General features: G+C 66.1%; 438 protein-coding genes, 2 tRNA genes and 7 pseudogenes (1 of these 447 only partly in view). 241 read left to right on the plus strand and 206 right to left on the minus strand.

The window, feature by feature from the left end; genetic code table 11:
* Positions 1–1,138 carry the 3' portion of an IS21 family transposase gene (gene istA / locus BJ987_RS20400; protein WP_372446947.1) on the plus strand. Its footprint begins 80 nt before the window's first position, so 1,138 of the gene's 1,218 nt are visible here — the last part of the coding sequence; the start codon falls outside the window, past its left edge; it ends in the stop codon at positions 1,136–1,138.
* Positions 1,138–1,926, plus strand: a complete 789-nt coding sequence (gene istB / locus BJ987_RS20405; RefSeq protein ID WP_209892472.1) for an IS21-like element helper ATPase IstB — start codon at positions 1,138–1,140, stop codon at positions 1,924–1,926. Before istA ends, istB begins: the two co-directional genes overlap by 1 nt.
* Before the next feature lie 372 nt (positions 1,927–2,298).
* On the opposite strand, the gene BJ987_RS20410 is transcribed toward istB, so the two are convergent.
* The 3 genes from BJ987_RS20410 to BJ987_RS20420 form a co-directional block, all read right to left on the minus strand.
* Positions 2,299–2,772, minus strand: a complete 474-nt coding sequence (locus tag BJ987_RS20410) for a hypothetical protein (protein ID WP_209892475.1) — start codon at positions 2,770–2,772, stop codon at positions 2,299–2,301.
* 388 nt (positions 2,773–3,160) lie between these two features.
* Positions 3,161–3,925: a hypothetical protein gene (locus tag BJ987_RS20415; protein ID WP_209892478.1), complete on the minus strand. Its 765-nt coding sequence runs from the start codon at positions 3,923–3,925 to the stop codon at positions 3,161–3,163.
* On the minus strand, positions 3,922–7,752 hold the full coding sequence (locus tag BJ987_RS20420) for a caspase family protein (protein WP_209892481.1): 3,831 nt from the start codon (positions 7,750–7,752) through the stop codon (positions 3,922–3,924). The genes BJ987_RS20415 and BJ987_RS20420 overlap by 4 nt, the downstream gene beginning before the upstream one ends.
* Before the next feature lie 921 nt (positions 7,753–8,673).
* Between BJ987_RS20420 and BJ987_RS20425 the strand changes: the two genes are divergently transcribed.
* Positions 8,674–9,144 carry a hypothetical protein gene (locus BJ987_RS20425; protein WP_209892484.1) on the plus strand — a complete coding sequence of 157 codons (471 nt, stop codon included), beginning with the start codon at positions 8,674–8,676 and terminating at the stop codon, positions 9,142–9,144.
* Positions 9,145–9,558: 414 nt separating this feature from the next.
* Positions 9,559–10,041, plus strand: a pseudogene (locus BJ987_RS38035) (DUF6461 domain-containing protein); the annotation flags it as partial.
* Positions 10,042–10,136: 95 nt separating this feature from the next.
* Here BJ987_RS38035 and BJ987_RS38040 read toward each other — a convergent pair.
* The 3 genes and pseudogenes from BJ987_RS38040 to BJ987_RS20445 all read right to left on the minus strand — a co-directional run.
* Positions 10,137–10,283: pseudogene (locus BJ987_RS38040) on the minus strand (dienelactone hydrolase family protein); the annotation flags it as partial.
* Between the two features lie 68 nt (positions 10,284–10,351).
* Positions 10,352–11,260: an LGFP repeat-containing protein gene (locus BJ987_RS20440; RefSeq protein WP_209892493.1), complete on the minus strand. Its 909-nt coding sequence runs from the start codon at positions 11,258–11,260 to the stop codon at positions 10,352–10,354.
* Entirely contained in the window at positions 11,260–11,904 is a 645-nt protein-coding gene (locus tag BJ987_RS20445) for a maleylpyruvate isomerase family mycothiol-dependent enzyme (RefSeq protein ID WP_209892496.1), read from the minus strand. The genes BJ987_RS20440 and BJ987_RS20445 overlap by 1 nt, the downstream gene beginning before the upstream one ends.
* Before the next feature lie 112 nt (positions 11,905–12,016).
* Between BJ987_RS20445 and BJ987_RS20450 the strand changes: the two genes are divergently transcribed.
* A complete protein-coding gene (locus BJ987_RS20450; protein ID WP_209898772.1) occupies positions 12,017–12,421 on the plus strand; it encodes a MarR family winged helix-turn-helix transcriptional regulator in 405 nt (134 codons plus the stop codon).
* Between the two features lie 598 nt (positions 12,422–13,019).
* Here the strand turns inward: BJ987_RS20450 and BJ987_RS20455 are convergent.
* The 4 genes from BJ987_RS20455 to BJ987_RS20470 form a co-directional block, all read right to left on the minus strand.
* Positions 13,020–13,265: a hypothetical protein gene (locus tag BJ987_RS20455; protein ID WP_209892498.1), complete on the minus strand. Its 246-nt coding sequence runs from the start codon at positions 13,263–13,265 to the stop codon at positions 13,020–13,022.
* Positions 13,266–13,403: 138 nt separating this feature from the next.
* Positions 13,404–13,628, minus strand: a complete 225-nt coding sequence (locus BJ987_RS20460; RefSeq protein WP_209892501.1) for a DUF3159 domain-containing protein — start codon at positions 13,626–13,628, stop codon at positions 13,404–13,406.
* A 246-nt stretch (positions 13,629–13,874) separates the two neighbouring features.
* Positions 13,875–14,267, minus strand: a complete 393-nt coding sequence (locus BJ987_RS20465) for a RidA family protein (RefSeq protein ID WP_209892504.1) — start codon at positions 14,265–14,267, stop codon at positions 13,875–13,877.
* Positions 14,268–14,283: 16 nt separating this feature from the next.
* Positions 14,284–14,577: a hypothetical protein gene (locus BJ987_RS20470; RefSeq protein ID WP_209892507.1), complete on the minus strand. Its 294-nt coding sequence runs from the start codon at positions 14,575–14,577 to the stop codon at positions 14,284–14,286.
* 41 nt (positions 14,578–14,618) lie between these two features.
* On the opposite strand from BJ987_RS20470, the gene BJ987_RS20475 reads away from it, so the two are divergent.
* Positions 14,619–14,969 carry a hypothetical protein gene (locus BJ987_RS20475; RefSeq protein WP_209892510.1) on the plus strand — a complete coding sequence of 117 codons (351 nt, stop codon included), beginning with the start codon at positions 14,619–14,621 and terminating at the stop codon, positions 14,967–14,969.
* Between the two features lie 60 nt (positions 14,970–15,029).
* On the opposite strand, the gene BJ987_RS20480 is transcribed toward BJ987_RS20475, so the two are convergent.
* The 21 genes from BJ987_RS20480 to BJ987_RS20580 all read right to left on the minus strand — a co-directional run bounded on the left by BJ987_RS20480 (position 15,030) and on the right by BJ987_RS20580 (position 36,949).
* Positions 15,030–16,241, minus strand: a complete 1,212-nt coding sequence (locus BJ987_RS20480; protein WP_209892513.1) for a Dyp-type peroxidase — start codon at positions 16,239–16,241, stop codon at positions 15,030–15,032.
* Complete coding sequence (locus BJ987_RS20485) at positions 16,234–16,782, minus strand: copper chaperone PCu(A)C (protein ID WP_209892516.1); 549 nt, start codon at positions 16,780–16,782, stop codon at positions 16,234–16,236. The genes BJ987_RS20480 and BJ987_RS20485 overlap by 8 nt, the downstream gene beginning before the upstream one ends.
* Positions 16,783–16,940: 158 nt before the next feature.
* Positions 16,941–17,525: a hypothetical protein gene (locus BJ987_RS20490; protein ID WP_307869693.1), complete on the minus strand. Its 585-nt coding sequence runs from the start codon at positions 17,523–17,525 to the stop codon at positions 16,941–16,943.
* A 50-nt stretch (positions 17,526–17,575) separates the two neighbouring features.
* A complete protein-coding gene (locus BJ987_RS20495; RefSeq protein ID WP_245366057.1) occupies positions 17,576–18,280 on the minus strand; it encodes a chymotrypsin family serine protease in 705 nt (234 codons plus the stop codon).
* A 64-nt stretch (positions 18,281–18,344) separates the two neighbouring features.
* Positions 18,345–18,518 carry an RGCVC family protein gene (locus tag BJ987_RS20500; protein WP_209892519.1) on the minus strand — a complete coding sequence of 58 codons (174 nt, stop codon included), beginning with the start codon at positions 18,516–18,518 and terminating at the stop codon, positions 18,345–18,347.
* A 152-nt stretch (positions 18,519–18,670) separates the two neighbouring features.
* Positions 18,671–20,281: an NADH-quinone oxidoreductase subunit NuoN gene (gene nuoN, locus BJ987_RS20505; protein ID WP_209892521.1), complete on the minus strand. Its 1,611-nt coding sequence runs from the start codon at positions 20,279–20,281 to the stop codon at positions 18,671–18,673.
* Complete coding sequence (locus BJ987_RS20510; protein WP_209892523.1) at positions 20,278–21,936, minus strand: NADH-quinone oxidoreductase subunit M; 1,659 nt, start codon at positions 21,934–21,936, stop codon at positions 20,278–20,280. Before BJ987_RS20510 ends, nuoN begins: the two co-directional genes overlap by 4 nt.
* 109 nt (positions 21,937–22,045) lie before the next feature.
* Positions 22,046–23,932, minus strand: a complete 1,887-nt coding sequence (gene nuoL, locus BJ987_RS20515; RefSeq protein ID WP_209892525.1) for an NADH-quinone oxidoreductase subunit L — start codon at positions 23,930–23,932, stop codon at positions 22,046–22,048.
* 1 nt (position 23,933) lies between these two features.
* The gene (gene nuoK / locus BJ987_RS20520; RefSeq protein WP_209892528.1) at positions 23,934–24,233 is read right to left on the minus strand and encodes an NADH-quinone oxidoreductase subunit NuoK; all 300 of its coding nucleotides are present in this window, start codon (positions 24,231–24,233) and stop codon (positions 23,934–23,936) included.
* Complete coding sequence (locus BJ987_RS20525) at positions 24,230–25,078, minus strand: NADH-quinone oxidoreductase subunit J (protein ID WP_209892531.1); 849 nt, start codon at positions 25,076–25,078, stop codon at positions 24,230–24,232. The genes nuoK and BJ987_RS20525 overlap by 4 nt, the downstream gene beginning before the upstream one ends.
* On the minus strand, positions 25,075–26,907 hold the full coding sequence (gene nuoH, locus BJ987_RS20530; RefSeq protein ID WP_209892535.1) for an NADH-quinone oxidoreductase subunit NuoH: 1,833 nt from the start codon (positions 26,905–26,907) through the stop codon (positions 25,075–25,077). The genes BJ987_RS20525 and nuoH overlap by 4 nt, the downstream gene beginning before the upstream one ends.
* Positions 26,900–29,452, minus strand: a complete 2,553-nt coding sequence (locus BJ987_RS20535) for an NADH-quinone oxidoreductase subunit G (RefSeq protein ID WP_209892538.1) — start codon at positions 29,450–29,452, stop codon at positions 26,900–26,902. The genes nuoH and BJ987_RS20535 overlap by 8 nt, the downstream gene beginning before the upstream one ends.
* The gene (nuoF, locus tag BJ987_RS20540) at positions 29,449–30,771 is read right to left on the minus strand and encodes an NADH-quinone oxidoreductase subunit NuoF (protein WP_209892541.1); all 1,323 of its coding nucleotides are present in this window, start codon (positions 30,769–30,771) and stop codon (positions 29,449–29,451) included. Before nuoF ends, BJ987_RS20535 begins: the two co-directional genes overlap by 4 nt.
* Positions 30,768–31,493: an NADH-quinone oxidoreductase subunit NuoE gene (gene nuoE, locus BJ987_RS20545; RefSeq protein WP_209892544.1), complete on the minus strand. Its 726-nt coding sequence runs from the start codon at positions 31,491–31,493 to the stop codon at positions 30,768–30,770. The genes nuoF and nuoE overlap by 4 nt, the downstream gene beginning before the upstream one ends.
* Positions 31,490–32,782, minus strand: a complete 1,293-nt coding sequence (locus BJ987_RS20550; RefSeq protein WP_209898781.1) for an NADH-quinone oxidoreductase subunit D — start codon at positions 32,780–32,782, stop codon at positions 31,490–31,492. The genes nuoE and BJ987_RS20550 overlap by 4 nt, the downstream gene beginning before the upstream one ends.
* 8 nt (positions 32,783–32,790) lie before the next feature.
* A complete protein-coding gene (locus BJ987_RS20555; protein ID WP_209892547.1) occupies positions 32,791–33,558 on the minus strand; it encodes an NADH-quinone oxidoreductase subunit C in 768 nt (255 codons plus the stop codon).
* Positions 33,555–34,109, minus strand: coding sequence for a NuoB/complex I 20 kDa subunit family protein (locus BJ987_RS20560; protein ID WP_209892550.1), 555 nt, complete (start codon positions 34,107–34,109; stop codon positions 33,555–33,557). Before BJ987_RS20560 ends, BJ987_RS20555 begins: the two co-directional genes overlap by 4 nt.
* 7 nt (positions 34,110–34,116) lie before the next feature.
* The gene (locus tag BJ987_RS20565) at positions 34,117–34,485 is read right to left on the minus strand and encodes an NADH-quinone oxidoreductase subunit A (protein ID WP_209898784.1); all 369 of its coding nucleotides are present in this window, start codon (positions 34,483–34,485) and stop codon (positions 34,117–34,119) included.
* A gap of 442 nt (positions 34,486–34,927) precedes the next feature.
* Positions 34,928–35,353, minus strand: coding sequence for an Rv3143 family two-component system response regulator (locus tag BJ987_RS20570; RefSeq protein WP_209898787.1), 426 nt, complete (start codon positions 35,351–35,353; stop codon positions 34,928–34,930).
* Positions 35,354–35,469: 116 nt separating this feature from the next.
* Complete coding sequence (locus BJ987_RS20575) at positions 35,470–36,057, minus strand: hypothetical protein (RefSeq protein WP_209892553.1); 588 nt, start codon at positions 36,055–36,057, stop codon at positions 35,470–35,472.
* 31 nt (positions 36,058–36,088) lie between these two features.
* A complete protein-coding gene (locus BJ987_RS20580) occupies positions 36,089–36,949 on the minus strand; it encodes a LysR family transcriptional regulator (protein ID WP_307869694.1) in 861 nt (286 codons plus the stop codon).
* A gap of 173 nt (positions 36,950–37,122) precedes the next feature.
* Between BJ987_RS20580 and BJ987_RS20585 the strand changes: the two genes are divergently transcribed.
* From BJ987_RS20585 to BJ987_RS20610, 6 genes are all read left to right on the plus strand, one after another.
* Positions 37,123–38,565 (plus strand): form I ribulose bisphosphate carboxylase large subunit, encoded by a 1,443-nt coding sequence (locus tag BJ987_RS20585; RefSeq protein ID WP_209892556.1) that lies wholly within the window; start codon positions 37,123–37,125, stop codon positions 38,563–38,565.
* Between the two features lie 11 nt (positions 38,566–38,576).
* Positions 38,577–38,999, plus strand: a complete 423-nt coding sequence (locus BJ987_RS20590) for a ribulose bisphosphate carboxylase small subunit (protein ID WP_209892559.1) — start codon at positions 38,577–38,579, stop codon at positions 38,997–38,999.
* Positions 38,989–39,960: an AAA family ATPase gene (locus tag BJ987_RS20595; RefSeq protein ID WP_209892562.1), complete on the plus strand. Its 972-nt coding sequence runs from the start codon at positions 38,989–38,991 to the stop codon at positions 39,958–39,960. Before BJ987_RS20590 ends, BJ987_RS20595 begins: the two co-directional genes overlap by 11 nt.
* 17 nt (positions 39,961–39,977) lie before the next feature.
* Positions 39,978–41,030 carry a class 1 fructose-bisphosphatase gene (locus tag BJ987_RS20600; protein ID WP_209892564.1) on the plus strand — a complete coding sequence of 351 codons (1,053 nt, stop codon included), beginning with the start codon at positions 39,978–39,980 and terminating at the stop codon, positions 41,028–41,030.
* A 14-nt stretch (positions 41,031–41,044) separates the two neighbouring features.
* Entirely contained in the window at positions 41,045–41,923 is an 879-nt protein-coding gene (locus tag BJ987_RS20605) for a phosphoribulokinase (protein ID WP_209892567.1), read from the plus strand.
* A gap of 92 nt (positions 41,924–42,015) precedes the next feature.
* Entirely contained in the window at positions 42,016–42,966 is a 951-nt protein-coding gene (locus BJ987_RS20610; RefSeq protein ID WP_245366058.1) for an AEC family transporter, read from the plus strand.
* Between the two features lie 22 nt (positions 42,967–42,988).
* Here BJ987_RS20610 and BJ987_RS20615 read toward each other — a convergent pair whose 3' ends face one another.
* Entirely contained in the window at positions 42,989–43,897 is a 909-nt protein-coding gene (locus BJ987_RS20615) for an alpha/beta fold hydrolase (protein WP_209892570.1), read from the minus strand.
* 87 nt (positions 43,898–43,984) lie between these two features.
* On the opposite strand from BJ987_RS20615, the gene BJ987_RS20620 reads away from it, so the two are divergent.
* The 3 genes from BJ987_RS20620 to BJ987_RS20630 all read left to right on the plus strand — a co-directional run bounded on the left by BJ987_RS20620 (position 43,985) and on the right by BJ987_RS20630 (position 46,255).
* Entirely contained in the window at positions 43,985–44,545 is a 561-nt protein-coding gene (locus BJ987_RS20620) for a CGNR zinc finger domain-containing protein (RefSeq protein ID WP_209892574.1), read from the plus strand.
* Positions 44,546–44,637: 92 nt separating this feature from the next.
* The gene (locus BJ987_RS20625; protein ID WP_209898795.1) at positions 44,638–45,039 is read left to right on the plus strand and encodes a nuclear transport factor 2 family protein; all 402 of its coding nucleotides are present in this window, start codon (positions 44,638–44,640) and stop codon (positions 45,037–45,039) included.
* A gap of 49 nt (positions 45,040–45,088) precedes the next feature.
* A complete protein-coding gene (locus BJ987_RS20630; protein WP_209892577.1) occupies positions 45,089–46,255 on the plus strand; it encodes a thiolase family protein in 1,167 nt (388 codons plus the stop codon).
* A 30-nt stretch (positions 46,256–46,285) separates the two neighbouring features.
* Here the strand turns inward: BJ987_RS20630 and dinB are convergent, their stop codons facing one another.
* Complete coding sequence (gene dinB / locus BJ987_RS20635) at positions 46,286–47,512, minus strand: DNA polymerase IV (RefSeq protein WP_209892580.1); 1,227 nt, start codon at positions 47,510–47,512, stop codon at positions 46,286–46,288.
* Positions 47,513–47,648: 136 nt separating this feature from the next.
* On the opposite strand from dinB, the gene BJ987_RS20640 reads away from it, so the two are divergent.
* The 3 genes from BJ987_RS20640 to BJ987_RS20650 are packed head-to-tail and all read left to right on the plus strand — an operon-like array spanning position 47,649 to position 50,098.
* The gene (locus tag BJ987_RS20640) at positions 47,649–48,050 is read left to right on the plus strand and encodes a BlaI/MecI/CopY family transcriptional regulator (RefSeq protein WP_209892582.1); all 402 of its coding nucleotides are present in this window, start codon (positions 47,649–47,651) and stop codon (positions 48,048–48,050) included.
* Positions 48,051–48,100: 50 nt separating this feature from the next.
* Positions 48,101–49,219, plus strand: a complete 1,119-nt coding sequence (locus tag BJ987_RS20645) for a winged helix DNA-binding domain-containing protein (protein ID WP_209892585.1) — start codon at positions 48,101–48,103, stop codon at positions 49,217–49,219.
* Positions 49,220–49,270: 51 nt separating this feature from the next.
* Complete coding sequence (locus tag BJ987_RS20650; protein ID WP_209892615.1) at positions 49,271–50,098, plus strand: NmrA family NAD(P)-binding protein; 828 nt, start codon at positions 49,271–49,273, stop codon at positions 50,096–50,098.
* A gap of 42 nt (positions 50,099–50,140) precedes the next feature.
* Here BJ987_RS20650 and BJ987_RS20655 read toward each other — a convergent pair whose 3' ends face one another.
* Positions 50,141–50,884 carry a TetR/AcrR family transcriptional regulator gene (locus BJ987_RS20655; RefSeq protein WP_209892618.1) on the minus strand — a complete coding sequence of 248 codons (744 nt, stop codon included), beginning with the start codon at positions 50,882–50,884 and terminating at the stop codon, positions 50,141–50,143.
* Positions 50,885–50,971: 87 nt separating this feature from the next.
* Between BJ987_RS20655 and BJ987_RS20660 the strand changes: the two genes are divergently transcribed.
* The 4 genes from BJ987_RS20660 (at position 50,972) to BJ987_RS20675 (ending at position 53,804) form a co-directional block, all read left to right on the plus strand.
* The gene (locus tag BJ987_RS20660) at positions 50,972–51,940 is read left to right on the plus strand and encodes an ATP-binding cassette domain-containing protein (protein ID WP_209892621.1); all 969 of its coding nucleotides are present in this window, start codon (positions 50,972–50,974) and stop codon (positions 51,938–51,940) included.
* A complete protein-coding gene (locus tag BJ987_RS20665) occupies positions 51,940–52,758 on the plus strand; it encodes an ABC transporter permease (protein WP_209892624.1) in 819 nt (272 codons plus the stop codon). Before BJ987_RS20660 ends, BJ987_RS20665 begins: the two co-directional genes overlap by 1 nt.
* 129 nt (positions 52,759–52,887) lie before the next feature.
* On the plus strand, positions 52,888–53,283 hold the full coding sequence (locus BJ987_RS20670; protein WP_209892627.1) for an NUDIX hydrolase: 396 nt from the start codon (positions 52,888–52,890) through the stop codon (positions 53,281–53,283).
* Between the two features lie 26 nt (positions 53,284–53,309).
* Positions 53,310–53,804 (plus strand): hypothetical protein, encoded by a 495-nt coding sequence (locus tag BJ987_RS20675; protein ID WP_209892630.1) that lies wholly within the window; start codon positions 53,310–53,312, stop codon positions 53,802–53,804.
* A gap of 71 nt (positions 53,805–53,875) precedes the next feature.
* Here the strand turns inward: BJ987_RS20675 and BJ987_RS20680 are convergent, their stop codons facing one another.
* The 4 genes from BJ987_RS20680 to BJ987_RS20695 are packed head-to-tail and all read right to left on the minus strand — an operon-like array spanning position 53,876 to position 57,716.
* A complete protein-coding gene (locus BJ987_RS20680) occupies positions 53,876–54,481 on the minus strand; it encodes a GTP-binding protein (RefSeq protein WP_209892633.1) in 606 nt (201 codons plus the stop codon).
* Positions 54,462–54,836, minus strand: a complete 375-nt coding sequence (locus BJ987_RS20685) for a DUF742 domain-containing protein (protein WP_209892637.1) — start codon at positions 54,834–54,836, stop codon at positions 54,462–54,464. Before BJ987_RS20685 ends, BJ987_RS20680 begins: the two co-directional genes overlap by 20 nt.
* Positions 54,833–55,228: a roadblock/LC7 domain-containing protein gene (locus BJ987_RS20690; RefSeq protein ID WP_194813600.1), complete on the minus strand. Its 396-nt coding sequence runs from the start codon at positions 55,226–55,228 to the stop codon at positions 54,833–54,835. Before BJ987_RS20690 ends, BJ987_RS20685 begins: the two co-directional genes overlap by 4 nt.
* Positions 55,206–57,716: a nitrate- and nitrite sensing domain-containing protein gene (locus tag BJ987_RS20695; protein ID WP_209892640.1), complete on the minus strand. Its 2,511-nt coding sequence runs from the start codon at positions 57,714–57,716 to the stop codon at positions 55,206–55,208. Before BJ987_RS20695 ends, BJ987_RS20690 begins: the two co-directional genes overlap by 23 nt.
* A 219-nt stretch (positions 57,717–57,935) precedes the next feature.
* Here BJ987_RS20695 and BJ987_RS20700 point away from each other — a divergent pair, with 219 nt between their 5' ends.
* Complete coding sequence (locus BJ987_RS20700; protein WP_307869695.1) at positions 57,936–59,528, plus strand: succinic semialdehyde dehydrogenase; 1,593 nt, start codon at positions 57,936–57,938, stop codon at positions 59,526–59,528.
* A gap of 107 nt (positions 59,529–59,635) precedes the next feature.
* Here BJ987_RS20700 and BJ987_RS20705 read toward each other — a convergent pair whose 3' ends face one another.
* From BJ987_RS20705 to BJ987_RS20715, 3 genes are all read right to left on the minus strand, one after another.
* Positions 59,636–60,013 (minus strand): DUF779 domain-containing protein, encoded by a 378-nt coding sequence (locus BJ987_RS20705; protein ID WP_245367316.1) that lies wholly within the window; start codon positions 60,011–60,013, stop codon positions 59,636–59,638.
* An 89-nt stretch (positions 60,014–60,102) separates the two neighbouring features.
* Positions 60,103–61,620: an aldehyde dehydrogenase gene (gene adh, locus BJ987_RS20710; protein WP_209892649.1), complete on the minus strand. Its 1,518-nt coding sequence runs from the start codon at positions 61,618–61,620 to the stop codon at positions 60,103–60,105.
* A gap of 79 nt (positions 61,621–61,699) precedes the next feature.
* Positions 61,700–62,935 (minus strand): sigma-54-dependent transcriptional regulator family protein, encoded by a 1,236-nt coding sequence (locus BJ987_RS20715; RefSeq protein ID WP_209892652.1) that lies wholly within the window; start codon positions 62,933–62,935, stop codon positions 61,700–61,702.
* Positions 62,936–63,165: 230 nt separating this feature from the next.
* On the opposite strand from BJ987_RS20715, the gene BJ987_RS20720 reads away from it, so the two are divergent.
* On the plus strand, positions 63,166–63,825 hold the full coding sequence (locus tag BJ987_RS20720) for an MspA family porin (protein ID WP_209892655.1): 660 nt from the start codon (positions 63,166–63,168) through the stop codon (positions 63,823–63,825).
* 53 nt (positions 63,826–63,878) lie between these two features.
* Here the strand turns inward: BJ987_RS20720 and BJ987_RS20725 are convergent, their stop codons facing one another.
* Both BJ987_RS20725 and BJ987_RS20730 read right to left on the minus strand, forming a co-directional pair.
* Entirely contained in the window at positions 63,879–64,184 is a 306-nt protein-coding gene (locus BJ987_RS20725; RefSeq protein WP_209892660.1) for a hypothetical protein, read from the minus strand.
* Positions 64,185–64,228: 44 nt separating this feature from the next.
* Entirely contained in the window at positions 64,229–64,543 is a 315-nt protein-coding gene (locus BJ987_RS20730) for a nuclear transport factor 2 family protein (protein ID WP_245366059.1), read from the minus strand.
* Positions 64,544–64,768: 225 nt separating this feature from the next.
* Between BJ987_RS20730 and BJ987_RS20735 the strand changes: the two genes are divergently transcribed.
* Positions 64,769–65,602 carry an alpha/beta fold hydrolase gene (locus BJ987_RS20735; RefSeq protein ID WP_307869696.1) on the plus strand — a complete coding sequence of 278 codons (834 nt, stop codon included), beginning with the start codon at positions 64,769–64,771 and terminating at the stop codon, positions 65,600–65,602.
* On the opposite strand, the gene BJ987_RS20740 is transcribed toward BJ987_RS20735, so the two are convergent.
* The 4 genes from BJ987_RS20740 to BJ987_RS20755 form a co-directional block, all read right to left on the minus strand.
* Positions 65,568–66,059, minus strand: a complete 492-nt coding sequence (locus BJ987_RS20740; protein ID WP_209892665.1) for an anthrone oxygenase family protein — start codon at positions 66,057–66,059, stop codon at positions 65,568–65,570. The genes BJ987_RS20735 and BJ987_RS20740 overlap by 35 nt on opposite strands.
* Positions 66,056–66,892 (minus strand): SDR family oxidoreductase, encoded by an 837-nt coding sequence (locus BJ987_RS20745; RefSeq protein WP_209892666.1) that lies wholly within the window; start codon positions 66,890–66,892, stop codon positions 66,056–66,058. The genes BJ987_RS20740 and BJ987_RS20745 overlap by 4 nt, the downstream gene beginning before the upstream one ends.
* A 107-nt stretch (positions 66,893–66,999) precedes the next feature.
* On the minus strand, positions 67,000–67,695 hold the full coding sequence (locus tag BJ987_RS20750) for an LmeA family phospholipid-binding protein (RefSeq protein WP_209892668.1): 696 nt from the start codon (positions 67,693–67,695) through the stop codon (positions 67,000–67,002).
* 174 nt (positions 67,696–67,869) lie between these two features.
* Positions 67,870–68,718 carry a helix-turn-helix transcriptional regulator gene (locus BJ987_RS20755; protein ID WP_209892676.1) on the minus strand — a complete coding sequence of 283 codons (849 nt, stop codon included), beginning with the start codon at positions 68,716–68,718 and terminating at the stop codon, positions 67,870–67,872.
* Positions 68,719–68,843: 125 nt separating this feature from the next.
* Between BJ987_RS20755 and BJ987_RS20760 the strand changes: the two genes are divergently transcribed.
* The 4 genes from BJ987_RS20760 to BJ987_RS20775 are packed head-to-tail and all read left to right on the plus strand — an operon-like array spanning position 68,844 to position 71,390.
* A complete protein-coding gene (locus tag BJ987_RS20760; RefSeq protein ID WP_307869697.1) occupies positions 68,844–69,539 on the plus strand; it encodes an SDR family oxidoreductase in 696 nt (231 codons plus the stop codon).
* The gene (locus BJ987_RS20765; protein WP_209892682.1) at positions 69,536–70,021 is read left to right on the plus strand and encodes a hypothetical protein; all 486 of its coding nucleotides are present in this window, start codon (positions 69,536–69,538) and stop codon (positions 70,019–70,021) included. The genes BJ987_RS20760 and BJ987_RS20765 overlap by 4 nt, the downstream gene beginning before the upstream one ends.
* A gap of 56 nt (positions 70,022–70,077) precedes the next feature.
* Complete coding sequence (locus BJ987_RS20770; protein WP_209892684.1) at positions 70,078–70,722, plus strand: TetR/AcrR family transcriptional regulator; 645 nt, start codon at positions 70,078–70,080, stop codon at positions 70,720–70,722.
* Between the two features lie 20 nt (positions 70,723–70,742).
* Entirely contained in the window at positions 70,743–71,390 is a 648-nt protein-coding gene (locus BJ987_RS20775; RefSeq protein ID WP_209892686.1) for an enoyl-CoA hydratase-related protein, read from the plus strand.
* Here the strand turns inward: BJ987_RS20775 and BJ987_RS20780 are convergent.
* Complete coding sequence (locus tag BJ987_RS20780) at positions 71,276–72,553, minus strand: MFS transporter (RefSeq protein WP_307869698.1); 1,278 nt, start codon at positions 72,551–72,553, stop codon at positions 71,276–71,278. The genes BJ987_RS20775 and BJ987_RS20780 overlap by 115 nt on opposite strands.
* 85 nt (positions 72,554–72,638) lie before the next feature.
* Between BJ987_RS20780 and BJ987_RS20785 the strand changes: the two genes are divergently transcribed.
* Positions 72,639–73,115, plus strand: coding sequence for a winged helix-turn-helix transcriptional regulator (locus BJ987_RS20785; RefSeq protein WP_209892689.1), 477 nt, complete (start codon positions 72,639–72,641; stop codon positions 73,113–73,115).
* A gap of 119 nt (positions 73,116–73,234) precedes the next feature.
* Complete coding sequence (locus tag BJ987_RS20790) at positions 73,235–75,520, plus strand: ATP-binding cassette domain-containing protein (protein WP_209892693.1); 2,286 nt, start codon at positions 73,235–73,237, stop codon at positions 75,518–75,520.
* A 1-nt stretch (position 75,521) separates the two neighbouring features.
* On the opposite strand, the gene BJ987_RS20795 is transcribed toward BJ987_RS20790, so the two are convergent.
* Positions 75,522–76,094 (minus strand): putative glycolipid-binding domain-containing protein, encoded by a 573-nt coding sequence (locus BJ987_RS20795; protein WP_209892695.1) that lies wholly within the window; start codon positions 76,092–76,094, stop codon positions 75,522–75,524.
* A gap of 51 nt (positions 76,095–76,145) precedes the next feature.
* Positions 76,146–76,973, minus strand: coding sequence for a class I SAM-dependent methyltransferase (locus BJ987_RS20800; protein ID WP_209892696.1), 828 nt, complete (start codon positions 76,971–76,973; stop codon positions 76,146–76,148).
* Between the two features lie 39 nt (positions 76,974–77,012).
* Between BJ987_RS20800 and BJ987_RS20805 the strand changes: the two genes are divergently transcribed.
* A complete protein-coding gene (locus BJ987_RS20805; protein WP_307869699.1) occupies positions 77,013–77,438 on the plus strand; it encodes a helix-turn-helix domain-containing protein in 426 nt (141 codons plus the stop codon).
* On the opposite strand, the gene BJ987_RS20810 is transcribed toward BJ987_RS20805, so the two are convergent.
* Positions 77,426–78,031, minus strand: a complete 606-nt coding sequence (locus BJ987_RS20810; RefSeq protein WP_209892698.1) for an HAD family hydrolase — start codon at positions 78,029–78,031, stop codon at positions 77,426–77,428. The two genes, BJ987_RS20805 and BJ987_RS20810, sit on opposite strands and share 13 nt — an antisense overlap.
* Before the next feature lie 68 nt (positions 78,032–78,099).
* Here BJ987_RS20810 and BJ987_RS20815 point away from each other — a divergent pair, with 68 nt between their 5' ends.
* The 3 genes from BJ987_RS20815 to BJ987_RS20825 all read left to right on the plus strand — a co-directional run bounded on the left by BJ987_RS20815 (position 78,100) and on the right by BJ987_RS20825 (position 80,656).
* Positions 78,100–78,432 carry an ArsR/SmtB family transcription factor gene (locus BJ987_RS20815; RefSeq protein ID WP_209892701.1) on the plus strand — a complete coding sequence of 111 codons (333 nt, stop codon included), beginning with the start codon at positions 78,100–78,102 and terminating at the stop codon, positions 78,430–78,432.
* Positions 78,432–79,115, plus strand: a complete 684-nt coding sequence (locus tag BJ987_RS20820; RefSeq protein ID WP_245366060.1) for a cation efflux transmembrane domain-containing protein — start codon at positions 78,432–78,434, stop codon at positions 79,113–79,115. The genes BJ987_RS20815 and BJ987_RS20820 overlap by 1 nt, the downstream gene beginning before the upstream one ends.
* Positions 79,116–79,270: 155 nt before the next feature.
* Positions 79,271–80,656, plus strand: a complete 1,386-nt coding sequence (locus BJ987_RS20825; protein ID WP_209892704.1) for a phenylacetate--CoA ligase family protein — start codon at positions 79,271–79,273, stop codon at positions 80,654–80,656.
* A 61-nt stretch (positions 80,657–80,717) separates the two neighbouring features.
* On the opposite strand, the gene BJ987_RS20830 is transcribed toward BJ987_RS20825, so the two are convergent.
* Positions 80,718–81,221 (minus strand): XRE family transcriptional regulator, encoded by a 504-nt coding sequence (locus BJ987_RS20830; protein WP_209892707.1) that lies wholly within the window; start codon positions 81,219–81,221, stop codon positions 80,718–80,720.
* A 38-nt stretch (positions 81,222–81,259) separates the two neighbouring features.
* Entirely contained in the window at positions 81,260–81,814 is a 555-nt protein-coding gene (locus BJ987_RS20835; RefSeq protein ID WP_209892710.1) for a helix-turn-helix domain-containing protein, read from the minus strand.
* Between the two features lie 336 nt (positions 81,815–82,150).
* Between BJ987_RS20835 and BJ987_RS20840 the strand changes: the two genes are divergently transcribed.
* The 10 genes from BJ987_RS20840 (at position 82,151) to BJ987_RS20885 (ending at position 90,965) form a co-directional block, all read left to right on the plus strand.
* Positions 82,151–82,645 (plus strand): MaoC family dehydratase, encoded by a 495-nt coding sequence (locus tag BJ987_RS20840; protein ID WP_209892713.1) that lies wholly within the window; start codon positions 82,151–82,153, stop codon positions 82,643–82,645.
* Positions 82,642–83,490, plus strand: a complete 849-nt coding sequence (locus BJ987_RS20845) for an HpcH/HpaI aldolase/citrate lyase family protein (RefSeq protein ID WP_209892716.1) — start codon at positions 82,642–82,644, stop codon at positions 83,488–83,490. The genes BJ987_RS20840 and BJ987_RS20845 overlap by 4 nt, the downstream gene beginning before the upstream one ends.
* Before the next feature lie 29 nt (positions 83,491–83,519).
* Positions 83,520–84,443, plus strand: coding sequence for a hypothetical protein (locus BJ987_RS20850; RefSeq protein WP_209892719.1), 924 nt, complete (start codon positions 83,520–83,522; stop codon positions 84,441–84,443).
* Positions 84,443–85,696: an aminotransferase class I/II-fold pyridoxal phosphate-dependent enzyme gene (locus BJ987_RS20855; RefSeq protein ID WP_209892722.1), complete on the plus strand. Its 1,254-nt coding sequence runs from the start codon at positions 84,443–84,445 to the stop codon at positions 85,694–85,696. The genes BJ987_RS20850 and BJ987_RS20855 overlap by 1 nt, the downstream gene beginning before the upstream one ends.
* Positions 85,693–86,619 carry an ornithine cyclodeaminase family protein gene (locus tag BJ987_RS20860; protein WP_209892725.1) on the plus strand — a complete coding sequence of 309 codons (927 nt, stop codon included), beginning with the start codon at positions 85,693–85,695 and terminating at the stop codon, positions 86,617–86,619. The genes BJ987_RS20855 and BJ987_RS20860 overlap by 4 nt, the downstream gene beginning before the upstream one ends.
* Positions 86,616–86,789 carry a hypothetical protein gene (locus BJ987_RS20865; RefSeq protein ID WP_209892729.1) on the plus strand — a complete coding sequence of 58 codons (174 nt, stop codon included), beginning with the start codon at positions 86,616–86,618 and terminating at the stop codon, positions 86,787–86,789. Before BJ987_RS20860 ends, BJ987_RS20865 begins: the two co-directional genes overlap by 4 nt.
* Entirely contained in the window at positions 86,782–88,221 is a 1,440-nt protein-coding gene (locus BJ987_RS20870) for an amidase (RefSeq protein WP_209892732.1), read from the plus strand. Before BJ987_RS20865 ends, BJ987_RS20870 begins: the two co-directional genes overlap by 8 nt.
* Positions 88,218–89,186, plus strand: a complete 969-nt coding sequence (locus BJ987_RS20875; RefSeq protein WP_209892734.1) for a TIGR03621 family F420-dependent LLM class oxidoreductase — start codon at positions 88,218–88,220, stop codon at positions 89,184–89,186. Before BJ987_RS20870 ends, BJ987_RS20875 begins: the two co-directional genes overlap by 4 nt.
* Before the next feature lie 7 nt (positions 89,187–89,193).
* Complete coding sequence (locus tag BJ987_RS20880; RefSeq protein WP_209892737.1) at positions 89,194–90,429, plus strand: MFS transporter; 1,236 nt, start codon at positions 89,194–89,196, stop codon at positions 90,427–90,429.
* A gap of 122 nt (positions 90,430–90,551) precedes the next feature.
* A complete protein-coding gene (locus tag BJ987_RS20885) occupies positions 90,552–90,965 on the plus strand; it encodes a DUF7144 family membrane protein (protein ID WP_209892739.1) in 414 nt (137 codons plus the stop codon).
* Here the strand turns inward: BJ987_RS20885 and BJ987_RS20890 are convergent.
* From BJ987_RS20890 to BJ987_RS20935, 10 genes are all read right to left on the minus strand, one after another.
* Positions 90,937–92,154, minus strand: coding sequence for an MFS transporter (locus tag BJ987_RS20890; protein WP_245366061.1), 1,218 nt, complete (start codon positions 92,152–92,154; stop codon positions 90,937–90,939). The two genes, BJ987_RS20885 and BJ987_RS20890, sit on opposite strands and share 29 nt — an antisense overlap.
* 63 nt (positions 92,155–92,217) lie before the next feature.
* On the minus strand, positions 92,218–93,189 hold the full coding sequence (locus BJ987_RS20895) for an XdhC family protein (protein WP_209892742.1): 972 nt from the start codon (positions 93,187–93,189) through the stop codon (positions 92,218–92,220).
* A 12-nt stretch (positions 93,190–93,201) separates the two neighbouring features.
* On the minus strand, positions 93,202–93,672 hold the full coding sequence (locus tag BJ987_RS20900) for a (2Fe-2S)-binding protein (protein WP_209892745.1): 471 nt from the start codon (positions 93,670–93,672) through the stop codon (positions 93,202–93,204).
* A complete protein-coding gene (locus BJ987_RS20905; protein ID WP_209892747.1) occupies positions 93,672–94,550 on the minus strand; it encodes an FAD binding domain-containing protein in 879 nt (292 codons plus the stop codon). Before BJ987_RS20905 ends, BJ987_RS20900 begins: the two co-directional genes overlap by 1 nt.
* Positions 94,551–94,585: 35 nt before the next feature.
* On the minus strand, positions 94,586–95,572 hold the full coding sequence (locus tag BJ987_RS20910) for a CobW family GTP-binding protein (protein WP_209892750.1): 987 nt from the start codon (positions 95,570–95,572) through the stop codon (positions 94,586–94,588).
* Entirely contained in the window at positions 95,565–96,968 is a 1,404-nt protein-coding gene (locus BJ987_RS20915) for a UbiD family decarboxylase (protein WP_209892753.1), read from the minus strand. The genes BJ987_RS20910 and BJ987_RS20915 overlap by 8 nt, the downstream gene beginning before the upstream one ends.
* A complete protein-coding gene (locus BJ987_RS20920) occupies positions 96,965–97,603 on the minus strand; it encodes a UbiX family flavin prenyltransferase (protein ID WP_209892755.1) in 639 nt (212 codons plus the stop codon). The genes BJ987_RS20915 and BJ987_RS20920 overlap by 4 nt, the downstream gene beginning before the upstream one ends.
* Before the next feature lie 14 nt (positions 97,604–97,617).
* Complete coding sequence (locus BJ987_RS20925) at positions 97,618–98,970, minus strand: nucleobase:cation symporter-2 family protein (protein WP_209892758.1); 1,353 nt, start codon at positions 98,968–98,970, stop codon at positions 97,618–97,620.
* The gene (locus tag BJ987_RS20930; RefSeq protein WP_209892761.1) at positions 98,967–100,379 is read right to left on the minus strand and encodes a nucleobase:cation symporter-2 family protein; all 1,413 of its coding nucleotides are present in this window, start codon (positions 100,377–100,379) and stop codon (positions 98,967–98,969) included. Before BJ987_RS20930 ends, BJ987_RS20925 begins: the two co-directional genes overlap by 4 nt.
* Positions 100,380–100,450: 71 nt before the next feature.
* Positions 100,451–101,857, minus strand: a complete 1,407-nt coding sequence (locus tag BJ987_RS20935; protein WP_209892764.1) for an amidohydrolase family protein — start codon at positions 101,855–101,857, stop codon at positions 100,451–100,453.
* A gap of 434 nt (positions 101,858–102,291) precedes the next feature.
* Here BJ987_RS20935 and BJ987_RS20940 point away from each other — a divergent pair, with 434 nt between their 5' ends.
* The gene (locus tag BJ987_RS20940) at positions 102,292–103,287 is read left to right on the plus strand and encodes an amidohydrolase family protein (protein WP_209892767.1); all 996 of its coding nucleotides are present in this window, start codon (positions 102,292–102,294) and stop codon (positions 103,285–103,287) included.
* A 3-nt stretch (positions 103,288–103,290) separates the two neighbouring features.
* On the opposite strand, the gene BJ987_RS20945 is transcribed toward BJ987_RS20940, so the two are convergent.
* On the minus strand, positions 103,291–104,082 hold the full coding sequence (locus tag BJ987_RS20945) for a GntR family transcriptional regulator (protein WP_209892769.1): 792 nt from the start codon (positions 104,080–104,082) through the stop codon (positions 103,291–103,293).
* A gap of 35 nt (positions 104,083–104,117) precedes the next feature.
* Positions 104,118–105,128 (minus strand): LacI family DNA-binding transcriptional regulator, encoded by a 1,011-nt coding sequence (locus tag BJ987_RS20950; RefSeq protein ID WP_209892772.1) that lies wholly within the window; start codon positions 105,126–105,128, stop codon positions 104,118–104,120.
* 180 nt (positions 105,129–105,308) lie between these two features.
* Between BJ987_RS20950 and pucD the strand changes: the two genes are divergently transcribed.
* The 4 genes from pucD (at position 105,309) to BJ987_RS20970 (ending at position 111,847) form a co-directional block, all read left to right on the plus strand.
* Positions 105,309–107,657 (plus strand): xanthine dehydrogenase subunit D, encoded by a 2,349-nt coding sequence (pucD, locus tag BJ987_RS20955; protein ID WP_209892775.1) that lies wholly within the window; start codon positions 105,309–105,311, stop codon positions 107,655–107,657.
* A gap of 223 nt (positions 107,658–107,880) precedes the next feature.
* On the plus strand, positions 107,881–108,768 hold the full coding sequence (locus BJ987_RS20960; protein WP_209892779.1) for a hypothetical protein: 888 nt from the start codon (positions 107,881–107,883) through the stop codon (positions 108,766–108,768).
* Positions 108,761–110,524, plus strand: a complete 1,764-nt coding sequence (locus tag BJ987_RS20965) for a GMC family oxidoreductase N-terminal domain-containing protein (protein WP_209892781.1) — start codon at positions 108,761–108,763, stop codon at positions 110,522–110,524. Before BJ987_RS20960 ends, BJ987_RS20965 begins: the two co-directional genes overlap by 8 nt.
* A gap of 219 nt (positions 110,525–110,743) precedes the next feature.
* A complete protein-coding gene (locus tag BJ987_RS20970) occupies positions 110,744–111,847 on the plus strand; it encodes a GGDEF domain-containing protein (RefSeq protein WP_209892783.1) in 1,104 nt (367 codons plus the stop codon).
* 26 nt (positions 111,848–111,873) lie between these two features.
* Here the strand turns inward: BJ987_RS20970 and BJ987_RS20975 are convergent, their stop codons facing one another.
* A complete protein-coding gene (locus BJ987_RS20975; protein WP_209898812.1) occupies positions 111,874–112,914 on the minus strand; it encodes an NAD(P)-dependent alcohol dehydrogenase in 1,041 nt (346 codons plus the stop codon).
* Between the two features lie 204 nt (positions 112,915–113,118).
* On the opposite strand from BJ987_RS20975, the gene BJ987_RS20980 reads away from it, so the two are divergent.
* The 5 genes from BJ987_RS20980 to BJ987_RS21000 all read left to right on the plus strand — a co-directional run bounded on the left by BJ987_RS20980 (position 113,119) and on the right by BJ987_RS21000 (position 118,157).
* Positions 113,119–114,114 (plus strand): ABC transporter ATP-binding protein, encoded by a 996-nt coding sequence (locus tag BJ987_RS20980; RefSeq protein WP_209892785.1) that lies wholly within the window; start codon positions 113,119–113,121, stop codon positions 114,112–114,114.
* A complete protein-coding gene (locus BJ987_RS20985) occupies positions 114,111–114,926 on the plus strand; it encodes an ABC transporter permease (protein WP_209892787.1) in 816 nt (271 codons plus the stop codon). Before BJ987_RS20980 ends, BJ987_RS20985 begins: the two co-directional genes overlap by 4 nt.
* Positions 114,923–116,068 carry a sensor histidine kinase gene (locus BJ987_RS20990; protein ID WP_209892789.1) on the plus strand — a complete coding sequence of 382 codons (1,146 nt, stop codon included), beginning with the start codon at positions 114,923–114,925 and terminating at the stop codon, positions 116,066–116,068. The genes BJ987_RS20985 and BJ987_RS20990 overlap by 4 nt, the downstream gene beginning before the upstream one ends.
* A complete protein-coding gene (locus BJ987_RS20995) occupies positions 116,065–116,685 on the plus strand; it encodes a response regulator transcription factor (protein WP_209892791.1) in 621 nt (206 codons plus the stop codon). Before BJ987_RS20990 ends, BJ987_RS20995 begins: the two co-directional genes overlap by 4 nt.
* A gap of 179 nt (positions 116,686–116,864) precedes the next feature.
* Complete coding sequence (locus BJ987_RS21000) at positions 116,865–118,157, plus strand: cation:proton antiporter (protein WP_209892793.1); 1,293 nt, start codon at positions 116,865–116,867, stop codon at positions 118,155–118,157.
* 12 nt (positions 118,158–118,169) lie between these two features.
* On the opposite strand, the gene BJ987_RS21005 is transcribed toward BJ987_RS21000, so the two are convergent.
* Positions 118,170–118,601 (minus strand): T6SS immunity protein Tdi1 domain-containing protein, encoded by a 432-nt coding sequence (locus tag BJ987_RS21005; protein WP_209892796.1) that lies wholly within the window; start codon positions 118,599–118,601, stop codon positions 118,170–118,172.
* Positions 118,602–118,776: 175 nt separating this feature from the next.
* Between BJ987_RS21005 and BJ987_RS21010 the strand changes: the two genes are divergently transcribed.
* Genes BJ987_RS21010 through BJ987_RS21020 form a run of 3 tightly spaced genes read left to right on the plus strand, consistent with a single transcriptional unit; the run spans position 118,777 to position 122,885 of the window.
* Entirely contained in the window at positions 118,777–119,439 is a 663-nt protein-coding gene (locus tag BJ987_RS21010) for a TetR/AcrR family transcriptional regulator (RefSeq protein ID WP_209892799.1), read from the plus strand.
* A 28-nt stretch (positions 119,440–119,467) separates the two neighbouring features.
* A complete protein-coding gene (locus BJ987_RS21015; protein ID WP_209892802.1) occupies positions 119,468–122,059 on the plus strand; it encodes a PEP/pyruvate-binding domain-containing protein in 2,592 nt (863 codons plus the stop codon).
* Positions 122,049–122,885 carry an alpha/beta hydrolase gene (locus BJ987_RS21020; RefSeq protein ID WP_209892805.1) on the plus strand — a complete coding sequence of 279 codons (837 nt, stop codon included), beginning with the start codon at positions 122,049–122,051 and terminating at the stop codon, positions 122,883–122,885. Before BJ987_RS21015 ends, BJ987_RS21020 begins: the two co-directional genes overlap by 11 nt.
* A gap of 10 nt (positions 122,886–122,895) precedes the next feature.
* Here BJ987_RS21020 and BJ987_RS21025 read toward each other — a convergent pair whose 3' ends face one another.
* Positions 122,896–123,822: a TIGR03564 family F420-dependent LLM class oxidoreductase gene (locus BJ987_RS21025; RefSeq protein ID WP_209892808.1), complete on the minus strand. Its 927-nt coding sequence runs from the start codon at positions 123,820–123,822 to the stop codon at positions 122,896–122,898.
* A gap of 129 nt (positions 123,823–123,951) precedes the next feature.
* Between BJ987_RS21025 and BJ987_RS21030 the strand changes: the two genes are divergently transcribed.
* From BJ987_RS21030 to BJ987_RS21040, 4 genes and pseudogenes are all read left to right on the plus strand, one after another.
* Positions 123,952–125,007 (plus strand): alpha/beta hydrolase, encoded by a 1,056-nt coding sequence (locus tag BJ987_RS21030; protein WP_245366062.1) that lies wholly within the window; start codon positions 123,952–123,954, stop codon positions 125,005–125,007.
* 221 nt (positions 125,008–125,228) lie between these two features.
* Positions 125,229–127,511 (plus strand): annotated as a pseudogene (locus tag BJ987_RS21035) (MMPL family transporter); the annotation flags it as partial.
* Between the two features lie 207 nt (positions 127,512–127,718).
* Positions 127,719–128,471 (plus strand): annotated as a pseudogene (locus BJ987_RS38235) (MSCRAMM family protein); the annotation flags it as partial.
* A gap of 99 nt (positions 128,472–128,570) precedes the next feature.
* Positions 128,571–128,795: a hypothetical protein gene (locus BJ987_RS21040; protein WP_209892814.1), complete on the plus strand. Its 225-nt coding sequence runs from the start codon at positions 128,571–128,573 to the stop codon at positions 128,793–128,795.
* Here the strand turns inward: BJ987_RS21040 and BJ987_RS21045 are convergent.
* Positions 128,792–128,989 carry a hypothetical protein gene (locus BJ987_RS21045; protein ID WP_209892817.1) on the minus strand — a complete coding sequence of 66 codons (198 nt, stop codon included), beginning with the start codon at positions 128,987–128,989 and terminating at the stop codon, positions 128,792–128,794. The genes BJ987_RS21040 and BJ987_RS21045 overlap by 4 nt on opposite strands.
* 82 nt (positions 128,990–129,071) lie before the next feature.
* Positions 129,072–130,352: a lactonase family protein gene (locus tag BJ987_RS21050; RefSeq protein WP_209892820.1), complete on the minus strand. Its 1,281-nt coding sequence runs from the start codon at positions 130,350–130,352 to the stop codon at positions 129,072–129,074.
* Between the two features lie 76 nt (positions 130,353–130,428).
* Here BJ987_RS21050 and BJ987_RS21055 point away from each other — a divergent pair, with 76 nt between their 5' ends.
* The 4 genes from BJ987_RS21055 (at position 130,429) to BJ987_RS21070 (ending at position 133,830) form a co-directional block, all read left to right on the plus strand.
* Positions 130,429–131,322 carry a LysR family transcriptional regulator gene (locus BJ987_RS21055; RefSeq protein WP_209892823.1) on the plus strand — a complete coding sequence of 298 codons (894 nt, stop codon included), beginning with the start codon at positions 130,429–130,431 and terminating at the stop codon, positions 131,320–131,322.
* 256 nt (positions 131,323–131,578) lie between these two features.
* Positions 131,579–132,820 (plus strand): oxygenase MpaB family protein, encoded by a 1,242-nt coding sequence (locus BJ987_RS21060; RefSeq protein WP_209892826.1) that lies wholly within the window; start codon positions 131,579–131,581, stop codon positions 132,818–132,820.
* Between the two features lie 60 nt (positions 132,821–132,880).
* Positions 132,881–133,189, plus strand: a complete 309-nt coding sequence (locus BJ987_RS21065; RefSeq protein ID WP_209892829.1) for a hypothetical protein — start codon at positions 132,881–132,883, stop codon at positions 133,187–133,189.
* Positions 133,190–133,278: 89 nt separating this feature from the next.
* Positions 133,279–133,830, plus strand: a complete 552-nt coding sequence (locus BJ987_RS21070) for a YybH family protein (protein WP_209892832.1) — start codon at positions 133,279–133,281, stop codon at positions 133,828–133,830.
* A gap of 104 nt (positions 133,831–133,934) precedes the next feature.
* On the opposite strand, the gene BJ987_RS21075 is transcribed toward BJ987_RS21070, so the two are convergent.
* Together BJ987_RS21075 and BJ987_RS21080 are read right to left on the minus strand one after the other, a co-directional pair.
* A complete protein-coding gene (locus BJ987_RS21075) occupies positions 133,935–134,369 on the minus strand; it encodes a GH-E family nuclease (RefSeq protein WP_209892835.1) in 435 nt (144 codons plus the stop codon).
* 286 nt (positions 134,370–134,655) lie between these two features.
* A complete protein-coding gene (locus BJ987_RS21080) occupies positions 134,656–135,471 on the minus strand; it encodes an SDR family NAD(P)-dependent oxidoreductase (RefSeq protein ID WP_209892838.1) in 816 nt (271 codons plus the stop codon).
* Positions 135,472–135,579: 108 nt separating this feature from the next.
* Here BJ987_RS21080 and BJ987_RS21085 point away from each other — a divergent pair, with 108 nt between their 5' ends.
* A complete protein-coding gene (locus tag BJ987_RS21085; RefSeq protein WP_209892841.1) occupies positions 135,580–136,209 on the plus strand; it encodes a TetR/AcrR family transcriptional regulator in 630 nt (209 codons plus the stop codon).
* Between the two features lie 110 nt (positions 136,210–136,319).
* Here BJ987_RS21085 and trpB read toward each other — a convergent pair whose 3' ends face one another.
* The 3 genes from trpB to BJ987_RS21100 form a co-directional block, all read right to left on the minus strand.
* A complete protein-coding gene (gene trpB, locus BJ987_RS21090; protein ID WP_307869700.1) occupies positions 136,320–137,588 on the minus strand; it encodes a tryptophan synthase subunit beta in 1,269 nt (422 codons plus the stop codon).
* Positions 137,589–137,968: 380 nt separating this feature from the next.
* Positions 137,969–138,397, minus strand: a complete 429-nt coding sequence (locus tag BJ987_RS21095) for a DoxX family protein (protein ID WP_209892844.1) — start codon at positions 138,395–138,397, stop codon at positions 137,969–137,971.
* 479 nt (positions 138,398–138,876) lie between these two features.
* Positions 138,877–139,116, minus strand: coding sequence for a hypothetical protein (locus BJ987_RS21100; protein WP_209892847.1), 240 nt, complete (start codon positions 139,114–139,116; stop codon positions 138,877–138,879).
* Here BJ987_RS21100 and BJ987_RS21105 point away from each other — a divergent pair.
* On the plus strand, positions 139,115–139,792 hold the full coding sequence (locus BJ987_RS21105) for a DUF6461 domain-containing protein (RefSeq protein WP_209892850.1): 678 nt from the start codon (positions 139,115–139,117) through the stop codon (positions 139,790–139,792). The genes BJ987_RS21100 and BJ987_RS21105 overlap by 2 nt on opposite strands.
* An 826-nt stretch (positions 139,793–140,618) precedes the next feature.
* Here BJ987_RS21105 and BJ987_RS21110 read toward each other — a convergent pair.
* A complete protein-coding gene (locus BJ987_RS21110) occupies positions 140,619–142,946 on the minus strand; it encodes a heavy metal translocating P-type ATPase (RefSeq protein WP_209898821.1) in 2,328 nt (775 codons plus the stop codon).
* A gap of 29 nt (positions 142,947–142,975) precedes the next feature.
* Positions 142,976–143,341, minus strand: a complete 366-nt coding sequence (locus BJ987_RS21115) for a glutaminase (RefSeq protein WP_209892853.1) — start codon at positions 143,339–143,341, stop codon at positions 142,976–142,978.
* A 512-nt stretch (positions 143,342–143,853) separates the two neighbouring features.
* On the opposite strand from BJ987_RS21115, the gene BJ987_RS21120 reads away from it, so the two are divergent.
* Positions 143,854–145,281, plus strand: a complete 1,428-nt coding sequence (locus BJ987_RS21120; RefSeq protein WP_209892856.1) for an amidase — start codon at positions 143,854–143,856, stop codon at positions 145,279–145,281.
* 59 nt (positions 145,282–145,340) lie between these two features.
* Here BJ987_RS21120 and BJ987_RS21125 read toward each other — a convergent pair whose 3' ends face one another.
* On the minus strand, positions 145,341–146,258 hold the full coding sequence (locus tag BJ987_RS21125) for a universal stress protein (protein ID WP_245366063.1): 918 nt from the start codon (positions 146,256–146,258) through the stop codon (positions 145,341–145,343).
* A 127-nt stretch (positions 146,259–146,385) separates the two neighbouring features.
* On the minus strand, positions 146,386–147,768 hold the full coding sequence (locus tag BJ987_RS21130; RefSeq protein WP_209892862.1) for an aspartate aminotransferase family protein: 1,383 nt from the start codon (positions 147,766–147,768) through the stop codon (positions 146,386–146,388).
* A gap of 469 nt (positions 147,769–148,237) precedes the next feature.
* Here BJ987_RS21130 and BJ987_RS38240 point away from each other — a divergent pair, with 469 nt between their 5' ends.
* The 3 genes from BJ987_RS38240 (at position 148,238) to BJ987_RS21145 (ending at position 149,890) form a co-directional block, all read left to right on the plus strand.
* A complete protein-coding gene (locus tag BJ987_RS38240) occupies positions 148,238–148,774 on the plus strand; it encodes a fructosamine kinase family protein (protein ID WP_372446948.1) in 537 nt (178 codons plus the stop codon).
* Positions 148,737–149,027, plus strand: coding sequence for a fructosamine kinase family protein (locus BJ987_RS37780; RefSeq protein ID WP_209898824.1), 291 nt, complete (start codon positions 148,737–148,739; stop codon positions 149,025–149,027). Before BJ987_RS38240 ends, BJ987_RS37780 begins: the two co-directional genes overlap by 38 nt.
* Before the next feature lie 584 nt (positions 149,028–149,611).
* On the plus strand, positions 149,612–149,890 hold the full coding sequence (locus tag BJ987_RS21145) for a hypothetical protein (RefSeq protein WP_209892868.1): 279 nt from the start codon (positions 149,612–149,614) through the stop codon (positions 149,888–149,890).
* A 50-nt stretch (positions 149,891–149,940) separates the two neighbouring features.
* On the opposite strand, the gene BJ987_RS21150 is transcribed toward BJ987_RS21145, so the two are convergent.
* On the minus strand, positions 149,941–152,352 hold the full coding sequence (locus tag BJ987_RS21150) for a sensor histidine kinase (RefSeq protein ID WP_209892871.1): 2,412 nt from the start codon (positions 152,350–152,352) through the stop codon (positions 149,941–149,943).
* 139 nt (positions 152,353–152,491) lie between these two features.
* Between BJ987_RS21150 and BJ987_RS21155 the strand changes: the two genes are divergently transcribed.
* The 7 genes from BJ987_RS21155 (at position 152,492) to BJ987_RS21185 (ending at position 160,599) form a co-directional block, all read left to right on the plus strand.
* Positions 152,492–153,133 carry a response regulator transcription factor gene (locus tag BJ987_RS21155; protein ID WP_209892874.1) on the plus strand — a complete coding sequence of 214 codons (642 nt, stop codon included), beginning with the start codon at positions 152,492–152,494 and terminating at the stop codon, positions 153,131–153,133.
* 107 nt (positions 153,134–153,240) lie between these two features.
* Positions 153,241–153,645, plus strand: coding sequence for a hypothetical protein (locus BJ987_RS21160; protein WP_209892877.1), 405 nt, complete (start codon positions 153,241–153,243; stop codon positions 153,643–153,645).
* Between the two features lie 179 nt (positions 153,646–153,824).
* Positions 153,825–154,505, plus strand: a complete 681-nt coding sequence (locus BJ987_RS21165; protein WP_209892880.1) for a hypothetical protein — start codon at positions 153,825–153,827, stop codon at positions 154,503–154,505.
* A gap of 8 nt (positions 154,506–154,513) precedes the next feature.
* Entirely contained in the window at positions 154,514–155,380 is an 867-nt protein-coding gene (locus tag BJ987_RS21170; RefSeq protein WP_209892882.1) for a hypothetical protein, read from the plus strand.
* A complete protein-coding gene (locus tag BJ987_RS21175) occupies positions 155,377–157,236 on the plus strand; it encodes a hypothetical protein (protein ID WP_209892885.1) in 1,860 nt (619 codons plus the stop codon). Before BJ987_RS21170 ends, BJ987_RS21175 begins: the two co-directional genes overlap by 4 nt.
* Entirely contained in the window at positions 157,236–160,103 is a 2,868-nt protein-coding gene (locus BJ987_RS21180) for an ATP-binding protein (protein ID WP_209892888.1), read from the plus strand. Before BJ987_RS21175 ends, BJ987_RS21180 begins: the two co-directional genes overlap by 1 nt.
* A gap of 1 nt (position 160,104) precedes the next feature.
* Positions 160,105–160,599, plus strand: coding sequence for a hypothetical protein (locus tag BJ987_RS21185; RefSeq protein ID WP_209892891.1), 495 nt, complete (start codon positions 160,105–160,107; stop codon positions 160,597–160,599).
* A 103-nt stretch (positions 160,600–160,702) separates the two neighbouring features.
* On the opposite strand, the gene BJ987_RS21190 is transcribed toward BJ987_RS21185, so the two are convergent.
* Entirely contained in the window at positions 160,703–161,113 is a 411-nt protein-coding gene (locus BJ987_RS21190) for a MerR family transcriptional regulator (protein ID WP_209892894.1), read from the minus strand.
* A gap of 64 nt (positions 161,114–161,177) precedes the next feature.
* Here BJ987_RS21190 and BJ987_RS21195 point away from each other — a divergent pair, with 64 nt between their 5' ends.
* Positions 161,178–162,137 (plus strand): oxidoreductase, encoded by a 960-nt coding sequence (locus BJ987_RS21195; protein WP_209892896.1) that lies wholly within the window; start codon positions 161,178–161,180, stop codon positions 162,135–162,137.
* 177 nt (positions 162,138–162,314) lie between these two features.
* Here BJ987_RS21195 and BJ987_RS21200 read toward each other — a convergent pair whose 3' ends face one another.
* The gene (locus BJ987_RS21200; RefSeq protein ID WP_209892899.1) at positions 162,315–163,142 is read right to left on the minus strand and encodes a pentapeptide repeat-containing protein; all 828 of its coding nucleotides are present in this window, start codon (positions 163,140–163,142) and stop codon (positions 162,315–162,317) included.
* 466 nt (positions 163,143–163,608) lie between these two features.
* On the opposite strand from BJ987_RS21200, the gene BJ987_RS21205 reads away from it, so the two are divergent.
* A complete protein-coding gene (locus BJ987_RS21205; protein WP_209892902.1) occupies positions 163,609–164,085 on the plus strand; it encodes an iron chaperone in 477 nt (158 codons plus the stop codon).
* A gap of 104 nt (positions 164,086–164,189) precedes the next feature.
* On the opposite strand, the gene BJ987_RS21210 is transcribed toward BJ987_RS21205, so the two are convergent.
* Positions 164,190–167,081, minus strand: a complete 2,892-nt coding sequence (locus tag BJ987_RS21210; protein WP_209892904.1) for an outer membrane protein assembly factor BamB family protein — start codon at positions 167,079–167,081, stop codon at positions 164,190–164,192.
* Positions 167,082–167,299: 218 nt separating this feature from the next.
* Entirely contained in the window at positions 167,300–168,271 is a 972-nt protein-coding gene (locus tag BJ987_RS21215) for a CPBP family intramembrane glutamic endopeptidase (protein WP_245366064.1), read from the minus strand.
* Positions 168,272–168,698: 427 nt separating this feature from the next.
* On the opposite strand from BJ987_RS21215, the gene BJ987_RS21220 reads away from it, so the two are divergent.
* From BJ987_RS21220 to BJ987_RS21285, 14 genes are all read left to right on the plus strand, one after another.
* Entirely contained in the window at positions 168,699–169,769 is a 1,071-nt protein-coding gene (locus tag BJ987_RS21220) for an ABC transporter substrate-binding protein (protein ID WP_209892906.1), read from the plus strand.
* Positions 169,750–170,832 carry a FecCD family ABC transporter permease gene (locus tag BJ987_RS21225; protein ID WP_209892909.1) on the plus strand — a complete coding sequence of 361 codons (1,083 nt, stop codon included), beginning with the start codon at positions 169,750–169,752 and terminating at the stop codon, positions 170,830–170,832. Before BJ987_RS21220 ends, BJ987_RS21225 begins: the two co-directional genes overlap by 20 nt.
* A 71-nt stretch (positions 170,833–170,903) precedes the next feature.
* Complete coding sequence (locus BJ987_RS21230) at positions 170,904–171,590, plus strand: ABC transporter ATP-binding protein (protein ID WP_307869701.1); 687 nt, start codon at positions 170,904–170,906, stop codon at positions 171,588–171,590.
* A complete protein-coding gene (locus tag BJ987_RS21235) occupies positions 171,587–172,201 on the plus strand; it encodes a hypothetical protein (RefSeq protein WP_209892914.1) in 615 nt (204 codons plus the stop codon). Before BJ987_RS21230 ends, BJ987_RS21235 begins: the two co-directional genes overlap by 4 nt.
* Entirely contained in the window at positions 172,198–172,815 is a 618-nt protein-coding gene (locus tag BJ987_RS21240) for a hypothetical protein (protein WP_209892917.1), read from the plus strand. Before BJ987_RS21235 ends, BJ987_RS21240 begins: the two co-directional genes overlap by 4 nt.
* Positions 172,816–172,823: 8 nt before the next feature.
* Positions 172,824–173,693: a hypothetical protein gene (locus BJ987_RS21245; RefSeq protein ID WP_209892919.1), complete on the plus strand. Its 870-nt coding sequence runs from the start codon at positions 172,824–172,826 to the stop codon at positions 173,691–173,693.
* Positions 173,690–173,905, plus strand: a complete 216-nt coding sequence (locus tag BJ987_RS21250; protein ID WP_245366065.1) for a DUF397 domain-containing protein — start codon at positions 173,690–173,692, stop codon at positions 173,903–173,905. The genes BJ987_RS21245 and BJ987_RS21250 overlap by 4 nt, the downstream gene beginning before the upstream one ends.
* 274 nt (positions 173,906–174,179) lie before the next feature.
* A complete protein-coding gene (locus BJ987_RS21255) occupies positions 174,180–174,653 on the plus strand; it encodes a TetR/AcrR family transcriptional regulator (RefSeq protein ID WP_209892922.1) in 474 nt (157 codons plus the stop codon).
* Positions 174,654–174,798: 145 nt separating this feature from the next.
* The gene (locus tag BJ987_RS21260; protein WP_209892925.1) at positions 174,799–174,936 is read left to right on the plus strand and encodes a hypothetical protein; all 138 of its coding nucleotides are present in this window, start codon (positions 174,799–174,801) and stop codon (positions 174,934–174,936) included.
* A gap of 120 nt (positions 174,937–175,056) precedes the next feature.
* Positions 175,057–175,914, plus strand: a complete 858-nt coding sequence (locus BJ987_RS21265) for a universal stress protein (protein ID WP_209892927.1) — start codon at positions 175,057–175,059, stop codon at positions 175,912–175,914.
* Between the two features lie 115 nt (positions 175,915–176,029).
* Entirely contained in the window at positions 176,030–177,145 is a 1,116-nt protein-coding gene (locus tag BJ987_RS21270; protein ID WP_307869702.1) for a baeRF11 domain-containing protein, read from the plus strand.
* A gap of 118 nt (positions 177,146–177,263) precedes the next feature.
* Positions 177,264–177,752 (plus strand): Dps family protein, encoded by a 489-nt coding sequence (locus BJ987_RS21275; RefSeq protein ID WP_307869703.1) that lies wholly within the window; start codon positions 177,264–177,266, stop codon positions 177,750–177,752.
* 127 nt (positions 177,753–177,879) lie between these two features.
* Positions 177,880–178,788 carry a universal stress protein gene (locus BJ987_RS21280; RefSeq protein WP_209892930.1) on the plus strand — a complete coding sequence of 303 codons (909 nt, stop codon included), beginning with the start codon at positions 177,880–177,882 and terminating at the stop codon, positions 178,786–178,788.
* Positions 178,789–178,818: 30 nt separating this feature from the next.
* Positions 178,819–179,679, plus strand: coding sequence for a universal stress protein (locus tag BJ987_RS21285; RefSeq protein ID WP_209892932.1), 861 nt, complete (start codon positions 178,819–178,821; stop codon positions 179,677–179,679).
* Between the two features lie 150 nt (positions 179,680–179,829).
* Here BJ987_RS21285 and BJ987_RS21290 read toward each other — a convergent pair whose 3' ends face one another.
* Positions 179,830–180,411, minus strand: coding sequence for a TetR/AcrR family transcriptional regulator (locus BJ987_RS21290; protein WP_209892935.1), 582 nt, complete (start codon positions 180,409–180,411; stop codon positions 179,830–179,832).
* Positions 180,412–180,513: 102 nt separating this feature from the next.
* On the opposite strand from BJ987_RS21290, the gene BJ987_RS21295 reads away from it, so the two are divergent.
* Positions 180,514–181,437 carry an NmrA/HSCARG family protein gene (locus tag BJ987_RS21295; RefSeq protein ID WP_209892938.1) on the plus strand — a complete coding sequence of 308 codons (924 nt, stop codon included), beginning with the start codon at positions 180,514–180,516 and terminating at the stop codon, positions 181,435–181,437.
* A 152-nt stretch (positions 181,438–181,589) separates the two neighbouring features.
* Here BJ987_RS21295 and BJ987_RS21300 read toward each other — a convergent pair whose 3' ends face one another.
* The 4 genes from BJ987_RS21300 to BJ987_RS21315 form a co-directional block, all read right to left on the minus strand.
* Positions 181,590–181,982 (minus strand): beta-sandwich lipoprotein, encoded by a 393-nt coding sequence (locus tag BJ987_RS21300; RefSeq protein ID WP_307869704.1) that lies wholly within the window; start codon positions 181,980–181,982, stop codon positions 181,590–181,592.
* An 833-nt stretch (positions 181,983–182,815) separates the two neighbouring features.
* Positions 182,816–183,400 carry a DUF4760 domain-containing protein gene (locus BJ987_RS21305; RefSeq protein WP_209892940.1) on the minus strand — a complete coding sequence of 195 codons (585 nt, stop codon included), beginning with the start codon at positions 183,398–183,400 and terminating at the stop codon, positions 182,816–182,818.
* A gap of 336 nt (positions 183,401–183,736) precedes the next feature.
* On the minus strand, positions 183,737–184,402 hold the full coding sequence (locus tag BJ987_RS21310; RefSeq protein WP_209892942.1) for a hypothetical protein: 666 nt from the start codon (positions 184,400–184,402) through the stop codon (positions 183,737–183,739).
* Between the two features lie 317 nt (positions 184,403–184,719).
* Positions 184,720–185,283 (minus strand): nuclear transport factor 2 family protein, encoded by a 564-nt coding sequence (locus BJ987_RS21315; RefSeq protein WP_209892945.1) that lies wholly within the window; start codon positions 185,281–185,283, stop codon positions 184,720–184,722.
* A 138-nt stretch (positions 185,284–185,421) separates the two neighbouring features.
* Between BJ987_RS21315 and BJ987_RS21320 the strand changes: the two genes are divergently transcribed.
* Entirely contained in the window at positions 185,422–185,667 is a 246-nt protein-coding gene (locus BJ987_RS21320; RefSeq protein WP_209892948.1) for a hypothetical protein, read from the plus strand.
* A gap of 364 nt (positions 185,668–186,031) precedes the next feature.
* Here the strand turns inward: BJ987_RS21320 and BJ987_RS21325 are convergent, their stop codons facing one another.
* Complete coding sequence (locus tag BJ987_RS21325) at positions 186,032–186,307, minus strand: SMI1/KNR4 family protein (protein ID WP_209892950.1); 276 nt, start codon at positions 186,305–186,307, stop codon at positions 186,032–186,034.
* Positions 186,308–186,562: 255 nt separating this feature from the next.
* Between BJ987_RS21325 and BJ987_RS21330 the strand changes: the two genes are divergently transcribed.
* A complete protein-coding gene (locus tag BJ987_RS21330) occupies positions 186,563–187,396 on the plus strand; it encodes an EthD domain-containing protein (protein WP_245366066.1) in 834 nt (277 codons plus the stop codon).
* 346 nt (positions 187,397–187,742) lie between these two features.
* On the plus strand, positions 187,743–188,693 hold the full coding sequence (locus BJ987_RS21335) for an ankyrin repeat domain-containing protein (RefSeq protein WP_209892953.1): 951 nt from the start codon (positions 187,743–187,745) through the stop codon (positions 188,691–188,693).
* A gap of 276 nt (positions 188,694–188,969) precedes the next feature.
* On the opposite strand, the gene BJ987_RS21340 is transcribed toward BJ987_RS21335, so the two are convergent.
* Positions 188,970–189,356: a hypothetical protein gene (locus BJ987_RS21340; RefSeq protein WP_209892956.1), complete on the minus strand. Its 387-nt coding sequence runs from the start codon at positions 189,354–189,356 to the stop codon at positions 188,970–188,972.
* A gap of 99 nt (positions 189,357–189,455) precedes the next feature.
* Between BJ987_RS21340 and BJ987_RS38365 the strand changes: the two genes are divergently transcribed.
* Positions 189,456–189,899, plus strand: a complete 444-nt coding sequence (locus BJ987_RS38365; protein ID WP_245366067.1) for a hypothetical protein — start codon at positions 189,456–189,458, stop codon at positions 189,897–189,899.
* Here the strand turns inward: BJ987_RS38365 and BJ987_RS21350 are convergent.
* Together BJ987_RS21350 and BJ987_RS21355 are read right to left on the minus strand one after the other, a co-directional pair.
* Positions 189,851–190,594: a DUF2071 domain-containing protein gene (locus tag BJ987_RS21350; protein ID WP_245366068.1), complete on the minus strand. Its 744-nt coding sequence runs from the start codon at positions 190,592–190,594 to the stop codon at positions 189,851–189,853. The genes BJ987_RS38365 and BJ987_RS21350 overlap by 49 nt on opposite strands.
* An 11-nt stretch (positions 190,595–190,605) precedes the next feature.
* On the minus strand, positions 190,606–190,944 hold the full coding sequence (locus BJ987_RS21355; protein WP_209892964.1) for a metalloregulator ArsR/SmtB family transcription factor: 339 nt from the start codon (positions 190,942–190,944) through the stop codon (positions 190,606–190,608).
* A gap of 288 nt (positions 190,945–191,232) precedes the next feature.
* On the opposite strand from BJ987_RS21355, the gene BJ987_RS21360 reads away from it, so the two are divergent.
* Positions 191,233–191,850 (plus strand): GNAT family N-acetyltransferase, encoded by a 618-nt coding sequence (locus tag BJ987_RS21360; protein ID WP_281070383.1) that lies wholly within the window; start codon positions 191,233–191,235, stop codon positions 191,848–191,850.
* Between the two features lie 60 nt (positions 191,851–191,910).
* On the opposite strand, the gene BJ987_RS21365 is transcribed toward BJ987_RS21360, so the two are convergent.
* A complete protein-coding gene (locus tag BJ987_RS21365; protein WP_209892968.1) occupies positions 191,911–192,267 on the minus strand; it encodes a hypothetical protein in 357 nt (118 codons plus the stop codon).
* Positions 192,268–192,751: 484 nt separating this feature from the next.
* Positions 192,752–193,351, minus strand: coding sequence for a TetR/AcrR family transcriptional regulator (locus BJ987_RS21370; protein WP_209892971.1), 600 nt, complete (start codon positions 193,349–193,351; stop codon positions 192,752–192,754).
* A 65-nt stretch (positions 193,352–193,416) separates the two neighbouring features.
* On the opposite strand from BJ987_RS21370, the gene BJ987_RS21375 reads away from it, so the two are divergent.
* Entirely contained in the window at positions 193,417–194,274 is an 858-nt protein-coding gene (locus BJ987_RS21375; protein ID WP_209892974.1) for an alpha/beta fold hydrolase, read from the plus strand.
* Positions 194,275–194,609: 335 nt separating this feature from the next.
* Here the strand turns inward: BJ987_RS21375 and BJ987_RS37375 are convergent, their stop codons facing one another.
* Complete coding sequence (locus BJ987_RS37375; protein ID WP_307869906.1) at positions 194,610–194,957, minus strand: winged helix-turn-helix transcriptional regulator; 348 nt, start codon at positions 194,955–194,957, stop codon at positions 194,610–194,612.
* 106 nt (positions 194,958–195,063) lie between these two features.
* Here BJ987_RS37375 and BJ987_RS21385 point away from each other — a divergent pair, with 106 nt between their 5' ends.
* Positions 195,064–195,954, plus strand: a complete 891-nt coding sequence (locus BJ987_RS21385) for an NAD(P)-dependent oxidoreductase (protein ID WP_209892978.1) — start codon at positions 195,064–195,066, stop codon at positions 195,952–195,954.
* A 611-nt stretch (positions 195,955–196,565) separates the two neighbouring features.
* Positions 196,566–197,138: a GNAT family N-acetyltransferase gene (locus tag BJ987_RS21390; RefSeq protein WP_209892979.1), complete on the plus strand. Its 573-nt coding sequence runs from the start codon at positions 196,566–196,568 to the stop codon at positions 197,136–197,138.
* A gap of 75 nt (positions 197,139–197,213) precedes the next feature.
* On the opposite strand, the gene BJ987_RS21395 is transcribed toward BJ987_RS21390, so the two are convergent.
* Together BJ987_RS21395 and acpM are read right to left on the minus strand one after the other, a co-directional pair.
* Positions 197,214–197,639: an SRPBCC family protein gene (locus BJ987_RS21395; protein WP_245366070.1), complete on the minus strand. Its 426-nt coding sequence runs from the start codon at positions 197,637–197,639 to the stop codon at positions 197,214–197,216.
* A gap of 58 nt (positions 197,640–197,697) precedes the next feature.
* Positions 197,698–198,003: a meromycolate extension acyl carrier protein AcpM gene (acpM, locus tag BJ987_RS21400; protein ID WP_209892985.1), complete on the minus strand. Its 306-nt coding sequence runs from the start codon at positions 198,001–198,003 to the stop codon at positions 197,698–197,700.
* Between the two features lie 150 nt (positions 198,004–198,153).
* On the opposite strand from acpM, the gene BJ987_RS21405 reads away from it, so the two are divergent.
* A complete protein-coding gene (locus BJ987_RS21405) occupies positions 198,154–199,071 on the plus strand; it encodes a MerR family transcriptional regulator (RefSeq protein ID WP_307869907.1) in 918 nt (305 codons plus the stop codon).
* A 194-nt stretch (positions 199,072–199,265) separates the two neighbouring features.
* The gene (locus BJ987_RS21410) at positions 199,266–200,741 is read left to right on the plus strand and encodes a carboxylesterase/lipase family protein (protein ID WP_307869705.1); all 1,476 of its coding nucleotides are present in this window, start codon (positions 199,266–199,268) and stop codon (positions 200,739–200,741) included.
* Positions 200,742–201,098: 357 nt separating this feature from the next.
* On the opposite strand, the gene BJ987_RS21415 is transcribed toward BJ987_RS21410, so the two are convergent.
* Together BJ987_RS21415 and BJ987_RS21420 are read right to left on the minus strand one after the other, a co-directional pair.
* A complete protein-coding gene (locus BJ987_RS21415; RefSeq protein WP_209892994.1) occupies positions 201,099–201,506 on the minus strand; it encodes a hypothetical protein in 408 nt (135 codons plus the stop codon).
* A gap of 180 nt (positions 201,507–201,686) precedes the next feature.
* Positions 201,687–202,286: a TetR/AcrR family transcriptional regulator gene (locus BJ987_RS21420; RefSeq protein ID WP_209892997.1), complete on the minus strand. Its 600-nt coding sequence runs from the start codon at positions 202,284–202,286 to the stop codon at positions 201,687–201,689.
* Between the two features lie 90 nt (positions 202,287–202,376).
* Between BJ987_RS21420 and BJ987_RS21425 the strand changes: the two genes are divergently transcribed.
* The 3 genes from BJ987_RS21425 (at position 202,377) to BJ987_RS21435 (ending at position 205,305) form a co-directional block, all read left to right on the plus strand.
* The gene (locus BJ987_RS21425) at positions 202,377–203,597 is read left to right on the plus strand and encodes an MFS transporter (RefSeq protein WP_209893000.1); all 1,221 of its coding nucleotides are present in this window, start codon (positions 202,377–202,379) and stop codon (positions 203,595–203,597) included.
* 436 nt (positions 203,598–204,033) lie between these two features.
* Entirely contained in the window at positions 204,034–204,474 is a 441-nt protein-coding gene (locus tag BJ987_RS21430) for a hypothetical protein (RefSeq protein ID WP_209893003.1), read from the plus strand.
* A gap of 312 nt (positions 204,475–204,786) precedes the next feature.
* The gene (locus BJ987_RS21435) at positions 204,787–205,305 is read left to right on the plus strand and encodes a hypothetical protein (protein WP_209893006.1); all 519 of its coding nucleotides are present in this window, start codon (positions 204,787–204,789) and stop codon (positions 205,303–205,305) included.
* Between the two features lie 599 nt (positions 205,306–205,904).
* Here BJ987_RS21435 and BJ987_RS21440 read toward each other — a convergent pair.
* Positions 205,905–206,690: a hypothetical protein gene (locus BJ987_RS21440; protein WP_209893009.1), complete on the minus strand. Its 786-nt coding sequence runs from the start codon at positions 206,688–206,690 to the stop codon at positions 205,905–205,907.
* Between the two features lie 254 nt (positions 206,691–206,944).
* Here BJ987_RS21440 and BJ987_RS21445 point away from each other — a divergent pair, with 254 nt between their 5' ends.
* Positions 206,945–207,319 (plus strand): nitroreductase/quinone reductase family protein, encoded by a 375-nt coding sequence (locus tag BJ987_RS21445; RefSeq protein WP_372446950.1) that lies wholly within the window; start codon positions 206,945–206,947, stop codon positions 207,317–207,319.
* A gap of 224 nt (positions 207,320–207,543) precedes the next feature.
* Here BJ987_RS21445 and BJ987_RS21450 read toward each other — a convergent pair whose 3' ends face one another.
* Positions 207,544–208,710, minus strand: a complete 1,167-nt coding sequence (locus BJ987_RS21450) for an aromatic ring-hydroxylating oxygenase subunit alpha (protein WP_209893014.1) — start codon at positions 208,708–208,710, stop codon at positions 207,544–207,546.
* A 127-nt stretch (positions 208,711–208,837) separates the two neighbouring features.
* Here BJ987_RS21450 and BJ987_RS21455 point away from each other — a divergent pair, with 127 nt between their 5' ends.
* Complete coding sequence (locus BJ987_RS21455; RefSeq protein WP_209893017.1) at positions 208,838–209,386, plus strand: TetR/AcrR family transcriptional regulator; 549 nt, start codon at positions 208,838–208,840, stop codon at positions 209,384–209,386.
* A gap of 121 nt (positions 209,387–209,507) precedes the next feature.
* Here the strand turns inward: BJ987_RS21455 and BJ987_RS21460 are convergent, their stop codons facing one another.
* Positions 209,508–210,137, minus strand: a complete 630-nt coding sequence (locus BJ987_RS21460; protein ID WP_209893020.1) for a TetR/AcrR family transcriptional regulator — start codon at positions 210,135–210,137, stop codon at positions 209,508–209,510.
* Positions 210,138–210,250: 113 nt separating this feature from the next.
* On the opposite strand from BJ987_RS21460, the gene BJ987_RS21465 reads away from it, so the two are divergent.
* From BJ987_RS21465 to BJ987_RS21480, 4 genes are all read left to right on the plus strand, one after another.
* Positions 210,251–210,472, plus strand: coding sequence for a hypothetical protein (locus tag BJ987_RS21465; RefSeq protein ID WP_209893023.1), 222 nt, complete (start codon positions 210,251–210,253; stop codon positions 210,470–210,472).
* A 77-nt stretch (positions 210,473–210,549) separates the two neighbouring features.
* Positions 210,550–212,031 (plus strand): carboxylesterase/lipase family protein, encoded by a 1,482-nt coding sequence (locus BJ987_RS21470; protein ID WP_209893026.1) that lies wholly within the window; start codon positions 210,550–210,552, stop codon positions 212,029–212,031.
* A 105-nt stretch (positions 212,032–212,136) separates the two neighbouring features.
* A complete protein-coding gene (locus tag BJ987_RS21475; protein WP_209893029.1) occupies positions 212,137–212,670 on the plus strand; it encodes a DUF1772 domain-containing protein in 534 nt (177 codons plus the stop codon).
* Between the two features lie 92 nt (positions 212,671–212,762).
* On the plus strand, positions 212,763–213,623 hold the full coding sequence (locus tag BJ987_RS21480; RefSeq protein WP_209893032.1) for a haloalkane dehalogenase: 861 nt from the start codon (positions 212,763–212,765) through the stop codon (positions 213,621–213,623).
* A 105-nt stretch (positions 213,624–213,728) separates the two neighbouring features.
* On the opposite strand, the gene BJ987_RS21485 is transcribed toward BJ987_RS21480, so the two are convergent.
* Positions 213,729–214,784, minus strand: a complete 1,056-nt coding sequence (locus BJ987_RS21485) for a DUF6630 family protein (RefSeq protein WP_209893036.1) — start codon at positions 214,782–214,784, stop codon at positions 213,729–213,731.
* Between the two features lie 372 nt (positions 214,785–215,156).
* Here BJ987_RS21485 and BJ987_RS21490 point away from each other — a divergent pair, with 372 nt between their 5' ends.
* The 8 genes from BJ987_RS21490 to BJ987_RS21525 all read left to right on the plus strand — a co-directional run bounded on the left by BJ987_RS21490 (position 215,157) and on the right by BJ987_RS21525 (position 221,919).
* A complete protein-coding gene (locus BJ987_RS21490; RefSeq protein ID WP_209893039.1) occupies positions 215,157–216,761 on the plus strand; it encodes an ABC-F family ATP-binding cassette domain-containing protein in 1,605 nt (534 codons plus the stop codon).
* A gap of 229 nt (positions 216,762–216,990) precedes the next feature.
* Positions 216,991–217,545 carry a TetR-like C-terminal domain-containing protein gene (locus tag BJ987_RS21495; RefSeq protein WP_209893042.1) on the plus strand — a complete coding sequence of 185 codons (555 nt, stop codon included), beginning with the start codon at positions 216,991–216,993 and terminating at the stop codon, positions 217,543–217,545.
* On the plus strand, positions 217,542–218,717 hold the full coding sequence (locus BJ987_RS21500) for an SGNH/GDSL hydrolase family protein (protein ID WP_209893044.1): 1,176 nt from the start codon (positions 217,542–217,544) through the stop codon (positions 218,715–218,717). Before BJ987_RS21495 ends, BJ987_RS21500 begins: the two co-directional genes overlap by 4 nt.
* A gap of 276 nt (positions 218,718–218,993) precedes the next feature.
* Complete coding sequence (locus BJ987_RS21505) at positions 218,994–219,338, plus strand: MarR family winged helix-turn-helix transcriptional regulator (RefSeq protein ID WP_245366074.1); 345 nt, start codon at positions 218,994–218,996, stop codon at positions 219,336–219,338.
* A gap of 78 nt (positions 219,339–219,416) precedes the next feature.
* The gene (locus tag BJ987_RS21510; RefSeq protein ID WP_209893050.1) at positions 219,417–219,737 is read left to right on the plus strand and encodes a DMT family transporter; all 321 of its coding nucleotides are present in this window, start codon (positions 219,417–219,419) and stop codon (positions 219,735–219,737) included.
* Between the two features lie 34 nt (positions 219,738–219,771).
* A complete protein-coding gene (locus BJ987_RS21515) occupies positions 219,772–220,185 on the plus strand; it encodes a DMT family transporter (protein ID WP_209893052.1) in 414 nt (137 codons plus the stop codon).
* A 175-nt stretch (positions 220,186–220,360) separates the two neighbouring features.
* Positions 220,361–221,041 (plus strand): TetR/AcrR family transcriptional regulator, encoded by a 681-nt coding sequence (locus BJ987_RS21520; RefSeq protein ID WP_209893055.1) that lies wholly within the window; start codon positions 220,361–220,363, stop codon positions 221,039–221,041.
* On the plus strand, positions 221,038–221,919 hold the full coding sequence (locus tag BJ987_RS21525; protein ID WP_209893059.1) for an alpha/beta fold hydrolase: 882 nt from the start codon (positions 221,038–221,040) through the stop codon (positions 221,917–221,919). Before BJ987_RS21520 ends, BJ987_RS21525 begins: the two co-directional genes overlap by 4 nt.
* Before the next feature lie 117 nt (positions 221,920–222,036).
* On the opposite strand, the gene BJ987_RS21530 is transcribed toward BJ987_RS21525, so the two are convergent.
* Entirely contained in the window at positions 222,037–222,834 is a 798-nt protein-coding gene (locus BJ987_RS21530) for an alpha/beta fold hydrolase (protein WP_245366075.1), read from the minus strand.
* 327 nt (positions 222,835–223,161) lie between these two features.
* Between BJ987_RS21530 and BJ987_RS21535 the strand changes: the two genes are divergently transcribed.
* On the plus strand, positions 223,162–223,920 hold the full coding sequence (locus BJ987_RS21535; protein ID WP_209893062.1) for a hypothetical protein: 759 nt from the start codon (positions 223,162–223,164) through the stop codon (positions 223,918–223,920).
* Between the two features lie 201 nt (positions 223,921–224,121).
* Here BJ987_RS21535 and BJ987_RS21540 read toward each other — a convergent pair whose 3' ends face one another.
* The gene (locus BJ987_RS21540) at positions 224,122–224,478 is read right to left on the minus strand and encodes a winged helix-turn-helix transcriptional regulator (RefSeq protein ID WP_209893064.1); all 357 of its coding nucleotides are present in this window, start codon (positions 224,476–224,478) and stop codon (positions 224,122–224,124) included.
* 59 nt (positions 224,479–224,537) lie between these two features.
* On the opposite strand from BJ987_RS21540, the gene BJ987_RS21545 reads away from it, so the two are divergent.
* Positions 224,538–224,924, plus strand: coding sequence for a VOC family protein (locus tag BJ987_RS21545; protein ID WP_209893066.1), 387 nt, complete (start codon positions 224,538–224,540; stop codon positions 224,922–224,924).
* An 83-nt stretch (positions 224,925–225,007) separates the two neighbouring features.
* Here BJ987_RS21545 and BJ987_RS21550 read toward each other — a convergent pair whose 3' ends face one another.
* Complete coding sequence (locus BJ987_RS21550; RefSeq protein ID WP_209893069.1) at positions 225,008–225,472, minus strand: DUF3291 domain-containing protein; 465 nt, start codon at positions 225,470–225,472, stop codon at positions 225,008–225,010.
* A 32-nt stretch (positions 225,473–225,504) separates the two neighbouring features.
* Positions 225,505–226,149, minus strand: a complete 645-nt coding sequence (locus BJ987_RS21555; protein WP_209893072.1) for a helix-turn-helix transcriptional regulator — start codon at positions 226,147–226,149, stop codon at positions 225,505–225,507.
* Positions 226,150–226,682: 533 nt separating this feature from the next.
* Here BJ987_RS21555 and BJ987_RS21560 point away from each other — a divergent pair.
* The gene (locus BJ987_RS21560) at positions 226,683–227,225 is read left to right on the plus strand and encodes a hypothetical protein (protein WP_209893074.1); all 543 of its coding nucleotides are present in this window, start codon (positions 226,683–226,685) and stop codon (positions 227,223–227,225) included.
* 203 nt (positions 227,226–227,428) lie between these two features.
* Positions 227,429–227,995: an isochorismatase family protein gene (locus BJ987_RS21565; RefSeq protein ID WP_209893076.1), complete on the plus strand. Its 567-nt coding sequence runs from the start codon at positions 227,429–227,431 to the stop codon at positions 227,993–227,995.
* Positions 227,996–228,016: 21 nt separating this feature from the next.
* On the opposite strand, the gene BJ987_RS21570 is transcribed toward BJ987_RS21565, so the two are convergent.
* On the minus strand, positions 228,017–228,583 hold the full coding sequence (locus tag BJ987_RS21570; protein WP_209893078.1) for a TetR/AcrR family transcriptional regulator: 567 nt from the start codon (positions 228,581–228,583) through the stop codon (positions 228,017–228,019).
* Between the two features lie 97 nt (positions 228,584–228,680).
* Between BJ987_RS21570 and BJ987_RS21575 the strand changes: the two genes are divergently transcribed.
* From BJ987_RS21575 to BJ987_RS21595, 5 genes are all read left to right on the plus strand, one after another.
* Complete coding sequence (locus BJ987_RS21575; protein WP_209893081.1) at positions 228,681–229,589, plus strand: oxidoreductase; 909 nt, start codon at positions 228,681–228,683, stop codon at positions 229,587–229,589.
* A gap of 86 nt (positions 229,590–229,675) precedes the next feature.
* The gene (aat, locus tag BJ987_RS21580; protein ID WP_307869706.1) at positions 229,676–230,413 is read left to right on the plus strand and encodes a leucyl/phenylalanyl-tRNA--protein transferase; all 738 of its coding nucleotides are present in this window, start codon (positions 229,676–229,678) and stop codon (positions 230,411–230,413) included.
* Positions 230,414–230,643: 230 nt separating this feature from the next.
* The gene (locus BJ987_RS21585) at positions 230,644–231,486 is read left to right on the plus strand and encodes a hypothetical protein (protein WP_209893087.1); all 843 of its coding nucleotides are present in this window, start codon (positions 230,644–230,646) and stop codon (positions 231,484–231,486) included.
* A gap of 88 nt (positions 231,487–231,574) precedes the next feature.
* Positions 231,575–232,588, plus strand: a complete 1,014-nt coding sequence (locus BJ987_RS21590) for a YdcF family protein (protein WP_209893090.1) — start codon at positions 231,575–231,577, stop codon at positions 232,586–232,588.
* A gap of 202 nt (positions 232,589–232,790) precedes the next feature.
* Positions 232,791–233,351 carry a DUF6968 family protein gene (locus tag BJ987_RS21595; protein ID WP_209893093.1) on the plus strand — a complete coding sequence of 187 codons (561 nt, stop codon included), beginning with the start codon at positions 232,791–232,793 and terminating at the stop codon, positions 233,349–233,351.
* Positions 233,352–233,355: 4 nt separating this feature from the next.
* Here the strand turns inward: BJ987_RS21595 and BJ987_RS21600 are convergent, their stop codons facing one another.
* The 3 genes from BJ987_RS21600 to BJ987_RS21610 form a co-directional block, all read right to left on the minus strand.
* On the minus strand, positions 233,356–234,045 hold the full coding sequence (locus tag BJ987_RS21600; RefSeq protein WP_209898847.1) for a PAS and ANTAR domain-containing protein: 690 nt from the start codon (positions 234,043–234,045) through the stop codon (positions 233,356–233,358).
* An 89-nt stretch (positions 234,046–234,134) separates the two neighbouring features.
* Complete coding sequence (locus BJ987_RS21605; protein ID WP_209893096.1) at positions 234,135–236,084, minus strand: sugar phosphate isomerase/epimerase and 4-hydroxyphenylpyruvate domain-containing protein; 1,950 nt, start codon at positions 236,082–236,084, stop codon at positions 234,135–234,137.
* Positions 236,081–236,959: a shikimate dehydrogenase gene (locus BJ987_RS21610; protein ID WP_209893099.1), complete on the minus strand. Its 879-nt coding sequence runs from the start codon at positions 236,957–236,959 to the stop codon at positions 236,081–236,083. The genes BJ987_RS21605 and BJ987_RS21610 overlap by 4 nt, the downstream gene beginning before the upstream one ends.
* Before the next feature lie 124 nt (positions 236,960–237,083).
* On the opposite strand from BJ987_RS21610, the gene BJ987_RS21615 reads away from it, so the two are divergent.
* Together BJ987_RS21615 and BJ987_RS21620 are read left to right on the plus strand one after the other, a co-directional pair.
* Positions 237,084–237,746 carry a TetR/AcrR family transcriptional regulator gene (locus BJ987_RS21615; RefSeq protein WP_209893102.1) on the plus strand — a complete coding sequence of 221 codons (663 nt, stop codon included), beginning with the start codon at positions 237,084–237,086 and terminating at the stop codon, positions 237,744–237,746.
* A 180-nt stretch (positions 237,747–237,926) separates the two neighbouring features.
* Entirely contained in the window at positions 237,927–239,261 is a 1,335-nt protein-coding gene (locus BJ987_RS21620) for an MFS transporter (RefSeq protein WP_209893105.1), read from the plus strand.
* Positions 239,262–239,282: 21 nt separating this feature from the next.
* On the opposite strand, the gene BJ987_RS21625 is transcribed toward BJ987_RS21620, so the two are convergent.
* Positions 239,283–240,392, minus strand: coding sequence for a saccharopine dehydrogenase family protein (locus tag BJ987_RS21625; RefSeq protein ID WP_209893108.1), 1,110 nt, complete (start codon positions 240,390–240,392; stop codon positions 239,283–239,285).
* Between the two features lie 297 nt (positions 240,393–240,689).
* Between BJ987_RS21625 and BJ987_RS21630 the strand changes: the two genes are divergently transcribed.
* Positions 240,690–241,250 carry an EF-hand domain-containing protein gene (locus tag BJ987_RS21630; protein ID WP_209893111.1) on the plus strand — a complete coding sequence of 187 codons (561 nt, stop codon included), beginning with the start codon at positions 240,690–240,692 and terminating at the stop codon, positions 241,248–241,250.
* A 138-nt stretch (positions 241,251–241,388) separates the two neighbouring features.
* Positions 241,389–241,625, plus strand: coding sequence for a hypothetical protein (locus BJ987_RS21635; protein ID WP_209893114.1), 237 nt, complete (start codon positions 241,389–241,391; stop codon positions 241,623–241,625).
* A gap of 88 nt (positions 241,626–241,713) precedes the next feature.
* Here BJ987_RS21635 and sigJ read toward each other — a convergent pair whose 3' ends face one another.
* Positions 241,714–242,592, minus strand: coding sequence for an RNA polymerase sigma factor SigJ (sigJ, locus tag BJ987_RS21640; protein ID WP_209893117.1), 879 nt, complete (start codon positions 242,590–242,592; stop codon positions 241,714–241,716).
* Between the two features lie 131 nt (positions 242,593–242,723).
* On the opposite strand from sigJ, the gene BJ987_RS21645 reads away from it, so the two are divergent.
* A complete protein-coding gene (locus BJ987_RS21645) occupies positions 242,724–243,308 on the plus strand; it encodes an NADPH-dependent FMN reductase (RefSeq protein WP_209893120.1) in 585 nt (194 codons plus the stop codon).
* 10 nt (positions 243,309–243,318) lie between these two features.
* Complete coding sequence (locus BJ987_RS21650) at positions 243,319–243,786, plus strand: YybH family protein (RefSeq protein ID WP_209893122.1); 468 nt, start codon at positions 243,319–243,321, stop codon at positions 243,784–243,786.
* A 69-nt stretch (positions 243,787–243,855) separates the two neighbouring features.
* On the opposite strand, the gene BJ987_RS38250 is transcribed toward BJ987_RS21650, so the two are convergent.
* The gene (locus BJ987_RS38250; protein ID WP_209893125.1) at positions 243,856–244,182 is read right to left on the minus strand and encodes a TetR-like C-terminal domain-containing protein; all 327 of its coding nucleotides are present in this window, start codon (positions 244,180–244,182) and stop codon (positions 243,856–243,858) included.
* Here BJ987_RS38250 and BJ987_RS21660 point away from each other — a divergent pair.
* Complete coding sequence (locus BJ987_RS21660) at positions 244,128–244,523, plus strand: alpha/beta fold hydrolase (protein WP_209899743.1); 396 nt, start codon at positions 244,128–244,130, stop codon at positions 244,521–244,523. The two genes, BJ987_RS38250 and BJ987_RS21660, sit on opposite strands and share 55 nt — an antisense overlap.
* Positions 244,524–244,536: 13 nt before the next feature.
* On the opposite strand, the gene BJ987_RS21665 is transcribed toward BJ987_RS21660, so the two are convergent.
* Positions 244,537–245,112, minus strand: coding sequence for a TetR/AcrR family transcriptional regulator (locus BJ987_RS21665; RefSeq protein WP_307869707.1), 576 nt, complete (start codon positions 245,110–245,112; stop codon positions 244,537–244,539).
* Positions 245,113–245,255: 143 nt separating this feature from the next.
* Between BJ987_RS21665 and BJ987_RS21670 the strand changes: the two genes are divergently transcribed.
* Positions 245,256–247,259, plus strand: coding sequence for an alkyl/aryl-sulfatase (locus BJ987_RS21670; RefSeq protein ID WP_209898850.1), 2,004 nt, complete (start codon positions 245,256–245,258; stop codon positions 247,257–247,259).
* 327 nt (positions 247,260–247,586) lie between these two features.
* Here BJ987_RS21670 and BJ987_RS21675 read toward each other — a convergent pair whose 3' ends face one another.
* The 8 genes from BJ987_RS21675 to BJ987_RS21710 form a co-directional block, all read right to left on the minus strand.
* Complete coding sequence (locus BJ987_RS21675; protein WP_209893130.1) at positions 247,587–248,081, minus strand: phosphoribosyltransferase; 495 nt, start codon at positions 248,079–248,081, stop codon at positions 247,587–247,589.
* Between the two features lie 99 nt (positions 248,082–248,180).
* Positions 248,181–249,497, minus strand: a complete 1,317-nt coding sequence (locus BJ987_RS21680; protein WP_209893132.1) for a dihydrolipoamide acetyltransferase family protein — start codon at positions 249,495–249,497, stop codon at positions 248,181–248,183.
* A gap of 17 nt (positions 249,498–249,514) precedes the next feature.
* Positions 249,515–250,498 (minus strand): alpha-ketoacid dehydrogenase subunit beta, encoded by a 984-nt coding sequence (locus BJ987_RS21685; RefSeq protein WP_209893134.1) that lies wholly within the window; start codon positions 250,496–250,498, stop codon positions 249,515–249,517.
* Between the two features lie 19 nt (positions 250,499–250,517).
* Positions 250,518–251,633, minus strand: a complete 1,116-nt coding sequence (gene pdhA / locus BJ987_RS21690; protein WP_209893137.1) for a pyruvate dehydrogenase (acetyl-transferring) E1 component subunit alpha — start codon at positions 251,631–251,633, stop codon at positions 250,518–250,520.
* Positions 251,634–251,644: 11 nt separating this feature from the next.
* Entirely contained in the window at positions 251,645–253,102 is a 1,458-nt protein-coding gene (gene lpdA / locus BJ987_RS21695; RefSeq protein WP_209893140.1) for a dihydrolipoyl dehydrogenase, read from the minus strand.
* A 165-nt stretch (positions 253,103–253,267) separates the two neighbouring features.
* Entirely contained in the window at positions 253,268–254,467 is a 1,200-nt protein-coding gene (locus BJ987_RS21700; protein WP_307869708.1) for an RsbRD N-terminal domain-containing protein, read from the minus strand.
* A gap of 44 nt (positions 254,468–254,511) precedes the next feature.
* Positions 254,512–255,927: a DEAD/DEAH box helicase gene (locus BJ987_RS21705; protein ID WP_209893143.1), complete on the minus strand. Its 1,416-nt coding sequence runs from the start codon at positions 255,925–255,927 to the stop codon at positions 254,512–254,514.
* Between the two features lie 562 nt (positions 255,928–256,489).
* Positions 256,490–256,822 carry a hypothetical protein gene (locus tag BJ987_RS21710; protein ID WP_372446884.1) on the minus strand — a complete coding sequence of 111 codons (333 nt, stop codon included), beginning with the start codon at positions 256,820–256,822 and terminating at the stop codon, positions 256,490–256,492.
* 218 nt (positions 256,823–257,040) lie between these two features.
* On the opposite strand from BJ987_RS21710, the gene BJ987_RS21715 reads away from it, so the two are divergent.
* The gene (locus BJ987_RS21715; protein WP_307869709.1) at positions 257,041–258,297 is read left to right on the plus strand and encodes an FAD-dependent monooxygenase; all 1,257 of its coding nucleotides are present in this window, start codon (positions 257,041–257,043) and stop codon (positions 258,295–258,297) included.
* A gap of 158 nt (positions 258,298–258,455) precedes the next feature.
* Positions 258,456–258,638, plus strand: coding sequence for a hypothetical protein (locus tag BJ987_RS21720; protein ID WP_209893146.1), 183 nt, complete (start codon positions 258,456–258,458; stop codon positions 258,636–258,638).
* A gap of 16 nt (positions 258,639–258,654) precedes the next feature.
* Here the strand turns inward: BJ987_RS21720 and BJ987_RS21725 are convergent, their stop codons facing one another.
* Both BJ987_RS21725 and BJ987_RS21730 read right to left on the minus strand, forming a co-directional pair.
* Entirely contained in the window at positions 258,655–260,502 is a 1,848-nt protein-coding gene (locus BJ987_RS21725) for a hypothetical protein (RefSeq protein WP_245366076.1), read from the minus strand.
* Positions 260,503–260,667: 165 nt separating this feature from the next.
* Positions 260,668–261,849 carry a serine hydrolase domain-containing protein gene (locus BJ987_RS21730; protein WP_209893149.1) on the minus strand — a complete coding sequence of 394 codons (1,182 nt, stop codon included), beginning with the start codon at positions 261,847–261,849 and terminating at the stop codon, positions 260,668–260,670.
* 90 nt (positions 261,850–261,939) lie between these two features.
* Here BJ987_RS21730 and BJ987_RS21735 point away from each other — a divergent pair, with 90 nt between their 5' ends.
* On the plus strand, positions 261,940–262,638 hold the full coding sequence (locus tag BJ987_RS21735) for a TetR/AcrR family transcriptional regulator (protein ID WP_209893152.1): 699 nt from the start codon (positions 261,940–261,942) through the stop codon (positions 262,636–262,638).
* 8 nt (positions 262,639–262,646) lie between these two features.
* On the opposite strand, the gene glsA is transcribed toward BJ987_RS21735, so the two are convergent.
* On the minus strand, positions 262,647–263,882 hold the full coding sequence (gene glsA, locus BJ987_RS21740; RefSeq protein ID WP_209893155.1) for a glutaminase A: 1,236 nt from the start codon (positions 263,880–263,882) through the stop codon (positions 262,647–262,649).
* Between the two features lie 5 nt (positions 263,883–263,887).
* Entirely contained in the window at positions 263,888–265,399 is a 1,512-nt protein-coding gene (locus tag BJ987_RS21745) for an alanine/glycine:cation symporter family protein (RefSeq protein WP_209893157.1), read from the minus strand.
* 102 nt (positions 265,400–265,501) lie between these two features.
* On the opposite strand from BJ987_RS21745, the gene BJ987_RS21750 reads away from it, so the two are divergent.
* From BJ987_RS21750 to BJ987_RS21765, 4 genes are all read left to right on the plus strand, one after another.
* Positions 265,502–266,965, plus strand: a complete 1,464-nt coding sequence (locus tag BJ987_RS21750; RefSeq protein ID WP_209893160.1) for an MFS transporter — start codon at positions 265,502–265,504, stop codon at positions 266,963–266,965.
* Positions 266,966–267,016: 51 nt separating this feature from the next.
* Positions 267,017–267,907 (plus strand): patatin-like phospholipase family protein, encoded by an 891-nt coding sequence (locus BJ987_RS21755; RefSeq protein WP_209893163.1) that lies wholly within the window; start codon positions 267,017–267,019, stop codon positions 267,905–267,907.
* Positions 267,908–268,084: 177 nt separating this feature from the next.
* Complete coding sequence (locus tag BJ987_RS21760) at positions 268,085–269,068, plus strand: dimethylarginine dimethylaminohydrolase family protein (protein ID WP_209893166.1); 984 nt, start codon at positions 268,085–268,087, stop codon at positions 269,066–269,068.
* 108 nt (positions 269,069–269,176) lie between these two features.
* Entirely contained in the window at positions 269,177–270,727 is a 1,551-nt protein-coding gene (locus tag BJ987_RS21765) for an MFS transporter (RefSeq protein ID WP_209893168.1), read from the plus strand.
* A gap of 7 nt (positions 270,728–270,734) precedes the next feature.
* Here the strand turns inward: BJ987_RS21765 and BJ987_RS21770 are convergent, their stop codons facing one another.
* Positions 270,735–271,988: a threonine/serine exporter family protein gene (locus BJ987_RS21770; protein WP_209893171.1), complete on the minus strand. Its 1,254-nt coding sequence runs from the start codon at positions 271,986–271,988 to the stop codon at positions 270,735–270,737.
* Between the two features lie 92 nt (positions 271,989–272,080).
* Positions 272,081–272,365 (minus strand): hypothetical protein, encoded by a 285-nt coding sequence (locus BJ987_RS21775; protein WP_209893174.1) that lies wholly within the window; start codon positions 272,363–272,365, stop codon positions 272,081–272,083.
* Positions 272,366–272,637: 272 nt separating this feature from the next.
* On the opposite strand from BJ987_RS21775, the gene BJ987_RS21780 reads away from it, so the two are divergent.
* On the plus strand, positions 272,638–273,237 hold the full coding sequence (locus tag BJ987_RS21780) for a PepSY domain-containing protein (RefSeq protein ID WP_209893177.1): 600 nt from the start codon (positions 272,638–272,640) through the stop codon (positions 273,235–273,237).
* A gap of 285 nt (positions 273,238–273,522) precedes the next feature.
* On the opposite strand, the gene BJ987_RS21785 is transcribed toward BJ987_RS21780, so the two are convergent.
* Entirely contained in the window at positions 273,523–273,864 is a 342-nt protein-coding gene (locus BJ987_RS21785) for a histone-like nucleoid-structuring protein Lsr2 (RefSeq protein ID WP_209893180.1), read from the minus strand.
* 506 nt (positions 273,865–274,370) lie between these two features.
* Here BJ987_RS21785 and BJ987_RS21790 point away from each other — a divergent pair.
* Together BJ987_RS21790 and BJ987_RS21795 are read left to right on the plus strand one after the other, a co-directional pair.
* On the plus strand, positions 274,371–274,796 hold the full coding sequence (locus tag BJ987_RS21790) for a hypothetical protein (protein ID WP_209893183.1): 426 nt from the start codon (positions 274,371–274,373) through the stop codon (positions 274,794–274,796).
* Positions 274,797–275,167: 371 nt separating this feature from the next.
* Positions 275,168–276,460, plus strand: coding sequence for a DoxX family protein (locus BJ987_RS21795; RefSeq protein WP_209893186.1), 1,293 nt, complete (start codon positions 275,168–275,170; stop codon positions 276,458–276,460).
* Positions 276,461–276,609: 149 nt separating this feature from the next.
* Here the strand turns inward: BJ987_RS21795 and BJ987_RS21800 are convergent, their stop codons facing one another.
* Entirely contained in the window at positions 276,610–277,551 is a 942-nt protein-coding gene (locus BJ987_RS21800) for an alpha/beta hydrolase (protein ID WP_209893188.1), read from the minus strand.
* 200 nt (positions 277,552–277,751) lie between these two features.
* Between BJ987_RS21800 and BJ987_RS21805 the strand changes: the two genes are divergently transcribed.
* Positions 277,752–278,201 carry a nitroreductase/quinone reductase family protein gene (locus BJ987_RS21805; protein WP_209893190.1) on the plus strand — a complete coding sequence of 150 codons (450 nt, stop codon included), beginning with the start codon at positions 277,752–277,754 and terminating at the stop codon, positions 278,199–278,201.
* Between the two features lie 31 nt (positions 278,202–278,232).
* Here BJ987_RS21805 and BJ987_RS38045 read toward each other — a convergent pair whose 3' ends face one another.
* The 4 genes from BJ987_RS38045 to BJ987_RS21825 all read right to left on the minus strand — a co-directional run bounded on the left by BJ987_RS38045 (position 278,233) and on the right by BJ987_RS21825 (position 282,760).
* Positions 278,233–280,206: a S9 family peptidase gene (locus BJ987_RS38045; protein WP_209893192.1), complete on the minus strand. Its 1,974-nt coding sequence runs from the start codon at positions 280,204–280,206 to the stop codon at positions 278,233–278,235.
* A gap of 331 nt (positions 280,207–280,537) precedes the next feature.
* On the minus strand, positions 280,538–281,626 hold the full coding sequence (locus tag BJ987_RS21815; protein ID WP_307869710.1) for an IS630 family transposase: 1,089 nt from the start codon (positions 281,624–281,626) through the stop codon (positions 280,538–280,540).
* 90 nt (positions 281,627–281,716) lie between these two features.
* Complete coding sequence (locus BJ987_RS21820) at positions 281,717–282,157, minus strand: NUDIX hydrolase (RefSeq protein WP_209893194.1); 441 nt, start codon at positions 282,155–282,157, stop codon at positions 281,717–281,719.
* A 6-nt stretch (positions 282,158–282,163) separates the two neighbouring features.
* Positions 282,164–282,760, minus strand: coding sequence for a DegT/DnrJ/EryC1/StrS family aminotransferase (locus BJ987_RS21825; protein WP_245366077.1), 597 nt, complete (start codon positions 282,758–282,760; stop codon positions 282,164–282,166).
* Between the two features lie 184 nt (positions 282,761–282,944).
* Here BJ987_RS21825 and BJ987_RS21830 point away from each other — a divergent pair, with 184 nt between their 5' ends.
* Both BJ987_RS21830 and BJ987_RS21835 read left to right on the plus strand, forming a co-directional pair.
* Entirely contained in the window at positions 282,945–283,826 is an 882-nt protein-coding gene (locus tag BJ987_RS21830) for a phosphotransferase enzyme family protein (protein WP_245366078.1), read from the plus strand.
* A gap of 558 nt (positions 283,827–284,384) precedes the next feature.
* Positions 284,385–285,419, plus strand: coding sequence for an HNH endonuclease (locus BJ987_RS21835; protein WP_209898870.1), 1,035 nt, complete (start codon positions 284,385–284,387; stop codon positions 285,417–285,419).
* 346 nt (positions 285,420–285,765) lie between these two features.
* Here the strand turns inward: BJ987_RS21835 and BJ987_RS21840 are convergent, their stop codons facing one another.
* From BJ987_RS21840 to BJ987_RS21860, 5 genes are all read right to left on the minus strand, one after another.
* Positions 285,766–286,035, minus strand: coding sequence for a Rossmann-fold NAD(P)-binding domain-containing protein (locus tag BJ987_RS21840; protein ID WP_209893196.1), 270 nt, complete (start codon positions 286,033–286,035; stop codon positions 285,766–285,768).
* Between the two features lie 26 nt (positions 286,036–286,061).
* Entirely contained in the window at positions 286,062–288,668 is a 2,607-nt protein-coding gene (locus tag BJ987_RS21845) for a valine--tRNA ligase (protein WP_372446885.1), read from the minus strand.
* Between the two features lie 72 nt (positions 288,669–288,740).
* Positions 288,741–289,667, minus strand: coding sequence for a glycosyltransferase family 2 protein (locus BJ987_RS21850; RefSeq protein ID WP_209893197.1), 927 nt, complete (start codon positions 289,665–289,667; stop codon positions 288,741–288,743).
* Positions 289,664–289,903, minus strand: a complete 240-nt coding sequence (locus BJ987_RS21855; protein WP_209893199.1) for a class I SAM-dependent methyltransferase — start codon at positions 289,901–289,903, stop codon at positions 289,664–289,666. Before BJ987_RS21855 ends, BJ987_RS21850 begins: the two co-directional genes overlap by 4 nt.
* A 150-nt stretch (positions 289,904–290,053) precedes the next feature.
* Positions 290,054–291,409, minus strand: coding sequence for a hypothetical protein (locus BJ987_RS21860; RefSeq protein WP_209893201.1), 1,356 nt, complete (start codon positions 291,407–291,409; stop codon positions 290,054–290,056).
* Between the two features lie 255 nt (positions 291,410–291,664).
* On the opposite strand from BJ987_RS21860, the gene BJ987_RS21865 reads away from it, so the two are divergent.
* Both BJ987_RS21865 and BJ987_RS21870 read left to right on the plus strand, forming a co-directional pair.
* The gene (locus BJ987_RS21865; RefSeq protein WP_209893202.1) at positions 291,665–293,005 is read left to right on the plus strand and encodes an NsdA family TPR-like regulatory protein; all 1,341 of its coding nucleotides are present in this window, start codon (positions 291,665–291,667) and stop codon (positions 293,003–293,005) included.
* A 14-nt stretch (positions 293,006–293,019) separates the two neighbouring features.
* A complete protein-coding gene (locus tag BJ987_RS21870) occupies positions 293,020–293,400 on the plus strand; it encodes a hypothetical protein (RefSeq protein ID WP_209893204.1) in 381 nt (126 codons plus the stop codon).
* A gap of 370 nt (positions 293,401–293,770) precedes the next feature.
* On the opposite strand, the gene BJ987_RS21875 is transcribed toward BJ987_RS21870, so the two are convergent.
* A complete protein-coding gene (locus BJ987_RS21875) occupies positions 293,771–294,496 on the minus strand; it encodes an SDR family NAD(P)-dependent oxidoreductase (RefSeq protein ID WP_209893206.1) in 726 nt (241 codons plus the stop codon).
* Positions 294,497–294,653: 157 nt separating this feature from the next.
* Between BJ987_RS21875 and BJ987_RS21880 the strand changes: the two are divergent.
* Positions 294,654–295,652, plus strand: a pseudogene (locus BJ987_RS21880) (sigma-70 family RNA polymerase sigma factor); the annotation flags it as partial.
* Between the two features lie 12 nt (positions 295,653–295,664).
* Here the strand turns inward: BJ987_RS21880 and BJ987_RS37385 are convergent.
* The 8 genes from BJ987_RS37385 to BJ987_RS21920 all read right to left on the minus strand — a co-directional run bounded on the left by BJ987_RS37385 (position 295,665) and on the right by BJ987_RS21920 (position 302,726).
* Complete coding sequence (locus BJ987_RS37385; protein ID WP_307869908.1) at positions 295,665–296,189, minus strand: flavin reductase family protein; 525 nt, start codon at positions 296,187–296,189, stop codon at positions 295,665–295,667.
* Positions 296,190–296,197: 8 nt separating this feature from the next.
* On the minus strand, positions 296,198–296,545 hold the full coding sequence (locus BJ987_RS21890) for a cupin domain-containing protein (protein WP_209893211.1): 348 nt from the start codon (positions 296,543–296,545) through the stop codon (positions 296,198–296,200).
* Positions 296,546–296,558: 13 nt separating this feature from the next.
* The gene (locus BJ987_RS21895; RefSeq protein ID WP_209893213.1) at positions 296,559–298,013 is read right to left on the minus strand and encodes a 4-hydroxyphenylacetate 3-hydroxylase family protein; all 1,455 of its coding nucleotides are present in this window, start codon (positions 298,011–298,013) and stop codon (positions 296,559–296,561) included.
* Position 298,014: 1 nt separating this feature from the next.
* A complete protein-coding gene (locus BJ987_RS21900; RefSeq protein ID WP_209893215.1) occupies positions 298,015–298,698 on the minus strand; it encodes a DUF2848 family protein in 684 nt (227 codons plus the stop codon).
* Complete coding sequence (locus BJ987_RS21905) at positions 298,695–299,507, minus strand: carbon-nitrogen family hydrolase (RefSeq protein ID WP_209893217.1); 813 nt, start codon at positions 299,505–299,507, stop codon at positions 298,695–298,697. Before BJ987_RS21905 ends, BJ987_RS21900 begins: the two co-directional genes overlap by 4 nt.
* A gap of 16 nt (positions 299,508–299,523) precedes the next feature.
* The gene (locus BJ987_RS21910; RefSeq protein ID WP_209893219.1) at positions 299,524–300,168 is read right to left on the minus strand and encodes a GntR family transcriptional regulator; all 645 of its coding nucleotides are present in this window, start codon (positions 300,166–300,168) and stop codon (positions 299,524–299,526) included.
* Between the two features lie 21 nt (positions 300,169–300,189).
* Positions 300,190–301,560, minus strand: coding sequence for an MFS transporter (locus tag BJ987_RS21915; protein WP_209893222.1), 1,371 nt, complete (start codon positions 301,558–301,560; stop codon positions 300,190–300,192).
* A 284-nt stretch (positions 301,561–301,844) separates the two neighbouring features.
* A complete protein-coding gene (locus BJ987_RS21920; protein ID WP_209893224.1) occupies positions 301,845–302,726 on the minus strand; it encodes a sigma-70 family RNA polymerase sigma factor in 882 nt (293 codons plus the stop codon).
* Between the two features lie 219 nt (positions 302,727–302,945).
* Here BJ987_RS21920 and BJ987_RS21925 point away from each other — a divergent pair, with 219 nt between their 5' ends.
* The 3 genes from BJ987_RS21925 to BJ987_RS21935 are packed head-to-tail and all read left to right on the plus strand — an operon-like array spanning position 302,946 to position 305,151.
* Positions 302,946–304,118 (plus strand): serine hydrolase domain-containing protein, encoded by a 1,173-nt coding sequence (locus BJ987_RS21925; protein ID WP_209893227.1) that lies wholly within the window; start codon positions 302,946–302,948, stop codon positions 304,116–304,118.
* A gap of 42 nt (positions 304,119–304,160) precedes the next feature.
* Positions 304,161–304,598: a DoxX family protein gene (locus tag BJ987_RS21930; protein ID WP_209893230.1), complete on the plus strand. Its 438-nt coding sequence runs from the start codon at positions 304,161–304,163 to the stop codon at positions 304,596–304,598.
* 43 nt (positions 304,599–304,641) lie between these two features.
* Entirely contained in the window at positions 304,642–305,151 is a 510-nt protein-coding gene (locus BJ987_RS21935) for a carboxymuconolactone decarboxylase family protein (protein WP_209893233.1), read from the plus strand.
* A 63-nt stretch (positions 305,152–305,214) separates the two neighbouring features.
* Here the strand turns inward: BJ987_RS21935 and BJ987_RS21940 are convergent, their stop codons facing one another.
* Positions 305,215–305,850 carry a TetR/AcrR family transcriptional regulator gene (locus BJ987_RS21940; protein ID WP_209893235.1) on the minus strand — a complete coding sequence of 212 codons (636 nt, stop codon included), beginning with the start codon at positions 305,848–305,850 and terminating at the stop codon, positions 305,215–305,217.
* A gap of 149 nt (positions 305,851–305,999) precedes the next feature.
* On the opposite strand from BJ987_RS21940, the gene mug reads away from it, so the two are divergent.
* Positions 306,000–306,563, plus strand: coding sequence for a G/U mismatch-specific DNA glycosylase (gene mug, locus BJ987_RS21945; protein WP_209893238.1), 564 nt, complete (start codon positions 306,000–306,002; stop codon positions 306,561–306,563).
* A 32-nt stretch (positions 306,564–306,595) separates the two neighbouring features.
* On the opposite strand, the gene BJ987_RS21950 is transcribed toward mug, so the two are convergent.
* Positions 306,596–306,769, minus strand: coding sequence for a hypothetical protein (locus BJ987_RS21950; protein ID WP_209893241.1), 174 nt, complete (start codon positions 306,767–306,769; stop codon positions 306,596–306,598).
* Positions 306,770–306,916: 147 nt separating this feature from the next.
* Between BJ987_RS21950 and BJ987_RS21955 the strand changes: the two are divergent.
* Positions 306,917–307,027, plus strand: a pseudogene (locus tag BJ987_RS21955) (SDR family oxidoreductase); the annotation flags it as partial.
* A 27-nt stretch (positions 307,028–307,054) separates the two neighbouring features.
* Here the strand turns inward: BJ987_RS21955 and BJ987_RS38050 are convergent.
* Positions 307,055–308,455 carry an outer membrane protein assembly factor BamB family protein gene (locus BJ987_RS38050; protein WP_209893244.1) on the minus strand — a complete coding sequence of 467 codons (1,401 nt, stop codon included), beginning with the start codon at positions 308,453–308,455 and terminating at the stop codon, positions 307,055–307,057.
* A 307-nt stretch (positions 308,456–308,762) separates the two neighbouring features.
* Between BJ987_RS38050 and BJ987_RS21965 the strand changes: the two genes are divergently transcribed.
* Positions 308,763–309,602 carry an SDR family oxidoreductase gene (locus BJ987_RS21965; RefSeq protein WP_209893247.1) on the plus strand — a complete coding sequence of 280 codons (840 nt, stop codon included), beginning with the start codon at positions 308,763–308,765 and terminating at the stop codon, positions 309,600–309,602.
* Between the two features lie 117 nt (positions 309,603–309,719).
* On the opposite strand, the gene BJ987_RS21970 is transcribed toward BJ987_RS21965, so the two are convergent.
* Positions 309,720–310,373 carry an ester cyclase gene (locus BJ987_RS21970; RefSeq protein WP_209893249.1) on the minus strand — a complete coding sequence of 218 codons (654 nt, stop codon included), beginning with the start codon at positions 310,371–310,373 and terminating at the stop codon, positions 309,720–309,722.
* Between the two features lie 99 nt (positions 310,374–310,472).
* Between BJ987_RS21970 and BJ987_RS21975 the strand changes: the two genes are divergently transcribed.
* From BJ987_RS21975 to BJ987_RS22040, 14 genes are all read left to right on the plus strand, one after another.
* Positions 310,473–311,567, plus strand: coding sequence for an FAD-dependent monooxygenase (locus tag BJ987_RS21975; RefSeq protein ID WP_209893252.1), 1,095 nt, complete (start codon positions 310,473–310,475; stop codon positions 311,565–311,567).
* Between the two features lie 149 nt (positions 311,568–311,716).
* Entirely contained in the window at positions 311,717–312,058 is a 342-nt protein-coding gene (gene fdxA / locus BJ987_RS21980) for a ferredoxin (protein WP_209893255.1), read from the plus strand.
* A complete protein-coding gene (locus BJ987_RS21985) occupies positions 312,055–313,098 on the plus strand; it encodes a polyprenyl synthetase family protein (protein WP_209893258.1) in 1,044 nt (347 codons plus the stop codon). Before fdxA ends, BJ987_RS21985 begins: the two co-directional genes overlap by 4 nt.
* A gap of 16 nt (positions 313,099–313,114) precedes the next feature.
* On the plus strand, positions 313,115–314,356 hold the full coding sequence (locus BJ987_RS21990) for an NAD(P)/FAD-dependent oxidoreductase (RefSeq protein WP_209893261.1): 1,242 nt from the start codon (positions 313,115–313,117) through the stop codon (positions 314,354–314,356).
* A gap of 2 nt (positions 314,357–314,358) precedes the next feature.
* Entirely contained in the window at positions 314,359–314,718 is a 360-nt protein-coding gene (locus BJ987_RS21995; RefSeq protein ID WP_209893264.1) for a hypothetical protein, read from the plus strand.
* Positions 314,715–315,749, plus strand: a complete 1,035-nt coding sequence (locus tag BJ987_RS22000; RefSeq protein WP_209893267.1) for a pyridoxal phosphate-dependent aminotransferase — start codon at positions 314,715–314,717, stop codon at positions 315,747–315,749. The genes BJ987_RS21995 and BJ987_RS22000 overlap by 4 nt, the downstream gene beginning before the upstream one ends.
* Entirely contained in the window at positions 315,746–316,849 is a 1,104-nt protein-coding gene (locus BJ987_RS22005) for a UbiA family prenyltransferase (RefSeq protein WP_209893270.1), read from the plus strand. The genes BJ987_RS22000 and BJ987_RS22005 overlap by 4 nt, the downstream gene beginning before the upstream one ends.
* Positions 316,846–318,195: a cytochrome P450 gene (locus tag BJ987_RS22010; protein ID WP_209893273.1), complete on the plus strand. Its 1,350-nt coding sequence runs from the start codon at positions 316,846–316,848 to the stop codon at positions 318,193–318,195. Before BJ987_RS22005 ends, BJ987_RS22010 begins: the two co-directional genes overlap by 4 nt.
* Before the next feature lie 10 nt (positions 318,196–318,205).
* Complete coding sequence (locus tag BJ987_RS22015; RefSeq protein WP_209893276.1) at positions 318,206–319,222, plus strand: methyltransferase; 1,017 nt, start codon at positions 318,206–318,208, stop codon at positions 319,220–319,222.
* Positions 319,219–319,887 (plus strand): DUF6875 domain-containing protein, encoded by a 669-nt coding sequence (locus tag BJ987_RS22020; RefSeq protein WP_209893279.1) that lies wholly within the window; start codon positions 319,219–319,221, stop codon positions 319,885–319,887. Before BJ987_RS22015 ends, BJ987_RS22020 begins: the two co-directional genes overlap by 4 nt.
* Positions 319,872–320,585 (plus strand): ABC transporter ATP-binding protein, encoded by a 714-nt coding sequence (locus tag BJ987_RS22025; RefSeq protein WP_209893282.1) that lies wholly within the window; start codon positions 319,872–319,874, stop codon positions 320,583–320,585. Before BJ987_RS22020 ends, BJ987_RS22025 begins: the two co-directional genes overlap by 16 nt.
* Positions 320,582–323,068, plus strand: a complete 2,487-nt coding sequence (locus tag BJ987_RS22030; RefSeq protein ID WP_209893285.1) for an ABC transporter permease — start codon at positions 320,582–320,584, stop codon at positions 323,066–323,068. Before BJ987_RS22025 ends, BJ987_RS22030 begins: the two co-directional genes overlap by 4 nt.
* Before the next feature lie 47 nt (positions 323,069–323,115).
* Positions 323,116–324,840 carry a 1-deoxy-D-xylulose-5-phosphate synthase gene (locus BJ987_RS22035; RefSeq protein ID WP_209898876.1) on the plus strand — a complete coding sequence of 575 codons (1,725 nt, stop codon included), beginning with the start codon at positions 323,116–323,118 and terminating at the stop codon, positions 324,838–324,840.
* Positions 324,841–324,872: 32 nt separating this feature from the next.
* On the plus strand, positions 324,873–325,520 hold the full coding sequence (locus tag BJ987_RS22040) for an NUDIX hydrolase (protein ID WP_209893288.1): 648 nt from the start codon (positions 324,873–324,875) through the stop codon (positions 325,518–325,520).
* Between the two features lie 77 nt (positions 325,521–325,597).
* On the opposite strand, the gene BJ987_RS22045 is transcribed toward BJ987_RS22040, so the two are convergent.
* Positions 325,598–326,380, minus strand: coding sequence for an alpha/beta fold hydrolase (locus BJ987_RS22045; protein WP_209893291.1), 783 nt, complete (start codon positions 326,378–326,380; stop codon positions 325,598–325,600).
* Between the two features lie 411 nt (positions 326,381–326,791).
* On the opposite strand from BJ987_RS22045, the gene BJ987_RS22050 reads away from it, so the two are divergent.
* The 3 genes from BJ987_RS22050 to BJ987_RS22060 all read left to right on the plus strand — a co-directional run bounded on the left by BJ987_RS22050 (position 326,792) and on the right by BJ987_RS22060 (position 329,510).
* The gene (locus BJ987_RS22050) at positions 326,792–327,685 is read left to right on the plus strand and encodes an SDR family NAD(P)-dependent oxidoreductase (protein ID WP_209898878.1); all 894 of its coding nucleotides are present in this window, start codon (positions 326,792–326,794) and stop codon (positions 327,683–327,685) included.
* A 29-nt stretch (positions 327,686–327,714) separates the two neighbouring features.
* Positions 327,715–328,578, plus strand: coding sequence for an alpha/beta fold hydrolase (locus BJ987_RS22055; RefSeq protein WP_307869712.1), 864 nt, complete (start codon positions 327,715–327,717; stop codon positions 328,576–328,578).
* Positions 328,579–328,679: 101 nt separating this feature from the next.
* Positions 328,680–329,510, plus strand: a complete 831-nt coding sequence (locus BJ987_RS22060; RefSeq protein ID WP_245366080.1) for an alpha/beta fold hydrolase — start codon at positions 328,680–328,682, stop codon at positions 329,508–329,510.
* A gap of 487 nt (positions 329,511–329,997) precedes the next feature.
* On the opposite strand, the pseudogene BJ987_RS37395 reads toward BJ987_RS22060, so the two are convergent.
* A pseudogene (locus BJ987_RS37395) lies at positions 329,998–330,129 on the minus strand (RidA family protein); the annotation flags it as partial.
* A 425-nt stretch (positions 330,130–330,554) separates the two neighbouring features.
* Between BJ987_RS37395 and BJ987_RS22065 the strand changes: the two are divergent.
* From BJ987_RS22065 to BJ987_RS22085, 5 genes are all read left to right on the plus strand, one after another.
* Entirely contained in the window at positions 330,555–332,123 is a 1,569-nt protein-coding gene (locus tag BJ987_RS22065) for an AMP-binding protein (protein ID WP_209893297.1), read from the plus strand.
* Between the two features lie 30 nt (positions 332,124–332,153).
* A complete protein-coding gene (locus tag BJ987_RS22070) occupies positions 332,154–332,429 on the plus strand; it encodes an acyl carrier protein (RefSeq protein ID WP_209893300.1) in 276 nt (91 codons plus the stop codon).
* A 146-nt stretch (positions 332,430–332,575) separates the two neighbouring features.
* A complete protein-coding gene (locus BJ987_RS22075) occupies positions 332,576–333,634 on the plus strand; it encodes a cytochrome P450 (protein WP_209893303.1) in 1,059 nt (352 codons plus the stop codon).
* A 92-nt stretch (positions 333,635–333,726) separates the two neighbouring features.
* Positions 333,727–334,839 carry a thiolase family protein gene (locus BJ987_RS22080; protein ID WP_209893306.1) on the plus strand — a complete coding sequence of 371 codons (1,113 nt, stop codon included), beginning with the start codon at positions 333,727–333,729 and terminating at the stop codon, positions 334,837–334,839.
* Positions 334,840–334,855: 16 nt separating this feature from the next.
* Positions 334,856–335,731 carry an alpha/beta hydrolase gene (locus tag BJ987_RS22085; protein WP_209893309.1) on the plus strand — a complete coding sequence of 292 codons (876 nt, stop codon included), beginning with the start codon at positions 334,856–334,858 and terminating at the stop codon, positions 335,729–335,731.
* A gap of 91 nt (positions 335,732–335,822) precedes the next feature.
* On the opposite strand, the gene BJ987_RS22090 is transcribed toward BJ987_RS22085, so the two are convergent.
* Complete coding sequence (locus BJ987_RS22090; protein ID WP_209893313.1) at positions 335,823–336,065, minus strand: acyl carrier protein; 243 nt, start codon at positions 336,063–336,065, stop codon at positions 335,823–335,825.
* Between the two features lie 371 nt (positions 336,066–336,436).
* On the opposite strand from BJ987_RS22090, the gene BJ987_RS22095 reads away from it, so the two are divergent.
* On the plus strand, positions 336,437–336,706 hold the full coding sequence (locus tag BJ987_RS22095) for a hypothetical protein (protein WP_209893316.1): 270 nt from the start codon (positions 336,437–336,439) through the stop codon (positions 336,704–336,706).
* Here BJ987_RS22095 and BJ987_RS22100 read toward each other — a convergent pair.
* From BJ987_RS22100 to BJ987_RS22120, 5 genes are all read right to left on the minus strand, one after another.
* Positions 336,688–337,146 (minus strand): carboxymuconolactone decarboxylase family protein, encoded by a 459-nt coding sequence (locus BJ987_RS22100; RefSeq protein WP_209893319.1) that lies wholly within the window; start codon positions 337,144–337,146, stop codon positions 336,688–336,690. The two genes, BJ987_RS22095 and BJ987_RS22100, sit on opposite strands and share 19 nt — an antisense overlap.
* Before the next feature lie 174 nt (positions 337,147–337,320).
* Positions 337,321–337,902 carry a nitroreductase family protein gene (locus BJ987_RS22105; protein WP_209893322.1) on the minus strand — a complete coding sequence of 194 codons (582 nt, stop codon included), beginning with the start codon at positions 337,900–337,902 and terminating at the stop codon, positions 337,321–337,323.
* Positions 337,903–337,909: 7 nt separating this feature from the next.
* Positions 337,910–338,335: a DUF6114 domain-containing protein gene (locus BJ987_RS22110; protein ID WP_281070385.1), complete on the minus strand. Its 426-nt coding sequence runs from the start codon at positions 338,333–338,335 to the stop codon at positions 337,910–337,912.
* Positions 338,335–338,880 (minus strand): DUF6230 family protein, encoded by a 546-nt coding sequence (locus tag BJ987_RS22115; RefSeq protein WP_209893328.1) that lies wholly within the window; start codon positions 338,878–338,880, stop codon positions 338,335–338,337. Before BJ987_RS22115 ends, BJ987_RS22110 begins: the two co-directional genes overlap by 1 nt.
* A gap of 112 nt (positions 338,881–338,992) precedes the next feature.
* On the minus strand, positions 338,993–340,213 hold the full coding sequence (locus BJ987_RS22120) for a helix-turn-helix domain-containing protein (protein ID WP_209893331.1): 1,221 nt from the start codon (positions 340,211–340,213) through the stop codon (positions 338,993–338,995).
* A gap of 698 nt (positions 340,214–340,911) precedes the next feature.
* Here BJ987_RS22120 and idsB point away from each other — a divergent pair.
* Genes idsB through BJ987_RS22175 form a run of 11 tightly spaced genes read left to right on the plus strand, consistent with a single transcriptional unit; the run spans position 340,912 to position 352,561 of the window.
* A complete protein-coding gene (gene idsB, locus BJ987_RS22125; protein WP_209893333.1) occupies positions 340,912–341,946 on the plus strand; it encodes a geranylgeranyl diphosphate synthase IdsB in 1,035 nt (344 codons plus the stop codon).
* A gap of 1 nt (position 341,947) precedes the next feature.
* Positions 341,948–342,919: a mevalonate kinase gene (mvk, locus tag BJ987_RS22130; protein ID WP_209893335.1), complete on the plus strand. Its 972-nt coding sequence runs from the start codon at positions 341,948–341,950 to the stop codon at positions 342,917–342,919.
* Positions 342,916–343,950: a diphosphomevalonate decarboxylase gene (gene mvaD, locus BJ987_RS22135; protein ID WP_245366082.1), complete on the plus strand. Its 1,035-nt coding sequence runs from the start codon at positions 342,916–342,918 to the stop codon at positions 343,948–343,950. Before mvk ends, mvaD begins: the two co-directional genes overlap by 4 nt.
* Positions 343,947–345,038, plus strand: coding sequence for a phosphomevalonate kinase (locus tag BJ987_RS22140; RefSeq protein ID WP_209893337.1), 1,092 nt, complete (start codon positions 343,947–343,949; stop codon positions 345,036–345,038). The genes mvaD and BJ987_RS22140 overlap by 4 nt, the downstream gene beginning before the upstream one ends.
* Complete coding sequence (gene fni, locus BJ987_RS22145; protein ID WP_209893339.1) at positions 345,035–346,168, plus strand: type 2 isopentenyl-diphosphate Delta-isomerase; 1,134 nt, start codon at positions 345,035–345,037, stop codon at positions 346,166–346,168. Before BJ987_RS22140 ends, fni begins: the two co-directional genes overlap by 4 nt.
* Complete coding sequence (locus tag BJ987_RS22150; protein WP_209893341.1) at positions 346,165–347,223, plus strand: hydroxymethylglutaryl-coenzyme A reductase family protein; 1,059 nt, start codon at positions 346,165–346,167, stop codon at positions 347,221–347,223. Before fni ends, BJ987_RS22150 begins: the two co-directional genes overlap by 4 nt.
* Positions 347,224–347,234: 11 nt before the next feature.
* Positions 347,235–348,413: a hydroxymethylglutaryl-CoA synthase gene (locus BJ987_RS22155; protein WP_209893343.1), complete on the plus strand. Its 1,179-nt coding sequence runs from the start codon at positions 347,235–347,237 to the stop codon at positions 348,411–348,413.
* A gap of 36 nt (positions 348,414–348,449) precedes the next feature.
* Positions 348,450–350,099, plus strand: a complete 1,650-nt coding sequence (locus BJ987_RS22160) for an AMP-binding protein (RefSeq protein ID WP_209893346.1) — start codon at positions 348,450–348,452, stop codon at positions 350,097–350,099.
* Position 350,100: 1 nt separating this feature from the next.
* Entirely contained in the window at positions 350,101–350,358 is a 258-nt protein-coding gene (locus BJ987_RS22165) for a phosphopantetheine-binding protein (RefSeq protein ID WP_209893348.1), read from the plus strand.
* Positions 350,355–351,575, plus strand: coding sequence for a cytochrome P450 (locus tag BJ987_RS22170; protein WP_209893350.1), 1,221 nt, complete (start codon positions 350,355–350,357; stop codon positions 351,573–351,575). Before BJ987_RS22165 ends, BJ987_RS22170 begins: the two co-directional genes overlap by 4 nt.
* Positions 351,572–352,561 (plus strand): beta-ketoacyl-[acyl-carrier-protein] synthase family protein, encoded by a 990-nt coding sequence (locus BJ987_RS22175; RefSeq protein ID WP_209893352.1) that lies wholly within the window; start codon positions 351,572–351,574, stop codon positions 352,559–352,561. The genes BJ987_RS22170 and BJ987_RS22175 overlap by 4 nt, the downstream gene beginning before the upstream one ends.
* A 36-nt stretch (positions 352,562–352,597) precedes the next feature.
* Here BJ987_RS22175 and BJ987_RS22180 read toward each other — a convergent pair whose 3' ends face one another.
* Complete coding sequence (locus BJ987_RS22180; protein ID WP_209893354.1) at positions 352,598–354,124, minus strand: ABC1 kinase family protein; 1,527 nt, start codon at positions 354,122–354,124, stop codon at positions 352,598–352,600.
* Positions 354,125–354,293: 169 nt separating this feature from the next.
* Entirely contained in the window at positions 354,294–354,608 is a 315-nt protein-coding gene (locus BJ987_RS22185) for a hypothetical protein (protein WP_209893357.1), read from the minus strand.
* A 247-nt stretch (positions 354,609–354,855) separates the two neighbouring features.
* On the opposite strand from BJ987_RS22185, the gene BJ987_RS22190 reads away from it, so the two are divergent.
* From BJ987_RS22190 to BJ987_RS22225, 8 genes are all read left to right on the plus strand, one after another.
* The gene (locus BJ987_RS22190; RefSeq protein ID WP_209893360.1) at positions 354,856–356,379 is read left to right on the plus strand and encodes a prenyltransferase/squalene oxidase repeat-containing protein; all 1,524 of its coding nucleotides are present in this window, start codon (positions 354,856–354,858) and stop codon (positions 356,377–356,379) included.
* Positions 356,380–356,537: 158 nt separating this feature from the next.
* Positions 356,538–357,305 carry a terpene synthase family protein gene (locus BJ987_RS22195; protein WP_209893363.1) on the plus strand — a complete coding sequence of 256 codons (768 nt, stop codon included), beginning with the start codon at positions 356,538–356,540 and terminating at the stop codon, positions 357,303–357,305.
* 168 nt (positions 357,306–357,473) lie between these two features.
* A complete protein-coding gene (locus BJ987_RS22200) occupies positions 357,474–358,175 on the plus strand; it encodes an acetoacetate decarboxylase family protein (protein ID WP_209893365.1) in 702 nt (233 codons plus the stop codon).
* Between the two features lie 17 nt (positions 358,176–358,192).
* Positions 358,193–359,695 carry a phytoene desaturase family protein gene (gene crtI / locus BJ987_RS22205; protein WP_209893370.1) on the plus strand — a complete coding sequence of 501 codons (1,503 nt, stop codon included), beginning with the start codon at positions 358,193–358,195 and terminating at the stop codon, positions 359,693–359,695.
* Between the two features lie 3 nt (positions 359,696–359,698).
* On the plus strand, positions 359,699–360,634 hold the full coding sequence (locus tag BJ987_RS22210; protein ID WP_209893373.1) for a phytoene/squalene synthase family protein: 936 nt from the start codon (positions 359,699–359,701) through the stop codon (positions 360,632–360,634).
* A complete protein-coding gene (locus tag BJ987_RS22215) occupies positions 360,631–361,449 on the plus strand; it encodes a lycopene cyclase domain-containing protein (protein ID WP_209893376.1) in 819 nt (272 codons plus the stop codon). Before BJ987_RS22210 ends, BJ987_RS22215 begins: the two co-directional genes overlap by 4 nt.
* Before the next feature lies 1 nt (position 361,450).
* Complete coding sequence (locus BJ987_RS22220) at positions 361,451–362,836, plus strand: carotenoid oxygenase family protein (RefSeq protein ID WP_209893379.1); 1,386 nt, start codon at positions 361,451–361,453, stop codon at positions 362,834–362,836.
* A 17-nt stretch (positions 362,837–362,853) separates the two neighbouring features.
* Positions 362,854–363,474 carry a hypothetical protein gene (locus BJ987_RS22225; protein WP_209893382.1) on the plus strand — a complete coding sequence of 207 codons (621 nt, stop codon included), beginning with the start codon at positions 362,854–362,856 and terminating at the stop codon, positions 363,472–363,474.
* Between the two features lie 31 nt (positions 363,475–363,505).
* Here BJ987_RS22225 and BJ987_RS22230 read toward each other — a convergent pair whose 3' ends face one another.
* From BJ987_RS22230 to BJ987_RS22245, 4 genes are read right to left on the minus strand one after another with little or no spacing between them, the layout of a single operon-like run.
* A complete protein-coding gene (locus tag BJ987_RS22230; RefSeq protein ID WP_209893385.1) occupies positions 363,506–364,855 on the minus strand; it encodes a wax ester/triacylglycerol synthase family O-acyltransferase in 1,350 nt (449 codons plus the stop codon).
* A gap of 49 nt (positions 364,856–364,904) precedes the next feature.
* A complete protein-coding gene (locus BJ987_RS22235; protein ID WP_209893388.1) occupies positions 364,905–366,479 on the minus strand; it encodes an FAD-dependent oxidoreductase in 1,575 nt (524 codons plus the stop codon).
* A 1-nt stretch (position 366,480) separates the two neighbouring features.
* The gene (locus BJ987_RS22240; protein WP_209893391.1) at positions 366,481–367,374 is read right to left on the minus strand and encodes an AurF N-oxygenase family protein; all 894 of its coding nucleotides are present in this window, start codon (positions 367,372–367,374) and stop codon (positions 366,481–366,483) included.
* Positions 367,371–369,206 (minus strand): CocE/NonD family hydrolase, encoded by a 1,836-nt coding sequence (locus tag BJ987_RS22245; RefSeq protein ID WP_209893394.1) that lies wholly within the window; start codon positions 369,204–369,206, stop codon positions 367,371–367,373. The genes BJ987_RS22240 and BJ987_RS22245 overlap by 4 nt, the downstream gene beginning before the upstream one ends.
* A gap of 701 nt (positions 369,207–369,907) precedes the next feature.
* On the opposite strand from BJ987_RS22245, the gene BJ987_RS22250 reads away from it, so the two are divergent.
* Positions 369,908–371,143, plus strand: coding sequence for a metal-dependent hydrolase family protein (locus BJ987_RS22250; protein ID WP_209893396.1), 1,236 nt, complete (start codon positions 369,908–369,910; stop codon positions 371,141–371,143).
* A 13-nt stretch (positions 371,144–371,156) separates the two neighbouring features.
* Here BJ987_RS22250 and BJ987_RS22255 read toward each other — a convergent pair whose 3' ends face one another.
* The gene (locus BJ987_RS22255; RefSeq protein ID WP_209893400.1) at positions 371,157–372,314 is read right to left on the minus strand and encodes a histidine decarboxylase; all 1,158 of its coding nucleotides are present in this window, start codon (positions 372,312–372,314) and stop codon (positions 371,157–371,159) included.
* A gap of 358 nt (positions 372,315–372,672) precedes the next feature.
* Between BJ987_RS22255 and BJ987_RS22260 the strand changes: the two genes are divergently transcribed.
* Both BJ987_RS22260 and BJ987_RS22265 read left to right on the plus strand, forming a co-directional pair.
* The gene (locus BJ987_RS22260) at positions 372,673–373,659 is read left to right on the plus strand and encodes a terpene synthase family protein (RefSeq protein WP_209893403.1); all 987 of its coding nucleotides are present in this window, start codon (positions 372,673–372,675) and stop codon (positions 373,657–373,659) included.
* A gap of 356 nt (positions 373,660–374,015) precedes the next feature.
* Entirely contained in the window at positions 374,016–374,471 is a 456-nt protein-coding gene (locus tag BJ987_RS22265) for a helix-turn-helix domain-containing protein (RefSeq protein WP_209893406.1), read from the plus strand.
* Between the two features lie 15 nt (positions 374,472–374,486).
* On the opposite strand, the gene BJ987_RS22270 is transcribed toward BJ987_RS22265, so the two are convergent.
* From BJ987_RS22270 to BJ987_RS22290, 5 genes are all read right to left on the minus strand, one after another.
* Positions 374,487–376,073 carry a GMC family oxidoreductase gene (locus tag BJ987_RS22270; protein WP_209893409.1) on the minus strand — a complete coding sequence of 529 codons (1,587 nt, stop codon included), beginning with the start codon at positions 376,071–376,073 and terminating at the stop codon, positions 374,487–374,489.
* A gap of 71 nt (positions 376,074–376,144) precedes the next feature.
* On the minus strand, positions 376,145–377,476 hold the full coding sequence (locus tag BJ987_RS22275) for an acyl-CoA dehydrogenase family protein (RefSeq protein WP_209893412.1): 1,332 nt from the start codon (positions 377,474–377,476) through the stop codon (positions 376,145–376,147).
* Positions 377,473–378,366, minus strand: a complete 894-nt coding sequence (locus BJ987_RS22280; RefSeq protein WP_209893415.1) for an acyl-CoA dehydrogenase family protein — start codon at positions 378,364–378,366, stop codon at positions 377,473–377,475. The genes BJ987_RS22275 and BJ987_RS22280 overlap by 4 nt, the downstream gene beginning before the upstream one ends.
* 207 nt (positions 378,367–378,573) lie before the next feature.
* Positions 378,574–380,325: a PHA/PHB synthase family protein gene (locus tag BJ987_RS22285; RefSeq protein WP_307869713.1), complete on the minus strand. Its 1,752-nt coding sequence runs from the start codon at positions 380,323–380,325 to the stop codon at positions 378,574–378,576.
* Positions 380,246–381,106, minus strand: coding sequence for an alpha/beta fold hydrolase (locus tag BJ987_RS22290; protein ID WP_209893421.1), 861 nt, complete (start codon positions 381,104–381,106; stop codon positions 380,246–380,248). Before BJ987_RS22290 ends, BJ987_RS22285 begins: the two co-directional genes overlap by 80 nt.
* A gap of 186 nt (positions 381,107–381,292) precedes the next feature.
* Between BJ987_RS22290 and BJ987_RS22295 the strand changes: the two genes are divergently transcribed.
* The 4 genes from BJ987_RS22295 (at position 381,293) to BJ987_RS22310 (ending at position 395,108) form a co-directional block, all read left to right on the plus strand.
* Positions 381,293–382,891, plus strand: coding sequence for a PfaD family polyunsaturated fatty acid/polyketide biosynthesis protein (locus BJ987_RS22295; protein WP_307869714.1), 1,599 nt, complete (start codon positions 381,293–381,295; stop codon positions 382,889–382,891).
* Positions 382,892–382,920: 29 nt separating this feature from the next.
* On the plus strand, positions 382,921–386,631 hold the full coding sequence (locus BJ987_RS22300) for a type I polyketide synthase (RefSeq protein ID WP_209893423.1): 3,711 nt from the start codon (positions 382,921–382,923) through the stop codon (positions 386,629–386,631).
* A gap of 94 nt (positions 386,632–386,725) precedes the next feature.
* Positions 386,726–388,930 (plus strand): SDR family NAD(P)-dependent oxidoreductase, encoded by a 2,205-nt coding sequence (locus tag BJ987_RS22305; protein WP_209893426.1) that lies wholly within the window; start codon positions 386,726–386,728, stop codon positions 388,928–388,930.
* 4 nt (positions 388,931–388,934) lie between these two features.
* Positions 388,935–395,108 carry a beta-ketoacyl synthase N-terminal-like domain-containing protein gene (locus BJ987_RS22310; protein ID WP_209893429.1) on the plus strand — a complete coding sequence of 2,058 codons (6,174 nt, stop codon included), beginning with the start codon at positions 388,935–388,937 and terminating at the stop codon, positions 395,106–395,108.
* A 58-nt stretch (positions 395,109–395,166) separates the two neighbouring features.
* Here BJ987_RS22310 and BJ987_RS22315 read toward each other — a convergent pair whose 3' ends face one another.
* The 3 genes from BJ987_RS22315 to BJ987_RS22325 form a co-directional block, all read right to left on the minus strand.
* Positions 395,167–395,607, minus strand: coding sequence for an ATP-binding protein (locus BJ987_RS22315; protein ID WP_209893432.1), 441 nt, complete (start codon positions 395,605–395,607; stop codon positions 395,167–395,169).
* Between the two features lie 208 nt (positions 395,608–395,815).
* Positions 395,816–396,133: a hypothetical protein gene (locus tag BJ987_RS22320; protein ID WP_209893434.1), complete on the minus strand. Its 318-nt coding sequence runs from the start codon at positions 396,131–396,133 to the stop codon at positions 395,816–395,818.
* A gap of 217 nt (positions 396,134–396,350) precedes the next feature.
* A complete protein-coding gene (locus BJ987_RS22325; RefSeq protein ID WP_209893437.1) occupies positions 396,351–396,947 on the minus strand; it encodes a hypothetical protein in 597 nt (198 codons plus the stop codon).
* 297 nt (positions 396,948–397,244) lie between these two features.
* Between BJ987_RS22325 and BJ987_RS22330 the strand changes: the two genes are divergently transcribed.
* On the plus strand, positions 397,245–397,940 hold the full coding sequence (locus tag BJ987_RS22330) for a hypothetical protein (protein ID WP_209893439.1): 696 nt from the start codon (positions 397,245–397,247) through the stop codon (positions 397,938–397,940).
* A gap of 687 nt (positions 397,941–398,627) precedes the next feature.
* Entirely contained in the window at positions 398,628–399,833 is a 1,206-nt protein-coding gene (locus BJ987_RS22335; protein ID WP_209893442.1) for a phospholipase D-like domain-containing protein, read from the plus strand.
* Between the two features lie 8 nt (positions 399,834–399,841).
* On the opposite strand, the gene BJ987_RS22340 is transcribed toward BJ987_RS22335, so the two are convergent.
* On the minus strand, positions 399,842–400,087 hold the full coding sequence (locus BJ987_RS22340; protein WP_307869715.1) for a WCX domain-containing protein: 246 nt from the start codon (positions 400,085–400,087) through the stop codon (positions 399,842–399,844).
* 326 nt (positions 400,088–400,413) lie between these two features.
* On the opposite strand from BJ987_RS22340, the gene BJ987_RS22345 reads away from it, so the two are divergent.
* A complete protein-coding gene (locus BJ987_RS22345) occupies positions 400,414–401,514 on the plus strand; it encodes a pentapeptide repeat-containing protein (RefSeq protein WP_209893447.1) in 1,101 nt (366 codons plus the stop codon).
* A gap of 110 nt (positions 401,515–401,624) precedes the next feature.
* Here the strand turns inward: BJ987_RS22345 and BJ987_RS22350 are convergent, their stop codons facing one another.
* The 3 genes from BJ987_RS22350 to BJ987_RS22360 all read right to left on the minus strand — a co-directional run bounded on the left by BJ987_RS22350 (position 401,625) and on the right by BJ987_RS22360 (position 405,318).
* The gene (locus BJ987_RS22350; protein WP_209893450.1) at positions 401,625–401,909 is read right to left on the minus strand and encodes a hypothetical protein; all 285 of its coding nucleotides are present in this window, start codon (positions 401,907–401,909) and stop codon (positions 401,625–401,627) included.
* Between the two features lie 557 nt (positions 401,910–402,466).
* Positions 402,467–404,857 carry an FxSxx-COOH system tetratricopeptide repeat protein gene (fxsT, locus tag BJ987_RS22355; protein WP_209893453.1) on the minus strand — a complete coding sequence of 797 codons (2,391 nt, stop codon included), beginning with the start codon at positions 404,855–404,857 and terminating at the stop codon, positions 402,467–402,469.
* A 2-nt stretch (positions 404,858–404,859) separates the two neighbouring features.
* Positions 404,860–405,318 (minus strand): Het-E N-terminal domain-containing protein, encoded by a 459-nt coding sequence (locus tag BJ987_RS22360; protein WP_209893456.1) that lies wholly within the window; start codon positions 405,316–405,318, stop codon positions 404,860–404,862.
* A gap of 270 nt (positions 405,319–405,588) precedes the next feature.
* On the opposite strand from BJ987_RS22360, the gene BJ987_RS22365 reads away from it, so the two are divergent.
* Together BJ987_RS22365 and BJ987_RS22370 are read left to right on the plus strand one after the other, a co-directional pair.
* Entirely contained in the window at positions 405,589–406,752 is a 1,164-nt protein-coding gene (locus BJ987_RS22365; protein WP_209893459.1) for an IS30 family transposase, read from the plus strand.
* A 171-nt stretch (positions 406,753–406,923) separates the two neighbouring features.
* Positions 406,924–407,583: a GAP family protein gene (locus tag BJ987_RS22370; protein ID WP_209893462.1), complete on the plus strand. Its 660-nt coding sequence runs from the start codon at positions 406,924–406,926 to the stop codon at positions 407,581–407,583.
* Positions 407,584–407,595: 12 nt separating this feature from the next.
* On the opposite strand, the gene BJ987_RS22375 is transcribed toward BJ987_RS22370, so the two are convergent.
* On the minus strand, positions 407,596–407,850 hold the full coding sequence (locus BJ987_RS22375) for a LapA family protein (protein ID WP_209893465.1): 255 nt from the start codon (positions 407,848–407,850) through the stop codon (positions 407,596–407,598).
* A 53-nt stretch (positions 407,851–407,903) separates the two neighbouring features.
* Positions 407,904–408,278 (minus strand): SHOCT domain-containing protein, encoded by a 375-nt coding sequence (locus tag BJ987_RS22380; RefSeq protein ID WP_209893468.1) that lies wholly within the window; start codon positions 408,276–408,278, stop codon positions 407,904–407,906.
* A gap of 560 nt (positions 408,279–408,838) precedes the next feature.
* On the opposite strand from BJ987_RS22380, the gene BJ987_RS22385 reads away from it, so the two are divergent.
* From BJ987_RS22385 to BJ987_RS22425, 9 genes are all read left to right on the plus strand, one after another.
* The gene (locus BJ987_RS22385) at positions 408,839–411,271 is read left to right on the plus strand and encodes a winged helix-turn-helix domain-containing protein (RefSeq protein ID WP_209893470.1); all 2,433 of its coding nucleotides are present in this window, start codon (positions 408,839–408,841) and stop codon (positions 411,269–411,271) included.
* Between the two features lie 118 nt (positions 411,272–411,389).
* Positions 411,390–411,593 carry a DUF8691 family protein gene (locus tag BJ987_RS22390; protein ID WP_209893474.1) on the plus strand — a complete coding sequence of 68 codons (204 nt, stop codon included), beginning with the start codon at positions 411,390–411,392 and terminating at the stop codon, positions 411,591–411,593.
* A 10-nt stretch (positions 411,594–411,603) separates the two neighbouring features.
* Entirely contained in the window at positions 411,604–412,572 is a 969-nt protein-coding gene (locus BJ987_RS22395; RefSeq protein WP_209893477.1) for a TIGR00341 family protein, read from the plus strand.
* A 63-nt stretch (positions 412,573–412,635) separates the two neighbouring features.
* On the plus strand, positions 412,636–414,528 hold the full coding sequence (locus BJ987_RS22400; RefSeq protein WP_209893480.1) for an alkyl/aryl-sulfatase: 1,893 nt from the start codon (positions 412,636–412,638) through the stop codon (positions 414,526–414,528).
* A 169-nt stretch (positions 414,529–414,697) separates the two neighbouring features.
* Positions 414,698–415,624, plus strand: coding sequence for an ABC transporter ATP-binding protein (locus BJ987_RS22405; protein WP_209893483.1), 927 nt, complete (start codon positions 414,698–414,700; stop codon positions 415,622–415,624).
* On the plus strand, positions 415,621–417,240 hold the full coding sequence (locus BJ987_RS22410; RefSeq protein ID WP_209893486.1) for an ABC transporter permease: 1,620 nt from the start codon (positions 415,621–415,623) through the stop codon (positions 417,238–417,240). The genes BJ987_RS22405 and BJ987_RS22410 overlap by 4 nt, the downstream gene beginning before the upstream one ends.
* 40 nt (positions 417,241–417,280) lie before the next feature.
* On the plus strand, positions 417,281–417,724 hold the full coding sequence (locus BJ987_RS22415; RefSeq protein WP_209893489.1) for a DUF6653 family protein: 444 nt from the start codon (positions 417,281–417,283) through the stop codon (positions 417,722–417,724).
* 225 nt (positions 417,725–417,949) lie between these two features.
* Positions 417,950–418,816, plus strand: coding sequence for an oxygenase MpaB family protein (locus BJ987_RS22420; protein WP_209898890.1), 867 nt, complete (start codon positions 417,950–417,952; stop codon positions 418,814–418,816).
* A gap of 11 nt (positions 418,817–418,827) precedes the next feature.
* Positions 418,828–419,415: a TetR/AcrR family transcriptional regulator gene (locus BJ987_RS22425; protein WP_209893491.1), complete on the plus strand. Its 588-nt coding sequence runs from the start codon at positions 418,828–418,830 to the stop codon at positions 419,413–419,415.
* A 180-nt stretch (positions 419,416–419,595) separates the two neighbouring features.
* Here the strand turns inward: BJ987_RS22425 and BJ987_RS22430 are convergent, their stop codons facing one another.
* From BJ987_RS22430 to BJ987_RS22440, 3 genes are all read right to left on the minus strand, one after another.
* The gene (locus BJ987_RS22430; RefSeq protein ID WP_209893494.1) at positions 419,596–420,558 is read right to left on the minus strand and encodes a phosphoglycerate dehydrogenase; all 963 of its coding nucleotides are present in this window, start codon (positions 420,556–420,558) and stop codon (positions 419,596–419,598) included.
* Between the two features lie 73 nt (positions 420,559–420,631).
* The gene (locus tag BJ987_RS22435; RefSeq protein ID WP_209893498.1) at positions 420,632–421,987 is read right to left on the minus strand and encodes a cation:dicarboxylate symporter family transporter; all 1,356 of its coding nucleotides are present in this window, start codon (positions 421,985–421,987) and stop codon (positions 420,632–420,634) included.
* 65 nt (positions 421,988–422,052) lie between these two features.
* Positions 422,053–423,219, minus strand: a complete 1,167-nt coding sequence (locus BJ987_RS22440; protein WP_209893500.1) for a mandelate racemase/muconate lactonizing enzyme family protein — start codon at positions 423,217–423,219, stop codon at positions 422,053–422,055.
* A gap of 196 nt (positions 423,220–423,415) precedes the next feature.
* Here BJ987_RS22440 and BJ987_RS22445 point away from each other — a divergent pair, with 196 nt between their 5' ends.
* A complete protein-coding gene (locus tag BJ987_RS22445) occupies positions 423,416–424,117 on the plus strand; it encodes a GntR family transcriptional regulator (RefSeq protein ID WP_209893503.1) in 702 nt (233 codons plus the stop codon).
* A 98-nt stretch (positions 424,118–424,215) separates the two neighbouring features.
* The gene (locus BJ987_RS22450; RefSeq protein WP_209893506.1) at positions 424,216–425,298 is read left to right on the plus strand and encodes a tartrate dehydrogenase; all 1,083 of its coding nucleotides are present in this window, start codon (positions 424,216–424,218) and stop codon (positions 425,296–425,298) included.
* A 172-nt stretch (positions 425,299–425,470) separates the two neighbouring features.
* Here the strand turns inward: BJ987_RS22450 and BJ987_RS22455 are convergent, their stop codons facing one another.
* The 6 genes from BJ987_RS22455 to BJ987_RS22480 form a co-directional block, all read right to left on the minus strand.
* Positions 425,471–427,342 carry a hypothetical protein gene (locus tag BJ987_RS22455; RefSeq protein ID WP_209893509.1) on the minus strand — a complete coding sequence of 624 codons (1,872 nt, stop codon included), beginning with the start codon at positions 427,340–427,342 and terminating at the stop codon, positions 425,471–425,473.
* Complete coding sequence (locus BJ987_RS22460; protein ID WP_209893512.1) at positions 427,342–429,831, minus strand: hypothetical protein; 2,490 nt, start codon at positions 429,829–429,831, stop codon at positions 427,342–427,344. Before BJ987_RS22460 ends, BJ987_RS22455 begins: the two co-directional genes overlap by 1 nt.
* A 522-nt stretch (positions 429,832–430,353) precedes the next feature.
* Positions 430,354–431,421 (minus strand): cell envelope lipid trafficking protein PgfA, encoded by a 1,068-nt coding sequence (pgfA, locus tag BJ987_RS22465; RefSeq protein ID WP_209893516.1) that lies wholly within the window; start codon positions 431,419–431,421, stop codon positions 430,354–430,356.
* Entirely contained in the window at positions 431,418–431,594 is a 177-nt protein-coding gene (locus BJ987_RS22470; protein WP_209893519.1) for a DUF2613 domain-containing protein, read from the minus strand. The genes pgfA and BJ987_RS22470 overlap by 4 nt, the downstream gene beginning before the upstream one ends.
* A gap of 30 nt (positions 431,595–431,624) precedes the next feature.
* Positions 431,625–432,404: an Rv1157c family protein gene (locus tag BJ987_RS22475; RefSeq protein WP_209893522.1), complete on the minus strand. Its 780-nt coding sequence runs from the start codon at positions 432,402–432,404 to the stop codon at positions 431,625–431,627.
* Between the two features lie 384 nt (positions 432,405–432,788).
* Positions 432,789–432,962, minus strand: a complete 174-nt coding sequence (locus tag BJ987_RS22480) for a hypothetical protein (RefSeq protein WP_209893524.1) — start codon at positions 432,960–432,962, stop codon at positions 432,789–432,791.
* Positions 432,963–433,360: 398 nt separating this feature from the next.
* On the opposite strand from BJ987_RS22480, the gene BJ987_RS22485 reads away from it, so the two are divergent.
* Positions 433,361–433,789: a DUF6892 domain-containing protein gene (locus BJ987_RS22485; protein ID WP_209893527.1), complete on the plus strand. Its 429-nt coding sequence runs from the start codon at positions 433,361–433,363 to the stop codon at positions 433,787–433,789.
* A gap of 275 nt (positions 433,790–434,064) precedes the next feature.
* Here the strand turns inward: BJ987_RS22485 and BJ987_RS22490 are convergent, their stop codons facing one another.
* Positions 434,065–434,658, minus strand: coding sequence for a hypothetical protein (locus tag BJ987_RS22490; RefSeq protein WP_209893530.1), 594 nt, complete (start codon positions 434,656–434,658; stop codon positions 434,065–434,067).
* Positions 434,659–435,197: 539 nt separating this feature from the next.
* On the opposite strand from BJ987_RS22490, the gene BJ987_RS22495 reads away from it, so the two are divergent.
* Positions 435,198–435,269: transfer RNA gene (locus BJ987_RS22495), tRNA-Ala, on the plus strand.
* A gap of 2 nt (positions 435,270–435,271) precedes the next feature.
* A tRNA-His gene (locus tag BJ987_RS22500) sits at positions 435,272–435,348 on the plus strand.
* A gap of 112 nt (positions 435,349–435,460) precedes the next feature.
* On the opposite strand, the gene BJ987_RS22505 is transcribed toward BJ987_RS22500, so the two are convergent.
* Positions 435,461–437,050, minus strand: coding sequence for an MFS transporter (locus BJ987_RS22505; protein ID WP_209893533.1), 1,590 nt, complete (start codon positions 437,048–437,050; stop codon positions 435,461–435,463).
* A gap of 57 nt (positions 437,051–437,107) precedes the next feature.
* On the opposite strand from BJ987_RS22505, the gene BJ987_RS22510 reads away from it, so the two are divergent.
* Entirely contained in the window at positions 437,108–437,494 is a 387-nt protein-coding gene (locus BJ987_RS22510) for a MerR family transcriptional regulator (protein WP_209893536.1), read from the plus strand.
* Position 437,495: 1 nt separating this feature from the next.
* Here BJ987_RS22510 and BJ987_RS22515 read toward each other — a convergent pair whose 3' ends face one another.
* Positions 437,496–438,488, minus strand: coding sequence for a sigma-70 family RNA polymerase sigma factor (locus BJ987_RS22515; protein ID WP_209893539.1), 993 nt, complete (start codon positions 438,486–438,488; stop codon positions 437,496–437,498).
* Positions 438,489–438,633: 145 nt separating this feature from the next.
* Here BJ987_RS22515 and BJ987_RS22520 point away from each other — a divergent pair, with 145 nt between their 5' ends.
* Positions 438,634–439,041 carry a PPOX class F420-dependent oxidoreductase gene (locus BJ987_RS22520; RefSeq protein ID WP_209893542.1) on the plus strand — a complete coding sequence of 136 codons (408 nt, stop codon included), beginning with the start codon at positions 438,634–438,636 and terminating at the stop codon, positions 439,039–439,041.
* 201 nt (positions 439,042–439,242) lie between these two features.
* Here the strand turns inward: BJ987_RS22520 and BJ987_RS22525 are convergent, their stop codons facing one another.
* Positions 439,243–439,824 carry a peptidoglycan-binding domain-containing protein gene (locus BJ987_RS22525; protein WP_209893545.1) on the minus strand — a complete coding sequence of 194 codons (582 nt, stop codon included), beginning with the start codon at positions 439,822–439,824 and terminating at the stop codon, positions 439,243–439,245.
* Between the two features lie 553 nt (positions 439,825–440,377).
* Between BJ987_RS22525 and BJ987_RS22530 the strand changes: the two genes are divergently transcribed.
* Positions 440,378–441,259, plus strand: a complete 882-nt coding sequence (locus BJ987_RS22530; protein WP_209893547.1) for a class I SAM-dependent methyltransferase — start codon at positions 440,378–440,380, stop codon at positions 441,257–441,259.
* Between the two features lie 39 nt (positions 441,260–441,298).
* Here BJ987_RS22530 and BJ987_RS22535 read toward each other — a convergent pair whose 3' ends face one another.
* Entirely contained in the window at positions 441,299–441,847 is a 549-nt protein-coding gene (locus tag BJ987_RS22535) for a TetR/AcrR family transcriptional regulator (protein ID WP_307869716.1), read from the minus strand.
* A 72-nt stretch (positions 441,848–441,919) separates the two neighbouring features.
* On the opposite strand from BJ987_RS22535, the gene BJ987_RS22540 reads away from it, so the two are divergent.
* Both BJ987_RS22540 and arfB read left to right on the plus strand, forming a co-directional pair.
* Positions 441,920–443,143, plus strand: a complete 1,224-nt coding sequence (locus tag BJ987_RS22540) for a cytochrome P450 (protein ID WP_209893552.1) — start codon at positions 441,920–441,922, stop codon at positions 443,141–443,143.
* A 284-nt stretch (positions 443,144–443,427) separates the two neighbouring features.
* Positions 443,428–443,856, plus strand: a complete 429-nt coding sequence (arfB, locus tag BJ987_RS22545; protein WP_209893556.1) for an alternative ribosome rescue aminoacyl-tRNA hydrolase ArfB — start codon at positions 443,428–443,430, stop codon at positions 443,854–443,856.
* A 69-nt stretch (positions 443,857–443,925) separates the two neighbouring features.
* Here arfB and BJ987_RS22550 read toward each other — a convergent pair whose 3' ends face one another.
* Both BJ987_RS22550 and BJ987_RS22555 read right to left on the minus strand, forming a co-directional pair.
* The gene (locus tag BJ987_RS22550; RefSeq protein WP_209893559.1) at positions 443,926–444,303 is read right to left on the minus strand and encodes a YciI family protein; all 378 of its coding nucleotides are present in this window, start codon (positions 444,301–444,303) and stop codon (positions 443,926–443,928) included.
* A 57-nt stretch (positions 444,304–444,360) separates the two neighbouring features.
* Positions 444,361–445,047: a TetR/AcrR family transcriptional regulator gene (locus tag BJ987_RS22555; RefSeq protein WP_307869717.1), complete on the minus strand. Its 687-nt coding sequence runs from the start codon at positions 445,045–445,047 to the stop codon at positions 444,361–444,363.
* A gap of 55 nt (positions 445,048–445,102) precedes the next feature.
* Between BJ987_RS22555 and BJ987_RS22560 the strand changes: the two genes are divergently transcribed.
* On the plus strand, positions 445,103–445,720 hold the full coding sequence (locus tag BJ987_RS22560) for a DUF3159 domain-containing protein (protein WP_209893564.1): 618 nt from the start codon (positions 445,103–445,105) through the stop codon (positions 445,718–445,720).
* A gap of 149 nt (positions 445,721–445,869) precedes the next feature.
* Here BJ987_RS22560 and BJ987_RS22565 read toward each other — a convergent pair whose 3' ends face one another.
* Positions 445,870–448,608, minus strand: coding sequence for a helix-turn-helix transcriptional regulator (locus BJ987_RS22565; RefSeq protein WP_209893566.1), 2,739 nt, complete (start codon positions 448,606–448,608; stop codon positions 445,870–445,872).
* 161 nt (positions 448,609–448,769) lie between these two features.
* Here BJ987_RS22565 and BJ987_RS22570 point away from each other — a divergent pair, with 161 nt between their 5' ends.
* From BJ987_RS22570 to BJ987_RS22580, 3 genes are read left to right on the plus strand one after another with little or no spacing between them, the layout of a single operon-like run.
* The gene (locus BJ987_RS22570; RefSeq protein WP_209893569.1) at positions 448,770–449,594 is read left to right on the plus strand and encodes an alpha/beta fold hydrolase; all 825 of its coding nucleotides are present in this window, start codon (positions 448,770–448,772) and stop codon (positions 449,592–449,594) included.
* 29 nt (positions 449,595–449,623) lie between these two features.
* Complete coding sequence (locus BJ987_RS22575; RefSeq protein WP_209893573.1) at positions 449,624–450,328, plus strand: alpha/beta fold hydrolase; 705 nt, start codon at positions 449,624–449,626, stop codon at positions 450,326–450,328.
* A gap of 25 nt (positions 450,329–450,353) precedes the next feature.
* Entirely contained in the window at positions 450,354–451,154 is an 801-nt protein-coding gene (locus tag BJ987_RS22580; protein ID WP_209893575.1) for an alpha/beta fold hydrolase, read from the plus strand.
* Positions 451,155–451,269: 115 nt separating this feature from the next.
* Here the strand turns inward: BJ987_RS22580 and BJ987_RS22585 are convergent, their stop codons facing one another.
* Both BJ987_RS22585 and BJ987_RS22590 read right to left on the minus strand, forming a co-directional pair.
* Entirely contained in the window at positions 451,270–452,808 is a 1,539-nt protein-coding gene (locus BJ987_RS22585; protein ID WP_209893578.1) for an alanine/glycine:cation symporter family protein, read from the minus strand.
* A gap of 171 nt (positions 452,809–452,979) precedes the next feature.
* The gene (locus BJ987_RS22590) at positions 452,980–453,624 is read right to left on the minus strand and encodes a winged helix-turn-helix transcriptional regulator (protein ID WP_209893581.1); all 645 of its coding nucleotides are present in this window, start codon (positions 453,622–453,624) and stop codon (positions 452,980–452,982) included.
* An 81-nt stretch (positions 453,625–453,705) separates the two neighbouring features.
* Between BJ987_RS22590 and BJ987_RS22595 the strand changes: the two genes are divergently transcribed.
* Entirely contained in the window at positions 453,706–454,086 is a 381-nt protein-coding gene (locus BJ987_RS22595) for a nuclear transport factor 2 family protein (RefSeq protein WP_209893584.1), read from the plus strand.
* A gap of 91 nt (positions 454,087–454,177) precedes the next feature.
* Here BJ987_RS22595 and BJ987_RS22600 read toward each other — a convergent pair whose 3' ends face one another.
* Entirely contained in the window at positions 454,178–454,396 is a 219-nt protein-coding gene (locus BJ987_RS22600; protein ID WP_209893587.1) for a hypothetical protein, read from the minus strand.
* 170 nt (positions 454,397–454,566) lie between these two features.
* Entirely contained in the window at positions 454,567–456,096 is a 1,530-nt protein-coding gene (locus BJ987_RS22605) for a phosphatase PAP2 family protein (protein ID WP_209893590.1), read from the minus strand.
* Between the two features lie 576 nt (positions 456,097–456,672).
* Here BJ987_RS22605 and BJ987_RS22610 point away from each other — a divergent pair.
* Positions 456,673–456,912, plus strand: coding sequence for a hypothetical protein (locus BJ987_RS22610; RefSeq protein ID WP_209893593.1), 240 nt, complete (start codon positions 456,673–456,675; stop codon positions 456,910–456,912).
* Positions 456,913–456,934: 22 nt separating this feature from the next.
* Here the strand turns inward: BJ987_RS22610 and BJ987_RS22615 are convergent, their stop codons facing one another.
* Positions 456,935–457,336, minus strand: coding sequence for a hypothetical protein (locus tag BJ987_RS22615; protein WP_209893595.1), 402 nt, complete (start codon positions 457,334–457,336; stop codon positions 456,935–456,937).
* A gap of 11 nt (positions 457,337–457,347) precedes the next feature.
* On the minus strand, positions 457,348–458,103 hold the full coding sequence (locus BJ987_RS22620; protein ID WP_209893598.1) for a TetR/AcrR family transcriptional regulator: 756 nt from the start codon (positions 458,101–458,103) through the stop codon (positions 457,348–457,350).
* Positions 458,104–458,120 lie beyond the last annotated feature (17 nt).

Genomic DNA, 458,120 nt, shown 5'->3' on the forward strand with positions numbered 1-458,120 from the left:
CTCACGCGACACGGTCGCCAGAGCGATCGCTTCGGAGTCGCCACCGAAGTACGAGCGGGTCTCGGGGCCCTCGGCGTTCGATCCGTTCGAACCCCACGTGCGGGCACTGCTGACGGAGTTTCCGTCGATGCCGGCCTCGGTGATCGCCGAGCGGGTCGGCTGGTCGGGATCGCCGTCGTGGTTCCGCAAGAAGATTGCCGATCTTCGCCCGGAATATGCGCCGAAAGATCCCGCCGACCGCCTCGAGTATCGGCCCGGTGATCAAGCTCAGTGTGATTTGTGGTTCCCGCCGACTCGGATTCCGTTGGGCGCCGGGCAGTTCGGGGCACCACCTGTTTTGGTGATGGTGGCTTCGTTCTCGCGGTTCATTACCGCGATGATGATCCCGACCCGCACCACCGCCGATCTCCTGGCCGGAATGTGGGCACTGCTGTCAGGGCAGTTGGGGATGGTTCCCCGAAGACTGTTGTGGGACAACGAATCCGGCATCGGCAAGGGCGGACACTTAGCGACCGGGGTGAGCGCGTTCACCGGGATGTTGGGCACCCGGATTGTTCAGTGCAAACCGTTCGACCCGGAATCGAAGGGCATCGTCGAACGCGTCAACGGCTATCTGGAAACCTCGTTCCTGCCCGGACGAGCCTTCGCCTCACCGGCTGATTTCAATTCTCAAGCGGCTCAATGGATTCCGATCGCGAACACGCGCCGGGTTCGGCGCATCGCTGCGGCACCGGCGGAGCTGATCGGCACCGACCGCGCCCGCATGACCGCGTTGCCGCCGATCGCGCCGACGGTCGGGTTCGCCGGGCAGGCCCGGCTCCCGCGCGACTACTACCTGCGTGTTCTGGGCAACGACTACTCGATCGACCCGACCGTGATCGGCCGGATGATCGATATCCGCGCCGATCTGAACACCGTCACCGCCCGCTGCGACGGATTGCTGGTCGGCTCCCACCGGCAGGCTTCGTCGAAACAGCGAACCATCACCGACCCCGCTCATGTCGATATCGCTGCCAGACTGAGAGAAGCGTTCGGGCACAAGCCATCTCACCACGAAAATTGCGACGGACTGGTCCGCGATCTCGCCGACTACGACGCCGTGTTCGGTGTCGATTTCGACGACACCGGGGTCGCGTGATGGCCGCGCCGAGCGACACCGCCAAGCAGATCGAGTACTACGCCAACGCCTTGAAAGCGCCGCGGATCCGTGACAGCGCCGCACGGCTGGCCGACCAAGCCCGTGACGCCGGCTGGACCCACGAGGAATACCTCGCCGCGGTCCTGTCGCGGGAAGTATCGTCGCGCGAGTCCTCCGGCGCCGAAATCCGTATCCGCGCAGCGGGATTCACTGCCCGCAAAGCGATCGAGGAGTTCAACTTCGATCACCAGCCCGCTCTCAAACGCGACACTATCGCCCACCTGGGCACCGCCCAATTCATCGCCAAAGCCCAGAACGTGGTGCTGCTCGGACCGCCTGGCACCGGCAAAACCCACCTCGCGATCGGGCTCGGCATCGCCGCCGCCCACCACGGCCACCGCGTGTTGTTCGCCACCGCCGTCGAGTGGGTCACCCGCCTGCAAACCGCCCACCAACAGGGACGTTTGGCCGCCGAGCTGGTCAAGCTGCGCCGCTACGGGCTTTTGATCGTCGACGAGGTCGGCTACATCCCATTCGAACAAGACGCAGCGAACCTGTTCTTCCAATTGGTCTCCAGCCGTTACGAACACGCGTCATTGATCTTGACCTCGAACCTGCCGTTCTCCCGATGGGGAGACGTGTTCAGCGACCACGTCGTCGCCGCAGCCATGATCGACCGCATCGTCCACCACGCCGACGTGTTGACCTTGAAAGGCAACAGCTACCGACTCCGCAACACCGAAATCGACACACTCCCATCCACACGAACCGACAACACGGCAGACTAGACAACCATCAAGTGGCCGATTTTCGAAGAGCGCCACCGGCCGGATTACGAAGAGCGTCGACAATCCCAGAACAGGCAGGGCCGCAGTGCTGAGGTCTGGAGTCGTTCAGTGCATCACACTCTCCCGTCGCTCGACGCCGCGCTGACCTGGCGAATACGCCTGAGCCCGCTCTGGCAGCTGATTCCGTTCACCTACCAGCGGCCACACCCGCTGTCGCGCAGGGCTTCCGTCACCGGCTCGCTTACAAACGCCCGGTATGCCGCTGGGCGCGCGGTTCGGCTGGCCGCCAGGTGATTTCGCGAACGTGCACATGTCGATGAGCGTGCTTCGCGAATGATGTTGTGTGCCAGCGCTCGGGGGAACATGGCACTGTCAGTCGACCAGTCCCCGGTCGAGGGTCGCCACCAGTTCATCCAACACCTCAAGGAATTCCGTCCGATGGATTTCGGTGGTGAAGACGGTCCCGTCGTGCTCGGGATGCAATCGCAGATGTTCGTGGCGCCAAAATTTCAGCGTGATCGTCAAAAAATCCCCTGTGTGGAACAGGCAGGTCAAGACGTTGTCAGTCGTGGCGCCCCAGTCGAGGAAACCCGGGAAAGGTTCCGACAGTCGGCCGTTGGGATCCTCGCGCGGGCGTACCGATGTCGCGGTACGCCGAACAGAGTTGCGGAATTGGGGGTGTACACCAGGTTGTCGTCGCAGGTAATCCATTGGTTCGCTGCCCAGAGGTCGACGCGGCGATATGGAGCTTCGGCGGGGTGTGAAAGCGCCCGGGAACGCGCCGAGGGAAGTGTCCGGGCTGCCCACTTCCGCGGCGAACTTGCGTCTGTCACCGATCAATGTCACGTCCGCACCGTGACAGATCACACCGGCAGGCGCAACGCAAATAGGTCGACTGAGTACTACTCAGTTGACTGGCTCGCTGCCGAGTGAGGGCAAGCAGGTGATATCCGCTCATGCCGCTGAGCGCGCGTTGGTCAAACGCCCAGATAAGTCGACCGACAGCGCTTTTCGACGCGCGGAAATGCCGATTATGTGTCGTGTCCTCCAACCCTCGAAGCGCAACTGGAGGAACGAGGGCGCAGCAGTGCTGTAGCTCTATCAGCTGCACTTGCCCGGTACAACGGCATCCCCCCTAGACCACCCTAGCGAGGGGTCGCCGGTTGGACGTCGAGGCTAGCGTCGGCCCGTCGCTTGGAAAGAGTCGAATCGAGTCGTTGTCTGCGGCGACTCCCTAATTGCACATGGCACGGAGCTCGGGTGTGCGTAGGTACGCCTGTACGCCATGGAAGGCGAGATTGCCGATGGTTAGATCTGGAATGTCTTCCACCCCAGCGAATGTACGTCCGAGGCCGCCTCGTGGAACGGCCACGATGTCGCCGACGTCAGCCAGATTGACCCAGCGCTGCACACCCGGCGGGCGGGCACGGTCCGAGGGGTCCAGCCGATCGAGCACCACCCCGGGCATTGCCAGAGGACTGCCGACTGTGATCAGGAGATCAACGGACAGGTGCGGGTTTTGCCAGAGCGTCTCGTAGGCTACGACGCTGCCTAGCGAGTGCGCCACGACCGCTGTCGGTTTGATCTCGGTGATAGCCGCAGCGACGGTGGCTCGCGCCGCCGTTCTCCGTGGCGAATCCGCCTTGGCCAGATACGTGTGCACCTCGCGGCAAAACAGCACCGCGAGTCGGCGCGCGGTGTCTCCGTGTTTACGGGTCAGCCAGTCCGACGCTTGCCGGAGGCGCGCCGTGCGCGGACCTTGCGCTACCGCACCTACCGGCTGGAGTTGGTCCACCCACGCAATCAACATCTCCTGCTCTGCCGGCTCCAGCGTCATCGGGTCGTCGCTCCCTTGGCCGATGCCGCGCCGAAGGTGCTCGGAGTAGTAGGCCACATGTACCTGTCGCCCGAGCGCATGGCACCATTCCACACTCAGATCGTCGGCTGTCCTCCCCGGGCGATAGTTGTTTATGCCATGCACTCCCACGATATTGCTCATGCCGATCCGTCCTCGTTGTAGTGAAATGCGATCAGCTCGCGTTCGGCGCCTACCAGCAGGTAGCCGTCATCGGTGAGGTCCATGCAGTGCACGGCCCCGGGTACAGTGATCACATACGGAGACCCGATGTCGTCTACGAGCCAGATCCGAACTGAACCGTCCGCGGCCCCGGTGTACACAGTTGGCCGTCCGTGCAGCGTTCCGGCGCGAACGACAACAGCCACCCCCTTGTGCGCCCCGGGCAGTCGGATACATTCCGAGGGCGTGACAATGTTCTGCAGCAGGACAACACCTGCGCTTTCGACGCGGATCTCGAATACTCGGTCTCCGATGCACAACGTGCGCTGGCCTGCCGAAATCTGCGCCTTGTCGGCGAAGCCATCCCAATTGGACGCCCCTAGAACCTTCCCCGTCGACGGATCCCATGCGACGGTCTGGCCGTCGTCCCAGAACACCCTGCCGAAGGCTTTATCGCCGACACTCTGAGTGCCGAGCATGAACACGGGGGACTGTCCGCTGAACTGCGGTGGCCCGGCTTGGCCCGACTCGGGATCGACCAAGTATACGGACCCGCCACCGTCTCCGACCAACAAGTGGTGTTTGCGCATCGGCAACGCGCCCTGAGCGGTTTCGCCTATATCCTGGCATGCGGTCACCTGTTGAACTTCGAAACCAGGCGGTCGATAGCCGCGAGTCCACCATGTGCTCAATACGCCGTCTTCGTCACCGGAGGCCACAGTCGTGCCGTTACTGCTGATCGCGATGCAAGAGACTGGTGCGCTGTGCGCTGGTCTCGTCTCGACCGGGGTGGCCGAATCCACGCAATACAGCGACACTATGCCTTCGTCATCGCCGACGGCGAGCCATTCTCCATCGGCGCTCACCGCCAGTGCCGTTGGAGAAATCCATTCGTGGACGTCGGACTTCCATCTCAGTTCGTTGTTCTGCATGACCACTACGCGGCCGGTGTTGTCACGGCACGCGAGTGTCTGGCCTCCGGCTGATACGCGAAGCTCAACCGCAGCCGCAGACATTACCTGTATGACTTGGCTGGTCATTGTTGCCAGATCCCACCGATGGATGGTGGACCCTAGACTGGCGAACACAGCAGGATCGCTCCCCCACGCCACCGCCCAGCAATCTGCGGTCAGCCCGGTATCGAAACTCCACCACGGCCCATCGCCAGTTTTCAGCCAACCGCTGCCATCGCGGTGCATTACAATGATATTCGCTCCAGCCGGTTCCACAGCCAGGGTGCCGACATGCCCTGTCCAGTTCGATTCGATGTTGTCCGGGACGACTTCGACCAATCCGTCGCAGTCGCTAGCAACCGCGAAGCATCTGCCGCTGCCAGACATGGCTACAATGCCTGCGCCATCGATGGTTAAGGGGATCCGTGTCTGAATCTCCTCGGTGGCGAGCCATGTTGCGACGGTATGGTCCGCACCAGACCATGCCAAGGTGAGGCCATCATTGGTTACCGCGATCGATCGGATACCCGAAAAACTCTGTGATTGTAGGGTTTTCAGCGGATTCCAGTAGAAGCCTTCCCGCGACCATAGAGGTTGCCACGGGAGGGACCGGGACGTCCGCTTTGCCAGATCCTGTGCACCCACACGTGCGGCGGCTAGTGCCAACGAATAACGCGTCGGGGTTTGGTCCAGCGTGCGAACGAGCTCGATCAATGATTCCGGTGCCGCAGCGCATCCTGACAGCCGTTCCACGGTACCCGGCAGAAGCAGAAAGCCCGGGTCAGAAAGGATCTCGTGGCTCCGGCTGCCGGCCTCGGCCAACACATGCTGCAACACATACGGCTCGGCGGCTGCCCAGTCGCGGTCGTTTGTGGGGCCCAGTGGATCGAGCATCGAGTCGAGTAGATCGGCGGGCTGCCACAGGTGATCGACGAGAGCCTGGTGAAACAGCCGGTATACGGTGGTTCCGTCGACGTCGGATGACTGCCGAATATAGAACTTTGCCTCGGTCAGAGCCTGACGCACCTCCGCCAGCGAAATTTTCTTACCTTCACAAAAGCAAGCAGCGATTCGGGCGAGCACGGTGACCGGCATGCCCTGCTCGCGTGCGCGTGCAAGCGCGGTGAGAACCGGCCGTACAAATGGTTGATCTGCGCGCGCGGCAAGGTCGATCTCCAGCACGCTTGGAAGGGAGTGCGGCACCGCTCTGCCCAGTCGTAGGGCCGCGTCGGCCGAAAGTGTACGAGCATCAGGAAATGAGCTAACGAGGTGTCGGGTGTAAAGGCCAGCGACCAAAAACGGGCCCCCGCCGTGCAGGCAGGAAAGTATGCGCGCCACCTCTGCGGCGAACGCTCCGACGGCGCCGCCACCAGACTGCCTATAGCTAGCGACTGTCCGCAGCAGGGTGGTGACGTACTTGTAGAGGTCCTCCTCAAGAACGTCTACTGTCACCTCGTCCAGGTCGTAGAGCTGATCTTGTTTCTGGGCGAGGTCCAACAGCGGTCGCAACTGACTATAGGGGCGAAACCCAGCCAACAGGCGGGCCACGGGACCGCCGTCGGCCCGCTCAGACTTGGCGAGCGGCAACAGGAACTCATGGAGCACCGCCATCGGGTTCTGAGCTTCGTCCACAGCGTCCACAACGATCACTGGCGGCGGCTTTTTGCTGGAACGCAGTTGCCGCAACAAATCCTCCATCCCTCGGCCTTCGTCAAGACCGAGCTGGTTGGCGACCGACCGGACGATCGCTGCGACCCCACGCTGTCGTGCATGGACGGCCGCGAGGTTGTCCACCTGGTATGGCGTGCGTTCGACGTCGTCCCAGAGCATCTTGGTTGGTCGCCGCAGAACCGGGTGAGCTGCACAAACCATAATTCCCAGCAGGGCGGATTTACCAGCACCGGGACTGCCCGTGACTACGCAAATACCCCCGGCTCGGGGCTGATCCATCCACGCCGACAGGCCGACCAGTTGTTTCTTGCGCCCACTGAAACAACCCACCATCCGGTCGGTCAAGCGGCCGATACCGGCAGCCCGATCCAGAAAATGTCGAGCGTCGAGGCCCTCGTCCAGTTCGTCCAGGAACGGACGAAGCCCCGGGTTCAGCCCGGCTCTCATCCAGGTGTGCTTGTTGTCCGTGTATCCGACGTTCGCGAAGAAGTGCAGTTGCGGGTCCGTACTGATGTCCTGGAGGGTCGCGGTGACCGTTTGGCTGTAGGAGTCGGCCTCGACAGACAGCCGCTGGACCTCCTGTCGTAAGGCGCGGGCAACAGTGGTCACAGGGACATAGCGCATGGTCGCATCGACATCGAACTCGTTAGCCCGCAACCCGTTCAACACGGCGACCAGCGCTTGACTGAACCGGCCGTCATAGGCGGCCTGGTCTGGCTGGCAGGCAGCAATCACCCATCCCCGGGTCTGGTCGGCGTCGATGCGGTACTGCCACGGCAGTCGTGCCGCAGTGCCGGAGTAGCACAGATCCAGCAAGAACAAAGTGCGTAGTCCGCGGAGCTGAACGTATTTCAGCCACTGGTCCACGTCGAGTGCCGGATCCTTCACCCCATCCGAACCCAGCACGTAGACGGTGCCGTCACCTTCGGCGAGTTCGCCGTGGCTGAGCACATGCACGATCAGTAGATCATCTACGGCGCACGCCTTCATCACATCGACGATCCGGGCCCCGACCTCGGCGGAACTCATCGTGTCGGCTAGAACCTCAACAACCTCATAGTCGATCTTCCGCAGCGCCGTCGACACCTGGCTGACCAACTCTTGGGCGAACGCCAGCTCAACCATTCCAGCGTGGTTGCTGACGCCGATGCTGATTGCCTTCAAACGACGTTCGCGATCAACCAACTCGTATGCTCCTTTGATGCCTTGTCCCTAGAGTCGGAGCCGGATGGGCTGGAGTTACCGAGGGTCGTCCGATCAAGTCAAATGTTAGCCAAATGATCTGATGCCGCACCGAAATTCGCCTGGATGCCAACTGACAGACCGGTCGGATTACGGCGGGCTAGCCAGAACGTTATGTCCGCATCTACCGCTGAGTGCTCGGCCGCTGGGCTCCGGCTAGCGCCGCCGCGAATTGCCCGCAGGCGGGAGCCGAAGAACGCCGTTCCTCTCCGTGACGAGTATTTGAATCCAAATCTGTCTGATACGGAGGACGAAGTCGGTAGATGTTGATGTGGCCGCCCGGGTTCTCGCCGACGAGTTCGGTTGGGAATGTCTAGTAGATCCGGATGACTGGGGGGGGGGGGGGGGGGGGGGGGGGGGGGATCAAGGCGCGGGCCCACCACCACTAGGTCGCTGGGATAAGCAACCTCGCCAGCCCGCTCTACCCGCCCGGGAAACCACCGCACATCAGTTACTACCTCTGTGTCGAAGATGCAGCAGCCGTTCACCACCTGGCAACCAGCCACAGAGCGAGCAGCCTGCTTGCTCCGACACCTTTCGTTGGCCGACAACTTCGTGTGCTGCGAAAATTACGTGGTCGGCAGTGTTGGTCCGTGCGTTGGAAGGTCAACGTGAGGCACCCGAAAACACACTGTATTGCCGCTTCCAGCGTGGGCTGTGAACCAGACCGGCTGCGGCGCGGGAAAAGGCCGTTCGGTCTGGCGAACCACACCCTCGACGTGCTTCAACCGCTGCGGCACAACACCCAGGTGGCAAACATCCACCCCTGAGGGATAGTGGACCACTCCTCGGGTCCGTGGCTCAGCATCCTCCCACCGCGTTGACTTGTACCGAGCGACAAGCCCATCGACCGTAGGAGCACCATTGCCCGACCCGTCCACCGCCAAGAAGATCGCAGCGACAACTCTGGTCATGACCGGACTTGCCGCGCTTTCCGCAACCTTCGCTCCCGCGGCGAACGCGACCAATGGAGTCGAGGCAAGCATCAGCAGTCCATCCGCGGGAGCGGTAACTCTCAGTTGGCGGGTCTACCTTCCCGCAGGTAGTACCGCGGCCTGTGACATGGCCATCGAGAACAGTGCCAACACCGCCGGCACGTACCGAGAATTCGATTACTCTGCTATCGGAGGCTCGGCCAATCACCAAGGGCGATGGATCAGTAACTCGCTCCAGGCTTCGGCTCCCGCGGGCAGCACCGCGTCCGGCGATGTCTATTGCACATTCCTGAACCCCAGCGGCGAGGCAACCACCGGCGGATGGCAGGGCAGCACAATGGTGAGGCTCCCGATCAAGGGAGGCATTCCGACGATTCCGCCCGGCGGCGCGGTGGGCTGAGCCGCGCGGCCTGCCGGCCGCGTGGGAACAGCAGTGCAGGTTCCGCGGACAGCGATTAAACGTCGAACCTGAACTCCCGCGTGGGGAAATGGCACTTCGCGACCATCCACCGTGTCGAAGTTGTCGAACAAGCACTGGTCTCCGTCACCCAGGCATGGCAGTCGAGCAGCGGTGTCGCGGTGGCCCAGCAGCCTCCACGCCGAGGCAAAGCCGAAATGAGCGCGGTGTTTGGAATACCTTCTGGCGAAGGAAGAAACGAGGCCGCCGATTGTCGGTAATAGCTGCCATCATGCACGGTATGGCGACTTCCGATCCGTTGGCCCTGTTCTACTGGCTCAACGCCGACGACGGCAAGACTGCCGACTGGGCGAGATCTTCACCGTGTCCTTCTTCCGCGGACTTGACCCGTCGGAGGTGGTACGCCGCTTCAGCCGCGGCGAGGACCACGGCCGGGAATCGGCCTTCGATGAGCTTATGGAGCAGGCCGGCGATTCCTCCTCGAGAACAAGTGAGGGACGCGCCGTGGGTGTTTGGCAGGCCGGTGAGTGGAGCGTGGCGATCGAGCCGTTCGGGTGGATGGCCACGCTCCCCGATGTCCTGGCTGAATTGTCGCGTGATTGCGAGGTAGTGGCCATCACTCACCACGCGTACGCCGAAGACATGTTCGCGTACGCGATCGACGGCAGGCTCGTCACAGGCTAAAGCCCCTTGCATTGCCCTCACATTCGATTCGGCTCGGAGCCCGACCGGCTTTATGGGTTCATGCGGGAACTCGGTATGGACCTGGATATGGAGGAAGAGGAGCGTGACTGGGACGGCGAGGATGACGGGGATGATGACGACATCGACTTCTTTGCTGCCTTGCCGGCAGCTTTCGCCTTGGCCGCGCAGCTCACTCAGGTGCGGTTCGCACCGGAAATGCTTGATCGTGCGATGCTCGTCGGGCCTGTCGCGCCCCGGGCTTTGGCCAGCTGCCGAACCAGCTGGCCAACAGCGCTTCCCGAAACCTCCGGCGAGATGCCGGGGAATTCGGCCATGACGATGACCGCCGGTCCGGAACCTTTGCGGAAGATGGTGCGGGTCTTGCCTTCATAGGTGAACGCGTCACTCTGGGAGTCGATGAGATCGTCGTCGGATATGTGTGGCCCTTCTCGACATGGACCCTCACTTTCACCCGTCCGGCACCTCGTTGTCTTGGAAGAATTGGTCAGGCGGGGCAGCGTGCATGGACGGTGTTCGACCACAGCGTCCCGGTCAGGTCGCGCTTACTGTCGCGCCCGTCGTTGGCGGAGAAATTCAGCGTGTTCGAGCCGTGGCAGATCTTGCCGGATTCGACTGCGATCCGGCCGTCGGCATCGGCGCGCAGGGGGCCGAGGCTTTGCTCGAGCCATAGCGGGTTGGAATAGTCGTTGCCGACGACGATTCGGATGTGGATATTCGAGCGGGGCAGGAATCCGCTGCCGCTCACCTTGAACGAACCGTCGCCGTGGGCCGCTACGCCGATGACCGGTGACGGCGTCGGAGCCGGGGTAGGCGGCTTCCTTTCGCCCGGCACGTAGACCTCCACCGGCACGGTCCACCCTTGCCGGCATTTGCTGTCGCAGCCCTCCACCACGACCCGATGGGTGCCCGGTGTGGTCGTCCGTTCGGTATGGCCGTCTCGGCCACTGGAATTGATATCGGTCTGGTTGCCGTCGACGCTGACGATGAATTTCTGGTAGTAGAACGGAGTGGTGTCGCCCCATTCGACGTGAATTTTGTTGCCGTACCCGTAGACAGCCACCGTCATACCGCTGCCCTGCGCGGGCGACCAGACGATCTGGCCGTTCTCGAAAGGCTGGTAGCGACTCGCGATTCGATTGCGTTCGGCCATATCGGCGGGGAATCCGGGCGGCTTGTGCACCGGGATCTGCTCGGGGCCGGTGGGGCAGCCGATCGGGCTCTGCTCGCCGCCCATCTTGTCCCACCTCCCGCCGATGTATCCGCTGGGGCGCTGTGGGCAATGGTGACCCTGTTCGTGCAGGGGAGCGGCGAGCGCATACTGGCCTGCCGATGCCAGCAGTGCCGCGCCGGTGAGAACGATACCCACGCGCCGTGCGGTCGAGAATGTGGACATCACAACCTCCTGAGTTGTCGGAGTCCGGAAAGTCCAGCTCCGGACAGTTGTTCGAGGGCCTTCGGCCGCCCCGTCAGCGTGAGCAGCAACGCGGTCATCGGCCCGCGTACGACGGGGCCGGTGCCCACTGTCCAGTCGGTGTCGGTGGCCGTCAGCTGGAATCCGCGCAGGCGGCGCCGGGCCCAGAACGGCCAGCCCATCGACCACACCCGGGTGGCGGCCACCGCGGCGTCGCCGGGTGGCACCACGATCGGGCGGTGCAACGGGATCGCGATGTCCTGGCCGTGAACGATGGTGTCGAACAAGATGTTTCGCACGTTCGTCACGGCCGGCAGGGTGCGCGAGGGCGCGCATGCGCGTAATTCGGAAACCAGGTCGGCATCGGGCCGATCGGCATAGTTGCGGGTGAGGGTGTCGATCATTGTGTTGTAGCGACCGCCCGCGCGGGCGAGGGCGGTCAGCGTCGCCCCCACGGCCAGGGGGTGCGTGCCGACAATGACGTGTGCGGCCACATCTCGAATGCGCCAGCCCGCACATAGCGACGGCGCCTCCCATTCGTCGGCGCTCAGCCCGGCCAGCACCTCGGCGATAGCGAGGCGCTGTTGCTCGATTACCTGCCACGCGCGGTCCTCGTCGAATGCCACGGGTCCCACCTCCGCTACTATTAAGTCAGCTTCACTGACTAATTTAATCAGCTTATCTGACTAACCACAAGGAGTGATCGTGGCTGAGCCCGTCCCGAACGTCGGCACCCTGATGTTCATCGCGTATCGGTCGATAGAGAATCAGGTCTTCGCCGCACTCGCCGCTGCGGGCTTCGGCGAGATCACCCTGGCTCAAGGGCGGTTGCTAGCCAGAATCGGACCGGAGGGCAATCGCCTCACCGACCTCGCCGAACAGGCGCAGATCACCAAGCAGACTGCCGGATTCCTCGTCGACCAGCTCGAACGCGCCGGTTATGTGGAACGTGTCTGCGACCCCACCGACGGCCGCGCGCGCCTCATCCGCCTCGCCGACCGCGGCCTGCGCGGCACCGAGATCGCCAATGCCGAGGCCGCGCGTGTGGAAGCCGAATGGGAGAAACACCTCGGCGCGCGGCAGATGGCCCAGCTGCGCACCATCATGACTCGGCTGCGCGAGATCACCGATCCCTATGCGTGAGCTGACTTCCTGCGGGAAAGTGTTCCGCGGAAAGCGATCAGGTCATCATCTGCCACGTGGGGCCCTTCGCGAAGAGTGAGCCCTCACACTCCTGTCGGCGAGCCTCGCCCTCGACGAGCAGTTCGTTCCCCCGAACTCGATCGCTACGGTGACCGTCGGCATCGCCGCGGTCCGGAGGCGGAGCCCGACCGCGCCACGATCTCGGTACCCGATCATCGTGACACCATCGAGCGAGGCGATGCCGGCAGAGTATCCGAAATCCCAACCGGCCTCATCACCATTGTCGAACCCGAAGCTTCCCACGCCGCCCCATTCAATCGCGTGGTTCACCAGCCGCCATGGGTAGCCACCGCACGCACCGAAATATGGCCAGCGCGAAGCAGATTCGGATGGGGGTCATCCATGTTGGACATGCCCCCGGCCATAGGGGTTCTCAGAACCAAGGCTCAGCGCTCGTCGTAAATATCGTCGTAGTCCTGCGGAGCGCGGACTCGACGTGGTCCCCGCATCGAAGGACTGCAGGCGGCGGAGTAATGGTGAACCCTTGACGTCACCCCGTCGGCCGGGGAACGGCCTCGCCCAGAGGCCATTCAATAGCTCAGCAGCGAAGTTGGCTATCGTCGAGTATTCCCGGCGGCAGAAAAGAACGCACGATGCAGGCCGAACCGGTTTGTATCCACGGAACACCGGGGACGGCGGTCGGCTGCGCCGCTGGGGCACCCGGGTCGGATGCATCCGACGACGGCTCCAGAACGATTTCCGCGCCCGCCGAGCCAGTGCCGATGGTCAGCGCCGTCGCAGCTGCGATAATCGCACCAACGGTAAAACGCTTGATGGAGAACATATTCCCCTCCTGTACAGAATGTTCGATCTAATACTGGACAAGGCAGTTGTGTCGATGATCTTCCCCGTCCACACCTTGCCTTACCTCGATCGGGCCCGTGTCAAACCCGATCTCGTAGCCCGGTTCCCAAGCGTTCGGTCACCCGCCCAGCCTGCCCGGGTTGTCGTCGGCGGGTTCGACCGGTAGGTGCGGTTTGCCCTTGCGCCGGAAGTAAATTTGACTGCTCACCTCGGCGAGGATGATCAACAGCACGAGTTTGAGTGCACCGATCAAAGGGACGCTGTCGATCGGCATCGTATAGGCCAGTACCACCGTGGTCGCCGCGTCCAGGAACAGCGCGGAACCCCAGATTATCGTGCCCACGTACATAACTCGCCGGAAAGCCGGCGTATCACGCCAGGCGAGGTCGATCTGATCGCGCAACGGGCCGCCTGTCCACGCAGCGCATACTACTGCCCGCAGTTTGGGGCCGAGACCCAGTGCGCCCGCGAAGAAGTGCCACGGATTCGAGACCGACCACGGTGGCCATTCCGTGAAAAAGCCTCAGCAGCAGCAGCTCACCGCCTGGTTCATGCCGGTGCTCGATTGTTCTACGGTCAGCGGAGCGCCCTAGATGACCGCTATTGCATCCACTTCGATCAGGTAGCCGGGTGCGGCGAGAGTCTCCACCCCGACCAGCACGTCGGTGGGTTTGTGGTCGCCGAAAAGCCCGACCCTGGCCTGCTCGATGACGGGCAGGTACTCCCTGCGATGCCCGACCACATAGATCGTTATTTTGGTTACCTGATCCGGTCGCGCGCCGGCAGCGGTAAGGGCACGACCAAGGTTGGCGAACACTTGCCGGGCTTGTCCTGCCAGATCCCCGGAGTGGACCAGGTTGCCGTCGATGTCGTCGGACATCTGCCCAGCGACGAACACCATGCGGCTGCCCGTCGCGATGACGACGTGGCTGTAGGTCTGTGGTGTATCCAGACCGTCTGTCTGGATGATTTCGATGGCCATCGACGTGGTGCCGCTTTCAATGGGTGGTTGCTCGAAAGGTTTGCTCGGTGAGTCGGTAGGCGAGTTCGAAGTGGGTGACGTGGGGGTCCGGTACGAGGCCGAAGTCATCGTCATCAGGGTAGTCACGGGCCATGTCGGTGTCGTCTGCTGCGTAGCGCCGCACAGCGTCGCTGTCGGCCCAGGTGGTCAGCAATGTGATTCGGACGCGTGCTCCGTCCCGCTTGTGCAGAACTGTCGCGTCGAGAAAGCCTTCGATACTGCGCATCTCGGCGACCGCATTGTCCAGTAGGTGCCGGGAGAGCTTCGGCATTTCAGCTGGCCAGACCGGTCGCCGGGATCTAGCGTGTGCTCATGGATTTCGTTTACAACCTGGTGGTGGCGACCCACCTGCTCGGTATGGCCGCGGTGGTCGGCGGCTATGCGGCTGGGCAGACCAAGGTCAACGAAGTGATGGTGTGGGGTGCGCGGGCGCAGATCATCACCGGGGTGATGCTGGTGGGGCTGGCCGAGTCGATCGACTCGCTCGGTAAGGACCCGAATATGACCAAGATCGGCGTCAAGCTGGTTTTGTCGATTCTCGTCGCGGCGTTCGCGGAGATGGGGCGCGCGGATGCCAAGCGGGGCAAGGATATTCCGTGGATGACGCACGCCGCGGGTGGGCTGGCGATTGTCGCGGTTCTCGTCGCTACGCTCTGGACTTAGTTCCGGGCCGAGCTCAGGGTGGCAGAGCAGGCCCTGCCACCCTGAGCGCACCGGACGATCTCAGGATTCGAACAGCGACTGCCCGATATACCCGCCGGGTGCTTCGATCCCCGGCGGGATCACGAACACCGACGACCCGACCGGCGTGGTCCACACGTTGAGGGCGTCGAAATCCGCCAATCGCTGTTGCACCGGCAGATATTGGGTGTCCACGTCTCGCTGGAACGCGGTGAACAGCAGGCCCGAATTGGAGACCTGCCCCCGCTCGGGCGCGTCGTCGTAGTTGTAGCCGCGCCGGAAGAACCGTTCGCCGGCATGGGTGTGGTGTGCTCGGGCGATATGCGACGACTGCGGGATGACCGGGATTCCGTGCTGGTCGACTGCCGTGAAATCCGGGAGGTCGAATTCGCTGGTCCCGGTCAACGGTGCGCCGGTGTCGAGTTTCCGGCCGACGCTGAGTTCCCTTCCCTCCGGGTCGATTTCGTCCCAGGTTTCCAGGTTCATCGCGATCCGCCGCAGCACCATCGAGGTGCCGCCGGTCAGCCAGGGCTGGGCGGCGCCGTCGTCCCAGACCAGCCGATCGAAGTCGGGGGTGCCGGCGGCGATGTTCTCGGTGCCGTCGACCTGGCCCATCAGATTGCGCGGCGTCTGCCGTGGTGTGGCGTTGCGGAAACCGCGTTGCACCCAGCGCACCGTGGTCAGTGTGGTGACGCTGCGGCACAGTACGCGCACCGCGTGCGCCACCGTGGTGACCTCGTCCGCGCAGATCTGAATGACCAGATCGCCGTCGCTCCACCGAGATTCCAGTTTGTCGATGCGGAACGGCGGCAGCGGACGCAACCACGCCGGTTTGCGATGTTCCAGGCCCGCGCGGGTGAACACCGCCGGGCCGAACCCGAAGGTGACGGTGAGCCGGGCCGGACGCTGGGTCAGTTGCGGTTCGGTGTCGGCGAGCGCGGGCGCGCCCTGGGTCAGGCGGGCCGCGTCACCGGACCAGATCCGCAGGATGCCTTCGATGTCATCGCGGGTGGTACCGGGACGTAGATCGAACGCCACGAGTGCCACGTGATCTTGTGGCGCGGTCGCGATCCCGGCCTGGTGCGGGCCGTAGAACGGTTCGGTCGCGACGGACGCGGGCCGGTGCTCGCCGGTCTCGGAACGGGTCAGCGCCGCCGCGCCGAGGCCGAGCCCGGCCACGCCTGCCGCGGCGGCACTGCCGCCGAGCAGACGCCGCCGGGTGAACCCACCGGGCCGCGATCGCCGCTCAGGCACCGGGGGCGGGGGTCGGCTGGGCGCCGTGCTCGCCGCCGGTGCCGTATTCCTCCTGGTTGCCGGGGAAGTCACGCACCTGGGCGGTGAACGTCTTGGACGAGCCGTCACCGAAGACGAGGGTGATCGAGGTGTCCGAACCGGTGCGCAGCGCCTGATGCAGACCCATGAACATGATGTGGTCGGCGCCGGGCCGCAAGGTCAGGCTGGCGTGCGGGGCGAGGGTGAAGCCGCCGGGCTTGGGCTGCATCACTTTGGTGCCGTCGGCCTTGGTGACGATCTCGTGCAGTTCCACGCTGCTGGAGACGGGGCTGGAGCCCGCCACCACGGTGACCGGCTGCGCACTGTCATTGGTGAGGGTGCCGAACGCCGCGGACATACCGCTGGGGGCCGCCTTGACCCACTGGTCGGTGATGGATACCTGTTCGGCTGCGGGCTGGGCGGTCGCGGTGTCGTCGGACGAACAGGCGGCGAGCAGCAGGGGGACCGCGCCCAGGGCGAGGACGCCGCGTGTCAGGCGGGTAAGGGAGGTCGGGACGGACATGGAGATACTCCGAATCTGTAGGAGATCGGGGTCGTTCGGGCAGCCGTCAGCCCTGCACGAGATGAGACACGGCAGAACCTGCACGGCGGCACGCGGCGCGAGTGTGCACGGCGTGCCATAACGAGGACCCGATCGGGAACTGGAAATGAGGAAGCGCGTCAGGCCGACGCGGGTGGTCCTCGAGTCCCGATTCCGGAGCTGACCAGCAGTCGCCGCGCGGTGCCGCGCACCGGAACGACCGCGCCGATCGAGAACGGTCGATCCGATTCGACGGGCCGGGTCCGCAGCATGCGCACGGTCTCGCGCACGCCTGCGGCGGCTCGGGCGAGTCCGATCTCGGCGGCGCGAATGAGCAACGCGCCCACGGGGATCGCCAGCACGTGGGCGAGCAGCATGAGCCCGGCGGAGTGCGCCACGTGCTGATGGCCGGGCGCCAGCGTCAGGGCCGTATGCCCGACCGCCTGGCCCGCCATGAGCAGCAGGGCGAGCGCACCGAGGTCGGAGCGGCCGGATCCCGGCGAGCCGCGGAGCGCGCCGACCACGACACCGATCAGGGCGCAGGCGCCGAGCAGCAGCGCGACCGAGGAATCACCGGGGGAGACCACACCGCCACCGAGGGCGTGCGCCGCGACGCTCACCGCACCGGAGGCGGATCCGACGAACGCGCCCCGACCGGGTCGCCGGACGGCAGCCGACGGGGTGGATCGACGCAGTCGCGTCGCTACCTCCGCCGGTTTACGCACCGGCACATACTACCGTCGGTCGTAGTGGCGGGCGCGGCGGGACCGGGATGTCAGACAGGGCGGAATCCCGCACCGACGCCGCCCATTTCGTCGATTTCGGCGAGGATCATCCCGATCTGGGTGGCGACCGCGGGATCGGGCACCGGCACGGGCAGCGCTCGGTCCGAGATGGCGACCGCCCGGCTCTCCGCTCGGACGTGCCCGACGTTCATGCCGACCAGACGGTCGCCGAGGGTGACCGGTGCGCCGGAGTCACCGGACTGCGATCCGGCCTCGTTCTGGAACCACCACGGATGCGCGTCCCACACCACCCCGCAGCCGAATCCGGTGGTGCGGCCGCTCTTGCAGACCAGATCGCCGGGTCGCGGCGGTTCGCCGATACCGTCGATCCGGGTCGCCGACACCTGCCGGACCGGCACCACCTTGGCGGGGTCGAATTCGATGACCGCGTAGTCGTCGCCGTGGTCGACCAGCGCCACCGTGCCGACCGCACCCGCCTCGCCGGTCCGCTCGGCCAGCACCGGCATCCCGAGGTCCGCGCAGTGCCCGGCGGTCAGTCCGACCAGGCGTCGCGCACGGTCATAGCCGATGGTGGTCAGCGTGCAGGCGTTCTGCTCGCCCAGCGTGATGCCGGAGCCGCCGCCGAGCACCGCGGTCTGCTCCGCGGCGCCGGGACCGGCGCACAGTGCGGTCGCCAGAACGGCGGCCAGCGTCACCAGCAACAGGGGGAACCGAACCCGCGCGTCGGCACACATACAGTCAACTGTGCACTGGCCGCCGCGCGGCTGGGCCACCCTTCCGTTGCGGGTAGGACACGGTTCAGTTGGTACGCGGGCAGACGCAGCCGCGGTCCAGCGCGCTGGCGGCGGTGGCGTCGCAGAAGCGCCGGGAGATCTGATCGTGCGCGTCGCGGGGATGCGCGCAGGCGGGGCAGCCGCCCTCGCCGGCGGTCGGATTCGTGGCGGGCTTGGTCTGTACGTCGGTAGCGGACATCCGGGCTCCAGTGTCCTGTGTCGTGCACGGATCCAGCGGCGTCGGACACACCGAGAGACTTGCGAATACTTCGCGCCTCAACGCTACGCCTACCCCGGGAACGCCGACGGCCACCCGGGTCGTGATCCGGGTGGCCGTCGAGTTCCGGGCGTTCAGCGGATGAAGACCGAGGCTCGTTCCGCGAGATCCAACAGCGGCTGCGGAAAGACGCCCAGGACCACGGTGGCGGCGGCGGTGACGCCGACCACGGACCAGGTCATGATCGGGGGCACGACAACCGGTGCGTCCGTGGGCGGTTCGGTGAAGAACATCAGCACGATCACCCGGACATAGAAGAAGGCCGCGATGGCGCTGCAGATGACGCCGACGATGACCAGGAAGGCGGCCTGGTCGGCGGCGGCCGCCTGGAACACCGCGAACTTGCTGACGAAGCCGGAGGTCAGCGGGATACCGGCGAAGGACAGCAGGAACAGGGCGAACAGGATGGCCAGCCAGGGGGAGCGGCGGCCCAGGCCCGCCCACTGGGACAGCGCGGTGGCTTCCGCGCCGGCGGGTGTGCGGACCAGGCTGACGACGGCGAAGGCCCCGACGGTGCCCAGTCCATAGGCGACCAGATAGAACAGCAGCGCCGCGGTGCCCGCGTCGGTGGCCGCGACCAGGCCGGTCATCAGGAAACCGGCGTGGGCGACAGAGGAATACGCGAGCATGCGCTTGACGTCGGTCTGGGTGATGGCCAGGACGGCGCCGACGACCATGGTGGCGATGGCGACGGCGGCCAGCACCGGACGCCAGTCGTCGCGCAGGCTGGGGACGCCGACCTGCAGGACGCGGAGCAGCGCGCCGACCGCGGCGATCTTGGTGGCGGCCGCCATGAACGCGGTAACCGGGGTGGGTGCGCCCTGGTAGACGTCGGGCACCCAGGATTGGAACGGCACCGCGCCGATCTTGAACAGCAGCCCGACCGCGAGCATCGCCACACCGAGCAACGCCAGCAGCGCGTTGGAGGGATGAGCGAAGAGGGCATCGGAGATCCCGGCGAGTTTGACGGTGCCGGCCTGGCCGTAGAGCAGGGCCACGCCGTAGAGGAAGAATGCCGAGGAGAACGCGCCCAGCAAGAAGTACTTCAGCGCCGCTTCCTGGGAGAGCAGGCGGTGCCGCCGGGCCAGCCCGCACAGCAGGTACAGCGGGAGCGAGAGCACTTCCAGCGCGATGAACATGGTGAGCAGGTCGTTGGCGGCGGGGAAGAGCAGCAGGCCGCCGACCGCGAGCATGGTCAGCGGGAACACCTCGGTGGTGGCGAGGCCCGCCTTCTCGGCGGTCCGTTCGGCGGCGCTGCCGGGCACCGCCGAGGCCTGCGGGGTGAAGGCGTCGATACGGCGCGGACGGGCCGCGTCGAGCGCCCAGGTGCCTGGGCCGGAACGCCTTTCGGCTCGCGGCTGGGCGTGCCGCTCGGCCATGAACACGATGCCGAGCAGCGACACCACCAGGATCGTGCCCTGCAGGAACAGGCTGACGCCGTCGACCGCCACCGCGCCGGCCACGGCGGTCGCGGAGGTGCCCGCCAATCCGAGCACCGCCACCAGCGCCGCGACCAAACCGGTGATCGCCAGCAGCACCTGGGTGACGTACCGGGCGCGGCGCGGGACGAACGCCTCGACCAGCACCCCGGTCACGGCCGCGCCGAAGACGAGCAGCATCGGCATGATCAGGCTGTATTCGATACTCGGTGCGGGCACGGTGGCCGCGAGAACTGCGGTGGTCACTTGTGCGTACCTCCGGGAATGGCGGCCGGTCCGGCCTCGGTGACGGCGGGGACGGACGGCTTCGGGTCTTCGCGGCCGATGGTGGTCAAGGTCTGGGTCACCGCGGGATCGATGAAGTCCAGCACCGGTTTCGGGTACACGCCGAGAAAGATCAGCGCGGCGATCAGTGGCACCACCACGGCGTACTCGCGCGGGACCAGGTCGCGCAGTTTCTCGTTGCCCGTGGTGACCGGTCCGGTCATCATCCGCTGGTACATCCACAGCACGTAGAGCGCGGCGAGCACCAGCGCGGCGGAGGCCACGACCGCGGCCGCCGGATAGCGGCTGAAAGTTCCGACCAGAACCAGGAATTCGCTGACGAACGGTGCGAGCCCGGGCAGGGACAGGGTGGCGAGACCGGCGATGAAGAAGGTGCCCGCCAGCACCGGCGCCACTTTCTGCACCCCGCCGTAGTCGGCGATGAGACGGGTGCCGCGGCGTGAGACCAGGAATCCGGCGATCAGGAACAGTGCGGCGGTGGAGATGCCGTGGTTGACCATGTACAGCGTCGCGCCGGTCTGACCCTGGCTGGTCATGGCGAAGATGCCGAGGATGATGAACCCGAAGTGCGAGATCGACGTGTAGGCGATCAGGCGCATCACATCGGTCTGGCCGATGGCGAGGACCGCGCCGTAGACGATGCCGATCACCGCGAGCGTAATCACCAGCGGCGCATAGGTTCCGGCGGCAGCGGGGAACAGCAGCACACAGTAGCGCAGCATGCCGAAGGTGCCGACCTTGTCGACCACCGCCATCATCAGCACCGCGCTCGACGGTGTCGCGGCGACGGCGGCGTCGGGCAGCCAGGTGTGCAGCGGCCACAGCGGCGCTTTCACCGCGAAGGCGAACATGAAGCCGAGGAACAACGCGTTCAACACCGCGGGCGCTGCGCCGAGCTGACCGGAATTGGCGGCGGCGACCACGATCCGGAGATCGAAGGTGCCGACACCGCCGGGTCCGAGGCCTTCGCGGGCGGTCAGGACGTAGAGGCCGATCACCGCGGCCAGCATGATGAGTCCGCCGAACAGGTTGTACAGCAAGAACTTCACCGCGGCCCGGGACCGCTGCCGGCTTGCCTTACCCGCCTCGTCTCCGGTTGTCCCCGAAGCGGTGATGTCGCCGCCGCGGGACCCGAAGCCGCCGATGAGGAAGTACATCGGGATGAGCATGGCTTCGAAGAAGATGTAGAACAGCAGGATGTCCAGGGCGACGAACGAGACGAGCACCATGGCTTCGACCAGCAGGGTGAGCGCCAGATAGGTGTGCATCACCCGCTTGCCACCGCCGGCTTCGCGGTCGTCGTTCCAGCCCGCCAGTATCAGGATCGGTACCAGGGCGGTGGTAAGCAGGACGAGAACCATGGCGATGCCGTCGATGCCGACGGTGTAGCCCGCCCCGAAAGCCGGTATCCACTCGTGGGATTCGACGAACTGGTACTGCTCGCCGCCGGGCTCGAAGCGCACGGCTGTCACCACGGCCAGGACCAGCGTCGCCAGTGCGAAGGCAAAGGCGATGATGCGGGCGAGGTTGCGTTGAGCCGGGGGCAGGACCAGCACCACGATCGCACCGGCGACCGGAGCCAACCACAGGGTGGTCAACCAGGGGAAGTTGTTCACCGCAGCCTTCCTTCACTCCGGGGAGCTGTGTGGGTCCCGGCCGCGAACGTGCCGGGACGACGAGTTACGGCGGGCAGGCGGAGCCGGTGTGGCTCGATGGCTCGGTTGCTCACCAGATCCTCACCGCCAGCAGAGCGGCGGCCACCAGGGCGGCGCCGGTGAACATGGACAGCGCGTAGGACCGCACGAATCCGGTTTGGACGCGGCGCACGCGGCCCGACATACCGCCGATGAATGCCGCTGTGCCGTTGACGATTCCGTCGACGCCGCGGTTGTCGAGGAAGACCAGTGCCCGGGTGAAATGCCGGCCCGGCCGCATGAACACGCCCTCGTTGAAGGCATCGCCGTAGAGGTCCCGGCGGGCCGCCACGGTGAGCACACCGGCCGGAACCGGTGCGGTCTCGGGGATTTCCCGCAGGGCGTACTCCCGGTAGGCCACACCGGCACCGAGGGCGACCACGATCAACGCCATCGCGGTGACCACCCAGGCGGGCAGCAGGTGCTCGCCGTGATGTTCGCCGACGACCGGCGCCAGCCAGTTCTGCAGTGACGAGCCCAGGACCAGCAGCCCACCGGAGAACACCGAACCGACGGCCAGCACCAGCATCGGCCCGCGCATGCTGGCCGGCGACTCGTGCGGATGGGTGTCTTCCTTCCAGCGGGTCTTGCCGAAGAAGGTCATCAGCATCACGCGCGTCATATAGAACGCGGTTAGACCCGCGCCGATCAGCGCGGCGGTGCCGAGGGTCCAGCCCTTCGCGCCGCCGGCGTTGAACGCCGTCTCGATGATCTTGTCCTTGGAGAAGAATCCGGCGAACGGCGGCACCCCGATGATCGCCAGGTACCCGAGTCCGAACGTCACGTAGGTGACCGGCAACAACTTTCGCAGCCCGCCGTAGCGCCGCATATCGGTCTCGTCGTTCATCGCGTGCATCACCGACCCGGCCCCGAGGAACAGCCCGGCCTTGAAGAAGCCGTGCGTCAGCAGGTGCATGATCGCGAACGCGTACCCGGCCGGCCCGAGCCCGGCGGCCAGGAACATGTAGCCGATCTGGCTCATGGTGGACGCGGCGAGGGCCTTCTTGATGTCGTCCTTCGCGCAGCCGATGATCGCACCGAAAAGCAACGTGACCGCGCCGACGATCACCACGCCCAGTTGCGCGTTCGGCGCCAGATCGAAGATCGGGCCGGATCGCGCGATCAGGTAGACGCCGGCGGTGACCATGGTCGCCGCGTGGATGAGCGCCGACACCGGGGTGGGGCCTTCCATCGCGTCCCCGAGCCAGGATTGCAGCGGTACCTGCGCGGACTTGCCGCACGCGCCGAGCAGCAACAGCAACCCGATCGCGGTCAGCGTGCCTTCGCCGGCCTGCGGTGCGGCGGCGAACACGTCACCGAATCCGATGCTCCCGAAGGTGGCGAACATGGTGAACATGGCGATCGCCAGCCCCATGTCGCCGACTCGGTTGACCACGAACGCCTTCTTGGCAGCCGTTGCGGCCATGGGCTTTTCGTGCCAGAACCCGATCAGCAGGTAGGACGCCAAGCCGACGCCTTCCCAGCCGAGGAAGAGCACCAGATAGTTGTTCGCCAGCACCAGCAGCAGCATGGCCGCGAGGAACAGATTGAGGTAGGCGAAGAATCGGCGCCGGTTCGGATCGTCGGCCATGTAGCCGATCGAGTAGATGTGGATCAGCGAACCCACACCGGTGATCAGCAGCGCGAAACACATCGACAGCTGATCGAGTTGGAGCCCGAAGTCGACCTGCAGGCCGGCCACGGGGACCCATTCGAACAGGTCCAGCTGGATGGCGCGGTCGGCCGAGTCGCGACCGAGCATGCCGATGAACGCGATCGCGGCGATACCGAAGGAGGCCACCGCGGCGACGGTGCCGAGCAGGTGGCCCCACGGGTCGCTGACACGTCCGGCCAGCAGCAGGATTACCGCGCCCGCCAGCGGCAGGGCGGGCATGAGCCAGAGCATTGCCGTCCCCATATCAGAACTTCAACAGGTTGGCGGCGTCGACCGAGGTCGACCGGCGGGCACGGAAGATGGTCATGATGATCGCGAGGCCCACCACGACTTCGGCCGCGGCCACGACCATCGTGAAGAACGCGAAGACCTGACCGTCGAGGTTGGCGTGCAGCCGGGCGAAGGTGACGAACGCCAGGTTCACCGCGTTCAGCATCAGCTCGATGCACATGAACACCACGATGGCATTGCGCCGCAGCAGGACTCCGGCCGCGCCGATGGTGAACAGCAGGGCGGACAGATACAGATAGTTCTCTGGGTTCACCGCTTGCCTTCCTCGTGCTGATTCGTCTGATCGCTGCGCGGGCTCGGCGCGCGGTCCGGGACCGTCTCGGAGCCGACCGAGATGACGGCTGCTTCGGTCAGTGCTTTGTCGCGGCGGTGCCGCAGGATGGTGCTCACCGAGTGCTCCGCGAAGGAGCCGTCGGGCAGCCGGGCGGGAACGTCGACCGCGTTGTGCCGGGCGTACACGCCCGGGGTGGGCAGCGGGGTCGCTCGACTCTTGCCGTCCCGGAACCGCATCCGCGACATCTCGCGCTGGCCGAGCTTGGGTTCCAGCTGATCGCGGTGGGCGAGCACCATGGCGCCGATGGTGGCGGCGATGAGCAGCGCGCCGGTGAGCTCGAACGCCCAGACGTATTTGACGAAGATCAGCTCGGCGAGTTCGCCGATCACGTCGCGACCGGCGAATCCCGTGGCGGGGAAGGTGATTCCGGAATCGCGGATGCCGTTGGCGATGCCGCTGATGAACAGGATGCCGAACCCGAGCCCGACCGCGCAGGCGGCCGCCCGCTGACCCTTGATGGTCTCCTTCAGCGATTCCCCGGAGTCCACGCCGACGAGCATCAGCACGAACAGGAACAGCATCATGACCGCGCCGGTGTAGACGACGATCTGCACGACGCCCAGGAACAGCGCGTCCTGGGCGATGTACATGACGGCCAGCGCGATCATGGTGGCGGCCAGGCAGATCGCCGAGTGCACGGCTTTCGCGGAGAACACCATGCCGAGTGCGCCGAGGGCGGCGAGTGGGGCGAGGATCCAGAACTGCACCGCTTCGCCGGTGCCGGTTTCCGTCAAAGGCTCTGCTGCGATGAGGAATTCGTTCACCGTGCGACTCCTTCGGTGCCGATCGCGGTGGGCTCCCGGTCCCGGCCGACCGGCTCGTCCGAGATCGGGTCGACCGCCGCGACACCACCGGGGACGGTGCCGCGGTAGTAGTCGCCCTCGGTCGTGCCGGGGTACATGGCGTGCGGCGGTGCCTGCATGCCCGGTTGCAGCGGCGCGAGCAGGTTCTGCTTCTCGTAGATCAGATCGGCCCGGTTGTCGTCGGTGAGTTCGTACTCGTTGGTCATGGTCAGCGCCCGGGTCGGGCAGGCCTCGATACAGAGTCCGCAGCCGATGCAGCGCAGATAGTTGATCTGATAGACCTGGCCGTACCGTTCACCCGGCGAGAAGCGTTCGGTCTCGGTGTTGTCCGCGCCTTCGACGTAGATCGCGTCGGCGGGGCAGGCCCAGGCGCACAGCTCGCAGCCGATGCACTTCTCCAGCCCGTCGGGATGCCGGTTGAGTTGGTGCCGCCCGTGGTAGCGCGGCGCGGTGGGCACCTTCTGTTCCGGGTAGTACTCGGTGTTCGGCTTCTTGAACATGGTCGCCGCGGTGACCGCGAATCCACTCAGCGGCTCCAGGAAACTCGCCTTGGCGACATCACGCCGTGCCGCGTCGGCGGGCAGCGGTGGGGTCGGGAAGCCCAGGAACACACCGGATTCCGCGACCGTCATCGGTTCCTCGGCCAGCGGCGGCAGATTCGGTTTGCGGCCCGCACGCAGGAACATGCCGATCATCAGTGCGGTGATGACAACCCCGCCGATCACCAACGCCTCGGTCTGGTACTGCCACCCTTCCGCACCGGCGACGCGCGCGCCGGCGACCAGCATCACCCACAGCAGCGATACCGGGATCAGCAGCTTCCAGCCGAGATTCATGAACTGGTCGTAGCGCAGGCGGGGCAGTGTGCCGCGCAGCCAGATGAACACGAACAGGAACGTCCACACCTTGGCGACGAACCACACCAGGCCCCACCATCCCGCGTCCGCACCCGGGATCATGTTGAACGGCCACGGCGCGTGCCAGCCACCCAGGAACAGGGTGGTCGCGAGCGCGGAAACCGTTGCCATGTTGACGTATTCGGCGAGCATGAACATGGCGAACTTGAGCGAGGAGTACTCGGTGTGGAAGCCGCCGACCAGCTCGCCCTCGGCCTCGGGCAGGTCGAACGGCGCGCGGTTGGTCTCACCGACCATGGACACGCAGTAGATCAGGAACGAGGGCAGCAGCAGGAACACGAACCAGGTCGGGTGCTGCGCCGAGACGATGCCCGAGGTGGCCATGGTGCCCGCGTGCAGGAACACCGCCGCGAAGCACAGCGCCATCGCGATCTCGTAGGAGATCACCTGCGCGGTGGAGCGCAGGCCGCCGAGCAGCGGATAGGTGGAACCCGACGCCCAACCGGCGAGCACGATGCCGTACACGCCGATCGAGGTGATGGCGAGGATGTAGAGCACCGCCACCGGCAGGTCGGTGAGCTGCAGCGCGGTCCGGTTCCCGGCGATCGAGACCTCGCCGCCGAGCGGGATCACCGCGAACGCCATGAACGCCGGGATCACCGAGAGGATCGGCGCCAGAACGTAGATCGGCTTGTCGACGATCGCCGGGATGATGTCCTCTTTGAGGGCCATCTTCACGCCGTCGGCGACCGCCTGCAATGAACCCTTAGGGCCGACCCGGTTGGGTCCGACGCGCATCTGCATGCGCGCCACGATCTTTCGTTCCGCGACCACCGCGATCATCGGTGTGAGCAACAGGAAAACGAAGATGGCCAGGGATTTCGCGATGATCAGCCACATCGGATCATGGCCGAAGAGGGACAGATCACTCATGACGGTTGTCCTTGTCGTCTGGTCGCTCCGCGGGCTGCGCTCCGGTGTCGTCCGGCCGATGCGCGGGCTGCGCTCCGATGTCTTCCGGCGGCTGCTCGGGCTGCGCCGCGCCCGTTGCGGGCCGGATCTCGACGACGCCGCCGGGCACGGTGGCGAGCTGTTCGGTGATCGAGCAACCCGGCGAGTTCTGCGGCAGCCACACCACGCGGTCGGGCATCGCGGTGATCGTCAGCGGCAGCGTGATCAGGCCGCGCTGGGTGCCGACGGTGACCGGATCTCCCTCGGCCGCACCGATTTCCGCGGCGGTGGCGGCCGAGAGCCGAACCACCGGCGGGCGGGCGATACCGGCGAGATTGGGTTCGCCGTCCTGCATGCGGCCCTGATCGAGCAGCATGTGCCAGGAAGCGAGGACGGCGGTGCCGGCGCTGGGCTGGGTGACCGGATGCGGCCGGTGCGCGGGCGCGGGAACGGGCTGGCCGTCCCACACCCCGAGCTCGGCGAGCTCGGCACGAGCCGCGGCGGCGTCGGGCAGGCCGAGCCGGACTTGCATCTCGCCGGCGATGGCGTGCAGGACGCGTCCGTCGGACATGGGCGCGGCGGTGCGGGTCACCATGGAGTCGCCGAGTGCGGCGTCGAAGCGGCGCGGCCGGCCCTCCCAGTTGCGGAAGGTGCCGGTCTTCTCCATCGCGGTGGCGACCGGGAAGACCACATCGGCGCGGTCGGTGACCGGGCTGTGCCGCAGTTCGAGGCTGACCACGAAGCGGGCGGCGTCGATGGCGGCGAGCGCGGCGCTGGGATCGGGCAGGTCGGTGATGTCGACGCCGCCGATGACCAGAGCGCCCAGCCCGGAGGCCGCGTCGAGGATGCCCGCGGTGTCCCGGCCGGGGGTGGCGGGCAGTTCGCCGACGTTCCACACGGCCCGGACCTGCTGGCGCGCGGCCGGATCGGGGACCGGGCGCCCGCCCGGCAGCAGACCGGGCAGCGCGCCCGCTTCCACCGCCCCGCGTTCACCGGCGCGACGAGGGACCCAGGCCAGCGTGGCCCCGGTCTCCTCCGCCAGGCGGACCGCGGCCGAGAGCGCGCCGGGGATACCAGCCAGCCGTTCACCGGCCAGGATCACCGCGCCGGGCTGACGCAGCAGCCGCCCGGCATTGTCGGTGATCTCGGCGGCGCCGGTCCGAAGTGCTTCCAGCGCATGGGGTTCCGCGCCGGGCACGGTCGCCAGCAGGGTGCCGGACATGCGTTCCAAGCCGCGCGAGCGGTAGGGCGCCAGCGAGTAGATCGGCAGGCCGCGCTTGCGGGCCGCCTTGCGCAGGCGCAGATAGATGATCGGTGACTCCTCTTCCGGTTCGAAACCGGCGAGCAGCACGATCGGCGCGCGTTCCAGGCTGTCGTAGTCGACGGTCACGCCGCGCCCGGCGACGCGGGCGGCCAGGAAATCCGCCTCCTCGGCCGAGTGCACCCGGGTGCGGAAGTCGATGTCGTTGCTGCCCAGCGCGATTCGGGTGAACTTGCCGTAGGCGTAGGCGTCTTCCTCGGTGACCCGGCCGCCGACGAGCACGCCCGCGTTCCCGAACGCCGCGGCCAATCCGCTCGCGGCGGCGGCCAGCGCCTCCGACCAGGAGGCGGGCTGCAGGGTGCCGTCCCAGCCGCGGACCAGCGGGGTGGTGATGCGATCACGCTCGGTGGCATAGGCGAAGGCCCAGCGGCCCTTGTCGCAGTTCCACTCCTCGTTCACCTGCGGATCGTCACCGGCCAAGCGGCGCAGCACTTTTCCACGCCGGTGATCGGTGCGCTGCGCGCAGCCCGACGCGCAGTGCTCGCACACGCTGGGGCTGGAGACCAGGTCGAACGGGCGGGCCCGGAACCGGTAGCTGGTGCCGGTGAGCGCGCCGACCGGGCAGATCTGCACGGTGTTGCCGGAGAAGTACGAGTCCAGCGGTTCGGCCTGGGCGGTGCCGACCTGTTGCAGCGCACCGCGATCCATCAGCTCGATGAACGGATCACCGGCCACCTGCTGCGAGAACCGGGTGCAGCGGGCGCAGAGCACGCAGCGTTCCCGGTCCAGCAGTACCGCCGAGGACAGCGGAATCGGCTTGGGATAGGTGCGTTTCACGCCCTCGAACCGGGTTTCCGGACGGCCGGAGGACATCGCCTGGTTCTGCAGCGGACATTCACCGCCCTTGTCGCAGACCGGGCAGTCCAGGGGGTGGTTGATTAGCAGCAGCTCCATCACCCCCTCCTGGGCCCGGTCGGCGACCTCGGAGGTCAGCTGGGTGCGCACCACCATGCCCTCGGCGACGGTCTGGGTACAGGAGGCGACGGGTTTGCGCTGGCCCTCCACCTCGACGATGCATTGGCGGCAGGCGCCGACCGGGTCCAGCAGCGGGTGATCGCAGAAGCGGGGGATCTGGATGCCGATGAGTTCGGCGGCCCGGATCACCAGGGTGCCCGCGGGCACGCTGACGGAGGTGCCGTCGATGGTCAATGTCACGAGATCGGCCGGCAGAACACCGCTTTCGTTAGAACTCACCGTAGAAGTCATCGGACCTGTCCTTCCGCCCAGACGGTGCTGCGCGCCGGATCGAACGGACAGCCGGCCCCGCCCAGGTGCATCTCGTACTCCGCGCGGAAGTATTTGATCGAGGACACGATGGGGCTGGCCGCGCCGTCACCGAGCGCGCAGAACGACTTGCCGTTGATGGTGTCGCTGATATCGAGGAGTTTCCGCAGATCCGATTCGGTGCCGCGGCCCTCCTCGACTCGTTTCAGCAGTTGCACGAGCCAGTAGGTGCCTTCCCGGCAGGGGGTGCACTTGCCGCAGGATTCGTGGGCGTAGAACTCGGTCCAGCGCAGCACGGCGCGCACCACACAGGTGGTGTCGTCGAAGATTTGCAGCGCCTTGGTGCCGAGCATGGATCCGGCGGCGGCGACACCCTCGTAGTCCAGGGGGACGTCCAGGTGTTCGTCGGTGAACAGCGGGGTCGACGAACCGCCTGGCGTCCAGAACTTGACGGTGTGCCCGGCGCGCACACCGCCGGCGAACTTCAGCAGTTCGCGCAGCGTGATACCCAGGGGCGCTTCGTATTGCCCCGGCCGGGCCACATGCCCGGACAGCGAGTACAGGGTGAAGCCGGGCGACTTCTCGCTGCCCATGGACCGGAACCATTCGACGCCGTTCAGGATGATCGGCGGCACCGAGGCGATGGATTCCACGTTGTTGACCACCGTCGGGCAGGCGTAGAGACCGGCGACGGCCGGGAACGGGGGACGCAGCCGGGGCTGACCGCGCCGGCCTTCCAGCGAATCCAGCAGCGCGGTCTCCTCACCGCAGATGTAGGCGCCCGCGCCCGCGTGCACCACCAGGTCCAGGTCGTAGCCCGAACCCAGGATGTCGCGACCGAGATAGCCCGCGGCATAAGCCTGTTCGACAGCGGCCTGCAATCGGCGCAGCACCGGCACCACTTCGCCGCGCACATAGATGAACGCGGTCTGGGCGCGGATCGCGTACGAGCCGATGATCACGCCTTCGATCAGCGCGTGCGGGCTCGACAGCATCAACGGAATGTCTTTGCAGGTACCGGGTTCCGACTCGTCGGCGTTGACCACCAGGTAGTGCGGCTTGGTCACGCCGTCGGGTCCGGGCCCCTGCGGGATGAAGCCCCACTTCAGCCCGGTCGGGAAGCCCGCGCCGCCGCGGCCGCGCAGACCCGCGTCCTTGACGGTCTGGATCACCGCGTCCGGTTCCATCCGCAGCGCTTTGCGCAGTGCCTGATAGCCGTCGTGGCGGGAGTAGGTGTCGAGGGTCCAGGACTGCGGGTCGTCCCAGTAGCGGGACAGGACGGGAGTCAATGCGGTGGTCATGCGTTCTCCTCCCGCGCCACGCGCAGACCGGCCAGCGTCGCCTCGCCCGCCGCGCCGTCGAGCACGCCGGGCCGCTGGTCGGGGAAGCCGGCGAGGATGCGCGCGGTCTGCTTGAACGTGCACAGCGTCGCGCCCCGGGACGGCGTCACCTGCTGGCCGGCGCGCAACGCGTCCACCAGGGCCTGGGCCGATTCCGGAGTCTGATTGTCGAAGAATTCCCAGTTCACCATGACTACGGGAGCGAAATCGCAGGCGGCGTTGCACTCGATGTGCTCGAGGGTGATCGCCCCGTCCTCGGTGGTCTGGCCGTGCGTGATGCCCAGATGACGTTCCAGCATCGCCAGGATCTCGTCGCCGCCCAGCACCGCGCACAGCGTGTTGGTGCAGACGCCGACGTGGTATTCGCCGGTCGGGGTGCGCCGGAACATGGAGTAGAAGGTGGCGACCGCGGTGACCTCCGCGCCGGTCAATCCCAGCATGTCGGCGCAGAATTCGATGCCGGTGCCGGAAACGAAACTCTCCTCGGCCTGCACCAGATGCAGCATCGGCAGCAGCGCCGAGCGGGCCACCGGGTAGCGGCGGATGATCGCCTGGGCCTCGGTTTCCAGTCGCGCGCGGACCTTGGCCGGGTACGGTTCCGGCCGGGTCGTCAGCCGCAGCAGGATCGCGGTGTTCGCGGAGGTCGCGGCGCCGGACACCGCTTCGGTACGTTCGACGGTCATCGGTCGACACCACCCATCACCGGGTCGATGCTCGCGACGGACGCGATCACGTCGGCGACCATGCCGCCTTCGCACATCGCCGCCACCGCTTGCAGATTCGTGAACGAGGGGTCCCGGTAGTGCACGCGGTAGGGGCGGGTGCCGCCGTCGCTGACCATGTGCACGCCGAGTTCGCCGCGCGGGGATTCCACGGCGGTGTACACCTGGCCGGCCGGTACCCGGATGCCCTCGGTGACCAGTTTGAAGTGGTGGATGAGTCCCTCCATGGACGTGCCCATGATCTTGCTGATGTGCTTGGGCGAGTTGCCGAGTCCGTCGGGGCCGAGCTTCAGGTCGGCCGGCCAGGCGATCTTCTTGTCCTCCACCATGACCGGGCCGGGCCGCAGCCGGTCCAGGCACTGCTCGACGATCTTCAGCGACTCCTTCATCTCCTCCACCCGGATCAGGTAGCGGCCGTAGCAGTCGCAACCCGTGGTGGTGGGGATGTCGAATTCGTAGGTCTCGTACCCGCAGTAGGGCTGCGACTTGCGCAGATCGTGCGGCAGACCGGTGGCGCGCAGCACGGGGCCGGTGATGCCCAGGGCCATGCAGCCGGTCAGGTCGAGATAGCCGATGTCCTGGGTGCGGGCCTTCCAGATCGGGTTTTGGGTGAGCAGATGCTCCATGTCCCGCAAGCGTTTCGGCATCAGGTCGAGCAGTTCACGAACCTTCTGCACGCCGTCGTCCGGCAGATCCTGGGCCAGGCCACCCGGCCGGATGTAGGCGTGGTTCATGCGCAGACCGGTGATGGTCTCGAAGACGTCCAGGATCAGTTCGCGCTCCCGGAAACCGAACAGCATCGGGGTGAGGGCGCCCAGCTCCATGCCGCCGGTGGCCAGGGCCACCAGATGCGAGGAGATGCGGTTGAGTTCCATCAGCAAAACGCGAATGACGGTGGCGCGCTCCGGAATCTGCTCGGTGATGTCGAGCAGCGACTCCACGCCGAGGCAGTAGGCGGCCTCGTTGAAGAAGGGGGACAGGTAGTCCATCCGGGTGACGAAGGTGACGCCCTGCATCCAGTTCCGGAATTCGAGGTTCTTCTCGATACCGGTGTGCAGGTAGCCGATGCCGCAGCGGGCCTCGATGACGGTTTCGCCTTCGATTTCCAGAATGAGCCGCAGCACGCCGTGGGTGGACGGGTGCTGCGGGCCCATATTGACGACGATGCGTTCTTCGGCCGCGCCCTCGATCGATTCGGTGACCTGGTCCCAGTCCTGTCCGGCGACGGTGACCGTGGGGAGAGTGTCGATGTCGTTCACTAGCTGTATGCCCTCCGCTCGTCGGGCGGCGGGATACGCGCGCCCTTGTATTCGACCGGGATCCCGCCGAGCGGGTAGTCCTTGCGCTGGGGGTGACCGCGCCAGTCGTCCGGCATGGTGATGCGGGTCAGCGACGGATGACCGTCGAAGACGATGCCGAAGAAGTCGTAGGTTTCCCGCTCGTGCCAGTCGACGGTGGGGTACACCGCGAACAGCGACGGGATGTGCGGGTCGTCGTCGGGTGCGGACACCTCGATCCGCAGCCGGCGGTTGTGCGTGATCGACATCAGGGGATAGACCGCGTGCAGTTCGCGGCCCGCGTCCTCGGGGTAGTGCACGCCGCTGACGCCGAGGCAGAGCTCGAAACGCAGTGCGGCGTAATCCCGCAGGCATTGCGCGACCGCGACGAGGTGCTCGCGGCGGACGTGCAGGGTGAGCTGACCGCGGAAGACCACGACCTTCTCCAGCGCCGTCTCCAGGGCGATGTCACCGGCGGCGAGCGCGGCGCGCAGCGCGGCGACGACCTCGTCGAAGTAGCCGCCGTAGGGCGGGTGGCTGCCACCGGGCAGGGAGACCGGGCGGACCAGGCGGCCGTAGCCGGAGGTGTCGCCGGTGTCGGTGCTGCCGAACATGCCGCGGCGCACACCGATCACCTCTTCACCGGGCGTCTGCAGCTGATCCGGCGGCAGCGTGCCCTCGGGGCCCGCGGTCGCGGCGGCGTCTGTCTCCGAGCGGTTCTGGGTGTTCTCCGGGGAGTCGAAGGTCATCGCAACAGACCCTCCATCCGAATGGTCGGGGTCGAGGCGAGCGCGGCCTGCTCGGCGGCGCGGATCGCTTCCTCGCGATTCACCCCGAGCGGCATCTCCTGGATCTTGGCGTGCAGCGCCAGGATCGCGTTCAGCAGCATTTCCGGGCGCGGCGGGCAGCCGGGCAGGTAGATGTCCACCGGCACCACGTGGTCCACGCCCTGCACGATCGCGTAGTTGTTGAACATGCCACCGGAGGAAGCGCAGACGCCCATGGCCAGAACCCATTTCGGCTCGGTCATCTGGTCGTAGACCTGGCGCAGCACCGGCGCCATCTTCTGACTGACCCGCCCGGCGACGATCATCAGATCGGCCTGGCGGGGGGAGGCCCGGAAGGCCTCCATGCCGAACCGGGCGATGTCGAAACGGCCTGCGCCCGTTGCCATCATCTCGATGGCGCAGCAGGCCAGGCCGAAGGTGGCCGGCCACAGCGAACCCTTGCGCAGGTAGCCGGCGAAGTCCTCCACGGTGCTCAGCAGAAATCCGCTGGGCAGCTTTTCTTCGAGACCCATTGTCTTTTCAGTCCCAACTGAGCCCGCCACGGCTCCATTCGTAGGCATAGGCGACGGAGACATTGACGATGAACAGCGCCATGGCGGCGAACCCGAAGACGCCGAGGGCGTCGAAGTGCACAGCCCACGGGTAGAGGAACACGATCTCGATGTCGAAGATGATGAAGAGCATGGCGGTGAGGTAGTACTTCACCGGGAAGCGCTGGCCCGCAGCGTTTCCCGGGCCGCCGCCGATGGCGTGCGGTGTCGGTTCGATACCGCACTCGTAGGCTTCCATCTTCGAGCGGTTGTAGCGCTTCGGGCCGATGAGCGAGGCCATGATGATCGAGAAGATCGCGAACGCCGCGGCGATCGCGCCTAGGACGAGGGTGGGCATCTCCACGTTTTGAGATATCGCGGTCACGGGATCGGTTCCCCTCCTTGCGAGCTGGGGCTCTTGTGAATGTCGACCGGTCGGTCGGAGCGGGTCTCATACCGCGCCCGCGCTCGTGTGAGCTACGGCACAGACTACAACTGAACCCGGGGGAGGCTACCCGAATGGTTCCCGTCTTTGATCGAATTCGGAACTGCGATTCATGACAGAAACGGTGGTAATCCGCAGGTGATGTCACGTGACGAACTGTGTGGTGGGTCCGGGTTGTCGGCTATGCCTCGACTACTCATCGGTAGAGGTGTTACCGATGAGTTGCGCACGACGCAGTCGATCACCGCGGCGCACCGTCAACCCGATTGACCAAGGTTGCTCATGGGTCGCTGTGGGTAAGCCGGGTGCGCGGCGGTGATCGTGAGATGTGGGGAAGCTATAGCTCGGTGCGGGATCAGGCGGCGGCGCGGTTGCGCAGCAGGCCGACCACGGCCTCGGTCAGTTCGATCGGATCGATCGGATGCGACACCGCGGCCTCGGCCCGCGACCAGCTCGCCAGCCAGGCGTCGTCGCGGCGGCCGGTGAGCACGAGAACCGGTGGGCAGTCCTCGATTTCGTCCTTGAGCTGCTTGGCGATGCCGAGCCCGCCGGTCGGGGCGGATTCGCCGTCCAGGATGGCCAGGTCGATGCCGCCCGCGTCCATCTGCGCGATCACCACCGCGCCGGTGGCGACCTCGAGGTATTCGAGTTCCGGTAGTTCCGGATGCGGGCGTTTGCCCAGCGCCATGGTCACCTGGCGCCGAGTATCGGCATCGTTGCTGTAGACCAGGACCCGCAGGGGGGCGGCGGACCGCGCAGCGGTCGGAGTGGGTGCATACAGCGGGGTGGAACGGTTCGCGTCGGCCACGCAGGGATGGTACGTCCGGGGGAGTACGCGGCGTGGCAGGTTCGCGAGAATCCGCGTGCCGCCGCGCCTGTCGCCCTGGGTATTCCGCCTCAGAGTTTGACGACTTGGCGCACGATCGGGTGGCCGAGGCGCGCGGCCAGCTCGCGTTCGAATGCATCGGTCAGCGGTGGCCAGCTCCAGAATTCGAAGGCCAGGGTGCTCAGGGCGAAGCCGGAGGACCACTGCCAGCGCGTGATCGGGGTGGTGGCCCCGCAGGCCGGACAGTCGACGGTGCCCGTGCCGGTGCCGCGCCACGCGGTGATGGCGGCGGCCAGCGGCGCCCAGCGGGCGCGATCGGGTTCCCAATGGCCTGCGGGGTAGTCGATGATCACGGTGTCGGCGGAGCAGTCGGGGCATCGCGCGTAGTCGGGGGTGTCCGCGCCTTGGCCCTCGACGAACGCGTTGCGTCCCAGGGCGACCGCGACGGGGCCGGGCTCCCATTGCTCGACGGTGACGTGGTGCCAATTCGGTCCTGGGACATAGCCTTCGGCGGCGTAGTCGCTGTACATTCGCTCGCTGGACTTCTCGCGGGTCAGGATTCCGTCGGTGATCAGCCGGTCGATGACGCGGTGTGCGAGCGGCCCCGCATCCGCCTCCGATGCTTCGAGAACGACGATCCGCTCGCAGTACACGCCCATGGCTGCATCTTGCCGTACGGGAATCGACGGCTCACGGCGGGTAGAAGGCGTCTCCGCCGACTTGGCCCGGGTCGAGCAGGTGGGCGAGGAACAGGCGGGTGGTCGGGGTGGGGGTGCCGGTGGTGATGGCGTTCCAGGGGCGATCGAGCGGGGTGCCGTCGACGGGGAGGATGGCGAGTACCCCGGATTCGAGGTCCTGTTCGACGGCGTCGCTGTGAATCAGGGTGACGCCCAAGCCTTCTCGGGCGGCGGCCAGGACCGCTCCGTGCGAGCCGAGGGTGAGGGTGGGCGGGTTGCGGCCGAGGTGGTCGAGCAGCTCCAGGGTGGCGTCCCGGGTGCCGGAGCCGCGGCCGCGGAGCAGCCAGGTGCTGCGCAGCGGATGGCGGCCGGGCGGCCCGACCACGACCAGCCGGCTGGGCCGGCGGGCACGGGTGACCAGTCCGGCATCGCGGGGTGGGCGGCCCGCGATCACCAAATCGGTTTCGTGGTGCTGCAATTCGACGAACAGGACGTCGCGGGGGTGCACCGACAGGCTGAGTTCGACTTCGGGATAGCGGCGGCGGAAGGAGGCGAGCGGTCGGAGCAGGACGTATTCGCCCGCGGTGGCGACGACTCCGATGCGCAGCCGCCCGGTGTCGGCCCGCTGGACCGCGGCGTGCGCCTCCTTCATGAGACCGAGGATGCTGCGGCAGTAGCCGGCGTAGACCCGGCCCGCCTCGGTCAACGCGATGCCGCGACCGGTTTTCGCGATCAGCTTGGCGCCCAGCTGTTTTTCGATGTGCGCGACGGCGGCGGAGACGGCCGCCTCGGTGACGTGCAGCTGGCCGGCGGCGCGGCGGATGCTGCCCTGGCGGGCGACGACCAGGAACGTTTCCATCCGTGTCGCGCTCACCGGCCCGCCCGCCACCCGGCCACCACCCTCCTCGAATCGTTGCGCGCTGCCTTATCCGTTGTCCTCGACGGTAGCAAACTCAACGAAACGGTTGAGTATGCGCAGGAACAATCAAATTGTTTGTGATCTCCGCCGGCCTCATCCTGGAATTCCCCACGGACTCAGGAGAATTCATGGCCGACGAAATCGAACGGGATCGCTGGGATCCAGGCGTCCAGTCCTACGCGTCGATGGGATATTACGCGCCCGACTACCAGCCCTCGGACACCGATGTGCTGGCCGTGTTCCGGGTGACCCCGCAGCGTGGCGTCGATCCGATCGAGGCCGCCGCCGCGGTGGCGGGCGAATCCTCCACGGCCACTTGGACCGTGGTGTGGACCGACCGGCTCACCGCGCATTCGAAGTATCAGGCCAAGTGCTACCGGGTCGAGGAGGTCCCGGGCCGCCCCGGCGAGTATTTCGCCTATGTCGCTTATGATCTCGACCTGTTCGAGGAGGGTTCGATCACCAATCTGACCTCCTCGGTGATCGGCAACGTCTTCGGTTTCAAACCGCTGCTGGCGCTGCGCCTGGAGGACATGCGCATCCCCGTCGCGTACGTGAAGACCTTTCAGGGTCCGCCGCACGGCACCGTGATGGAACGTGAGTACCTGAACAAATACGGTCGTCCTTTGCTGGGTGCGACGGTCAAACCGAAACTCGGCTTGTCCGCGCGCAATTACGGCCGGGTGATCTACGAGGCCTGCATGGGCGGCCTGGATTTCACCAAGGACGACGAGAACATCAACTCCCAGCCGTTCATGCGCTGGCGGGACCGGTACCTGTACGCCATGGAGGGCGTGAACCGGGCGATGGCCGACACCGGCGAGATCAAGGGCCACTACCTCAATGTCACCGCGGCCACCATGGAGGACATGTACGAGCGGGCCGAATTCGCCAAGGAGCTCGGCAGTGTCGTCGTCATGATGGACCTGACCGTCGGCTACACCGCGATGCAGTCGATGTCGCACTGGGCGCGGCGCAACGGTGTGCTGCTGCATCTGCATCGGGCCGGGCATTCGACCTTCACCCGGCAGAAGACGCACGGTGTGAGTTTCCGGGTGCTGGCCAAATGGTGTCGCCTGATCGGGGTCGATCACCTGCACGCGGGCACCGTCGTCGGCAAACTGGAAGGCGATCCCGCGACCACGCGGGGCTTCTACGACACGTTGCGGGAGAACCACATTCCCACCAATCCGGGCAACGGCATCTTCTTCGACCAGGACTGGGCCAGCCTGCCCGGTGTGCTGCCGGTGGCCTCCGGCGGCATCCACGCCGGCCAGATGCACCAGCTGCTCGATCTTTTCGGCGACGACGTGGTGCTGCAATTCGGCGGCGGCACCATCGGGCACCCCCTCGGTATCGCCGCCGGCGCGGAAGCCAACCGGGTCGCCCTGGAAGCGGTGGTGCAGGCGCGCAACGAAGGCCGCGATCTGCTGAAGGAAGGACCCGAGGTCCTGCGCAAGGCGGCCGAATGGTGCCGCCCGCTCGACGTCGCCCTCGCCACCTGGGGTGATGTGACCTTCGACTACACCTCCACCGACGCACCCGACGCGGTGCCGACGCCCACCCACTGAAAGGCGCCGCCATGTATCTGCGTCACGGAACCTTCTCCTATCTTCCGGAATTCACCGATGCCGACATCGCCGCGCAGGTGCGTTACGCACTGCTCAACAGCTGGCCGGTGTCGGTGGAATACACCGACGATCCGCACCCGCGCAACGCCTACTGGCAGATGTGGGGACTGCCGCTGTTCGATCTCGACGAACCCGACGGCGTGCTGGCCGAGATCAACGCCTGCCGCGCCACTTTCCCGCGGCACTATGTCCGAGTGCTGGCCTACGACGCCCGCTTCGGGCGGCAGACGACCGCGCTGAGCTTTCTGGTGCAGCGCCCGGCCGTCGAACCCGGCTTCGAACTGACCCGCACCGAAGGCCCGGATCGACGCCAAACCTACGGGCTGCGTTCCTATGCCACCGAGAAACCGCAGGGCGCGCGGTATGGCGGCTGAGAGCAACGGTTTCCGGCTGCACCGGCCGAGTCCGCAGGGGCCGCGGCCGGTGCCGGACGCCGCGCCGGAGCCGCCGCCGATCCTGGCTGACGACGCGGTGCTGGACCTGTCGACCGACATCGCGGGCGAGGACGTCGAACTGACGCTGCGCCGGCTCGACGAGGAGCTGGTCGGTTTGGCGAACGTCAAGCGCCGGGTCCGGGAGATCGCGGCGCTGCTGCTGATCGACCGGGCCCGGCGGCGCTTCGGGCTGGAATCGGCCAAGCCCACCATGCATATGAGTTTCACCGGCGGGCCGGGTACCGGTAAGACCACAGTGGCTCTGCGCATGGCCGAACTGCTGCACACCCTCGGCTATATCCGGAAACCCAAGGTGCACACCGTGACCCGAGACGATCTGGTCGGTCAGTTCATCGGTCATACGGCGCCCAAGACCAAGGAGGCCGTCGCCAAGGCGGCGGGCGGCGTGCTGTTCATCGATGAGGCCTATTACCTGTTCCGGCCGGAGAACGAGCGGGATTACGGCCAGGAGGTCATCGAGATCCTGTTGCAGGAGATGGAGAGCGAGCGGGCCAGCCTGGTGGTGATCTTCGCGGGCTACCCGGACCGGATGGAGCGGTTCTTCTCCGCCAATCCCGGGCTGTCCTCCCGGGTGGCCCATCACCTGGAGTTCGTCGACTACACCCACGAGGAACTGGTGGCCATCGCCGATCTGATGGTGGCGGAGCAGAACTTCCGCTTCGACGACGCCGCGCGGGCCGCGTTCGCCGAGTACCTCACCCGCCGGATGGACCGGCCGCGGTTCTCCAACGCGCGCAGCGTCCGCAACGCCGTGGACCGCTGCCGGCTGCGCCACGCCAAACGACTGGTCGAACTGCACCGCCCGCTCAGCAAGACCGACCTGATCACGTTGACCGATCGAGATGTCTACGGCAGCAGCGTGTTCGCCGATGGACCCTGACCCCTGGACAGACGCCGATGCCAGAAGGACTGAAGACGCTCACCCGCTACACGATCGAAGAGGAGCACCGGCATCCCGGCTCGTCCGGTGAATTCTCGGGTCTGGTCAATGTCGTCGCCACCGCCACGAAGATCATCGCCAATCAGGTGACCAGGGGTGCGATCGTCGGGTCGCGTCGCAAGCTCGACACTATCGCCAACGACATCATGGTGTCGGAAACCCAATGGACCGGCCATCTTTCGGCACTGCTGTCCGAGCAGATGAGCGGTGCCCAGCCCGTGCCCGACGCGCATCGGCGCGGGAAATATCTGCTGGCCTACGACCCGCTGGACGGCTCGTCGAATATCGACGTGAATCTGCCGGTCGGCACGATCTTCAGTGTGCTGCGGGCCCCAGCCGGGTCCGGCGCGGAGCCTTCGGACGCGGACTTCCTGCAACCCGGCACCCGGCAGGTGTGTGCCGGGTTCACCCTCTACGGACCGGCGACGATGCTGGTGCTCACCACCGGGAGCGGGGTCGACGGCTTCACTCTCGATCGCGAGATCGGCGCCTTCGTGCTGACCCATCCTCGCATGCGAATCCCCGAGGAGACAACGGGTTTCGCGATCAACGCCGCCAACGAGCGATTCTGGGAACGGCCGGTGCGCCGCTACGTGCACGAGTGTCTCGACGGAATCGACGGACCGCGCGGCCGGGACTTCAATATGCGCTGGGTGGCGTCCCTGGTGGCGGACACCTTCCACATCCTGACCCGCGGCGGGGTCTACCTGTATCCGTACGACACCCGGCCGCCGCAACGCGCCGGTCAGGTCGCGCTGCTCTACGGCGCGAATCCGATCGCGTTCATCGTCGAACAGGCCGGGGGCTGGGCGACCACGGGCGGCGATCGGGTGCGCGAGGTGGTGCCCACCGAGGTGCACCAGCGGGTTCCGCTGATTTTCGGCTCCCGCAACGAGGTGCAACGTATCGAGCACTATCACAGCGAACCTGAAGAGGGACCCCGCTTCGACAGCTCGCTGTTCGGGACCCGTTCGCTGTTCCGCCCAGCAGGCCGCGCCAACCCCGTGTAACCCCAGGAGCCGCCATGTCGGTCAAACATCCCGTTGTCGCGATCACCGGATCCTCCGGTGCGGGCACGACCAGCGTCACCCGCACCTTCCAGGAGATCTTCCGGCGCGAAGGCATCTACGCGGCGATCGTGGAAGGGGATTCGTTCCATCGCTACGACCGCGACGAGATGAAATCGGCGATGGCCGAGGCCGAACAGAACCGCAACTTCACCTTCTCGCATTTCGGGGAGGAGGCGAACCTGCTGAAGGAACTGGAGACCCTGTTCCGGGAGTACGGGGAGACCGGCGTCGGTTCGGTGCGCAAGTATCTGCACGACGAGGGCGAGGCGAAGCCCTACGGCCAGCCCGCGGGCACCTTCACGCCGTGGGAGGATCTCGCGCCCGGCAGCGACCTGCTGTTCTATGAGGGTCTGCACGGCGCGGCGATCACCGACAGCGTCAATGTCGCTCGCTACGCCGACCTGCTCGTCGGGGTGGTCCCGATCGTCAATCTGGAATGGATTCAGAAGGTCATCCGGGACAAGACCGAACGCGGCTACTCCAGCGAAGCCGTGATCGACACCATCCTGCGCCGCATGCCCGACTACGTGAAATACATCTGCCCGCAGTTCTCGCACACCTATGTCAATTTCCAGCGCGTTCCCACCGTCGATACCTCGAACCCGTTCATCGCCCGCACCATCCCCACCGCGGACGAGAGTTTCGTCGTCATCCGCTTCGCCGATCCCAAGGTCATCGACTTCCCGTATCTGTTGTCGATGCTGCACGACTCGTTCATGTCCCGGCCGAACTGCATCGTCGTCCCGGGCGGCAAAATGGAACTGGCCATGCAGCTCATCTTCACGCCGCTCATCCTCCGGCTGATGGACAAGCGCCCCAAGCGATCCCGCTGACCAGCCACGGCGCCTGTCACCCCTGGCGCCGGAGCCACGTCGCCCAGGAGCACAATGGGCGGCGTTGAGCCGTGGATTGATGGGGTGATGTGATGATTGGTGCCGTCGCGGCTACCCTGGCGAAACTCGCGCCGGTGCTGATCGTGTTCAGCGCGGGTGCGGTGTTCGGGGCGCGGAAGGTGCTGGCCGGCGAGGCGGCGAAGGCGTTCAGCGACTTCGCGTTCCTGTTCGCGATCCCCGCGTATCTGTTTCCGAAGCTCTATCACGCGAATTTGGGGGCGTTGTTCGCGCCGGCGGCGGTGGGCGGGTACGCCGCCACCGCGATCCTCACGCTGGTGCTGATGGCGATCTTCGGCAAATGGGTGATCGGCGCGAACGCGTCGGGAGTCGCGCTGCGATGTATGTGCGCGGTGCAGGTGAACGCGGCGTATTTCGCGCTTCCGGTGCTGGACTTCCTGTTCGGGGACGCGTCCGCGATCTTCCCCATCGTGCTGTTCCAAGTGTGTGTGCTGACCGTCATCGTGCTCACCGTGCTGGAGCACGGCCGCTCGGACGAGGAGGCGGGGCAGGGTCGCGGTGTGTGGCGCGCGGTGGGCTCGGCGCTCAGTACGCCCGTGGTCGTGGCGTGTACCGCGGGCGTTCTGGCCAATCTGGTGAATCTGCGGGTGCCCGAGCCGGTGCTGGAGGGTCTGGAGTTCGCCGGCGCGGCCGCCTCGCCGGTCGCGCTGTTCGCGCTGGGCCTGCACGTCGGCACCTACGGTATGCGCTGGCGTCCGGTGGCCCGCGACGAATACCTGCTGATCGCCGTCAAATGTCTGGCGTTTCCGCTGCTGATGTGGGCGTCGCTGCACTACGTGTTCGGCCTGCAGGGCAGCACTTTGGCGATGTTCGTGGTCATCGCCGCCATGCCCGCCCCGCAGAACGCCTTCATCTACGCCCAGCGCTACGACGGCGAAATCGACCTCGTCGCCGCCGCGGTGGTCAAGTCGACCGTCGTGACCGCCGCCCTCCTGCCGATCTGGATGCTCGCGCTAGCGCCCTGAGCCGGGGTGAATCAGCGCGAGTTCACCCGGCGGTGGCCGCGATCGCCGCTCGCTCGCCGAGGTCGACCGGTAGGCGGTCGAGGAAATCCGCGATGAGTGGCGCGATGTCGGCGAGGTGGGTTTCCAGGGCGAAATGGCCGGTGTCGAAGAGGTGCAGTTCGGCGCCGGGCAGGTCGGCGAGGTAGGCGTGCGCGCCGGGGGCCGGGAAGAACGGGTCGTTGGCACCCCAGACGATCAGCGCCGGGGGAGCGTATTCGCGGAGCCAGGCCTGCCATTCGGGGTAGCGGGCGAGATTGGAGTGGTAGTCGAAGGCCAGCGCGAGTTGGGCTTCCGCGCGGCCGGGCAGGTCGAGGTAATGCTGATCGAGGATCCAGCTCTGCGGATCGAGCGCGGTGATATCGGTGACGCCGTGTTCGTATTGGCCGCGAGTGCCCTCCAGGGTCAGCAGCCCGCGGATGGTGTCCGCCGCGCCGTCGGCCTCCGGCCGCAGGGCGACGAAATCCCTTGCCTGCGCCGATAATCCAGCCTCGTACGCGTTGCCGTTCTGCACGACCACGCCGGTGATCCATTCCGGATGACGAGTCGCGAGCCGGAAGCCGACCGGTGCGCCGAAGTCGAAGACGTAGACGGCGAAGCGGGTCAGCCCGAGCTGCTGGACGAATCCCGCCGTGACGTCGGCCAGCCGATCGAAGCTGTACTCGAACCCCGCGGGGGCGGCGGTATTGCCGAAGCCGGGGTAGTCCGGCGCGATCAGCCGGTAGTCGCCGCCGAGCGCGTCGATGAGGCGCCGGAACTGATGCGAGGCGGACGGAAACCCGTGCAGCAGCAACAGGACCGGTGCGTCGGCGCGGGTAGGCACGGACTCGCGGTAGAACACCCGCACGCCGTCGACGTCGATGCTGCGGTGCTGGACCAAGGGGAGGAGATTCATCGCTTCACATGCTTTCTCTAGCTCGATATGCATTAGTTCTAGCCCAGACCCGACTAACGTGTCAATCCGATGAGTTACCATTAGTTTGTGACCGAGCTCGAACCGCTGATCGGCGAACCGCTGCCCCTGGACCTGGTGAACACCCGTCCGGTCGGCGTCGACCTGCTGCGGACTACCGAACAGCTGACGCGGTGGCTGCACGCGCAGGCCGATCGATTGCCGGAGGCACCCGCGCGTCCCACCCGCGCGGACCTGGACGCGGTACTCGATGTGCGCGAACACATTTCGGCGGTATCGGACGCGCTGCTCGACGGCCGACGGCCACCCGCCGCCGCCCTGCGCGGGCTGGCGGCCGCCGTATCCGCTGCCCCCGCTGTCCGCCGCCTGGTCTGGGACGGCGGGTCGCTCGCGGCAACCGTTGTGCGCGAGGGTGACTCGGCCGCACGTCTGGCCGCCGCGCTCGCCGACGCGGCGATCGATCTGTTCGCCGACCCGGCTGTCGCCCGGATACGGCGCTGCGCGGCGGACGACTGCGTGCTGCTGTTCCTGCCCGCGCATCCCCGCCGGCAGTGGTGTGCACCGGACCGCTGCGGCAACCGCGCCCGGGTCGCTCGCTACTACCAGCGTCACAAAGCCGCGCACGAGTGAGGTTCTCGATCGTCGGCACGGGGTTCCCGCCGCCCGGGCCGCAGGGTTAGGGTGAGGCCACCTATTCAACGAGTTGCATATGCGAGGTGGCGATGGAAGCCTTCAAGAAGGCGGTCGAAGCGCGAGACGGTGACGCGCTGGCCGCGACCCTGGCGGAGAACGTGGTGTTCACCAGTCCGGTCGCGTTCAAGCCCTATCCGGGCAAGCCGATCACGGCCGCGATCCTGCGTGGTGTGCTGCGGGTGTTCGAGGATTTCCGATATGTGCGTGAGCTCGTCAGTGCCGATGGCCGCGATCAGGCCCTGGTGTTCGAGGCCACGGTGGGCGGTAAGGCGGTGCACGGCTGCGACTTCCTGCATCTCGACGAGAACGGGCTGATCGATGAACTCACCGTGATGGTGCGCCCGCTGTCGGGGGCCCGTGCGCTCGCCGACGCCATGGGTGCGCAATTCCCCCGTATCGAGGCGGAGGCCGCGCGCGGTATGGTGGGTTAAGTTAATCGCCGTTCGCCTGCCGATCGGCAGCGCCGAGCTAGGAGCCGCCATGACTTCCGCTGTCATTGTCGACGTTGTTCGTACGCCATCGGGAAAGGGGAAACCCGGTGGTGGACTGTCGGATGTGCATCCGGCGACGCTGCTGGCTGGAGTCCTGGCCGCGCTGATCGAACGCAATGACCTGGATCCCGCCCTGGTCGACGATGTGATCGGCGGATGCGTCACCCAGAGCGGCGAGCAGGCGTTCAATATCTCGCGCACCGCGGTGCTGGCGGCCGGGTTCCCGGAATCTGTGCCCGCCACCACCGTGGATCGGCAGTGCGGATCCTCGCAGCAGGCCGCGCATTTCGCGGCGCAGGGCGTGCTGGCCGGCGCCTACGACATCGCCATCGCCTGCGGCGTGGAATCGATGAGCCGGGTGCCGATGTTCTCCAACGCCCAGGGCAAGGACGCCAATCGGGGCCCGATCGCGCACCGCTTCCCGGATGGGCTGATCCAGCAGGGTATTTCGGCGGAGATCATCACCCAGCGCTGGAAACTGGACCGCCAGACCCTCGACGCGTTCGCCGCCCGCTCGCACCGGCTGGCCGCCGATACCGCCGCCGCCGGTGGCTTCGACAATGAACTCGTCGCCGCGGGCACGCTCACGGCCGACGAAACCATCCGCGCCACCACCACTCCGGAGGGTTTGGCCGGGCTGCGGCCCGCGTTCGTCGACGAAGCGATGAAGCAGCGGTTCCCGGAGATCGACTGGTCGATCACGCCGGGCAACTCCTCGCCGCTCACCGACGGCGCCTCGGCCGCACTGATCATGAGCGCGGAGAAGGCCGCGCAGCTCGGTCTGCGTCCACGGGCCCGCTTCCACTCCTTCGCCGTCACCGGCGACGATCCGCTGCTGATGCTCACCGCCGTCATTCCGGCCACCCGCAAGGCCCTCGCCAAGGGCGGGTTGACCATCGACGATATCGACGCCTACGAAGTGAACGAGGCTTTCGCTCCCGTGCCGCTGGTCTGGCAGCACGACCTGAACGCGGACCCGGCCAAGCTGAACCCGCGCGGCGGCGCCATCGCCCTGGGCCACCCGCTCGGGGCTTCGGGCACCCGCATCCTGGCGACCATGCTCAACCACCTGGAGCAGACCGGCGGGCGCTACGGCCTGCAAACCATGTGCGAGGCGGGCGGTCTCGCCAACGCTGTCATCATCGAGCGTCTCTGAGCGAGTAGACCCCGTGCCGCGGCGTAGGGGCTAGTCCGGAAGCAGCGGAACCGACAGGCCCTCGCCGCGGTGCAGCAGGGTCGCGCGGGTGACGGCGGCGGAGCCGAAGCGCCGGCGCAGATCGTCGAGGGTCGCGTCCAGGGTGTTGCCGGCGCGCGTCTCCAGCGGCAGGGTCAGCTGTGCCGAGTTCGCGTCGTCCAGGTTGGTCAGCGCGAGGCCGATCAGCGTCAAGCCACGCTCGGTGATCATCGGCATGGCCGTCGCCAGCAAGGTGCGCGCCGTGTCGAGGATCACGGTGGTGGAATCGGTGGCCTCGGCCAGTGTGTGGGAGCGGGTGGCGCGGCTGAAATCGTCGAAGCGCATGCGCAGCACCACCGTTCGGCACACCCGGTCCGCGGCGCGCAGGCGGCGACCGAGCCGGTCGATGAGGCCGTGCAGGAAGGCCTCGATCTCCTCGGGCGGGCGGTGGTGGCGGCCGAGGGCGCGTTGCGCGCCGAGCGAACGCCGCCGGCGGCCGGTTTCCACGCGCCGCGGGTCGCGGGCCATGGACAAGGCGAACAGGTGCCGCGCCGCGGCGGGACCGACGATGGCGCGTAGTGGACTCTCACCCAGTTCCGCCAGCTGGGCGATGCGGGTGATGCCATGCTCGTGCAACTTCGCCGCGGTGACATCGCCTACGCCCCATAATCTTTCGACCGGCAGCGGGTGCAGGAAATCGAGCTCGCCGTCGGGCGGCACCAGTCGCAGACCATCGGGTTTGGCGACCGCGCTGGCCACCTTGGCGAGGAACTTGGTGCGCGCGATGCCCACCGAAATGGGCAGGCCGACCTTGTCCCGGATGTCGGCGCGCAGCCGCCGCGCGATCTCGACGGGCTCGCCCGCGATCCGGCGCAGCCCGCCGACATCGAGGAACGCCTCGTCGATGGAGATGCCCTCGACGATGGGCGTGGTGTCCCGGAAGACCTCGAACACCGCTTTGCTCGCGTCGGCGTAGGCGCCCATGCGCGGCGGCACGACGATGGCGTGCGGGCACAGCCGGATCGCCTGGCCGCCGTTCATCGGTGTGCGGATTCCGAACGCCTTGGCCTCGTAGCTGGCGGCGAGCACCACGCCGCCGCCGACGATCACCGGCTTGCCGCGCAGCGCGGGATTGTCTCGCTGTTCGACCGAGGCGTAGAAGGAGTCGAGGTCGGCATGCAGGATCGAGGCCTGCGCACGAGCCTGAATGCGCGGGTGGCCTCGTGATTCAGGTGTCATGGGAAGCCTCCTCGACGCTCCGGTCCGCTATCGAACATATGTTCGCACACCTGGGCGCTGCGGGGAATCGGCTGGGGTCAATCTACGGCTCGGGTCCGTAGGAATGCCGTACGGTCGGTACTCTGGCGGCGGCAGGATGATCAGTGGTGAGGAGTTCGGCACGGTGCGTGGATTCGGAGACTTGGAGGCCGTGATCATGGACCGGATCTGGGACCGGGACTGCGAGTACAGCACGGTGCGCGACCTCTATGAGGAACTCAGCGCCGAGCGCGAGATCGCCTACACCACTGTCATGTCGACCATGGACAACCTGCACCGCAAGGGCTGGCTGGCCCGCGAACGCGCGGGCAAGGCCTACCGCTACTGGCCGACGCTGACCCGGGAGGAGCACAGCGCGCGGGTGATGCTGGAGGCGTTGGAGTCCGGCGGCCGTTCGGATCTGGTGCTGAGCCACTTCGTCGATCAGATCAGCGCCGAGGAGTCGGCGGGCCTGCGCGCGGCGCTGCGGCGCGTCACTGCCCGGCAGGCGCCGCGTTGAGCGCGGCGTGCCGCAGTACGCTCGGACCGTAGTCGAGTCAGGAGGCGGCGGTGCGGGTCGGTTGGGATCAAGTCTTTCGGTGGCGGTTGGCCCGCCAGTATGTCTCGGAGCCGACCGCGGCGCCGGTGCCGGCGCTCGTCGAGCGACTCTGCGGCGTGCAGACCCAAGTCGGTTCCGCTGCGGAAACCGCGGTGGCTCTACGCCGTGCGCATCCCGAATCCGGTGCGCTCACCCGAGCTCTCGGACAGGGCGCACTGGTGAAAACCTGGGCCATGCGCGGCACGCTGCACGCGCTCGCCCCGGCCTCGGCCGCCGCGTTCCTGCCCCTCATGGCGGCGACTCGGATCTGGGAAAAGCCCTCCTGGCAGAAGACATTCGGCGCCACGCCCGCCGAGGTCGAGGCGCTCACCGAAGCTGTCTCGGGCATCCTCGCGGACCGGCCGCTCACCCGCGAGGAACTGGTCGCGGCGCTGCTCGCGGACCGCGCCTTCCACAAGCTGGGGGAGGAGCTGAAATCCGGTTGGGGCGCCCTGCTCAAGCCTCTGGCCTGGCAAGGGGCGCTGTGTCATGGTGCGGCGCAAGGCAACCGGATCACCTTCACCACCCCGGCGCAGGTGATTCCCGGCTGGCAGGGCCTCCCCGAGCCCGACGAGGCGGCTCCGGCGGCCGTCGTCGCGTACCTCGGCGCCTACGGACCGGCCACCCCGGACACCTTCGACGCCTGGCTCAGCCGCAACAACAACCGTAAACCGACTGTGCGCCGCTGGTTCTCGGAGCTCGGCGACGCGCTCACCGAGGTGGACGTCGAGGGTACGAAGGCCTATATCCGGGCTGAGCACGCCGACGAACTGGCCGCGGCGAAACCCGGTCACTCGGTGCATCTGCTGGGCGCGTTCGATCAGTACATCCTCGGCCCCGGCACCAAGGACACCGAATTGCTGCCCGCCGCCTATCGGTCCGAGGTCAGCAAGAAGGCGGGTTGGATCGCCCCGATCGTGGTGGTCGACGGCCGGATCGGCGGTACCTGGGAGATCGACGGCGGCGACCTGGTCGTGTCGCTGTTCGGCGGCGTGACAGTGCCCGTCCGGAAGCTCGAGCCCGCGGCGGGCCGGGTGGCGGCCGCGCTGGGCATCGAGTCGGTGAAAGTTCGCGTCGCGCAGCAGGTTTGACCTTAATCTTTGTTGAGGTTCTACCGTCGGTGGCGACGAAAGGATCTCGACATGACCACATTGGTTACCGGCGCCACCGGAAACACCGGCCGCCACGTAGTGCGTGAGCTGATCGAGCGCGGAGCGCCGGTCCGGGCTTTGACGCGGAATCCCGCCGCGGCCGTCGAGGTATTGCCCTCAGGCGTCGAGCTGATGGCGGGCACGCACACCGAGCCGCACACGCTGGACGCCGTACTGGAAGGTGTCGAACGCCTGCACGTCACCGTGACGGCGGGTCTGGCCGACGTGGGCCCGGAACTGGTCCGCCGCGCGGTCGACGCGGGCGTCCGGCGCATCACCGTGGTGTGGGGCGGCGCGGTCGGGCCGGTCGAACAGGCCATCGCGGACTCGGGCGTGGAATGGACCCGGCTGGAACCGCAGGAATTCATGTCCAACACGTTGACCTGGGCCGATTCGATCCGGGCCGAGGGTGTTGTGCGCGAGCCCTACGATCTTCCCAGCGCGCTCGTGCACGAAGCCGACATCGGTGCCGTAGCCGCCGTCGCCCTGCTCGAGGACGGCCACTCCGGCCGGGTCTACAACCTGACCGGCCCCGAAGCGCTGACACCGCGGCAGCGCGTCGCGATCCTCTCCCGCGCTCTCGGTCGCGACATCTCTTTCGCCACGATCACCCATGCGCAGGCGATCGACCGGCTGACGGCCACCGGCGTTTCCCGGGAGGACGCCGAATATGTCATCGGGTGGTACGCCGCGCCTGCCGCCGACGCGACGACGGTCGTCGACACGGTCCAGCGGGTGACGGGTCGGCCGGCCCGCTCTTTCGAGCAATGGGTGGCCGAGCATGTGGAGCGCTTCCGGGAGTCTCCGGTGCCGGTGTAGCTCAGCATGGCGGTGCGGCCGGACCGGCGCGGGTAGCGACCGTCAGTTCCGTTGCCGCACCAGGACTTCGAAGCCGTCGAGAATGCGCTGCAACCCGAATCCGAAGTGGTCGAAGCTCGGATCGAAGGCGTCCTCGGACAGCGACGCCATCAGCGGATAGTCGCCCGAGGCCAGCGCTCGCTCCAGCGCGGGCAACTGGGCCGTCCAGAATTCGGCGTCGGTGAGGCCGGTCTTGCGCTCGGCTTCCTCGTGGTAGAGCTGGGTGCGGGCCGCGCCGGTGACGTAGCCGTCGATGGTGATGACCACGCTGATCAATTCCTGATCGGTCAATCCCATCGGTTTGATCTGCGCGAGAACCAATTCCATGCCCTGCATGGCGGCCGGCCCCATGACCGGCCGGGTCTGGTTCACCTGGACCAGCCAGGGATGGCGGCGGTAGAGCGCGAGTGTGTCGTAGGCCATGCGCTCGAGGGCGGCGCGCCAGCCCGGTTCGCCGTCGTCGAGCGGTGCGGGCTGCTGGACCCGGTCCAGCATGAGATCGAGCAACTCGCCCTTGCCGGGGAGATAGCGATACAGCGTCATGGTGCCGATGCCGAGTTCGGTGGCGACCCGGCGCATGGTGACCGCCTCCAGTCCCTCGGTGTCGGCTACCCGCACCGCGGCCTCGACGATCTGATCGAGCGTGAGCCCGGGTTTCGGGCCGCGACTGGGGCGGGGACCGTTGTCCCACAGCAGGTCTAGGGTGCGCGCGATATCTCCGCTGCCGCTGGTCTCCGTGCTGCTCATGGGGTCAGCCTAATCGAATCGAAATTAACTGGGTACGTTGTACCCATAATAGGGTACGCTGTACCCAGTTAATGCCGATTCGGGAGGATGAGGGTGAACGAATACGCGGTACGAGCCGAAGGGCTCCGCAAGAAATACGGGGACAAGCACGCCTTGGACGGGTTCGACCTCACGGTGCGTCGCGGCACGGTGCACGGGTTGCTCGGGCCCAATGGCGCCGGGAAGACCACCGCGGTGCGGATTCTCTCCACGCTGGTGCGCCTGGATGGTGGACAGGCCGCCGTGGCCGGGCTGGACGTGGTGCGCCAGCCACGTGAGGTCCGCGCGCGGATCGGCCTGACCGGCCAGTACGCGGCCGTCGACGAGGTGCTCACCGGGCGGCAGAATCTCGAGATGTTCGGCAGGCTCTTTCATTTGGGCGGCCGCCGGGCCAAGTCGCGCGCGGTCGAACTGCTCGAGCGCTTCGAGCTCACCGACGCGGCGGACAAGGGCGTCGGCAAGTACAGCGGCGGCATGCGCCGCCGCTTGGATCTGGCCGCCTCGATGATTCTCGCGCCGGAGGTGCTGTTCCTGGACGAACCGACCACCGGTCTGGACCCGCGCAGCCGCGGCGAGGTCTGGGAGTCGGTGCGCGCCTTGGTCGCCGACGGCACCACGGTGCTGCTCACCACGCAGTACTTGGAGGAGGCGGACAAACTCGCCTCGCACATCACGGTGATCGATCAGGGGCGGGCCATCGCCGACGACACCCCCGACGGCCTGAAGAACACCATCGGCGGCGACCAGATCGTGGTGATCGCCGCCGAGGTCGCCGACCTGCCCGCGGTCGCGAAAGTCGTGGCGCGCGTATGCGAGGGCGAACCCGACATCGACGACGCGGAACGGCGGGTACACGCGCCGGTCACCGACCGCGTCGCCGCGCTCACCGAGGCCGCGCGCAGCTTGCAGGACGAAGGCATCGGCGTGGAGGACATCGGCCTGCGCCGGCCCAGCCTCGACGATGTCTTCCTCCAGCTCACCGGGCATCGCACCGAAACCACCGAGGAGGCCGCGTGATGACCACGCTCGAATCGACCCCGCACCGTTCCCGGCTGTACTGGGTGGTCGCCGACTGCTGGAATGTGGTGCGGCGCGGGTTGACCCACTATCAGCGCCAACCGGTGAACATCGCTTGGCAGCTCGGTTTCCCGATTCTGTCGGTGCTGCTCTACGGCTACGTCTTCGGCAGCGCGATGACGGTGCCCGGCGGCGGCGACTACCGGGACTTCCTGATGCCCGGCATGTTCGCGATGACCATGGCGTTCGGGTTCATCAATACCGCGACGCTGGTGGTCTATGACGCCACCAACGGCGTGATCGATCGGTTCCGTTCCATGCCGATGGCGCCGTCGGCGGTGGTGTCCGGTCGCGGTGTCACCGATCTGCTGGTGGCGTGCGCCGAGCTGACGATCCTGATGCTGACCGCCCTGGTGATCGGCTGGCGTCCGGACGGCGGAATCCTCGGCGCCATCGTGTCTTTCGCGCTCTTGCTGTGGCTGCGATTCGCGCTGATCTGGGTCGGCGTCTGGCTCGGTCTGCTGGTGCCGAACCCGGAGGCCGCCGGTGGGCTGTTCGCGGTCGCGTTCCCGCTCACCATGATCTCCAGCATCTTCGTGGCCCCGCAGCTCATGCCGAGCTGGTTGGGCGCGATCGCCGCCTGGAACCCGATCTCCTCGACGGTCGCGGCGACGCGTGAGTTGTTCGGCACCCCGGTCGGCAGCGGTGATTCCTGGATCGAACAGCACGCGGTCCTGATGGCGGTGATCTGGCCGCTCGCACTCACCGCGATCTTCCTGCCCTTGGCGGTGCACCGGTTCCAGCGACTCAGTCGCTGACCACCCCGGAGCGCCCGGCCTTCCCGCGGCCGGGCGCTCCGGCCATGCCGACAGCCCCGGGCCGCGCAACCGTGGGGGCGGCCGGACGACGGGTGATCGGTCCTCGCGGGGAGACGATAGGCTGCCGCCGTGGCGGAGCAGCGGCTGATCGATACGGTGGCGTGGGTGCGGATCGAGGACGGAAAGATCCTGTGCGCCCGGCCGCGCGGCAAAGATGTCTTCTATATTCCGGGCGGCAAACGGGAAGGCGCCGAGACCGATCTGCAGACGCTGCTGCGCGAGATCGAGGAAGAACTCACCGTCGCCCTGCTGCCGGAGACGGTGGCGCACGTGGGCACCTACGAGGCCGCGGACAACGGGCTGCTGGTCCGGATGAGCTGCTATACCGCCGATTACCACGGCACCCTGGCCGCGAGCAGTGAGATCGACGCCCTCGCCTGGTTCGCCTACGCCGATCGGGAGTTGGTACCGCCGGTCGATCAGTTGCTGTTCGACGATCTGGTAGCCGCTGGGCAGCTGAGCTGAACGACCCGGCGCGCTACGGTCGTGGCATGAAGACGGTTGTCTCCGTGACGCGCTGGGCCGCCTACGCGCTGGCCGCGCTGCCCCTGGCGTTCGCTCCGTTGGCGGTGCGGTTGCGGGTACCGCGCCGGTTGCTCGGTGCGCGCGTCGACCCGCAGTCCTCGGCCGTGCGCACCGGTGCGCACACGCTGCTCAGCGCGGGCATGGGCCTGCTCGCCTGGTTCCTGCTGTTCCTGGCCGTCGTCGCCGCCGTGCGCGGGCTCTGTTACCCCTTGCTCACCTCGGGCGACTATGAGAACTCGTGGGGCGGACCGACTTTGGGCGGCGCCTGGGCGGTGCACGCGGCACTCGGGATCGGCCTGCTGCCGGTATGGGGGATCGGGCTGGCGGGTCTCGGCCACTTGCAGGTGCGGCTGGCGCGCCGATTGCTGGGCCGCGACGGCGCGTTCTGGCCGATACCGCTCGCGGTGTTGCTGGCGTGCGCGGGCGTGCTGCTGTTCATCTCCTGGCTGCACCAGATCTGACGGGCGCGCAGCCGACGCTGCCCCGCCTCGAACGGATCGAAACGGGGCAGCATTTTGACGCGTCGGTGGGCCTAGCTGGGAACCGGTGCGCGACCGGCCAATTCGATCAGATGCTCCATCAGCACCAGCAGCGCGTTCTTGGCGGAATCCCGGTTGCGGGCGTCGCACAGCAGAACCGGGGTTTCCGGGTCCAGGTCGAGGGCGTCGCGCACCTCCTCCACCGTGTACCGGGGTGCGTCGTCGAAACAGTTCACCCCGACCATGAACGGCACGCCGCGGCGTTCGAAATAGTCCACGGCGGCAAAGGAATTGCTCAACCGCCGGGTGTCGGCCAGCACCACCGCGCCGAGCGCGCCCCGGGACAACTCGTCCCAGAGAAACCAGAACCGGTCCTGGCCGGGCGTACCGAACAGGTACAGCACCAGGTCCTGGTCGATGGTGATGCGTCCGAAGTCCAAAGCCACGGTGGTGGTGTGCTTCTGCTCGACCCCGGATAGGTCGTCGACACCGCTGGACACCTCGGTGATCAATTCTTCGGTGCGCAGCGGGGTGATCTCGCTGATCGCCGACACCATGGTGGTCTTACCGACGCCGAAGCCGCCGGCGATGAGGATCTTGACCGACGCCGCCAGCCGGGGCGCGTTCGGGTTGTGCTGGTCAAAGTTTTCGGATGCCATCCAGAACCGCTCGCAATACGTTGAGATCGCCGGGACCGGTCTCCGGCTGTACCGGTGACCGGAAGATCAGATGTCCCTCGCCGATCAAATCTCCGACAAGGATCTTTGTCACTGCCAAGGGAAGTTTCAAGTTGGCAGACACTTCTGCCACCGCCTGGGGAGCTTTGCACAGGTGCACGATTCGGGCGTACTCCGGTTCGATCCGGCGCAGAGTGGGCGCCGGATCGGTGGTCACGACCACCGTCAGAATGTCCAAATCGTGGCCCGCCCCCATAGTTCGGCCACGCGTGAGCGCGTATGGCCGGACCAACGGTCCGGCCGCCTCGTCGAACCAGGGTTCCCCCCTGCGTGTCATGGCAGGCGCGCTGGTGTGGATAGATAGTTGCCGACGCGCTGGACAGTGACGTTCATTTCATAGGCCACCATGCCGAGATTCGCGGTTTCCGAGGCCTGCAGTGCCAGACAGGCATTGGTGCCCGCCGAGGTGACGAACAGAACCGCGCGGTCCAGCTCGATCACCGCCTGCCGGACACCGCCGCCGTCGAAGCGGGCCCCCGCGCTGCGGGCGAGCCCGTACAGCGTGGAGGACATGGCGGCGAAATGTTCGGCGTCTTCCCGGCTCATCGCGGTGGAGCGGCCCAGCAGCAGCCCGTCGGTGGACAAGACCACCGCGTGCCGAACTCCTGCCAGCCGGTCCACCAGATCATCCAGTAGCCAGTTCAGATCACCGGTTTGGGGAGCGGTCACCGTAGCCTTCCTCATCTGTAGAATTCGACACTGCCTCTTGGGAATTGGGCACTGCCTGTTGGCCGGCCAGATGCGCGCGGCGCCCCTGCCGGGTTCCGTTCTCGATGGCGGACATCAGGTCGCGGGCCTGCTCGGCCGACCGCGCGCGTTCCACCAAAGGTGTGGGCGCGGTGGCGGTCGGCGGCTCTTGGGCCAATTGCGGTGCGAGGTTGGCCTGCCGGCTCCGGCGCGGCAGTAGTGGCCGGCCGTCGGCTCCGACACCGCTTTCGGGGCGCGGCGGCAAACCGAGCGCGGTATCGGTGCGTGGCCCCGAGCCCCGCGTGGCGTCGGAGTGCGGCGGCAAGCCCACCGCGGAGGTCATCCGCGGTGGTTCCACCGCGGGCGGATGGTAGGCCGGGGGCGCCGCGGGCGGGGCGGTGAGTACGGCCGTGGCTTCGGATTCCAGCGCACGCACGGGTGCGCGCTCGGGTAGTGGTTCACCGGTGAACTGCACCGACTGACGGTACCGCCGCCCCGTCTCCGGAGGGCTCGATTCGGCAAGGGGGATATGGGCATCCGCGGCGAGGATGGCCGAGGGGATGAGCACGATGGCACGGATACCGCCGTAGTCGGAATCCGACAGCCGCACCGAGACGCCGTGCCGGGCCGCCAGCTGAGCGACCACGAACAAGCCGAGCCGGGAATCCACCGAGAGCGCCGCGACACCGAAATCCGGTGGATTGCGCAGCATCTCGTTGACGCGAGCGAGTTCACCCTCGGGCATGCCCATGCCCTGATCGGTGATCTCGACGACGAGGCCCTTGCCGACCACGTTGCCGAACACCTCGACCTTCGACTGCGGCGGGGAGAACGAGGTGGCGTTGTCGACCAGTTCGGCGAGCAGGTGGATGAGGTCGGCCACGACCGAGCCCATGATGTGCGCCTCGGGCAGCCGGGAGACCCGGACTCGCGCGTAGTCGACGGTCTCGCCGACCGCGGAGCGCACCAGGTCGATCAGCGCGACCGGGCTGCGCCACTGCCGGCCGGGCTGGCCGCCGCCGAGGATGATCAGGTTCTCGGCGTTGCGGCGTTCGCGGGTGGCCAGGTGGTCCAGGCGGAAGAGGGTTTCCAGCAGGGCCGGGTCCTCTTGCCGGTTCTCGGCTTCGTCCAGGATCTCCAGCTGCCGGTGCACCACGATCTGGCTGCGGTGCGCGATATTGAGGAACACCGCCTGCACGCCCTCGCGGGTGCGGGCCTCGGCCACGGCGCCGGCCACCGCGGCGGCGTGGGCCTGCTCGAATGCCTTTGCCACCTGACCGATCTCGTCGTGACCGAAGTCCAGGTTCGCCGATTCGGCGGCGGGGTCGACCTTTTCACCGGCGCGCAGCCGCGACATCAGTTCCGGCAGCCGCTCGTTGGCCAGTGCCAGGGTCTCACCGCGCAACAGCTTGAGGCGGCGGATGATCCGGTTGGCCAGCACCAGGGCGACGAGGAAGGCGATGACGCTGATCAGGATGACGCCCGCGCCACCGTAGAGCGAGCTGGTCTCGTTGCGCTCGCCCAGGTCCTGTGCTCGGGAGTGGGCGTGGCGGGTCTGTTCCACCCACATCTGGATCAGGGTGTGGTTGACCTGGCTCGCCGCGCCCTGCCACTGCTCGGCCGTCAGTGGCAATTTCTCGCGGTCGTCCTGCCTGGTGGCCGGCGCCCTGGCCTGCAAATTCTCTTGCACGAAGTGCTCGGAGATGGCGACTTCCATGGTCGAAAGTTGCTGCCACGCCGTGCTGGCGACCAGATTGCTAGCGGCCTGGGCCTGCTCGGTTTCCAGATCGGCGGTGAGGAAGCCGATCTCGGTGCGGTAGAAGCCGACCTGGCGGTTGAATTCCGAGATCGGGATCAGGGCCTCACCGTCACGGGTGAGGTTGGCGGAGCCGACGGCGTAACTGCGCGACATCGCTTCACCGGCGAACAGCAGCCGGATCGATTCGGTCAGTTCGGTGGCGGTCTCGGCGTTCGGTGCGGTCTGCTGGGCGATCTGGCTGCCGATGGAGATGACGTCGATCAGCTTGTTGTAGAACCCGTAGGCCTCGATCGGCGGCAGCATCCCGACATCGATGGCGCCGCGGGCCTGGGCGACTCCGGTGGCGAGCTTGTCGGAGTCCTCGAATTTGCCTTCGAGGCGTTCCGGGTCGATTTTGATCAGGCCCTTGGACACCTCCACCACGTTCTTCATGGCGTTGTCGAGGCGGTTGCGGGCGGTGGTGATGGCGGGAGCGACGGATTGATCGCCCGCGAGCCGTTGCAGCGTCAGGTGCCGCTCCAACTGGATCGCTTCCATCATCTCGGCGGTCGGCCCGATCACCCGCTGCATCTCGATCGCCCAATTTTTGGCGTAATTGCCCTGTCGGACCAGGAATCCGGCTGCGGTGACGCCGACCACGAGCAGAGTCAAACTCGGGATGAGCGCGATCGCCAGGATCCGGGCGCGGACGCCGAGCCTCGCTCTGAACATTGGGACAACCTAAACCAGTGATCAGGCATAAGGGACTTGGATTCCGGTGAGCGGGACTCGATTTGACAAACTGCTCAAGTGTGTGTTTCTGCAACCCTCGGAATGCGGACCTGCATCGAGGTTTGTTCTCTCGCATAAGGATTCGTCACAGCGCACAGACCGGCTGGTTGTGCCGCGGGGTCAGGGTGTACCGGCGGGGCGCGGGTCGGCGTAGATTGTGTGTACCCGCCAGTAACTACAAAAAATGAGGAGGCGACGATGCCCGCCCCTGATGCCGGCGTCTTCGAGCGACTAGGCGCGTTCGCGGCGATCGATGATCCCGCGGCCCGCTCGCGCAAGACGATCGCCGAGACCTTCACCGGCAATGTGCTGGGCAGTGTGCCCGTCGGCACCGCCGACGACGTCACCGTGGCATTCGCCAAGGCCAGGGCGGCGCAGGCGCGCTGGGCGGCCTGCACGCCCGCCGAACGCGCCGCCGTGCTCACCCGCTACCGCGAGCTGGTCGTGGCCAACCGCGAGTTCCTGATGGACGTGGTGCAGGCCGAAACCGGCAAGGCGCGCTGGGCGGCCCAGGAGGAAGTGATGGGCCTGATGTTCGCGGCCCGCTACTTCGCCAAGGTCGCGCCGAAGTTGCTCGGGTCGCAGTCGGTGCCGGGCGCGTTCCCGGTGCTGAACCGCGCGGCCGTGACCCCGCAGCCCAAGGGCGTAGTCGGCGTCATCGCCCCCTGGAACTACCCGATGCTGCTCTCGATCGGCGACTCCATCCCGGCGCTGCTCGCGGGCAATGCCGTGGTGGTCAAGCCGGACAGCCAGACCCCCTACTCGGCGCTGGCCAACGCCGAACTGCTGTATCGAGCCGGGCTGCCCCGGGATCTGCTCGCCGTGGTCACCGGGCCGGGCACCGTGGTCGGTACGGCCATCGTCGACAACTGCGACTACCTCATGTTCACCGGGTCCTCCGACACCGGCCGCGCCCTGGCCCAGCAGTGCGGCGCCCGCCTGATCGGTTTCTCCGCCGAACTGGGCGGCAAGAACCCGATGATCGTCACCAAGGGCGCGAACCTGACCAAGGCCGCCAAGGCGGCGGTGCGCGCGTGCTTCTCCAACGCGGGCCAGCTGTGCATCTCGATCGAGCGGCTCTACGTCGAGCAGTCGGTGGCCGCGGAGTTCACCGAGAAGTTCGTCGCCGCGGTGCGGGCGGCGAAACTCGGTGCGGCCTACGACTACTCGGCCGATATCGGCAGCCTTATCTCCGAATCCCAGCTCGAGACGGTGTCCAAGCATGTCGCCGACGCCACCGCCAAGGGCGCCGAGATCCTGGCCGGCGGCAAGGCCCGCCCCGACCTGGGCCCGCTGTTCTTCGAGCCCACCGTGCTGTCGAAGGTGACCGACGAGATGACCTGCGGGCGGGAGGAGACCTTCGGCCCGCTCGTCTCGATCTATCCGGTGGCCGATGTCGAAGAGGCGATCGAGTTGGCCAACGACACCGAGTACGGCCTCAACGCCAGCGTGTGGGCGGCCAGTAAGTCCGAAGGCGAGAAGATCGCGCAGCGACTGCACGCCGGCACCGTGTGCGTCGACGAGGGCTATGCCCCCGCCTGGGGTACCACCGCGGCGCCGATGGGCGGTATGGGCATCTCCGGCGTCGGGCGCCGGCACGGCCCCGACGGCCTGTTGAAGTTCACCGAACCGCAGACCGTCGTGGTCACCCGGTTCCTGAACCTGGATACGCCGCCGCTGGTTCCGCAGGACAAATGGCAGCCTTTCCTGATGGCCGTCGCACGGATGATCCGCTTCCTGCCCGGAAGGTAAGGATCCCCCGGGCCGGCCGACCCGGTCTGCGGCGAGTCGGCCGGCGCGGCAGGCGATACGCCGGGCGGTGAGGCTGCCAAGTACCTCATTGCCCGGCCATCGCCGGGTCAGGTGAGCTCGTCGGCTCCGGTTCGGGGCGGCGGCAAAGCCGCCAGGGTGGACAATTCGGCCTCGGTCAGCAGCCGGGACCGGATGATGAACCGCACTCCCTCGGGCGCCTCCAGCGAAAATCCGCTGCCGCGCCCTTCCACCACGTCGACCGTCAGATGGGTGTGCTTCCAGAGCTCGAACTGATCGCCGCTCATCCAGAACTCGGTATGCCAGGCCAGATGGCCCAATAGGACATCGGCCGCGCCGACCTGGAACTCGCGCGACGGGAAACACATCGGGGAACTGCCGTCGCAGCAGCCGCCGGACTGATGGAACAGCACCGGCCCGTGCTGTTCGATCAAGCGCCGCAACATCACCCGCGCCGCCTCCGTCATGCCCACCCGATGTACTCGCCCTACCCGCACCGTCGGCTGCACCTCCTTCCATCCCCCATGGCTATGCGTCTGACGCATCCGGTTCTGCATCAGAAGAACCCGAGCTTGGCCGGGGAGTAGCTGACGAGCAGGTTCTTGGTCTGCTGATAGTGCTCGAGCATCATCTTGTGGTTCTCCCGTCCTATGCCGGACTTCTTGTAGCCACCGAAGGCCGCGTGTGCCGGATAGGCGTGGTAGCAGTTGGTCCACACCCGGCCCGCCTTGATCGCACGGCCCATCCGGTAAGCGGTGTTCCCGTCCCGCGTCCACACGCCCGCGCCCAGCCCGTAGAGGGTGTCGTTGGCGATCCGGACCGCTTCCGCCGTGGTGTCGAAGCGGGTCACCGCCACCACCGGTCCGAATATCTCCTCCTGGAAGATGCGCATCGAGTTGTTGCCTTCGAAGATGGTCGGCTGGATGTAGTAGCCGCCGGGCAACCCCTCGACTTTGCGTGCTTCCCCTCCGGTGAGCACGCGTGCGCCTTCCTGGCGGCCGATGTCGATGTAGGACAGGATCTTCTCGTACTGGTCGTTGCTGGCCTGGGCCCCGAGCATGGTGCTGTCGTCGAGCGGGTTGCCGCCCTTGATCGCGCGGGTGCGTTCGACGCACCGTGCCAGGAACTCGTCGTAGATGGAGGAGTGGATCAGGGCGCGCGACGGGCAGGTGCACACCTCGCCCTGGTTCAGCGCGAACATCACGAAGCCCTCGACGGCCTTGTCCAGGAATTCGTCGTCGGCGGCCAGCACATCGGGCAGGAAGATATTGGGGCTCTTGCCGCCCAGTTCCAGGCTCACCGGAATGATGTTCTCGCTGGCGTACTGCAGGATCAGCCGGCCCGTGGTGGTCTCGCCGGTGAACGCCACCTTCGCGACCCGCGGGCTCGACGCCAAGGGTTTGCCTGCTTCCACGCCGAACCCGTTGACCACGTTGAGCACACCGGGAGGCAACAGGTCGGCGATCAATTCCACCACGAGCAGAATCGAGGCCGGGGTCTGTTCGGCGGGCTTGAGCACCACGCAGTTTCCGGCGGCCAAGGCGGGCGCCAGCTTCCAGGCGGCCATCAGGATCGGGAAGTTCCACGGGATGATCTGCCCGACGACACCCAGCGGCTCATGGAAGTGATAGGCGACGGTGTCGGCATCGATCTGCGCGACGCTCCCTTCCTGGGCGCGCAGCGCCCCGGCGAAATACCGGAAGTGATCGACGGCCAAAGGTAGGTCCGCGGCGAGGGTTTCGCGCACCGGTTTGCCGTTGTCCCAGGTTTCGGCGACCGCGAGCGGTTCGAGGCTGTTTTCGATCCGGTCGGCGATCTTGTTCAGGATGTTGGCGCGTTCGGTGGGCGAGGTGGCGGCCCAGCCTTCCGCGGCCCGATGCGCGGCCTCCAGGGCCATATCGACATCGGCCGCGCTGGAACGCGCCACCGCGCAGAAGGTTTCACCGTCCACCGGGGAGGGGTTGTCGAAATAACGGCCCTCGATGGGCGGGGCCCAATCACCCGCGATGAAGTTGTCGTACCGGGCGGCATAGCCGACGATGGCGTTGTCGGACCCTGGCTTGGCATAGATCATGGCGCTCGCTCGCTCCTCACGGAAACATCGTGCGGCCCACTATTACTTGCGAAGGTTGGAGCGAGGTTGGTGCGGGCGATCAGTGCCGCATCGCGGTGTGCAGGCGGGCGCTGACCACGGCCCGGCGAACGTCGTCCGGCGGCAGCAGACGCAGGGCGTGTTCGTGGATTTCGACATCGTCGGGCGCGCGTTCGCCGAAGGCCACCGCGTGCTCGGGGCGGTCGCTGGCCAGCACCGCGGTACGCACGCCGACATCGAGGTAGTTCCGCCACTCCAGTACGCCCGGTGTGTCGGAGCCGGGCAGCAGCGGGCCGCGGTAGAGCCAGACCGCGGCGCTGGTGTCGCCGGATTGGATGGCGGCCAGCAGGTCCACCGCGTCGCAGGACAGCGGTCCGGTCAGGGTGTAGCGGCGGTTGGCGATTTCGCCGCCGGTGGCCCGGCGCAGATGGGAGACATCGGCTTTCAGGGTGCTGGTGGAGACGGGACGATCGCCGTAGACGGCGGTGTGCAGCTGGTCCGGGGTGTAACCGTCGGGTTCCAGGGCGAGCAGCGCCAGGATCTCCAGCTGGCGCGGCGGCAAGGGGACCGGGCGGCCTTCTCTCAGTAGCCGTGCGGTGCCGAGGCATTCGAGGCGCACACCGGCCCGGGGCCCGGGTTCGGTGGTCCGCACCATGGTTTCGGCGGCGGTGACCAGCGCCCGCACCGAGGACATCACCGCCGGATGGGAGCGTTCCCAGCGGCTGGACAGGTCGAGCACGCCGAGCTGGCGGCCGTCGGGCCCGTGGATCGGCGCGGAATAGCAGACCCAGCCGTGCAGCGCGGCAACCAGGTGCTCGGCGGAGAACACCGTGGCCGGGCTGTCGGTGTGCAGGGCCAGCGACAAACCGTTGGTACCCATATGGCTTTCGTCCCAGCAGCCGCCCGGCGCGAAGTTCACCGATTCACCTTGCCGGCGAATGGTGCGATCGCCGCAGGTCCACACGATGGTGCCGGAGGTGTCGGTGACGGCCGCGACGTACCCGGCGTCCTTGGTGAGACCGCGCAACTGATCGGCTAGCGCCGTGATCGGCCCGCGCAGCGGCGATTCGGCCCAGCGGTCGACGGCGTCGTCCAGGCTCGGCGCCACGGTGCGCGCCGGGTCGACGGTGTGCAGCGAGCGCTGCCATGATTGCGCTACCTCATTGCGTAGCAACGACGTCCGAGGCGTGAGCCGGGCAGCGGTCGGTGTGGACGTGGCCCACCTGGACCATTCCTTTTCCAGTTCTGCCCGCTGCTGGGTGAGGGTGCGGAACAGGGCCACCTCGTCAAACCTCATCGTCGTAAGGATCGAGCGACTCACATTCGTGCTCACATCATGGCGTATGCATGCCTGCCGTGCGCGACTTTCCCTGTCCGGCCACCTGAACCGGACGACACGCGGTACCCAAACGCGCTAGCAGTAAACGTCCGGCTATTCTTTTGCCCGCCGCTTGCGACTCGAAAGGGGTCAGCGTCAGCACAGCTCTACCTCAGCTCGATTCACTCTCGAACGTACTAAGGGAGCACATGATCAGCAGGCAGGGTCGGAACAGCCACGCGCGCAAGGCCTTCGTGACGGGTGTGCTCGTGTTCGCCGGATGGTGCGGCGCACCGGCGGCCGCGGCGGAAACCTTTCTCGCCCTACCGGACCGCAAGATCACCCGTGATCTAGGGGAGGGCACCGGAATCACGGTGCGCGTCAGCGGCGAGTCCGCCAAGCTCAACCCGGGATCGGTCGCGGGGCGCCGCAACCTGTGGGTGAGCGGGCGCGCCGGGGTCGAGGTTACCGGCCCGGACGCGGCGAAGGCGGCGACGAAGATCTACCCCGGCTATGTCGTTGCCTGCCAAGCCGATATCGACGCATTGTCGGCGGTCGGCAACAGCGCGGTGGCGTTGGCGCCGACCGACGCGCCCGAGCGCTCCCGGATGATCACCCTCGCCGCCGGGCGCACCCTCGCGCGCTATCTGCTGGATATCCGGCCGCGCGAATCGAGTTCGGCGCCGGGCCGGGTGTATCACCAGGTGGTCGGCCGGGAGGGGAGCGTCACCTGGACCGACGAACCATTCAGCATCGACGGGTGCGGCGGCGGCACCGCGCGGGCCCGGTCGTTCGTGCGGGTGGACATCAGCACCGCGCGGGCCGAGTCGCGGGTGACGCTGTGGGGCGAGCCCTTCAATATCGGATGACGCGAGCGGCGCCCGTCCGGGTGGACGGGCGCCGCGGCAGTGTTCCGGAGGCCTTACTTATTGACGAAGATGCCGGCCACGTCGGCGTTCTTGATCGGGGTCTGGGTGTTGCGCTGGGCGCCGCAGAGCAGATCCACCGAGATGAGCGTCGCGTCCACCACGGTGCCGGCGGGTTCGTTCTGCTCGCCGGTCTGCTGTTTGACGAACTTGGTGATCGTCATCCGCTTGGTGTCCTGGTCCTGGGTCACGTACTCGCTGCAGGGGGTGTCGCCGCCGCGGTTCAGCGCCTTCTCGACGTCGGTGCAGCCACTGAGCAGCACGGCGACCGCCGCAACCGCGAAACCGGTGCCTGCGTTCATTTTTCCTCCTGGTGACCTGGGCCGGACAGCCCCACGAGCCTAGATCAAGCCTGCCCCGTCTCGAAGCGGCTGATCTTTCCGTCGCGCACCACGAATCGCCAGTTGGTGCGCATCGAACCCCAACGCGAATTGGTGTAGTCCGCCACCAATTCGCGTCCGCTGTCGGCCACGGATTCGACTTTCATCCGGCCGTTGCTGTCGAAGATTTCCCGGGAGGTCCACTGGCCGATATTGCGCGTGACTCCGTCGTCGGACATGGTCGCGTCTTCGGCGAGCAAGGAGAACAACCGATCGTGGTCATGTGCGTTGAGTGCGTCGACGAACTCTCCGACCACGGGATCCAGTTGCGGTGCGGTCATCTGATCAACCCTTCGAATCGGCGTGCGCGGGGTATGAGCAGCTAATATTCAGCACTCACTGTAGGCGCAGAAAGCTGTTAACCCATCGCGACGCGGCGGACGACGGTGCGTAATCGCGCCGCGATCCGCGGTCCGGAATGATCTTCGCGTGATGGGGTATCGCGCGAGGAAGTGATCATCCGGAATAGAGCGAGGTCTCCTATGAGCGCAGTCCGCCATTGCCGTGTGACAGTGGACGGAATCGACACCTTCTATCGCGAGGCCGGTCCGTCCGACGGGCCGATTGTGCTGCTGCCGCACGGATATCCGTCGTCGTCTTTCGAATTCCGCGATCTGATGCCCGCGCTGGCCGACCGCTGGCGAACGATAGCGCCCGATTTCCCCGGTTTCGGCTACAGCGCCGCGCCTGCGGATTTCTCCTACACTTTCGACGGCTATTCCGAGTTTCTGCGCCGCTTCACCGAGGTGCTCGGCCTGCGCGACTACGTGATATATCTGCACGACTACGGGTCGCAGTTCGGATTGCGGCTGGCGATGGCGGCACCGAAACAGGTGCGCGGGCTGGTCATCCAGAACGGCGACATCTACGAGGATCAGCACGGCCCGAAATACGCTCCGCTCAAGCGATTCTGGAACAACCCGACCGAGGAGGGTAAGGCCGAGCTGGCCGCGGCGGTCAGCCTGGAGGGCTTTCGCGGTGAATTCCTCGGGGAACTGCCCGAAGATCTCGCCGCCCACGTCAGCCCCGACCTGTGGACCCTGGCCTGGGCGGTGACCAACACCCCCGAACGCCGCGCCCACCTGGTGGATCTGCTCGCCGACCAACGCCACACCGTCGCCTGGTTCACCCGCCAGCAGGAGTACCTCCGCGAGCATCGCCCGCCCACGCTCCTGGTCTGGGGCCGGCACGACGGTTATATGCCCGAGGGTGCGGCACGGGCCTACCACCGCGACCACCCCGGCGCCGAACTCCACATTCTCGACGGCGGCCACTGGCTGCTGGAAACGCATCTGGCCGAGGTCGTCAGCCTGCTGCGGGACTTCCTCGACCGCTGCTGACGGTGTGGCCGGGCAGCACGGCGCCCACGGCCAGCAACCCGAAGGCAAGGACCGCGGCCGCCGTCCGGACGGCATGCGCGACTTGCCAGCGGTCCCGCACCTCCGACCAGTCGGCGGGTGGCGAGTCGACGTCCCACGCGAGCTGGTCGGCATTGATCGGAAGATTGACCACCACGGTCAGACCGAAGACGAAGATGAGCAGCGCGAGCGCCGCCACGGCCGGTCCTCGCGTGTTCGTCCGGAAAACCCGGAAGACCAGGAACGCGGTCGCGAGCACCGCGGGAACGAGCGTGCCGACGGCGAGGCGGTCCAGCGAGTCCAGCTCGACCAGCCGGACCTGGGTGTAGACCGAGGCGTCGAAACTGCGCAGGGAAAACTCCAGGACCAGGACACCGAGCAGGAACCCGGCGAAGAGTCCGCTGAACAGCAAACTGACCGAGCGGGCGTACTTCGTCACGACCACGCTCCGGCGTGATCGGCGGCCCACGTGGCGAAGGTGCGGGCGGGACGGCCGAGAATCGTCGCCACCTCGGTCGTCACTATCGCGGGCCGATCCATCTCGCGGCGGTAGCGGGCCAAGAGCGCCTGAACGAACCGTTCGTCGAGGCCCGCTCGGGCCATGCCTTGCGCGGCTACGTCAGCCGGGACCTCCTCGAACCGCAGCGGGCGGCCCAGGGCCGTGCCGAGGATCGCGACCATGTCGTCCAGACGCAGCGCTTCGGGTCCGGTGAGGGGGATCGTCCGGCCGAGCAGTGCGTCGTCCACCAGCGCGCGGGCGATCACCTCGGCGACGTCGCGCTCGTCGATCACGGCCTCGGCGAATCCGGCGTACGGACCACGGATGGTGTCACCGAAACCGGCTTGCGCACGCCACATCCCGAGCGTGTTCGTCGCAAAGGAGCTGGGCCGCACCGCGACCCACGGCAGGGTGCTCGCGCGGACCGCCTGTTCCACCTCGGTGTTCCGGTCGCCGTTGAAACGCGAGGGCTGGTGGCCGGGCTCGTCCTCGACATTGATCGCCGACATCACGACCACCTTCCGCACGCCTTCTTCGGTCGCGACCCGCAGCAGCTTCTCGGTGTCGTCCTTGGCCGCGCGGGGGTGCACGAAGAGTCCGTGGCATCCGCTCAGTGCCCGGCGGATCGTCTCGGGCGCGACGACTTCCACGCCGGTGGGAAAGGAAGCGTTCTGCGGGTCGCGGGTCACGGCCCTGACTTCGACGCCCGCGGTGAGCAGGGCGTCGACGAGCGGGCGGCCGACAGTGCCGGTCGCTCCGGTTACGAGGTACATGGGAAGTCCATTCGGTTGTCGTGTAATACGAGAACCGTAACATATTAATTTGAGTTACATATCATATGCATGACGTAACACTGGGCGGTCGGTGCCACCGCGGCTTCTTACGGGAGGTCGGAAAAGTGCACGTCCTGCGCCTCGGCGGTGACCAGCAGGCCGTTCGGGCCCGGCGTTATCGCCGTCAGTCGCGCGCCCAGCGGTAACCGCTGCAACGGCACGGTGAAGGTGAGGGTCCGGCGCAGCAGCGCCAGGGAGATCGTCGGGCCGCCCGCAGCGGCCTGAACGGAGACCGGGGTGACCTCGAAGCCATTGTCGGCGGGCGCGACGGTGACCACGACCGTGGCGGGGATCGGGACACCTTCGACCGAGAACGTTCCGGTGACCCGCAGCCCATCCGGGCTGTGCGAGATCGACTCGGTTCCCGACGGCGCGAAGCCCCGCACGGTCTCGTAGGGCACCAGGGCGGTCGCCCTCGCCGTGGCCGCGACCAGATTCGATGTCCGGCCGCCCAGCAGGTCGCTCAGCGGCGCGGTGACCTCGGTCAGTGCGACGTCGAGGTCGCGCACGGAGATGTCCTGCTCGCGCCAATCACCGACCTGGATCCGAACATCGGGATAGCGGCCGTCGACAGCCTGCGTCAGGAACGGGAAGCCGCGAATATCGACGCTCGGTTCCCGCTGCAGGTTGTACTCGGCGGCGATCTTGCGGCCGATCTCGTTCTGCGCCATGATCACCGCGACCCGGTCGCCGGCGACCAGCGCGAGCCCCAGCACGACGATTGCCATCAGTAATGCGCGCATGCGCTCACCCGCTCAGCCATCCCACCATCATGCTGGGTATCGCGCCCGGCCGTCGGCCATACGCCTCGGCGCACTCGCTCATGGCGGACGCGCGAGCCCCCTGTCCACCGCAGGTCCAGCGGCTTACACGGCCGGGATCAGCGGCGTTCCCGCTCGACGGTTTACGGTGACAAATCAGCTCACTGAGCTGAACCGTTCGATTCCGGTGCTCCGGAGCAGTTCGAGAGCCGAGGCGGATGGTGTTCCGGGTGCCGCGGAGTAGACGACCACCGTCTGGTCGGCTTCGGGTACCAGCAGGGCATCGCAGTCGAGGGTGAGGGTGCCCAGGACGGGATGGGTCAGGGTGGTGGTGAGGCTGCGCAGCTGTCCGGAGCGTCCGGCGCGCCACAGGTCGTCGAATCGCGCGCTGCCCGTGCGCAGTTCGCTGATCAGCCGCGCGAGTTCGGGATCCTTCGGATATTTGGACTGCACCGTGCGCAGGCAGCCGACGCAGTCGACAGCGTTGGACGCCTCCTCCGCCGGTGTCATGGTGAGCCGATCGAGTCCGGTGCCGAGGAACCGCTGCCACATGATGTTGCGCTGGGCGGGCGGCTGCTCGGCGAAGTCGCCGAACAGGGTCGAGGCCAGCGAATTCCACGCCAGCACATCGGATTTGGCGGACAGGACCAGGGCGGGCAGATCGGCCATGCGATCCAGCAGGCGCAACACGCTGGGCCGGATCGCGAGCGGAATGCGCCCGGCCTGGGGCGGCCCGGAGCCGGCGAGCCGGAAGATCAGATCCCGATCGGAGTCGCTCAACCGCAGCGCCCGCGACAAAGCCCCCAGGACCTGATCGGACGGTTTCGGCCCGCGTCCTTGCTCGAGCCGGACCACGTAATCGACACTCAGCCCCGCCAGCTGAGCGACCTCCTCGCGTCGCAATCCCGGGACCTGCCTGCGGGATCCGCCCGGCAACCCCACCTCGATGGGTTCGACGCGCGCCCGCGCGGTGCGCAGCACCATGGCCAATTCGGCTCTGTCCACCGTCCCATCGTGCCGTAGGACCGGCGGTTGGGGGTGGTACCGCCGGTCCTACGCTTCGACGGCCCTGGAGCCGGCCGGTCGCCGGCGCGAGGCTGAACCGCATGACGACAAGGACGATTGCTCTGGTGACCGGAGCGAACAAGGGGCTCGGACGCGAAACCGCCCGCCGGCTGGCCGAATCCGGCTGGGACGTCTTCCTCGCCGCGCGCGACACCGCGCGCGGCACCCGGGCGGTGGCCGAACTGGCGGCGGAGGGATTGTCGGCCCGCTTCGTCGCCGTGGACGTGACCTCCGATGAATCGGTGGCGGCGGCGGCCGAAACGGTGCGGGCCTACGCGGGCCGGCTCGATGTGCTGATCAACAACGCGGGCGTCGGCGGCCCGAGCTCGGCACCGGCCGACACGCGCGTCGATGATGTGCGAGAAGTCTTCGACACCAATGTTTTCGGGCCGATCCGTATGGTTCACGCCTTCCTGCCGCTGCTGCGTGCCTCCGGCCATCCGCGCATCGTCATGGTGTCCTCCGGCATGGGCTCGGTGGCGACCGTCACCGACCCGAGCTGGCAAGACCTGCTGCCGCCCACGCTGGGTTATCCCGCGACCAAAGCAGCGCTGAACATGCTCACCACCATGTATGCCCGTGGCTTGCGTGATATCCGGATCAATGCGGTCGACCCGGGATATACCGCGACAGACCTCAACGGCCACAACGGCTTTCACACTGTCGCCGAAGGCGCGGAGGCTATCGTCGAACTGGCCTCGATCGGTCCGGACGGACCCACCGGTGGCTTCTTCGACCGGAACGGAACCGTGCCGTGGTGAGGGACGCGGTGGTCGTCCTGACACTGTCGGGCTGGCTTATGGCACTGTTCGTCTACGCCGCAGGACCGGAGGATCATCCAGTGGAACAACAGACTTCGAGCAACACGACCGTCTTGTCGATCGGTCTGCATCCCGGTGCCGTCGACTACAGCCGCTATCCGGGTCTGGACGAAGCGGCACTCACCGCTCGTATCGAGGCCGGGGAAGCCGCGCTGCGGGCCGCCGGATTCGACCTCGTGTCCTGCCAAGTGCCCGCCGACCCGGACGCCGCCGAGGCGAAGCTGCGCGAGTGCGCCTCGGGCGGTGCGTTCCGGGTTGCCATGATCGGGGCGGGGGTGCGGATGGCACCTGAGCACACGTTGCTGTTCGAACGTCTCGTGAACGTGGTGACCGAGGTCGTCCCTGGAATCCGGCTGTGCTTCAACACCGCACCGGAGACGACCATCGACGCCCTGCGCCGCTGGGTGCGGCCCGCGGAGTAGCGGGAGAACCGCCCTCGGCTTGCATAACAGAGCATCTGCTCTGTTATGCTTCGGTCATGCCCCGCCCGCGCACCCACGACCTGGATCGGCTGCTGGACACCGCTGAAACGATCGCGGTGGAATCCGGCGCCGCCGCGGTCACCGTCCGCGCCCTCGCGCAGGCCACCTCCGTCTCCAACGGCGCCATCTATCACGCGTTCGGATCGCGAGCGGGACTGATGGGCCAGGTCTGGCTGCGCGCGGCCCGGCGATTCCTGGAAATGCAGCGCGACGCCGTCGACCACGCGCTGGCCGCGGGTCCGGCACCGCGGCACGCCATCGAAGCGGTCGTGGCCGCGGCCGACGCGCCCGCGGAATATCTACTGCGGCATCCTATTTCCGGTCGATTCCTGCTGACTGTGGACCGTGCGGCCCTGCTGGGGGAGAGCGATCTTCCGCCCGAATCGGCCACTGAGCTGGCGTCGCTCGACAACGCCCTGACCGCGCTGTTCCTCCGGCTCGCGCGCGGGATGTGGAACCGCGCCGACCGCGAGGCGGTCGCGGTCATTCGGGACTGCGTGGTCGAACTGCCCACCGCGCTGCTGCTGCGCGGGCACCGCGCGCCCGAACCGGCCGTGCGCGAACGACTGGCCACAGCGGTGCGAGCCGTCCTGACCCTCACCCCTCCCGAACCGGCTCCGTCCGGCGATCCGGCCGCTTGATCCGAACGAAAGGCACCACCATGACCACACAACTGACCTACCGCGACAAGATCGCCGTGCTACACCTCGGCGACGACGAAAACCGGTTCTCCCCGGCCTGGCTCGACAGCCTCGAAGCCCACCTGGCCGCGGTCGAAGCCGGTGCGCACGGCCTGGTGACCGTCGGCGCCGGAAAGTTCTACTCCAACGGCTTGGACCTGGATTTCCTGATGGCCAACGGTGACCGGGCGGGCTGGTACGTCGAGCGAGTGCAGAGCCTGTTCGCCCGGATCCTGACCTTCCCGATGCCCACCGTGGCCGCGGTCAACGGTCACAGCTTCGGCGCCGGGGCGATGCTGGCGATCGCGCACGACTATCGCGTCATGCGCGAGGACCGCGGCTACTACTGCTTCCCCGAGGTCGATATCAACATCCCGTTCACCCCCGGCATGGCCGCCCTGATCCAGGCCAAGCTCGGTCCGCAGGCGGCGATCACCGCGATGACCACCGGTCACCGATACGGCGGCGCCGCGGCGCTCGCGGCGGGGCTGGTCGACGAAACCGCTACCGAGGATCAACTTCTCGACCGCGCGGTCGAGCGCCTGACCCCGCTGCTCGGCAAAAACCCCGACACGGTCCGGGCGATCAAGTCGACCATGTTCGCCTCCGTCGTCGAAGCACTGCGATAACGGCCGGTGATCTGGGCCTGTGCCCACAGGGCCAGTGCGGCGAGTGCGTAGGCCGCGCCGATCCAGCAGCAGGCCTGCCACCCCCACGTGCTGTAGGCCCAGGTCGTCGTGAGCGCGCCGAGGGCGGAGCCGAGTGAATAGCAGGTCATGTAAGCGCCCAGCACACTCGCGGCGCGTTCGGGATGGGCTCGGGCCAGTAGATGCTGACTGCTGACATGGACTGCTTGGACGGCGAAATCGAGCAGCACGATGCCGAGGACCAGCAGCCACAGGGTGCTCGCGGTGTGGGCGATGAGCAGCCAGGAAGCGGTGAGCAAGGCCAGTGCGGAACCGGTAATCGCTTGCGCGTGACCGGAATCGGCCCAACGTCCCGCGCGGACGGCGCCGAGTGCTCCGGCCAGGCCCGCTAACCCGAACAGGCCGATCTGCGTGGTGCCGAGATGCCAGGGGGCGGCCCCGAGGGGGAGGGCGAGCCCGCTCCAGAGCACGCCGAAGGACGCGAAGAGGAAGAAGGCGATCAGTCCCCGGTTCCGGAACAGGCGGTCCGTGCGCGCGAGCCGTCCCATCGACGCCAGCGTTTGCCGGTATCGCATACCGGGTGTTCGCCGGTCCGCATCCAGTGTGCTGCGCGCGAGGACGGCCAGCGCCAGGCAGAGCACCGCGAGCAGCGCGTACACCGGACGCCAGCCGACGGTGTCGCCCAGAACGCCCGCGACGACGCGGCCGCCGAGTATGCCGATCACTACGCCGGAGGTGACCGCGCCGATGTCGCGCCCGCGCTCACTCGGTCCCGACAGCGCGGCGACATAGGCGACGGCCACCTGGACGACGACAGCGAAGCAGCCCGCGACAGCTAAACCCGCCACCGCGACGGCGAAATTCGGGGCGACCGCCGCCACCGCCGCGCCAACCGCGACCAGGATGAGATGCCCGGTGATGAGTCGGCGCCGATCCACCACGTCACCGAGCGGAACCAAGAGGACGAGACCGGCGAAGTAGCCGATCTGCCCGGCCGCCACCAGCGCGCCGAGCGACCCGTGTGCCGCAGCCAGATCGGCGCCCGCTGATTCGAGGACCGGCTGGATCGCATAGATCGCCGAGACGGCCACCGCGCACACCAGCGCCAAAACCGTTCGCTGGGTTGTCGTTACTCCCGGCTCCACAACGCCTCCATATTGGTAGCAAAACGCAACCAATCGACCGTAGGGCATAATGGTCTCGAATTGCAACCAATCCGAAGGCGGGTTCATGGTCTCGACGCTGGGCTCCGACCGTGAGTGGACCGACCCCACCTGTCCGGTGGCGCGAACCGTCGACCTCGTGGGCGACCGGTGGAGCCTGCTGATCGTGCGGGACGCTATGGACGGCGCGACCAGCTTCACCGAATTCCAGCAGCGGCTCGGCATCGCCAAGAACATCCTCACCGACCGGCTGCGCAGGCTCGTCGACCACGGAATCCTCACCACGCGAACGGCGCCCGGCGGTAGGCGGCACAACTACGAACTCACCGAAGCCGGACAGGATCTCTTCACTGTCATCGTGGGCTTGCGTCAATGGGGAGAGCGCCACGCCTTTGCCGACGGGGAGGCGCATTCGACACTGGTCGATCGTGACGGCCGCGTGGTCGCCCGGCTGCACCCCGAGAACCGTGCCGGAAAGCGCCTCACCGCGGCGACGACCCGAGTTCGGAAGGTGGGCGCGCGGGAGTCGCCGCCCGAGTCGTGAGCCGCTGCGCGGCAAAGATTTTGGCGACATAGCACTTATCGATGCATGACGGCCATGTATGTGATTTACATCACTCTGCACCGCATATTTTGTCGGTACTCCATGGCATGGTGTTCGGCATGCCTTCTACCGATTCCGCCGTACCCGACGCCGCCGTCATTCGGATCCTCGGCGCCCGTGAGCACAACCTGCGCAATGTGTCGCTGGAGATCCCCAAGAACAAGATCACTGTGTTCACCGGTGTTTCCGGCTCCGGCAAGTCCTCGATCGTTTTCGACACCATCGCCGTGGAATCGCAGCGGCAGCTCTACGCCACCTTTCCCGCGTTCATCCTGAACTTCCTGCCGCGCTACGAGCGGCCGCATGCCGAGGCGATCGAGGGCTTGAACGCGCCGGTGATCATCGACCAGCAGCCGGTGGGCGGCGGGCCCCGGTCGACGGTCGGCACGATGACCGATATCTATTCGATGGTGCGGGCGATGTTCGCGCGGTTCGGCGCACCCTCCTCCGGGCTGGTCTACGACTATTCGTTCAATGTGCCGCAGGGCATGTGCCCCGACTGTGACGGGCTGGGGTTCCGGGCGCAGGCCGATCCGGACCGGTTGGTGGACCGGAACAAGTCGCTCAACGAGGGCGCGATCCTGTTGCCGGGATACGCGCCGGGCAGCGGTGATTGGCAGTTGTACGGGAACTCGGGCCGGTTCGATCTGGACAAGAAGCTGGCCGACTACTCCGAGGCGGAATGGCAGGACTTCCTGTACGGCAGCGGCGGCCAGGTGGAGTTGACCTTCGCCAAGGGCTCGTGGAAGGCGAATTACGAAGGGCTGGCGGCGAAGTTCACCCGCACCCGGCTGCAACGCGACACCTCGGCGCTCAGTGAAAAGACGCGCGAGCAGATCGCGAAGTTCCTCACCGAAGGCGTCTGCACCACCTGCGACGGAGCCCGGCTCAGCGCGCCGGCGCTCGCCACGAAGATCAACGGCCGCAATATCGCCGAATGGTCGCGAATGCAGATCACCGATCTGCTGGCGGTGCTGGCGGAGATCACCGACCCGGGCGCGGTCGGCCTGGCCGACGCGATCCGCACCGCGCTGCAACGCGTCATCGATATCGGACTGGGCTACCTGAGTCTGGACCGCGCGACCTCGACGCTGTCCGGCGGTGAGGGCCAGCGGCTCAAGATGATCAAGCACCTGTCCTCCACCTTGATCGGCCTCACCTACATCTTCGACGAACCGAGCGTCGGCCTGCACCCGCGCGACGTCGGCCGGCTGAACGATCTGCTGCGTGCCCTGCGCGACAAGGGCAATACCGTGCTGGTGGTCGAGCACGATCCCGATGTCATCCAGATCGCCGATCACATCGTCGATGTCGGCCCGCGCGCGGGCGTGCACGGCGGCGAGGTGGTGTTCCAGGGAAGTTTCGACGAATTGCGGCACGCCGATACACCCACCGGCGCGGGGCTGCGCCGGCCGTTCCGGGTCAAGGAGTCCTTCCGAAAAGCCAACGGCGAGTTGCTGATCGAGCACGCCGACGTGCACAACCTGAAAGACGTGACGGTCGCGATCCCGACCGGCATCCTCACCTCGATCACCGGTGTCGCCGGATCGGGCAAGAGTTCGTTGATCCGGGATGTGTTCGTGCGCGAGCACCCGGAGGCGATCTTCGTCGACCAGTCGGCCATCGGCGCCTCCTCGCGCTCGACGCCGGCCACCTATCTCGGCCTGATGGATCCGATCCGGAAACTGTTCGCCAAGGCGAGCGGCCAGACTCCCGGCCTGTTCAGCTTCAACTCCGATGGCGCCTGCAAACAGTGCGAGGGCCGCGGCGTGATCATCACCGAGATCGCCTACATGGATCCGGTCACCACGCACTGTGACGCCTGCGACGGCCGCCGCTTCTCCGACGAGGTGCTGGTGCATCAGTTGCGCGGCAAGTCGATCGCCGACGTTCTGGAACTCTCGGCCGAGGAAGCGTTGGAGTTCTTCACCGAGAAGGCGCTGAACGCCAAGCTGCGCACCATGAACGAGGTCGGCCTCGACTATCTGAGCCTCGGCCAGGCCATGAGCACGCTCTCGGGCGGCGAACGCCAGCGCATCAAACTGGCCACCCAGCTGGGCAACACCGGATCGATCTACGTGCTCGACGAACCGACCACCGGCCTGCACATGTCCGATGTCGACACCCTGCTCGCCCTGATGGACAACCTCGTCGAGCGCGGCAACACCGTCATCGTGATCGAACACAACCTCGACGTCGTCGCGCACTCCGACTGGGTGATCGACCTCGGCCCCGACGGCGGCAAGGCCGGTGGCGAAATCGTCTGCACCGGTACCCCCGCCGACCTGCTCACCCACCCCACCTCGCTGACCGGCGAGTACCTGCGCAAGTACAAGGCGGCGTAGCTCAGGGCCGCAGGCGTCGTCCGATCGAGGGATAGTTTTCGACGAGGCCGTCCGCGCCGAAAACTATTTCCTCGGTGAAGCGTTCGCTGGCGTACTCGACGACATCGGGGCGGACGTGGCGGTAGGTCTGCCGGGACGGAATCACCACGAGGGCCGGGACGGAGACCCAGGCCATGAGGTGTTCGGCCGCGCCGCCGCGCAGGAAGCCGCCGCGCAGGACCGGCATGGTGTTGGTCAGCGGGGACAGGCCGAGGTCGCAGTCGAGCGCGCCGGTGACGGCGGCCGGGTCGCCGCCGGGTGGCGGAAGGTCCACCCGGCCTTCGGCTTCCACGTTGATCGTCCAGCGGCCGGCCGGATTGTTGATCAACTCCAGCGAGCGGGTCCAGCCGGTACCGGAGGTGGTAACGAACAGCCGCTCGGTGATCCACCGGGCACCGGTCGTGAGCTCGAATTCCAGCCGGTAGGGCAGTGGATCACCGCCGATCGCCGTCCCGGTCGCGTGCAGGCGGTCCGCACCGAGTTCGACCTCGGCCAGTTCGGCGCCTTCCGGTTTCACCCATACGATGGCAGTCATCTCGTCGACGCTAGTTCGAAGACGCGATGCCAGGGCGGGTTTGGCGAGAGCTCAGACGTGCGCGCTGAGCATCCAGCAGGCGGCGGTGTAGCGCACCTCGTCGCCGTGCACGAAGGGGTCGAAGGCGGGCCGGACGGTTTCGACGACGCGGGCGCGGGTGGCTTCGTCCACCCCGGCCAGGTGCATACCGACGGGGCCGAGGGTGGAGAAGTACCAGGTCAGCACCTCTTCGGGCATGACGCATTCGACGTCGATCGGGTCGACGGCGATGTCGGTCCAGCCGCTGTCGCGCAAAATGCGGGCGGTGCGGTCGCCGTCCGCGAGGCCGAATTGCCCGGGGGCGTCCGGGATTCGGGCGGGGAGGTCGGGCAGGAGCGGGGCCGCGGCGCGTTCGGCCGCGGTCATGAAGGGGTTTTCCGCGACGTCGCGCCAGACGACGCAGCGCAGCTCGCCGGTGGCGGCGCGGCGCAGGTTCGTGAAGGCCCGCACCGGGTTCTCGAAGAACATGACGCCGAAGCGGGACATGATCAGGTCGAAGTTCGGTTCGAAGGAATGTGTCTGCGCGTCGGCCCGCAGGAAGGTGGCGCGAGTGTCGTGCTGGGCGGCTCGGGCCTGGGCGGCGGCGATCATCGGCTCCGAGATGTCCACGCCGAGTACCTGACTCGACCCGAGGGCCGCGGCGACGGCGAGCGTGGTGCCGCCGGTGCCGCAGCCGACGTCGAGCACCTGCCGGGGGGACAGGGCGCGAGCCGTGTCGACCAATATTTCCTCGAACGGCCGCAGTACCGCATCGACCACGTGCTGGGCCTCGACCCAGGCGTTCCCCGCCGGTCCGTTCCAGCGTGACTGCTGGTCTTCATTTCGCTGCTTGGCATCCATGCCTAAACTGTGTCAATTCAAGTCGACTCGAGGTCAACCGTGGATGTTCTGGATATCGCCGAGGTCGCCCGGCGATCCGGCCTGCCCGCCTCGACGCTGCGCTACTACGAGGAGAAGGGGCTGATCGCGTCCAGCGGTCGCCGGGGGCTGCGCCGGTTGTTCGATTCCCAGGTGCTGCAACGGCTGGCGTTGATCAGTGTGGCAGCGGGGGCGGGCTTCTCGCTCGACGAGATCGGCCGGATGTTCGGCGCGGACGGCCAGCCGCAGGTGGACCGGGCGATGTTCGCGGCCAAGGCCGACGAAATGGACCGGAAGATCGGCGAACTCACCGCGATGCGCGACAGGCTGCGGCACGCCGCCGCGTGTCCGGCGCCCAGTCATCTGGAGTGCCCGACGTTCCTCGGCATCCTGGCCGAGACGCCGACCGCGAAAACCCAGCGACGGAAGCCGATTCAGGACCGGTAGCCGGTCAGCCAGTCCGGGAACTCGGTGAGGTCGGTCAGCACCACATCGGCTCCGGCCGCGCGGAGTTCCGCGGCGTCGCACGGCCCCGTGCTGACCCCGACGGCGTGCACCTCGGCGGCGCGGGCGCCGTGCATGTCGCCGGTGTGGTCGCCGACGTAGATCGACGCGCCGTGGGCGCGCAGCGCGCCGGCTTTGCCCGCGGACCACAGATCGCCGACCAGAGCGTCCACCTGCCAGCCCAACTCGTCGATATGCAGTTGCGCGAGCGGCTGGTGTTTGCCGGTGACGACCAGGATCTTGCCGCCGCGGGAGCGGACGGCGGCCAGCGCCGCGTCCGCGCCGGGCATCGCCGGCACGAGGGGAACGACGGTCGGATAGAGCGCGCGGTAGCGGGCGACCATGCCGGGGATGAGTTCCTCCGGTGCGCCCGCGTCGGCCAGCAGCATCGGCAACGGGGGACCGAGGCGGGCGGCGATCTGCTCGCCTTGTAGCGGCGACCCGAACTCGGCGGCGATGGTGTCGATCGCCTTGGCCACGCCGGGCTGGGAGTTGATCAGGGTCATATCAAGGTCGAAGCCGACGGTCCAGGTCACGCGCAAACCCTAGCGTGCGCGATTGTACAGCATTTTCTGAATACAGATTCTGATGTACTGTTTGCGTCGTGCAGACCGCCACCCAGAACGACGCTCTCGCCCGCTTCGGGCACGCGCTCTCCGACGCGACCCGGACCCGGATCCTGTTGCGCTTGCGCGGGGGCCCGGGCTATCCGGCCGAGTTGGCCGCCGAGCTCGGCGTATCCCGCCAGATTCTGTCGAATCACCTCGCGTGCCTGCGCGGTTGCGGATTGGTGGTGGCGGTGCCGGAGGGCCGGCGCAACCGATACGAGCTGGCCGACAAGCGAATCGGTCACGCGCTGGACGACCTGCTCGGGCTGGTGCTCGCGGTGGATCCGGCGTGCCGCTGCCCGGATGACCCCGAAGCGGAGTGCTGCTGATGGCGAATCTCGGCATGCCCACCCCGGCGACGGCTCCCACCGCGGACCGGCGGGCGGCACTGGCGCGACGTATCCGCTGGTTCGTGGCCGCGACGATCACCTACAACGTGCTCGAGGCGGTCATCGCGCTGAGTGAAGGCGCGCGCGTCTCCTCGGCGGCGTTGATCGGGTTCGGGCTCGACTCGGTGATCGAGGTGTCCTCCGCGGCCGCGGTCGCCTGGCAGTTCGCCGGGCGCGATCCGCAGGCACGGGAGCGGGTGGCGTTGCGCGTCATCGCGTGCTCATTCTTCGCCCTCGCCGCCTACGTCACGGTGGACGCGGTCCGATCCCTGCTCGGCGCGGCGGAAGCGCGGCATTCGACGGTCGGAATCGCCTTGGCGACAGCGAGTTTGATGATCATGCCGGTTCTGTCCTGGGCGCAGCGCCGGGCCGGCCGGGAACTGGGTTCGGCCTCCGCGGTGGCCGATTCCAAGCAGACGCTGCTGTGCACCTACCTGTCGGCGGTGCTGCTGATCGGCCTGGTGCTCAACAGCTTGTTCGGGTGGTCGTGGGCCGACCCGATCGCCGCGCTGGTGATCGCGGTCATCGCCGTCAAAGAGGGCCGCAACGCCTGGAAGGGCGACCTCTGCTGCGCCACACCGCCGCGCGGCGCCGAACCGGCGGCCTGCTGCGACCACTGCTGAGCGAAAGTCAACCGCGGCAACGCATTCGGTGCGCGGGCTGATCTATTTCGCGGCACGGCCGTGCGTCGCACGGTTGCGGTTCGGGCGCGGACGCGCAGGCTCGGCGGTAGTTTTGAGGCGACGCAGGTTCGTCGCGCAGAAAGGCCCTCCGCCAGATGCCCACCGATCCCTTTCCCGCCGTCCTGGACCTGTTCCAGCGCACCGCGGCCACCGTGCCCGCCTATCAGAAATTCCTCGGTGACCACAATGTCGATGCCGCCCGGATCACGGACGCCGCGGCGTTCGCGGGACTGCCGCTGGTCACCAAAGCCAATTACCATCAACGCTTTCCGCTGCCCGAGCGCTGCCGGGACGGAGATCTGACCGGCTGCGACGTAATCGCCGTGTCCTCCGGTTCGACCGGGACGCCCACCTTCTGGCCGCGTTCCACCGCCGACGAGAAGGCCGCGACGCGGCGCTTCGAACAGGTGCTGGTCGACGGGTTCGGCGGCGCCGCCCGGCGCACCCTCGCGGTGGTGTGCTTCCCGCTCGGCACCTGGGTAGGCGGCGTCTACACCCTCGCCTGCTTGCGCGAACTGTCCGCGCGGCTGCCCTTGACGATCGTGGCACCCGGCAACAACAAAGCCGAAATCCTGCGTGTCATCCCGGAATTGGGGGAGCACTTCGATCAGGTGGTGCTGTTCGGCTATCCGCCGTTCCTCAAGGATGTCCTCGACTCCGGTCTGCGCGCCGGGCTGCGGTGGCCGCGCTACGCGGTGAAATTGGTATGCGCCGGTGAGGTTTTCAGTGAGCAGTGGCGTGAGCTCATGGGCAGCAGAGCGGGATTGGATCCGTGCCGTGACGTGGCGGCGCTGTACGGCACCGCCGACGGCGGCGTGCTCGGCAACGAGACCCCGCTCAGCGTGGCGATCCGGCGCTTCCTGTCCGGGCAGCCCACCGTCGCGGCCCAGGTCTTCGGCGGGCAGCGCCTGCCGACGCTACTGCAATATGACCCGGCGGACCGTTACTTCGAAACAGTCGACGGGACATTGGTGTTCACCGCCGACTCCGGGGTGCCGCTGATCCGCTACCACCTCGCCGACGACGGGGGAGTGCTGCCCTATGCCGAGTTGATGGACCTGTGCCGAGCGCGGGGCTTCGACCCCGGGGAAGGCCCGGAATTGCCGTTCGTCTACGTCTTCGGCCGGTCGCTGCACGCGGTCTCGGTGTTCGGCGCCAACGTCTTCCCCGAAACCGTCGCGCTCGGTCTGGAGCAACCCGGCCTCTGCGATTGGGTGACCGGCAAATTCGTCCTCGAAGCCTGGGAGGACGCGGACCGCAACCGGCTGCTGCGCATCACCGTCGAGCTCGCGCCCGAGGCGGCCAATACCGCGGCGCGCACCCGGCTGGTGGCCGAGTCGGTGCGCGCGGAGTTGCTGCGCCACAACAGCGAATACGCCAACTATGTGCCGCCGGAACGGCAGCTGCCGCATGTGGAGCTGCGGCCCGCGGGCGACCCCGACTATTTCCCGGCCGGGGTCAAGCACCGCTACACCCGTTGACGCCGGACTTTCCGGTGCGGCCGGTCCTGCGCTCAGGGATACCCGGAAAAGTGGCGGGTCGTCAGCAATCGTCGCTCGGGGACGAGGTCCACAGGACTGTCGACTCGGCCGGGCTGTGCCAGCTCACCTCCCGTGGGCCGGTCGCCTCCAGGGCATCGCCCATATCGAGCCGATAGTCCGTTCCGTCGACCCGGACGGCGAGGGCACCGGACACCACGTAGAGGAACAGATTGCGGTCGTCCAGTTCGACCGGGCAGGTGCCTCGCTCGTCCGGACGCGCGGTGACGACGCTGCCGCGCAGCCGCAACCGCGCGTGCGCGATCTCGACCGTGCCCGGCTGGTCGGGCAGCAGGGCACGGCGGGCCGGCGCCTGCCCCAGATGTCCCACCACGTCGGGAATGCTGACGCCCAGCGCCGCGGTGATCGCGGCCAAGGTGTGCAGCGAGGGCTGATTGATGTCCTTCTCGACCGCGGACAGGTAGGAGACCGAGACGCCACACGAGCGGGAGAGCGCCGTGAGCGTGAGCCCACGGTCCTGCCGGATTTGCCGAAGCCGATCACCCACCCGAACGATCGGCGAGTTCGCGCCGACGTCGGATCCGGTCACAGGACCGGCGGGGTGAGGACCCACAGGATCACCGCGGGCTCGCCGGAGGTCACCTCGAGCCGGTGCCCGGGGCGGCACGCGTAATGCAGCGTCTCACCGCGTCCGAGTCGATGCCCCGTGGCGCCGACCCGGACTTCGACCTCGCCGTCGAGCACCAGCAGGATTCGCTCGCCGCGGCCGGAGTAGGACCGTGGTGACCCCGCCGGGCCGATCCGGCCGAGCAGGCCGGTACTGGTCGAGTCGGCCGAGCTCGCCGACACGACGGTGTAGTTCTCGCCGCCGCGCGCCAGGTGGGTGCGGGACTTCTCGCTCGCGCGGTACACATGCACGCTCGGTCGCGGCGCGGGCGGGAAGAATGCCGACATGTCCGTCTCCAGCGCTGTCGCCAGGGTCGCCAGTGTGCGCAAGCTCGGTGTGGTGACCCCGTTCTCGACGTTGGAAAGATAGCCATCGGTCAATCCGGCGCGCTCGGCCAGCGCGGCCAGCGTCATATTCCGTGTGCGGCGCAGGTTGCGGAGTCCTCTGCTCACCCCATCCACAACCGTATCCATGTGTACTCCTTGCCTAGATCTCATGGAAACCTAGCCGGTTCACCCTCCCGTTGCTAGAGATACATTCACCGGTGGCGTCGCAGGTGGCGATAGTTGTCGGCGTATTCGCGGCGCCCCGGGCCCGCCCCGAGTGATTGTGTGCGCTGTGATCAGTTGCGCACGATGCGCTTTCGGAATGCCGCTCGAGGTCGATTTCCGAATCCTTTACACAACAACGAGATCGCCGAATGGTAGCGGCGACGCAGCGGCAAAACAGTGCCTTGACGGCTGGAAAGCGGCGGCGGTAGCTTCCTGTGCCAGAAAGCAATTCCTCCCATCACAGGAACTGGGGGCAGGATGAATCTTCATGAGGTCGAACCCGGCCGCTTTCGCGAGGACGTGGGTTTGCGCTACGACGACTACATCGTCGGCCACGTCTTCGAACACCGTCCGGGCCGGACGATCACCACGACAGACAACATTTGGAGCTCGCTGCTGTGCCTCAATCAGCACCCGCTGCATATCGACGCGGTGTACGCGTCGGAAACTCCGTTCAAACAACTGCTGGTCTCGAGCCTGGTGACATTCGGGATCGTGAACGGAATGACGGTCAAGACCATCAGCCAGCAAGCCGTGGCGAATCTGGGCTGGGACAAAGTCCGGCTCACCGCACCGGTTTTCGTCGGCGACACGCTGTACGCGGAAACCGAGATCCTCGCCAAACGACCGTCGGCCTCGCGGCCCGGTGAGGGCATCGTCTCGGTCCACACGGTGGGACGCAATCAAGACGGAGTCCAGGTCATCGAGTTCGACCGCACGCTGCTCGCGGCCATGCGGGAGACGCGCGCATGAATATCGACCCGTGCATGTTCTATGTTCCGGCCTACCGCGCGCACACCCTGCTGAAGACGGTGCCCCGGCACTCCATCGACCTGGTGCTCGACCTCGAGGATTCGGTGCCGAAGCAGGCCAAGCCGGCGGCCCGCGCGCGCTTGGCCGACATCGACTTGACGACGACCGGCTTGCCCGGAATCACGTTGCGTATCAACAGCATCGAGACGCCCGACGGGCTGGCCGACATCCAGGCGCTGCTGGCGCTCGGTGGCGAGGTCGGCGGGCTGCCGGTGCGTCTGGTGCTGGTGCCCAAGATCGTCGCTGGGCGCGATGTGGCCATGTATCGGTCGCTGTTGTCCGCGCTGGACGATCCGCCGGAGATCGGCGCCATCATCGAGACCGTGGACGCGGTCGAGAACGTCTTCGACATCGCGGCCGCGAGCAACGGACTGTGTTTCGGACCCGCCGATCTGGTCGCGGAGTTGTGGGCGCCGGACGAGTCCTACCTGGCGCACGCGCGGGCCCGGATGTGCAGTGCCGCTTCACGATACGGCCTGCCCGTGGTTGACGGAAATTCCTTCGAATTGTGGGATGTCGAGCTGATCCGGGCACAGAGCGAGGCCGCCAAACAATGCGGTTTCACCGGGAAAGCCGCCATTCATCCGAGGCAGGTCGACCCGATCGTGCGCACCTTCGCCGTCGATCCCGCCGAACTGGATCGGTACCGCCAGATCATCAAGGACTACGAGGCCGACGCGGCGGGCTTCACCGTCACCAAAGAGCGGGTGGTTGCCCCGCCGTTCGTGCTGAAGGCGCGCCGCATGCTCGCGCTGTACGACGGCCACCCGCGCCCGGTCCGCTGACCGGTTACCACACCAACCATGGAGGAACGATGAGCATTTCGATGACCGATATCGTGCGGCAATCCTGGGTCGATATCAGCGAGTACGACGTGGAACCGGTCGACGGGAAATTCACCACCGTGCCCGGGGAATTGACGGCACGGCTGGTATCGCTGGTCGCCGACGGAGCGGGCCTCGCGGTGTGTCGTGGCGCGCGCGAGTTGCTGACCGCACACGGAATGGATGTGCACGACGAGGCCGACGCGATGGTCATGCGCGACTATTTCGAGGAGATATTCCGGGCGTTCACCGAGTCCGTCGATCTGTCCGCGCACACGCCCGTGGTCATGGGTTACGAGAAAGTCATCGGCATGGACCTGGACGGGTTCAACAAGAATGTCGCGTTCACCATGAATGCCGATCACACCGAATCACGGGAGTTTTTGAGCACCAAATGCGTGCACTTCGATTCGGCCACGGTTTTCATCGGAAATGTCTACGGGCCCAATACGAATATCACCGGTGGTCTGCCGATCGTCTGCGACACCAGGGAATACTGCCGCCGACACGGCATCGACCCGGCGGACCTGGTCGAGTTGATGCCGCACAGCTACAACGTGGCGGTCAAACAGCAGTACGCGCAGGAGATCCTGGCCGAGCACGCGGCCGTGGTGGACGCCGATCTGATCGACGACATGATCATGGTGGTGCTGAACAACGAGGTCTCCGGCGGGCTGGCGCACGCGGGTTCCGCGCCGCGCCTGACCGACCCGGCCGAGCCCGGCAAGCGCCCGCTGCGCCATATCGAATTGCAGTTCACCGACGACAGCAACTTGACCAACTGGTACAGCCACTATCGCCTGGCGATGCCGGAGGTGAAAGTCACGGTGCCGGACGCGCACACGCCGGATCACGAGCGCTATCACGTCGGCGTGGACGCCCGCGTCGGCGTGCGGCCCACGGCCGGCGACTGATGCAGGTCGCCGGCAATCGGACCGGGGACACCACCGCGGTGATGGGGCCGCACCGGTTCCGGAACAACCAGCGGATGGTCCCGGCGAGTGAGTCCGCGTGGCGACTCGCGCAGGACAACGGCATGCTCGGCATCCGGGTCGACGCCACCGGCGGTCAGAATCGGTTGCGCGACATGCGCACCGGGCACGAGTTCGTCAATCTCGCCTCCTGTTCCTACCTGGGGCTGAACAGTCATCCGGCGGTCCTCGAGGCCGGAATCGAGGCGCTGCGCACCGAGCAGGTGACCGGCTTGGCGATGGCCGAGTGCCGAATTCGGCTGGCGTCGATGGTCGAGTTGGAAGACGAGTTGTCGGCACTGTTCGACGCGCGGGTGGTGCCGTCGATTTCCTGCGGGGTCCTCAGCGCCGCGGTGCTGCCGATGCTGGCGTCCGGCCACCTGACCGGCACCGAGCCGATGGTGGTGGTCTTCGACCGGTTCGCGCACTTCTCGATGAACTTCGTGAAGCCGATCGTGGCGGACGAGGCGCTCGTGCTGACCTGCCCGCACAACGACATGCGGTTTCTCGAGGATGTCTGCCGGAAGTATCCGCGGGTGGCGTATGTGTGTGAGGGCGTCTATTCCACCGGGGGCCACGCCGACCTGGCGGGTATCAGATCGCTGCAGGACCGCTACGGGATGTATGTCTACCTCGACGACTCGCACGGGTTGTCGACGCGAGGTACGAACGGCGCGGGCTTCGCCCGTTCGGTGCTCGGCGAACTCGACGATCGCACCATGATCGTCGCCTCGCTGGCCAAAGCGTTCGGCAGCACCGGCGGTATCGCGATGCTCGGCTCGTCGGGCCTCTTCGATTTCCTGTATCGGACCGGGCCGATGGGGTGGTCCCAAGGCTTGCGCACCGCCGCGATCGGGACGACGCGCGGCAGCATCGCCGTTCACCGCAGCGCGGAACTCGCTGTGCGCCAACGTCGTTTGCGGGAGAACATCGACATCTTCGAGCGGCGGATGGCTGGCCGCGAGGTTCGGGGCGCCGGATCGCACATCAAGTTCGTCACCGTCGGCGACAACGACCGCGCGGTCCGGCTGTCCACCGAACTGTACCGGCGCGGTTACTACTGCTCGGCGATGTTCTTTCCCATTGTGGCGCGCGGGCAGGCCGGTCTCCGGATGATGTTGCGCGGCGATATGACCGCGGCGCTGACCGAGGACTTCGTCACCGTGCTCACCGACGTGCTGGACGAGTTCTCGTGACCGCCGTGGCTGCTCCGGTCACGCCGGAACTGATACGGACAGTGGCTGTTTCGATCCGGGACGCACTGCGCGACGGTGTGGTCGCGCGCATGCTGGTGCCGCCGCGCGAGACCGTGTCGGACGAGGCGGGCACGAAGTTCATCTCGATGCCCGCGATCTCGCCCGATTTCGACCTGTACATCAACAAGGTCGCGACGATCGCGCCGGGCAGCGCGGGAGGGAGCACCGTCACCGCTGTGGTCCCGATGTTCGCCGCCTCCAGTGGACGGTATCTGGGCACCCTGGACGGCGCCGAGGTCACCAACCTGAAATGCGCCGCGGTGACGGCCCTGGTGACCGACGTGTGCGCCGCCCCGGGGAGCCGGGTGCTGGGGATTCTCGGCGCGGGGGTGCAGGCTCGCCAGCAGTTTCTCGGGGTGTCGGCGGTGCGTGATCTCGCCGAAGTCCGGATCTACTCCCGCGATCCGGGTCGCGCGGCGATGTTCGCGGCGGAGGTGGCCGCGGTGGCCGCGGTGGAGGTCGTGGTCTGTGAATCCGCCGAGCAGGTCAGCCATGGTGTCGATGTGCTCTCGACCGCGACCACTTCGACCGTGCCGCTGCCGATTTCGGCGCGGTTGCCCGCCCACGCGCACATCAACTGCATGGGCGCGCACACCACGGAGTCCCGTGAGGTGCCGGCCGAGCTGCTGTCGGCCGGCGTCCTGATCGTCGAGGAGTTGCGCACGGCTGTCGCCGAGGCGGGTGAAAGTCACGCCGGGGCAATCGAACTCGGTCTGCTGGTCACCGCCCAGGCCGCTGATCTGTGGCGCGGGCGAACAGTCTTCGCGTCTACCGGATGCGCCTATCTCGACCTGATCACCTGCGCCCAGCTGGTCGGCCGACGCACGGGTACCCACGTTTCGGAACAGGAGGTCGAGCAATGAATACCGTTGGGCAGGAAGCTGTCTCGGCAGCGATCGAGGAGGAGTTCGACGTTTGCGTCGCGCGGATGAACATAGTGGTGCCCGCCGAGTGGAAGGGCGGTGTGCTTCGCGGGTACCAGGGGTTGCGGGACATGGCCGCGCGCTTGCGAGAGGAGTTCCCGGATGACTGAGGCGACCGTGCGCCCCGGCGCGCTGCACGAACTCTCCATTCCCGAGGCCGGGCGGTTGCTGCGGGCCGGTGAACTCGCCTCGGTCGACCTCACGCGCGCCGCCCTCGACCGGATCGCCCGGCTCGATCCGGCATTGCATTCGTTCATCCGGGTCACCGAGGAGAGCGCGGTGCGGCGGGCCCGCGCGGCGGACCGCGATCTGCGGGGCGGTGTCGATCGTGGTCCGATGCACGGGATTCCGTACGCCTTGAAGGACATCTTCGACGCGGAAGGTGTGCCGACCACCAACGCCTCCTGGCTGTGCGCCGGCCACGTGGCCGAGGCGGACAGCACGATCGAGGCGCGGTTGCGTGCCGGGGGAGCGGTGGGGCTCGGCAAGCTGACCACCTTCGAATTCGCGCTCGGCGGACCGAGTTTCGAGTTGCCCTTTCTGCCCGCCCGGAATCCGTGGAGCGCGGCGCACATTCCGAGCGGGTCGTCCTCCGGCGCCGGGGCGGCGGTCGCGGCGGGGTTGGTGCGGGCCGCCGTCGCCTCCGACACCACGGGGTCCATCCGCGGCCCGGCCTTCCACTGCGGGACGGTCGGGCTCAAGCCGACCTACGGCCGGGTGTCCGGCCATGGCGCCCGGGCGCTTTCGCACACCTTGGACCACTTCGGCACCCTGAGCTGGACGGTCGCGGATACGGCCGCGCTGTTGCAGGTGCTGGCCGGTGCGGATCCGCGTGACTCGCGCACCGCCGGAACCCCGCCGCCGAACTACCTGGGCGTGCTGGATCGCGGCGTCGCCGGACTGCGGATAGCCACCGCGCCCGGCTGGTACGCCGACGATCCCGCGACGCTGCCGGAGATCCACTCCGGTGTCGCGCGAGCGCTCGGCCTGCTCGACGATCTCGGCGCGCGCGTCACCGAGGTCACTTTGCCGCCGTACGACCTGTTCAACGCATGCGGCCGCATCATCTTCGCCGCGGAGGCGTTCGCCAACTACGAGAACCTGCTGCGCCGGCACCCGAAGTCCTTCGCCCGCTACACCTATCAGCGGATGATGCCCGGGGCAGGCGTCGCGGCGGCCGACCTGCTGCGGGCCTACCGGGCGCGCGAGCGGCTCACCCGGGCACTCGACGAGATCGTGTTCGGCCACAATGACGTGCTGGTGATGGCGTCCGGACAGACCACGGCCGCCCGATGGGAGGATTTCCCCGCCGATTGGCCGCCGCCCCGGCTGGTCAACGACATGTTCGCCATTCCGTTCAATGTCACCGGCCACCCGGCGGTGCAGCTCCCGATCGGGTTCGCCGCCAACGGGTTACCCATCGGCCTGCACATCATCGGGCGCGCCTTCGACGAGGCGACGGTGTTCCGGGTGGCGGCGGCGCTGGAAACCGAACTCGCACAGCGGCATCGGCGGCCCCCGGAACCGGATCCGGGATCATGACGAGACGTTTCCGCTTCAGTGCGCGCGCCGCCATCGGTCCGGCCAGTGTGCGGGAGATCCAGGAGACCGCGCGTTTCGCGGAGTCGGCGGGTTTCGACACGATCGTGTTCCCTGATCACTTGGACATGCAATACGCCCCTCTTCCCCTGCTGACCGCGGCGGCGCTGGCGACCGAGCGCATCGGGGTCTGCCCCTACGTGCTCAATGTCGATCTCCGTCATCCCGCGGTGCTGGCGCAGGAGCTGGCCACGCTGGACCTGTTGTCGGAGGGTCGCCTGGAAATCGGGCTCGGCGCCGGCTGGAATCGCCAGGAATACCTGGCGACCGGCCTCACCTTCGCTCCGGTCGGTGTGCGGGTGTCCCGGGTGCGGGAAGCGGTCGAGGTCATCCGGGGCTGCTTCGCGGACGAGCGGTTCTCCTATGCCGGAGCGCATTTCACGATCCGTGAGCACGACGGCCTGCCCAAACCGGCCCGGCGGCCGCCGTTCCTGCTGGGCGGGGGTGGCAGGCGAATGCTGACCACGGCCGGGCAATTCGCCGACATCGTCGGGCTGGCGCCGCGAATCACGCCGAATCAGTCCGGTGGCATGTTCGCCGACCCCGCCAGTATCACGCTCGCGGCCACGGTGGAGAAGCTCGGCTGGGTGCGCGCTGCCGCCGGTGATCGGTTCGACAGTCTGGAACTGTCGACCTACGCCTCGGCCACCCATCCCGCGGCCGCGCCGGTGACCGTGACCGGCCACGCGCTCGCCGAGGCCCGGCGCCGGCTCGACGACATTCGCGCGCGGACCGGCGCGGAACTGACGGTGCGGGACTACCTCGACTCCCCGCATGTGTGGATCGGCACGATCGACCAACTGGCCGACAAGTGCCTGACGCTGCGAGAGCAGCTGGGTATCAGCCACTTCATGCTCGGCGCGCCGCGGGTCAGTGCCGCCATCGTCGAGCGGTTGGCCGGACAGTAGCGCCGGAATGAGCCTGCTGCGCGGCGTCGACCGGGACGGCAGCGCTGTCCGCGTAGATCGGAGGCGATCCTCCGCGCGCCACCAGTGCGCGGTGCTGTACTTCCTGTTCTTCGTGATGGGCACCGAGGGCTTCCTGATGCCACCGATTTTGCCGGCCCTCGCCGCGGATCTGGACATCTCCATCGCACTGGCGGCGGCGACGTCGACCGCGTTCGTGGTGACCTACGCGGTATTCGGGCCGCCGCTGGGTGTGCTGTCGGATATCAGGCCGAAACGACAACCGGTCCTGGCCGGCATGGCGCTGTTCGCGATCAGCAATATCGGTGTCGGCTTGGCGCAGAATTTCCCCCAGATGCTGCTCGCGCGCACTCTGATGGGATTCGCCGCCGCGGTCGCACTCCCGGCCGCGTGGGCGCACCTGTCCGATATCTGCCCGCCGCCGCGCCGGGGACGCGCGATCACCAACGGATTCGCGGTCTACGGTTTCGGGCAGGTCGTCGGTGTTCCCCTGGGGGCGTTCGCCACCCAGGTGTTCGGATGGCGCTTGCCTTATCTGGCGATCGGCGTCGGGTTCGTGGCGGTGCTCGGGTGGGCCGTGCGGACGATCGATACCCGCGCGCCGCGCGAGACCGCGGTCCGCTGGTCGAATATGGTGCGGCCGTTGGCCGTTCCGGTGGTGTGCCTGGCACTGGCCGCGACTTTCGCCGTGCAGGCCGGGCGGCTCGGCGCGTTCACCTACGTCGGTGCGCTGCTGGAGTCACGCTTCGGTTTCGACGTGGCCGCGCGCGGGCTCGTCGGCGCCCTTGTCGGCGTCACCGTCATCGTGGGATCGTTGCTCAGCGGCGCCCTGGTCGACCGGCAGCGCCGCGGTGGCCACCACGAGGGCTGGATCACCGTGGCCGGCGCACTGTTCTTCGCCGCCGCGGTCGCTCTCGCGGCCGGCACCACGACGCTCTGGATATTCGTGCTCGCCTTGACGATGTGGTGTCTCGCCGGCGGTCTCAGTTACTCGGCGCAACAGGCCTATCTCGCGGACGTCCGCCCCGCCGCCCGCACCACCGTGGTGGCCTGGCACAGCACCGTGATGAATGTCGGACACGCGGCGGGCAACACCGCCCTCGGCAGCGTCGCGATCGGCGGCACCGCCTTCGCCGCGATCGCCGCGGGTTTCGGCGTACTGGGCGCGGCCCTCGCGGTCGCGGTCGTGCTGCTGCACCGCCTCCGGCGACCCGGCGATCGTTAACCCGATATTCGCGCAGTTCCGAAGTGCGGGCTAAATCCCGCGATATGAGCCGTTCGAACCCTACGCTGACGATATGTAGCAATTGTCCAGGCAGTTCGGCTTTACGAGAGAGGAACTTGCATATGTCCCACTCCGCACCCGAACCCGAGTATCCGACGCGGCAGGCGATCGCCATGGGTACCTCCATCGGCGCCGCGATCCTGCTGTTCACTGTCGGTTTGCTCAATCTGCTCCAGGGCATTTCCGCCGTGGCCGAGGACAATGTCTTCGTCGTCGGCCCGGAGTACGCCTACAAGTTCGATCTCACGACGTGGGGCTGGATTCACGTCGTGGTCGGGATTCTGCTGCTCGTCTGCTCTTTCGGGCTCGCGACCGGAACGACCTGGGGCAAGGTCGCCGCGATCACGCTCGCGGCGGTCTCGATCGTGACGAACTTCCTCGCCCTGCCCTACTATCCGGCCTGGTCGATCCTGATCATCGCACTGGATGTGGTCGTCATCTGGGCGGTCAGCACCTGGATGACAGCGACCGAGTGACCGGGCCGACTCGCTGAGTCGCGCGAATGATCGCCGCGGCGGCCGCCATGGCCGCCGCGGCGATCAGCGCGGTAGCCGTCCAGCCGAACCAGTCGACCGCGGCCGCGCCGAATGCGGTGCCGAGGCTGCCGCCGACGAAGTAGACCAGCATGTAGGCGCTGTTGAACCGTGCTGGAGCCGCCGGATCGATCGCCAGCACCGTGCTCTGATTCGCGACCTGCGCGGCGAAGAGGCCCGCGTCGAAGAGCGCGAGACAGCACAGTGTGACCGGAGTGCTGCCGAGCGCGCAGGCGGCGACGATCGCGGACGCGCCCGCCAGCCCGAGTCCGAGCAGGATGACGCGCCGGGCTCCCACCCGATCGGTCCACGTCCCGGCGATCTGCGTCGCCAGCAGCCCCGAGAGTCCGGCCAGGGCGTACAGGCCGATGCGCTCGGCCGAGTACGAGAACGGCGGTTCGGCGAGTGCGACCGCGAGCCCCGCCCACACGGCGCAGAACGCGAAGAACCACAAGGCTCCCGCACAAGCCGCGACCCGAAGAGCGCTATGGCGCATCAGCAATTGGGGCAGCGAGCGCAGGGTCGCGAGGTAACCGCGCGCGGTCGTACCCCGACTGGCCGGTAGCGCTACCAGGCACCATCCGCCGATCACCGCACTGGCGGCGGCGAAGACCACAAGCATGCCACGCCAGCCGATCTCGTCGGACAGCCAACCGCCGATGATCCGTCCGGCGAGGATCCCCACCGAGATCCCGGCGGTCACGAGACCCAGCGTTCGCGCGCGGCGATCCGGATGCGCGAGCCGGCCCGCGACCGAGCTGAGCCCCGCGCCGACGGCCGAACAGGCGCCGATCACGGCGGTGATCAGCCCCAACTGCCACACGCCGCCGATCGCGGCGCTCGACGCCAAAGCGATTGCCAGCACCGCGAATTGGGCGGCGAGCACCCGATCCGGCGCGAACCGGTCGACCAGCGGGACCAGCAGTCCCAGCCCTGCCATGTACCCGATCGGCCCGCAGGCGAGCGCGAACCCCACCGCCGTGACCTGTACACCCAGCGTGTCCGCCACATCGGCGATCGCGGGCTGCAAGCAGTAGGTCGTCGAGGTGCCGAGCGTGGCCGCGAGCGCCATGAAAAGCACGACGGGTCCCCGCAATCGCGGGGCGGCGGGGGTAGCGAGATCAGCGTTCATATCGGTCGACGGTACGAATCGCCTGCCCATGGTGCTGGCGGGATCTCGACCTCGCCGTAGGCGCTAGCGGTGAATGGCACCGCCCGTCAGCACCAGCGGTGCCGCGGTGCCGCCGCGCACCTCGGCGATGATCTCGGCGGCGATCGAGACGGCCGTCTCCGCCGGTGTCCGTCCGCCCAGATCGAGTCCGATGGGTGAGCGCAACCGCGCCAATTCGCGATCGGTCAGGCCGCTTTCGCGCAGGAGGCGCAGTCGTTCGGCATGGGTGCGGCGCGATCCCATCGCGCCCACATAGCCGACCGGCAGCCGCAGTGCGACCTCCAGCAACGGCAGGTCGAATTTGGCGTCGTGGGTCAGGACGCACACCACCGTTCTGGCGTCGACGGTGAGTGAACGCAGATACCGGTCCGGCCAGTCCACGACGACCTCGTGCGCCTCGGGAAAGCGGTCCGCCGTCGTGAACACCGGGCGGGCATCGCAGACGGTGACCCGGTAGCCCAGGAACCGGCCCATCGCGGCGAGTGCCGCGGCGTAGTCGATCGCCCCGAAGATCAGCAGCCGCGGCGGCGAACTGTAGCACTCCATGAATTCCGCAGTGCGCAAACCGGTTTCACTCATGGGCTCGCCCGGGATGACGGTCGTGCGAACGGCGGAGCCGAGCGACCGCACCACCGTCACCGGCTCCCCGCGAGTGAGCGCGGAGAGGGCGGGCTCCAGTGCCGCGCCCGGCGCGGGATGCACGAATATCTCGACCTCGCCGCCGCAGGTCAACCCGACAGCGAACGCGTCGTCGTCGCTGTAGCCGAAGCGCTGTCGCACCGCGCGCCCGGAGTCCAGCGCCTCCAGGCACAACTGGTGTACGGCCGCCTCCACGCAGCCACCCGAGACGCTGCCCGCCACCCGGCCGTCCGCCGACACCGCCATCGCCGCGCCCGGCGGCCGGGGCGCGCTGCCACTCGTGCCGATCACCGTCGCCAGCGCGTATTCCACGCCGCCGCAATGCCATTCGAGCAGCTGATGCGCGATATCACGCACGAGATGACCCGATCACCGCGCGGCCTTTCGCTGGGCCGCCAACCGCACCGCGTCGAGGATCTTCTCGTATCCGGTGCAGCGGCAGAGGTTCCCGGCCAGCGCCTCCCGGATTTCGACATCCGAGGGTTCCGGATTCCGGTCGATCAGGTCACTGGCCTGCACAATGAGACCCGGTGTGCAGAAGCCACATTGGACCGCCCCGGCCTCGACGAAAGCCTGCTGCATCGGATCCAGCCGGCCGCCCTCGGCCAGACCTTCGACGGTCCGCACCGAGCGACCCTCGACCTGCCCGGCCGCCACCAAGCACGCGCAAGCCGTGGTGCCGTCCAGATAGACGGTGCAGGAACCGCATTCGCCTTGCTCACAGGCATTCTTGGAGCCGGGCAGACCCATCCGCTCGCGCAGGATGTAGAGCAGACTCTCGCCCGGCCACACATCGTCGACGGTCACGGGTTCGCCGTTGACAGTGAAGGTGACACGCATCAGGCCGCCTTCCTTTCGCTCGCATAGTCTTTCCAGGCCCAGGCGAGAGTTCGCCGGGCCAGCACCGCCAAGGCGTGCCGGCGGTATCCGGCGGTGCCGCGCACGTCGTCGATGGGTGCGGCCGCCTCCGCGACCAGCTCCCCGAAACGAGTGACGACGGCGGGCCGGAGCTCGGCGCGGCTTTCCCACCATCCACCGGCGGTCAATTCCGCGCCCAGGAACTGCTCGGCCGCGATCGCCCGGCGCGGTGTGGGTGCCGCCGAACCGAATCCGGTACCCACCGCCCGCCGCTCGGGGTGCAGCGACAGCGCGAACGCGGCCACGGAGATGACCATGGCGTTCCTGGTGCCGATTTTGGCGAACTGCTGCGGCCCGGTCGCGGGCCGCACCCGGAACGCGCCGATGAGTTCGTCGGCCGCCAGGGCGTTGCGTTTGACCCCGACATAGAAGTCGGTGATCGGGATATCACGCACACCCCGGACCGAATGTGCCTCTACGACAGCATCATCGGCGAGCAGCGACGGATGCGCGTCACCGGCGGGGGAAGCCGCGCCCAGATTGCCGCCGACGGTGCCGCGGTTGCGGATCTGCGGTGAGCCGACGGTGCGCGCGGCCATCGCCAAACCCGGTAGGACATCGCCGAGTTCGGTGATCAGACGGGTGTAGCTGACACCCGCGCCGATGCGGAGCGCACCGTCGTCGCAGGCCCATTCCGTGAGCTCGCCCACGCGAGTCAGGTCCAGCAGCAAGGCCGGACGTTTGACGTCGAAGTTGAGCTCGACCATCACGTCGGTACCCCCGGCGATCGGAACCGCCTCGGGATAGGCGGCTTTCGCCGCCAGCGCTTCGGCCCATGAGCCGGGTCGCAAGAATTCCATATCGGAGCACTCCTGTGCGTTGAGGTGAGTCGCCGTCACCCGGCGAGGCAGGACCGCAGGCCGCGGGTCAGTTCGGCGCGATCCAGCTCGCGCCCGATGAAAACGACCTTGCCGGAACGGTTTTCGCCCTGCCACGGCGCGGACGGCCGAATCTCGAACATGCTGTGGATGCCCTGCAGCACGAATCGGCGGCTGTCGTCGGCGACCGCGAACAAACCCTTGATCCGGAACACGTCGCCGCCCCGCTCGGCCAGGTGGGCGCTGAGCCAGGACTCCAGCGCACGCTGGTCGAAACCACCGTCGAGTTCGATCCCGACCGAGGTCAGGCTCGGGTCGTGCTGATGGTTGTCCTCGTCGAGCCAGTGCGGGTCACCCGCCATGGTCCGCGCCATATCGAAGGCGCCGATGCCCAGCACATCACCGAGATCGATCGCCGCGTACTGCGAGGTGATGATGTCTGCGGTCGCGTTGATCGCCCGCACCGCCGCCTGGACCTCGTGCACGGTGTCGGCGTCGACCAGGTCCACCTTGTTGATGATGATCCGGTCCGCGAAGGCGATCTGATCGACCACCTGATGGCCCACGCCGTCGGCACCCACCTCGGCGAGATGGCCGCGGACATGTTTGGCGTCGACCAAGGTGACGATGGCGTCCAGCGCGAAGTTCGCGGCGATCTCCTCGTCCACGAAGAAGGTCTGGGCGACCGGATTCGGGTCGGCGAGCCCGCTGGTCTCGATCAGGATGCGATCGAAGCGGTCACTGCGCGCCAGCAGCGAACGCAGAATCTCGATCAGGTCGGTGCGCGCCGTACAGCACAGGCAGCACCCGTTGCTCATCTCGATGATCTTCTCGTCCGCGTTCAGCACGAGATCGTTGTCGATGGGTATCTCACCGAATTCGTTCTCGATGACCGCGATTCGGTGCCCGTGATTGGCGGTCAGGATGTGATTGACCAATGTCGTCTTGCCGGAGCCGAGGAATCCGGTCAGAACTGTCACAGGGATCTTGGCGCTGTCAGACATGGGTATCTCCTTGTCGGTTGAGGGAATTGAGGATCGTTCGCGCCTGGGCGAGCGCGTCGGGCGAGATCTCGATCCGCTTGCCGTCGAAGCCGGGGCCCCGGGTCGCGTCGAGGCCCAGCCGGGAGGTGGTTCCGTCGCTGGTCGAGGACGGATCCAGGGGCGAGCCCGGCAGCCCGTCGACGGTGAGGATGTCGCGGTGCGGTTGGAAGTGGGTGGCCAGCGCCCAGAGCACCGCGGAGTCGTCGGTGAGGTCGATATCGCTGTCGACCGCGATGACGGTCTTGACGTAGGGATCCCAGCCGAGCAGGCCCAGCATGATCTGGCGCGCCTGACCGGGCCTGCTCTGCCGCACCGCCACATAGCAGTGGAAATGCGTCCCGGAGGTCGGATAGTGCACCGCGGTCACATCCGGGAAACGCGATTTGAGCTTCTCCGCCATTTCCGACTCCCGCGGAATCCGGGCGAGATTGAGATGCTCCGCGGTATTGCCGCCCTCGACATCGAACAGAATGGGCTGCCGCCGCCGCATGATCGCCGTGACTCGCACCAGATTGTTGGTGGATCGGTTCGAGGAATAGCCGGAGAACTCCCCGAAGGGACCCTCCTCGACCCGCGCCGCCGGATCGATCTCGCCTTCCAGCACGAAATCCGACCAGGCCGGAACCCCGATGCCGTGGCGCGGCGTCGCGACGATCTCGAGCGGCTCACCCAGCAGTCCGCCGGCGATCGCGCGTTCGTCGACCTCGTAACCGACGCGGGCCGAGGCCGCGAGCATGAACAGCGGGTGCCCGCCGATCACCATGGCGATCGGCATCGGTCTACCCAGCTCGGCGTATTTCGCGAGCATGCGCCACAGGTCGCCGCGCGAATGCAGGCTGGTCGCCAGCTCGGTGCGCGAGTGCGCCATCGAGCGGTGATAGCTCAGGTTGCCCACCCCGGTCTCGGGATCCTCCGCGACGATGATGCCGCTGGTGATGTAAGGCGCGCGGTCCGAGGCGAAATGGCGCAGCATCGGCACCGTCGCCAGATCCACCTCCGCATCGGTGTCGACGACTTCGAGGATGGGCCCGGAATCCACTCGACGCGGTGCCAGCGGCTGGGCCGCCCGGGCGGCGTAGGCCTCGTGCAAACCGCTCGGCTCGGTGCCCAGCATGCGGGCGATCCGCTGCCGCGAGGCGAACACATTGCTCACCACCGGGACCGCGACACCGTCGACCTTGCGGCAGAACAGCATCTCGTCCCGGCCGCGCGCGGCCAGTTCGTAGATCAGTCCGGTGACGCCTTGATCCGCGGGCACGACATCGCCGACCGTCAGTACGTCCTCGGGATGCGTTGCGAGATAACGCTCCAGAAAGTCGTGCGGGTCCTGCCGCCGGGAGAGGTCGGAGTACGTCATCGGGCCAGACCTCCGGCTAGTTGGCGCACGCCGGCCGGTCCTTGCCAGCGCGGCGACAGGTCGTGTTCGATGCCGAACTGGTCGAGGATCTTTCCGCTCAGGTGGGCGAGCAGATCCTCGATGGAGGCCGGCTGCTGATAGAACGCGGGTACCGGCGGCAGTACGATCGCGCCCGCCTCGGTCACCGCCGTCATATTGCGCAGATGGACGAGACTCAACGGGGTTTCGCGGGTGACCAGCACCAGGCGGCGCCGTTCCTTGAGGCAGACGTCGGCGGCGCGGGCGAGCAGGTCGTCCGAATAGCCGTGTGCGACCGCGGCGAGTGTCTTCATCGAGCAGGGGACCACCACCATGCCCATGGTGAGAAAGGACCCGGAGGCGATGCTCGCCGCGATATCGCCGCGTTGGTGCTGGACATCGGCGAGGCCGCGGAGATCCTCGGGTCGCAGGCCCGCCTCGAGTTCGAGGGTGCGATGCGCCGCGCGGGACACGACCAGGTGGGTCTCCACGGTTTTCAGGCGTTGCAGGGCGGTGAGCAGATGGATGGCGAGGTGTGGTGCGCTGGCACCGGTGATACCGATGATCAGTCGCGGTCGACCGGATGCGCGCGCATCGCCGACGGATTCGTATGACATGACGGACTTTCTGGCTATGGGGCGGGTTCGGGGATCTGCCGGCGCCCTACGTGGAACACGACATTCAGCACGATGGCGAGCAGGGTGCCGGTGGCCACGCCGCTCTTGAAGAACATTTCGGCGAAGGCGGGGAGCTGGTGGTAGAAGCGCGGAGCGTAGGCCGGAATCAGCCCGACTCCGAGCGAGAGCATGACGATCATCAGGTTGCTGGTGCGGTCGAAATCCACCCGCGCCAGGATCTGGATCCCGGCGACGGTCAGGGCGCCGAAGGTGACCAGCGCCGCGGCCCCGATCACCGGCTCCGGAATGGCGGCGGCCACCCGGCCCACGGGCTGGACGAGACCGAGCACGAACAAGATCACCCCGCCCACGGCCACCGGGAAGCGGCTGCGCACCCCGGTCAGCGCGATCAAGCCGATGTTCTGCCCGAAAGTGGTGTAGACGAAGCCGTTGAAGACGCCGCTCAGCGCTGTCACGAGGCCGTCCACGCGCAGCAGCCGCGCGATCTCGTCCGGACCGACCGGCTTGCCCACCACCTGGCCGACCGCAAGCCCCTGTCCCGCGCCTTCGACCATGAGCACGAAGACGATGACGAGGAAAAGCAGGATCGAGGGGAGGTGGAATTGCAGAGCACCGAAGTAGAAGGGGCTCATCATGCCCACGATCGGACCGGATCCGACATCGGTGAGACTGCCTATCCCCGTGGACCATCCGACGATCGCGCCGATGACCAACGCTGAAAGAATCGACAGCTGACCGAGCATGCCTTTGAACAATCGCCGGAAGATCACCATCAGCGCCATGACCGAAGCGGCCAGTGCGATGTGGCCGAGCCGGCCGTAATCGGACGCGCTCGGATCGGACCCGGCGATCAACCGGATGCCGACCGGAATGAGCGTCAGGCCGATCAGCGCGATGACCGTGCCGGTCACCACCGCGGGAAACAGCTTCAGCAACATGCTGAAATACGGCGCGACCAGCATCCAGACCACACCCGCGACGAGCAGGGAACCGTAGACGGTGGCCATGCCCTGGCTCTGTCCGACCAGCACCATCGGCACGATTCCGCTGGATGCCGCGCCGACCACCAACGGCATCCGGATGCCGAACTTCCAGAGCCCCACGGCCTGTAAGACGGTACCGATGCCGGCCAGGACGAGGTCGATGCTGACCAGGCTGGCCAACTCCGCTTCGGTCAGGCCGATGGAGGTGCCGACCACGATGGGGACTACTACGACACCGGCGTACATGACCAGTGTGTGTTGCAGGCCGAGCAGCACCATGTGCACGAAACCGGGGCGTTCGTCGACCGCGGCCGTGCCGCTCGTCTCCGGCCGCACGCCGGGGTTCATTTCCTTGTCGGTCATGGCAGGTCAGCTCGCGCCTGCGGGTCGGCCTGGCCGGCCGGTTCGGTGGCCAGGCGTTCGGATTCCTCGGCCGGAGCCTGTTCTTGTTCCGGCGCAACACCATTGAGCAACAGGTTGAGCAGGAACGCCGCGATACCGCCCGCCGCGATGCCACTGGACAGCACGGTCTGCAACGGCCCGGGCAACTGGTCGTAGAAGTCGGGTGAACCGACCGGAATGAGCCCGAACCCGAACGCGATGGCGACCACGAGATGATTGCGCGGGTTGCTGAAGTCCGCTCCCAGCATCAGCTTGACGCCGATCGCGCCGAGGGTGCCGAACATGACCACGCTGATGCCGCCGAGCACCGGTCCCGGCAGGGAGGCGATCACCGCACCGAGCTTGGGCATCAAGCCGATGAGTACCAGGATCACACCGGCCGTGGCCACGACGTATCGGCTCATCACCCGGGTGATGCTGACCAGCCCGACATTGCCGCCGAAGGTGACGAACGGAAAGCTGCTGAATACCCCGGCCAGCGCGGTGCCGACGCCGTCGGCGCGCAACGCGCGGGCGATATCGCCCGGCCCGACTTTCCGGCCGACGACCTGACCGACGGCCAGGGTGTCACCCGTGGACTCCACCATATTGACCACCTGCACGATGAGCATCGGCAGGATCGCGGACAGGACGAAGGTCGGCGTACCGAACGAAAATGGTTCCACCAGACCGAATATCGGCGCGTCCGCGGTGGCGGAGAAGTTGGTCAACCCGAGCGGCCAGGCCGCCAGGGTGCCGGCGCCGAGGGCGATGAGGATGGCGAACCGGCCGATGGCCGGGCGCATCACCCGTTCCAGCACGACCACCAGCACGATGGTGGCGCCGGCGAGCAGCAGGCGCTTGGGTGCGCCGTGATCGGCCGCGGTCGCGGAACCGGCGATCATCGTCGCCGTCTTCGGCAGCAGCGAGAAGCCGATGATCGCGATGGTCGTGCCGGTCACGATCGGTGGGAAATACCGGGTCAGCTGGGCGAACCAGGGTGCGATCAACCAGGTGATGAGTCCGACCACGATGGTCGCGCCGAACACGGCCGGCAGCCCGGACTCCTTGCCCACGATGATGGCGGGGGTGATGCCGGTGAACGTGGAGCCCATGACGATGGGCAGCCGGACACCGACATTGAACAGTCCGAGGGTCTGCAGCAGCGTCGCCAGGCCACTGACGAACACGTTCGCGGTGACCAGGGTCGTGATCTGCGCCGGGGACAATCCGATGCCCAGCCCGATGACCAGCGGCAAGGTGACCATGCCCGAATAGGCGACGATCACGTGCTGCAGGCCGAGCGGTATCAGGTGCCGCGCTGGGGGAATCGAATCGACAGGGTCTCTGGTGGTTACCGACCGGCTTCGTGGTCGGGTGAAGATCTTCATAACTACTCCTGGGCCGGCGCTGCGGTGGGATGAGTCGTGGAACGGGCCGGGCCGCGGCCGTGCGGGATCGGTCAGTGTGACCAGGGCTGGCGCAGGGCGGACATGCCCGCGCGCGAAATCAGTTGCTCTGCTTGGTATTCGGCCTGTTCGGCGGCGTCGTCCTCGTCGATCAGCAGACAGCGCCCGTCTCGATAGACGATCTGCCCGCCGACGATCGTGATGTCCACATCGGAACCCCGTGCCGCATAGACCAGGGAACTCACCGCGCGGTGCAACGGTCGCAGGTGTGGCCGGTCGGCGTCGACGACGATGATGTCGGCCAGGCGGCCCGGCTCGAGCACGCCGGCATCGATGCCGGCGTAGCGGGCTCCCTCGCGGGTGGCCAGCTCGAGCGCGTCCTCGGCCCGGCACACGGTCGGGTCCAGGGTCGACAGCCGCTGGGCGAAGATCGACAGCTTCATGGCTTCGAAAAGGTCCTGCCGATGCCCGCAGCTCGGTCCGTCGCTGCCCAGCGACACCGCCGCGCCGCTGCCGCGCAGCTCACGCAGCCGGATCGTGCCGGAAGCGAGGTAGGCGTTGGAGGCGGGATTGTGTGCCACCCCGGCCCCGGCCGCGCCCACCTGTTCGACCTCGTCGTCGTCGAGCCAGATGGCGTGGGCGAGGGTCGCGCGGTGATCGAGCAGACCCTCCTTGGCCAGCCATTCGACCGGTCGGACGCCATAGGCCTCGAAGTAGCTCTGCGGGTCTTTGCTGCTCTCGCAGCAATGGGTGTGCCATTTGGTGTCGTACTCCGCCGCGAGTTCGACGCAGCCACGCACCAGGTCCTGATCCACGTAGGTGAGATTCAATGGGGCGGGCCATATTTCGACCTTCGACCCGCGCGGCCGATGCTGCATCGCCTCCCGGGTCATGGCGATCTCGTCGGCGGCGCTGTACCGGAACAGGCCCTGCGGCTGGCCACGCCGGGCGGCGATCTCGGTCCGGCCGCCGATCATGCCGCGGGCGACGACGCCGCGCAGGCCCGCCGCCTCGATCACGTCCGCGACCGCCAGCGTGGTAGCCAAATCGCTAGGGGCGTAATGGTTGTCGACGACAGTCGTGGTGCCGGCGCGCAGCGCCTCGACCACGCCGAGGCGCGCGGCGGCAACCGCGTCCGCCGTGGTCATGGCAATGGAGTAGGGCCACATGAACTCGCACAGCCAGGGCACGATCGACATGCCCTCGCCCAGGCCGCGAGCCAGGGCCTGATACAGGTGATTGTGGCCGTCGACGAAACCGGGCAGCACCAAGCGGCCGGTGCAGTCGATGACAGTGTCGGCTCGCCAGTCTCGCAGGTCGGCGCACGATCCGACCGCGACGATCCGCGAGCCGGTAATCGCTACCGCGCCCTGTTCGTACACGGTGCGCGCGTCGTCGACCGTGAGCACGGTCCCGCCGGTGAGTAGAAGATCGCAGTGCTGGGGGAGTGGAGGTGTCATGGCCGCCGCTGCCTTCCCGGGCGGCACAGCCGCCTCAATTCCGTTGGCGTAGGGGGAGATATCTCCCCGGCCAGGCCGAGGCCCAGCACGTGCCGAACGGTTTAACCCAGAGCGGGAGGTCACCGGCAATGTGACCTGGCACACATGCCGTGGTCACGGATACATGTAAACCGCTGGCTGTGATCGTTGTCAACCCCTCGGTCGAATCGAACTCGAATCCTGGGATGCGAGGCAGTACCGGCTGACCTGCTGAGATGAATCCAGTACGGCATCTGGGATTACATGCAATCCGTTGACACGCCGGTCCCGCTGTGCTGAACTCGGTGCCATCGAGCCGGCAGTCGGGCCGGCCCGCCGCGGTGTTCACCCGCGGCCCGTAGGTGCGGTGATTCGCGGCCGGGGATCTATTTCCGACCTCGTGAGGAGAATCGCAAATGATCATCGATACTCATGTCCACCCGACGAACCTCGTCGACGAAGCGTGGCGGCACACCGGTGAACCGTTCACCGGCGAGCGGACGCTGGAAATGATGGACGGCCCGTTCTGGATCAACGGGAAACCGCGCCGGGTGGATATCAGCTGCATCATGCCGCCACCGGGAAATACGGCGTGGCGGGAGGGAAATCGCAGCGGCCGCGAGGGGATTCGCGACTACCAGGCCTACGTGACCTCGATGGTGCAGAAATACCCGGACCGGTTCGTCGGCAACTTCATCTACAACCCGCGTTTCGGCCCGGAGAACGGGGCCGCCGAATTGGCTTTCCACGTGCGGGAACACGGCTACAAGATGATGAAGCTGCACGCCAACATGCACTCGTACCGCCCGGACCGGGCACTGGACTGGTTGCGCCCCGCCCTGCGCGTGTGCGACGAGCTCGGTGTCACCGTGCTGATCCACACCGGTGACGGCCCGTACTCCATTCCCACCCAGTTCTATCCGATCATCCGGGAGTTCCCCGGGGTAAATTTCATCCTGGGGCACTTCGGGATTCAGACCGGCGGCGTCTACTGTTTCGAGGCGTTCTGGATGATCCAGGACTCGACCAACGTCATCGGTGAGTCCGGCTGGCTGCTGCAATCTCGAATCGTGGAATTCGCGAAGGAGATGAAGAAGAGCAAGATGGTCTTCGGCACCGATTCGCCGCCGAACGAGCCCGGTATGTGGGCGCGCGAATTGGAAGTGCTGTGCCACAAGCCCCCGCAGGGCCTGGACTTGTCCGAGGACGACCTCGAGGGCTATCTGGGCAACAACATGGCGAAACTGCTCGGGCTGGCCCCGACCCCGCCGCCGAAGGATAAGGCGGAGGCGGAAGCCTACCTGCGCGGTGACATCACGCAGGCCTCGGCGACGAACTCGCACGCCGACCACTACAGCGGGTACACCCCGTCGGCGTGGGCGGAGGAGGCGGCGCTGGACGCCGCGAAGTAACCGCTAGCGGGGGGACTCCAGCGGCGCGCGATACTCCGCGCGCCGCTGGGGTTTCGCTGGCTTCGTGTCGCCGGCCAGCAGGGAGAACTCCCGGCGGCGCGGGGAGGCGCCGGTCATATCCTCCCGGGTGGTCGCCTGCGACAGGCGCACGCGCAGGCGCGAGATATGGCGTTGCGCCACGGCTTCGGCGTATTCCGGATCTCCCGTGGCCATGGCTTCGACAATCTGAATATGTTCGTCCAGCGCGAACCGGGGGGCGTCCACGCTGCGCCACAGCGAGTGCAGTGCGAGATGCGATCGGCCGGCGATCGGCTCCAATGTCGCTGTGAGATGGGGGTTCGCGGCGATCTCCCGCACGGTGCGATGGAACCGGATATCCAGTTCGACATGCGCGGCATGGTCGGTGCCGCTGCCGAGCACGCCCTCGTGCTCGGCCAGAATCTCCCGGAGCGCGGACAAACCGGCGGCGTCGAGCCGCGCGGTCGCCAGGCGCGCGGCGAGCCCCTCCAGCATTTCCCGCACCACATACAACTCACGCAGGTCGTCGATATCGACCTTGCTCACTTCGGCGCCCCGGCGCGAAACATGGTTGGCCAAGCCTTCGTAGATCAGGCGCTGCACCGCCTCGCGGACCGGCGTGCGACTGACATTGAGCTGCCGGGCCAGTTCGGGCACGCTCAGCGCCGTGCCGGGGGGCAACTGATTACGGAGAATGGCGGTTTTGAGGGCCTCGTACGTGCGGTCGGTGAGTAGTTCGCCGGAAGAGATGCTCTGCAAAATTGGCGACTCTGACATGGCGGGGCGCCTCCTTGTGCGTCAACATCGCCATGTTACATGCAATCTTTCGGGCATCCGCAGCTGCGTCGGATGATCAAGCGCACCGCCAAAGTCTGGTCGGCAGGGCGCGTATCGGCCTCCCGCACCGCAGCCAAGGTCGACACCGCCGCCCGGCCGAAGTCGTCGAACGACCGGCCCACCGTCGTCAGCGGCGGCCAGCTGTGCGCGGCGGGCTGGGTCGCGCCGAAGCCCAGCACGGCGAGATCGTCGGGCACGCGCAGGCCCGACTCCTGAGCCGCGGCAAGTACATCGAGGGCCAAGCCGTCCGCGGCGGTGAAGATGGCGTCCGGCCGGTCCGCTTCGCGCAGCCAGTCCCGGACCTCCTCGCGTGAGTTCCGTCGATCCAGACCGGTACGCCGCACCAGCGACGGATCGCCCCCGGCGGCCCGGATCCCCTCCATCCAGCCGCGGGCTCGATCGGCCACCGGTCCGGACTTGGAAGTGCCTGCGAGACAACCGATTCTGAGGTAGGAATGTCCCAGCAGATGCTCCGCGGCCAATCTGCCGCCCTGTCGGTTGGCCAGCGTCACCGAGGTCGCGTCGGCGCCGCGGGGCGCACGGTAGTTCAAATAGACCACGGGCACGCCGAAATCGGTGTGCGCGGCCCGCCCCGCGTCGATCTCCGACCGCACCAGCAGCAAGCCGCTGACCTGAAACCCGGCGAGGGTGCGTGCGTAGCGGATCTCCTGATCCCGTGCGTAACCCGAATTGCCCAGCAGTACAAGCGAACCGTCGGCGAAAGCCGCTCGCTCGACGCCGCGGACCAGTTCGGTGAAGAAGCCCTCGCTGCTGTCGGGAACGACGAGCCCGATCGTGTTGCTCCGCGTCGAGCGCAGGGCCCGGGCCATCAGGTTCGGCTGGTAGTCCAGCTCCGCGATGGCTGCCAGCACCTTGTCCCGAGTCGCGGCCGCGACGGGCCGGGGGCCGTTGTTGATCACGTAGCTCACCACGGCCGGAGAGGTACCGGCCAGCCGGGCGACGTCGTTGCGAGTGGTCCGCTGCACAGGGTCAGCGTACGGGCTCGTGCGCTGGCCGCCCGTGGTCTACACGTGTAGACTGAGGCCCGGCTCCGGTCGGGAATGTGCCGACGCCCGCGGTGGACAGCGGCGGCTGGGTGGGAATGGACCGGCGGCCCCGACAGTCACCGGCGTCGCGAAAACGCCGCAGTCCCAAGGAGTCAGCTCATGACCAGAGCGCCCGAGACAGATCGATCCGCGTCAACCCTGGTGCGCGTCGCCCAGACCCAGGAGGGGAAAGGCGTCGGAAGCAGCGCGCTCCGCCCGGACGGCACGCTCAAGGTCACCGGCGAGTTCGCCTACTCCTCGGATCTGTGGATCGACGGCATGGTGTGGGCGACCACGGTGCGCAGTCCGCTTGCGGCAGCGCGCATTCGGTCGATCGACACGAGCAAGGCGCTGGCCCTCGACGGCGTCCACGCGGTCCTGACCCACGAGGACGTCCCGGGCGTGAAGACCTACGGGATGAAGATCGCCGACCAGCCCGTCCTTGCCATCGACCAGGTCCGGTATCAGGGCGAAGCGGTGGCGCTGGTGGCCGCGGACGATCCGGAGACCGCCCGGCGCGCGGCGGAACTGGTCGCGGTCGACTACGAACCGATGGCACCGGTGACCGACTCCGAGCGAGCGCTCGAGGTGGGCACTCGTTCCATCCACGACGGCTCGAACCTGGTGCGCCACGTCAAGATTCGCCACGGCGATATGGCGCGGGCGCGTGCGGCGGCGGAGGTCGTCGTCTCCGGTGACTACGAGGTGGGCATGCAGGATCCGGCCTTCCTCGGCCCGGAGTCGGGCCTCGCCGTCCCGGACCCGGATGGCGGAGTCGAGCTCTACGTATCCTCGCAGTGGTTGCACAAAGACCTCGAACAGATCGCGCCCTGTCTGGCACTGCCGGTGGACAAAGTCCGCTTGACGATGGCCGGGGTGGGTGGCGCCTTCGGCGGTCGCGAAGACCTCTCGGTGCACGTGCACGCCTGCATGCTCGCACTGCGGCTCGGCAAGCCGGTGAAGATGATGTACAACCGCTACGAATCCTTCTTCGGGCACGTGCACCGGCACCCCGCGAAGATGCGCTTCGAACACGGCGCCACCCGTGACGGCAAACTCGTCTATGTCAAGGCGCGGCTGGTGCTCGACGGCGGCGCCTACACCTCGACCTCGCCGGTCGTGATCGCGAACGCGTCGTATTTCGTGGCGGGCGCCTACGAGGTCCCGCACGCGGAGATCGACGGCCTGGCCGTCTACAGCAACAACCCGCCGTGCGGGGCGATGCGTGGATTCGGCGCGGTGCAGTCGGCGTACGGCTGTGAATCTAATATGGACAAACTCGCTCGCGAACTCGGCATGGATCCACTCGAACTGCGACTGAAGAACGCGATGACGACCGGAACGATCCTGCCGACGGGCCAGGCCGTGGATGGGCCCGCGCCGGTTCGTGAATTGCTCGAGTCCCTGCGCGAGCGGCCGATGCCCGCCGCCGAGGCGATCCGTGACTCGCGCACACTGCCCGGCGGGGTCGGCAATACGACCCGCGGCGAGGGTATTCGCCGCGGTGTCGGATATGCGGTGGGCGTCAAGGCGATCGGCTACTCCGGCGGTGTCGACGACATCTCCACGGCCCGCGTCACCCTCTCGATCACCGCCGGCGACCCCGTCGTCTCGATCCACACGGCGGCCGCCGAATGCGGGCAGGGGATCACGACCGTGCAGTCGCAGATCGCGACCACCGAACTCGGCGTCACCCGGGTCGTGGTGCTGCCCGCCGACACCCGGATCGGCGACGCGGGCTCCGCGTCGGCCTCCCGGATGACCTGGATGTCCAGCGGCGCTGTCCAGGGCGCCTGCCGTCGGATCGCCCGCGAAGTGCTGAGCCGGGCCGAACAGGCCACCGGCCGCAGTGCCGCGGGACTCGCCCTGCGCGGCGACGCGATCATCGACGCGGGCAGCGGGGCGGCGGTGGCGTCGATCGCCGAGGTGGTGGGCGCGGACACCGTGACCGAGGTCTACGAATATCACCACCGGCCGACGGAGGGAATCGATCCGGAGCGTGGTCAAGGCAACGCGCACATCGCCTTCGCGTTCTGCGCGCACCGCGCCGTGGTCGACGTCGATGTCGATCTCGGTTTGGTGCGCGTCGTCGAGTTGGCGGTGGCCCAGGACGTCGGCAAGGCGATGAATCCCCTGGCGGTCGAAGGCCAGATCGAAGGCGGTAGCGCGCAGGGCCTGGGCTTGGCGCTGATGGAGGAGATCGTGGTGGATGAACGCGGGCGGGTGCGCAACCCGTCGTTCACCGACTATCTGATCCCGACGATCCTCGATGTGCCGCCGATGCCGATCACGATGTTCGAGTTCCCGCACCCGGATTCGCCCTATGGCCTCAACGGTGTCGGCGAACCGCCCACGCTGTCCTCCACCCCCGCCATCCTGAACGCGTTGCGCGACGCCACCGGGCTGGATCTGCCCCGGGTGCCGGTGCGGCCCGACGACATCGCGCTGCGCACAGCGCTGTTGTCCTGAACTGCGGTTGCGCGGTCATCGTGCTCGCCGGTGCGGGCAAGCGCCGAGGCTATCCGAAAGCGCTTGCCCGCGAGGGCTTTTGGCTAGTTCTGGGTACTTCACAATGCACGGCGCGTCCGCCCTGTGGCACAACAGCATTTTCGCCGAGATCGCCTGTCTCGCGCACCTTCCGCCGATACGGTGACCGGAACATTTTTCGGACTTCGGGCAGCAGGGGGCCACGATGTCGGATGAGCGGTTCATCGCAGCGCTCGATCGCCGGGAGTTTCTGACGCGGTCGGCCTGGTTCGCCGCCTGCGTGAGCGCGGGAGTGCTTGTGCCAGGCGGGATTCGGAGTGGAACGGCGGCCGCGCAGGCACCCGGTCCACTGGCCGCCGTGCAGGCCGTCGTACTGGACACACTGCGCGGCGTCTGCGTCATGGTGTTTCCCGGGTCTGACGAATGGTCACGGGCGCAAGGCGTTTGGCGACCAGGCCGCGGGCCGATCGAGGTCGGTGGCGGTGAGTTCATGATGGATCTCTTCGACAACTTCCTGGCCGCGGGGGATCAGCTGACCAGACCGCTGGCGGTGGCCTTCGCGGCGGCGCTGCACGACTTGGGCATACCGGTCGCACCGCTGCTCGGAGTGACTCCGGAGCACGGCCGCCGCCTGGACCAGGTCCTCGGGTACGTCTACTCCGATCGAGTGTTGCCGCTGTCGGTGCTGGTCGGGCTGGTCTTGAATTTCGGTGCGCTGCTCATCGCCCCCGCCGCGGTGGCCGGTCCGCTGGGTTCGCCGTTCGCCCGGTTGAGCCTGCGTGACAAGTGCCGCGTGCTCGAATTGATCGAACGGCCGATGCCGGAACTGGTGTCCATCGTGGACCGTGGCCTGCCGGGTCCGCTGCGCGAATCGGGGACCGGCTTCCTGCGCTTCGCGGGTGGAATCCTGCTCGAGGGCACGGCTTTCGGCGTGCACTCGGAGATGGAGATGTTCGACGCCGCGACGCGCACCGTCTCCGGTCGGCCGCCGTCCTGGGACCTCACCGGTTACCGCCCGGACGGGCTGATGGAGGGACATCCGGAGTTGCTCGGCTACTACCAGGGGCGAACGGAGATTCCCGCTCATGCGTGATGTCATAGTGATCGGCGCGGGCGGCGGCGGTCCCGTCGTCGCCGCCGAACTCGCCGGCCGGGGGCTGGACGTGCTGCTGCTCGAGGGTGGACCGCGTCATGCCGCGCCCGCCACGCAGTGGTCGCACGCGGAGAACGACGCCAACAATCCCAACGACGGCTATCTGCGCTTCGGCCCGCAGGACCGGGCGAAGCCGGCGTGGTTCCGCGAATGGGCGTCGAATCTGTACGCCTGGCAACTGTCCGGGGTCGGCGGCACGACCGTCCACTATTTCGGCAACTGCCCGCGTCCGTATCCCGGTGTGTTCCAGGGTTATTCGGGTCCGGACGCGGCAGCCTACGACCGAGCGCACGAGTTCCCGTTCAGCTATGACGAATTCGTGCCGTATCTGGAGTGGGTCGAGGCGACGCTGCCGGTCCAGACCGCGGCGATGGGAACGAAGGAGAGCATCACCTTCCGCGGCTGCGAGAACGTGGGCCTGCCGGTGCAGACCTCCCGCACCACGACCGGCATATCGTTCCGGCCGCAGCAGAACGCGATCTTGCAGCCGGGCGGCAACGCCGGACGTACCGACCGAGCCGACCTGCTGACCTATCCCGCCGCGACCGGCTGTACGTTGTGCGGCCACTGTTTCCAAGGTTGCTTCGAGCCGATCAGCGCACCGCGCAACCTCGTCGCCAAGCGATCCACCGACAACAGCTACGTGCCACTCGGTTTGGCGGCGGACGCGGTGCGGCCGGGCGGCAAGCCCATCGAGTTGCTCGCGGATTCCTTTGTCACCGCGATCAATTGGGAACATCGCGGCAACGCGGTGGTGGCGACCGGGGTCACCTGGCGCGACAACGCCGATGGAGCGGTGTGCACCGAGGACGCCCGAGTCGTGGTGCTGGCAGGCGGTGCGACCGAAAGCCCGCGCCTGTGGTTCAACAGCGGCCTGCCCGATCCCAACAACTGGGTGGGGCGTGGGCACACCGACCACTTCCTCGACTGGGTGGTCGGCAGCTTCGACGAATACACCGGCAACTCCAAGGGCGCCAACTCGGCCGCGCGCGTCGACTTCCCCGGCCGCGGCGGAATCGAGAACGTCGGCTTGACCCCCGCCATCCAGGCGTTCACGATGTGCATGTCCGACAGCGGAGTGCGCGGCGTCTACGACAACGGCCGGGGCCCGCTGGGTCCATGGGACGGCCCCGCCGGCCGTCTGGTCGGGCACGAACTGATGGACCTGCTCGGCAACGGCATCGACAATCTGCTCAACTTCCTCGTCATCACCGATGACCACGTCGAACCGGGCAACCGGATCACGCCGTCGCTGTTTCCCGCGGACGAGAACGGCGCGCCCGCCAAGATCGATGTGTCCCGGCGGCAACGCAGCCCGCGCACCCTGGCCAACCGGGAATTCATTGCCGCGCGAGCCGCCGAGATCATGCGCGCGGCGGGCGCGAAGCGGGTGTACCGAATGGATTGGTCGCCATTGCTTTTGCATGTGCACTCGTCGATGCGAATGGGCGCCTCGGCCGCGAACTCGGTGCTCGACGCCGACGCACAGGCACGCTGGGTCCAACGCCTTTTCATCGCCGACAATTCGGCACTCGCCAATTCCCTCGGCGGCCCCAACCCCACCCTGTCGACGCAGGCTCTGGCGACCCGCACCGCCGAGAAGATATTCCGGCTGTACTTCGACGGCGACTCCTGGGTGGACAAGGAGGCGCCCATCGTCACCACGGACCACCGCATCTCCGCTCGCTCCGGGTAACTGTTCCAGGTGAGCGTTCGGCAACGCACGGGGTGAACGATTCATCCGCCGAGCAATACCCGGCTTTCGCGGGCGGTGCGAGCAAAACCGGGCCGTCATGGATCGACCTCGATAAAGTTACGGTCGCGTCGGCGCGGTCGTGGTTCGGCCGTGTGGCAATCTTTGGCGATAGTGCTCGAAAATGCCGGGGGTCCGTTGTCCACCTAAGGCGGCTTCTCGTTGAGAGACAACCAATCGGTGTTCCGCAGGTGGTGGCGCGACCGGGTCGATTATCGCGGCCTGGTCGAGACGTTCGCCGCGCACGGTGCGTTGGGTCCGTTCAAGTTCATGCTGGGGACCGGCGGGCTGGTCATGCTGTGCCTCGCGGTGCTGGCCCCGATGGCGCAGGGCGAGGCGCCGGGCCGGATCATAGAGGTGCAGGGCGTCGTCGAAGCGGTCATCGCGGGCGTGTGGACGTTGCGCTGGTGGTTGTTGCCGTGGCCGCGCGAATACGAGTCGCTGGCCTGGATCGTGCTCTTCGACCTCGACACCGCAGCCAATGAGCTGATCGCCCACGACCGCGTGGTCGGCGTGCTGGGGATCGTGCTGCTGGCGGCGATGGGCGGCTACGTCGCGGTGTTCCACGGTCCGCGCATTCTCGCGCTGCACATCGGCTGGACGGTGCTGACCAGTGTCCTGATGGCCGGATTGATGATCAGCGGAAGGCTGCCGGGCTACGGCACGAGCCGGCGGGCCGATATCGCCGTCGGCATCGGGGTGATCCTGGTGATGGTGGTCGTGGTCGGGGTCGTGCTGCCGTTCATGCAGTTCAGTCACTGGCTGCTGCGGGTGGACGCGCTGTCGGACCCGCTGACCGGGCTGTTGAACCGGCGCGGTCTGGACGCGCATCTGTCGGCGCGGATCGGTCGCGGTCGCCGCCGGACCGCGGCGTTCGTCGCGACGGTGGACCTGGATCGCTTCAAAGCCGTCAACGACACCTTCGGTCACCCCTTCGGCGACGAGGTGCTGATCCACACGGCCCGGCGACTGCGTGACGCGGTGGAATCCGATGCCCTCGTCGCGCGCACCGGCGGGGAGGAGTTCGTGGTGGTCGGCGCGTTGCGCGCGGACGCCACGTCGATCGGGGAGCGACTGCGCCGGGCCGTCGAGAACATGTCGGATCTGCCGGTGACGATCACCGCCAGTGTCGGCGTCGCGGTCCTCGACGCTTCGCACCCCCGCGACGAGGCCGATTACCGTGAGCTGCTGCGCAATTCCGATTCCGCGATGTACCGGGCGAAACACCAGGGCGGCAACGCCGTTTACGTCGCCGCCCTGGTCTGAAAGGGCCCTCGATTCCGGCGCGAAGGTCAAGTGTTCGGCAGGATGACAGCTCGCCCCCGTACCTTGCCGTCGTGCAGCCGTTCGTAGGCCTGCGGGGCCTGCTCGAGCGCGTAGGTTTCGGTGTGTACGGAGATCGCGCCGCTGCGGGCCAGGTCGAACACCTCGATCAACTCGGCTCGGCTGCCCCAGTACGGCGCGCTCACCGACACCTCGTAGGGAAGTACGCCGAATCCCACCGGCAGGGTGCCGCCACCGATCCCGACGATGGTCACGTCGGCCTCGACAGCGGCGCAGGCCGCCGCGATAGCCACCGTCGGCGGCGCGCCGACGAAGTCGAAAACCGCTTCGGCCATGCGCCCCGCCGTCAGCTCGCGGATGGTCGCGGCGGCCGCACCGTCGGATTCGATCGCGTGGTGCGCGCCGACTTCCTTTGCCAGCGCGCGTTTTTCGGCACTCACGTCGAGTGCGATGACGCGGGCCGGGCTGAGATGGCGCAGTAGCTGGATCGCGACGTGGCCGAGGCCGCCCGCGCCGATCACGACCGCTGTGGATCCGGGGATCAGTTTCGGCAGCGAATGTTTGATCGCGTGATACGGCGTCAGGCCCGCGTCGGTGAGCGGGACCGCCTGCACCGGATCAAGGTCGTCGATGGGAACCAGATGGCGGGCGTCGTCGACGATCATGTACTCCGCGATCGCGCCCGGAGCGCCCAGACCGGGCGGGTGAATGCCGAGTTCGCCGGCGCGCAGGCAGTAATTCTCTTTGCCCACCGCGCATTTCGCGCACGCACCGCAGCCCCAGGGCCCGTACACCGCGACGAGGTCACCGACGTCGACCGTGTGGACACCGGGCCCGGTCTCGGCGACCGTCCCCACCCCCTCGTGCCCGAGCGTCAACGGCAGCGGGAAGCTCAACTGGTCCGCTGGTGCGCCCATCACCACGAAATCGGAATGGCATACCCCGGCGGCGAGTACCCGGAGCAGCACCTGTCCGGGTCCGGGCACGGGCCGGGGAATCTCCACTATCTCCGGTGCCGTGCCGGCGCTGCGGTACTGCAGGGCCTTCATCGAATCGGTCATTCGCGAAATCCTCTCTGATCAGCAGTTCGGATGTGCGCTACCAGGGGTGGAGCCGGTTCCCCGGACAAAGCCTACCGATCGGTCTGTACGGCGTCCGCTGACATTTGTCATGGCCGATCCATGCGGAAGTCATCAGGTTTCGGTGACTGCGCTTACTACTGTCCGCCGGCGGTCTCGGCGACAGTTGAGGCTATGAACAGCGCACATCGAAACCCGCCGGATCAGGTTGGCGCCCAGGCGAAACCGATCGACGATGTCATCACCGCGCGCGGCCTGCGCCGAACCTACGGGCACGGCAAGGACGCCTTCGAAGCGGTGAAAGGGGTAGACCTCCAGATCGTGTCGGGAGAGGTTTTCGCCTTGCTCGGGACCAACGGAGCGGGCAAGACCTCGACACTCGACCTGCTGGAGGGGCTGGCCGCGCCGACCGACGGTGAGGTGCGGGTCTTCGGTCTCGATCCGCTCCGGGACCGGGCGCAGGTACGCGCGCAGGTCGGCATCATGTTGCAGTCCGGAGGACTGCCCGCCGAGCTGACCGTGCGCGAAGCGCTGGAGATGTGGCGCGGGACGTGCACCGACCCCACCACCGCCGACGCGGTCCTCACCCAGGTCGACCTGGCCGACCGCGCCGAAGTCCGGGTCGGTTCGCTCTCCGGCGGTGAGCAACGCCGCGTCGACATGGCCTGCGCCCTGCTCGGGCGGCCGCGGTTGCTGTTCCTCGACGAACCGACGACCGGGCTCGATCCGGAGAGCCGTCGTGCGACATGGCGACTGCTCGCCGACCTCAAGGCGTCCGGGGTGACGATGGTGCTCACCACGCACTATCTGGACGAAGCCGAGGCACTCGCCGACCGGATCGCGATCATGCACAAAGGTGCCGTCGTCCGCACCGGCGCGCTGCGGGAGATCGTAGACGGGCACCCGGCCCGGATCGCCTTCGATCATCCGGGACTGTCGCTGCCGCGATTGCCTGCCGCACGGACCGACGCCCGAGCTCGCGTCACCGTCACGACCCATGACCTGCAGAGTCACCTGTTCGAACTGCTCACCTGGGCCCGCGAACACGGCGTACGGCTGGGCGGACTCGAAGCCCGCGCCGCGTCCCTGGAGTCGGTCTTCCTCGACATCGCCGGCGACTCGGCGGACACCACGAGCACAAACCCCGAACTGATCGGAGCCTCCCGATGATCGACACCGCGACATCCACCACGACAATTCGCCGCCGCCCGTTGGCCGCGCTGGCCAAGGCGGAGTTCCTGCAGTTCCGGCGTAACAAGACGCTGGTCTACATGGCGACGGTCTTCCCGATCGGCACACCGTTGGCGATGTATCTGATCGCCCGCAAAGACGAACCGTCCACGACTGCGATGGCGGCCACCACATTCGAGCTGCTGGCGCTGCTCACCTTGCTGTTCGTGCAGTACTACTCGGTGCTGTCGATGGTCACGACGCGCCGCGGCGAGGGCGTGCTGAAACGGTTGCGCACCGGGGAGGCCGCCGACTGGCAGATCCAGACCGCCCCGGCGGTGCCGGGCGTGTTCGTCACGCTCGCGTGCACGGTCGTGGTCGCCGCCGTCGTCTATGGCACGGGCACACCCGCACCGGTGAACCCCGTGGCGATCGCCCTGGGACTGATCGGCGGCGTCGCGCTGTTCTCGTTGCTGGCACTCGCGACCAGCGCCGTCACGAAGAACGCGGAGGCCGCGCAGATCACCTCGTTGCCGGTGATGATCGTGGCGATGCTGGGCCTCGGGTCCATCCGCGGTGTCCTGCCGGATCGGCTGGCCGCGGTGGCCGACTGGACGCCGTTCGCCGCGGTGTCGGATCTGGTCTCCCTCGGTGCGTCCGGTAAGCCGGCTACGGCCACCGCCGACGACGTGGCCGCCGACTTCGCGGGTACTTTCGCGGAACTCGGGCGGCCGTTTGCCACACTGGCGCTATGGACCGTCCTGGCAGTCGTGCTGACCCGCAGGAGCTTCCGCTGGGACGACCGGGGATGACTCGGTTGACCTCGTGGTGGCACGAGTTGCCCGGAGCCGCCAAGTTCCGGCTCTACACCCGGGTCACCCTGCAGATCGCGGTCGCCGTGCTGGTGCTGACCGTGGTGATGACCAACGGTGTCGATTCGCCGTGGTTCGCCCCGGGGATCGTGATCGCGGGAATCGCGGCGATCCTCGCACTGCACGCACAACCCGACTTCGCCACCGAGGCGGTATCGCGCCGCTGGATGTTGCCCGCCGCCATCAGCTTGCTGGGCGGGGTATGGCTCGTCTATGCCGTGGTCACCCGGCTGGCGGCGAGCGAGACTGTCGCGCACCAAGCGCGGATGGCGGGCGGTTACACGGCGATATTGGCCATCTTCTCGGTGGTCTCGTTTCTGCCGCGGCACAAGTGGTGGGCGGTCGCCGGAATCAGCCTCGCGACTGGTCTGGCGTACGCCTCGTCATTGACCGGCGGCCTGGTCGCGGCGCTCGTGAGTCTGCTGGCCGGTGTTTTCGCGGTCGGCACGACCTTGCTCACGGTGTGGGGTTTGCGGGTGGTGGAGGAGCTGGAGCGGGCGCGGGTGGTCGAGACGGAATTGCAGGTGGCCGAGGAGCGGTTGCGCTTCGCGCGTGACCTGCACGATATCGTCGGCCGCGGCTTCTCCGCGATCGCGGTGAAAAGCGAACTCGCGGCGGTACTCTCGCGTTCCGGCGCCGCCGATCGCGCGGCCGCCGAGATGGACGAGGTCAAGGCGCTCGCCGTCGAATCGATGGGCCAGATGCGTCAACTGGTGCGCGGCTACCGCGGCATCGATCTGCGGGCCGAGGTGGCCGGTGCGCGCTCGCTGCTCGCCGCGGTGGACTGCCGGCTCGTAGTCGAAGGCGATCCGGCCAGGGTCCCGGCGCGGTATCACGAGGTCGCGGCCTGGGTGGTGCGTGAGGGCACGACCAACATCGTCGAGCACTCCGCGGCGACCTCGGCGGTACTGACCCTCGGAGACGCTGGAATGTCGTTGCGCAACAACTGTCCCCGCGGCACACCGGGGGAGCGGTCCGGGCTGCGCGGCCTCGCCGAACGGCTCGCGGCCACCGGCGCGACGCTCGAGGTGCACGCGTCGACCGAGGCCTTCGAGATCGAAATCCACTGGGAGAACACATGATTCCCGTCCTGCTCGCCGACGACGAAACACTCGTCCGCGCCGCGTTGGCGACCCTGCTCGATATCGAGACCGATATCGAGGTGGTCGGCCACGTGGGCTCCGGCGAGGAACTCCTCGCCGAGTGGCGACGCCGGAGCGCCGCGGGCACGCCGGTCGCGGTGGCGGTGATCGATCTGCAGATGCCCGGCATGGACGGCATCGAGACCGCCGTGCAGCTGCAGCGTCTCACCCCCGGCGCGGGCACCCTGATCGTCACCAGTCACGGACGCCCCGGCTATCTGAAACGAGCACTCGCCGCGGGGGTGCGCGGTTTCCTGCCCAAAACCACCTCGGCGGCCACGCTGGCCGCGGTGATCCGGACCGTCCACGACGGCGGCCGCTACGTCGACCCCGAACTGGCGGCGGAGGCCATCAGCGCCGGCGACACCGTCCTCACCGGCCGTGAGGCCGACGTGCTCGAGTACGCCCTCGACGGCGCGTCGGTCGACGAAATCGCCCGCCGCGCCCACTTGTCGCCCGGGACCACTCGCAACTACCTGTCCTCCGCGATGGCCAAACTCGGTGTCGCGAACCGGTACGAGGCCGCGCTCAAAGCTCGGGAAAAGGGCTGGATCTGAACTAGTTGATCGACCTGAAACCACCACCGGCGCAATCCCATTGCGCGCTCTGGCCGGGCAGCCACCGGGCCTGCGAGCAAGGTCGCGAACCCGCCCGCCGTTTCCATGCGCGGCAACCGGGTAGATCTTGATTTTGGCTCCGAAAGACAGGTGACTTGCGCGGTGGCGCAGCGAAAACGATGACCAACCTCAATATCGAACGCGTATATCTGGCCGCCGGAATCGCCCTGCTGCTGGCGGCGACGCTGCCTCGCCTCTTCAAGGATCGGGCGATCACCGCACCGATGCTCATGCTGGGCGTCGGGGCCATCGTCGGACTCGTAATCGGGCCGACCGGCTTGCAAACGGTGTCCCCGATGTCGCATCCGGCCGTGATCGAACACCTCGCGGAACTGTGCGTGATCGTGGCCCTGATGGGTGTCGGACTGGCCATCGACCGCCCGTTGGACTGGCGGACCTGGGGCTCCACCTGGCGTCTGCTGCTGATCACCATGCCGCTCTGCATCGCTGCGGTGGCGGTATTCGGTTGGTGGGCAGTGGCATTGACGCCCGCCGCCGCCGCACTCCTCGCCGCGGCGCTGGCGCCGACCGACCCGGTGCTCGCCTCGGATGTGCAGGTCGAAGGACCCACCCCCGGCGGCGCGGGCTCGACCGAGGAGGACGACGAAGTGCGTTTCGCCCTCACCTCCGAAGCCGGCTTCAACGATGCGCTGGCCTTCCCCTTCGTCTATCTGGCGATCTTTCTCGCGACCGAGAGTTCGGTGCGGAGCTGGTTCGCGGGGTGGGTCGCCTGGGAATTGTTCGGCAAGATCGTGGTCGGCGTCCTGATCGGCGGGATCCTCGGCGATCTGCTCGGCCGGGGCCTGTTCCGATTCCCCATCAAGGACGCACGGCTCGCCGACCGAGGGGAGCCGATGGCCGTGCTGGCAGCGGTATTCGCGGTCTATGGGCTCACCGAACTCGCCGGGGGCTACGGATTTCTCGCGGTGTTCGCCTGCGCGATCGCCATTCGACGCATCGAGCGCGACAGCGGATACCACGAACAGATGCACAGTCTCGTCGAACAGCTCGAACATGTTCTCACGCTGGTAGTGCTTCTGCTGCTGGGCGCGGCCCTCACCACCGGCCTGCTGGACGCGCTGTCCTGGCCCGGCGTCGCGCTGGGCGTACTGCTCGTCTTCGTGTTCCGGCCGCTCGCCGGGTGGCTGTCTTTGCAGCGGTGCCAGGAGATGGACCGCAAGGAGCGGGCCGTCAGCGCGTTTTTCGGCGTCCGCGGTATCGGCTCGATCTACTACGTCTCCTACGGCCTGACGCAGCTGGATCTCGGCCGGGAAGCCGACGCCATCTGGGCGATCGCGGCGTTCACGATCGTGCTGTCGGTGATCGTGCACGGCGCCAGCGCCGGATGGGTGATGAAGCACCTCGAGCACACCCGCGGGCGCGGGCAAACCGGCACCGCCGTCAGACCGTGACGCACCGCGCGATCACATCTCCACGCTCTGCGCCACGAGGTCCAGGAACACCCAGATGTCGCCGCGCATATAGGCATCCGGTTCCTCGGAGCCGCCGAGGAACGGGTACGGCGTGGCGATGTAGACCTCGCGCTCTTCCAGCGGGCCGAGGAGCCGCCGGATCTGCGCCACGTGCGACGGGCGCAGCACATATTTGGTGAAAACCCGGTCGAGCAGGACATCGGTGATGAAGTCGTCGATATCGCGGAAGCGCCCGTAGCTCTCGGCTCGCGCCTCGTAGGGATGCAGCACCGCGTACTCCCGCGTGCCGCTGTTGCGCAGGAAGACGTGCCCGAGCTCGGAATACCCACGCACGGTGTCGAAATGCGGAAAATGCGGCTCCCACGCCGGCATCACCTCGCCGATGTGACGCGGCTCGATCAATCGGAAGCAGTCCGATTCCACGCGAGCACCCTTCTGTCGTTTCGAGAATCACGATGTCAGTGTCCGCATGGGATCTCACACAGCCCAGAGGTTAGTCCCGGTGCCAGGGGCGAGCAGCCGGGGGGCGTTGACGCGGCGCGGAGAGCGGCGTACGGTCGGCTTTGACAAATTATCCAAATTCGTCAAAAGGTCAAAAATGGCGGTCAACGAGGTCGAGCGCGAGCAGGCGATTCTCGACGCGGCAGTCGAACTGCTGCTCCGGGTCGGCTACCAGAAGCTGACCATGGGCGATGTGGCGGACGCGGTCGCGCTGCACCGCGGGCTGGTGTACCTGCGCTTCAAGTCGAAAGACGACCTCGTCGAAGCGGCCGGGCGACGCGAACTCGACCGGTACGCCGAGCAGTGGTCGGAGGCGCTGCGCGCCGACCCGGCCGGCGGCACGGTGGCCAGCGTCTATCGGGCGATGGTGCGGGCATTGCGGTCGCTGCCGTTCGCCGCGGCGATCGTCGCGCGCGACGAGGCGGTCTTCGGCAAGTACCTGCGCAAGCCGGGGACGCTGTTCGATCGATTGAAAGACGTCGGCACGGTCGGCTTCCTCGCGGGTATGCAGGAGGTCGGTGCGATGCGCGCCGATATCGACGCCCACGCCGTGGCTTTCATCCTCGACGCCCTGACTCCCGCGCTGCGGCACACCTTCTCGCACGCCGACGAGGCCGCACCCGCGACCGACGCCGTGGTCGACGCCCTGGCCGAGCTACTGGAACTCGGCCTGACCCCGCCCGCCGGCGCCGATCTCGCTGCGGGCAAGTCCTACCTGCTGGCGGCGCTCACGCGTACCCGCGCCACCTTCTCTGCCTGATCCCGCGAAACCCGATTTGGGAGCTGCTGTGCACACTGTGGAAAATCAGCTGGATTCGTACACTCTGACCCTGGCCGACCCGCTCGCGACCCTGGAAGTCGCGGGCGGCAAGGGCAGCTCACTCGCCCGAATGGCGGGTGCCGAGCTGCCCGTGCCCCCGGGGTTCCATGTGACCACCGCCGCCTACCGGCGGTTCGTGGCGGCGGACGGGCTGCACGAGCGAATACTCGAAGTGGCGGCCGGAGTGGCGGCCGATGACCCCGGCACCTGGACGACCGCGGCGAACGCCATCGCCACTCTTATTGCCGCGCAACCGGTTCCGGAGGACGTCGCCCAGGAGATCCGCACCGGCTATGCCCGGCTCGGCGAAGTGGCGGTCGCGGTGCGATCCTCGGCCACCGCCGAGGATCTGCCGGAGATGTCCTTCGCGGGACAGCAGGACAGCTACCTCAATATCGTCGGCGCCGAAGCCGTGGTGGCCGCGGTCAAGCGGTGCTGGGCTTCCCTATGGACCGACCGCGCCCTGGGATACCGTGCCCGCCACGGTATCTCCGCCGACGACGTGGCGCTGGCGGTCGTCGTACAGGAGTTGGTGCCCGCGGATTCGGCCGGGGTGGCGTTCACCGCGAATCCGCTCACCGGTGCCCGTGACGAAGTGCTGATCAACGCCGCGTGGGGGCTGGGTGAGGCGATCGTGAGTGGCCGGGTCACCCCGGACACCATCGTGATCGCCAAGAGCGGCAACACGATTCGACAGCGCGACATCAGCGACAAAGAGTCCATGACCGTGCGCACGGCGGACGGAACACGCGAAGAAGCGGTACCGGAGGATCGCCGCCGTCTGCCGGTGCTCGAGCCCGCGGCCGAAGCGGAACTCGCTCGCCTGGCGGTGCGCATCGAGGAGTTCTACGGGCAGCCCATGGATATCGAGTGGGCGCGGCACGCCCAGCGGTTCTTCGTGGTGCAGGCGCGCCCGATCACCGCACTGCCGGACGCCGCGCCCGCCGCGACCGAACAGGATTGGGATCTGCCCGATCCGCACGGCAAGTACATCCGGAGCAGCGTGATGGAGTTGCTGCCCGATCCGCTCTCCCCGCTGTTCGCCACCCTCGGCATTCCGGCCTGGGAACGGGCGACGCTCGCGCACTACCGGGCGATCCAGTTGCCGTACTTCAGCGAGCCGCTGGCGGTCATCAACGGCTACGGCTACTACAACGTCGACTACCGCGGCGGCCTGCTGGTCCGAATGGCGCTGGCGCAACCGAAGTTCCTGAGCCGGACGCTGCCGAGACTGCTGCGTTCCGCGCCCGAGCGCTGGCGGACCGCCCGAGACCGCTACCGGCAGGTGGCCGGGCAATGGGAGGGAGTCGACCTGACCGCCGAACCGGCCGTGCGGCTACTGGGCGGAATGGCGGAGATCGTGGACGAGGCCGCCCGGTATTACCTGACCATCCAGGGCAGCGCGCTGCCCGCGGCGTATCTCAGCGAGTCGCTGTTCACGAAGGCGTACAACGTGGTCAAGGCCTCGGATGATCCGCCCGCGGCGACCTTCCTGCTCGGTTTCGACAGCAAGCCGATCCGGGGCGAGCAGGCGCTTTATGACCTGGCCCGCTGGGCGCGGACACAACCGGGACTGACCGAACTGCTCACGACGGCCACCGTCGCCGATCTCACCGCCGACCGCGACAATGCCGCGTGGCCGGAGTTCCGGCAGCGGTTCCAGCGGCACCTGACCGAGTTCGGCGACATGGTCTACGACCTCGATTTCGCCAAGCCGCTGCCGGCCGACGATCCGGCCTCGCAACTGCAGGTGCTGCGGTTCTTCCTCGGCGAGGACGCCCCGGATCCCTATGCGCGCCAGCGCACCGCCGTGCGAGCGCGCACCGAGGCGGAGCGTTGCCTGGAAAACAAGCGACCACGTTTCGTGCGCCGACTGCCGCTGCGCCTGCTCGGCTGGGCCCAGTCCGCGGCCCCGCTGCGCGAGGACGCGCTGGCGGATGTCGGCGCGGGCTGGCCCGCGGTGCGCCGGCTGGCGGCCGAGCTCGGGCGGCGACTGGTCGACTCGGGCGTGCTCGAGGCCCCGGCGGATGTGTACTGGCTGCGGCTGCCCGAACTCCAGGCGGCGACCCGCGCGCTGGATGCCGGTCGTACGCCCGATGATTCGCGTGCCACGGTTGCCGAACGGCACGCCCTCTGGCAGGCGCAGCGGGCGCGAACCGCCCCGCATGTGCTGCCGGTCAAGGGCGGCGGGAAGATCCTGGGAATCGACTTCGGCAAGGAAACCTCACCGGACGAGGTCGCGATCAAGGGCACGCCCGGCAGTCCCGGTCGTGCCACGGGTCCGGCGCGAATAGTGCACGGCCCCGCGGAATTCGACCAGATGCGTCCCGGTGACGTCCTGGTGGCCAAGATGACCACGCCCGCGTGGACACCGCTGTTCGCGCTCGCCTCGGCCATTGTGACCGATGTCGGTGGTGCGCTCAGCCACAGCTCGATCGTGGCCCGCGAGTACCACATTCCCGCGGTCCTCGGCACCGGCAACGCGACCGAGCGACTGCGCACCGGCCAGCAGATCACCGTCGACGGCAATGCCGGAACGGTGGGCGTCGATGAGCACTGAACATGTCGAACTGATCCCGCTCTGGCCGAATCCGTCTGGCTCGCAACCTGATACCGAGCCGCACGGCCGATCGACGGTGCTGTCCGCGGTACCGGGGCACCAACAGCTCCGGGTGATCCGCAACGTGACCCAGCCCGCGTGCACGGTCCATCCGGCGGACCCCGACCGAGCGACGGGCTCCGCGGTGATCATCTGCCCTGGTGGAAGTTTCGTGGTGCTCACCGAAACCGCGACGGAGGTCGCGAACCGGCTTGCCGCGCAGGGCATCACAGCCTTCGTCCTGCGTTACCGCTTACTGCCGACAGCTCCGAGCGACGAGGAGTTCCAGCGCGAGTGGGCCTCCGCCTACACCATGGACGAGATCAAAGCGCAGTCTCGCCTCGCGGCTGAGGACGCCCGCCGGGCGGTCGGGATGGTGCGCGCCCGAGCCGCCGAATGGAATCTCGACCCGCACCGCGTAGGCATACTCGGCTTTTCGGCCGGGGGACTGCTGACAGTAAGCGCGGCAACCGATTACGAGCCCGCGACCCGGCCCGATTTCGCCGCGCCCATATACCCGCCGATATGGCACGAATACCGTGTGCCTCCCGACGCCCCACCGTTGTTCCTCTGCTTCGCGGCGGACGACCCGGGCGAGAACGTGGTCGGCGGCAACCTCGCCCTGCACCAGGATTGGCGCACCGCCGGGCATTCCGTGGAAATGCACGCCTACGCCGAAGGCGGGCACGGCTTCGCCGAAGCCGCGCAGGGCCTGCCCTGTGATTCCTGGCTCGACCGATACCTCGAATGGCACTCCCGGATCACCCGGATGGAACCCGCGTCATGAGCGGAAACGCCTATCGCGCCGGCGAACGTTGTGCGGCGAGCTCGCCGAGGAGCTTCCAGGTCCGTTGCTGGTCTTCGGCTCCAGCGAGATCGGTTGCGGTGAGCACGATTTCGGTCGCACCCGCGTCGTAGTAGCGCTGGATTCCGGCGGCCACGGTCTCCTCGTCGCCGATAATGGCGAGGTCCGCGGCCCGCTGTGCGCCTTCGAGTTCGATGACCCGGCGGTAGGAGGGCACCTGGTCGTAGAACGCCAGTTGCTCGACCGCCTCGGCGCGGGCCCCCTCGATATCGGAGGTCACGACGGCTGGCACGAAGGCGACGACGCGCGGCGTGGTCGTGGCCGCGCGGGTGAGCGCCGGAACGATCTGCTCACCCAGGGTCCGCGGGCCCGCGAGGTAGGGCAGGATGCCGTCGGCGAGTTCGCCGGTCACGCGCAGCGCCTGTGGGCCCATGGCCGCCACCAAGACGGGAATGCGCGGCTGTGCCCCGGCCAAGGCGGTCGGCAAAGGCGGCGTGGCGGTGAGGAGTTCGCCGTGGAAATCGGCCGTTCCGGTGTCCAGTAGTTCCCGAAGCGCGGTGAGGAACTCGCGCAACCGGGCGACCGGCCGATCGAAAGGCGTACCGAAGGCACCGGCCACCAGTGATGAGCCCAGAGCCAGGCCGAGGTGATAGCGGCCGTGCGTGGCGGCCTGCGCTGTCTGCGCCTGCGCGGAGACCAGGAGCGGGTGCCGCCCGATCACCGGGATCGCGGAGGTGCCCACCTGGAGCGCGGGCACCTCCCGGCCGACGATGGCCGCCAGTGCCGGTGAGTCGTAGTCCATGCGCTGTCCGAACCACACCGAGCCCACACCGTGCGCGGCGACGGCTCGCGCTTGGTGCACGGAATCGTCGATGTAGTTGGTCGAATTCGTCTGGGCGAGGGCCACTCCGAGCGTCATGTCTACCGGAAACAACGCTCGCGCCCCCGCTGTTCCGCATTGCCCGCGCCGCGGACCAAACCAGGTCGGGGACCAGTGCGAACCTCCGGTAACGCGATGACCGGCAACGCGGCGACGAGAGGGATCAACTTGAGGCAACAGCGATCGGCGTCATCCCGGAGCACCCGCGCGGGCGCGGTGACGTGGCGGGTCGGCGCCACCACGTTGCGCTGGCTCGCCGTCGGCGCGCTGGTAGTGGCGGGCTCGGCGGGGGCGGTGGACACCGCGGCCGCGGCGCCCGGCGTCGTGTCCGTGGCCGACGTGAGTGACCGCCGGCAGACGGTCATGGTGTTCTCGCCCGCGATGGATCGGCAGATACCGGTCCAGGTCATTCGCGCCGCGGCCCCGGCTCGGCCCACGATGTACCTGCTCAACGGCTCCGGGGGCGGCCCGAACGAGAGCGGCTGGGATGTGCAGACCGACGCGGTCGACTTTCTGCGCGGCAAGGATGTCAACGTGGTGACCCCGTTTGGCGGTGCCAACTCCTACTACACCGACTGGGTGCGCGACGACGCGGTGCTGGGCCGCAACAAATGGCAGACCTTCCTCAACGACGAGTTGCCGCCGGTCATCGAGGATTTCTTGGGCGCCAACGGGAATCGGACGCTGGTCGGTGTTTCGATGAGCGGCACCTCGGTGCTGAACCTGGCGATCGCCAAGCCCGGTTTCTGGCAGAGCGTCGCGTCGTTCAGCGGTTGCGCGCAGACGTCGGATCCTATCGGGCAGGAGTTCGTGCGCCTGACGGTCGAGAACTGGGGTGGCGGGCAGAGCGTCGAGAATATGTGGGGGCCGCGCAACGGTCCGCTGTGGCGGGCCAACGACCCACTGGTCCACGCGGACCGACTGCGCGGGACCGCGGTGTATCTGACTACGGGCAGCGGGATTCCGGCAGCGCCGCATGACACCCCGGCCGACCGCCGAGTCCAGGAGGGCCGCATTCCGCTGCCGGTGCAGATCGTGTTCGGCGGGCCCATCGAGGCGGCTATTCGCTACTGCACGGTGAATCTGGCGAATCGCTTGCGGGAGCTCGACATTCCGGTCACCGTGCATGATCGGCCGGTCGGCACCCATTCCTGGGGTTACTGGGAGGACGACCTGCGCACCGCCTGGCCGTTCCTGGCTGAGTCCGTCGGCAGCCAACCGTAACCGGGCCGCCCCGGTATCGAGGGTGGTGCGTCGGCGTGCGGTATGCTCTCGAAAATTGAGGTTATTCCTCCGCTTACGTGCTTTTCAGCTCTGCCACCCCTGCCGCGCGGTAGGGGTGGCAGCTCGCGTCGGGGGAGATGTTTCGCATGCACAGCGGGCCGCGAAGGTGCTGTAACGGGCCCTGAACCAGCACAACCGGTTACCTCCAGGAGAACCTAGTCGTGTCCGTATACCTTTATCGCTGGGGCAAATTCGCCTTCCGCCGCAAATGGATAGTACTGCCGGTGTGGCTCGTACTCCTCGCCGTGCTCGGCGGCGTCGGCGGCTGGCTGAGTAAACCGATGAGCGACGAGTTCAGCATGCCGGCGCTGCCCGCGCAACGCGCCACCGACATCCTGGACAAGCAGTTCCCCGGTATGTCCGGCCAATTCAGCGTCGACGCGGTGAGCGGCGCCTACGTCATCAAGGCGCCCGAAGGCACGAAGCTGACCGACCCGCCGAACCGCGCCGCCATCGACGCGCTCATCACCGACCTGAAGGCACTGGCGGTCGAGGACGGCAGGCGCAGGCTCGTCACCGCCGAAACCGCTGCCGCGCTGAAGAATCCGGTCGATGTCACCGCGTCGATGGGCTGCCTGACCACCGCCGACCCGGCCGTGTGCTCGGGCGCCCCGCTCAATGTCCTGAACGAGGCGACTCCGGCCACCGTCGCCGTGCTCTCGGTGCCCTTCGACATCCCCTCCTCGATGGACATCACCGACGAAGAGCGGCACGCCGCCTACGACGTCGCGGGCCCGGCCCGGGAAAAGGGATTGATCGTCGAGGTCGGCGGGGCGATCGAGCAGGAACAGGAACAGCCCAGCGGCCACGCCGAAATGATCGGCATGGGTGTGGCATTGGTCGTCATGGTGATCGCCTTCGGCGCGATCGTGGCGGCTTTCGTGCCGATCATCACCGCCGTCGTCGGCTTGGGCGCCGCGCTGATGTCCATCGCGCTGGGCACGTCGATCATCGAGGTGCCGAGTTTCACGACCTTCCTGGCGTCCATGATCGGCATCGCGCTGTCCATCGACTACGCCCTGTTCATCGTCTCCCGTTACAAGCACGAACTACGAGTCGCGGACAGTCCCGAGGAGGCCGCCGGTATCGCCGTCGGCACCGCCGGGTCCGCGGTGGTGTTCGCCGGGCTCACCGTCATCGTCGCCCTGGGTGCGCTGAGCATCGTCGGGGTGAAGTTCCTGACCTTCATGGGCCTGGGCGGCGCCCTCGCGGCCTGCTTCGCCGTGCTCACCGCCGTCACCCTGATGCCCGCTCTGCTCGGCGCGTTCGGCCGCTTCCTGTTCACGCCGAAGCTGCCGCTGGTCGCCCGGCACGATCCGGAAGACGACACCTCGATCACCCACGGAATGCGGCTGGCCAGGCTGATCGGCAAGAGTCCATGGATCGCGGCGGCCGTCGCCGCGGCAGCACTCGCGGCACTGGCCACTCCGGCGCTCAACCTGCAACTGGGTCTGCCGGGCGAGGACAGTTTCCCGCCCGATTCCACGGTCCGGCAGGCCTACGACATCCGCACGGAAGGTTTCGGTGAAGGCAGCAACGGCGTTCTCACGGTGGTCGCCGACCTGGAGCAGGTGCCGGAGGATGCGCGCCGAGCCGCGGTCACCGCACTGCGCGACCGGCTCGCGGCCTTCCCGGAGATGGACTACGTCACCATGCCCCAGTTCAGTGCGAACGGGCTCGGGGCGATGCTCAGCGGGGTCCCGCGGTCGGGGCCGAACAATCAGGACACCAAGGACCTGGTGCGCGACGCCCGCGCGGCCGAACCCGAATTGACCGAGCGATACGGAATCGAATACGGCATCACCGGCACGACCGCCATCTACGCCGATATGGACCACGTCCTACTCGGCAAGATCGTGCCCTACCTGGCGATCGTGGCCGGTGCGGCTTTTGTGTTGCTGATTCTGGTGTTCCGGTCCATCCTGGTCCCGCTGACCGCGGCGCTGGGCTTTCTGCTCTCCATGGCGGCCACCTTCGGCGCCACCGTGTTGATCTTCCAGGAAGGCGCTTTCGGCCTGATCTCCGATCCGCAACCGATCATCAGCTTTCTGCCGATCATGTTGATCGGGTTGGTGTTCGGGCTCGCCATGGACTACCAGGTGTTCCTGGTGACCCGGATGCGCGAGGAATTCGTGCACGGCAAGTCCGCCCGGGACGCCATGATCTCCGGGTACCACCACGGCGCCCGCGTGGTCACCTCGGCGGCGATCATCATGATCTCGGTGTTCGGCTCCTTTCTGCTGGAATCCGACGTCACCGCGAAATCCATGGGCTTCGCGCTGGCCGCCGGTGTCGCCATCGACGCGTTCGTGGTGCGCATGGTGCTGGTGCCGGCGCTGCTGGTCATCATGGGCAAGTGGTCCTGGTGGATGCCGAGGTGGCTCGATCGCCTGCTGCCCGACATCGACGTCGAGGGCGCGCAGCTGCGGAAGTCGCGGCAGCCGTTGTTCGAGCCCCTGGACGCTGCGCACGCCGTGCCCGAGGAATTGGTGCGGGCCGGGGAAAGCGGCGACGAGATTTCGGAGGCCGTCGTGCCGGCAGTCGCCGAACCGCCGCCGGTTGACGCTCCGGCGCACTCGGCGACGAACGGTAGTGGGCCACAAGGGATGTCTGGTGAGCAGTTCGCGGCTGGCGGCCGAACAATCGGCGGTCGCGTCCGCCGCGATGACGGACACCCGGTGCCCGATGCGGTGCTGACATTGATAGATCAACTCGGGCAACAAGTTTCACGGATGAATGGCGACGAGGACGGTGTCTACACCCTCGAGCCCGCCGCGCCGGGAAACTACGTCATGATCGTGGCGGCGGAAGGTTATCGACCGGCCGCGGTGCACGTCACCGCCGTGGAGGGCGCCGCCCAGCAGGTCGACCTCACGCTGCACGCGTCCGGCGAGTTGTCGGGCGTGGTACACACCGCCGCGCGTACGCCCGTGGCCGGTGCCACCGTCACCGTGACCGACCAGCGCGGTGAGGTGGTCGGTGCTGCCGTCACGGCGTCGAACGGCGGTTACGCATGTCGGGGACTGATGGCCGGAACCTATACGCTCGTGGCGGTCGCTCCCCGAATGCGGCCTACCGCAACCACATTGACCGTGCCGGACAGCGGGCAGCTGCGGTTCGACGTCGAACTGGCTCCCCTGGCGACACTGTGGGGAACGGTGCGTGCCGACGGCCGCCCCGTCTACGACGCCCGGGTCACCGTGCTCGACCATTGCGGCTCGACCGTCGACATCGTCTATACCGACGAGGACGGGCGCTATGCCGTCGCCGGTCTGGCCGAGGGGGAGTACTCCGTGGTGGCTCGCGGCTACCCCCTGGTGACCAGCGAAGTGATCATCAGCGGTGGCGCGGTCGATCATGATGTGCGGCTGGGCTTCGACGACGAACACGCGGAGGTTTCCTGAGTCAGGGGGTGGTCCCCCACAATCGATGGCTGTCGCGGGCCCGAGCCGTGGCATACGGTATCGCTGAATGGTCGGCCTTCCACCGGAAAGAAGGATTCGATGCAGAACCCGAAGCTCTGGCTCACCGCACTCGGCCTCGTGCTCGCCCCGCTCGCCGCCGCCGCGCCCGCCGCGGCGGCGGGATTGCCGCTGGTTCCCGCGACCGACGCGCCGAGCGTGGTCGACGAACCGCGCCCGTGCGTCAACTACCCGGGCAATATCCCGTGCAACCTGTCCACCTTCTCGGCTTCACTCGGGCTCGAAAAGTACAGTCCGTTTCGCTAGGCCGGCAAATGCACGGATTCGACAATGGGTTCCGGCGCGACCGGCTGATCGATCATTCGCCAGTAGCTGGGTGAGAAAATGTCGACGCCGCCGTCGCCTTTGATTACTTTGAGCGCGCCGTTCTCGATCGAGAACGTGTCCTTGTCGTGGTACTGCACGACGGTTTCGTCGGCCAGCTGCACAGAGAACTTCATGGTCGGCACACTATCGCTGGACATGGTTCACGCTGCGGATTTGATAATGGCGTGCCGGAGCGAGCACAGCCGAGGTCCACTTCTAGGATCGAGTGGCGACGTGGTGCACGCCGTGGGGGAGCGGAATGCGCTGGACCGGGGTGAGGCGGTCGGGTTCGACGCGGTAGATCTGCAGCCCGGAGCCCGGTGTGTCGGCGGCGCGGGCCTGGTAGACGGTGGCGATGAAGTAGCGGCCGGTGGAATCGAAGGTACCGCCTTCGGGCAGCACGCCGTCGAGGGGATAGTCGCCGAGTTTGGTGAGGGCGCCGGTAGCCGGGTCGAGACGCAGCAGCGAGACCGAGGCCTGAGTCTCGTGCGCGGGCGAATCAGGGGGCAGGGCGGTGCCGCGCATGTTGACTGTCGCGACGCGGTCGCCCGCGGGATTGATGGCCAGCCCCTCGGCCGACTTGTCGGAGTCCGCCGTGGCGGTGACCTGATGGTTGCCGGTGTCGTCGAGTCGGATGACGCTGAGTTTCGAACGGGTGGCGGGGATCCGCCGGCTGAGGTCGGTGGTGCTGAGGTCGCGACCCCAGTCGGAGGTGATGTAGTGGCGACCGTCAGGGGTGAAGCGGCCAACGAAGGGATCGGCGCCGGTGCCGACAGGGGCGCCCCAGGGGCGGATCTCGTTGCCGTCGACGGTGAAGAAGGCGACTCGGTTCTGCGTGGTGATGTTGACGGCCAGAGCGCGGCCGTCGGGATGCCAGTGCACGTTGGTCGCGAGCACGCCGCCCCGGGGGCGGGCCGGGTCACCGGTGAGGCCGAGCGTCGCCAGGTCGTACCATGCCGGTGTGCCGAAAGCTGTTCCGTCCCAGGGCGTCAACTCCAGGATCGCGGCATCGGCGGTGTTGGAGACGGTGGCGATCCGGGTGCCGTCGGGGCTGATGCCGAGGGCTTCGGGGGAGTGCGCGATGGTGGCGGTGTCGAGCACCCGCATCGGGGGCGAAACATCCACGGCGAAAAGGCGATCGCCCTGCGGCAGTTGCTGCGCCCGGGTGCTGCCGGGTTGCCGTTGTCCCAGGCGTTCGGTCACGAAAGCCGTTCTGCCATCGGGTGAGAGCGCGAGCACCTCGGGCGCCGAAGTCACCGAATTGGACACTTCGAGATGGTGCGCGCTGACTTCGCCGTCGGCTACGCGCAGGGTGGTGAGCAGGTCGCGATACCCGTCCGGGGCGAGGACGCCGTCGGCGTAAGTGCTGGCGAGATGGTCGCCGTCGGCGAGAGCGACGATCTGTTCGATCGTCACGCCGGATTCGGTGTCGGCCGAGCCGCAAGCGGTCAGCATCGCGAGGGTGAGGCAGGCGGAGAGCGTGGTGAGTGGGCGCATACGGCCAGTTTCGGCGCGGCCGTGATCGCGATCAATCGGTATATCGGCTTGTGTGATAGTGCAATACGATCACAGCGTGGATCTGCGGTCGGTCGAATGTTTCCTCCGTGTGGCGGAGACTTTGCACTTCGGCCGGGCCGCGGAGGAACTGCACCTGAGTCAACCGGCGTTGAGTCAGCGCATCCGGACCCTCGAACGCGACATCGGCGCAACGCTTTTCGAGCGCAACCGGCGCGGAGTACGACTCACCGCGGCGGGGCAGGCGTTCCTCGCCCCTGCGAAATCTGCCGTGACACAAGGCGATCGGGCTGCCGAAGCGGCGCGCAGGGCCGCGCGGGGTCTGCACGGGCGGTTGCGACTCGGCTTCACCGTGGTCGCCTCCTACACCGCGCTACCGCAGGCGATCCAGGCGTTCCGCACCACGCACCCCGACGTGGAAGTCGATCTGGTCGAGATCAATTCACCGGCCTTGGAAGTCGCGCTCGATCGGGGCGAGATCGATCTCGCAGTCCTGCATCCGCCGCTGGAACGGCCGCGTCTGCGGCTGCGCATGTTGCCCGCCGAGCCCTTGGTTCTGGCTCTGCCGGCCGGACATCGTCTCGCCGAGCAGCGCACCGTGTCGTTCGCCGACTTGTGGGGCGAGCCGATGCTGACCGCGCCGCGCAGCGTCGGGCCGGTGCTGTTCGACAAAGTGATCGCCTGCTTCCGAGCCGCGGGCGTGGAGCCGCGCATCGTGCAGGAGGCGACGCCGGTGACGACGCTGGCCGGGTTGGTCGCGGCGGGCGCCGGTCTGGGATTCGTCACCCGCGGCGTCGCGGCGGCGACCCGGCCGGGCGTGGTGTTCCGGGATGTCCCTGCCGCCCCGGCCATTCCGATGGCCGCCGCGTGGGCCGCCGCCGAGCCGTCACCGGCGGGCAGCCGGTTCCTGACGATCCTCGACCGTCATATGGCCGGTTACAACCGGGGATAGGTCGTGCTGGTCGCCGCACCGGCTTGTCGCAGCGATCTGATAACGGCGCCGCGAAGTGACTAGTCATTCCTTCGCTAGTTGCTGGCGGGTGCGCTGGCGAAAGTGCAGGGTATCTGGGTGTAGATCAACAAGAACCTGTTCTCACCAAACGGCTGACAGGCCGCCGGTCGCGGTGTTAAGTTACTGCTCATTCTCAGATATTTGTCACACACGCCGAGCATGTGGAACACGTGCTCGGGCTCGATGAGGAGCAGACATGGACAGTCTCAGCAGGCGGAGTGCGTTGAAGGCGAGTGGGGTGTTGGGTGCGTTCGGGGCGATGGCGGTGATGGTTCCGGCGCGGGCTGAGCCGTGGTCGTGGTCGCCGCAGGGTTCGGTGGCGGGGGTGGGTGAGGGGTTGGATCCGATGGGGGTGTGGGATCCGGAGGTTGATGAGTTGGTGGGGGGTTTGATCGATCGCGGTGAGGTGCCGGCGGTGAATGCGTTGTTGCGGACGTGGACCAGGAATGGTCAGCCGTTGCCGGAGGGGTTGCCTTCGGAGTTGCGGGATTTCATGGAGTATGCGCGTCGGTTGCCGCAGTGGACTGATCAGGGGAAGTTGGCGACGGCGGTGCAGTTCAACAAGAAGCGGGGTTTGTATTTGGGGGTGTTGTATGGGTTGGCGAGCGGGATGATGAGCACGGTGATTCCGAAAGAGGCTCGGGCGGTGTATTACTCGAAGGGGGGTCATGATTTGAAGGATCGGATCACCAAGACCGCGAAGTTGGGGTATGACATCGGTACTCATAATGCGTATGGGGCGGATGGGGAGATGGTGGTGACGTGTGTGAAGACGCGGTTGGTGCATGCGGCGGTGCGTAATTTGTTGCCGCGTTCGCCGCATTGGGCGAGTGTGGCGCAGGAGGGTGTTCCGATCAGTCAGAACGATATGATGGTGACGTGGCATAGTTTGCCGACGACGGTGATGAAGCATTTGACGGCGTGGGGGGTGCCGATGCCGGCCCATGAGTCGGAGGCGTTTCTGCATTCGTGGCAGGTGGCGGGGCATATGTTGGGGATTCGGGATGAGTATATTCCGAATTCGTGGCCGGAGGCGAATGCTCAGGCGGCGCAGGTGCTGGATCCGATTATCGCGGTGACGCCGGAGGGTGCGGTGCTGGCGGATCGGTTGTTGCGGTTGGGTGTGAATTTGGATTTCGCGGTGTTGAGTAAGCCGGTGTTGGGTTCGTTTACTCGTTTTCTGTTGGGTGATCGGATCGCTGATGAGTTGCGGATTCCGCGGGAGTTGTTGTGGGATCCGTTGTTGCGGGTGAGTTGGGGTCCGTTTATCGCGGTGCGTGAGGGGTTGTTGCCGGTGGTTCCGCTGGCGCCGGATGCGTATTGGTTGTTCGATGAGTTTCTTCGTCAGGCTGCTTTGATTTATTTGGCGGAGCTTCAGATGCCGATCAGTATCGAGATCCCGACGATGAATCGGGATATGAGCAAGCCGCCACGCTGAACGGTTTGCTTCGCACTTTCCTCTATGGCTCTGGACATTTCTTTTATTAGGAGCGCGATGATGCGTACCACTCTCCGGCTTGCCGTGGCTTCGGCTGCTGCGACGACCCTTGTGACCGCGGCCGCGTCGGCCCAGGCCGAACCGGTCGCTTTCACCCCACCGCCGGTCACCACCGTCGCGGACGAAACGGGTTCGGCGGCTGTCGATTCCGGTTCGGCTGCCGCGCGTTCGGCGGTGTGGCTGTTCCAGCAGGGCAACGTCATCGGCCTGCTGGTGCTGCTGGCTGTCACACCTCTGCAAGCGTTGACCGGCGGCATTTGTGATCTCGCTACCGGCTCGGGACTGCCGAGCCCGTGCACCACTCGCTGACAGCGCCGACACCGCGATAGTCGTCCGCTCGGCGGCAATCCCGCCGAGCGAGCTCCCACAGTAGCCGGACATCCAGATGTTCTGGAACAGTGGAGCCTGCAAGCAGGAGGCGACCGGCGGCAGCGGTCGAATCGGGGCCGCGACGTCGACGGCCACGGCTCGAAGCTGGTGCCGCCATCGGAAAAGCGAGGCGGGATATGACCGGTACGACAGAGCCCACGGACGAAGCGCAGATCCGTGGTCTGATCGACACCTGGGTAGCGGCATTCCGCACCCGAGACGTGGAGGCCGCGATGGCAATTCACGCACCGGACACCGTGTCCTTCGACGTCGTTCCACCGCTGCGATATGTAGGCCGCGACGCGTATCGAAAGCCATGGGAAGACACGTTCGCCGGCTTCACCGGACCCATCGATTTCGAGATACAAGATCTGAAAATCACAGTGGCCGACTGCATCGCCTTCAGCCGCAGCCTGAACCGAATGATGGGCACCACGACCGACGGGCAGAAAACCGATTTCTGGTTCCGCTGGACAGCCTGCTTCGAGAAGATCGACCAGCGATGGCTCATCGTGCACGATCACACATCGGTGCCGACCGACTTCACCACCGGCACGGCAGTGCTGGACTTGTCGCCCTAGCCGGCCTCGACTTCCACGATGTCCTCGACGTGCGACTCGTACCAGGCCGAACGGTTGAGCAGTGACTCGCCGAGGTTACCGAAGTCCTCGGCCTGTGATTCGGTCTATTCCCAATCGTGGCTGGCGTTGCATGATCGGCATTCCAGGCGCAGGTTCACCAGGTTGTTGTAGGCCGCTTTGGCCTCGGCGGGGGTGGTGACGGCGGCGGTTTTGAGGTGGTCTCGCCATTTCTGGATGTGGCCGAGTTCGATGCCGCTTTCGGTGCACCCGTTGCCGCAGGTTTCGCATCGGTAGATCCGCAACTGGCGCTGGGTGTTCCACGGATCGGCCACTGCTCTGAATTGGCGGTGGCTGAGCATGCAGATCCGGGTGTCGCGGGTGCTGCGCAGTTGAGCGGGGTCGGTGTACCAGGTCGGCTTGGCGAGGGCGTTGACGTAGGCGTCCACGGTGGTTTGTACGACTGCGGCGTCGGGAACCCAGGTGACGTCGAAGGAGATGTCGTCGGGCAGCGCGATCTGATTTTGGTAGCTAGCCTTCATCGGCCCGCCCCTTCTGAAGAGTGTGTAGGGGGTGGGTGCGCGCGTTCCCGCCAACTATTGATGGTACTTGCGCCACAACATTATTCGGCGCGCTTTGGGCTGTATCGGTGCCGGCGCGAGGCCGGGGGACCACTTGAAAAGATCAAACCGCCGGGCTGTTTCGCCATCGGTCACCGAACCCCACCGTGAAAGCTCTGGTTCCTCGAGTAGGCAGGGACCGGGAAGTGGATGATGATGACGAATGGGCAGTCCACGACGTGCCGTGGACTGCCCATGGATCGCACGGTTATCCGGGCACTTTGCGGCTGACGTGTTCGTAAGCCCGATAGTGCGCCGCGCGGTCTGCGAGGTCCTGCTGGACCACGTCGAAGGAGCCGGAGCCGATGATGAGACGTCGTGGTGGGTCCGGTAGGTCCACCAGCTCCATGATCACCGGAGCGGCGGTGGCCGGGGCCGGTCCGGCGTCCTCACCCCACATCGCGATCAGTTCATCGCGCAGCTGCTGGTAGTGCGGGTCGGGTGTGGTCGCGGTGGTCCCTGTGGTGAACAGGCCGGTGTCGTAGCCGCCCATCTGGACGATGGTGACTTTGACGCCGAACTGCTCGGCCTCCATCGCCACGGCCTCGCTCACCGAGTCCAGTGCCGACTTGCCGGCCGCGTACATGCCGACCATGGGGAACCCGCCACCGGTCCCCATGGTGGTGACCTGCAGGATGCGTCCGCCGCCCTGAGCGCGCAGGTGCGGTAGTACGGCCTGGGTGACCCATACCGCACCGAACAGGTTCACGTCGAAATGGGCTCTGACCTGCTCTTCGCTCGCCTCCTCCACCATGCCCAGCAGCATGGCGCCGGCATTGTTGACCACGATGTCGAGCTTGCCGAAGGCCGAGGCCGCCCGCTCCACGGCCCCGAACACGGCCGCGCGGTCGGTGACATCGAGCGACATCGGCACCAGGTCGTCGGGGTACTGCCGGGCGAGGTCGGCAAGGGGTTCGACATTGCGGGCGACCCCGATCACCCGGTCGCCCGCCTGTAACGCCGCCTCCGCGAACGCCCGGCCCAGCCCTCGTGACGCGCCCGTGATGAGCCATACGCGGGTCATGGCTCCACCTCCTTCTTCTTGATCCACTGTGGCGAGACAATACGATACGTCTCGCCACAGGCGCTGGCAAGACGATCCGACTCGTCTTGTATCTGTTACGATCAGGCCATGGTCAAGCAGCCCGATCCCGCGCGCCGTAGTGAGCGCTCCCGGCAGGCCATATTGGCCGCGGCTCGCGAGCTGGTCTCCGAGCTGGGATATGCGAAGTTGTCCGTCGAGGCCATCGCGGCCCGGGCGGGGGTGGGCAAACAGACCATCTACCGCTGGTGGCCTTCCAAGGGCGCGGTGGTCCTGGACGCCTTCCTCGCACTGAGCGAAGAGGGGCCGGAGCAGAGCATGGCGCTGCCCGACACCGGCGACTTGGCGGCCGACCTCAAAACCGTGATGCGCGCGACGGTGGCCGAATTCGCCGATCCCGCGTTCGAAGGACCGATTCGCGCGCTCAACCTCGAGATCATCAACGACCCGGCCCTCGCCGCCCAGTACCACGCCAAGCTGGCGGGCCCGTTGGACGAGGCGAAGAAGGACCGTCTGCGCAGTGCGCAACAAGCCGGGCAACTCGACGCGCACGTCGATCTCGACCTGGCACTCGAATTGCTTTACGCGCCCCTCTACCAGCGCTGGCTGCTCCGATCCGGCCCACTGACCACCGAATACGCGGATTCCCTCGTCGAGGTCTTCCTCAAGGCCATGCGGCCGGAGGTCGCCGTCACCGACGTCATGAGCCGCAACAGCTAGGCGTCGCTAACCGAGTCCAGATCGGGGCGGCACCGCTCAGCGATACGACTCCCACTGCTGAAAATGCTCATCCGGATTGCGCCTGCGATCTGTGGCACCGGTGGTCGGCATCAACCGCCACGGTGCCCCAACTGCTGCGCCGCTGTGGCCAGGTCCTTGTCTCCCCGTCCGGAAATGCCCACCACGACAAGCGAATCCGGCGGCAATTCCGCCCGCTCGGCCAGTTCGACGAGATGTCCGACGGCGTGTGCGGACTCCAGGGCCGCGATGATGCCCTCGCTGCGACTGAGCGTTTGCAGACCGCGTAGAGCTACGGCATCGGTTGCGGCGCGGCAGCTTACGCGGCCGGTGTCCTTGTAGTAGCTCAACTCGGGACCTACACCGGGGTAGTCGAGACCGGCGGCGATGCTCCAGGTACGAGCGATCTGGCCGTCCTCGTCGTGCAGAACGTAGCTGTAGGAGCCGTCCATTTCGCCGGGGCTGCCCGCCGCGAGCGTAGCCGCGTGGTCCCCGGTCTCGATGCCACGACCGGCGGCTTCGACACCGATCAGTCGCACCTGCGGGTCTTCGAGGAACGCATGGAACAACCCGATGGCATTGCTGCCGCCGCCGACACACGCCAAAACGTAATCGGGAAGTCGCCCTTCGGATTCGAGGCACTGCGACCGTGCCTCGTTGCCGATGACAGTTTGAAAATCCCGGACGATTCTCGGGTACGGCGCCGGTCCGGCGGCCGTACCGAACAGGTAGTGGGTGGTATCCACGTTCGCCACCCAGTCGCGCACCGACTCGCTGATGGCTGCTTTGAGTCCGCCCCCGCCGTGGTGGACCGCACGCAACTCGGCGCCGAGCAGTTGCATGCGAATGACATTGGATTCCTGCCTTCGCATATCGGCGGCGCCCATATAGATCACACAGTCCAGGCCGAGCATCGCGCAGACCGTCGCCACCGCGACGCCGTGCTGACCCGCGCCCGTCTCGGCAACGATGCGACTCTTGCCCATTCGCCTGGCCAGCAGCCCCTGCCCCATGGCGTTGTTTATCTTGTGCGCGCCGGTATGGGCCATATCCTCGCGCTTCAGATACACTGACAGCCCCGGAACCTGAAGCGTCCGTGCGAAATTGGGAACCCGATGCAGCAGTGTCGGGCGGCCCGCCCGATCGCGCAGTAAGTCGTGCAGTTCCGTCACAAAACTCGAATCCGCACGCGCCAAGAGGTATTCCGCTTCCAAATTCAGCAGCGCGGCCATCAGACCTTCCGGCACATATCTACCGCCGAATACCCCGAACCGGCCCCGCTCATCCGGAAATATCCCCGGCTCAACTCCCTGAGCCACCCGGTCCTCGATACCCGTCATAATCAACGCCTTCACCGCCACGGCCCCTGCACCCGAGACTGTTCTACTCGGGGAAGCGGCGGTTCGCGGACCGGCAACAGGATTCTTAACAGTCCGCTAATACACGCTCATTACCAGCGGTTCGAAGAGCCGAAACCAGTCATCAGCGTGCCGGACGACCGATAAGAGGGCTGGCCCGGGTATGGCACAGGCTCGCGCGTCGAGCTGTGGCACCAAACCGCCTGCGGCGAAACAGAATCTATTGTCACTTGATTCGATGGGTCGCGGGGCGGGCGACCCCGCTGACGCCCGCCCCTCGACTTCGATGGGACGGCCCGACCAACCCGACCGGGCCGTCCCTGTAACGCACAACGCGGCTACCGGCGGCTGGGTGCCGCCGGTAGCCGGGTGTTATGCGCGGGTCATCGCTGAATCAGCGTGCGCAGGGCGGTGATCGAGTTCCGGCGTTCGTAGGCGATCCAGGCGAAGATCACGGTGAGCGCCAGCGGGAACGGAGCCAATTCCGGGGTTCCGGCTATGAAGGTGTTGAAGCCGGCGGCGAGGAAGGTGAGGATCGCCATGCCGGTCGCGGCGGCGGCGGTCAGGCGGGGCACCATGAGTCCGATGCCACCGGCGACCTCGGCGAGACCGATGAAGACCAGCAGCGCCAACGGGAGGGAGAAGGCGGTGGCGTTGTTTTCCATCAGGGTCTGCGGCATGACGAGTTTCGGGCCGCCGGAGGCGATGATGAAGAACAGACCGAGCACGATCTGCAGGGTCCACAGGACACGGTTGCGGACCTTGCCGGGGCGGATGGTGGCGGTGGTCTGGGTGGCGGTGATGGCGGTCATTTGGTTTCCTTCTGGTCGGTCGCGCCGGGTTGGTGGCGCGTTCGTCAGTAAGGACGGGGGTGGTCCGGGAAACTCATCGCCGCGGTCGAAAAATCTTCACCGCGCTGCCGCGACCGCATGTGCGCCGTGTTCTGCCGAGAGTTGCCCCGATTCGAACTGACCCGGTCAGGACGCACTGAAACGTCGCGACCGCGCGCTTCGGACGGCTGCGAACCTAGCCGTCGCCGGCCACGGCTCCCGGTTCGGTGGTCGGACATGGGTGAAGTAATCTCCGCTCGGCCACTCCTCGAAGAGTTGGCATTGGTGCAGCAGGCCCCCGGGGTGTAGCCATTCCATGGGTCGGCGCCGATTCGGAAGTCATGTCCATGCTTCTTGGACGGGCTTTCTCTGGGGATCACCAGCGTCTGTGCGGAAGTGGAACGGGTTGTCAAGCATCCGATTGCCGGATGCTGTGTTCCAATCGCCCGCCCAGCGGCATTTCAGTGCTTTCGGGCGGTCCCGGATGGCGATCCGATGTGCTCGGTGCCGAGGGCCACCTCGCCCGCGCGGCAAGGATGGTCGCCAGTGGCAGCAAGTCCGGTGTTCTGCTGACCCTCGCGGATCAGGCCGGCGAGCCGCTCGGACGTCAACGGAGCCACGGGAAGTCCGCGCTGAGGACAGTGATCGAGCATCCAGACGATCGAATGGTTGTCGGTGGGGTCTGCCACCATCACCCACATGGCGACAACCGATCCCCTTGCCCCATTCCAGTGGCTCAACGCATCCGAGAGCCAAGCGGGTCCGCTGGGCGTGATCTTCAGCGTCGCCTTCTTCCGAAACCTGGACCCGCCGGAGGTGGTGCGCCGCTTCAGCAACGGTGGCGCCTCCGGCCAGGAGTCGGACTTCGAAGAGCTCAACGAGTTCCTCGGCAAGACCGGCGGCGGGGACGGCGGCGGTTACGTGGGCGTGTTTCGGGCCGGTGCCTGGAGCGTGGCCATCGAACCGTGCGGGTGGTGGGTGACTGACCACAAGACGCTGGCGGAGCTATCGCGAGACTGTGAAGTCCTGGCGATAACCCGACACGACTACGCCGAGCACAGCCTCGAATACGCGATCGACGGGACGATCGTGACCGGCCACCAACTGTGGTACCCGCATATCCGTTGGGGTAGCGAGCCCGACCGGTTCAACGACTACATGTGTGAGCTGGGCATGCAGCTGGACATGACCGACGATGACTACATTTATGACGCCGATGAGGATGAGCCCGAGAGCAATACGGACGCCTGGGACATCAGCCTCAGCACCGGCGTGCCGAGGGCCTTCGCCCTGGCGGCGAAGGTCACCGGAGTGTCGTTCACCGCAGACATGCTGGACCAGCCCCTCCTCATCGGGCCTATCGCTCACCGCCGGTAGTACAGGTCGGGATAGCCACCTCCCGACCACACCACCGCTGGGCCCGGTGCGCTTGCTGGTACGGCCGGTGAAGTCGTAGAGCGCATCTCGGTCCGCTCGAAATCCACCTGGTGTCGCCGCGAAATCGTTCGATTCTCGATACTGGCGGGTTCAAACCATCCTGTATTCGGCAGTTCAGTGCGTTCTAGCGCCGAGATTGCCTCGGCGCGTTGATCTTCGGGCTTGCCGCGCGCCCAGCGGCATTTCCGTGCGTTGCTGAGATGTAGGAAGCCGCAGATCATCGACAACACGAAACGTATCGAGCCGTATCGGGCTGCGCGTCATCCGACTGGGACACCTCCGGCGGACAGTAGGCCCCCGAACAGTCCGAGAAGTCGAACCAGACGGGATTCTCCATCCACTTACCGAACACCCACAACCCGCAGGACAACACCAACAGCACGCCGAACACGATCACGTACTTTTTGAACCACACGCGCGCCACGTTAGCCCGATACCGGCCCCCCGGCTGCCCCGTACATCGACGCACCGAACTCGGCTGGAGCGGACGTTCCACACGCACCAAATGGGTGCTGCCGGTTGCACTGTCGAGGTACCGCGCCGGCCGTTCCGAACAGCGCGGGTCGCGGCAAGACAGTGCGTTCAACCTGTACGAGGCCGTCATGGACCGTCGAGTGGGTGCAAGGCTCGCTCACGGACTTGTTCGTGTTATTGGCAACCTCTGCCGCTCGGATCTGCAGGGTGAGACACACGTTGTCCGGCGGGTTCGTGGTATCGGACTCGCCGGGATGATTCTGGAAAACACGCTATATCGCTGATGCGCCGGTCACCGGTCGCTGAGGGTGAAGTAGTTCTCTTCCTGCTGGACGAAGTGCAGTCGCAGCACGGCGTTCAACCCGTAGAGGCAAGCCAGCAGGTCGTCGCGCTGACCGAGAGTGATCCCGCCGTCGGCATCGGCCTGCTCCAGATGCGTGTGCAAACGCCTTGCGAGACGGTCGATTTCGGCATGTTCCCGGGTCATAGTGGCGGTCGCTTCCGCGCTGCCGAGCGGGGCGGCCAGCGCCGGATACAGTTCGCGTTCCTCGGCCTTCTCGTGCGGCAGCAGGGTGTCGAACAAGAACCTGTCCACACGGCGCAACGCGGCGTGAGCGGTGTTCAGATCACCGTCGGCGAGCAGGCCCGCGGCCTCGCGCAGCAGCGCCAAGTCCTCGCGCATGTCGTCGTGCTCGTCCGAAAATCGTTGCAGCAGTCGCGTGGTGGCCTGCGGTAGGCGCTGGTTCTCGTCTCCTCCGCCACGCAAGGCGCGCAGGGCGTTGAGGATTACCGCGATGTCGATGACCTCCTGCAGCAGCGCGCCCGCGGCGGGCGGCAACAGTCCGAAGGCCGCGAAAACCATGGCCACCAACGACATTCCCATTCCGGCGACCGCGCTCTGCATGGCGATCGCGCGGGATCGGCGGGCGATGGTCATGGTGTCGGCAAGGTGGTCGAGGCGGTCGGTGAGGAGAATGACGTCGGCGGCCTCCGAGGCCGCGGTGGAGCCACGCGCGCCCATCGCCACCCCGACCGTCGCCGCAGCCAGCGCCGGCGCGTCGTTGATGCCGTCGCCGATCATCACGGTCGCGGCGCGTGCGCTTTCGGCGCGCACCCGCCCGACCTTGTCGGCGGGAGTCTGCTCGGCGTGGACCTCGTCGATGCCGAGGACCGCGCCGACTTCCTCGGCGGGTTCGCGCCGATCCCCGGTCAGCATGACCAGGCGATTCAGCCCGGCCTCGCGCAGCCGACGCAGGGTTCGGGCGGCATCACCGCGAATCGGATCGGTCAGCAGGACCGCGCCGGTGAGCTCGGAGTCGACGGCAACCCAGGCCACGGCCGCACCATCGAGTGCGGCGCGAGTGCGCACTGCGCAGGCCCACCTCGCACCATCGCCGGGCACCCGCAGATTGCCTACTTCGACCACCCGCCCGTCCACGATGGCGCGCACCCCGGTACCCGCTTCCTCGTGCACGTCGGCGGGAACCGACAGCACCAGATCGCGCTTGTTGGCTTCTTCCACGATCGCTTCGGCGAGCACATGCGCCGACAGCTGGTCGGCCGAGGCAGCCATACGCAGGACCTCCAACAGATCGCCGCCGGGCGCTGTCAGCACCTCGATGCCCGTGGGCCGTCCGGTGGTTAGAGTTCCGGTCTTGTCCATCACCAAAGTCGTTGCATACCCCAGGTTCTCGAGCGCTCCGCCGTCGCGGATCACCACCCCGAGCCGCGAGGCGCGCGAAAGTCCCGACACGATCGCCACCGGCACGGCCAGCAGCAGCGGGCACGGTGTCGCGACCACCAGCACTGCGACCGCCCGGACCGCGGACCCGCTGAACACCCAGGCCGCCCCGGCCGCCACGAGTGCCAGCGGCAGGAACCAGGCTGCGATCCGGTCGGCGACTCGCACCATCGGCGCGCGTTCGGAAGCGGCGTGCTGGGCCAGTGCCACGATGCCGGCATAGGTGCTGTCCCGTGCGCTGGCGCGCGCCCGTAGCTCGAAAGCCGGTCCCGCATTGACGATTCCGCTGCGCAGCAGTTCGCCGTGCCCCCGGGTCACGGTGAGCGGCTCACCGGTGAGCGCGGATTCGTCGAGTTCGGCGGTATCGGCGGTGAGCCAACCGTCGACCGGTACGACCTCGCCGGGACCGACGAGCAGAATGTCGCCCGCGGCCACCGCATCCAGCGGCACCACTTCGATGCTCTCGCCGAGGCGACGCCGGGCGGTACGCGGCGCCCGATCCAGCAGGGCGTGCAGATCCTTGGCGGCGCGCCGTTCAGCTGCCGCGTCCAGCGCCGCACCGGTTGCGAGCATGACGCCGATCAGTGCGCCGGCCAGATACTCCCCGACCAGCAGGGTGCCGATCAGGGCCAGCCACGCAATCATGTCGACGCCGAACCGGCCCTTGCGCAACGCCGTGACCACTTCCTCCGTCGCGGCCAACCACGCGATGACGGTGCCGGCGATCCAGAAGATGTCGGCCGCATCGTGTGCCTCGATCAGCCACATCAGCCCACCGAGTCCGAGCATCAGCAGGCAGCTGATCAGCAGGACGGGCGGTTTCGCTCGCTGCAGCCGTTCCTGTACCCGCCGAAGCCGTCCGGATGTATTGTCCGCCATGGCGATCCCCTGCTCTGATGTGTCGTGGGTCATGACTCGCGCTCCGCGAGCAACAGATCCAGCGATGCGGTCGAGGTTCGTGCCCGCACCGCGATCCCCCGCACACTGTTGCCCTGGTGGTCGAGCCGCGGACTGAACACTCCGATGCCCAACTCCGAGGACACGACGGTTCGGCCGGTGACCGGACTGATCCAGCCGTCGGCCGAGATCGCCGCCATGACAACGCGGCCGGTGCCTTCCTCGAAGCCGATCGCGCTGAACGGTTCCCCGCTTGGTTCGAAACCCACATGGCGGGCAACGGTTTTCAGCCCGAGCTCGGCCACCGCGAGCACGAACACGAACGGCTTGGTTACGGGGAAGGACGCGGTGACTTCACGGCGGATTCGACCATACAAGCGGCAGCTCTGGCCATCAGGGATCGCAAGCGCACCGGTGCCGTCCCATTTCATCTCGATCGCCCACCTACCGGTGGTTGGCGGCCGTCTCGCGACGGCTAGCATCGGCGCCGACACTGAGGTCACCCAGCCAGCATATTCACAGCTAACTATTTGTCGAGGGCATAGGCCCGCGTCGCGTAACTCGTTATCTCAATCCCAGACGTACAACTCCTGGGATCGCCTTTGCGGCAAAGCACAAAGCATTCAGCCCCCGCATGCAGCGCTTTCCCCGGAGGACGAGCGGACTGCCACTCACTTGAAGGGCGAAACACGACGTAGAAACAGGGGCAGAGCACCGGTGCCGTAGTCCTCAGGGCGACGGAACCTGGTTGGGACTAGACGCCGGAACGTCAATCACCCAGTACCCCCAGGAGGCTTACAAGTTGCCGAACAACGCCCGCATAACGGCAGTCCGGGGGACGCCCCGCCGAACCGAGCTCACGAATGTTTGCTAAAAGTATGCTATATGGATGCGGACTGACGAATACCTGAGCTATGACGCGCTGGGGCTTGCCCAACTCGTTCAAGCCGGTGACGTGACGCCTCGCGAACTACTCGAAGTCGCTCGACAACAGGCCCGAATGGTGAACCCCCGTATCAACGCGGTAGTTCGCTTCATGGCTGCCGAGGCCGAGCATCGGGTCGACCAAGAGTTGGTCGGCCCCTTCGCCGGCATTCCGTTCCTGATCAAGGACCTCGCGCAGGACTACGCCGGCTTGCCCAGCAGCTGCGGATCTCGTTCGCTGGCGCAACTGCCGGCTCGCGAGCACTCATTCGGTGCCAAGGGCATCACCGAGCCCGACCTCTTCGGGCCTACCCGTAATCCGTGGGATCTCGATCGCACCCCTGGCGGCTCCTCCGGAGGTTCGGCCGCGGCGGTGGCCGCCGGCATCGTTCCGGCGGCCGGAGCGAACGACGGCGGAGGCTCCATCCGGATTCCAGCAGCCTGTTGCGGGCTCGTCGGCCTCAAGCCGGGGCGCGGGCTGGTGCCCATGGGCCCTGCGATCGCCGAAATGATGCATGGCGCCGCAGCCCAGGGCGTCGTTACCCGTACCGTGCGTGATACCGCCGCGATGCTCGATGTCGTCAAAGGTGGCGAGCTCAGCGGACCCTATCTCCCAGCGGTTCCGGCCGAGACATTCCTGTCCCAGATCGGGGCCGACCCTGGTCGACTGCGGATCGGCATCTGCACATTCTCGGCCATCAACCCAGCCCCTCATGCCGAGGCTCGCACGGCCGTCGAGGTCGCAGGCAGGGCGCTCGCGGACCTGGGACACACTGTCGAGATCCTCGACAAGCCGCCGGTCGACGACCACGTGCTGGCCCAGGATTTCCTGCTCACCTGGTTCAGCTCTCTCGCCTGGGAAGTCGAGGACGCCAAGCGTCGATCCGGTTGCGGCGATGAAGGTTTCGAATTCGATACCCGCCTGATGGCCGCGCTGGGGCGTGCCTGCGGCAGCCTCGAATACATCGACGTGGTCATGCGCCGCCATGACCACACGCGGCGACTGTCCGGCTTCTACGACAACTATGACTTGCTGGTGACTCCCACTCTCGCCGACCTGCCTCCGCTGATCGGCTCGCTCGACACACCTCGGCCGCTGCGCCGGGCCGCAGAGGTCCTGCTCACGACACACACCGCGGGCCTGCTACGACACACGAAACTGCTCGATCAAATCATCGACAACAATCTGAGCTGGACCCCATACACGCAGTTGGCCAACGTGACCGGACGCCCAGCCATGTCACTGCCACTGCATTGGAGCGCCGACGCTATTCCGATCGGCGTGCAGTTCACCGCGCAGTTGGGTGGAGAAGCGATGATGGTGCGTTTGGCAGCTCAGCTCGAACAGGCCGTGCCGTGGATCGACCGGCGCCCACCGGTCTGTTTGCGCTGACCCGCCCCTGCGTTATCCGGTGCCCGGTTGAAGCGCCCAGACGGCCACCATGGCAGGGCTCATTGTTGTGGGTGGACAACGATGATCGGGCACTGCGCCCGGTCGAGCAATGAACTGCTCGTCGAACCCAGGAGCAGCCGGGCGAACCCCCCGCGCCCGCGGCTACCGACCACGATCAGCTGGGCCGACTCCGACCAGGACAGCAGTTCGTCTTGGGGCGCGTTGTCAGACAGCTGGGGTTCCACGGCTACCCGCGGATACTGTTCCTGCCACCCGGCCAGCCGCTCGGACAACAAAGCCTTGGCCTGGGTGCCGAAATCAGTGGCCTCCTCTGCGAATTGGAACAAGCGCGCGAATTTCCCGGCATACGGGTCCGACCAGCAATGCACCGCAACCAGCGCGGCGTCCCGCGAAGCCGCGACATCGAATGCCACTGCGGTCGCCGCCTCGCTGACCGGACTGCCGTCGACCCCGACGACGACGGGCCCCTCCGCAGCGAGTCCGCTGCGGCCCCCACGTACTACCGCGACCGGGCCCTTCGCGTGACTGACCACTGAGAGCAGAACCGAACCGAGTCGTCCAAGACCCAGTCGGTCCTCGGGACCACCGAGCACCACCAGGTAGGCACTGCTGGAGTGCTCGATGAGCAACTCGACAGGGTCGCCGGGCTCGATCACGGACCGGATCCGAAGCGCTGGGTCTACTGTGCGCGCGTGCGCTGTCGCCTCTGCCATGGTCTGTTCTGCCATGTCGTAAATCGCTTCACGCAGCCACCGCGGCCGGGTTTCCGGTGGTCCATAGATGGCGTCGAGGTTCAACCCACGGACGAGCAACAGTTCGCGGTTTCGCCGTGCGGCGACCTCTGCCGCCCACCGCACCGCTAGGTTCCCGGCCGGGCCTCCGTCCACACCTACCACCACGCTCGCTGAGGTCGGCCTGTGCGCAGCATTGACATCATTGTGAGCCAACTGGTCCATCCCTTCGCTGAGGCGACAATTCCGGGTGTGCGTCCCGAACTTCGGTGGGCACGAACGTTGGTCAGTTGATCAGGTGAGCGGCGGACCTATCGGCCGTGGCCGGGTGGCAAGAGATCCGCCGCACGAATCAGAGGAGATCGATCGCCCCCGAAAGGGCATGCCGCAGAGCCTGTTCCATTTCATCGAACTGCGCCTGGCCACAGATGAGGGGCGGCGCAAGCTGAATGACGGGCTCGGCCCGATCGTCGGCCCGGCAGTGCAGGCCGGCTTGGAGCAGCGCCTTCGAGATGTGTCGCTTGAGGACGCGCGTAGCCTGCTCGTCGGTGAAACGCGCCTTGGTGGTCTTGTCCCGGACCAACTCGATTGCCCAGAAGTATCCGGTTCCGCGGACTTCGCCGACGATCGGCAGGTCGTAGAGCTTTTGGAGTGTCGAACGGAACGCGGCCTCGTTGCCGCGGACATGACCGTAGAGGTCTTCGTTTGCGATAACGTCGAGGTTGGCCATGGCCACCGCGCAGCCGACGGGGTGCCCGCCGTAGGTGGAGCCGTGCATGAAAGTCGCGCCGTGGGAGAACGGCTCGAAGATCCGATCGCTGATCAAGACCGCGCCCAGCGGCGCATAACCCGAGGTGAGGCCCTTGGCCGTGGTGATGATGTCGGGCTGGTAGCCGAACTTCTCGGCCCCGAAGTCGTACCCGAGTCTGCCGAAGGCGCAGATCACTTCGTCGGAGACGAGCAGCACGTCGTGGCGGTCACAAATCTCTCGGACACGCTCGAAATACCCCGGCGGGGGCACGAAGCAGCCACCGGTGTTCTGAACCGGTTCGAGGAACACCGCGGCGACCGTTTCCGGACCTTCGAACAGGATCGCTTCCTCGATCCGGTCCGCCGCCCACAGTCCGTAGGTTACGTAGTCGTCGGCATGCTCGGTGGCGCGATAGAAATTGGTGTTGGGAACGCGCTGCGTGCTCGGAACGAGCGGCTCGAATTCGGTTTTGGCGCCGGGTATTCCGGTGATGGACAATGCCCCCATCGAGGTGCCGTGATATGCCATGGACCGGCTTATCACTTTGTGTTTGTTCGGTTTGCCGGTCAGTTTGAAGTATTGGCGGATCAGTTTCCACGCGGTCTCGACCGCCTCACCACCGCTGACTGTGAAGAACACTCGGTTGAGGTCGCCGGGCGCGGCTGCCGCGAGCCGCTCGGCCAGTGCCAGCGCCGGTGGGGTCGCATATCCCCACAGCGGGAAGTACGCGAGTTCGCGGGTCTGTCGTGTGGCCGCCTCGATAAGCTCTTCTCGTCCGTGCCCGACCTGAACCGCGAACAGGCCGGCCAGCCCGTCGAGGTAGCGGCGACCGGCTTCGTCGTAAACATAGGCGCCTTCACCGCGGACGATCACCGGGACGTCGTCAGCGGTTGTGGCCTCCTGTGGAGTGAAATGCAGCCACAAATGGTCACGAACGATACGGGCAGCGTCCGAGGCGAGCCTCGGCTGAGGGCTGGCGGACATGCTCTTCTCCTGAGGTGTCATCGCACCGCCGCAGCGATTCGCGCAGTGCCGAACGGTTAGCCGGAGCAGAACTCGGTCTCGAGCCTAAGCAGCGGAATCAAAGGCTGTCCACCATGAAGGGAACGCGGAATTACCCGGTGAATAAGCTTCCGAGCGGGCCGAATGGCATTGCGGTGATCGAGCCGGCGAAATTATCGCAACCCAATAGCAACTCCTCACCAGTCGATCGTTACCCGGGGTGAGCGCCGAGAAATCGCGCCGGATGCGTGGGTTGCCGAACTGTCGAGGTCGCTCGGTCGTGGTTGTGTCCGGATGACGGTAACTCGGATCGGGCGCTGCCGAGTTCGTCAACGGTCACCGGCGACCTTGCCCAAGGCCGCGGCTGCACAGGAGCGGCCGGCCGCGACCATGCGAGCAGCGTGATGAAATCGATTGTGCCGCAGACATTCAGGGAATGCGGCACTATCGGATGTTCCGAGACCGGCTGGCACGCCGGCATAGCGACATTGCGCGACGGCAGCCGAATTTTCGCCAAGGCCCTGGCGAACGCCGGCGTCTTCCAATCCGAGGCCGCCGGACTGTCAGCACTCGCACAGCTCGGCGGCGTACGTGTCCCGACTGTCGTCCACGCCGCGCCCCATCTACTCGTCCTCGAAACGCTGCGCCCCGCGGTGAAGACGAGCAGTTCTGGGAAGAGCTCGCACACATGATCGCTGCACTGCACACTTCCACGGTCTCCGACCGGTTCGGGTGGCACCGCGACGGCTGGCACGGCCGAATGGTGCAAGAAAACGATTGGGAGACAGACGGTTACCAGTTCTACGCCCAACACAGGATCCTGCGGTGGCCGCGGGAGAAGCCGGTGCGGAAACAGTTCGATCGCGACCAGCGCAGAGCAATTGAACGACTCTGCCGCACGCTGCCCGAACTCATACCACCGCACCCGCCATCGCTGACCCACGGGGGACATATGGCCCGGAAACATCCTCGCGGACAGCTCCGGTAAGCCCGCGCTGATCGACCCCGCGGTGTCCTATGGCTGGCCCGAGATCGACCTGGCCGCACTGCGGTGCCCACCCCGACCGCCGGCTTCGGACCGTTTCTTCGCCGTGTACGAAGACCTCGCTCGTCCGAGTGAGGGATGGCGTGACCATGCGCAGCTGCTGCGTATCCGGGACCTGTTCAGCGTCATCGCCCATGGCCTCGACACCTGGGGTGCCGCGCGAATTATCCACGCAGCCCTGGCCGCCGATACGTGAACCTTACCGAGAACCTCGCGGTCAGCGGCCGTGGCGTCGGTCGCGTCGATGCTGCTGGCCGGGGACGGCGTGGAGGAACTGGTCACCCCCAGCCGCTCAGCCGGAACACACCCCGGGCTGCGCGATAACCGATATCCGGCCTTGCGCCGCTGCACTACGCTGCGGCGGATCTCAACCACTACCCGAACGCTCAGCCACGGATACGAACCTCGGGAAGCCGTGTCGACTCAGGATCTCGGCGACCCCCGACGCTCGCACCACAGCCTGCACGCCTATCGCTACGCGCCGGAGATTCGGGTCCGAGTCACCCGCCAACTCAGGCTGAGACTGCTATGTCTGCCCATAGTGCTCCTTGACCGCGCGCTCACAACATTTTTGCGCCAACTGATCTTTTCTTCGCGACATTCCTGCAACTGCTGCTGATACGACTTCCTAGGGTGCTGTGGGCGCTCGGCCAGGTCAAAGGAATGTGTTGCGGGTCCGCACCATCCTTTCCCTCGACCAGGCCTCCGGCCGACAGACGCCACCACCGCCGCGTGCTGCCATGCCGTGACCACACTCACCGGTCGCGCTGCGTGCCGCTGGTGGCGAGCCTGTGCGCGTTTGTCGCCGCGAATGCGGCCGCGGCGGGTACGTCGTCGTTCACTGTGCTGTTGATCCTGCGCGTCGCCGCAGCGGCAGCCGCCGCGGTCGCGATCCCGGCGCTGTTCGCTACCGCGGTCCAGCGGGCATCCGCCGCGATGGTCGGCCGCTATGTCGCGGTGGTGGCGTTGGGCGTCACCAGATCGATCCCGGCGATCGGATTCGCGGTCGGAACCAGCGCCCGCAACCGGGACAACCGCGCGTTACGGTTGCGATCGTGACCCACCGCCACCGTTACCCGAAGGCCAACGCGTTGGCTCTGCGGACGCGCTCACCGCACCCCATCCGGTGAAACTCGCTCGGCGCCTTTGACTCCCGAGCGGGAATCGCCTCGGACGCGGCTGAGGATGTTGAGCCGACGAACTTCCGCGGCGCGGTGGACGCGCTCACATCGCAATCGCAGCCACACACCCGATTCCGCGTCTTCGATCAACGACGAGGTCAGTGTGTCCCGGGTACTCCGGCCGGGGGATTCGTTTTCCGTCTTCTGGATCTCATCGCATAGTTTCGCGACGCGGGTAATCGTGGACTGATCGCTATCGCACAGCACACTGACCGAAAGTGCGTGCGGTTCCGCCGCAACCACCAGGCGGACGTGGGATCGACTGCCCTCCAACAGCATTCGTATCAATGCGGCGATCTCCGCGCGTGCGGCGGCGCTCGGCTCGGGTAGGTCGGCGTCGGCCTCGATTCCCGGCGGCACCGTGACCGCGACACCGCGTGCCTCTGCTCGATCGATGGCCGAATCCAGATCGGCCAGCAGGATATGGTCCATGCTGTCGACACGGTCGAACAGCCGACGCAGTCGCGCGTATTCGGTGCGGGCGGTAGCTCGGACCTGGGGATCGTCGATGGCCGAGGCGCTATCGGCGAATCTGCGCAGCAGCGGCAGCACCGAGCTCAGTTGATCCCGATATCGCTGTGCGCATTCGTTTTTCAGTACCGTGTCCACGGCGGCGGCCGCGACCACTCGCCGTCGTTGCTGATCGCGATCCGTCACCACCTGCACGACCCGGTGCACCGAGGCCGCGAAGACGACAATGAACATCTGCAAGAACAAGATCGTCGCCGTGTGAAAGCCGAACAATTCCATCGTCGACGCACTCCCGTCCCGCGCCGCTATTACCAGCCCGGCCAGTGCCCACCATGCCGACAATGCCGACAGCGCGATCACCGCCGGCTCGCGGACGCCGAGCGCCACCACGGTCCAGCCGACCGCGCCGATAGTCCAATTGCTGCCACCCAATATCTGCCCCAACGGGAGCACCGCTTCCAGTAGTGGAGAGCTCGACAGCGCCACGACCATCAGTGCACCGGTAATCCTGCGGCTGCGACCCGGAATCAGGACCGCGATCAAAGCCAGCGCGACGTTCAGTCCGACCAGGATCGCGGCCACCGGGAGCGCGGGCATGGGCAGAGTCCATGCCCGCCCGGACTGCAGCAGCGTGTCCATGATCGCCACACCGGCGATGGCGTAGCCGAGTCCGCTTGCGAGCCGGTCTATTTCGGCTACGGTCTCGGATTCGCGATCGTCCGCGCCGAGGTCGGTCACGCCGGCCGACTCGGTCCAGCTCACGGTTACCCGGGTGCCGCCGGCGGGCGCCGCCGTCACCTCGGCCGCGCCGCCCACGGCACGCATTCGGCCGATGATGGATCGCCGAATTCCGTGCCGGCTCACAGCATCCGAGGGGTCGGCGAACCCGACGCCGTCGTCGACGATGTGGACCCGCCCATCGCCGATTTCCATCCGCACCGACTGCGCCTGGGCATGGCGGTCGACATTGGTCAGCGCTTCCCGAACCGCCGCGGACACCGCCCAAGCCACCGAGCGCCGCGCCGCCACCCGCTGCAGCCCGCAGATCGACAGCGGTGTGCGGCATTCGGACGCTAGTTGCCGCAGCGGGACGACGAGGTCCACCCATTCATCGTCGGTGTCACTGAAGACAGGCACCCCCTCCGCGAGTACGGCCAAGTCGCGGCGCGCCTGTTCGGCCAGCCGTTGCCGTTCGATCGGCGCACCCTGGGAGACCATGAGCAGGGTCGATGCCGCCGTATCGTGCAGGACAGCCCATTGTTCGCGCTCATGGCGGCGGCGCGCGGCCAGCACCGCGCGTTCGACCTTGGCTTGTGACAGCTCCTCCAGCGACGCGTCGACCGCGTCCGCTGACCGCAACACGGTTCGTCGCACCGCGACCGCCGCCCCCCAGACGATCACCACGTTCCATACTGCGAACGTGGTGAGGAATTCCGCCACCGATACGCCCGGCACATTCCGATAGGACAGGTACAGCGCCACCGATGTCAGCGCCGTGACCGCCGCGGACCGGCGCACGCTGTGCACCATTCCGATCGAAACCACCACCGCTGCGGCGATTTTCACCTGCGCGCTGCCGCCGATGAAGGTCGGGTCGGGATACGCGCGCGCCGCGACGATCAAATATCCGAGGAGCACCGCCACATCCGCGCATACCCAACCCGCCCGGTCCGCGCGGCTCCAGAGCCGTGCCGCGCACCACACCGCCAGCGTGCCGGTGGCCGCCAGCTCCGCCGCCGTCATGGCACTGTGCGACACCGCAATTGCGACTACCGCCACCAACAGGCAGCCGGCATGCCGCACCGTGATCGCGAGGGTCATGGCTTTGCCGAGCACGCCGGTATAGGTGAGATTCGGCTGTTGCCGCATCTGGCGAATGTAGAGCGCGACCCACGATCTGTCCGGCGTTCACCGGACAGCGATGCGATTTCGCTGGTCGGAAACCGCGCCGTGGGATACCTTGCCGCGCAAGCGGTCTATCGGCCGGCGGATACGGGAGGCGTGCTTCATGATCAGAATTGCCGTGGTCGACGATCATCCGCTGATTCTCGACGGTGTCCGGGGTTGGTGTGCTGCGGCCGACCCGCCGATCACCGTGGTAGCCACCTTCGCAGATCCGAGGCAATTCCTGGCGGGGCCGCCCGGTGCGGTCGACGTGGTGGTGTGCGATCTCCGATTCGCTGGCAGGGCACCGGATTTGGTGACCTTGCGAAGAATCTGTGAGCAGAACTATCGAGTGGTGGTGCTGTCCGAGCAGACCGACCCCGACGTGGTCCTGGAATGTCTGGACATCGGTGCGGTGAGCTATCTGTCGAAGGAAGAGGGGCGTGAGCACCTCATCGCGTCGCTACAGGCGGCGGTGGCCGCGCGTCCGTACTCCAGTTCCACGATGCGCAAGGCGATGCATCTGGGGCGTTCGGCCGCCAAACCACGGCTGTCGAACCGCGAACGCGAGGTCTTGCTCTTCTGGTTCCAGACCGAATCGAAAGCGCTTGTCGCGCGCGAGCTTTACATCACGGTGGGTACGGTGGACACCCATCTGGAGCGGATCCGGGCCAAATACGCGGCGGTCGGCCGGTCGGCCCCGACGAAGGCCGCACTGGTGGCGAGGGCGATCAAGGACGGGTTGATCACACCCGACGAAGTCTGAGCCGCTCGTCCCAGCCGGCCACTGTCCGGCAAATGCCGGACATCCATTCACGTCGGTGCTTCATACGCTGTGAATCACTACTCCACGTGAATGGAAAGGGACCAGCGATGAAGGGCATTCCGCACACCGCGCTCCACGCGCTCGCCGCCGGATCGATGATCTCGATACTAGTAATCGGCGGCTCGGGCATGGCCTCGGCAGACTCCAATCCGGTGCCGGTGCCGCCCGGCTACGTTCCCGATGGTTCGAGTGCGGTGCACGATTACTGCACCAGCCCGATGCCGAATGAATATCTCGGCGCCGACTTCCGTGGGCCGTGCGCCAAGCACGACATGTGCATGGAAGCGCATCGCCGCGATCAGATGTACGGCAGCTGTCACAACCAGTTCTCCGTGGACTTGCAGTCGGTCTGTAACTGGGCATTCAGTTCGACCATCGACTTCCACCGCCGCAAGAGCTGCAACACCTACGTCGACGGCGTCATGCTGGCCGTGAGACGAGCGAACCCGTGAGGCCGGGCGGGAATCCCGGGAGCCCGTACTCTCAGCCCCCCTCGTGGTGGCAATGCGCGGCGTGCGGGGCCGGGTATGACCGGTACGCCACCGGCGGGTGGTGTCCACACTGCAGGACGCCGTGGTCGCAATACACTGGCGGCCAGGATCCTTCGGCGAACGAGCGGGCGTCGGGGCTGATGCCGACCGGCCCGATGGACTTCCTGCGCAACCAGCACCGCTACGGCTGGCGCTGGACCACCTGGGCAATGACTTCCCGGACTGTGCGGCGGCCGAGCGTCTTGCGCACGGTGACGACCTCGGTCGGCACGATCGCGTTGATCCTCGCCTACGTCTATTGGGCGGCAGACGCCATCGACCTGGACGAAATACTCAACTCGATGGCCCAATCGGTGTTGAAGTTCTTCGTCATCACGATCGGCATCACCGTGGTTCTGGGTTCCATATCGATGTTTCTGCCCGAGCACCGCGCGCGGGCGGACCGGTTCTGGATGGTGCGGCAATTCCAGGGACCGGCCATCGCTGTCGTGGCGTTTGTGAGCGTATTCGGGGCGACGTCGCTCAATTGCCTTCTCCTTCCGGTATTAGGGCTGTGGATCGCGGCGTTGATCAATGTCTTCCGGCTCGGTGCGACACATCAGTTCCGGCTCGCCGACGCGCATCCCGCGCTGCCGGGTCTGTGTTTGTTGATCGCGGCCGTCTGGAACGAAATCGGCGCGATATCGAAGATCTACCACGAAGGGTTGAATGAGGTGTTCCCGATCTGGGTCGGCCTGCTGCTGGCCTTCGCTGGTCCGATCGCCACGATCGTGTTGTCGGCGTTCGAGATTCGCTCCGAACTGCGATCGACGGGAATCTGATCGTGACCATGGATAACGCGAGCCGGCCCGCGGATACGGCCGCCCTCCGTGAGCGGGTCCAGCTGTGGGGTGCGCTGCGCCTGCTACTGGCATTGCCGATGATCTGCGTCAGCGTCGCCGTGGTCGGCGGTGTCGCGATGGTGTTCGGGCGAGTCGTCGCGGTGGTGGCGACCTTGCTGTGGATCGCGTCCGGGCTGGTGGCGTTTCTTCCCGCCGTTCCGGTCTGGATCGCGAAAACCCTGTTCGCCACCCGGGATCCGGAACCGCTCGAGTCGAGGGTGATCGATCCGGCGTGGGCGGCGGTGCTGGCCAAGGCCGGTGTTCCGGCTTCGACCGGCCCGATCCGGGTGCAACGCGATCGTGGCGTGGTCGCGCCGGGCGACCGGTTTGTCATGACGGTGCCGCAAAGTCTGGTGCACGGCGTGAGTGCTCGGCACCTCGAAGCGCTGCTGGCTCGTGAACTGGGGTATCACCTGGGCGGATCGGCGTCGTCGGCCCTGCTCGTGGCCTGGTATTCGTTGCCGGGCCGACTCGCCGTACGAGTGGGCACGCTCGCGATCCGCCTACTGCTCACCGCGACAAGGGCTTCGATCCAGGTGGCACTGTTCGCGAGATCCGGGGCGTCGAAGGCTTCGGTGCGGGCGTTCGACAGGGTGTCGATCTGGATAGCCGTCCTGTTCTTCGTACTGCCGACCATCGTGGTGTTCGCCGTGTACGTAGTGCCCGCCGTCGCGATCGGGATGGCGCTCGCGATCGGAATTGCGTACGGAGACTCCAAGATCCGTGCGAGAAGGTCCGCCCTCATCGATCGCTTCGCCATCGAACTCGGTTACGGCGACGAACTCGCTCAACTGTCGGCGATGAGCACATCATGACGGGCGCACTCGATTTCGATCGCGCGGGTTCGGCGTTCCAACCGACGGGGCTTGTCGGTTTCGAACGGGTGGCGATCGATGCGCCCGTGCGGGACGCGCAGCTCGACCATGCCCCGGTGTGGACCGAACCGGCCCCGCCGCAACACCTCGGGCACGGCCCGAACTACGCGAACGTGGCGGGCGGCCTGGTCATCGCGCTGGCGCTGGGGTGCGGTGGCGGGCTGGCGGCGCTCGCCGGTATCGCGTTCGGCGGGCTCGTGCTGCTGGCGAGCATCGCGTCCACGGCCGTCGCAATCGCCGTCTTGGCCGCGCGCGAGAGCAGGCGGCGCACCGAGTTGTCGGGCTGGCTGGCGACGGAGCGAGCGAAGTTCGCTGCCGCCCAAGACATTCGGATGCGCCGCGTACGGGAGCACGAGATGCGCGAATCGGAACGGGTCGTCAACGCGCCGATCTGGTATCCGATCGCGCCGCGCGGAGGTTTCAGGGGGCTGGATGTCTTCGGCGGCGGCACCGATGGCTGGCGCTGCCTGCTCGCGACGGTGGGCACTTCGCTGCTGCGGTCGGGTGCGCCGATCACGGTCCTGGACTTCACCGAGCGCGAATTGGCCGACGGCCTGGGCGCTTTCGCCGCCCAACTCGGGCATCCCGTCGTGCGGGTCGATCTGCCACGGGAGTGCGGGCCGCTCGATCTGTTCGGTCCGCTCGCGGTCGATGAGCTGGCCGAGGTGGTCGCGGAGTCGATCGCGGCGGCGCGGCGCACGCATCCCGACGTCGGCACGCTCCGCCGGCGCGCTGTCGAACTGGTCAAAGCTGTTGCCGGACAGCTGGATCCGGACCTGCCGGTGACTTTCGGGCGACTGGCGGCCGGACTGTCGATCCTGCGGCGCATCGCGCACGAGGACCCCCGGATCAGCGCGGCGGAGGCGGGCAGACTGAGCGGCATCATCGACATCGTCGGCACCGGTGATCGCATTCGCGAGGAAATGGAGTATCTGACGAGCCTGTTCGAACTGCTCGCCGACGGCGCGCCGGAATCGCTCGCCGAACCGCCGCGATGGCCGACGGCAGGGTTGCTCGTACTGTCCACGATGTCGACCCTCGACGAACGCAAGACGATGACCGATCAGTTCGTCTTCCACCGCGTTCTGCATGATCTCAGGCGATCCGCGGGCGCGACCGGCGAGCAGGTGCTGATCCTGGCGCTGCCGGACCATTTCGACGCGGCGAGCGTCAGCGCGCTGGCCCGCCACGCCGACCGGAACGGCGTCCGCGTGATTCTGCTGGCTCCGCATCTGCGGGATGAGATGGGGCAGCTGCTGGGCAGTTCGGGAAACCCCACTGTGCTGATGCGGCTGAACAACGCCGAGGGCGCCAAGGCGGCCGCCGAGTTCGTGGGTCGTGGCCACAAGTTCGTTCGCTCGCAACTGACCCGTCAGGACGGATCGACGTTCACCCATGGCTGGGGGACCGCACTCAACACGCAGACCAGCACGACGGATTCGTCCGGGACCTCCGAGGGGCGGGAGGGCTCGACGAGTTATTCCCAAGCCAGTGGATCCCCGGCGACCTACGGTCACTCGCGCGGTCGCTCGCGCGGAACGAACGAATCGACCAGTTGGTCACGCGCGCACTCGTTTACCGACTCGGTGAACGATTCGATCGCGGAATCCCGGTCCACCGGGGAGACCGACGCCCGGGTGTACGAGTACCTCATCGAGCCGACGACGGTGCAGGGACTCGAACCCACGGAATTCATCCTGGTCGATTCGGGGCGCAGCCGCAGGGTGGCGTTCGGAGACTGCAACCCCCGTTTCGCGTTCATGGCGCGCGTAGCCCGGCAGCCGAGGAGAATGTGATGACGCCGCTGCCGACTGAGCTGCGAGACCTGGTCCTGCACACTGTGATCGCCACGCCACGCCATCGCGCGCAACCGAAGGACACCACCCGGGAAGTCGAGATCGAAAGTCAGGTCCGCGCGCAGCTGTTCGCCGCGCTCACGGCCGCACATGCCCACCTGTCAGTAACCGAAGACAGTGCCGCCGTCGCGGTCGCGTGGGAGCGGTCTCCCGAGACCGGGACGCTGCGCGTGCTGGTCGGCGGAAGTCCGGCAACACCTTTTGCGGTGTCCTCCGATCGTCCGGGCGGTGGGGTGTCGCTGTCTTACCCGCCCGGCACGCACGCGGCGGAGGTCGGTGTCGATGCCACGCTCTCCACCTGGTCGCAGCTGAGCTGGACCAGGTGTCTGGGCAGCCAGGATCCGCTGTGGATTCCCGGCGCCGCCAACGACCGCTCGAACGCCCCGCGCCGGGGCGGGTTCGAAGACTATGTCGCCCATCTAAGGGATGCGTTCGTGTGGCTCGTTGTCGCACAGCCGGTTTCGGCGGGGGAGTTGCGCCGCGAATTCGAGCGGCTGCAGCGGCAGCTGCCGGTGCTGCGGTTGAAGGAGAACTCTGAAGCGGGACGAATCGCGGTAGCGCGCAGCGAATCCCGATTCCGGGAGCTGACCAGGGCCGAGCCTGCCGGGCTGTGGAACGTGCGGGTTCTCGTCGGCGCGACGGATGCCGCGAACTCCCGGTGCGCCGCGGCGTTGCTATGCAGTGCGGCCGACCTGCACGAGCACCCGTATGTGCTGCGACCCGAATCCGTGTCGGCGAGACTGGCCGACGCCTGGCTGCCGGCGGTGGACGGAGAACTCGGCTCACCGTTCCTGGCTACGAGCGAACTCCTCGCCGCGTTGGCCAGGCCGCCGCGTCGCGAGATCGCGGGTATCCGGGTGTACGAACCCGCGACGTTCGATCTGACGCCCGAGCAGGACGGCGAGCTACACCTCGGCGAGGTACTCGATGACGCCGACCAGACCGGTGTGCCGTTGCGGGTTCGGCTCGACACGATCAATCGGCACACCTTCGTGGCGGGGGCGACGGGATCGGGCAAGTCGCAAACCGTACGGCATCTGCTGGAGGGGCTGCACGCCGGTGGAGTTCCCTGGCTCGTCATCGAGCCGGCCAAGGCCGAATACGCCGGTATGGCGGGACGGATCGACGGAGCCGTGACCGTACTGCGGCCCGGTGACCCCGACGCGGAACCGGTCGGAATGAATCCGTTGCGGCCCGAGCCCGGATTTCCGCTGCAGACCCACATCGATCTGGTGCGGGCGCTGTTCCTCGCGGCGTTCGACGCGCACGAGCCGTTCCCGCAAGTGCTCGCGAAGGCATTGACGCGCTGCTACACCGATCTGGGCTGGAACACGGTCCTCGGCGAATCGGAGGTCGCCGGTTACGTGCCGAAATACCCGGATCTCGGCGACTTGCACACCACCGCCCTCGAAGTAGTCGAAGCGATCGGCTACAGCCGGGAGATCACCGACAACGTGCGCGGGTTCGTCGACGTCCGGATCAGTGCGCTGCGGCTCGGGACACCCGGAGTGTTCTTCGAGGGAAGATATCCGATCGATGTCGGAGATCTCTTGTCGCGCAACGTCATCCTCGAAATCGAGAATGTCGGCAACGATCAGGACAAGGCCTTCTTCATCGGCGTCGTGCTGATTCGGCTCTACGAACACCTCTGGACCCGAAACAAGAACGGGGGAGGCGCGGCAGGCCTCGCGCATGTCACTGTCGTCGAAGAGGCGCACCGGCTGCTGAAGAAGGCCGAGCCAGGGACGCCCGCCGCCCAGGGCGTCGAAATGTTCGCCGGGCTGCTGGCGGAAGTGCGTGCCTACGGCGAGGGCATCGTCGTGGCCGAGCAGATCCCGAACAAGATCACACCTGATGTCGTCAAGAACACCGCTTTGAAGATCGTGCACCGGCTGCCCGCCAAGGATGATCGCGAGGTCGTCGGCGGTGCGATGAATCTCGACGAGGAACAGTCACGGCACGTGGTGTCCCTGCCGCCCGGTCGCGCCGCTGTTTTCGCGGACGGGATGGACCGGCCCATCCGGGTGCTGATTCCGACCCGGGAAGCCGACGAGTCGCGTGCCCGCGTGACCCGCGAAATCGGAGTGCTCGGCAACCACGCACAGCTGCTGACCCTGCGGGAGATCCAAGCGGCACGGCGGGTGTCGAACGAGCCGCGCTTCGCGCTCTGGGTGGAGTTGCACACGGTCGCGCATCTCACGGGTTTCGCAGTGCCGCAACCGGACCCGGGGTGGATCGCGGGTCTGGTCGAAGCGATCCCGCCACCTCGGTGGCAAGAGGCCCTCCGCAACCGGTTCGAGCACGCGGTGCGCGACCGCTACATCGGGATCGCGGCCGACTACCAACCGGAATCGCTGACCGAGCATCTGATCGAATCCGCAACGGCCATAGCCGAATTCGGCGAGTGTCCGTGCCGGGAGCGAGACGACGAATACCGATGGCAGGCCGGTCAGTATCGGTGGTACGACATCTATCGGCAGCTCGCGGACGCTGTCGACACCGATGCCCGCCATCCGCTCACCGCGCGCTGGGCCGAACGCGGTATCGATCTGACGGCCGGGTCCACGATCGCCGAGCAGCGCGGGATTCTCGCGGCTGATCGAGTCTGGTGGAGCCCGCCGGTCAGCACCGTCGTCGGCAGCGGTACCGACACCACCATCGAGGTCCTCGTCGCCCAGCTCAGCAACGAGACCGGACTCCAGCGCCGCTTCGCCGCCGCCACCAGCCACCTCGCCCAGATCAGCTGGGCAGCAGCCGTTCTCGGCTTTTATACCCGGGACGACGGAACCGACGATAAGGAGAACTGAGATGAGCATCGATACACCGCACCCGACCGGCGGCGAAAACCATCCGGATCGATCGGGATCGGACCGGCCGAAACCGACGCCGCCGCCAGCCGGCGACGTCAGGGAGGCCATCCAGCGGCTGGAGAAGCCGATTCCGCCACGTGAGAGCCGGCCACCGCCCACGGCGACCGAGGACAATGGCCAGTCCCAGAAGCCCGGGTCCGATGTCGACCGCAAACCTGCGACAGCGCCCCGCCGCATGCATCCCTTCGGCGGCCAGCACGAGCCGGAATTGAGTGGCCCTGGTTCCGATCGCCTGGCGAATGCCGCCCCGAAATTGGATCAATTCAGGCACGGGTTCAAGGGAGACTCACCGAAAACCGTCTTCACCCAGCTGCCGGTGAATTCTATGACCGGTAAGCACGACAACAAGCCCGCCCCGGCGGCCGGGATGGACGTTTCGAATCTGTTTCTCAGCGGCGTATTCGCGGCTACCGCGGCGTACAAGCTCGTCTAAAGGTTTATAGACCGGCTACGGGGACGCTGAGGTCGGGTCATCGGGGGGCTCCGCGCTCCCCGAAACACGCTCAGGACACACCAGTTTCGACAACGGACGTCTCTCAGTCAGCGTGCGGCGTTGGAGACCAGAGCCCAGCCGCAGTCCCCTCCTCGACGTGCCTTCGGTAAGCGACGACCTTGTTGTGGATGATCTCCAGACTTGCCGTCAGTTCTGTGATCTTGTCTTGGACGGTCTTTTCGTGGTCCGCCAAAAGTGCGAGCCGCTCGCGCTCGTTGCCCGGCCCCGACCGCACAAGTTCAGCGAACCTCTTCACAGTGGCGATGGGCATGCCGGAGTCGCGCAGCCGGTTGCACAGCAGGAGCCACTCGACATCCGCCGAGCTGTAGATCCGCTGCCCGCCCGCCGTGCGGGGGATGGGGCGCAGGAAGAGCTCCTCGCGCTCGAAGAAACGTAATGCGTGGACACCGAGCCCGGTTGCTCTCGAGACGTCTCCGATGGAAAGACCATTCATGTGATCGCCGAAACCGTCCTCACAGCTTGACCTAGATCGCACTCTAGATCCTAGCGTCGAGCGCATGGCAATCACGCAGCAGCACAAGATCGGTTCCGGGTTCGGTGCCTCCAGCACGGCGGTCGAGGTCGTGGCCGACATCGATCTGACCGGTAAGACCGCTCTCATCACCGGCGGTTACTCGGGTCTCGGCAAAGAGGCCACCAAGGCACTGGTCCGCGCCGGAGCGCACGTCATCGTGCCCGCACGCCATCCGGAGGTAGCCCGAGCAGCATTGCGCGGCATCGCACGGACCGAAGTGACCGAGCTCGACCTGGGCAACCTCGACAGCATCCAGACCTGCAGCGACCGATTCCTCGACACCGGCCGCAGCATCGACATCGTGATCAACAACGCGGGCGTCATGGCCTACCCGCACCAGCTCATCGGTCCCGGCTGGGAAGCGCACTTCGCCATCAATCACCTCGGTCACTTCGCCCTGGTCAACCGGCTGCGCCCGGCCCTGGCTCGCACCGGAGCGCGCGTGGTTTCGGTCGCCTCGTCGGGACACTTCCTGACCGACATCCGCTGGGACGACATGCATTTCAGCCGCGGTTACGACCACTGGACCGCCTATGGGCAGTCCAAGACCGCCAACGCTTTGTTCGCCACCCATCTCGACGCACTCGGGGCGGCGGCCGGTCTGCATGCCTATGCGGTGCATCCGGGCAGTATCCTCACTCCGCTGCAACGAAACATTCCTCGCGAGGAACAGATCGCCCAGGGTTGGCTCACCCGAGACGGCCGCCACGCCTACGGTTTCAAAACCGCGGCGCAAGGTGCGGCGACAGCCGTATGGGCGGCGACCTCGCCACAGCTCGACCAACACGGCGGTGCCTATTGCCAGGACTGCGATATCGCCGAACTCGCCGACACCGACGACATGCTCATCGGCGGCGTAAAGCCGTGGGCTGTGGACCCCACCTCCGCGGCTCGCCTCTGGGCAGTGTCCAGTGAGCTCACTGGGCTGGACAGCTTCTCATAGCGAGGGGCGGTTACGAGCGCCGACGAGCTAACGGTCGATACTGCGCTTACGGATCGCTTCGGAGCCGGTGAGCTCCGGTGGGTCGAACGCACCACCATGCCAACGGTCGCATATTTGGCGTAGGGCGCCATCTGCTGGCACCGCTGGAGCCGCCGAACCAGCTTGTGAGGCGACTTTCTACCGTGGCATCCGCGAGGGCGGCGGCGTGAAACCAGTCGGCCACAGGGTCGAGTCGTCGTACAAAATCTCGCTCAGGTCCGCTTCGCGCAGGTTCGCCCCACTCAGGTTCGCGTGGATCAGGTTCGCCCCGCTCAAGAATGCCTCGCTCAGGTTCGCGTCACGCAGGTCCGCGTCGCGCAAGTTCGCCCCGATCAGTGCCGCCCGACTCAGGTCCGCGCCGCTCGAGTGCGCGCCGCTCAGGTTCGCCCCGAACAGTACCGCGCTGCTTAGGTCCGCGTCGCGCAGGTTCGCCCCGCTGAGGTTCGCTCTGATCAGGCCCGCGTTGCTCAGGTTCGCCCCGCTCAGGCCTGCCCCCCTAAGGTTCGCCGCGTTCAAGATCGCGTCGCGCAGGTTCGCCCCGTCCAGGCCCGCGTGCGTGAGGCAGGTTCCGTCGAGGTCTGGCTTGTCTGCTGTGCTCTCATTGGTGGTTTCTCGACGGCCGATGACGGTCAGGGCCGTTGCGATGTCGATTGGCCTCGCTGCTGTTGGATTTGTCGGACAGTCGGTTGCGGGTGCCTGGGTGCGAACGAATGCCGCGATTACCGCGAACACGGTGGCGTGGTCGTTCGGGGAGTCTTTGGCGAGGCGTTCGAGCAGGTAGATGCCTGAAATCCGGACGTTAATCTTTTCCGAGGCCAATTGTTCTGCGGCCAGGCGGAAGCGATCGGTGACCGCGGTCTGCTGGGAAAGTCCGTACTGGTTGTTGGTCGCGCGCAGGGACTGGTTGGTGAAGTAGAGAGCACCCACAGTGCCGGCCGCTACGACGACGGTGGCGATGGTAGTCATTCCGGCGCCGAGTTTGGGCCATCCCGGCCAATGCAGGAACCGGCCCGCTCGCGACGCGGGAGGCGCGGGCGGATCCGCCGGCTCCGGCTGCGGGCTCGCAGGAGCGGGCGGGCGCAGGGACCGGCCCCGGCCGGCAACCGGACCGCGTCGCGCGGAAGATCTTCCCCCCGTTGGCATTACCGGTCTCCTGTCGCGCGTAGGTGCTGCCAAGGTACCCGTCGTCCAGCGACGAAGTCAGCGTTCTCAGCAGCACAAGCAGCAATGGTAGAACCCCACAGACAGCATCCGGTATGGCCGCTCGGTGCTGAGGGTAGCAACCGGCAACGGAGGAAACGGGCATGTGCTTCCCTCGTTGCCGCATCGGTCAGGAATCGAGAAGCGCCGCTCCACAGAGGGTGTTTAGCGTGGTGACGGATCACTCGGATCGCGCAGATCAGGCGTCGATAGAAGCAAAGGAGCAACGGTGATGGCTACGGCATCGAAGTCCGGCGGACAGGGCAAGAAAGCTTCTTCGGAGGGATTCTCGGAGCTGGAACGCTCGGCGGTGAAGGAACGGGCCGCGGAGTTGAGGGCGCAGGCGCGGCGTGGTCGTGGCAAGGACAAGGCGGCGGCGGACGAAGCGGAGGTACTGGCGAAGATCGCTCAGATGCCGGAGTCGGATCGTGCGCTGGCTGAACGCGTGCATGCGATCGTGACCGCCGCAGCTCCAGAGCTCGCTCCGAAACTGTATTACGGGCAACCTGCCTATGCCCGAAATGGAAAGGTGGTGTGCTTCTTTCGCAGTGGCGAAGCGGACAAGGAGCGGTACTCGACGTTCGGGTTCAGCGTGGAGGCGAACCTCGACGAAGCGAGCGGCCTGTGGCCGACCTCGTATGCCCTGACAGAACTGACCGAGGACGCCTGGAAGGCGCTCGCCGACCTGGTCCGGCAGGCCGTGAGCTGACCGGATCCGGGCCCTGCGCCGTCGCGCGTGTGCGGACTCCCTCCTAGATTCGGTCGGTCGGCTCCTTCGTCAGGTCGAACTCCACCGAAATGGGTGAACTCGCGTCATACCCGGATCGCGTACACGCCGTGCCCGCCGTACACATAGGCCCTCTTGTCCGCGACCGCGACCGAACTGCTTGCTGCGGCGGGGTCGCGTTCCCATCGGGTTTCGTCCAGGGCGCTACCGTCCAGGGCCGCACCGATTTGGCATTCCCATCGGAGTGTGCCGGTGGCCGCGTCGAATGCGTGGACTTGGGATCTCCACACCGCGAATACGGTTCCGTCTGCGGCGAAAGGTGCCCCCAGGTGCCCTTTGCCACTGATTTTCGACCATCGCTTCCGGCCGGTTCTGCGGTCGAGGGATTCCAGCGCTGTGCTCGGAGCTCCGCCACCACCATAGTTTTCCGGCGCACCGCCCAAGACGATCGCATCCCCATCCGGGACGGCGTATTGCCCGCGGTCGGCACGGAATTCGCCGCGTTTGCCCAGAGTCCACAGTGGTACACCGGAGGCGAGATCGAAGGCCTGGATCTGCGGCTGCTGCAATTTGGCAACCACCACGGTGTCAGCGGCGATGGATGGCCGCTCGAGGGGGTCGTAATCGCTCCGATCGCCCACGGTGGCCCGCCACCGTATGGCGCCACTGGCGGCGTCCAGGACGAAGAGCGAATCGCCTTGGACTGCTGCGATAGCACCGTTTCCGGCAGTGAAGTACATGGAGCCGGGGGTGCCACTGTCGGTCCGAGTCGTCCAGCGTGGGGTACCGCTCGCGGCGTCGAGCGCGACAACTTCGAAGCCGGGCCGCGGCCCCTCCGCATAGATATAGGGCGGGTCGTTTGTGGCGCACAGGTTGTTGGTGCCCTTGGCGGCTCCGGTCGCCCATCGCCGCGCTCCAGTGGCCGCGTCGAATCCGATCAGTGCACTCTCGCCGTTGACGACCACGGTGCCATCCGCGAGGACAAGGACCTGTGACTGGCGCCCGGCGAGCTTGGTGCCGATGTCGACGCTCCATCGCACTGCGCCGGTTGCGGCGTCGAGCGCGTGCAGGCGGTTGTCCTGACCGCACAGGAAAACGCGTCCGTCGGCGACTATTGGCGGCGATCCGTCACTAGTTGTGTGGGGACGGATCTTGGATTGCCAAAGGATCTGTCCAGGTAGGGGTTTGGCCTGGGTCTTCGGCGTTTCGTCTGCACCCGCCAGCAGTTTTACCGCGGCATACCCGCCGCCGACGAGTGCGCCGGTGCCGAGCAAGCCTCCGATCAGCCCTTTGGCGAGCACGGTTCTGCGTCCCAGCGAAGTGGGACCCGAACTCGGGTGGGGCGAGTTCGGTAGGACATCCGCGACCTCGGCGGGCGCTCGGAACGATGGGGCCAGTGCCTGTCCGTACATCGATGTGGCTTCGAGCTGCCGGAGTATCTGTTCGGGCGTAAGCCGAGCGTCAGGATGTCCCGCGAGGCAGCCGGTGGTGACGAAGCGGAGTCTGGTTTCGGGTATGCCGGTGAGATCCGGTTGCTGGGTAGTAATGCGGTGCAGGAGGGCAGCAGCGTTGGCGTCGCCGAATGGGGGACGCCCCGTCAGGGCGTAGGAAAGCACAGCGCCCGTGGCGAATACGTCGGAGGCCGGTCCGCCCGGTTCGCCGGTGAGTTGTTCCGGCGACGTGAACGCCGACGGCGCGGGGTGCGGCGTGGGAAGACTGAAATCGTTTACCCGAGGGCCGGTTTCGGCGATGGTCACCGACTCGGGGGTGATGGCGCCGTGCGTCAGACCCGCGCCATGGATGGCGATCAAGGCCTGCGCGATACCGATGGCAATGTTCTCGACGGCCGGTAGGGGCAGTGGCCCCTGTTCGGTCACCAGCTCGCGCAGCGACGGGCCGGTAATGTATTCGGTCGCTATCCACGGCCGCGGAGCCTCTGCGTCCGCGTCCAGGACTGTCGGCACGAAGTCGCTGTGCACCGTTCGTGCGGCCGCGAAAACACGGGCGAGCTCGGCGCGGTCGCTGATATCGCGGTCCGAGTGCACCGTCTGGACTACGACATTCCCTGTGCCAGTGGCATAACCCAGGTAGGTATCGCCACGTGCATCGGAACCGAGCCGGCCGATCAGCGTGTACGGCCCGATCGTTGACGGATCGGCAGCCCGCAACGGCAGCGTGCGCGGGCCGGCCGGGGATGCGTCAACCGGGGAACCGGTTGGCAGCGAAATCGGTTGTGCCGGGGGTGTTTCCGTGCCCAGTGCCTTCGGTTGCTGCGCCGCCCGAGCGTGCTGCCAGCGTTGCACCTGGATGATCACTGCTCCGAGGCAGAATGCCGCGACCGCGAGCACACCTGCCCGGATGAATTCCACTGCTATCAGCCCGAACCCGCCCACCGGCGCGAACCCGTATATGACGTAACCAGCGGTCGTTTCCGTCCGCGTCGCGGGGAGGCTCAACACCAACGCGACGAACCCGAGTGCCCATCCGATCAGCAAGAACAACCACCACGCGGTTACCCATCCGCCGGTACGACGGCCGCGCAGATCCAACGCGTCCGGCGCTGTACGCGGGTCACTCGCGCGCCACACATCGGACATGATCGTGTGCGGGAACCAGACATTGACCACCGGGCAGAACCAGCCGCCGATCACCCAGCCGACGGAACGCCGATGGCGCGCGGCGCACATCGCCTCGGAATTGCGGCGCGCCCGCCACAACCACGTGATGACGGTGACTCCTGCGCCGAGTTGCATTATGGCCGAGGCGATTCCGGCCCAGGTGTAGGACTGCCACTCCGTGCGCGTCCCTCCCGGCTGCTTCCAGCTTTGCTCGAAATCCGCTAGCAGTACCCAGTCGACGATCGCGCTGACGAACATCATGACCACAGCCCCCGCGACCAGAGTGATCGCCCATACCCCCAGCATCCCGAAGGGACGTATCTGCTTGCCGTCGCGCACGATTGCCTGGTTCCACCCCATCGACATATTCCATTCCCTCCAAGTGCAGCGTGCCCCGACGAAGCCGGTGACTGTGTCGGATCACGTTGCCGCCGTACGGCATCGAGCCGACCGCTCTCGACCATGCAACCAGATCGAGGCAAATGGGCAACGTCGCACCGCCGATTCCTTAGTGGCAATCGCGTCGTGGGTCCCACGGACGCCGGGTGTAGCCGGGGGCGCAATGCGCCGAGCAACGTTCAGCGCCCTGAATCGCCTTCGGTAGGCGGGGTGAGCGCGGGACCCGTCTCGCGGGTGCACCACCAGACAATCGCGGTGATGACGGTGACGCCGAGGCTCGGGATGAGCTGGGTGGCGGAGCCGGCTCCGGCGGAGCGGTCGGCGAGCTCCGCGCCGAAGTCGATGCGCATCAGCGGTGCACCGAGGAACGCGACCGTATTCAGGACGGCGTGCAGGACGACCGCGATCTCCAAGCCACCGGTCCGCCAGGTGATGATCGCCAGGCACGTCCACAGCACGAAGTACCAGATATTGATGTAAGGGTCGGTGGACCCGTGCGCGGCGGTGAACAGTGCGCTCGAGACCAGAACTCCGGCGACCAGCCCGGCCCGGGAACTGCGCGTCCAGCTGCCGACGACCCGGAAGAGTAGTCCGCGAACGCCGTATTCCTCGCCCGTCGTCTGGAGGGGTGTGAGCAGGAGGGTGCCGACGAGAATGCCGATGAGGTCCATGCGAGACCAAGGCGCCTCGGTGCTCGGAGCGAAGAACCCGATCACATTGACCAGTACCCAGGCCGGGCCGAACACGATGAGCGCCTTGCCGAATAGATCGAACCGGAACCGGGAGGTCACCGAATGCAGTGAGGCGCCGGGGACACCGTAGAGCCAGCGTTGGATCAGCATGCTCCACGGGATGAGCAGCGCGAGGGCGATCAGGGACCCGGCGTGGTAGAGGGGGGTGTAGTCCGTGCCGCCGAGGATGGGCGGCGTGTTTCCCATCTGCATGTCGATGAGTCCGAGCGCCCGGCCGATGACGGTGGGAAAAAGAATGAATCCGGCTGCCAGGAGCACGATCGCGAGAATGCCGCGACCGATGCGGCGCTTGGCCCCTGCGAGGACTCGGTGGTACTCCACCCCACCGGGAACGGATTCCGAGCGGCGCGGTTCGCCGGGACCGAGGAGCCACCCCGTGGTGGGCATCGTCGCTGTCATGGGTGGTTTCTCCTTGGTGATCGGTGTCGAGCGGCGGTGTGTGCCGCGAACGATGTGCGTGTGCCGACGCACTAGCACACTGTGCTAGTCAGCACGCTAGCACAGTGTGCTAGTCGGCTGAGAAACGTGCACCGTAGCTATCCGGCGAAGGGATGACAGTGGGATCGCGGGAGAAGAGCCTCCGCGCGGCGGCCGAGATGATCGCCGGGGACATGACGGCGCACGCAGCTATCGATGGGCATCTCGCGGTTCTAAGCCACCGATTGCGAGTTAGCTTATGCTAACCTCACCTCCTGTCCGCCTGTTTTGCCTGTTCGGAACCGGTGCAGGGCAGTGGAATCGAACTGTGAGATAGGGATCGGCGTTGCACTCTTCACCCGCAAGACCACAAAAGCGTTCGATATGGCGAATCGCCGCCGTAGGAATGGTGGCAACCGCGACGCTGTCCGGATGCTCGGATCGAGTCTCGGAGTCCGCGGATGCGACCACGGGTCGTGCCGGATCCATCCAAGTGGTCGACCAGCGCGGCAAGCCGGTGACGATAGACGGTGCCGTAGACAAGATCGCGTTCGCGGTCATTCCGGCACCGTCGATCTTCGCGGCGGTCGATCGCAGCTACGACCGGATCGTCGGGATCAACCAGTCGACCCTGGTGGCGAACAAGGGCGGTATGTTCTCGACCATCTTCCCGGCCTCGGCGAACTCGAAGGTCATCGCCGGATCGAACTTCGTCCCCAATATCGAGACCCTGCTCCAACTCGACCCGGATGTCGTTGTGCAGTGGGGTGATCGAGGTCCCGACGTCATCGATCCGATCGAGAACGCCGGATACCCGGTGGTCGGTTTGAAGTACGGCACCCAGGAAGATCTGGAGAGCTGGATCACTCTCTTCGCCGATATCGCGGGCAAGCCCGAACGCGGCAAGGAGTTGGTCGGCTGGCATCACGCGGAAATCGCCGCGACGCGTGCCGATGTGGCCGCCGAAACGACACCGCGGCCCCGTGCCATGATCCTCTCGCGCACCGGCGAGGCCTATTCGACGACGAGCCCGAAGGGATACGACGGCTTCCAATTCGACTTGGTCGGAGCGGATCTCGTGACCAAGGGGTTCGTCTCCGACGCCGCTCAGGTCACTCCCGAGCAGATCCTCACCTGGAACCCCGAGGTGATCATGCTCAGCGGATTCGACGAAAGCACGCCCGCCGAAATCTATGCCGATCCCCGGCTCGCGGGAGTCAGCGCCGTGCAGAACCGGCGGGTGTACAAGACGCCCCTCGGCGCGTACCGCTGGCAGGTGTCCAGCATCGAATCGCCGCTGATGTGGCAGTGGATGCAGGAGGTGCTCTACCCGAACACCGCGGGCACCGACATGCGCGCGAACATTCGGACAAGTTTCGACAATCTGTTCGGTTACAAGATCTCCGAGCAGGAGATCGATCAGGTGCTGCGGCTCGATCTCAACGCGAATTCTGCGAACTATGACCATTTCCGCGGCTGAAATCGATACTGCGACAGCGACTCCCGTCACAGCTGAGGTCGCGCGGCCGTCGAAGTGGCGGGCCGCCGCGGTGATGCTCGCGCTGGGTGTGATCCTCGTCGGCATCGCGATCTTCGCCCTGGCGGTCGGCAGGTATTACGTTCCGCCCAACGAGGTCGCACGACTGCTATTGGGCCAGGTGTTCCCGATTCGGGAGACCTGGCTTCCCCAGGAACGCAGCGTGGTGCTCGACATCCGGCTACCGCGCGTGCTGCTTTCGATGATCCTCGGCGCCGGACTGGCCTTGACGGGTGCGGTCATGCAGGCGGTATTCCGGAACCCCTTGGCCAGCGCACAGATGCTCGGGGTGTCCTCCGGCGCCTCCTTCGGCGGAGTGCTGATGCTGATGGGCGGCATCGGCGGTGCCTACCTCGTCGGCGGTGCGTTCGCCGGTGGTGTGCTGGCCCTTGCTCTCGTGTTGCTGATATCCCGCGCCACCCCGGGATCCCCGCTGCTGATGATCATTCTCGGCGGCACCGTCATCGGCGCGATGTTCCAGGCCATGGTGTCGTTCATTACCTACATCGCCGACCCGTACCGGGAACTCCCGGCGATCGTGTTCTGGCTCTTGGGTTCGCTGGCCACGGCCGGCTACGGCAAAGTGCTGCTGGCTCTGGTACCGATCGCGATCGGCGCCTCGGTGGTGATCGCACTGCGCTGGCGGTTGAACATCCTGGCGATGGGTGATGAGGACGCGCAGGCACTGGGGCTGCGGCCCGCGCGTATGCGGCTGCTGTTGCTCGCGTGCGTCGCGCTGATCACCGCGGGGTCGGTGGCGGTCGCCGGCGTGATCGGCTGGGTCGGGCTGATGGTGCCGCATCTGGTCCGGATGATGGTCGGCACCGATAACCGGATCGTGGTGCCGATGAGCGCACTGCTGGGCGCGTCCTATCTGACCTTGATCGACACGCTGTCGCGGACACTGAGCACCGCGGAGATCCCGATCGGGATTCTCACCGCGATGGTCGGTGCGCCGTTCTTCGTCCTGCTGTTGATTCGTAATCGACGACAGCTGTGGGGTTGATGATGATCGAGGCTCGTTCTATCTCGTTCCGCTATTCGGGAAAGGGGCCGTGGATCTTTCGGGACGTCTCGGTGGATGCGCGGCCCGGGGAAGTGCTCGCGGTTCTCGGCCCGAACGCTCGGGGCAAGACCACCATGCTCAAATGCCTGTCCGGCCTGGTGCCACCTACGGAAGGTGCGGTCGACCTCACGGGACATGTCGGTTTCGTTCCCCAGAGCCATGCGGTTGTCTTCTCGTTCTCGGTGCTCGACACCGTGCTGATGGGCCGTGCTCACCGCATCAAGTTCTACGGTGCGCCGACCCGCGCCGATCGCGACGCCGCGGCGGCGGCACTGGCTCGCGTGGGGATCACACACCTTGCCGACCGCGACTACGCCCGCCTCAGCGGTGGCGAACGGCAAATGGTCCTCATCGCCCGGGCGCTCGTATCCGACTGCGACACAGTCGTTCTCGATGAACCGGTGTCGGCGCTGGATCTGCGCAATCAAGCTCGGGTACTGACATTGCTGCGAACGCTCGCCGACGAGGGCATGGCGGTGGTCATGACGACCCACCATCCCGACCACGCATTGCATATCGCCGAGCGGGTGGTGTTGCTGGTCGACGCCGACGACCAGCGCGTGGGCCCGACCCGAGAGCTGTTGACCGACAAGGTATTGAGCGAATTGTACGAACTCACCATCACAACCGCCGATGTTCAGACCCCGGGAGCGTTGCGCCGGTTGATCGTTCCCGACTTCGGCCCCGGTGTGTCGTGACGGTGCTGCGTGCGGTCATGGAACCGGGCAGTTCCGAGGTGGCCGGCTGGCGGCAGCTGGACGTATATGATCTGCCCGACGCCGATCTCGCCACCGTCACCGGTATCTACCTCGCCGCGGACATCGATCAGGAATTCCTCGCGGAGCACCGAAAGTGGTTGGCGCGCTTCGTCGCCGATGGCGGCCGGGTGGTGGTCAACGGTCATGTGCAGCGAGTCTTCCTGGACGGCCTCACCCGATGGCGGAAACTCGACTTCCGCAAACCCGCGGATCTCGCGCTGACGCGCGTGTCGGAGCATCCGGTGTGGGCGGGCTTCGATCCGCGGGTGTTTTTGTACAACACCGGCACGCCCGGACCGCTGCCGTTCGAGGAGCTCGAGCGGATCGGCGTCGCCGGATTCTACGGGCGCGGTTACTATCTCGACCTTCCGGACGAGGCGCGAGTCATTCACACCATCGGACCGACGGCTTGCCCGATCGACTATGTCTACCCGCTCGCCGCGGGAGAGGTGCTGGTACACGGCGGAAATGATCTCCTGCAGTTCGCCGATGCCGATCGTGGCACCAGTGCCCTTGCCGGACAGCTGCTGTCGTGGTTGGGGCAGCGATGAGCGGCATCGTCTTCCTCCATGGCGGATCGCACGCGCAGTTGGCCACCCTGGCCGATCCGGCCTTGGCGCCGTACCGAATTCGGCCGGTGCATATTCGCCGACTGGACCCGGCCGCCGTGGCCGATGCCGATGTAGTGGTGGTCAGCGATCGACTTCGCCCGGACTTGCTGATCCCTCGATCGCCGGTACTGCTGCAATGTCTGACACGCGGTGCGACCGTCGTGGTTTTCGGCGAGAACTCCGTGGGCGCATGGTTACCCGGCGTGGGGGAGGAGGCCCGGCCGACCGTCTTCTGGTGGTGGCGAACCGGCGAGGATTCCCGAATCCGGTTGCGTGAACCGGAGCACCCGGCCTGGTCGCACTTCGACGACCGCGCGGTGATCTGGCACTACCACGGTGTGCTGGAGCCGCCACCGGGTGCGGTGAGCCTGGTGGATCTCGACACCGGCACCGGCGAGCGCGACGGATCGCTGCTCTATATCGACGAGCACAGCACGCCGGGTCGGCTGCTGGTCACCACGATGGACCCGGTTTATCACCATGGCTCCGGTTTCATGCCCGGCGCAACCCAATTGCTGTACTCCGCGTTGCTGTGGGCGACGCGAAGCCGATAGGAGATGACATGCCGCTGATCGTCCGCGAAGGCACCACCGATGTGGACTTCACCTTCGAAGAGTTGATGAAGTACCACGGTCCCTACTTCCCCGGCGGAGTCGCGCACGGCTTCACCGCGATGCGGGTGGCCCTGCCATTGCTGGCACCCGTAGTGCAACGTCGAGAAGTGCTGGTGCGGACCGCATTTCGTGGACCGGGTGGGCGCGACGCCGTCGAGATGGTGCTGCGCGCCGGTACCGACGGCCGATACACCGTCACCCCGGAACTGGAGAAACCCGAACGCGGACTGGTGCTGGAGCGCTACGTGTGGGAATTCGGATACCGCGACGCCACGGTGACCGTGCAGTTGGCCGACAACGGCTTCGTCGTCGAAGAGTTCATCGCGCAGTGGAAGGCGTTGAGAATTGCAAGGCGTCCGGCGGCGCCCGCCAAAAAGGCAGGAGTGATACGCCGACGAAAATCCTCACGCCGTACTTCGATCATCTCTGTCAAAAGATTACGAAGATCGAGCTTCCCGACCGCGTCCTGGGTCGCGACTGCAAAAAGATCTGATACATCCGCCCGTGCTCGCCGGCGGACGAGTCAGCCGATCATGGACGCCCAGACCATTCAGCTGCCGGAATTCGCGCTCCGGCCGAGCTGCCGATGTTTTCGGGCGCGCCGTCACGAGGGCGCGCCGAGGGGGTTCGCTGGATTGTTACCCTGGGAGCCGGGTTCGGTTCGGGTGTCATGGTGCTCGATCCGGTTCCTGTCATCCACTCCAGACCCCGGTGGATTTCCTCGCTCCGATTCCACATCGCGAGGCGGGCGATTGTTGTCTTCCTCGCTGGTTCTCGAGGTGTGGAAACACTCTGACGGTGAAGGAGATCGGCGATGATGCAGAAGAAAGATCTGGCCGGGATCGCGATGTTCAAGGCCGCGGCCAGTGGACCGAATGGTGACTGCGTGGCGTTCGGGATGCTGTCCGACGGGTCGGTCGCGGTATTCAACACCCGAGACGAAGACGCCGCCCCGGTGCTGGTGTTCACGCCCGCGGAATGGGAGGCCTTCTTGGAGGGTGCCCGCACCAACCGTTTCATTCCGGTGTAAATCGGTGCTATAGGCCTGAGTTCGGGGGTTCGCCGGCGCGTTTCTCAACCGGCTGTTCTCACCGTGCCGGGTGCTGCCCGGGCGGGAGAGTGTGCGCTGTCGAGTTCTCCCGCCCGGCCGTATCCGGGTACAGCGTCGGCCTCGACTGCGGTCCTGTGCTCGGACTTCAGCGGCGGTCGCTATCGGGCCGAATCGCCCGCCGCCACGATGCCGCGAGCGCGCCGAGCAGGGCTGTGAGCAGGATCAGCGCCAGGAAGAGTTGTCCGTGCACGGGATGAGTGGGCCGTCGCTCTATCACTACTACGCCGGTCTCGAGGCGCTGGTGGGTGCGGTGACCGCGGACTTCTTCGACGAGTTGGCCGCCGCGATGGAACAGGTTCGCGACGCCCGCGCCGAAGCGCCTGTCGGCGAGCGCATCCTGGCGGTCTGCCGAGCCATGCGCACCTGGGCGATCACCCACCCGGCGGAGTTCGGCTGGATCTTCGCCTCCCCGATCACGCCATCGAATCGGCAACCGGATTCCGAACGCCATGCGGCAGGGCAGAGATTCGAACGGGTCCTGCTGGATCTGACGATCGAGCTCTGGCGGACGCGCCCGTTTCCGGTCCCGGATCTGACGAATCTGCCCGCATCCTTACGCGAGCAGCTGATCGCGTACTCCGACCGCGAACCGGTCTACGAGGAATGTCTGCGCGACCTCACCGGCATCCTCGGCCTGGTGCCAGCGCCAGACCGACCGGCCGCATAGGATTCGAGCCCACCGCTCATCTGCGGTCCGCACGCACGGGGCACCGCCCCGGCCAAAGCACCGTATCTGTTCGGAAACCGGCGCGAACGCGCGGCACCGATCCGACGCAGGCGCTCAACATTATGGTCTACGAGACTTCGGCGGGGTGTGGCCCGGTCTGGAGCGCGCGGACAAGCCGACCGAGGAGCAGGCGGGCGTGCAGACCGGTTACGGCATCAAGATGACGGGGCGGGGGCAGGCCAACGCGGCGAGCGCCTTGCGCGACGCCGTCCTGCATCGCTGACACTGCGATATGCGCGGTCTGCGGCCGAATCGAAGACGCACACCGATAAACTCAGTCGTTCGCCTTGCCCGCACACCTCCGCAGCACCCACGATCCGCAACAGAGTGGAAAGGTGCAAAAATGCCGACAAATAGTATCGATCGACCGGTGGTCGTCGGCGTCGATGCCTCGGAGTCCGCTATTCGGGCGGTGGCCTGGGCGGCGGTCGATGCGGCGCGGCATAAATCGCCTCTGCATCTGGTTTTCGCCGTACCGGTGGAAACACCGTTGGACGACAGCCCGACTCGGCTTTACTACGATCAGTACCGGCACACGGCCGAGCAAGCACTGGCAGATGCCGCGCGATCGGCCGCTGCTATCGCCGCACCATTGGGTGGGGTCACGACGCGGACATTCCTTATCGATGAACCGCCCATTCCGACATTGTGCGCACTGGCCGGGACGGCGCGCTTCGTGGTCGCCGGCTCCCGTGGGGTAGGCGCCTATCGGCGCATCGCGCTCGGTTCGGTCAGTACCGCCCTCTCCCGGCATGCGCGTGGCCCGGTCGTGATCGTCCCCGATCACGAACTTCCGACGGCGCACGGTCCGGTCGTGGTCGGGGTCGACGGCTCGTCCGACAGTATCCGAGCGGTCGAGGTCGCATTCGATCAAGCATCCCGGCGCGGTGCCGACCTCGTCGCGGTACACGCGTGGAATCCATTGGACTACAACGGATCTCGCACCGCCGACCAGGCAGATCAAGTGCTCGCCGACGCGGTCGCGTACTACGTCGAGCAATACCCGGGCGTGCGGCTTACCCGTATGGTCGTCGAGGACCGGCCGGTGAAAGCCTTGCTCGAGGCTGCCGAATCGGCCCAGTTGATCGTCGTCGGCAGCCATGGCACGGGCGGGTTCACCGGAATGACCCTCGGCTCGGTCGGTCAAGCCCTGCTTCCGGTGACGCCCTGCCCGATCGCGATCATCCGCTCCCGCCACTGACACCGGTCGTTCCAATCTGCCGACCTCGGGTCGGCAGATGCTCCGGTATCGTCGGAACAGCTGTGCGATTCGCCGATCGAGATCCGATTTTCAGGAACTGCGAGAGGAGTTGCTAGTGCTGCACACCGATATACCGACGTCCAGAGAAATCGCCGGGCTCGCGGATGCCACCGGTGATTGTTGTGTTTCGATCTATACGCCCACCGAACCATCCTCCGCAGCACGCGAGGAAAACCGCATCGCATTCCAGAACCAGGTTCGCGAAGCGGTCGAATTGGTCGATGACAAAGCGAAGCGGATCGCTCTCGAGGAGCAGTTCGACGACCTGATGGACGATGCGGATTTCTGGCGATTTCTGGCCAACACGCTGGTTGTCTTCGCGACCCCGACTTGGATGCGAATCTTCCGGATCCCGAACCGCCTCGCCGCCGCGGTCACCGTGGACAACCGGTTCTTGCTCAAGCCGCTGCTGCGTGCGACCACTTTCGCCCAGACAGCATTCGTGCTGGCACTGTCGGAAGGCTCCGCCCGTCTCGTCGAGATCACACCCGACAGCCCGGTTCAGGATGTCCGCGTTCCCGAAATGCCCTCGAGTGCCGCCGATTACGCGCGCCGGGCGTCGCTCACCGACCGCTCACCGAAGGGCCGGATCCAGGGCGGGGAGGGCAAGAAGGTGCTCATCCGCCAGTACGCCCGCGCGGTGGACCGAGCGCTGCGCGACACCCTGGCCGGGGAGGACATTCCCTTGATCTTGGCTGCTCCGGAGCCGGTCGGGGCAATGTTCCGGGCGGTCAACCGGTATCCGGGCCTGCTCGACGAAACGATTACCGGAAATCCGGAACATCTGCGCGACGTCGACCTCGACAGCCGGGCACGGGAGATCCTCGATCGGCACTATGCCGCGGAACTCGCTGATCTCCGCCAGGTATTCGAGGAATCTCGCGGTGACGGTCGCGCCACCGCGGACGTCGCTGATATCGCGCGGGCCGCGACCTTCGGCAATGTCGATACGGTCATGCTGAACATCGAAGACATCGAGCCCGGCACGATTTCGCCGGATACCGGAGCGGTCGACTTCGCCCCGGATTCCGAAATCAATACACCGGGTGTCCTCGACGAGGTCGCGCGCCGGGTGCTGGCTTCCAGTGGAAGGGTATTGGCGCTGCGCAGCGAGGAGATTCCCGATGGAGCGTCCGCTGCCGCGATCCTGCGTTATCCGATGCCCGGCTGACGCGCCGTCCATGCAATCGGACCCCTGCGTGATCAAAAGGTTTTCTGCCCCCTGGCTCGAACGAGGCTAGGCTTGGGCGTTGTTCCAGAAAGGGTCGAACCTAGAGTAAGGAGCAATCGTGACTGCAACGCTGCCCAAAAGCGCTATCTCGGGCACACTCGGCAAGGCCGAAACCAAGGTTGTCGGCGTCGTCCTGCAGGAGGCACTCACCAATCTGATCGATTTGAGCCTCACCTCCAAGCAGGCGCACTGGAATATCGTCGGCCCGAACTTCCGTTCAGTCCATCTGCAACTGGACGAACTCGTCGCCGACGCCCGGGAGTTTTCCGACTCGGTCGCCGAACGCGCTGCCGCGCTGGGCATCTCGCCGGATGGGCGGCCCGCCACTGTCGCCGCCGACGCCGCGGACTTTCCGACGGGGTATCTGGCCGACAGCGAGGTCGTCGAGCTGATCGTGTCCCGACTGGACGCCGGCATCCGCCAGCTGCGTAAGCACATCCAAGCCACCGAGACCGCCGACCCGGTCACCCAGGATTTGCTCATCGGCATCGCCGCCAAGCTCGAAGAGCACCACTGGATGTTCCAAACCCAAACAGCCCGGCGCTGACCGCGCGGTTGGCCCCGAAGCCGGTCGCGACGTATACGCCGCGACCGGCGCTCGCGTTGTCAGCGGATGGAAAACCCACCAGCCCATAGCTTTCGAGTGTCAACGGCGACAATCCGGAAGGCGACCGATGAGCACCCGCCCCGACGATCCCCACCGTCTAGCCTCCGCGCCGATCGTCGTCGGCACCGATGGTTCCGAGGGCGCCGAGCGGGCGGTGCGGTGGGCGGCAGAGATCGCCGCACGCCGCGGGCGGCGGCTGCTCATCGCGCACGGCCTCGATATCGCGGCAAGTCAAGCCTTGATCGCCGCGTCCGGCATCGTCGCACCCGTCGGCCAGATCACCGGAGCCAGGGCCGAGCGAGTGCTCGACAGCGCCCGCCGACTGGCGTTACTGGCTGCTCCCGGTATCGAAATAGAAACCGAGACCTCTGACCTCAGTCCGGGAAAACTCCTGGTCGAGTTGTCCGAGTCGGCGAACCTCGTCGTCCTCGGCGGCACCGGACGGGCGGGCACCCTGGCACATCTCGGCTCCACAGTGCTCGCGGTCACCAGCCGGGGCCACGGCGACATCGTTGTGATCCGCGCCGCGCCCGGCCAGGAGCCCCGCACCAGCGGGCCGGTCGTGGTCGGCGTGGACGGCGGGCCGGTCAGCTCGGCCGCCGTCGCGACCGCCTTCGCCGCTGCGGCCGAACGCGGCACCGATCTGGTCGCGGTCCATTGCTGGAGCGAATGGCACTACGGCGAAATCCTTGATGAAGCCCGGGCGGCCGCTCTTCAAAAGACCCTGGAAGCGGAGGAGGACGCCGTACTCGCGGAGCGGCTCGCGGGTTGGAGCGAGAAATACCCCGACGTACAGCTGACCCGCGACGTCTCGGTCTCGGGACCGACGGACCGCTTGCTGCACTGGTCGACATCGGCGCAACTTGTCGTGGTCGGCAGCCGTGGCCGCGGCGGGTTCCGCGGTCTGCTGCTCGGCTCGACCAGCAGCTTCCTGGTCCAGCGTGCGGAGTGCCCGGTTCTCGTCGCACACCCGTGAGCCTTCACCCAGGAGAAAGGACCGGATCAGATGTCCGCACATCCTGCCCACCAGGCGATCGTCGTCGGTGTCGACGGCTCCGAACAGGCTGAAGCCGCTGTCCGGTGGGCCGCGGCCGATGCCGCCCGAAGTCGAGCACCGCTGCACCTGATCGCCGCGATCGGACTGCCCATCGACTACGCGTTCAGCTGGCGGGTGCCGATCGACGACACACCCCTTCGTCGCGAGGCCGCCGAAAAGCTCGCGCTCGCGGTCCGCATCGCCACCGAGGCAGCGGCGCCCGACACCATTACCACTGAAATCACCGATGCCCCACCGATACCGGTGCTGCTCGATCATTCCGAAAACGCCCGCATGGTGGTCGTCGGTGCCCGTGGGCTCGGCGCAATCCGGCGCCGGTTGCTCGGTTCGGTCAGCTCGGCTCTGGCTCGGCACGCCCAGTGCCCGGTCGCGATCATCCCCGGTGTCGAGGAGTACTGCACCGGTCCGGTCGTCGTGGGCGTCGACGGCTCACCCACCAGCAACGCGGCCCTCGCGATAGCCTTCGATGAAGCCGTGCGACGGCACGCCGACCTGGTCGCGGTCACCACCTGGTACGACCCCGGCTACTACACGCCGCGGGCCGAAATCGCGGCCCTCGCCCAGGCCTGTTCGGCCGACAGCTTGGCCGGCTACGCGCAGAAATACCCCGACGTCACAGTGCGGCCGGTCGTCGCGGAGGCCGACCCCGCCGACCAACTCGTCACCGAAAGCCGAGATGCACAGCTGATCGTCGTGGGCAGCCGCGGACGCGGCGGCTTCGCGAGAATGACGCTCGGATCGGTCAGCGAAGCGGTCCTGCATCGTGCCGAGGTCCCGATCCTCATCGTCAGACCGAGCACCCCGGGCTAGGTAATCCGATCAAGTCCAGGTGACGCCTGCTCGAACCATTCCTCGGCGCGCGCCAGCTGATCGGACCTGCCGATGTGCGGCGTTGTAGCGACGAGGTGCACTGGGAAACGGTGGGGTGGAAGACCAGTGGGGGCCAACAGCCTATTTCTTTCAGTCCGGTCCGCAGTTGGTTCGGACCGGGCTCAGTCCTGCCACGACCAGTCCGAACAACTGCTCTGCTCGGGCGGCGGGTTCGGGGTGGTGCTCGGTGACCAGAGCGATGCCGACGATCACCGTGATCAGGTCAACGACAGCGACATTTTTCGCCACCGCGCCGTCCTGAATTGCGCGGCGCAGCAGAGGTTTTCCCGCATCTTCCAGCGCTGCCGAACAGGCGTTGTCGTGCACCGGATCGGACCCGGCGTCGTAGGCCAGCGCAGCCGCCAGGCCCCGAGCGCTAACGCAGTAGTCAACGACTTCGGTCAGCCATTCCAGCAGTGCGCTCCGGCTGTCGCCTGTACCGGTCAAGTCGTGGGCGCGGGCGCACAGGGCCTCGATCCGTTTCCGGGAGACCGCCTCCAGCAGTGCGTGGCGGGTGGGAAAGTGCCGGCGCACGGTCGCCGAGCCGACCCCCGCGATGCGGGCGATCTGTTCCAAGGAGGCACCGGCACCGTGGGCAGCGACCTCCTGCTCGGCCACGGCGAGGACCCGCGCGTAGTTGCGGCGAGCGTCCGCACGCTGCTGTTCGGGCATGGCATCACCTCCGGTCTTGCCAAAACGGCGGGTCCCGCCATATCGTAGCGGAACATAAATGGCGGCCCCCGCCGTTTAGTGGATGAGCACCCGAGGAGCGCCATGTCCACAAACCCACCCCCCGTCTTGGTCACCGGCGCCACTGGCAAACAGGGCGGCGCCACCGCCCGCGCCCTGCTCGCGGCAGGCATTCGGGTCCGCGCCCTGGTCCGCGACCCCTCCACCGACAGGGCCAAGGCCGTCGAGGCACGCGGCGCGGAACTGGTCACCGGTGATCTGCACGACCGAGATTCCGTGCTGCGGGCCGTGGAGGGCGCCCGCGCGGTGTTCTCCGTGCAGATGCCCGGCATCACCGCGGGCGGCTTCGATTTCGACGGCGAAGTAACCCAAGGCGTCAATCTCATCGAGGCCGCGAAGACCGCCGCAGTGCCGCAGTTCGTGCACACGTCGGTGGCCGGTGCCGGTCAGCACACCGAAACTCCTGGTTGGGCCGAGGGGCGCTGGGCGTCGATGGAACCCACCCTGAGCGCGAAGAGCGCGATCCAGGATCGGGTCCGCGCGGCGGGGTTCGCCCATTGGACGCTACTGAAGCCGGGCACGTTCATGGAGAACTTCCTGCCGTCTGCGGGGTATATGTTCCCGCGCGGTATCGAGGGCGGCCTGGTGAGCGTCCTCAACCCCGAGACCCGGTTGTCCCTGGTCGCGGTGGACGACATCGGCCGCGCGGCCGCCGCAGCCATCACCGCACCGGAGCGATTCGACGGGATCGAGCTGGAGTTGGCCAGCGACTACCTTTCGATGACAGAGATCGCCGAGGTCCTTTCCCGCGTATTGGGCGCGCATCTGTCCGCACCTGACATGACCGAGGAGCAGGCGCTCGCCGCAGCAATGCCAAGCTTCGCCGCCGCGCTGGAATGGCTGAACGTGGCCGGCCAGCCGGGCCGCCCGCAGTACGCCAGGGACCTGGGCATCCCGCTCACCACCTTTGAAGAATGGGCACAGCGGCACATGCGAGCCGATGCCTGACCCGACTCCGGACCTCGCACGGTCCGAATCCCCCTGCACTGGAACTCAACTGGCGAAGCTTCCGCCGAAGGTTGGCGGAGGAAGCGGAACTCAACCCTGTGGCCGATCGGCCGAGTCGAATTGCCGATGTGCCAGATCAGATTCGTCGGCGGTCACGGCCGGTCGACGTCCGGCACGATCACCTCGGGCTTGAAGATCACCCGGTAGTGGTCCGCGCTGACATTCGCGGGCTCGAGCTGCTCCACGAAATACGTGACGTTGTCGCTCAGGCCGAGGAAATGCTTCTTGTACTCCCCGCCGGCGGTCTTGCAGACGACCTCGAGCTGATTGCTGTCGTCGCTGATGTTGCATCGCCCCTCGATGGAGAGGAGGTACTTGTCGGTGATGCCGTTGACGAACACGACACGGCGTGCGATCTCGAACTGGTCGGCGGCCTTGCTGATGTTGTCCGACACCACATCGGCGTCGGTGGAGCAGCCCGATAGCGCGGCACCGCCCATGAGGGCTGCCGCTGCGACGATGACGGACGTTCTGAGGTAACTCACGAGTTCTCCTTGTTTGTTGCGCTATTGGTTGTAGGCGCCACGGTCGCGGCTATACCTCCCGGACCTCGACAACGATGTATTCCGCGTCGTGGCCGAACCTTTCGGGATCCCTTGGCAGCGGAGTCCTCGCAGTGGGCTGCGGTGGTTGTCCGGCGGTGCGTAACCGAAGATGGGACCGCGTGCCGCTGGAAGCAGCACGATGGCCGATGCGTGACCGGCGAGGGCAGCCAGGAGGTTTCGGCCGGCGGCACGACCTATCGGCGGCGTGGAAGTTCATCACGTAATAGTGGAATGTCCCCGCTTGTCCGGTGTCCGGCACAGTACCGATGCCAGTTCCGATATCCACACCAGCGCAACGGAATTCCGGGTTGAGCATCGTCTCCCGGTGCCTGAGGCTGTGGTATTCCAGAAGTCGAAAGCTCGTCGGACGTCAGGCTGGGGTACCTGCCCGAAGAATCACTCGATGTAGGCGTTCCCGGTCCCATCCGAACCCATGACCCGGGTGATGCGGTCGTGGAATGTACGCGGCCTGGATGCCGTCAACGACCGCCCGGCGTGTCGGGGTCGCGGTTGCAACCGCCGATGGCTTTGTGCCCGCTCGCATCTGATTCGAGTCAGGCCAGCGCTCGTGCGCTGACAGGCGAACGAGCCGTCGCGTCATGCGGGGACGGCCGCCGCATAAATTACGTCGGTCTGGATGGGTGCCAATTCACGCAGGGTGGGCGAACGCACGATAGTGCCGAATTGAGTGTGCGTTCGAAACTGAAGGCCAGTCTTCTCGACGTGCCGGAACATTTGAGCATCGCGCACTTCATACCTCGGCAACTTCCGGTTCAGCTATCGCCGCTCGGTGGAGGCAGCCGAGCCGGCGACCCCGCTCGTCGAAGGTGTTGGCGGGCCAGTCGTATCGTTTCGTCTCTGCGAAGCAACCGGGACATGGCGCCAATCGGTACGGCTCGCGCCCGGTTAGCATAAAATTCCAGCATCGCGAGATTATGGCCGTCGCTGTACGGTTTGGCGCGCTCAACGGCCGCGTAAGGTGCGATCGCCTCCCAGACGGCCACGAACCTGTGGTGCAGCATCACCATCGTGCTTGCTTCATCCAGAATGCCCAAGGCGAACAGACTGGCGAACGTTTGAAAGTAGTAGCCGATATCCACGACGGCTGCGCGCAGATCCTCAGGCAAGTCGCTGATTCCGAGGCTCGATGGATTCTGTGGATCCAACTCGGAGATGACCTTGTGGTAGTTATCGTGAAACGCCACTGACCGGAACTCTGTCAGCAAGTTGATCACGGCAGGTAGTTGGTTGGCGTCTTTGGCCAAGCGTGCCTGCCTCGTGCCGACCATGATGGATACCACCATTGCGGCAACGGAAACCACGACTGCGAGGGCGCTCACTAGGATCGTTGCGTCCAAACTCCACCCCTTTGGGCCTGTGTGTCCAGACCGCACGGCTGAGCACGCTGCAGTCCAATCGTACGCGGCAACTTCCCTCCGCGCGGTTCGGGAAGAAGTGGAGATCTCAGACTGCTGCTCCGGCGGTAGCGTGCGCACCGTCAAGGTCTGCATGTGCCAAGTCAACTTCTGAGCGTGATGCCGCGGTGTGCGCGTTGGGCGTTCGTTCAGATCTCTGGTCGACAGGGCTTCCCGACGCAGACAAATGCCGAGTTGAGTGCGCTCGACTGCCTCGTTGTTCGGGGAAGGAGTCGCTCGGTCGCGAACTGGCCTCTCCGCACGGGGTGGAGGTTAGGGCTAGAGTGCAGACGGAGGGCTTCCGGTCTCTACACGCCGAGCAGTTCGCCTGATCAAACTGACTACTTCGATGTAGTCGTCTACCTTCTGTTTCAGGTTCTGGTCCGTTGCACTTGTCGTATCCAGAAGGCGTCTGCACACGTCGTAAAAGTCCGATTCTTGCTGCCGAAGGCCCTGATACTTCTCTTCCGCTTTGAACGTATAGGCGATTCCTACCACTAAGCCAGTCCACGTGGTGAAAGCCGTCATAAACAATACAGACCAACCGTCTGCGTGCTCGAACCGCTGGATAAGTACTGGCAACAGGACTGCGGACAAGAGACTCCAGAAGACGCGCGCTAGATGCAGGCGATGATACGCCGCAGCTCGGTTCTTCCAAAACCGCAGAGTTCCATGAATTCTTGAATAGTGCTCCAAGACCCTTGACTGTTCTGTTCCTAGCTGACTTGCAGACGAGAACCATTCTCCTGGGTCGTTGAGCTCGCCAAAATTGAGAAAAGAGAAAACTATCGGGGCCGCCGTCGCGACGGTGCCTACAGTCAGCACAGCGACTCCTGCCTGCCACCAGCCGTAGTTGGGACCGATGAGCAGCGTTGCCGCAGCGATCATCGCCGCGACCAGGAATGCCCCAAAGTGTTTGGCGTACTTTTTCATCCAGCCACCCACGCAAACCTCCTCGTCAACAGCGAGACTTTCCGAGTACCGACGCGATCGTATCGGCAGACGTCGCTCGCTGAACGAGATTTTCGCGGCAGTGTCAGCCTCTGGGTTGGCAGTCGTCGGCCTTAACGACCAGTGCCCGCGGGCCTGGGCAGCATGTTGTTGGACTGCTACCTGAGCCAGACATTGCGTCGGTCTGGGATAGCCGGTCATGCCGCTGAGCGCTCGGTCGGCGGATGAGATCCGCTGCCGCTCAGGACATCCGAACATGCCGACGTGCGCGCATCATCTGCGGTGAGCAGTTCGGGATCGTTGTCCCCGGATCAGGACGGCAGAGTGCCCGTGGTCCAGACAGGCGCGGTTTCCACGCGTGAGAATCGCCAGCCTTCGGGGGTGCGGACGGCATCGAATCGGTAGGGCCCACCCGATGTGAATACCGGTTCCGGGGCCATGCTGCCGGCAACGGTGGCGGTCGGAACAATCGCGAAGATTGTGTTCGCCCGGACCGCCGCCCGGTCGCCCGCCAAGTCGATCTGCACGTTGCTGATGTAGTGCAACTCTCGTCGTTCGTTCGAATGGTTCCGGCTGGCCAGCGCGATCACGGCGTCACGTCCCTGCGCCTCACCGCCGGGAGACTTGGCCGTCACGTCGGTGGTGTAGATCGTGGTGAACATGTCGAATCGGCCTTCGTCGACGGTGGTTGCGAGGCGGTCGACCAAGGCATGGATCGCCTGACGGTCCAGCAGTTCCCGCAGTTGACGCCGAGTGGGATCCTCCTCGGTCGCGGTGGCGTTGGTCGAGCATGCGGCGGCCGGCAGCGCCAATGGCAACGCGAGGATCAGGAGTGTATGGCGGAGTCGGTCAGAGGAAGCGACGTTGTTAGTCATGCGGCCAGCCTCCAACCCTGACGCATGGTCAAGGTCAACCCTCGTCCCGCCGCGACGCCCGCACAGCCGCTGGGTGCGCGTCAGCGAGCGGCACCATATTGCCGATGTGTGTATCGATGGTCAGTAGGCGTGCGCTAGATGTCGGTGCTTGATGCCACCATCTGCGGTATGTCACTGGAGTTCTTCAATGCGTTGTCCGGGAAGTTGGCGATCGAGCTGACGGAACCGACTGAAAGTATCGCCGCGAATCTGGTCAATCAGCGCGCATCGGCGACTGCGGCGATCAAGGACGTCTCGTTTACACCGGATGTGTTCGAAGATGAGGACTTTCGAGATTTGACCACTGACGAGTTCACTGCGTCGTGCTCGAATCGCCGGTGCTGAACTTGCGGGGGTTCGGCGATCCCGTTGAACACCGAGCGTCCAACGGTAAGTGGTTCACAGTGCGTGACCTTGTAACTGCGATCGCCGAGACGGAACGACGAACTCGCCAGCAGTCGCAGTGGTACGGCGGCGTGGATGTGCATCACGTCTACTTCGAGGGCATCCACGAGGGGGCCGACGGAGTTTGGGAGATTTATTGGGGGTCGTGAACGTCTTATATTGCCGCTGTGCGCGCTGAGCGAAGCGGTCACGCTGCGGCCGTTGACAGACCAGAGCTGCTGCGGCGCAGGACATCTGGTAGCGCCGATGACCACTCACATCCGGTTCTCTGTCTGCGCACTTCGGCGCCCGGGCGGCCACCGAATTACGGGTTGTCGCGGTTTGCTTCGTGGACGAGGCCGTGGACGAATGTGGCGAAATCAGGTGCGAGAGTGGTGATTCGATAGCCGACTGCCTGGTCGACATGGACCACGCTCGGCTCGTCACCGTTGCGGTAGTCCAGTGCGATCATGTCGTGGCCGGCCGACGGGCAATCCGCGAAATAGATCCCGATGTCGGGATATCCCCACTCCTCGAGCCAGAAGCGGCTACCCATTTCGCCGCTGAGGCTGAAGGTGGCCGTGCGGCCGATGGCGGCCACTGACGAGACCGCAATGTGGTCGGTGGACCAGGTGGTTGGTGCGCCATCTCGGGCCAGGGACTACCGCCGTATACCCGTACAGTCGGTCCATGGCAGTTGACGCCGAGCTGCAGCGGTACGCTGCGGCTGGCGATAACAGGCAGGTATCTCCAGTCCCTGAAAGTACCTGCCGACGAGTTCGGCGTCTTTGTCCCTGGTGTTCCGCCGCTACCCGACGGCGTACCCGAACCCCGCGTGTGGGCCGCCGCTTATGTCATGAGCACGCTGTCCACGCCCGCCAGCGGGTTCCGTCCGGTGGTGAATATGTGCGGGCGGATCGGATCGGAATCCGCTGGGTGGGACGGTGAGCTGGAACCGGTTACAGCGGGCCTTTGCGGGGTTACGGTGGGCGGATCGATGGTGATCTGCGGCAAGGACTTCGGGATGAAGCTGATGTTTGCCCTGTGGGCCGACGGTTTGGGTGAGTGGTTGCACAGCGCTGAGTTGCGGCGCGAGCTGGCGGCGGCCGGGGCTACCGAGTTGCAGGTGAATATTTGCGATGCGGATGTCGATGCGGCGCAGGTGCGGCATACGACCTATGACGAGCCGATTGCCGCCATTGTGAGTGTGTGGACAGAGGCGGCGCACGAATCCATCACTGCGGCACTGTCTTCCGTGGCAAAGGAGGTCGATGGGTGGATTGTGGATGAGCGCACCCCTATCGTTCCTCCGCCGGTCGAGAGTGGTGTGCGTACCGACGCGCTCGCGAACTTCGCGCTCCTGCGCATCCCCGTCGACCTCACCCGCGAGGAATGGCTGCATCGCTGGCATGATCTGCACACCACGGTTGCCATCGAAACCCAGGACACCTTCGGATACGTCCAGAACACCGTCCGCGAACCAATCACCGCGGGCAGGCGGGTGGATGCCCTGGTCGAGGAACTGTTCCCGATGGCTGCCATGACCAGCGTCCACGCCTTCTACGGTGCGGCAGACGACGCCGACCTCCAGCAGCGAGTCACGCGCATGATGGAAAGCGTCGTCTCCTTCGGCGCCCACCTGAACCTGGATCTGGTTCCCACCAGCCGCTATGTGTATCCCCTGACCTGAAGCCGATCGGCTGCCGCGCAGAACATCCTGTACTGCCGACGAGCGTGCCTCGGCTGGCGCCAAAGGCCCTCGGCTCGCTCATCTTTCACGAGCCCGCCCTGCCCGGTTCGAGCTGCGCGGGCCCCGGCACTACCGGGCGGCGAGGGCAGCAAGCGTCCCGGTCGGGCTGCGCTCAGTTCGGGGCAGTTTGCCGGTATCGAAGCCGCAGGGGAATTCTCGGGCCGTGAATATCGCCGGTGTCGGCCAAAAATGTTGCCACGCTCGGTAGTTCGATTCCAAGCAGTAGTGTCACCGTGACGGACGCAGTAGCTTGCCGAACATATGTTCGAGACTGCACACTGTGGTCATGCATGATGAGCAGGGTGGCTGGGCTGGCGTCGGATGGGCGGCATGGACCGATCCAAGACAGATACGCGCACGTCTAGAAGCGGGTGCCGACCCCGATGTCGTACTGCGCGGCCAGCAGAGACCGTTGGACATGGCCGCCACGCACGGTTCTGCGGAGGTGGTGGCGGAGGTGGCGTCGCGGGTGGGTGATGTCGATGCGATGGCGTGGGGCCGTACCGCGTTGTGGCGTGCGGTGTATGCCAACCGTCCCGACAACGCCCGCGTGTTGCTGGCCGCGGGCGCTGATCCGGCGCGACCGATGATGGCGGGCTGGTCTCCGGCGAGGCTGAGCCTGGCTGGGCAGTATCCGCTGGTCACCGGCGCGTTGTCGGCCGCCGAACAAGTCGCAGTCGAGGAAAGACGCCAGCTGACTACGGCACTAGGCACACCATGGGTTGACGGGATGAGCCTGGTCTGTGTCGCGGGCATCGACGCGGCCGAGGCTGTCCGCCGGTTGGACGCCGAGGTTGTGCCGGCGGGATCGGTGACTGCGGACGACATGGCGAGCTGGCCCCTGTCCGCTGACACCGAGTTGACGATGTGGGCGACCGATGTGCCCGGCGGCTGCGCGATCGCCCAACCCTGGTCCTACATCGCCTCGATGCCCGGCATCTCCACCCGCCTGTCTCCCGGCACGAAATGCTATGGGATGTACTTCAACCCGAAGAGCGGCTGCCAGGGCAGCACCAGTGTCGACGGCGTGCGCACCAGCTCGGATATCAGTCCCGCCCTCGACCCGTCCGACGAGGATTCCGCCGAGGACATCCTCACCTCGTACCTGTATCAGTACGACGTCCTCGCCTACTGCTGCGCGTGGGCCGGGTTACGCCCGCGCGACGCGCGCGCCTTCGCTGGACCACCGGACATGTGGCTACGTGTGCCCGACGGCGACTATCGGTACCGGCCCTGACCGCTCGGATGACCGAACTGGGGGCCGCGGGCGCGGGGTGTTCCCAGTCGTCGGGTGACGAGGTCGGTGACTGGTGTCTGTCACGTTTGGTGAGCAGCAGCTCGGCGCCTCACGAACGTCCGGTATCGGCACCCGTGGCGCGCTGACCGAGCGGGCCGATTCGGGAATGTTCGACGGTCGACTCCGAGCTGACTCGATCGGCGATGACCCTCGCTACGCAGCGTGCCCTCCCGAGACCGGGGCGGTGACGGCGGGCCGTCGCGCCGCCGAGCGAGATCAGAGACCGCAGGGCGTGCCGGCCGCGTCCAAGGCATCGGTGAGAGCGGGATCCTCCATCACCCTGTCGAAGTCGTCGTGGTTCGTCGCGGTCTCGAGCCGACTCAGTTGTGCCGCAGTGGTATTGAGCGCGTCTTTGAGCGCGCCCGGGTCTGCGGCGTCGGCCACGACGCGGAGTTTCCCGGCGGTGTCGAGGTAGATTTCCCGCAGTTCGGAGAACGAACCCGCGCCGCCGAGTGCTCCGAGCCGGTTGTTCAGATCGGTCCAGGCCTCGTTGAAGGCAGCGCATGTCGCCTTGTCGTCGACCGCTCCCGCGGTACCGGTAACCGCGGTGAGTCCGCAACCGACGACCATCAGCGCCGACACGATGAAAGCTGTTCGTCGCATGAGCATGTCCCTTCTCCCGAGGCGATCCCCGGCACGGGACATCTTCTCAGCACAGCGAACTGGTGCGCGAGGCGGGGCGGAAGGAGTTCGGCCCGCACCGTGCAGGCGTCGGCGGAAGGCTGGAAATCGGCCGGTATATGGGGCGTTGAACTTTCGGCGAGCGCTGGTAGGTGCTGCACCGCGGTTCGGCTCAGCGCACCTACGCTTGAGCGGGGCGGTTTGGAACGCACGACGTTCTGCTATCCCGACAGCTACCTGAACCCCTCGAACTTCGGTGTCGCCGGACACATGGGTCTCATCGCACTGGCCGAAGCTGCGGCCGACTATCAAGACGTGCTCGACAACTACATCGAGGCGCATATCCACCCGTGGCTGTGGAGTGGCACAACGGATTTCGGCTCTCCTCGGGACCGAGCCGACATAAGATTCGAACGCACTGTCATGTGGCGCCGCGCGCTGGTCGAATGCCCGAACCGATTGGCGGACAGTGGTTCTCAGCGGGCGCTGTGCCCTTCGGCGGCGCAGTCGGCAACGACGTGCTGAGGTTCCAGGGCCCGCCAGGTCACCGGTACCTGGCGCATCAGTAGCGCACAGTCGAGTTTCGCGCTGCCCGGCGGGAACCGGTCCGGGTCGTCGAAGATCGTGGACCGAACGGATTGGATGTCGACGGGTTCGACCTGCCATGCGTCTGTTCGGAGCTCGAGCCCGTCCAGGCGTTGGCCGCCTCGGGTGGCCGAGAATCCGGCCGAGCCCTGCCTGAAGAACTCCGATGCCTGCGCGAGATCGGCGAACAATTCGCTGCCCTGGAAGCGCCCGGCGGTCCGGACGTCGACACTGACGGAGATGGTTTCGTCGCGGGTGCGGTAGGCGACGTGGAGCTCCCGCGCTGTTTCGCGGACGTCGAACCGCGCGGCGTTGTGCTCGCCGGGGAAGAGTCGCCCACCGGCCAGGACGTTGATCAGCGAGCTGCTGTCGCGGCGCGCGATATACACGCCGGTCGAGTGTCCTTGCGGGCCATCCCATTCGACCGCGATGCGATGTGCCGCGTTCTCGGTACGCAGTCCGGCCCAGCCGGGTAGTGCACTGGGCCGGAACTGTCCGAGGCGGATCAGACAGACGCCCGCGACCGCCCAGCCGTCGACCAATTGCGGTCGCATTGTCGGCGGCATCATTGCTGCGGCGATCGCGGGGTCGACTCGGTAGTTCACAAGCAGGCGTCGTTCTATGACGCTGGACATTCGCGGTGGTCTCATCCGGGTTCCCCGTTCTTGGTGTTGCGGGCTCTGCGCTGTCTGACGATGACCTGCTCGGGGCAGATCGTGCTCAGAAATCTGCCGACGCACAACGCCAGCCGCTCCTCGACCAGCGAGTAGAAGATTCGATTGGCGTCTCGGCGCTCCCGGACCAGCCCGGCGGCCTTGAGCACGCTCAGATGCCGGGAGATCGAGGGGCCACTGATCGGGAATCTCGCGGCGATGTCACCCGCGGTCAACTCGCCGGAGCGAAGGTCTTCCAAGATCTGGCGGCGCGTCGAATCGGCCAGTGCGCGGAATACTCCCGCTTCGTCGGCAGGGTCGCTCTCGGTCATAGTGGCAATTTAGCACTCTAGCTAAATAGCGAAGAAGGGCGCGACAGGCAGTGTCGACAAGATCACCCGCCATCTCGCGGCCCGTATGCGCCCCATACGGAGGTTTGTGCGAGATGCTGCGTCCCTACGAAGGACCGACGCGCTGTATCGACGAGGTATCGACAGTGCGCCTGTTCGAACCATTCGTGACGTCTTGCTGCCCTCAAAATTGTTGGCCGGCAGAGGTGTTCGCTGTTCATGATGGTCAGCATGAGCCTGATGTCGTATTGGCCTTTGGCCGGATTGCGGATGCGCACACCGCGACTGGAGTTGCGGATGCCGAGCATGGAGGACCTTGGTGCACTTGCCGGGCTAGCTGCCGAGGGCGTGCATGATCCGGCGGTGCAACCGTTCACGGCGGGGTGGACCGATGCGGGGCCGGATGAACGTGCGCGGGGATTGTTGCAGTGGCACTGGCGGTGCTGGGCCGAGTGGCGGGTCGCGTCATGGGCGCTCAACCTCGTCGTGCTCCGCGATGGTGAAGTGGTCGGTACGCAGTCGGTGGGTGCGCGAGACTTCGCGGTTTGCGCGGAGGTGAACACCGGATCGTGGCTGGGTTTGAAACACCATGGCCAAGGGATGGGAACGGAGATGCGGGCTGCGGTGTTGGAGCTGGCTTTTGCCTTGCTCGGGGCGGATTCGGCGGTGTCAGGTGCGTTCGAGGACAATCTGGCGTCGCACGCGGTTTCTCGCAAACTCGGGTACCGGTTCGACGGGGTCGAGATGCATGCGGTGCGGGGGAAACCGGCGATGCTGCGTCGGTTACGGCTTACGCGCGCCCAATGGGAAACCGGTCCACGCATGCGGGTGGAAGTGGCCGGATTGCCGGAATGCCTATCGCTTTTCGGGGTTCCGTCGAGACCATGACGATCATGAACGTCAGCAAAGTTGATATCACCGAAACGTCGACCCACGCACCGCCGGGATTTAGCTGGGCCAAGTACCGCTGTGGTTCGACCTGTCCATTGGTAGTTCGATTCGAGCGACATCACGGTGGCGGATCGTCCCGCCGCCCGCGGCCACGATCGTGGTGGCGAGATCTTGGGCCAACGTCAGATCATCGCCCTCGAGCGCGTACAAAGAAATGTCCACTGCGCGGCTCGCCGAGAAATTCTGCCCGGAGCCGGTATCGGACTCGTGTACCGGCGCAACGGATGTGCAGTCGGTTACTGTCGCCGGGCATCCGGACAGCAACATCACCACCGTAGCGAACGCTGTCGTCAGCGAGCTGTTATCCAAATCGATTTCGTGTCCGGCCGCCGCAGCCGAGACTTCAGCTTCCAAACACGGCACCGTGGTATCTCGCGAGGCCCGATCGATCCGCCGCCAGCGTGACAGCGGCGGGAAACATTCGACTTCCAGTCGGCCTCGCCAGCGTCGATAGCAGCAGTCGAGCAACGGTGACAGCGCATGGCGCCACATAGGTTGATCGACCACCGCCGAAAGCCGAACCACCCGACACGTGGTTGCGAAATCAGACTCTGCGGGTGCCACTACGGATGCGCTGCTCACGATGCCCCCTGTGAAGCCGGAACCGCTTGAATGACGGTAATAGAACCTACCGCGACTAAGGGCACCTCATTTGACCCCTTGCAGTGACGGAGTGTGAGCAAATCAGCTCAGGCATAACAACGTCCCGTCGGTGCACTTCGGCACCGAAAGCCGCGGTCCAGCAACCGTTACCCGAGCGATCTAGGCGCAATCTGAGGCCGGCCCGGGGGCGCGATTCATGGCCTGCGTGATCTCCGCGCCGTGGGGGTGGCGAGCTTCAGGTGCAGTCGAAGAGTCGGTCGAGGTAGTAATCGATGGCCGCCAGCGCGGCCTCTGGATCGATGACGTCGAACTCGAGCAGCGGGGTGAAGCCGGTAAGCGCGAGCAGGAGGTTCGTCTCGATCGCCGGTTCACGATCCCGGGCGATGTGGCCGTCGGCGATCGCCTGCCTGATCAAGCGTTCGGTGAGTGCTCTGCCGTCATGGAGTCCGAGGCGGGCCTGCTCGTGCAGCTCCGGGTCGTGGAGCGCCTCGAGGGTGTAGGCGGCGCTCATCCGGCTGGTGGCGCGGGCGTCCGGGTGCAGGGGGAGCATCTCCATGAGCGTCACTCGCAGCACGTCTCGGGGGTGCGGAGGTGAGCCGAGACGGTCGAGTCCCTGGGTGACGCGCTGTGCGGTCTGTTCGGCAGCGAATTCCATCGCGAAGACGAGCATCGCTGTCCGGGAACGGAAATAGTGCTGTACCTGCCCCAGGGAGGCATCCGCCTCACGGGCGACCTCGCGCATCGTCGCGCGGGCCCAACCTTGTTGTTCGACTACTCGCCACAGGGCGCGCGCGATGGTTTCGCGACGTTCTCGGTGGTCGACCTGTTTCGGCACTCGAACCCCTTCCCTTCTTTTCCATACATCTGACATAATACAGCTGACTTGCAAAAGGAGATGCGATGAGTACATTCGCCAGCCCTGAGCTGGAAGCAGCATATTTCGGGGCCTACGACGCGGTGCTGGCCCACTGGCCGGTACCGGTCGAGACCGTAGATCTTCCGGGTCGATACGGAACGACGCGGGTCACCTCCGCCGGCTCGGCCGCGGCGCAGTCGCTGGTGCTGCTGCACGGATACGGCGGCACGTCCACGATGTGGTACCCGGTCGTCGGTGCGCTGGCCGAGGAGCATCGCGTGCACGCCGTGGACATCATCGGCGAGGCGGGCCGCAGCCGGCATACCGGCGCAGCCTTGACCAGCATGGACGATCTCGTGGACTGGCTGGCCGAAACCTTCGATCTGCTCGGGCTACCGGCGGCCGACCTGTGCGGTCAGTCGCTGGGCGGTCACCTCGCGTACCGGTTCACCATTGCCCATCCCGAACGGGTGCGACGGCTGGTCCTGCTCGACCCGCCCCTGGTCTTCGCCGGGCTCAGTCCCGAATTCGAGGAGCTGGGCCGAAACCGCGACCCGCACCCCACATTCGAGGCCGCCCGCGCGGTGCTGGCACCGGACGGCCCCGGCAGCGGACCGGCGCACCTGGAGGCCTACTTCGACCTGCTCGCCCACGGAGCCGCACACTTCCCGTCCTCGCCGATCGTCTATCCGCACCTGCCGGATGGGCTGACCCAGCTGCCGGTCCCGACCTTCGTCGCACTGGCCGGGGCGAGCGAGGTGCACGATTCGGCGGTGGCCGAGGAGGTCGCGCGGCGTGCCGGAGCCCATACGGTGGTTCTCCCCGGTGCGGGGCACGGCCTGCTGGCCGATGTCGAACCCGTCCGCAGCCTCGTCCTGGAACACCTCCGGCCGCGCGATTAGGTAATCCAGGCCGCCTCTCGCGGACCAGCGCGGCCCTCAGCGGGTGCGGCCCGATACCCCGATCTGCCTCAACACGTCAGCCTGATTCAGGCGAGCCCCGCCGGTGAATCGAGTTTCGGCCGGATGAGTGTCCCATCTGCCGCGCCCTCGATCGGACCGATGTCGATCGAAGCGGTCGACAACCGCTACTACCGCTGTCCGCACCACATCAGCGACGTACTTCTTCGGTGAAAAGAATTACCGCCGAATCGGTTTGATCGCCACGTGGGAACGCTCCGAAATGCCGTAGGTGCGCCGTATCCGTTCGCTACCCGTCGGCATCGAAACATCCGATATCACCGATTGGTTGACGAAAGCGGGCTATCGCCCATGAGATGTTCACGGCCCCAGGCTTCCAACGGGAGCAGAGCGGCATTGAGCAGCTCGCCCAGTGCGGTCAGCGAGTATTCGACGCGAGGAACCACCTCGTCGAACACCTCTCGGTGCACGATTCCGTCGGCTTCCAGCTCGCGCAGTTGCGCGGTGAGGACCTTCTCCGACACGCCCGGCACCTGGCGGCGTAATTCACCGAAGCGATGCGGGCGTTCGCTCAGCGGCCACAGGATCATCATCTTCCACTTGCCGTTCAGTACCGAGAGGGTGGCGTCGAGCCCGCACGTGTAAGCGCCGGGCCTGCGTGTGATCGGCACGAAATACCCCTTCTGCCTGCATATTCCCTTACCCGGAAGTAGGTACCCACTTCGATGTGCGTACTTGATGCGCCCGGATGTCTCGCCGAGAGTATTCCCCATGTCCGAATCTTCGAAGAAGTCGCTCACCGTCCTCGGTCTCGGTGATATGGGCGCGGCACTGGTCCGCTCCTGGCTCACGACCGGGTACACCGTCACGGTCTGGAACCGAAGTGCTCGACCGGCTCCCGAGGGGGCTGTCGTCGCCGCGACCGCCGCCGAAGCCGCAGCTGCCAACTCGCTTGTTGTCGTGTGCCTCCTCGACGATGTCTCGGTGCGCGAGACCCTGGACGGCATCGACCTGACCGGCCGCGACATCGTCAACATGACCACCAGTACTCCAGCCGAGGCGCGTGCCCTGTCCGACTGGATCACCATGCGCGGCGGCCGTCTTCTGGACGCCGGGATCATGGCCGTACCGTCGATGATCGGTGTCGCCGATTCCGGTGGATACGTTTTCTACAGCGGCTCGGCCGAGGTATATGAGACCCACGCCGAGGCTTTGACCGTGCCGGCCGGTGTCAACTACGTGGGCTCGGACGCCGGATTCGCCGCGCTCTACGACATCGCTTTGCTCAGCGCGATGTGGGGCATGTTCGCAGGCGCCGCACACGCTTTCGCGTTGATCGGCTCAGAAGACATCTCACCGGCCGATTTCGCGCCCCTCATGGTCGGCTATCAACAGGCGATGGCCGGATACGCCTACGGCACCGCCGCCCAGCTGGCCAGTGGCGACTACGCTGAGGGCGTCGAGTCGAATCTGGCGATGATGTGCACGACGAACGGTACGTTGCTGCGGACCGCCGAGGAACAAGGCGTCAGTCCCGAACTCCTCACACCCTTCATGGCATTGATGGAGCGCCGGGTCGCCGAGGGTGGCGGAAGCGAGTCCACCACCGGCGTCGTAGACCTCCTGCGCCGCCCGAAAACGCCAGTTGCACAGCATCAATGATCCCGTTGCGGGCCGGTCGAATTGCAGTGGTGCGCGTTTCGATTTAGTCGGCGCATTTCGGTGTGCCACCGGTGAGTTGCCGACGACGCACGGAAATCACGCTGGGCACGCGCTGGCGAACACATAGGTAGTGCCCGCAGCTACTTGGCCCATGTGCGGATCGTGGCCATCGCCCCAGGTCGGCCGGGTGCAGCAGGCAGGCACGACGCATGTGCTGGCAACAAAAGTACTCGACCGCTCAACGGCTATGGGCCGAGATACCGCACCGCAGGTGGGGATGTTGTTTCCGCCCTTTCTCGATCCGGCGGGCCCGCTGGATCCGAATAGGGCGATGGAGCCGACTACTTCGGTGCCATGTGCGCAATTGCCTGCGAGAAGGAGCTGTCCATGTTTCTGAGGACCGTGATCGCCGCGGTGTTGATGTCGTTCGCGGGAACGATCATCACCGCCCGGTCGCGCAGGCCGACCAGTCCAGCTGTGCCGACGCAGTGGTCACCTCCGGCTCGGACAAGGTCGATTTGCGGTTGTGCTTACAGACCAATGGCCTGCATGTCGGCACGGCGGTGGATATCGAGTTGCCGTGCAGAGGGTAGACCGCCAGTATCTACTGCATGACCGTTGCAGGTTCCCACGCTCTAGCAACGGGTGTCGGTCCTCCGCAACGAATTGTTCTGGACGATCTCCTGATACGTCGCTGGCAGCCGGAAGATCTGATGGCCCGATTCCAGGCGATCACAGCGTCCTACGAGCACCTCCGTCCTTGGATGGATTGGCTCGCCGAACCACCGACGTTAGAAAAGCAACGCGCACGCAGTCGAATGTGTGCCGCGAGTTGGCCCACTGCCGACCGCAGCTTCGACTTCGGCATTTTTGACCCGGACGGCACGCTCCTCGGCGCGATCAGCCTGCACGACAGTCTCGGCCCCTCGCGGTTGGAAATCGGCTATTGGTGCCACGCCGCACACACCGGTCGCGGTGTCGTGACTCGCAGCGTTGCCTCATTGACGCGAATCGCCTTGGAACTGCCATGCATCGACAGTGTTGAGATCCACTGTGATGAAGCCAATCTCCGCAGCGCCGCCGTCGCCCGACGACTCGGTTATCACCTCGATCGTGTCGAGTCCCGAGCCAAGCGCGCACCCGCGGAATCTGGACGCGGAATGTACTGGGTCAAGCACCGGTAGTCCTACCTGCCGACTCCTGTCGGCAGTGGGTCAGACTCGCAGGGAGATGTTTGCGGGGACCTTCCTCCTTTCTGCTCAGCAGGGAATCACCTGGCCGAGCCGTGGCAGGACAAGTCTTTTCCAGCCGCGTTCTGTAGCGTTGCGCGCCATCTTTTGCCGCCGATCTTCGATGTCGAAACCTGTCTGTGTCAGTAGAAGTCGTGTGCCTCGACCCTGTGGTTGCAGTGTCCAGTCGACCACCCAGCGAGCGGGATACTCGGCCTGCGGATACGCCCAGCTGTAGGTGAGTTGCTGGTACGGCCGAGCCGCCAGCACCTCGCAGAGGATCTCGTCGATTGATGAGTCCGGGATGGTGAATCGAAAGCAAGTACCGACCGAGGCGGCGAACCCGGCAGGTCGAAGCAGCCACCGTCCCATTAGTTCCGGCTCGGTCAACGCGCGCCACACAGACTCTGGCGGCTGCGGGAAGAAGCTGCCGAGCTCGACCGCGGCGGGATTCAACAGTGGATCGGCTATCACCTCGTCACCTCCGCGAGTTGCGAGACCCATCCACGGCTGATCAATTGGCTTGGCCTTCCTTGTATTTCGCTTCCAGGTCCGCCGCGAGTTGCGGCATCTCGGCTTCCATCTTCTGGACGTAGGCGACTGCGTCGCCGACGGTGCGCAGGCTCGCCAGATCCTCGTCCGGGATCTTCACCTCGTACTTGTCCTCGAGCTGCACGGCGATCTCGACCAGCGACAGTGAGTCGATGTCCAGATCGTCGACGAAGGTTTTATCCAGCGTCACCTCAGCGGCCTCGATGCCGGTCACCTCCTCCACGATCTCCGCTATGCCGGCAACGATTTCTGTCTGTGTAGTAGCCATGGATCACCCTTCCTCGGTGCGATCACCCCGCCGCGTCGGCCACAGGCTCGGTGCCTCGGCGAAGCGAGCGACGGGTGCTTGTACGCTAAGAGCTCCAGTGGGGTGGAGGTGCAAGAGGTTGTGACCGACAACACGAAGTCCGATGTGGCAGTGGGCATCGGGGAGCTGGCGCGGAGGACCGGCCTCGCGGTTCGGACCATCAGGTTCTACTGCGACGAAGGCATGCTCGAGTCGCAGCGCAGCCCAGGCGGACACCGAATGTTCGATGCCGACGATGCCACCGACCGACTGCTGCTGATCCGGCGTCTGCGTGCCCTCGGTCTAGGTTTGGACTCGATCACCGACGTGCTGCACGGCCGGCGATCGATGACAGAAGTCATCGCCGCCGAAAGTGCGCGTCTGGCAATCGAATTCGAGACTATGGCATGGCGGCAGGCTGCACTGCGCGCTGTCGCGACAACCTCCCTCGAGCACCAACCTGGGCGGCTCACCTTGCTGGCGGCAGCACAGGACGGCACTGCGGTATACAACCGCCTCGTCGAGTTCTGGCGAGAGGTTCTCGCGCCGTTGCCCCGGTGTGACAGCGACCCGTGGGTGTGTTGGAACGTCCCGAATCCGCCGGCGGTCCCCTCCGTCGACGAAGTGGTCGCGTATGCGGAGCTGGCCGCTCTCGTGGCCGACCCCTCGATGAGCAGCATTGTGCGGCAGCAATATTGGCGTAATCGGCCGGAGATGATTCGTGACCCGCGAACGCTGTACGAAGAGGTGGGGGAGGTGATGGTAGACGTCGTCCCGCTCGTAGCAGAGGCGGTGCCACCGTATGCCGGAGGCGAACTCGATCGGTTCGTCGCCGCTCACGCTCGGGCGCGAGGAGAACGTGACTCCTCGAGCTTTCGCAGCCAGTTGCTCAGTGACGCAACCGATACCGACTACCGGGTCCAGCGCTACTGGACGCTGACAGAGCAGTTCTTCCCATCGCGGGTCACGATCGGAAGGGCTCACGACTGGTTGTTCAACGCGCTGGCGGACTCGGCCGATCGCGGACCGGACCTTACCTCCATGAATTGACCGCGGTGGTCGTCGCGACCGAGGATGTGGATAGATCGGCCTACGTACCTCCCCGCCGCGACCCCCACTCGATAGGTCGGCATCTGCCATCGAGCAGGCGACACGCAGTATCCGGACTGTGATGGGCCAGTCGATGGCGTTGTTCGAGAAGAGGGCGATAGTGAACACCGAGCCAGAGATTCGTACCACTGCGGGTGTGGTGCGAGGCAGATGGGAAACCGGACTCGCGGTGTTTCGCGGGATTGCTTATGCGCGACCCTCCGTTCGGGTCCCGTCGGTTCCGGGCGCCTGTTGAGTGCGAACGGTGGGATGGCGTGCGCGATGCTTCTGTGTTCGGTCACGCGGTTCCACAGGCCGGGCACACCGGATCGGTGATGGGGGCTGTGGCTGGTGTCGTCGAGGACGGTTCGGATGACTGTCTGTCGCTGAATGTGTGGTCTCCCGCTCCGGGCAGGGGCGGGCTGCCGGTGATGGTGTGGATTCATGGCGGGGCCTACCTGCAGGGCAGCTCAGCCAACCCGCATGCCGACGGCGCGGTCTTGGCTGCCGCTGGTGTGGTGGTCGTCAGCATCAACTACCGCACCGGATTCGAAGGCTTCGCCCACATCGCCGGTGCGCCGGACAACCGCGGCATCCTCGACCAGATCGCCGCCCTGCGATGGGTGCGGCACAACATCGAAATGTTCGGTGGCGATCCCGGCAACGTCACCGTGTTCGGTCAGTCCGCGGGTGCGGGTTGCATCGCGGCGCTGACCTGCATGCCGTTGGCGGCTGGATTGTTTAGTCGCGCGATAGCGCAGAGCGTCCCAGGAACCTTCTTCACACCGGAGCTGGCCGCAGCGATCTCGGCAGCCATCACCGGTGCACTCGGCGTGCACGCCACCGTCGAGGACCTCGCTTCCGTTCCGCCCGCTGCTTTCATCGACGCCACCCAGGCGATCGTCACAACGATGCCGCGATTCGCCGACGTGTGGGGGCCGATGGCTTTGACGCCGACGCCGTTCTCGCCGGTTCTCGACCCCGAGCACCTGCCGCAAGCTCCCTGGCAAGCCTTGAACAACGGTGCCGCACGCAATATTGATCTACTGGTTGGGCACACCCGCGACGAATACCGCCTCTTCACGACACACCTCGACCGCGATCCGACTCAGGAACAGGTCAGCGAAGCAATCACCCGCTGTCGCGGCCTGCCCGACGACGGCCGGTACCGGGACGCATATCTCGACGCCACACTCGCCCAGCTGCACGAGATCGTCAACGCCGACTGGCTGTTTCGGATGCCGAGTCTGCACTTGGCCCACGCCCAGCACGCCGGCGGTGGTCATGCTTGGACCTATGAGCTGTGCTGGGGCTTCGACAGCGACCAGGGCGCCTCGCACAGCCTGGACTTCCTGCTCGTGTTCGGCACACTCACCACCGACGACATCCAGCGACATCCGACCGCTTATCCGAACGCCGTTGCTGAGGCCGTGAAGGTCGCCGGGCATATGCGCGCGGATTGGGTGCGATTCGCCACCACCGGGAACCCTGGATGGGGCGCCTACGAGCCGCGGGCGCGGACCACGCGGGTATACACCGCACAGCCTTTCACTGCCGCTTATCCAGAAGAGCGGTCACGCCGAATCTGGCAGGCGCACCACTTCGACGCACTGAGTCCCCACATCCGGTAAAGGCCGCAACCTTCGCGGCAGCGAGTGGCTCGCTCGTGCCTGCAAAATGATGGCGCGCAGAGGTCATCTCAACGCCGTGAGGTAGTGGCATGTCGTCTTCGGGGTCCTGAGCTCGGCCAGTGGTGGCCTACGGAAGATCGACCGGGCGATCCGATCTCGGCTTCAGACGCGCACGGACCCTGCCGGACTCCGCGATTCGGTGCGCGCAAGGCACAGGGCTGCCTGTTGTACTCGATGAAAATGGTTGCAGCAGAATCGTATCCAAGTCTCAGAACGGCCACGCAGCTTCTGATTGTGGCTACAAGCAGGCGCAGCGGATGTGTGCGTGGTTCGCACAAGACTGGACGATGCCCCGAGTCACGAACTCGCGCGCCGCAAGTTCGTGAAATACACCGCCGGTTCCCGCGTGATCAACCCGTACCCGCCGTCCGGCGTCGCCGCGAACGGAGCGGGCAGATACAGCACCGGCAGCACCTCACCGATCAACGGCCGCAGCTCCCGCGTGATCCGATAACCGATCTCGACCACCTCGGGCACATCATTATCTACCGCACCGCCGCCGCTCCGGACGCGCCGATGCGGTTCGAGCCGCACCGTCCGAATCGCCGTCCGCGCCCACCGGAACAGCACGCACTCACTCGCCCCCGGCCGCGCGTACTCCACCAACCCCACACCATCACCCCAGAAGACGAACTGTTCATCCTCCATCGAGCTGTGATACCCGGCCTCCGCACTCCACTGACCGATGATCTCGTCACCACGCATCGAGCGATTGAACCACCGCGCCACCGCGGCCCGCGACCACCTCCGCCAATGCCGCGACCCGCGCATCTCGAACCGGCCGGCGTGTAGAAGATCAACAGGCCGAGCGCGACCGCCGGATCGCGGGATGGCGTTGTCGCGGGAAGGGTCTACCTGCAAAGCGTTCGCCACAGCAGGACGGCATCACGCGTTTTCGGGTGCGGGGCCGAGTGAGCTGATGGCGAAATCTATCGCGGTGATCAATCGGGCTGGGCTGTGACCGGCACGTTCTCTGACTCGCAAGCCGAGCACGGTGGTGAAGAGGAATTCGACCGCTGCGTCGATATCGAGGTCGGCGGGCAGTTCCGCGGCGGCGAGGCCACGGCGGAGCACATTGTGGAGAGCTTCGCGGGTGACCTCGAATGCGGCTTCGATGCGTTGCCGCACCGCGGCGTCGGTGGTGCCGAGCTCGGTGGCGGTGTTGACCACGAAGCACCCGTCGGCGTCCTCCGCCTCGGGGGCACCGCTGATCATCCAGATCATCCAGTCTCGCAACGCTTCTCGACACGAATCCGCCTGTTCGAGACGGCGTTCGGCTTCGGCTGAGTCGTGGGCGCGGTAGTGGTCGAGTGCGCGCAGGAACAGGGTGTGCTTGTCGGTGAAGGTCCGGTAGAGGCTGCTGGGCTTGAGGGCCAGTTCCTCGCCCAAGTCACGGACGGAAGTGGCGTGGTAGCCGCGGCGCCGGAAGACGGCGGTCGCCTTGGCGACCACCTCCTGCTCGTCGAACTCGCGCGGGCGTGGCACGAAGCCAATCTAACACAGTTGTGTAGCGATCGTTCCCGTATTAGGGTCCTGCGATATGGGAACGATCGCTACCAAATTTAGGAGTCGGCATTGACTACGACAGAGCACACCTCCGATACTGTTGTCCCACAGGCGAATCGCTGGTCGGCCGTGGCCGCAGTGGCAGTCGGGACGTTTCTGCTCGTGACGGCCGAGCAGTTGCCTATCGGGTTGCTGTCCGCCGTCGGCGGCGCATTGCGGATCTCTGCGGGCACGGCCGGATTGATGGTGACCGGGGCCAGTATCGTGGCCGCGCTGGCGGCGCCGGTAGTGCCGCTGGTCATCGGCCGGCTCGATCGCCGGGTGTTGCTCGTCGCTCTGATGGGCCTCATGACGGTGGCCAACACGATCTCGGCGGTGGCGCCGAATTTGGGCGTCATGCTGGCCTCCAGAGTGCTGGTCGGCATCGCGATCGGCGGCTTCTGGGCGGTGGCCGCAGGACTGGCGGTGCGACTGGTGACCGAGCAGGCCGTACCGAAAGCCACGGCCATCATCTTCGGCGGAGTCGGTGCGGCGAACGTGCTCGGCGTCCCCCTCGGGACCGCGTTGGGTGGATTCGCGGGCTGGCGCCTGGCTTTCGCGGCCCTGAGCGTGCTGGCTCTGGTCGTCTTGGTGGTCTTGGTCGCGGTGCTGCCGCCGTTGGTTGCCACCCGACCTGTCGGGCTTGTCCAGCTGGCTGAGCAGTTTCGCAATCCCGGCGCGCGAGCGGGCATCGTAGCCACGTTCCTTGTCGTGACCGGGCATTTCGCCGCCTATACCTTCATCGGGCCGGTTCTGCAGCAACTGTCCGGGATCAGCGCCGAATTCGTCGGCCCGCTGTTGCTGGGATTCGGCGTGGCGGGCATCGCCGGGAACTTCCTCGTGGGCGCGTTTATCGGGCGGGCTGTGCACCCGACGGTGTTCGGCATCGCCGCAGGATTGGCCGTGCTGGTATTGCTGTTCCCGCTGCTCGGTCGCGGACCGATCGGCGGGGTGATGTTGTTGATCGCATGGGGGCTGGTCTTCGGTGGAGTGTCGGTGAGCTTGCAGACGTGGATGATCAAAGCCGCGCCCAGCGCGGTGGAAGCCGCGTCCGCACTGTGGGTCGCGGTATTCAACCTGGCGATCGGGCTCGGCGCGCTGGCCGGCGGAATGGTCGTCGACTCCGCCTCGCTGTCCGCGATGCTGGTCTTCGCCGGGGTAGTGCTGCTCCTGGCCGCGCTCGCGGTCTGGACCCACCACCCCTCCGATAGGAGCGCGCCGGATAGCCATGCGCAGCGACTGAGCAACTGAATTTCTCGTTCGAGGGATCGCTTCCGTATGCGCGGGAGCGATCTCTGCCCACATCCGCGCACGCCTCTCGCGCGTGCCAGCTGACCCACGATATTGCCGTAGCACTCATCGGGTCATGAAGCATGGACAGCGTGGCATCGAGAGCAGCATGATGGGCGTTCTCGCGCACCAGGTTGCCGGCTCGGGGTGCCGTAGCTCTGGTGTCCCGGCGTTCGCAGTCTCCAGCACCCATCTTCGTCATCCGGCATGCATTCTGGCGAAATACGTTGTCGGCGTGTATGTTTCGGCAAAGGAACGCCGGACGGCAGCAGGGTTGTTCGAGGACCCCGGCGAGGCCTGGGTACAGAATTTCGCTGCGGGCGGGTAGCGTCGCCCGCGGAGAGGTCGGGCGGAGGGGCGGAGGCATGATGGTGGCGCTGGTCGGTGGTGGCGCTCCGTGACCTTTTGGCGGGTGTTGACCCTGATCCTGGTCGCATTACCACAGGTGCTCAATACACCCTTCCCGGATCTGCCGGACAGCGACGCCGGGGGAATCCGCGACCAGGCCATGGTGTTCCGAGCGGCCTACCTGTCGTCACCGCCGCTGCTCGAGCAATGGCTCGAATATCTCGCAGAGTCCGGCCTCGTGGTACTGCTGCCCGCAGTCGTATTCGTGCTGCCGCGCAGGTATGCCTGGCGCGGAACGCGCTGGGCCGCAGGTATTCTGGCCGTTTTCGGTGCGGTAGAGGGATATCTCGGGATGTCGGCGCTCGAGCACGGCACCACGGTGGGATCGAGTTTGCTGTTCATGTCGCCGTTCTATCTGCTGGCGGCGGGCGCGCTCCTGCTGAGTGAACGGCAGCACCGGCCCGAGACGAGTGAGCCCGCGACGAGCTAGCGTTGCAAATGACACAACGGCGAGTGGGCACCCCGAGCCGAACGCGCCAAACTTCCGCTTGTTCGAGTATGGCATCGGCCGTGGCGCGCAGTGAGAACAGTGACCGTCTCGCTGGCGGTCGCCTCCGCAGTCTCTTGCTGCAGGGCTTGGAGGTGCCGCGGGGGCCGTCGAGGAGATGGTAAGGCGGCGTGCGGTTTTGCATACGCCGACGATATGGTCGGGCTTTTAACATCCGAACTATGCGTGTACAGATCAACGAACCCTCGCATCACGCCGCCCGAGCCTGCGCGCGGCCCAATCGAAGGAATACCGTTGAACAGAACCAAACTTGCTGTCCTCTTCGCCGCGCTCCTGGGCTCGGTATCGGCGCCGGCACATGCCGAACCCGCGACACCCGGAGCGCTGGAAGCTGGATTTCCCCATGTGTTCAGGCTCTTCCAGCTCAGCGACCCGGCTCACCCGGCCTGCGTCTACTACAACGAAGTCGCCGCGGGCCGCGGCGAGGCCGTGGACGCCTCCAACTGCAGATCCGACGCACCGCATTGGTTCCAGCGGAATTCCCTGCCCGATTCCGTTCTCTTCCAGCTCGACGACTTCCCCGGCAAGTGCCTCATCGGCGATACCTCCACCTCACCAGGTGTAGTGCTCGTCGGGTCCTGTGACGACCCGCGCGCGGGCTGGGTCGGAGGCGGCACCATCAACCCGCCCCGATGGGCGCTCGCGCCGAGTTCAGCACCGAATATGTATCTACGCGACAACGGGATAGCCCTGGTCCTGCAGCACACCGACAATCCGCTGCAGACCCCGGGATACTACTGGAACCCTCAATAAGCCAAGCATCTCAGCAAATAGACCAGCTTGCGGTCCCGTTGCTTGACCAAGTGCGTCCGCGAAGGCCCTGGATTGCCGCGACCCGCGCGTCCCAAAGCGAACGAAAACGCACCACTGGATTCTTACGCCAAAGTCCATCGATCGCAGCACCGAGGTCCGGATCGTAACTGGCTCAGCACAGAAGCGGTTCGACAGCCACGAGCCGATGACTCATGAACAGTCCCCGTGGTCGGTGCCGGGGTCTACGCAGCGGGCAAAGCACAGACTGGATACACCGACGATCGAATCGAGCGCGGAGGGCGGCTCTACCCGGTTCGGGTGAGGCGTCCAGGAAAACGGGGCGTCGGGGTCGGGTAATTCCGCGTCGTCGTTCGCGCGGCGGCGGATCTCTTCGAGAGTCCAGTTGCAGGCAAGAGCGCCAGTCCACCACCGAGTGATCGTCGCCCAGATGCACAGAAGCGTGTGATCGCCGGGCCGTAAGGTCCAGCACCGGGTGACTGCGAAGAACTGCCCGTCGGTGGATTACGTTGGATGCGAGGGAAAGTCAGAGACGGTTCGGCTATCGGCGCCGAGCGCCTACCGTCCGGGTTTCCGGTCGGTCATCGGTCACGGTAGGGCTGGTCAGGTTGCTCGAATGGTCGCTGATCACGGCGCTCCAGCGCGGCCATCGCCCACTTCATCTCCGGATGCTCAGCTGCGCGAGGGAAATGGTCTCGGACCTCTTCGGCCGTGATCGGTGGTGCGCCCACTCGCGCGATGCGCAGCACGGTCGGGGCCAGTTCTTCGGCACGGTAGGCAGCGAGTTTGTGGTGACCGTCGAGAACGAAACCACTCCATAGGTTTTCGGCGCCGGCACGCAGGGTGATGACCACCGGCCGAGCGCCCCGGCGGATTGCCGTGCGATACCGCTCGACCGTCTCGGTGTCGGTCGGTGGCCACTGCTCGGTCGGTGTCAGCCAGTCCTCCAACGGGTAGATACCGCTCGGCTCGTCGGGCTGGGGTCCGCTGACGCCCCACTCCTGCGAGCTATACCAAGCCTGGAAGCCTTCGGCGATCCGCTTGGTTACTGGTTCGGGGGATCGTAACTCGTAGCGGCCGTGGGCCATCAGCGCGAGCAGCGGCGCGAGAATTTCAGCGAGGTTGCCGTTGTCGTAGCCGTCGGTGGTCAGGTGACGCAATGCCTGCAACTGTTCGGGCCGGGGTGCTCGTTGCGGCGCCCGCATAACCAATCGGCCGATGCTGCCGGCGAAATCAGCTGTATCCAGCCCCGCCGCCGCCCCGCCCAAATAGAGCAGGCTTTGACCGTACTGTCCGTGCGATCCGCAATCACCCCGGACATCGATCACTCCCGCGCCCCCGGCGACGTCGACTACCTCGATGTTCACCTGTTGGACCGTACCCTCGACGACTGCCGAAAGGGACAATGTCACACGCACGCGCTCGCGCATGCCCGTGGGCACGCGGTCGGCATCGCGAGATACCCTGCGGCGCGCCGAGCTATCGGCCATGGTTGCAGTGGTTCAACGTTGTTGCGCGGCTCGCCCGATGATCGCTGACCGGGAGCGCATCGTGCTGACTTCCGTTGGCGGACAACCGAACTGAATTTCGGTAGATTGAGATCGTGACCAAGCTGCGAGACCTGCAACACCGGGTAGTAACGACAGGGCAACGGTACATCGGTAACCCGATCCTGGGTCGGCTGCCGGTTCAGACTTTGCTCGAAACAACGGGACGTAAGAGTGGTCAGCCGCGGATCACGCCGATCGGCGGCCGCCGAAGCGGCAACTCCTTCTGGCTCGTTTCCGAGTTCGGCGAGAAATCGCAATACATCCGGAACATCCAGGCGGACAACCATGTTCGGCTGCGTATTCGTGGTCGGTGGTACTCCGGCACAGCTCACTTGATGCCCGGCGACGACGCACGAGCTCGGCTGCGTGAACTGCCGCGGGCCAACAGTGCAGTTGTGCGAGCGCTCGGTACCGATCTGCTGACCGTTCGCATCGACTTGGATTGACTCTCGTACTTTCCGTCAGCGAATTCATCCGGTCGAATGGCTGAGGCGTACGGCTATCCATCCGGGCGTCCGGATCGGCCTGGCCACCGCCTGTCGAAGGCACCATCATGCCGGCGTGTGGGTCGGTCGTCGGTGAGCTGCGTGACGGACCGGTACTTGCGATCTTCAGGTGTCGCTGGGCCCCGATCCCGAGCGAGCTCGGGTCGGGGCCAGTTGCTCAGGTGCTAATGCTTGCGGAATGCCGGGCGCAGGATGTCCCACACTTGCCGTTGGAATGCGTGGATGACTCCCTCGGGGCCATTCATGAGCGGGCCGGGTTCGTAATAGCCGGACTCGAGACCGTGTTGCACCTGTTCCAAGACCTCGATGTCCTCGGCGACCCCTCGGCCGAATAGAAGGGCGTTCATTTTCTCGACCGGTTCGGTCGGTAGTTCGGGTCGCTGGTATGCGCTGCTGATGGTTCGAGTAGTGCCAGGACCGGTGGGTTCGAAACGCAGGATGTGCTCGCCGACATACCCGCTGACGATCAGCGTGTTGGGCCACAGGGTGTATTGGGCATATCCGTACTGGCTACCGGTCTTTCCGTCGGGGAATTCAGCCTGCCATTGCGGTGCCAGGTGTTGGCCGACGACCATCCCGAACTTTCCGCTGGTGTTGAGCTCGTAGTCGAATTCGGCGCCGGTGACAGCGCAGATTGTCTGTGGGTGGATCGTCGGGCAGTGGTAGCACTCATTCGCGTTGTCCACAGCGAGTTTCCAGTTCGCACGGACTACGCCGTGGTCTTCGGTGCCCGCCGGTACCGGGATCAGTCCGCTGTTCGGGTCGGCGAAGGGGAAGTCGTAACCGGCCCGCTCCATCATCGCTGGCATGTCACCGAGCTGGTCGAGGAGCGATTCCTGCGGTTCGAGGCAGACGAAGACGATACCGCCGAAAGTGTCCACCGAGATCGGCCGCAAGGCCAGTGTATTCGCGGGCGGCAGATCACCCTTGTTGCGCTGCGGTATGCCTTTCAGCGAGCCATCCAGGGAGTAGGTCCAGCCGTGGTAGGCGCACTGCAGGGTGCGGCAGTTGCCACTACCGGTTGCGACGGTATTGGCTCGGTGCCTGCACACATTGATGAACGCTCGCAGCGTGCCGTCCCGGTCGCGCACCACCACTACCGGCACGGCGGCGACTTCGGTTGTCAGGTAGTCGCCCGGGTCACGCAGCTCGTGCAGCGTCGCGACGGCTTGCCAGGCGCGGCCCAGGAGCAGCCGCTGTTCCAGCCGGAACAGCGCAGGGTCGTAGTAGAAGCTGGCGGGCAGTGCGCGCCGGTCGCTGAGTAGTCGGTCTACTTCTTCCGGGTCGATCGCGCCGACTCCCGCGGCGAGTTGGTCCACTGTGGCCGACATGTGGTGTCTCCGTTCTTCGCGTAATGCGCTGTGCCGGATGCCCGGCTGCCGCCACGATAGGAATAAAATGAGGCACACATGTCTCACTTTCCGAGCGCGCGGACAGCTGGGCCGCTAAGGTCGACACGTGCGCGTGGACGCGGCCGGCAACCGCGAACGGATCATCGAGGCCTATCGACAGCTGGTCGCCCCCGCGAATCCGGACCCGCGGATGGACGATGTCGCGACAGCGGCCGGCATCGCGCGTGGCACTCTCTACCGGCACTTCAAAGACCGGGACACACTGCGCAGGGCTGTGCACGTCCGCGTTCTGGACGAGACGGAACAGCTGATGCGCGACGCGGCCGGCCGGGCTGCCCCGGTGGAACATGTACTGGGCACTGTTGTGCGGGAGAGTTTCGACCGAGTTCGGTTGGTGCAGTTACTCTCCAGCCACCAAGACTATTTCGATCGGCGGATCGCCCGCCGCTGGGCCAGGTGGAAACGCCCGCTGATCGAACTGGTGCTCGCCGCGCAGCGCCGCGGCGAGTTGCGCGCCGACCTCCCCGCCGATTGGCTCGTCGACACCCTGTTGTGGACCGTGTACGCGATCGCTATGAGCGACACACCACCGGGTCATCGCGATCCGGCGGACGCGGCGCTCTCCCTGTTCCTCGAAGGCGCCCGACCTCGGTGAAAGCGAGTTGGTAGCTGGCTGCCCGCACCTGCCGCGACCCGCGTGTTGCGAACGGGCGCATGGGAGATCAACTGGCCGAGCGACTCCCAACCGCTGGCACTGGCTGCCGAGAATCGCCTGATCAGTCTCCAGGATCTCCCGTGGCCCGAGACTTGCTGATGAAGATGCGGTCCAATTGCCTGTCGATCAGCTCGACTGCACGCTCTGCGGACAGTTGCGCGAGCAGTACTCGGGTTTGCAGGCCTTCAGTCCCCGCCAGAAGAAAAGCCGCCTCGGCCGCGGGATCGGTATCGTCGCGGACCTGGCCGAGCCGCTGCCCTTCAATGATCAAGTCGGCCACCAGGTTCGCCAGTGCGGGCGGCGAATCCCGAGCCACCGCGACGAGGGCGGGTTCGGTCAGAAATCGGATGAAATACGCCGCGTAAACAACGTGGCGGTTACGGCGTTCCTCATCGAGCGGCAGCATTTCATGTAGGACACCGCGCACGATCGCGCGCATACCCGGCGCTTCGCCGAGGGCGGCCATCCGTTCTTTCGCTTGTTGTTCTGCGTCGTTGTTGAGTATTTCCAAGGCGCCGAGCAGCAGCTGCTCCCGAGTGCCGAAGTAGTACTGCAGAAGTCGTGCCGAGACTCCGGCCTCCGCGGCGACCAGCCGCAGGGTTACTTGTTCGAGCCCGCCGCGTCCGGCCAGCCGCCACACCGCTTCCGCGATCTGGTGGCGGCGCAAATCATGGTCGACCTGCCGGGGCATGGGCCTTCTCCTTCCGACAGCTCAATGTGTGGTGCGATCGTATCAACAACCTGTTATGGTTCGATCGAACCACAAAGGCGATGTGCTCGCGAGAGCAAGAGGAGAAGGCGACAGTGCGTCACACAATTACCCTGGTCCTGGGAATGATTCTGCTGGTGCTGGGTGTGCAGAGTGGTATCCGATTGATCGCCGACCATTCGGACGGCGGAGTGCTCGGTGGGCTCGCGGGCGGATTTCCGGTCTTGCTGACCTGCTATGTCGTGATGGGTGCCGCAGGCGCCGCCTTGGCTGGCTGGGGGAGTCGCGGGGCCAAGCGAACCGGGCGCGGCAAGTGAGCCGCCGTCGAGTTCCGGCCGCCTGCATTCTTGCTGTGCTGCTCGGGCTGACGGGGTGTGGATCGTCGGCCGGACACTTGGGTGAGCAGAATGGCGATTCGGTGGTCGCCACCGAGTCCGGCAGGGTCCGCGGTGGCGGCGATGACCGGGTGCGACACTTCCGGGGCATCCCGTACGCGGCCGCGCCGATCAACGAGAAGCGTTGGGCCGCACCGCAACCTGTGCAGAGTTGGACGGGTGTGCGCGAGGCGACGAACCCGGGTCCGGTCTGCGTGCAACCGGAAGCATCCGATATGCCATCCGGTGTTCCGCAGAGCGAGGACTGCTTGACTCTCGACGTGACCGTGCCCACCGGACCCGGCGAGAATCGCCCGGTCATGGTGTGGCTCCCGGGCGGCGGCTTCATCACCGGCGCCGGCTCGATCTACGATCCGACACGTCTGGCGCGGACCGGCGACATCGTGGTGGTCACCGTGAACTACCGGTTGGGTGTGTACGGCTTCTTCGCCCACCCGGAACTGGGCGACAGCAACTTCGGGCTCCAAGATCAAATGGCGGCGCTGCGCTGGGTTCGAGCCAATATCGCCCACTTCGGCGGGGATCCAGCCCAGGTCACCTTGGCTGGAGCCTCCGCCGGTGCGATGAGCGCATGCACCCTCATGACAGCGCCGGAAGCGCGAAACCTGTTCCAGCGTGCGATCGTTCAAAGCGGATCCTGCCGGACCAGCCACCCTGCCGGGGCTCTCGGGGAAGGTGTCGGCGCGATCTCGACCTGGCAGCCGCTCGCCACCATCCAGGGTGCCGCTCAGGCTTTGGCCGGGCACCTGTCTTGCGCCGACCTCGCTTGTCTGCGTGCGCTGCCTGCCGAGACCCTACTTCCGTACACCGCCATGTTCCCGCTTGTCGCGTATGAAACGCCCCTCGTGCCGAGGGAGCCGAGTAACGCTTTCGCCGCCGGACAAGCGTCCAACATCGCACTGCTGCGAGGCAATACGTTCGATGAACATGCCGAGTTCACCGTGAGCGCCTATCCGGAGCCGATTACCGCCGATCGGTACTCGGCAATCCTGAAAACCGCGTTCGGCAACGCTGCTGACCACGTCGAAAGTTCCTACCCAGTAGACGAATTCAGTTCACCGACCGCCGCGGCCAGCCGCGTCTTCAGCGACCGCGACTGGATCTGTGGTTCCTGGAGGTCCGGGCGTGACCACGCCGAACGGGCTCCCACCTATGTCTATACCTTCACCGACTCCACCGCCCCGACCCCTGGCGGAAATCCGGTGCCCGCGCTCGTGCAACCCGCGACCGTCCACGGATCAGAGGTGTACTTCCTCTTCGACTTCCACGACGGCCCGCAGCTCACCAGCGCTCAGCGCTCCCTGGCCGAACAACTCGCCGGGTATTGGAGTCGATTCATCCGAACCGGCGACCCGAACGGGGATTCCGCGCCCACCTGGCCTCGACTCGACGCTTCAGATCTGGCTCTCTCGCTCAACCCTGACACAATCGAACCCGTCAACATGCGGACCACCCACCACTGCGATCTGTGGGACGCGTGAGGCGGATTCGGTGACGCATCTCTGCCCCGCTCAGGGGACACCCTGACACGGCTTGGGGGATGGCGCCGGATGTGTGGACGAGCTTGCGGTCATAACGTCGGGCTTATGAGGCCAACCACAATTCCCCTTGCGACCACCGGTGCGTACGCGACGATGGCCAGTCTCGTTTTCGCGATCACTGCCGCCGAGACGATCTTCGTGTATCCCAACATGTTTCGCGACGTCCCGGAATCACTGGCGTTGGCCGACGAGTTCATGACCGTGGTGGATATCGGCAGCGTGATGCGCCCGATGGGCGGGGTGATGACACTGTGCGCGGTGATCGCGATCGTGGTCGCGCTGTGGGCACGGCAGGCTCGAGGTTGGGTCGCCGCATCGCTCGTTTTCCTGATCAGCGGTCAGTTCCTGCTGTCGGTCCTCTACCAGTGGCCGCGGGCGAGCATCTTGGGTGAACGAGACCAGCACACACTGGAGGAGATCGAGCGCGCGGCGACGGAATTCCTTGTCGGACATGGGTTCCGGATCGTCGCGTCGCTCGCCACGGCGGTATTGGCGATAGCCGCGGTGTTCTCGATTTACCGTGCCCGGGTCCTCGCGGAGGCGCGGCGCGGACATGCGGGAGATGAAGGGGCCGAGTGACTTCCGCCGCGGGCTTGTTCATGATCTTCTCGGCGGGGTCTTCCGCGCCTCGGTGGCGCACCTGTAGCCTCGCGTCAGAGGGGAGGGGCTTGATGTTGATCGATTTTGTTCCCGACAGGGAGCTGTACCCATTCGAGTCGCGCTGGTTCGACTCGTCTGCCGGGCGGGTGCACTACATCGATGAGGGCAGCGGACCGGCGATCCTGTTCTGTCACGGTGCTCCGGCGTGGAGTTTCCTCTATCGCGACATCGTGCAGGGCTTGCGTGATCGGTACCGGTGTATCGCCGTCGACTATCTGGGTTTCGGATTGTCCGAACGGCCTACGGGTTTCGGTTACACCGTCGCTGAGCACACCACGGTCCTCGGCGAGCTGATCGATCACCTGCGACTCGACGACTTCGTTCTGATGGGACACGACTGGGGTGGACCCATCGGTCTGGGCGCGCTCACCGAACGCGCGGCTCGGGTGCGGGGGATCGTGCTGGGCAACACGGTGTTCTGGCCGATCGAAGCGATAGCTAATCGGGCTTTCAGCGCGATCATGAGCAGCCGTCCGATGCAGCGGCGGATACTCGAACAGAATTTCCTTGTCGAGCGGGTCTTGCTCGCGGAGTTGGGGCGCACACTCACCGCGGCCGAGGCGGACCATTACCGCGCGGTGCAGCCCACTGCGGAGGCCCGGCGCGGACTGGCCATCATGCCCAAAGAGATCCGTGCCGCGCGCCCGCTGTTGGACCGGCTTGCCCGAGACGTGCCTGTTCTGCTCGGTGACAAGCCGACCCTGCTGGTGTGGGGCATGCGGGACATGGTGTTCCGTGCGAACGACTGCATTCCTCGGATGCGGGCCGCCTTCACCGATCTCGACGTGGTCGAGCTACCACACGCCCGGCACTTCATTCAGGAACATGCATCGGATGCGATCACAGCGGCGATCACAAAACGATTCCCGTAACGAGGTGGGGGACACGGAACGTGGCCGTGCACTCCCGGTTCGGGCAGGCGGGTGCCGATCCGACGCGTCAGGCGAGCCGGTCCGGTCCGGCCTCCCCGGGGCTCTCTAGTGACCACTTGATCGCCGCTTCGGGGGCTGGACTGAATTGCCGCCGTTCGCTGCCGCCCAAGCTCTGATCACGCTGCTCGCAGAGCGTTCTTCCCAGCTCGCGCTCCGCGTCCAGCGGCCGGACCGCACGCTTTCGGCGCTCATCCGGTGCGCGGTGAGCAGCCGCGAGAGTTGTTCGAACTCGGTCGGTGTTACGAAGGCCAGGTAGTAGTCGTGCCCGGATTCCAGCGACGCCAGGATGGTACCGAGGGCGAAGGCGTGCTCACCGATCTGTTCGAGGAACGCTTCGAGGTAACTGGCGCGATCGTCGGCCGGCACGACGAAGGTGTCGGCCCAATCCCAGGGCAGCGCTGTGGGATAGGAGCTCAGCGATGTCAACTGCTCGCGGACCGACTGGAGATCGGCCTCGCGGGAGATGACCGCCAGATCCGCGGTCCCGTTCGGAGATTCGGCGTCGCGAAACGATTCGGCCCCTTCCGGGGTGAGGTGTGCCCGTCGTTGAGCCATGAGGGCCCGCACGCGGAACTCGGCATCGGGTTGCTGTCGGGCCCAGTCATGGGAGTAGGCCGCGGTCTGCGAGGTCTGGCGCACGATGCGGTCCGGCTCGGGCGGGGCGGGCCAGAACTGTAGAAGGTAACGGTCCTGTAGTGGCTCATCGTCGAGTCTGACGTCCACCTCGCGGGCCTGGTCCATGCCCCGCGCGCAGTACCGCACCCGGTAGTCGAGGCCTTCTCTCAAGTCCAGTTCCCAGGAGTCCTCACCAGCCCACTGCACCAGGAAGCTTTGCTCCGAGAGCGGGTAGAAGGAGGCCTCCACGACGTCTTCCCATGCCGGATCGAGCGCGGGAGCCTGGCCACGCACTTCGACGGTGAAGCCGACATCGCCAGTGTGCAAACCGGTTCGCAGGAAAAGTGCGCCGGGTACCGCCGCGCCGCACAGTCCTGAGTTCTGCCCCGCGAACGCCTCATGCATGCGCGGGCCGACGTCCCCGGGGTCACTTTCGACATAGATCTGGCCGTAGGAGACGTGCACTTCGCCATCGAGTCTGAACACTTCTCACACCATCCCCATCGGCGAGAACCCACCATCGCCCGGCAGCGAGGTCACAGAGGGCGACGGGGCGTTCCTCTCGTCAGGGTCGGTGCCGACCAACTCGAGGGTGGAAGAAGTGTGGTGCGGTCTGGTTCGGGAAAGCGTCATGGGCGGCAGCGTAGAGATGCCCACTGACACGGGGCTTCCGAACTTCGCGGAATGGACGTGGCCCCAGGGAACAACACCCAGTTGTGATCGATCCATAGATAAACTCATGTGCGTCGTCAGGGAAGAATTGTTACCCTGGCGAACATGTCTACGCCCCGAGTTTCTTAGCTGAGGATCTTCATCCCCGGCTAGAAGTCTGTCCTCTGACAACTCGGAGCAACTCCCATGATCACCCTGTGCGGTGTCGAGCTGCGCGTGGCTGCCCGCGTGCTGCTATCGGACATCTCGTTCGTTATTTCTCCCGGTGACCGGATCGGTCTCGTCGGCCGTAATGGCGCTGGGAAGACCACTCTGTTGACTGTCCTGTCCGGGCAGGCCGAGGCTGCGGCGGGCACGGTGGTAGCGACCGGGCCTGTTGGTTACCTGGCTCAGGACACCCGGGTAGCCGGGATCTCGGTTACCGCGATCGAGCGGATCCTGTCCGCTCGAGGTCTCGATGTCGCCGTGCGATCGTTGCGGGCCGGCGAGGCCGCGCTCGCGACGGCTACGGATCCGGTTGCGCTGAAACGGGCGTCAGCTGACTATGACCGTGCCGAGGCCGCGTTCCAAGCAGGCGGGGGATATGCCGCCGAGGCCGAAGCCGCGCGGATCGCCGCAGGTCTCGGGTTGCCCGATTCGGTGCTGGATCGACCGGTGGCCGCGTTGTCGGGTGGGCAGCGGCGGCGGGTGGAGTTGGCGCGAATTCTGTTCGGCGGCAACGACGGCGTGTTGCTGCTGGACGAGCCGACCAACCATCTCGATGCCGACGCGGTGAGCTGGTTGCGGTCGTATCTGCAGCGGTACTCGGGCGGGCTGATGGTGGTCAGCCACGACACCGAATTCCTCGCCGCGATCGTGAACCGGGTATTTCATCTGGATCCGCAGCGCGCCGCTCTCGATGTCTACAACACCGGGTGGCCGGAGTACCTCGAGCAGCGTGCCGCGGCGCAACGCCGCCGGGCACGCCAGCGCGTCAACGCCGAACGCAAGGCGGCGGCGTTGCATGCCCAGGCCGACAAGATGCGCGCCAGGGTGGCCACCGCCGTGGCCGCGAAGAACATGGCTCGGCGCGCTGACCGCATGCTCGAAGAGCTCGAACCGGTGCGCCACGCCGACAAGGTCGCGCGGATCCGGCTGCCGGAGCCGGCACCGGCCGGGCGGATGCCCTTGGGTGCGATCGCGCTGACCAAATCCTATGCCGGACAACAGATCCTCGACGGCGTGGATCTGGCCGTGGACCGGGGCAGCCGACTCGTCGTCCTCGGTTTCAACGGCGCGGGCAAGACCACGCTGTTGCGGCTGCTGGCTGGTCGGGAAACTCCCGACAGCGGCCGGGTAGTGCACGGCACCGGATTGCGACTGGGGTACTTCGCGCAGGAGCACGACACCTTGGACCTGTCGCGCACGGTGCGGCAGAACCTGGCCGCGGCGGCACCGCAACTGACCGAGGCCGAGTTACGCCAGGTGCTGGGCGCGTTCCTGTTCAGCGGCGAGGACGCCGACAAACCGGCACGGGTGCTTTCCGGCGGGGAGAAGACGCGCCTGGCGCTGGCCGGACTGGTGTACTCGCGGGCGAACGTGTTGTTGCTCGATGAGCCGACCAACAACCTCGATCCCGCCTCGCGCGCGGAAATCTTGGCCGCGATCGACACCTATCCGGGAGCGATCGTCATGGTTACCCATGACGAGGGTGCTATCGACGCACTGCGCCCGGATCGGGTCCTGCTGCTGCCGGATGCCCACGAGGATCTGTGGAACGACCAGTATCGGGAATTGGTGTCGCTGGCCTGACCTGCGGTGCCCGAAGCGTCGCACCTGGCGATCCGGCCCGAGTTGGTGGTGATCGGCTCGGGCCGCAGGGCCCCTTCGTCCGGCGGCACGATCGGCGCCGCTTCGACAATTGCCGTCGACCGCTGCATCGCCGCAGTCTGGATCCACTCAGGCTACCTAATGAGAATAGGCAATCGCCTAATGATGATAGGCTGTCGCCTTGGACAGAGTGCCTCTGAATCGAGCCGTCGTGACGGAGCGTGGTGCGCAACTGGCCGACGCGACAGGTTTCGATTCGTTGAGCCTCGCCGCCGTGGCGCGCTCGTTCGGCGTGCAAACGCCCAGCCTCTACTCGCATGTCAAAGACCTAGCCGACCTCCGGGACGGCATTACCGCCCTGGCCCTCGGCGAACTCGCGGCGAACATCGGTGACGCGATAGCCGGTCGATCGAAGAAGGACGCGCTGGTGGGTTTCGCGACCGCGCACCGCGCGTACTCGACCGAACATCCGGGCCGATGGGCGTCCTTGCAGCGACAGGCAGGGCAGGCCGCTGTCGACACGGCCGCCGCGCGCCGCATCGTGCAGGTGACCGACGCCGTCCTGCTCGGTTACGACATCGCCGGCCCCGATCGGGTGCACGCCATTCGCATCATCGGCAGCGCGTTGAGCGGATTCCTGAACCTCGAACGCAGCGGAAGCTTCGCGCACAGCATGCCACCGGCCGAGCAGTCATGGCCGGAACTGATCGACGCCCTCGACTTCCTCCTCACCCATTGGCATACCCGCCAGAGAGCGACTTCATGATCACCACCCGCCTCACCGACGAATTAGTCTGCGGTGCAGTAGAACTGGAATCGTCCGATCGCGGCGTCCGCCCCCACAGACTTCCCCGGCCGATCCGAGAGCGGTTCGCCGATCCCCAGCTCACCCTCATGGAAGCGCAGCCGTCCGGGGTGCGAGTCGCCGTGCGTACCACGAGCGTCGATATCACCGTGGAAGTGCACGCCACCCGCGTCAGCTACCGCGGCGCGACGCGCGCCCGGGGTGCCATCGACGTGGTGGTCGACGACGTCTTCCACCATTCGCACGTCCTCACCGGCGGGGACACCATCGAGCTGGACCCGAACACCGGCGTCGGAACGTTCGAGCAGGGGCCACCGGAACTCGTCACCCTCACCGATCTCCCGGCCGGGCCGAAAACGGTCGAGATCTGGCTCCCGCACAACGAACAGATAGATCTGATCGCACTGCGCTCCGACGCCCCACTGCGACCCGCATCGCCGAGCGGGCCGGTGTGGCTACACCACGGCAGCTCGATCAGCCACGGCTCCAACGCCACCAGCCCCACTCGTATCTGGCCCGTCGTCGCGGCGCGACGTGCCGGCGCCCAGCTGCGCAACCTGGGGTTCGGCGGCAGCGCGCTCGTGGATCCGTTCATGGCCCGCCTCATGCGGGACACTCCAGCGGACGTGATCAGTGCCAAGCTCGGACTCAACGTGGTGAACCGCGACTCCATGCGACTCCGCAGCTTCGTTCCCGCCGTTCACGGTTTCCTGGACACCATTCGTGACGGCCACCCCACCACGCCGCTGATGCTGATCTCACCCATCCAGTGCGCGATCCACGAGGACACGCCCGGCCCAGGCGCGATCGATCCGAATACGCTGGGCACCGACTCGGTGCAGTTCGTCGCGACCGGAAAGAAAGGCGATACCGCCTTGGGGCGCTTGACACTTCAGGTCATTCGGGATGCCTTGACGGAGATCGTCGACAGCAGGTCCGACGATCCGAACCTGCACTACCTCGACGGTCGCACGCTCTACGGCGAGCGCGACGCACAGCGCCATCCACTTCCCGACGGTCTGCACCCGGACACGGACACGCACGCCCTCATGGGAGAGCGGTTCGCGGACAAGGTATTCGGGCCGGGAGGGGCATTTGCGAGAGAGCGGCACCGAGCGGCTGCTGCCAACTAGCCTCGGTCGCGTTCGCGGTGTTGTCAGCGTGCGGTGTTCCGGTATGTCGCCACCGCGGACCGGCCGTGCGCTGCTGGCTGTCTCGTGGCTGGGAGGCAATGTCGACTGGCGCCGACGGCGGAGACCTGTTACGGTCAATGCATGTACATGCAACCAACTGAAGCGAAGCGGTCATCGCGAAGTGGCGTCAGCGCCGCTTGGTCGAAGGTTGCCGCGTTGACCTCCGCGGTGGACGCGAACCTCGATCGGTGGCTCGCCGATAACTATCGTGTCGGGTTGACGGAGTTTCGTGCGCTGATTTTGGTGAGTCAGACCTCCGAAAAGGAGCTGCGCGTCAATGATCTCGCGCAGGGCGTCGGTTTGAATCAGAGTTCGGCGACGCGTCTGGTGAGCCGCTTGGAGGCGAAGGGTTACGTGCGTCGCGATCTCTGCGCGGACGATAAGCGCGGCGTCTACGCGGTCATCACCGAGCAGGGCGAGGCGCTGGTCCGCAGTGCGCGAGCCCCTTACGAAAGTCGCATAACCGAACTGCTGACCGCGGCCTCGGCGCACTTTCCCGGCGTCGACATCAAGCAGCTCGGGTCGGCTCTGCGGGAGATCGAAGCATTGCTCACATCGTGAATCGCCTGCTGTAACAACATCTTTCTTTATTGCCCATATATCTGCATGTACATGCATTTAACCGAAAGGAACATCGTCATGAGCTGGATCTACCTGGGTATCGCCGTCATCTTCGAGGTCGCCGTCGGCATCGCGGCGGGTAAGGCGCAGGGTTTCACGAACCTGTGGTGGACGATCGGCACGCTCGTCAGCGGCGCGATCGCCACCTTCTTCCTCAGCCTCGCCCTACTGACCTTCGACGTCGGCGTCGGCTACGCACTGTGGACCGCGCTGGCCGGAGTCACGATCGTCGTCATCGGCGCGTTGTTCCTCTCCCAGCGCCTGACCTGGAAGAAGTTCCTGGGCATCGCCATCGTCATCGTCGGCGTCGTCGGACTCAATCTCGCCGGAACCGTATAGCCCTTCCTCCGCATTTCATGAAAGGCCAAATCCCATGACCACCACCGCAACACACCGCTGGGCACCCGCAGTCGAACAGAAGACCGCCCCATGGCTGGCGCTGCTGGCGGCCGGCGGATTCGAGATCGGCTACGCCCTCAGCGTGAACGGCAGCGAAGGATTCACCAACCCGCTCTGGTCGCTCGTCGCCATCGTCTTCTTCCTCTTCACCCTGTACTTCCTCAGCGTCGCCCTGAAGAAGATCGATGTCGGGATCGGATACGCCGTGTGGGCCGGTATCGGAGCCGTCGGCGCCGCGCTGCTCGGACCGGTCTTCTTCGACGAAACCTTGACCCTGGCCAAAACGTTCTGGCTCGCGGTCATCATCGGCGGAGTCATCTGGCTCAAACTCGCGGACAGCGCCAAGCTCGACCGCTCCCAAAGCACACCTGTCGCCGAACCGGCATGACCTAAAACCAGGCACCGCCGCGTGATTCAGCACGCGGCGGTGCCGACTGTCCGCCGGATCAACTCGCGATCAAGACATTCGCCCGGCGGCTTGATTTTGCCGCGGCTCGAGAGAGCGACATTGCCTACGGTAGTGACCATATGGCAGGATATGGTCACTACGGAATGGAGCACGTATGCCCCGACCTCTCGTCCCCAACCGTCGTCGGCGCATCCTCGCCGAAGCGCAGCGGCTGATGCTGGACAAGGGCTGGCCCGCCACGACGGTGTCGGAGATCGCGGCTCGTGCGGGCATCGGCAAAGGTGCTGTCTACCTGGAGTTCCCGGACAAGACCGCAATCCTCGCGGCTGCCCTCGACGACCGGATGCGGCAGCTGACCGCCCAGGTTCATCGCCAAGTGGTCGACGCGCAGGATCTCGTGGATCTGCCGACGGTGTACCGGTTCAGTATCGAGGCACTGCTGGCCGACCCGTTGATGTGCGCGCTGTACACAGGTGATCAAAACGTGTTGGGCGACCACGTGCGGAAGGCCGCCGATGACCGTTACCTACAGCGATTGAGCTGGCTCGGTGACTACATCGAGCGTCTGCAGCACATCGGCATTCTCGACGCGGCGATACCCGCGGACACCATCGTGCACGTACTCAGCGTGTTCACCGTCGGGCTGATCCACGCGCCCGGCACGCTCGGTGCGACGACACCCGACAAACTGTCGGCCGCGGTCGGTTTGTTCGCCGATCTCGTCGGTCGCGGGCTCGCTACCGGCCTTCCCGCCGATCCAGAAGCGGCCCGCGAAGCGCAACTCGCTCTGCTCCGACGTCTCGAAACCCAACTCGATCCGCGGGAGCCGTCATGACCGACTTTTTCGACACATACACCGACCTGACCGTCGCCGGTGGCCCGGTGCGGTTATACCGCGCCGGTCAGTCCGGTCCGCCGCTGCTGCTACTGCACGGGGGGATGCTCGACACCGCGCAGGGCGTGTGGCGTCGGACGGTCCCCGACCTCGCCGCCGACTATCGCCTGTACGCCATCGACCTCCCCCGCCACGGCCGCAGTCGCCCATGGCAGGGAGCGCTGGACGACACCTTCTACCGGCGCTTCCTCGGCGATCTGCTCGACACCCTCGACCTGCCGCAGGTCGCGATCATCGGGATCTCGCTGGGCGCAGGCGTGGCGATCGGTTACGCATTGGACCATCCCGAACGGGTCACCGCCCTGATCGCCATCGGTCCTGGCGGTATCGGCGCCAAACGCCCGGCGCAGTTGCTGACCTGGCTGATCATTCGTACTCCCGGAGTAATGGCACTGACCAGCCGATACCTGGCGCGGTATCCGCGGTCGATTCGCAAGTCGATGACCACCAGCCTCGCCGCCGGCGAACGAACCCGCGATTTCGACACCATCGTCGAGCTGGCCACCGCGGAGGCTACGGCGAAGGCGAAGCACGGCGAACCGGCGCTCGACGACTGGATGACCCGCGCCTATGGTCCGTTCGCGATGCGGCTGAACCACCTGCCGGACCTACCGAACCTGATCACTCCCACGCTATGGATCAGAGGCGAGGCCGACCCACTCGTCGGAGCCGCCGAGTTGTCGATCGCGGCCGAGGCGACACCGAACGGCCGCTTGGTCACGATCCCGGATGCCCGGCATATCGTCACCTACGACCAGCCCGACGAGCTCAACCGGCTGGCACGTGAATTTTTGGCCGCGACGCTCGATCACTGCTGAGCCTGCGGCCTTCGCGGCCAACCTGAAGGACCACTTTCGGAATGAGTGTGCTGTGGTAACCGGGTGAGCGCAGGCATCGCGTTGCATCCACCAGGTGACTACCACTGCCGCAGCAGGTTAGGGAGCGGTCTGGCGGACTGCGGCGGCGACGGCGGGGGAGTCCTTGCGCAGGATCTTGGAGTGGTTGCTGCCGACTTTCGCGCTGATCGTGACGTTGGGGTTAGCGGCGATGATCGGGTCCAGTACGGCCCGATTCGTTTCCATCTCGTCGTTTTCGCTGCCGAGGCTTTCGCCGGTGGCCAGCACGAACCGCACCGGGCGGGTCGCGCGTTGGAGGACCGCCGTGCTGGCCGCGGCGATCTCGTTGAGTTCGATGTTGGTTTCGGCATGCTGGGCGGCGCTCATGCGCGCGGCCATACCGAATGGGCGTGCCAGTGGCAGCAGGAACCGCATCTTGTGGAACAGCTTGCGGATCCGCTCCGCGCCTTCGGCACCGGTCAGCCCGTGTGGAAAGGCGTCCACCGTCACCACTCCCACCACGCGGTCGGGGTTCTGGTCGGCCCAGTGCCAGCTCAGCACTCCACCGTAGGACCAGCCCACCAGGACGATTGGGCCGTGAATGTTCCGCGCTGCCAGTACGGCATCGATATCGCGCAGGCAGGCCTGGAAGGAGTAGTCGGCGGATTGCTGGGATTTGCCACGGGCACGCTCGTCGAAGGTGATGTGGCGGTAGCCGGGGCCGAGGTCGGCGATCACCTTCTTCCAGTGCGACTGGTCGGCGTAGGCGCCGTTGAGGTAGAGCACCGGTTGGCCTGGGCCGCCGGTGTCGGTCACCGCCAGTGCGGTGTCCTCGACCGGCACCATGCCGGTCCAGGGGGAGGGGGCGGAGTTGCGAGGGTTTGCTGCGTTGCTCATGTGAATACCGTCGCTGGGGGAGCTGACGCGAGCCTGACATCGGCCTGACACGAGTCTCGAACGGCGTGACATCGGGTTGCCTTGCCGTACAGCAACACCCAGGAACGCCGCGTGCAGCGCGCCCGCGAACGCACGCAACTGCCGATTTGCAGGCGATGTACGGGTTCGGGAGAACCTGCTGATGACCGCATAGCAACTGGATGTACTGCTGACCGAGTTGCGCAGATCAATCGACTTGCTCACGGGCCACGTCCAGGCTGCGAATGGGATGCCCTTCACCTGGATCAAGACTATTTCCGGTCGATTTCGCGGACTACGGTTCACGACGTGGACATCGAGATGGTGGAAATTGTCGACGGGGCGGGCGTGATTGATGTTCGAGGCGATAGCGGGGTCTACGGGATCGATAGCCAAAACTTGCTGTATCTGGGCGGGGTCGCAGCCGCAATCGATATGGCGGATCTACGCGGAAGCATCTCCCGGCTTTTCGTGCGGGCGCCGGACCGGGTGCCAAGACCTGAGCAGTTGCAGGCTCTGCGTGTTCTGACCGTCTCAGGGCACTCGAGCGGCGCGCTTGCCGAGACGCTGCGGCCGTTGCTGGCCTTGATGGCCAACGGTCGCTACGAATTGCGACCTCCGATACCGGTGACCAACCGGATCTCGGAGGGCTTTCAGGCGTGGTCCGGCAGCGGTCCGGACAGGTGGGGTGTCAGCTGCCCCGGGCCTGATGAGCCGGATTGGACGTATCCCGAGGAGGAATGGTTGACGCCGACCGAGGCGTGGCCGCCAGCCGACACCGCGACGGTTGACCGGTATCGCGAGGTGATTCGACAGGGCGAGCGTCCGGTGGTGATCACCTTGCGTGCCGGGGCGGAAAATTATTGGAGCGGTTTCGTGCTGGATGGGCATCACAAGCTCGCTGCCTACCGTGCTGAAGAGGTGGCGCCGGTCGTGCTTCGGATCGCGCGAGCCGACCCGCCGCCGATCACCGCGGCGCAGATTCGATGGCATTTCCCGCGTGCGGCTGAACATTGGCGGCTTCAGTGGGTCATGGCTGCTCTGGATCGCCGGGAGGGTGAGTCTTGATTGCGTGCTGTGCGAAGCGGGCGCTTCGCGGCGGCGGAGAGCGAAAGCTGGTGCGGTTCAGGGCGTTCGCTTCCGCCGATCAGCAGTCGAGCCGTAGTTAAGGTCCGCCGCGACTCGAGACATCGGTAAATGCCGAGTTGCGCGTTGGTTGTCCAATAAATCCCGGATTGCGATGGGCAAACAATTCTCGGCAGCCGTCCATCACACTGTGCGATGGGCGGGGGCGTCGAGCAGGCCGTCCAGATGGGCTTTCGACCACTCGCACAGGCCGTAAATTGTTGCCAGTAGCCAGGTTCCGGCTTCGGTAAGCGAGTAGTCGACCCGGGGATTTGCCGTGCGGTGGTCGTGGCGGGCGATAAGGCCGTGGGTTTCGAGTGCGCGCAGCGTCTGGGTGAGCATCTTGTGGCTTATACCTTCGACCGCGCGATGCAGTTCGCGGAAGCGGCGGGGGCCGGCCTGGACCTCCTCCAGGACCTGTAAGCCCCATCTGGTCGACACCACGGCGAACACGCGCAGCGCGATATCGCGGGCCAGTTCGTCCTCGTGATTGCTGGGCATCGCGCTCACCTTCAAGTGCGTACTGCTGTCAACGGCATATTCACCGTAGCGTCCCGCATATGCGGATCTTGAAGACCTACGCCCGACTGTTCGTCGCCGATCTCGACCTCGCACTGCCGTTGTATGAGCGGATGGTCGGGGGCACAGCGGATCTGAGATTCGGCTTCGAACAGGCGGAGCTCGCGGCGATCGGCGATTTCCTTCTGATCGCCGGTCCGCCCGACCACACCGATCGCTACCGCGCGACGGTCGGACCGGTAGTCGTCGACGACCTGAGTGAGTCGATCACCGAACTCACAGACTCGGGAGCGGAACTGGCCGGCGGCCCGTTCACCAGTGCGACCGGACTGTTCGCGTATCTGCGTCACCCGGACGGGGTGACGGTCGAATACGTCGAGTGGGTGCCCGAGGTGCGGGCCAAGGTTCTGGGCCATCACAAGCCATGACGCGGAACCTTCTCGGCTTTTCGGGGTGGTCGCGTGGGGCGAGTTCGTGCACTGGCATGCCAGTCGAGCACGGGCACACGCGGTCAGGCGAACGCTTGCGCGTCCTCGGGCGTGTAGTTATCGCGTAGTGAGAACGCCAGGGGCGAGGGGCCATTCTCGCGCAGCGCTCGCAAGCGGGCCAGTGCCTCGTCGAGGGTGGGTGTCCGGCCGGCGGGGATCCACCACAGCACGGTCATGTCCTCGCGGGGACGTTCGAACCAGTCGCTGCGCCGACGCAGGAGTTCTAGATGGTCGCTGCGATAGACGTAGTTCCAGAACGCTTCTCGCGTTTCCCATACCGACAGGTTGACGATGACATTCTCGCCGAGCGGACGCATGGAGGTGGCGTCGGCTCCGGAATCGTCGACCAGGCGCCATAGGTAACCCGGTGCGCGCTCGGCGAGGGCATTGATCGGCTCGAGCATGGAGGTGAAGCCGGCCATGCGCGGGTCGTCCAGGGGGTGCTTGAGGATGGCGGTGTTCAGTTCGGCGAGGTGATAACCGGTCATGCGGTCACCTCATCATGTCGGACAACTCTATGTCAATCGTCATTGTTTTTAGAGAGTTCGACGGCGACGCAACAGATTCCGGGGCGGGCGTCGATGCGCACGCGTACCTCGGAGTTCTCGAGCAGGCCCTCGAGCAAGGCGAGGTTCATGCCGCACACCAGAGGCGGATACGCTTCAGCGAGCGCGTGGAATGGACAGTTGCGCATGCGCAGGGTGTCATCGTCGGTGAACGGCTCATAGCCGCGAGCGCGAAGTAGATCTGCCGCTTCGGTCAGGTCGCGCACGGGTTCGCCCCGTGCTGCGCGTCCTTGTTCGCGGGCCGCCTTCTGTAACTCGACGTCCAACCGCGCCTCCTCGGCGACCTGAGCCAAAAGGTCTGCGGCCGTGCGGTAGTCGCGCGGCGGGAGCGAGACCTGATGCTCGGCCGCCGCGCGGCGGTAGAGCTTGGCGGGCCGTCCCGCGCCCGGCCCCGACCGGCCGGACAGCCGCCGGCTCTCGGTCTCGAGCAATCCCGCCTCGACCAGTTTGTCGAGGTGATGGGCGGCCAGGGTGCGCTGAATCCCGGCCGCGGTCGCGGCCTCATTGCGACTCACCAGCTCGCCATGCGCCGCGACGTAGTCATAGAGACGCCGTCGAACCGGGTCTTGCAGCACGCCTATGGCATCGATGTCTTGCACCTGCCCATTCTAAGAACAATCGACATCTGAGATAGAAGGCCCTGGCCGCCACGGGTTCGCCCACCTGGAACGCGCAGGCGCGGATTCGACTGGTGCGGGGCCATCGACCCTCCCCAGCGCAGACCGGATAGTGGCTCCCCGCTGCTCTTGTTGGCTGCCCAATTCTGATGTGTTGCAGGTTATTTCCGGCGTCGATCGAGATTGTTTCTCACCATGGCGCGCTCGGTGGTCGAGCGTCTGGAGCGACATGATGTGGCGGTCGGCGAATTATGCGCACGCTTTTACGACATTACGAGAAGAGTAACTGAAACAAACCAGTGGTATTAAAAACACACTATGGTGCGGAGCGACCTGCTAAACGTAGAATGAGCGTCCACGGTCGGGACGAAGCGAGAAGTCGGAGCAAACACCCGCGGCGCACGCTTAGCGGTGAATCGGTAAGTGCTGCAGCGAATTTGCCAGCCGGAAGCGGCGGTTTCTATACCGCCCAGCATTCCGCGCTGCGACTTCTGTCCATAGAAAGAAGTGCTCTGATGTATAAGAAAATCGCTAGCCTTGCTGCCGCCAGCGTGCTGGCAGCAGCACTGGTGGGTATTACCGCCAGCCCGGCTACCGCGGTAGTGGACTCACTGACCTGCGCCGTCGGTTCCTCCACGACCACTTACGATCCACCGATCACGATGACGCAGGCGACCACGACGCGCACCATCGACCAAGTCTACGGGCCGTTGTGTGTGGGAACGGGTTCCGCCGCCGGTATCACCAGCGGGACCCATTACTCCTCCAATACGACTTCGCGGTCATGCTTGCAGTTGCTCTCCACCGGCAACGTCTCCTGGACTATCACGTGGAATACCGGCCAGACCAGTACGGTCTCCACATCTCGGGTTTCCAACGTGGTGGGCGCAGTGTTCTCCAACGTCTTCACCGGCACCGTTACCGCCGGGGTGTTGCAAGGTCACACACTCATAGAGAATATGACGGCCCCCTCGCTCCCGATCACCTTGTGCACCGCGGGATTGGGTAACGTCTCCCAGCTCAACAGCGTTCACACCCTCGAAATCGCTCCGCTGTGAACGATTCTCGCGATTACTGACAACTCCGGCGGCCCGGAGACCGGGGCTGTGACCTCGAGATCTCTGGGCCGGCCGGTATGGCAGCGTAGCCGCGAGCTGGTCTGTACGGCATCCGCCCGCGTATTCGGCAATGCGCTCGGGGATAGCCAACTACACTGGGTGCGGCCCGAAAACCGTTGCGAGACCGATCTCGTGGAGGCGTCATGAGCAAAGCTCTCATTATCGTCGATGTACAGAACGACTTCTGCGAGGGCGGTGCGGTAGCTGTGGCGGGCGGAGCCGCGCTGGCCGAACGGATCAGCGAATATCTCCGCAACAGCGATTACGCCGCGATCACCGCCACCCGTGACTACCACCACGATCCTGGTGCGCACTTCTCCGACAACCCTGACTTTGTCGACACCTGGCCACCGCACTGCCGCGCCGACACTCCTGGCGCCGATTTTCACCCGAACCTGGACACCGGCCCGATCGACGAGGTGTTCTTCAAAGGCGCCTATGCCGCTGCCTATTCCGGCTTCGAGGGCGCTACCAAGGACGGCGCGCGGTTGGCGGACTGGTTGCAAAGCAGGGGAATCGATACCGTCGATGTCTGCGGCATCGCCACCGACCACTGCGTTCGCGCCACCGCTATGGATGCCCGCACGGCCGGTTTCCACACCCGGGTACTTCTGGATCTGTCCGCCGGAGTGTCCCCGGCCAGCATCGAACAAGCCCTCGGGGAACTCCGAGAAGCCGGCGTTCAGATCAGCGGTACCACCGAAAGTTGATCCGGCGGGACATGCAGCGGCTCAGGTATCGGTAGGTGCGATCAGGGCTGTCACCGCGTCCAGCACGAGCTTGCGGCGTTGTGGTTCGGGTACCAATCGCACGATGTCTTCCGCGGGCTGGTGCCACATGTTCGCGACTGTCAGCACCAAGGCCAGGATGTGGGTGGCGGGTTGTGCGGTGGTCACCGTCCCGCGGTGTTGAGCCTGCTCGATCGCCTCGACCTTGGCTCGCATCGACTCCGCGACCGAGGCGCGTTGGGCGGACTCACCACGCAGCAGGTGGTACCACATCAGAAACCGCATCACCTCGGGATGGGCCTGGCCGGCGTCGTAGAGCTGGGCCGCGTATTCCGGCAGTCGGTCCGCGTCCAACGGCACTGTGGCCACCGTCGTATCCACGATCATGTCGAAGACGGCGTCGAACAGTTCGTCTTTGCCCTTGTAGAACGAATAGACCAGGCCCGCACTGACTTCCGCGCGTTTGGCCAGCCGATCGATGCGCGCGCCGGCCAAACCGAACTCCGCGAACTCGGCCAGCGCGGCGTCGAACAGCTGCTGGCGTTTCGCTTCGGGATTCCTGGTGCGCACACACCCAGGGTAGTTATTGAACGTTCATTTGACAAAGACGCGACTGCGGTACACGGTGGTTAATGAACATTCATTCAACAGCGAAGGCGTGATCTGCATGGCGCATTGGACACCAGACGACATCCCGGATCAGTCCGGCCGCACGGCCCTGATCACGGGCGCCGCCAGCGGTATCGGATTGGAGACGGCCCGCGTGCTGGCCGCGCGCGGCGCGCGGGTCATCCTGGCCGGTCGTGACCAGGCCAAGCTCTACGAGGCGGTCGACGTCGTGCGCGCGGCAGCAGCGGAGGCCGAGATCGACACCCTGCTTCTGGATCTGTCCGACCTCGCCTCGGTGCGCCGCGCGGCCCAGCGGGTGGCCGACACCGAGACCATCGACCTGTTGTTCAACAACGCCGGTGTGATGAATCTGCCCACACGCCAGCACACTTTCGACGGGTTCGAGATGACAATGGGGACCAACCATCTCGGCCACTTCGCCTTCGACGCCCAACTCTGGCCCGCCGTGCGCCGCTCGGGCGCGGCGCGCATCGTCACCGTCAGCGCGATCGCCGCACGCTGGCCGATCGGCAAACTCGACGACCTGATGAGTGAAAACGGCTACCGCGGCATGGCCGCGTACGCGAAGTCCAAGCGCGCCAACATCGTCTACACCCTCGAACTCGCCCGCCGCGCCGCCCACACCTCCGTCGAGGCGTTCGTCGTCCACCCCGGTTCGGCGATGACAGGTCTCCAGCAACACGGCACCGGAGCGCTGACGCGCCTGTTCACTCCGCTCGCAGCGCGCGTGCTGATGGGTTCGGCCGCGGGCGCCGCCTGGCCCTCGCTCTACGCCGCCACCAGCCCCGACGTCACCAGCGGAGCATTCATCGGTCCGGCCCGACGCGACCAGACCTCCGGCACACCCACGCCCGCGAAACTGCCGAAAGGCGCTGACGATGCCGAACTGGGCGCGCGATTGTGGGCAGACAGCGAACGACTCACCGAAGTCACCTTCAACCCCTGACCTTGGTTGGACGCTACTGAGAAAGCGCGAGCGGGGAAGGGTTCATGCTGTGCTGGCTGTTCGCGCAGGTCGGTAATCTGTGTCCGGTGACCGACGCTACCGACCTGATGCGGATGTATCTGGCCGATCCAGATCAGCCTTTCCCGCCTGTCGAACTCGCCGATCCGTCCGGACTGGTCGCATTCGGCGGGGATCTGTCGCCGCGGCGACTGTTGAACGCCTATGCCGCTGGGATCTTTCCCTGGTACTACCCCGGCGAAATGATCCAGTGGTACTGCCCGGATCCGCGGAGCATTCTGGTGCCGACCGACCTGCGAGTGACCAAGTCCTATCGCCGATCTGTGGCCGGCGCGGACTACGGGGTGACCATGGATCGAGCTTTCGCCGACGTGATGTCGGCCTGCGCCGAACCGCGTGACGAGGAGAGCGGGACCTGGATCGGCTCGGACATGGTGGCGGCCTACCTGCGCCTGCACCAGCTCGGACATGCGCATTCAGTGGAGGTTTGGCGCGACGGCGACCTGGTCGGCGGTCTCTACGGCGTCGCATGCGGCCGCTCCTTCGCCGGGGAATCCATGTTCTCCCGCGCCCGTGACACCTCCAAGATCGCGCTGTATTGGCTTTGCGCCCAACTGGCCGCCTGGGATTTCCCTCTCATCGACTGCCAGATCACCTCCAGCCACCTCAACTCCCTCGGCGCTATCGACCTGCCCCGCGCGGACTACCTGCGTCTACACACCCAGGCCGCCGCCCGCCCCGGCCTCCCCGGTCCCTGGCAGTTCGAAATCCGGGTCCCCAACTCGCCCCACCATTTACCGGCATGAACGATCGTGCCGGGCTGCGGAAAGCGGCCCGCTTGGAGTGGCATGGCTGTGCCGGTCATGACATCACAGCGGGCGTGAGGGGCGGGTCCCGCAACGGTTGGACGAGAAATGCCGTTGCCGAACAGCGGAGAGTGCGCAACGATCTGCGCGAGGCGAAAGCATCGCTTACGCATCGGTATTCGTGATCGAGGGGGATCGCACCTCTCGTGTCTTCGGTGAGGAGTCCAGCCATGTCGGAGCTCAGCCCGATCCAGAATGGGTTGTATGCCCTCGGCTGCGTGGGGGCGGCGCTGTTCTTCCTGTTCGCCAGCCTGCCGGGCGATCAACAGGTTCTCGTCTTCGACGACAAGGTCGTGCAACCCTATGACACTTGCATCGACTACAGCGGTACGACGACCCGGCAGGGCGACTGCTCGACCATGGCCACGCGGGAAACTCGATACGAAGAGGGCTGGACGTTCGGGTATGTGCTTACCGCGGTGTTCGGGCTCACCGCGACCTGCTTTTTGTTGATGGCGGTCAAGGGCGCGATTGCCGAACAGCGAGGTCGCGAAGGTGTGCGACCTGCCGAGCCGACTCGGCTGCCACCGACCGCGGGGGCTGCTCCGCCGCACCGTGCGGTGGCCCAGCAGCATCAGCCTGCGCCTGCCGAAGCGGCGATGGTGGCGAAACCGCAAGTGGACCAGATTGTTTCGTCCTACTCGATCAACTTCACCGGCACCCTGCGGCTCGGGTTGCGGTTACGCTCCTACGCGCCGCCCGCTGACGTCGGCGACCTGGGCCTGGTGGTTACGGCCGTGAACGGCCAGGTATTGCGCAATGGTCAATACACAGTCCGTGCCGAGCTGTGGAGTGACGAGCTGGAGAACGGTGCCACCGTCGACCTCCGAGCGACTGGTTCGTCCTCGACCGTGAGTTTCACGCCGGTTCGGCTGGATTCGCGCACCAGGCAGATCGCGGCGAACGCCAATGGCGTGCGAATCGCGGCGGACGCACCGAACCTTTTGCACTGCAACACCAATGGCCATGCATCGGCCCCGGAGTTCGTAGTCGAGGTGACCGGCGCGCCGTGACCACCGTTCTGGGCGCCGCGCTGGCTAGGAGGTGAGTAAGCCGGGCCCCGTTCGTCACCCGGCATCGGCGGCCGTCTACGGTGTGCCGGTGATTCTGCTCACGATCGGGCTGGTGCTGTTGGGTGTGTTCGCGCTGCGGTTCCATCTCGACCGGCGGCGAATCAGCAATGGGATCTATCTGTTGTCGGGTCTGACTGTGGCCGGCGCGGGGGTGATCGGGTCCGGCGACGAGATGGACCAGGGGTTGACGCTCACCCGGGTGCTGGTGGTCGTATCGCCTTTGGTGCTACTGGCTTTGGCTGGGCTGCTGCTGGCCAACTTCGTGCAGATGGCGCGGCGGGAGGGGATGCGGCTGGCGAATCTGCTGTCGCTGGGACCGGGCCTCGTGTTGCTGGCGCCCTACTTGCTGGTCGGGGTAGCGATCGCCACCGGAACGCTCTGGTCGGTGGCGTTGGTGATCCTCGCCGTGCTGGGGGGCTACTTCGGCTTCGTGTTCGCCAGCTTCGTGCTGTACTCGCTGCTCTATGGTCGCCTGCCCTATCAACCCGGTATGGACGCGATCGTGGTCCACGGGTCCGGCCTGGTCGGGGCGCGGGTGCCGCCTTTGCTGGCTGCCCGCTTGGACCGGGCGATCCAGATCTACGGCGAAGAGGTGGCCCAAGGCCGGCGGCCGGTGATCATCGCGAGCGGTGGTAAGGGATCCGATGAGGCGGTGTCGGAGGCCTCGGCGATGGCCGACTACCTCATCGCGCGTGGGGTTCCCGCCGACAGCGTCGGGGTGGAACAGCGGTCGACCACGACCCGGGAGAACTTGCTGTTCATCAAACGATTGCTGGGGGAGCGCGGCACCAACATGCGAATGGTGCTGGTAACCAGCAACTTTCATGTGCTGCGTACCGCGATCCTGGCGCGGCGACTGAAACTGGACGCGGAGGTGACCGGCGCTCGGACCGCGTTCTACTACCTGCCCAGCGCGGTACTGCGCGAGTTCATCGCGATCTTGGTCGCGTACCGGTGGACCAATATCGCCGCCTGCCTCGCGATGGTGGCCGTGCCGCTGTTGCTCGCCTTGGTTACCGGGGGCAGCCCGGGCATTCGCTGAGTCGGCCGTCGCGCCGAGCCGACCGTACTGAACGGTCCGTGGCGGGGTTGAGGTCAAGATCAGTGGGTACCGCGATGGATATCAGCGGTTCGCGCGAAGGGCCCTGGCTATCGCGGCGGACCATACCGCCCCAGATGCGGCGACCGGCTCGACGTCGACGGATGAGGCCCTGTACACAGAGCTCAGCGGGAGGTGCGAGCAGATGAGTGACCGAGTCGGGGAGGTAATCGCCACGCGGACGGTGGCCGATGGCGGCCATCCGGTGTTGATCGAGATGGGCAGGCCGACCCAGCCGGTGGACGGCATGGGCACCACCGGTTTCCGGATCGCGGGTTTGGGCGAATTCACGGCCACCGGGGTCGATGGGATGGCCGCGCTGTACAACGCGCTCGTCGAAGTCGGCACAATCCTGGCGCGAGCGAACGACAAGGGCCACCGGTTCACGGTGCTCGACCCTTCTACGATGGGATTCCCCGTCGCTCCAAGTCGGCCACGCGTCGCCGAGCCCGCCGCCCAACCGCCCCGTGCGGAAGTGATCGCGTTACGCATCCTCATCACCGAGGGCGGCCCCTGCGCGGTGGAAATCGGCAGGCCGACCCGCGCCCCCGGACAGTCCTACTACATCTGCCGGTTCCGCATCGACGGGAAGCGCGAGGCGGTGGCGTCCGGTGTGGACGAGATCCAGGCCCTGCTGACCGCGCTTCGCATGATCGGCGCCTGGTTGATGCTTCCCACGGATTGGCCGTTGAGCCGGGCGTCCTGAGGTCTCAGTTCGACTGCAGCCGTTCGTGCAAAGTCAGCAACCGATGATCGAAGCGCGTCCGGAATTGCGGTATCTCGCTGCTGAGCGGTCGTAGTTCGGCCACCAGCTGGGTGGCGAGCGCGCGCAATTTGATATTGGTTTCCTGCGACCGCCATCGGAGCAACCGGAACGCTTGATCCGGCGTCAGCCCATACACGAGCATGAGCGCGCCTTTGGCTTGCTCGATCGTTTCCCGGCCCTCATAGAACTCGGCCAGAGTTTCCTCGTCATCGTCGACGACGTCGGTGATGTCGATGTAGTACCCGGTCGTGCCGACCACCGAGCCCTCATCGTCGGTCATCAGGTCTGCCACGGCGATCACTTCGTGTTCGTAGCCGCCGGTATCGATGATCCGATGCCTGCTGGAGAACGCCTCTCCGTTCTCGAGCATCATCGTGATAGCGCCCGCGACCCGGTCGCGGTCGTCGGGATGTTTGTGCGCGAGCAGCAGCTCGGTTGTCGGCTCCACTTCGCCCGGCGCGTAACCGTGCATGGCGGCGACCTCGTCCGACCATTCCCAGCGCTGATCGGCGAACCAGAAACGAAAGCTTCCGATGGGCTGCGGCGTTCCCGCGGCGATCACGGTCTCGACTTCAGCGACGCCGGGCTCGTCGGTCTGTGCCACCTCGGCGGCGTCGGGAATCGCTTGCTCCATGTCGGTCACCGTCTCAGTCTGCACCGCTCGGGCGGACAGTGGAAACCGAGGTGGGCGTCGCCGAGATCGCGTTCCGTCGCGCGTCCGGTCTAGGTGTTGCTCTGACGTATCTGAGCGGAGAGCCGGACGGCGGCGTTGATCTCGCCATATCCTTGGTAGTCGCCGACGCGTTGGACGACTTCGAAGAACAGGTCCGCCCCGACGGTCTGGGTGAACAGGTGGAAGAACTCCCCGTCCTCGTTCGCGTCGTAAAGGATGCCGTCGTGGCGCATGCGGTCGAGCAACTCGGGAGCCACACCGAACCTGGCCTGGAGATCGTCGTAGTAGTTGATCGAGATCGGTAGCGGCACGTGCCCATTGGCTCGCAACCCGGCCGCGGTGGCGAAGATGTTGTCGCAGGCGAAGGCGATGTGCGTGACGCCCCCGCGTCGCGGTGCGGGCAGGTCCGCGGTCCCCGTGACGCTGCCCGGCACCATATTCAGCAGTATCCGCAGGGTGCCGACGCCGTCTCGCTCGGTCAAGGTCAAAGCCTGGGTATGGATCAGGCCCATCGCGTCGGCGACATCCAGACCCTCGTGCGGCTGCATGCCCAACACCGAGCGCAGCGACAGCATGACACCGTCCCAGCTGTCGGTGGGCACCGCCAGCGCGATGTGATCCACGCCGGTGAACAGCGCCTGTTGCCCACGCCACCGGGTCTCATTGCGCGGATAGATCTCGAACGCCGACTGCCATGCCGCCGCGCTGGCCGGTCCGCGCAGATCCAGGGAGGTCGCGTCGGTGATCGCGAGGCGCACCACATCCGAGCCCGGGCCGTGGTCGGCCCCGGGCAGTTCGACCTCGCGCGCGTGCAGCTCCAATGCCCGGGCCCGGCGGGCCCAGCCTTCGGGGTCGTCGGAGCGGATACCGATCTGGGTCAGCGTGGGCAGGTCGGCGGGGATGCCGGGTGCCGTCCACACCGTGCCGGGGGTGGCGTCGACCGCGATGGTCAGCGCGCCGTGGCGCCACAGTTGCAGGTCGTGGCCGCGATGTCTGCCGACGAGCTGAAACCCTATGTGTCCCAACGCCTTATCCAATCGGTCAGCCATAGCGGGCCCCGCTGCCAGCCGCAGGGAGACCACCCCATCGATAGGTGCCCGTGGCGGCGGGGTGAACATGGCCAGTCCGCCGGTGGTATCGACCTCGGTGGCTTGGACTCGGGCCACTTCCTCCTGTAGATGCAGTAGCGAGCGGTGCGCGTCCACCGCGGTGCGGCCGGTGGCTGCGTGCCGGAACACATCGTTGAATATTTCGAGCGACCACGGCCCCGTGTAACCGGCGGCTTGGACGTGTGCGCCGAAGGTGGCGAGGTCGAAGTTGCCCTGCCCGGGGAAATTGCGGTGATGCCGGCTCCACGAGAGCACATCCATCGACAGTCGTGGTGCGTCCGCGAGTTGCAGAAAGAAGATCTTGTCGCCAGGGATGTCGCGAATTCCGCTCGGATCATCACCGCGGGACAGGATGTGGAAGCTGTCCAGGCAGGTACCCAGCGCCGGGTGGTTCGCGTCGGCGACAACGCGCCACGCGTGCCGATAGGTGTTGACGTGCGCGCCCCAGGCCAGCGCCTCGTAGGCGATCCGTAAACCGTGCCGCTCCGCGCGGTTCGCGAGTTCGGACAGCTGCTCGGCCAGGCGGGCGTCGTCCCGCACGGCGGTGGGCAGCGGCGAGGAGCACACGAGCATGGTGTCGCAACCCAGCGCGCGCATCAGCTCGAATTTGCGTTCGGCCCGCACGAGATTTCGCGCGAACTGCTGGTCGTCGACCGAATCGAGGTCGCGGAACGGCTGGTACAGATCGATGCTCAACCCCAGATCGGCGGCGTGGGCGCGTAGTTCGGCCGGGGTGGAGGCGGAGCTGACGAAATCGGGTTCGAATACCTCGAATCCATCGAAACCCGCCTCCGCGATGGCGGTGAGTTTGTCCTCGAGCGATCCGCTCAACGACACCGTCGCCACCGAGGTACGTACCCGACCTCGGCCGGTTTCGGCACGCTCGATCATCGGACCGCCTCCAGTTCTTCGCTGTGGACCAGGGCGGCCATGTGCGTGTACATCCGCTCGGCATCGGGTTCGATGCCGGTGAAGATGCGAAAAGCCTCCACCGCCTGATAGACGGCCATGCCGCCGCCGTCGAGAGTTCGTGCCCCCGCGGCCCGCGCGGCCCGCAGCAACTCGGTGTCGAGCGGCCGGTAGACCACCTCGGCCACCCACAGCTCCGGCCGCAACACCTCGATCGGAACGGCGGAACCCGGATGCGCCGCCATCCCCATCGGGGTCGCATGGACCAGCCCGTCCGCGCGCGCCAGGACGGGCGGCAACTCGCCGGGATCCGCGGTCTCGATCACCGCGGTCTCGAACAGCGTCGCGAACGAATCCGCCAGTGCCCGCGCACGTTCGCGCTCCTGATCGACCAGCACCAGCTTGCGCACGCCGCGGGTGAGCAGCCCGTAGGCCACCGCGGCCCCCGCGCCGCCGGCCCCGAGTTGAACTACCTCGTCGAGGCGTGCGCCGGGCAGGCCACGATCGAAGTTGCGGCCGAACCCGGACCAGTCGGTGTTGTGGCCGACGGCTCGTCCCTGCTCGAACAGCACGGTGTTCACCGCGCCGAGTCGCTCGGCGTCGACCGATAGCTCATCGAGGCATTCGATCACCGCCTGCTTGCACGGATGGGTGATGTTGAGGCCGCGAAATCCGAGGTCGCGCGCGCCGCGGAGCAGCCGGGGCAGGTCGGCGACGGTCAGTCCGAGAGTGTCGAGGTCGATGGTCCGGTACACGTAGGTGAGCCCTTGGCGTCGGCCCTCCTCCTCGTGCAACGCGGGAGTCAGCGACGGCTCGACACCGGTTCCGATCAGGCCACACAGGATGGAATCGGTCACGTGAAATCTCCTGAGGGTCGACGGCGGTCACGTAATGTACGAACTAGTGAGTTAATTAAGTCCAGCGTAGCTTCTCCGTCAAGCCATCGCGGGTCGGACGGTGCGGTCTGGCTAGAGTTGGCTCATGCCTGCGAACGACATCAGCCTCGGGAAACCGGTCAAGCGCAGGCGCGACAGCGATCGCACCAAGGAGAACATCCTGACCGTGGCGACCAAGGAGTTCGCCGACAACGGCTTCGCCGGTGCGAGAATGGATTTGATCGCCGAGCGCACGCATACCACCAAGCGGATGATCTATTACTACTTCGGTGACAAAGAGGGCCTGTATCAGGCGGTGCTCGAGCAGTCCTACGGCGCGATCCGCGCACTCGAGCGCGATCTCGACACCTCCGGGCTCGGCCCGGTCGAGGCGATTCGCGCACTGGCCGAGTTGACCTTCGACCATCACGAACAGCACCCGGATTTCATCCGGCTGGTGGCCGGCGAGAATCTGCTGCGCGGGGAACATATCCGCAGATCCGAGGTGCTCATGCGGCTCGGCACTCCGGCCGCCGACCTGCTCTCCCAGATTCTGTCCGAGGGTCAGGACCGCGGTGTGTTCCGTTCCGACGTCGACGCCCTCGACGTGCACATGATCATCAGTAGCTACTGCGTATTCCGCATCGCCAATCGGCATACCTGGCTGGCCCTCTTCGGCCGGGACATGATCGCCCCCGAATCTCACGATCATCAGCGCCGCATCCTGGCCGATATGGTCGTCGCCTTCCTCCGGCACCACGCGGACTGATCGCGCGCGGTCCACCCGTCGCAACCGGCTACTCCCTGGTGAGCAGCCGGTTGTGGCGTTTAATGAACTATTTGGTTAATACTGTTGCTCACGCCGGTGACGTGGATTACATTTCAACTCGCCGCATTCCGCACAGTCGTTCGCATCGCGAACCAGAGCTGTTGATTTTCAGGAGAAGCCATGACCGCCAGCACGCTGGACGCGAACGAACCCGGTGCCGGACCTCCGGCCGACACGACCAAGGTCAAGCGGGCCGCCGCCGCCAGCTTCCTCGGCAGCATGCTCGAGTACTACGACTTCTACATCTATGCCTCGGCCGCCGCGCTGGTGTTCGGCAAGGTTTTCTTCTCCAAGGCCGATCCGGCGATGGGCACTTTGCTCGCCCTCGCGACCTTCGGCGTCGCCTACATCGCGCGACCGTTCGGCGCGGTCCTGCTCGGCCATTTCGGTGACCGGATCGGACGCAAGCGCGTGATGCTGCTGACCCTGGTGCTGATGGGAGTCTCGACCTTCCTGATCGGCTGTCTTCCGAGCTATGCCGCAATCGGGGTCGTTGCCCCCATTCTGCTGGTGCTGCTGCGGGTACTACAGGGGATCTCCGCGGCGGGCGAGCAGAGCGGGGCCAACTCCCTGACCCTCGAACACGCCCCCTTCGGCCGCCGGGCCTTCTTCACCAGCTGGACACTCACCGGCACGCAGGCCGGTTTCATCCTCGCCACCCTGGTGTTTCTCGTCGTGGCGACGTTGCCCGAGGAAACGTTGCTGACCTGGGGCTGGCGCGTGCCGTTCTGGTTCTCACTCCTGGTCGTGGTGCTCGCCTATGTGGTGCGCCGCAAACTCGAAGAGCCGGAGGTCTTCGAGGAGGAACGACAGTCGAACCAAGTGGCGAAATTCCCTGTGCTGGCGCTGTTCCGGACGCAGGCCGCCGACGTGTTCCGGGTGATCCTCTGCGCCTTCATCGCCGTCTGCAGCAGCGTTTTCTCGGTGTTCGGCCTGGCCTTCGCCACCAGCGACGAAGTGGGGATCAGCCGGACCACCATGTTGCTGGTCGCGGTCTCGGCCAACGTCGTCGCCCTGGCCGCGCAGCCGGCGCTGGCCGTGCTGTCCGACCGGGTCGGGCGCAAACCGGTATTCATCACCGGCGTACTCGGTTGCGCTGTCATGATTTTCGTGTACTTCAACGCGATCATGTCCGGCAACGTGCCGCTGATCTTCCTGGCCGGCGTGGTTCTCATCGGCGTCTGCTACAGCGCGCCCAACGCGATCTGGCCCTCCTTCTACGCTGAGATGTTCAGCACCCGGGTACGCTTCTCCGGTATCGCGATCGGCACCCAGATCGGTTTCGCCGCAGCGGGTTTCGCGCCGACGATCGCCTGGACGCTGATCGGCGACAGTCGCACGAACTGGCTGCCGGTGGCGCTGCTGGTCGCCGCCTGCTGTGTGATCGCCGCGGTATCCGCGGCCACCGCGCGCGAAACCTTCAAGGTTCCACTGACCCAACTCGGCAAGGCCTGATCGGTTCGACCGCCCGCGGCTTTACCGGCGTTCAGTTCCGGAGGTCGCGGGGTGGTCGGTCCAGCCCGCGTCGCGGACGGCGGCGTGCAGCGCGTCGAGACCGAACGCGTCGACCGGACCGAGCGCGCCGGTGCCGCTGAGGCCACCGTCCAGGGCGGTGCCGGCGGCCCAGGCCATGATCGCGGCGGTGAAATCGTAGGGATCGCCGCCTTCCAGAGTGACTCGTGCCAGCGTGTTTCCGGAATCGTCGCGAGCTTCGGCGACCACCCGCGCTCGGGCGCGGCTGCGAGCTCCGGCGCTCGGACCACCGGTGGAGCCTCGCACGGTTCGGGCCAGGACATCGTCGAGCACCCGCTTCAGCGGGGGTAGCTGCGCGGCGACCGCGGTCAACCGGGATCCGGCGCGCAGGCCTTGCGCCGCGAGCGGCGGCAAACCGAGGAAGACGTCGACCGCACGCAGGTGCGGGGGGGAGCGAGTGAGGGCGAAATGCTCCGAACCCGGGATCGACACACCCGTTCGAGTCGCGCCGGCGACCTCGAAGGACCGCAGATGTGCGCCGGTGCGCTCGGTCACGACTTGCCCGTTGCGCAGGGCGAAGCCGGATTCGAACAGCATCCCGGCCATGGAGGCGCGGGTGCCGCCGCTGGTTCCGGGATTGTCCATGAAGTAGCCGATGTCGGCGCGGACAGCGGTGGGTGCCGCACGCAGAGCCAGCCCGGCCGCCAAATTGCCCGGGACATAGTCGAATCCGAACGCGGTCAGCAGTCCCACTCCGGCGGCACGGGCTTGCTCGTCGCGCTCGAACACGGTGCGGATGAACGGACCTTCGCCGGTGGAGTCGATGTAATGGGCTCGCGCGGAGATCGCCGCGTCCAGCGCGGGGCGGCCGTGGCGCAGGAACGGACCGACCGTGGTCACCAAGACATCACCGCGATCCAGCAGGGCGCGCACCGAAGTCGGGTCGGTGACGTCGGCGACCGCGGTGCGTGCGCCGCCGAGATCGGCGGCGAGTTTCGCCAAAGCTGTCGGGTTGCGCCCCGCCAGCACGGGATCGGCGCCGCGTGCGAGGAGAACTTCGGCCGTCAGGCGTCCGGTGTACCCGGTCGCCCCGAACAATACGACTTTCGGCATTGCCGTCCTATCTGCTTATCCGATGAAAGATGTTGGTTCGCAGCACTTTTCGACTGCACGGTACCTGCGTCGAAGACGCCCTACCGGCGGGCGCGTACGCGGAATCGGGCCGGCAGCGGTTCTCGACATGTCTAGCATGTCATGAAATGAGATAGCTAGCCTTTCACTCTCTTAACGTCTCGCGACGGAGGTTCCTGAGGCGTAACCGCCTTGGCACAGGGCGACTACGCCGATACTGGACCGCGACCGCGCTCGACGTGGGCCGGTCCTACGGTGATTCGGTGAAGGGGACGCGGCATGCAGATCAGCGATTTTCTCCGGCGCAAGCTCGAACGGCGGTTTCAGACTTTCGATTTCGACGGTGACGGTCGCATCGACCGCTCGGACTTCGAAGCTTCGGCGGCGGCATTGGCCGCGGAGTTCGGTCATGACACCGACTCTCCCGCCCGGCACCGGTTGACGGAGTTGAGCCTCGAATTGTGGGAGGCGCTGGCGTCGGCGGCCGACACCGATGGTGACGCCACGATCGAACCGGCCGAGTACCAGCGGGCGTTCGCCGCACGGCTGCTGGTGACCGAGGAATCTTTCGAGCTGGGCTATCGCCCGTTCCTGGAGGCGATCATGAGTATCGCCGACGTCGATGGCGACGGTCTGCTCGACGCCGACGAATATGTGCGCTGGACCGGCGCGTTGATGCATCTGCCCGACACCGACGCCCGTGCGATCCACCAGCGCCTCGACAGCGACGGTGACGGTCACATCACCGTCGAGGACCTGCTGCGCGCGATCCATGACTACTACTTCGACGAGGATCCGGACAGTACCGGCAGCTGGCTCCTCGGTGAGCTCCCGAAGTGAGGGCCAAAAAATAGTTTTCCTGTTCGCTGTTTGGCTGCGTGCGGAACGGGTATCGCGTGCCGGGTCACCATGACCGAACTCGATGCTCGTCCAAGGGCAGCTCTTGCCCACACTTCTAGCTGGAGGGAAAACCCGAACGTGCCCCAAACGCGAGAATCCGCCTTGCAGAACCGAGCCGGCTCGTTCCTCGAGGTGCTCGGCGACCGAATGGCGGTCGCAACGACGGTCCATGACCAGCGCAACCACGCCGTGCACCTGGTGAGCCGCGTTGCGGCGGGGTTGTCGGATGAGGCCCTTGCCGAGCTCGTCACGGTCGCCGACCAGCTGCGCAGCCAGGAAGGGCTGCTGCCGGTCGAGCTCACCGCCCAATGGTGAGTGCGGACACCATAATTCCGTAGCATGCCTGGACGCGCGATGACACCTCGTTGCGACGGAGCTCAGTCGAGCTCCGCTCGCGACGGGCTCAACCGGTTGTCCAGGGTCGCAGTTTCTCCGGATTCCGGATCACCCAGATGCGAGTGATCCGGCTATCGGCGATGTCGAAGGCGTAGACCGAGATGATGACGCCGTCGAGCTCGGCTACCAGACCGGGCTGGCCGTTCACCGTGCGCTCAAGCAGCGTCGGCGCCGGCGCGAGGGCGGCCAGTTCCATCCACGCGCGCGCGATCTGCGCGCCGCCGATAATCGGATCGAGGAATGCGGGCACGAGGCCACCGCCGTCGGCGGTCGCGGTCGCCCGGGGATCGAGCACGCTGATCAGCGCTGCGATATCGCCTGTCTCCCAGGCTCGTTTGAAGTCGCGGATCACCTCGGCGCGTTCGTCGGTCGAAGCGGCCCGGGAGGTGTCGATGCGGCGGCGGGCACTGAAGGCAAGCTGACGGCAGGCCGCAGGTGTGCGCCCGACGATCTGGCCGACCTCGGCGAAGGAATATCGGAAGACGTCGTGCAGGACGAAGGCCACGCGCTCGGCGGGTGTCATGGAATCCAGCACGATGAGGAAGGCCATGCTGATCGACTCGTCCAGGGTGACCCGGTCGGCGGGGTCGAGGGTGTCGGGGCCGTCCGGGCCGGGCACCGGCTCCGGAATCCATTCGCCGACATACTGTTCGCGTCTGGCGCGCGCGGAGCCCAGCAGGTCGAGGCAGACCCGGCTGGCGACCGTCGTCAGCCACGCCCCGGGTGCGGCCACCTCCCGCCGCTGCCGCTCGGGCAGGGCATACCAGCGTGCGTAGGTTTCCTGCACCACGTCTTCGGCTTCGGCCAGGGAGCCGAGCAACCGGTAGGCGAGATTGATCAGCTGTCGACGCTCGCTGATCACCGCGGCCAGCTGCGGGTCGGTCATGGTCGGCTCCTTCGATCGCGTGTCCCCATGGAGACCGACGAATCAGCGGCCCGAATTGTCAGGCGGCCTGACATTCCGGACGGCTGCTTCGTCGGAGGGATGACCCCTTCAGGAAAGCAGGAGCTTCGGAAATGACCAGAATCGGCATCATCCTCGGCAGCACCCGGCCCAACCGGCGCGGCCCTCAGGTCGCGCAGTGGGTAGTGGATTCGGCGGTACGGCGCGGCGACGCCGACTACGAACTGATCGACCTGCGCGAGCATCCGCTACCGCATCTCGACGAGGCGACACCGCCGATGGCCGGCCCCTCGGTCAACGCGCACACTCGCGCCTGGGCCGAGCGGGTCGGCTCCTTCGACGGCTTCGTGCTGGTGACCCCGGAGTACAACGGCGGCGTGCCCGGGGTGATCAAGAACGCCTTCGACCATGTCTGCGCCGAATGGAATCACAAGGCAATCGGATTCGTCTCCTATGGTGTGTTCGGCGGCGTGCGCGCGGTCGAGCAGCTGCGGTCGGTGTGCGGCTCGCTCGGTATGGCCGATGTCAGCCAGCTGGTCGCGATCTCGGTGCTCACCGATTTCGAGAACCACACAACCTTCACCCCGCGTGAGCATCATCTCGCCGCGCTGGGCAAGACGCTCGATCAGGTCCTCGCGTGGACCGCCGCGCTCGCCGTACTGCGGACCAACTCCGAACCCACCCTCGCCGATGCCTGAGGAGTCGATCATGACTGTTGCCGACGATTTCCGATCCCGCACCGACCGCGCCGGGGCGGCGGAAGCCGACATCCGTCGGCAGATCGACCGGATGGTCGAGGGCCTGCGCGCCAAGGATCCGGCGGCACTGCGGCGGCTGTATACGCCGGACGTCGTGTCCTTCGATGTCGAGCCGCCACTACAGCATGTCGGGATCGCGGCGAAACTCGAGAACTGGTCGAAGGTGTTCTCGTTCTTCGAAAGTCTGACCTATGAGTTCCGTGAACTCAGCGTGACCGCCGGTGACGAGGTGGCCTTCGTGCACGCCTTCGGCCGACTGAGCGGCACGCTGACGAACGGCGTTGTCACCAGCGGAATGTGGGTGCGGGCCACCTTGGGCATGCGCAGAATCGACGGCGTCTGGTTGATCGCCCACGACCAGGTCTCGGTGCCGTTCGACCTCGCGAGCGGCAAAGGCGTAGCCGACCTCGAGCCCTGAGCGGGCCGCGATGGCAAGCTCCGGGCCGAATCTCCTTGTCAACCCGGAGATCACGGCGCGGGCGACGCACTATCTGGTTTCGGTGGGCAATACCAGGTCGATGATTTCGTGGACGTACTCGGGCGACACGGATTCCCCTCGAAGAAGCAGCCGGAACCAGATCGCGCCCGCCAGTAGGTCCATGATCAGCGCCGGGTCGACGGTTGGCGGCAATTCGCCGCGGGCAACCGCCCGTTCGAAGACTGGGCGTTCCCGTTCCAGCCGACCGGCGAAGAAAGCTCGGCCGATGGCGGCGAGTGACGGGCGGCTGGGCGTCGCGGCCAGGACCGCCGGCTCACACGATGCCGTTCCTGCTTGCGCATCGGGCGCTGTCTCGCCGATCGGACGGGGGCGCACGGGTCAGCGGCCGCGTCTTCGACGCCGTCCTGCCGCGCCGCGTGGCAAACGACGTCAAGGACGGGGGTATCGCCACCGAGGCGATCCCGGATGTTGTTGCGGCGCTTCGAGATTTCGATCTGCGGGATAGCCTCGCGCGCTATCCCGGCCCCACCTGGCTGATCAACGGCGCACGCGATCACGTCCGTGCCGAAGAGCGGCGGTCACTGAACGCGTGCCCGCGGGGCCGCCTGCTCGTCATCCCGCGCACCGGCCACTATCTCCCGCTCGCCGAGCCGGTGGTGTTCTCCCGGCTCATCTTGGATGTCGCCGCCGCGTGCCACCACCGGGAAATCCCTTGATGGACGGCGGTACTCAACCCAGCAGCGCGTGCAGCGCGCGGGCGATGGCTTTCGACGCCGCCTGCTCGGACAGACCGCGCCGTTCCATCAGGTGGTGCCGGTAGGGCCAGCTGACGGTGGCATCGATCAGGTCGAGCAGTTCTCGGTCCACGTGTCCATCGCGGGTGAGTTCGGTGCCGAATACCTCGGCGAGACTGTCGCGGATGCGCTGGTCGGTCGAACGCATGCGGGCGTCGACCGCGGGGAGAGTTCGCGATTCGAGCAGGCCCAGCACGCGGGGGTAGCGCTGGGCTTCGAAGATGACCGCGCTCTGCGTCACGACCGCGTCGATGCGGTCGGCCAAGGGGAGTGTCGGATCGGGGTGGGTGATGAGCTGCTCCACCGCGTCCGACTGCGCCTCGACAGCGGCGATGAACAGGTCGTCTCGGCCGGTGAAGTGCACGAAAATGCTGCGTTCGGACACGCCGGCGCGCTGGGCGATGTCTTTGGCAGTGGGGATGCCTGAACCCGCTTTGAGGGCGGTGAGCAGCGCTTCGACGATGGCCGCGCGAGTCTGTTCGGGGTTGCGTCTTCGGCGGGGGGCGGTCACGGCTTCCACTATGGCAGAGCGCGACACTATTGCAGTGCTACTGCAATAGTGGTTAGGGTGGGTCGCCCGCGCACCGCAACGAAGAGGAGTCAGTCGTGGCCGACAGGGAAACCGGAAGCACATCGAGCGAGACGTCGTCGAGGATGTCCCGGCGCGGAGTGCTCGGCGCCGGTGCTGCTGGGCTGGCCGCGATCGGGGTCGGGGCTTCGTTGAGCGGTTGTGATTCCGCCGTGGAGGTCAACCCGTCGAGCAGTCAAACCGAGCCGACCGAGGCTATCGTCACGGCGAACAGGAATGTCGCCGCCACTCTGCCGTTCTCCGACACCACCGATTTCGCCGACGCCGACCGGGGTTTCCTCGCCGCGCTGCGACCCGGCACGGTCAAGGACGGCAGCGGAAAAGTCGTGTGGGACACCGAGTCCTACGGTTTCCTACAGGGCTCGTGCCCGGCGTCGGTCAATCCCAGCCTGTGGCGGCACTCGCAGCTCACCGTCAAACAGGGTCTCTACGAAATCGCGCCCGGCTACTACCAGATCCGCGGGCTGGACCTGTCGAACATGACGCTCATCGAGGGCGAACAAGGCGTGGTCGTCATCGACCCGCTGATCTCCACCGAAACCGCCGCCGCGGGGCTCGCGCTGTATCGGGCGCACCGCGGCAACCGTCCGGTCACCGGTCTGATCTACACGCACTCCCATGTCGACCACTTCGGGGGAGCGCTCGGCGTGACCTCGCGCGAGGATGTCGAGGCCGGCCGCTGTCCGGTGCTCGCTCCGGCCGGGCTGGTCGAGCACGCGGTGGCCGAGAACATTTTCGCCGGCACCGCCATGGCGCGGCGCGCGGCCTACATGTACGGCGCGGCCCTGCCCCGCGGGCCGAAGGGCCAGGTCGGCGCCGGGCTCGGCCAGACCACTTCGGTCGGTACCGTCAGTCTGATCGCCCCGACTCGCGACATCACCACCACCGGCCAGCAGGAGGTGGTCGACGGTGTCCGGATGGTGTTCCAGTTGACGCCCGGTACCGAGGCGCCCTCGGAAATGAACCTCTACTTCCCCGACCGCCGGATCCTTTGTATGGCCGAGAACGCGACGCATACCCTGCACAACCTGCTGACACTGCGCGGTGCGCTGGTGCGTGACCCGCATGTGTGGTCGAAATACCTCACCGAATCCATCAATCTGTATGCGCGCCAGGCCGATCTGGTTTTCTCCTCGCATCATTGGCCGGTGTGGGGCACCGAGCGGATCGTCGAATTCCTTTCGCTGCAACGGGATCTGTACGGCTATCTCAACGATCAGACCTTGCGCTTGCTCAACCAGGGTTACGTCGGCAGCGAGATCGCCGAAATGATGCGCATGCCACCCGCCCTCGAAAAGGCATGGAGCACACGCGGTTACTACGGTTCGGTCAGTCATAACGTGAAAGCCATCTACCAGCGCTACATGGGCTGGTTCGACGGCAATCCGGCGCACCTGTGGGAGCACCCGCCGGTGGAGGGCGCCAAGCGGCATGTCGACGCCATGGGTGGGGCCGACGAGGTGCTGCGCAAGGCGCAAAAAGCCTATGACGCGGCGGATTTCCGGTGGGCCGCGCAATTGATCAACTACGTCATCTTCGCCGAACCGGACCACAAGAAGGCAAAAGACCTGCAGGCCAGCACGTTCGAGCAGCTCGGCTACGGTGCGGAGAACTCCACCTGGCGCAACTTCTACCTCTCCGGCGCCCACGAATTACGGCACGGTTCCTTCGGCACGCCGACCGCGGCCAATTCGCGGCAGATGCTCGCCGCGCTCTCGGTCGACCAAGCCTTCGACGCCATCTCGCTGAACCTCGACGGCCCGAAGGCCTGGGACACCCGCATCGTCACCGACTGGACCTTCCCCGACGACAAACGCACGCGCCGTGCCGAACTGCGCAACGGTGTCTTCGTGCATTACGACCGCTGGCCCGGCGACAACCTGCCCGCCCCCGACGCGACCATCACTCTGACTCGCCTGGGATTCATTCAGAACATGATCGGCGGCGGCAATATGCAGGAGGCGGTCACGAAGGGCGATATCAAGGTCGACGGGAACGTTGCGGTGCTGTTGACGCTCAAGGGTCTGTTCGGCCGGCCGAATCCGGGTTTCGCCCTCGTCACGCCCTGAACCGAGCTCGCACGCCGCGAGTGCTGGCCGCGGCGCTCCGGGCTTCAGTTCGCGATAAGGGTGTTCGACATCGATCTCGGGTACGCGTCGGCGCGACTCGCCGACGGGGCCGCGAGGGTGCTGTCTTGCCGAAAGCTGGATCGCACCTTCGCTGAGAGAACCGCGACGGTTGATGCGTGAACGGCAATGACCGCCAGCGAACCTGCTCCGATCACAGTTAGCAACGCATCCACGACGTACTCGCCCTTTCGGTATGGCGGGTACTGGGTGACCCGCTCCATGTCTCAACATGCCCGGGCGATCGAGGATCAAACAGGTTTATTGCGATCAGGCGTCGAGGACCTGCGCGGCGCGGGTGACGACGGGCGGCAGGACCGACCAGGGGAAGTTGATCCAGCGGTCGGTGCGCTTCCATACGTACTCACAGTCGACCTCGGAATGCGGCTTCTGATAGATCACCGCGCAGCGCACCTCGGCGACCTTGTCGGCGCAGAAGTCACGCACCAATTTCAGGGTCGCGCCGGTGTCGGCGACGTCGTCGGCGACCAGCACGCGCGCCCCGGCCAGGTCGACCGCCTGGGGGACGGGCGGCAGCATGACGGGCAGTTCCAGGCGCTGGTCGACACCGGTATAGAACTCGACGTTCATGACGTGCAGGTTCTTCACGTCGAGGGCATAGCCGAGCGCACCCGCGACGAACAGTCCACCGCGGGCGATGGACAGGATGAGGTCCGGTTCGAACCCGTCGTCGGCGATCTGCTCGGCGAGCGTGCGGCTCGCGGAACCGAACAGATCCCAGGTGAGTTCTTCCCGATCCGACATGTGCGGCTCCTTCGATGCTGGTGGGAAAGAACCTAGACCATGCGCGGAGCCGCCGGTCGGCTGACCGGCGGCTCCGCGCATGCCCGGTGCGGTGCGCCGCTACGTCACGATGCGCAGCGGGTGCTCGAGCAGATCCTTCACTTGCGCCAGGAACTGGGCCGCTACCGCCCCGTCGATGGCGCGATGATCGGCGGACATGGTGAGGCGCAGGATCTTTCGGTTCACCACCTGCCCGTCGCGCAGCCGCACTTCGTCGATGGCCGCACCCACCGCGAGAATGGCGGCCTCGGGCGGATTGATCACCGCGGTGAAGTGCTCGATACCGAACATGCCCAGGTTGGAGATGGTGAAGGTGCCCCCGCTCATCTCATCGGCGCGCAGTTTACGGTCCCGGGCGCGTTCGGCCTTGTCGCGAATTTCGGCGGCGATGGCCGAGACGCTTTTGCGGTCGGCGTCCTTGATCACCGGCACCAGCAGCCCGGCCGGGGTCGCCACCGCGATGCCCAGGTGAATCCCGTTGTGCCGCAACAGCTTGTCCCCGGCAAAGGAGACATTGACCGTCGGATTCGCGCGCAGGGCTACGGCGACACCCTTGACCAGCAGGTCGTTGAGGCTGACCTTGCCCGCGCCGGACTCGCCCAGCGTGGCGTTCACCTGGCCGCGGAACTCGAACAGGTCGGTCACGTCGATAGCGCTGGTCAGATAAATGTGCGGGGCTTGCTGCTTGCTTTCCGTGAGTCTCCCGGCCGACACCCGCTGAATGGTGGACAGCGGGATTTCCTCGTAGCTACCCGACGCCGGCGGAGCGGTCTGCGGCACGACCGCCGCCGGGGCCGCGGCGGCGGTGAGTTTCGTTGCGGCATGGGCTGATTCGACGTCCAGCTTGGTAACCCGGCCACCGGGGCCGGTGCCGGTCACGGCGGCGAGGTCCACGCCGAGCTCGCGGGCGATCTTGCGAGCCAACGGCGAGGACTTCTGCCTCGCGCCGGATTCACCGCCTGTCGATTCGATCGCGTGCGTGCGCTCGGCGACGGGGTCTTCGAGCCGAGCGCTTCCGGCGGACTCCGGCGCCGACGTGTGCGCGCCGCCGGGGTCTCCGAGCGGAGCATTCCCGGCGGAACCAGGACCGGTACTCGATGCGGCGGGCGGCGTCGATGTGCTCGCCGCCGCCGCTGCGCCGCTACCGTCGCCGACGATGGCGATCGGTTCACCGATCGGGACTCGGGTACCGGCCTCGGCGATGATCCGCTCTAGCACGCCGTCGTCGTAGGCCTCGAGCTCCATGAGCGCCTTGTCGGTCTCGATCTCCGCGACGATCTCGCCGCGGACGATCTTCTCACCCACCTTTTTGAGCCAGGCGGAGACGACACCGTCTTCCATGGTGTCCGACAACCGGGGCATGGTGATTTCAGGCATGTTCTCTTTCTCCGGGCTCAGCGTCGCTTGCCGACGGCGGCAAGGGTTTCCCGTGCGGCGGTGTACAGCGAGTCGGCGGACGGCAGGGCCAGCTTCTCCAGCGGCTTGGCGTAGGGCAGCGGAACCTCCGCCATCGCCACGCGGCGTACCGGTGCGTCGAGGTAGTCGAACGCGCCATCGGAGATGGACGCCGCCACCTCCGCGCCGATGCCGTAGGTGAGCCAGTCGTCCTCGCCGATCACCGCGCAACCGGTCTTCCGGACCGAACGCACCAGCGTGTCGCGGTCCAGCGGCCGCAGGCTGCGCAGATCGATGACCTCAGCCGAAATGCCCTCCGCGGCCAGCTTTTCCGCCACCTGGGTACAGATCGTGGCCATGCGGGAGTACCCGATGAGGGTGATGTCGGTACCTTCGCGAGTAACGGCCGCCTTGCCGATCTCCACGCGCGGAAGGTCTTCCGGCACTTCGCCCTTGGTGTTGTAGAGCGACAGGTTTTCCAGGAACAGCACCGGGTCGTCGTCCTCGATCGCGGCCTTGAGCAGCGCGCGCGCATCGGCGGGTGTGCTCGGCGCGACCACCTTCAGGCCGGGCACGAACGCGTAGTACAGCTCGATGTTCTGGGAGTGCGTGGCGCCCAACTGTTGTCCACCGCCGCCCGGCGTGCGAATGACCATGGGCACACTGGTCTGTCCGCCGAACATGCCGTAGATCTTGGCGGCGTGATTGACGATCTGATCCAGCGCCAGCAGCGAGAAGTTGATCGTCATGATCTCGACCACCGGGCGCAGACCCAGCATGGCCGCGCCGATCGCGGCACCGACGAAACCTTCCTCGGCGATAGGGGTGTCGCGCACCCGCTTCTCGCCGAATTCGTCGAGCAGACCGGCGGTGATCTTGTAGGAGCCTTCGAATATCCCGATTTCCTCCCCGATGAGGAAGACGTCGTCGTCGCGCCGCATCTCCTCGCGGAGGGTTTCGCGCAGCGCTTCGCGATAGGTCATGACAGCCACGGTGATGTCCTTAGTGGGTGAAGAGCGGATCGGCGGGCAGGCGGCGGGAATCGCCGGCGACCGGCGTCGCGTAGTTGAAGTCGAACAGGCTCGAGGGCTCGGGATGCGGGCTGGCGTCGGCGAATTCGACGGCGGCGGCGACCGCCGCGGCGACCTCGTTGTCGATGGCCGCGACCGAATCCTCGGTCAGGACACCGGCTTCCAGCAGGGCGGCGTGCCAGCGCAGGATCGGATCGTTCTCCCGGGCGACCGATACGGCCTCGGTGCTGCGGTATTTCGCCGGATCGACCACGGAGTGACCCTTCAGGCGGTAGCTCACCGCTTCCAGCAGCGCGGGCTTGCCCTCGCGCCGCGCGGTCTCGATGAGTTCGCTCGCCACGTCGCGGACGGCCAGTACGTCAGTGCCGTCGACGCGTTCGCCACGCATCCGATAGGCGGACGCGCGCTTCCACAGATCGGGCTCGGCGGAGGACTTTTCGACCGTGGTCCCCATGCCGGTCTGGTTGTTGATCACCAGGAACACGATCGGCAGGTGCCACAGCGCGGCGATATTCAGCGATTCGTGGAAAGCGCCGATATTGGTGGTGCCCTCGCCCATCTGGCAGATCACGACGTCGTCGCCACCGCGGTAGTCGATGGCCAATGCCGCGCCGACGGCCAGCGGCACCTGGCCGCCGACGATGGCGTACCCGCCCAGCAGCCGAGTCGCGGTGTCGTACATATGCATCGAGCCGCCCCAGCCCTTGGAGGTGCCGGTGGAGCGACCATAGAGCTCGGCCATGACCCGGCCGGGCTCGATGCCTTTGGCCAGTGCGTAGCCGTGTTCGCGGTAGTTGGTGAACAGGTAGTCGGTGGGTCGCATGGCCGCGCCCATGCCGACGACGGTCGCCTCCTCGCCCAGATTCAGGTGGCAGTACCCGCCGATCTTGGCCTGCTGGTAGCTCTGCGCGGTCCGCTCCTCGAAGCGGCGCACCAGCAGCATGTCGCGGTACAGGGTGCGCAGACTGCCGGGATCTTCGGCGGCGATCCGGGATTCGATCGAGCTCGCAGTGGTGGCGCTGCCCGCGCTCTCGGCCGGGCGAGCCGCTTTACGGGCGGATTTGCGGGGTGCGGTGCTGGTGGTCACGAGGGGTCTCCTCAACGCTTCCGGGGCGGGGCGATGTGTACCGGCAGGCCGAGCCCGGTCAGGGCGGCCTCCATACCGATCTCGCCGAGGGTGGGGTGGGCATGGATGGTGCCGGCGAGCTCGTCGAGCGTCGCTTCCAGCGAGATCGCCAGTGCGCCTTCGGTAATCAGGTCGCTGGCCGACGGGCCGATGATGTGCACGCCGAGGACTTCTTGATGCTGTTGCCCCGCGACGATCTTCAGGAACCCCTCGGTCTCGCCGAAGGACTTGGCCCGGCCCAGGGCCGCGAACGGGAACTTGGCGGTGCGTACTTCGTGCCCGGCGGCGCGAGCCGCGTCCTCGGTGAGCCCGACACTGGCGATCTCGGGGTGGGTGAACGTCGCCGCCGGAATCACGGTGTAGTCGATGTGGGCCGCGTGGCCGGCGATGACATCGGCGGCGGTCAGGCCCTGATGCGAGGCCACGTGCGCGAGCAGCGCCTTGCCGGTGACATCGCCGATCGCGTAGACGTGTTCGACATCGGTGCGCAGGTGGTCGTCGACAGCGATGAAACCTCTTGCGTCCGTGACGATTCCGGTGGCGTCCAGGCCGAGATCGGCGGTATTCGGGCGACGGCCCACACCGACCAGCACCACGTCGGCATCGAGTTCGCGGGCCCCTGGTCCGCCGACGCGCACGCGCAGGCCGTCTTCGGCCTGGTCGATGCCGGTGACGGTCGAACCGGTCAGCACGGTGATGCCGCGTTTGCCGAACGAGCGCCCCAGCGCGACTCCGATGTCCTTGTCTTCCAAGGGAACCAGGCGATCCTGCATCTCGACGACGGTGACCGCGCTACCGAAGGTCGCGAACAAGCTGGCCCATTCCGCCCCGACCGCGCTGCCGCCGATCACGACCAGCCGACCCGGCACTTCGGTCAGGCCGAACGCGCCGTCGGAGGTGACCACTCCCGGCAGATCCGCACCCGGGACGGGCAGCAGCGCGGGGACCGAACCGGTCGCGATGATCACGTCGGTCGCGCTGAGCGTGCGGGTGCGCACAGCGGTCGGCGCGGCCGCGTAGCGCGGGCCGCCGGCGAAGATCGGCGACGCGCCCGCTTCGTAGACCTCGACGGTCGTCGGACCGGTGAACCGCGCGTGCCCCTCGACCACCGTGACGCCATTGGCCTTCAGCAGGCCCGCGCCACCATCGGTGAGTTCCTTGACGATGCCGTCCTTGCGCTGCCGGACGGCGGCGAAATCGAAGCGGACGTTCTCGGCATGGACGCCGAAATCGACTGCGTCCTTGACGGTTTGGAAGACTTCGGCCGACCGCAGCATGGCCTTGGTCGGAATGCAGCCCCAGTTCAGGCAGACTCCGCCCGGGCGCTCCTTCTCGACCAGGCCGACGCGCAGTCCCCGCTGGGCGGCGCGAATGGCCGCGACGTACCCGCCGGGACCACCGCCCACCACCAGAAGATCGAAATCCGGCACTCGTGGTGCTCCTCATCCTCGAATGAAACCCACCCGCCTCGGTTGGAGTGCGGGTGATTCATTCGAGTTTTGTGGTGACCGGATGCACAAACAATGATCTCGAAGTCCAAGGATCCGGCACCGGAACTGGGCGCTGCGCCCAATCTTGCTGGAACGGGAGCCGGGTCAGTCGCCCGCGTGCCCACCGAGTTCGAGTGCGGCCAGCGCGAGGGAGAGTTCCAGATAGGAGCGCTGCCCCTCCAGCGGGCGACCGAGCAAGGTGCTGATGCGCTGCAACCGGTTGATCACCGTGTTGCGATGGCAGTGCAGGCGCGGCGCGGCATTGGCCGCCGAACAGTTCTCGCCGAGCCAGACGCTGAGGGTGCGCAACAGCACGTCGCGCTCTTTGACCGGCAACGCGAGCACCGGGCCGAGGGCGTGCGTCACCAGCAGCTGTGTCAGGTCGGTCGACCGCAGCAGGAGGGCTTCGGGATAGCACTCGTCGAGCGAAACGAGGACGCCCACAGCATTTTCGGGCACCGTGTCGAGTGCGAGCAGGGCCAGCTTGTGCGCGGTGTCGAGCTCGGCCAGTCCCGAAACGACGGGGGAGACCGCTGCCCGCCCGCGCACCCGCGGCCGCAGCAGTTGCAGGGCGGGCTCGGCCTTGCGATGTTCCAGCGCCACCAGCCCGACCGTGGAGTCCGCCCGATCGTGCCATGCCGAGCGAATCCCCATGGCGGCCAACACCGTTTCCGAGCCGGTGGGCATCGGATGCGCCGCGCCGCGGGCCACCAGCACGACATAGCCGCCGTGCACCGGCAGGTTCAACTCCCGGGCCGCCCGTGCCGCGAACAGCGCGTCGTGCGCGCGCCCGGCGAGCATGTCCTCGATCAGTCCGTGCCGGCGCCGCTCATCGCGCCGGACCCGATCCAGCTCGGTATTGCGATACGAGGTGACCAGGGCCGACGACATGCCGTCGATGACCGCCCACATCGTCGTCCCGGCCTCCCGGAAATCGCCGGGCGGCGCATCCTCGGCCTTGTCGAGCAAAGCCTCCCACACGATGCGCCCGCCGAGCCGGAAGGTCCGCAACATCGCCTCGAGCGGCACGCCCTGCTCCGCGCGTGACGCACCGATCGACGCGGCGACGTCATCGCGCTCGGCCCCCGCGCCCTTCCCGCTCAGTAGGTCCACGACCCGGGTGAGGAACCGCTGGCAGCCCTCCCGCAGGTCCGCGCGCGTCACCGCCGAGTAGTCGGTCCACTCCGGATTGTCGGTGAAGACGGCCGCCATCAACCGTTGCGTCAGTTCGGGTATCTCGCTGCGCAGTGCCGCGGCCAGTTCCGGTGAGCTCGCCACGGGCTCGCCTTTCTCGGGGGCCGTCACATCGACGCAGGCTACGCCAGCCGTACCGGGTCCGGGAATCGACCCTAAGCGGCCGTACCGCGCGCGGTGTGCGCGCGCGAGTTGGCGCGCGACTGTCCTTGCGCCGCACCACCACTGCGACGGCTGCCGCCCTGGCGCGCTCCGCCGTTACCGCGGCGCGGGGCACCGCCGCCTTGGTGCGGTGCGCCACCACTGCGGCGCGGTCCGGCGCTGCGGTACGGCGCGCTGCTGCGACGGTCGTCTTCCCGGGCCGCCCGCTCACTGTAGGAAGGGGCGACGAACGGGGCGATCGTGCCGACGAGTTCGGCCACCACGGGCGAATCGGCGGTGACCCGTTGCGGGGTTACGTTGATCTTGGCCTTGCGCATGAGGTCGGCCAGGTCGCGTCGTTCGCCCGGCAGCACCAGGGTGATCACTTCACCGGAGTTCCCGGCCCGCGCGGTCCGGCCCGAACGATGCAGGTACGCCTTGTGTTCGGCGGGCGGATCCACGTGCACGACCAGCTCGACGTCGTCGACGTGCACGCCGCGCGCGGCCACGTCGGTCGCCACCAGCACCCGGGCGTCACCGGCGGCGAAGATCGCCAGGTTACGGTCGCGGGCGCCCTGCGAGAGGTTGCCGTGCAGGTCGACCGCCGGAATACCGGCGAGGGTCAGCTGCTTGGCCAGTTTGCGCGCCTGGTGTTTGGTGCGCATGAACAGGATGCGCCGGCCGGAGCCCGAAGCGAGCCGGTGGATGATCTCGCGCTTGGCTTCGACGCTGGCGGTCTCGAAAACGTGGTGCGTCATGGCGGCGACGGGGGAGTTCGCCTCGTCGACGGAATGCAGCTTGGCATCCGGCAGGAAGCGGCTGACCAGCTTGTTGACGCCGTTGTCCAGGGTGGCCGAGAACAGCAGGCGCTGACCATTGTTCGGGGTGGCCGCGAGAATGCGGGTCACGCCGGGCAGGAAGCCGAGGTCGGCCATGTGGTCGGCCTCGTCGACCACGGTGACCTCGACGGCATCCAGCGAGATGAGGCGCTGGTTCATCAGGTCCTCGAGCCGGCCGGGGCAGGCGACGACGATGTCGACACCGGCGCGCAGCGCCCGGACCTGCCGGTTCTGCGGTACGCCACCGAAGATCGTGGTGACGGTCATCCGGTAGGCGGCGGCCAGGGGTTCCAGCGCGGCCGCGATCTGGGTGGCCAGTTCCCGGGTCGGCGCGAGCACCAGGCCGGTCGGGCGGCTCGGTGCGCGCCGGCCGGCGAGGCCGCCGCCGAGCCGATTGACCATCGGAATGCCGAAGGCCAGCGTCTTGCCGCTGCCGGTGCGACCCCGGCCGAGCACGTCCCGGCCGGCCAGCGAATCGGGCAGGGTGTCGGTCTGGATCGGGAACGGTTCGGTGATCCCGGCGCGGGTCAGCGCCTTCACCAGGGGAGCGCTCACACCGAGCGTGGCAAAGGAGATGTCAGCAGAAGTCATAGGTGTTGCGGTGCCTTTCGGGCATCGGGTGTGCCCGAGCCGTCTGCGGACCTTCGGGTCCGCGCCGGGGGCACGAATGGCGAGATTGCCGATGGGCAAAATCGATCGCCGTAAGAAGAGCGGATGCGGCATGCGCTGGTTGCGAAGCGAATGCGATCTACGACGCTTGGCGTGACAGGTCACGCACTTGATCAACAATAGCCTGTGATGGGCCATTCGTCGTCATCGGGTGAGGTTTGTCGCTCGCCGGGCTGGGCCGAGATCACCTCGCGCGAGCCAGGAATTCCGATCGATCCAGGTCAGAGCCGTCCGGTCCCGCTGCGCGCGGCGCGCCCGCGCAGCAGTTGACGATCATGTGAAGGCGGGTTTGACGCGTTTCCCCGGGGTAGGCCTCGATCGTGAGCACGTTCCTGTGCGCCGAGGCGCAGCCGCACGAGTCCGAGGTGACCGGCGGGCAGCACAGCCACAGCGGGCGCTAGACAAAGCGAAGGGGCCGGGTTATCCGGCCCCTCCTTTATGTCCTCGATGCCCGCACGCGATCGCCACAGGCAGCAGGGCGGAGTCAGTGCCCCCGCTGATCGGTGAGCGCCAATCCTTCCTTGGCCTTGACTCGCCGGTGCTCGAGAAGTATCCAGCCGATACCCGAGCCGATCAGGGCCGCGGTGGCGATGGCACCGACGATGGCCCATCCGTTGAAGCCATAGCCGGCTGCGGTCAAGGTCAGCGCCAAACCGACGATCCCCATCGCGCACAGGACAATTCCGGGAATGTTGTAGCCGTCCTCGATGCCCTCACCGGCATGGCTTCGAGTGGTACGGCTGTGATCCGGAAACTTTCCGCGATCCTGATCACGGCGGCGGTGTGCCGACACCATGTGCTGGTTCGAGACGGTCATCGGGCTACCTCCTCTTTCCTCGCGTTGTGCGGACACGGTTCCGTCGTGCTACCCGGGAGTCGGGTCGGTAAACATCGGGCATTCGATCGGCGGCACGCGCGATGCTTCAGCGGTACCGATGAATTTCGTGGCTATCCGTAGTCCACACGACTGGACGCCCGCAGCGGTGATCTCGCGCTGGAACCTTCCAGCGTGGGCGGAAACACATGGAGGCAATGGTGAGCGACGACTCCGCACGGGAGCACACGAGTGAGCAGCGGGCGCGTCCCAAGGTGCTGATCGCGGGGGCCAGCATCGCGGGTCCAGCGCTGGCCCACTGGCTGCATCGGCGGGGAGCCGAGGTCACCGTGGTGGAACGGGCGCCCGCGTTGCGTCCGGGCGGGCAGGCGGTGGACGCGCGCGGCGTCACCAAGGAGGTCATCCGGCGCATGGGATTGGACGCGGCGGTCCGCGCGGCCTGCACCCAGACCATCGGCGCGCACACCGTGGACGTCGACGGGAACGTGCTGGAGACCTTCAGCGTGGAGGACGACGGTGGCGACGGGTTCATCGCGGAGATCGAGATCTTGCGCGGAGACTTGTCCCAGGCGCTCTACGACGACACCCGCGACAGTGTCGAATACGTCTTCGGCGACCGGATCGCCGAACTCGCTCAGGACGCCGACGGAGTCGATGTGGTCTTCGCGGGCGGTGACCGGCGCCGCTTCGATCTCGTGGTCGGAGCGGACGGCCTGCACTCGGCGCTGCGCGCGATGGTTTTCGGGCCCCGGGAGCGGTTCGTCCGCCACCTCGGGCACGTGCTGGCCTTCTACAGCGTGCCCAACGAGTTCGGCCTGGACCGCTGGTTGCTCGAATATCAGGAGGCCGGGCGCTCGGCGGGCCTGCGGCCGATCCGGGACGCCACCTCGGCGATGGCCATGTTCTCGTTCCCCGCGGTCGACTTCGACGTCGACTATCGCGATGTCGACGCCCAGAAGCGCCTGCTGCGCGAGCGGATGGCCGGTATGGGCTGGCTGACCCCGGGCATCCTCGCGCATCTGGACGACACCCCCGACTTCTACCTCGATCAGGTCGCGCAGGTGGTGATGGACCGCTGGTCGACCGGCCGGGTCGCACTGCTCGGGGACGCGGCATTCAGCTCGTCGCCGATGTCCGGGCAGGGCACCGGCCTGGCCCTGGTCGGCGCCTACCTGCTGGCCGGCGAGCTCGCCGCCGCCGGGTGGGACCCCGAAGCCGGGTTCACCGCCTATGAGCGGCGAATGCGCTCGTTCGTCGAGGCCAATCAGGAAATCGCCCGCCTGAACGCCCGCAGCCGCGACCTCGCCGGGTCGGACGCCGATCCGGGCATCGACTTCGGGGGCGAATGGTTCGGCGAGCTGGTCGAGCGTGCGATCAACGGCGTCGAGCTGCCCGACTACGCGGGGGTAACGGATTCCGGTGCCGGACAGCCGATTACCGCCTCAGCGGGATCGTAAGGGCCACTGTATTTAAATGAGCACCGTGAACCGATCGCTGGACCTACTGCCCGACATCTCGACCCTGCGGAACCGCTGCCAGGCGATGGCCATGCTCGACGCTGTGCTCAGCCCGGAATGGGAAAACCGTTACTACTCGTTCAATGCCGGCTGGGGTGATGGCGAGGCACTGGCTTCGATGCGCAGCCCAGGACTACTACGAGACCGAGGTGAGCCTGTCGGCGGTCCAGCACGTGTATGCGCTGCGGCCCCTGACACCCGCCGTGGTCGCCGAACTCGATCAGTCGGTCGAATTGGCCGACCTGGAACCGGACATCGCCGAAATCGACTATCCGCGTTGACCGGTCGGGCGCGTGTTCAATTGTCGTAGGATGCGACGCCGACCGGGCCGACACCCACGCAGAGTGCGAGATCCGTTGTGCGCGAGGTGATCCTGAGTTCCTGTCCACTGCCGGTTAGTCGGACGAAGAGGGTATTCAGACCTTGCCGGACCGGAGCCGAAACGGGCGACCCGTGCTCGAACGCGAGCGTGATCCAGCCGTCCCGGTTCGCGAGATAGTTGAGTTGTGCGGTCCATTCGTGCTCCAGCATGGGGCCGTCGAGCGGTAACGGTATCTGTTCGGCGCCGTGGACGCGGTGGCCGCAGTCCGGCTCCGGCCCCGGCAGGATGCGGCGGTTCCACCAGACCGCCGCGTCGACGATCGTGCCGGAGTCGGTGATCATCCGTAACCGCGTCGTCGACTGGGCGAAGGTGCCCGGGGGTGCGACGGCGGCAAGAGCCCGGCTGGCCAAATTTTGGGGATATACCAACGGGTTCAGCACATTCCACGGCAGTTCCTGTTCGAGCAGTGGCACGCCGTCATGTTCGGCCAGCGCCGCTTCGACGTTCGTCAGGTAGGTGTGTGTCGGGTCGGCGCGCCACGAACGCACGAAGGTGCAGGTGGTGTACAGGCTGCTCACCAGGAATATCGAGAGCACCGCGGCCACGGTTCGCGAACCGGTTCGGTAGGCCGGCACGTCCGCCCGAGGGCGGGCGCTCAGCACCAATCCCGCTGCCGCCGCGAGGATTACGCTGATGTCGGCGAAGTAGCGCAGGGACTGCATGATCTCGCCCGCGGTGTTGGGCCCACTGCGGGCCAGCGCGACCGGAAGCTGGGCGACCAGAACGTAAACGGCCACTGTCGACCAGACCACCCACACTCGGCGCCGACCGCGGATCGACAGTGCCGCGACCACACCGAGCGCCACCCACGCCGATGCCACCGCCCAGCCCGGTGGGTCCGCCCACGGGGTCGCCGGGATCCATCGCTCCCACATCCAGGGTCCGCCGAACAGAGCGGGCACGAGGCCGAACGATGTCGCATGCGGCAGAAGCTCACGCAGTTCGCCCACGCTGTGCGGCACGAAGGACATATCGACAACTGCCAGATACCCGATCGACCAGAACGCCAGCACGACCGCGCATCCGGCCCACAATGCCGCACCACGCCGCCAGATCTCACGCCAACCGGCCCTGCCCTCGGCGACGTAGTCGGCGAGAACGGCAACGGCGATCGCGACGGCCGGGATGATCACCGCCTTCTCGAAGAACAACAGCGCCGCGACGAACACCAGGAGCGCGGACACGACATGCCGGCGCCCCGCGCCGCGCACCAGCAGCACCGCGTCCCCGATCACCCAGGCGAGCGCGAACTGCAACGGCAGCGCGTTCACCGCGGCCGACCACCACGCGAAGGCCGGAAGTGTCAACGGACAGAACAGATAGAAGGCCAGCGGCAGCAGAATGATCCGCCGCACGCCGACCAGCACCACCAGCATGCGCAACACGGCCATTGATGCCGCGAGTTGCATAACGAGCATCGTCGCGGCCGCACCGGCCCACTCCAGCGGCGCGATCTCGGTCAGCAGCCAGGCGGTGACGAAAGCCATGGGCATGAAGTGCCCGTCATGGTCGTAGAGCAGCAGATCGCTCGACCACAACGGATAACTGGCGGCCCGGCCGGTCAGAATGAGGTCGTCCCAGTAGAAATATCCGCTACCCGCCACCCAGCCGCGCAGCGCCAGCTGCCCGAGTATCAGCAAGACGGCCGCGATGACAACCGGCCGCGCGTTCCTCTCTTTGCAGGCTGCGGGGATATCGGTAACGGCCGGCTCCGGCCGCGAGCCACGGACCGGCACAGGTAGGGCGACCACGACGGTGTCCATGGCGTTTTACCGTAGCCTCGGCAACCTGATCCGCTTGGATCTCGGCGGCGCGGTGCCGCTCGCCGCGGACACCTGCTCGGTGCCGCTTCCGCCCGGCTGTCGGCGTCTGTGTGATCCAGTCACGTCCGGTCCATCGCGGAACCGGACGTGATCCTCACTTCGAGGTCATCGTTCGACGGCGGCGTCTGCGAGGGCACGGAAGGCGTGAATCGCTTCCCCCATGGTTTCCTCGGAGTTGAGGTCTTCGCTGTTCTTCACGATCACGACGTTGTCTTTCGGTGAGACGTAGATGAATTGGCCGAGGATGCCGATCGCGGTGTAGTCGCCGCGGTCGCCGTCACCGAGCCACCACTGATAGCCGTAGCCGTAGTCGTTCTCCACGGCCTGTGGCTTGTCCGGCCGAAGATTGTGCGGGCGCAGATGCGGTTCGGTGGCGTGCGTGGAGTCCTGAACCCACTGCTGTGGGATGACCTGCTTGCCGCCGGCTTGTCCGCCGCGCAGATACAGCAGTCCGAAGCGGGCGAAGTCGCGAATGGTGGCGTGGTAGCAGCAATAACCGATCGCACTGCCTTCGTAGTCTTTGCCGATGAGGGCCGAGGTCTCCATCCCCGCCGGCTTCCAGATCCGTTCTCGCACATAGTCCGACAGCGAGGTGCCGGTCGCTTCGGCCACGACCCAGCCCAGGACGAAGGTGTCCATGGAGTTGTAGTTCCATTTCGTCCCCGCGGCGCGTTCACGCTCGAGTTCCTTGGCCTGGTCGGGTAGCGAAGTCCCCGCCACCATGCGAATGGTGGTGGCGGTGGAGCCCTTGGTGGGGTCGGCGTAGTCGGTCTCGTCGTAGGCGGTGCCCGAGGACATCTGTAGTAGGTGGCGGATGCTGACGCCGTTGTATCCGTTCTTCGCCAGATCTGGCACATATTTGGTGACCGGGTCGTCGACCGAGGTGATCTTGCCTTCGCCGATCGCGATGCCGACCGCCGCCGAGGTGATCGACTTGCCGACCGACCACGAGTTGAACCGGCTACCGGCCGAATAGCCACCGCTGTAGCGCTCGTCGATGATTCGGTTTCCCTTCAGGACCAGAAACCCCCGGGTCGAGGTCCGCCGCAGGTAGTCACCGGCCGTCTGGATCTTGCCGTTGTAGACGTAGGTCGCGTCCAGCGCCTTCGGATCGTGCGTGGCGAGCGGTTCGGGGCGGCCGGACGCCGATGCGGTGTCGGTCAGGTAGAAGGGCAGGTGCGGAAGCAGCGGCAGTGGTAATGGCCCACCGGCCTGAGCGGGTGCGGCCCATGGTGTCGCCAGCACCGCCGTCGCCGTGATCGCGACGACCAAACTTCGCTTGAACATTCGTTCTCCGTTCCAGTGAGGTGCCAGCATGCAACCATCAGTCACCAGTGGTGTCAACAGTGGTGACTAAATTCGCGGTATGCTTTCGCGATGCCGACCAGCCCCGCTCCACCCGCCCGGAAGCGTCGTCCGCGGGGCGTCCTCACCCCGGATCGGATCATCGAGGTGGCGATGGGGATCATCGAGCGCGACGGCTCCGACGCGCTGACCTTCCGGCGATTGGGCACTGAACTCGGCGTCGACCACACCGCGGTGCTGCGCCACTTCCGAGGCAAAGACGAACTGATGTTGGCGCTGGCGGACAGGCTGATGGCCGAGGCGCTGACCGGAATCGAGGTCACCGATGATTGGCGCGCGACACTGAAGGACTTGGCCCAGCGGGTGCGGCTGGCCTGCCGCACCCACCCGCAGGTCGCCGCAGTGGTCTCGGGACGGACCACACGCCGGGAATCGGAGTTCCGAGGCGCGGAAATCGTTGTCGGCGCGCTGCTTCGAGCCGGACTGCGGGGACGCGAGGCGGCGTCGTGCTATCGGGCGTTGGTCGAGATCGCGCTGTCGTACTCCTCGCTGGAAGCGACCCTCATGGCCTTACCCGCGCATGCCCTGGCCGGCGACCGTGACGCTTGGAGCCGCGAATATCTCGCGTTGTCGCCGAGCCGCTATCCCAATATCGCCGCCGTCGCGTCCCACCTCGCCGAGGTCGACGCGGAAGATCAATTCGCAATCGCACTCGACTTGTTCATGGATGCCATCGAAGTTCGGGCCAGCCGCTCCGCCGAGCGGGAGTAGCAGGTCGGCTATCCGGAATCGACGCGAGATTCGCCGGCCAACTCCAGGAGCGGTGAGGGGTCGGGGCTGGTGGCATGCACGGCGATCTGGCGGGCACGAAGGTCGGTGAATGTCGCGGTGAGCAGCTCGGATCCGGATGTGCGCACGGTGGTGACATGGGTGAGGTCGAGGTCGATGCGGGTGATCGGATAGGTGGCGGCCATTTCCTGGAGGTGCCGCACGATCCGTTCGGCGCTGACGAAGTCGATTTCGCCTTGCAACTGCACCGTCAATACCTTGTTGTCGATGTGTGAGCCGGCGATCGGTGAGCGATGGCCGGTGGGTGCGGTGAACACGTGCAGGCCGAAACGCTGGGACATTTCGGCCAATGCTGCTTTTCCGCGCACACTGTTGCCCCGCGGGTCCAGGCGTGGACTGAATACGCCGATGCCGAATTCCCCCGGGAGCGCGGAGACTATGCCGCCACCGACTCCACTTTTGGAGGGCAGTCCGACCTGGACCATCCATTCACCGCTGTAGTCGTACATGCCGCAGGTCGACATGACCGAGAGGGTGATGCGCGCGATCTCGGCATCGATCACCCGTTCGGCGGTGACCGGATTGACCCCGCCGTTGGCGAGGGTGGCGGCCATGACCGCCAGGTCGATGGTGGTAACGCGCACCGCGCATTGCCGGAAATAGACATCGGTGACGTCCTCGACCGGCCCGGCCAGAACGCCTTGCGAGAGTGTGAGATACGCCAGCGCGCGGTTGCGGTCCCCGGTCGCCGACTCCGAGGCGTAGACCGTTTCGTCGATGCCGAGATTCCGTCCGGCGAATGCCGAGAGAATGGCGTGTATGCGGCTGAATTTCTCTTCCCGGTCCGCGCCGGTGACGAGTGCGGTAGTGACAATGGCGCCGGCGTTGATCAAGGGGTTGGCCGGGCGGCCGGTCGTGGCTTCGAGGCTTATCGCGTTGAACGGCTCACCGCTGGGCTCGAATCCGACATGCCGGGTGACCTCGTCCAGTCCCAGATCGCTGAGCGCGAGCGCGTAGACGAACGGCTTGGACACCGATTGGATGGTGAATTCGATTTCGCTGTCGCCGCCGTGATAGAGATCGCCGTGCACGCTGACCATGGCCGCGCCCAGCGAGTGCGGGTCGACCGCCGCCAATTCCGGAATGTAGTCGGCGACCGCGCCGCTGTGATCGTCGGCCAGCCGGTGCAGCAGATTTGTCAGCGCGGTGGTAACCGGGTCGTCCATGGCGCTCAGTCCTTTTCGCTCCACACCGCACCGGGCACGGGCCGGGGAAGTGTGCTCTCGACGAAACGGGGACGGTGGCGAGCGCGGCATTGTGCATCCCAGTCGAGGATGGCTGCCCGCGCTTGCCCGAACAGCAGCACGATCGCCGTCAAATTGATCACTGCCATCGTAGCCACGAAGATATCGCCGATGGCCCACACCGTTTCCAGGGCCAAGACAGAACCGGCGAGAATCGCGGCGATGAGTAGCCCCCGGAACGCGAACAGCCGGCGCGCGCCCCAGCCGAAGATATTGGTGATATTTCCCTCGCACATCGTGTAGTTGGCGATGATCGACTGGTAACCGAACAGGAACAAGGCGAGGACGATGAAAACCTCACCGGCGGCACCGAATTGGTTCCCGGCCGCGACGCCGACCAACTGCGCGCCGTTGAGACCGGTTTCCTGGCCGGGCTGGTAGGCGCCGCCGGCGGCCAGCAGAATGACCAGTGCCGACAGTGTGCAGATGACGTAGGTGGAAATGAAGACGCCGAAGGCTTGGACGAATCCTTGGTCGGCAGGATGCGGTCCCGTCGCGCTGCCCGCGGCGTTGGGCGACATTCCCATTCCCGCTTCGTTGGAGAACAGTCCACGACGCGCACCGGTGGTGACGGCGATCATCATCCCGCCCGCCAGACCCGCGGCCATCGGCCCCACACCGAACGCGGATTGCACGATCAGGCGCAGCACTTCCGGCAATCGCCCGATATTGAGGAACAGGACGGTCAAGCCGAAGACGATGTAGGCGCCGGCTATCCAGGGCGTCACGGTGCTCAGGAAGCGGCTGGCATGACTCGCGCCACGGAAAATGATCCACGCGGTACCCGCGGCCATGGGCACCGCTATCGTGCGGGCATCCACCTGGGTGGCGCCGCGGATCGCGTCGGTGATCGTGTTGGCCTGCACCATGACGAACGCGAAGCCCACCGCGAGCAGGAACAGCACAGCGAAGACGCGTGCCGCGCGTTCGGCTCCGAGACCTTTCTCCAGGTAGAAGGCCGGCCCACCTCGGAACGAACCATCCGCCAGCGGTTCCTTGTAGATCTGGGCGAGCGTGTTCTCGACGACCGAGCAAGCCATGCTCAGGGCGGCGACCACCCACATCCAAAGAATGGCCCCGGGGCCGCCCACTACCAAGGCGACGGCCATCCCGGCGATGTTCCCCGTCCCGGTGCGGGCGGCCAACCCGACACAGAAAGCCGCGAACCCGGAAATGGTCTGGGCGTCGGGCCGGGCCGAATCGTGATCCTCCGCGAAGAGTCCGGTGCGCATCGAAAGGCGTGCGGCCGAGGCGAAGCGCCGAAACTGGACACCACGGGTGCGCACCGTGAAATACGCGCCCGCGGCAATGAGTAAGGGCGCGACGATCCAGAGATAGACGATGTCGGACCAACCCGTCAGCCAGTCGTGGCGGAACCATTCGAAGTCCGCGGCGAGCAACGGGTTCACGGCGGCCGGGATCGGTGAGCCGGAAGTCATACCGAGCACGATTCCAGCGACCGATCGAACCCAGCCCGCGACACGCAGCTAATTCATGGCGAATTGCCCGGCGCCGGCCTGTGTGGCGGCGAGAATCGGGCCATGGCCATCCCTGAGGAGCCGGTGACGTCTTCGGCCGGCGCCGACGGATCGCCACCTGACGAGGGAAACGTGTCCCACTCGCGGCCCACCTGGATTCGGCGGATATCGATGTCCGGGCAGCGGTTGATCCGGCGCGCGGTAGCGCTGGTCCAGCACGCCGCGCGCGCCGACGGGGCACAGGAATCGGGCCTGACCGCGCTGGTCCGGGCGACCGTCGCGAATTTCGCCGCCGACGCCGCCATCGCCGTCGCATTGGCCAACACCTTGTTCTTCGCCAGCCCGGCCACCCAGTCCCGGGTCAACGTCGCGCTGTATCTGCTGATGACGGTGGCACCGTTCGCGGTGATCGCTCCGGTCATCGGCCCGCTGCTCGACCGGGTGCAGCACGGCCGGCGCATCGCCCTGGCGGCGACCTTCGCGCTGCGGGTGCTGATCGCCATCGGGTTGATCTTCGCCCTCGACGAGTGGGCGCTGTATCCGCTGGCGTTGGGCAGCATGGTGCTCAGCAAATCGTTCTCGGTGCTGAAAAGCGCTGTGACACCGCGAGTTTTGCCTCCTGGCATCGATCTGGTGCGCACCAATTCCCGATTGACCGTGTTCGGGCTGGTCGGCGGATCCATTGTCGCCGGCGGTATCGCCGCCGGGGCCGCCCTGGTCTTCCACTCGACCGGAGCCCTGGTGGTCGCGGCACTCTTGGCGGCCGCGGGCGCCTATCTGAGCCTGCGGATTCCGCCCTGGGTGGAGGTCACCGCGGGCGAAGTGCCGGCCGGTTTCGGCTACGGCGGGTCGCCGGCATCGGAGCCGGCGACCTTCGGTGCCCCCAGGCGGGCGCGCCCACGATCCTGGCAGCCGCTGGGCCGGTTCGTCATCGCGGGCCTGTGGGGCAACGGAGCGATTCGAATCCTGACCGGTTTCCTGACTTTCTATATCGCCTTCGTAGCCAAGTCCAGCAATGAACCCGCGTTCCGCCAGGCTGTCATGTTGGCCGCGGCCGGTGCGGCCGCCGGAATCGGCAACTTCAGCGGAAACTTCGCCGGTGCTCGCCTGGTATTGGGCCGCCCCGGCGCGATCATCCTGTCCTGCACCGGCGCCTGCCTCGCGATCGTGGTCGTGGCCGCGGTGCAGAACGGTCTGCTGGGCGCGGTCCTGGCGACCTTGGTCGCCTCCGCGTCGACCGCCCTGGCCAAGGTGTCCCTCGATGCCTCGATCCAGGATGACTTACCGCCGGAATCGATCGCCTCAGGTTTCGGGCGCACCGAGACCGTGCTGCAATTGGCGTGGGTGCTCGGTGGCGCCCTGGGTGTGCTGCTGCCGACGGTCTATCGAACCGGCTTCACCGTCATCGCGGTCGCCATCGCGATCGCACTCGCGCAGTCAGCGCTCAGCTACCGGGGACACTCGATGGTGCCACGACTGGGCGGTCGCCGTCCGGAGCGACCGCACCGTGACCAGCCATCATTATGATCACGGACCACCGAGTCCGTAGCGCACTTCGACAGGGACCGGAGAGCCCAGATGGCGACACCCAAGCGTGTGAAGCTCGCCCTCGGCAGCGGGGGCGCGCGCGGCTACGCCCACATCGGCGTGATCGCCGAACTCCAGGACCGCGGGTACGAGATCGTGGGGGTCGCGGGCTCATCGATGGGCGCGTTGGTCGGTGGACTCTTCGCGGCGGGACACCTGGACGAATTCACCCGGTGGGCAACGACTCTCGGTCAATTCGAAGTTGTTCGCCTGCTCGACCCGGCATTCGCCGAACCAGGTGTGATCCGCGCCGTCAAAGTCCTCGACCGGATTCGTGAGTTGCTCGGCTCGGTCCGGATCGAAGACCTGGCGATTCCCTACATCGCCGTGGCCACCGATCTCACCGCCGGTCGATCGATCTGGTTCCAGGACGGCGATCTCGACTCCGCCATCCGCGCCTCCATCGCCATCCCCGGTTTCATCACACCGGTGCTCGCCGACGGCCACGTCCTGGTGGACGGCGGCGTCCTCGACCCGTTGCCGGTGGTGGCCACCATGGCCCTGGGACCTGCCGACATGGTCATCGGTGTGGATCTCTCCGGTGCGCCCGACCCGGCCTACGACCACACACCGCCGCCGCCGACCCGGTTCGGCCAATGGTGGCGCGCGCCCGCACATCGCCAGGCGCACGCCCCCGCCGAGGTGCACCCCCTCGCCGGTGTCCGAGCCGTCGATGTAGCGCAACGCGCCATCGACTTGATGCTGGCCGCGCTGACCCGGACGCACTTGGCCGCCCACCCGCCGGACCTCGTCATCGAGATTCCGCTGAACATCTGCGGCACAATGGATTTCCATCGTGCCGATTCGATAATCGCCGTCGGCCGCGCCCTGGCCGCCGACGCGCTGGACAAGATCGGGGTTACCGGTGACGACGGGATTTGACGAGCTCGACGGGACGATAACGATCGGCTGGAGAAATTGTTGCTAAATGATTGCGAAACTTCGCTCAACTGATCATCGCAGCGGTACTTGCTGCCGTTAGATTGCCTATTTCCGCAGGCAGTGCGTCATTCGTCACTGCTGGACAGCCCTCGATTCGGCTGCTTAGGCTCGGATTCCATGATTGCTGAATCTATGGATGTCCGGGTGGACAGTGAGTTCGCACCACTGCGGAGCGTGGTCGTTTCGCAAAGCGAGTTTCGTGCACCGGCCAGTGCCGCGATCCTCGGGCATTCGATGCCGGTGGAGCCCAGTGCGGTGGAAATCCTCGAAGCGGTGTGGGGCAAAGACTTCGGGGAGGTCTATTCGGAGAAGCAGGCTGCGTGGGAAGCCGAACGTGACGAGCTGGCGGCAGTGCTGACCCGCTACGGTGTCGAAGTGCTGCGACCGCGGTTGTTCGATGACGCGGAGAAGGCGGCGGCGGGCGAGACCGGATACGCCAACTTCTTCGTGCGCGATCCCTGGTTCACCGTGGGCGAGCACGTGATCGAGGGTGTACTGCAATTTCCGCACCGCAGGATGGAGGTCCTGCCCAGCCGCCAACTCCTGCTGGATCGGGTGCTGCCGTCGGCTGCTCGCTACGTTTCCCTGCCGCAACCGGAGGCGGCCCCGCTCGGCCACCCCGGCGCGGGCCCGTTCCTCGAAGGCGGCGACGTCTTGGTGCTGGGCACCGAGGTCTTCGTCGGCTGCTCGGGCATGGCTACCAACGAACTCGGATACCGCTGGCTGGCAAAGTATCTGACGCCGTTCGGCTTCACGGTCAGCAAGGTCGAGCTGCCTGCCCACGTGCTGCATCTGGATTGCGCGATCAGCCTGATCCGCGACGGCCTGATGATCGCCTGCCCGGCACGTCTCCCGGCTGGATTGCCTGCGGCACTGCGTGATTGGGAACAGATCGAGGTCAGCGAGGACGAAGCCGCGGCCATGGGCACCAACGGGCTGCCCATCGACTCCCGCACCTACATCACCGACCCCGAATTCGAGCGCGTCGGCAAGGAGCTCGAGGCGCGCGGGATCACCGTGGAGTACATCGACTTCTCGGTCTCGCGACTGTTCGGCGGCGCGTTCCGCTGCTCCACCCAACCCTTGCTGCGCGCGAACTGAGGCCGCCCCGTAGACGCATGATTCCGTCGACCGACGCGACGCGAGCGGTTGCTCGCACCGGTGCCGTGAATGCGGCCGGCGCGGGATCCGCACCAGAAGGACGCCGAGATGAACCCTGAGCGAATCGAGTCGAAAGCCCGGTGGGGGATGCTCGCGGTGCTGTGCGCGAGTGTCTTCCTGGTCATGATGGATGTGACCATTCTCAACGTCGCGCTACCCGCGCTGATCAGCGACCTGCGACCAGACCCGTTGACGCAGTTGTGGATTGTCGATATCTACTCGCTGCTGCTGGGTGGACTACTGGTTCTGTGCGGCGGTCTCGGCGACCGGATCGGGCGCAAGCGTATGTTCCTCGCCGGGTGGGTGGTGTTCGCGCTCGCGTCGGTGCTCGCGGCTACCGCCCCGGCCGCCTGGCAGCTGATCGCCGGGCGCGCCCTGTGCGCGATCGGTGCGGCGATGCTGATGCCCTCGACGGTGTCGATGATCCGCAATATCTTCACCGACGACCGCGAACGGGTGCGGGCAATCGCGGTCTGGTCCGCGGTGACCGGTCTCGGCGCGGCCGCCGGGCCCGTCGTCGGTGGTTTGCTGGTGCAGAACTACGGCTGGCGCGCGGCCTTCTGGCTCAACGTGCCGTGCGCGATAGTGCTGCTCCTGGTGGCGATTCCGCTGCTGCCGGAATTCCGTTCGCCGAGTCGCGGCTCGCTGGACTGGGTCGGCGCGGGTCTGTCGGTGGTCGGCATCATGACCCTGGCCTGGGGTATCAAGCACACCGCCGCTGGCGGTCTCACCTTCGGCGATGTCCTCGTGCTGGCATTCGCGATCGGGCTGCTGGCCTTGTTCGCCCGCCGTCAACTCCGCCTCGACGATCCGCTGCTGGATGTGCGTCTGTTCCGCCGTGGCCCGTTCACCGCGGCCACCATCGCGATCTTCGTGCCGCAGATCGCATTGGGCGCGATGCTGCTGCTGATCACGTTGTGGCTGCAGTACATTCAGGGCTACAGTCCCGTTCAGGCTGGTCTGCGGACCTTGCCGGTGGCCTTCGCGGCACTGGTCGGTGCGTTGGTCGCGCCGCGGATCATGGATCGGGCCGGAGTGCGAAAGACCATGGGCGCCAGTCTTGTCGCGGTCATCGCCGGGTTCGTGCTGCTGGGTTTCGCGCCGGCGCCCACCACCTATCCGACCATCGCTGTCGTGCAGATCGCGCTGGGTCTGGGTGCGGGGGTGGTGACCACCATCGCCTCGTCGGTATTGGTGGCCGCGGTGCCCGCCGACCGGGCAGGCCAAGCCGGAGCGGTGTCGGAAACCAGCTACGACCTCGGGCAAGGTGTCGGCGTCGCGCTGCTCGGCAGCATCCACGGCGCGATATTCGCCGCGCACATGACCGATCTACCTCTCACCGGCGCGGATCTGGATTCGGCACGTGGCTCGGTCGGAGGTGCGGTCGCGGTCGCGACGCGCGTCGGCGGCCAGACCGGGGAGGCGATCATGGATCAGGCGCGCGGTGCGTTCGACTCGGCATTGACCACGACCGCGTTCGTCGGAGCGGGCATCACCGTACTGGCGGTGCTACTGGTAGTGCGGCTGACACCGCGCGACTTCACGATGTCCACCAGCGGTGCCGAGCACAAGACGCGCAGTGAACTGGTCGACGGGTGAGACGGCATCATGCTGCCCGCCTGCCCAGGCTGTAGAGCAGTACCCCACCCGCGGCCCCGGCACCCAAACCCGCACAGATGGCGAAGGTTTGGACGAAGTAGGACACTCCCGACACGTGGAACAGCTCTATCACCAGCCCCTGGTACAGGGTGAGGCCGGGCAGCAGCGCACCCGTCAAGCCCACCAATGTCAGTGCCGACACCGGCAATCGGAGCAGTTCGGAACTGGCGGCGGCAGCGAATCCGAGCGCGATCGCCGCGATCGGCGACGACCACACCGGTGGCATATTCGCGAGGTGGATCAACGTCTGGTTGACCGTCGCCGCCAGCAGTCCGGCCGCCGCCGCGGCCGGAAAGAGGTTCCAGCCGCCGTGATTGAACACCGCGTTGCCCAGCGCACCGAGAATGGAGAAACACAACACCAGCCAGACCGGCAGCTGAGGCAGATCCGGGGAAATCGGATCACCGAGCGGAAACCGTTGGGACAGCGCCACAACCACTGTGCCGCCGATGGCGATTCCGGCCACGGCCAGCAGCGCCGACACCGCGCGGGCGGTGGCGGTGACATTGTCGGAACTGACACAGTCGATGGCGGTGGTCATCAATTGGGGGAGCGGTACCAGCAGCACCCATACCGTGGCGATGGCCACCGCGCTGTCGGTGACCGTGATGAGCGCGAGTGCGTGCGCGCCCGCGGCGAGCGCGGCGGCACAGGGTGTCTGGATCGCCAGCGCGTACAACCGCGGAATACCGGCCGCCGCGAGTCCGCGTCCCAGTATGGAAACCGGCGGCAAGATCACCGCTGCCGCGAACGCCGCGGCGGGCGTCCCGCCGACCTGCAACGCGATGCACAGCGCCAGCAGCGCGCCGCCGAGGGTGACGAACCACCACGGCCAAGGTTTCGGTCCCTGATCGGCGTGTTCCAGCAACCGCAAGGCGGTCGCCGGTTCGGTGCCGTCCACGATGACAGTGCGGGCGAGATCCTTCAATCGTTTCATCCGGTCGCAGTCGAAGCTGTCCAGATTCGCCGCCGCGACCGTCCATCCTTGCGGGAATCCGTCGTCGCCTCGGCATTCGACCCGCACGACCCGCCCCAGCCCGCTGACTATCACCTCCCGCAGCCCGAACGATCCGGCGCAGGCGGTGACCATTTGAGTCATCGGCTCAGTGGCGTACCCGGCCTCGAGCATGGCTGCCCCGAGCCGGGCCAGGAATTCCAGCTCGGTTCCCGCCCGGCGAGCACCCTGCGGTGTCGCTGTCACGTCTTGATCCTCGGTGACCGGTGGGCAGCTACCGAGCAGCCACGCCGGAACCAGGTCAGGTGGTCCGGCACGGGCGAGATCGTGTGCTGTGCCTAGACGACGGTATTCATGATGGTGCCCGCGCTGGTGGCGACCGCGCCGCCGGCCATGGCGCCGGCGATCATCTTCGGCGACTGCAGGCCGCCCCCGTTCCACTTCTCCCAGGCGAAGCGGCCGCCGCCGTAGGTGATGGCGGTGATACCGGACAGCTGGACCAGCCAGGTGAAGTAGCGGCCCATCTGCATCAGTTTGTCGGCCAGCGGCGGAGCTTCCGGTGCGGGGTTGCCGACGACCTGGGCGACGACGGTGTCTTGTAGCGCGCAGAGGATCAAGCTCATTGTCATGCTCCTTTAAGACGCTGCGGTGATGGGCTTGCCGAGGTGAAGAATTCGACGACGCTGCGGATTTTCTTCAGGCGATGCGACAAACAGTCATCGACAGGCTAAACGCAGCGGTGGCTTCGCGGCCGCCTTTGCGGCTTGAATTCGCCGAATTGCTTGCCCTCATCAGGGCATTCTCCGGGCAGTACAGAACGGGGCGCAGGGGTTGCCGCCTGTATGCTGCTGAATGATTCCGCGCGCTTGTTTGTTTCGGCTGAAAGGAAGAGGCGATGAGAACGGGAATACTGGTGTGCTGTGTGGTCGCGGCGGCGATTACCGGATGCGGTAGCGATTCGGATCAGGACTCCGCCACCACGACAAGCATGAGTGTGTCAGGACCCACGACCTCGGCCACCGCGCCGATCGATTTGGCGCACCACAACTTTCGGGTTAGCTACACCGACGCACTGGATGCCGCTCGCAAGAAATTCGACGGCACGGTGACGAAGGTCGAACTCGAACCGGAGAGCGTCAACGGCCGCGAGATATATGTGTACAAGGTCGAATTGATGTCGGATTCGCAGAAGTACGCCGCCCAGTTGTCGGCCGACGACGGTGGGTTCGTCACGGAGAAGACCGATGATCTGGATGCCGACGAGGTCGGTCGCGCGCGAACCGAGGATGCAGTCGACCTGGACGCCGCGGTGCCCCTGAACGAGGCGATGGACACGGCGACGAAGGCGCGTCCCGGCACCGTCGAGAAATGGAAGATCGAGGGCAAGAACGGTTCGGCGCAGTACGAGTTCGACCTCCGCACTCCGGGAGACGCCGATGAAGACTACGAAGTGCAGGTCGACGCGTACTCGGGCCAGTTGAAGACAGCGGGCTAAGTTCACCGCCCGGCCGGCCCGAGCCTCGACGGTTCGGGCGTCCGGCGACGCCGCGAACCTACCGTGGACGGCGAGATTCCTATTGCTCAGCCGCGCCCTCGCAGCTTGCGGGCTGCGGCCGAGACGTCGAGAGCTCCCCGCAGCATGCGCTTGGTATCCGTTGGGAGCGTAGGGAATTCGGAGCGCCGAAACCGGAGTCCGGCGCTGCACCGCGCTACCGACGCGATCGGCCCCGGGGCGAACAGATTCCCTGTGCGGTCCAGGGGAGCGGTCTGCTCGAGCAGATCACACGTTCTGATGTGCTTTTTCGTAAGCCGCGACCAATTCGGTCGAGATGCGCCCACGGCTGGAAACATCATGGCCGTGCTGGCGTGCCCACGCGCGGATTTTCGCGCTCTGTTCCCGGTCGACAGCCGGTCGCGGCGCGCCGGACTTGCTGCGCGGCGCCCGACCGACCTTGCGAGCGTGTGGCGTCCACTGTTCGAAAACGGCGCGCAGTTGTTTGGCATTGAGTGTCGACAAGTCGATCTCATAGGCGGCACCGTCCAGAGCGAACGACACAGTCTCATCGGCGCTGGATTCGCCGTCATAGTCATCGACCATTGTCACAACGACTTTGCGGGCCATGCGGTGTCCCTTCGAGGTGTACGAACCTTGGAGAACGAACGGTAGCGCTGCCGGAAGGAGATCGGCAAACCAGGGCGGCGTATACCCGCACGCGATCCGCGTGGCTTGCCGCAACCGCGGCCATCGCCAGAGAAAACCGACCGTACGGTCATGTCGGCACCACCTCGCCGGCAATACAATCCGATGGCCTGATGAATCGACTCCGGCACCTCGGCACCAGGGGTCGGCGCGCCACCGGCCATGGCGTCGGCTTAACCGGCATATTGCCGCTGGCGCATGCGCGAACTAGCCCGGACTCGGTTTCGGTGCCGACGCACGCTGCCGCCCGGCGGGATACCCGATCGGGATAGGGCGCTCGGTGGTGGAACTGTCCGGCTCGACCGGGGGTTACGAGAAGCGTTGTGTGCCTCGCGGCTTGGGCCGCGGGGGTTTACGGCGTGCCGCCGCCTAGTACTGACGGAATCGAGCACCGCGGGTGCGCGTAGGCATTCGACAAGGCGGGTCAGTTGATAATTCTGCACATACTGTCGCTCATTTCCTCGGAGCCCTTCGACGAGGTGACCGTGCCACTGGGCATCGGTGTTCTGGTGCTCATCGCCGGTATCGCCGCGTTCGCGATCCGCTACGCCAGGCGTCGCCGACGACATACCGCATTACCGACGGGCGCGGTGCTATCCGCGCATTCGAGGACCGTGACCGAATCGCGACGCGCGGCGGGACCCGCTGCCGAGCTGGCATTGCGGACTGCTCCGCGAGTCCAACACATCGCGGCGGACGATTTTCCCCTACTCCGCACCATGGTGATGGGAAGTACCGCCACCGCCGAACGCCTGATCGCGTTCGAACAGAAGAAGACCCCGATCGCCGATCGAGAAACGTTGATCGCGAATGCGATCGACACGCTGCGCCGTGACCGGCATCGACACGGTTGAGTGCACGCATAGGTCCGTGATTCTGCCAACCGAGACATATCGCGGGCATATGGAAAATCTCATACGCTCCGGCAACACGGCGCTGCTTTCACTGAGGGCATGAAACACTCAGCGCGACCTGGGCCGCTCCGGTCCGGACTTGCCGCCCGCACCGCGGCACCGGTCGGCGTCTCGGTCTTCCAGCCGCTTCCATCTCTGTCCCCGGCGGCGCGACTCCTCGATCTTCCGTATCGCGATGCGAGATCCCGCACCGACGGCACCGTTCTCCCCGGTTACCCGCTGTATGCCGACGACTCGAGGCAGCAGTGAGCGAACTAGTGGATCGGCGAGCAGATACGAACGCATCCGACTCAGAAGTCGTCACCCCGGGCGTGCGTTGGAACTCATTGGCGCGGATCGTCTTTCGCTTCTGTGTCGTCTATTTCGGCCTATACAACCTGCTCCTCAATTTCGTCCCTTTCACGGTGGTCGATCTGCTCGGCCCTTGGTTCCGCGGATACGGCGGATGGTGGATCACCTCGTGGACAGACCCCGTCACCGGTTGGGTGGGCAGCACGGTTTTCGGGGTCGACACGGCGCTGCATCAGGATTCCGGCGCCGGCGACCAGACAGCGGTGTGGGTGCTGATGTTCTGCGTCCTCGTCGTCGCGGTGATTTGCGCCGCGGTGTGGACGATTGTCGACCGTCGCCCGGCGCACCCCTGGTTGCTGGCGTGGTTCACGCTGTTCTTGCGGATGTCGCTGGGCGCGACGATGGTGAGTTTCGGGTTCGCCAAACTGATTCCGACGCAGATGCCAGGGCCGACGCTGGCCCAGTTGTTGCAACCGTACGGCGAGATGAGTCCGGCCTCGGTGCTGTGGTTACAGGTCGGCAGCTCGTATCCGTATGAGATGGCGATCGGCGCGGCGGAGGTCGTGGCCGGGCTGTTGCTGTTCGTGCCGCGGACCGCGGTGCTCGGTGCCGTGTTCAGCCTGGGAAGCACCGCGCAGATCCTGCTGGTGAACATGACCTACGACATACCGGAGAAACTGCTCGCCTCGCACCTGCTGCTGATCAGCCTGTTCCTGCTCGCCCCCTACCTGCGGCGACTGCTCGATGTCTTTGTGCGGCACCGTGCGTGCGATCCGCTGACGCAACCCGCGCTGTTCCCCGACGACCGGAAGAACCGCGTCGCGCTCTGGGTCACGGTGGCCATCGGACTATGGATCGCACTGAACAACGGCTCTGACCGCTGGCGGGTCTGGCAAGAACAGTACAGTCCGCACAGCCCCAAATCCGAGTTGTACGGGATCTGGGATGTCCGTGAGTTCACCTTCGACGGCCGACCCCGGCCCCCGCTGACCACCGACGAAATCCGCTGGCAACGATTGGTTTTCGACGACCCCCAGCAAGCCACGTATCAGGAGATGGACGGTGATCTCATCCCGGCCGAGGCGACCTTCCTCCCCAATGGGGTCCTCCAACTCGGCACGGCCGAAACTGACGGCCCCCGAATCCCTTTGGCGACGCTGTCGCACGAGCAACCCGCGCCGAACCAGCTGCTCCTGCGCGGCACTCTCCACGACCGCCCGGTGGTGGTCACCCTCGAACGCGTGGACCTGAACAGCTTTACCCTCCGTAACCGCGGTTTCCACTGGGTCCAGGACTACATCTACTTCCGATGAATCGCCTGGTGATAGAACTGCTTCGGTTCAATAGTCCGGGGCGTCGGCTACGCCGTGTGGGCGGGGTAGGAGGCGGATGAGCTTGCGCAGCAGCCTATTCGGCTGCACGGCGGGGTCCGCAGGCCCCAGTTTGGTCGCGCAGACCCGGCTCAAGCGCCGATCGCGCGGGCCAGGTGCGGCCAGGAGTCGTGCAGGTCGGTCTCGAACTGTCCCCAGGTGTGCGAACCCTCCGGCCGGTTGACGTGGATGACGGGCAGTCCGAGCTGGTTCAGCCGGGCCGCGAACGCCGCGGTGCACGAGCTCGCGATGGCCTCGACGGGCGGGAACGGCAACCCGCCCTCGTCGATAGCGCCGGGAGTACCTGTCGCGGCGGACAGATAGATGGTCTTCCCGGTCAGTGCCGCCGCGTTGGCGAAGGCGTCGTGCGCTTGCCAGCCCGCGCCGCCGGGCGGGCCCCACATGTTCGCCGTGTTGGCGCCGCCGCGACCGACCTGCGCGTTGATCATCGCGATGCCGAGCGTGTCCGCGGTCCACGGGCAGCCGCTGTAGGCCGCGACCGCGCTGTACAGAGTGCCGGACTGAATGGCCAGATCCACCGCCGAGCCCGCGCTCATCGACACCCCGGCGATCGCGTTGCGTCCGGTGCTGCCGAGCCGCGCGTCGAGCACACCGGGTAGCTCCTGGGTGAGGTAGGTCTGCCAGCGGTTCCGGCCGATCGCCGGGTCGTCGGCGACCCAATCGGTGTACAGGCTGAACTTACCGCCCACCGGCATCACCACGTTGACGTGCTTGTCCGCGAAGAACTCTCGCACATCGGTGTCGTCCCACCAGGAAATGCCGTCTTCACCACCGCCGATGCCGGTGAGCAGGTACAGCGTCGGCGCGGGGCCGCCGGCCGCGTGAATCACCCTGTTGCTGACCACTCGATCCATCGCGGGGGAGTAGACGTCGATCCGCGAGATGTTGTCGGCCAGTGGCGCCTCGTCCACCAGCCGGGCTTGCGCCGCCGCCGGACGAATGGCCATGAGGGAGAACACGAACGCCACCACCAACACCCCCGCGACCGAGGCCGCAGACTTCGAAAACGCCATAGTTCATCTATACCGCCCGGTGATCATGATGAAACCCCTTGCGCCGAAACGCGATCCAGGACCACTCGAAGCCGCTGTCGATCGCCCCGCTGAGCTGGACATGGCGGCCGGCCACGCAGCGGTCTCCACATCGAGGCTTTCCGATGGCCGCGACAGTGCCGTGCAAGAGCGACGCCAGGACGCGCGCCGACCATCGTTGCATGAGTCCACACTCGAAACGACTGCGCCGCATGGTCAATCGGCTCAACAAGTTGGTCACCTTGCTGCAGAAGCGTGGTGTCGTCTTTTCCGACATGCACATCCTCACGGTGGTCGGCCGTCGCACCGGCGAGTTGCGGGACGTGCCGGTCTCGGTGCTCGAGGTGGCCGGTGCGCGTTACGTCTTCCAGGCGTATCCGAAGTCGGCCTGGGTGGCGAACGTTCGGGCGTCGCCGACGGTCACGTTGACCCGTGGTCGGCGTTCCTCGGAGGTGCGGATGACGGAATTGGCCGTGCCGGAACGTCGTTCGCTGCTACGCGATCATGTCGCGGGCAACCCGACGAAACTGGGGGAGTGGTTTGTCAAGACCGGCCTGATCGAGGAAGGTACCCCGGACGGGCTCGCTGCCGCGGCCGAGCGCATCGCGATCTTCCGCGTCGATCCGGCGTGACCGAGGTGCCGTCGCCCATTCGGTCACCCCGTCAGTTCGAAAGGTTCTCGACCGTAACCGCCTCGATGCCTTCATCGGTCGGCAAGTCGAATCCGAATATCTGCGCGTAGAAGCTCAGTTCGGAGTCCAGCGCCCGGCGAATGTTCTCCGCCCGCCGGAATCCGTGCTGCTCGCCCTCGAAAAGCAGGTATGTGACGGGGATTCCGCGCTTACGCAACGCGTCGACGATCATCTCCGACTGGTTCGGCGGCACCACGGCGTCCTCGCTGCCCTGCAGGACGATCAGCGGGCTCCGGAACTGCTCGATGTGATGGATCGGCGAACGCTCCCGGTAGAGGTCGCGCTCGGCGGGGTACTCGCCGATAAGGCCGTCCAGATAACGACTTTCGAACTTATGGGTTTCGGCGGCAAGGGCCTCGAGGTCGGCCACACCGTAGTGGTCCGCGCCCGCCGAGAACGGCGAATCGGCGCGAGCCAGTGCGGCCAGGGTCGTGTAACCGCCCGCCGAGCCACCCCGGATGGCGAGCCGGCGCGGGTCGACGCGGCCGTTGTCCGCGAGCCAGCGGGCAGCCGCGATGCAGTCGGCCACGTCGACCACACCCCAGGCGTCTCGCAGCAGTTCCCGGTAGGCGCGGCCGTAACCGGTGGAGCCACCGTAATTAACATCGACGACAGCGAATCCGCGACTGGTCCAGTACTGAGTGCTCGATGCCAGCAGCGGCAGGGCCTGTGCGGTAGGACCGCCATGGATCATGACGAGCAGCGGCGGCAGTTCCCCGTCGGGCCCGCGGTACCGGGTACTCGTGGGCGGATAGAACAGCGCGTGCGCGCCGCGCGGCGCACCGTCGCGATCCGTGGAGGGAAACGAGATAGGTTCGGGGACAGAGATATCGGCGTCTCGAAGCCCGAGATCACGTGGCGCCCGCAAAGTTTCGACCTCGACCTGTGTGCCGACGAAAGTGATGCGATAGACGCCGAGTTCGCTGGTGGGCGTGCCCGCTACCACGACGACCGCGTTCCCGTCTGCCCGTTCCACCGCGGTGATCGCGGAGAACGGCAGCTTCACATCGGTCACCGAACCGTCCGGGCGTCGCACCGCGAGTCCGTCGTACCCTTCACGCCACCGGGCGAACACGATGCTGTCGTCGGCGAGCACAGCATAGCGCGCTGAACCCAACTGCCATGCGGGGACACCGATTTCGGCTTCGGTCTCGATCACTGCCTCGACGGTGCCCGCGGTTGTCCACCGGTAGAGGTTCCACCACCCGTTGCGGTCGGACAGGAACAGCAGCGAGCCGTCGGCCCGCCACCGCGGTTCTTGTACCGACTCACCCACCCCGCCCGCGACAATGGTGTCGGCGCCGGTCGCGAGGTCCCGCACCCGCAGGACGGTGTCGTCCCACGGCATGGACGGATGATCCCACGTGATGACAGCGAGCATGGAGCCGTCCGGACTCAACCGCGGCGCGACGACGAAATCAGGCCCACTGACCACCACTTCCGGCAGCGAAGGCCGATCCGCCGCCAGCCGCACGATCTCATTACGCACATCGACCGCGCCGCGCCCACCGACCGGATGGTGCTCCCGGATCGCCACCACCTCGCCACCGCCCGGGCCGAAAGCACCGTCGCCGTACCGATCACCGCGTGCCACGGCCGGCTCCGGCGTCAGCGCAACCGGCTCCTGACCCCGCTCGATCCGATACACCCTCTGGTCATCCCAGTTGACCACGAAAAGCACACCACCGCGCACCCACCATGCCGCCCCGCCGTATTCGTGCACAGCTGTCCTGGCGTTCATACCCTCGGGCAACAGATCGGTACGCGTTCCGTCGGGCGCGCACCGCACAATCTGCGTCCGCCCTCCTTCCGAGGGCCGACCCTCCGACCAGTACACATCGCCCCCGTCCACCCGCACCTCCCCGAGGCGCACCGCCGCACTGACGACGCTTTCGGAGGTGATCGAGGTCGGCCAGGATCCGAAGGGCAGCACGGTGATGGTCACCGGGACAGGGTAGCCAGTTGGCGCAGCGCGGGCGCGTTCCACCGCACTCGACCATGCGCGAGATGCGGTTTCCCTGGAATGTGCCCCTAGGAAGATGCGAAAACGCAACGAAAGATCATCAATCAACAACAGGCATCGTGCGGCACAACCGGTTACGTTGCAATCTGAACTATTAGGGGGCGACGTGAGACGCGGTCTCAGCGTTGTCGGCAGACTTCTCGCTAGTGGTGGCGGGTGTGATGCCGTCTTCAACCTCCCCTGTAGGCGCGGCGAGGATTTCAATAGTGGCCACTGGCGCCGCGCCGGATTGACTGTGCCCGCTAGTGCCTCGTCAAGCAACCTTCGGTAGGTAATCGGGCAGCCGGATCTTGGAGTTGACGGCGAAGTCGCGTTTGGGTCTGGCGTGCTGGTTGTGCCAGCGGATGTAGGCGCCGATGGCGGCGTCCTGCTCGCCGTGGCTGCGGTGGTCGGTGCCGTTGAGTGCGAAGTAACGTAGTGCCGCGAATTCGGACTCGATCCAGTTCAACCAGGATGAATAGGTCGGCAGGAACACCAGTTCCACGTCGTGGGCCGCGGCCCACTCACCGACCTCAACGCGTTTGTGCGGGGAGAAGTTGTCGGCGATCACGTAGAGCTTCTCGCCGGGCCAGCGGGCCCGCAGCGATTTCAACAACGCCAGAAACTCGATCCACCGCTTGCGATCTCGGATCCGGTAGTGGATTTTCCCGGTGGCCAGATCCAACGCCCCGAGCAGATGCCGGACGCCTTGGGTGCGGTGGTAGGTCGCCCGCAACCGTTTCGGTCTTCGCTGCCGAAACCAACCCCGACCGGCGCGGGGTTGCAAATTCAACGGCCCGAACTCGTCGACGCACAGCACCCGCCCGTCGGCGGGCGGCTGGTCGTAAAGCCCCAGGATTCGGTTCATCTTCGCGGTGAATTCCGGGTCGCGTCCGGCTTTCCAGGTCTTGTCCGCCTGCCACGACACACCCTCGGCCTTCAGGATCTTGCGCAGGGTTTCGCGGCTGATCTGCGCGATCTCGTTGACCTGCAGTACTTCTCGTAACTTCGACAGGCTCCAGGTCGAGAAGGGCCAGCCCAAGTCGCGGGGGCAGCACCGGGCGATACAGGCGATGCGTTCACGCGTCGCTCGATCGACCTTGCTCGGCCTGCCCCCGCTCCATTTTGGGTCCAATGCTTCGAACCCCCGTTCGTTGAACTCGTGGATCACTTGCCGCACATAGGCTTCGGTGACTTGCATCAACCGGGCGATCGCTGGGACCGGTTGCCGCTGGGCCGAGGCCATCACCACGATCGCGCGCCGCATCCTGACCGGTTGTCTGCTCGTCTTGGTGATCTTCTGCAATCGGCGTCCCTCGTCCGGGGTCACCGCTCGCACGAACACTTCCGGTTTTCGGGCCACCGGCACCACCTCCACCGGCAGCTTCGCTGCCGGCGTGCGGTCGAAGCAAACCGACACCCGGTTACCAGCCCAACCTTTCTGGACGAGGCACTAGCTCTCCTGGTACCGCACCAGCACCTGTTTCACGGCATCCGTCACTGGTGGTTCCTCGACCAGGCTGGTCCAAGTGTACGCGTCGTGTTCTGTCAGCTCCACAGGCTCAGCAGGACCGACCTGGACGGTGAAGTTGAACTGTCGGCTTTTCTTACCGCTGCCGGATTGGTAGTCGAAGTCGCCGAGGTAGTTCGCGATGGTGATGACGTCAAGGCCGGTCTCTTCCTTGACTTCCCGGATCAGGGCTTGATCGATGGATTCGCCGGGATCTACTTTGCCGCTGGGGAGCTCCCATATCCCGCCCATGAAATCATCGGTAGGACGTTGCAGCAGTAGCACTTTGCCATTGTGTTGGACGACTGCACCCACGACAAGTTGTTGTACTCCGTCGCGGTCGGCTTCGCGCATCAATTTCTCCAGAAGTGTGGTCTCGATCATCGAGTCCTAGCCTTTCAGGTCAGCGTGGTGGTTGATGACTTTGTACAGCGCTTCGATGTAGCGATCGACGAGCGCCAGGTCATCGTCTCGGTGCCAGACGGGAAGTTTCAGGGTGGCGCGGTGGAGCTCTTCGGCCCGTGGGTAGTCTCCCGGGGCGTAGGCCAGCTTGCCAGCGAAAGCGGGAAACAATGGACCTGGTTCCTGGAAAAGCGATAGTAGGTTCAGCGGGCAGGTCGATCCCGGCCGGTCGAACTCGTTGCAGCCCTCGGCTTGCAACGCGGCGTGGAAGCGCTCGATCGGCACGTCGTCGAAGAATTCGTCGTCGTAGAGAATCGTGAGTCCGTACCAGGCTGGCCGCGTGTGCGGTTCGTGCCAGGTAATCGTCAGGCCGGGTTCTCGCCGGAGTTCGTCGTGGATGTACTCGGCGATGCGCTGACGCCCTGCAAGGTAGTCATCCAGACGTGAAAGTTGTTCCAGTGCAAGGGCTGCGGCCAGTGGATGGATGCGATGTTTGAGTCCCGTGCCCGTCACGGCGTAGCGACTGAGGTCGGAGTCGGCTGGGATTTCGTTTCGGCAACGCTTGTTGTACTGGCCGTGCAGCAAGGCGCGGCAAAGGAGGCAGTAGCGCTCGGGATCCGTGCCGCTACCCAGGCTGGCCAGCTCGATCCCATCGCATCCAACACGAACTGCAGCGATTGGTCGCGGCTTCCTCCCGTCACCGCCGAATGCGCGACGTTGTGGAGCTGCGGGAGGTTATCACTCGCCGATTTACGACGGAAGCAAGGCCATGACCGCAACGACGGCATCCGAGGTTGTGCTGGCCAGGGCCGCTCGACGAGTCGGCCTCGAAGCGACTGGCCCCAAAATGATCCGCGAAGGATCCCATGCCATCTACCGGCTCGGCGGCATCGTGGCGCGAATAGGAAGACCGGGCAGCCTAGAGGATGCCGAGCGGGAGTTGCGAGTATCGCGATGGCTCAATGGTTCCGGCACTCCAACGGTGGAAGCGGTATCGGAGCTGCCTCAACCGATCGTTGTCGACGACCGCCCGGTCACTTGGTGGCAGCTAATTCCGGACCATCGTCCGGCCACACCGGCTGAGCTCGGAGCCATGCTCCGAGCGCTCCATAGCTTGAGACCGCCGGCCGAGCCAAAACTGTGCGAGTACGACCCGTTTGCGGATCTTCACGAGCGGTTGGCAACCGCGGACACGATTGACAACGACGACCGAAATTGGCTGCTGTCGCACTATGACGAGCTGTACCAGCGATATGACGAACTGCCCAAACCAGTGCAGCTCTCGGTAATTCACGGTGATGCCTGGCAAGGCAACCTGGTGGTACCGCCCTCCGGGATCTCAACTGTGCTGGATCTGGATAAGGTGTCGCTCGGCCGACCGGAATGGGATCTCATCCAGTTGGCTGTGGACTACGCAGATTTCAGGCGCGTCTCGACCGATCAATACCGGTCCTTCGTCCGGGCCTACGGAGGCTACGACGTCACCAGCTGGCCCACCTTTCGGCTATTTGCGGACATCCAGGAGCTGCGGTGGGTCGGATTTGCTCTCGATCGAGCCGGTACGAGCGAGCCAGCGGCTCAGCAGGCGACGCATCGGATTGCGTGTCTGCGCGGTGACATACTTCGACCGTGGCGGTGGGAGGCGATGTGAACGAGATCACTGTGAGCAGCGCCGGCACGTTCGTCGCGCTGTGCTGGACTGACCAGATCTACAAGCACACCGCGGATTCGAAACCCTCGTATGTCGCTGACTGACACCACCTTCCGGAGTTGCAGCAGCACAAGAAGACGCCAACAAACTTCGATGTCGTCGCGCACTCTCTCCGCAGCTGGCACGCCGTACCTTGTTACGAATGCCGGTCTAATGATTACTCCAGTACAGAGACCCGTCCTCTTACGTCCATGGTGCCGAGCCGACTGGATCGGGAGCGCCCCCGCAGGCTGTCCGTAGTTCCACGTGCCCTGTCCGGGCTGAGATGAATTCGAGGCCGTGCTGTCGGGCGATCGCCATATCGTGACGATCGTGCCGTGCGCCCCCGAGACCGAGGCGGCGTCGAGGGGCAGGCCACGCAACACTGACCGCTGGATCACGACACTAGGAGGCAGATGAGGAGCGATGAGGGGGGCTGGTATTCGTCGTGAAGCAAGGCGTTGGCTGTTACCGTCACTGGTCATAGCGAGGTCGTACTGGGGACGGGGCGGTGTAGTGATGCACGTAATCGCGGGCGTGGTAGTCATCGGACTGATCTTCTTGGTCATCGGGTGGATAGCCGAGAACTGGCTACCGATCGCAGCGCTCGCGGCCGTTGTGCTCGGGACGTGGGGTCTGGTGCTGCTGATCCGGCACATACGCATGACGCGCTACTTCGCAGGCGACGAATTTTTAGCCCATAAGGGCGCGATCGCTTCGTTCGTTGCCGAGCACAACGAACTTGCCCAGTACGTCGATGAGATACGCAGGCGAGGCACGTTCGCGCTGGGTGGGTCGGCCAGCGGAGCGCAGGCTCACCTCGCGGATTTTCAAAACACCAGCCGTCACAAATACCGGCGCGACCGGAACTTCGCTACTTATCAGACGCCGTTCGTACACAACTGCTCATTGCAGGTTGCCCGCAATGCGAGTACCGACCCAATTAAGTACGTCATGAAGTACTTCAACATCAAGGCCACCGAGAAAGACTTGACTGACGTGGAGACCTTGGGCGATGGCATAATTCGCCTCGAAGATGCCATCACCAACCTCGGCCAGCGCGAGGCCAGCATCACTCAAGCGGTCAACCCTCCCAAGTTCATCATGAAGCACTACGCAGACGAGTTCATGAAACACGTGGGGGTCGAATTGTCACCGATCATGGTGCCTTACCCCGTGTATATGTTCGAGTACATCAGTGCGGGCGGCAACAGCTCTCAGCGCACGACTGTCACGCTCGACCGAGAGACGATCGACGCGATGATCGAGACGATGTCGCAGAGGATCAAGTTCCGTAAGAGTGCGGCGGGTCAGAGGGCACTGATGACCTCAGCACTGCGGACGATGATCAAGGAGCGTGACAACTACACCTGTAGGTACTGCTCGATCTCGCTCGCAGCTGAGCCTCACCTACTCCTCGAGGTAGACCACATCGTGCCGGTGTCCAAGGGTGGGTTGACCGCGCCCGACAACCTTCAGACCTTGTGCTGGCGGTGCAACCGCACCAAGTCGAACAAGATCATTGGCAACAACGGAGCATTGGGGCCGCAGTGAGAGGTGTCATTGCTTCTCCCGGTCCGCGGCTTTGAGGAGTGGCGTTAGCCGACACCTCGCCCAACTGGCATTTCCCGGAGAGTTCGTGTTCTTCCGTTCCGGCGCGCCGCCGGTAGCCAGTCTCGACATACTTTGAATCAGCAAGTGGCCCAGCGTGTCTCAGTCCTGAGTCACCCGCTGCTGTAAACCGTAGATTCTGGCTTCGCTACCGGCCGGGCAATTGTTCGAGCTGGTGCCGAATGCGGTCTACGTCGTTCTGAGCATTGGCGCTGTGATTCGACGCCCCGGCAACTACCCGCTCCCGACCCGGTGCAGGCCGCGCGCCCGCACGAGACCGCTATGGTGCCTACGCCTGTACAGCCGCTGGTTGGAGCAGGGCTGAATTCTGACGTTCCAGCGTCTTGGCCGCGCCACTGCGCCAGCTCTCGGCGATCGCTGCCGACACGGGATCGGGAAAAATTTCCTCCGCTCCACTTTCTACTCCGTCGAAAATGGCGCGGGCGACGGACTGTGGAGAGACCTTCGGGATGTCCAAGCCTCGATTCATGTCGGTGTCCACGGGGCCGGGCAGGACCGCGTGCACGGTGATGCCCTGTCTGGCGAGTAGGGCGCGCAACGACTGGGACGTAGATTTCGGCTTCGCTACTGGCCGGGCAGTTGTGCGAGCTGGCGTCGAATGCGGTCTACGTCATTCTGAGCATTGGCGCTGCGAGACCGGATCTTCTCGACTACCGCTTCGGGAGCCTTCGCGAGGAATGCTTCATTGCCGAGTTTCTGCACCGCGGCATCGAACTCTTTCTCGGCGGCTGCGAGGTCCCTGTGCAGGCGACGCCGTTCTGCGTCGACGTCGATAGCGCGGGACAGATCCAGACAGACACGGGATACGCCGATCGGCACGGTCGCAGTCGGCTGGAAGCCTTCACCCGGTGCTTCGAGCCGCAGTAGCTGCCGGATCGCGGGTTCGTGGGTGACCAAAGTCTGAGGCAGTTCGAGAAGAGCGGGTACCGCTTGGCTGCTCCGCACGCCTTGTTCGGAGCGGAATCGGCGGACCTCGGTGACGAGCTCCTGCAACGCGGCGATTTCCGCCTCGGCGGCGGTGTCGCGGTAGCCGGTATCGGTCGGCCAGGAAGCGATGACGACCGATTCCTCACCGGTCAGTGTCGTCCACAGTTTCTCGGTCACGAACGGAATGATCGGGTGCAGCAGCCGCAACAGCGTGTCCAGGACGTGGCCGAGCACGCGCCGGGATGCCTCGGCAGCGGGACCGCCTTCGGTGAACACCGATTTCGACAGCTCGACATACCAGGCGAAGGCTTCGTCCCAGGCGAAGTGGTAGAGCGCTTCGGCGAGCTTGGCGAACTGGTAGTCCTCGAAGTAGGCGTCGGTCTCGGCGACAACGGTATTGAGCCGCGAGAGGATCCACCGGTCGACCGCAGTCAGGCTTTCCGCGGGCGGGAGCGGGCCGGCGGTGGTGGCTCCGTTGAGCAGCGCGAATCGTGTGGCGTTCCAGACTTTGGTGGTGAAGTTGCGGGCGCCCTCGACAGACTCTTCGGCGATGGGGGCGTCGGTGCCGGGGTTGGCGGCACGGGCGAGGGCGAATCGCAGGGCGTCGGTGCCGTAGCGGTCCATCCATTCGATCGGGTCGACCACGTTGCCGAAGGATTTCGACATCTTCTTGCCGTGCTTGTCGCGGACCATGCCGTGGAGCGCGATCGTCTGAAACGGTGGCTGACCGGTGGCGTAGATGCCGAACATCATCATGCGCGCGATCCAGAAGAACAGCAGGTCGTAGCCGGTGAACAGGACGCTGTTGGGGTAAAACTGTTCCAGGTCGGGAGTTTTGTCCGGCCAACCCATCGTGGAGAACGGCCACAGTCCCGAGGAGAACCAGGTGTCGAGGACGTCGGGGTCCTGGACCCAGCCCTCCGGCGCGGTCTCGTCCGGGCCGAAGCAGGCGACTTCACCGGCAGGTCCGTACCAGACCGGGATCCGGTGACCCCACCACAGCTGGCGGGAGATGTTCCAGTCGCGCAGGTTGTCGACCCAGGCGAAGTAGCGGCCGGCGAGCTCGGGCGGATGGATGGCGACGCTGCCCTCGCGGACGGCGTCGCCCGCGGCTTTGGCGAGCGGTGCGACTTTGACCCACCACTGCATCGACAGGCGGGGCTCGATGACGGTGCCGCAGCGTGAGCAGTGACCGACCGCATGCTCGTAGGGGCGCTTCTCGGCGACGATCCTGCCCTCGGCGCGCAAGGCTTCGACGACGCTGCTGCGGGCCTCGAAGCGGTCCAAGCCCTCGAATGGGCCCGCGACGGTGATGATCGCGCGCTCGTCCATGATCGTCAGTGACGGCAGGCTGTGGCGTTGCCCGATCTCGAAGTCGTTGGGGTCGTGGGCGGGAGTGACCTTCACCGCGCCGGTGCCGAACTCTGGGTCCACGTGTTCGTCGGCGACGACGGGGATGCGGCGTCCGGTGAGCGGTAGCGCGATGTCGCGGCCGACGAGGTGGCGGTAGCGGTCGTCGTCGGGGTGCACCGCGACGGCGGTGTCGCCGAGCATGGTTTCGGCGCGGGTGGTGGCGACCACGATCGCGTCCTCGTCGTCGCCGTAGCGGATGGAGACGAGTTCACCGTCGCGGTCTTTGTGGTCGACCTCGATGTCGGAGATCGCGGTCGCGCAGCGCGGGCACCAGTTGATGATCCGCTCGGCCCGGTAGATCAGCTCGTCGTCGTAGAGGCGTTTGAAGATGGTCTGTACCGCGCGTGAGAGACCGTCGTCCATGGTGAAGCGGTCGCGGTCCCAGTCGACGCCGTCGCCGAGGCGGCGCATCTGGTCGGCGATCATGCCGCCGGATTCGGCTTTCCACTGCCATACCCGCTGCTCGAAGGCGTCGCGGCCGAGGTCGTGGCGGGACTTGCCTTCCTTGGCGAGTTCGCGTTCGACGACGTTCTGGGTGGCGATCCCGGCGTGGTCCATGCCGGGCTGCCACAGGGTTTCGTAGCCTTGCATGCGCTTGCGGCGGGTCAGGGCGTCGATCTGGGTGTGTTCGTAGGCGTGGCCCATGTGCAGGCGGCCGGTGACGTTCGGGGGCGGGATTACCACGGTGTAGGCGGGTTTATCACTGGCAGCGTCGGCGCGGAAGTAGCCGCCCTCTACCCACCGTACGTACAGCTCGCCTTCGAGTTCTACCGCTACATAGGTGGTCGGCAGGGTCGTCGGGTCGCTGTTGTGGGGGTAGGTGTCAGTCACGATTGCCCAGCATATTGCCTGCCCACCCAGCCTCCAGCGCGCATCCGCGACTTCCCTGCCGACAATCTGGGCTCACGGGATACCGAGCCTGTCAGCCGGCGAGGCCAGGGTGGCGCGGCGTTGGTGGGCGAGGGTGAGGGCTTGGTCGAGATCCGCGGCGGCCATGTGCAGCAGATCGGTCAACCGGTCGGGCTTGTGCGCGTACACCGTCGCCGCGAGCTCATCCGCGGGGCGGGGATCGCCGAGGACGGTCTGGAAGTAGTCGAGATGGCGGTCCACGACGAGGCGAACTACCTCGAGCTCACTGACCGAGGTCGCCGAAATCCGCTGGAAGCGGCGATGGATCCGGTATCGGTGGAATGGGCCTGCGATGCAACGGATTTCGGTCCCGCAGCCTCGGCGGTGCCGGGCGGCGAGCAAGCTGATGGCGAAGGCCCAGTCCTGCCATTTACGGATCCGGGAGTCGTAGCCACCCGCTGCCAGTGCGTCGGCGGTGCGGTAGATCAGCGGCATCGGCGCGTGATGCTTGCGGACCACCAGCTGCTCGGTGCACGGATAGGCCGAGATGGTCAGCCCCTCGAAGTCACCGAACATCTGCGAATAGGTGTGCACAAACGCCACCGCCGGATCCCCCGCCAGAATTCGGACTGCCCGTTCGGGGTAGCTGCCTCCGGCGAGGAGTTCAGGGTCGGTGGCCAGCAGATCGTCACAATCCAGCGGCATCACGTAGCCGTAGCGGGCCGCCTTGAGCCCGGCCGTGCGCGCGACTTGAACACCCTGGCGAGTTCGGAGCCGGTGGACCCGCACACGAGGATCCGCGGTAACGGTGTCGATCGCCGCGAGCGTGAGCAGTTCGCCACTCCCGTCGTCAACGACGATGACCTCGAAGGGAAACGACAAGGGTTGCCGCAGAAGCGAATCGACGGCCTCGGCGACCAACGCGCCGCCATCGTGGCAGGGGATCACGAAGCTGATCCCGAAAGCGGACGCGGTCGTCATGGGCGGGGTCCTGGGTCGTGGTCGCGGTAGGCGCAGACGGTTAACTTGTTGGCTGCGAAGTAGGTTCGCCGTGACTCAGGTTCGCGTTCGGCGTGCTCGGTGAGCGTCATGTGCACCCGCCAGCCGTGGTAGAGGTCCACCGCCGTCACCCTGAATCCGGTGCGGGCCAAGGTGATGGTGTAAGCGCCCATCCCGTATCCGAGCTCCAATACTGTGTGCGGAGTCTTCGTGCTCACTGAGTTGAGAAAGGTGGCGAACCGGTCCAACACTGGAGCGTCGAGCCTTTCAGCTGTACTGCTGCCATCGGCCAAAGCAGTGCGGTAGAACTTCGCGACCTCGTCTCGAGAACGCATGACCACCATGGAGTCTCCTGGATTGTGTAGGGATCAGAACCCGTCGATCTCGACGGTTTGGCCGGGAATGCGCAGCGACAACGCCAAGGCTTCGGTGACACGCATCGGCAGGACGTGCTGGGCGAGGCGACTACGGTTTTCGGTGCCTGCCAGCCATGCCTGCATGAGGGCGCGGTTGCTGTCGCTGTGGAAGACGCCGTCGAAGCTCTCGCGGCGCACGTATTCGTCGTCGGTGAGCAGGGCGGCGTTCGTGCGGGTCAGGATCTCTGCGGCGGCACCGATTTTGTCGGGGTCGGGTCCCTGGGGGACGTCGTAGCAGTTGACATGTATCGAATACAGCGTCGAGAGCTGCGCTTCCAAATCGACCGAGGAGGTGCGCCCGTTCTTGTTGTAGACCCCGTCGGGAAAGCTGGTCCAGTTCCGGATCGAGGGTGTGGTCTGCTCGAACGAGAGCGTGCCCAAGGTGATGGTGGTCTCGGACTCGGTTTCGATGAGCCGGAAGGTCGAGGTGATGTCGGTTTCGCCGTAGCGGCTGGGTTCACGGGCGAGCACGGCGCAGCGGGAGTCGCCGCCGAGTTTGCGGGTGGCCGCGCGGGAGAGCCGCTGCCATTGGTCGCTGGGCCACGCCCCGAAGGAGGACACCTGCAGGCGCAGATGTTTGTCCGGGAACAGCAGCTTGTTCAGCTCGAGCACCTGCACCGCGAGATCGACGTAGTGGTAGCTGCCGTGCATGAGCATCCCGTACCCGTAGCGGTAGGGGTGGTCATCGCGAGTGATGAATTCGTGCTCGAGGTTCCACACCCCGCCTGCCGCGCGCAGGTGGAAAGAGGTCAACGGCGCCTTCCAGGCCAGCATCCGCTCGCGCAGCGGCGTGATTACCCGGTCGTTGTAGATACGGTGGTAGCGGCTCAGCGTCATGACAGAGTGCTGAGCCTTGCGGCGCCCGGCACTCGCGATCAGCTCCGACATCGTCGTCGAGATCGCTGCCGGATCGAACCGGTCGCCCAACATCGGGGCCAGCACCGGCTTCTCCACCAGTGAATCCATACCGTCGTCTACGCACTGGCGCAGATACCGCTCGTGTGAGCCGACCTCGGTAGCGATATAGGTCTTCATCGGAAGCCCTGGCAGGCCAAGGATATTCAGAGCCGTGCGCGCGGTGAGGCGAGCCTTCCCGGGATCGCCGCGATCGGCGGGGACGAAGATCTTCATGCGCGGCTGCGGGTTGGCAGCCACCAACCGCTCTTCGATCGCTTCGCGCTGACCTTCCAGGTCCACCAACGACCAGGAATCGATGTGCCCGGCATCGATGGCTTCCTGGATGCAGGGCATGTATTTGTTGGCGACGATCTCGTCGTAGCCGATCACGACCAGTTGATGGACACTCACCGTTTGCTCCCCTCGCCTGACGGGTTGCGTCGCCCGTCACGGCCATATCGCGACATACAACAGCGGTGTCCGATCTCCACCCGCGGAGATCAGTCAAAGCCTCTGTCGCTCTGCGAAATTCATCTCCGCCGATCGACGATGTGGTAGGTCAACAGTCGCACTTAGCGCGCCTGTCCGAGGAGTACTGATAGGGGTACCACGGGGGTCGTTGCGGGGTAGGCTTCACACACGAAACTGGTACAGGGGTGAGTGCCGATGCGTGTTCAACTCTCATGGACCGGTCTCGAGGTGCGCGCACTACGTGAGGCGCTGCGCGAGCCCCGCCGAGGATTCTGCGAGATCACCGGCGTGAACTTCGATTCCCTGCGCAAATGGGAACGCCAGGGCCCCGAAGTGACGCTGCGCCCGGCCAACGCCGCAATTATGGACACCACCCTCGAACGCGCGACCGAAGCGCAGCGCGCTCGTTTCGAGCAGCTCTGCCGGCAACGGCGGCCCGGGCACCAAATCGCCACGATGCGACGAGCAACACCTAAGCTCGATATCGTTCTTGCCGAGCGGTCGACAACGCCGAACGGCCCGTCCACCGTGGAGATCGATATGAACCGCCGCGAGCTGCTGAGGCTACTGAGCCTGTCCGGCACCGTGCTGGCGGCCCCGGTGGACTGGGACCGAATCACAGCTGCTAGCAGCAGCGCCGGTCGCATCGACGCAGCCACCGCAACCGAATACGCGAACATCAACTCCATGCTGTGGCGCGAATATGCCGCCGCTGACACCAAATCCGCGATCTTTCCCGCGCTGCGCGAACAGTTGCGTGTCTTGATCGATGGCATGCGCCGGACTCCCGAAGGCCAGATACGCCAGCACTTGGGCACTCTCACCGGTGAGGCGCTCCAGCTGGCCGGCGAGCTACAGTTCGACCATGCCGACTACGGCACCGCCGCCTACTGCTACACCCTCGCCGCGGACTTCTCCCGCGACGCCGCCGCTATGGATCTGTGGGCGTGCGCGCTGACACGCCACGCCTATCTCGGCATCTACGACCGCGACTTCTCCGCCGCCATCGTGATGCTCGAATCCGCAGCACACCTCGCCCGCCGAGGTGATCCAACGTTGACGACTCGGTTCTGGATCGAAGCGGTCACCGCCCAAGCACACGCGGGCTTAGGCAACGCGCTGGAGTGCGAACGGGCCAGCGATTCCGCGCAGCTCGTCACGACACTGCCCGAGCCACAGCGCAGCAACTGGCTACGCTACGACGGCTCCCGCATCGAAGAAGAACTGGGGGCTTGCTACATCCAACTCGGCCGGCCCGCGCAAGCGGAGGAGGCTCTGCTGCCTTTGCTGAATCAGCCGCTGTCAGCGCGCCGCCGAGCCGCTGTGCTGACCGACCTCGCCGCAGCCGGCGCACTGCGCGGCGACCCGGTTCAGGCGGTCGAGTACGGCAACGCGGCCTTGGACGTGGCGCGCCGAACCCATTCCGGATATCTCGGACGCAGACTCGAGCAACTGCGTCGACAACTCGAACCGCTCCACCGAGACCGCCACATCCAACACCTCGATCGCCGAATCGCGGCTCTATCGCTGCGCTAAACAAGGGAGAAACCTTGCACGACAACGACTTCGGCCGCGTCTTCCGCGAAGCGTGGATCGCAGGCGTCACCAAATACTTTCCCGGAGAGCCGAAAGCCGGTTACATCACGCCGTGGGAGCAAACTCCGGACTGGGAGAAAGCCAGCGCTACTGCGGTCTACCAGCAGATCGCGGCATTCGTCGAGACCACCAACGGGGCATGCGCGAACCTCACCCGCGAACAGCGCGGCAGATTCGTCGCGCTGTGCTGGACCGGCCAGATCTACAAGCACATCCCGAATCCCAAACCCTCGTATGTCGCCGACTGGGCGGACCTTCCAGAGTGGCAGCAGCAGACAGACGCCGACATCTTCGATGCCGTCGAGCATTCCCTCGCTGCAGCGGGCACGACGTAGCCTGCGGCGAATACCGTTCTGACGACGCCAGATATAGCGGATCCGTCTTCTTACAACGATGGTGCCGCTCCACCTGTTCCGGGCGCGGCCCACTCCGCAGCCGGCGCATAGCTCCACGTGCTCTGCCCTCGCAGAGAGGGCATGGGCCGAGCCCGCCAGTAGCTGCGAACAAGAATTCAAACCAGCTCTTGACTGCCAAGCCACCTCGGCCCGCAACATGCACGACCCGCGATATCGCGCGGTGCCCAGGCTCAGCCGCGGGCAGCCGAGTTCACGAGTAGTCGTTGGTGTGCCCTTCCCACTGCCGCAGCGACACATTCGGCGGTGTCTTCATCAAAGTCATGGCCTTTCCTACCGACACCTGTGGTACCTACGCCTGGACAGCCGCTGGTTGGAGCAGGGCCGAATTCTGACGTTCCAGCGTCTTGGCCGCGCCACCGCCCCAGCTCTGAGCGATCGCTGCCGACACGGGATCGGGAAAAATTTCCTCCGCTCCGCTTTCCACTCCGTCGAAAATGGCGCGGGCGACGGACTGTGGAGAGACCTTCGGTATGTCCAAGCCTCGATTCATGTCGGTGTCCACGGGGCCGGGCAGGACCGCGTGCACGGTGACGCCCTGTCCGGCCAGTAGGGCGCGCAACGATTGGGACAGCGAGAACGCGGCCGCCTTGGAGATCGCGTAGGCCGGAATGACCGGCACGGCGGCGATAGCCGCGAGTGAGACAACGTTGACGATGGCGCCCCTGGAACGAGTCAGCGCAGGGAGAAACGCCTGGATCATCCGGTAGGTGCCGAAGAGGTTGACGGCGAGGTGTTGTTCGATCACGGCCGGATCGCTGAGGTCGTCGGGGAGTATCACGCCCGCGTTGTTGATCAGAATGTCCAGCGACTGCACGCTCTGGACAGCAGCTCGAACCTGCGCCGCATCGGTCACATCCAGGGTTACCGTCGTGACGCGCCCATCCGAATGTGTCAAGGGCTGCCGGGTTCCGGCGTAGACGCGGCTCGCGCCCCGGCGCAAGGCTTCCTCCACCAGCGCCTGCCCGATACCGCGATTGCTGCCGGTCACCAGAAGCGTTTTATCTGCGATTGTCATACCTTCTCCTCGTGATTGCGGTCGGTGAACACCGACCCGTGAATGTGGTTCACAAGGGCAGACACAACAGCTTCCCGAAACTGGGCACACCGGCGGCGACCAGTTCCGGGCCGCGCCGGTGTCAGTACGGGGGAGAGAATTCTGATGGAGGTGGCGGATGTCGGAAGAACTGCTCGGGCGGGCGCGCGCCGGTGACCGGGACGCGTTCACCAGGCTGGTCGAGCCGCATCGCGGCGAACTGCACGTGCACTGCTACCGCATGCTCGGCTCCCTGCAAGACGCCGAAGACGCGCTGCAAGAGACTTTTCTGGCAGCCTGGCTGAGCATCGACGGCTTCGAAGGGCGCTCATCGGTGCGCACCTGGCTGTACCGCATCGCCACCAACCGATGCCTCAACGTGCTGCGTTCGACCGCACGCCGGCCAGCGGTCCCAGGCGCGCCGGTACAGCCGGCCGCGGCCACGACCGTATCGCTTCCCGAGCCGACCGGGGCGGGGGAGGTGTTGTGGCTACAGCCCTTTCCCGATCTGATGCTGCCGGAGCTTCCCGATCGCGCGCCAGGACCGGAAGCCCGGTACGAGTCCCGCGAGGCGATCTCGCTCGCATTCATCGCCGCCGTGCAACTCCTGCCGCCCAACCAGCGTGCCGTGCTCATGCTGCGCGACGTACTCGGCTACCGCGCCCGGGAAACCGCCGAGATACTGGGCATCACCGTGGATGCGGTCACCAGCGCTCTCAAACGCGCCCGCACCACCATGGACACCGCGCGCACCCCGGACCCGCCGTCGCCCGCGCCCTCCTCGCCCGGAGAGCGGGAGCTCCTCGAACGGTTCGTTTCCGCCTTCACCGAACTGGACGTCGACGCGCTGATAGCGCTGATGACGGACGACGCATGGGTCCGGATGCCGCCGCTACCTTTCGAATATCGCGGCAGCGACGCGGTGCGGCGCTTCTTCAGCGCGATCAGGGCCAACTTCGGACGGGTCGATCGGATGGTGCCGGTCCGAGCCAACGGCCAACCCGCGTGGGGCCAGTACATCCGCGACCAGATCACCGGCGACCTGCACATCGCCGGGATCATCGTCGTCGGCCTCGCCGGCGACCGGATTTACGAATTCACCCACTTCGAGACAGCGGTCGCGCCGTACTTCGGTCTGGCCCGCACTCTGTCAGTACCACCAGGGCAATTCGTCGTGGCCGAAGTCGCGGAAGTCGCCGAAACGTCCGGAGTAGAAGACCAATCCGGTGCCGTCCCGCCAGCGCATATCGGTGACCTCGCCATAGACGACGCGGTGGTCACCGATGTCGTGGGCGTAATGAACGCGGCATTCCAGTTGCGCGAGCGAGTCCTGGATCAGTGGCAGACCACTGTTGCCGAGGTCGTAGGGCACCCCTTCGAATCGGGCGCCCCCGCGGGTGGCGAAGCGGCGGGCCAACGGTTCCTGGCGCGCGCTGAGAATGGAGACCGCGAACCGGCCACTGACGTCGACGGCCTCGGTGGTCCGGCTGCCATGGGTGAGCGAGATGAGCACGATCGGTGGTTCGAGGCTGATCGAGGTCAATGAGCTGATCGTCATCGCGCAGGCCGTACCGTCGGCGTGTTCGGCGCTGACGACGGCGACGCCGGTGGTGAATCTGCCCATACTGCGCCGCATATCGGAGGGGGTCGGACAGTGAAAAGCGGGGAGTGTCATGGCGATACCTACTTGCTGTGGTAGCGGACTTCGAAGGTCACCACGCCCTCGTCGGTACGCCACGGCCCGTGCGGCATGCCGGGCGGGCGGCAGGCGTACATGCCCGCGCTGAAGGTCTCACCGAGGGTGATATCGGTGAACGAGCCCTCCAGGATGTACACCTCTTCCCAGAAGTCGTGCTTTTGCACGCCCATCGGGGTGGAGTCGGCGCCGGGCGCATAACGCAGAATGCGGGTGGCGACGTTGCCCTCGGGGTCGCGGGCGAGGATGCGTTCGGTGATCGCCGGATCGTCACCGGGGCAGACGGTGTAGTCGATATCGGTGACCGGGAAGAATTCGAATTCGGGCTTGGCCATGGGTCTATATCCTTCAGGCGATGTCGAGCTTGTAGGAGGCGAGGAACTGTTCGACCTGCGCCGATGCGCGCTCGTAGCCGTAGTTGCGGTAGGTGTAGGCGCCTTTGACGACGAAAGGCGCTCCGGCGTAGAACAATTCGTATTGCTGATGACGGCCGGCGAATTCCGAGCCGATGATGTCCCAGGCCAGTTTGAACAGCTTGATGCGTTCCTCCGACGGCACTCCGGGCGACTGCACGTAGTGGGTCAGATCGCCGGAAGTGAGTGGGCTGGTGAGGTCTTCGACGCTGGAGGGGAGTTGCAGCACGCCGCCGCCGACGAGATCGCGCAGAATGGCCAGCACCCGCGGATAGATTTCCGACTGCAAGCCCATGGAGCCGTAGAGGGCACGCTTGCCCGGTATCCATTGGCCTGCGGCGTCGGGCTCGGCGGTGTATTCCGCTGCCAGCACCGCGGATTCGACACTCGAGACCAACGCGGCGAGTTCGCCGAGCTTTTCCTGCACGCTCGGGATCTTGTCGACACCGTTGACCTGGGTGACGCGACGGGCGACGCCGGCGATGAACTCCAGTTTGGTGGCGAACCTGATCTGCGCCTGCCAGTTGCCCAGTGCGTGGGCGCCGGTGTCGAAGAACTGGCGGCGCACTCCGGCGGTGTCACGGTCGATGAACACGCGCTCCCACGGAATCAGGACGTCGTCGAAGACGACCAAGGCGTCGGGTTCGTCATAACGCGTGGTCAGCGGATAGTCGAACGCGCTGGTCGCGGCGGGGGCATAGGGGCGTCGGCAGTAGAGCTTCAAGCCGTCGGCGGCGGTCGGGACGACGAAGGAGATCGCGAAGTCCTGGTCGTCGGGTCCGAGCGGTTTGATGCAGGATACGAAGATCTCATCGGCGATGGCCGCGCCGGTCGCCAGCATCTGCGAGCCGCGGACGATGATCCCCTCGTCGGTCTCGCGCACCACACCGACCTGGAGGTATTCCCCTTCCCAGCCCGAAGCGGTGGTAGCTCGCGATACCTGGGGCGGGATGATCGCGTAGGAGACATAGAGGTTTTCGTTGAGGACGCGCTTGTGGAACTCGGTCACGTTCGTCGAGAAATCGCGCTGACCTTCGGCGAAGACTTCGGGGTGTGCGGCGAAGGATGCCAGGAACGTTCCGACATGATCGGGGCTGCGCCCGATCCAGCCGTGGGTGTGGCCGGCCCAGGTCTGAATCGCGGCGCGGCGCAGTCGCAACTCCTCGGCGCTGCGGGGAATGCCGAAGACCCGATTCGCGGTCCCGCCGGTCTCCGGAGCGAGGTATTGCATGTTGTTGGCGGGGTCGGCCGCGAGATCGAACAATTCGGCGATGGTGCGAGCCACGGGAGCGAAGGCTGGATGGGTGGTGACGTCGTCGACCTGACGGCCGTCGACCAGAACCACGCGGCCGTCGTTCAACGACGCCAAATATTCGGTGCCGGTACGCATGTCAAACTCCTTCGCTGGTGGTGTCATAGGTGTGGGTCAGGACGCGGCCGTCGGGGAGGGTGAGTTCGAGCTCCCATCGGGCGCCGGGGGTGAACTCGCCGTCGAGCAGAGGCAGGGTTCCGGCGAAGCAGATGAGGTCCTGTCCCTGATCTCCGAGGCGGTCGGTGATGATGTCGAGGAGGTTGATCGGCGTCCGGAGGGCGGCCAAGGCGCCGTCCTGATACGGCTTGCCGTCGACCCAGCTGCGGGCGCGGCAGCTGTCCCAGTCGAAGCTGTGCCAGTCGTCGATCTCGATCACTGTGCTGCCCACAGGTTTCGGGCAGGCGCGTTTGGAATCGGCGATGTCGATGGTTTCGAGCCGGCGGTCGGTGTGGTCCGACCCCACGCCCAGGTAGTAACGGCCCTGATGGCGCAGCAGCACCGGCTCGACCTCACCGGAGGTATCGCGGCTGCGGATCGGCGTGCTGGGCGCGGTGGTGATGGTCGCGCGATCCACCTGATACAGCATGGGCACCTGCGGCGGCGGGGCGACACCGATGGCCGCGAGTTCATCGATGTGATGACGGACCGCCGCTTCGTCGCGACCGGTGTAGCCGGCGACCAAGGTCCGCGCGGCACCGAGGCGCACCGTCTCGCCGGTTCCCAGGATCCCGAATTCGAGCAGATCGGTAATGGTCTCGCTCATGAGAGCACCTCCCGGCGGTTGAGGAAGCTGTAGTCGTCGAGACGGTCCGCGAGCACCGGGAATTCAGCCCTGGTATCTCCGACCACGGAAGGAGCGATCTCGGCGAGGGTGATCGATTCGCCCGCATCGGCTTCGACGATCACGTCTCCCCAGGGGTCCACAATGCGACTGTGCCCGGCCAGTTCGACACCGTTGTGGGTGCCCGAGGCGTTGCAGGCGATGACGAAGACCTGGTTGTCGAGCGCGCGGGCGGCTGTCAGCAGCCGCCAGTGCGCCAGCCTTTTCGCCGGCCAGGCGGCAGGCACGATGACCAGTTCGGCACCGGCGTGGACGAGTTCGGTCCACAGTCCGGGGAACCGCAAGTCGTAACAGGTGGTGGCGGCAACTGTCCCGAAAGGTGTTGGCGCTGTCTCGATCTGGAAGCCGGGCTGCAACAGGTCGGCCTCGAGCGAGGCATAGCCGAAAACATGAATCTTGCTGTATCGGTGCACGATTCGGCCTTCGGGGCCGAGCAGCACCGCGGTATTGCGCAATTTGCCGTGTTCGGCCTGTTCGACGATGCTGCCGAGGTGGACATAGCAGGCGCGCTCCCGGGCGATTTCCGCGATCGCCTGCACAGTGGGTCCAGCCAAGGTTTCGGCGCACCTGCGGTAATCGTCGAAATGGTTGTAGCCCACTGCCCAGAGCTCCGGCAGAACGATCAGGTCCACGTCATCGCGCAGTTCCTGGAGTAGCGCTCGCACTCGCTCGATGCGGCGCGGGGTGGTTTCGGTATCGGGGCTAGCGATTTGTGCCAGCGCGACTTTCATAAGCTTCCTTCGCTTCTCATAGGTTCGGCTGCTTCATCGAGCGCAGCGTGGTGTCGAGGTGCTCACGCACCGCTCGAACCGCGGCCTGGGTATCGCACGCCGCGATCGCGTCGACGATCGCGCGGTGCTCGATGAGGACCTGTTCTTTTCGGTGGTCATCGGCCATCACGATGCGCACGCCCATCCGCATCTGCCGATCGCGCAGCGAGCGGTAGAACTCGTGCATCAGGTTGTTGCCCGCGGCCCGGATGATCGTGGTGTGGAATTCCAGGTCGTGGCCGATGAAATCGACCGGATCGGTGTCGGCTTCCTGGCTCTCGACCAGGGTGCGCAGCCGATTCGGAATCAGGCCGGGGTTGGGCGCCACCTCGGTGACCGACCACTCCTCGACCACCCGGCGCGCCTGCATGACTTCTTCGACGTCGCTGTCCGACAACGCCGGAATGTAGGCGCCCTTGTGCGGAACGCGCCGGATGAACCCTTCGGCTTCCAAGCGCAGCAAGGCTTCCCGAACCGGGGTGCGGGAGGTCCCGGATGCCGCGGCGACCTGTGCTTCGGACAGGAACATTTCTTTGTCGCGAGGCAAAGTCACGATGGTGTTCTTCAACCACTCGTAGGCCAGCTCGGGCGCCGAGCCTGCGGTGGTTTTGGATATGGTCATGAACTTGCCCCTTCTAGTCGGTTACGTGGTGAGAACAGCTGGAGTATCGGGTGTTCGGGCCGGCATGTCCTCGGTGGCGACCTCGGCGAGGTCGACCGCGCGAGTCTCATCGGCGATCACGGCCGCGATCAACGAGATCGCGCCCATCGCCGCCAGATACGCCCCGATCGCGTAGCCGGTGCCGAACCGGTTGTACAGCGCGATAGCGATGATCGGCGCCAGCGACCCGGCCAGCACCGAGGCGAGGTTGTAAGCCAGCGAGACCGCCGAGTACCGCACCTCGGTCGGGAACAACTCCGAGAAGAAGGCGCCGATCACCGCGCTGTAGGCGGCGAAGATCAGCAGACCGACCGCGACGGCCACGATGATCGCACCGGTGCGCTCGGTATCGAGCAGGGCGAAGAAGGCGAACGACCAGATGATCGTCGCGATCGACGCGCCGATGTAGATCGGCCGCCGCCCGATTCGATCGGCCAGGATCGCGAAGGCGGGGATCGCGATGAGCGCGACGACCATGCCGACCATCACGGCCGTGAGGCCGGTGCTACGCCGCAGCTCCAGGATCTGGGTGATGTAGGTGATGACGAACAGCGAGAAGATATAGAAGCCCGCGTTTTCACCGAATCGGGTGAACGCCGCCAGCAATATCTGCCGCCAGTGACCCCGAACAGCTTCTCCCAGTGGAGCTTTCGGCTGCGGTGCACCCGATTCGCGCTTCGCCTGCTCGAACAGCGGTGTCTCGGTGACATACAACCGCAGCACCAGCCCGATCACCACCAGCAGCGCCGACAACCCGAACGCGATACGCCAACCCCAGGACAGGAACGCGTCCTCCGACAGCACCGCCCCCAGCAACGCGAGTACTCCGGCGGCCATCAAATTGCCCAGCGGCGGGCCCAGATTCGGCCACGCCGACCAGAAGGCGCGTCGTTTCGAATCTCCGTGCTCGGAGACCAGCAACACCGCCCCGCCCCATTCGCCGCCCAGCGCGAATCCCTGCACCAGGCGCAGCAGCACCAGCAGGATCGGTGCGGTGATGCCGATGGCGCTGTAGGTGGGGAGGAAGGCGATCAAGAAGGTCGATACGCCCATCAGCAGCAGGCTGGCGATCAGCGTCGCGCGCCTGCCCTTGATGTCACCGAAATGCCCGAAGACCGCTGCGCCCACCGGTCTGGCCACGAATCCGACCGCGTAAGTGGCGAAGGCGAGCATGGTGCCCACCAACGGGTCGTGCGAGGGGAAGAAGAGCTTGTTGAACACCAGCGCCGCGGCGGTGCCGTAGAGGAAAAAGTCGTACCACTCCACGGCCGTTCCGGCCAGGCTCGAGCCCGCGATGACAGGCAAGCTGGTGTGGGGTCTGCGGTTGATAGATTTACTGCTGGCGGTTGCCATGTCGACTCCTAGGTCGCATCGTCGATGCCTGACGATCCGCGCGCCCACGTCTACCTGGACGTAGACGACCTACTGGGGACGCGCGGATGGTGCTGCCGGGCTCGGTGGTTGTTGGCGCAACCACCGAGCCGCCGACTTTCCTGCTCGTGTACGGCTGTGAAGCCGATCACGCCAAGTCCGTATACCAGTTGTATACCATCGGTCGACAATCTTTCAAGGGTTCGGCGAAACTCGGGGTCCTCGGACCCATGACCTGGGCGGCACGCGCAGGGACACCGCTGACATCACCCCAGGACGGCGGCGAGATCGAGCCGGGTCAGCCGGTCGCGGTCGGACAGAATGTCGATGGCGGCGATGCGGCCCTCGGTGACGGTGAAGCCGATGATCGAGAACGGATTTCCGTCCACGGTGTTGACCAATCCCGGGCCGCCATTGACCACGGCGTGGTGGACGGTGCAGCGGGTGGCCATGCGCTGGAAGGTCTCGGCTTGGCCGGCGACCGCGGCGGCACCGCGGATGACCCGCATCGCCGCACCGGCGTCGGCGCGCAACACCACGTCCGGATCGAGCATGCGCAGTAGTTCCTCGAAGTCACCGCCGCGCGCGGCGGCGAGGAAAGCGTCCACGACGCGGCGTTGGCCGGCCAGGTCCGAAGTCGAATCCGGGGTGACGCCCTGGACGCGACGCCGGGCCTGGCTGGCCAGCTTCTTGGCTGTCTGCGGTGTCCGGTCGACGATGGGTGCGATCTGTTCGTAGGGCATCGCGAACATGTCGTGCAGCACGAAGGCGAGGCGCTCGGCCGGGCTCAGCGATTCGAGGACGACCAGCAGGGCCAGTCCCACCGAATCGGCCAGCAGCGCTTCGTTTTCCGGGTCGGGTGTGGTCGCGCTGGTGATCACCGGGTCGGGCAGGTGCTCGACTTCGAGGGGTTCTTCGCCGCGGCTCTTGCGGGTCCGCAACATGTCCAGACACACCCGCCCGACGACAGTGGTCAGCCAGCCGCCGAGATTGCCGACATCGGTGGTGTCGGTTCGCGCAAGGCGCAGCCACGCCTCCTGGACCGCGTCGTCGGCGTCGGCGAGCGAGCCGAGCATTCGGTAGGCCACCGCACGCAGATGTGTCCGGTGTGCCTCGAACTGGTCGGCCAGCAACTGTTCATCGTGCACGGAGTCCTCCTCGATCTCGTCCTGTACCGATGACGAAGTCGCCGTGCGAAGTGTGACTCCTGCTGGGCGCCACGCGGTGTTCGCGATGTCCGGACCAGCGGTTGCGGCGACGCGGTCACGTTTTCCGGTCGCTGAACGTCAGTGCGGCAGAACGCGATCCGTTGCGGTCGCCAGGACCGCGCCGTTCGAAGCGGCGCCGACACCGAAAGGAGCAACACTGTGCATGCGATCGAAGTACACGGCACTGCCGCCGCTGGATACGAGGAGGTGCGGGCGGAATTCGCTGCCGTCGTCGCCGAGGAGGACGGGCAGTCCGGGGCGCAGCTCGCCGCGTTCGTGCGCGGCCGGAAGGTAGTGGATCTCTGGGCGGGGCGGCAGGTGTCGGGCACCACGCTGACCGGTCTGCATTCCACGAGCAAGGGTGCCGCCGCGTTGGTGGTGGCGCTGCTGATCCAAGACCGGGTTCTGGATGTCGATCAGACGGTCGCCCATTTCTGGCCGAGGTTCGCCACAGCGGGTAAGGAGCGAATCACGGTGCGCGACGTGCTCGTGCATCGCTCCGGAATCGTCGGTGTGGATGGCGGTTTCACCGTTTCCGAACTGGCGGATGAGCGGGTTGTCGCGGAACGGCTGGTGGGTCAGCGGCCCCTGTTCGAGCCCGGCACGGTGCACGGCTATGGCGGGTTCGTCACCTACGCCATCATCGGCGAGGTCGTGCGAGCCATCACCGGCAGCAGCATCCAGCAGTTGTTCGAGGAGCGAATCCGCGCACCGTACGAATTGGACGTCTATCTCGGGCTGCCCGCCGAACTGGAGCACCGCTACCTGCCGATCCTGCCGTGGCGGGCAACCCCGGAGATGGAAGCGGCCTTCGCCGCCAACTCACCCAATCCGCACGGCATCGCCGGAATCGCCTACAACCTCAACGCCCGCGGCTTCACCGCCGCCGACGTTATGGCACTACCCAATGACGCCACCCTGCGCCGACTCGGCCAAGGCTCGGCCGGCGGGGTGGGCAGCGCGCACGGCCTGGCGGCGATGTACGCGGCGGCGATCACCGGCATCGACGGCCGCGACCCGCTGCTGTCACTGGACACTATCGCCGCTGTCTCCGAAATCCATTCCAGCGGTGCCGATCTGGTGCGTGGAGATCGCGCGCCCTACGCGTTGGGGTTCGAAGCCAAGAGTCTGCTGTACCCGTTTCTCGGCGTCCACGCGTTCGGGCACACCGGTTCGGCGGGCTCGGACGGATTCGCCGACCCGCACAGCGGCCTGACCTACGGCTACACCCGCCGCCGCGCGGCCTTCGCGTTCAACGCCCCCGAAAACGCCCGACTGGCCGCCGCACTGCACCGCGTCGCCACCGATACCGCGGTCTCGCGGGCCGCCTGAATTCCGCTCCCACCCAACCAGACCCGACTCCAGGAGAACAACATGTCCACTCGCACCACCGCGCTACTCCGTTCCCGCGGTCTGAAGTTCGCGCGCTGGGTTCCCGTGGCCGCCGTACTGGCCGAGACCGCCGTCGGCGCGTACTGGGATCTCGCCCGAATCTCTTATGTCCGAGAGTCTTTCGATCATCTCGGCTATCCCATGTACTTCGCGACGATCCTCGGAGTCGCCAAAACGGCCGCGCTCGCCGCGATACTCACCCCCGGACACCCTCGAACCAAGGAATGGGCCTACGCCGGGCTGGTCTTCGTCTACGGTGGCGCCGCCGCCTCCCATGTGGCCGCCGGTGACGGTCCCGACAAGTGGGCCATGCCGGTGTTCTTCGTCGCCGCTACTTTCGCCGCTCGGGCATGGCTGCCGCAAGCCGTCGAACGCGCCTTTCCTGCGCCCGTCGTCTCCGAGCGCCTCCAGTACCGCTGAACCCGCTGAACTCGAAATCCACTACAAGAGAAGGAAATCCATCATGGAAACGAACACCACGGCTCTGGAAATCGGCTCGCGGCTGCCCAACCCGCAGCAGTTGGTGCCGGCACTGGGCGAGGTCGGCGCGGCGCTGTTCAAAGCGACCGGCAACGGAGCGATCCCGCGCGCCACGATCGGTCTGGTCCAGTTGCGTGCCGGCCAGATCGTCGGCAGCACGTATCTGGTCATCCTGCACGCGGGCAATCTGCGCGCTGCCGGTGCGTCCGAGGAACGTATCGCCGCGGTCGCGACCTGGCGCGACGCGCCGTACTTCAGTGAACCGGAACGTGCCGCACTCGCTCTGGTCGAGGCTGTCCTGGAACCGGCCGCGCACGGCGAGCGAGTGCCCGACCAACTCTTCGCCTACGCCGCCGAACACTACGACGACACGGCCCTGGCCACCCTGGCGATGGCCATCGGTCAGGTCAATTTCTTTGTCCCGCTGGCGCTCATCGGCAAACCGCTGCCCGGACGCCCGCAGGCCGAGCAGTGGACTCCCGTGCCGGCCTGACAGTTCGATCGTGCGGGGTCGGGTGACCGGCCCGGCCCCGCGGGCAAAATGTCACGACCCTGGTCAGCGGGGCAACTCGCGACTGGGGTCGCGGTGTTGTTCGAACCAGGTGGCGATCATGTCGGAGGTGGCGGTGATGAGTTCGCGGCGTTCGCGGCCGTCGACGTCGAGGGCTGAGGCGCGCAGTACGACCGCGAATCCGGTGTTGACTACGACCGAAGCCATCAGGTCGTATTTGTGGTCGTCGCCGGGGCCGAGGATTTGGATGACCAGTACTTTGATCATGAGCCGCAGGCGTGGTTCGAACTCGGGCAGGCCGCTGCTGTAGAACTGCACGCCCGCGATGAGTGCTCGGACGAGTCCGGCGTTGGCGACGAGTACGTCGGTGATGACGCCGATGAGCGTCGTGAACATGTCGAAGACGGACATGTCTCTGAGGTTGAAAAGGGAAGCGGTGAAGTCGGTTTCGATGTCGGTGAGTAGCCGGTCGCGTAGTTCGTCGACCATGACCGAGCGGTCGGTGAAGTAGCGGTATACGGTGCCGATGCTGACTCCGGCTTCGGCGGCGATGCGGTTGGTGGAGGTGTCGGTGATGCCGCGTTCACCGAAGAGTTTCGCGGCGGCGTCGAGGATCTGGTTGCGGGTGGCTTTGGCGCGGTCTTGGGTCGGCCGGTGTCGGTTACGGGGGGTTGCGGGCATGCCTGGCTCCTTTCCGTTCGCGACACTGAGCCGGGGCACAGCGTAGGCGCAACCGCGTGTGGGAGCTAGGGAGGTGGTGCGGGGAGTCCGAAGCGACCGTCGCCGGGCCCTCGGCTGTGGTCGGCCCAGCACCCGGCAGACTGAGGGGCATGAGTTCTGGTTCGTCAGCTCGGCCGTCGCCCGCGGATCTGGCCGCGGCGCAGGACAAGACCGTTCCCGATGTGATCGGGCCCGGGTTGCGGGTGTTGTTCTGCGGAATCAACCCGGGCCTGTGGTCCGGGGCGACGGGGTATCACTTCGCCCGTCCGGGAAATCGGTTCTGGCCGGCACTGCATCGGTCCGGCTTCACGCCACGCCTGCTCCGGCCCGACGAAGAGCATGAACTGCTCGGGCTGGGCTTGGGGATCACGAATGTGGCCCCGCGCACGACCGCCAAAGCCGAGCAGCTGACCGCCGACGAACTGCGCGCCGGCGGTCGCGCCCTGGTCGAACGGGTGGAGCGGTATCAACCCCGAGTATTGGCCGTGCTCGGTATCGGCGCCTACCGCACGGCTTTCGGTCGCCCACGCACCACAGTCGGCCCTCAGTCCGAGCGGATCGGTGCGACCGCGGTGTGGGTTCTACCCAATCCCAGCGGGCTCAACGCGCACTACACATTGGATGCCCTCGCCGCGGAGTTCCGCGCGTTGCGCGAGGCGGTGGAGATCGGTTGAGCTACGGCTATGTCTCGAAAGGGCGGCGCGGGCTAGAGGCAGATGCTCACGCTGGCCGGACCGAGGGGAACGGAAAAGCACAGTGCGACCGATCCGACGACAGGGGTGGCCGCGGGGGTGGCTGCGGTGGCGTTTCCCGCGCTCAGCGCGATGGTGGACAGAGCCAACGCGCCGATCGTCAGCGTGCGAGCGGTTCTGACAGTCATGTAACTCCTAGCTTTCGATGGAACCCCGGTCGGCTCCATTCGCGAAATCTGCTGTGAAATATCCGTACGCCACCGCGCTTGATCAAGTCAACTGTGTTGTGAAGTGCTACATAGGAATCGGCATGAGCTGGGTGCAGGCCGGGGCGGCAGGAGGAGATCGCCAATATGGTCGTCTACCTGAGTTCGCCGTTCGCCTCGGCCACCACCGGTGGCGCGCTGCGCGTGGACGGCGGCTACGTCGACTCCATCTTGCCCTGAGCCGCAACACGTTTCGTGCCCTGATCCTTATCCTGCCGCGTAAGCGGTGAATTCATGCGGGGTCGTCGTCACCATGCGGCCACCGACCGCCTTGATCGCCGTGCGGAAGTCGGGTCGCCCGCTGGGCGGCAACGGCATCGACCAGGTGGTTGCACCGTCCGCGGCGTCGATCGCGTGGACGTCGGTGCCGTCGGTCAGGATCAGGTGTCTCGGATCGGTGATGCCGTTGAAGGTCGAATAGCGGGACGTGTTGGCGAAAGGCGTCGGCCGCCGCCAGATCTGATGTCCGTCAGTGAGATCCAGTCCGGACAGCTCCGAGCCATCGCGTGATCGGACGATCACCGTGTTGTCCACTATTCCCTGGACGGCGCTCATCCGGCCGGTGATGTCTTCCATACCGATCTGCGCATTGGTCCACAAGACTCGGCCGGTCGTTCGTTCGTAGGCGCTTTCTCCGGTGAGGATCGGCGGTATCACCGCGGTCGCGGTCGGGAACCAATCGAAGACGAAACTCGGGTTGCTCACCTCGCCGATCGATTCGCCGCGGCGATCGAGAAACCGCACCCGGTCCGGCCGCCAAATATTCTCCTGCTCGGCGATCACGCCGCCATCCAAGATCCCGACGATGGGCCCGGCGAACAGTGATTCACCGGTGCGTACATCGTAGAGGCGGACACTGTGGTCGTGCCCATCGAGGAAGTAGTCGCGGCTGCCGACCCTCGGAGTGACCGGGTCGCCGGGAACCGGTGTCGGATATGTCCGCCGCCACGTCGCGGCGATGTCCGTGGGCGTTCCCCGGGTCAGGACGGCGGTCATCCAGTCCGGCGTCCGGCCGGTGACCGAGACGGCCCCGTCCCATACCGTCACGTCCATGACCTCGAAGTCGGTCGGCTGGTCGCCGAGTATCGCACCGGTGGCGGCTTCGATGATCAGCACTCGATGCGCGCCTCGGCAGGCGAGCTTTCCGTCGAAGACCTGCTCACGGCATCCGTCGAACTCACCGACATCGGTCGTCCAGCGCACCTGCCCGGTGCCTGGATCGATGCCGTGCATCCGCACCGGACCGACGCCGCGTCCGCTGGTTTCGCCGGTCCCCGGTTCTCCCGGCACCGCGGTCGCGGCGACGATGATCGTCCCGGCGTCCATCGGTGAGCCGTAACCGTAGTACCGCCCCAGGCTGTGCGGCATCGCGAGCAGAACCGCGCCGGGTTCATCGGAGAGGTCGGTAGCGCGCAACGTCCACTGCGGCACCGGGGCGGAATCGAGCCGGGTCGAGACCTTGAAGCGGCCGTATCCCGCATCGGTCTCCTCCGGACCCCGGGGTGACCGGTTCATCCACGCGACCGTCGCGACGCCCGCCACCACAGCCACGATCAGCACCACGATGCCGACCCGGCGACCGGTGACCCACCTCCCAGCGCTGTTCACCGGCGGCCTCCTCGTATTTCCTGGACCAGCGGCTGACCGATCCGCGAATACGCAAGGTAGCAGTGAGATTCGGCATGGTGGTAGCCGCAACGTTCGCGTCCACGACGAATTCGCTTGGCAGGCAGGCGAACAGCAGCGTCTGCACACAAGAAGCATTACCCGTCGTTATGCGCTCGCACGGGTCCGTGTGGGCGACACTCCCGGTACGTTCGAGATCGGTCTACGGAGTGATGCCTTCGTGCCACGCGTACGGAGACGATGGTGGTGCCACAACCGCTGTGGGGTGGCTGGTCCGAACGGAGTACTGATGGAACTGGCAGCAGGACAGGTCGCGGTGGTCACCGGCGCCGCGAACGGGATCGGCGCGGCGCTCGCGGCGGCGCTGGTGGCACGGGGGTTGCGAGTGGTGCTCGCCGATATCGACACCGGCTCCCTGCAGCGGATCGCGGACGAGTTGGGGGAGCGGGCCCTCGCGGTACCCACCGATGTCGCCGATATCGACCAGGTCCGCGCGCTCGCCGCCCGCACTCTGCGCGAGTTCGGCCGGGTGGACTTGGTGGTCAACAACGCCGGTATGAGCGCCGGAGGTCCTACCTGGGAAGTCGATCCCGGTGCATGGAACCGGGTTTGGGCAGTCAACGTGGGCGGAGTGGTCAACGGTGTGCATGTATTCGCCCCGCACTTGATCGCCGCGGGTCGCGGTCACATCGTCAATGTCGCCTCGCTGGCCGCGCTGACCGTGGGCATGTTCGGCGCGCCGTACGCGGCGAGCAAAGCGGCGATCATCTCGATCTCTGAATCGTTGCGCGGAGAACTGGAGCTGATCGCGCCCGGCGTGGGGGTCACCGTGATCTGTCCGGGGCCGGTGGACACCCAAATGTTCCGCGGCCTGGCGCAACTCGCCGAGCCGGCCCAGGGCACACCGGATTCGAACGTGCTGCCGCCGGAGCTCGCGGCGAAACTCGCGCCCATGCTGGCGGCCATCTCCGAGATGGTGAAGGAAGCGCTGCCGCCGGCCCGGGCAGCGGAAATCATTGTGGCGGCGGTGGAATCGGGGACGTTGTACGCGACCACGCACCCCGCCATGGCTCAGGCCGCGCGCGACCGGAGCGAGGCGATACTGGATTCATTCGGTACGCCGCGGTGATCGGTGCTACTGCAAGAGATTCAGCAGCGCGCAAATTCCGTGTGCACCAGCGCCGAATTGACGCTGGGATGGTCGGTTCGAGTATCGGGTACTGATTGAGAAATGTCCGGCGGTCGCTCAGGATCGGGCGCGGTCGACGTAGCGATAAAAGCGGCGCAGCAGTGGCGCGATCAAGCGCTGCCCGCGGATCCCCACGGTGAACAGGGTGCCGCGCGGGTCGGGGAACATGCCGAACTGTCTGCCGAGCTCGAGCAGGTCAAAATTACTGGTCCAGGAGCAGAGTCGGCCGTCGCGCAATTCGTAGACGTCCACGCCCCGGTTGTCGAACCTGCGTCCGGTGGGGGCCATACCCAAGGGGGAGCAGCCGCCGCCCATGTCGCCGGCGAAGGTGCCGCGCATCCGCCAGGGTACGGCCATGCCGGTTCCGCTCAGCGCCAGATGGGGAGTGCCGGCGACTTCCCACCGCACGTCGGGGAAGGCGCGCAGGAGGGTGAGCACGGCTGATCGCACCGCGTCCTTGCCGACCGCGGGTTCACCGCACAGACCCGGATCGATCAGCACGACGTCGTCGGTCATGAGTGCCAGGACGGCTTCCGGGTCGTATTTATCCCAGGCGGTGAGCCATTTCGTGAGCCAGTCGCCGCACTGCGCGGCGTGGTCGGCGGCATGCGCGGCGAAGTCGGCGCCCAGTCGCGGCAGTTCCGCCGCGGTCTCGCGCGAAGTCCGGTCCGAGACCAGGGTCGGTTCCAGCGCGGCCGAGTCGATGCTCATGGTGATCCTCCAGTTGACCACGGGCTCAGGCTGTTTCGTGCCGTAGCATGCGTCAGCATAGTGTGCTTTGCTCTAGTAAAGCAACGGTGGGAGGCAACGGTGTCGGAGGGACCTGGCCGGGCGGGCATCGTCGGTGGTGGCGTCGCGGGCCTGGGTGCGGCGATCGCGCTGCGCGCCAAAGGCTGGGACGTGACGGTCTATGAACGAGCGGAGCGGTTCGCCGAAGTCGGTGCGGGCGTATTCCTTTCGGTCAACGCGCTGCGCGCGCTCGACGTGCTCGGTCTGGGAGACGCCGTGCGCGCCCATGCCATCGCCGACGGCCCCTGTGTGGTGCGGAACCAGCGCGGGCGCGTCCTGCTGCACGCGCGGATCGAGGACTTCGTCGGTGGTCTCGTGCCGATTCACCGCGCCGACCTGCTCGCTCTGCTGGTGGCGGCCGTGCCGGCGGAGTGTGTTCGTCTCGGCACACGGGTACTGGGTGTGGATGCCGCGGGCTGGGTTGAAACCGCCTCCGAGCGAGCGCGTTACGACCTCGTCGTGGCGGCCGACGGTGTGCACAGCCGGATTCGTGAGCAGCTCTGGCCGGGGTCCGGCGCGGTGCGCCGGTCCGGCGTCATGTCATGGCGCTGGGTGCTCGACGCCGGAGTCGCGGGAGAGCCGGGCTTCGTCTGGGGCCGGGCGGCCGAGTCGGGACTGGTGCCCATGGCCGACGGGCGATCCATTCTGTATGCGGCCGCGCGCACGAAAGACGGTGGTCTGGAGCAGTTTTCCGGCTGGCCCGCACCCATCCCGGCGCTACTCGCCGCCGCCGGTCCCGAGCGTGCCGTACGCAATGAACTGGTGGATATCGCGGTGCCGCGCCGGTTGTGGCGCGGACGGGTGGCACTGGTGGGCGACGCGGGGCATGCCATGCTGCCCACGCTGGGGCAGGGTGCGTGTCAGGCGCTCGAGGACGCCGTGATGCTGGCCGAGTGCGCACCCGATCTCGCGCGGTATTCCAGCGTCCGGCGGCGCCGGGTCGCGGTGCTGAGTTCGCTTGCTCGGCAAGCCATGTCGTTGACCGGACCGGGGTCGCCGGTGCTGGCGGCGCTGCGGGACGCGGCCTTGGTGGCGGCTCCGGACGCGTTGACGCGAAAGCTATTGCATCTCAGCAATGTTCGCGTGATCTCCGGGTGGCGTCCACCGGAGGGCTGACCCGGTCGCCACCCGCCGACCCTCGGTGTGACTTGTCACACAATCTTCCCCGACCTCCCGTATGCCTAAGCATCGTGATTATGCTTCAGTATATCGATTCGATTGCTGAACCGAATTACGCTGCGGCGCAAGGGGATAGGTGGAAGACGGTGACATACACAATCGCGGAGCCCTGCGTCGATCTACTCGACCGGGCCTGCGTCGACGAATGTCCGGTGGACTGCATCTACATCGGTGACCGGATGGCCTACATCCATCCCGGGGAGTGTGTCGATTGCGGCGCCTGCGAACCTGTGTGCCCGGTCGAGGCGATCTTCTTCGAATCCGACGTCCCCGAACAGTGGCAGGCCTATACGGCGGCGAACGCGGAATTCTGCTCCGAACTCGGCGCGCCCGGCGGTGCGGCCGGCCGGCGATTCCAGCACGACGCGGCCCTGGTGGTCGCGCTACCCAGGCTGTCGGCGCAGGCCGCCGGGGACGGTCGCGCATGACCACGCAGCTACCGGCCCCGGCCGCACCCGAGGTCGCCACGGACTACATCGCCGATATCTGTCTCGGCCTGCCGGAACTGGGTCGCGACCTGCGCGCCCAGGTGGGCCGGGTCGAAGACCTGATGCTTGCCGCACTCTCCGACGGGGAGGACTTCCTCACCGAACCGGTACTGCACCTGATGAATTCGGGCGGCAAGCGGTTCCGGCCGCTGGTGACGGCACTGGCGGCGCACAGTGGCGACCAGCCTTCGGCCGACGCGGTGCCGGCCGCGGCCGCCGCCATGGAGATGGTGCACCTGGCCACGCTGTATCACGACGATGTCATGGATGAGAGCCGGATGCGCCGAGGGGTGGCGACGGTCAACGCGCGCTGGTCCAACACCGTCGCGATCCTGTCCGGCGACTACCTGCTGGCGCGGGCGGGCCAGCTCATCTATCGCGCCACCCGCGAGGCCGAGGACTGCGTGGACAAACTGAACGACACCGTCGCGACGCTGGTGACCGGTCAGATGCGCGAGGCGACGCGGCCGGCGGGCAGCTACTGCGCGCCGGACTACCTGCGCACGATTCAGGAGAAGACCGCGTCTCTGATCAGCCTGTCGGCCTGGTGCGGTGCGCGACTGGCCGGCGCGCCCCGCGAGACCGCCGCTCGCCTCGAACGCGTCGGTGATCTGCTCGGGATGGTGTTCCAGATCGCCGACGACATCCTGGATCTGACCGTGTCCACCGACCAGCTCGGCAAGGCCCAGGGGCTGGATCTGCGCGAGGGTGTCGCCACACTGCCGGTGATCTACGCACTCACCGAGGATTCCGCTGCGGGACGGAACCTGGCGGCGCTGCTGGCCGAGCCGGTGGACGACGACGAAAAGCTTTCCCGCGCGCTCGAATTGGTGCGTTCGACCCGAGGTCTGGAGCGCGCCGAAGCGGATATGGCGGGCTATGTCGAGCAGGCGCTCGCGCTGCTCGGCACACTTCCGGTCTCGCCCGCGCGGACCGCCTGGGTGCGGCTGCTCGAGTACACCGCGACGCGGACCTGCTGACAAGGACGGTATCGAGATGAAGAAGTACGACATTGTCGTGGTGGGCGGCGGCCCCGCGGGCGCCGCCGCCGCATGGCAGGCCGCCACAGCGGGCGCCTCGGTGCTCTGTGTGGACAAAGCCGATTTCCCGCGCGACAAGCCCTGCGGCGACGGGCTCACCCCACGCGGTCTGAGCATGCTCGAGCGCATGGGACTGACCACCGAGCTCGAACGATTCCACCGGATCTCCTACGTCAAGGTCCGGGGACACAGCAGCTGGCAGGCCGAATGGCCGGACCGCGCGGGCCTGCCGAGTTTCGCGCGCACCGCCCGCCGTCTGGACCTGGATCAACTGCTGCTCGAGCACGCCGCCGCCGCCGGAGCGGAGGTCCGCCAGAGCTGCGAGGCGCGGGCGCCGCTGGTGGAACGCGGACTGGTGCACGGCGTGGAGGTCCGCCACGGCCGCTCGCCCAGCGAGCAGATCCGGGCCGATATCGTGATCGCCGCGGACGGCGCCTACTCGCCGATCAAGAAGAAACTCGGCCTGCGCACCCGAATCTCGGGCGTCACCGCGGTCGCGATCCGTGCGGAGATGCCCGCACAGCGGCCCGAGGACCCCTGCTTCGAGGTGCACATGCCGCTGCGGCCGGGTGGTCGCTCAATTCCCGGGTACGGCTGGGTGTTTCCGCTCGGTGCCGGCCGGATCAATGTCGGCGTCGGCTATCTGACCACCTTCCGGCAATGGCGAACGGCCAATCTGACCGGCATGCTGTCCGATTTCGTGGCGACCCTGCCGCCGGACTGGCGGCTGCCCGACATCGCCGAACTACGCAAGTCCAAAGCGGTGCAGGCCTGGCGATTGCCGATGGGGTTCACGGCATGGCCGCCCTGGCACCCAGGCCTGCTGCTGGCCGGCGACGCCGCGGGCGCGATCAAACCATCCAGCGGCGGTGGCATCTCCAAGGCACTCGAGACCGGTATGGAGGCGTCCATCTGTGCGCTGGAAGCACTGAGTACCACGGGGCCGCAGGATCTTTCGAATTATCAGCGCGCGTTGCGACAGCGCTACGGCATGCAGTACGCCGCGACTCGCGTGGGTTACCGGGTCGGCGGGAATCCGTTCATGGTGGGTCTCACCTTCGGCATGTTCGACCACTCGTGGTTCCGGCGGCTGGCTATCGGCGGGGTGTACGGGCCTGCCGCGGTGCGGGGCTACCGCAATGGCGAAGGCCCGCTGCCCAGCACGGCGGCGGACACCACACAGCCGCTGGCCGGCTGACCATGGGCAGGAAGAGCGAACTGATGGGACTGCTCGCCAAGGGGCCGTTGGATACTCTGGCCCGCGCCGAGCGCACGGTCGTGGATGCCGAATCGGTGTTGCGCCGTGTCGAGGACACCTTCGCCAAGACCGAGACGACGCTGGACGTCGTCGGTGAAACGCTGACCACAGCAGCTCGGACGCTGGCCGAATCCGAGGCCACCCTCGCGGCGGTGGACGAGCGGCTCGCCGAGATGAACACCATGACCGCCGAGGCGACCGCACTGTTCGAACAGACCCGCGCACTGTTGGACGAACTGCGCGGCGTGCTGGGACAGCTTGCGGCGCAGCCTGATTCGGCTGACCCGGGGCCGGTCCGGTGAGGGCGGCGGCAACCGCGCGGCCGGCCGTGGCCACCGCCTACGACCTGGCCGGTAACGAACTGCCGTACGGCCCGTTGCCGGGCGTGCGCGCGGCTGTCGAGGCCCAGATCAGTGCACTCGCCCGCTACCCGGACCCGTTCGCGGCGCGGCTGTGCGCGTCGATCGCCGCGGCGGTCGGCGTGCCCGCGACCATGATCTTCGCCGGGCACGGCAGTTCGGACGCGCTGACGACGGTGCTGCGGTCGGCTGCGCGTCCGGATGCCACGGTGGTGTACGCCGCACCCGGTTTCACCGGATACGACGCGCTGATCGCGGCGGCCGGGCTGAAATCAGCGCCGGTAGCGGGCGGTCCGGGCGGCTGGCAGCCGCTGGGTGCGATGCTGTCCGCGATCCGCGCCGACACCGCGGCCGTCATCGTCACCACGCCGCACAACCCGAGCGGGGAGGTGGTGCGCGCGGCGCCACTTGCCGCCTTCCTCCGCGCGGTGCCGGCGTCGACCCTGGTGGTCCTCGATGAGGCCTACCTCGATTTCGACGAGGGTTACGAAGCCGACGGTATCCTGGCCCTGATCTTCGAATTCCCGAATTTCGTTGTCACCCGGTCGTTTTCCAAGGCACACGGGCTGGCTGCCCTCCGGGTCGGCTACGCGATCGGACATCTGAAACTTATGCGGCGGCTGCGTCGCCGGCTCGTCGCCTATTCGGTCGGGACAGCGGGCGCGGCCGCCGCCATCGCGTCGCTGAGCCATCCGCGCGAACTGGCCGCCCGCGTGTCCGAAGTGCGTTCGGCCCGAGCTGATTTGGTCGCGGTGGGCCGACAGCACGGTTACTCGGTGCCGGATTCCTTCGGCAATTTCATCTGGCTGCCGGACCGGCGTCCGGAGCGACTGGTCGCGGCGTTCGCGGCCGAGGGGATCGCGGTGCAGAAGTTTCCCGGCGCCGGCGTCCGGATCACCGCCACCACCGTGGCGGCGGTAGCCGCGGTGTCGGAGGCTCTGGCGCGCTTCGCCGCCGTGCGGAGGCCGGAATGAGCACACCCGCACCGGCCCGGCGCGGCTTCCATGGCCACGCGCTGAATCTCGGGTCTTTCACCGACTTTCTGGCCTTGCCGCTGAACGAACGGATCTGGCTGGCACGCCGTTCCGGGGACGGCAGCGCGGCGATGTCCACGCTGACGCGGGCACGTGTCTTCGTCGCGTTCTCCCGGCCCCGCACGTGCGTGCCGATGATCTTCGCCTTTCAACTCGGCCTGGCCTTCGCCGGCATCGAGCAGGACTGGCGCAGCGCCCTCGGGTCGATCGCGTTCTTCCTGGTGGGCATGATCGCGAACCTGTTCAATATCTACTCCGATATCGGCGAGGACAGTTCCAACATGCCGATGCGGGTCTACCAGCTGGTGGGGTACGGGCGGGCGCGGCTGCTGCGGCACACCACGGTGCTGTGCGGGCTGGTCATGCTCGCCGCGGCCGCGTCGACGCCGCTGTTCTTCGCGGCGATGCTGCTGGCGCTGGTCGGCGCACATCAGTATTCGTTGCGCCCACTACGACTCAAAGAACGACCCGTGCTGGGCATTCTGCTGTTCGCCACCGTGGTGGCCTATCCGTTCGTCAGTATCGTGGCGCTCGCGCCGGACTTCCGGACCCGGATCAGCGACCCGCGGTTGCTGGTCGCGGGGGCGTATCTGCTGCTGTGGTTCTGCGCCAAGGGACTGGTCAAGAACGTGCCCGACTTCAGCGGTGACGCCGACGTCCGCTTGGCCACCTCGGCGACGGTGTGGGGCTCGCGCCGCCGGGCGGCGCGCACGGCCGCGGTGGCGAGCGTTGTCGTCTACGCGGGCATCGCGGTTCCGGTGCTGGTAGGCGCCTTTCCGGTGCGGGTGCTGCTGGCACTGCTGTGGCTGCCGGTGATCCTCTGGCAGGGCGTCCGCCTGGTCCGGGCCGAGACCATGATCGAGGGCAACAATGTGCTGCGCACCGACATGCTGGTGTCCACCGGTTTCCTCGCCTCGCTGGTACTGCTGATCGATCCCTCCGCGGCGACCGTCGCGGTCGTCGCGGCCGGTGCGGTGCTGATCGCCGTTTCGGACCTGCTGCGGCTGGACAGCCGCACCAAGGAGGACTCAGTCCGATGAGACGTCTGGACCACCTGCCCGGCGCGAACGGCCGAGCGCTGATCGGTTCCCTCGGTCCCTACACCCGCGACCGCAACGCCTTCCTCCGCGACGCGCTGCGCCGCCACGGTGACGTATGCCGAGTGCGGCTCCCGTTGCGTGACGCCGTGCTGATCGGCCATCCGGATGACGCCGCTCGCTATCTGCACGACACATCGGGCGCGTATCAGAAGCTGGGATTCCGGCTGCCGTTACGAAACCTGGTGGGCGGTGTGGCGTTTCAGGAAGGTGAGCGCTTCCGGGACAAGCGCGGCGCGATGGTGACGATGTTCGCGGGGGACGGCTTGGCGGGCGCCTTCGCCCGGGTCGCCGCAACCGTCGAGGCGCGACTGGACGCCGAGATCGCCGCCGGCGCTCGCGGTGACGACGTCGTGGATCTGCAGCAGGTCTTGGCGCGGGTGCTGCTGCCGGGTCTGCTGGCCGCCCTGGTCACCGATCCGCTGCAGGCCGCCCAGGTGCGCACCATCGACCAGGGCGTGCGGCTGGCGACCGCCACCTTCGGCTTCCTGCGGTTCACCAGTGGCCCGCCGAATCTGCTCCGTGGGCCACAACGACTGTCGCTCACCGCTTTTCCGCGGCTCTACCGGACGGTGTCGGCGCTGGTGCGGGCACGCCGCGACAGCGCGACCCAGCACGACGACGTGCTCGGGTCACTGCTGGCACTGCGCGGCCGCGACGGTGCCGCGCTCGGCGACCAGGCGGTGACCAACGAGCTGGCGCTGCTGCTGTTCGCCTCCTACGGGGCCACGACCGCGGCGCTGACGCACACCCTCGCCCGGGTGCTCGGCAACCCGGAGGCGGCCGCGCGCCTGGCCGCCGAGTACACGGAAATCCGGCCCGCCGGTCACTCGCTGGCGGAGGTTCGCCGATTGCGCTGGGCGCGAGCCTGTTTCGAGGAGGCGCTGCGGTTGCAGGGCTCGGCGCCACTGATCCGGATCGCGGCGGCCGACTCCGCCCTGCGCGGGTACGTCATCCCGGAGGGCGCGCCGCTGGTGTTCCCGCTGGCGGTGATCCACCGGGATCCGCGCTGGTGGCGCGACCCGGATACCTTCGACCCCAGTCGTTTTCACGATCCGTCCGCCTCCGAACCGCGTCCGGCGCTGGCCTACCTTCCGTTCGGGGCGGGTCCGCACCGATGCCTGGCCTCGCAGCTGGCCTACGCGCTGGGGCAGTACCTGGTGCCCGAGCTGCTGCGCCGCTACGATCCCGCACTGCTGCCGGGCTGGACGCTCACGGAGGTACCCGGCCTGGCGCCCGGTATCGCAGGTGGGCTGCCGGTTCGGATCACGGCGAAACGCGTGCGGTGAGCGCGCGCCCATGACCGACACGAACGATGCGCTGGCGGTGCGGTTTCTCCTCTACGGCCGTCTGATCTCCGAGGCGGTCTGCACCTTCGCGAACCTGGGGTTGCCGGACATGATCGACGAAAAAGGCTGCGATGTAGAGCTTTTGGCGGAGCGAGCCGAACTGGATTCGGAGCGGCTGCTGGATCTGCTCCGGCTGCTGGAGGTGTGTGAACTGGTCCGGCTGGCGCAGGGGCGAGTGTGGCGCACCGAACGGGGCGGCTACCTGTGCGCTGATCGGCCCGGCTCGGTCCTGCCCACGGCGCGGCTGGTACGCGCGAGCGTCGGACGCGCCTGGGACGGGCTGGAAACCACCCTGCGCACCGGGCAACCGGCCTTCGACACCGTCTACGGCCGGTCGTTCTTCGCCGAACTCGACCACAACCCGGATCTGCGCGCGATCTTCGACGAATCACAGGCGCACGGATTGCGATCCGAACTCGACGCGATCGGTGACCTGATCGCCGCCGGCGGCACCGCTCGGGTGCTCGACATCGGCGGCGGTGACGGTTACCTCCTGACGCGATTGCTGACCCGATTCTCCGCCCTGACCGGTGTGCTGGTCGACCGGGAGACGGTACTCGAACGTGGCCGGGCCCGCCTGGCCGCGCAGCGGCTGACGGCGCGCTGCTCCTGCGTCGCGGCCGACTTCTTCGCACCGCTCGAGCTCGGCGTCACCGCGGGCGACGTGCTGATCATGCGGCACATCCTGCACGACTGGGACGACTCGGCCGCCGTGGCGATCCTGGCCAACTGCCGGGCCGCGATGCCGGCGGGGACCCGGCTGCTCGTCGTCGAGCATTTCAGCGCCGCGAACACCGAGCGCCGGGATCCCATGGCGGCCGTCATGAGCCTGTACATGGCCACCGTCACCTCGGGCCGCGAACGCACCCTCGCCGAATACGAAAAGCTCCACAGCGTAGCCGGTTTGGCAGTGTCTGGAGTCACGCTCTCCGGCGGTGCCTGCCTGATCGAATCGAGACCCGAGTGACGTTCCGACTCGAGGAACCGGGCCCCGAGGTCGCCTCGACGATGGGGCGCTGGTTGCGCGAATACATCGGCAGCCCGCATCCGGATCTGGGCCGGGACGGACCGGTGTGCCCGTTCGTACTGCCCGCGCTCAAGGCCGGTGGACTGAAAGTGCTAGAGCATCGCTGGAGCGGGGGACACGATCCCGCGCGCATGGCCGCGCTGATCCACACGCTCGTGGATCGCTTCCACGAGCGACCCGACGGGCCGGTGCGCAGTGAGCTGAACGCACTGGCGGTAGTGGTCACCGGATTGCCGCGCACGCGGTGGCCGTTGATCGATGCCGGGCATCGGCGGGCCAAACACGAGGTCGTCGCCCGCGGCTACATGGTGGGCCAGTTCCATCCCGAGTGCCGCGAACCCGCCGTGCACAACCCGTTCTTCGCCGTGAACACCGCGCCGTATCCGTTGCTCGCGGTGCGTCGCATGGCGGTGCACGACATCCTGTTTCTGCATCAGGACCCCCTCTGGTTCGAGGAGTATCGAAAGCTGTTCGGGCACAGGTTCGCCGGTGCGGGCCGGGTGAACGAGCACCTGCGCGCGCTCTATGAGCGAACCTGCCGGCGCTATCGCCGCATCGAACCCGGAGCCCGGCCGGAATTGGAGCCGTCATGGAAATCGAGCTGATCGACGTGGTCCGGCGATATCGCGTCGGCGGACAGAGCATCGCGGCCCTCGACAGCGTGAGTCTGCGACTGGACGGCTCGGAATTCGTCGCACTGGTCGGCCCTTCGGGTGCGGGCAAGAGCACCCTGCTGCACGTGCTGGGCGCCCTCGACACACCGACCTCCGGCCGAGTGCTGGTGGATGGACAGGACATCGGCGGGCTCGGTGACGCGGAGCAGGCCCGGTTCCGGTTGCGGCGGGTCGGGTTCGTGTTCCAGGACTTCAATCTGATGCCGACTCTTTCCGCGTGGGAGAACGTGGCGCTGCCGGAAATGCTGGCGGGACACTCGATTCGGCAGGCTCGGGCGCGGGCCGAGCAACTGCTGGAGCGGGTCGGCCTCGGCGGCCGGGTGGAGCATCGCCCCGCCGAACTGTCCGGGGGCCAGATGCAGCGGGTCGCCATCGCACGCGCGTTGCTGATGGACCCGCCGCTGATCCTGGCCGACGAGCCGACCGGAAACCTCGACAGCCGAACGGGTTCGGCGATTCTCGACTTGCTGGCAGAGCTGGCGCACAGCGCGACCACCGCGCGGCTGGTAGTCCTGGTCACCCACGATCACGACGCGGCCGCCCGCACCGACCGAACGATCACGCTGCGGGACGGGCGCATCGCCGCCGACACCCGCTATCCCGCCATAGCCCCGGAGCTATCCGCGTGATCCGCGCTGCCGCCGACCGGTTCCGGGTGCTCACCTGGCGCGAGATCAGCGCGCACGGCGTGCGTTCCGCGGCGCTGGTCGTGGTGCTGGGCGTGGCCGCGGCGCTGCTGGTCGCTGTGGTCACCGCGTACTCCTCGCTGATCGGTTCAGCAGGTGAACTCAATCGGAGCATCGCGGGCGATGCCGATCTGGCCGTCCTGGGCTACACCGACACCGGCTTCGACATGTCCCTGTGCACCGTCGCCGCCGAGGTCCCGGGGGTGCGGGCGGCGGTGCCGCTCATCCAGAGCACCGTCTCCGCGTCCGGGCCGGTCGCCGTGCTCGGCGTCGACCCGTCGGTGGTGCGGTTGCGCTCGCCGCTACAGGACGCGCTGATGTCGCAACTGCGCGTGGACCCCGGTCTGCTCGGCGCCGCGGACCGAGTGGTGGTCGGCGCTCAGATGAACCTCGCACCGGGACAAAGCTTTCCGCTGCGGCACAAGACGCTCACCGTCGCGGCCGTGGTGCCCGCCGAGACCGCCGCGCAGATCAATGGCGGACACTTCGTCGCCGCGCCGCTGCGCACCGCTCAGGCTCTCACCGAACGCCCGGACCGGGTCGACGCCGTTTTCATCGTCGCCGAGCCCGGCGTGGACACCGCCGCGCTGCGGGACCGCATCGCCGCGGCGATCGGTGACCGGGCGCTGGTCACCGGCAGTGACCTGCGCTCGGCGCAGGTGCGCAACGCGCTGCTGCTGGTACGCAGCATCACGCTGCTGGTGGCCGCCGTGTCGCTGGTGGTGGCGGCGTTCCTGATGTTCAACGCGACGAATATGGCTGTGGCGCAACGCCGCCGGACGATCGCGATGCTGCGGGCCGTCGGCGCCCGCCGCCGGGTGCTGGTGGCGGACCTCTTGGTCGAGGCGGTGCTGTTCGGGCTGGCCGCCGCCACGATCGGAATTCCGCTGGGGCTGCTCCTGGCGCGCTGGGCCGTCGGGCGCACTCCGGCCTTCCTGCTCGATGTCGTCTCCGCGCGGTTGCACTTCCAAGTCACCCCACTGGTCTTCCCGGCCGTGATCGGGCTGTGCGTGGCGGCCTCGGTCGCGGCCACCCTGGTCGCCGCGCATCAGGTGTCGCGGATCGAACCGACAGAGGCGCTGCGGACCGCGAATATCGGTCCCGGCGAACCGATTCCGGCCCGCACGGCGATCACCGCGGGTATCGGCGCGCTCGCGGCGACGGCCCTGACCGCCGTGATCGCGCTCCGCGTATCGAACCTGTTCGTGGTAGCCGCCGTCGGCGTTCTGACGGCCGGGTTGCTGGCGCTCGGCCTGGCCATGGCACGAGCGGTGGTGGGGGTGGCCGCGTGGATCAGCAGGTGGTCGGGATCACCGGGGCGCATGGCCGCGGCCTCGATCCACCGCGCGCCGCGCCGCACCTGGGCAACCGCGATGACCGTCGGTATCGCCGTCACCATCGGTATCGCCGTCAACGGAGCACTGGGCGATCTGGTGCGCTCCGCCGGCAGCACCTTCGATCCGCTGCGCCGTACCGACCTACTGGTGACCGCTGCCGGTGAAGACGGATTCCCCTCCGGACTGCTGCCGGCGCACTGGGAGCAACAGGTACGCCGCACCCCCGGCGTGGCCGACGTGGCGGGGGCGCAGTGGGCACACGTCACAGTCGACGAGGCCCGAGTCCAGATCGCCGGCATGGCCCCGGGCAATGGCAATATCGCGGATCTGCTCGATCCGGGTATTCGCGCCGATGTACTGGCCGGGCGCGGCATCGTCGTGTCGCGGTCGCTGGCCGACCGCCTGGCAACCGAGGTCGGTGACGAGATCGTGCTCGGCACGCCGACCGGGCCACACTCGGTCCGAATTCTCGGCGAGTTCGGTTACCTCTCGGTGGAGGCCGGTGTCATCGGGATGAGCCTGGAGACTATGCGAATCTGGTTCGATCGTCCGGGTTCCAGCTATCTGGCCGTCACCGTGGCCGGCGAGGTAGCGCCGGTGCGCGCCGCGCTCCAAACCGCTCTCGGTCCCGACGCGAAACTGTCCACCGGCGAGGACGCCTACCGGTTCAGCCTGTTCAACATCGACCAGGCCGGCGTCTTCGCGGTCGGGTTGCAATGGATCGTGGCATTGCTGGCGGCTTTCGCGGTGATGAACACGCTGCTGCTCGCGGTGGTGCAGCGGCGGCGCGAGATCGGTGTGCTGCGGGCGATGGGTGCTTCGCGGCGGCTCGTCGCCCGTTTGGTGGTGATCGAGGCGGTCGCCGTCGGCCTGGTCGGCGGTGCGATGGGTGTGCTCGGCGGCGAAGCCGTGCATCTGCTGGCCGTCCGGGTGCTGGCGGTGCTGACCGGAATCGACGTGCGCTACGCGCTGAACCCGGCGGCGTTGTGGTCGGCGGTGATCGCGCTGGGGGTTTGCCTGGCCGGGGCGGTGCCGCCGGCGATCCGCGCGTCCCGGCTGAACGTGATCGCGGCCGTGGCCGCGGATTGAGTCTCGAAAAGGTGGTTCCCATGCGGAAACTCAGTGTTCCGGACACGATGCCGATGCTGGCCCGGTTCGAATTCCCGCGCGATCTGCGCGCGCTCGGATCGGCGGACATTCGCCGGTTGGCCACGGAGATAAGGGAATTCCTGGTCGCGAAGGTCTCGCTGACCGGAGGTCACCTCGGGCCGAACCTCGGCGTGGTGGAACTGACGATCGCACTGCACCGAGTCTTCGACTCCCCGCGCGACCCGCTGATCTTCGACACCGGGCACCAGGCCTACGTCCACAAGATCCTGACCGGTCGCCGCGACGGCTTCGACGGACTGCGCGCACGCGGCGGGCTCTCCGGCTACCCGAGCCGATCCGAGAGCGAACACGATTGGACCGAGTCGTCCCATGCCTCCGCGGCACTGTCGTATGCGGACGGACTGGCGAAAGCGTTCGCCCTGCGCGCGCTACGGGATCGCTGCGTGGTGGCGGTCGTGGGCGACGGCGCACTGACCGGCGGCATGTGCTGGGAGGCGCTGAACAACATCGCCGCCGGACCACCGCGGCCACTGGTCGTGCTGGTCAACGACAACGGCCGCTCCTACGACCCGACGGTCGGACGTCCGGCCGAGCGCATGTTCCTGGGAACAGGTCTGAAGTATCTCGGCCCGATCGACGGTCACGACACGGCCGCGGTGGAAGCCGCACTGGCGGAGGCGAAATCGTGCCGAGCGCCGGTGATCGTGCATGCCGTCACGGAGAAGGGCCGCGGCTATCGGCCCGCCGAGGCCGACGCCGGCGACCGGATGCACGGGCCGGGTCCCTTCGACCCCGCGACCGGGCGCGCCACCACGGTCGCCGGTGCGAGCTGGACCGCGGAATTCTCCGCCGAGCTGATCCGGCAGGCCGAGCGGCGACCGGACCTCGTCGCCATCACCGCGGCGATGGCCGCGCCGACCGGGTTGGCCGCCTTCGGCGCCCGCTTCCCGGAGCGGCTGTTCGATGTCGGGATCGCCGAGCAACACGCGCTGACCTCGGCGGCGGGTCTGGCTCTGGGCGGCCTGCATCCGGTGGTCGCGCTGTACTCGACCTTCCTGCACCGCGGGTTCGACCAGTTGCTCATGGATGTCGCGTTGCTGGGCCTGCCGGTCACACTGGTCCTGGATCGTGCGGGCGTGACGGGGCCGGACGGAGCCAGCCACCACGGCGTATGGGATCTGGCGCTGCTCGCGCTGGTCCCGGGCATGCGGGTGGCCGCACCGCGCGACGGCAGCACACTGCGCGCCGAATTCGCCGCCGCCCTCGCGATCAAGGACGGACCGAGCGCGGTGCGGTTCCCGAAAGGCGCTGCGGGACCAGATATTCCGGCTGTAGATCGATTCGGAGAGATCGACGCGCTGTTCATCCCGGGCCGCGGCGGCGATGTCCTGCTGATCGCCATCGGATCGCTGGCCGATGCCGCGGTGGCGGCAGCCCGGCGCGCGACCGCACGCGGAATCCAGGTGACCGTGGTCGATCCACGCTGGGTGCTCCCCATCTCGGCTGACCTTGTCTCGCTCGCGGCCGGCTACCGGCTGGTCGTCACCGTGGAGGACGGCGTCCAGCACGGCGGGATCGGATCCGCGATCGCGTCGGCACTGGCCGCGGCGGGGATAGATGTTCCGATCCGTGGTATCGGAGTTCCCGGCCGATTTCTCGAGCACGGGACGCGCACGGAGTTGCTCGAACACATCGGACTGGAACCCGCGGCCATCGAACAACGCATCGTCGAGTGGGCCTCCCAACGTTGACGGTTGGCGTCGCGGCGAATTAGGTTCGGCCGATGTCGGTCGATGAGAACGGTAGCGGATACCGCTGGAGTGATATACCCGCTGATCAGTTTCGTCGCGACGTGGCCGAGACGTTGGGTGCGTTCTCGCGGCGGGCCATCGACCTCGAAGGTCGCAAGGCCGCGGCGGTCTTGATCGCGATCGCCGAGCATGATGGGGGGCAAGGGATTTGGCTCACCGAGCGATCGCGAGGACTGCGCGCCCATGCCGGTCAGTTCGCTTTGCCGGGTGGCCGACTGGATCCGGGGGAGGACGCGGCAGCGGCGGCATTGCGGGAACTGGAGGAGGAGCTGGGCATCACGGCGCCTCGTTCGACAGTGCTGGGTCTGCTCGACGATTACCCGACGCGCTCAGGTTATGTGATGTCCCCGGTAGTGGCCTGGATCGGCGCCTCGCCGACGCCGACGCCGAATCCCGCGGAAGTAGCCGCGGTGCATTGGATTCCGATCCCGGCCCTCGATGTCGATCCGTGTTTCGGATCCGTCCCTGGTTCCGACCGCCTCGCCATCAAACTTCCTTTGCTGGGCGGCCACCTGCACGCCCCCACCGCCGCGATCCTGTACCAGTTCCGTGAGGTGGTCCTGCATCACCGTCTCACCCGTGTCGACCATCTCGAACAGCCGCGCTTCGCTTGGGAGTGAGCAAGGCTGAACCACTTCGCGCGACGATCATGCGGCTGTCGGCGTAGGCACTACGGCGCGAGCCGTCCGTTGACCACTCACTGCCCTGCTTTGTCACTCCGACCAGTCGTCGCGAGGATCGTTTCCGCGACCAGCACGGGGTCATCGATCATCGGCACGTGGCCCACACCGGGCAAGGTCACGTACTTCGCGGCAGGAAGCCGGCGTTGGGCGATCGTCCCGTTGACCGCTGGGGGCAGTATTCGATCGTGCGCGGACCAGGCCAGGGTGATCGGGCACGGCAACGGGTCCAACAGGGCGATCTGTTCATCGGTGCTCAACAGGTCGGCAGTCACCGTGCATTCCAGCAGATCACGAGTCAGCTCCACGAGAACTGCGGGGGTGATCCGGTCGCCACGAGTCGCTACATCGCGCAGCACTATTCGACGCAGGAGCGAGGACCGCGCCGCCAGTGGCGTGAATGGCCGACCCAGCCGCGCGAGCGTCAGCTGGCGCGAGATCTTCGCGGTCGCATCCGAATGGCTGGCGGTGGTCGCATCCCAGAAACCGGCCGGAGAGAGCGCGCATACGGTCACCGCACGACCGCGGCGCGCCAACTCGATCGCCATCCATCCGCCCAGCGAATTACCGGCGATATGGACCTGATCGAGCCCCCGCGCATCAAGATCGCGTTCGACCTCGTCTACCAAGTGGGCGCACCGCATCGGTCGCTGCCTCGCCGGTGACCCACCGCGATGACCGAGCGCGGTCGGACAAATGATCTCGTGGTGCGGGCTCAGAAGCGGCACAACGTCGTTCCACGCGCGCGCGGACATCGTGACGCCATGCAGGAGTAGAAGCGGGACGGAACTGGCGGGCATGACGATCCTTCGATATCAGTGAACACACGGAACTAGCGAGCGGTCCGGCTTCCTCGCAGCTCACGGTCTACATGATCGCAGGTGCCGGCAACCGGGACACCGGCGGTTGTGGTGGCGTGGACCGGGTGGCGTGCCGCGGCGGTCGCACGTCGAAGCAACTGGCCGGGCAGCGGTGATATGACCATGCGGCCTTGCACTTTCGACCGGCACCATCCGTGATTGTGTCGCCGGAACAACTCGGTCCCGCAGTCGCGAAGGGCGGATCAGCCAGCGTCGCAAGCATTTTCGCGATGGCTTGCGCCTACTGGGGAGGAGCGAAATCAGCTGGCCGGGCAAGGAAAGCCTTGCGTCCGACGGATACTCCAGACTATGGTCCAGACAGTTGTCCAGAATTATCTCGGGAGTCTCGCGATGAACGGCTTCGTCCCCGCCGAGGGCACCGAACTCCTCACCGGTCGAGGGGCGGTCGTCGTCGGGGGCGGCAGTGGCATCGGAGCAGCGGTCGCCGATCTACTCGGTCGCCACGGCGCGGGCGTCGTGGTCAACTCTCGCGACCAGGGTGCAGTCGATCGGCGGGTCGCGCAGATCGCGGCGCGGGGTGGCGACGCGATCGGTATCGCCGGGTCGGCGGCCGAGGAAGGAGTCGCCGAGGAATTGGTCCAGGCCTGTGTCGGCGCCTACGGCGGTATCGATGTGCTCATCAATTGCGCCGGCATCGCCGAACCGGCCCAATCCTCGATTCTCGATGTGAGCACCGCGCAATGGCGGGCTCTGCTCGATTCGCACCTGACGACAGTGTTCAACACGTGCCGAGCCGCCGCGCCTTTGATGACCTCCAGCAGAAGGGGATCGATCATCAACACCGGTTCGTTCGCCTATCTCGGCGACTACGGCGGGACCGGCTACCCAGCGGGGAAAGGCGCGGTAACCAGCCTGAGTCTGGCAATGGCGGCCGAGCTGAAGGAATACGGCGTGCGCGTGAATACTGTCTGCCCCGGCGCGCGCACCCGGCTGTCGACCGGCCCGGACTACGAGGCCCAGATGCGACGGCTGCATGAACGCGGGCTGCTCGACGAGGTGACTCTGCGGGGATCTCTGGACCCGCCGCCACCCGAGTATGCCGCTGCCTTGTATCTGTTTCTGGCCAGCGAGGCCTCAGCCGCGGTCACCGGGGACGTGTTCATCGCCGCGGGCGGTTTCGTCGGCCGCTTTCCACGTCCGGTTCCGGATGTGCTCGGCTATCGGGACCACCTGCGCGCCGAACCATGGTCGGTCGCCGACCTTGCCGCGATGATCACCAAATAGCTTGAAAGGTAAATCCTTTGGATGATTTCGTGTCAACGGGAAGACCGTCGGCTGTGCAGGTAGGCGTGGGCGATCTGACTTTCGACGTACAAGTCGACGGCCCCGATTCGCCGCCGTCCGCCCAGACGGCCGCGCTGCTGCTGCACGGCTTTCCGCAGAGCGCCGCGTCCTGGCGGACTGTCGGCCGGCATCTCAGCGCTTCCGGTATCAGCAGTTACGCCCCGAACCAACGGGGCTACTCCCCGGGAGCACGGCCGACGAAGGTCGGTGACTACCGGCTTGCGGCGCTGATCTCCGACGTGATCGGACTGTGCGACGCACTCGAACTCGATACGGTGCACCTGGTCGGGCACGACTGGGGCGCCATCGTCGCCTGGGCGGTGGCCGCTACTCATCCCGCGCGAGTGTCCTCCCTGACCGCTGTGTCCGTACCCCACCCGGCCGCCTTCGACCATGCCATCCGCTTGCACCCCGAGCAGCGCGAAAAGTCCGCGTACATGGCGATGCTCGAGGCCGAGGGCACAGCCGAGTTACTGCTGGCTCAGGACGGCGCGGCATTGCGGCTCGGTTTCGGCTCGGCCGTCGCACAGCCGATTGCCGAAACTCACATCCGACTGCTTTCCCAACCTGGCGCGATGACCGCCGCGCTGAATTGGTACCGGGCGAAAGGCACTGACTGGCAGCACGTTCCGGCGGTGCGAGTGCCGACAACCTTCGTGTGGGGCACCGATGACATGGCAGTGACGAGCGCAGCGGCCGACCGTTGCGCCGAGTATGTCGAGGGGCCCTATGAATTCGTGGCACTGCCCGGCATCAGCCACTGGGTACCGGAGGAAGTACCCAGCCGGTTGAGCGCGGCGATTGCCCATCGAATAGTCGGCGGCCAACGATAGCTCGGCCGGGTTCCGAGCCCAGGAATGCCTGCGGCGGAGCGCACGTTGTCATTGCACGCATGCGTATCCCGGTAGCGGACCTGACATCGAGGAGAATCGTTTTGTCCGGCAAGGCATCCCACGAGCAGACCACTGGATTGCTTCGATTCGAACGTGCCGGCACCACGCTCACGGCGACCATCCGCGACGGTGCGGGAATCCCGCTGATAGTGCTGCCCGGCGTCATGGCCGACGCAGCGACATGGCAGCCCGTCGTGGATCACATCGACCTACCCAACCCCGTCGTGACGGTCAATAGGCGCGGTCGTGTACCCAGTGGGCCACTGGGCGCGAACTACTCGGTCGGCGTCGAGATCGCCGACCTGCACCGAATACTGGACGAAGTCGGCGGCGAGGTACACCTGTTCGGGTGGAGTTACGGCGGTCTCATCGCCGTCGAGACGGCACTCGAGCGATCGACGATTCGCTCGCTCATCGCCTACGAGCCGGTCGCGACTCCGTTCGCCCCGACGGCGATCGCACCGCTGCGAGCCGCCATCGAGCGCGACGATCTGGACCGTGCTGTGGAGATCGTCAACACCGATGTCTCGGGCTTCTCCGCGGAATACGTGGCAGATCCGCGCCGCAGCCCGATCTGGCCGGTGCTGCGCCCGCTGGCGGCCTCCCTTGGCGAGGAAATGGCGGCGATCAATCACTACCGCCCCCGCCTGGGCAGCTATCAGGACTTGAGCATCCCGGTCACACTGCTGCTCGGCGAACTCAACGACAGTGTCGCGCCGTACGGAACAGCATTCGCGCGGATCGCGGCGGCCTTACCGCAAGCCGAGATCGTCTGCCTTCCTGGGCAGGGACACCTCGCACACGCCCAGGCGCCAGAGCTTTTGGCTCGGCATATCACCAATGCGGTTACCGCACTGTCGACCATCGATTGAACGACACCGCGGCTGTTCACCGTCTGGGCCCCGCCCGGCGCGGCTCCCGCCGCCGATGGCCGCTCGTGAATATATCGCCACGCCTCAGCCAGCGGTGATGAGACATGTGGTTGTGAAACCCGCGCCGCTGCTGATCGATAGTTAGCTCGTTCGGCGTCGGCGAGGGCGGTTGTCCCGACGCGAACGGCCATGTCGAGTGCGCTGTCGTCGCGCACCGGCAGCTGATCGATGCCCTCCATTATCGAAGCCGAGCGGGTGATCACACCCTTGGCGTACGCCTCCCGGTCGGTGTAACAGCGGGTGGGCAGCCACAACGCCGCACCGGCGATCTAGACCGCGCCGTCGACCTTCATGGTGCGTCAGGCACGGTCATCTCGGACCGGGGGCCGAGATCCACCGGGACCTGAACCGGCACTCGATTACCAAGGGCCCCATGATCGTCCACCGTCGGGACCATAAGTTGATCCGCGCCGCCCGCACGGCGTCGCCCCCCGACCGCCTGGCCGTCCGGGAATGCAGCGGTAGTGCCGCTGACTGCGACGGTGTTGCCGATTCGAACCGCTCGGGAGTATCCGATCTCCTGTTCGTAGACGGAGCCGTCGCCAATACTTCCACCCAATCGTGGTCATCCAACTTCGCTGCGGACCCACGCCCCAAAGCCTGCTTGGCAATTACGACTGGCGGCGTGACGTCGAGCGGCAGAATGACCGCTGGTATGGCTCGGTGACAGGTCCAAATTCGTTGTCCCCAAATTTGAACGAGCGGTTGTTCCCACTATTGTTGCGAAAGGAGGGTGGCGCTACTGCTTGAGTGGTCATGTCCGAGAACGAATCACCGGTGCGCCAGTGGGCGTCTTCGGCCGTGACCACAAGATCAATCCAGGAGCAGCCAGTGCGGGGCGGGCCGGTCGGGAAGAGCAATCCAGCAGTTCTCGTAGGGGCAAGTCGGGGCAGTGGTCGAGACGATCCGCTCGGTGTGAGCGGATGCTCGTCGTTGCTGGACCTCATCGCAGCGGACCACCAAGGTTTGGGTGGTGCTGGGCGCATGCACTTCCTGGAATCCGGCCGCACGCTGCAGTACGCCGAGATCGCGGGACTGGTCTCGCGCATGCGGTCAGAGCTCGGCAAAGCCGGTGCGGGTCCTGGTTCCGTCGTGGGTCTGCTCGCAGTACCGGGCCCCGGGTTCCTGGCCGCGTTCTTCGGAGCCTTGGCGGTCGGCGCGGCGGTGAGCGTCCTTCCGATCCACGCCGGCACCTCGGCGGACACCTCGGTCGCTCACCTGCACAGGATCATCGCGGCAGCAGGAATTCGGTATGTGGCGGTCTCGAAGCCGTTCGAAGTGGTCGCGGGTGGGCTGCGGGAGCGGGAAGCGGGCTTGCGCTTTTTCCAGTGTGACGACCTCGAGCCTCGCGACGGCACAATCTCTCTGCTCGAATCGGATCCAGCGGCAACTGCGATCGTGCAATTCAGTTCCGGGACGACCGGTGTGCCACGCGGTGTCGAACTATCTCACTCCGCAGTGCTGGCGAACATCTCGGCGATCGTCACCTCGCTCGAGGTGAACACGTCGGATTACTCGCAACTCTCGTGGGTGCCGCTCTTCCATGATCTGGGTCTGATGTCGTTCCTGGCTTCGATCGCCGGGCGCGGCAGTCTCTACCGGTGTGAGCCGATGACATTTCTGCGAGACCCCGGAAAAATCAGTCGCTGGTTGAGCGAATTGCGGATCAACTATATCGGCGGTCCGAATTTCGCCTACGAGTATTTCGTCGAGAACCTGGGTGGTGGTAGCGCTCGAGCGGACCTGAGTAATCTGCACAGCGCCCTCAATGGCGGTGAGTTCGTCCGCGCGGAAACGTTGCAGCGGTTCGCGGACGCGACCGCAGCATATGGAGCGGCGCCAACCGTGATGCGTCCTGCGTACGGAATGGCCGAGAACTGCGCCGGAATTACGCTGTCTCCATGTGGCGTTGAGGCACGCGTCGATTGGTTCGACCGCGAGCTGCTTGCGGCCGGTAAAGCGCACGCGCTGGGCGGCGCGACCGAGTCCGCGCGAGCTATCGTCTCCGTCGGAATACCCGTGCCGGGTACGTCTGTCCGCATCGTCGACGAGAGTCGGAATGCCGTGCTGGAGCACGATCAAGTCGGGGAAATCGAGTTCACCGGCGATTCTTTGATGAGCGGCTATCTGCGTGACCAGCAAGCGACTGTCGCTGCCCACCGCGGTGGCTGGTTTCGAACCGGAGACCGAGGATTCGTGCACGAGGGTCATCTGTTCCTCTGTGGCCGGACCAAGGACATGATCACCGTACGCGGCAGAAATTTTTATGCCGAGGATGTTGAGATGGTGGTGACAGACGCTATCGGTGACGTAGTGCCCTGCGTCGCGTTCACGGATCTGTACAGCGATCGAGAACGCATGATCATTCTGGTCGAGGCCGCAGCCGAAAAGGAAAGGCTCCGGCGGATCGAAGCCCGCTTGTCGGGCGCACTCGGACTGACCTCGTTCGAAGTGCACGGAGTTCGCCGTGGCTGGATTCCTCGCACCACCAGCGGTAAAGCGCGCCGAGCCGCCGCTCGCGACAGGTTCGCGCGACGAGCCGAAAGGGACTGACATGGACGCCGAAAGCAGAAGGGCTCTCGCATGACGGCGAAGTTCACGGAAATCTTCGATGACCTCAAGTCGCTCCTTGTGGAAGAAGCGGGAGTTCCGGTGGAATTAGTGACGCCCGACGCATTGCTGACAGATTTGCCGGGCATCGACTCGCTGCGGATGATGCGGACAGTGTTGCGGCTGGAAAATCGCACGGGGATCGCGGTAAACGAGAGCGTCGTCTTCGGCGCAAAGACTCTGCGAGACCTCGTGAACGGAATCGAGCGTGAGATCGCAGCACAGGTCCCGGACACCGACAAGAAGTGAGCCAAATGTATCGCGCATTGTCAACCGATGAGATGGTCCACAGTGCACACCGAGTGTTCGACCGGGCTCGTCAGCGAGGGCGAGTTCTGCGCACCATGATGCCCGGTGGCGTCGAAACATGGTGTGTAACCGGCTATCACGACGCAATGGCGACTTTGCAGGATGCGCGGTTGACCCGCGACGCGCTGGCCGCGCTACCCCCTTCTCGGCTCAGCGGCCGACGCGTACCCGAGGACTATTTGACTGTCCACGGCCGCCAAACATTCAACACGGCAGGCGAACAACATGATCGTTTGCGAAATGCTTTCGTGCCCTTCTTCACCCGTTCGGCCATCCAGCGGCATCGACCGTTCCTGGCAGCCCTCGCGGCAGACCTCGTCGACGAACTCGCCGGCCGGAGGGAGATCGACCTCGTAACCGATTACGCCGGTCCGTATGTGATGCGAGCGATCTGCTACATCCTCGGAGTACCGGCCGACCTGCTACCCACCCTGCTCAGGCAGGTCGAAGACCTTACCGGACCGAACGATCCTGACCTGCCATGGATGCGGCGGCAGTTCCACGAATTCAACATGCTCATTGCCGAGACGATCGACTACCGCCGACGCCATCCGACCGACTATGACGTCGTTTCCGTCCTGCTCCAGGCAGCCGAACCCAGAGACCTGGCTCTCCATGAACTGGCTGCGATGGTTGGTGTCCTCATCGGCGCCGGTTCGCTGACTACACGGTCGCTGATTACCTCAGGGTATTTCAACCTGCTGACAAATCCTGGCGCGATCCGCGCCTTCGGCACGCTGGGATCGGCATCGGAGCGTGCGGTGAACGAACTGTTGCGGATTCAGTCACCCGTGGCGGTGGGAATACCCCGTGTGGCTCAGGAGAGCTGCACCCTCGGCGGCCAACGCATCGAAGAAGGTGAGGTGGTGCGGGTCATGCATGCCAGCGCCAACCGGGACCCCGCGGTATTCGCTCATCCCGACCACCTCGATGTGCGCCGGGCACGGAAACCACACCTGGCCTTCGGCTGGGGCAAAACCTATTGTCTCGGCGCGCATTTGGCGCGTCTGCAAACACAGATCGCATTCCACACCCTCTGCGCGCGCCTGCCTCGGCTACACCTGGCTGTCCCCGTCGAGGAAATCCGCTGGCGGCCCACGGTCCTGGTCCGCGGTCCGCAAACGCTGCCACTGCGAACGTTGTGAGGTCACGACTGGCTACACCTACCACCGGTTCGAAACAAGCAATCCTTGGCGGTCCCGGCTCCGAGCACGGCACCGCAGAAAGAGAGACGCGCATGGTCGGCACAGTCATCGTTGCGGGGGCACGCACTCCGATGGGAAGAGCGGGCGGTGCACTGCGAAGCCTGGAACCCGCCGCGCTAGGTGTTGCAGCTAGCCGCGCAGCCCTTCAACGATCCGGATTGCCACCAGACCGCGTGCAGCACGTGGTCCTGGGCCAGGTCATGCAGTCCGACATCGCTTTCGGACCCGCGAGGGTCACGGCGCTCGACGCCGGAATCCCCTCGCATGTTCCGGCCACCACCGTGCAGCGTGCCTGCATCAGCGGCTTCACAGCTATCACGGTCGCAGATCAAATGATCCGTGACGGTGTCTGTGACGTCGTCCTGGCAATCGGACAGGAATCGCTGTCGCAGGTGAAGGACGCCGCTGACAACACAATATTCAATGTGATAGCCGATCTGGCTGAGCAGACTGACCGCTTCAACGAGAAAGCCGGAATCGATCGCGCCGCCCAGGACGACTACACGGTCAGCTCTCATGAACGTTCTCGGACTGCGCAGAGCGCAGGCAGGCTCCGCGAGGAGATCGTCTCCGTCGAACTCGCAACGATCGGTGCACCGTCATCAGTGATCGATGACGACGAAGGTATCGATCCCACCGCCGCCGAGTGGATCGGCCGGATGAATCCTGTTCGGGGACCGGGTGGCACGATGACATACGCCACGATCGCCCCCGCCGCGGACGGCGCCTGCGCTCTCGTACTGATGCGCAAGGATCTGGCCACCGCCGAAAAGATCGATTGGCTTGCGGAGATCGGCGCACATACCGCTACAGCCGGGCCACAACACGAGCCGCACACCCAGCCGGCCGCGGCGCTGGGACGGGTACTCGACCACGCCGGACTGCGCCACACTGATTTGGCCTGGATCGAGATCAACGAAGCGATGGCCAGCATACCGATTCACACAATTCGTGCTCTCGGACTGAACCCAGCCGTCGTCAACGCCGAGGGCGGCGCGCTGGCCCTCGGCCACCCCGCAGGAATGTCCGGAGCGCGCATCGTCTTGCATTTGGCCTACGCGCTGCGCCGGCGCGGAGGGGGAATCGGAGCCGCGGCCATCGCCGGCGACGGCGGACAAGGCGCAGCCCTCATCCTGAACGCGTGATCGACGAGGAACACCGATGCGTACCGAAACCGTCAGCTTCCGCAGCGAAGGCTCCACTGTCGAGGGGGATATCTACCTTCCGGACGACCCCGGTATTCGGCTGCCCCACGCGGCAGTCGTGCTCGCACAAGGCTTCACCGGCACGCGTACGGTGCTGGTTCCGGCCTACGCCGCGCAGTTCGCGCATGCCGGCGTCGCCGCGCTCACCTTCGATTATCGAGGTTTCGGCGGCAGCGACGGCGAACGGCATCGGTTGCTTCCCGCAGAGCAGATCGATGACATTCGCAACGCCATCACCTACATGACCACGAGACCGGACATCGACGGCAATCGAATCGCACTGTGGGGGACCAGTTTCGGTGCAGCTCATGCGATGTACGTCGGTGGGGTGGACACTCGAGTCCGTGCCGTCGTCGCCCAAGCCGGCTTCGGCGACGGCGCACAGCTTCTTTTCGACAGCCGGACCGAGCCGGAGCGTCGCGCGCTGACCGACGCGATCGACCACAATCGACGATGCCGGGTGCGCGGCGAGCCGGAAGCGCGGGTCGACCCGGCGGAAATACTGCACACCGCACAGGCGCGAGCCTTCTCAGCCGTCATGCTGCAACAGCTGCCGGAACTGGCCTGCGAATTGAGTTGGCAAACAGCGGAGAAGACGCTCGAATACCGTCCCATCGATGTCGTTGCCCGAATGGCGCCCAGAGCGCTGTTGCTCATTGCCGCGGCAGACGATGACCTCTGCCGGGCCGATCGACTGCAGGCCGTGTTTCAGGCCGCCAACGAGCCGAAACGTTTCCTTGTCATCGATACCGAGCACGCGGGTCTATACGCGCCTGATCAACTACTGACAACGGCGCGCGCTGCGGTCGACTTCTTCCACGCCCACTTGTAACCCCGATCCAACTGACTACCGCGGCACCGATGGAATCCTGACGCTGGTGCGTGTTTCACTCGGCGCGTCGAGGCCAACGGTAATGGCGGCGTCAGCCGTCCCGCAGGATTCGCGATAGGAGTGCGGCCAGCCCGTGGATGTTTCCGGCCGACAGCAGTTCTATGGTCGGGGTTTCACGGCCGAATGCCCGATGGAGCGTGACCTTCAGTTCCGTGCCCATCAGCGAGTCCAGGCCCAAGTCGATGAGATTGGCAGCGGGATCTATCCTCGCGGGTGTGGTCTGCAAGGTGGCGGCCATGCGGCGTTTCGGACGGAAGTAGCCAAGGTTCGGCAAGGCGGAACAGAAAGACTCGGGCCGGAAAATCAGACTGGTGGTCGCCGTCGAAGGACGCGGCGGTCGGTCGCGCTCACCGCGGGACTGCTGGTTGCTTCCGGAGCCGGATACTGGCTTGTCAGTGCGCCGGGTTCCATGGCCCAATCCGAACCGGCGAGCACTTCGTGCACCGAGGGCACCGGCAAGCTCACTATCAGTGAGATGTCCCTGATTCGGTCGAGGCTCCGACGGATCCCGAGGCCGCGACAGACCCCGAAGCTCCCACCCCTTTCAAAGCGGTCGCGAACATCGAGTTCCCCAACGCGGACTGCGAACGCAAAGAAACCGGCAAGTCGAAGACCGTCTCGTTCAAAGCGGATGAAGACAATTGTGTGATCAAGGCGGACATCGGCGAAGCCGAAGCAACCACCGCCGGCGGTGGCTCGGACAAGACGGAGTCCGGCACGTTCAAGCTGATCGTTCCGCTCGACGGTAAGCCCGCGACTGCGGAACTCGAGCAGAATCTGACCGCGGACAGCGAACACGCGTCGAACACCGTGCAGGCCAAGGAAACTGTGTCCGGCATCCAATTGCCGGGATGCACCGCGGTTCCGACCGGAACGTTCGCTCTGGAGGACGTGTGCTACACCTTCGCGGAGTAGGTGATCGATTCGGGAAACTCAACTTTCACAGCGCCGTGGCCGAGTTCGATGACCGTGGCCCGATATACCGGGTCGGGCACATCGCCGTGTCGGGTGAGTTCGTTGGTGAACTCCCATACCGAGCGCTCACTCGACGTCACGTCCGTCGGTGCCTGGCCGAGCTTGACCTGCTCGATCACATCAGTGGAGATACCGATCGCGCCGGCGACTCGTTCATGGGCATACCAGATATATTCCGAAGTCCGATGCACGGCGACGGAGAGGATCGCGAACTCACGTTGATCCGTTGCCGCAATTCCGCGGACGCCGGCTCGAGTTGTTCGACAGTCAACAATGCCAGTCGCTCCTGTTGATCCGAACGCATAGTGATCCTCTTTCCCGATTCGGTTCCCAGCCATCCGGTAACTCGACTGCGGATCTGTCGAAGCGTTGGTCTGCAAGCCATCTCGCTCCGAGTAGTCGAATAGAGATGACCGGTACGTGCTGGTATCCGTAGTGGCGTTTGCGTCGGAGAATGGCGCAGCGGAGGTTGTGGCAGGCGGAAGTCGGTGAATCAATCCGCTCGACCACGATCATCACGGGTCCGTGACCATGTTCGTGTCAACGACACGCTGTTACCAATGTTGCCAGTGGATAGCGTCGGCGAGGGGTCGTCGGGTGACAGGACCGAAGTTGCCGGCCGGTCGACCGACGGGGATGATCGCGTAGATTTTGACATGACGCGGAATGCCCAAGGCGGCCTCGACTTCTCGCTCGAACATAGTGTGCCAGGTGGTCATGGAGGCTGCCAGGCCGAGCGCTCGTGCCGTGAGCAGAAGGTTCTGGACGCCGGGATAGATGGAGGCGGCCTCGCCGACCATCATGGAGCGGCGCAGGTTCCGCAGCATGGTGAGGGTGTGACGTGTCCCGAGAGTGCGCAGGGCGATGAGCTGGCGACCGAAAGTGTGGCACATACGAAGGATCGGGCCGCGAGATTCGTAGCAGGCGATGATCAGCGCCGGTGTTCGGTCGAAGTGGTCGGCCTGATAGGTCAGGTTGTTTCCGGCGCTGGGGCCGTAGGTCGCGGACCGGACGAGTTCTTCCAGTAGCGCGCGAGGTACCGGCTCGGGTTCCAGGCGGCGCATGGCGCGAGTGGTGGTGATGACTTCGATCAGGGGTGCGTCGGTGCCGAAGCTGAGCGATATGTGCTTGTTCATACGGTGGTCATCCGGGTGGTGATGTCGATTCGGCGGCGGCCCAGGCGTGACCGAGGCTGCCACCGATGATGGACAGGAGGGAGCCGAGCAAATACCCGCCGAGGTTGGCGAAAACGAACGCGCCCAAGCCGAGAAGCACCACGAGAAGGCCCGCGAGAGTGCACGTCGGTGGGCGTGCCCACAGTAGGGTTCCGAGCCCGATGATCAGCCCGCCGAAGATCAAGGGCGCGAGATCGACCAGTCCGGGCAATCCCATGATCGAGTAGCCGCCGGCGGGCAACGCCGTAATGGTCAAGCCGCCCGTGACGGTGAAAAGGCCGGCCCAGAACGGGCGGGTTCGCCGCCAATACTGCCAACGTCGCGCGTCCCGCCGGAGACGGCGGATAGCGCGTCTCCATGCTGTTCGGGCCCTCGGGGGTGCGGGGGCGGACATCAGAAGCACTCCTGGACCGTCAGACCTGTCGAGACGTGGATTCCGGCACCTTTGACCCCTTTCACGTCGACCCAGCGAACTTTCGCGTTGACAGACAGATGCAGATTTCGCCCATCGATGGGCAACCGGCCCTGCCATACCTCGCGCGGGACGCCGTCGGCGGTGAAGGCGCCGCTGTTGAGGCCGAGGGTATGGGAGGCGAAATCTGTGATGGTGATTTCCTCGATGGCCATCTCCAGCGCTTGGATATGGACCGGAGTGTCGGAGGTGACCCGGGCGACGATGGAGCCGAAGGGCACGTCGACTTTGCTGGACGCGCACAGACCCTGGATCTCGACTTCGTCCAGTGCCGCGACGAGGACGGGATGCGATCGGCCGTCGGCGGTTTGGAAGAATTCGGGAAAAGAACCGTGTCCGTAACCGGTGATCTGGCTGATGGAGATTTTGATCGCCTGCTGGCCGCGGAAGTCCGCCCACACCGGCAGCGCACCGCGCAGTACGCCGGCGATCATCAGGCACAGCGCGGCGCAGGCGGCGCCGAACACGGGGAGGAAGCGTCGCCACCGTGTTCGTCCGTGGGGTGCGGCTGTGTCGCTTTCGCGGTGCGGCTGCTGGTTGTCGGAGGCGGCCGCAGAGCTCTTCGATGGTGGCGAGTCGCTATCGGACATGGGCGAGTCCCGCCAGCCGGGTGACTTCGCGTCGTGGTTTCCTGCCGCCGTGTTTGATCAGATGGTGCAGGGTGCGTTGGGCGTCGTAGTCGAAGCGCAGTTCCTCGGGGCAGGCGGTGGCTGCTTTGTCCAGTGCGAGTGTCGCGGCGAGATGTTCACCGATGTGGGCGAAGCCGTAGGCGAGCACGATGTGGTAACGAGCGGTCGCGGCTACCGGGTAATGTTCGGGGAATTCGACCTGTCCGGCCATGCGGACGATCTCACCGAAGTCTTTGCCCTGCAGGGCGACTTCCATCATGGCGGAGTTGATCTCGTTGGTGTCGAATCGGATGCCGTGACAGCTGCCGCCGTTGCCCAGGGCGCGCGCGGCTGTCCGGGCGCGCGAGATCGATTGCTGGGCAGCGGTTTCGTCCTTGTCGAGGGTCGCGCTTTGCGCCGCGAGCAAGTGCAGGGCTCCCCAGAGCACCGCACTGTCTCGCGGCTCGGGTAAGTCTTGGGAAAGCACGGCCGCCGCCGCTGAGGCGTAGTCGTGGCACGCGCCGAACCGGCCGAGGTCGAGCAGCGTGGCGGCGATATGCCAGGCGCTGGCGGCGGTCAAGATTGAACAGCCTCCGCGCAGGGAATCTTCGGCTGCGCGGTCGGCGACCACCCACGCGAGGTTGTAGGCGCCGATTCGGCGCAGCAACTGGCAGCTGATGTGGTAAGCGCGGATCCGGAGTTCGGGCACCGTGCGATCGGGGGCGTCGGCGCGAAGTCGCACCACGACCGCCGGAAGACGTTGTGCCAGAGTGGAAAACCGTACCGGAGAGTTCTCCCAGACCGACTGGCATCGCGCGACCTCTGCCGCCAGGTCGCCTACCGAGCCATACATCAAAGCCGGTCCTCGTCCGATCGCGGTGTCGGGATGGTTGATCAAGGTCGGTTCGATCGCTCCCATCAGCGCGTGGGCGTCGTCGGTGCTGCGGCGTCTGGGTGGGCGTGCGATCTCGATCAATTCGCTGTAGTCGTCGATGCGCAGGACTTCGGCCAGTCGCAGGATCATCCGGACGCTGTCCAGCTGCTGTCGACCGGTCTCCACCAGCCGCATCCACTCCTCACTACGCCCTACCAAATTCGCCAGCGCACGACGCGACAAGCCACGCCGGCGACGATGGATCTCGATCCTTTCACCAATGGTTAAACCGCTCTCCCCGGCAATCTTATTATTCACCCTGCACCGCCCAAAATAGTTGCTCGTGAGTAACGTTCGTGCATTTGCGCTTACAACTTTGAGGTAAGCCGCTGAGTTTATTGTGACCGCCGGAGACGGAGTCATGCCCGAGTCGCTGTGTTTGCGGAAATATTTCTATTTAGTTCTGACAACGTTTACTCGGGGAGAATGTGGGGAACAAGTGTTCGGAAGCTACCGGGCGCGTATACCGGCTATTTCCCGGCTGTACCGGCAGGTGCGGGCAAGCTTACATGTGGAAGCTGTTGCGACGGTTGCGTATATGCCGCTCGAGTCTGCGGGACCTGGGGCGGGCGAACATCCAGTGGGGATGTCGGGCGGCGTTCGGAAATGTCGGGCGGGTGGCGGAAGTGTTACGGACCTTGCGGAGACCGGAACGCATCATTCCGGGACGTGGCTGGCATTTACTGGATGATCATGCTTGGGCCGCAAGTTGTTTCGCGCCCGAGTGGCCTCGGGATGTGCGCATCCGTGCATGTATCGAGATCGAATTTGGTATCGACGAATATCGAATTTTGGCACCATGATCCGATTTGTCCTTGCGTGAGAGCGTACCTGGTTAACGTTCCCCTCGTGATTGGGTTGAGGTCGAGTGCCGGGGGATAAGGTCTTTCGAAGAGCGCCGTTCAAGGTCGGCGAAGTTTGTAATTCTCCTCGGATCTAATCGCTCCGGAGTCCCTATGGCTATCTCTTCACAGTTACACACCACCGACGGTGCTGCCGAGCTGATCTTGCTTTCCGCCCGGTCGGTATGGGAACCGCACCTCATCGCGCAAGTGGAGTCATTGCCCCAACCGCTGTGCACAATGGCGGGATATCACTTCGGCAGATGGGATGCCGAGGGCACTCCGGTTCGCGGTGTGCCCGGCAAAGGGGTGCGGCCGGCTCTGGTGCTGGCAGCGGCCGCAGCGTGTGGCGGATCTGTGGCGCAGGCGGCGCCCGCGGCTGCCGCGGTCGAGTTGCTGCACAACTTCACTCTGGTGCACGACGACGTGATGGATGGCGACTCCACGCGTCGCGGGCGACCCACGGTGTGGACGGTGTGGGGTGTCGCGGACGCCATTCTGCTCGGTGACGCTTTGCACGCGGCGGCTATTCGAATTCTCGTGGATGAGATGGCGCCCGGTATCGCTACCGCTGTGGTGGCCTGGTTGGAGACCGCGGCCCTCGAATTGTGCCGGGGCCAACATGAGGACTGCTTGTTCGAAACCGTCTCCGCGGTGGGAATCGAGGCCTATATCCGCATGGCAGCGGGCAAGACGGCGGCGCTGACCGGTAGCGCCTGTGCGGTCGGTGCGCTGTGTGCGGGCGCCGACCGCGGCCTGGTGGCACAGATGGACGCCTTCGGACGCGAGCTCGGGTTGGCGTTCCAATTCGTCGACGACATCCTGGGTATCTGGGGTGACCCGGAGGTGACCGGTAAACCGGTCGGCAACGACCTCGCTCGACGCAAGCTGAGTTTGCCGGTCGTCGCTGCGCTGGAATCAGGCACTACGGCGGCCGTGGAGCTGGAAGGACTGTATCGATCCCAGGCTCCGCTGACACCTGCCGACATCGCGCGCGCCATGGAACTGATCGAAGTGGCCGGTGGCCGACGGGTAGCTCGGCAATTAGCGGAACAGCGGATCCGCGCGGCACTGACCGCCCTACCGGATCTCGCCGATACCGCGGACCTCGCGGTCTTGACGCACGCGATGACACACAGGAATCGTTGATATGCGCGCGTCGGCACTGCGTATCGGATCCGCGCACGGCAAGGCGATCTTGCTCGGTGAACATACCGTCGTTCACGGAACTCCCGCGATCGCGCTGCCGGTGCCCGCGCTGACGGTGCATGCGAGTGCGCGGCCCGGGGCTGGCTCGGGGTGCGCGCACGAGGCTTCACCTCCCGACCAGGCAGACGAATGGAAGTATCGATTCCAGACCGGAAACGGCGCTGATCGCCCGGATTTCGGCCCCCGAATCGCCGCTGAGCGCGCGCTGTCGTCATGGGGCCTGGCCGACGAAGTCTTCGACATCACCATGCGATGTGGCATACCGCCGGGGCGAGGCCTCGGTTCGAGCGCCGCTTGCGCCGCGGCGGCCGTGCGGGCACTCGCGGTGCTACTGGACCAGCCTTGCGACGACGACTTGTTGTACGAATCGGTCCAGCGCGGAGAGAACGCCGCGCACGGCCGTGCCAGCGGAGTCGATGCCCGCGCCGTACTGGCGCGGGGACCCATCTGGTTCCAGCGCGGCACCGCCCGCCCCCTTCCGTTCGACTTCGACGCGACCTTGGTTCTCGCCGATACCGGCAGCGCCCCCGGCACCCGTGAGGCCGTGGCCCTCGTAGGTTCGCACTTCGATGCCGACGCCCGGGCGGGGGAGCGGCTGCTCTCGTTCGCCACGAGCCTCATCGAGGCGGCCGCAGGCGACCTCAGGACCGGCCGAAGTGAAGCGCTCGGCGCGAAACTGTCGCAATTTCAAGCGATTCTGGACCAGCTCGGTGTCAGCACTCCGGAGATAGACGTTGTGGTCGCGGCCGCGATGTCCGCTGGAGCCCTCGGTGCGAAGCTGACCGGCGGTGGTCTCGGTGGATGCGTCTTGGCGTTGACCCACCCCCCGGCCGCGGCAGGTGTGGCTCACGCGATGTCCGAAGCGGGCGCGCGACGAACCTGGGCGCTGTCCCTCGAAGGGATGGCGCGATGAGCACCGCCGAGAACCTCAGCACCAGAACCGATGCCGTGATCAGCGACAGCGCGACCGCGGTGGCCTATCCGAATATGGCGCTGGTGAAGTACTGGGGAAAGCGCGACGAGGCACTGATCCTGCCGGTCAACAGCAGCCTCTCGATGACCCTCAACATTTTTCCGACCACGACCCGGGTCACGGTCATCCCGAGGTCGCACCGGGATGCGATCATCCTCAACGGTCGAGAAGCAGACCATGTCACGCGGCAGCGCATCGTGCGGTTCCTGGATCTGGTTCGTCGCCTGGCCGATCGACATGAACGTGTCGCGGTCGACACCACCAACACGGTTCCGACCGGGGCCGGCCTGGCGTCCTCTGCCAGTGGATTTGCCGCACTGGCCGCCGCGGCGTCGACCGCGTTCGGTCTGCGGCTCGACCAGCGAGCATTGTCCAGATTGGCTCGGCGGGGCTCCGGCTCGGCGTGCCGGTCGATTTTCGGTGGGTTCGTGATCTGGCACGGCGGAAAGGGTTTCGGGCCGCGCGCTGACGAAGGCTGCTTTGCCGAGCCGATCGCCGCGGAGCGGGATTGGGCCTTGGTGATCGCGCTGGTCGATTCCGAGCCGAAGAAGATCTCCAGTCGCGCGGCTATGCGTCACACCCTGACGACCTCGCCGCTGTATCTGCCCTGGGCCGCGGCCGCCACCGCGGATCTCGCCCACATGCGTGTGGCGATAGAACAGGACGACCTGGTGGCCGCCGGCCGGATCGCCGAGCACAACGCGCTGGGTATGCATGCGGCACTGCTGGCGGCGCGACCCGCCATTCGCTATTTGTCGCCTCGCTCCTTACAGGTGTTGGATCGAGTCGAACAGGTACGCGCGGCGGGCACACCCGCCTACGCCACCATCGATGCGGGCGCTAATGTCGCCGTGCTCTGCGCGCGAACCGACGTACCCCGGGTGGCTGCCGCCTTACAGGAGTTGCCCGACGTCTTCACCCACGTCGCATTGCCAGGTCCAGCGGCCGCGATCCGCCGGAGCGACTCATGATCGCTTTCCGCGCACCGGGCAAATTGTTCATCGCGGGGGAGTACGCCGTGCTCGACCCCGGCGGAGCAGCGGTTCTGGTCGCAGTGGACCGCTACGTCACGGCGACGGTGACCGAGCCGCGCACCGAAACGGTCTCGACCCCCAATGTTGACGGCCACAGCGACATTCGCTGCGAGCGAATCGACGGCCGGGCTATCACCCCGAGGCCCCAGCGCCCAGGTTTCGACTACGTCCTGGCCGCGGTGGCAGCTGTGGAGCGCCTCGCGATCGAGTACGGCCGACAGCCGCAGCCCTTCGAATTGACGACGCGCGGTCGAGGATTCGCCGACCCCGCCGGCCGCAAACTCGGTCTCGGCTCCAGCGCCGCCGCGACGGTGGCGACAATCGGCGCGCTGCAAGCGTTCTACGGACTGGGACTCGGCCTCGTCCAGCGCTTCAAGCTCGCGTTGCTGGCCACACTGATGGTGAACCCGCAGACCTCCGGCGGCGACCTCGCCGCGAGCACCTGGGGTGGTTGGGTTCACTACCGCAGCCCGGATCGCCGGTGGATCAACGCATTCGCTGCCCGCAACGGTTCCGCCGCCACCGTGCACACACCCTGGCCGGGCCTGGCGGTTCGGCAACTGGACCAACCGAATTCGGTCGACCTGCTGGTGGGATCGACCGGTCGACCCGCGTCCACGCCCACGCTGACGCGACTGTTCCACCGCGGCGCTCGGCCGCCCGCTGCTGATCGCGCGTTCGTCACCGCGAGCAACGCGTGTGTCCAACGATTGGTCACCGCGATCGACTCCGACGACGTCGCTGTCATCCAGGTCGAAATACGCCAGGCGCGAACTCTTCTCGCCGATCTCGACGCGCTGTCCGGCCTCGGAATCCTAACCGACCGGCTCACCGCCCTCTGCGCTGCCGCGGAGGCGGCCGGGGCCGCGGCGAAACCCTCGGGTGCGGGCGGCGGGGACTGCGGTATCGCCATCGCCTGCCGCGACCGCCCGGAGATAGCGGTCGAGGTGGACCAGCGCTGGCGCGGCGCCGGCATCCTGCCGCTCCCGCTGCACGTTCCCGCCAGTGAAGGGATAGGAATATGACCTCGGCCCATACCATCGGCAACCGCAAAGACGACCATCTGCGCTACGCCGTCGATCAACACCACCACGGCTTCGACGGCAACGATTTCGATTCGGTGCGCTTCGTCCATCACGCCTTGGCCGGTATCGACCGTGCCGACGTGGACTTGACCGTCAAGGTCGCCGGAATGCGCTGGGCGACACCGCTGTACATCAACGGTATGACCGGCGGCAGCCGACGCGCGGGTACGGTCAACCGCGAGCTGGCCATTGCCGCCGCCGAGACCGGACTGCCGATCGCTTCCGGGTCGATGAGCGCTTTCCTGCGCGATCGTTCGCTGGCCGACACCTATCGCGTACTGCGCCGGGAACATCCGCACGGATTCGTGATGGCGAACGTGAACGCCAACATCACCCCGGAAGAGGCGCGTCGCGCGGTCGACCTGCTCGAGGCGGACGCGTTGCAGATCCACCTCAACGCGATCCAGGAGATCATCATGCCGGAAGGGGATCGCCACTTCTCCCATTGGCCGCGACGGATCGAACACATCGCCGCGAGCGTGGGTGTGCCGGTCATCGTGAAGGAAGTCGGGTTCGGGCTCAGCCGCGAAACCATCGCACTGCTACGCGATCTAGGAGTCGCCGTCGCCGATGTCGGTGGTCGCGGCGGCACCGATTTCGCCGCGATCGAAAACAGCCGTCGTCCCGGCGCCGAGCTGTCGTTCCTGGAGGGCTGGGGGCAGTCGACGGTCTGCTGCCTGCTCGAAGCCGCCCAGGTGCGCGGAATCGAGGTGGTGGCATCGGGCGGTGTGCGCTCCGCCCTCGACGTCGCCCGTGCCCTGGCTCTCGGAGCCTCCGCCGCCGGGGTCGCGGGAAAGTTCTTGTCCATCGTCATCGACGACGGCGTGGACGCGCTCATCGCCACGATCCGGAAATGGCTCGACCAGCTCACTTCCATCATGACGGTCCTGGGCACCTCCACACCGGCTGATCTCGCCCGATGCGACCTGCTCGTCGGCGGAAACGTCAGCGCGTATTGCGGACTGCGCGAGATCGAATCCCACACCTACGCCCGCCGCAGCCTCGCCTCGGCCGCGAGCGAGTTCGACCCCGCTCGAGGCTCCGACCCGAAAGGGGGATACCCCGCATGACTGTCCAACACGATGTCGATACCGCCTACGCGGCAGTTCCACTGTCCTGGCTGGGTCCGATCCGGATCAGTGGCGATACGGTGACCGGCGAAGAGGTCGAGGTGCCGCTGGCCACCTTCGAAACGCCGCTGTGGCCCTCGGTGGGACGGGGCGCCCGCATCTCGATGCTGACCGAAAGGGGCATCGTCGCAACGCTTCTGGACGATCGTATGACGCGCTCGGTGCTCTTCGAGGCCGACGACGCCGCGACCGCCCTGGCCGCTGTGCGGCGTATCCGTGATCGGTTCGACGAAGTGCGAGGCGTCGCCGGCGCACACAGCCGGCACTGTGAGCTGATCGACCTGCATCATCAGATCGCCGCCAACCTGCTGTTCCTGCGATTCGAGTTCACCACCGGCGACGCGGCGGGCCACAACATGGCTACGCAAGCAGCCGACCAGCTGATGGCGTGGATACTGGCGAACCAGCCCGGCCTGCGCTACGGGTCGGTATCCGGGAACTTCTGCACCGACAAGAAACCCAGCGCGGTCAACGGGATTCTCGGGCGAGGCAAGAGTGTCGTCACCGAGATCACCGTTCCCCAACAGCTCGTCGAGCAACGGCTACACACGACCGCGGCCGAAGTCACGCAATTGAACACGCGCAAGAACTTGCTCGGCACTGTACTGGCCGGCGGAATCCGTTCCGCCAACGCCCATTACGCGAACATGCTGCTCGGGTTCTATCTCGCGACCGGCCAGGACGCCGCCAATATCGTCGAAGGCTCCCAGGGCATCACCTACGCCGAGGACCGCGGCGGCGACCTCTATTTCTCCTGCACGCTGCCCAACCTCATCGTCGGCAGCGTCGGCAACGGCAAGCACTACCCCTTCGTCGAGAACGCCTTGCAGCGCCTCGGTTGTCGCGAACCTCGGCCGTCCGGCACCAACGCCCGTCGCCTCGCCGTCATCGCCGCGGCCACCGTGCTGTGCGGCGAACTCTCGCTGCTCGCGGCCCAGACCAACCCCGGAGAACTCATGCGGGCGCACACCCGACTCGAACGCTCCAGCCACTGAACAGGATCGAAATGTCTTTACAGCCGGTCGGAATTCACGACCTAGCCATCGCTACCACTCACTACGTCCTCGACCACGCGACCCTGGCCCGCCACCAGGGCGTCGAAGTGAACAAATATCACTACGGCATCGGTCAAGAAGGCATGAGCGTCCCCGCCGCGGACGAAGACATCGTCACCCTTGCCGCCACCGCCGCGGCCCCGATCCTGCAACGCCACGGCACCACCGGTCTCCGAACCGTGTTGCTGGCTACCGAGACCGGGGTCGACCAATCCAAGGCGGCCGGGCTCTATCTGCATCCCTTGCTCGGTCTGCCCGCGTCCACCCGGGTGGTCGAAATCAAGCAGGCCTGCTATTCGGGCACCGCCGCACTGCAATTCGCTGCCGGTCTCATCGCGCGGGAACCCGAGGAGCGGGTCCTGGTGATCGCTACCGACATCGCCCGCTACGACTTCGACACCGCCGCCGAAGCCACCCAAGGCGCCGCCGCGGCGGCGATCCTGGTCGCCGCCGACCCCGCCATCGCCGAGATCGAACCGGTCAGCGGCGTCTACTCGGCCGACATCATGGACTTCTGGCGGCCGAACTATCGCGCCACCGCCGTCGTCGACGGCAAACTGTCGATCACCGCCTACCTCGACGCCGTCGAACAAGCCTTCGCCGACTACCGCCGCCGCGGCGGACACGACCTGGGGCAGTTCGCCGCCTTCTGCTATCACCAGCCCTTCACCAAGATGGCCTACAAAGCACATCGCCATCTGCTCGAAAGCCAAGGACGGCCCGCGACCACGAGCGCGGTCGAAACCGCGGTAGGCCGAACCACCGACTACAACCGTGTCGTCGGCAACAGCTACACCGCCTCCCTGTACCTGGCTTTGGCGGCGCTGCTCGATCAACCCGAGGACTTCACCGGCCGACCCATCGCGCTGCTCAGCTACGGCTCGGGCTGCGTCGCGGAATTCCTCAGCGCGAGACCGGTTTCGGGCTATCGCGACCAGCTGCGAACCGACGCCAACCGCGATGCCATCAGCAACCGGAAACCCATCGACTACGACCACTACCGCGCCCTGCGCAACGCCCAGGACCCCACCGACGGCGGCCATCACGTCGTTCCCGACGAAACCAGCGGGCCCTTCCGGCTCAGCGCACTGACCGAGCACCAGCGAATCTACGAGAAGACACTTGGGTGAGCTTCCCGCGCGGACGTCTGCCTGTAAGGAGATGGAGTGACTATCGAGGCATCGCGGGACACGGGCCCGGCGGCGTGCGAGGCACTGGCGGACTGGTTGGGAGTGCTCGGCGAGAGCCGGGGTCAGGCCAGCTTTCCCGAGCGGAACGTTGTCCTGCGCTACCGCGACCTTCCTGAGCTGGCGGACGCCGTCGCGGTCGAACTCCGTGCTCGAGGCGTCGGACCGGGCGATGTGGTCGGGATTCTGGCCTCCGCCTCACCGGAATTCTTGACCGCGTACTTCGGAGTACTGGCGGCGGGTGCGACCGCGACCGTGCTGCCGGTCGGTGCGCTGGGCGCTGAACTCGTCGACGGGCTCGTTCCGCTGATGCGGACAGCTCGAATCCGGACGGTGTTGGTGACCGAGCTGTTCGAATCGGTCATCGAGTCCCTCGAAAGCGGTGGCGCGGTTGATGTTCTCGCGGTGCGTCGGTGCCGCCCGCGACGAGCTCGCCCGACAGCAGGCTCGGTGAATCCGAACCTTATTGCGGCAGTGCAATTCTCCTCGGGTAGCGCGGGGATGCCGAAGGCGGTCGCGCTGTCTCATGCGGCAATCCTGTCGGGCATTCGCGATGTGCTCGCGGTATGCCGCATCACCAGCGCGGATGTCTTCACCTCGTGGCTGCCACTGTCGCACGACTTCGGATTACACGTGCTGCTGTGCGCGATGGCCGCCGACGCCGACATCCATTTGTTCGACCCGCCGTGGTTCATTCGGCGCCCGCTCGCCTTCCTCCAGCATGTCGCCGAGACCGGGACGACGGTGTTTCCTATCCCGAATTTCGCGGTGGAACGATTGATTTCGGCTGCTGCAAGACTGGCGGACGGCGGACTCGACCTGAGCGCGTTGCGGATGGTGTGGAACGGCGGAGAAGTCGTGCGCCCGGACACCGTCGCGCGGTTCGCCGAGGTGTTCGCCCGCTTCGGGGCGGCACGGTCGGTGATGACACCGGCATACGGAATGGCCGAGATCGCCGCCCCGATCGCGGGCACTCCGGAACCCGCCGATCTACCGATCCTGTTCCTGGAGCGTGACAGCCTCGAGGACGGCCGGCCGGTCGCGGTTCTGGAATCGCCCGTTGCCGACGCCCGGGGAGTCGTCTCGTCCGGTCCAGCGTTCGGCCGCACCGAGATCAGGATTGTCGACCAGTCGGGATCGATACTGGAGCAGCGCCATTTCGGCGAGATCGAAATTCGTGGACCGGCGGTGATGTCGGGCTACCTGCACAATCCGGAAGCGACCGCCGCCGCCATGCGCGAGGGTTGGCTGCGGACCGGGGACACCGGGTTTATCTGGGCGGGGGAGTTGTACGTCGCGGGGCGAATCAAAGACGTGATCATCGTGTCGGGCCGGAACTTTCACGCCGAGGATGTCGAGGCTGTCGCGGGCCGGATCGACGGCGTCCACCGTGGTCACTGCGTCGCCGTAGCCGACACCGACTCCGAGCGCATGGTGCTGCTGGTCGAAACGACCGAACCAGATCCGACGGTGGTCACCGAGCGTGTCCGATCGCAGGTGGCGCAGCGCCTCGGCCTGGGCAGCCTCGACGTTCGGGCGGTGCGCCGCGGCTGGCTGCCGCGAACTACCAGCGGGAAATGGCGGCGCAATCTCGTGCGCGCCCGCCTCGCGGAAGGCGGGAGGCACTGAGATGGCGAACGAAACGCCCACGTTCCATATTGTCCGCCAAAGACTTTCGGAGGTACTGCAGATCGACGAGACCGCTATCGAACCGGAGGCCATGCTGCTGGCATTACCCGGGGTGGATTCGCTACGCCTGGTGGAGGTGGTCGTGCGGGTCGAGAACGACCTGGGGGTGAGCCTGCTAAATCAGGAGGAAAGCCTGCTCAAAGTTCGCACCGTAGCCGATCTGGCCGATTTGGCCGAACTTACCGAGCGAAGCCGATGACAGAGACCGCACCGCGCGCGGTACAGCTTGCCGCATGGTCCAAGACCGCCGACGCTTACGCGGCGCTTGCCGAGCTCCGCCGAACCGGGCCGGTCGTGCCGGTCGTGCTGCCCGGTGGGCCGACGGTCTGGATGGTGACCCGGTACGCGGAAGCGCGAGCCGCACTGACCGATCCGCGGCTGATCAAAGAAGTGGGCCGATTGAGCGATCCGTCCCATGGATTCGCTGGGCGGCGCTACCCCGATGACATGTTCGCGGTGTTCGGTCGTCATGCGGTCAACACCGACGGTGTGGACCATCGACGGCTGCGTGCTGTCTATCAACCGTTCCTTTCCCGGCGCGCGGTTCTCAGGTGGCGGCCGACAATCGAACAGATCACCGCGCGGCTGCTGGACGAGATCGCTGAAATCGGCTGTCCAGAACTGCATTCCGATTTCGGACAACCCCTCGCCGCGACAGTGCTCGCGCGAATCCTCGGTATTCCCGACGCGCACGTCGCAACGATTACCGGCCTCGCCGAAGCCTCGGTGTCAGGGCGGCCACCGGCCGAGTTGGCAACCGTGTTCGCCGACCTGATGGGACTGGTCGTGGACTTGATCGGCGCGAAACGTGACCGTCCAGGCAATGATCTGCTCACCGTGATGCTCGGTCATGAAGCGAACGACGAGTGGACGACAACGGAAGTGGCGGGAACGGTGTTCGCCGCGCTGACCGCCGGGCAGACGACCAGCGCCACGTTGATCAGTGCCGCCGCAGCACTTCTCGCCGAAAAACCGGCGTTACGAAGGTTGCTCGAAGATCCCGCGACAACGGCTGAGCTGGTTGAGGAAATCCTTCGGTATCAGCCACCGGGAGTCAACGCCACCTGGCGGTTCGCGGCCGAGGATCTCGAGCTGGGCGGTGTCGCGATTCCCGCGGGAGCGATCGTGGTGGTATCGGTGGCCTCGGCCAACAGGGACGACGAGGTGTATACCGATGCGTCTACGATGTGCCCACATCGCCGCGCTGCCGAACCTCCACATCTGGCCTTCGGGCACGGCCCCCATCTCTGTGTCGGTGCTTCCCTGGCGCGGTTGACAGCCGCGACAGCGCTACCCGCCCTCTTTCGCCGGTTTCCACGACTGACACCTGTGGTCCCATTTCACGAGTTGGCGTGGAGCACAGCGGTAGTCGAATGGCGCCCGTCGCGGGTCGATGTTTGTTTGGAGCCGCGATGAAAGTCGAAGGCGTCTATATCGCCGCCGCGGCCTCGGTGCTGCCGACTCGGATATCTCGCGCGGCCGATGCCGTCGGGGCAGGCATACTCGATCCACGGGATCTGGCGCTGTGTCCGGCCGAGTCGGTCCGTATTGCCGAAACACCTTGTTGGGAAATGGGGTTGGCCGCTTGCACCGAGGTGCTCGAGGCAGGAGAACATCACGCCGCCGACGTGTCGCTGGTGGTCTACACCGCAGCGGTGTTCGCCGAGGAGCATCCGTGGTCACCCGCGCACCGCATTGCCCGGATGTTGGGTGCCGATCGGGCAACCGCGTTGGAGATCGCCCAGATGTCCAACGGCGGAGCGGCCGCCGTCGCCCATGCCGCCGCCCAGCTCATGCTCGAGCCCGGGATGACCCACGCGATCGCCATCTCCTCGGCCGACTTCACCGCGCTACCTTTCCCTCGCTGGTCGATGGCGCCGGGTGTCATCTACGGTGACGGCGCCGCCGCTGCCCTGTTGAGTGTCGAACCTGGTCCGCTGGCGTTGCGCGCGGTCGCGACCACCGGAGATCCGACGCTCGAGGCGAGTTTCCCGGCCGGTCATCCATTCAAAGCGCCTGACCCCCATCGCCGCACCGACATGGGAGTGCTGTCCAACGCCTCCGCTATTCGCACCGCGGTGCGCACCGCAGTCGATCGATGCCTCGACGAGGCCGCATTGGATCCGGGCGACCCCCGGATCGTGGCGGTCTATCCGACCAGACTCGGGCGACTGGTGTATCGGCACTGCGTGCAGCCCGCTCTGCCCGAGCCGCTACGACACCGGGAAGTTCTTCTGGGAGAGAATACCGGTCATCTCGGCGCGGGGGACATGCTCGCCAACCTTGCCCACATCTTCAGCGCCGACGCGCTGCCGTCAGGTGCTGTCGCGCTGCTGGTAACGACGGGGGCCGGGTTCACCGCGAGCTGCCTGGCTGTCGAGAACATCGCGCCGGCCCGGTAGCCGGCTCGAACTGTCTGTGCCGCAATGCTTGCCGAGTCACGATGGCCGGCGGCGAGACCACAGCGCGCCGACCGCCGCACCGAGCGCGACGAGTGCGATCTTGTTCGCTCCGACGCCATGGCATGTCGTGAGTTGCTTACTGTTGAGAAATCCCACGCGTACGGTGAAGTCACGTTCGGTCAGATCGGTCATGAATTTGCGCATGTGCTCGAGCGCGACTTCGCTCCCGAGCATGAGATCGAGGGCCATCCGAGCGGATTGCTTGTCCGAAAAGAAGCCAGTGAGTAGATCGATGACTATGTCGGTGAGCGCGTCCTCGAAAACCTCGACCATCGATAATTCGGGAGCGAGGTAACGCACCGACCCTTCCACATTGGCGAATGACTTGCCCAACAAGGAGATATGCGGCTGGGTGAAGATGCCGCGATGGGTCGAGTTGGCCAGCAGCGTGCTCAGCGTGACCCCGAAGTTCAGTTCCTCGAGTGTCGCGGTCGAAATCTTCGGCACGAGGATGGACAAGTCGCTGTAGAAGCCGTGCGTGTCGGCCCATGGTGTCGCGTGGCCCATTTCGATCCAGGCCCTGGCCGTGGCGCGGGCATCGTTCTGCGCCACGCTGATCAGGATGAAGACCAGCATCAGCGCGATGTGTCTGTCTATCCGGCCTACCATGCCCCAGTCGATCAGCGAGGCCTTCTCGCCTGGATGTACGAAGATATTTCCGGGATGCGGGTCGGCGTGGAAGACATTGTCGACGAAGTAGCTCTTGTACATGAAGGTCAAGAGATCTCGGCCGATATTCTTCCGCTCCTTCTTCGAGAAGGCGCCCCGGTCCACGTCGGCGATAGACATCCCCGGCGCGAGAGTTTGCACCATCATCCGCGGACTGGCTTCGACGACTCGTGGCACACTCAGATGCTTGAAGCCGCGGGCTGCCCTTCGGCCGTTGTCCATGTTCTGTGCTTCGAGGGTGAAGTCGAGCTCGGCTTCCATGGCGTCGAAGACCACATGAAGCATCGCGTCCAGGTCGACCACGGCATTGAAGCGCGGGGCGCACCGTCCTGCCAGCTTCGCGACCCGGCGCAGAGTTTTCATATCGTTGAGGACTACCGGTCGAATGCCCGGACGCTGAATTTTGACCACTGCCGGCGAGCCGTTCGGCAGTGTCACGCGATAGACCTGCGCCAGTGAGGCCGAGCCGAGCGGTTGCTCGATGTCGATGTCGCGGAAATACCCGCGCCAGGGCGATCTCAGTTCTTGGTCGAGGATCGTCTCGAACTGGGCGAACGGTGCTGCGGCTACCTGGTCATGCAGCTTCGCCAGCTCGATTGTCGTCGCCGCGGACACCAGATCGGGACGGGTGGACAGTATTTGGCCGATCTTGATGTAGAACGGGCCCAGGCCCTCCAGTGCTTGACGAAGTGTCCGCGCGCGCAGTTGTGCCCGCGAGAATGCGGGGTCGGGTCCGTCGAGCCGCACCGATTGCGGTGCGGCGAAAGCGATGTCGGCGTCCTGGTCATCTGCCAGATTGTCACCGATCAGGCATTTGACCACCGTCGCCAGCAATCGAGCGCGACTCGCGTTCGGGGGCGGGCGATCTCTCGCGGTCCGCTTGCCGAACAGGCCCGGAGCGGGCTGCCTCAGATACAGGGAGTACAAAAGATCATCCTGCCGTCGGGCCCTCGTGTCGGAGCCGGTTGTCGCAGCGGACCCTGGCAGGTCCGGTCGGCTGATCTCAGTACTTCCAGCTCTTCTTCTTTCCTGCTCGCTTCATGACCCTTCGCATGCTCCGCTCGATGTCGCTGGTGCTGTCGAACACGTCGTCGCCGGTCTTTTTCATATCTTTGAGCATTCTGCCCATGACCCTGGACAACCCTCTGCGCTTCTTGCCGGTCTTGCGCTTGCGCTTACCCCGGCCGGATTTTTTGCCGGAGCTGTTGACTGCCTGGGCAAGTACTGTCAGCACTCCGTCTTCCAGCTGCGACACCCTGGTTTCCAGGGCGGTGATGGAATTCCGCTGGTCGACCACGGGAGTTTCGTTCTCTGGCATGCTCTGATCTACTTTCCCCTTCGAGCCGGCGAATCCGGACGCGTCGGTGCGGTCGCCGTCAGGCTGCAGGTTTGTCGGCCAGGTGTGATCTCGGGTACCTAGAGTAGCTATCGAGGTCTCGCGAATCGCAACACTGATTTGGAGCGCTGCCGAATTGATCTTTGGCCAAAGGGAACCGCGCCGCGCCGACCACCGGGGGAGTTAATCTCAATTCTCTGTGCAATCTGCACGATGAATCGGTGAGGCTATGACGCTGGAAACGAACCACAAATCGACGGCGTGGCATCCGCTCGCGGAGGCGGAGCGGATTGTCGCGGGGATCGGGCAACGTCCGGTGGCGTCTATGGCGTACGCGACCGCCGCGGCGGCCCGCCTGCACCGAGATGGCGGGCCGCTGTTTCCCGCGGCCCGGCACTGGTTGCGCACGCACCAGCACTCCGACGGTTCATGGGGTGGCCGCATACCCCACGCGCACGACCGAACAGTCGCCACCTTGGCCGCGGTTGCGGCGTTGGACGGCCTGGAGCGAGACTGGGCGGTGGCCGCACGGCGGCGTGGGGCGCGTTATCTGTGTGCGCACGGTGGTCGATGGCGCGGAAGTGCTACGGAGACCGTAGGTTTCGAGCTCATCGCCGCATACCTGAGCGAGCGGTTACGATCCTCCGGCCTCGCGATGGCGGGCCTGTACGAACTGCGCGAATTGCGGGCCGCCAAGCTCGCGCACTTCCCGGGCACGGCCACCTCCGCAGGACCTACGACGGTGCTGTACTCGTTGGAGGCCGCCGAGGGCGTTATCGACACGGACCTGGCTGTCAGCCACTTGTCGCCTGACGGCGCGATGGCTGACAACCCTGCCGCTACGGCCGCGGTGTGGGAGGCCACCGGCAACGCCGGCACCCTCGGATATCTCTGTCGCGCAGCCGATTCCACCGGTGACGGCGGAATGCCGGAGGTCTATCCGATCGACGTTTTCGAACCGGCATGGGTTCTCTACCACCTGCACCGGGCCGGACTCAGACCACCCAGCGCCGCCCGGCAAGTAGCGTTGTTGCGCCGTCGGGCCGCGGCGATGAAGCCGGATCGGCCCGGGTTGGGCATCAGCCGGGATTTTCCGGTACCGGACTCCGACGATACCGCGATGGTCGCCAACGTCCTGTGCGCGTATGGCTTTGACGACAACGGTCTGCTGGAGGCACTGCTGTCCTTCGAAAGACCGGCACATTTCGTCGGATATCCGTATGAGCGGGGTACACCGGTGAGCGCGAACGGCCGCGTGCTCGAAGCGCTGACACGACGGGGTGATCGTTTCCAGCCGCAGATCACGAAAGTGACCACGTTTCTATTCGACACCCGCCGGGAGCGGGCGTGGTGGAACGACAAATGGCATCTGTCACCCTATTACGCCACCGCGCAGGCCGTATTCGGTCTCGCTGCCACCGTGCCCCGCGAACTGTCCAGGACCTGGCGATGGCTGGTGGACAGTCAGCACGCCGACGGTTCGTGGGGAATGGCCGGCGGCCAGCCAGAGGAAACCGCCTATGCGGTGCTCGCGCTGGACGTCTTGGAAATCTGTCACGGCCCAGCCGCACGCGAAAGCTATCAGCGCGCCCACCGCTATCTCGCTGACCACCTCCCCGGCAATGACTTCGCCGAACTGTGGATCGGCAAAGGGCTCTACACCCCACCGGGCGTAGTACGCGCCGCGATCCTCGCCGCCCACACCATCAGCGGCAGACACTCGCTTCGCTATCGGGGAAGGGCCGGGTCATGAATGAGTGGTCACCATCCCAGTGGGGTCAATTCGCCTCTGACACTGGGTATGCGTCGATAGCGAGTTCGCTACCCGGCACTCTGCTGGGGCTGCGGGTGCTCAACGGTTTTCGCCGATGGGCCACAACCCGACCCGGCGGCTTCGCCGAGCACTCGATCGTGGAGGCAGTGGTATTCACCGAGGCGATGGTCGGCCCGTGGCGCAGTCCGGAACAAGTCGCCGCGGTGGCGCGGATGGAGGTGTGGACCGCTGTCCTGGACGACTTCAGCGAAGCCGCCACGACATCGCTGGCTCAGCTCGACGAGATGATCGAGCGTTGCAACGCGATCATCGAAACCGGGAATCCGGACAGCGGCCATCCGCTGCTGACGGTGTTATCGGAGCTGCAGACCGACCTGATGCGCCAACCGCGCTACGACGCGCTTGCGTCGCTGTGGGAAGGGGGGTTTCGCCGATGTCTGAGTGGCATCCAGCACGACTGGATCGTCGGCCACCGCGGCCACGATGGCTCAGCCGATGCCCCGGACATCGGTGAGTACTTCGATCACGCCGACAGCATCCTGGTTTGGATCGTGTACCCGCCGCGCTGGATTCACGATTCGGGTACCCCGATGGCCGGTGAGCTCGATGTGCTCGACCATCTGAAGATCCTCGGGCCGGCCTTGGACAGCTGTACCCTCGCCGTTCGGCTGGCCAATGACCTCGCGACCGCGGCCCGGGAACGAAGAGAAGGCAACCAGAACAACATCCTGGACTACGGCGTTTCACCGGACTGGGTCCGAGCCGAGATCGACCGGCACACCGCAACGGTCACCCAGATGCTGGCGCCGCTCATCGCAACGCAATATGTACCGGCGATCGAACTCGCCCGATGGACCGAATGGGGCGTCGGCTTCTATCGCAGGGCCGATGTCCGGTACGTATGAGGCTGCCCGCATGCGTTCGGCTCGTACTTGCCCGCGTTTTCGCCGATACCCGGCACAAGCCCAGTTTGGAAGATCGGCGCCGAGCCGACTTTATGGTGGTGTGCCCGAGCGGCAGACACATATTTCCGTGGCACGCGGGGTATCGATGCCCACCGAAGGACAACGCTGATGAATCTCGCCGACCTCACCGCCGTTCTCGGCGTACCCGAAACTCGGCTTCCCGGAGACTTCGACGACCAGCTCCCGGCTTCGGTTCCACCGGCGCCCTGGCGTACCCGATGCTCCGCGCTGTTGTGGTTCTGCCGAGCGGGCGCCGTCACGCCCATGGCCTTGCGAACTACCGAGCGTGTGCACCCGCGTCCCCTGCTGACGATGGCGGGAATCATCGAATACAAAGAAAGTCCGGTCGGCGGATATCGCGAGGTCCTGGCCGCCAGCGCGTTCCGGCACGGGCGTCACTTCCCGTTCCACTGCCCGTTCATCGCGGTGGACTCCCTTGCCAGTATGGTTGCGGGACGGACGAATTGGTCGCTGCCGAAGGTGCCCGCCGCCTTCGAAGGCCAACCCGGGCAGAGCGGGACGATGACCTGCCGATCGTCGTCGGATGTACCGTGGAAAGTCGAAGCGACCGCGCGCGGGTTCGGCCCCGCCATCCCGATGGCGAAGAATTTCACGGTCGGGCAAACGTTTCCGCTCGAGGGGTTTCAGATCTTTCCGGCGCGACTATCTGGACGCGCACGACTCGCCATGGTCGAGGTCGAGGTCGAATCACCGCATCTGCTCGGCCGCCTGATCCGGCCGGGCCGGCATCTGGGTCTGCTGGTCGAGACCATGTCGGCCACGCTCGGCGTGCCCGGGCCCGCTCAGTGAGTTCCACGAGGTATCGAATGCGCACCGACCACACCATGGACGATCCGACCGATCGAATCGTCGTCATCGGCGCGGGATTCGCGGGCCTGTCCGCCGCCCTGCACCTGGCCGGTGCGGGCAGGGAAGTCGTGGTGTGCGAGCAGGCCGCGGAGCCCGGCGGCAAGGCCGCGGTACTCGAGGAGGGCGGCTATCGGCTCGGCTATGGCCCGAGCGTTCTCACCATGCCTGAACTCATCGACGAGACTTTCGGGGCAGTCGGCGAGACGACCCGCGACCGTATCGAGTTGCTGCCGGTCGAGCCGACGTATCGGGCGCACTACGCGGACGGAAGCCATATCGACGTCTTCCGTGATGTGGATCGCGCGGCCGAGGAGATCGAACGGGTCTGCGGCGCGGCGGAAGCCACCGCGTACCTGCGCTACCGTGCTCATCTCGAGCGGGTCTACCGATGTGCCTTTCCGGCCTTCGTGGACCGCAATCTCGATGGCATCGGCAGTCTGCCACCACTGGCGTTGAGCCGGTTGACGGCGCTGGGCGGTTTCGGCAGCCTCCAAGCGAGTGTCGACCGCTACTTCCGGGACGAGCGCTTACGCCAGATCTTCTCCTTCCAAGCGATGTATGTCGGAGTCGCGCCGCGGGCAGCGCGAGCGATGTATTCGATGGTCACCTACATGGACACCATCGGCGGAGCGTGGCTACCGCGTGGAGGCATGCACGCGTTGCCGCAGGCCTTGGCCGCGGCGGCGGAAGCGAACGGAGTGCGTTTCCGCTACGAGGACAAGGTGATCCGGCTCGAGACCTCCGCGAAAGGCCGCTTCCGGGCGGCCATTACCGCTTCTGGTGACCGGATCCCAGGCGACGCGGTCGTCATTACCGCCGACCCGGCGCTGGCGTTGCCCGAACTCCTGGGCCGCAAGCCACGTGCTATCCGGCGATTGGAGTACGCCCCCTCATGTCTGCTGATGCTGTGCGGAGCCGGGGGGAGTCCGGAGGTTCATCACAATGTCCACTTCGGCCGGCATTGGGCGCAGACCTTCGACGAACTCATCGAGCAGGGCGAACCGATGAGTGACCCCTCGTTCCTGGTCAGCACACCGACCGTCTCCGATCCCGGTCTCGCTCCGGCCGGGCGACACTGCTACTTCGTCCTTTTTCCGGTACCCAATCTGCAGACCGGCATTATCGATTGGCAGAACAAAGCTGATCGACCCCTCGAGTACATGCGCAAAGTGTTGCGCCGCAACGGTTACCACGACTTGCTGGAGGATGTCGACGTGGTGCGTACCGTCACTCCGCTGGATTGGCTGGACATGGGCTGCCCCGCGGGCACGCCGTTCAGTGCCGCTCACCTGTTCCGGCAATCCGGGCCGTTCCGGTCCCGGAACCTGCTCGGCGGCAACATGGTGCTCGCGGGCGCGGGCACGCACCCGGGCGTCGGTGTGCCGATGGCGTTGATCAGTGGTCGGCTGGCCGCTGAGCGCATCACCGGCATCCACACTCACCGACCGGTCAGGGCATGACCCATGCGCTTCACCGATACCCAGATCGTGGACGCGGCCGGAATCAAGGGCGCGGACCTGCGGGCCGGTTACGCGCACTGCCGCCGGCTCCATGCGAAATTCGGTCGCTCCTACTACCTCGCGACCAAGCTGCTTCCACCATGGAAGCGGCCCTATGTGCATGCGCTGTACGGGTTCGCGCGGTATGCCGATGAAATCGTCGACAACGGTGAACCGGCCACGCGCGCAGCCGATTTCACTCGGTGGCGCCGGGATGTCGCTCGCCAGCTCGAAGCGGGCGGCGACGCCGATCCGGTGTGCCGCGCGCTGGCGCATACGCTGCGCATCTGGCAGATCCCCGTGGCGTACGTCGAGGCGTTCCTGTCCTCGATGGAGCAGGATCTGACCGTCACCAGATACCCGAGCTTCGACGACCTGGCAAAGTACATGTACGGATCCGCCGCGGTGATCGGTCTGCAGATGACCCCGATCCTCGGGCCTCTCGACGAGGAGGCCTACCAGCGCGCCGAAGCGCTCGGGCAGGCGTTCCAATTGACCAACTTCATCCGGGACATCGGCGAGGACCTGGCCCGCGGGCGCGTCTATCTTCCACAGGAAGACCTGGCGCGGTTCGAGGTCACCACCGACGACCTTGCCGCCCGCCACCCGAACGCCGCGGTGCGCCGGCTGATCGAATTCGAAATCGCCAGGACACGCGACATCTATGCCTACGCCTGGGGCGGTATCCGCATGCTCGAACCGGCGAGCCGCCCGTGCATCGAGACCGCGTTGCACCTGTACTCCGGCATCCTCGACGCGATCGAGGCAGCGGACTACGACATCCTGCACCGACGCGCGAAAGTCGGTATCGCGCGGAGGCTGGCGGTGGCTGTCCCCGCTTATCGAAGCGCCCGAAGCGAATTCGGGCAGCCCGCACAGCGAAGGGGAGCCGAGTCGTGACCTATTCCCACTTCCTGGGTGTCTTCATACTGCCTGCGTTGCTGCTCGCGGTGTTGCTCGCGGCTTTCACCCTGCGCGCCCGTGGTTTCGGCACGACGCTGCGAATAGGCGCGGTGACCCTGGGCGTACTGGTCGTCGTCGCCGTCGGCTGGACCACCCCGTGGGACAGCTGGATCATCAGGCAAGGCGTGTGGTCTTATCCGCCGAATTCGGTGACGGGCACCGTGTTCCGGGTGCCGTTCGAGGAACTGGGCTTCATGGCAGCGCAGGTGCTGATCGTGGGTATCTGGACATTGACGCTGATAGCCCATCGAGTGGCTGGATATCATCCGGACGGACCCTGGCCCTGGGCTTCGGCGCCACTGAACCGGCTGGGCGCCACCAGTTTATGGACCGCACTGGTCATTGTCGGGTTCGTGCTCGCGGTCTCCTTCGAGCACCTGCTGTATTTCGGGTCTTCGCTGGTGCTGACGGGGATTCCGTTGGCGCTGCAGCGTGCGGTGGGTGCTGACGTGCTGCGCCGGTTCCGGTTGTTGCGGCTGTGCGCACTGGCTCCGGTCGCGTTCTTCGTGGTCGCCGACCGTGTCGCCATCGACGCGGGCGCCTGGTCCATCTCCTCCCGATACACCACCGGCTGGGAGGTCGGCGGGCTACCGGTCGAGGAAATCGCCTTCTTCACACTGACGAGCCTGTTGGTCATCGACGGCCTGGTGCTGGCCTGCCATCCGGAAATCCACCGCCGACTGCCGATCAAACCGAAAGCACTGCGCCGCTCGTCCGACCGGCGATCGCCACAACTTTCCGAGACAGGGTGATATGGCTACCGATCCGTACCTGACCGGTGCCTACACCCCGGTCTACACCGAGCACACCGAATTCTCCTTGCCGGTCGAAGGAACGCTTCCGGAAGCGCTGGACGGGTTGTTCACCTACATCGGACCGAATCCGATAGTGCCACCGACCGGATACCGTGCCCGCCACTACGCGTGGTTCCGGCAGGACGGATTCGTCTCCGGGGTGCGACTGCGCGGCGGACGGGCACACTGGTTCCGCAACCGCTGGATTCGTTCCCGCAGAGTGTGTCGTGAGATGGGTGAGCCACGCCCCGCCGGGCCGCGCCATTTTTTGAGCGATGTCGTCCACACCAACGTCGTCTGTCACGGCGATCTGCTGCTGGCTCTGGTCGAAACCGGTTGTGTGCCAGTGCGATTGAGTTCCACGCTGGAAACCGTGGCCTATACCGACCTCGATTCCGCCCTGCCGCACGGGGTGTCGGCGCACCCCAAACTCGACCCGAACACGGGCGAGCTGGTCATCGTCGCGCACACCCCGTTGCACACCTGGGGTGAATATCTCGTCATCGACAAACAAGGCCGCGTGCGGCGCTGCGAGCGCGTCGACCTGGCCGGCCGTCCGCTGATCCACGACATCGCGCTGACCGACCGGCACGTCATCCTGTTCGATCTGCCGGTGCGATTCAAGCCCTCCGTCGCCGTCCGCGGTCAACTTCCGTACCGGTGGGACCGCCGTCACCAAGCGCGCATCGGCGTCTTCCCCCGTGACCTCGGGCCCGCTGCGATCCGATGGTTCGACATCGCCGCGTGCTTCGTCCTGCATACGGTCACCGCGGCGGCGGCCGGTGACCGAATTACCGTGCGGGCGATCAGATACGAGCGCATGTTCGACCATTCCGACGATCCGCTGGCCGGGGGCGGCGGCCAGCTGTGGGAGTGGGAGATAGACCTGGCGGCAGGCACTACGCGCGAACGCCAACTCGACGACCGGATGCAAGAGCTGCCCCGGCTGGACCCGCGGACGGTTGCCGGGCCATCCCGCTACTACTACGCCGTTTCCGGTTCGGTCGAGGCCATCGCCGACCGGCAGCCGACAGATCTGCTCAAGCACGACTTGCTGACCGGCACGACCGCCATCCGTGACTACGGCGGATCCGGGGGAGTGCCGAGCGAGGCTGTTTTCGTGCCGCGCGGGACTGCCGAAGACGACGGATGGCTGCTGCACCTGCTCTACGACCTCGAACGCGACGTGAGCAAACTCGTCGTTCTGGACTCGCACGACTTCGACGGCGCGCCGACCGCGGTGATCGATCTGCCATGCCGCGTCCCGTCCGGGTTCCACGCCAGCTGGATCGAGGGGACCGCGATCGAGGCAGTCGATGCGGCACTCGCACAGGCATCGAAGTGAGCACCAGGAGGCGTTGCGTGCAGACCCGACCTGCGACCGATGAGTCGCGCGATCGTTCGGCTCCGGTGGCCTACGCCGAATTCGGGCGAACAATCCTGCGAACAGCGGTGAGTCCGGACCGAGTCAACGACCTGGTCGCCGAAATCATCGGCGACCGAATCGAACTCGGCCCCATGGCCGCCGGCCCCGGCAATATGGCGACGGTGTCGGTGACAGGACGGCGCGGGAGGATCACGACCTGCCCCGCCGCCGAGGGCGACTGGGATGTGGAAGTCACCGTGGTGATGGATCTCGAAGCCGGCCTCGAATTCGCGGGTGTGTCTGCGGCCTTCGCCGCGGTCGTCTGCGCCGGGACGCGAATCAGGTTGGAACCCCGTGCCGATTGCTATGTGTTCGTGGACGTCGATCATGTGCGTCCCGACGACGTCACCGCGCGGATAATCCCCTCCGACATGGCTGCCCGCGTGCTGGATCGACTCGGCGCGTTGGGCGCCGAAGTGACCGGTCAAGTCATCCGCTACGTCGAAGAACTGATGACCGGACCCGAGGTAATGCAATTGCGGCACATCGATCTCGCAGCGGTGATCACCCGCGCCTGGGATTCCGACCTTGTCCTGGACACCACCGGAATCGCTTGACCGCCGAGTCGCCTGATCCGCCCGATGCTTCCTACGAGAGCTGGGACGCACCGACGGCCGATGTCAGCTCGGCGGCCGACTGGAGGAGAAACATCGGCAGATCTGCCAGTGCCGGAACGGATTCCGCGCACGCCACGAAGCCGAAATCGAGCTCGTCCACGATGCTGGAGACCGTGATGTTGAGCGCGTGCCCGTGCAACGGGAAGGACAGGGGATACATCCCGCTGAGACGAGCGCCGCCCCAATAGCGCTCGTGCGCGATTCCCGGGATGTTGGAGATGACGACGTTGAACGGCGGCGGTACCGACACGACCGGGTCTATCAGCGTCTTCACCACGCCGGGGGCCAACAGCAGGGCCGACAGCCCCAGCGATTGAGCGCTGGACAAATTCGAGTGTATTTGTTTAGTGCGCAGCATCGAACCGCTGATGCGGGCGAGCCGTTGCAGCGGGTCTTCGATGTCGGTGCCCAGTTTGCACAGAGCGGCTCCGACCTTGTTGCCACCCTGACGGTCGTAACTGCCTTCGGGTCGCAGCGAGACCGGCACCATGGCGACGATCGACTTGACGGGCAAGCGATCGTGTCTGTTCAGGTAGGCGCGCAGTGCGCCGCCGGTGATCGCCAGGATGACATCGTTGATGGTGGTTCCGGTCCGGGCGGAAATGGTCTTTGCCTGCGATATCGGCACGGCGCCGATTTCGCAACGCCGGGCGGAACCGATGGGCACGTTGAACACTGTTTTGGGTGCGGCGGACGGCACGGCCGCCAGCCCGGCGTCGAGGGCGCCCTGCCAAGTCGTCCGCCGTGGCGGTGTCTTCGCCGCTTCGTCGGTGCGCGTATCCGTTGCTGTCGCACGCCCGCGTGGGCGGTGGCCGGGAGGCAGGTGCCACAGCGGGTGAGCCTGCTTGCCGAGGGCGTCGGTGGAGTAGGCGCCGCGGATGATCGTCTGTGCCGAGATTCCGTCGAAAAGCGCGTGGTGCCATTTGAAGTAGAGGGCGAAACGGCCGTCCTGGAGGCCTTCGATCAGATGCACTTCCCAGGGTGGGCGCGTTCGGTCGAACATCTGCCGGTGCAGGTCCGAAACGAGGTCCAGCAGTTCGCTCATCCCGCCCGGGTGCGGCAGGCCCGAATGCTTCACATGGCAACGAAGATCCACCTCCTCGACGGCCCAATCGATCGGCATGCCCAGCGCGGTGCGCGGACGTCGAGTGAACGCGAGGTCGAACTCCGTGTGCCGCAGCAGCGTGTCGTAGAGGTCGCGAACAAAGCCTGGGCCCGCGTGCTCGGGCGGCTCCAGTAGCTGCAGTGTGGCCGCGTGCATCGGCTGGACGTGGTTCTCGGCGATCAGGAACATCGCGTCGATCGGGGAAATGAACTTCACGGTCGTCGTCCTCCTCGAAAGCCGCTGAGACAATTCGGTTCCTGAGCGTTCAGTCGTGCGCGCGGGCGGACAGCTCCTCGTGGTCGACGAGTTTGATGCGTGGCCGCAGCGCTCGGTGGCCGCGACGGCGTTCCTCGCTGTCGATCTTCAGCCAGCCGGCATACCCGACGGGATGAACGGAGGCGCGGCGAAAGCGCGCTTCCAGATCGGCCGGCTCCCGCACGGGTTGCCGGAGCTTTCCCGCTATGTAGTCCGCGCGCAGCGCCGCGATTGTCGCTTTGGCGCAGAAGCGGTTGGCGCCGATCGTGCCGCGGGCTCCGCGTTTGTGCCAGCCCACGCTGTACAGCCCTGGGATCGGCACACCCTGTGCGGTAACGCGCCCCGCCGCGGTCGGGCCGGCCGCATCCATCGCCAGCCCTGGCAGCGGCGTGCGGTGATGACCGATCGCGTGGACGACCAAACATGCCGGTATTACTTCACTGTGGCCGTTCGTCCCGACCAGCCGCACGTATTCGACGCTGTCGCCGCCGCGGATCGCCGCGACGGAGGTGGCGAAACGGAAATTGACCCGCTTGCTCGCGGTACGGGGCCCGGCCCCCTGCAGCGTTCGGAGTGCGCGGTGCGCCCGCAGGTCACTCGCCGTGAATTCCCGATCCGTAGTGATGGACAACGAGTCACAGCGCGCCAGCGCGTCGGCCGCGGGCTCGGTGAACGCGGCCTGTGCTGGATCGCCGCGCCCGACGATCGTCACTTCGGTGATCGCGCCGGTTTCGAGTGCGGCCAGCGCATGGGCGGCGATATCGGTGGCACGCAGCGCACCCGGGTCGGCGAGCAGCATCCGAGCGATATCGAGGGCGAGGTTTCCGTTGCCGACCACGACCGCCCGCGGCCCCGCCAGCCGAACATCCAGATCTGCCGAGTCGGGGTGGCCGTTGTACCAGGCCGCGAGCTCGGCGGCGGCCAGGCTGCCGGGCAACGCGTGGCCCGGTACCGCCAGCTTCTTCGGTGCGGACGCACCGATGGCGATGACGACAGCGTGGTAGTGCCGGCGGAGTTCGTCCACACTCACGTCCTTGCCTACCTCGACGCCTAACAGCAAGCGCACGTTCGCTTCTCGGGCGAGGACCTCGAATGTCGCGGCGACGCTCTTCGTTCTCGGATGGTCCGGAGCGACACCGGATCGAAGCAGACCCCACGGTGTGTACAGCCGCTCATAGACATCGACCTCGACTTCGGGGTGCCGCAGTAGTTCCTCGGCGGCGAACATTCCCGCGGGACCGGATCCGATGATGGCTATGCGCAACCGCGGCGTGCCCGGTGGTAAGGGACGCAGCGTCCAGCTCGGCGCCTGGGAGCCGGCCGGCACCGGGTTGGCGCGGAAGTGTTCCCGGTTCGCCTGCGCGTAATGCTGCTGGTCACCGGTGAGAGTGGAGATGTGTTTGGCCGCGTCCGCGGCGCAGGCGTCCGCGCAAGCGCCACAGTCGATGCAGACGCCAGGATCGATGAACAGCATCTCGGCGGTGGCGAATCCAGGCTCGTCCGGCCTGGGATGGATGCAGTCCAGAGGGCATACCCGCACGCAGCTGCCGAGGCTGCAGCAGTCACCGGTGATGACATGGGGCATGTCACAGCACTCCGGCGAAGCGGCAGATCGCGTCACCGAATCTGTTGCGTATCCCGAGTTCGGCGAAGGTGTGCATCGCCCGTTCGGAAAACCATCGCTGCGACTCCCGCCAATACTTGTTGGTCTTGGCCGCCCGCGATGCGAGTCGCGCGTCGAGTCCGACGTTCTCGTACACCGTGGGCGGCACCATGAACCGAGTCACCAGGAAGGCCACCGGACCGTAGATCGCGGCGACTATCGCCTTCTCGATCGGTGAGTGGGGAATTCTTTCGGCCAATTCCGCGCGAGCGAAGGTCAGATGCCGAGACTCCTCGACCACGTGGATATGGCTGACCCGCCGGACCAGCGGCTGCACGTTCTCATCGGCGGCGAGTTCGCGCTGGAGGGCGTCGCCGTACTCCTCGAAGAACATCGCCAACGTCATGCCGACGACGATGAAGGGCGGAGCGAGCGCGGCAGCCGCCTGCGTGAGGTGAAACGCCCACGCCGGCGGACCGTAGGTCGGCGCTCCGGCGGCGGCGATGATGCGTCCGAACATGGTCGAATGCCTGCACTCGTCCGCGATCTCGGTGTAGAGATGCCAGGCCAGCGGCGTCGCGACGTCACTGTTCAGCACCTGCCGCATCAAGAACGTATTCAACAGGGTCTCCACCCAGATCTCGATCGCATGCATCGACGCCATTTGGTGCCGGGAGAACTCGATGCGCTGTTCCGGCGTCATCATGGCCCAGATCTCGGTGCCATACAGTGCGCACCGATGTTCGGAGAGGTACATCATTTCCGGGACCGGTCCCGCGCCCCAGTCGATGTCGGCATTGATGTCGAAGGTCGAGGTAGCGGCGCTGTCGAGCAGCATCTGCACGGTCCGGTCGGTCGGCGAAGGAGTTCTCGTCATGATCGTTGTCCTCCAAGGGGCGTCGTGCTGCCGGTGAGCGGTTTGGCGAGGAAGGTCAGATAGCTCGGCTCGGTGCCGGTCAGATAGATGGCTTGGCGGCCCAGCTTCCGCTGGATCGACGGCGTGCGCATGTGTAGCGGAAAGCTGGCGTGGCGTACGGCGACCCGGAGCCGGTGGCCCGCGCGGATCAACGCGTCGGTGGATTGGATGTCGATATCGAGGGTGTGCGGCACGTGCGGCTCGACCGGCAGAGCGGAATCCGCGGTCATCGGATGCTGGGCATGCACGAGCTGACCGTCGACATAGCGGCAGCCGGCCGGGTCGAGCGCTCTGAGCGAGGAACGCAGGGCGCCGCGGGTCAGGACCGCGGCGGAGCCGTCGGGGTCAACGTCGCTGACGGTGATCGACCAGAACGCGTCGATGCCGGTGGTGATCGCCTGGAAGTGCAGATTGAGCGGGCCGGACAGCACCGTGTCCGCGGGCAGCGGTGCGCCGGTGAAGCACACCGCGGCGATCTCGACCGGCCGTTCGTCGGTCCCGAAATCCGGACCGAGAAGGACCGACAACCCCAGCGTCACGACGGCGGTATTGCTCGCGGCCGGAGCGAAGGCCAGTCGCGCCGGTATGGGGATGGTGTGCACTCCGGTCGGCGCGGCGACGCTGAGCGAGCCGTCGTAGCCGGCGTAGGAAGCCGTACCGCTGCTGGTGGATTCGAGATAGAGCCGGCACACCTGCGACCCGGGTTCGGGGAATTCGTCGAGCCGGACCCAGCCGTCTGCCTGACGTCGGACAACGATCGGACCGTAGTGGTCGATGTTGGTGTCGATCCCCTTGAGCCACTTGTCGAACCAGGCGCTCTGCAGATCCGCCAGCGTCGGTGGGCCGCCCGGGGCACCGAGCCCGGAGCCGGGAGACAGGTGATACCCCTGATCGACCAGCACTTGTTTCTCGCCGGGCGGCATCTGCAACCGATCGTAGAGACGTGTCGACGAACGGCTGTAGATGTCATGCCAGGCGCTGTAGAGAAAGGTGGGTACTTCGATCTGTTCGAACCGTGCCAGCCTTGCCTGCCAGGTCGGACCGAGACGGCTGTCAGGGTGGTCGTCCGAGGCGAACAGGTGCAGGCCCCGGTCCAGCCAGGACACGGGATGGGCGACCCGGTCACGCAGATATCGGCCGAGCAGCCCCGAGCGGGCCAGGCCGGTCACCGACGGAATCCATTTGCCCGCGGTGACTCCGAGGATCCAGCCGAGGACGAATGGGCACGGCACGCCGCCGGCCAGCGCGATTTCCCGGGCGATGTCCTCGGACCCCTCCTCGATGAAGGCGGCCTTCAGCCCCGGCGGCCGCAAGCCCGCGGCGATCAACGCGACTTGTGCATGGTAAGAGATTCCGGCCAGCCCCAAATCGCCGTTGCACCAAGGTTGTTCACGCACCCACGCCAGGGTCTCCAGGTAATCCAATTGTTCGCGCTCACCGTGGAATTCCCAGGCTCCGGTGGAGGAACCGGTGCCCCGGATATCGACTACGACCGTCGCGTACCCGCGCCGCGCCAGACCCCGGTAGTCGGCCATCGTTTCCAGGCCGCCGACGGCCAATGTCCGGAACAGATCCCATGGTGTGAAACGGAGACGGGGGTGCTCCGCCGCCGTCGGGGCGACCGAATCCACCAGGCGGCCCATTGTTTTCAGCGCGGCCATGGTGAAGTACAGACGAGACAGCATTTTGTTGTATGGGGTGAAGATCACCACGGCGGGCAGTGGCTCGGCTACCGGTTCGCCGTCGGTGCCGGGCCGCGTGATATCCGCGGTGAGGGTCGCCCCGTCGGACATCGTTATCGGAGTGTCGGAGAACAAGTAGGTTCGCGGGTACACGCCAACGCTATAGGTGAAACGGTAGTCGACCGGCAGGGGAGTTCTCGGATTCGACTTCACGGGGTCACTTTCTGGCTTACGCTCGCGCGTAGTTCGGTTGCTCCGGAATTGGGTAAGCGTCTGGAAGTAGCACGCGACAGGTAAACGGCATGGCAGCAGTGGATTTCGAAATGGTGGATTATGAGCCGGTCATTCGCGACGAAGAGGATCTTTATCGGTGACGCAAGCGTTCGTGCCGTGACGCAAACTGATTAGAACATGTTCATGCAGACCGGCGGAATTTCCGAATCATGAAGCAACGTGACGTGCTCATTCGGTGTACACGGTTGCTGGGCGTCATCCGATGATAGCCAGACCGCATCGCGGATCGCAACAGATCCGCGGAGGTCGGCGCTGAGATCCGTAAGTTCCTCAGTCCGAGGGGCTTCCGACCGTCTGGCCGTGGCAGGGCCTGAACGGCGTCGTTCGCGGCGGTCGTGTCACCTGCATGTGCAAAGCGGAAACAGCTGCGCCACACGAGGAGTACCCTCGAGTGTGCTGATACGAAGGATTTCCGGACGCTTACTCCGGCCTTCGGTTCGGTCGCATGGAATTCGACCTGAAAGGTCGTCGCCGCGCTGGTTTTCCTGCTTTCGGAGTCCGGACCGGAGAACTATCGAATGCCGTCGAGTACGCGTTTCGTCATTGTCGCGGATCACTGCTGGGACGGGGTCGGTTCCCGTCCCACCGGGCCGACCGCCGTAGTCGTGGACAACGGCACCATCGTTTCGGTTTCCCCGGTCACAGGGGAGGTTCGGCAAGGGGACGCGGCAATCGTCGAATTGGGAAGGCGCACACTGCTACCGGGGCTCATCGACTGCCATGTGCATCTGGTCGACGAGAGGCTCGATATAGCGTCGGCCGCGTACCAGGCGCTGCGAGCGGTACCGCCCATGCGAGCGCTGCTCGCCAACGGATTCACCACAGTTCGTGATCTGGGCAGTGCGGGCGATGCGATCAACGTCGGGCTGCGGCAGGCGGTGGACACCGGCCTTGTCGAAGGCCCCCGACTCTTCGTCGCACCCAACATCATCTCCACCCCGGGCGGACACGGGGACAAGATGCCTCAGCTTACCGAACGCTACGGAGTGGAGATCGGCACGATCGCCGCCGGGGCCGATCAACTGAGAAAGCTTGTCCGCGAACAGCTCCGGTTCGGCGCCGACTGGATCAAGTTCGCCGCCAGCGGCGGCTTCAGTTCGGCGGCGGACACGCCGGACCAGGTCTCGTTCACCCTTGCCGAAATGACCGCGATCGTCGATACAGCGCGAGACCTCGGTTTGCCTTGCGCGGCGCACGCTGTCAACGACGAATCGGTGCGCCGCGCCCTGCGGGCAGGTGTCCGCAGCATCGAACACGCGAGTCTCGTCACGGCCGAGACGCTTGCGAGTATCGCCGAGCACGGCGCCTACCTTGTGCCCACGCTCTATGGTCCGCGCTACTTCGTCGACCACCTCGATGACGACGACTTCTGGACCGACTACGAACCGCGGATGCGTGCGAAGATCCGCCGGCACGCCGAGCAGATCAAGGCATCGGCCGAGCTTCTCGCGGCCAGCGACGTCGACATCGCATACGGGACCGATGCGGGCATGTTTCCGCACGGAGACAACTGGCGCGAATTCCAAGCGATGGATGAAGTCGGAATCAGCCCGCTACGAACCCTGCGGGCAGCGACCAGCGTCGCGGCCGACCTGTTGAACCGTCCGGATCTCGGCCGTATCGAACAGGGTGCCACCGCCGACCTCATCGCCGTCGACGGGCATCCGTTCACCGACATCGAGGCTATGGGCCGGGTGGAGTTCGTCATGCAGAACGGCGTCATCCGGCTGGACCCGCGCGCTCCGGACCGATGATTCGGTGCGATGATCAGCGGCGGATTTCCGCGCAGAGGCGGTCTATGTGCTCTTCGGTGACATGCGGCATGGTGACGAGGTGGGCCCTCTCATCGACGGTCAACAAGTTCCACCGTTGGCATACCTCCGCCGAGGGAGCGTCGAAGACAACGGTATTGCTGCCGGGTGGCCGCACCGGATTCCTGCCTTCGCCGCGCAAGCGATTCTCGGCGTAGCGCGCGGTATCGAGACAGTGCTGGACGCGTCGGCGCAGACCCGTGCGTCCCAGGCGGCGTAGTTCGTACCAGAGCAGCGCCGGAGTGAACGCATCGCGCGACCCATTGATGGTGTCGTCATCGGAGCCGACCGCGACATCTGTTTTCCGGATCTTCTCGACATCCCGGCGGTGTGCCAGCACTATCCCGCTCGGGATAGGGCCGCCGATCATCTTGTGCCCGCTGATCGCCACCGTATCGGCGCCGGACTCGAACGCCCAGGGCCGAGGGGTCGGTCCGAGCGCCGCCAGTAGACCACCGAAAGCGGCGTCGGAGTGGATATGAATGTTTGTCGTGCCGAGCGTGTTCAACGCCGCCCGGACCCCGGCGATGTCATCGTAGGCACCGCCGGTGGTGGTCCCGATCGTGGCGACCACCAGCGCCGCCCGGCCATCGCCGTGCCGTCGATGCAGCTCCGTCAAGTTGTCGAGATCCATGGTTTGGTCCGCCAGACAGGCGACGGAGCGCGCCTCGACGCGTAGGAGTCGTGCGATCTTCATCATCGAATAGTGCGCGGCAGCCGAGTAGTACATGACAGCGTCCGGAAAACGTTCGCGCCCGAGATAGCAGCCGAACAGATTCCCTTCGGTACCGCCGTTCGTGACGTAGCCGAAGGCATCCGGACATCCCGCCAGGCGGGCGAAGAAGTCGATCACCGCCAGTTCGAAAGGCTTGGTGTGGAAATGATATTCGCTCTCCTTCCGCGGGTCGCCCACATTGTTGCCGTGGACGGCCAGGAACTCCGACAGTTGCCGGTAGTCGAAGTCGAGATTGACCGGGAAACCGAGCATGTACTCACGTCCACCGAGCATCTGAGCGGCCGTGTCGGTCAAGATCTCCACATCGTGCTCCGAAGTCGCGGTGGTTTCCGATGGGTCGTCGAGGATGGTGAGATCCTTCTGGTCTGGGAATTTCATGACGCCACCTCTGTTCATTGCTGCGGGCCGAGCGGCCACCACGGCCTCCGCGTCCGGCGTCGGGTTCCGGTGGTTCACTTCTCCGCACGCCGGACCAGATGGCTGAGCCTCGCACCGCGAGTGTCTACAAAGAACTCGGCCGCAACAATATTGGGCAATAAGCAAAGCGCTTCCAGCACTTCGATGGTACGGCAGTCGTCGGGGGCTCAGGCGGCTCCTTGGCCAAAGACTGCATCGACTCGACAACAACTCGGTGTTGCGGCGCATCCGCTGAACCGACCTACCGTCGTACTCCAGACCACTCCGCGACAGCGATATGACCAGGCAGTGACGCACTGGATATATAGGAGCCGAAAGCATGCCCGGAGCACTGGAATTCGATGTCCCGTTCACCTCGCGGATCAGCCCGGACGTGAACCAGGCACGCGAGCACGGCCTGTCGTGGCTGCGGTCGTACGGTCTTCTGTCGAATACCGTCGACGCCGACAACTTTTTGGCGTTCCGTTTAGCAGACGCGGCCGCGACGTGCTGGCCGGACGCCCGCGGCGCCGATCTGTGTGTAGCCACCGATTTCAGCGGCTGGACCAGGATCGCCGACGACATGTTCATCGCCCAGCCTGCCGCGGCCCTATATTCGGTCACCGAGGTCGAGCGACTGCTCGAAACCGCCCTCGGTAACGAACCCCTCGTCAGCGAAAATCACTGCCCAACACCGATGACCAGCAGTTTTGCGGACCTGTGGACGCGTCTCACCGACGGAATGTCACCCACCTGGCAGCGCCGGATCGCCGACGCCCTACTCCGCTTTTTTGCCGCATGCCGAACCGAAGTGGACAACCGGCGTCGCGAGAGGGTACCCACCGTCGCGGACTACCGGCGTCTCCGGCGCGACAGCGTCTTCACCGACGCCTTGTTCGCCCTTACCGAGCGCACCAGTCACCTGGAGGCGCCCGCGATACTCTTCGCCAACCCTCGGTTCCTTGCCCTGCGAGACGCCGGAACCGATCTGGCCGCCTTCATCAACGACCTGTACTCGCTCGATATCGAGGAGTCTCAAGGCGACTGCCACAACCTCGCCCTCGTCCTCCAGCACGAGCTGGACTGCTCACGAGATGACGCGATCGCCCGAGTCCAGCACGAGATCACCGCGCTGACCCGAGATTTCCTCGCGCTCGAAGCCGGCTTGCCGGCCCTCTACCGATCCCTGAATCTCTCAGCCCCACAGCAGAAAGCGGCATCGCACTACGTCGACGGAATCCGCAACATCGTCGCGACGACCCGCGACTGGTCGTCGACCTCCAGCTGCTACGACGTCCCCTCGCTAGACGGCCAGATCTCCGACTGAGGCGTAGCCAATTCTTCGCCTATCCCATCGGCGCATGCAAACCTAATGGTTGGATTGAGTTATGTGCTACTTTCCCGCTATTGTCATTTGACGTCGCGGCTCGTCAAATGTCTCCAGCTGGGTTATCATATGTAATATCTTTGATAGACGCTTCACTCGAGCTTCGGTGAAGCTTACGGTTCGTGGTGTCGAAGCACTCTTTCGCTGATTCTTTCCGTGGTGCCGTCCGCTCCCTTCGTAATTATGCATTGTTTATCTGGTCAAGTTCCGATTGATCTGTATGAGCTCTCATTGCTGTGTTATAAGAAGGAATTCCATGTCTAGAGTAGTCGGCAACGCCGGAACGGCCGGATGCTATGCGCGCTGAACCATCGGAACCTTCGACATCGTTCGATCCGAGGGGTGCCTTCGGTGGTGGGGAGTCGGCTGCTGAGCAGATCGACCGGGCCATGAAGATGATGCTTGCTATCTGTCATCAGCAACTCCTCGCGATGGACTTGCTGGTGCAAGCTCGCAACTCGATATGCCCTGACACCGCGGCGGAAGTCGGCGTCGACGGCGACAATTTCGAACCGGCCCATCGCCTTACACCGCGGGAAAAGCAGATCTTGCGGTTGATCGGTGAAGGGCGTTCCAACCGCCGTATCGCACGCCAGCTCGGTATCGCCGAGAAGACCGTACGCAACCACGTGCATTTCATATTCCGAAAGATCGACGTGTCTTCTCGAGCGGAGGCCGCGGTGCTGGCATTGCAGGGCGGCTGGCTGCTCGATGAAACGGCAGGACCGGGCGACGTACCGGCGAACGAATGAGTAGACGATCGCAGGCTACGGCTGGGCCACTGTTCGCCCGCGGATGAAATCTGCCGCCCGCTCCGCGATCATGACGGCGGGTGCGTGGGTGTGGCCTCTCGGAATAGTGGGGATGACCGATGCGTCGGCCACGCGGAGGCCGTCGACGCCACGTACCTGGAGCTCCGGATCCACGACTGAATCGGGGTCGGCCCCCATCCGGCAGGTGCCAACCGGGTGATAGGCGGTCTCCGCGTGTCGGCGAATCATGTCGGTCAACTCGGCGTCGCCGACTGCACCAGGCCATGGAGCCATCGGCCCGGCGATGTACGGCCGCAGCGCCGCGGCTCCGACGACACGCTCGGCCAAACGGACGCCGGCGCGCAACACGTCGAGATCGGACTCGGCGGAAAGATACCGGGGATCGATGTCGGGAGCCACAACAATATCGTTGTCCGTCAGAGTTATCCGACCACGGCTGCGCGGCTGCAACTGCTGCACCAGCATCGTGATGCCATGGCCGGCCGGCGGTGTGAAGCCGTGCCGGATCATGGCCCCCGGCACCCAGACGATCTCGCAGTCGGGAGCCGAAAGATCGTCTCGGGTGCGCACAAACCCGACGCCTTCCCCGAGGTTGGACGCCAGCGGCCCGCGACGCAGCAACTGATAGCGCGCAGCGTTCGCGAGGGTGGAGGCCGAGGCCAAGGTGACCGGTTGCGGACAGTGGTAGAACATGGGCATGCTGAGATGGTCCTGGAGGTTTCCGCCCACCTCGGGCGCGGCGTGAACCAGCGGAATGTCCATGTCGCGCAAGTGGTCTGGATCGCCGACTCCAGAGAGCATCAGCAATTGCGGTGATCCTATGGTGCCGGCGCTCAGGATGACTTCTTTGCCGGCGGTGATGTGCTCGATCCGGCCATGCCGGTTGGAGACTTCGACACCGATGGCTCGAGAATCGCTGAACAGCACCCGGCGCGCCTGAACATTTTTGAGAATCGTCAGATTACGTCTGCGCCAAGCTCCACCGAGATAGCCATCGGCGCTGCTCCAGCGACGACCTCGCCGTTGGTTGACGGCGACTGCGCAGAACCCGTCGTTGGCAGGAAGGTTGAGATCGGCGAGCCGCGGAAAGCCGGCTTCGGCACCCGCGTCGAGAAAGGCGGTAGTCGTCGGATTGATTACTCGCGGGTCGCAAACCCGCATCGGTCCGTCTTTCCCATAGTGGCCGGTCTCATTGCCACCTCGTCGTTGCTCGGCGCGGCGAAAGTACGGTTCGACGGCGCTGAATGTCCAGCCCGGCAGCTCCCAGCCGTCGTAGTCGTCACGATGGCAGCGTGACCATACCTGCCCGTTGAAGGCAGATGTTCCGCCGAGGACACGTCCGCGCGGCCAGTAGAGTGATCGGCCTCGAAGGTGAGTTTGCGGGGTTGTCGAGTAGTTCCAGTCGTACGGAGTTTTCAGCATCTTGGCGAAGCCGCTCGGCATGCGGATCAGGAGCTTCCGGTCGGTGGCACCGGCTTCCAATAGCGCGACTTCGGCCGTGCCGTCCTCCGCCAAGCGGCCGGCCAGGGCGCACCCGGCGGATCCGGCGCCGACGACTATGTAATCGAATGTTTTCGACATTTGAGACTCCAGAGATGAGTTTCGGCGGCATGGCGTGGCGGTGGCATCTTCACAACGGTGGCGCACTGCGGTCACATCGCACCCTGTGCGAATATCTCCTCCTGCAGATCCTCGAAGACCGCCAATCGATTGATTTGGTTCGTCCCCTCGTAGATCTGGGTTACTCGGGCGTCTCGAAAGGCCTTTTCCACCCGATTGACATGTAGCAGGCTGTTGTTTCCCATCAGGTCCATCGCCATGTGGCATACGGCCACCGCGCGGTCGCTACAGTGAAATTTACTCATGGACGCTTCCGCCTGATGGGGCTTGAAATCGCGCGCCTGGAACCACGCGAATCCGCGAATTGCGGTTGTCTCTGTGATCATCTGGGCCAGCTGGAGCTGAATTTGCTGGTACTCGAGCAGCTTCTTGCCCGCGAGCCGGTATCGTGCGGCAAAGGCCAGTGCCGCGTCTGTCGCCGCCTGCGCCAGGCCGACGGCAACGCCCGCGACCGGAATCCGGGAGTAGTTCAGGGTGGCGCTGACCAACGCCCAGCCGTCGCGCAGACCGCCGACGACATGCGAATCCGGCACGAAGATATCGCGATACGCCAAGCGTGCGGTGCCCGATGCTCGCTGGCCCATCTTCAGCTCCCGGCGGTCGAGTGTGAAGCCGGGCATGTCGGGGTGTAGCACGAAACCCGTTATCGATTCGGGGCCCTCACCTTCCAGCGCCGCGAATGTCACGATTGTCCGAGCCAGGTCCGCTCCACTGATGAACCGTTTCTGTCCATTCAGTTGCCAACCGCCGCGCACCCTTTTGGCAGTGGTTTGCAGCTGAGCGGACCTGGCGCCATCGGAATTCTCCAAATCTGAACCACTGCCGGGCTCGGACAGCGCCAGCGACAACAGATGCGGCTCGCCATTCTTGATGTCGCGAGCGACGGGGAGAACGAACCGACGGTACGTAGGCAGACTGCCGGAAAGCAGGAGTGGTATCGCGCCGAGGGTCGGGCAGTTGAGCACAAGTGCGAGGCCGCCGCAGGCGCGGGCGAATTCTTCGGTCTTCAAGGCTTGCGCCCATACCATGTAGCGCAATGCGAGGGGGTTCAGGCTCCCTATCGGTTGCGGAAACATGTCGGTCATGAGTCCTTGCCGCCCTGCGGCTTTCACGATATGACGCAACCGCGGGTCCCATTCGCCAAGGGGTGGCGGTTCCCCCGAGTCCAAGTCCAATGCCACGGGTGCGAGCACCTGGTCGGCGAACTTTCGATAGCGCCGACGGATGCCGCGCAGGGACAGCGGCAGTTTGGCGGTATCTCGTTCCCACATGGTGGCGGGCGAATACGCGATCAGAGCGCGGCGCAGTCCCCGGGAGCGCCGCAGTACCGCGGGCCGGGCCATCGGGTGTGACGGTGCGATCATGACAGACGCTCCGATTCGGCTACGAACAATTCCAACTCGAGTGGGGTGCCGCCGATGATCCGTAGCGCATTGGCGTCACGCACCAGCCGTTCGGCAGGGTGGTCTCGCAGGTATCCACGGCCGCCTAGTATCTGGATGGCGTGATCTGTGGCCGTACAACATGCTGGATGCAACTGCGAGCGCATGGCGCACAGTTTTATGAGGGCCGCGCGCTCGACTGCGGGTTCAGCAGTCGAGTCCAGCGTGGAATCGACGAGATGATCCCCCAATCCGCTCAGCCTGGCAGTGGCCAGGCCGGCTGTTGTGGACATCTGCGCCAGCATCTGCTGTACGGCAGGCAGGTTCTCGATCAGATCGCCGCCTTGACGTCGTCGCGCAGCCCAGCGTCGGCCGATCGCCAGTGCGTGGTCGACCAAGCCTGCCGCGATCGCGGATAGCCCGAGGCCCTCGACGTATAGGGCTTTGCTGTAGGTGGCGGTGTCTACGACTCCACCCTCGGGCGGCCGGGAACAGCGGACGGTGGTGGCGTCCAGTTCCTCGAATCCATGTGCGTGCGTATGCGTTCGCACCTGGCAGTGCTCGCGGTCGATTTGCTTCCAGGTGATGGCGGCTCCGTCGTAGGCTGCCGCGAGTAGCACGTCCCAGTCACCGTCGCCGAAAGTGATGCGCTCGCGGTCGAGATCGAAGTAGTCGGTCAGCGAGGAAACGTCGTGGCGTTGGAGCCGGCCGGCCAGCAATCGCGGCAAGGCATCACCACCGAGGCCGTAATGACCCAGTAGCGATAACGTGGACCGGGTTCCTGAATTCGGCAGATTCAATCGCGTTCTCAGCCAAGTGCAGAGCGCCTGCCGATGAATATGCAAAGCGATTCCCCCGTTGACCGCGGCCAACCGGCGTAGTGCGTCGATTGCGAACGGCGCACCGTGGGCCCACAGGTTCGTCAAACCGAGTTCTGCTGCCGCCCAGGACAATTCCTGGCGTTCCTCAGGACGCATGACACGCTCCGGTCGGAGGACCAGGGGCGCTACCCGATGGTCGGCGAATCGTGCGATCTGCTCCGCGGACAATTCGATAGGACCACCCGATGACGAGGCCATTCACTTCACCTCCATCGGGTGGCGTACGTAAGTTCCCGGTGCCGGCTCCTGGGCTGGATGATGGGCGTTGCCGATTCGTGGCGGGGATCGCAGCGGTCCGCTGCGGTCGGCGAGCCATGCCCGCCACGGCTGCCACCAGCTGCCCTTGTGTTCGGTAGCCGTGCGTAGCCATGCCTCTGAATCGTCGGTCCAGGACGCCCGCACGTTGGTCCAGTAACCGGGCGAAGCGAGGATCCCGGCCACGTGACCACCGGCGACCAAATGGAAACGCACGTCACCGCAGAGCAAGCCGATGGTTCGATAGGCCGCCTGCCACGGAATGATGTGGTCGTCGCGGGGAGCGACGATGAAGACGTCCTGCTCGATGTCTCCAGGTCGCACCAGCCGGCCGTTGAGCTCAGCGGTTCCCGCCGCGAAGGCGTTGTTCATGCATAGGTCGTGGAGGAGATAGCGCTGGGCCCGGTAGGGGACGTTGACCACGTCGCAGTTCCACGCGAGAAGTATCGAGGGTTTCGGCGGTTCGCCCAGGAGCCATCGGGTGATGACGTGATGCCACACCATGTCGTCGGTTTTGAGCAGCCGGAAGAATGCCTCGATGGCACGACCGTCGAGATAGCCCTGCCATGCCATAACGCGGTCGATAACGCCGAGGACGACCGAGTCGATCGGCATGCCGAGTACACCGGTATCGGTGACCTGCGCGATGTCGGTGAAGTCGGCAAGGCTGTTGAGCATGGTGATGCTGCGCAGGCGGGGGAGTGCGTCTGCTTGGTCGGCCAACCAGGCGGCCGTCATCAGCGCCAAGAGTCCACCCAGGCACCAACCGGCGAGGTTGATTTCGTCGACACCGGTGATGCTCCGAACCACGGGCATGGCTGCCAGGGGGCCTTCGCGCAGATAATGCTCGAACCCCACGTCCCGCAGCGTCTTGTCCGGGTTGCGGTAGCTGATGACGAATACCGTGTGCCCCTGATCGATCAGCCACCGGATCACGCTCAGCCCGGGTGCCAGATCGGCGATGTAGTACTTGTTGACCCAGGACGAGCAAATCAGTAGCGGGACGGTGTGCACTTTCTCCGTACGTGGCTCGTACTGGATGAGTTCCATGAGGTGGTTTCGAAAAACGACTCGGCCGGGGGTGGGTGCCAGGTCGCGCCCTTTGACGAATCCCGTCGAGTCGACCACGGTTGGCAAGCCGTAGTTGTTCCCGAGGTCACCGATGAAGTTGGCAGCGCCTCGAAGCAGGCTCCGGCCGCGGGTTCGGCGGGCTTTACGTAAGGCCGCTGGGTTGCCGATCAAGAAGTTCGTGGGTGCCGTCGCCTCGACCGCAAGCCGGGCCAGGAAGCGTAATCGTTGCCGGTCGCTGCGGCTCACGGGCAACGTATCCAGCGTCTCGGCAACGAGTTCGGCGCCGAGCAAATAGGACTGCTGCAAGAGGTGAAAGTACCGGCTGGTATTCCAGGCCGGATCACTGAAGCGCCGATCGGTAAGGGCTGGCGGCAGCGGTGTGGCGGCAGGGTCGGCCGGTCCCCGGAACATAGTGGCTGTGGAGGCGGTCAGCAGAGCTGATGCGTAGCGGTGTCCGACTCGAGCCAGGTCCCCGACAACCTGGTGGGTCGGTGTATTGCTTCGCGTTGTGTCGGACTGATATTCGAGCATCGGATCGCGTCCTTCAGGTGGAGGAAGTCTCGTCGCGGACGAAAGGCCCGAGCGCATCCATGAACTCCTCGTAGGTGTCCAAGTAGGGGACATGGCCGGCGCCGAGGACCATCGCCAGCTTTCCCTGAGGCAACCGGCGCGCCGCGGCTACCGCCTGCCAGAAGGGGAAGAGAAAGTCGGTGATTCCCCAGATGATCAATGTGGGGACGGCGATCTCTTCGAGGCGACCGAGAAGGTTCTCGCGCTGTCCGGTGGGGCCGACGCCTAACCTGTTGGCGCAGAGTGAGGTTCGCAGGAACACCCGGGATCGGGTGATGCGGGAATGTTGGAGATATATCCTCGGCGTCACTCGCCAGGGGTGACGCAATTGCAGGCCAGTGGCAAGGACGCGGAGCGGGCCGGCCCCGGGCAGCACCATGGCAGCGATCAAAGGTTCGGCCACAGCTCTCGGGACCAGAGAAGCCACGATCGCCCATGGGTTTACCGCCCGGCCGAAGCCAGGGCAGTCGGCTACTACCATGCGGGTGATCCGCTCCGGGTGGGCCAGCGCGAGCTTGGCCACGAGCAGGCCGCCCGCGGAGTGGCCCACGGCGATGAAGGTGCGTAGACCGAGTTCGTCGGCAAACGCGCGTAGGAAAGTCACCAGTCCGTCGACGGTGAAGTCTTCGAGCGGGCTGGTATCCCCGTAGCCGGGGAGCGCCAAGGCGATCGTTCGGTGTGACGATGCGAGAGAAACCATGACCTGCCACCAGTCTCGCGCCGTGGTGGCGTTGCCGTGTACCAGCAAGATCACCGGTCCGGAACCGGCCTCGAAATACAGGGTCGAGATTCCTTGCACCATGACTCGCTGCTCGGCGATAGGTGCGAGCGTCACCGCATTCCCGCTGTGATCCATAGGTGTGAAATGCCCGGTGCGAACCCCGCTTACTCTGGGCACATCGTCCTAGGACATTTGGCCTGGAGTCGTCGCCGGATTCGACGGGTATTACTTAATCAACGTCCCGCCAGTGACGAACGAGGTGATGATCTGATGTTCGCCAGTGATAGCCTCGCCCCGCCCGTGGCCGTCGAACAGCCGCTCCCGCAATCTGATTCAGGGCCGACAGTCGCGTTCGCGGGAGCCGACATCGTGCGCTTGGCTCATCGGATCCGTTGTCCGGTCAACGTATTACGCAGAATCGCTGACGGCATGATCGGTATCGGTGAGGTAACCGGCGAGCCGGCGGCTGATCACACGGTGCTGGGTACGCTGCCGGCCCTGTATCCCGAGTGGTTGGGTGACCGTTCTTTTTGTGCTGAGCACGGCGTGCGATTTCCCTATGTCGCCGGTGAAATGGCCAACGGCATCGCCACGACCCGACAGGTTGCCGCGATGGCCGATGCGGAAATGCTCGGGTTCTTCGGTGCGGCCGGGCTGGCCCCGACCGCGGTGGAATACGCGGTGCGGGAGCTGGCGCGCCGACTACACGGTCGACGGAACTGGGGCGTCAACCTCATCCACTCCCCGAACGAGCCGAGACTCGAGGAGGAGGTCGCCACGCTGCTACTTCGAAATCGAGTGCCCCGCATATCCGCCTCGGCGTATATGGGATTGACCCCCGCCATAGTGCGCTGCGCGGCCACCGGCTTGCGGTCGGGCGCTGACGGGGCAATCTCGAGGCCCACGGCGATCTTCGCCAAAGTGTCCCGGCCGGAGGTGGCCGCCCAGTTCATGTCTCCGGCGCCGGCAGCGCTTCTGCGTCAGCTTGTCGAGGACGGACAGTTGACCGAAACCGAGGCGCAGTTGGCCGCCCAGGTGCCGATCGCGAATGACGTGACGGTGGAAGCGGATAGCGGCGGTCACACCGACAACCGCCCGCTGGTGGCGATGCTGCCGACAATCCTGCGGCTGCGTGACGAACTGGTCCGCCGGTACCGCTATACCGAACCGGTACGGGTCGGCGCGGCAGGCGGTCTGAGTACACCGGGCGCGATCGCCGCGGCCTTCGCCATGGGCGCCGGGTATGTAGTTACCGGCTCGGTGAATCAATCTTCGGTCGAGGCGGGCATTTCGGCAGACGCGAAGGCGATGCTCGCACAGGCCGATATCGCCGATGTGGTGATGGCGCCTTCGGCCGACATGTTCGAACTCGGTGTCAATGTTCAGGTTTTGAGTCGTGGAACGGCTTTCGCCGGGCGGGCAAAACGTTTGTACGAAATATACCGAAGCAAGCCGGGTCTCGACGCGTTGAATTCGCAGGAGCGCGTGAAGCTCGAGCGCGATGTCTTGCATGCTCCCCTGGAGGAGATCTGGCAGGAAACTCGAAGATTTTGGCTGGAACGCGATCCGGAACAATTGCGGCGTGCGTCGGGCGACCCGAAGCATGAGATGGCACTGATATTTCGCTGGTACTTGGGCAAATCGAGCCAGTGGGCCATCGACGGGCACGCCGTCCGCCGCACCGACTACCAGCTGTGGTGTGGACCCGCCATGGGCGCGTTCAACCGCTGGACTGCTGGAACCTTCCTTGCCCAACCCGAAGAACGCACCGTCGTTCAAATCGGCTTGAACCTGCTCGAGGGAGCCGCAGTCATCAATCGTGTTCAGCAGCTACGGACCTTCGGGGTGCCGATCGCACCCAGCGGCTACGACGTGCGGCCGCGGCGGCTTGCCGCGTGATGGATCGACCGAGGCAGGGATGGACTTTCATGAACTCTAGGAACCCGCGCCGCGAGCCGATCGCGGTCATCGGTGCCAGTACCCTCATGCCAGGATCGACCGACGCGGAGGGCTTCTGGCGCACCATAGTCAACGGCGACGATCTGATCCGAGAAGTGCCGCAGGGCCATTGGCTGCTGTCCGACTATTACGATCCCGATCCTACTGCGGTTGATCGCACCTATGGACGGCGCGGCGCCTTCCTGGACCCCGTGCCCTTCGATCCGGTCGCGCACGGCCTGTTACCCAACACGTTACGGTCCACCGACACCGCACAGCTGCTGACCATGGTGGTTGCCGAGCGGCTCCTCGCCGATATCGGGGTGAGCCCCGGCGAACGAGCGACCGTTGATCGTGAGCGGATCAGCGTGATCCTCGGTTCCGGCCCGTTGGAGCTGGCGTCCACGATGTCCAACCGCATGCAGCGGCCGGTGTGGACCAAGGCATTGCGCGAACATGGACTACCGGAGTCCGAGGTGGCACAGATCTGCGATCGCATCGCCGCGCACTATGTTCCGTGGCAGGAGGCAACGTTTCCCGGCCTGCTCAGCAATGTCCTGGCCGGACGCGTCGCCAACCGGTTCGATCTGCACGGTTCCAATTTCACCGCGGATGCCGCGTGCGCGGCGTCGCTGGCCGCCTTGTCCACCGCGATCAACGAATTGACGGTGGGACAAGCTGATTTGGCGATCACCGGTGGCGTAGACACGCTCAACGACATTCTCATGTACACCTGCATGAGTAAGACGCCGGCACTGTCGAGAACAGGCGATTGCCGCCCCTTCGCCGATGACGCGGACGGCACCATCATCGGTGAAGGTGTGGTGATGTTCGCGCTGAAACGACTCAGCGACGCCGAACGCGACGCCGATCGTATCTACGCGGTGATCACGGGCGTGGGATCGGCATCGGACGGGCGCTCACCCGGCATCTACGCGCCGGTGCCGGACGGACAGTTGCGCGCCCTGCGTCGCGCCTACGAGGACGCCGGATACGACCCCGCCACGGTGGAACTCGTCGAAGCCCACGGCACCGCCACACCGGCCGGAGATGCCGCCGAAATGGCCGCATTGCGCGAGTTGTTCGACCGTTCGGGCCGCGGCGGTGGACGCTGGTGCGCACTGGGATCTGTCAAGTCGCAGGTAGGACACACCAAAGCTACGGCTGGTGCGGCCGGACTGTTCAAAATCGTCATGGCTCTACACCACAGAGTGCTGCCCCCGACGATCAAGGTGAACCAACCGCATCCGGATTTAAACCGCGAAGACGGCGCCTTGTATCTCAACACTGTCGCGCGGCCGTGGATCCGCGCCTCGACGCATCCGCGACGCGGCTCGGTATCGAGTTTCGGTTTCGGCGGTAGCAACTTTCATATCACCGCGCAGGAGTATATTCCCAAAAGGGCTGGGCGGCATGGGGTTTCGTTGCGGGCCGCGCCCACCGAGTTGATTCTGCTCAGCGGCGATTCCCCCGTCGAACTCGCAGGCAAGTGTCGCGAGATGGCGGCCGGTGCGTCCGGGCTGACGACTCTCGCGCGCGATTCGCAAGAGTCGTTCGACGCGTCCGGGCGGGCGCGACTGGCTGTCGTGGCTTCGGACAGGGACGACCTGGGCGCCAAGCTGTCAGCGGCTGCTGATCGTTTCGATACCGCCCCTGAGGAGCCCTTCAGTTTGCCGGACTCCACGCACTACCGGTGCGGGGCGGCCGAGCCGGGGCGTATCGGGCTCCTCTTTCCAGGGCAGGGCAGCCAGTATGTCGGCATGGGCGCCGACCTGGCCGTCCACTACCCGCAAGCGCGAGATGTCTGGGATCGCGCTGCCGATATCGCTTTCGGACCGGACCGGCTACACGAGGTGGTTTTCCCCGTCCCGGTGTTCACCGATACCGACCGGGCAGCCCAAGCGGCCCGGCTGACAGCAACCGAGATGACACAGCCGGCGATCGCCGCTCACAGCATGGCGTTACTCGCGATCCTGAATTGTCTGCGGCTGCAATATGATTGCGTCGCAGGACACAGCCTCGGTGAGCTCCCCGCGCTCTTCGCGGCCGGCTGTCTGGACGCGACCGCGTTACTCCGGCTGACGCGCAAGCGCGGCGAACTGATGAAGGCCGCGGCCGGTGATGCGGGTGCCTCGGGCGGGATGCTCGCCGTCAACGGTTCCTGGGCGCAAGTCAGCGCAGTCGTGGAGGCGACCGGCCGTGACGACCTCTGGGTGGTCAACAACAACTCGCCCCAACAGGTTGTGGTGGCAGGCGCTCGGGAGCCGCTCGCGAAACTACAAGAGCATTTCGCCGGCAGGCGGGTCAACACTCATCTGCTCCCGGTGTCCGGCGCTTTCCATACCCCGCTCGTCGCTGCCGCTGCCGAGCCTTTGCGAGCATTCGCGCAGGATCTCGGCGTGAGTGCCCCTGTACTCGATGTTTACGGAAATACCGACGCCACACCATATCCGCGTGAGCCGGCCGCGATCGCACATCGGATCGCCTCGCAGCTGGTCTCACCCGTCCGGTTCGCCGAGCAGATCGACGCGATGTACCACCGCGGCGTCCGAATTTTCATCGAGGTGGGACCGGGCGCGGTATTGACCGGCTTGGTCGGCGCGAACCTCCGCGAACGGCCCCACGTGGCGGTGGCGCTCGACCGGGCGCGCCGACACGGCGTGACGACGCTGCAGGAGAGTCTGGCGGTCCTGTCGGTTCATGGCATTCCGCTGGATCTCGGTGCTCTCTGGACCCATTACGCCCGGCCGATCGACGATGCCAGGCTCAAATCGCCTGCGACCGTGATGATTTGCGGCGCGAATTACGGCAAGCCTTATCCGCCCCCGAACGGCTCCGTCGATCTACCGAAGCCGAATCCCGAAAGGCATTCAGTCATGGACCAGGACCCGAAAGCCGCCCGATCCGGACCGAGCACTCCGCCACCGATCCCGCAAACCGGTCCGGACGACGCACGGCTGCGCACCCTGTTGGAGATTCAACGGCACACAGCCGAAGTTCAGGCGGCATACCAGCAGGCCATGGCGCAAAGCCAGCTCGCCTTCCTCGCCACCGCCGGCGCATCGCTGCGTGGTTTGGAGTCCAACGGCCATCACCCCGATGGCGCCGGCGTCATCGCGCTCGGCGCACCTCCCAGCTTCGAATGGGGCAACGGCCACCAAACTGCTTCTGCCGGTGCGAAAGTGAGCGAACACGCTTTCGCCGAGCCGATGCAACGAGCACCGGAGAGTCCGATCGCAGTCCCCACGGTTCCTCCCACTTCGCCCCCGCCACCATCCGCTTCGTCCGCGCCGGAGCCTGCCGCCGTGCCGCCGCAGCCGGATCCCTGGGCACAACAGCCCGCCGCGACAGCTTCAGCGGTGGCACCGCCACCACCGACGTGGAGTTCGGAAGTCGAGCAAGCCGTGCCCGGCACGGCGCCCGCACCTACCCATGAGCTGGCCGATCTAGTGGTGGAGGTAATCGCTGAGCGCACCGGCTATCCCACTGAAATCCTCACGCCGGATATGCAACTCGGAGCGGACCTGGGCATCGACTCGATCAAGCGAGTCGAAATCTTCGCTGCGATCCGTTCCAGCGCCGCGGACATACCCGACCTCGACACGACGCAGCTGGCGCAGTTGCAGACGGTCGGGGAGGTGATCGAAGGGCTGAGCGCGGCCGCCGCCGGAACCGGTGTCGGCCAGAAGCCACCGTTTTGATCACGATCCCGCGGTAGTTCACCGGTACCTCGTCCGGGAGATCATCGCGCCGACACTCGGATTGCGATCGGCATGTCTCGGCGCCGGACCGATCATGATCACCGACGGAGGCGGCGACATCGCACAGCGGCTCGCCGGATTTCTGATCCGACACGGTGTCCGGGCAGAGGTGGTCGACGATGTGCCCGCCGGTGCGAGAGCCGTGGTTTTCCTGGGCGGATTACGCGACATCGACTCGCCGCTGGATGCGATCGCGATCAACCGCGAGGCGTTCAGCGCCGCCAAAGCATTCGCCGCCAGCGATGACGCCGCCGCCGGCCTGTTCGTTACGGTGCAGGACACCGGCGCGGACTTCGGTCGCAGCGGTCGCCAGGGCGTTCGTGCGTGGTCGGGGGGACTGGCGGGGCTCGCCCGCACTGTCGCGCGGGAGTGGCCCGAGGTCGCGGTCAAGGCGATCGACTGTGAACGGGGAGATCGCACCGCCGAGGAGCTGGCGGAGGTGCTCGGGCGTGAACTGCTGCTCGGCGGTGCCGCGCTGGATGTCGGCTTGCACGCCAACGGTATTCGCACCACACTCACCACTCAGCCCGCACCGCCGCTACCTGCTGCTGACCGCAGCCGCCTGGGCATCGGCACGGAATCGGTGCTCGTGGTCACCGGCGGTGGCAGGGGCATCACCGCCGAATGCTGCCTCGCGCTCGCGCGTCTCGCGCGGCCCCGGCTGGTGCTGCTAGGCCGCTCGCCGTTGACGCCCGAGCCCGAGCTCGCCACGACAGCACACGATCAGCCGGCTCTTGTCCAAGCCATTCTGAATGAGGCCCGACGCCGAGGCGAGCCCGCACCCGGACCGGCCACGGCACGTGCTCACGCTCGGAGCATCCTGGCCGGCCGCGAATTGCGGCGCACGCTCGCCGCGCTTGCTGAAGCCGGGGCGCCGACACAGTATCTGTCCCTGGATGTCCGCGACAGCGCGGCGCTCGACTCGGCGCTCGCCGCCGTACGAGCGCGGTGGGGCAAAATCACCGGGATCGTGCACGGCGCCGGCGTCGTGGTGGACAAGGTGATCGCGGACAAGTCCACCGAAGACTTCGGCGCGGTCTTCGATACCAAGGTGGTCGGGCTACGCGCGCTGCTTGCCGCTACTGCCGATGATCCGATCGACCTGATGTGTGTGTTCGGTTCGGTCGCCGGGCAGTACGGCAACGCCGGTCAAAGTGACTACGCCATGGCCAATGAGGTGCTCAGCCAGGTCGTCGCCGTGGAGAAGGCGCGGCGACCGGGGCTGCGCGCACATGCCGTGTGCTGGGGTCCATGGGCCGGTGGAATGGTGGGTGCCGACCTCGCCGCCCATATGCGAGCCAGGGGCGTCGTACTGATCCCGCCCGCGGCCGGGGCGTCGGCGTTGCTGACCGAAATAGCGCAGGGCGGCAGTGATGAGCGTGTGGTCATCTGCGCCGGGGATGACTTCGGCCGGTTGACAACACAGCCTGCGAGGAAGTTGGTCTGGCAGGTCGTGCTGAGTTCGCGCACGCACCCGGAACTCTGGGACCACCAGATCGAAGGAACCCCGATCGTTCCCGTCGTGTCGGCTCTGGAGTGGTTCACGGCTGTCGGCGCGGATCGTTTTCCCGACCGGGATCAGCTCACGTTGCGCAATCTGCAAGTGCTGCGGACCCTTGCCTTGCCCGACTTCGCCGAGCACACCCAGGACCTGCGGATCACTATGTGCCCGGGTGAGCAGCCGGACTCACCGGCCGCCGTAGAAGTCGCCGGTATGGATGGCCGCCCCCGATATCGCGCGATTCTCGAGGCACGCACCTCCGGCGCTGTACCGCGATGGCGAACGCCTGATTTCACCGGCTCCGGACCTACGCCGCTCTACGACGGCGAGCTGCTGTTCCACGGGCCTCGCTTCCAATCTTTATGTGCCGTAGAGGGAATCGGTCCTCAGGGAGCGGCTGCCGCCGTGACCCGCGCCACCGCATTGGGCTGGAGTGATGAGCAACGTTCGATCGATCCCGCCGCACTGGACGGCGCGCTACAACTCGCGGTGCTCTGGGCAGCAGACACGGTCGGCTTCGCCACGCTGCCGATGAGCGTCGATCGCGTCCATGTCTATCGACAGGGGCAACCTCAGGTGCCCGCACGGTGCATCGTGCGGGCGGGCGCCATTGGTCGAGATCACGCTACGTGCGACGCCGCGCTCGTCGACTCCAGCGGATCGGCCTACGTCGAACTTCTCGGTATCTCCCTGATCCGCCGACCCGAGCGGACAAATCCTGCCCGATTCCAGAGGTGACACCGTGCCATTTCCCCCGATCGCGATCGTCGGAACAGGCTGCGTGCTCCCCGGGGCTATGGACCCGGACGAACTGTGGCGCAACATCAGTGCCGGTCGGGTCAGCATCGGTGCACCGCCACCGGGCCGGGGGACCGCCGATCCGGGCCTGCTGCTGCCTGGTCCACTCTCGAACGGGGCGTCTGGTCGCCACTGCCTCGGCGGATACATCGATGGCTTCGACAGCATCTTCGATCCGCTCGGCTTTCGTATCGAGGGCGACCGGATCAGCGGTCTCGATCCGCTGGTGCGATGGGGTATGCATTGCGGTCGGGAGGCTCTTCGCCAAGCCGGCCGATGGGATCCACCGCCCACCCGCACCGGATTGATCCTGGGCAACCTGGGTTTTCCCTCTCGCGGATTCGGGCGCTTCGCGGAGCATCACTGGCGGACCGGTGCCGAAGGATATGCCGGCCCCGATCACGGTGGACCGGATCCTCGCAACCGATTCCCGCTGGGGTTAACCGCGCATCTGATAGCCGATGCGCTCGGATTGGACCTGGGCGCATTCGCTTTGGACGCGGCATGCGCGTCGTCCCTCTATGCCGTCAAGCTGGCCGCGGACCGCCTGCACGACGGCTCGGCCGATCTGATGCTCGCCGCCGCCGTCAACGGTGTCGACGAGCTGTTTCTACAAGCCGGGTTTCGCGCATTGAACGCGTTGAGTCCCACAGGTCGCAGCAGACCGTTCCACCGCGACGCCGACGGGTTGGTGCCGGCCGAGGGAGCGGCCTGCGTCGCGTTGATGCGGCTCGAGGACGCGGCGAAATCCGCCGCCCCTGTGCTCGGTGTGATCCGAGGGATCGGATTGTCCAACGACGGACGTAACGAGGGCTTTCTCGTGCCCGCCCAGCACGGTCAAGAACTGGCTATGCGCAGGGCTTACCGATCCGCGTCGCTGCGACCTTCGACGATCTCGCTGGTCGAATGCCACGCCACCGGAACACCTGTGGGAGACGCGGTGGAAGTCCGCAGCCTCGCGGAGATATTCACCGAAGTCGGGCATGATCTGCCGATCGGATCCATCAAAGCCAATCTGGGTCATTCGTTGACCGTTGCCGGAATGGCGGGACTGCTGAAGGTGCTCGCGGCGATCGGCAGCGAAACGCTGCCCGCGACTGTCGATGCGGAACCGGCCATCGCGGACCTGTCCGGTACCCCGTTGCGCTTGCTCACCGAAAATATGCCGTGGACCGGTCGGCGCAGGGCGGCAGTCAGCACATTCGGCTTCGGAGGTAACAATGCCCATTTGATCGTGGAGGCCTACGACGCGCGCCTGATCCGTGCACCGCGCCGCCTCCCGCCCCCGCCGATACCCGAAGCGGTGGCCATTGTGGCGATGGGCGCCCGGGTCGGTACCGGAACCAGCGTGCGCGACCTCGCCGAAGCCGTGCTGTGCGGGAAAGTCGATCACGGGCCGAGTCGAGCCGTCGATGTCGACCTCGAAGGCCTGCGGTTCCCGCCGAAGGATCTGCGCGAGACGCTCCCGCAGCAGGTGATGATGATGGAGGCGGCGCGAGAAGCCGTTGCGAGCCGGCAGCTTCCGGCCGATCGCACGATGGTGTTGATCGGGATGGGCATCGACGCGGAGATCGCGCGATATTGTGCCCGAGCCAGACTCACGGCCGCCGGAGATTCCGCACGCGACTCCATCGGTGGTCCGCTCACGCCGGCGGGCGGCGTCGGCTGCATGGCGAATATCACCGCCAACCGGCTCAACTGGTTGTTGAACTTGACGGCCCCCGGGTTCGCTGTCTTCGCCGAGGAATCCTCCGGCCTCATCGCCCTCTCGCTGGGCAGCCGCGCAGTGGCCTGCGGCGAAGTCGACTACGCCCTTGTCGGTGCGGTCGATCTGTCCTGCGAACCGATACATCGCCAGGCGCTTCGCGAGTTGGGCCGCGGCGACGATCCGGGCGACGCCGCCGTCGCGTTGCTCTTGCGGCGGCACTCCGATGCGATCGCCGACGGCGACGAGGTGATCGCGCTGCTCGACCCGGAGGATCACCCATCCGCCCAAGCAGTGCCGGGGCTGCGCATCGGCGAGCACCGAGGATCGGATGACAGCACGCCCGCCGCGTTCGATCCTGCCGATTTGTTCGGCAACGCACACGCTGCTCAGGCGATGGTGTATGTCGCCGTCGCCGCACTGGCCCTACGACACCGAACCGTTCCCACAGCGGGAGCCCTGGCTGACCCATTACTCGGCGAACCCCGTGCCGTGGTTGACATTCACCCGCTCGGAGCCCGGCCCACCGCGGTGACCCTCCGGTCCGCGGCTCCCGCACCTGGGCTACGTCCCGTGCCCCGGCTCCGTCTGTACTCCGGACAGAATCGCCGGGACATCGCCGCCGCTGTCGCATCGGACCGCGAATCCGGTGACGGGCCCGCACGTCTGGCTCTCGTGGATGACGGCACCCAGTCCTGGACCGCACTGCGCGACGCGACCATACGCTGGGCATCCGGCACCGGACCGCGTCCGCCCGGCAGTGCCTTCCGTGACGGCCCCCTTACGGGCGAGGTCGCCTTCGTCTACCCCAACGGGGCTGCGGCGTACCCGAAGATGGGGCACCACCTGATGTTGGCACTGCCCGACCTCATCGATGCTCTGCGCCGCAAGTGCGGTTCGATCGAGCAAACACTCGGGTGGGCCTACGCCGACCCGCCGGTGCCGAGGCACGGCTTGGATCAGAACTGCGCCGCAAGCCTGCTGGCCACCCTGCACACCACCATAATCCGCGACATCCTGGAAATCTCGCCCGCGGCAGCGCTGGGCTATTCCTCCGGTGAGAGCAGTGCCCTTGTCGCGCTGGATGTTTGGCGGGACATACCAGGCTTCGTCTCTCGCCTCTACGAGTCAAACCTGTTCACCCGGGAGGTATCGGGTGAACAGCGCATGATTCGCGAGCAATGGCGCCGTTTGGGCGCCGCGGACGAACCCTGGATCAACTATGTGGTGCCGGCCGACGCCGACCGCGTTCGGGCGGCCATCGCGGACGAGCCCGCAGCACACCTCACGGTGATCAATGCGCCCGGCTCGTGTGTAATCGGCGGCGCCCCCTCGGCCTGCGCCCGAGTGTTCGACCGGCTGGGAGTCGTCGACACCGCGATCGCCGTCGATTACGACTTCGCCGCACATACCCACCTCGTACAGCCGGTGCGCGGCGAGTGGCGACGACTGCACCATTGGCCGATGAACGCGGTGCCCGGCATTCGCTTCTACAGCGCCACGCTCAGCGAGCCCTACGCTCCCACTCCGCATTCCGCTGCCGAAGCATTGACCCGAATGGCTTTGCGCACCATCGACTTTCCCGCCATGGTCGAGCAAGCCTGGTCGGACGGCGTCAGAATCTTCATCGAACAGGGACCCGGGAGCACCTGCACCGGCTGGATCTCGCGGATCCTCGGCGACCGCGAACACCTTGCCGTAGCCGTCGACGGCAATCATCGCAACAGCGTGACGTCTCTGCTCCGGGCCGTTGCGCAACTTTTCGTTGCGGGCTTACCGATGAACATATCCAGGCTTTTCGACCGGCTGGGTGTCAGTGGTGAACCCATTCCCGGTGAGAACCGTCGTACGCTCCGCTTTCCCGCCCATCCTGCGCCAGTCCACCTCGGTGAACTTCACTCGACGCCTAGGGGTGCCGCACCGGTCGCTTCCTCGCCGATGACCGACCGTCCCGGCACCCACGAAGGTCTCGGACCGACGAACCTGCCCGGTCCGAAATACAACCGGGCAGAGCTCGAGCGGCTCGCCGGCGGCTCGATCGCCACCGTTTTCGGCGCGGCCTTCGCCGAGCAGGATCGCTACGAAAGACAAACCCGGCTGCCCACGCCGCCGATGCTGCTCGTCGACCGGGTTACCGGTATCGATGCCGAACCGGCCACCATGGGAACCGGAACCATCTGGACGGAAACCGAGATCGGTTGGGACGCCTGGTATCTCGACCCGGCCGGCCGGATGCCCGCAGGTCTGATGGGGGAGGCGGGCCAGGCGGACCTGCTGTTGATCAGTTGGCTCGGTATCGACCTGCTCAACCGGGGGGAGCGCGTCTATCGGCTCCTGGGCTGCGAACTGACCTACCACGACAGCCCACCCCTGCCCGGCCAGACTCTGCGCTTCGCGATCACCATCGACGGCCACGCCCAACTGGGCGGGGTCCGGCTGTTCTTCTTTCGCTACGACTGCCACGATTCAGAAGGCCGCCTGCGGATATCGGTTCGAAGCGCCCAGGCGGGATTCTTCACCGATGCCGAATTGGCCGCCAGCAGCGGCGTCCTATGGACCCCGGTGGACGGGCCCCCACCGACCGGGCCACTCGACCCGCCTACCCAGCTGCCTGAACTGAACTGTTTCGGCCCCGATGCCGTCCTTGCCTTCGCCGCAGGCCGACCGGCCGACTGTTTCGGTGCCGCGTGGGAACGGACTCGCGCACATGTGCGGCCACCGGCATTGCCGTCCGGTCGGATGCTGTTGCTGCGCGAAGTGACCGCCTTCGACCCGGCCGGCGGCCCACACCGGCGCGGCTACCTGCGCGCCGAACTTCCTCTCGAACCCGAAAGCTGGTTCTACCAAGGGCATTTCAAGAACGATCCCTGCATGCCCGGCACGCTCATGCTGGAAGGCTGCTTACAAGCCCTGGCCTTCTACCTCGCTGCGCACGGCCACACCATCGCCCGGGACGGCTGGCGCTTCGAACCGGTGACCGGGCGCGGCTATCGGATGCTGTGCCGCGGCCAAGCCACCCCGCACAGCCGACTTCTCGTGTACGAGCTGTATATCACCGCGATCAAGGCAGGGCCGGAACCCGAGGTCACCGCCGACGCACTGGTCAGCGTCGATGGCGTCAAGGCATTTCACGTGGGTGGGCTCGCGGTACGCCTGGTGCCGGACTGGCCGCTGGAACATTGGCAGCACGCGGCCCCCGCTGGAATACAGCAGCGCACCGCTACGCCGGTGCCGCCGCATACCCTCGGCGGGCTGGTCGGACACACTGAACAACACGCAGTCGCCGAAACCGATGGCGTCAGCTTCGGATACGCCGCACTGCTCGCCGCTGCTTGGGGTCGTCCGACCCATGCCTTCGGCCCCAGCCGTGCGGCGCTGGACGGCCCTCGGCGCACGCCCCGGGTTCCTGCCCCGCCGTTCCTGTTCATGAGCCGTATCGTCGAGGTCGACGGTCCTATCCAGGGGATGAAGCTCGCACACCGGGTTGTTGTCGAGTACGACCTTCCCCGCGAGGTCTGGTACCGCACCGGTGCCAATGCGATGCCCTTCTGTGTACTGCTCGAGGCCGCGCTGCAGCCATGCGGATGGCTTGCTCTGTATGGCGGCAAAGTTCCCGAGTCCGGTGCAGACCCGCTGTTTCGCAACCTGAACGGCACGGCGACGGTCACCGCGGAGGTTTCCGCTCGGGCGCGCATGCTGCGCACCGAGGTAGAACTCCTCGATCTCTCCCAAGCGGGCGACGTGGTCATCGAATCGTTCTCCGTCCGCGTCTACGCCGACGAGTTGCTCGTGCTGGACGCCACTACGACTTTCGGCTTCTTCCCACCCGGCGCGTTCACCCACCAGACCGGATTGGCGGTCTCGGCAGAGGAACGTGCGGCGCTGACCCAACGCTGCCCCGTAGCCGGACAAGTAACCAGCCGCCTCGAACGGTACTTCGCCGACAGCGCCCGCCGACTCACACCCATGCTGCGCATGCTCGATCGAATCACCGGGTACTGGCCTGAAGGCGGGAAATCCGGGCGAGGGAGGTTGCTGGCGGAAAGACGAATTGCCGCCGAGGACTGGTACTTTCGGGCGCACTTCTTCCAAGATCCGGTGCAACCCGGTTCTCTGGGACTCGAAGCCATGTGTCAGCTCCTGGAGTTCTACCTCATCGAATCGCAGACAGAGGGGCACCTGGCCGACCCACACTTCGAACCGGTGCGGATCGGTCAACCGATCATCTGGAAGTACCGCGGACAAGTCGTTCCCACGGACATGCTGGTGACCATCGAAATGGAAATCACCGAGACCGGAACAGACGCTCGGGGCCGATTCGCAACGGCCGAGGCATGGCTATGGGTGGATGGCCGACGTATCTATCACACGCCACAGATCGGCACCCGACTTGTTGTCGGTTATCCGCGGTAAGTGAAGCGCCGACGCCCTTCTATATGCGCACTCGGCGGGACTCCAGCGATTGGCGTGATTATCGGTGCGGCGAAGATTGTTGCCGCAGAATAGGGTTCAACCGCATTTCGATCCTTGTGCCGGTAGCGTCGGTGTGGACGGTGACCGAGGTCATCAGGGCTCGAATCAAATCCAATCCGCGACCGCGGATCTGTCCGCCTGGACTGTCTTTCGGCTTCCAGTGTCCGTGATCGGCGACTGTCACTCGAATATCGCTATCGGTCAGCGCACCTTCGATGCGGACGGAGCCGGGTGCGTGGCGGTGACCGTGCTCGACGGCATTGGTGACCGCTTCGCTGACGGCGAGCAGTACGTCATAGGTTTGCGCTGAGTCGATTCCGCAGCGGTACAGCCAATCCCGCACCACTTCGCGCACCTCGGCGATCCGGTCAGCTCGGGCCGGCACTCGGAACTCGCGTAGGTCCGGGTGACAGATGATGTTTCGCTCTGTCGAATTCATCGCCTTTGCTCCTCCCATGCTTGCTGGTCGGTGGCCACTCCTTCAGGTCCTACCCAACCGGTCGCATCGCACACCAATGCTCGGCATTTGCGGTCACCGACATGGCGGTCCTCGTGCTGGGACACTCGGCAGTCACCGCCGGGCCTTCCGCGCCCATTCCCGACCGGCTCGACGACGCAAATGGCATGGAGATTGCTTGCCTGGCGTTCTACGGTGAGCCCTCGACACTGTCACGTTTGCGAGTGCTTTCGCTGTTGGCTGGCTCCTTGTCGACCCGGGTGCCTGCGAGATAGCCGGCAATGATGCCGAGCAGGGTATAGGTGGCGGTCTTCACCTCGACGTCGATTTCGAGGACGGCCAGTAGCAAGGCGAAACCCGCCACACTGACCAGGCCGTACATCTTGACCAGGGTGGGGGACAGGCCGCGCTTGTTTTTGTTGGTGGTCAGGGCTCGCGCCAAAACGATTCCTGCCAGAACCACCGTGATAAAACCGCAGATGACCAGCACTTCAGTTAGCTCGGACATTGAACGCAACCTCCAATGTGGCGCTCCCCGCAGCAACGGGACGGCGACCCGACAGATATCGAGCAGCCCACTCTGTATGTCGTTGACGCCGACCACAGTGTTGCGCGCATTTCGCCGGAAAGCGCCCAGCGCAGACCCATCATGAATTCCGTTGCGGGTCGACGTTCGACGCGCACCGGAATTCGAGCTTCCAGCCCGGGAAAAGCCGTTTCCGGACTCAGCGATGCTTGGCACCCGGCCGTGGCCGGGTCCTCGTCGCGGGCTGCGGGTCCGGCGGACGAGAGCGACCGGCGAGGGCCGCGGACCACAGGACGACGGCGAAAACCGTGTACAGCACGGCCCAGGGCAGCCAGCCCCAGCCGGCCGCGGCCGCGCGCACGAGGCAGTAGATCGTCAGCCCGGGCAGGAGCACGCACGGCGTGAGCACCACCAGCACTCCGGCGCCGACCAGACCCCACGCCCCGCGGCCACCGATGGTGCCGAACGCGAGGCGATCGACGCCCGCGATCGCGTCCAGCCGGGACTGAAGATGCTCCAGCCGACGCTGATTCAGGGTCGCCGCTTTGCTCATCACCACAGCCAAGGTCACGAGCACCCAGATCGGTAGCGGCACGAGAGCCACTCGGAAACCCTGGAACGTCAGGGGATGGTTGGCGATCGCGGTGATCATGACGCCGGTGAAGGCGAAGACGATGGTGTACACGGCCACCACCCCGGCCTGCACCGCGCTGTCGCGCTGCATCGCCGCCGCGTAGAGCGCGGTAAGGGCGGACAGGCGCGCCGCCGGATCCCCCTGAAGCCGTGCCTCATCCACCCTTATATTGAATCCGAGCCCTTACGGGCAGGCAAGAGACGAACGGGGCCGGTACTTAGGGGCTCACGCCTGCTTTTGCCCCTGGGCGTCGGTACCGCAGGTGAGAAGCAGCATCCGGAGCGTCGATGCAGTCGTCGAACCCGTTGTGGCTGTGCGGTTTTCGAGGAATGCGGCACTTTCGATTGCTGCACATCCGCTCCTCAAAAGCCCATCGGTGCAGTGAGGTGCGGCGCGCCCGGGAGAGGGGTATGCGGCCATATCGGTGGTCTCGGGGTGTGCTCGAGCGAGAATTTCGCTATGACCCATTCGATCAGTCGTCGGGGATTCATCGGTCACGCTGGGACAGCGCTGGGTGTGGGGCTTTTCTGTGCCGCGGGGACTGCGGGCGCGCAACCGCGGTCGCTGCTGCCCGAGGTCGGGCAAACATTCGACCTGAGCCTCAACGCGTTCGGTGCCACGCTCGTCGTCGACCTGCCCCCGCCGCTGCCGGCGCTGAACTTCATCGGCTCGCGCGTGGTGGAAGTGGTTCCCGGCGGTTCCGATCATGTGCGTCTGCGAGTACTGCACTTCATCGTCGAAGCAGCGCACCCGCTGTTCGGGAAGATCGTCATGCGAGCGCCCGAGGACGATCCCGGCTCCGGTAGCGTCCTGAAGTCGGTAGCGGGTGGTCGGCTGGTCGAGACCTGGCAGCAGGACATCACCATCACCTTCGAGAAGTGTGGTGACTGTGCCGGCCCCTTCATTTTCCGGACTCGCCGACCGGGGCAGTGGAGCGCGGAATTGGCCGAGTTCCCGCCTCCGCCGCAGGGCATGCACGCCGACGGCTCACCCACCGGCGGGGTTTCGTACCGACTGAGCCGGTCGCTGCATTTCACCGCCGTCCGCGACACGGCGTGCGAGCCGTGTCCGTTGTCGACACCGATGCCCGGCGGGTCGGGTGACTACGCGATCCTGGAAAACCTCGACTTCCATCAGGGAAACGTGCCGCGATAGCGAGCGAGCACCGAGCCCGGCGAACAGGCCGCGTCATAACGATCAGGGTTGGCAGCGGGTGAGTATTCACCAGGTCTGCTCTTCGGTCGGTGGCGTCGTGATCGCCGTGCCGCGCAAGGTGATTCCCTGCGCGGTCTTCTCAACCATCCGACCTAGGATCGGACGGTGACGACGACAGCGATACCGACGAAGAATGTCGGCCCGAGAGCCAGTGATGGGATGGCACAAAGTCATCGGCTGCTGCACGCGTTCGTCGCCCGCTTTCCGGGCGACGAGTTTGAGCAATGCACGGAAATGCCGCGATCCACGCGTCTCGAACCGCGGGCTGGAGCAATTCTTCACCGCGGCACCGGCCGTGGTGGGCGATTAATGCAGGCGTTCGAGACCTGCTGGTAAGGCCACGCCGATCGCCGATTGCTGGCCCTTGAAGACTCCGCCAACGAGTTGAGGTCTGCGGTTCGCCGCCAGCATGAGCGACCACCACTCTCGCCTGCACTGGGTTCGCGAGACCGCCGACCCCACAACCGGAGGCGGTGATGACCCAGAACGGGCTGCTCGAGTGTGTTCAGCGACATACGGATGCGCAATCGCCGGGGATGCGAGGGTACAGTCGGCTGGCTGCTCAGCCCGTGCCGGACCGGGCGCTGCGGCCTGAGGTTTCTCGTCGTGTTCCGGCGAGGGGATGGCATGACCAGTACGCGGGAATCATCCGAGCTGAGCGCGGAAGCGGCGGAAACCGGAGAGCGTGTCGCGCGGATTCGGCGGCGGCTGGAGCGGTTGATCGGGATCGCGGCGACCGAGGGAAACAAGCTGACGCCCTTGCGCAACGGCGACGAGATCTTCGCGGCGATGCTGGCCGGGATCGCCCGAGCCGAGCACACGGTGGACATGATGACGTTCGTGTACTGGAAAGGTGACATCGCCCGCCAGTTCGCGGAGGCGCTCGCGGAACGGGCGGCTGCCGGAGTGCGGGTGCGGCTGTTGCTCGACGGGTTCGGCAGCCGGCTGATCGAGGCCGAGCTGCTGCAACGGATGGATCGGGCCGGGGTGAAGGTGGCGTGGTTCCGTAAGCCGCTGTATCTCTCGCCGCTGAAACAGAATCACCGCTGCCATCGCAAAGTGCTCGTCGTCGACGAGGAGACAGCGTTCACCGGCGGGGTGGGGATCGCCGAGGAATGGTGCGGCAACGCCCGCAACGAGCACGAGTGGCGGGACACCCACGTCGAGGTGCGCGGCCCGGCCGTGGACGGCATGGCGGCCGCGTTCGCGCAGAACTGGGCGGAGTGCCACGACGAACTCTTCGACGACCGGGATCGATTCATCGACCATCGCCCGCAGGGTGATGCCATCGTGCAGGTGGTGCGCGGCTCGGCCAGTTTCGGCTGGCAGGACATGCAAACCCTGCTGCGCGTGATGCTGGAGTCGGCCGAGGAACGTTTCCGGCTGGCGACCGCGTATTTCTCCCCGGACGCGTTTTTCATCGAGTTGCTGTGCGCCACCGCCCGGCGTGGGGTCGAGGTGGAGATCCTGCTACCCGGGCCGCACACCGACAAGCGGGTCTGTCAGCTGGCCGGACAGCACTACTACGAAGAGCTCGTCGCGTGCGGCGTGAAGATCTACCAGTATCAGCCGACGATGATGCACGCCAAGGTGATCACCGTCGATCGCGTCGCCACGCTGATCGGCTCGACCAATTTCAACCGCCGCTCTCTCGACCACGACGAAGAGATCATGCTCGCGGTCCTGGATCAGGAGTTCACCGCGACCCTGGACGGGCACTTCGACGAGGATGTGGCGGTGAGTGATCCGATCCGAGCCGGCCGGTGGCTGCGGCGCTCCGTCGCGCAGCGGGCGCGCGAGCTGGCCGTCCAGCCCATCCGACGGTTTCTGTAGCCGGGCCCTCACGTGTAGCGAGTGGCGAGCGCGGCGGCGCGTTCGCGCAACGCGTCTCGCAGCCATTGCGGCGCAAGAGCTTTCGCGTTGCCGGCGAGCTGCCACAGCGCCCATTCGGCGTGCCTGCGGTCTTGGAAGCTCACCTCGAGCCGCAGCCGGCCGTCCGGGTCGGTCTCTTCGGCATGGACGGCCAGCGCGGTGCCCACCAGTTCGGCTCGCTGTGCCGGGTTCACGCGGAGTAGCACGGTCCGCACCGACCGGCGCAATCACCGGCCTCTCGCCGGTGACAGCCCTACCGCCGAGATCCAAGCGGCTTTGCGCCGAGAACATCTCACCGCCAAACCAGGGTCTGTCTCGAAGTGGCTGATGGGCGTCCTCGACAAACCCTCGACGTCAAGACACCATCAGAAGCGCTTGATGAGGGTGTTGCGATGACCGCCTGAGCCTGCACCGATGTGCGTGTAGCGGTGGGCTTTCGGTTGTGACACAGGGAAGGGCATCTGGCCCCAGTGAGTGAGCATTCACGGCGACTTCAATCGAAGGCGCCGCCTGGCACGGCCGGATTCGGTACTGTCGCTTCGTGTCAGACCGGGAGAAGCCTGTGCGTCTCAGGGGCGTATCACGCTGGCGGTCAACGACACTCGTAGTGGTCGGTGCCGGCGGCACCGGTTTCGGCGCGGCCGTGCTCTCGGGGGTAGAGGCTAACTTCTCACAGCCCTTGGCGACGCTGCTCGCAGGCGCAGGGGTGCTCACCGCAGGAATCTTGACCTACGTCAATGGCCAGCGCACCCGCGATCAGGCTGAAGCACATCACAACGAAGAGATGATTCGTGAGCGTGAGCGCCACACTCACGACACTGAGCGGGCGCGGGAAGCAGCGCTGTGGGAACGGTTCGGAGCAGCGGCAGCCCAGCTAGCCGACAAGTCCGCGGCGATTCGTATCGCCGGGGTGTACGCGATGGCCGGTGTCGCCGATGAAAGGTCCGGGTCTCACCGCCAGCAATGCATCGACGTGCTGTGCGGCTATCTGCGCCTGCCCTACGATCCGGAACAGGGCGGATCCGGTCGCACCAAATTGGTGACCAAGACCTCCGGCGCCGATGGAGACGAGCAGGAAGAACACACCGAATACCGGCAGAACGATCGTGAAGTGCGCCAGACTATCGTCCGCGTCATTACCGACCACCTACGACCGACGGCTGAACATAGCTGGTCGGCCAACGATTTCGACTTCCGCACCGCGCACCTCGAAGATGCCAACTTCAGCGCCGCGACCTTCTCCGGCACCGCCCAGTTCTATAGCGTGACCTTCTTCGGTCCGGCATGGTTCGGCGGAGCGACCTTCTCGGGGGACGCCCGCTTTAAAGCTGCTACCTTCTCCGGGACCGCTCAGTTCTATGGCGCGACCTTCTCCAGCATTGCCCTTTTCGAGAGGACGAGGTTCTCTCGCGGCGCCCGGTTCGACGGCGCTGTGTTCTCAGGACCGGCGATTTTTACGAAGGCGGACTTCGGAAACCAGACGATTTCGTTCGCCGATCCAAGGCAGTGGGGGCCACCAGCGCCGACATTCGACTGGGACAAGGACCCCACGCAAATGCCCGCCAATGTGGAACCGCATAGTTGGCCGCCAACCGTGAGCACACCACCCCTGGCTGGAGACGGGCGGTCGACGGCGGCCTGATCGAGGAGAGTCACGCCTGATCAATCCGCGCTGATTGCCGAGCAACGCACTCTTGCGCCGCTGATCGCGCCGTTCGAAACGGCCACGTGGCGCTGTTGAAATCAACTAACCTACCGAGTCGAAAGTCGTTCGTCTGCTGCGTCTTTCAAGGCGACTGCTTCAATGAAGGCGATGTCGCCGACTGCAGCGGGCGACTTGTTGCGGTCATGCGCTTGCCACCTTCGTAGATCGTCGATTGGTGAATAGTCGGCCAATGGACGGACGGGCGGTCGCACGGTGTCGAGAAGGATCGGAAGGACTTCGAGGTCACCGAAGATGTTGTCGAGGTCTTTTCGGGCCCGGGTTTCGAGGTAGAACACCGTGACGAGATGGACGGCGGCAGTGGAGTCATCCATGGTCGCCTGGTCAACAGCTGGGTCAGTTCGAGTGTTGTGCGCTGCTTGAATGCGGCTGATTCACCTGATCGTGTCGGCAGTCGGCCCAAATCCGCGGCGAGACCGTAGTCGAGAAGTCGGTGCGGCGCTTCGTTGGTTGTGGGCAGGCCCACGCGATCACGGAAGCGCTTGTCGGCGTGGGTGAACCACGGTCGACGCCAACTGGTCGGTGAGCGCCAAGTAAGTCAGCTGGTACCCCAGTCGTCGCCGGACATGGTCACGAAGCGCGTACTCGCTGATGGTGTCGACATCTGCACCAGCAGCCCGCAGAAAGCCCAAAGAAACGCCCTCGTAGTAGTCGTCATCGATCGCTCTGCACCGAGTTGAGGGCATTCGGGACAGAGACGTGTGGGGCGATCGCCGCACGGTCAACATCGCCGCTGTAGTCCACTGGCCGACTACGGCGGAAAAGCCGCCGGGTCGACCTTGCGTGCCGCAGCTAGAAGCTGGACCAGATGCGCGGTGGGATGCCCCTCTGGAGGCAGTCGACAACAGTTGATGAGCCGAAGTCTCTCCGCTCAGTCCCCAGACGGGCTAGTAATCCGCCGCATATTGTCATCGACATCCCGTGTAAGCGGGTGCTCGGCGCCTAGCACCCGCACACAGTCGATTAGGACCGCCTCGAGCAGGGGAATCGCCTCGTGCACTCGCCCCGCTGCCCGGTAGGCCAGGGCGAGGTGGTTGCGGCTGGTCAAGGTTTCAGGGTGCTCGGTGCCCAGCACCCGTGCGCGGTCGGTGAGGACCGCCTCGCACAGGGCGATCGCCTCGTCCACCCGCCCCGCCACCCTGTAGGCCTCGGCGAGGCTGTGGCGGCTGGTCAAGGTCTCAGGGTGCTCGGTGCCCAGCACCCGCTCGTAGTCGGTGAGGACCGCCTCGTACAGGGCGATCGCCTCGCTCACCCGCCCCGCCAGCCGGTGGGCGACGGCGAGGTCGTGGCGACTGGACAAAATGGACGGGTGTTCGGCGCCCAGCACCCGTGCGCGATCGGTGAGGACCGCCTCGTACAGGGCGATCGCCTCGGTCACCCGCCCCGCTTCTTGGTAGGCGCCGGCGAGATGGTTGCGGCTGGTCAAGGTCTCAGGGTGCTCGGTGCCCAGCACCCGTGCGCGATCGGTGAGGACCGCCTCGAGCAGGGCGATCGCCTCGTGCACCCTTTCCGCCACCCGGTAGGCGAGGGCGAGGTTGTGGCGGCTGGTCAAGGTAGTCGGGTGCTCGGTGCCCAGCACCCGCTCGGTATCGGTGAGGACCGCCTCGTACAGGGCGATCGCCTCGGTCACCCGCCCCGCCAGTAGGTAGGCGCCGGCGAGGTCATGTCGACTGGACAAAATGGACGAGTGCTCGGCGCCCAACACCCGCTCGTAATCGGTCAGGACCACCTCGAGCAGGGCGATCGCCTCGTGCACCCGCCCCGCTTCTCGGTAGGCCAGGGCGAGGCTGTGGCGGCTGGTCAAGGTAGACGGGTGCTCCGCGCCCCGGAGCGTGGACAATTTTGCGGCGGTGCGTTCTCCGCGTTCGATGGCCGCGGCCAGGTTCGTACCCGACCGTGCGGAATGCCATACAGCAGCGGCCAGTGATGCAAGAATGGCGGCGGCTGTCTCGATGGATATCGCACGGTCATCGAGGACCGACCACGTGTGGTCCAGATGTGCGGTGGTTTCGGCGACCACCCCGGCATCGAGGGCAGTTTGCGAGTCGTAACGCACGTCCGGCCACAAGATGTCATCGGCTGATCGGGCTGTGGCGTCGAGGGTTTCGTCGTCGGTGAGCCGGTACTCGCGCACAGCGCGGGCGGTGAGGCGGTGCATGACGATCCGGTCGCCGGTGCCGGTGAGGATCGACAGATTGCGGCAGATGTCGATGGCATCAGCGACAACGCCATCGTCCCCGGGGGCGAGTCGGTTCACGGTGTCGATCCGGACGCCCTCGGGGGCCAGGATCGCGATGACTCGCAACAACAGATCAATGACGGGACCGCTGGTGTGGTCCATGGCCGCGTCGATGGCTTCTCGTAGCGCCGTGTCCACGGGGAGGGGGTAGTCGCTGCCGGCGTGTCTCGGCAGGCCCTCGGCGAGGGTTCGAATGCGCAGGAACTCGCTGTAGTCGCCGAAGGTGCGGAATCGGGTGGAGCGCTGGGTGATCGTCGCGGCCGCGACCGCCAGCCCCAGGGCGTGATCGCCCAGGAGGTCGGCGAGTTCGCCGGCGCCGGCGGGATCGTTGCGGGCGGTGCGGGTGCTCAGGTAGCGCACCGATTCGGCGCGGGTGTAGGTGCTGACGTGTACCTGTGTGCCGATCACCGCGAACCGGTGGTCAGTGGTGGTAATCAAGGTTTGCGTGGCTCGGGTGGGCCGGTACTGCGCGATCAGGTCGGGATCGACCGCGTTGTCGAAGATCAGCAGATGCCGGCCCGGCCGGTCGTTCAACGCCCGCACCACCGCCCGCGCCGAGGCTGGGGTGTCGCCATCGGGATCGGCGACACCGAGAACCAAAGCGAGACGGTGGAGTTCGGCTTCCAGGACTTCTCTTGATTCGGCGTTGGACCAGACCACAACCCCCGCAACGGGCTCGGCCAGCCGTCGACGCGCGTAGGCGGCGGCGAGCTGGGTTTTGCCGATGCCGCGCAGTCCGGTCAGCGAACACAACGAGTCCTGAGTGTCGGCCTGGAACGCGCCGGCGATCTCGTCCAATGTGGCTCGCTCGACGAAACACGGTGAGGCGTCAGGGAAGTCACCGACCCGCAGTAACTGTTCGGTCAGGTCCTCGCGTACTGCCTGGTTCAGGATCTGGATGGCGACGTTCCCGCCGATCACCGAACCGTGCATGTGCACCGCGACCGGCCCGGCGCCAAGGGGCTCAGCGCCGTCGGGGCTGCTGCCGGTGGAGTGTGGGTCGGGACCGGCGGTTCCCGCCACACTCACCGAGGGTGTGGCGACTCCCCTGCGGTGATGTCGGAGGCATTGAAATCCTGCGCGATCTTCGCCCCGTGCAACCGTATCCCGATATCGGAGCCATGGACCCGGTCCGCGTTGAACGACCCACCGACCTCGAGATCGGTCAAATCCATACCGATCCGCTCGAATACCTCAGGGGTGTGCTCACCGACCGTGTCGATGAGGCGCTGCGCGGCCTCGCCCAACTCCTCATCGGCCCCCGCACCCGCATCGGTCAGGTCCTCAGCGAGTGAGTCCCTTTTGGCCTCGGAGTCTGGACGCCGTTCCACCCCGGAGACGTCCACCCCTGGATAGCGGCTGGCCAAAATCTGTTTCAGGCCCGCGTAGGCATCGGTGACAGCGAGTTTGGCTGCCTCGGTCAACCCCGCACCCGCCCCCGCCGCAGCCAACGCCACCGCAGCCGTCACGACCGTCACATCCATACATACCCCTCCCATGATCCGCGCCAAGCCGCGAAACCGCTGTCCCCGATGGTATTCGAGGGCCGCCGCCGACAAGGACGATTCGGCCCCGGAACACGCGGTAATGCCTGCGGGCTCAGGCGGACCGAAGCGGCCAGCACGGGACTACTGAAGATCGACGGGCCGAGGTCTCAGCGCCGGCGACGCACTGAACGTCCTTCTATGCCCTTGGTCTCAATGGGTCAGCGCAACACACTGGAATCTCCTGGTGAGGAACGGATGTGATGCGCAATGGCCTCGAGTAGACCGCTGTCGGAGACGAGAACCCCGTTGACCGAGGCTCAGGTCGAGGAGGTGTGGCAGCGGTGGCGGTCCGGGCAAGCGATCAAGGTTCTTGCTCGAGAAATGCGCCGGCACCCTTCAACGGTGCGCGACCTACTCAAACGCTGCGGCGGAGTCCGGCCGGCTCCTCGCCGCCGCAGCGAGTTGCGCCTGAGTTTGGATGAGCGAGAAGAGATCTCGCGAGGATTGGCCGCGGGGGACTCGCTGCGCAGTATCGCCCGCCGCCTGGGTCGAGCGCCTTCGACGATCTCGCGTGAGGTCGCTGGGCGCGGCGGTCGTTTCGCTTACCGGGCCTTGCCTGCCGATCAGGCGGCGTGGGCTCGGGCGACGCGACCGAAACCGACCAAATTGTCCCGGAATCCAGTATTGGCGGCGGTGGTGGCCGAGAAACTCGCTGCGAGGTGGTCGCCGCAGCAGATCGCGGGCTGGCTGCGGCGAAATCCGCAGTCCAGCATGGGTTATGTGTCGCACGAGACGATTTACCGGGCGTTGTTCATCCAGGCTCGTGGCGAGCTGCGCCGCGAGTTGACCCGTTATCTGCGCACCCACCGGGCCATGCGCCGCCCGAAGGTCAAGCGTGAGCCCGACGGCCGCGGTCAGCGCCGCGGTGTGCTCAATATCGCTGAACGCCCTGCCGAGGCTGCCGATCGAGCCGTTCCCGGGCATTGGGAAGGCGATTTGGTGTTCGGGCGTGGCATGTCTCCGGTCGCCACCCTGGTCGAACGGTCCACCCGGTTTCTGCTGCTGGTCGCTCTGCCCGAGGGCAAGCGCGCTGATCTGGTCGCCGACGCGTTGGCGGCCCGGATCCTGACCCTGCCTGATGCGTTGCGGCGGACCCTGACCTGGGACCAAGGCTACGAAATGGCCGAACACGCCGCGTTCACCGTCGCCACCGGCGTCCCGGTCTACTTCTGCGACCCGAAAAGTCCGTGGCAGCGCGGCAGTAACGAGAACACCAACGGGCTGCTCCGCCAATACCTTCCCCGACATCTCGACTTCCGCACCTATAGCCAGTCCGACCTGGATGCGATCGCCGACGAACTCAACGGACGCCCTCGACAAACCCTCGGATTTCGCACACCATCAGAAGCACTCGAAGAGGTGTTGCGTTGACCGCCTGAGCCCGCACCGCGATCCGCGCGATCCCGAGGCCGCGGCGCCGGCCGGACGAACGCACTGATCTCTCGAATTGAGCATGCTGCACCTACGCCAGCTGGGTAAGCAGCTCCGATTTCACCCGCATCGTGTGAGCAACCCTCTCGATGCCGGTCCTACGGTGACCGGATGGGCAGTGTGCTGGGCGATCTACTCCCGCTGGCGGTAGGTGTGGCGATCTCGCCGATTCCTATTGTCGCCGCCATCTTGATGATCCTCTCCCGCAACGCAGCCGGCTCCGGCACCGGTTTCGCGCTCGGGTGGGTCTGCGGCATCGCCGTGGTCACCATCGTGTTCGTGGCACTGTCGGGGATGCTCGGTGGCTCCGGCGATCGGCAGGCGTCGACCGCCGGGTCCTGGATCAAGGTCGGCTTGGGTGTGGCGCTGTTGGCGCTGGCCGCCGCGCAATGGCGGCGGCGCTCCGACACCGACCCGCCGGGGTGGATGCGGGCCATCGACAGCTTCACGACCATCAAGGCCGCGGGCTTGGGAGTGCTGCTGTCGGCGGTGAATCCCAAAAACATGCTGCTGTGCGTCTCGGCGGGTGTGACGATCGGGTCCAGCGACCTGGCTACAGGCGAGAAAGCCGTTGCCGTAGCGGTTTTCACGGTGCTGGCGGCGGCCAGCGTCCTGATGGTCGTGCTGAGTTACGCCGTGGCGGCCGACCGGCTGCGCGAAAGCCTCGACCGGACCCGACAGTGGCTGCAGGCCAACAACCACGCTGTCATGGCGATCGTGCTGCTGGTGATGGGCGCGGCGGTGATCGGCAAGGGGATAGGTGGTTTGTGACGGGCGGACCGGTCACTTCCGTCGCGTCGCGATCGCTCGCGGACGGCGTTTGCGCAGCATCAGCACTCCTGTCAACCATCCGATCGCGAACATCACCAGCAGAATCAACCACATCGGGGACCGAATCGAGATCAACAGGAGCTCGATCTCCACCTTGTCGCGGTTCTCGAAGAAGAAGATGACGGCAACAGCGGTCAACCCCAACGCCAACCATTGATTGAGCGAGAGCCTCGACAGCGGCGACGGCTTCTTCGTCGACTGGTCCATCGCTGGTCTCCTCGCGGAACCCCGCCCCTCGAACGGATTGCCGGCGCTGCTGGTCACGCCAGCGCCTTGGCTTTGAGCTGGTCGAACTCCTGGGCGGTGATCGTGCCCTCGGCGAGAAGCCGCTTGGCGTCGGCAATCTGCGCGGCCGGGCTGGTTCCCGCGGTGTCGCGGATGTAGTCGGCTTGGGCAGCCTGGAGCTGCTCGACCTCGGCTGTCGAGCGCTGCCGCATTCCCTCGCCACGCACGATCAGATACACCAGCGAGGTCAGCAACGGCAGCAAGATCAGGAACAAGATCCACAGCGCCTTCACCCAGCCCGAGGTCCCTCGGTCCCGGAACAGATCGCCGATGATGTAGAACAGCAACAGCAGGTAGGCGATGAACGCGAAACTCACCACGACCAGCCAAATCGCTTCCCAGAACGACATAACACACCTCGATTGCGTCGGACGGATGTCACCCCAGGGGGCGACGAATGCCGTCACGGTATTCCGCAGATCGGGGGAGCAGGCTCACCCGATTCGGGTGAAGAACGCCTACATCATCACCTCTTACCGATGGATAGCCGAGCTGTCGCTAGCGGCAATAACCTGTCGAATCTGCGATGCATTTCGAAACGGCGGCGATTTGCTCTTGCGTTTCGCAAATTCTTCCGGCACATCGGCTCGGACACTATGGTTTGAGGGCATTGCGGCCATCATCTGTCTCGGGTGAGGTTCCAAACAGTCGAAAGCAGTCATTCCGGGCCGATAATGCGCTAGAGCAGGTAGTTCACTGCCAAACCGCTGCAGGAGATACGGTGTCCGTTTCGCAGAGCTTCAGCCCGCAACAGCATCGTGATCACGTGCCGGCAAGCCCGCCCGGCCTCCCTCGACTGGCCTTTCCACCCATCGACCGCAGCGACCTGATAGCTGCCTTGGATGCTGCGGTCAGCAATCGGGCCGGCCCTGTGCTGATCATTTGCTCCCCGGTCGGAACCGGGAAAACGGTGCTCTTGACGGAGTGGCTGGCGCGACAATCCAGCGGGGCTTTCCCCGGCGGTTCGGCCTGGCTCGGCCTCACCGAAGGCCGACCGGCCACCACACTCTGGCACCGCCTGAGCGAGTCGCTCAACCTGCCCGCTGCCGCCCACGCACCCTTGACCACCCCGCTGACCGAAGCCGCCGAGCTGGCCGAGCAACTCGCCGAGCGCGCGTTGCCGACGCTGCTGGTCATCGACGATGCCCATCTGGCCACCGATCCGGTGACCCTCGCCGGGCTGGAACACTTTCTGGTACACGCACCGGATTGCTTGACCACCGTCCTGGCCGCACGTTTCGAACCACCCATTCGCTGGCATCAACTCGCGCTGAGCTCGCGCCTGCGCAGGTGGACGGCCGAGGACCTGGCGTTTTCGCCCGCCGAGGTAGCGCAGATCTGCCGCGAACACGACTGTGCGCTCGACGATTCCGGCATCGCGCTGCTCATGAGTCTGACGCGCGGATGGGCGGCGCTGGTACGGATAGCCGCCCTCTACCTCGCGGCACGATCCGAGCCTCCGGCCGCGGCACTCACTGCTCTGGCTCGCCTACCGAACGCGGTGTCGGACCTGCTGACCGGCGAGCTCATCGACACGCTCCCGCCCGGTATACGGATGTTCCTGACCTACACCAGCGTGCCCGACGAGTTCACCGAGCCACTGGCCGACGACTTGATCGGCGGCGGCTCCGCGCAATGGCTGCACGAGCTCGCCCGCCTGAACTACCCGCTGATGAGCGTCGTTCGCAACGACGAGCTCTGGTACTCCTATCATCCGATGCTGCGCGCCTACTTCCGCGCCGAACTCAACCGGCTGGGCCCAGAGGTCGCAAACGAACTGCACTCGCACACGGCGCTGTACTTGGGCTCGATCGGCGAGGCCGCCGACGCACTACCGCACCTTTTGAACCTGCCGAACCGGGAACCACTGCACGACTTTCTCGCCCAGCATGCCCTGAGCGTCATCCTCGACGGTCGAGGGACCGAACTGTTCGAGGGGCTGGCTACCCTGGACGCGACCCTCCTCGCGGACCCATTCATCCAACTGCTTCATGTCGCCGACGCGCTGAGCCGCGCCGACGTTCCCACCGCCCGCGCCCACTACGATGCGATGAAACCCGCACGCGCGCAACCGAGTTCGCTGGTCTCCGCAGATATACGCGCCGTCCTCGCCGCCGCGGTGACCGCCGAACTGGGGCTGGCCACCGCCACCCGCCCGGAACGGCCCGACGTCGAAAACTCGGCGCCCACTGGACAACCCGACCTGGATTGCTACCTCGCCGTCGAAACGGCTACGACGCTGCTCGCGCGCGGGGAACTCCACGAGGGTGAACGCCGACTACGCGCAGCGCTGGCCGCCGCGGATCTGCGCGCTCATCCCCGACTACGGCTGCGCGTACTCACCCGCCTGGCCATGGCCGCCGCGCTCGCCGGCACGCTCACCACCCTGCGTGAACGCGGCGAAGCCGCACTGGCATTCGCCCGCCAGCACGATCTGAGCGCTGCGTGGGAAGCTGCCCACGCCGCCGCTCTCACCGTGATGGGCGCCTATCTGCAGGGGGAGGCGCAACACGCGTCCGACCTCGTCCCGCCGATCCACGCCGCGGATCGGCTCGGGACAGACCTGCTGGAGCCGGCCTCCGGGTCGCCCACGCAACTGGTCGCGATCCTGACGGCCACCGAGGACAACAGCGCCGCGGAACTGCTCAGGCAGCGGTTGTCCCGCCTGCTCGACACCCAACCGACGGCATTCAGTAGCGGATTGGTTCCCTTGGTTGTGTGGCGATTGCTGCGGGCGCGCGAAACCTACGAAGCGCAACTGCTCACCGACCACGCCCACGCCGTTTTCGGCGATACCCCTGAGATCGCTTTGGCCCGAGCGGCGCTCGCGGCTACGGCAAACCGGTCGCGCACGGTCCTGGATCTCGTTCGACCGTTGCTGGCCTCGTCCCCGCCCGCACACCCGGTCCACGAAGTCACCGCGTGGCTACTGCATGCCCGCGCCCACCACGAACTCGGCTGTGCGGCCAAGGCGCGCGAAGGGGTCGAAAGCGGGCTCCGCCGGGCGGCCGGCGAACAGATAGTGCGGCCGTTCTTGGACGTGCCCGGCGCATTGACGTTGCTGGACGCCTTCGCGGGCAGCTTCGGTCGCTACGACGGGTTTGCCGCCGCGCTGCGCCGACACCCACTGGTGCACAGAACATCCCAGCATCCGTCGCTGACCGACACGGAGTTGAAAGTGCTACGCCACCTACCGTCCGCACACTCGACACAACAGATAGCCGACGATCTCGGTGTCTCGATCAACACTGTGAAAACCCACCTGCGTGGCATCTACGCCAAGCTCGGAACCAACTCGCGGGTGCAGGTCCTGGCTGCCGCCCGCAGCAGCGGCCTGCTGTGACTACGCGCGGCCGACTTCACCCGCAGCGGATGAAGTCGCCTCCACGCCGGGAGAGCATTCTCGTGCCATGTGGGTGACCCAGGGCGAACAACGCGGACGGAAGCGAGGTCGACTACCGATGTCGGCGAAGTATCAGTTCGTTGTCGAGGGTGCGCTGTCCGAACGTGTGCTGGCCGCCTTCCCCGAACTGGAATCGGCCACCCGCGAAGCCACTACGGCACTGACCGGGACGGTCGCCGACTCCACTGCGATGCGCGGCGTCCTGGCCCGCCTCGACAACCTCGGGCTGACGCTGCTGGAGATGCGCCGACTACCGGAGTGAGGAGACCGCCGTGCAGCTGCTGGCGCCGCGAAGCCAACGGCGAACCCTCGACGAACTCGACGACCGGCTCGATTTCACCGCCGGTGACGTTCGCGCCAAGCGGTCGGCGTTCTGGATCATGCTCGCGTTGTCGAGTGTCATCGCGTGCTCGGGGGTTGTCGGTGACTCGACCGCGACGGTGATCGGAGCCATGATTGTCGCACCGCTGTCGGTCCCGATTCTCGGCATCGCGCTCGGAATCGCCACCGGCAGAGCCGCATTGGTAGGGCGCAGTCTGCTGCTGGTCGCGGCGGGCGTCGTACTTGTCATCGCGGTAGGCTTCCTCATCGCGCAGTTGCTGCCGAACCCGACGAACGTGCTGTCGAACTCCCAGGTACTCGGGCGGACCTCACCGAAACTGATGGACCTCACCGCGGCCCTGGCCACCGGACTCGTCGGAGTCATCGCGATGATCCGCCGCGACGTCGGCGACGTCTTGCCCGGGGTGGCGATCGCGATCTCGCTGGTGCCGCCTTTGGCGGTCGTCGGAGTCTGCTTGGGCTCGCATGCGCCGGCTTTGGCGCTGGGCGCTTTCGTGCTCTTCGCCTCCAATGTGGTCGCCATGGTCATCACCGCCACCGTGGTCCTCGTCGCGACCGGCTACGCTCACGACGCCGCACGGGATTCCGCCCGGCACGGCCGGTCCTACGCGGTGCTGGCCGCCGCATTGCTGCTGGTGGCCGCGCCGATGGCGGTCAATTCCCTGACCTCCCTGTGGGCCGATCGGGTGTCCGGTGCAGCCGCGGCATGGTTGCACGAGGTGCACGGAGCCGAGGTCACCGACGTCACCCTGCACAGTGACACCGCGACCATCCAGGTGCTGGCCCCCGGCGATCTGCCCGCTGTGGAGGACCTGCAACGCGAGGTCGACGACATCGTCCCGTGGAATCCGCGAGTGGTGATCGTGCATACCGTCGGCAGCAAGCTGGACAACAATTGACCAGGCGTGTTTTCACCCATTTCGGGTGAGGCTGGCCGCCGGGTAGCGGTGCAGGCTCTGGCTATGGCTGCGACACCGAAACCGGCATCCGAGTCCATCATTCGCCAGCACAAGGCGCTGCTCGAACAGTTGCCGTTCTCCGATACCCAGGACTTCGACGACGCGACGCGCGGGTTGATCGCCCGGCGCACCCCGAACGCGGTCACCGACGGTGACGGGACCGTCCTGTGGGACAACGACACCTATTCCTTCCTCGAAGGGGACGCGCCCGACACGGTCAATCCCAGCCTGTGGCGGCAGTCCCGACTCGCCACGGTCGAGGGACTCTTCGAAGTCGTACCCGGCATCTACCAGGTGCGCGGCCTGGATTTGTCCAACACCTCCTTCATCGAAGGCGAGGAGGGAGTCGTCGTGGTCGATACCCTGCTCTCGGTCGAGACCGGCCGCGCCGCGCTGGAACTCTATCGTCGGCATCGCGGCGACCGCCCGGTGAAAGCGATCATCTACACCCACTCACACGCCGACCACTTCGGCGGGGTGAAAGGCTTTGTCTCCCAGCATGAAGTGGACGACGGCACAGTCAAGATCTTCGCACCCGAAGGCTTCGTCGAGCACTCGGTCGCCGAGAACGTCTACGCCGGAACCGCCATGAATCGCCGCGCCGCGTACATGTACGGCGCCGCGCTGGCTCGTGGCCCGCAGGGACAGGTCGGGGCGGGACTGGGGCAGACGGTATCCACGGGCACGGTCTCGCTCATCGCGCCGACCGACTTCATCACCACCACCGGCCACGAGGAAACCGTCGACGGTGTGCGGATGATCTTCCAGATGGCGCCGGACACCGAAGCGCCGTCGGAAATGCTGGTCTACTTTCCGGATTTCAAGGCGCTGTGCGCCGCCGAGGACGCCACCCACACCTTCCACAACCTGCTGACCCTGCGCGGCGCGGTCGTGCGCGACCCGCACGGCTGGGCCGGCTACATCACCGAGACCATCGACCTGTTCGGCGCGGACGCCGAAGTCGTCTTCGCCTCCCATCACTGGCCGGTCTGGGACAACGACCGGGTGCGCGCGTTCCTGTCCACCCAGCGTGACCTGTATGCCTACGTGCACGACCAGACGCTGCGGCTGATGAACAAAGGCCTGACCGGTCCGGAGATCGCCGAAGAGATCGAGTTGCCGCCCGCGCTCGAAAACGCTTGGTGCGCACACGGTTACTACGGGTCGCTCAGCCATAACGTCAAGGCGGTCTATCAGCGCTACCTCGGTTGGTTCGACGGCAACCCGGCAAGTCTGTGGGAGCACACCCCCGTGGAGCAGTCCAAGCGCTACGTCGACTTCATGGGCGGCGCCGACGCGGTGGTCGCCAAGGCTCGCGAATCCTTCGACGCCGGTGACTATCGGTGGGTCGCCCAGGTGATCAACCATGTCGTGTTCACCGATCCCGGCCACGCCCAAGCCCGAGAGCTTTTGGCGGACACTTACGAACAGCTCGGCTACGGCGCCGAGAACGGTACCTGGCGCAACTTCTATCTGTCCGGCGCGACCGAGTTGCGGGACGGTCAGTTCGGTACACCCACCGAAACCAACGCACCCGACATTCTCGCCCAACTCACCCCGGCCATGCTGTTCGACGCGATCGCCATCCAGATCGACGGCCCGAAGGCGTGGGACGAGAAGCTCGCGATCGACATCGTGCTCACCGATACCGACGAGCGTTACCGGTTGACGCTGGCCAACGGCGTGCTCACCTACAGCGGCCGCCCGCAGCCAGGCGAAGCAGAGGCGACGCTGACCACGACCCGCGCGTACTTGTCGTCGCTCCTGCTGGGCGGACTGTCCCAGAGCAGACTCACCGACACCGGAAGCAGGCTGACCGGTGACACCTCGACCCTCGCACGCCTCGTGGCGCTACTCGAGCCCGGCGACAAGAACTTCGCGATCGTCACGCCTTGAGGGGTAGCACGACCACCGCACGGATCGGAGGCGTTCATGGAGATCGAGGCGGCGAGCAAGGGCCGAGCGCCATTCCCGCACTACCTCGATTGGTGCGGAGTACCCTTTCGGTAGGTGCGCCGGGAAGTCTGGTCGGCAGGTCATATCCGCCGACCGTGAAGGACTTTCGATGTCCACTGCTACAGCGCCGCCTTCGCGCGCTATCGATCTCAGCTCGCCTGTTTCCATCGAGCACCTTTCGAAACGCTTCGGCCGCACCGTCGCCGTCGACGATCTCAGCCTGAGTGTCGGCCATGGCGAGGTGTTCGGATTCCTCGGACCCAACGGGGCGGGGAAGTCGACGACCATCCGGCTGCTGCTGGGCTTGATCCGGCCCACCGCCGGGACGGCGCGGATATTCGGTCACGACGCCGGTGCGGTCCGGACCGCGCACCGTCACCTCGCCTACGTCCCGGCCGATGTCGCGTTGTGGCCGTCGTTGACCGGGACCGAGATTCTGGAGTTGCTCGCCCGCCTCGGTCCCGGCGTCGACCTCGCCTACCGCGCCGAGTTGATAGACCGGTTCGCGCTCGATACGAGCAAACTCGGCAAAACCTATTCGACCGGCAACCGGCAGAAGGTCGCGCTGATCGCGGCATTCGCCACCCGCGCGCCGCTGCTGGTGCTCGATGAGCCGACCAGCGGACTGGATCCGTTGATGGAGCGCGAATTTCGGCGCTGTGTGACCGATGCCCGGAATCGGGGCCAGACGGTGTTTCTGAGTTCGCACCAGCTCGGCGAGGTCGAATCACTGTGCGACCGGGTGGCGATCCTGCGCGGTGGCCGACTGGTCGAGATCGCGACGTTGGCAGAGCTGCGACGACTTCAGCGGACCATCGTCGAAGTTTCCTACGACGGCGAGTTTCCCGAGTTGACCCGGGTCGAGGGTGTCATCGGCGTCGAAACGCTCGAAGCGGGCCGACTCCGATTCACCCTCTCCGGTCCTCCCGCCCCGGCACTGCGCGCCCTGGCCGCGGCACAGGTGACGGCGTTGTCGTCGCGCGAGCCGACCTTGGAGGAGATCTTCCTCGACTACTACGGCGAGACTGGTCGATGACCGCCGCCGCACGTCCGGAGCCGCTGAACACGTCTACGCCGGGGCGGGCGCTGGTCTGGTTGACCGGCCGCCTAATGCTGCGCGGCACCGTCCTGGTCGCCCTCGCTGTGAGCATGATGTCCGCGGTTGTCGCCGCGCAGTATCAGGCGGTCTTCGCCGACACTCTCGATGCCGGGGCGCTGGGTGCTCTTGCCGAAAACCCCGCTGTGCGAATCCTGTTCGGTGCACCGCAGGCACTCGACAACGCTGGGGGATTCACTGTCTGGCGCACCGGCACACCCGTTCTCGTGCTCTGTGGTGCCTGGGCGCTGCTGGCCGCTACCCGGATCACTCGTGGGGAGGAAGATGCTGGGCGCTGGGATCTACTGCTCGGCGGACGAGCCCGGTTGCGGGCCTTGGTCTTCCGGGCGGCAGCCGCGCTGACTCTCGCCGCGGTCCTGATCGCTGTGGCAGTCGGGGGCGGATTGTTCGTAGTCGGCACAGATCCCGCCGGTGCGCTGCTGCACGCGCTCTGTGTGTTCGGCTCCACGGTGGCTTTCGCCAATCTAGGTTTGCTCGCCGCGCAAGTCCTGCCCACCCGGTCCGCGGCCACCGGACTCGCCTCCGCCGTTCTGGGGGTCGCCCTGCTGCTGCGGATGCTCGCAGACGGGGTGAGCTTCCTGGCTTGGGCCGCCTGGCTGACACCCTTCGGCCTTGCCGCCCGGACCGCCCCGTATGCCGATAACCGCGTGCTGCCCGTGCTCGTCTTGCTCTGCTTGGCCGTTGCTCCCGGCGCGGTCGCGCTTGTCGCCGCCCGTCATCGAGACCTCGGCGGCGGCCTGATCGTTATGACCGGCGCCAGGCGCGCCCGGACTCGGCTGTTGGGTTCGATACCCGGTTTCGCGGTACGGCGCGCCCTTGTGCCCACGCTGGGGTGGATGGTCGGGATCGCAACCTATTTCCTGCTGATCGGTGCACTGATCGCCTCGATCCTGGAATTCTTCGGCGAGAATCCGCGCTTCGCCGAGGTGGCTGCGGCAGCCGGGTTCGGGCTCGGTTCGCCGTCGGGGTTCGCAGCCGCGATGTTCGCGGTGCTGGCCATGCCCGCCGGCGGTTACGCCGCCATCCGGGTAGCGGCCATGGGCGCCGATGAGCGCGCACGGCGCTGGACTGTGCTGCATGCCCTTCCGGTAAGCCGATACCATTGGGCCGCAACAGAGTTCGTAGTCACCGCAGCCGGATCCGCGATTCTGCTCGGTACCGCGGCGACCGCGATGTGGCTGGGCGCTGTGCTCACCGGTGCGCCGCTGGGGTTGGGGCAAGCGCTCGCCGGTGCCTTCAATGTGTTCCCGGTGGCGTTGTTGTCACTCGGTGCCGGTGTCCTGGCGCTGGGCTGGCGGCCGGCTGCCATCGGCGTCATCGGTGCGATCCCCGCCATCGGTGGCTTCTTCATCGATGTCATGGCCCAAAGCGTCGGCGCCCCGGCCTGGGTCCGCGAGATCTCTCCGTTCGCGCACTTGGCGGCGGTGCCCGTTACCGCGCCGGACTGGTTCTCCGGCGCCATGATGATCGCCATCGCCGCAGCCGTGACCGTGCTCGGCCTCTACGGATACGCACGCCGTGATCTCGATGGCTGACTCGACGGTACTAATCCAAATTAGAAGGGGCACAGTGGATATGGGAGCTGAAGGAACTTTCGCCCGCGTTCGTCGCGCGGTGTTCGCCAGGCATTCGAGCCCGTGGAGCGCGTGGTCGCGCTGGGCGACGGCGCCTTTGCTGCTGGTGCCGGTGTGGCGGCGGAGCGGGCCACTGGCGGCCGTCGTCGGCGCATGGTTCGTCGTGAACCCGATAATCTTTCCCGCGCCTGCCGACCAACGAGCCTGGGCGACGAAAGCCATACTCGGAGAGGAACTATGGCTCCTCGGCCATCCCAGAGACGCGGCATTGGCCGTTGACGTCGCAGCCGGCGGCGCGGGCATGATCGCACTGCTCGGAGCGTGGCATCGCCGGCCGCTTCCCACGGCCGTCGGGACCGGCGCGATGATGCTGCTGTTGCTCGGGTATTGGGAACTCATGGCCCGCCACTACGAAACACACAAGTCCGGCGAAACGAACGGATGAAGTGTCCTGCCGGAAGGACGCACCGCCTCGACGCCGGTGACGCCGTTGTCCGGTGCCCGCCGCGAATTCTCGCACCACCGCTGGCGGCCAAGCCTTGTCGTGAGACCGCCCGCCTGCTAGCTTGACACAAAAGTACACATATGTGTCATTGACTCGTTGGAGGTGGTGTCGGTGGCGGCACTCGGCCCGCAGGGATTCGACCAGGGCGTCCGAGAGGCGCTGGCGATGCCGGTAGACGACCACGGTTGCGCGGATGCGCCTCGCCTCGGCGCGGCCTCACTGGTGTGGAAGTTCTACGGGGACGCACGGGGCCTCTTGGGTTTTCAGCGCCTGGCCGGGACCGAAAACTGCATCGAACAACTGGGCAAGGCCGTGGAAGACCACTCGGTGATATTTTCCGACACTCTGGGACGCGCTCGGCGCACCGGCCCGCCGATAATGCAGACGGTGTATTCCGTTGATCCGCATTTCTGGGGTCGCACCGTCCGGGACTTCCACCGGCCGATCAAAGGCACCATCAGCGACGGCTCGCGGTATCACGCGCTCAATCCGGAATTGTTCTACTGGGCGCATGCCACGTTTGTCGATCAGGTTCTGTACATAACCGACACCTTCATCCGGCGCCTGACCTATGCGGAGAAAGTCCAGATATTCGAGGAGGGCAAAGTCTGGTACCAGCTGTACGGGGTCAGTTCGCGCAACCAGCCGCAAACCTATGCGGATTTCATCGAATACTGGGAGGGGATGCTCGATCGTTTCGTGCCGACGAAGTCCGTCCTGTATGGCACGGGCTATCTCCGCCGAGGCGTCACCGGACCGCGGTGGATGCCCGCGTTCGCATGGAGGCTGCTATCAGCTCCGCTGAATGCGCTCCTGCGCAACATCATCGTGGGCACGTTGCCGCCGCAGATGCGTCAGGTTTGCAGGTTGGACTGGAATGCAAAGAAGGAGAGGCGTTTTCAGCGATTCGCCGCCGGCATGCGCGCACTGAATCCGCTGTTCAACAAACTTCCGTTGCGGATACTCTACCTGCCTTGGGCGGCCGAAGCGTGGGAACGAACGGGCGTGGATCCACGTAAACTGCACAGATAGACTCAGCGTCCATGACCGAGAGCGCCGATGCCGAGACGACGTCGAACGCTGCGGAGCAGGTGATGCTCGACGCCGCCCGCGCCGAGTTCGAACGCTACGGAGTCCGCCGGACCAACATGGACGACATCGCCCGCCGGGCCGGCGTCAGCCGCAGCACGCTCTACCGTCGTTTCCCCAGTAAAGACGCGTTGTTCGCGCAGTTGGTCCGCCACGGCGCCGAGGTGCTGTTCGCGCAGCTCGATTCGGTCGCCGCGAACCGGGATCCACATAGTGCGGTGGTCGAGTGCTTCGTCGTCGGTATCCAGTTGTTCCGCGAAACCCAGTTGGCGGGCCGAATCATGGAGAGCGAACCGGAAATGCTCCTCGGGCTCGCCACCCGCAGCGGCGGAATGTCGATCCCACGGGCGAGCGGACTGGTGGCGAAATCGCTACGCCGCAGTGGTGCCACCATGTCTGATGAGGATCTCGGTGCGGTATCGGAGATCCTCATCCGGATCACCGCGTCGCTCATTCAGAATCGCGAAGGACAGCTCGATATTTCGGATCCCGAAGCCGTCCGTCGATATGCAGAACGCTATCTCTCTCGGCTCGTTTGGTAATACCGCAGGCTGGCGGGGTTTAATCGGTTGTGGGCTACGGATATCACCGAACAGAGGCAGTCAATTTCGCTACGAAGATTCGTGCATGCGTTGTAGTGCAACCGCTTACGAGGCTCGATGGGTCGGGTCGGGGCTTGTGGTGACAACGCCTCGATGGAGTCGCACGGCGGGGGCTGGTGGTCATCGGCGTACCTGCTCGGGCACGGCGACCGGGTGCGCGGGTTCGCGGCCCGCCAAGACGTCGATGACGGCTCGGGCGGCCGACAGGCCGGCGCGAAGACGGGCCTGGGTGGTCTGGCCAGCCAGGTGTGAGGTGATGATCAGGTTCGGCAGTTCCCGTAGCGGGCTGGTGGCGGTCAGAGGTTCTTCATCGAGTACGTCCAGGGCGGCGCCGGCGATCTCGCCGGTGGTCAGGGCGTGGGCGAGCGCGTCTTCGTCGACGAGACTGCCGCGGGCGGTGTTGATCAGCACGGCGGTGGGTTTCATCGCTTTCAGGCGGGTGCGGTCGACGAGGTGGTGTGTGCTCCGGTCGGCGCGGCAGTGCAGACTCAGGTAGTCGGCGGTGGCGCAGACGGTGTCCACGTCGAGGTATTCGATGTGGGTGTCTTGCGGGTCGGGATGAGCGGTGGCCACCGCGACCTTCATGCCGAAGGCATGGGCCAAGCGGGCTACCGCGCGGCCGCTGGGGCCGTAGCCGACGATGCCGAGGCGGGCGCCGCGCAGTTCCCGGCCGGCGTGGCGGGGCCAGCCTCCGGCGTGGACACCGGCGAGCACGGCGGGGATTTGCCGGGCGGTCGTCAAGATCAGGGCCATCGTCATTTCGGCGACGGCATCGTGATTGACGCCGGGGGTGTTGCAGACGCGGATGCCGTGGCGTGCCGCCGCGGCGAGGTCGACCGATTCGTAGCCGACGCCGCTGCGGGCGATGACTTTCAGCGACGGTGCGTGGTCGAGCATGTCGGAGGTGATCGGTTCGCTGGCGATGATCGCGGCGTCCACTCCTTCGAGTAGCCGCAAGGCTTGGTCGCGGCTGCGGGTTCCGATGGCCGGGGAATAGCGCACGGTATGCCCGTGGCGGTGCAGCAGCTGGTCGACCTCGTCACCGGGCGTCAGGTAGTCGGTGGTCACCAATACTGTTGCCATTGGGGTCCTTTCGCTGAGGGACGTGTCCGGGGCAGGATCGGTGCCCCGCCCCGGACTGTTTGTAACGGGTGGTTCAGCCCACCGATTGCTTGTCGTCCACCGGTGGTTCGCTGTTGTCTGCCGATGGTGGTTCGTACTTGCCGGCGAGCACGGCTCGTGCCTTGTCGGTGTCGAAGTCGTTCTCCCACTTGCCGATCACGATGGCGGCGAGGGCGTTGCCGAGTACGTTGATGAACACCCGGCCTTCGTTGAGGATGCGGTCGATCCCGACGATCAGCGCCAGCGCGGCCAGGGGGATGTGGCCGACCGCGGTGACCGTGCTGGCCAGGACGATGAAGGCGCCGCCGGCGATACCGGCCGTGCCTTTGCTGGTCAGCATCATCACTCCGACCATGACCAGCTGCTGCTGCCAGGTCAGGTCGATGCCGACCGCCTGGGCGAGAAACAGTGAGGCCATTGTCAGGTAGACCGCCGATCCGTCGAGGTTGAACGAGAATCCCGAGGGGATGACGATGCCGACGACGGGTTTGCCTACCCCGAGTTCCTCGAGCTTGCGGACCAGTGCCGGTAGCACCGCCTCGCTGGAACACGTGCTCAACGCGACCAGCAACTCGTCTTTGAGGTAGCGCATGAGCGAGATCAGGCCCAGGCCACACGCGCGCGAGATCGCGCCGAGGATCACCACGACGTAGACGATGCAGGTGCCGGTGAACAGCAGGATCAGATATCCGAGTTGCTGCAGGCTTTCGGCACCGTATTTCGCCAGCACCATGGCCAGGGCGCCGAAGGTGCCGAACGGTGCCAGGCGCATGACCCAGGCCACGATCTTGAACACCACCGTCGACAGGGCCGCGATGCCGGAGGTGATCGGTGCGGCCTTTTCGCCGGAGACGTTGAGCGCACAACCGAGCACGATGGACACGAGCAGCGCGGCCAGGATCTCGTTGCCGGTGATCGCCCCGAACAGCGAACTGGGGATGATGTTGTCGATGAACTCGACCACACCGGGTGCGTGCTGGTCATGGCCCGGGATGGACTCGGCGTCGAGTTCGTCGAGGTTGATCTTCATGCCCGCACCCGGCTTGAAGATGTTGGCAACGACCAGCCCGATCAACATCGATACCAGCGACAGAACGAGGAAGTAGCCCAGCGCCTTGGCACCGATCCGGCCGGCTTTGCGCAGGCTGTCCATCGAGGCGATGCTGGTGGTGACGACGCAGAACACGACCGGAACCACGATCATCTTGACGCTCGCGATGAACCAGTCGTTGAGCGGGCTGAGCGCGATGCCGACGTCGGGCCACAACAGGCCGACCGCGATGCCGAGGACCGCCCCCAGCAGGACTTGGAACCAGAGTTCGGATAGCAGCCGGACCAGCCGTGGGCGGCGCGGCCGGGTGGGATCCGGTGACGTAGTAGCAGTGGTCATCATGTGCTCCTTTGCACATCGGAGCAGGTAGTGGCCCCTCATCGGCCCCGACCCGCGGTCCGTGATCAGTGATGCAGGGCGCGGAGCACCTCGTAGAAGGCGGCCTTGTTTTCGAATCCGATGCCGGGGATCTCGGTCAGCCCGACCCGGCTGTTCTCCACCACCGCACCGTCGGCGAAACCGCCGGTCGGCTGGAATTCACCCGGGTAGGACTCGTTGCCGCCGAGCTTGAGCGCCGCGGCGATATGCAGCGAGAACTGGTGTCCGCCGTGGGGAATGCACTGGCGTGCGGACCAGCCGTGCTGAGCGAGCATCTCCTGGACCCGGAGGTACTCGGTGAGCCCATAGCTCAGGGCGGGGTCGACCTGGATGATGTCGCGGTCCGGGCGCATGCCGCCGTAGCGGATCAGGTTGCGGGCGTCCTGCAGCGAGAAGAGGTTTTCGCCGGTGGCGATGCGCCCGGAGTAGTGCTCGGACAGGACGGCGTTGAGCCGGTAGTCCAGCGGGTCGCCGACTTCTTCGTACCAGAACAGGCCGTAGGGCTCGATGGCCTTGCCGTAGGTCAGGGCGGTCTCGAGGTCGAAGCGGCCGTTGACGTCCACGGCCAAGCGCGAACCGTCACCGTCGAGGACCTCGAGCACCGCCTCGATCCGGCGCAGGTCCTCGGCGAGGTCGGCGCCACCGATCTTCATCTTGACCACGGTGTAACCCATGTCGAGGAAACCGCGCATCTCGTCCTGCAGATCGGTCAGCGTCTTGCCCGGCGCGTAGTAGCCGCCGGCGGCGTACACGAACACCGAGTCGTCGGGGTTGCCGTCGCCGTATTTATCCGACAGGTACCGGTAGAGCGGTTTGTCGGCGATCTTGGCCGCCAGGTCGAACAGCGCCATGTCCAGCACCCCGACCGCCACCGAGCGCTCACCGTGACCGCCGGGCTTCTCGTTGGTCATCATCAGATCCCACGCCCGCGCCGGATCGAGCTGGCCGGTCTCGTCGAGCAGGGCCTCGGGATCGGCGTCGAGCACCCGCGGGATCATCCGCCGCCGCAGGATCTCCCCGGCGCTGTAGCGGCCGTTGGAGTTGAAGCCGTACCCGATCACCGGCTCACCGTCGCGCATCACGTCGCTGACCACGGCCACGATCGAGCAGTCCATGCTGCTGAAGTCGATCCAGGCGTTGCGGATCGAGGAACTGATCGGGACGACACCCTCATGGACGGAAATGATCTTCATCTGATTCTCCTGTGAATGGCCGCGCGCGTAATCCGCGCGGGCTCGAAACGAGGGTGCGTGCATCGCACCCAGATCTGCTTATAAGATGTATGTCTTATAAGATGCAAGAGCGATGCTAGACTCCCGGTGGCACCGAACACAAGCACCAAATGTGGCGGGCAGCACAGGACACGGAGAGTGGACGAAGGAGAGCGCGATGGCGCCGACAAGCGTGACCAACGTCTTTTCCAGCAAGGGCGATGTGGCCTACGCCGAGGTCAGACGACTGATCCTCACCGGCGAACTGCCGGCAGGCTCACGGGTACCGCAGTACGAACTGGCCGACCGGCTCTCGATGAGCATTACTCCGCTGCGCGAAGCCATCCGCCGCCTCAGCAGCGAAGGACTGGTCGCCGTCGAGTCACATCGTGACGTGCGGGTGGCGGCGATGAGCGCCGACGAAGCCCAGCAACTCTTCGAGGTCCGCTTGGCGCTGGATCCCACCGCTGCCGAACTCGCCGCCATCCGGCGCACCGACCACGACATCTTGATCATGCGGGAAGCGCTCCAACGCCTGGTGCCGGTCACCCGGCAGTGGGGTGAGGAAGGCCTGCTGGCCCACCGTGACTTCCACCGCGCGCTCTACTTCGCCTCCCACAACGACGTACTGATCAGATTGCTCGATGACGTGTGGGACAAATCCGACCGCTACCGGCGCATGGGCTTGGAACTACCTCCCGGCGACGAGCCGCGCACCCGCGACCTCAACGAACACCACCAACTGTTCGACCTCATCGTCGCCGGCGACGGCCCAGCCGCAGCCACCCTCATGCGGGCCCACATCACCGAAAGCCTCACCGCCGCCGCGATCCGCGAACTACAGGAGCGCGAGCACACAACCGCCCACCGACCGGTCTGATCCCCCAACGGGGATCGCGCAACCACTACCACCTGGCCGCAGCGAATCACTTCGCACCGCGGCCCGACCCCGCCTGCCCGCACGAAGGAGCACCCACCATGGGATCCACCCACCGCATCGCTGTCATCCCCGGCGACGGCATCGGCACCGAAGTCGTACCCGAAGGACTACGCGTCCTGGAAGCCGCCGCCGCGGCTTTCGATTTCACTCTCGACTACGAGCAGTTCGACTACGCCTGCGCCGACTACTACACCCGCACCGGAGCGATGCTTCCCGACGGCTGGTTCGATCAGCTCAACCGCTTCGACGCCATCTTCTTCGGCGCGGTCGGCTGGCCAGAGGTCGTGCCCGACCACATCTCGCTATGGGGCAGCCTGCTGCAATTCCGCCGCCACTTCGACCAGTACGTCAGCTTGCGTCCGGTCAAACTGCTGCCCGGCATCCCCAGCCCGCTGGCCGGGCGCGTCCCCGGAGATGTCGACTTCTACGTCGTGCGCGAGAACACCGAAGGCGAATACTCCAGCATCGGCGGAAAGATCTTCGAGGGCACCGACCGCGAAACCGTCATCCAGGAAACGGTGATGACCCGCGTCGGAGTCGACCGAATCCTCGACTATGCCTTCACCCTGGCTCAATCCCGGCCCCGTAAGCGTCTGACCTCGGCGACCAAGAGCAACGGCATCTCCATCACCATGCCCTACTGGGACGAACGCGTCGCCGAAGCCGCCACCCGCTACCCCGAGGTGACGGTGGACAAATACCACATCGACATCCTCGCCGCGAACTTCGTCCTGCATCCCGACTGGTTCGACGTGGTGGTAGCCAGTAATCTGTTCGGCGACATCCTCTCCGACCTCGGCCCGGCCTGCACCGGTACCATCGGCATCGCCCCCAGCGCCAACATCAACCCCGAACGCCGCTTCCCGAGCCTGTTCGAACCCGTCCACGGCTCCGCCCCCGACATCGCGGGCAAGGGCATCGCCAACCCCGTCGGCCAAATATGGAGCGCGGCAATGATGCTCGATCACCTCGGCGAAACCGAAGCCGCCGCCGCCATCATCACCGCCGTGGAAGCCGTCCTGGCCCGCAGCATCAGCACGGAATTGACCCCCGATATCGGTGGCATCGCCACCACCACATCACTCGGCAGAGCCATTACCGACCAGATCAGCCACCCGTGACCTCGCACCGACGATAGACGCAGTCGTTTCAGCCGACTCGGCGCCGCAACATCGGCCCCCAGCTGAGTTCATGACAGCGTCGGCGACGGTTAGCCGAACGTCCGCATGCCGCTGTCCGGCTGAGAAAGCATGCACAGTGTGGCGTGGTTCTGCTCGGGTTTCGTCGCCGCGGTCATTTCGGTAGCGGCGGCCGCGGATTCGGCGGGCCGAGTGCCTGTTCGAAGAACGTCCGGAGGCGAGGTGTGGAGGTTCCGGACGGCTGTACCAGGTCGCCGCCGAAGACTGCCAGTTCATGGAAGAAGAGGAAGTTCCAATCTCCGGCAGGCGTCGTGCTGAGCTCGAGGAGTGTCTTCGAGCCCGCTGGACCCGAGGACGTGTTCCAGTGGTTGAGGAGGAACAGCAGGTAGGGGTTCACGATCGGCGGAGGAGTCAAGTGCCAGTACGCCTCCCGTTTGTCGAACTCGGGGAGGACGGAGACCAGGACGTGGTTGTCTCGCAGGCCTCGCAGCTGCGCATCCCGTGCGACCGACAGGCCGCGGGGGTCACCGCCGACCGGGGTCACGATCACGAACGCGTGCAGCGGGCGATCCTGGGCGCGTGCCATACCGGCCTTGCGCATGGTGTCGGCGCCCTCGTCGAGGGTGTCCGAATCGAAGCTGATGATCCGATCGATACTGGTCGGGTTGACCGCGAGCGTTCGCCATATCGAACGATTGCCCTCGCTGTGCCCGGCAACCCACAGCTGACGAGTGGTTCTGCTCGGTGGGCTCGGGTCGTCGCGCCCGACGGCATTGATCGACCACAGCAGGGTGAGTGCGCTCTGGACTGTGGTGTCGAGACCGGGTTTCTCCACCGCCTCGTAGCCGCCTTGCGGGTTACCCGGTATGCCGAGCGCGGTGTTGCCCGCGGAGGCTTCGAATCCCAGCGGCAGCAGCAGCAAATGCCGGCCGCCCGTCTGCTCGAGCGCGTTTTCCAATCCGACCGGGCGGAAGGCGTTCGCGCGGCCGTCGGTGAAAGCCTCCGCCCTGGTCAGCTTCGCGGCGTCGAAGAGCTTCATGAGTGACATCGGGTTGGCGGGCCGTATCGGCGATACGGACTTCGGTTGAATTCTGTCCGTCAGTAACTCCGGGGTGCGGATCCCGGCCGCTTGGAGCGCGGGCAATTGGGCTTCGGGTGCCGGAGCGAGCAGGTAGCGCGCGAGATTGACCATCGTGGTGTCGTCGTGCTGTTTGGCTTCGAATCCGGCCGCCGTCGGCGCGTAGGGGAATGCGTTGCTTCCGGGCGGAGGCCGGTAGAAGACGATATCCGCCGCCGACTTCTCCTCGGCTCGCGCTCCGGGCCCCGCAGCCGCGGCACGCTGTCCCACGAGCGCGCCGGCGGCCGCGGCGAACCAGATCATGGGATTTCCACCGCCGGTCCAGGCCAGCACCCGCAGATGCTCCTGCCTACCTTTCAACATGGGATGCCGATACCACCCCCAGGTCGCGTCGGGATGCACCTTCCACCAGAGTTCGGTGACATCGACGAATTCCGCGTTGACCGAGTACTTTCCGTACCCGCCGAGGGAGAGCAGAGGGTGCAGCCCCAGCTGGATTTTCCGGCCGGTGGGAGAGGGACCTTTCCGCGCGGTCGGCCCCTTGGGTGTGGGCGTGAGAATCGTGTCGGCGATCGCGAATTGACTGGGCAGCAGTGTTCCCGGTGCCTGGGCCGTAGCGCCGGCCGCGAGGCCGAACAGCTGCTGGATCGACAGGACGGTCGCGGAATGTCCGCCGACGGTGGCGACGAGTTCGAAGTCCAGCCGCACGTGCGCCGGTCCGCCCGGTATCTCGATTGCCGCCGACAGCGCGCGCATGTCCGTCGTGACTTGCAGCGGAACGGTTTTCGCGGCGGCCCAGTCGGCGACGCGATCCGGCGGCACGATCCCGGCCGACACCGGTGCGGTCGCGGGCGTCAGCCAGAAGCTGGACCCCGCGACCTTCTGCCGGAGCCGGGACTGCAACTGCCGCGAACGCGCGCCCCATTCGATCGTCGCGACGGTGGTCATTACAGCTGCATTCCGGTCTTGGGGTCGTATTCCACCTCGACCGCTACCACCTGATCGGTGGGCAGCACCTCGACCCACTGGTCGAACATGTGGTAAGGCTCGGCGGGCCGGAAGCCGCCTTCGAGGGGATCGAAACCCGTCTCGAACACCTTCTCCGTGGCCAGGGTGTTGTTGATGTTGGTATTGGCCAGTTTCAGTTTTTCCGCAAGGAGTTTCAGTACCTCGCCGACGGTCTTGTTCTGGTATTCCGGCGGATCGCCGGGCTGCACTTTATAGGGCAGCAGCAGCCCGGCCTCGCCCTCGACATCGGCTTGCTGCAGCCATTCCAGCGCCTCGGGCTCGTGGCCCTGCCGCACCGGCAGGACGGCCTTGACCCAGGCGGCATTGAGGAATTGATTGCGCCGCTCATCGCCGTCGATCTGGATCAGCCATCCCAGCGAGCTGCCCAGCGGCGCGGGCCGGCCGTCCTCGGCGATCGGATAGTTGATTCGCCATTCGTCGGCGACCACCAGCTTCTTCGGATCGGCGGGATCCGGGACGAGGCAGTTGTTCTTCGAGGTGTGCGAGTAGCTGCTCGTCACGGTGGTGCCCGCCAGATAGTCGTCGGCGATCTCCTGCTCGCTCGGTGGTTTCGGCACCGGATAGCGGCCCTTGGCATTTCGATCCGACGGCGGAATCTCGCCGGGCCGCCAGTAGTCCGGCGCGACGAAATAGAGCATCTCGTCGACATCGAAGATTTGCCGCAGCAGCTCCGAGCCCAGGTGCGCGTCGTCGAACAGCTTCAGTTCGCGGATCAGGTAGCCGTAGACGATCTCGCGCTCTTCCTTGCGGAGATCCTCCGGGCGGCGCGGTGTAATTCCGCGCACCAGCTTGGCGCGATTGCGCACGGCCTCGGCATAGGAGGTGCGCTGCAACTCGATGACGGCCTTCTGATAGAGCTTCAGCTTCTCGTCGTACTCCTGGTGCGCCGCATCGGTCGCGGGCGGGTCCCAGATGACGTCGAAGTTCAAAGGGATCGGGCTGAGGTCACCGGAATTGAAGAACAGGGCGAATACCGTGAAGCTCTTCTTGTCGGGGGCGACCCGGATCAGATGCGGAATCCACGCGCGCCCGGACCCCGGTGCCAGGAAACGGGCCTCCTTGATCGAGTAGCCCTCCGCCGGCGAAGGCGGTGAGTAGTCCATCCGCGCCACCGCGTGCACATCGTTGGAATGCCCCGCGATGCCCTCGGCGTCCGGTGCGGCGTGGTGCACGAATTCCATATTGATGTTGGGCGGGTTCTGCGTGTTCGGCACTTTCCGGATCGGGAACGGACCGGTGAACTGGGTTGTCTTGACCACCAGCGGTGGTGGCGGGTCCGGCTGTTTGATCGAGGTGAGGTCCGGTGCGGGAACGACATTGACGAGTTCGCCCAGCCCGAGCCGTTTTCCGGGCTCGTCGGTGAACGCCTGCCACGACAGGTTGGTGCTGATGTGCTGCACCTGCACGCCGACCTTGCGCATCTTGCGGCGCAGTTCGTAGTTGACGAGCTTATTGGTGGTGTTCTGCACGACGTAGCGACGGCTCGTCGTATCGGTGGACTCGGTGACCGTCTTGAACGTCGTCTTGAAATTACGCCGGATCTCGCTGGTCACCTTCGCGCTCTGGGTCCGCGTGTGCTTGTGCGTCGATTCCGAGCTCGATTTCGTCGAGTTCTGGGCGCTGAAACTCGCACTGGCGTCGGCGTGATAGATCCCGGCGAAATTCGCGCCGCCGGAGGCGCTCGCGCCCAGTTTCGTATCGTTGGCGTTGTCCTCCTTGACGGCGTCCGCGAGTTCCTCCTGCGTCGTCAGGGATTCCTCGGTCTTGTGGGTGGTCTCCTCGGCCACCTCCGCCGTCTTCTCGACCAGGGTCTTGCGCGTACTGGATTCGACGAGTTCCACGGTGCCGCCGGGGCTGATCCACACGTGCCCGGCGGGCGCGCCGAGGAAGGTGTCGAACTCGAAGAAGTACTGCCGGAACAAATTCACCAGACCGACCGGCGACAACACGCCCTGCGCGGCATCGGACACGGAGGCGCGCACGCGTTCGATCAGGTCCGTGTTCTCGCGATCCGCGCTACGGCCGGGCGTGATGACCGAGGCCAGACGCGTCATACCGCCGACCCCGAACCACCCCGCGAGCGGCTGGTATACACCGAACAACTCACTGGCGTACGGCAGTGATCCGGTGAAATCGACGGGCGGACGTCCGCTGCGGGCGGGCGGGCCGGGTATCGGAGCCGCGAGCACCTGCGTCGTCTGCGGGGCGCCCGTCGCGCTGGTGGCGTACTGCGCCGGGGCCAGCGCCTGCCCCGGTGGCGCCTTCGCCAGCAGCACTTCGTACTCCGCGTTCCCGGTCGGCGCGACGAACGAGATCGTCTGCGTGCCCGGGGCGGTGGTCGACCGGCCGACGTACACCCGGCTCGAATCCGCGTCCCGCTGAATGAATATCCCCTGCAGCTGCGTCACGCCGGGATACTGCTCCGGGCCCCGCACATCGACCTGGCGGGGGAATCCGAGCGCGATCCGCAGATTCGCGGGCAATTCACCGCCGCCGCTGGATCCGGGCCCGGTCGATTCAACGCGGTAGGACCAAATGCTGTACCCCGAACCCGTCACCGGACCGGGAATCGGCGTCCTACCAGTAAAGGTTATGACCAACACGGCAACCACCCACTGTTGTAAAGGAACGATGCCGAGGCAGATCCCCGTCCGGCTTTATCGTTCGAGACTGCGATTTGTGGTGACCCCCGTCTGCGATAAAGCATAGGCAGGGGCCGACCGCAGCAGGGGAGTACCGGGCTACCCGATTCTCATCGCACCGCCGCGTCGAGTACGCGTAGCGAGGCTGCACCCGGCACCGACGACCCCTCGAAGGCCGTGCCACGTTCGAGCCACCGCTGGGGATCTGAGGCGATGGCCGTGGTGCATGCGGCGAGGCCGAGGTGAGGGAAGGTCTGCCCAGGTTGAGGGCCGGGAGGCCGAAGTGCCTTACCGGTTCGACGAACGAATCCGCTTGGTCGGCGTATCGAACCGGCGGCCCGAGCCCGCGCTCCTGAATCCGAGAACCGTGCCGCCGATGAGCAGCAGGGCTGCGAGGACGCCCAGGATGATCGGCAGGGTCTTGCCGAACAGGCTGAGCTTGTCCAAGCTCTTCTGGGTGACGGCCATCTGGGCCTCGATGGTCTCCTCGTCGAAGACGAGGTGCGACTTCAGAATGTTGACGTCGACCTGGCCCGCGCTGCGACCGTAGTACATGTGAATGTTCTCGCCGCCCTTGAGGACGGCGCCGGTCTTCGGCTCCACCCACACGTCGCGGGTGTTGGTGTAGAAGCGGGTCATGGTGACCGGTTCGGTGCCCTCGAGGCCCCACTTGGCGGCGGGCAGCGCGAGCTGGTGGGACGGGTGCTTGACGACGTCCCACATGTTCGTCACCGGGATGGTCTGCCGGAAGTGGTACACCGGCACGCCGTTGATCTCCGACTCCTCGACGAAGTTGATGTCGTGGGTGGCGCGGGCGTTGAGGTCGAAGTATGGGTACGTCTTCTTCTCGGTCCCGATCGGGAAGCGGTACTGCAGGCCGCGGCGCTGCTGCTCGGTGGGGATCTCGGCGCCCGACTTGGGGTCCTGAGCCACGGCGATCGAACCATTGGGCGAGGCGTCGATCGGCGCGCCGGTGACGCGGTCGATGGTGACGCGGTCGACCGAGGCGGTGAGCAGACCGTTCTTGGGGTCCTGGTCGTCGCGACGCAGAGTCTGGCCGGCCTGAAGGGTCATCTCGTCGGCGTCCGAGGGCTCCTCGATCGTCAGGAAGCGCTGCGAAACGAGCGGCACGTTGGTGTTCACCTTGGCGGCTCCCTCGGCCGCGGTGAGCGACTTCGCGTCGAGCACAAGGCTTTCCTCGCCGGGAACGCTCTTGGCGATGGTGGTGATGCGCAGGTCGAGCGGGGTCTTGGCGACCTTGCCGACCGTATAGGTGGGGATCATGACCGCGGCCGTGAGCAGCAGCGCGCCGAGCCCGACGAGGATGCAGGCGATGAGCCTGCGCACGTTGCTCATCGCGAGCCGTACTGCACGCTGCCGAGCAGCGACGAGCCCGGATCACCAGACTCGGAGCCGTTGGGCGCCGGGATCGAATTCTGTTGCGCGCCCGCGGTGATGCCGAGAACGGCAATCACCCCGAGGACCGCGCCGGTCAGGCCGCTGGCGAGGCCGGGGACGACACACTTCATAGATCGAACTCCAATTGCGTGGTGCGAGAATCAGCCGACGGAGAAGAACCCGAGGATCGGGGCGAACGAGCAGGTCCGGCCACCATCGGCGGTGGCCGTGGTGAGCGAGCCGGTGATCACGGCCGCGACCCGGCCGGGGCCGGTGTCGGCGATCGCGGACAGGGTGACCGGGCCGTCTGAATTGATGCCCGCCGCGTTGGTGAGCGGCTGGGTGCCGGTGCGGCGGTTGTCGAGATTGACCCACTGCACCGTCATCGGCCGATTCTGCACGGCGGCAGCGCTTTTCGTGCCGAGCGCGGTGAAGACGAAGCCGGTCTGACCCGCGGCCGGTCCGGGCGGGGGCAGCTCGGCCGGACCGGGGACCGCCAGCGCGGTGCCGACGGAATCCGAGGTCGGGCCGATGCAGCCCTTGCCGATGGTCGGGTAGAGGAACTGCGCGATGCGCGGGCCGTCCGACGGGGGCAGGTCTGGTCCGCCGCCGCCGCTGCCGTCGAGGAAGGTGATGGCCTTCTCGAGGGTGGCCTTCACCTGCGCGGGGATACCGGGCGTTGCCAGCAGCACACGGGCTTGGGCCAGGATCGCTGCCTGTCCGCCATCGGCGATGGGGCCGGGGGCGGAAATGGCACCTACGATCGTCGGCGCCAGCGCCGCGAGCGCGCCCGATGGGACGTTCTCGGCGATGGCGGGGACGCTCGGCTGCGTCCCGGCGGACTGCGGGGCAGCCATCGTGGGCGTGGGTGCAACGAGTGCCGCACCCGCGGTTAGTACGAGGGCGGACAATGCGGTCCGCGAGGCTCGAGTGCTCAGCACTGGTCGGCCGTCCTTTGTTCGTTGGATAGATGAAGCGACCCGGAAAGGTCAGCTGGGATTCCTGGAAGCAGCGACACCAGTTTTCGCCGGACGCGGGTACGCCACGCGCTCGCTCGCTGAGGTGTGCGCGGCCCGCGCGGCTGACCGAGGCCGTCCTGCAATAGGCAGGAAGCAAGTCGTGGGTCGCGCTCGCCTGACATCTCGGCGTGCGCGCTGTCCGGCCAACGGGTCGGCATCCTGTGATTGGTGAGTCCGTAGGGCGTGCTGAGAGGTTGCGCCGCATATTCGTGGCCCGCAGAAGATTACGACAGACACGATGCTTCCTTGCCTGCACAACACATTGGGCAGGAAACTCACGTTACCGAGCAGCAAACGTTCGTTCGCTTACAGGCAGATGCTGAATTCCAGCGGTCCGAGCGGAATAGGCAAGCAGACCTCCACCGATCCCGAGCCCGAGACAGGGGCGGCGACTGCCGCCGAAGCGATGCCAGCGCCGAACCCGCCGGTAAGCAGGACGACGCTGGCAGCAACGAGCGGACGGATGATTCTGGAATTCATACAGCAATCCTCGATGTGATTCTATTTCGCACGCCCCAGGCTCGGGGCGAGGCAATAACACCATGCCATCGGGTGCGGTTTCGGCCATTCTGGCGATTTTTGACTATTCATCAGCCACTACAACCAGCTTCGTAGAAGTTTACAATTCACTTGGCCTCATGCTTGCGATATCCCTTCGCGAAGGCGACGTCGATGTCCGCTGAAGTACTCACACGCCACGATGCGCCCGAAGACCCGGCTATCGGAATCCGTCACGGGCTCGGACGCGCGCGGGTCGCGGCGTTACCGCGCACTCGTTCCGACTGAAGTCGGCATGATGAGCGTGATACCGGACGTCTTACGCTGATGTGCGGACGTTCGACGAAGTTGTTGTCATAGGCCGGCACTAGTTTGGGCGTGTGACTAGGTTCGTGGACTTCAATCTCAAGCTGGCAGTTATCGAAGAACTCATGTATGGGGCGTCGGCGAAGCTCGCGCCATGGTCCCTCGAGGACACGTTGGAAGCCAAGGGATTCGATGGTGACCTCTGGGAGTACTCCGCCGACAACTACTACGACCAGGTCATGCCGGAGGCGCAGGCCTACTTCGAGAGCCTGGAGCTTTCGACCGAACTACTCGGCGGGGTTGAACAGCTCATCTTCGATGGAGGCTGTCAGGTCTACTTCGAATGCTGCCCGCACTGGGACGGCGAGGGTGCGCAGTTCGACGTCGCCAGTCTCGACGACCTCCATCTCCTCCCGAATCTGAAGCGCGTTCTCGGTGCGGAATGGCTTGCGCCCCAGCTCCAGGCGGACTTGCGCGCCCGAGGCATCGAGCTGATCGACTAACTCCTCCCCATCGGAGTGACCGAACCTGCCGAGCCGCAGCACCTCTGGGTGCCTGCCACGACAATGTGGCCCCTTCGCTGAGTACGCACATCCGCATCTTGGTGCGTTGCCGACGCTGAGAGGATCTGTCCGTTGATCTTCCGCTGACCCGCGCCGGCCACTCCGGAACGCGCGGGTCGCGGTAATGCGTAGGACTACCAGTTTGCCACGGGTATGAGACCGTGTTGTCTCGTCGCGCGCCGTCTGGTGAGGGGGACGCACGATCGGGTTGTCGGTCAATCCGGTGGGGTGGACATCCGCTTCAGGCATCGGGTGGCTGTGCGGTCGCCGGCCTGGGCCATCGTACGGACTTCGGCTATCCGGCCGAGCCGGATCAACTGCGCTATTCGCTCGGAGTGGGCGTAGTAGCCGTTGTCGGGGTCGCTTTCCATGGCTTCGAGCTCGGCGAGCCCGGCCTCGTCCTCTCCGCGGCGGAAGTGCAGGTGTGCCAGCCATAGTCGGGCGCTCGCGTCCTCGGACGCTTCCGCGCGCAGGCGGTCGATGCTGTCGGTTCGGACCAGGTATTCCATGAGTGTCGTGGCCGCGCGGTCGTCACCGCCGCGTGCCAGGAGCCGCAGGTCATCGACGCGGTCTGCGTCCACCATGATCTCGATCAACCGGATGAAGGCGCAGCGGTCGCCGTTGTCGTAGGCGAGTTCGCGCAACCGTGCCTCATCGGCGGCCGTTTCGAGCTGGTCCATTGCCTGTGCGCAGGCCGCGCCGGCTTCGGTAGTGTCGTGGATGTCGTATCGGTGGGCGGCACCGTAGTACGACCATCCTGCCCACTGATCGGCTATGTCGGTGCTGTAGCGGCGTGGCATGACGGTCATCATCCCTTTCCCCGGTCGGCGCGCCGCCGCTGTGCCATCACGGTCAGCTCATGCTGGCGGCGGACCGTATGGTGATGGTGCCCAAGGCTGGAGGGCTCGGTCAACCCGAGTCGGCGTCCAGCCGGCGACTACTGCCGGGTCCCGTCGTGCCGAGGACCGCACCACCGACAAGACCGATGAGAAAGACGCGGTGCTGATCGCCCGGTTGACCGCGCAATTGCGTTGCTATGCGCCTGAACCGCTCGATGAAGCCGGCCGCTGCCGTGAACGATCAATTCACGCGAATCGCACCCGGAATAAATAAGTTTCGGGAGCGGAGTCCGGCTGCTAGCTTGGGATACACAGCAACGAAGGGATCGGGCAAATGATCGGGCATCAGGAATTCGAGGCGAGTCGGCACGTTGCCGGGCGCTGCTCGGAGCATGCCTCGGTCGCGCATCCGATCGGTCCTTGACGAGGGTCTGAACTCTTGTCGAGGGTCGCATCACACACTGTGGTAGCGGCCCTTTTCAGTTCCTCATGCCAATGTACTTATTCCCGGGCTCGTAGCTCAACGGGAGAGCAACTGCCTTGCACGCAGTCGGTTGTCGGTTCGAATCCGATCGGGTCCACGCAGAGCGAAGCCAAAGCGGTCGCGGCACCAGTTTGTGGAACTGGAATTAGCGGGTTCGAGTCCCGTCGCTCTGCCCAACTTCCCAGGTGAGGCCAGATTGCCGGTCTCGGTGCTCACGCAAACAGCGCGGGAGAACGTCGAGTCGATGCAGCCACCCGGGCGGTGACCGGAAGGCGTTGTGCCAGTAAGTCATCCGTCCGCCGCACCGCACCGCCCGCCGGCCTGCTCACCCTTTGCGCTCCTAGTGTCCGGCTTGTCCGCGGTGGCGGATGATCGCAGCGCCGTCAGCGCCACTACGGCGAGCGCGGCCGTGACCGCCGCGCACACGAGCGCGATGATGTTGAGCCCGTTGGTGAATGCTTCGCGAGCTGCGTTGAGGACCGCGTCGCCGGCGTGTGCGGGCAGGTCCGCGACGGCGGCATCGGCGGCTCCGAGCGAGTCCAACGCTGGCCCCGGCATTGCCGGAGCGCCGGACACCTCCGCCCGGTAAATCGCGGTGCCGAGGACGCCGAGAACGGCGATTCCGGTGGCGACGCCGAATTCCATACTGGTCTCCGACATCGCTGCCGCCGAACCCGCCTTCTCCGGCGGTGTCGTTCCGATGACCAGATCGGTGCCGAGCACCATGAGCGGACTGACGCCCGCGTAGACCAGGACGAAACCCAGTATCAGCAGCGGAAGCCCGCCGACGGCGTCGACGAGGCTCAACGTCAGGTAGCCGAGTGTCGCGAGGGCCAGCGCGGCGGCGAGGATGAACCGGGATTCCACTTTGCGGGCGATGATCGGTGTCAGCGTCGAGGAGAGGATCAGTGCCCCGGCCGGAGGCACCAGCCACAACCCAGCTGCCAGTGGTGTCAGGCCGCGCACCAGCTGTAGGTACTGGGTGATGAAAAGGTAACTGCCGCCGACGGTTCCGAGGCCGAGTAGCAGGATCAGCAAGGCCGCGCGGAATGTCGGATTGCCGAACAATCCCAGCTCCAGTAGTGGGTCGGCGAGGGTGCGTTGACGGCGGATGAACATCGAGCCGAAGCCGACGCCGATCGCGATAGCCGTGACCGGCACGACGGAAATCTCTGTCTCGGCGGCCTTCTTGATGCCGAAGATCAGCGGCAGGATCGCCGCCAGGCTCAGCAGCACACTGGCTATATCGATGCGGCCGGCACCGGCGTCACGATATTCCGGCAGCAGTACCGGAGCGGTGGTCAGCAACAGGGCCATCACCGGCACGGCGAGCAAGAACACCGAACCCCACCAGAACGACTCGAGCAGCAGGCCGCCGATGATCGGTCCTGCCGCCATACCCGCCGACATGCAGGTTGCCCACACTCCGATGGCCGTAGCGCGCTGCCGGGCGTCGCGGAACATGTTGGAAATCAACGCGAGTGTGGAAGGCATCAGGGTGGCGCCCGCGATCCCGAGTAGCGCTCGGGCGATGATCAGCAGGAGCGGGCTGGTGGCGAACGCGGCGAGCACCGACGCCGCCCCGAACGCGGTCGCACCGAGCATCAGCAGTTTGCGTCTGCCGATGCGGTCGCCGACCGTGCCCATGGTGATCAGCAAACCAGCGATCATGAACCCGTAGATATCGGCGATCCACAACTGCTCGATGCCGGTCGGGCGCAGGTCGGCTGTCAGATGCGGCGCGGCCAGATAGAGGACGGTGACGTCCATCGCGAGCAGCAGTGTGGGCAGAGCGAGTACGGCGAGACCGAGCCATTCCCTTGGGCCGGCGGACAATTGGGGTGTTGTCGGGGCGGGCGAAGCTTGCGAATCGGGCATGGCGCGATGCTAAAGTCTCACATCTATGTGAGAGTCAAGTCGGTATCGGAGGGCGAGGTGCGAATCGGGGCCTTGCAGCGGCGGACGGGAGTCAGTCAGCGGCTGCTGCGCTACTACGAGGAACAGGGACTGCTGCGACCACACCGTCATCCATCGGGCTATCGGGAATACAGCGAATCCGACGTCGAGACCGTGTCCCACATCCGCAGTCTGCTCGCCGCGGGCTTGTCCACCTCGACCATCGCCGACCTGCTGCCCTGCCTGTCCACCGGTGACGGGCAACTGATCGCCGAATGTCCCGAACTCCTGGTCGACCTGTACCGCGAACGTGACCGCATCAACGCGGGCATCCGCGATCTCGAAACCGCTCGCGACGCTCTCGATTCCGTCATCGCCACCGCACCACCGGAAGTCGTGGGCGCGGTGGATTACGCGCGCGGCTGACTCACACGATCGCCGATAGACCAGCCTCGAAACCGCAGCGACCTACCCACTCGGGTTGCCCGAAGACCGTGATCCGGGTGATTCGGTCGCGTGTCGTGGTGAGAACTGCGATTCCGAACGCGATGTAGGTGCCGTCGGCATCGCGGTGATAGGTCACGGCGGCGGCCTGACCGTTGACGATGGTGGGCAGCATCCGCCAGTCGCCGGGCTCGCCGAGCGCCTGTGCCGCCAGGAACATCGCGCAGGTTCGCTTGCCGGAGAACCAGGTTCGTGCGGGCGGCATCTCGATCACCGCGTCGCGATGCAGGATCTTCTCCAGCGCCGCGGCATCGGAATTCTCGAATGCCGCCATATATTCGGCGAGCAGGGTTTGTGCTTCGGAGGTGGTCGGCGCGGCCGGACCTTGCGCGGTAACGGCGAGCTTGTCCAGGTGCGCGCGAGCGCGCTGCAGCGTGCTCTTGACCGCGACCGTGCTGGTGTCGAGGAGTTCGGCCACCTCGGCGGCGGAGAAATGCAGCACGTCACGCAGGAGCAGCACCGCACGTTGGCGGCCGGACAGGTGTTGCAACGCTGCGATGAGGGCCAGGCGCAGGCTGTCCCGGGCGGCGGCAACCGTTGCGGGGTCGTCTGATTCGGAGGTGATCAGCGAATCCGGTAGCGGCCCCAGCCATTCGATATCGTTGCTCGCGGCTGTGGTTGCCGCGTAAGGGGTTTCACTCGCCGCATCCAATCCCGAGGGCAGGACGCGTCTTCCACGCTGCTCCAGCGCGGTCAGGCAGGCGTTGGTCGCGATCCGGTAGAGCCAGGTTCGTAGCGACGACCGCTGCTCGAACCGGTCGTAGGAACGCCACGCCCGCAGATACGTCTCCTGCACCAGGTCTTCGGCGTCGTCGAGAGAGCCGAGCATGCGGTAACAGTGCGCCAGCAGTTCGCGCCGGAACGGGTGGGTTCGGTCGGCGAACTCGGTTGGCGATACGCGTTGCTCCGGCGGCACGCAGCGCACCTTTCTCGTGAATTTCGGTATCGGGACTGTAGCGCAGGGGGCGGACGCCACTACAACGTCCGGCGAACCCGATTCCTTTCCCCGCTCCGGCCGGTCTACCTCTTAGTACAGACCCACACCGGAAGGACATGCACGGATGACCACACACCTCGATTCCATGGTCCGCGAGCTGATCAGCGGACCGCACTCGGCGATTCTCTCGACCGCCAATGCCGACGGACGTCCCCAATCATCGGTGATCTTCGTCAAAGACGACGGCGACACCGTTGTGTTCAGCACCATCAAGGGACGGCTGAAGACCCGCAATATGATGCGCGACCCGCGCGTCAGCCTGCTGCTGCTCAGCAACACCACCGGCCAGTACGCGGAGGTTCGCGGCAGTGTCGAAATCACCGAGGATCCGGAGAACAAACTGGGCCATGAGATGTACGCCCGGTACATGGGCGGGGCCTCGCATCCGCCGGAGCCGGGTGCGGAGCGGCTGATCGTCCGGATCACCCCTGAACGGGTTTACACCTGGCCACCACGAGCCGTCCAGGAATAGACGTGAACCGTAATGGCGGGAGGGCAGCGCGATTCGCGTCAAGAGTTCGATCAACACGACGCAAACGGTCGCCCTCCGGCCCCGCGGTCCCAAGTGGCCAGCGTGAGTCCGCGGAAGATCAACGTCATATTCAGGGCAGGAAACTAGAGCGCGGGTCGCGCCGCTGGGTACACGTTCATCGGGTGTCAGCCGTAAGCGGACTCAGTAGTTCGCGTGGTAATTGCAGTCCCCGCGCCAGCCGCATTCCGCCTGGATGGCGTTCCATGTGTTGGTGCCGACCTTGCCATCGGCTCCGATATTCATGCGCTGCTGAAATTGCACGACGCGCTGGTGAGTCTCGGTGCCGAATTGTCCATCGACGGCGGGGCTGCCAGGCGTGTACGCGCGCAGGAACGACTGCACCGCGGCTACGCATCCCGCCTGATTCTGTACCCCCTGGACCAGATACGGCCGGAACACCAGACATTGATTGATCGAGGGCGCCTGCGTGGCCGAGGCCGGTGCCGCGGTGAACGCTAGCCCACCCAGCGCGGCTGTGCTCACTGCCACCGCGGCGAACATCCGGCGGGCTGGATGTGTAGTTGTGGTCGTCATTGTCTGCTCCGAATCGTCTTGCAGCCCGGGGCTTTCCGGGTGCGACCCATCGATGGTCACACAGGCGCGGGCCGGAGGCGGAACCCCAAGCTCTCTTGTATGGATTCCCAATATCGAGTCGTCGGGATTATGAGATGACACTGATGTATTGGAGTCTGAATCATCGGACGGTCGGATCGACTCGCTCATGCCTGCGAACGTCGTCAGGTACCCCGAAAGGAGGTGTACCGCAAAGCTGTTCACGACGTCGATCGATAGTCGGAATACGCGCCCATCCAATCACATCGCGGACTGGATTCGCAGAGGGTGGCATCGCGGGTCTGGGCACCGGGGTCGGTGCGTGCTAAAAGCTCATGTGCTTCTGCGGTGACAGCGGCTGCCTTCCGGGTGGTGAATGGCCGGTCATAAAGTCGGATGGTGAGTGTCGCGGATCCGTTGTCACGGTGGGTTGTGCAGTCACCAGCGGTGAATCCGTCGACGAGCAGGATCTGTGGGGGCGGGGCGTTGGGTGCGGTATCCCTGTTCGGTGTACTCGTCGGTGATCACCCGTGTGCGTCCGCGTGTGAGAGCAAGATGTTGTCGAAGTCGTACAGGAACCGTGAACGGCTTTGGGACGACGGCTGTGACCTGGCATCCGACGTGCCGGTAAGACTGCATCTGTATGGTTGCGGCGATCATGCGGGCAGAGCCGGTCCGCCGTAATTCGGTTGTCGCCGGTCCCGCTGATCATTAATTTCCAGTGATGGCATATGAACATCCGTTGGCATATGTGCTGGGGCTGGAAGGGGTCGCGCTGCTGCGCGCGTTCGCGGGGGAGTACGACCGGGAGTTCGTTGACGCTCGCGTCGCCGAGATCCGGCGGTTGCTCACCGACCACACGTTAACGGGCGTGGATGTCGAACATGTGGACGCTGTTGCGGGCTATGGCATCTGGTCCACGACCTACGACAATCCCGACAATCCGGCGTTCGATTTCGATGCGGAGATCGTCCGCGCGGTCGCGAGCACACTGCCACCGGGCGTCGCGCTCGACGCCGGGTGCGGTACGGGAAGAGTCGCGGCGATGCTGGTCGACTGCGGGCATCGAGTGATCGGCGTCGACAGTTCGGCGGAAATGCTGGCGCAGGCCCGGAATCGCCTGCAACAAGCGACCTTTCGATTGGGTGAGCTGCAATCCTTGCCTGTCGCTACCGGCGAGGTCGACATGGTGGTCTGCTCGCTCGCCCTCACCCACGTGCCGGACCTGGCACCCGTCTTCGGCGAGTTCGCTCGTGTGCTGCGGCCCGGTGGCCACCTGGTGATCGCGGACGTTCATCCCGAACAGGTCGCACGTAGCCGGATTCCCACGATTCGCCTTCCCGGCGGAGGAGCCGGGCGGGTGCGGTCGTACTGCCATCGCACCGGCGATTACGTGCGCGCCGCTGTGACTGCGGGCTTTACGGTCCGGCGCTGCGAGGAGCCTGTCGTTGCCGCGCCGCTGGTCGGCCGATCCGCCGGCCCGGGCCCGTGGGAGGTCTGGCCTTGGTCGCTCGACGGTCTCGCGCCGGAGGCCGCTCAGGCCGCGAACGCCGGCGTTCCGTCGATGATCCTGTGGCACTGGGAATTACTGAACCCCCGAGTCTGAACGCCGCGTGGCGACCGCGAGCGACGTGCTCGTTGACACTCATCGGCTCGGAGGCCGGGGTATGCGCGCCGCGTGTCGCAACTGATCCAAGAAGTGGGGTTTGTCGTCGCCCTCGATCAGGTAGTGCGAGACAGCGATTCGGACGATCGTGGCAGCGATGGCGTGCGCGTCGTCGCCCTCGACGAGTCTTTCGATGAATCGGCGCATGATCGGGAGCACTCGAGCGACCTCGGCGAGAGCGTAGTCGGGCTCGATCCCGATCAACCGGCTCACGGAGTACGAGCCTTGGGTTTGGAAGCGCACGATGAAGGCGAGTACCGCGTCCAGGCGTGCCGGGCCCGTCAACCCCTCTGTCACCGCCTCGAGATCGGCTTCGATTTTCGCCAGTTCATAGCTGCCGAACGCCGAGAGCAGTTCCTCTTTCGAGGAAAAGAACCGATACAGCGTGGGCCGCGAGACCTTCGCGGCGGCAGCCACATCCGAGAGACTGAGTTTGCTGCGACCTCGACGCGCGAGTACCTCGTGGGTCGCGTCGAGGATTCGTGTGCGAGTCGAGGGGTCGAGCGGAGCCCGGCTGGCTGGTTTCACTTTACGAACTTTACATCTTCTGTAATTTTTGTAACGCCAGCAGTTCCGCTGGCGGCAGTGAATGAGGTCCAGATGACGCCCACCCGCACCTCCGATGACGCTATCGAGTTCGATCCCCATTCGGAGAGCTTCTTCGCCGACCCGCATCCGATCTACCGGCGGCTGCGCGACGAAGAGCCCGTCTACCACAATCCGACGGTCGGATTCTGGGCGTTGTCGCGATATCACGACGTCGTGCCCGCGATGAAGGATTTCCAGACCTACTCCTCGGCCCGTGGCATCACCCTCGAGATGGTGCTCGACCCGGCCCCGCCGAGTGAGGGCATTCCGATGATCATCATGATGGATCCGCCCGAACACACCAGAATGCGCAAATTGGTGAGCAAGGTCTTCACCCCGCGTGCCATCGCCGAACTGGAATCGACGGTCCGCACGATCGTGCACAGCTTCCTCGATCGGGTCGACCCACACGAATTCGATATGTTCACCGACTTTTCGACGCTCTTTCCGATCGAGGTCATCACCACCATGCTCGGCGTGCCACCTGAGCACAGGCAGCAGTTGCGGCACTGGCATGCCGCCCCCATGCAGCGGGCCGACGACGGCGGTGTGCCGAAAGAACAAGCCCGGCAAGCGATCCAAGCCGCTACCCGGTTCTATCACCAGCTGATTCTGGAGCGTCGCGCCGACCCGCGCGAGGACATGATCTCGCGGCTGACGCAGGTGGAAGTCGAACGTGCGGATGGACTGACCACCATGCTCACCGACCGGGAAATCCTCGGATTCGCTTCCTTGCTCGCGGGTGCGGGCGCCGAGACGGTCGCGAAGGTGATCGCCGGCGCCGCGGTGATTTTCGCCGAGCACCAGGACCAGTGGCGTGCGCTGGGTGCGGACCGTAGCAAAATCCCAGGAGCTTTCGAGGAGCTGCTCCGATACGACGGTCCAGTGCAGTACGACGTGCGCTACACCCTGCGCGATGTCGACATCCACGATCGGACAATTCCACGTGACAGCGCCGTTCTGATGCTGCTGGCCTCCGCTAATCGTGATGGACGAGCGTTCGACGACGCCGACCGCTTCGACATCAACCGACGCTTCGGTGGGCACAACCTCGGACTCGGCTACGGCATACACAGTTGTCTCGGTGCTGCGCTGGCTCGGCTGGAAGGCCGGGTCGCGCTCGACGCCCTACTCGACTTCATGCCCGAATTCGACGTGGACCGCGCAGGGTTGACCAGGACGCGCGAGACCAGCGTCGCCGGGTGGGCGACTGTCCCGGTGCGAGTGCTGTCGTGACGCAGCACACGACTCCCGCCGAGCGACGGAATCTGCACACCGGGCTCGAAGGCCACTCGGATGCGTTGGGCGCGGCCCCAGAGATAGTTGCAGCAGCTGTGCGTGTGCAGACCGCATTGGACCGGCTCGAGGTTATCGACCCTTAGACCGCAGTTCGGCAACTTCGCGTGTGGTTGTGCTCGGTCAGGTGGTGTAGAACGATTCCTGGAGAAGGTCTGCGAGGCTTTGTCTGGCGTGCTCGGCACCGTCGAGGCGCGAGTCACCGGAAAGAACGGCGTCGGATCATGGCAGAGGACCTGACCGTAACTCGGATGCTGGTGATACCCGCATCCGAGTTACGCGAGCGGTTCTCACGCTCGTCCGGCCCGGGTGGGCAGCACGTCAATACCACCGACAGCCGGGTCGAGCTGTCGTTCGATCTCGTCAACTCGCCTTCGCTGCCGGAGCGGCTGCGTACCCGGATGCTCGATCGACTGGCTCCCCGCCTGGTCGACGGAGTCATCACGATCGCCGCATCGGAGCAACGCGCGCAGCTGCAGAATCGCGCAGCCGCCCGCGAACGGCTGGCCTCGTTACTGCGCGACGCCGCTGCCGACCCTCCCCCCGTTCGCCGCGCCACCAAGCCTTCGCGCGGAGCGAAGGAACGTCGCATCGCGGCGAAGAAGCGGCGCGGCATCACCAAGCGCAACCGCCGCGCCTTGCCCGACGACTAGCCGACGGGCAAGGTGGCGGCCCGCCTGCGCTCGGGGATCGAGTGCGCGGGCGGGCCGTCGTGGAATGGGTCAGGCGTCGGGTTCTTCCTGCAGCGCACGGACTTCGACGCGGGAACCGACTGCGGCCGAGGCCTGTTCGGCCCATGACACCGCGGCGGCCTCGTCGTCGGCGTTGATGATCCAGAATCCGCCGACGTACTCACTGGCTTCGACGAACGGCGCTCGGGTGTGGGTGGGGGTCTCGCCGGTGGCGTCGACGGTGATCGCGGTCGAGGGCGGGTGCAGGCCGCCGGCCAGAACCAGCGCTTCCGCCGCGACCAGATCATTGTTGAGCTTCTCGACCGCGGCCATCAGCGCTTGCAGTTCGGCCGGGTCCATTTCCTGCATCGAAGCCATCGTCGCCTCTTCGGCGGTGTCGTGCGGCAGGGTCAGAAAGTATTGCGGCATCGGGGTTCTCCTTTATTCGGTGGGTGTTTCTCTGTAGACCGGGGGTGGTGGCGAAACTCATCGGAGTTTCACCGGGGATGAGATTTCAGGCGTGCCCGCTTCGGCGAGGGAGCGTTGCGCGCGCTGGGGGTCGTCGCCGAAGCCGACGCACAGGCGCAGTAACGCGTCGGCGAGCACGTGGCGTGCGAGTTCGGGTGGCACGGTCGCGGTCAGCGCGAGGGTGGTGACCCCGTGCTGCATCGCCCACATCTCGGCCGCCCACATCGTCGCGCGCCCCGGGTCTTCCGGCAGGAATCGGCCGCTCTCGATGCACGCGTTCACCAGATCGGTGATCGACTGGAACGCCGCACGGCCCGGGCGATCGCCGGGACCGGTGTCCGTTTCGGGACCGGTCGGCGGTGGCTCGATGAACATGAACCGGTACAACCGCGGTTCGGCGACACCGAAGTCGAGGTAGGCGAAAGCGGCTGTCGCCAAAGCGGTAACCGGATCCGCGGTGGCGGGTACCGCCGCGGACGTGGCCTCGGCCAGCCGGGCGAACCCTTGTTCGCGCAGTTGCCGATGCAATCCGCCGGTAGCGCCGAAGCGGCTGTAGATCGCCATGGTCGAGGTGCCGGCGGCGCGCGCGATGCGGCGCACGGTCAAGGCCTGCGGGCCCTCGTCCTCCAGGATCGTGGCGGCCGCGGACAACAGCGCGGTGGCGCTCACCCGTGCTGTCGCCGAGGGCTGATCCTGATCGGGCACTGTCGACATCCCTTCTGTCGCCCACACCGTATAACAAAGTTATAGGCTGGTCGATATGTCTGAGCGATCTGCCGTCCGTTCGCCGAACACCTGGTGGGCCGAGGCCGTGCTGGCCGCCGTGCCCCCGGGCGCGTTCGCGGTGGCGGCGTCGATGACGGGGGTGACCGGTGCGGTCCTGGTGACCGCGGCCGTCACGGCGGGCATCGGCGTGGCCGCGTGGCGGTGGTTGCACTCCGTGCGTCCGGTGATCGGCGCGTGTATCGGCGTCGGCATCTCGGCGCTCTTCGCCCTGCACAGCGGCCAGGCCCGCGACTTCTTCCTGCCTGACCTTTGGTATCCGCCGGTGCTGGCCGGTGTCTTGGTGATCTCGACGCTGGTCGGATATCCGCTGGTCGGATTGCTGTGGAGCGTTGCGCGCCGCCGCCCACCGACCTGGCGTGCGGACCCGGTCTCGCGCCGCATGTTCGGCGCGGTGACTCTTGCCGTCGCCGCGGCATTTCTGGTGCGGTTCGCGATTCAATTCGCGATCTACCGTCAGGGTGACATCGGCTGGCTCGCGGTGGGGCGCATCGCCACCGGGCTTCCGCTCACCGCGGCGATGCTGGGCTTGATCTTGGTGACGATCCGGCGTGTCGACCGGCGGGAGCGTGCTCCCGCCACGCCGGACAGCTGACCACTGCGCGAAATCCCTTCGCCCCGTGTGCTTCTCGATTCCGTGCGATCGCCCGGATCGGGTCTCGCTCAGGGCACTGCGCGTCATGCACTGCCCGGCAGACGGAATGCGGTCTATTCGAATCCGACTCTCGCCTGCGAGGTCCTCGCTCAGTTGATCGCTGAGATGGCTCCGGCGAGTTCGACTCGGCTGCTGATGCCCAGCCGGGGATAAATGCGGTAGAGGTGCGAGCCGACGGTCCGGTGCGATAGGTAGAGCTTTTCCGCGATTTGGCGATTGGTGAATCCCTCAGCCGCCAGGGTGGCGATCTGTAGTTCCTGGGCGGTGAGTTGATCGCGGGCGGTGGGGGAGCGGCGGGCGCTGGTCTCGCCCGCCGCGCGCAGTTCGTTGCGCGCGGCCTGGGCCCAGGGGCCGGCGCCCAGGGCGTCGAAGGTATCGCGCGCCTCGCGCAGCGGTTCGCGAGCCGCCGATGTGCGGCGCAGTCGGCGCAATCGTCGACCGTGATGGAGTTGCAGTCGCGCGCGGTACAGTGGCCACGCACCCGTATGGCCGGTGAGTGCGGCGGTGTAGGCGGCATCGGCGTCGGTGTCGTCGGCGAGCACGGCGCGGCTGTATTCGTCGACGAGGAGCAACATCGAGGACGGCAATCGTTTCGCCAGCTCCGGTAGGTCGGCCAGCAATTGTCTTGCCGCGTCGACATTTTCGGAGGCCGCCGCGGCGTCGGCGAGTTCGGGCGCGACCCACCAGCATTGCATGGGGTGGCTCACCGGGTCGGCCGGGTCATAGACCCGCGCCAGCGCCGCGAACGCGTCCTCGGCTTGACCGGCCAACAGCAGGAGCATGCCGCGGGTCTGCTGAGCGGCGATCTGGATACATCGCATCCCCGCGGCCAACGGACTGGCGCCGACCGCGCGCAGATGATTGGCGGCTACCTCGGATTCGCCACGCAATGCGGCGATCATGGCCAGATTGACATGCCCGGTAACGAGATAGAACTCCTGGCCGTTCTCCGCGGCGAACGCGCGTGTCTCCTCGGATTCGGCGCGCGCCCTGTCCCAGTCGCCGAGCCAGATGCGAATCCAGTTCACGGCGCCGAGGATGCCGGACAGCACGCCGAGTCGTCCTTGGCTGCGACAGATTCCGGCGGCATTGTCGATATAGGCGGTGCCACGACGGAAGTCGCCGAGGAACAGCGCGGCGTAGCCGAACAAGCGCATGGCGTCGACGTCGGTGCGATTCGGCTCGAGCTGGTCGAGTTGCTCGAGGACTCCGGCACCGCGCTCCCACGGCAGGCTGAACGCGCCGATAGCGAGGAGTTGTGGATGGCGTGGCGGCAGATCAAGGGAATCCACCTGGGCAGCAATGTATTTGCGAGATTCGGCGCTGGCGTCCTGGTTGGAGCATCGCGCGGCGGCGAACCACAATATCGCTGTCGCGAGAGCGCTATTGCCCGCCTCGTGCACGTCGGCGGCGATATCGACCAGCTGCTGGATGCGACGGTCGGCATCCTGGTAACGATGGAACGCGACAATCTCCTCGACGGCTGCCAGACGCGCCAGTTCGGTCGGCCCCAAAACGCTGAGGTCGGCCCGGCTCAACAGGTCCATCGCTTCGTGCCGCGCGCCGGTCTCGCTGGCCAGTTCCGCGGCCTGCAGGAGCAAGGCGGTCGTGCGGTCGGGTCGCTCGGACAGTGCCGCCGCGCGGTCCAGGGCGGCGACCGCGGCCATGATGGCTCCGCAGGCTCTCGATCGCTGCGCATAGTGTTCGAGTTGCGTGGCGATGGCGTCGTCGGCACCGAGCGTGGCTGCGGCGCGATGCCAGAGCTGTTTGTCGGGGAAGTCGGCGAGCACCTCGGCCAAGGTCGAATGCGCGTCGAGCCGTTGCGTCAGCGACGCCCGGACGTAGGTCGCAGATCGCATCAGTGGATGCCGGAAGCGTAGTAGCGGACCCGCCATCTCGACCAAGCCGACGTCGATGGCTTCCTGCAAGTGCGCCGCGCCGACCGGGACACCGGCGAGGACGGAGGCCGCCCGCAACAGCCGGCCCGCGTCGCAGGTGACATCAGCGGCCAGGACGACGAGCAAGGTCCGGGTCGGCGCGCTGAGCTCGGCCGAACGCGCGGCGAAGGCGGTTTCCAGCCGGGCGGTCAACGGCAGATCCTCGATCACCCGATCGGTGCTCTGGCGCATCGCCCGCGGTAACTCCATGAGCGCCAGCGGATTTCCCGCCGCCTGGCTGAGCAGTCGCCGCCGTACGTTGCTGGACAGGGTGGGCGCTTGCGTTTGGAGCAGGGCGGCGGCGGCCTGTTCATCGAGCGGTTCGACCAGGACCTCCGGCAGCCCCGCTCGGCGGGCGGCGTCCTCGGATCCGGTTCGGGTGGCGCCCAGCACGAGGACCGCGTCACTGCCGATCCGGCGCGCGACGAAACCGAGCACATCCGCGCTACAGCTGTCGATCCACTGCAGGTCGTCGACGATCAGGACCGTTGGGCATACCGCGGCGGCTTCGCCGACCAGTTGCAGCATGGCCAACGCCACCGCGTACAGATCGGGAGATCCGTCCTCCAGCCCGAACGCCGCGCGCAGCGTGCGCTGATGCGAAACGGGAAGCTTGGACACTTCGTTTTCGAGGGGCCGCAGCAGCTGGTGCAGTGCCGCGAAGGGCAAGCCGGCCTCGTTCTCCACACCGGCGGCGGCCACCACGGTCAGATGCTGATCGGTAGCCCTGGTCCGAATGACGTTGAGCAGTGCCGACTTTCCGATACCCGCCTGCCCGCGAAGGATCATCGCCGAGCCGTGTCCAGCGACCGCGCGATCCAGGAGGTCTCCCAGCATGGCCGAATACCGGTCTCGACCGATCAGAGTCGACTGCGAAATCTCACCGTGCACCGCCAGATCCTGACAGAGAACCGGCGGTTTCACAATTGACGCCGCAGGTGGATGCGGTAATCGTGGCGGATGACTCAGTCACCGAACAGCGCCGTGACGCAGTCATCGGTGCAGTCGTTCGACTGATTCGCGGGGAGTCGTCCGTTCGTAGCTTTATCGGCATGACAAACACCTTCACCACCACCGACGGGGCTGAGATCTTCTTCAAGGACTGGGGCACCGGCCAACCGGTCGTCTTCAGCCATGGCTGGCCGCTGAGCGCCGATGCCTGGGACGAGCAGGCCCGCCTGGTCGCCGAGAACGGTTACCGTGCCATCGCCCACGACCGTCGCGGTCACGGCCGATCCAGCCAGACCTGGGACGGCAACACCATGGACCGCTACGCAGACGACCTGGGCGAGCTCATCGAGCATCTGGACCTGCGCGACGCGGTTCTGGTCGGCCACTCCACCGGCGGCGGCGAAGTCGTCCGCTACCTGGGGCGCCACGGTAGCGCCCGGGTTGCCAAGGCAGTGCTGCTGGGCGCGGTGCCCCCGGTGATGGTCAAGTCCGAGACCAATCCCGACGGCACTCCCATGGCGGTCTTCGACGGCATCCGTGCCGGTGTCGCCGCCGACCGCTCGCAGTTCTACTGGGATCTGAGCGAAACCTTCTACGGGTTCGATCGCCCCGACGCGATCGTCTCCGAGGGCGCGCGGCGCGCCTTCTGGCGGCTCGGGATGCAGGTCGGGGCGCGCGCGGCCTACGAATGCGTCGCCCAGTTCTCCGAAACCGACTTCACCGAGGACCTGAAGGGAATCGACGTGCCGGTGCTGGTCGCCCACGGCGAGGACGACCAGATCGTCCCGCACCACGCCTCGGCGATGCGCTCGGCGGCACTGATCAAGAACGCGACGCTGCGGGTGTATCCCGGTGCGCCGCACGGCCTTTACGGCGAATTCCGCACTGCCTTCGAAGCCGATCTGCTCGCCTTCCTCGCCCGCTGACCATCTCGACACACCATTCAGGAGCTGTCATGAGCACACCCACCGTAATCCTGGTCCACGGCGCGTTCGCCGAGTCCGCCAGCTGGAGCGGCGTCATCGACGCGTTGCGCACCGTCGACGCCACCGTGATCGCGGCCGCCAACCCACTGCGTGCTGTCGATTCCGACGCCGACATCGTCCGCGGCATTGTGGACTCCGTCGACGGTCCGGTCATCCTGGTCGGGCACTCCTACGGCGGCCAGGTCATCTCGCAAGTGCACGACCCCAAGGTCGCCGCCCTCGTCTACGTCGCCGCTTTCGCTCCCGAAGAAGGCGAGTCCATCGGCGAACTGTCCGGCAAGTTCCCCGGCAGCACGCTCGGCGAGACTCTGCACGAGGTAGTCCTGCCCGACGGCAGCACCGACCTCTACATCCAGCCCGCCAAGTTCCACCACCAGTTCGCCGCCGATATCTCGCCGGCACAGGCCGCGCTCGACGCAGCCACCCAGCGCCCGCTCAATGATCGCGCCCTGCACGGGAAATCCGGTGCGCCGAACTGGAAGTCGGTGCCGTCGTGGTTCGTCTTCCCCGACACCGACTACAACATTCCCGTCGCCGCGCACCGCTTCATGGCCGAACGGGCCGGCGCCCGCGCGGCGGTCGAGATCAGCGGTGCCTCGCACGCGCTGCCCGCATCCCAGCCCGCCGCCGTCGCCGAAGTCATCGGCTCCGCGATCGCAGCCGTCACCAGCTGACACAACCGTCTCGAGGAAATCCGCCATGCGTATCCCCACCATCGTCAAACTCACCGCCGTCGCGCTGGGCCTCACCGCCACCGTCGCCAGCGCGGGCTGTGCCACCGCCCAGCCAGGGCCCGCCCCCGTCAAGCCGACCATCGTCCTCGTGCACGGCGCCTTCGCCGAGTCCAGCAGCTGGAACGGTGTGATCGAAAACCTCACCCGGCAGGGCCTTTCCAGCATCGCCGCGGGCAATCCGCTACGCAGCGTCTCCGGTGACGCCGACACCGTCCGCAGCGTGGTCGCCTCGATCGAGGGACCGGTCCTGCTGGTTGGGCACTCCTACGGCGGGCAGGTCATCTCTCAGGTCCATGATCCGAAGGTCAAGGGACTGGTCTACGTAGCGGCCTTCGCGCCCGAAGAAGGCGAGACCATCGGCGAGCTCTCCGGCAAGTTCCCCGGCAGCACGCTCGGCGAAACCCTGAACAAGGTAGCGCTGCCCGACGGCAGCACCGACCTCTACATCCAGCCCGCCAAGTTCCACCACCAGTTCGCCGCCGACGTCCCCGCGGCCGAAGCCGCCATCGCCGCCACCACCCAGCGCCCGCTCAACGATCGCGCCCTCAACGGGAAATCCGGTGCGCCGAACTGGAAGTCGGTGCCGTCGTGGTTCGTCTTCCCCGACACCGACTACAACATTCCCGTCGCCGCGCACCGCTTCATGGCCGAACGGGCCGGCTCGCGCGCCACGGTGGAGATCAAGGGCGCTTCGCACGCGCTGACGGTCTCCCAGCCCGGTGCGGTAGCGAAAGTCGTCGTCGAGGCCGCCCTCGCCGTCAGCTGACGCGGGACCAACGCCGCGCCCGGAAGCGATGGCAAGCCGCCAGTGGCTAGCGGATTCCGTGCGATGAGCGCACCGATACGGTGAGGTGATCTGTCACCTCACCGTATCGGCGGCTTCAGCTCGGGACCTTGTCCCGCTCCTTGGTGGGTTTGTAGGTTTCCCAGAAAGTGGCTCCGGGGATAGCGAGCGTCTTCGGATCGAAGACCGGATCCAGCCCCGACTTCTGCTGGCGTTCGTAGTCCCGCAGTGCTTTGTAGGCCGGTTGCTGCAGCACGAGGATGCCGATGATGTTGAGCCATGCCATCAGTCCGACGCCGATATCGCCCAGTGCCCACGCGTCTTTCGCGGTGGAGACCGCGCCGACCGCGACCGAGATCAGGATCAGCGCCTGCAAGATCATGGTGGAGTTCGAGCCGATCGTGCCGCGCAGGAACGGAACCGGTGTGGGCGCGTGCTTGCCGAGCAGGAACCGCAGATTGGTTTCGGCCATGTAGTAGTAGGCGATGATGGTGGTCAGGCAGAAGAACGCCAGGGAGATCGCGACGAAGCTGGAGCCCGCCCCGCTCCACAGGGTGTCGAAACCGGCCTGGGCGTAGCCGGGGCCGACCGCGACGTCCGAGGGCAGTGCGCCGCCGTCGGCACGCACCGCGCCGGTGGCGGATTCACCGTCGAACACCCGGTAGGCGCCGGTGGACAGGATCAGGAAGCCGGTCGCGCTGCAGACGAACAGGGTGTCGATGTAGACCGCGAAAGCCTGGACCAGACCCTGCTTGGCCGGATGGGAAACCTCGGCCGCGGCAGCGGAATGCGGTCCGGTGCCCTGCCCGGCTTCATTGGAGTAGACGCCGCGCTTGACGCCCCACATGACCGCCGAGCCGATGATCGCACCGAAGGCCGAATCGACGCCGAAAGCACTCGCGAACACCATGTTCAGCACACCCGGAATGGCCGAGGCGTTGGCCACGACGATAACGAGCGACACGGCGATATACCCGATCGCCATGAACGGCACCACCACACCGGCGAAAGCCGCGATGCGCTTGACGCCGCCGATGATCACGAACGCCAGCACGATGATGATGCCGACGGCAACACCCCACTCCGGCAGACTCCACGCCGACTGCATGGCCGAGGCCATCGAGTTGGACTGCACACTGGGCATCAGCACACCACAGGCGAGGATGGTGACGGCGGCGAAAATGATGCCGTAGACCTTGAACGCCGAGGCCGCGCGAGTGTGGGCCATAGCCCGGCTGAAGTAATACGCCGGTCCGCCGCGGTACTCACCGGTTTGGGGATCCTTGGTCTTGTAGATCTGACCGAGGGTGCACTCGACGAACGAGGTGGAAGCACCCAGGAACGCCATCACCCACATCCAGAACAGCGCACCCGGACCGCCGAAGGCGATCGCCGTGGCGACACCGGCGATATTGCCCGTGCCGATGCGGCCGGACAGCGACATCGCCAGTGCCTGGAACGAGGACACCCCCGAGGCGGACTTCTCGCCGTTGAGCATCAACCGGATCATCTCCGGCACCTGCCGAATCTGGACGAACCTGGTCCTGATGGAGAAATACACTCCGGCGGCCAGACACAGATAGATCAGGCCCTTACTCCAGATATAGCTGTTGGCCGTATCGAGAAACGCGCTCACTCAAACTCCGATCAAGGGGTCACCTTCGCCGGAGATCCTGCCACGGGCTTTGTTACCGCCTGTTACCGACTGCTCTCGCGGATGTAATACCTTCGGCTCTCGCGGGCACACAGCGGCAAAATTTCGATGGCTGCCGGGCCGGGCTGATGGTTGATCGGCGTCACCGGCTCGTCAGTCCTCGGTCATCTTGGGTAGCACGCGTTCGAGGGCCGCGACCGAACCGTCGATCGCGAGTCCCATGGTCTTCGCCGTCCGCAGCGTCATCGCCCCGGTGAAGAGTGCGACGAAAACCTGCGGCGGCGCGGTGACCGTAGCGTCGGGTCGGCGTTCAGTGGCGCAGGGGCGCACGTCGATCCGGCCCCGATCGGCGATGATGTCGCACCCGTCGGTCAGGTCGCCGAGACGAACGATGCTCACCGGCTGGTCGGGTGTGGCGTCGGTGCACAGGTGACGCAGCGGCAGTGCGAACCAGTGCACCCGGAACGCGTCGTCCGCTGGCGGAACGACCATCAGCGGGGCGCCCCAGCGCGTCAGCTCGCGGACCACGCCGCCGAGGTCGCGGCCGCGGCGGGTGAGACTGATCAGCGTGGCAGCGACCGGCGGCGGTTCATCGTGGCGTGCGATCAGCCCGGTGCTCTCCATGTCGCGGAGGCGGTCGGCCAGCAGGTTGCTGGCGATCCCAGGCAGCCCGCGGCGCAGGTCGGAGAAGCGGCAGGGGCCTTGGGTGAGCAGCTCGCGGACGATCAGCAGGATCCAGCGGTCGCCCACAAGATCGAGGGCGCGTGCCATCGAGCAGTACTGGTTGTACGAGCGCATATCGGCAGCCTAGCATTGTGGTTGAAAATCTCTATTAGGTGGTTTAATTTCTCAACTACGTTACTAGCAAGGGAGATCGCTATGACCGTCGTCGACGACCGCGCACCCGCTGTGCTCAGGGAGTACTACCGGATCCTCACCGGCGGGATCGAGAACTACGCGGATGGCGGGGAACTGGCCCCGCTACTCGCCGAAGACCTGCATTTCGAGGGCCCGATCGCCGGGCAGGTGATCGGGGCGGCGGCGTTTCTGCGGGGAGTGCGGGGGTTCATCGCCAATGTCCAGAAGATCGACATGATTCAGGAGGTCCACGGCCCAGAGGGCACCGCCGTGCTCTACGACGCCCAACTGCCCAAGGGCACCTCTCGGCTCACCGAGTTCTTCACCTTCGCCGAGGGCAAGATCCAGCGGCTGTGCATCTTGTACGACCCTGCCGACTACCTCGCCAAGGGCGGTGCCTGAGGGCCGGGATGTCGCTCTGCGAACAAGACCGCCGCCGCTCGACATTGTGAAATGCCTCGAGCGGCGGCGGTCCTGGCCGTTCCGGTGTCATTCAGGGGCGGCACAGTGCGCGCTCGACCCCGCGCAAGGCGACCGCCATCGGGTGCGGTGACTGGCTGTAGGGGTCGATAATCCATTTGACCAGGGCCAGCGGGGGTCCGAAGACCTGGCACAGGGGTGGTACGGGGGTGATGGGTCCGGCGTTCGCGACGGCGTTGGATCCCGCGATCAGCGAACCCGTGACGGCCAGAACTACCAGCATTCTTCGCACGAGTATTCGTCCTTCTGTATCCGTCGAACATTCGAGTACTGTGCTGGTTTCGGCACTTCCAGGGACTTCGTTACGCAGGGCTGCGAAGGCGATATCGGTTGCGCCCGTGCCGGTTCGGGGCTGTCGCGCCCCGGCGGTCGGCGAGACGCCGCATACCGATGCCGTCTCCCTCACCGAACGTCCGTTGTTGTGGCGTCGCTGGTTACTTTCGGGTGGGGCGTGCCGCTACCGGTCCGTGTATCCGGCGTGGCGGCAACAGGTTTGATCACCCACCACGCGATCGCGGTCCACATCGATGCCAGCACGACAGCCCCGAAGAGGTCGGTGGGGTGGTGCGCCCCGGCATAGAGGCGCTGGACCCCGACCATTACCGGAATCAGGAGCGCGGCGGCCGCGACCAACCGGTACTGCCAACGTCGGGTGCCGGCCCATACCAGCGCGGCCGTGCCCGCGTACAGCGTCAGCGAGGCGGCGACATGCCCGGAAGGGAAACTGGCGGTGGGCGGCAGATCGGGGTTCAAGTGCGCCACCCGGGGGCGGTCGCGATCGACGATCGCGGCGGTGGTGAGAAACAGGGTGATCTCGCCGAACAGCGCGACGGCGAGGAACAACACCGGTCGCCAACTGCGGAAAACAGCCAGCGCCAGGGCGGCGACGACGAGCGCGCCCACGATGATCGCGACGGTGTCGCCGAGCTCCCCGAACACGACGAGGACGGAGGTCAGGGTGGAAGTGCGGTGATCCGCCAGCATCGCCACCACCTGGTGGTCCCATCGCAGCACGGAGGTATTGGCTTCCAGCGCGCGAATCGACAGGCCGATTCCCAGGATCAGTCCGACGAGCAGCACCCACGCGACCGCGATCTCCCCGACTCCGCGCCAGGGATGCTCCGAAGCGCGCGGATGACGAAGCGGAACCGGTCGCAAATCGTCTTCGGATTCGGGCGGCACGTCGCCGGGCAGCGGGCCGGCATCGATGCCGGTGTCTCGCCGCCATCGGTGAAACGCGACGGCCGTCAGGATCAGCCAGAGCGAACCGAGTAGCCAGCCCGCGAGCACGTCGGTGAGGTAATGCACGCCCAAGGCCACCCGGCTGAACCCGATGGCCGTCACGAGCAGCGTCGTCGACGCGATGAGCACTCGCCGCACGCCCGGCCGCTGGATGGGTATGAACACCAGCGCGACAACTCCGAAACACACCAGCGAACTCATCGCGTGGCCGCTGGGGAAGCTCCACCCGCCGACACTGTGCACCGGGGTCTCCACCACCGGGCGCAACCGTCCGACGAGTGCTTTGACCACCGCGTTGAGGATCAAACCGCCTGCGCCGGTAAGCAATACGTAGACCGCGAGTCGCGGCAGACCGCGCAGGAACAGCCAGAGCGCACCGACGGCGAGCACCGAGACCAGCACCGCGGTCGCCCCGACATTGGTGACCCCGAGCAGGACCTGGCGCAGCATTCGATGCTGCGCCACCACACCGACCAGGCTGTCGGACACGGCTTGATCCGCGGCCTGCAACGGTTCCCATCGCGTCCGGACCAACGCGGTGAGCAAACCGAACCCCAGACCGATGGCCACCGTGCCCAGCAACGCCGCGGCGCTGCGCACAACGAAGCGTTCGGTAGCCGTGTCGGAACCGATCGGACCGGGGTCGTCCGTGCTGGTCGCGACCTCACCGGTGTGCCGGTCGACAGACAATGCGAAACCTCCCGCGCTCATGCCACACCCGCGGGGGTGGCGAAAGACCGACCGTCAAGTCCTGTTCGTTGTCCCCGAGTTCCCCGAACGAGCGATCGCAATCACCGGCCCCGCCACCGTGGTCCGTACTGACACGGGTTCATTGCAGACGTTCAATTCCGCGCTCACCCACAGGCTCTCCGCTCCGAATCGGGTAGCGCGACCTTCGCTGCGCACTGAAAGATATTGGCACGCCCCAGTTCTCGAGGTTGTGAAATCAAGCCGCAGACGAGAATCGCCGATCAGCGCGTCTTGGCGAAGCCCTTTACGGTCGTGATTTCCACGCGGGGAGACCATGCCGGGAACGCCGTCGTGCGACTTCGGGTGCCGCATCGGGCAGGCAAATTTCACCACACCTATCGCGCTCAGATCCGCAGGCAGCGGGTGCCCACGTCGAAGCGGCGTTCGGCGGGGATTCCGGGGCTAGCGATGTAGCTACCGATCAGCTAATTCCATGGTTACAATGGTCGCGAGCGTGTCGTTTCAGAGGACTTATGGAACCGGGCCATCGCGCCCCCGCATAGGAAACTCGGGACAATGACCTTTATCGCCCACCTCGATTTCGACAGGTTTTTCGGCCCACCACTGGTGTGCCCGGCGTGCGGTTCAGCCGCCATCGGCTTCACCCACGGCCACAGCGATACCCCCTTCCATTGCCGGACCTGCGAGACGAGCTGGCAATGGTCGGGCGCGGCGTCCGCCCTGGAGGTGGACGATCCCGATACGGTCCGGCCCGATGCTTCCGACGCGGTTCGCGTCGCAGGTGCGGGGCATTGAGCTGATCGGCACCTCCGGGCTGTCACAAGCCGGAATGAACGCGTGCCGGAGCCGAGGGTCGCTGCCGTCGTTCATGCCACCGCTGAAAGGCGGCCACGGCTAAAGCCGTGATACCCACCGGCAAGAAATACGCTGCAGCCCCGAACATGGAATCAGTTGTCGGCACGGCCGAGATCGAACCGACTATCAACACCGCCGCGACAAGCCACGAGCTACCGCGCAGAGCAGTCACGGCGGGAAGGGCGCAGAGCACCACGGGAATCGCCAACAGCAGGGCGAGCGCCGCACCGTAGCGCGTAAAAATGGTTTGCCCACAGGCGGAATCCATCTGCACTACGTCGCAGGAGGAGATCTGGTAGACAGGCTCGGCCGCGATCAGCACACTCCACAGCGAAGTCGCTGCAGCCAGCAGGAGCCACGTCACCCGCGGCGCTTTCATGACAATGCCGCCGCTCTGATAGCGGCGGCCACGCCGTCGAGGATGAGCTCCAGTCCGAAGTGAAAGTCCTCTCCGGCGGGGTCGTCGGTGGGAGGCAGGAACTCGAAGAGCCCCGAGGCGAACAGCGCCGCGGCGTCGGGAAAACGGTTGGGGTCCACCAATGCTGACAGTTGGCGACCGTAGGTTTGCTCGTGCTCCAGTTGGGCTGTGCCGTCGGACAGCCATCCTTGGGCGAGTTGCTGGGTCAGCAGGTCCGCGTTGCGCACGTATCCGCTGACGACGGTGAGGATGCCCAGTTGGGCGGCGGGATCGAGGCCGGTGTCGCGGAGGGCGCGCAGGCCGGCGTCGAGCCAGCCGACGAGGTGCGGGCCGCGTGGGGGACCGGAGGTCGGCAGTTGGGCGAGCCAGGGACGGCGGCGATGGACGGCCCATTGCGCGAGCGCCCACCGGCGCAGCATGTCGCGCCAATCATCATGGGGTGGCGCGTATTCCGGCGGGGATCCGAAGGCGAGATCACCCATCAGAGCCAGAAGTTCCTCTTTGGACCCGACGTGGCGGTAGAGCGACATCGGGGTTACGCCGAGTTCGGCCGCGAGCTTGGGCAGGGTGGCGCCCGGCAATCCGTCGCGGTCGGCCAGTTCGACGGCGGTGCGTACCACCCGGTCGACGTCGAGCGCGGGGGGCCGCCCGAGCCGGGATCCCTTGTGTACGCGCCAGAGTCGGGCCAGATCGGCGGGGAGGTCGGCGCTCAAGGAACTCACTCTCCAGT

Source organism: Nocardia goodfellowii (assembly GCF_017875645.1).
Lineage (GTDB): Bacteria > Actinomycetota > Actinomycetes > Mycobacteriales > Mycobacteriaceae > Nocardia > Nocardia goodfellowii.

Excerpts from the sequence above, each read along its gene's own strand:
- istB (WP_209892472.1), top strand. The coding sequence starts at position 1,138 with ATGGCCGCGCCGAGCGACACCGCCAAGCAGATCGAGTACTACGCCAAC.
- BJ987_RS20415 (WP_209892478.1), bottom strand. The coding sequence starts at position 3,925 with ATGAGCAATATCGTGGGAGTGCATGGCATAAACAACTATCGCCCGGGG.
- BJ987_RS20440 (WP_209892493.1), bottom strand. The coding sequence starts at position 11,260 with ATGTCCACATTCTCGACCGCACGGCGCGTGGGTATCGTTCTCACCGGC.
- BJ987_RS20450 (WP_209898772.1), top strand. The coding sequence starts at position 12,017 with ATGTTCATCGCGTATCGGTCGATAGAGAATCAGGTCTTCGCCGCACTC.
- BJ987_RS20455 (WP_209892498.1), bottom strand. The coding sequence starts at position 13,265 with ATGTTCTCCATCAAGCGTTTTACCGTTGGTGCGATTATCGCAGCTGCG.
- BJ987_RS20465 (WP_209892504.1), bottom strand. The coding sequence starts at position 14,267 with ATGGCCATCGAAATCATCCAGACAGACGGTCTGGATACACCACAGACC.
- BJ987_RS20470 (WP_209892507.1), bottom strand. The coding sequence starts at position 14,577 with ATGCCGAAGCTCTCCCGGCACCTACTGGACAATGCGGTCGCCGAGATG.
- BJ987_RS20475 (WP_209892510.1), top strand. The coding sequence starts at position 14,619 with ATGGATTTCGTTTACAACCTGGTGGTGGCGACCCACCTGCTCGGTATG.
- BJ987_RS20485 (WP_209892516.1), bottom strand. The coding sequence starts at position 16,782 with ATGTCCGTCCCGACCTCCCTTACCCGCCTGACACGCGGCGTCCTCGCC.
- BJ987_RS20495 (WP_245366057.1), bottom strand. The coding sequence starts at position 18,280 with ATGTGTGCCGACGCGCGGGTTCGGTTCCCCCTGTTGCTGGTGACGCTG.
- BJ987_RS20500 (WP_209892519.1), bottom strand. The coding sequence starts at position 18,518 with ATGTCCGCTACCGACGTACAGACCAAGCCCGCCACGAATCCGACCGCC.
- nuoL (WP_209892525.1), bottom strand. The coding sequence starts at position 23,932 with ATGGGGACGGCAATGCTCTGGCTCATGCCCGCCCTGCCGCTGGCGGGC.
- nuoH (WP_209892535.1), bottom strand. The coding sequence starts at position 26,907 with ATGAGTGATCTGTCCCTCTTCGGCCATGATCCGATGTGGCTGATCATC.
- BJ987_RS20535 (WP_209892538.1), bottom strand. The coding sequence starts at position 29,452 with ATGACTTCTACGGTGAGTTCTAACGAAAGCGGTGTTCTGCCGGCCGAT.
- nuoF (WP_209892541.1), bottom strand. The coding sequence starts at position 30,771 with ATGACCACCGCATTGACTCCCGTCCTGTCCCGCTACTGGGACGACCCG.
- nuoE (WP_209892544.1), bottom strand. The coding sequence starts at position 31,493 with ATGACCGTCGAACGTACCGAAGCGGTGTCCGGCGCCGCGACCTCCGCG.
- BJ987_RS20555 (WP_209892547.1), bottom strand. The coding sequence starts at position 33,558 with ATGACCTTCGACTCCCCGGAGAACACCCAGAACCGCTCGGAGACAGAC.
- BJ987_RS20560 (WP_209892550.1), bottom strand. The coding sequence starts at position 34,109 with ATGGGTCTCGAAGAAAAGCTGCCCAGCGGATTTCTGCTGAGCACCGTG.
- BJ987_RS20565 (WP_209898784.1), bottom strand. The coding sequence starts at position 34,485 with ATGCCCACCCTCGTCCTAGGCGCGATCGCCGCGGCGTTCGCGATCTTC.
- BJ987_RS20575 (WP_209892553.1), bottom strand. The coding sequence starts at position 36,057 with ATGGGCGTGTACTGCGAGCGGATCGTCGTTCTCGAAGCATCGGAGGCG.
- BJ987_RS20585 (WP_209892556.1), top strand. The coding sequence starts at position 37,123 with ATGGCCGACGAAATCGAACGGGATCGCTGGGATCCAGGCGTCCAGTCC.
- BJ987_RS20590 (WP_209892559.1), top strand. The coding sequence starts at position 38,577 with ATGTATCTGCGTCACGGAACCTTCTCCTATCTTCCGGAATTCACCGAT.
- BJ987_RS20595 (WP_209892562.1), top strand. The coding sequence starts at position 38,989 with ATGGCGGCTGAGAGCAACGGTTTCCGGCTGCACCGGCCGAGTCCGCAG.
- BJ987_RS20600 (WP_209892564.1), top strand. The coding sequence starts at position 39,978 with ATGCCAGAAGGACTGAAGACGCTCACCCGCTACACGATCGAAGAGGAG.
- BJ987_RS20605 (WP_209892567.1), top strand. The coding sequence starts at position 41,045 with ATGTCGGTCAAACATCCCGTTGTCGCGATCACCGGATCCTCCGGTGCG.
- BJ987_RS20610 (WP_245366058.1), top strand. The coding sequence starts at position 42,016 with ATGATTGGTGCCGTCGCGGCTACCCTGGCGAAACTCGCGCCGGTGCTG.
- BJ987_RS20615 (WP_209892570.1), bottom strand. The coding sequence starts at position 43,897 with ATGAATCTCCTCCCCTTGGTCCAGCACCGCAGCATCGACGTCGACGGC.
- BJ987_RS20625 (WP_209898795.1), top strand. The coding sequence starts at position 44,638 with ATGGAAGCCTTCAAGAAGGCGGTCGAAGCGCGAGACGGTGACGCGCTG.
- BJ987_RS20630 (WP_209892577.1), top strand. The coding sequence starts at position 45,089 with ATGACTTCCGCTGTCATTGTCGACGTTGTTCGTACGCCATCGGGAAAG.
- dinB (WP_209892580.1), bottom strand. The coding sequence starts at position 47,512 with ATGACACCTGAATCACGAGGCCACCCGCGCATTCAGGCTCGTGCGCAG.
- BJ987_RS20640 (WP_209892582.1), top strand. The coding sequence starts at position 47,649 with ATGATCAGTGGTGAGGAGTTCGGCACGGTGCGTGGATTCGGAGACTTG.
- BJ987_RS20650 (WP_209892615.1), top strand. The coding sequence starts at position 49,271 with ATGACCACATTGGTTACCGGCGCCACCGGAAACACCGGCCGCCACGTA.
- BJ987_RS20655 (WP_209892618.1), bottom strand. The coding sequence starts at position 50,884 with ATGAGCAGCACGGAGACCAGCGGCAGCGGAGATATCGCGCGCACCCTA.
- BJ987_RS20660 (WP_209892621.1), top strand. The coding sequence starts at position 50,972 with ATGAGGGTGAACGAATACGCGGTACGAGCCGAAGGGCTCCGCAAGAAA.
- BJ987_RS20665 (WP_209892624.1), top strand. The coding sequence starts at position 51,940 with ATGACCACGCTCGAATCGACCCCGCACCGTTCCCGGCTGTACTGGGTG.
- BJ987_RS20675 (WP_209892630.1), top strand. The coding sequence starts at position 53,310 with ATGAAGACGGTTGTCTCCGTGACGCGCTGGGCCGCCTACGCGCTGGCC.
- BJ987_RS20680 (WP_209892633.1), bottom strand. The coding sequence starts at position 54,481 with ATGGCATCCGAAAACTTTGACCAGCACAACCCGAACGCGCCCCGGCTG.
- BJ987_RS20685 (WP_209892637.1), bottom strand. The coding sequence starts at position 54,836 with ATGACACGCAGGGGGGAACCCTGGTTCGACGAGGCGGCCGGACCGTTG.
- BJ987_RS20695 (WP_209892640.1), bottom strand. The coding sequence starts at position 57,716 with ATGTTCAGAGCGAGGCTCGGCGTCCGCGCCCGGATCCTGGCGATCGCG.
- BJ987_RS20705 (WP_245367316.1), bottom strand. The coding sequence starts at position 60,013 with ATGACGGAGGCGGCGCGGGTGATGTTGCGGCGCTTGATCGAACAGCAC.
- adh (WP_209892649.1), bottom strand. The coding sequence starts at position 61,620 with ATGATCTATGCCAAGCCAGGGTCCGACAACGCCATCGTCGGCTATGCC.
- BJ987_RS20715 (WP_209892652.1), bottom strand. The coding sequence starts at position 62,935 with ATGAGGTTTGACGAGGTGGCCCTGTTCCGCACCCTCACCCAGCAGCGG.
- BJ987_RS20720 (WP_209892655.1), top strand. The coding sequence starts at position 63,166 with ATGATCAGCAGGCAGGGTCGGAACAGCCACGCGCGCAAGGCCTTCGTG.
- BJ987_RS20725 (WP_209892660.1), bottom strand. The coding sequence starts at position 64,184 with ATGAACGCAGGCACCGGTTTCGCGGTTGCGGCGGTCGCCGTGCTGCTC.
- BJ987_RS20730 (WP_245366059.1), bottom strand. The coding sequence starts at position 64,543 with ATGACCGCACCGCAACTGGATCCCGTGGTCGGAGAGTTCGTCGACGCA.
- BJ987_RS20745 (WP_209892666.1), bottom strand. The coding sequence starts at position 66,892 with ATGTACCTCGTAACCGGAGCGACCGGCACTGTCGGCCGCCCGCTCGTC.
- BJ987_RS20750 (WP_209892668.1), bottom strand. The coding sequence starts at position 67,695 with ATGCGCGCATTACTGATGGCAATCGTCGTGCTGGGGCTCGCGCTGGTC.
- BJ987_RS20770 (WP_209892684.1), top strand. The coding sequence starts at position 70,078 with ATGCCCCGCCCGCGCACCCACGACCTGGATCGGCTGCTGGACACCGCT.
- BJ987_RS20775 (WP_209892686.1), top strand. The coding sequence starts at position 70,743 with ATGACCACACAACTGACCTACCGCGACAAGATCGCCGTGCTACACCTC.
- BJ987_RS20785 (WP_209892689.1), top strand. The coding sequence starts at position 72,639 with ATGGTCTCGACGCTGGGCTCCGACCGTGAGTGGACCGACCCCACCTGT.
- BJ987_RS20790 (WP_209892693.1), top strand. The coding sequence starts at position 73,235 with ATGCCTTCTACCGATTCCGCCGTACCCGACGCCGCCGTCATTCGGATC.
- BJ987_RS20795 (WP_209892695.1), bottom strand. The coding sequence starts at position 76,094 with ATGACTGCCATCGTATGGGTGAAACCGGAAGGCGCCGAACTGGCCGAG.
- BJ987_RS20800 (WP_209892696.1), bottom strand. The coding sequence starts at position 76,973 with ATGGATGCCAAGCAGCGAAATGAAGACCAGCAGTCACGCTGGAACGGA.
- BJ987_RS20820 (WP_245366060.1), top strand. The coding sequence starts at position 78,432 with ATGGCGAATCTCGGCATGCCCACCCCGGCGACGGCTCCCACCGCGGAC.
- BJ987_RS20825 (WP_209892704.1), top strand. The coding sequence starts at position 79,271 with ATGCCCACCGATCCCTTTCCCGCCGTCCTGGACCTGTTCCAGCGCACC.
- BJ987_RS20835 (WP_209892710.1), bottom strand. The coding sequence starts at position 81,814 with ATGGATACGGTTGTGGATGGGGTGAGCAGAGGACTCCGCAACCTGCGC.
- BJ987_RS20840 (WP_209892713.1), top strand. The coding sequence starts at position 82,151 with ATGAATCTTCATGAGGTCGAACCCGGCCGCTTTCGCGAGGACGTGGGT.
- BJ987_RS20845 (WP_209892716.1), top strand. The coding sequence starts at position 82,642 with ATGAATATCGACCCGTGCATGTTCTATGTTCCGGCCTACCGCGCGCAC.
- BJ987_RS20850 (WP_209892719.1), top strand. The coding sequence starts at position 83,520 with ATGAGCATTTCGATGACCGATATCGTGCGGCAATCCTGGGTCGATATC.
- BJ987_RS20855 (WP_209892722.1), top strand. The coding sequence starts at position 84,443 with ATGCAGGTCGCCGGCAATCGGACCGGGGACACCACCGCGGTGATGGGG.
- BJ987_RS20865 (WP_209892729.1), top strand. The coding sequence starts at position 86,616 with ATGAATACCGTTGGGCAGGAAGCTGTCTCGGCAGCGATCGAGGAGGAG.
- BJ987_RS20870 (WP_209892732.1), top strand. The coding sequence starts at position 86,782 with ATGACTGAGGCGACCGTGCGCCCCGGCGCGCTGCACGAACTCTCCATT.
- BJ987_RS20875 (WP_209892734.1), top strand. The coding sequence starts at position 88,218 with ATGACGAGACGTTTCCGCTTCAGTGCGCGCGCCGCCATCGGTCCGGCC.
- BJ987_RS20880 (WP_209892737.1), top strand. The coding sequence starts at position 89,194 with ATGAGCCTGCTGCGCGGCGTCGACCGGGACGGCAGCGCTGTCCGCGTA.
- BJ987_RS20885 (WP_209892739.1), top strand. The coding sequence starts at position 90,552 with ATGTCCCACTCCGCACCCGAACCCGAGTATCCGACGCGGCAGGCGATC.
- BJ987_RS20890 (WP_245366061.1), bottom strand. The coding sequence starts at position 92,154 with ATGAACGCTGATCTCGCTACCCCCGCCGCCCCGCGATTGCGGGGACCC.
- BJ987_RS20900 (WP_209892745.1), bottom strand. The coding sequence starts at position 93,672 with ATGCGTGTCACCTTCACTGTCAACGGCGAACCCGTGACCGTCGACGAT.
- BJ987_RS20905 (WP_209892747.1), bottom strand. The coding sequence starts at position 94,550 with ATGGAATTCTTGCGACCCGGCTCATGGGCCGAAGCGCTGGCGGCGAAA.
- BJ987_RS20910 (WP_209892750.1), bottom strand. The coding sequence starts at position 95,572 with ATGTCTGACAGCGCCAAGATCCCTGTGACAGTTCTGACCGGATTCCTC.
- BJ987_RS20915 (WP_209892753.1), bottom strand. The coding sequence starts at position 96,968 with ATGACGTACTCCGACCTCTCCCGGCGGCAGGACCCGCACGACTTTCTG.
- BJ987_RS20920 (WP_209892755.1), bottom strand. The coding sequence starts at position 97,603 with ATGTCATACGAATCCGTCGGCGATGCGCGCGCATCCGGTCGACCGCGA.
- BJ987_RS20925 (WP_209892758.1), bottom strand. The coding sequence starts at position 98,970 with ATGACCGACAAGGAAATGAACCCCGGCGTGCGGCCGGAGACGAGCGGC.
- BJ987_RS20930 (WP_209892761.1), bottom strand. The coding sequence starts at position 100,379 with ATGAAGATCTTCACCCGACCACGAAGCCGGTCGGTAACCACCAGAGAC.
- BJ987_RS20935 (WP_209892764.1), bottom strand. The coding sequence starts at position 101,857 with ATGACACCTCCACTCCCCCAGCACTGCGATCTTCTACTCACCGGCGGG.
- BJ987_RS20940 (WP_209892767.1), top strand. The coding sequence starts at position 102,292 with ATGATCATCGATACTCATGTCCACCCGACGAACCTCGTCGACGAAGCG.
- BJ987_RS20945 (WP_209892769.1), bottom strand. The coding sequence starts at position 104,082 with ATGTCAGAGTCGCCAATTTTGCAGAGCATCTCTTCCGGCGAACTACTC.
- pucD (WP_209892775.1), top strand. The coding sequence starts at position 105,309 with ATGACCAGAGCGCCCGAGACAGATCGATCCGCGTCAACCCTGGTGCGC.
- BJ987_RS20960 (WP_209892779.1), top strand. The coding sequence starts at position 107,881 with ATGTCGGATGAGCGGTTCATCGCAGCGCTCGATCGCCGGGAGTTTCTG.
- BJ987_RS20965 (WP_209892781.1), top strand. The coding sequence starts at position 108,761 with ATGCGTGATGTCATAGTGATCGGCGCGGGCGGCGGCGGTCCCGTCGTC.
- BJ987_RS20975 (WP_209898812.1), bottom strand. The coding sequence starts at position 112,914 with ATGAAGGCCCTGCAGTACCGCAGCGCCGGCACGGCACCGGAGATAGTG.
- BJ987_RS20980 (WP_209892785.1), top strand. The coding sequence starts at position 113,119 with ATGAACAGCGCACATCGAAACCCGCCGGATCAGGTTGGCGCCCAGGCG.
- BJ987_RS20985 (WP_209892787.1), top strand. The coding sequence starts at position 114,111 with ATGATCGACACCGCGACATCCACCACGACAATTCGCCGCCGCCCGTTG.
- BJ987_RS20990 (WP_209892789.1), top strand. The coding sequence starts at position 114,923 with ATGACTCGGTTGACCTCGTGGTGGCACGAGTTGCCCGGAGCCGCCAAG.
- BJ987_RS20995 (WP_209892791.1), top strand. The coding sequence starts at position 116,065 with ATGATTCCCGTCCTGCTCGCCGACGACGAAACACTCGTCCGCGCCGCG.
- BJ987_RS21000 (WP_209892793.1), top strand. The coding sequence starts at position 116,865 with ATGACCAACCTCAATATCGAACGCGTATATCTGGCCGCCGGAATCGCC.
- BJ987_RS21010 (WP_209892799.1), top strand. The coding sequence starts at position 118,777 with ATGGCGGTCAACGAGGTCGAGCGCGAGCAGGCGATTCTCGACGCGGCA.
- BJ987_RS21020 (WP_209892805.1), top strand. The coding sequence starts at position 122,049 with ATGAGCACTGAACATGTCGAACTGATCCCGCTCTGGCCGAATCCGTCT.
- BJ987_RS21025 (WP_209892808.1), bottom strand. The coding sequence starts at position 123,822 with ATGACGCTCGGAGTGGCCCTCGCCCAGACGAATTCGACCAACTACATC.
- BJ987_RS21040 (WP_209892814.1), top strand. The coding sequence starts at position 128,571 with ATGCAGAACCCGAAGCTCTGGCTCACCGCACTCGGCCTCGTGCTCGCC.
- BJ987_RS21045 (WP_209892817.1), bottom strand. The coding sequence starts at position 128,989 with ATGAAGTTCTCTGTGCAGCTGGCCGACGAAACCGTCGTGCAGTACCAC.
- BJ987_RS21050 (WP_209892820.1), bottom strand. The coding sequence starts at position 130,352 with ATGCGCCCACTCACCACGCTCTCCGCCTGCCTCACCCTCGCGATGCTG.
- BJ987_RS21060 (WP_209892826.1), top strand. The coding sequence starts at position 131,579 with ATGGACAGTCTCAGCAGGCGGAGTGCGTTGAAGGCGAGTGGGGTGTTG.
- BJ987_RS21065 (WP_209892829.1), top strand. The coding sequence starts at position 132,881 with ATGCGTACCACTCTCCGGCTTGCCGTGGCTTCGGCTGCTGCGACGACC.
- BJ987_RS21075 (WP_209892835.1), bottom strand. The coding sequence starts at position 134,369 with ATGAAGGCTAGCTACCAAAATCAGATCGCGCTGCCCGACGACATCTCC.
- BJ987_RS21080 (WP_209892838.1), bottom strand. The coding sequence starts at position 135,471 with ATGACCCGCGTATGGCTCATCACGGGCGCGTCACGAGGGCTGGGCCGG.
- BJ987_RS21085 (WP_209892841.1), top strand. The coding sequence starts at position 135,580 with ATGGTCAAGCAGCCCGATCCCGCGCGCCGTAGTGAGCGCTCCCGGCAG.
- BJ987_RS21095 (WP_209892844.1), bottom strand. The coding sequence starts at position 138,397 with ATGACCGCCATCACCGCCACCCAGACCACCGCCACCATCCGCCCCGGC.
- BJ987_RS21105 (WP_209892850.1), top strand. The coding sequence starts at position 139,115 with ATGGCGACAACCGATCCCCTTGCCCCATTCCAGTGGCTCAACGCATCC.
- BJ987_RS21100 (WP_209892847.1), bottom strand. The coding sequence starts at position 139,116 with ATGTGGGTGATGGTGGCAGACCCCACCGACAACCATTCGATCGTCTGG.
- BJ987_RS21110 (WP_209898821.1), bottom strand. The coding sequence starts at position 142,946 with ATGGCGGACAATACATCCGGACGGCTTCGGCGGGTACAGGAACGGCTG.
- BJ987_RS21120 (WP_209892856.1), top strand. The coding sequence starts at position 143,854 with ATGCGGACTGACGAATACCTGAGCTATGACGCGCTGGGGCTTGCCCAA.
- BJ987_RS21125 (WP_245366063.1), bottom strand. The coding sequence starts at position 146,258 with ATGGACCAGTTGGCTCACAATGATGTCAATGCTGCGCACAGGCCGACC.
- BJ987_RS21130 (WP_209892862.1), bottom strand. The coding sequence starts at position 147,768 with ATGTCCGCCAGCCCTCAGCCGAGGCTCGCCTCGGACGCTGCCCGTATC.
- BJ987_RS38240 (WP_372446948.1), top strand. The coding sequence starts at position 148,238 with ATGTTCCGAGACCGGCTGGCACGCCGGCATAGCGACATTGCGCGACGG.
- BJ987_RS21150 (WP_209892871.1), bottom strand. The coding sequence starts at position 152,352 with ATGCGGCAACAGCCGAATCTCACCTATACCGGCGTGCTCGGCAAAGCC.
- BJ987_RS21155 (WP_209892874.1), top strand. The coding sequence starts at position 152,492 with ATGATCAGAATTGCCGTGGTCGACGATCATCCGCTGATTCTCGACGGT.
- BJ987_RS21160 (WP_209892877.1), top strand. The coding sequence starts at position 153,241 with ATGAAGGGCATTCCGCACACCGCGCTCCACGCGCTCGCCGCCGGATCG.
- BJ987_RS21165 (WP_209892880.1), top strand. The coding sequence starts at position 153,825 with ATGCCGACCGGCCCGATGGACTTCCTGCGCAACCAGCACCGCTACGGC.
- BJ987_RS21170 (WP_209892882.1), top strand. The coding sequence starts at position 154,514 with ATGGATAACGCGAGCCGGCCCGCGGATACGGCCGCCCTCCGTGAGCGG.
- BJ987_RS21175 (WP_209892885.1), top strand. The coding sequence starts at position 155,377 with ATGACGGGCGCACTCGATTTCGATCGCGCGGGTTCGGCGTTCCAACCG.
- BJ987_RS21180 (WP_209892888.1), top strand. The coding sequence starts at position 157,236 with ATGACGCCGCTGCCGACTGAGCTGCGAGACCTGGTCCTGCACACTGTG.
- BJ987_RS21185 (WP_209892891.1), top strand. The coding sequence starts at position 160,105 with ATGAGCATCGATACACCGCACCCGACCGGCGGCGAAAACCATCCGGAT.
- BJ987_RS21190 (WP_209892894.1), bottom strand. The coding sequence starts at position 161,113 with ATGAATGGTCTTTCCATCGGAGACGTCTCGAGAGCAACCGGGCTCGGT.
- BJ987_RS21195 (WP_209892896.1), top strand. The coding sequence starts at position 161,178 with ATGGCAATCACGCAGCAGCACAAGATCGGTTCCGGGTTCGGTGCCTCC.
- BJ987_RS21200 (WP_209892899.1), bottom strand. The coding sequence starts at position 163,142 with ATGACTACCATCGCCACCGTCGTCGTAGCGGCCGGCACTGTGGGTGCT.
- BJ987_RS21205 (WP_209892902.1), top strand. The coding sequence starts at position 163,609 with ATGGCTACGGCATCGAAGTCCGGCGGACAGGGCAAGAAAGCTTCTTCG.
- BJ987_RS21210 (WP_209892904.1), bottom strand. The coding sequence starts at position 167,081 with ATGGGGTGGAACCAGGCAATCGTGCGCGACGGCAAGCAGATACGTCCC.
- BJ987_RS21215 (WP_245366064.1), bottom strand. The coding sequence starts at position 168,271 with ATGACAGCGACGATGCCCACCACGGGGTGGCTCCTCGGTCCCGGCGAA.
- BJ987_RS21225 (WP_209892909.1), top strand. The coding sequence starts at position 169,750 with ATGACCATTTCCGCGGCTGAAATCGATACTGCGACAGCGACTCCCGTC.
- BJ987_RS21240 (WP_209892917.1), top strand. The coding sequence starts at position 172,198 with ATGAGCGGCATCGTCTTCCTCCATGGCGGATCGCACGCGCAGTTGGCC.
- BJ987_RS21245 (WP_209892919.1), top strand. The coding sequence starts at position 172,824 with ATGCCGCTGATCGTCCGCGAAGGCACCACCGATGTGGACTTCACCTTC.
- BJ987_RS21250 (WP_245366065.1), top strand. The coding sequence starts at position 173,690 with ATGATGCAGAAGAAAGATCTGGCCGGGATCGCGATGTTCAAGGCCGCG.
- BJ987_RS21255 (WP_209892922.1), top strand. The coding sequence starts at position 174,180 with ATGAGTGGGCCGTCGCTCTATCACTACTACGCCGGTCTCGAGGCGCTG.
- BJ987_RS21265 (WP_209892927.1), top strand. The coding sequence starts at position 175,057 with ATGCCGACAAATAGTATCGATCGACCGGTGGTCGTCGGCGTCGATGCC.
- BJ987_RS21280 (WP_209892930.1), top strand. The coding sequence starts at position 177,880 with ATGAGCACCCGCCCCGACGATCCCCACCGTCTAGCCTCCGCGCCGATC.
- BJ987_RS21285 (WP_209892932.1), top strand. The coding sequence starts at position 178,819 with ATGTCCGCACATCCTGCCCACCAGGCGATCGTCGTCGGTGTCGACGGC.
- BJ987_RS21290 (WP_209892935.1), bottom strand. The coding sequence starts at position 180,411 with ATGCCCGAACAGCAGCGTGCGGACGCTCGCCGCAACTACGCGCGGGTC.
- BJ987_RS21295 (WP_209892938.1), top strand. The coding sequence starts at position 180,514 with ATGTCCACAAACCCACCCCCCGTCTTGGTCACCGGCGCCACTGGCAAA.
- BJ987_RS21315 (WP_209892945.1), bottom strand. The coding sequence starts at position 185,283 with ATGACTAACAACGTCGCTTCCTCTGACCGACTCCGCCATACACTCCTG.
- BJ987_RS21320 (WP_209892948.1), top strand. The coding sequence starts at position 185,422 with ATGTCGGTGCTTGATGCCACCATCTGCGGTATGTCACTGGAGTTCTTC.
- BJ987_RS21330 (WP_245366066.1), top strand. The coding sequence starts at position 186,563 with ATGAGCACGCTGTCCACGCCCGCCAGCGGGTTCCGTCCGGTGGTGAAT.
- BJ987_RS21335 (WP_209892953.1), top strand. The coding sequence starts at position 187,743 with ATGCATGATGAGCAGGGTGGCTGGGCTGGCGTCGGATGGGCGGCATGG.
- BJ987_RS21340 (WP_209892956.1), bottom strand. The coding sequence starts at position 189,356 with ATGCGACGAACAGCTTTCATCGTGTCGGCGCTGATGGTCGTCGGTTGC.
- BJ987_RS21350 (WP_245366068.1), bottom strand. The coding sequence starts at position 190,594 with ATGTCCAGCGTCATAGAACGACGCCTGCTTGTGAACTACCGAGTCGAC.
- BJ987_RS21355 (WP_209892964.1), bottom strand. The coding sequence starts at position 190,944 with ATGACCGAGAGCGACCCTGCCGACGAAGCGGGAGTATTCCGCGCACTG.
- BJ987_RS21360 (WP_281070383.1), top strand. The coding sequence starts at position 191,233 with ATGCGCACACCGCGACTGGAGTTGCGGATGCCGAGCATGGAGGACCTT.
- BJ987_RS21375 (WP_209892974.1), top strand. The coding sequence starts at position 193,417 with ATGAGTACATTCGCCAGCCCTGAGCTGGAAGCAGCATATTTCGGGGCC.
- BJ987_RS21385 (WP_209892978.1), top strand. The coding sequence starts at position 195,064 with ATGTCCGAATCTTCGAAGAAGTCGCTCACCGTCCTCGGTCTCGGTGAT.
- BJ987_RS21390 (WP_209892979.1), top strand. The coding sequence starts at position 196,566 with ATGACCGTTGCAGGTTCCCACGCTCTAGCAACGGGTGTCGGTCCTCCG.
- acpM (WP_209892985.1), bottom strand. The coding sequence starts at position 198,003 with ATGGCTACTACACAGACAGAAATCGTTGCCGGCATAGCGGAGATCGTG.
- BJ987_RS21415 (WP_209892994.1), bottom strand. The coding sequence starts at position 201,506 with ATGCGTGGTGACGAGATCATCGGTCAGTGGAGTGCGGAGGCCGGGTAT.
- BJ987_RS21450 (WP_209893014.1), bottom strand. The coding sequence starts at position 208,710 with ATGTCGGCCACAGTGGACCAACTCGCCGCGGGAGTCGGCGCGATCGAC.
- BJ987_RS21460 (WP_209893020.1), bottom strand. The coding sequence starts at position 210,137 with ATGCCCCGGCAGGTCGACCATGATTTGCGCCGCCACCAGATCGCGGAA.
- BJ987_RS21475 (WP_209893029.1), top strand. The coding sequence starts at position 212,137 with ATGAGGCCAACCACAATTCCCCTTGCGACCACCGGTGCGTACGCGACG.
- BJ987_RS21480 (WP_209893032.1), top strand. The coding sequence starts at position 212,763 with ATGTTGATCGATTTTGTTCCCGACAGGGAGCTGTACCCATTCGAGTCG.
- BJ987_RS21490 (WP_209893039.1), top strand. The coding sequence starts at position 215,157 with ATGATCACCCTGTGCGGTGTCGAGCTGCGCGTGGCTGCCCGCGTGCTG.
- BJ987_RS21500 (WP_209893044.1), top strand. The coding sequence starts at position 217,542 with ATGATCACCACCCGCCTCACCGACGAATTAGTCTGCGGTGCAGTAGAA.
- BJ987_RS21510 (WP_209893050.1), top strand. The coding sequence starts at position 219,417 with ATGAGCTGGATCTACCTGGGTATCGCCGTCATCTTCGAGGTCGCCGTC.
- BJ987_RS21515 (WP_209893052.1), top strand. The coding sequence starts at position 219,772 with ATGACCACCACCGCAACACACCGCTGGGCACCCGCAGTCGAACAGAAG.
- BJ987_RS21520 (WP_209893055.1), top strand. The coding sequence starts at position 220,361 with ATGCCCCGACCTCTCGTCCCCAACCGTCGTCGGCGCATCCTCGCCGAA.
- BJ987_RS21525 (WP_209893059.1), top strand. The coding sequence starts at position 221,038 with ATGACCGACTTTTTCGACACATACACCGACCTGACCGTCGCCGGTGGC.
- BJ987_RS21530 (WP_245366075.1), bottom strand. The coding sequence starts at position 222,834 with ATGAGCAACGCAGCAAACCCTCGCAACTCCGCCCCCTCCCCCTGGACC.
- BJ987_RS21540 (WP_209893064.1), bottom strand. The coding sequence starts at position 224,478 with ATGCCCAGCAATCACGAGGACGAACTGGCCCGCGATATCGCGCTGCGC.
- BJ987_RS21545 (WP_209893066.1), top strand. The coding sequence starts at position 224,538 with ATGCGGATCTTGAAGACCTACGCCCGACTGTTCGTCGCCGATCTCGAC.
- BJ987_RS21550 (WP_209893069.1), bottom strand. The coding sequence starts at position 225,472 with ATGACCGGTTATCACCTCGCCGAACTGAACACCGCCATCCTCAAGCAC.
- BJ987_RS21560 (WP_209893074.1), top strand. The coding sequence starts at position 226,683 with ATGTATAAGAAAATCGCTAGCCTTGCTGCCGCCAGCGTGCTGGCAGCA.
- BJ987_RS21565 (WP_209893076.1), top strand. The coding sequence starts at position 227,429 with ATGAGCAAAGCTCTCATTATCGTCGATGTACAGAACGACTTCTGCGAG.
- BJ987_RS21575 (WP_209893081.1), top strand. The coding sequence starts at position 228,681 with ATGGCGCATTGGACACCAGACGACATCCCGGATCAGTCCGGCCGCACG.
- BJ987_RS21585 (WP_209893087.1), top strand. The coding sequence starts at position 230,644 with ATGTCGGAGCTCAGCCCGATCCAGAATGGGTTGTATGCCCTCGGCTGC.
- BJ987_RS21595 (WP_209893093.1), top strand. The coding sequence starts at position 232,791 with ATGAGTGACCGAGTCGGGGAGGTAATCGCCACGCGGACGGTGGCCGAT.
- BJ987_RS21600 (WP_209898847.1), bottom strand. The coding sequence starts at position 234,045 with ATGGAGCAAGCGATTCCCGACGCCGCCGAGGTGGCACAGACCGACGAG.
- BJ987_RS21605 (WP_209893096.1), bottom strand. The coding sequence starts at position 236,084 with ATGATCGAGCGTGCCGAAACCGGCCGAGGTCGGGTACGTACCTCGGTG.
- BJ987_RS21615 (WP_209893102.1), top strand. The coding sequence starts at position 237,084 with ATGCCTGCGAACGACATCAGCCTCGGGAAACCGGTCAAGCGCAGGCGC.
- BJ987_RS21620 (WP_209893105.1), top strand. The coding sequence starts at position 237,927 with ATGACCGCCAGCACGCTGGACGCGAACGAACCCGGTGCCGGACCTCCG.
- BJ987_RS21625 (WP_209893108.1), bottom strand. The coding sequence starts at position 240,392 with ATGCCGAAAGTCGTATTGTTCGGGGCGACCGGGTACACCGGACGCCTG.
- BJ987_RS21630 (WP_209893111.1), top strand. The coding sequence starts at position 240,690 with ATGCAGATCAGCGATTTTCTCCGGCGCAAGCTCGAACGGCGGTTTCAG.
- sigJ (WP_209893117.1), bottom strand. The coding sequence starts at position 242,592 with ATGACCGACCCGCAGCTGGCCGCGGTGATCAGCGAGCGTCGACAGCTG.
- BJ987_RS21645 (WP_209893120.1), top strand. The coding sequence starts at position 242,724 with ATGACCAGAATCGGCATCATCCTCGGCAGCACCCGGCCCAACCGGCGC.
- BJ987_RS21650 (WP_209893122.1), top strand. The coding sequence starts at position 243,319 with ATGACTGTTGCCGACGATTTCCGATCCCGCACCGACCGCGCCGGGGCG.
- BJ987_RS21660 (WP_209899743.1), top strand. The coding sequence starts at position 244,128 with ATGCCGTTCCTGCTTGCGCATCGGGCGCTGTCTCGCCGATCGGACGGG.
- BJ987_RS21670 (WP_209898850.1), top strand. The coding sequence starts at position 245,256 with ATGTCCCGGCGCGGAGTGCTCGGCGCCGGTGCTGCTGGGCTGGCCGCG.
- BJ987_RS21675 (WP_209893130.1), bottom strand. The coding sequence starts at position 248,081 with ATGTCGGATCGGGAAGAACTCACCTGGGATCTGTTCGGTTCCGCGAGC.
- BJ987_RS21680 (WP_209893132.1), bottom strand. The coding sequence starts at position 249,497 with ATGCCTGAAATCACCATGCCCCGGTTGTCGGACACCATGGAAGACGGT.
- BJ987_RS21685 (WP_209893134.1), bottom strand. The coding sequence starts at position 250,498 with ATGACCTATCGCGAAGCGCTGCGCGAAACCCTCCGCGAGGAGATGCGG.
- BJ987_RS21705 (WP_209893143.1), bottom strand. The coding sequence starts at position 255,927 with ATGACTTCTGCTGACATCTCCTTTGCCACGCTCGGTGTGAGCGCTCCC.
- BJ987_RS21710 (WP_372446884.1), bottom strand. The coding sequence starts at position 256,822 with ATGACCGTCTCGAACCAGCACATGGTGTCGGCACACCGCCGCCGTGAT.
- BJ987_RS21720 (WP_209893146.1), top strand. The coding sequence starts at position 258,456 with ATGGCGAGGCACTGGCTTCGATGCGCAGCCCAGGACTACTACGAGACC.
- BJ987_RS21725 (WP_245366076.1), bottom strand. The coding sequence starts at position 260,502 with ATGGACACCGTCGTGGTCGCCCTACCTGTGCCGGTCCGTGGCTCGCGG.
- BJ987_RS21730 (WP_209893149.1), bottom strand. The coding sequence starts at position 261,849 with ATGTTCAAGCGAAGTTTGGTCGTCGCGATCACGGCGACGGCGGTGCTG.
- BJ987_RS21735 (WP_209893152.1), top strand. The coding sequence starts at position 261,940 with ATGCCGACCAGCCCCGCTCCACCCGCCCGGAAGCGTCGTCCGCGGGGC.
- glsA (WP_209893155.1), bottom strand. The coding sequence starts at position 263,882 with ATGGACGACCCGGTTACCACCGCGCTGACAAATCTGCTGCACCGGCTG.
- BJ987_RS21745 (WP_209893157.1), bottom strand. The coding sequence starts at position 265,399 with ATGACTTCCGGCTCACCGATCCCGGCCGCCGTGAACCCGTTGCTCGCC.
- BJ987_RS21750 (WP_209893160.1), top strand. The coding sequence starts at position 265,502 with ATGGCCATCCCTGAGGAGCCGGTGACGTCTTCGGCCGGCGCCGACGGA.
- BJ987_RS21755 (WP_209893163.1), top strand. The coding sequence starts at position 267,017 with ATGGCGACACCCAAGCGTGTGAAGCTCGCCCTCGGCAGCGGGGGCGCG.
- BJ987_RS21760 (WP_209893166.1), top strand. The coding sequence starts at position 268,085 with ATGATTGCTGAATCTATGGATGTCCGGGTGGACAGTGAGTTCGCACCA.
- BJ987_RS21765 (WP_209893168.1), top strand. The coding sequence starts at position 269,177 with ATGAACCCTGAGCGAATCGAGTCGAAAGCCCGGTGGGGGATGCTCGCG.
- BJ987_RS21775 (WP_209893174.1), bottom strand. The coding sequence starts at position 272,365 with ATGAGCTTGATCCTCTGCGCGCTACAAGACACCGTCGTCGCCCAGGTC.
- BJ987_RS21780 (WP_209893177.1), top strand. The coding sequence starts at position 272,638 with ATGAGAACGGGAATACTGGTGTGCTGTGTGGTCGCGGCGGCGATTACC.
- BJ987_RS21785 (WP_209893180.1), bottom strand. The coding sequence starts at position 273,864 with ATGGCCCGCAAAGTCGTTGTGACAATGGTCGATGACTATGACGGCGAA.
- BJ987_RS21800 (WP_209893188.1), bottom strand. The coding sequence starts at position 277,551 with ATGGCGTTTTCGAAGTCTGCGGCCTCGGTCGCGGGGGTGTTGGTGGTG.
- BJ987_RS21805 (WP_209893190.1), top strand. The coding sequence starts at position 277,752 with ATGAGTCCACACTCGAAACGACTGCGCCGCATGGTCAATCGGCTCAAC.
- BJ987_RS21820 (WP_209893194.1), bottom strand. The coding sequence starts at position 282,157 with ATGATCGAGACCACACTTCTGGAGAAATTGATGCGCGAAGCCGACCGC.
- BJ987_RS21830 (WP_245366078.1), top strand. The coding sequence starts at position 282,945 with ATGACCGCAACGACGGCATCCGAGGTTGTGCTGGCCAGGGCCGCTCGA.
- BJ987_RS21835 (WP_209898870.1), top strand. The coding sequence starts at position 284,385 with ATGCACGTAATCGCGGGCGTGGTAGTCATCGGACTGATCTTCTTGGTC.
- BJ987_RS21850 (WP_209893197.1), bottom strand. The coding sequence starts at position 289,667 with ATGACGACCGCGTCCGCTTTCGGGATCAGCTTCGTGATCCCCTGCCAC.
- BJ987_RS21865 (WP_209893202.1), top strand. The coding sequence starts at position 291,665 with ATGCGTGTTCAACTCTCATGGACCGGTCTCGAGGTGCGCGCACTACGT.
- BJ987_RS21875 (WP_209893206.1), bottom strand. The coding sequence starts at position 294,496 with ATGACAATCGCAGATAAAACGCTTCTGGTGACCGGCAGCAATCGCGGT.
- BJ987_RS37385 (WP_307869908.1), bottom strand. The coding sequence starts at position 296,189 with ATGACACTCCCCGCTTTTCACTGTCCGACCCCCTCCGATATGCGGCGC.
- BJ987_RS21890 (WP_209893211.1), bottom strand. The coding sequence starts at position 296,545 with ATGGCCAAGCCCGAATTCGAATTCTTCCCGGTCACCGATATCGACTAC.
- BJ987_RS21895 (WP_209893213.1), bottom strand. The coding sequence starts at position 298,013 with ATGCGTACCGGCACCGAATATTTGGCGTCGTTGAACGACGGCCGCGTG.
- BJ987_RS21900 (WP_209893215.1), bottom strand. The coding sequence starts at position 298,698 with ATGAGCGAGACCATTACCGATCTGCTCGAATTCGGGATCCTGGGAACC.
- BJ987_RS21905 (WP_209893217.1), bottom strand. The coding sequence starts at position 299,507 with ATGAAAGTCGCGCTGGCACAAATCGCTAGCCCCGATACCGAAACCACC.
- BJ987_RS21910 (WP_209893219.1), bottom strand. The coding sequence starts at position 300,168 with ATGACCATATCCAAAACCACCGCAGGCTCGGCGCCCGAGCTGGCCTAC.
- BJ987_RS21915 (WP_209893222.1), bottom strand. The coding sequence starts at position 301,560 with ATGGCAACCGCCAGCAGTAAATCTATCAACCGCAGACCCCACACCAGC.
- BJ987_RS21930 (WP_209893230.1), top strand. The coding sequence starts at position 304,161 with ATGTCCACTCGCACCACCGCGCTACTCCGTTCCCGCGGTCTGAAGTTC.
- BJ987_RS21935 (WP_209893233.1), top strand. The coding sequence starts at position 304,642 with ATGGAAACGAACACCACGGCTCTGGAAATCGGCTCGCGGCTGCCCAAC.
- BJ987_RS21940 (WP_209893235.1), bottom strand. The coding sequence starts at position 305,850 with ATGCCCGCAACCCCCCGTAACCGACACCGGCCGACCCAAGACCGCGCC.
- mug (WP_209893238.1), top strand. The coding sequence starts at position 306,000 with ATGAGTTCTGGTTCGTCAGCTCGGCCGTCGCCCGCGGATCTGGCCGCG.
- BJ987_RS21950 (WP_209893241.1), bottom strand. The coding sequence starts at position 306,769 with ATGACTGTCAGAACCGCTCGCACGCTGACGATCGGCGCGTTGGCTCTG.
- BJ987_RS21965 (WP_209893247.1), top strand. The coding sequence starts at position 308,763 with ATGGAACTGGCAGCAGGACAGGTCGCGGTGGTCACCGGCGCCGCGAAC.
- BJ987_RS21970 (WP_209893249.1), bottom strand. The coding sequence starts at position 310,373 with ATGAGCATCGACTCGGCCGCGCTGGAACCGACCCTGGTCTCGGACCGG.
- BJ987_RS21985 (WP_209893258.1), top strand. The coding sequence starts at position 312,055 with ATGACCACGCAGCTACCGGCCCCGGCCGCACCCGAGGTCGCCACGGAC.
- BJ987_RS21990 (WP_209893261.1), top strand. The coding sequence starts at position 313,115 with ATGAAGAAGTACGACATTGTCGTGGTGGGCGGCGGCCCCGCGGGCGCC.
- BJ987_RS21995 (WP_209893264.1), top strand. The coding sequence starts at position 314,359 with ATGGGCAGGAAGAGCGAACTGATGGGACTGCTCGCCAAGGGGCCGTTG.
- BJ987_RS22005 (WP_209893270.1), top strand. The coding sequence starts at position 315,746 with ATGAGCACACCCGCACCGGCCCGGCGCGGCTTCCATGGCCACGCGCTG.
- BJ987_RS22010 (WP_209893273.1), top strand. The coding sequence starts at position 316,846 with ATGAGACGTCTGGACCACCTGCCCGGCGCGAACGGCCGAGCGCTGATC.
- BJ987_RS22015 (WP_209893276.1), top strand. The coding sequence starts at position 318,206 with ATGACCGACACGAACGATGCGCTGGCGGTGCGGTTTCTCCTCTACGGC.
- BJ987_RS22025 (WP_209893282.1), top strand. The coding sequence starts at position 319,872 with ATGGAAATCGAGCTGATCGACGTGGTCCGGCGATATCGCGTCGGCGGA.
- BJ987_RS22035 (WP_209898876.1), top strand. The coding sequence starts at position 323,116 with ATGCCGATGCTGGCCCGGTTCGAATTCCCGCGCGATCTGCGCGCGCTC.
- BJ987_RS22040 (WP_209893288.1), top strand. The coding sequence starts at position 324,873 with ATGTCGGTCGATGAGAACGGTAGCGGATACCGCTGGAGTGATATACCC.
- BJ987_RS22045 (WP_209893291.1), bottom strand. The coding sequence starts at position 326,380 with ATGCCCGCCAGTTCCGTCCCGCTTCTACTCCTGCATGGCGTCACGATG.
- BJ987_RS22050 (WP_209898878.1), top strand. The coding sequence starts at position 326,792 with ATGAACGGCTTCGTCCCCGCCGAGGGCACCGAACTCCTCACCGGTCGA.
- BJ987_RS22065 (WP_209893297.1), top strand. The coding sequence starts at position 330,555 with ATGCACTTCCTGGAATCCGGCCGCACGCTGCAGTACGCCGAGATCGCG.
- BJ987_RS22070 (WP_209893300.1), top strand. The coding sequence starts at position 332,154 with ATGACGGCGAAGTTCACGGAAATCTTCGATGACCTCAAGTCGCTCCTT.
- BJ987_RS22075 (WP_209893303.1), top strand. The coding sequence starts at position 332,576 with ATGGCGACTTTGCAGGATGCGCGGTTGACCCGCGACGCGCTGGCCGCG.
- BJ987_RS22080 (WP_209893306.1), top strand. The coding sequence starts at position 333,727 with ATGGTCGGCACAGTCATCGTTGCGGGGGCACGCACTCCGATGGGAAGA.
- BJ987_RS22085 (WP_209893309.1), top strand. The coding sequence starts at position 334,856 with ATGCGTACCGAAACCGTCAGCTTCCGCAGCGAAGGCTCCACTGTCGAG.
- BJ987_RS22105 (WP_209893322.1), bottom strand. The coding sequence starts at position 337,902 with ATGAACAAGCACATATCGCTCAGCTTCGGCACCGACGCACCCCTGATC.
- BJ987_RS22110 (WP_281070385.1), bottom strand. The coding sequence starts at position 338,335 with ATGTCCGCCCCCGCACCCCCGAGGGCCCGAACAGCATGGAGACGCGCT.
- idsB (WP_209893333.1), top strand. The coding sequence starts at position 340,912 with ATGGCTATCTCTTCACAGTTACACACCACCGACGGTGCTGCCGAGCTG.
- mvk (WP_209893335.1), top strand. The coding sequence starts at position 341,948 with ATGCGCGCGTCGGCACTGCGTATCGGATCCGCGCACGGCAAGGCGATC.
- mvaD (WP_245366082.1), top strand. The coding sequence starts at position 342,916 with ATGAGCACCGCCGAGAACCTCAGCACCAGAACCGATGCCGTGATCAGC.
- BJ987_RS22140 (WP_209893337.1), top strand. The coding sequence starts at position 343,947 with ATGATCGCTTTCCGCGCACCGGGCAAATTGTTCATCGCGGGGGAGTAC.
- fni (WP_209893339.1), top strand. The coding sequence starts at position 345,035 with ATGACCTCGGCCCATACCATCGGCAACCGCAAAGACGACCATCTGCGC.
- BJ987_RS22150 (WP_209893341.1), top strand. The coding sequence starts at position 346,165 with ATGACTGTCCAACACGATGTCGATACCGCCTACGCGGCAGTTCCACTG.
- BJ987_RS22155 (WP_209893343.1), top strand. The coding sequence starts at position 347,235 with ATGTCTTTACAGCCGGTCGGAATTCACGACCTAGCCATCGCTACCACT.
- BJ987_RS22165 (WP_209893348.1), top strand. The coding sequence starts at position 350,101 with ATGGCGAACGAAACGCCCACGTTCCATATTGTCCGCCAAAGACTTTCG.
- BJ987_RS22170 (WP_209893350.1), top strand. The coding sequence starts at position 350,355 with ATGACAGAGACCGCACCGCGCGCGGTACAGCTTGCCGCATGGTCCAAG.
- BJ987_RS22175 (WP_209893352.1), top strand. The coding sequence starts at position 351,572 with ATGAAAGTCGAAGGCGTCTATATCGCCGCCGCGGCCTCGGTGCTGCCG.
- BJ987_RS22185 (WP_209893357.1), bottom strand. The coding sequence starts at position 354,608 with ATGCCAGAGAACGAAACTCCCGTGGTCGACCAGCGGAATTCCATCACC.
- BJ987_RS22190 (WP_209893360.1), top strand. The coding sequence starts at position 354,856 with ATGACGCTGGAAACGAACCACAAATCGACGGCGTGGCATCCGCTCGCG.
- BJ987_RS22200 (WP_209893365.1), top strand. The coding sequence starts at position 357,474 with ATGAATCTCGCCGACCTCACCGCCGTTCTCGGCGTACCCGAAACTCGG.
- crtI (WP_209893370.1), top strand. The coding sequence starts at position 358,193 with ATGCGCACCGACCACACCATGGACGATCCGACCGATCGAATCGTCGTC.
- BJ987_RS22210 (WP_209893373.1), top strand. The coding sequence starts at position 359,699 with ATGCGCTTCACCGATACCCAGATCGTGGACGCGGCCGGAATCAAGGGC.
- BJ987_RS22220 (WP_209893379.1), top strand. The coding sequence starts at position 361,451 with ATGGCTACCGATCCGTACCTGACCGGTGCCTACACCCCGGTCTACACC.
- BJ987_RS22235 (WP_209893388.1), bottom strand. The coding sequence starts at position 366,479 with ATGCCCCATGTCATCACCGGTGACTGCTGCAGCCTCGGCAGCTGCGTG.
- BJ987_RS22240 (WP_209893391.1), bottom strand. The coding sequence starts at position 367,374 with ATGACGAGAACTCCTTCGCCGACCGACCGGACCGTGCAGATGCTGCTC.
- BJ987_RS22245 (WP_209893394.1), bottom strand. The coding sequence starts at position 369,206 with ATGTCCGACGGGGCGACCCTCACCGCGGATATCACGCGGCCCGGCACC.
- BJ987_RS22250 (WP_209893396.1), top strand. The coding sequence starts at position 369,908 with ATGCCGTCGAGTACGCGTTTCGTCATTGTCGCGGATCACTGCTGGGAC.
- BJ987_RS22255 (WP_209893400.1), bottom strand. The coding sequence starts at position 372,314 with ATGAAATTCCCAGACCAGAAGGATCTCACCATCCTCGACGACCCATCG.
- BJ987_RS22260 (WP_209893403.1), top strand. The coding sequence starts at position 372,673 with ATGCCCGGAGCACTGGAATTCGATGTCCCGTTCACCTCGCGGATCAGC.
- BJ987_RS22265 (WP_209893406.1), top strand. The coding sequence starts at position 374,016 with ATGCGCGCTGAACCATCGGAACCTTCGACATCGTTCGATCCGAGGGGT.
- BJ987_RS22270 (WP_209893409.1), bottom strand. The coding sequence starts at position 376,073 with ATGTCGAAAACATTCGATTACATAGTCGTCGGCGCCGGATCCGCCGGG.
- BJ987_RS22275 (WP_209893412.1), bottom strand. The coding sequence starts at position 377,476 with ATGATCGCACCGTCACACCCGATGGCCCGGCCCGCGGTACTGCGGCGC.
- BJ987_RS22285 (WP_307869713.1), bottom strand. The coding sequence starts at position 380,325 with ATGTCCCCTACTTGGACACCTACGAGGAGTTCATGGATGCGCTCGGGC.
- BJ987_RS22300 (WP_209893423.1), top strand. The coding sequence starts at position 382,921 with ATGAACTCTAGGAACCCGCGCCGCGAGCCGATCGCGGTCATCGGTGCC.
- BJ987_RS22305 (WP_209893426.1), top strand. The coding sequence starts at position 386,726 with ATGATCACCGACGGAGGCGGCGACATCGCACAGCGGCTCGCCGGATTT.
- BJ987_RS22315 (WP_209893432.1), bottom strand. The coding sequence starts at position 395,607 with ATGAATTCGACAGAGCGAAACATCATCTGTCACCCGGACCTACGCGAG.
- BJ987_RS22320 (WP_209893434.1), bottom strand. The coding sequence starts at position 396,133 with ATGTCCGAGCTAACTGAAGTGCTGGTCATCTGCGGTTTTATCACGGTG.
- BJ987_RS22330 (WP_209893439.1), top strand. The coding sequence starts at position 397,245 with ATGACCCATTCGATCAGTCGTCGGGGATTCATCGGTCACGCTGGGACA.
- BJ987_RS22335 (WP_209893442.1), top strand. The coding sequence starts at position 398,628 with ATGACCAGTACGCGGGAATCATCCGAGCTGAGCGCGGAAGCGGCGGAA.
- BJ987_RS22350 (WP_209893450.1), bottom strand. The coding sequence starts at position 401,909 with ATGGATGACTCCACTGCCGCCGTCCATCTCGTCACGGTGTTCTACCTC.
- BJ987_RS22360 (WP_209893456.1), bottom strand. The coding sequence starts at position 405,318 with ATGGATGTGACGGTCGTGACGGCTGCGGTGGCGTTGGCTGCGGCGGGG.
- BJ987_RS22365 (WP_209893459.1), top strand. The coding sequence starts at position 405,589 with ATGGCCTCGAGTAGACCGCTGTCGGAGACGAGAACCCCGTTGACCGAG.
- BJ987_RS22370 (WP_209893462.1), top strand. The coding sequence starts at position 406,924 with ATGGGCAGTGTGCTGGGCGATCTACTCCCGCTGGCGGTAGGTGTGGCG.
- BJ987_RS22375 (WP_209893465.1), bottom strand. The coding sequence starts at position 407,850 with ATGGACCAGTCGACGAAGAAGCCGTCGCCGCTGTCGAGGCTCTCGCTC.
- BJ987_RS22380 (WP_209893468.1), bottom strand. The coding sequence starts at position 408,278 with ATGTCGTTCTGGGAAGCGATTTGGCTGGTCGTGGTGAGTTTCGCGTTC.
- BJ987_RS22390 (WP_209893474.1), top strand. The coding sequence starts at position 411,390 with ATGTCGGCGAAGTATCAGTTCGTTGTCGAGGGTGCGCTGTCCGAACGT.
- BJ987_RS22400 (WP_209893480.1), top strand. The coding sequence starts at position 412,636 with ATGGCTGCGACACCGAAACCGGCATCCGAGTCCATCATTCGCCAGCAC.
- BJ987_RS22405 (WP_209893483.1), top strand. The coding sequence starts at position 414,698 with ATGTCCACTGCTACAGCGCCGCCTTCGCGCGCTATCGATCTCAGCTCG.
- BJ987_RS22410 (WP_209893486.1), top strand. The coding sequence starts at position 415,621 with ATGACCGCCGCCGCACGTCCGGAGCCGCTGAACACGTCTACGCCGGGG.
- BJ987_RS22415 (WP_209893489.1), top strand. The coding sequence starts at position 417,281 with ATGGGAGCTGAAGGAACTTTCGCCCGCGTTCGTCGCGCGGTGTTCGCC.
- BJ987_RS22420 (WP_209898890.1), top strand. The coding sequence starts at position 417,950 with ATGCCGGTAGACGACCACGGTTGCGCGGATGCGCCTCGCCTCGGCGCG.
- BJ987_RS22425 (WP_209893491.1), top strand. The coding sequence starts at position 418,828 with ATGACCGAGAGCGCCGATGCCGAGACGACGTCGAACGCTGCGGAGCAG.
- BJ987_RS22430 (WP_209893494.1), bottom strand. The coding sequence starts at position 420,558 with ATGGCAACAGTATTGGTGACCACCGACTACCTGACGCCCGGTGACGAG.
- BJ987_RS22435 (WP_209893498.1), bottom strand. The coding sequence starts at position 421,987 with ATGACCACTGCTACTACGTCACCGGATCCCACCCGGCCGCGCCGCCCA.
- BJ987_RS22440 (WP_209893500.1), bottom strand. The coding sequence starts at position 423,219 with ATGAAGATCATTTCCGTCCATGAGGGTGTCGTCCCGATCAGTTCCTCG.
- BJ987_RS22445 (WP_209893503.1), top strand. The coding sequence starts at position 423,416 with ATGGCGCCGACAAGCGTGACCAACGTCTTTTCCAGCAAGGGCGATGTG.
- BJ987_RS22450 (WP_209893506.1), top strand. The coding sequence starts at position 424,216 with ATGGGATCCACCCACCGCATCGCTGTCATCCCCGGCGACGGCATCGGC.
- BJ987_RS22455 (WP_209893509.1), bottom strand. The coding sequence starts at position 427,342 with ATGACCACCGTCGCGACGATCGAATGGGGCGCGCGTTCGCGGCAGTTG.
- pgfA (WP_209893516.1), bottom strand. The coding sequence starts at position 431,421 with ATGAGCAACGTGCGCAGGCTCATCGCCTGCATCCTCGTCGGGCTCGGC.
- BJ987_RS22470 (WP_209893519.1), bottom strand. The coding sequence starts at position 431,594 with ATGAAGTGTGTCGTCCCCGGCCTCGCCAGCGGCCTGACCGGCGCGGTC.
- BJ987_RS22480 (WP_209893524.1), bottom strand. The coding sequence starts at position 432,962 with ATGAATTCCAGAATCATCCGTCCGCTCGTTGCTGCCAGCGTCGTCCTG.
- BJ987_RS22490 (WP_209893530.1), bottom strand. The coding sequence starts at position 434,658 with ATGACCGTCATGCCACGCCGCTACAGCACCGACATAGCCGATCAGTGG.
- BJ987_RS22505 (WP_209893533.1), bottom strand. The coding sequence starts at position 437,050 with ATGCCCGATTCGCAAGCTTCGCCCGCCCCGACAACACCCCAATTGTCC.
- BJ987_RS22520 (WP_209893542.1), top strand. The coding sequence starts at position 438,634 with ATGACCACACACCTCGATTCCATGGTCCGCGAGCTGATCAGCGGACCG.
- BJ987_RS22525 (WP_209893545.1), bottom strand. The coding sequence starts at position 439,824 with ATGAGCGAGTCGATCCGACCGTCCGATGATTCAGACTCCAATACATCA.
- BJ987_RS22530 (WP_209893547.1), top strand. The coding sequence starts at position 440,378 with ATGGCATATGAACATCCGTTGGCATATGTGCTGGGGCTGGAAGGGGTC.
- BJ987_RS22540 (WP_209893552.1), top strand. The coding sequence starts at position 441,920 with ATGACGCCCACCCGCACCTCCGATGACGCTATCGAGTTCGATCCCCAT.
- arfB (WP_209893556.1), top strand. The coding sequence starts at position 443,428 with ATGGCAGAGGACCTGACCGTAACTCGGATGCTGGTGATACCCGCATCC.
- BJ987_RS22550 (WP_209893559.1), bottom strand. The coding sequence starts at position 444,303 with ATGCCGCAATACTTTCTGACCCTGCCGCACGACACCGCCGAAGAGGCG.
- BJ987_RS22560 (WP_209893564.1), top strand. The coding sequence starts at position 445,103 with ATGTCTGAGCGATCTGCCGTCCGTTCGCCGAACACCTGGTGGGCCGAG.
- BJ987_RS22570 (WP_209893569.1), top strand. The coding sequence starts at position 448,770 with ATGACAAACACCTTCACCACCACCGACGGGGCTGAGATCTTCTTCAAG.
- BJ987_RS22575 (WP_209893573.1), top strand. The coding sequence starts at position 449,624 with ATGAGCACACCCACCGTAATCCTGGTCCACGGCGCGTTCGCCGAGTCC.
- BJ987_RS22580 (WP_209893575.1), top strand. The coding sequence starts at position 450,354 with ATGCGTATCCCCACCATCGTCAAACTCACCGCCGTCGCGCTGGGCCTC.
- BJ987_RS22590 (WP_209893581.1), bottom strand. The coding sequence starts at position 453,624 with ATGCGCTCGTACAACCAGTACTGCTCGATGGCACGCGCCCTCGATCTT.
- BJ987_RS22595 (WP_209893584.1), top strand. The coding sequence starts at position 453,706 with ATGACCGTCGTCGACGACCGCGCACCCGCTGTGCTCAGGGAGTACTAC.
- BJ987_RS22610 (WP_209893593.1), top strand. The coding sequence starts at position 456,673 with ATGACCTTTATCGCCCACCTCGATTTCGACAGGTTTTTCGGCCCACCA.